This is a genomic window from Prodigiosinella confusarubida, assembly GCF_002847015.1.
Lineage (GTDB): Bacteria > Pseudomonadota > Gammaproteobacteria > Enterobacterales > Enterobacteriaceae > Prodigiosinella > Prodigiosinella aquatilis.
In genome coordinates, this window is the sequence record NZ_CP025085.1 from 980,259 (window position 1) to 1,441,631 (window position 461,373).

A 461,373-nucleotide genomic window follows, 5' to 3' on the forward strand; every position below is an offset into this window, starting at 1 on the left:
CAGTACGACACAGCAGATTACTGCCGATTGTGATAATGGATCATCCTTGTGCGGTGCCTCATCTACCGCAGTGTCTGGTGGCTAATGATAATTATCACCACTACCGTGCTCTCCTGGTTCATGCAGATCCTATGAGTGACCAGCTACCGCTTTCTTTAGATGCTGCCCGTGCTTTGGGTGTCGTATCAGGTGATCGGATACGGCTACTTCCTCTCATACCTCAGGAGAAGTTCTAGTGTCTCATCCCGCGCTGTTTATCAAGGGTAGCTGGCGGCATGGCCGCGGCCCGGAATTTACCAAAACGGATCCTGTCGATAATCAATTGTTGTGGAAAGCGGCCGCCGCTGATCATGATGATGTCGAAGAGGCCTGTGACGCAGCCCGCGCCGCGTTTCCCGCCTGGGCCCGTACAACACTGAATGAACGTATCGCCGTGATCCGTGGTTTTGCCCAATTGCTGGAACAGCATAAACCGGTATTGGCTTCCATCATCAGCCGTGAAACCAGCAAACCGCGCTGGGAAACTCTGACTGAAGTGCAGGCGATGGTCGGCAAAATCGAGATCTCTATTCAGGCTTATCAGCAACGAACCGGTGAACACTATACGCCGATGCCGGTAGGGACCTCTTCTTTACGTCATCGGCCGCACGGTGTGCTGGCGGTTTTCGGACCTTACAATTTCCCAGGACATTTGCCGAACGGCCATATCGTTCCGGCACTGTTGGCGGGTAACTGTGTGGTGTTCAAACCGAGTGAGTTAACGCCCGCCACGGCGGAAGAGACAGTCAGACTGTGGCAACAGGCTGGATTACCGGACGGTGTTTTGAACCTGGTGACTGGCGGTCGTTCAACGGGGGAAGCGCTAAGCGCACATCCCGGTATTGATGGTCTGCTGTTTACCGGCAGTGCCAATACGGGTTATCACCTGCACCGTCAATTGGCCGGACAGCCGGAGAAAATTCTGGCGCTGGAAATGGGGGGAAATAATGCGCTGATTGTCGATGATGTGACAGAGATTGATGCAGCCGTCAATCTGGTTATTCAGTCGGCGTTTATTTCCGCCGGACAGCGCTGCACCTGTGCCCGTCGTCTATTGGTGAAGCGCGGCGATGCGGGCGATGTGTTGTTACGGCGTTTGGTGACAGTGGCGAAGGGGTTACGTGTGGGACGCTGGGATGCGGAACCCCAACCCTTTATGGGCGGTGTGATTTCCGCGGCGGCGGCGACAAACCTGCTGGATGCACAGCAGCATTTGCTGGCATTGGGGGCGACACCGTTGCTGATGATGACACAGCTTGAACCGGGCAGTGCATTGCTCAGCCCCGGCATTCTTGAAATCACCAATGTACAGGAGGCGCCGGATGAAGAGTATTTCGGACCCTTGCTGAGTGTCATCCGTTATGACGATTTTGATGAAGCGCTGCATATCGCCAATCAGACCCGCTATGGTCTGGCGGTGGGATTGATATCATCCCGGCGCGAGCTGTTTGATCGTCTGCTATTGGAGGCCCGTGCGGGTATTGTCAACTGGAATAAACCGCTGACCGGCGCATCCAGCGCGGCGCCGTTTGGCGGTATCGGTGCTTCCGGCAACCATCGAGCCAGCGCATTCTATGCGGCCGATTACTGTGCCTGGCCAATGGCATCGCTGGAAGTCGATACCCTGACGTTACCGGCCGAGTTGTCTCCTGGGGTGTCATTTGATCTGTGATGAATACCGTGCCTGGTGTGGGGAAACATAATGTCTTATGAAGTGAATTTTGACGGTCTGGTGGGGTTGACTCATCACTATGCCGGTTTGTCGTTTGGGAATGAAGCCTCGGCGTTACATCAGAACAGCGTATCCAATCCCCGATTGGCGGCCAAACAAGGGTTGTTGAAAATGAAAGCGCTGGCGGATCTCGGCTTCCGGCAAGCGGTGCTGCCCCCGCAGGAGCGGCCTCATATACCGATGTTGCGTCGGCTGGGATTCAGCGGCAGTGATGCGACGATACTGGCGCAGGCGATGCGCCAGGCTCCTCGTTTATTGTCGGCGTTAAGCTCGGCCTCATCAATGTGGACCGCCAATGCGGCGACGGTGTCACCGTCGTCAGACAGTGCTGATGGCCGGGTTCATTTCACGGCAGCCAATCTGAACAATAAGTTTCATCGGGCGATCGAAGCCGAAACGACATCAGCGGTGTTGCGGGCCATTTTCAGTAATGAGCGCCATTTTGTACATCATGATGCCCTGCCGCAGGTTGCACTGTTTGGTGATGAAGGCGCCGCCAACCATAACCGTCTGGGCGGTGCATATGGGCGACGTAGTGTGCAGGTGTTTGTCTATGGTCAGCATGTCTATGGCAATGTGGCCGGGCCGCAGCGTTACCCGGCGCGGCAGACACGGGAAGCCAGTGAGGCGATAGCCCGTCTACATCAGCTTGATGAAAACCACACGGTATTTATACAACAGAATCCGGCGGTGATTGATAAAGGCGTCTTTCATAACGATGTGATTGCGGTCAGTAACCAACAGGTATTGTTTCACCATCAGCAGGCGTTTTTGAATCAGCCCCAGGCGCTGGACGACATTCGCCGCAAAATGGCCACGCTTGACGAAGAGCTGATCGCCATTGAAGTACCGGAAGCCAGTGTTTCAGTTGAAGATGCGGTGGCAACTTACCTGTTTAACAGCCAGATCCTGACCCGGCAAGATGGCAAGATGACGCTGGTGGTACCGGAAGAGTCCCGCCAGCATGTTGGGGTATGGCGTTATTTGTCTGAACGGGTAAGCCGTGGTGGCCCGATTGATGAAATCAAGGTTTTCGATTTACGCGAGAGCATGCGTAATGGTGGCGGACCGGCCTGTCTTCGCTTGCGGGTGGTATTGAATGAACAGGAACTGCAAGCTGTCAATCCGCAGGTCATCATGAACGATAACCTGTTTAACCGCTTAAATGACTGGGTGGAGCGTTACTACCGTGACCAGTTGACGCAGAATGATCTGGCGGATCCTCTGCTGCTGAGCGAAGGACGTGAAGCGCTGGACGCTTTGACGGTGATCCTGGGGCTGGGATCTATTTATCCTTTTCAGCGTTAGGAGTGATGCACGTGAATTTTCTGTCGTTGACTTTGCAGGGAGAGTCGCCAGTCATCAAACAGGGGGAAACCTCGACACTATGCTGGCAATGGCTGGCGGAAGGCATCCTGGCGCTGTGGCCGAAAGCCGTCTATCGACAGGCGGTGGTATTGTCGGCAGGATTACATGGCAATGAAACGGCACCGGTTGAGATGCTTAATCAATTGGTTACTGAACTGTTGAGCGGGCAACGTCCGCTGGCCGTCCGTCTGCTGGTGATTTTCGGCAATATTCCGGCGTTGCAGGCCGGGAAGCGTTATCTGCACACCGATATCAACCGTATGTTTGGCGGTCGTTATCGCCAGTTTGCCGCCAGCGGCGAAACCGCACGTGCCCGGCAACTGGAGCAACTGGTCACGGCGTTCTTTGCCGCTGATGCGCCTGATTCCGGCGTGGTTCGCTATCATTATGATTTGCATACGGCTATCCGGGACTCGGTTCTGCCGCGCTTTGGTTTATTGCCGTTTCAGTCACACCCTTATGATGCGACGTTGCTTGCCTGGCTGGATGCGGCGGATTTAGACGCGCTGGTGTTCCACCGTGCACCGGGCGGGACGTTCAGTTACTTCAGTAGCGAGTACTGTCAGGCGGCCAGTTGTACGCTTGAGCTGGGAAAAGCCCGTCCGTTCGGCGCCAATGATCTGCTGCATTTTGCCGACATTAACCGTATGTTGCAGGCATTTATCTCGGGAGATACGCGACCGGTGCGCCGCCAGACCGCCATGCATCTGTTCTGTGTGGTGCATACCATTATCAAACACAGCGAGATATTCCGGCTGCACTTGTCTGACGATACGCCCAATTTTACCTGCTTGACCCAAGGGATGTTGTTGGCAGAGCAACCCGGTGAAACCTACCGGGTTCAGCATGAGCAAGAGTGGATTTTATTTCCCAATCCTCAGGTGGCGACGGGCATGCGTGCCGGGTTACTGCTGACAGAAACCACCCCGGAAGCGTTATCGATGGTGTGAGTAACCGCGGCGGCATGTGTGCCGCCCGGTATTATTTGATGGTTTTGCCTTCCAGCAATCGTTGTACCAATGGCCCCATGATCAGTTCCATCGCCAGTCCCATCTTGCCGCCGGGTACCACCAGTGTATTGATGTGGGAAATAAACGACCCTTGCAGCATGGCCAGTAGATAAGGGTAATCAATGTCGTCCATACACTGAAAGTGAATGACCACAAAGCTTTCATCCAGCGACGGAATGGCTTTTGCCGCAAAAGGGTTGGACGTATCCACCGTCGGTACACGCTGGAAGTTGATATGGGTGCGGGAAAATTGTGGCGTAATGTAGGTGATGTAGTCTTCCATTGAACGCACCACAGAGTCCATCACCGCCTCGCGGGAATGACCACGTTCATTCACATCGCGAACCAGTTTCTGAATCCATTCCAGGTTGACAATCGGCACTACACCCACCAGTAAATCGACATGACGGGCCACATTATGCTGTTGCGTGACTATGCCACCATGCAGCCCCTCATAGAACAGCACATCGGTAGGTTCCGGCATCGGTTCCCAGGGGGTAAATGTTCCCGGCACCTGATTGTAAGGAATGGCTTCATCGTAAGTATGTAGATATTTACGGGTTTTTCCGGTGCCGTGCTGCCCATATTCAGTGAACGATTTCTCAAGCAGACAGAAATCGTTGGCCTCTGGGCCAAAGTAGCTGATATGCCGTCCCAAATCTCGCGTTTTACGGATTTCCATGTCCATTTCCGGACGGGTGTAACGGTGGAAGCTGTCCCCTTCAACCTGAGCGGCGCGGATTTTCAACTGCTGGAAAATCTTGCGAAAAGCCAGACTGGTGGTGGTGGTTCCGGCTCCACTGGAGCCGGTTACGGCGATAATCGGGTGTTGGTGCGACATGATGCTGAAACTCCGTTATGGGGGTATGCATCGGTACGGTTACTGAAAACCGTCACTGCGGTTAGATAACCCCATTGTTACCATGTTTATCCGGGGGGTACATCCCTTTTCACGTTTTTTGCTATTGATTCAATATTCGTGAAGATCACTCGCGGTAAGCTGACTGCGGGGCATGACATTGATGGTTTCATGCAGTTCGGACCACACCAGTACCGCTTCGCCATGTTCCAGTTGCCGACGTACATCGGCCACTTTTTGCTCCAGTGTACGCTCATGCTCTCCATAATCAGTACCTTCACGCAGCACAAAAGATTCGATCAGATTTTCCAGTGTTTCCGGGTCCAGTTGTTGCCAGGGAATAATCACATTATTGGTCCAAAAACGGAGTGAGCCAGTCCGGAATGCGCTGTTCCAGCCACATTTCGGGGTTAAGTAACGAGCCACCAACAAAGCCGACATGGCCGCCATGATCTGTTAGCTGATACTCAATATTCGGCGGTAATAATGCCAGGTCGGGGATCACGTCCTGTGTCATGAACGGATCATCTTTGGCCTGAATGATCAGTAACGGTTTACAAATCTGTGGTAACAGCGGCATTGCACTGCACCGTTGATAATAGTCTGCCGCATTCAGAAAGCCATGAATACGGGCGGTGATCAGATCGTCGAACTCGCGTAGCCGTCGTATTTTTTTCAATTGTGGCAGAAGAATGGGTAATGTATCAGGATAAGCGGCGATTTTACGGCTGGCATTCTGTTTTAGCCGGTGTACCAGGTAGTGTTGATAAATTCGTGAAAATCCCTGATCGATACGCTGGCTGCAAGGTGCCAGCATCAGCGGTGCCGAGACAATAACTGCCGCGGCCAGACTGCATTGCGCTCCCTGTTGACCCAGCAGGTAAGCCAGCATGTTTCCCCCTAGCGATACGCCGACGGCGGCCGTTGGCGTATCGCCCAGAGTTTCATGCATCCAGCGCAGTAAATAGCTGGCGTCTTCGGTTTCACCTGAATGATAAATGCGCTTCATGCGGTTGGGCTTGCCGCTGCAACCGCGAAAGTGCATCACCATCGCCAACCAGCCGCGCCGTTGGCAGGCGGCCAGTAATCCATGAGCATAAGGACTGTGGAAACTGCCTTCCAGACCATGAAACAGTACCACCCGGGGTTTATGTTTTGCTGATAGTGGATCTTCGCTCCAGGCCAGATCGACAAAATCGCCATCCGGCATATCCAGCGTCTGCCAGACGGGTTTTAACCGGAGGTGACGGCGGAGCAGTTGTGGCAGCAGCGTTTGCAGATGCGGATTGTGCATCCCTGACATGGGATGAAAAGTCTGACTGGTCAATGGTTCAATATTCATAGTAAAAGACTTGTCTGGGCCATATCACGCTGCTAGGTTGATTATCTTGTCAATTCGTCTGGTATAAGGCATCCCGATTTCATGGCGCATTTTAGCCTTTTCCTTTCCATGCTTGGTTTTCTGTGGGTCGCAGCCATTACCCCAGGCCCTAATAATATGCTACTGACGGCGTCTGCCGCCAATTTTGGTTTTATACGTTCGCTACCACTGATGCTCGGGATCATGATCGGCATGCAGAGCGTATTGTTATTGGCCGCGCTGGGTCTGGGGAGCTTGCTGTTGATTTATCCTCCGTTGCACCTAGCGTTGAAAGTCCTCGGCAGCGCCTATCTGCTGTGGTTGTCATGGAAGATTGCCACCGCAGCCTATGAACAACTGGATACGGATACCGCACCACCTCATCCTATGCCGATGTATCAGGGGGGACTGCTGCAATTTCTGAACCCCAAGGCCTGGCTGATGTCACTGGGGGCGGTGGCCGGATTCAGTCTGGCAGGGGAAGGGTATATCGGCTCTGTGGTCGGCATCAGTATTGCGTTAGTCACGGTTAATGCGGTGGCGGGGGCCATCTGGTTGGTGTTTGGCTCGGTAATCGGCCAGATGTTGCGCAGCCCGCTCGCCTGGAAGATATTCAATCTTGGTATGGGGTTACTGACCGCCGCCTGTGTGCTGATGATTTGGCATTAAACCGGGATATCTGCCAAGCAGATATCCCGAAATCCCAGCGGATTAACGTTAACTATCAAAAGATGGGGGACTATTAAAAGATTGGGTTAATTGCTCTAATTGTTCCTGCGCGTCCAGCCAGGCCATCTCGGTTGTTTCAAGCTCGTTTTTCACCGCCGTTTGCTTTTGCAGACACTCGGTAAGTTCAGCTTTACGGCGGTTGTCATAAAGCTCGCTGTCGGCAAGACGGGACTCCACTGCCGCGAGCGCGCTGTTCAATTTTTCCATCTGCTGTTCAAGCTGAGTGATCTGTTTGCGCAATGGCTGGGTCTGTGTACGCAGTTCGGCCTCCCGCCGTTTTTGCTCTTTACGCGCCTGAGCATTATTGGTGGCGTTCTCTTTCAGACCGTCGTCAGCCGAAATGTCCTGCTTTTGCATACCCAGCAACCACTGTTGATAATCCTCCAGATCGCCATCAAATGGTTCAACTTTGCGGTCATGTACCAGATAGAGATCGTCAGTAGTGGATCGGATCAGATGGCGATCATGAGAAACCACCACCAGGGCACCTTCAAAATCGATCAAGGCTTCGGTTAATGCTTGACGCATATCCAGGTCCAGGTGGTTGGTCGGTTCGTCGAGCAGCAGCAGATTAGGCCGTTGCCAGACGATTAACGCCAGCACCAGACGCGCTTTTTCTCCACCGGAAAAACGTTCCGTCACTTCCGTCACTTTATCGCCACGGAAGTCAAATCCACCAAGATAATCGCGTAATTGCTGTTCCGTTTCACGCCCGGCCAGACGGGTGAGATGCTGTAGCGGGGATTCATCTGCCCGCAGAAATTCCAATTGATGCTGAGCGAAGTAACCCAGCTTCACACCTTTTGCCAGTCCGATATCCCCGTGAAGCGGTTGCAGTTCGCCTGCCAGCAACTTAATCAGTGTTGATTTACCGGCACCGTTGTGGCCTAGCAGGCCAATACGCGAACCGGGCACCAGATTCAGTTTGATCGATTCAAGAATCAGTTTGTCACCGTAACCCGCACTGACTTTTTCCATGCGCAGCAATGGGTTGGGCAAAGCTTCCGGTGGGCGGAAACTGAAGCGGAAAGGATTATCCACATGAGCCGGGGCAATCAACTCCATACGCTCCAGCATTTTGATACGGCTTTGTGCCTGTTTGGCTTTGGTGGCCTGAGCGCGAAAACGATCAATATAGTGTTGCAGATGAGAGACCTGTTCCTGCTGATGTTCATACATCGACTGCTGTTGTGCCAGTCTTGTCGCCCGCTGCCGCTCGAAAGAGGAGTAGTTGCCGGTGTATTCATACAGAGTTTCCTGCTCAATATGCAGGATTTTGTTAACAACGGGATCGAGAAAGTCCCGATCATGTGAGATCAGCATCAACGTGCCGGGATAATTTTTTAACCACTTTTCCAGCCAGATAACCGCATCCAGATCCAGGTGGTTGGTGGGTTCATCCAGCAGCAGCAGATCGGAGCGACAAATCAGCGCCTGCGCCAGATTCAACCGCATCCGCCAGCCCCCGGAAAACGCACTTACCGGCTGTTGCAACTGATCCTGGGTAAATCCCAGACCGTTTAACAGACTGGCGGTACGGGACTGAATCGACCAGGCTTGGATGGCATCCAGCTTGCCGTGCAAAGTAGCGATGGCGTTGCCGTCATTCTTTTCATTGGCTTCATTCAGCGCCGCTTCCAACTGGCGGAATTCCCGATCACCGTCCATCACGTACTCAATGGCGGGACGCTCCAATGCTGGTGTTTCCTGATTCACCCAGGCCAGTGCCCAGTTTTGCGGAAAGGTCGCATTACCACCATCGGCGCTGATTTCGCTTTTCAGCAGCGCGAGTAATGTCGATTTACCACAACCATTTTTGCCCACCAGACCCACTTTCTGGCCCGGATTCACGGTAGCGGTTGCATTATCCAGCAGTACCCGCGTACCACGTCTAATTTGTAAGGAAGAGAAAACAATCATAACGCGCCAAATAGTTAGAATATGTTAAATTATGGATCTGGTTCAGGACTGTTGTGTCCTGCTTGTCACCGCTGCGCTGCATGGTAGCGGAAAATACCCACTATGACGACGTTTTGGAGGGGAATGATGTCGCAGCCACCGAAGATTTTGCTGCTGTTTGCCCATCCGGAATCACAGGACTCAGTAGCGAATAAGCTACTATTGGAGTCGGCCCAGTATCTGGGGCATGTCACCGTGCATGATCTTTACGCACACTATCCTGACTTTTTCATTGATATTCACCATGAACAACAGCTGTTACGCGAACATCAGATCATTGTGTTTCAGCATCCACTCTACACTTATAGTTGTCCGGCGTTATTGAAAGAGTGGCAGGATCGCGTGTTGTGCCGCGGTTTTGCCAATGGTATTGGCGGTAATGCGCTGGCCGGAAAATATTGGCGCTCGGTGGTGACCACCGGTGAACCGCTGGAGGCATACCAACCCGGTGGGATCAATCGTTTTTATATGTCTGACGTATTACGGCCGTTCGAAATGACAGCGGCAATGTGTCATATGCGTTGGATGGAACCGATGGTTATTTACTGGGCGCGGCGTTTGCCGCGCCACGTATTGCTCAGTCATGCCCGGTTGTATGAAAAATGGCTGAGTTCACCGCTGACTACCGGAGAGCAGTAGCATGGAAAGTTCCTCCGTATTAAGTGCTAGCGTATTGTTTCTGTTTGTTGCGGTATTGATGGTGCCTATCGCCGCCCGGATGGGGATTGGCGCGGTGCTGGGTTATCTTATCGCCGGTATCGCCATCGGCCCGTGGGGATTGGGTTTTATCCGTGGTGTGGATGCCATCCTGCATTTTTCCGAGCTTGGCGTGGTATTTCTGATGTTTATCATTGGACTGGAACTAAATCCGGCCAAACTCTGGAAGCTGCGTCGTTCTATTTTTGGTATCGGTGCCGCGCAAGTGTTGTTCAGTGCGGCCATTCTCGGCGGCGCACTGTATTTAAGCGCATTTCCCTGGAAGTCCGCGCTGATTGGCGGTATTGGTCTGGCGATGTCATCCACGGCAATCGCGTTGCAACTGATGCGAGAAAAAGCCATGAATCGCAATGAAGCCGGGCAACTCGGATTTTCTGTGTTGTTGTTTCAGGATCTGGCGGTGATCCCTGTGTTGGCATTGATTCCGCTCCTGGCGGGAGTGCAGGGCGAGATCGGGAATTGGCATCAGGTCGGGATGAAAGTCGTGGCGTTTGCGGGCATGTTGATCGGTGGCCGCTATTTGATCAGGCCGTTATTCCGCTTTATTGCGGCTTCCGGTGTCAGAGAAGTGTTTACCGCGGCAGCACTGTTGCTGGTGCTAGGCTCTGCGCTGTTTATGGAGGCGCTCGGGCTATCGATGGCGTTGGGGACATTTATCGCCGGCGTGCTACTGGCTGAAAGCGAATACCGACATGAGCTGGAAAGCGCTATTGAACCATTTAAAGGGTTGTTGCTCGGTCTGTTTTTTATTTCAGTGGGGATGTCACTCAATTTGGGGGTGCTCTACGACCATATCATCGACGTATTAATCGGTGTGGTGGTTCTGGTGGCAGTAAAAACGCTGGTGCTCTATCTTCTGGCCCGGATTTATGGGCTGCGATCCTCGGAACGGTTGCAGTTTGCCGGTGTTCTCAGCCAAGGCGGCGAGTTCGCTTTTGTGCTGTTTTCTGCCGCGGCGGCTCACCAGATGTTTAAAGGCAATCAGTTACCGCTGCTATTGGTGACGGTAACACTGTCGATGATGCTGACGCCTTTATTGATGCAGTTGATAGACCGTATTCTGGTGCGTCGTTTTAATGTGCGTGACGAGCCGGATGAAAAACCCTATGTGGACGATGACGAGCCGCAAGTGATTGTCGTGGGATTCGGGCGTTTCGGGCAGGTGATCGGCCGTTTGCTGATGGCCAACCAAATGCGAATTACTGTGCTGGAGCGCGATATCAGTGCAGTGAGTCTGATGAGATCGTTTGGCTATAAAGTGTACTATGGCGATGCTGCCGATCTGGAGCTGCTGCGTGCCGCCGGTGCAGGGAGGGCGCAATCCATCGTGATTACCTGTAACGGGCCGGAAGATACGATGGCAATTGTGAACCTATGTCAGCAGCATTTTCCTGACCTGGAAATACTGGCCCGTGCCCGTGGCCGAGTGGAAGCACATGAATTAATGCAGGCAGGCGTGACACACTTCTCCCGTGAAACATTTTCCAGCGCGCTGGAACTGGGTAGGAAAACGCTTATTACGTTGGGTATGCATCCACATCAGGCTCTTCGGGCGCAGCAGCATTTCCGGCGGCTGGATATGCGAATGTTGCGGGAATTGATGCCACAGCGCCAGGGGGATGTAGCTCAGGCATCTCGTATTAAGGAAGCACGTCGTGAACTGGAGGATATCTTCTACCGTGAAATGCAACGTGAGCGTCGACGCCCCGATGACTGGAACGAGTTTTAATCAAGGTTGGAAATAATCATGGCAACTATGCGTAAACGTTTTATTGCTGGGGCGGTTTGCCCACAATGTCATTCGCAGGATACGCTGGCCGTTGGTCGGGAAGATGAGACCGACGTCGTGAGCTGTGTAAAATGTGGTTATCATCAGCGTCAGTCTGAGGAGCCGTTGAAGGCGATAACGCGCCCCGACGAGAAACAGATCATTGGCATTTTCCACCCCGAATAAAATAGGTTCTCGGTACGTTAATACTGCCCGGTCAGGTGAGCAAATAGTGAAAATACGCGAGCTTGATCGAAAGCGTCGTATATCGGTAGTCGGCCCTGTTTTGGTGCAGAATAACGTGAGAAGTAGCCCTTGAGCGGTAGATTCCACGCTGGTTGCTGTGATTTTTTATCTCAGGCAGTACATGGAGATTTTTTTCAGCTACAATTTGCGCAAAATTGATTTCCAACGGTAGGAGATATCATGAAAGTAGCAAAAGACGTGGTGGTCAGCCTGGCCTATCAGGTGCGTACAGAAGACGGTGTATTAGTTGATGAGTCTCCGGTGAGTGCACCGCTGGACTACCTGCATGGCCACGGTTCGCTGATTTCCGGTCTGGAAAAAGCGTTGGAAGGACGTGATGTGGGTGAGCGATTTGACGTTAACGTAGGGGCTAACGATGCCTACGGTAACTATGACGAAAATCTGATACAGCGCGTTCCTAAAGATGTATTTATGGGTGTGGATGAACTTGAAGTCGGCATGCGTTTTCTGGCAGAAACCGATCAGGGTCCGGTACCGGTAGAAATTACTGAAGTTCAAGATGAGCACGTTGTGGTTGACGGCAATCATATGCTGGCAGGTCAGAACCTGAACTTTAACGTGGAAGTGGTTGCCATCCGCGAAGCTACGGAAGAAGAACTGGCGCACGGCCATGTGCACGGTGAGCATGATCACGAGCACGAAGGCTGCTGTGGCGGTCACGATCATGATCATGAAGGTTGCTGCGGTGGTCACGACCATGAACATGGTAAAGGTGATTGTGGCGGTCATGGCGGTTGCGGTTGCCACTAATCCTGCGATAAAAAGGCTACTGGATTTGCTATCCCGGTGAGAACGGGGAACTAATCTGATAACCCATTGATAGAAAAGGCCGCATATGCGGCCTTTTCTATTTGACGCTCGGTAACCGGTTATTCTTCTCCCATCAGCAGTACATCTTGCGGTGCGTTGTTTCGCTGGGTTTTGGTCACCAGGAAATAGCTGTAACCCGCCAGCATAAAGACAATGAAGATCCCGCCAATCAGCGGATTGAACCACAGCATGGCGATCAGGCAGACCAGCGCCAGTACCAGTGCAATAGCTGGCACGATGGGGTAGCCAGGCGCACGGAAGGTGCGTTCCAGCTCTGGTGCGCTGCGGCGCAGCCGGAACAGACTTAGCATACTCATGATGTACATCACGATGGCACCGAATACTGCCATAGTGATCATCGCCGCCGTCAGGCTCATGCCTTGCAGGTTAATCCAGCCATCGCTGAAGATAGCGGCAATACCGATGATCCCGCCAGTGATGATCGCTCGGTGCGGCGTCTGGAAGCGGGAGAGTTTTGCCAACCCAGTGGGCAGATAACCGGCTCGTGCCAGTGCAAAGAACTGGCGGGAATAACCCAGAATGATACCGTGGAAGCTGGCGATCAGTCCGAACAGCCCGATCCAGACTAGCATATGCATCCAGCCTGAGTGCTCACCCACGACAATTTTCATCGCCTGCGGCAGCGGATCGTTGATATTGGACAACGTTCTCCAGTCACCTACGCCACCGGCAAGGAACATCACGCCCAGTGCCAGCACGACCAGCGTTATAATGCCGGTGATATAGGCCTTAGGAATGGTTCTTTTGGGATCTTTGGCTTCTTCGGCGGCCATGGCCGCTCCTTCAATCGCCAGAAAGAACCAGATGGCGAAAGGAATGGCAGCGAAGATTCCGGAAACAGACGACATGCTGAAGTGATCACTACCTGCCCAGCCGTTGGCGACGAAGTGGCTGACACTAAACCCTGGTGCGACGACCCCCATAAATACCAGTAATTCCGCTACGGCCAGCAATGTCACTAACAACTCGAACATGGCGGCAAGTTTCACCCCCAGAATATTCAGTGTCATAAAGATAAGGTAGGCCCCGGTAGCCGCATAACGCGGATCAAGTTCAGGGTATTGGACATTGAGATAAGCGCCGATCGCCATAGCGATGGCCGGCGGTGCAAACACAAATTCGATCAGTGTGGCCATACCAGCAATCAGTCCACCAGTTTCACCAAACGCCCGACGGCTGTAGGCAAATGGTCCACCAGCATGGGGAATGGCGGTGGTCAGTTCGGTGAAACTAAAAATAAAACAGGTATACATAGCGGCAATAAGCAGTGAGGTGATCAAAAATCCCATCGTGCCTGCCACTCCCCAGCCATAGCTCCAGCCGAAATATTCGCCGGAAATGACCAGTCCGACTGCGATCCCCCACAAATGGAGGGCTCCCAGGGTGGGTTTTAGCTGCGTTGTCATGACTCTCTCCCATCTAACAAATTCAGGATGAAAACAGACGGCGTTTTCACAACGAGTGACTCGATAAAGCGTTGTATTTTTTTCTGCGACGGAACATGCCCGATGAGTCCGCATGTTGTCGATAATGCCGCTGTCAGATGAAGGGATACTTGACACCAAGGCAGTGATTTTTGCGCTTTACAGTCAAGTGGCACAGAGAAATGCCTGCTGTTGTCATGTGTAGTCAACTAATGCCGTTTTTACGTCAAGCATCGAAAAGAGAGTGATTACATCCTGAATACTACTCAGGACACTACTCTTTGCGAGAGAAAAATATGGCAAAACAATATGATACGCTTGATGACGTGGCGATGAGCCATTTAGCCGAGGTGGCAATGAAACGCTATGCCCCATCGCTACAGGGGAAGTTGACGTTATTGTGCCGTTCGGAAAATGCGACCTACCGGCTTGATGCTGGAGGAAAACGCTATGCCATGCGCATTCATCGAGAGAATTATCACCAGCGTGATGAAATTGCTTGCGAACTCGCCTGGCTGTCGGCGTTGAGTGCTGAGGGTATCGCTGTGCCGCAGGCACTGGGCGGAGTGGATGGCGATGTTGTACAAACCGTGATACTGGCAGATGGGACACCGCGGCATGTGGTGCTGTTTCACTGGATTGAGGGCGAAATGCCGACCACGGAAGTGGATGCTCGGGCTTTTGAGCAGTTGGGGATGATTACCGCCCGTTTGCATCAACACAGCAGAAACTGGCAACAACCCGCACAATTCAGGCGCATCGTCTGGGATCACCAGACGATGGTCGGCTCAGATGGTCATTGGGGACGTTGGCAGGATGCTCCCCGCTTACAGGCTACAGATCATACGGTTATCGAGGAAACGCTGCATCAGGTAGGAGAAGCGTTGGATGCTTATGGCAAAGATAGCCAGCGTTATGGGCTGATTCATGCCGACCTGCGATTAACCAACCTGTTGATGTTTAAAGGGGAAACTCGGGTCATTGATTTTGATGACTGTGGTTTCGGCTGGTATCTGCATGACCTGGCCGCAGCAATCAGTTTTGTCGAGCATCATCCCCGTGCTGACGCCTGGGTAGCAGGCTGGTTGCGTGGCTATCAACGGATCTGCCCTCTCACTGACGCTGATATGGCAGTCATTCCGGCGTTATTGATCCAGCGGCGTATACAACTGATGGCCTGGGCTGGCTCTCATGCACAGACCGAGCAGGCGAAAAGTTTGGGTGATAACTGGAGTGACCACAGTGTGCGGTTGTGCCGACGTTATCTGGAAAAAGCATCACTGCCGGTCGGGTGTGATTAGTTCATCGTCACACCTGTGGACGTTTTGCACCAGTGACGCGCACTCTCTGTATCGTGGTGGTGCTTTTTTCTACAAAAACCTGTCTGATTGTGCGTTTTCTATCTGGTATGAAAATTGCTGGCTTACCTCTGCTTTAACGGATCACTTACGGGGTAAGGATAATGGAAATGCCACTTTTTCGACTTCCGCCGATCACCGAAACGCAGGTAGGGCACCGGGGGGTATTAGCTGCGGCAGCATCCGGGTTGGGCCAGTTCATCTGTGATAAAGGGGGGGACGCTGATCGTATCCTGGGAATCAGCGGTATCAATCCCGAACATCTGTCTTGCCCGACACTGAGCGTCGGGTTGGTCAATTATTGCCGGGTGCTTGAAGAAGCGGCCCGTTATTCTGACTGTGACAATTTCGGTCTGCATTATGGTCGACAGTTCAAGCCTCAGTCTTTAGGGTTGGTAGGGTATGTTGGATTGTGCAGTGCAACACTTGAGCAAGCGTTGCACAACGTAGTGAATGCTTTCCCTTTTCACCAGCATGACACACTGGTGCGGTTGGTTGATAAAGGAGATTGCTGGCGTTTTGACTATCAGGTTCGCCATGGCGCCATCCTGCACTGCCGGCAGGATGCGGAACTGACCCTGGGGATGATCCTGAACCTGATTCGTCATGCTGCGGGTAGAAACTGGGCACCGCGTGAAGTTCATTTTGAGCATCCCCGTCCGGAGCAATGGCATGAACACTGTAAGGTTTTTGATGCACCGGTCTATTTTGACCAGCCGTTCAATTCACTGCTTATACCCAAACGGGATGTGGTTCGTTCAATGCCGGATAGCGATCCGCTACTGTTGCTGGTTGTTCAGGATGCCATCCGTCGTTTAAACAGTGATATACATCCGCAAAGCGTGGTGGATTTGGCTCGTACCCAGGTACGGCATATGTTGCCACAGGGAGAACCTGTTCTGGATGAGGTGGCGGACAAGATAGGTCTGTCTAGTTGGTCATTGCAGCGGCGTTTAAAAGATGAAGGTATTAATTATACGACGCTGGTTGAAAAAGTCCGTTGTGAGATGGCAACCCACTATTTGCAGCAACGTCAGCTCTCAATTTCTGAGATGGCATTTTTGCTGGGGTATTCGGAAGTCAGTGCATTTTCCCGGGCTTTCCGGCGCTGGTTCGGGATCAGCCCCCGACAATGGCGTAAAGCGTGAGACACCTTACTGCCAATGACACAATAGAATTAAGTGCGGTTAATAATGTGGTGGTGGTGTTTCTTCAGACACGGGAGCAAGCAGCGATGTCTGCTGTGTCCGTAACCGTTCAGTTAATAAGCGCAGTTGCTCACGCAGTTTTACCATCTCTAACTCATGCTGCACTACCGTCTGGTTCAGTTCCTCAATTGTGACTTCCTGAAACGAGATCCGGCTTTCCAATTGTTCAAGTCGTTGTTCAAGCCATTGCGGTGACATTTTCTCTCCTCTCCAAGCGATGTCCGTAGAGTTTGTCAGAAAGCGGAAACTTCTGGTAGTAAAAACAGTCTGATTAAGGCGCAATTACCGGGTAAGTTATTTTTCTTAATGTATTGTTGCGCACATCGTTGTGTTGCCTTCGTGCGCACGGTTATAGTAGTGACCGACTTTTTAACGATCGCTGGGGCATGTCGCTCCAGATTCTGGAGAGATGGATGAAATCACTGTTTAAAGTAACGCTGTTAGCAACCACAATGGCACTGGCTTTGAATGCAGGTGTCATGGCTGCGGATACTGCGAAAGCGACGGATAATAATGCAACAGCAAAATTCAATAATGATGATCAGGCTGCGGCGTATGCATTAGGTGCATCCTTAGGGCGTTACATGGACAACTCCCTGAAAGAACAAGAAAAATTGGGTATAAAGCTGGATAAGGAACAGCTGATTCAAGGTGTTCAGGATGCATTTGCTGATAAGAGCAAACTGTCTGACGAAGAGATCGAAAAAACATTGCAATCGTTTGAAGGCCGGGTAAAAGCAGCTTCTCAGGCGAAAATGAAGCAGGATGCTAAAGAAAACGCTGATAAAGGGACGAAATACCGTGATGCTTTCGCCAAAGAAAAAGGCGTGAAGAAGACCAAGTCTGGTCTGCTTTATAAAGTAGATAAAGAAGGCACCGGTGCTGTACCGAAAGACAGTGATACGGTAGTAGTGAATTATAAAGGTACGTTGGTAGATGGTACTGAGTTCGATAATTCTTACAAGCGCGGCGAACCGCTTTCTTTCCGTCTGGATGGTGTTATCCCCGGTTGGACTGAAGGTCTGAAGCACGTGAAGAAAGGTGGTAAAATCGAGCTGGTTATTCCGCCGGCATTAGCCTACGGTGAAACCGGTGTTCCAGGGATCCCACCCAACTCTACACTGGTGTTTGATGTTGAATTACTGGATGTCAAATCAGACGCGGAAACCAAAGCGGCAGATAGCGCCAAGGCGGGAAAACCGGCCGGTGACGAGGCCAAGAAAAGCGCGAAGTAACAATGTAATTCCACAACAGTATCCAAATATAAGCCGCTGGGAAACCAGCGGTTTTTTTATGTCAAAGACAGGCTTGATGCTCACCTGGCTCCATACCACAGGCGAGAATTAACGCATCGGCGATGCTTTCTACCTGCTCCTTTTTCATCATTGATGTGCTGACCCGGATAAACTGCGCACTGCCGCTGCGGCAACGCTCGCCTGGCAGGGCTGCAATGCCGCGGGCTGCTAGTGTTATCATGGCAAATTGCTCAGACACTACAGGAATACAGATACTCAGACCATCACGATCCGGCAGTATCAGGCCTCGGCGTGCCAGCGCTTCCAGTAACATTCGGCGTCGGCTTGCATAAAGGACGCGTGCTTGTTGCAGGCACGTTTGGGTCGCGTGGTCATTCAGCATCCAGGCAACGGCTTCCTGTAATATTCGACTGGTCCAACTGGCGCCGAAGTTACGAAATGATTGGATACGTCGGACCAATACTTCAGGGCCGGAGAGTACGGCAAGACGCAAATCCGGACCATATGCTTTTGAAAAGGACTGAACGTATAAGGTTCTTTCAGGATAGTAACGACTCAGACTCCACACCGGCCAAGCGGATAACTCACCGATGCCATCATCTTCCACCACCAACATTTTGGAATCCGCCAGTACGTGGGCCAGTGCTTTACTGCGGCTTTGGCTGACGGTATGGCCCGTAGCGGAGTGAGTCCGGGGCTGATAGATAAACAGGGTCGGCGATTTTTGCATCAACATGGCCAGCGCCCCAGGAAGTGGCCCGTTTTCATCACAGGACAGTGGCATGATCTCGGCACCAACATTGTCCAGCATGTCTAGAAGACGTGTGGCGGTGGGATCTTCTATCACCACTTTATCGCCGGGCGACACCAGCGTTTGCACAATCAGATTCATAGCGTCAAAACCACCATCCGTTGCCAGAAAAGCCTCTGCAGAGGCTGGCCAGTGTGGCTTGAGCGCCAGTAACAAAGGTAGCGCGATAGGTTCACGCTGATAGCTGTTTAGCTGAGAAGACCGAATGCCTTGCAGCATGGCGTCGCGCAGGTCAGGAAGCAACATCGGATCCGGCACGGCCATGGAAAGATCGGCCTGGATTGCGCTACCATAATTGCCGATTTTCTCAAAACGAACGGGTCTGGGCGTCACTCTGTCTCCACATACCCAAACACCGCTACGCCCTTTGCCGGCAATCACTTTCTGCCGTTTTAGTTGCCCCCAGGCCGCTGATACCGTCGCCGGGCTGACGCCTAGCTTTTCAGCCAGATTACGTACCGCTGGCAATTGCGTTCCAATCGGGATTTGCCCCTCACGAATCAGGGTCGCTATCGCCTGCATAATTCCTTTTATCGAAACATCGGCAATATGCTCTGCCAGCCAGTTCACATCCAACGTTGAAGTCATAAGAAAATAGTTTGTTCAGTAACAAATAAATTATTGTACACATATTATTATCATCCTAGTATCAAATTCAAGCAATGACTGGTTAATTAATGACCTTATTGCGCATTGGTCGGGGAAAACGAGAGAAATATTATGATTACCATCAGACTCGCGGTCAGGGATTGGGATTATTTCACGCCGCTGGCGCTTGGCGATATTCAGCCAGAAGGCTTCCGCGTTGAGATCCATCGGGTTGGTACGTTGGTGGATGATCTGGCCACCAGTGCAAACTACGACGCAGGCGAAGTGTCATTCAGCCGCTATGCACAAGGAAGGGCGCAAGGGGATATGTCACTGCTAGCATTACCGCATTTCTTGATGCGAGGTTTTCGCCAGCGCTGCATCATCACGACCACTGATAGCCCCATCATCATGTTGCAACAGCTGAAAGGCAAGAGGATCGGTGTTACTGGTTGGCAGGACTCTGGCAATACCTGGACGAGAACGCTATTGCGTGAAGTTGGGGTCGATATCGGTGATGTCTATTGGTTCGCGGGACGTCTGACGGAAAATCATCCCATTGTTGATCGTCTGGGGCGTTTTGGGTCTCCAGGACGCATTGAGGCGGCACCCGGCGAGCGCCCGTTGATCACATTATTAAAAGCGGGTGAGCTTGATGCGATATTCACTCCTTTTATGCCGGAAGGTTTCTTCCTGCCGGATTCCGGTTTGCGCCAGGTACAAACTGACTTTCGTCAGGCGGAGCTGGATTATTTTAACCGTGTTGGTTACGTGCCGGGTATTCATCTTCTGGCTCTGAAACCTGCATTGGCGCAGGTTTATCCATGGCTGCCAGAAGCATTGAGTCAGGTGATCAATCACTCCGCTAAGGTGTGGAATCAAAAACGTGAAAAATACGCCGACACCACACCCTGGTTGCTGGACGATCTGCGGCACACCGCACGAGATTTACCTCATAACTGGAATGACAGCGGTTTTGCCGTCAACAGGAAGATGATCGCTGATTTTGCCCGTGAGTTATACCAACAAGGGATCACGACCCTGTTATTAACGCCGGAGGATTTATTTCCGGCCTCAGTCAGCGGGGAGTAATGAATGAAAGTAGCAATGGGGCAGTTCTCGGTCAGCCGAGAATGGCAGGATAACGCTAATACCGGTATCGCGTTGATGACGAAAGCGTATCAGTCTGGGGCCGATCTTTTGGTCATGCCGGAAGGCATTCTGGCACGAGATATCGCTGATCCTGATCTGGTGCTGAAAGCGGCGCAATCGCTTGAAGGACCATTTCTCTGTCAGCTGCTGGCAGCCAGCCGGGACAATGAGATGACGACCATGATGAGCGTCCATGTCCCAACAGGGCATCAGCGGGTACTGAACGTGTTAATCGCCATTCGGCGTGGGGAAATAATCGCGCAGTACGAAAAACTACACCTCTACGATGCTTTCGCTATGCAGGAATCACAACGCGTGACACCCGGTAATGTTGTGCCACCACTGGTGAGTGTCGCTGGGATGAAAGTCGGCCTGATGACCTGCTATGACGTGCGTTTCCCTGAACTGGCTCGCCGGTTGGTACTGGATGGTGCTGATGTGTTGGTACTGCCGGCTGCCTGGGTAAAAGGCCCGCTGAAAGAGATGCATTGGGAGGTACTGGTGACCGCCCGCGCATTGGAAAACACCTGCTATATGGTGGCAGTGGGCGAGTGTGGCCCGCGCAACATCGGTAACAGTCTGGTGGTGGATCCGCTGGGTGTTGCGATAGCCAAAGCGGCCGAGGGCCCGGCATTGGTACTGGTTGATCTCGATCCTGAGCGTATCGCTTATGCACGCAATGTCTTACCGGTTTTGGAAAATCGTCGTTTTGTTCGGCCTGAGTTAAAAACGCATTAACAACACTGGGGAAAACATAAATGAGAAAGAAAATCTATGCACTGGTTCTGGGGATGATAGCGGTATGTTGCGCCCATGCCGCTGATATGATTCCTGTTCAGAAGATGCAGCCAGCGCTACACGATCGTCTGCCGGATGAGGTGAAAAAAGCCGGCAAGCTCTTTTCGGTGAACAATGGTTCGTTTCCACCTTATGAAATCGTCCGTGGCCCGAATGCGTTGGAAGGCGCCAGTGCGGATCTGGGAACCGCGCTGGGGCAACTATTGGGCGTAAAAATAGAACACGCAACGGTGAGTGGCTTATCCGGCCTGCTATCCGGCATCAAATCCGGGCGTTATCAGCTGGCAATCGGTCCGATAGGGGACTATCCAGGTCGTCAGAAAGAGAATGATTTTATCGATTTCGTACAGGAATTTGTGGTGTTTGCGGTACAGAAAGGTAACCCACAAAAAATCAATGGACTTGGGGATACCTGTGGTAAACGCATTGCCGTCATGGCTGGCGGTTCCGCTGAGCAAGTGATCAGAAAACAATCACAGGCCTGTACTGACGCCGGTAAACCTGCAGTTACGGTTCAGTCATTCACCGATCAACCTTCTTCGATTCTGGCTGTGCGTTCCAAGCGTTCTGACGCCTTTTTCTCTTCGCAGGCACCGTTGGTGTATTTCGTGGAACAGTCTCATGGGCAATTGGAGCTGGCGGGGATCGGTAAGAAAAATGGTTTCGGCGATATTTTTCAGGGCACGGTGGTACCTAAAGGTTCCAAATTGGGTAATGTCGTCCTGGACGGCTACCGCGAGTTGTTCCACAACGGTACTTATGCTGCCATCATGAAAAAATGGAAACTGGGTGGAAACATGATTGCCGAACCGGGCCGTAATCTGGCAAAAGGGACGGTAAGATGAAACCAGACACCACGGATTCTCGGACCAGTGAGTGGGCCGACGTACAGCAGCGTGATGTGGCTTTTGCTCACAATACGCCAGCATACGGGCGTCTGGTCTCCTGGATTGTGGTACTGGTGATTGCCGCTGATTTTTTCTGGTTAGTCGCGACCAACCCCAATTTTGAATGGCACGTGGTTTTGCAATGGTTTACCGAAAGTTCGGTGATGGACGGGCTGGAGGTGACGCTGGGATTGACGCTGGTCTCAATGGTTATCGGTGTCGTTCTGGGGCTGCTATTGGCCATTGCTCGTCTGTCGGACAATAGGCTGTTAAACGGCCTGTCTGCATTATATATCTGGTTTTTTCGTGGGACGCCGCTGCTGGTCCAGTTGATCTTTTGGTATAACCTGTCCACCTTGTTTCCCACCATTTCGCTGACAATCCCGCTAACGGGTCCAACATTTGTCAGCTGGAATACCAATGATCTGATTACGCCACTGACAGCGGCGATTGCTGGTCTGGCCCTGAATGAAGCCGCCTATATGGCCGAGATTATTCGTGCTGGTCTGCTTTCGGTAGAGGGCGGTCAGGTCGAAACCGCACAAGCGTTTGGTATGAGCCACGCACGAGCGTTGCGTCGCATCATTATTCCACAGGCCATGCGTTCTATTATCCCACCGACAGCTAACCAATTGATCAGCATGATTAAAGCAACATCACTGGTGAGTGTTATCGCTATGGGTGACCTGCTGTACTCGGTACAGTCAATCTATAATCGAACCTTTGAAATCATCCCGATGCTGATGGTGGCGGTAATCTGGTACCTGCTTATTACGTCCATTCTGAGTGTGGGGCAGTCCGCAATTGAGCGCTACTACGCGCGCGGTACGCGTCGCACTGTTGTCGTTGGTAAACGCCGAGCTGTCAGCGAACGCCCGACAACCATGCTGAACCATCCTTTAACGAAGGAGGAAAAGGTATGAATGACAGAAAACCTCTGGTGCGAGCCCGTAATGTCCAGAAGAAATACGGGGATAATGAGGTTCTGAAAGGTATTGATCTGGATGTGTTCCCCGGCGAGGTTGTAGTGATCCTGGGACCTTCAGGTTCAGGTAAATCCACTTTCCTGCGTTGTATCAATCATCTGGAGGACATGAACGCCGGCTCTATCATGGTGGGTGAACAGCAAATTGGTTTTGCGCTGAAAAATGGCAAATTGTGCCGCTTGTCGCCGCGTAAGATTGCGCGTCAACGTCAGGAAATCGGTATGGTATTTCAGCAATTCAATCTCTATCCGCATATGACGGTGTTACAAAATATCATTGAAGCACCTATCGGGGTTCACAAATATCCTCGAGAGGAAGCCATTCGTTTTGCAACTGAGCTGCTGGCAACCGTAGGATTGAATGACAAGGCTGATGCCTGGCCACGCCATCTCTCCGGCGGCCAGCAACAACGGGTGGCAATAGCTCGGGCACTGGCGATTAAACCGAGGCTGATGCTGTTTGATGAGCCAACGTCTGCACTCGACCCTGAACTGGTGGGAGAAGTGCTGGCGACGATGCGCACGTTGGCAGAGAAAGGGTTGACTATGATCGTGGTAACCCATGAGATTGGGTTTGCCCGTGAGGCGGCAGACCGGGTGGTATTCATGGATGGCGGTGTGGTCGTGGAGCAGGGGACGCCTGAAGAGGTGTTAACGTACCCACAACACCCACGAACTCAGGCATTTCTCAGCCGTTTTATCTGAGTATGCTTCGCTTCCTGTTCGTGGGTTAGATGATATTTTCCTGATGGTTGAATACCACCCGGGCCTGCACGCCAGAGTGTTGCGAGCAATTCTCCAAAAAGAATTGTCCCTGATGCAATTGGGCAATGCGGGTGACAATACTTAACCCCAGGCCGATACCACCGTAACGAGTATCCATGCGGACGAAGGCTTTGCTCAACTCGCCAGCCTTACTTTCATCAATGCCCAGCCCCTGGTCCTGTACCAGCAATTCCGTTACATCATTCTCCAACGGGTTCAAGGCAATCGTGATCGTACTGTTTTCCGGGCTATAACGATGGGCATTTTCCACTAGATTACGCAGCATCAGCTGCAACAGCGTAGCATCCCCTTTTATCACTATATCTTCTTTTGGCAATTGCCATTCCAGAGTTTGGTGGCGCTGTTCGCCCATTTCTGTCAGCTCTTCCAGCGTAGGAGAAATGACATCGTCAATCAGCGATACCGTCTGGTAGTGTCCAGAAGCAAACTCATGTCCGGTACGGGCCAACAGCAGTAAATGCTCAACCGTTTTGGTCAGTTTATCAATGCGGTTAATCAGCGGTTGGCAATTTATCTGATAATGCTGTTCCTGCAACTCGAGATGCAGACGGATGCCGGCCAGTGGCGTTCGTAATTCGTGCGCTACATCGGCAGTGAATTGCCGGTCGCGACGTAGTGTTTCGTTGAGTCGCAGAAAGAGTTGATTCAGGCTACTGGTAACGGCTCTTATTTCGGTGATGTTACTGTCATATTCTAGTGGTTCAAGGTTTTCAGCAGTGCGATTTTGCAAATTCTGCTGCAAGCGTGAGAGTGGGCGGGTAATCCAGTTTACCGCCTGAACGCACATCAGCAGTGAAGCGATTACCATAACCAGGCTTGGCACGCTGAGTGAGGCGATGGCTTCGCGAATTTCCTGATCGATATCACGATGGAGTGTTTTGGCGGTTAATGTCTGTTCAACCAGCAGTTCAATCTGCTCTTTGCTTTCGTGCCATAACCATGCCACGCTGATGAACTGACAAACCAATAGAATGCTACCCAGCGCCAGAATCAGGCGCCATCGCATGCTGGAAGTTTTTTCATCAGCATCATGACTGCGTTGATTCATGGTTGGCTGCTCTTGGTTAATAAATAGCCAAATCCTCGCAGTGTGCGAATACGATTTTTCCCGATTTTTTGTCGGAGATTATGGATATGCACTTCCAGAGAATTAGAGGAAGGATCATCGTTCCAATTATATATATCCTGATGAAGCACTTCTCGATGTACTTGAGAGCCCGCTTTTAAAATCAGACGTGAGAGAATGGCGAACTCTTTGGGGGTGAGCACCACGGGTTTGTCATCCACCGTGACCTGCTGATTATTAAGATCCAGAGTAATATTGTCGACCTGTATCTGGCTATCACTGGAACCTTGATGGCGGCGGATTAGCGCCCGTACCCGCGCCTGCAATTCTGTCAATGCAAAGGGCTTGACCAGATAGTCATCAGCCCCGACATCCAAACCACTGACGCGGTCAGATACCGTATCTCTGGCAGTCAATATCAAAACAGGTTGCTGGTAATTAGTTTTACGCCAGCGCGCGAGTAGGGTTAATCCGTCTTCATCCGGTAAGCCTAGATCCAGAATTACCAGGCTGTAGTGAGCGCTGCTGATCAGCGCATGGGCTTCTTTTGCTGTACCGGCACAATCACAGACATAACCTTCACTGCTCAACGCTTGTAATAATCCTTCTTGTAGTAATGTATCATCTTCAACAATCAATAATTTCATGAATTGCCCCGACACGGTTGAAGTATATCTAGTTGAGATTGGTACTCTTTTGTGTCGATGTCAAACATTCCCAATAGGGTATGAAAGAGATTATCCTGCGAGAAAGTACGCTGTTTGGCGTTAGTGCGCAGGCAACTGTCTTTAATCGCAAATTGCTGCTGATATCCCTTGGATAACCACATTAGCATCGGTATATGCGTTTGCTGCTCAGGGGCAATAGAATAAGGCATACTGTGTAAATAGATGCCGTTTTCACCTAATGACTCTCCGTGATCGGAAAGATAAACCAATGCGGTATTAAATTTATCCTGGTGCCTTTTTAATTCGTTAATCGCTCTATCAACAATATAATCCACATGCAGAATCGTATTGTCATAGGTATTGGTAAGTTCTTCGCGCGAGCAATTCTGTATTTGGTTGGTATCACAGGCTGGCGTGAATTTGTTGAAGGTCTGAGGGTAACGTTTATAATATGTCGGACCATGACTGCCCATCGTATGTAATACGATAATGCCATCACCTTTCAGGTTATTGATGTAATCTTCAAGACCATTAAACAGTGCTTCGTCATAGCATACACCTCCCGTGCATAGGCCGGGGAGATCCAATGCAGTAATGTCCCTGCTGGGAACTCGGTCACAGACACCTTTGCAGCCACCGTCATTTTCATTCCACAGTACATTGATTTTCGCATGCTGCAAAATATCCAGCACACCTTCCTGATGGCTGGCTAACTGTTCGTTATAGCTGGTTCGCGGCATATTGGAGAACATGCATGGCACAGAAACCCCGGTGGACGTGCCACAAGAACTGGTATGATCGAAATAGACAACATTATCATGTGCCAGTAACGGGTTGGTTTCTTTAGCGTACCCACCCAATGAGAAATTCTCAGCTCGTGACGTTTCCCCCACGATCAGAATAACCAGATCCTTTTTCGTCGCAGTTTCTGTCGATGGCTTTTTGTGAGCATCCAGGCCGATTTGGATTAATGGCAGATTGTCCATTGCCTTATGCTTATAATAAGAGTGTATCGCGACAATAATGTTGCTGGGTGTTAGTGATTTCACTAGTTCTTTATTATTCCGCATTAAAGACGCGTAGTCTTTATAAAAGAATGTGGCTATTAGTAAAATAGCAAATAGAGAAAGCACAATACTAAAGAAACGCGTGCCGATGTTAAACCATGTCAGCTTGGTGGGTTTTATTTTAATCCATAATGCTAAAAAAGCGGGAAAAACACCCAGCGACATAAGCCATATTATGTATTGTGGTGTAATTAAAGAAAATGACTCTGCCGCTGTAGTCTCAAAAACATTCTGTATCATCGTGCGATCAATAATAATGCCATAACTCAACATAAAGTATTGAACGGCGGCACCACTCAATAGAAAGAAGGCGACGACGAGTGGGCGCAAGTAAGGCATTGCCAACAATGTGAACAGAATGTTCAGTACGGAAAAAATGACTATCGGCATCGTGAGAACAAACAGAATATCAACCCAGGATGACATCGCGACAAGGTGACTAATCTGTCGATAGTAGGCGATGTTTTGTACAGTGGAGATAAAGGCGGCAAACACTATATTGTAAGTGATACTGTTCCATTTTGGTCTCTTGAGTTTAAGCATATTATTAATCACTTACGGTATATCCAAATTATGTATAGGTATATCAGGGTAACAGTAAAGAGGTTGAATTAATTCAACCTTAAGAAAAGCGAAATCGTACAAGAAAAAATAGTTCCCGTCGGTTAAATACGAGGACGACAGAAGGGTTGTTTGCTAGACTGTGTATCCTATGAATAGGATGAATAAATGACGTTGAGGGTGGTGTCTGCCATGTCTAGTTCGCTCGTTACTGGCGAATCCAATGACCTTGATTTGCTGGATGAACGTCCGTTTATGACGACGGATTATGAGATCCTGAAGTCATATGAAGCTGTGGTTGATGGTCTGGCGATGCTGATCGGTGGACACTGTGAGATCGTGCTGCATTCGTTGGAAGATTTGAAGTGCTCCGCTGTACGTATTGCTAATGGCGAGCATACCGGCAGGAAAATTGGCTCACCGATCACCGACTTGGCATTGCGGATGCTCCACGATATGGCGGGTGAAGATAGTAGCGTATCAAAAGCTTATTTCACCCGTGCTAAAAGCGGAGTACTGATGAAGTCAGTAACTATCGCGATCCGTAACCGCGAACAGCGTGTCATTGGTTTACTGTGCATCAATATGAATCTGGATGTGCCTTTTTCCCAGATTATGCAGACATTTATGCCACCGGAAATCAAAGAAGTGGCTTCTTCTGTTAATTTCGCTTCGTCGGTAGATGACCTGGTGGCACAAACGTTGGAGTTTACCATCGAAGAAGTTAATGCCGACCGTAATGTTTCCAACAACGCCAAAAATCGGCAGATTGTTCTTAACCTTTATGAGAAAGGCATTTTTGATATTAAAGATGCCATTAATCAGGTTGCCGATCGGCTGAATATTTCCAAGCATACTGTTTATCTTTATATCCGCCAGTTTAAGAGCGGTGATTTTACTGGGCACGATCGTTGATGTTGACCTACTGCCTATTGGTCACCGGGCCGGCTTACGGCACACAACAAGCCAGCAGTGCATTGCAGTTTGCGCAGACATTGCTGACGGTTGGGCATCAGTTGGACAGCGTTTTTTTTTATCGTGAAGGTGTATTGAATGCCAATCAGTTCACGTCACCCGCCAGTGATGAATTCGATCTCGTGCGTGCATGGCAGAGTTTCGGACAGAAACATCAGGTCGCATTAAACGTCTGTGTGGCGGCGGCGCTGCGGCGTGGTGTTACTGATAATCAACAGGCAGAACAACTCAATCTGGCAGGGGCAAATCTGCAACCTGGTTTTAATTTAAGTGGGCTTGGCGAATTAGCTCAGTCGGTTCTGATATGCGATCGGGTTATCCAGTTTTAATAGTTGTTAGGGGCGGGTTATGAAGCGTATTGCTTTCGTCTTTACTCATGCGCCTCACGGCAATGCATCCGGCAGAGAAGGACTGGACGCGCTACTCGCAATGTCAGCGCTGACTGAAAATATCGGTGTGTTCTTTATCGGTGATGGTGTATTTCAATTGTTGCCTCATCAGCAGCCCGAAAAAGTGCTGATGCGTAATTATATTGCCACCTTTGGTGTGCTCCCTCTATATGATGTCGAGCATTGTTATGTGTGCGAGACATCGTTGCAGCAACGAGGTATTTCGCCAGACATGGGCTGGATTCTGGATGTGGAAATCCTGCCAGCGGACGTACTTCGCACAACCTTATCAACCTATCATTCCGTTCTCACTTTCTAGCGGAGATATTGTCATGCTGCACACACTTTCTCATTCGCCTTATCAAACGGATTTTGATTCGTTGCTACGTAACGTTGGTGCAGAAGACGAAATCCTGCTGTTTCAGGATGGTGTTATTGCATCACTGGAAGAAGCTGCTGCATTAGTGCGCCTGTTGGTATTAGCCGTACCAATTTATGTGTTGAAAGAGGATGTAGAAGCCCGAGGATTGACTAACCAAGTTTCAGGCAAAATCACACTCATTAGCTATACTCAATTTGTGCAATTAACAGCTCGGCATTCCCAGCAGCTGGCTTGGTAATACTGTATTTTTGTATATTTCTTGACTCCTTACCCAGCCAGCCCTAAAATTCTGCGTCCTCATATTTTGCCTCTGGCTGGTATGAGGCGATTTATCACGTGTTTACGAAGCAAAAACCAGGAGCTTTTAATGGCAACGATTAACCAGCTGGTTCGCAAACCGCGCGCCTTGAAGGTTGCTAAAAGCAACGTTCCGGCGCTGGAAGCGTGCCCGCAGAAACGTGGTGTATGTACCCGTGTATATACCACCACTCCGAAAAAACCGAACTCTGCACTGCGTAAAGTGTGTCGTGTTCGTTTAACTAATGGTTTTGAAGTCACTTCCTATATTGGTGGTGAAGGTCATAACCTGCAGGAACACTCCGTGATCCTGATTCGTGGCGGTCGTGTAAAAGACCTGCCAGGTGTGCGTTACCACACCGTTCGTGGCGCGCTTGACTGCTCCGGTGTTAAAGACCGTAAGCAAAGTCGCTCCAAATACGGTGTGAAGAAGCCGAAGGCTTAATGGTTCTCCGTTAAGTAAGGCCAAACGTTTTAACTTAAATGTCAAACTAAACTCGTAGAGTTTTGGACAATCCTGAATTAACAACGGAGTATTTCCATGCCACGTCGTCGCGTTATTGGTCAACGTAAAATTTTGCCGGATCCGAAATTCGGATCTGAGTTACTGGCCAAATTTGTAAATATCCTGATGGTAGACGGTAAAAAATCTACCGCAGAATCAATCGTCTATACCGCGCTGGAAACCCTGGCTCAGCGTTCTGGTAAAGATCATCTGGAGTCTTTTGAATCTGCACTGGACAACGTACGTCCGACTGTCGAAGTTAAGTCTCGTCGCGTTGGTGGTTCTACCTATCAGGTTCCAGTTGAAGTCCGTCCGGTTCGTCGTAATGCTCTGGCAATGCGTTGGATCGTTGAAGCTGCTCGTAAACGCGGTGATAAATCCATGGCTCTTCGCCTGGCGAACGAACTTTCTGATGCAGCAGAGAATAAAGGTACTGCTGTGAAGAAACGTGAAGACGTTCACCGTATGGCTGAAGCCAACAAGGCGTTCGCTCACTACCGCTGGTAATTCCTGCGTAGACGTTAATAACCCAGCGGGCGCTTCAAATGCTAACCCGTCTGGGTTTACTAATTCGAACGTCCTAGGATATAGAGGAAACAAATGGCTCGTATAACACCTATTGCACGTTATCGTAATATCGGTATCAGTGCACACATCGACGCCGGTAAGACCACTACAACTGAACGTATCCTGTTCTACACCGGTGTGAATCATAAAATCGGTGAAGTTCATGACGGCGCAGCCACCATGGATTGGATGGCGCAGGAACAGGAGCGTGGTATTACCATTACTTCTGCCGCTACTACCGCTTTCTGGTCTGGTATGGCTAAGCAGTTTGAACCGCACCGTATCAACATCATTGATACCCCAGGACATGTCGACTTCACTATTGAAGTAGAACGTTCTATGCGTGTACTGGATGGCGCAGTAATGGTTTACTGTGCTGTCGGTGGTGTTCAGCCACAGTCTGAAACCGTATGGCGTCAGGCAAACAAATACAAAGTTCCGCGTATTGCGTTCGTTAACAAAATGGACCGTATGGGCGCGAATTTTCTGCGCGTTGTAGAGCAGATCAGAACTCGTTTGGCTGCTACCCCGGTTCCGTTGCAACTGGCGATCGGTGCAGAAGAGAAATTCACGGGTGTTGTTGACCTGGTGAAAATGAAAGCTATCAACTGGAATGACACCGATCAGGGTGTAACCTTCACTTATGAAGAGATTCCGGCTGATATGGTTGAATTGGCCAACGAATGGCACCAAAACCTGGTTGAGTCTGCAGCAGAAGCATCTGAAGAGCTGATGGACAAATATCTGGGTGGTGAAGAACTGTCCGAAGAAGAAATCAAGAAAGCACTGCGTCAACGCGTGCTGAATAACGAAATCATTCTGGTTACCTGTGGTTCCGCGTTCAAGAACAAGGGCGTACAGGCAATGCTGGATGCAGTTATCGAATATCTGCCATCTCCGACTGATGTGCCTGCGATCAATGGCATCCTGGATGACGGTAAAGATACTCCGGCTGAGCGTCATTCTAATGATGAAGAGCCGTTTTCAGCACTGGCGTTCAAAATCGCCACTGACCCGTTTGTGGGTAACCTGACGTTCTTCCGCGTGTACTCTGGTGTGGTTAAGTCCGGTGATGCTGTACTGAACTCTGTTAAAGCCCAACGTGAACGTTTGGGTCGTATCGTTCAGATGCATGCCAACAAACGTGAAGAGATTAAAGAAGTTCGCGCGGGTGATATCGCGGCTGCTATCGGTCTGAAAGACGTTACCACTGGTGACACACTGTGTGATCCGGATGCACCGATTATTCTGGAACGTATGGAGTTCCCAGAACCAGTTATTTCTGTTGCGGTTGAGCCGAAAACCAAAGCCGACCAGGAAAAAATGGGTATTGCTCTGGGCCGTCTGGCAAAAGAGGATCCCTCTTTCCGTGTGTGGACTGATGAAGAATCTGGTCAGACTATCATTGCCGGTATGGGTGAATTACACCTGGAAATCCTGGTTGATCGCATGCGTCGTGAGTTCAACGTAGACGCAAACGTTGGTAAACCCCAGGTTGCTTACCGTGAAACTATCCGTGAAACTGTTACGGATGTTGAAGGTAAACACGCGAAACAGTCCGGCGGTCGTGGTCAATATGGTCATGTTGTTATTGACATGTCTCCGCTAGAACCAGGTGGTGTGGGTTATGAATTCGTCAACGATATTGTTGGTGGTTCTATCCCTAAAGAGTTCATTCCTGCTGTTGATAAAGGTATCCAGGAACAGCTTAAAGCGGGTCCTTTGGCTGGTTATCCAGTCGTCGATATCAAGGTTCGACTGCATTTCGGTTCTTACCATGACGTCGACTCTTCCGAACTGGCGTTTAAACTGGCTGCTTCCCTGGCGTTTAAATCAGCATTCGGTAAGGCGAAACCAGTTCTGCTGGAGCCGGTCATGAAAGTTGAAGTTGAAACGCCTGAAGACTACATGGGTGATGTTATCGGGGACCTGAACCGTCGTCGTGGTATCATTGAAGGTATGGAAGATATCGCAACTGGCAAGACTGTTCGGGCTCAGGTACCGTTGTCAGAAATGTTTGGTTATGCTACTGATCTGCGTTCGCAGACTCAAGGTCGTGCTTCTTACTCCATGGAGTTCTTGAAGTATAGCGAAGCGCCGAACAACGTTGCTCAAGCCGTTATTGAAGCCCGTGGTAAATAATCCGGGTTTAAATCATTGATCCCGTGCTCTTTCCAGAAGGGGAGAGCATTTGAGTAAGGAATATAGCCGTGTCTAAAGAAAAATTTGAACGTACAAAACCGCACCTTAACGTCGGTACTATCGGCCACGTTGACCATGGTAAAACAACGCTGACTGCTGCTATCACAAGTGTTCTGGCTAAAACCTACGGTGGCCAGGCTCGTGCATTCGACCAAATCGATAACGCGCCGGAAGAAAAAGCACGTGGTATCACCATCAACACTTCTCATGTTGAATATGATACCCCGACTCGTCACTACGCACACGTTGACTGCCCAGGGCATGCTGACTATGTGAAAAACATGATCACCGGTGCTGCCCAGATGGATGGCGCGATCCTGGTGGTTGCCGCGACTGACGGCCCGATGCCTCAGACCCGTGAGCACATCCTGCTGGCTCGTCAGGTTGGTGTTCCGTACATCATCGTGTTCCTGAACAAATGTGACATGGTTGATGACGAAGAACTGCTGGAATTGGTAGAGATGGAAGTGCGTGAGCTGCTGTCTCAGTACGATTTCCCGGGTGATGACACTCCGGTAATTCGCGGTTCTGCGCTGAAAGCGTTGGAAGGCGACGCTGAGTGGGAAGCCAAAATCATTGAGCTGGCGGAAGCCCTGGATACCTATATTCCAGAACCTGAACGTGCGATTGACAGACCGTTCCTGCTGCCGATTGAAGATGTATTCTCCATCTCTGGTCGCGGTACGGTAGTGACGGGTCGTGTAGAACGCGGCGTCATCAAAGTGGGTGAAGAAGTTGAAATCGTGGGTATCAAAGACACCACGAAAACCACGTGTACCGGTGTTGAAATGTTCCGTAAATTGCTGGACGAAGGCCGTGCGGGTGAGAACGTTGGTGTTCTGCTGCGTGGTACCAAGCGTGATGAAGTGGAACGTGGTCAGGTACTGGCTAAACCGGGTTCAATCAAGCCGCATACGCAGTTTGAATCAGAAGTTTATATTCTGAGCAAGGATGAAGGAGGCCGTCATACGCCGTTCTTCAAAGGCTATCGTCCACAGTTCTATTTCCGTACGACTGATGTCACGGGGACGATCGAACTGCCGGAAGGCGTAGAGATGGTAATGCCGGGCGACAACATCAAGATGGTAGTAAACCTGATTGCGCCAATCGCAATGGACGACGGTTTGCGTTTTGCTATCCGTGAAGGCGGCCGTACAGTAGGTGCTGGCGTTGTTGCTAAAGTTATCGCTTAATGCTTAATCGCATTTAATGTGGTAATAAGAATGAGGGCACTTCGGTGCCCTTTTTTATTGGCGCTCATCAGAAGATAAATTTGAATAGGAATGATTCCCACCTGTACTTGGGGTCAGTGATCTTTGAACGGTTATCAATTCTTCTGGCTCTGTACGCGACTATGTCAGTCGGGTTAATGATTGACGTTTTGGTAGACGAAGAAGGGGACAGCGATTGGCGTGAAACTGAGTTAGAATCTATTACCTATATGAGAATGCAAAATTATCTACAAACTCAGCTCAAGTGAGAATAATATCTCGTATCACCCGACTAAATTTATATGTTGTCCTTATTCACATAAAGCAGGGTGATATATAGCAAATCATTTTTACCTACGGGTTGCTTCCTGAACAGATTTACGTATAATGCGCGGGCTTACCTGAGATGGTGAGCCTGGTTTGATCTGAATCAGATGACTAGTGTTGTTAGTACTAGTCAAACAATATCCCCGATATGGGGGTTATATGAAGAACGATTACACTCCCCCATCAATCGAAATGGGTGTGGGTAGTAATTATTTATGTTTAAAATAATTGGAGCTCTGGTCTCATGCAGAACCAAAGAATCCGTATCCGCCTGAAAGCGTTTGATCATCGTCTGATTGATCAATCAACTGCGGAAATCGTCGAGACTGCTAAGCGCACTGGCGCTCAAGTTCGCGGTCCGATCCCGCTGCCGACCCGCAAAGAGCGCTTTACCATTCTGATTTCTCCGCACGTTAACAAAGATGCGCGCGATCAGTATGAAATTCGCACTCACAAGCGTCTGGTTGACATCGTTGAGCCAACCGAGAAAACCGTTGATGCTCTGATGCGTCTGGATCTGGCTGCCGGTGTAGACGTGCAGATCAGCCTGGGTTAATCAGGTCATTGAGCGATTGAGAGGTTGAAACAATGATTGGTTTAGTCGGTAAAAAAGTGGGTATGACGCGCATTTTCACTGAAGAAGGTGTTTCTATCCCCGTAACCGTAATCGAAATTGAAGCAAACCGCGTGAGCCAGGTTAAGAGCCTGGAAAACGATGGTTACCGTGCTGTCCAGGTCACTACCGGCGCTAAAAAAGCTAACCGTGTAACTAAGCCGGAAGCTGGTCATTTTGCTAAAGCTGGTGTTGAAGCTGGCCGTACGCTGCGTGAATTCCGTCTGTCTGAAGGCGAAGAGTTCACTGCAGGTCAGAGCATTAGCGTTGAAATTTTCGCTGACGTTAAGAAAGTTGATGTTACCGGTACTTCTAAAGGTAAAGGTTTTGCTGGCACGGTTAAGCGCTGGAATTTCCGTACCCAAGACGCTACCCATGGTAACTCCTTGTCTCACCGTGGTCATGGTTCTATTGGTCAGAATCAGACTCCGGGCAAAGTGTTCAAAGGCAAGAAAATGGCAGGCCAACTGGGTAATGAGCGTGTAACCGTTCAGAGCCTGGATGTAGTGCGTGTTGACGCTGAGCGCAACCTGCTGCTGGTCAAGGGCGCCGTTCCGGGAGCAACCGGCAGCGACCTGATCGTTAAACCGGCTGTCAAGGCTTAACGTCGAGGAGATAGGAATGGAATTGGTATTGAAAGACGCGCAAAGCGCGCTGACTGTTTCCGAAACTACCTTCGGGCGTGATTTCAATGAAGCGCTAGTTCACCAGGTTGTTGTTGCTTATGCAGCAGGTGCCCGTCAAGGTACTCGCGCTCAGAAGACCCGCGCTGAAGTAGTTGGTTCCGGTAAGAAACCGTGGCGTCAGAAAGGTACTGGCCGTGCTCGTGCAGGTTCTATCAAGAGCCCGATCTGGCGTTCCGGTGGTGTAACCTTTGCTGCCAAGCCTCAGGACCATAGTCAGAAAGTTAATAAGAAGATGTACCGCGGCGCGCTGAAAAGCATTTTGTCTGAATTGGTACGTCAGGATCGTCTGATCGTTGTCGAACAGTTCTCTGTAGAAGCACCGAAAACCAAACTATTGGCTCAGAAACTGAAAGACATGGCGCTGGAAGATGTGCTGATCATCACTGGTGAACTGGATGAAAATCTGTTCCTGGCCGCACGTAACCTGTACAAGGTTGACGTACGCGATGTAGCAGGTATCGACCCGGTTAGCCTGATCGCCTTCGACAAAGTAGTCATGACTGCTGATGCTGTTAAGCAAGTTGAGGAGATGCTGGCATGATTCGTGAAGAACGTCTGCTGAAAGTATTGCGCGCGCCGCACGTTTCTGAAAAAGCGTCTACTGCGATGGAAAAAAATAACACCATCGTGCTCAAAGTTGCTAAAGACGCGACTAAAGCAGAGATCAAAGCTGCCGTACAGAAACTGTTCGAAGTCGAAGTCAATGATGTCCGTACCTTGATTGTTAAAGGCAAGGTTAAACGTCATGGACAACGTATCGGTCGTCGTAGCGACTGGAAAAAAGCTTACGTCACCCTGAAAGAAGGCCAGAATCTGGACTTCATTGGCGGCGCAGAGTAAGTCGGAGGAGTAAAGAACAATGGCAATTGTTAAGTGTAAACCGACATCTCCGGGTCGTCGCCACGTTGTTAAAGTGGTTAACCCTGAGCTGCACAAGGGCAAACCATATGCCCCATTGCTGGAAAAAAACAGCAAAACCGGTGGCCGTAACAACAATGGCCGCATCACCACCCGTCATATCGGTGGTGGTCACAAGCAGCTGTATCGTATTGTTGACTTTAAACGTAACAAAGACGGTATCCCGGCTGTTGTCGAGCGTCTGGAGTATGATCCGAACCGTTCTGCCAACATCGCGTTGGTTCTGTACAAAGATGGCGAACGTCGTTACATCCTAGCGCCGAAAGGCCTGAAAACGGGTGATCAGATTCAGTCTGGTGTTGATGCTGCAATCAAAACGGGCAACACACTGCCGATGCGTAACATCCCAGTGGGTTCAACGGTTCACAACGTAGAAATGAAACCAGGTAAAGGCGGCCAATTGGCTCGTTCTGCTGGTGCTTACGTTCAGATCGTTGCTCGTGAAGGTGCTTACGTTACCTTGCGTCTGCGCTCTGGTGAAATGCGTAAAATTGAGTCTGACTGTCGCGCTACGTTAGGTGAAGTTGGTAACGCTGAGCACATGTTGCGGGTTCTGGGTAAAGCAGGTGCTGCTCGCTGGCGTGGTATTCGTCCTACTGTTCGTGGTACGGCGATGAACCCGGTAGATCACCCACATGGTGGTGGTGAAGGTCGTAACTTTGGTAAGCACCCGGTTACCCCGTGGGGCATTCAGACCAAAGGTAAGAAGACCCGCAGCAATAAGCGTACTGATAAATTCATCGTACGTCGCCGTACTAAATAATTTTAGAGGATAAGCCATGCCACGTTCTCTCAAGAAAGGTCCATTTATTGACCTGCACTTGCTGAAGAAGGTAGAGAAAGCGGTGGAAAGCGGTGACAAGAAGCCTTTGCGCACTTGGTCCCGTCGTTCAACGATCTTTCCAAACATGATCGGTTTGACCATCGCTGTCCATAATGGTCGTCAGCACGTTCCGGTATTCATTTCTGATGAAATGGTCGGTCACAAGCTGGGTGAGTTCGCACCGACCCGTACTTATCGCGGCCATGCGGCCGATAAAAAGGCTAAAAAGCGCTAAGGTAGGAGGAAGAGATGGAAACTATCGCTAAACATCGCCACGCTCGTTCTTCTGCTCAAAAGGTACGCCTGGTGGCTGACCTGATTCGCGGTAAGAAAGTGTCGCAAGCTCTGGATATTCTGGCCTACACCAACAAGAAAGCTGCTGGTTTGGTTAAAAAAATACTGGAGTCTGCCATTGCTAACGCAGAACACAACGATGGCGCTGACATTGATGATCTGAAAGTTGCGAAAATCTTCGTTGACGAAGGCCCTAGCATGAAGCGCATTATGCCGCGTGCCAAAGGTCGTGCGGATCGCATCCTGAAGCGTACCAGCCACATTACTGTGGTTGTGTCCGATCGCTGAGACTCTGGAGACTAGCAATGGGTCAGAAAGTACATCCTAATGGTATTCGCCTGGGTATTGTCAAACCTTGGAACTCTACCTGGTATGCGAATACCAAAGAATTCGCTGACAACCTGGACGGCGACTTTAAAGTTCGTAAATACCTGACGAAGGAACTGGAGAAGGCTTCCGTTTCTCGTATCGTTATCGAACGTCCGGCAAAAAGCATACGTGTAACCATTCATACTGCTCGCCCGGGAATCGTTATCGGTAAAAAAGGTGAAGATGTTGAAAAATTGCGCAAAGTCGTAGCGGATATCGCTGGCGTACCTGCACAAATCAACATCGCTGAAGTTCGTAAACCTGAACTGGACGCAAAACTGGTTGCTGACAGCATTACTTCTCAGCTGGAACGCCGTGTTATGTTCCGTCGAGCTATGAAGCGTGCAGTACAGAACGCTATGCGTCTGGGCGCTAAAGGTATCAAGGTTGAAGTAAGTGGCCGTTTGGGCGGCGCTGAAATTGCGCGTACCGAATGGTACCGCGAAGGTCGTGTTCCGTTGCATACACTGCGTGCGGATATCGATTACAACACTTCCGAAGCGCACACCACTTATGGTGTTATCGGTGTGAAGGTATGGATCTTCAAAGGTGAGATCCTGGGTGGTATGGCTGCCGTTGAACAACCGGAAAAACCGGCTGCTCAACCTAAAAAGCAGCAGCGTAAAGGCCGCAAGTAAGGAGAGTCGCTGATGTTACAACCAAAGCGTACAAAATTCCGTAAGATGCACAAAGGCCGCAACCGCGGTCTGGCTGCTGGTACGGATGTTAGCTTCGGCACTTTCGGTCTGAAAGCTGTTGGCCGCGGTCGCCTGACTGCTCGTCAAATCGAAGCTGCACGTCGTGCTATGACCCGTGCTGTAAAGCGTCAAGGTAAGATCTGGATCCGTGTATTCCCGGACAAACCGATCACCGAAAAGCCGCTGGAAGTGCGTATGGGTAAAGGTAAAGGTAACGTAGAATACTGGGTTGCCTTGATTCAGCCAGGTAAAGTCCTGTACGAGATGGACGGTGTGCCGGAAGAGTTAGCCCGTGAGGCATTCCAACTGGCAGCAGCGAAACTGCCGATCAAAACCACCTTTGTAACTAAGACGGTGATGTAATGAAAGCACAAGAGCTGCGTGAAAAGAGCGTTGAAGAGCTGAACACTGAGTTGCTTGAACTGCTGCGCGAACAATTTAATCTGCGCATGCAGACAGCAAGTGGTCAACTACAACAAACTCACCTGTTGAAACAAGTGCGTCGTAATGTTGCACGTGTTAAGACTTTACTGACTGAGAAGGCGGGTGCGTAATGACCGATAAAATCCGTACTCTGCAAGGTCGTGTTGTTAGCGACAAAATGGAGAAATCCATGGTTGTTGCGATCGAACGTTTCGTGAAACACCCGCTTTACGGTAAATTCATTAGACGTACGACTAAGCTGCACGTACATGACGAGAACAACGAATGTGGTATTGGCGACGTGGTTGAAATCCGCGAATGCCGCCCACTGTCCAAAACAAAATCTTGGACGTTGGTTCGCGTTGTAGAGAAAGCGATTCTGTAATACAGTGAGCGCTCTCAAATAGGATAAACGGCTCAAGTATCTGGGCCGTTTATTTTTTCTACCCATAGTAAGGAAGCAGTGTTATAATGCTGCGCCTTCAATTATGGGGGCTTTTTTAACGACCCATTCTGGGTCCTATAAAGTAGTAGTTGACATTAGCGGAGCACTAACATGATCCAAGAACAGACTATGCTGAATGTGGCCGACAACTCCGGTGCACGTCGCGTAATGTGTATCAAGGTTCTAGGTGGCTCGCACCGTCGCTACGCAGGCGTCGGCGATATCATCAAAATTACCATCAAGGAAGCAATTCCTCGCGGTAAGGTGAAAAAAGGCGATGTGCTGAAGGCGGTTGTGGTGCGCACCAAGAAGGGTGTTCGTCGCCCGGACGGTTCTGTCATTCGCTTCGATGGAAATGCTTGCGTTATTTTAAATAATAACAGTGAACAGCCTATCGGTACGCGTATTTTTGGGCCGGTAACTCGTGAACTCCGTAATGAGAAGTTCATGAAAATTATCTCTCTGGCACCAGAAGTACTTTAAGGAGCGAATCATGGCAGCGAAGATCCGTCGTGATGACGAAGTTATTGTGCTAACCGGTAAAGATAAAGGTAAGCGCGGTAAGGTAAAAAATGTTCTGTCTTCTAGTAAGGTCATTATTGAAGGTATCAATCTGGTTAAGAAACATCAGAAGCCGGTTCCGGCTCTGAATCAACCAGGTGGCATCGTTGAAAAAGAAGCTGCAATTCAGGTTTCTAACGTTGCAATCTTCAATGCGGCTACTGGCAAGGCTGACCGTGTAGGCTTTAGATTCGAAGAGGGCAAAAAAGTCCGTTTCTTTAAATCTAATAGCGAAACTATCAAGTAATTTGGAGTAGTACGATGGCGAAACTGCATGATTACTACAAAGACGAAGTAGTTAAAAAACTGATGACTCAGTTTAGCTACAATTCTGTCATGCAAGTCCCTCGGGTCGAGAAGATCACCCTGAACATGGGTGTGGGTGAAGCGATTGCTGACAAAAAACTGCTGGATAATGCAGCAGCTGACCTGACAGCAATCTCCGGTCAAAAACCGTTTATCACCAAAGCACGCAAATCTGTTGCAGGCTTCAAAATCCGCCAGGGCTATCCGATCGGCTGTAAAGTAACTCTGCGTGGTGAACGCATGTGGGAGTTCCTTGAGCGCCTGATTTCTATTGCTGTACCGCGCATTCGTGACTTCCGTGGCTTGTCTGCCAAGTCATTTGATGGTCGTGGTAACTACAGCATGGGCGTGCGTGAGCAGATCATCTTCCCGGAAATCGATTATGACAAAGTCGATCGCGTTCGTGGTTTGGATATAACCATTACCACCACTGCGAAATCCGATGATGAAGGCCGTGCTCTGCTGGCTGCCTTTAACTTCCCGTTCCGCAAGTAAGGTAGGGTTACTAATGGCTAAGCAATCCATGAAAGCACGCGAAGTCAAACGCGTGAAGTTGGCTGACAAATTCTTCGCAAAGCGCGTTGAACTGAAAGCTATTATCTCTGACGTGAATGCTTCTGACGAAGATCGTTGGGATGCTGTTCTGAAGCTGCAGACTCTGCCGCGTGATTCCAGCCCGTCCCGTCAGCGTAACCGCTGCCGCCAGACTGGTCGTCCGCACGCTTTCCTGCGGAAGTTCGGGTTGAGCCGTATTAAGGTCCGTGAAGCCGCCATGCGCGGTGAAATCCCGGGTCTGAGAAAGGCTAGCTGGTAATTGTCACCAATTGAATCACGGGAGTAAAGACAGATGAGCATGCAAGATCCGATCGCGGATATGCTGACCCGTATCCGTAACGGTCAGGCCGCGAACAAAGTTGCGGTCACCATGCCTTCCTCCAAGCTGAAAGTGGCAATTGCCAACGTGCTGAAGGAAGAAGGCTTTATCGAAAATTTCAAAATTGAAGGCGACACCAAGCCTGTTCTGGAATTGGTACTTAAGTATTTCCAGGGCAAAGCTGTGGTAGAAAGCATTCAGCGTATTAGCCGCCCAGGTCTGCGCATCTACAAACGTAAAGATGAGCTGCCAAAAGTTATGGCTGGCTTGGGTATTGCAGTTGTTTCTACCTCTAAAGGTGTTATGACTGATCGTGCAGCTCGCCAAGCAGGTCTTGGTGGCGAGATTATCTGCTACGTAGCTTAATCGGGAGGAAAGAATGTCTCGTGTTGCAAAAGCACCCGTCGTCATTCCTGTCGGCGTAGAGGTAAAACTCAACGGTCAGGTTATTTCGATCAAGGGTAAAAACGGCGAGCTGACTCGTAAGATCCATGATGCCGTAGATGTTAAACAGGCTGATAACGTACTGACTTTCGCTCCGCGCGAAGGCTTCGTTGACGGTTGGGCCCAGGCTGGGACCACTCGTGCACTGTTAAACGGAATGGTTGTCGGTGTTACCGAAGGCTTCACCAAGAAGCTGCAATTGGTAGGTGTTGGTTACCGTGCTGCTGTTAAAGGCAATGTGGTAAATCTGGCTCTTGGGTTTTCTCATCCAGTTGACCATGCCCTACCAGCAGGTGTGAGTGCCGAATGTCCGTCTCAGACTGAAATTGTGCTGAAAGGCGCAGATAAACAGCTGGTCGGTCAAGTGGCGGCAGACCTGCGTGCTTACCGTCGTCCTGAGCCTTATAAAGGCAAGGGTGTTCGTTACGCCGACGAAGTCGTGCGTACCAAAGAGGCTAAGAAGAAGTAAGGTAACACTATGGATAAGAAATCAGCCCGTATCCGTCGTGCGACCCGCGCACGTCGCAAATTCCAGGAACTGGGTGCGACTCGTCTGGTGGTACATCGTACCCCTCGCCATATTTATGCGCAGGTTATCGCACCGAACGGTTCTGAAGTCCTGGTAGCCGCTTCGACTGTAGAAAAGGCTATCGCTGAACAACTGAAGTCCACTGGTAACAAAGATGCCGCTGCAACTGTAGGTAAAACTATTGCTCAGCGTGCTCTGGAAAAAGGCATCAAAGATGTTGCTTTTGACCGTTCCGGTTTCCAATATCATGGTCGAGTCCAGGCACTGGCAGATGCTGCCCGTGAAGCTGGCCTTCAGTTCTAAGGTAGAGGTGTAAGATGTCTCACATCGAGAAACAAGCTGGCGAACTGCAGGAAAAGCTGATCGCGGTAAATCGCGTATCTAAAACCGTTAAGGGTGGTCGTATTTTTAGCTTCACCGCACTAACTGTAGTCGGGGATGGTAATGGCCGCGTTGGTTTTGGTTACGGTAAAGCACGCGAAGTTCCGGCAGCGATCCAGAAAGCGATGGAAAAAGCTCGTCGCAATATGATGAATGTCGCGCTGAACAACGGCACTCTGCAGCACCCAGTTAAAGGTGCTCATACAGGGTCTCGCGTGTTCATGCAGCCAGCTTCCGAAGGTACCGGTATTATTGCCGGTGGCGCAATGCGCGCCGTACTAGAAGTTGCAGGGGTTCACAACGTATTGGCCAAAGCCTATGGTTCTACTAACCCGATTAACGTGGTTCGTGCAACTATTGCTGCCTTGGAAGATATGAAGTCCCCGGAAATGGTCGCTGCCAAGCGTGGTAAATCCGTTGAAGAAATTCTGGGGTAATTAACCATGGCAAAGACTATTAAAATTACTCAAACCCGTAGTGCAATCGGTCGTCTGCCGAAACATAAGGCGACACTGCTTGGCCTGGGTCTACGTCGTATTGGCCACACCGTTGAGCGTGAAGATACTCCCGCTGTTCGTGGTATGGTCAACGCGGTTTCCTACATGGTTAAAGTGGAGGAGTAACAGATGCGTTTAAATACTCTGTCTCCGGCCGAAGGTGCTAAACATGCACCAAAGCGTTTAGGTCGTGGTATTGGCTCTGGAACGGGCAAAACCGGCGGTCGTGGTCACAAAGGTCAGAAATCTCGTTCTGGCGGTGGTGTACGTCGTGGTTTTGAAGGTGGTCAGATGCCTTTATATCGTCGTTTGCCGAAATTTGGCTTCACTTCTCGCAAAGCAATGATTACGGCAGAAATTCGTTTGTCTGATCTGGCTCGTGTAGAAGGCGATGTTGTTGACCTGAATACGCTAAAAGCCGCTAACGTCATTGGCGTCCAGATTGAATTTGCGAAAGTAATTCTGTCAGGCGAAGTTGCTCGCCCGGTAACGATCCGTGGTCTGCGTGTCACTAAAGGTGCTCGTGCTGCTATCGAAACTGCTGGCGGTAAAATTGAGGAATAAGTAGCAGATGGCTAAGCAACCAGGATTAGATTTTCAAAGTGCTAAAGGCGGAGTTGGCGAACTGAAGCGCAGACTATTGTTTGTTATCGGTGCGTTGATTGTTTTCCGCATTGGCTCTTTTATTCCCATTCCTGGTATTGATGCCACTGTGCTTGCCAAATTGCTCGAGCAACAGCGAGGCACCATCATTGAAATGTTTAATATGTTCTCTGGTGGTGCTCTCAGTCGTGCTTCTATCTTTGCTCTGGGGATCATGCCGTATATTTCGGCATCCATTATTATCCAGTTGCTGACAGTTGTGCACCCAGCTCTGGCGGAGATAAAGAAAGAAGGGGAAGCTGGACGTCGTAAGATAAGCCAGTATACCCGTTACGGTACGCTAGTATTGGGTATATTCCAGTCAATCGGTATAGCTACCGGTTTGCCGAATATGCCAGGGATGCAAGGTTTGGTGATTAATCCAGGCCTTGCGTTCTACTTTACCGCTGTTGTGAGTCTGGTTACAGGAACTATGTTCCTTATGTGGCTAGGTGAACAGATTACTGAACGAGGTATCGGAAACGGTATTTCTATAATAATCTTTGCTGGTATTGTTGCGGGTTTACCGCCAGCTATTGGCCATACTATCGAGCAAGCGCGGCAAGGCGATCTGCACTTCCTCCTGTTGCTGTTGGTTGCAGTTTTAGTGTTTGCAGTGACCTTCTTTGTTGTATTTATTGAGCGTGGTCAACGTCGTATTGTCGTTAATTATGCTAAACGTCAACAAGGGCGTCGCGTTTACGCAGCACAGAGTACGCATTTACCTCTGAAAGTGAATATGGCAGGTGTAATACCAGCTATTTTTGCTTCTAGTATTATTCTGTTCCCAGCAACGATTGCATCTTGGTTTGGGGGCGGTACCGGTTGGAACTGGCTGACAACAATTTCTATGTATTTGCAGCCTGGACAACCGCTTTATGTGCTACTCTATGCGTCTGCAATCATCTTCTTCTGTTTCTTTTACACGGCGTTGGTTTTCAACCCACGTGAAACAGCAGATAACCTGAAGAAGTCCGGTGCATTCGTGCCAGGAATTCGTCCGGGAGAGCAAACGGCGAAGTATATCGATAAGGTAATGACTCGTCTGACATTAATCGGTGCGATGTATATTACGTTTATCTGCCTCATCCCGGAGTTCATGCGTGACGCAATGAAGGTACCTTTCTATTTTGGCGGTACTTCATTACTTATTGTTGTTGTTGTCATCATGGACTTTATGGCTCAAGTGCAAACTCTGTTGATGTCAAGTCAGTATGAGTCTGCATTGAAGAAAGCAAACCTGAAAGGCTATAACCGCTAATCAGGGTAAGCTTGAGAAGTTACGGAGAGTAAAAATGAAAGTTCGTGCTTCCGTCAAGAAATTATGTCGTAACTGTAAGATCGTTAAGCGTAACGGTGTCGTTCGTGTCATCTGCAGTGCCGAGCCGAAGCATAAGCAGCGTCAAGGCTGATTATCTCACATATTTTTCTTGCAAAGTTGGGTTGAGCTGGCTAGATTAGCCAGCCGATCTTTTGTATGTAACTGCAATATCATTTGAGTATCCTGAAACGGGCTTTTCAGAGTGGTATTGCTGTATAAAATTGTAGGAGTGCATAGTGGCCCGTATAGCAGGCATTAACATTCCTGATCATAAACATACCGTTATTGCGTTAACCGCTATTTACGGTGTCGGTAGAATCCGTTCTAAGTCTATTTGTGCAGCAACGGGTATTGCCGAAGATGTTAAGATCAGTGAGCTGTCTGAAGAGCAAATCGATAAGCTGCGTGACGAAGTTGCCAAGTTTGTTGTCGAAGGTGATCTGCGTCGTGAAGTTACCCTGAGCATCAAGCGTCTTATGGATCTTGGTACTTATCGTGGTTTGCGTCATCGTCGTGGTCTACCGGTGCGCGGTCAGCGTACCAAGACTAACGCCCGTACCCGTAAGGGTCCGCGCAAACCGATCAAGAAATAATCGGGGTGATTGAATAATGGCAAAGGCACCTATTCGTGCACGTAAGCGTGTAAGAAAGCAAGTCTCTGACGGTGTGGCTCATATCCATGCTTCTTTCAACAACACCATCGTTACCATTACTGATCGTCAGGGTAATGCATTGGGTTGGGCAACTGCCGGTGGTTCCGGTTTCCGTGGTTCTCGAAAATCCACTCCGTTCGCCGCTCAGGTAGCAGCAGAGCGCTGTGCTGAAGCAGTGAAAGAGTACGGTATCAAGAATCTGGAAGTTATGGTTAAAGGACCTGGTCCGGGCCGTGAGTCTACTATCCGCGCGTTGAACGCGGCTGGTTTTCGCATCACTAATATTACTGATGTGACTCCGATCCCTCATAACGGTTGTCGTCCGCCGAAAAAGCGTCGCGTATAACGCTGCTTTTAGGATTGTTGGAGAAAGAAAATGGCAAGATATTTGGGTCCTAAGCTCAAGCTGAGCCGTCGTGAAGGCACCGACCTGTTTCTAAAGTCTGGTGTTCGTGCGATCGATTCCAAGTGTAAAATTGAACAAGCTCCTGGCCAGCATGGCGCACGTAAGCCGCGTCTGTCTGACTATGGTGTGCAGTTGCGTGAAAAGCAAAAAGTCCGTCGTATCTACGGTGTGCTTGAACGCCAGTTCCGTAACTATTACAAAGAAGCAGCTCGTCTGAAAGGCAACACAGGTGCAAACCTGTTGCAATTGCTTGAAGGCCGTCTGGATAACGTCGTTTATCGTATGGGTTTTGGTGCTACTCGTGCGGAAGCACGTCAGTTGGTCAGCCACAAAGCTATCATGGTAAATGGTCGCGTTGTTAACATTGCTTCTTATCAGGTATCTCCGAATGACGTAGTCAGCATCCGTGAGAAAGCTAAAAAGCAGTCTCGTGTTAAGGCTGCTCTGGAGCTGGCTGAGCAGCGTGAAAAGCCAACTTGGCTGGAAGTTGATGCTGCCAAGATGGAAGGTATGTTCAAGCGTAATCCTGAACGTACTGATCTGTCTGCTGACATTAATGAACACCTGATCGTCGAGCTTTACTCTAAGTAAGGCTTAGTACCAAAGAGAGGACACAATGCAGGGTTCTGTGACAGAGTTTCTAAAACCGCGCCTGGTAGATATCGAGCAAGTCAGTTCGACGCACGCCAAGGTGACCCTTGAGCCGTTAGAGCGGGGCTTTGGCCATACTCTTGGCAACGCACTGCGCCGTATTCTGCTTTCATCCATGCCAGGTTGCGCGGTGACCGAGGTTGAGATTGATGGTGTACTACATGAGTACAGCACCAAAGAAGGCGTACAGGAAGATATCCTGGAAATCCTGCTCAACCTGAAAGGGCTGGCGGTGAAAGTTCAAGGAAAAGATGAAGTCATTCTTACCTTGAATAAATCTGGCATTGGCCCTGTGACTGCCGCCGACATTACACATGATGGTGATGTCGAAATCGTCAAGCCACAGCATGTAATTTGCCATCTGACCGATGAAAACGCGAATATTAATATGCGTATTAAAGTTCAGCGTGGTCGTGGTTATGTGCCGGCATCTGCCCGTATTCATACGGAAGAAGATGAGCGCCCAATTGGTCGTTTGTTAGTCGATGCTTGCTACAGCCCTGTTGAGCGTATCGCTTACAATGTTGAAGCAGCTCGAGTAGAACAACGTACCGACTTGGATAAGCTGGTCATCGAAATGGAAACCAACGGTACGATCGATCCTGAAGAATCGATCCGCCGTGCGGCAACCATTCTGGCTGAACAATTGGAAGCTTTTGTTGACTTACGTGATGTACGTCAACCAGAAGTGAAAGAAGAAAAACCAGAATTCGATCCGATCCTGCTGCGCCCTGTTGACGATCTGGAATTGACTGTCCGCTCTGCTAACTGCCTCAAGGCAGAAGCTATCCACTACATCGGTGATCTGGTGCAACGTACCGAGGTTGAGTTGCTGAAAACGCCGAACCTGGGTAAGAAATCTCTTACTGAGATTAAAGACGTGCTGGCTTCCCGTGGCTTATCACTAGGCATGCGCCTAGAGAATTGGCCGCCTGCAAGCATTGCCGATGAGTAACCAGATCACAGGTTAAGGTTTTACTGAGAAGGATAAGGTCATGCGCCATCGTAAGAGTGGTCGTCAACTGAACCGTAACAGCAGCCATCGTCAGGCTATGTTCCGTAACATGGCTGGTTCTTTGGTTCGTCATGAGATTATCAAGACGACCTTGCCGAAAGCAAAAGAGCTGCGTCGTGTTGTTGAACCGCTGATTACTCTTGCCAAGACCGACAGCGTTGCTAATCGTCGTCTGGCATTTGCACGTACTCGTGATAACGAGATCGTGGCTAAACTGTTTAATGAATTGGGCCCGCGTTTTGCGAGCCGTGCTGGTGGTTACACTCGTATTCTTAAGTGTGGCTTCCGTGCAGGCGACAATGCGCCGATGGCATACATCGAGCTCGTTGATCGTGCCGCTTCTCAAACAGAAGAAGTCGCTACTGCAGAGTAAAATCTGTGTTAGCGTAAAAAAGCCGGGGAAACCCGGTTTTTTTACGTCTAAATGTCATGTCTTTTCTTATCTTTGCTAAATTTCTGCGTTATCCTTTTATTACTGTCTTTTGATAATGTCTCGTAGGAGAAGGCCATGTTTCTTATTGATGAATGGGCTGAGAGGCACATTGTCGAAGCCCAATTGAAAGGAGAGTTTGATAATTTATCTGGTTGTGGAAGACCGCTCCAGCTTGATGATAATAGTGCCGTTCCTGAAGAGTTACGATCAGCATTTCATTTACTTAAAAATGCCGGGTACCTTCCACAGGAACTGTTGGACCGTAAAGAGGCCTTAACACTCATTCAACTGTTGCAGGAAATTAATCCTGAGCATCCTGAACATGACAAACTCAACAAACAGATTCGGCTTTTGGAGTTACGTTTACAACAGGCAGGAATGAGTACTGACTTTTTAAGAACCCGGTATCAATCAGCAATAAGTGATAAGTTGCTTGGCTCTTCTCAAAAGTCTTAGAGTAGATTAAATATACTGTGAGTGTTTAGTTTACGAACAGCAGCGTTCGTAATCTGTATTTACTAATAATGTGTCAGGAGTAATCATGTCTAATTATCGGCATACAAAAGGGCAAATCAATAATAATGCAATTGAAGCACTGCTTCACGATCCTTTATTCCGCCAAAGGGTTGAGAAAAATATGAAGGGGAAAGGAAGTTATCAACGGAAAGGAAAACATAAAAAATTTAATGGCAATAACTGGGAGGCCAGTGGTAAAAATCAGAAAATTTTTACCACTGGCCTTCTGTTTACCACTGGCCTTCTGATTGTGTAAATCAGTACGTAGGTGTTTTGCTCGGCCTCTGATACTCCATTTTTTATTTCCTTTATTGTCTTCTGAATAATTCTCTTGATATGGGCATTAGAATTTCAAACACGCTAATGTCGTTACGATTAAGACTATTGCTTGGCCTGTTGCTTAAGTAAATCGCGAATTTCTATGAGTAATTTCTCTTCTGCATTGGGTTCAGCGGGCATTTTTGGTTTCTCTTCCTGTTTATGATGCATGCTATTTATCAGTTTGACCAAAGCAAAAATAGCAAAGGCAACAATAATAAAATCAAAGACATTCTGAATAAAAGTACCGTAGTTTATGACAACCTCAGGGGTATTGTTCTGTGCTTGACGCAATATAAAGTGAAAGTGCTTAACGTCGATGCCAGCAATAAGCAATCCCAAAGGGGGCATAATAATGTCAGAGACTAGTGATGAGATAATTTTACCAAACGCTGAGCCAACAATGACCCCTACCGCCAAGTCAATAACATTGCCACGCATGGCAAATTCACGGAATTCTTTAATAAAATTCATTTGGGCTCTCCCGACAATATCTATGTCAATTCTAACAAGGGGTGGTCGATTTGCCAGCAAGATAGATGTATGGCCGTTGAGGTAGTCGACAACGGCCTGATCGTGATTACAAGAAGAAAGGGCTGGGTTGGAATAAGCGTTCTACTTCTGGAACATACTTTTTGTCGGTCAAGAACATAATGACATGGTCACCTTGCTCAATGTGTGTATTGTGGTTAGCGATGATGACATCATCACCTCTTACAATTGCACCGATGGTTGTTCCTGGTGGGAGTTTGATATCTTCAATCATGCGTCCAACTACTTTTGATGTTCCTTCATCACCATGAGCGATGGCCTCGATGGCTTCAGCCACACCTCGGCGTAATGATGAGACGCTGATAATATCCGCTTTACGAACATGTCCCAGTAAGGCTGAAATAGTCGCTTGTTGTGGAGATATAGCGACATCAATAACACTTCCTTGTACCAGATCGATATAAGCTCTGCGCTGGATCAAAACCATTACCTTTTTGGCACCCATCCGTTTAGCGAGCATGGCAGACATAATATTCGCTTCATCATCGTTAGTGATAGCGATGAAAACGTCAATTTGTTCAACATGCTCTTGGGTCAGAAGTTCCTGATCGGAAGCATCACCATGAAAGACGATGGTATTTTGTAGCCGTTCTGCGAGCTCTGCCGCCCGTTGTGTATCTTTCTCTATCAGTTTTACACTGTAGTCTCGTTCCAGCTTCATAGCCAAACCAAGACCCACGTTACCACCACCTACGATCATGATTCGTTTGTAGGGTTTTTCCAGCCGCTGTAACTCGCTCATTACTGCGCGAATATGTTGTGATGCGGCAACAAAAAATACTTCATCACCTGCTTCAATGATAGTCGATCCCTGAGGGCGGATAGGACGATCCTGTCGGAAAATAGCTGCAACGCGTGTTTCAATATGTGGCATATGTTCGCGCATAGAGGAAATGGCATTGCCCACTAACGGCCCGCCGTAATAAGCATTAACGGCAGCAATACTTACTTTCCCTTCTGCAAAAGTCACTACCTGCAGCGCACCAGGATATTCGATTAGTTTATAGATATTATCGATCACCAACTGCTCAGGAGAAATCAGATGATCAATGGGAACGGCCTCGGGCGTGAACAGTTGATCCGCCTCGCGTATATAGTCAGCTGAGCGAATGCGGGCGATACGATTAGGGGTATTAAATAGTGAGTAAGCAATTTGGCAGGCTATCATGTTTGTTTCGTCAGAATTGGTGACGGCAACCAGCATGTCTGCATCTTCTGCGCCTGCTTCACGTAATACCCGTGGATGAGATGCATAGCCAGTGACAACACGGAGATCGAATTTATCCTGAAGCTGACGTAAGCGGGCCGTATTGGTATCAACAACAGTAATATCGTTGTTTTCTCCCGATAAATTTTCTGCCAGTGTTCCACCGACCTGACCAGCACCAAGAATAATAATCTTCATAGTTATTTTTGCCGTGTATTTTGAGACTTAGATAATACTGGAACCGATGTCAGCGTTTTACCAGCTTCGCATAAAAGAAACCATCCCCGCCCTCTAAAGAGGGCAGCTTCTGAATTCCTGGATGATCATGATCACCCGTATCTACCAAATCCGCATCGGGGTGACGGCCAAGGAATGCTGAAATTTGCATGTGGTTTTCTTCTGGCAAGATGGAGCAGGTCGCGTAAACAAGCGTGCCCCCAGGTTTTAGTCGTGGCCAGATAGCTTCCAGAATTTCCTGTTGTAAGATGGTCAGCTCGGCAATATCACTATCTCGTCGTAACCACTTAATATCAGGATGACGTCTAATCACACCCGTTGCTGAACAGGGAGCATCTAACAGAATACGATCGAATGTTCTGTCGCCACACCAGACAGCCGGTGTTCTGCCATCTCCTTGTTTCAGTTCTGCATTCAACTGTAAGCGTTGCAGATTTTCTTTGACTCGTGCCAGACGTTGTTCGTCAATATCAACGGCAAGTACATGTGATTTAGGAGCAGCTTCAAGAATATGGGTGGTTTTCCCTCCGGGCGCAGCGCATAAATCAAGGATTGACTCACCATCTTCAGGGGCTAGCCAGTGTATACAACCTTGCGCTGATGCATCTTGTATTGTTACCCACCCTTGATTGAAGCCTGGCAGATTCGTTACCGCACAGGGAACCATTAGCCTTATAGCATCTGGATAATCAGCGCTCTGACTTGCCTCAATGCCGTTTTGCTGTAGCAAAGACAGATATTCATTACGTTGGTGATGTAGACGGTTGACCCTTAGCCACATTGGAGGGTGTTGATTATTCGCTTCAACAATGTTTTTCCAATCAGCCGGATAGACGGTCTTAATGCGGTTCAGCAGCCACTTAGGATGTAAATACCGAGCATCATTGTTTTCCAGCCTTTGCAGTAATTCTTCCTGTTGACGCTGAAATTGCCGTAACACTCCATTAATCAAACCTTTTAACTGCGGACGCTTTAATGCTGTCGCACCGTTGACCGTCTCGGCGAGTGCAGCATGAGGGGGTATACGAGTGTAAAGTAATTGGTAGATACCAATCATAAGTAAATAGTGTAATACCCTTTGTTTGCCGGTAAGTGGTTTTGCCATTAACTGCTGGATACACCACTCTAGTTGTGGCAGGGCTCTCAGCACACCGAAACAAAGTTCCTGCAATAAACTACGGTCCTTTTCTGAGATATCGCGTTGATAAATAGGTAATACATTACTAAGCGATTGCCCTTGGTCCAGAACCTGAGCGATAACTTTTGCTGCGATACTGCGGAGGTTATATGTACTTTTCATTGTTTCAGCGACGGTATGTGAAGTGAGATGTACCGGTGTGTGTACACCGGTACCAATGGGAATCAGGCAAGTACACGGCCTGGAGTAAACCACTCTCGGCGTGAATTCAGCAGATCCTGAACCGGCATGGTTTTTTTGCCAGCGGGTTGTAATACCAGGATATTTAACAGACCATTGGCAGTGGCGATCTGAATGCCTGCTTTGTCCGCCTTTATTACAGTGCCAGGTTGTGCATGATGATCCATTTTGAGGGCTTCGGCTTTCCACACTTTTACCGGTTGGCCATCAATCATAAAATAGCTGACTGGCCATGGATTAAAGGCCCTGATGCAGCGTGCCAGTTGCTCTGCTGAAAGTTGCCAATCTAACAACGCTTCTTCTTTATTGAGCTTGTCGGCATAGGTCGCCAGCACATCATTTTGCATTTCGGGTTCGGCCTGAGATGCAGCTAATTGACTCAATGTCGTCAGTAGCCCCTGTGGTCCTAGCTCAGCCAGCTTGTCGTAGAGTGTGGCGCTGGTATCTTCCGGAAGAATGGCACATTCAATTTTGTGCAACATGGCTCCAGTATCTAATCCGGCGTCCATTTGCATAATGGTTACGCCCGTCAGTTTATCCCCTGCCCATAATGCACGTTGTATGGGCGCGGCACCACGCCAGCGCGGTAATAATGAGCCGTGAACATTGATACAACCTAAACGAGGCATATCCAGCACTGCCTGTGGCAAGAGCAGCCCATAAGCAACAACAACCATTATGTCGGCATTGAGCGCTGCGACCAGTTGCTGATTCTCGACAGGGCGCAAGGATTTCGGTTGAAAAACCGGGATGCCATGTTGTTCAGCCAGCAATTTTACCGGACTGGCTGTGAGTTTATTTCCACGTCCGGCAGGTCTGTCTGGCTGAGTAAATACGCCAATAACTTCATGCTCAGACAAAAGCAGCGCGTTGAGGTGACGCGCTGCAAAATCGGGAGTACCTGCAAAAATAATACGTAATGACACGTGATTTCCTGCTGGAAAAGAGTGATTAGGCCCGGCTGTTTTGCTTCGCCAGTTTTTCCAGCTTTTGACGAATCCGCTGGCGTTTTAACGGCGACAGATAATCAACAAACAGCTTTCCAACCAGATGGTCCATTTCATGCTGAATACAGATAGCTAACAGACCGTCGGTTTCCAGTTCAAATGAGTTGCCTTCGCGATCTAACGCCCGGACCTTAACGTGCTCGGCTCGAGGAATGAGTGCTCGGGTCTCGGGAATAGACAAGCAGCCTTCTTCTATACCAGTTTCACCGTTTTTCTCAAGTAGCTCTGGGTTGATGAATACCAGACGTTGATTACGTTCTTCTGAAATATCCATCACGATGATTCGTTGATGAATATCAACCTGAGTAGCCGCTAAGCCAATGCCTTCTTCTTCGTACATGGTATCGAACATATCGTCCACAATACGTTGAATCTCTGCATTCACTTCTTTGACGGGCTCAGCCGTAATGCGGAGCCGCTCATCTTCCGGATAATGTAATACCTGCAAAACTGACATATATATTTAGATCTGTATCCAAGTGGTAAGAAAGTTCCAATCTGTATTCTAGACATTTCTTGTGCTGATTGACAGCATCAACACCCGATAGCAAAGCAGGAAGTGGGAGAGAGTATGACTGATACGGAAGTTTGGTTACGTCTGGCATCGGTGCGTGGTTTGGGGGCGAAACAGACGGCAAAGTTGGCCCGGCAGTTACTGGACTCGAAAGATTACTCGCCGGACTTTATGCTCTCCCTTGGATTGAATGCGACACAGATCGAACAATTTTTGACGTTTGATCGTGCATGTTTGGAAAACACGTTGTGCTGGTTGGATCAACCTGGACACGATCTTCTCACCTATAGCGATACTAATTATCCCCCTTTGCTGAACAATATCAGCTCTCCGCCTGTACTACTTTTTGTTGCTGGCGATTCCCATTTACTGGCATTGCCTCAGATCGCGATCGTGGGTAGTCGTGATAACAGTGCTTATGGTGAACAGTGGGGACGGTACTTTGCTCAGGAACTTAGCCTGAATGACTTGATTGTTACCAGCGGACTGGCAATAGGAATTGATGGTATTGCACATCGATCAGCGTTGGAGATGGGAGGGAAAACGATTGCAGTGCTAGGCAGTGGTCTGAAGAGTATTTATCCCCATCGCCATCGGCCTTTGGCAGAACGCATTCTCGAACAAGGTGGTGCGTTGGTGTCTGAATTTGCATTAACCGCTCCTCCAGTGCCTGCCAATTTTCCACGCCGGAATCGAATTATCAGTGGGCTTAGCCTCGGTGTTTTAGTAGTTGAAGCCTCTAGGCGCAGCGGTTCACTAGTAACGGCACGTTATGCGCTGGAACAAAACAGGGAGATTTTTGCCTTACCGGGCCCGATTGGCAACCCTATGATGGAAGGGACCCATTGGCTGATTCAGCAAGGTGCGTATTTGGTAACACATCCGAAAGATATTCTGGAACAATTGAACAGTAGTCTACAGTGGTTTTCTGGTCTGCCCAATGAAAGCACGGGTGAAACTATTTCTATCCGGTATGATGAACTGGAATTGCCATTTGCTGACGTGTTGGCTAACGTAGGAGATGAGGTTACACCTGTTGACGTTGTCGCTGAACGTGCCGGCCAACCTGTGCCAGAAGTAGTCAGTAAACTATTGGATCTGGAGTTAGCAGGATGGATCGCAGCTGTACCCGGCGGCTATGTCCGATTAAGGAGGGCAGGCCATGTTCGACGTACTCATGTACTTGTTTGAAACATATATACACAATGAAACTGAAATGCGTGTCGATCAGGATACGTTAACTGATGACCTCACTCGCGCGGGATTTGATCGTAATGATATTTATAGTGCGCTGGACTGGCTGGAAAAATTAGCTGATCTTCAAGAAGGACAGGCTACGCCGCTGGCGTTAGCCAGTGATCCTTTGGCGTTACGGATCTATACGGCTGAAGAAGAGCAGCGCCTGGAGACGGAATGTCGGGGGTTTTTGCTGTTTCTTGAACAGATTCAGGTATTGAATCTGGAAACACGGGAAATGGTTATTGATCGAGTTATGGCGCTGGAAACTCAGGACTTTGACCTGGAAGATCTGAAATGGGTCATTCTGATGGTGTTGTTTAATGTACCTGGTTGTGAAAATGCCTATCAACAAATGGAAGAGTTACTCTTTGATGAAAACGACGGTTATTTGCAGTAGTAGTAAGGAAGGGTAAGTAGATACGCAATGGTTAAAACCACTCTTTTTGATGAGAAAAAGCAACAGACTTGTCCTGAATGTGGGGCTGCGCTGGTTATTCGATCTGGACGGCATGGCCCTTTTCTTGGTTGTTCTTGCTACCCAGCATGTGAATATATCCGGCCGTTAAAAGCGCAGGCTGACGGTCATGTGGTCAAAGTATTGGAGGGGCAAAGCTGCCCTCTCTGCCAGTCGACATTAATACTGCGGCAAGGCCGTTATGGCATGTTTATCGGTTGTAGTCGCTATCCTGATTGCGATCATATCGAAACGATGGATCGTCCAGATACAACATCACTGACCTGTCCTCAATGCCATAAAGGTAAGTTACTCCAGCGTAAATCCCGTTATGGGAAGGTTTTCCATGCTTGTGAACGCTATCCAGACTGTCAATTTACACTGAACCATAAACCAATAGCGGGGGAGTGTGAGTATTGCCATTATCCGTTATTGCTTGAGAAAAAAACAGCGCATGGACTGAAACGTTTTTGTGCCAGTAAATTGTGCGGAAAACCAGTAATAACAGAAAAGATGGATAGCAATGAATAATTTCCCACAAGATCAATTGGTTCCTCTGTTACAGAAATTGAAGGAAGGAAAAGTCATCGCCTACCCAACCGAGGCTGTATTTGGTTTAGGATGCGATCCTGACAGCGAGACTGCAGTTAAACAGCTGTTAAAGTTGAAGCAACGTCCGTGGGAAAAAGGATTGATTCTGATTGCTGCTGAATTTTCGCAACTGGAACCTTACCTGGATCTTGCCGCATTAAGCGCAGAACAGAAGGCGGCTATTTTCGCTTCCTGGCCAGGGCCTGTGACATGGGTGATCCCGGCTAAACCAGCTACACCAAGATGGTTAACGGGAAAGTTCACCTCTCTGGCTGTCCGTGTCAGCGCTCATCCTTTGGTGAAACAGTTGTGTCTGAGTTATGGTAAGCCATTGGTATCAACCAGCGCTAACTTGAGTGGTCAGCTACCATGTCGTTCTGCTGTTGAGGTAGCTCAACAGTTTGGGGATGATTTCCCAGTATTACATGGCAATGTTGGTGGCCGGTTAAATCCGTCTGAAATTCGTGATGCCTTGACGGGAGAGATGTTGCGACAAGGGTAAATGCAATGGGAGATACGATGTCTAATATAAAATTTTTTGCGGTTTTTGGTAATCCCATCGCGCATAGTAAGTCCCCTCGCATTCACGCTCTCTTTTCCGAGCAGACCGGGATTGAGCTTGCATACGAACGTATTCTGGCGCCGGTTGCCGATTTCGAGAAAAGCTTGAGAGATTATTTTGAGGCGGGGGCTTATGGTGCCAACATTACTGCACCTTTTAAAGAGCGGGCTTGCGCCGAAGTTGATGCTCTCAGTGAACGAGCTTCCTTTGCGAAAGCCGTAAATACCATCAAAAAAATGGATAATGGTGAACTGTATGGTGATAACACGGATGGTATTGGTTTACTGAGTGACCTTAAGCATCGTGATTTGATACAACCACAGTCTCGCATTTTGCTGATTGGGGCTGGTGGAGCAACCAGGGGAGTGATTCAACCCTTGCTGAGTCATGGGTGTTCGTTGGTGTTAACAAATCGAACCTTGTCCAAAGCAACGGTGCTGGCTGAACATTTCAGTTCATTGGGCAATATTGCCGCTGTATCAATGCATGAGCTAAATGATTGTGTCTTTGATCTTGTTATTAATGCCACATCATCGGGCATTACGGGTGATATACCAGCATTACCCGCATCGCTAATTTCTCAAGATATATGCTGTTATGACATGTTTTATCTGCCGGAGCCAACGCCATTCCTGAAGTGGTGTTTGCAACATGGCGCTCAGCATTGTTCGGACGGATTGGGAATGCTTATCTGGCAAGCAGCACACGCTTTCCAGTTGTGGCACGGTGTCATGCCTAATGTTGTCCCGGTCATTCAGCAAATGAAACAGGAACTTGCCAGTTGAACCACTCAATACAACTTCCTGATCGTGAATTATGAGATGAACAATCAAAAGTAATAAGATTCCCCTCCCCGTACTGGTTAACGAATTTCAGAGCTAATGTTCTATTAGCTTTGTCACTATCCAGCAGCGATATGGTGGGGAAAATGCGGAACAGTGGCTGCCTTTGTTCCGCGTTTATCGTTGAGATTTAGAAGACGAATTTGAGCGTATGATCAAGGGTGTTTTACTTTCTACTGATTCAGATATTCATCTTTCCACAAAACGTAATTATTTGCCGAGTAAAGTAAGCCTTCAATTTCCTGTGGGCTTAGAGGGCGAATTTTTTTAGCAGGACTACCGAGGTAAAGGTAGCCTTTTTCCAGCACTTTGCCTGGAGATATCAGACTGCCTGCACCGATCATTACATCATCTTCAATGATGGCACCATCCAGAATGATCGAGCCCATACCAACTAGAACCCTATTTCCTATAGTACAGCCGTGCAGCATGGCCTTATGTCCGACGGTGACATTTTCGCCAATGATCAAAGGATTGCCTTGCAGATTTTTTTCCGAGCAGTGTGTGACATGCAGTACGCTGCCATCCTGAATATTCGTACGGGCTGCAATATGGATTCGATTAACGTCTCCGCGAATGGTGACTAATGGCCAGATGCTGACATCATCTGCAAGCGTGACCTCGCCTATAACCACACTTGATGGGTCGATCATAACCCTTTCGCCAGTTATTGGCATAATTCCTTTAAACGGACGAAGCACGTTAGTCATTCTCAATCACCTCTTTTGGGTAAAATATTCACAACAACTACCTATTTTAGCTTTAGTGTTCTGATTGGATCTCCTTATTTGCCTTTGAAAATAGCGTTGTATGTACAAGATCTCAACGAAAGGGTGGAAAAATGTGCGAACAGAAAGAAAGATCTAAAAAGAGGTTGTGTAACTTTGGCGGATCCCTATAATGCGCCTCCACTGACCCGGCGCTGGTGAACAACACAACGCCGAGTCAGGCCGGGAAAAACGAATTATTCGTTGACTCTGCAAGAGGATGGCGTAGTATACGCGACCTCACGTCAGCGGCAGTGCCGCGACGAACGCTCTTTAACAATATAATCAGACAATCTGTGTGGGCACTCACAGGACCCTATCGTAATCAATACGAAAAGACTTGAAGAGTGACTGACAGTAAATTCATTACGAATAAACAGTTATAAATTCTTTGAGCATCGCTTCTTCGGAAGCATATCAAACAAATCTTAAATTGAAGAGTTTGATCATGGCTCAGATTGAACGCTGGCGGCAGGCCTAACACATGCAAGTCGAGCGGCAGCGGGGGGAAGCTTGCTTCCCCGCCGGCGAGCGGCGGACGGGTGAGTAATGTCTGGGGATCTGCCTGATGGAGGGGGATAACTACTGGAAACGGTAGCTAATACCGCATGACGTCGCAAGACCAAAGTGGGGGACCTTAGGGCCTCACGCCATTGGATGAACCCAGATGGGATTAGCTGGTAGGTGAGGTAATGGCTCACCTAGGCGACGATCTCTAGCTGGTCTGAGAGGATGACCAGCCACACTGGAACTGAGACACGGTCCAGACTCCTACGGGAGGCAGCAGTGGGGAATATTGCACAATGGGGGAAACCCTGATGCAGCCATGCCGCGTGTATGAAGAAGGCCTTCGGGTTGTAAAGTACTTTCAGCGGGGAGGAAGGGGAGCGCTTTAATAGAGTGTTTCATTGACGTTACCCGCAGAAGAAGCACCGGCTAACTCCGTGCCAGCAGCCGCGGTAATACGGAGGGTGCAAGCGTTAATCGGAATGACTGGGCGTAAAGCGCACGCAGGCGGTCTGTTAAGTTGGATGTGAAATCCCCGGGCTTAACCTGGGAACTGCATTCAAAACTGACAGACTAGAGTCTCGTAGAGGGGGGTAGAATTCCAGGTGTAGCGGTGAAATGCGTAGAGATCTGGAGGAATACCGGTGGCGAAGGCGGCCCCCTGGACGAAGACTGACGCTCAGGTGCGAAAGCGTGGGGAGCAAACAGGATTAGATACCCTGGTAGTCCACGCTGTAAACGATGTCGACTTGAAGGTTGTGGCCTTGAGCCGTGGCTTTCGGAGCTAACGCGTTAAGTCGACCGCCTGGGGAGTACGGCCGCAAGGTTAAAACTCAAATGAATTGACGGGGGCCCGCACAAGCGGTGGAGCATGTGGTTTAATTCGATGCAACGCGAAGAACCTTACCTACTCTTGACATCCTCAGAAGAGACTGGAGACAGACTCGTGCCTTCGGGAACTGAGAGACAGGTGCTGCATGGCTGTCGTCAGCTCGTGTTGTGAAATGTTGGGTTAAGTCCCGCAACGAGCGCAACCCTTATCCTTTGTTGCCAGCGCGTAATGGCGGGAACTCAAGGGAGACTGCCGGTGATAAACCGGAGGAAGGTGGGGATGACGTCAAGTCATCATGGCCCTTACGAGTAGGGCTACACACGTGCTACAATGGCGCATACAAAGAGAAGCGAACTCGCGAGGGCAAGCGGACCTCATAAAGTGCGTCGTAGTCCGGATTGGAGTCTGCAACTCGACTCCATGAAGTCGGAATCGCTAGTAATCGTAGATCAGAATGCTACGGTGAATACGTTCCCGGGCCTTGTACACACCGCCCGTCACACCATGGGAGTGGGTTGCAAAAGAAGTAGGTAGCTTAACCTTCGGGAGGGCGCTTACCACTTTGTGATTCATGACTGGGGTGAAGTCGTAACAAGGTAACCGTAGGGGAACCTGCGGTTGGATCACCTCCTTACCAGAGATAGTGGTAATGTGAAGTGCTCACACAGATTGTCTGATGAAGTACGAGCAGAAATACCTTTATAGGCTTGTAGCTCAGGTGGTTAGAGCGCACCCCTGATAAGGGTGAGGTCGGTGGTTCAAGTCCACTCAGGCCTACCAATTTCTTTCCATGCTGTGTTGTGTTTTTGTCACGGACGAGAGTCTGTGTCGAGAATGACGCCTTGCCTGACGGAAATTTGTGTAAAGGTTTTCATGCGATGGGGCTATAGCTCAGCTGGGAGAGCGCCTGCTTTGCACGCAGGAGGTCTGCGGTTCGATCCCGCATAGCTCCACCATACAAAAAAAGACTTCAGAGTATATTGGCAACAGTATGCTGTGAAGTATTTTGCTCTTTAACAATCTGGAACAAGCTGAAAATTGAAACGATACAGCGAAACCTGCCCTTGATGGCGGGAGTTGGCTGTATCAGAGTCTCTCAAATAATCGCATCCCGGATATTCCGAATCGATGAATGAGCGAGCCCGATGAAGACAAGGCGTACCGCACGGAGGAAGCGCAGTGGACGTGATGTCCATGAGCATACCGAGTACGGCACAACGCAGTATTCATGAGGCGCAGCCATTCAGAAAAGAAGAAACACCTTCGGGTTGTGAGGTTAAGCGACTAAGCGTACACGGTGGATGCCTAGGCAGTCAGAGGCGATGAAGGGCGTGCTAATCTGCGAAAAGCGTCGGCAAGGTGATATGAACCGTTATACCCGACGATACCCGAATGGGGAAACCCAGTGTGTTTCGACACACTATCATGTCATGAATCCATAGTGACATGAGGCGAACCGGGGGAACTGAAACATCTCAGTACCCCGAGGAAAAGAAATCAACCGAGATTCCCCCAGTAGCGGCGAGCGAACGGGGAAGAGCCCAGAACCAGAATCAGTTTGTGCATCAGTGGAAGCGTCTGGAAAGTCGCACGGTACAGGGTGATAGTCCCGTACACAAAGATGCGCTTGCTGTGAGTTCGACGAGTAGGGCGGGACACGAGATATCCTGTCTGAAGATGGGGGGACCATCCTCCAAGGCTAAATACTCCTGACTGACCGATAGTGAACCAGTACCGTGAGGGAAAGGCGAAAAGAACCCCGGCGAGGGGAGTGAAACAGAACCTGAAACCGTGTACGTACAAGCAGTGGGAGCCCCACCACCAAAGCATTCTCTGGTGATGAAGGCAGCGCAACAGCAGCATCGCGGTGGCGGCGCGTCTTTTGCGACGCCCAACACACAAGACAAGCGGTGAGTGCTTTGGGGTGGGGTGACTGCGTACCTTTTGTATAATGGGTCAGCGACTTATATTTTGTAGCAAGGTTAACCGAATAGGGGAGCCGCAGGGAAACCGAGTCTTAACTGGGCGTCAAGTTGCAAGGTATAGACCCGAAACCCGGTGATCTAGCCATGGGCAGGTTGAAGGTTGGGTAACACTAACTGGAGGACCGAACCGACTAATGTTGAAAAATTAGCGGATGACTTGTGGCTGGGGGTGAAAGGCCAATCAAACCGGGAGATAGCTGGTTCTCCCCGAAAGCTATTTAGGTAGCGCCTCGTGAAGTCATCTTCGGGGGTAGAGCACTGTTTCGACTAGGGGGCCATCCCGGCTTACCAACTCGATGCAAACTGCGAATACCGAAGAATGTTATCACGGGAGACACACGGCGGGTGCTAACGTCCGTCGTGAAGAGGGAAACAACCCAGACCGCCAGCTAAGGTCCCAAAGTCATGGTTAAGTGGGAAACGATGTGGGAAGGCCCAGACAGCCAGGATGTTGGCTTAGAAGCAGCCATCATTTAAAGAAAGCGTAATAGCTCACTGGTCGAGTCGGCCTGCGCGGAAGATGTAACGGGGCTAAACCATGCACCGAAGCTGCGGCAGCGACGCTTAGGCGTTGTTGGGTAGGGGAGCGTTCTGTAAGCCGTTGAAGGTGGTCTGTGAGGATTGCTGGAGGTATCAGAAGTGCGAATGCTGACATAAGTAACGATAATGCGGGTGAAAAACCCGCACGCCGGAAGACCAAGGGTTCCTGTCCAACGTTAATCGGGGCAGGGTGAGTCGACCCCTAAGGCGAGGCCGAAAGGCGTAGTCGATGGGAAACAGGTTAATATTCCTGTACTGGGTGTTACTGCGAAGGGGGGACGGAGAAGGCTATGTTGGCCGGGCGACGGTTGTCCCGGTTTAAGCGTGTAGGTGGGTGCTCCAGGCAAATCCGGAGTGCTGTCAACACCGAGGCGTGATGACGAGGCACTACGGTGTCGAAGTGACAAATGCCACGCTTCCAGGAAAAGCCCCTAAGCATCAGGTAACATCGAATCGTACCCCAAACCGACACAGGTGGTCAGGTAGAGAATACTCAGGCGCTTGAGAGAACTCGGGTGAAGGAACTAGGCAAAATGGTGCCGTAACTTCGGGAGAAGGCACGCTGTGCGAGGTGAAGTCCCTGGCGGATGGAGCGTTGCGCAGTCGCAGATACCAGCTGGCTGCAACTGTTTACTAAAAACACAGCACTGTGCAAACACGAAAGTGGACGTATACGGTGTGACGCCTGCCCGGTGCCGGAAGGTTAATTGATGGGGTAAGCCGCAAGGCGAAGCTCTTGATCGAAGCCCCGGTAAACGGCGGCCGTAACTATAACGGTCCTAAGGTAGCGAAATTCCTTGTCGGGTAAGTTCCGACCTGCACGAATGGCGTAATGATGGCCAGGCTGTCTCCACCCGAGACTCAGTGAAATTGAACTCGCTGTGAAGATGCAGTGTACCCGCGGCAAGACGGAAAGACCCCGTGAACCTTTACTATAGCTTGACACTGAACCTTGAGCCTTGATGTGTAGGATAGGTGGGAGGCTTTGAAGCGTGGACGCCAGTCTGCGTGGAGCCAACCTTGAAATACCACCCTTTGATGTTTGATGTTCTAACGTGGGCCCGTAAACCGGGTTGCGGACAGTGTCTGGTGGGTAGTTTGACTGGGGCGGTCTCCTCCCAAAGAGTAACGGAGGAGTACGAAGGTTAGCTAATCCTGGTCGGACATCAGGAGGTTAGTGCAAAGGCATAAGCTAGCTTGACTGCGAGAGTGACGGCTCGAGCAGGTGCGAAAGCAGGTCTTAGTGATCCGGTGGTTCTGAATGGAAGGGCCATCGCTCAACGGATAAAAGGTACTCCGGGGATAACAGGCTGATACCGCCCAAGAGTTCATATCGACGGCGGTGTTTGGCACCTCGATGTCGGCTCATCACATCCTGGGGCTGAAGTAGGTCCCAAGGGTATGGCTGTTCGCCATTTAAAGTGGTACGCGAGCTGGGTTTAGAACGTCGTGAGACAGTTCGGTCCCTATCTGCCGTGGGCGTTGGAAGATTGAGGGGGGTTGCTCCTAGTACGAGAGGACCGGAGTGAACGCACCACTGGTGTACGGGTTGTGATGCCAATTGCATTGCCCGGTAGCTACGTGCGGAAGAGATAACCGCTGAAAGCATCTAAGCGGGAAACTTGCCCCGAGATGAGTCTTCCCTGGGCCTTAAAGGCCCCTGAAGGGACGTTTAAGACGAAGACGTTGATAGGCTGGGTGTGTAAGCGCAGCGATGCGTTGAGCTGACCAGTACTAATGACCCGAGAGGCTTAACCTTACAACACCGAAGGTGTTTTGGACGAGAGACGCAAAGATATTTTCAGCGATGTTCCGAGATTGGTTCTGATGGTTGCGCGGGAGTGTGACGGTCGGGATGAAACAGAATTTGCCTGGCGGCGATAGCGCGGTGGTCCCACCTGACCCCATGCCGAACTCAGCAGTGAAACGCCGTAGCGCCGATGGTAGTGTGGGGTCTCCCCATGTGAGAGTAGGGAACTGCCAGGCATTCAACAAGACGAAGCCCTCTGTGAAAGCAGAGGGCTTTTTCACGTCGGTAGTGTTGATGCAGCCGGCATGCGCGGTGGGATAACTGCCCAGCATGCTGTCGCCGGGCCAGTATCAAATAACGGCAAACCCTCTTTAGAATATTGAACTAATAAATTTAGTTCTATTGATTTTTCAAACAGCTATAAAAGATAACCCATAATGAATTACCCAATGCTTTTTATAAACGGGCATGGGAGTAGATCATCATTCGACCCAAAGATTCGAAGCAGTGTTTTATCTTGAACGATTCGACGTTTTTCTACATGGTCTAACCGTCGTTCATTTTGTGGTCAACGCCGCGTAAAGCTTTTGCCCGCTATGTTCGATTAACTCCAGCACTCGATCCCGCTGACGATAAAATTGTGTTGTCATCATCAGAAAAGCTTCCGGTGTTGTCTGGTCAACGCAACCACGTAGAATCTACAGGCCGGGAAAGGCACCGCCATGATAGCTAAGATCATAATGGAAATCGTCGGTAGCTCTGTAGCGCAGGCGGTGCCAAAGCGCTAACACTTCCTTTAGCACCGGTTGCCAGCGAGATGCATCGGCCTGCCATAAGACTGACACGAGAGTATCGACGTTAGGAAAATATCATCTCTTAAGATGAAACATTTTCAACTAACAGTTGAATACTCGACATCATTAGGCAAAGACGATATTGTAGGCATCTGGATGTCTAAACGTTTATACGTATGCTTTGAGGTTCTATCGTTATGCCAATTCGGGTTCCTGATGAGTTACCAGCTGTAAATTTCCTGCGTAATGAAAATGTTTTTGTTATGACGTCTTCACGCGCCCGTACCCAGGAAATCCGTCCGCTCAAGGTGCTGATCCTCAATCTGATGCCGAAAAAAATTGAGACGGAGAATCAGTTCCTGCGGCTGTTATCCAATTCGCCGTTGCAGATTGATATCCAATTGTTACGTATTGACAGTCATGAATCTAAAAACACGCCGGCGGAGCATCTCAATACTTTCTATTGCGATTTTGAAGATATTCAGGACGAAAATTTTGATGGTCTGGTGGTCACCGGCGCACCGCTGGGACTAGTGGACTTCCATGATGTGATGTTCTGGCCACAAATAGATCGAGTTCTGCAATGGGCGAAAGGGCACGTCACCTCGACACTGTTCGTCTGTTGGGCGGTACAGGCGGCGTTGAATATTTTATATGATATTCCCAAGATGACCCGTAAGGAAAAACTGGCTGGTGTGTATCAACACCGCACCTTGGAGCCCCATGCTTTGCTGACCCGTGGGTTCGACGAAACTTTCCTGGCACCACATTCCCGTTATGCCGATTTTCCGACTGAGGCTATTCGTCAGTACACCGACCTGGAAATACTGGCGGAGTCGGAGCAAACCGGTGCCTATTTGTTCGCCAGCCCTGATAAACGACTGGCCTTTGTGACCGGACATCCCGAATATGATGCGTTGACGCTGGCCAGCGAATATCATCGCGATCTGGCGGCCGGCCTTAATCCCGCCATCCCGTTTAACTATTTCCCGGATAACAATCCGGACTTGCCGCCCAGCGCCAGCTGGCGCAGCCATGGTCATCTGTTATTCACCAACTGGTTGAATTATTACGTTTATCAGATTACACCTTATGATTTGCGGCATATGAATCCTACCCTGGAGTAGTATTCTGTATAACGATACAAGGCGTCTAAGAAGACGCCTTGTATTTTATGGCAAAGTGCATATAGCGGCGATAATGAGGAGATCGTAAGACGCTACAAGTATCTCCTTAATCTCAAACCATGCCATCCCTGGCGCGGATGCTTTACTCTTCTTCCTATTATCACCGTTCTGACGCCGTACATAGGTTTGTCAACGGTTAGCAAAGCACCTTCCTTTTTTCTTCTTTATCACTTCACTTTTCCCATCTTCTCTTCTGGTGAAATTCGTTTCCTCATTGGGGATAACTTTAATTTTTTATATTTCAATATGTTGCTGTGTTTTTTATTTTAAAATGGAAATAGTTTTTGATTTTTAAATTCGATGAGTTAGGCTTAACCCCGTTGACTGAAAAATAGTCGTATGAAATTCACTGGTTTTGCAGCCGACAAGACGAAGAGAATCTAACAAGGAACTATGATAATGACGCAACAGACGATAAGTAAGGAATTGGCGTTCAGTCAGCATTTTGGCGAAGCTGAGCGTCATATACTGACTGATGATGCGGTTGATTTCCTCACTGACCTGGTCAGCCGTTTCACACCACAGCGCAATGAATTACTGGCCGTCCGACAGACCGAGCAACAATTGATTGATGAAGGTCAATTACCGGATTTTATTTCGGAATCAAGTTCCATTACTGATGATGGCTGGAAAATCCGTGGTATTCCTGAAGATTTGCTGGATCGCCGAGTAGAAATTACCGGACCAGTAGAGCGCAAGATGGTAATCAATGCGCTTAATGCCAATGTGAAGGTCTTCATGGCGGATTTTGAAGATTCACTGTCCCCCAGTTGGGAAAAAGTGATTGATGGGCAAATCAATTTGCGTGATGCGGTACGGGGAACCATCTCCTACATCAATGAAACTGGGAAAATTTACCAGTTGAAGCCTGATCCGGCCGTGTTGATCTGCCGTGTCCGCGGTTTGCATCTGCCTGAAAAGCATGTCACCTGGCGAGGGGAGGCGATTCCCGGTAGCCTGTTCGATTTTGCACTTTATTTTTTCCACAATTATCAGCAACTACTGGCGAAAGGCAGTGGCCCTTATTTTTATCTTCCTAAAACACAATCCTGGCAAGAAGCCACCTGGTGGAATGATGTATTCAGCTATAGCGAAGATCGTTTTGGTTTACCACGTGGCACCATTAAAGCCACGGTGCTGATTGAGACTTTGCCAGCGGTTTTCCAGATGGATGAAATTCTTTATGTTATGCGTGATCACATCGTTGGGCTGAACTGTGGCCGCTGGGACTATATTTTCAGCTACATCAAAACGCTGAAAAACCATCCTGATCGAGTGCTGCCGGATCGCCAGTCGGTAACGATGGATAAACCCTTTCTAAATGCCTATTCGCGCTTATTGATTAAAACCTGTCACCGGCGTGGCGCATTTGCTATGGGCGGTATGGCGGCGTTTATTCCCAGTAAAGATGCTAAGCACAACCAATGGGTGCAGGAGAAAGTTCGCCAGGATAAGGAGATGGAGGCGAGAAATGGTCACGATGGCACCTGGATCGCGCATCCGGGCCTGGCAGACACGGTAATGCCGATTTTTGACCGGATTCTGGGTGGACGCAAAAATCAGCTGGACGTGTTGCGCGAGGGGGATGCCCCCATTACGGCCGCTGAGTTGCTGGAACCATGTCCGGGGGAACGCACGGAAACAGGGATGCGAGCCAATATCCGTGTAGCAGTGCAGTACATTGAAGCCTGGATTTCTGGCAACGGCTGCGTGCCGATTTATGGCCTGATGGAAGATGCCGCTACAGCGGAAATCTCCCGCACCTCCATCTGGCAATGGATTCATCACGGTAAAACTCTGAATGATGGCAGAGCCATTACCAAATCACTGTTCCGGCAGATGCTGTCGGAAGAAATGCAAGTGATCAGAGAAGAAGTAGGTGAAGAACGTTTCGGCAATGGGCGTTTCGATGAAGCTGCCCGTTTGATGGAGCGTATTACGACCCAAGATGAGTTGATTGATTTCCTCACCTTGCCCGGCTACGCATTACTTGATTAATCCAGTTGATAAAAGGAAGAGTCGTTATGAGTACCTCTCGTACCCAACAAATACAGCAAATTGAAGAAGAGTGGAAAAATGAGCGTTGGGAAGGCATCACCCGTCCTTATCGCGCTGAAGATGTCGTTAATCTTCGCGGTTCGGTCAACCCGGAAAGTACGTTGGCTCAATTGGGTGCGGCCAAACTGTGGAAACTCCTGCACGATGGTAAGTCACGCAAAGGCTATGTGAACTGCCTGGGAGCATTGACAGGAGGACAGGCATTGCAACAGGCCAAAGCCGGGTTAGAGGCGGTATATCTTTCCGGCTGGCAGGTGGCCGCCGATGCCAATCTGGCATCCAGTATGTATCCCGACCAGTCACTGTACCCGGCCAACTCGGTACCGTCTGTGGTGCAGCGCATTAACAATACATTCCGTCGCGCTGACCAGATTCAGTGGGCTAACGGTATCGGGCCAGACGATCCGCGTTATACCGATTATTTCCTGCCGATTGTCGCGGATGCTGAAGCGGGTTTTGGTGGTGTTCTGAATGCGTTTGAATTGATGAAATCCATGATTGAGGCCGGGGCGGCGGCAGTCCATTTTGAAGACCAATTGGCCTCGGTGAAGAAGTGCGGTCACATGGGGGGCAAAGTATTGGTGCCGACGCAGGAAGCTATCCAGAAACTGGTGGCAGCCCGTCTGGCGGCGGATGTGCTGGGTGTGCCAACGCTGTTGGTTGCGCGTACCGATGCGGATGCGGCCGATCTGCTGACCTCTGACTGTGATGATTACGATAAGGACTTTGTTACCGGTGAGCGCACGGTGGAAGGTTTCTACCGTACCCGGGCCGGTGTCGAACAGGCTATCAGTCGTGGGCTGGCGTATGCGCCTTATGCCGATTTGGTATGGTGTGAAACCTCGACACCCGATCTGGGGTTGGCACGTCGCTTTGCCGAGGCTATTCATGCAAAATTCCCTGGTAAATTGCTGGCCTATAACTGTTCACCGTCGTTCAACTGGAAAAAGAATCTGGATGACCGGACTATTGCCTGCTTCCAGGATGAGTTGTCGGAGATGGGTTATAAGTACCAGTTCATTACGTTGGCAGGGATTCATAGTATGTGGTTCAACATGTTTGATCTGGCCCATGCCTATGCCCAGGGCGAAGGTATGAAGCACTATGTGGAAAAAGTGCAGCAACCTGAGTTTGCTGCGAGTCAGGAGGGTTATACCTTTGTCTCACACCAGCAGGAAGTGGGTACTGGCTACTTTGATAAGGTGACGACGATTATTCAGGGCGGGGCTTCTTCGGTCACCGCGCTGACGGGATCAACGGAAGAGCAGCAGTTTTGATCTTGAGCGGCCAGCCTTGTGCTGGCCGTATTCGTATGGAGATCACGATGATTCATGATCGGGAACATTTGGTAGCCCAGACGATATTACAAGGTTTTGATGCGCAGTATGGTCGTTTTCTGGAAGTCACTGCTGGTGCTCAGCAGCGCTTTGAACGCGCCGACTGGCTAGCCGTTCAGCAATCTATGAAGCAGAGGATCCACCTTTACGATCATCATGTTGGGCTGGTGGTGGCACAGTTGGGGTGTATCACCGGTTCACAGTGTTATGACGCGGGTTTTGTCGAGCGGGTAAAGCAGATTTACACCTCGTTGCTGCCGGATTACCCACGTTTTGAAATTGCGGAAAGCTTCTTTAATTCCGTTTATTGCCGCCTGTTTAATCATCGTGAGCTGACGCCGGATAAGTTGTTCGTGTTCAGTTCACAACCAGAACAACGTTTCCATGAAATTCCTCGTCCCTTGGCAAAAACCTTTACACCAACCGACGGTTGGCCGGTCATGTTGAAAAAGCTTCTGACGGATTTGCCGTTGCGTTTACCGTGGGAAAATCTGGACCGCGACATTGATTATATTGTGGACGCGCTACAGCAGGATTTTGCGGATGACTCATTATCGCAGGCGTCATTACAGGTGGCCAACGAGTTGTTTTATCGTAATAAAGCTGCCTGGCTGGTGGGAAAACTGTATTTGCCTGATGGTGTATTCCCTTTTTTGTTGCCGATTCACCATAGTGAGCACGGGGCCCTGTTTATTGATACTTGCCTGACGACGCAGGCGGAAGCCAGCATTGTGTTTGGTTTCGCGCGTTCCTACTTCATGGTGTATGCGCCATTGCCGTCTGCGCTGGTGGCTTGGTTGCGCGATATTCTGCCCGGCAAAACTACGGCGGAACTGTATCTGGCGATAGGATGCCAGAAGCACAGCAAAACCGAATATTACCGCGAGTATCTGAATTATATGGCGGATTCGGAGGAGCAATTCATTATTGCGCCAGGTGTGAAAGGTATGGTCATGTTGGTATTCACATTACCGGCCTTTGACCGCGTGTTCAAAGTGATAAAAGATCATTTCGCCCCGCAGAAAGAGGTAAATGAGGAACGGGTTCGGGCCTGTTATCGCTTGGTGAAGGAGCACGATCGGGTTGGGCGTATGGCGGATACGCAGGAGTACGAAAATTTCGTGATCGAAATGCGCCGTATCAGCCCGGAACTGCTGGCGGAATTGCAAAGAGAAGTACCGGAGAAACTGGAATATTCAGGCGACAAACTGATCATTCGCCATTTGTATATGGAACGCCGCATGACGCCGCTGAATATCTATCTGGAGCAGGCGAACGAACAGCAACTGCGGGATGTGATTGAAGAGTACGGTAATGCTATCAAGCAGTTGGCTGCGGCAAATATCTTCCCCGGTGATATGTTGTTCAAGAACTTTGGTGTTACCCGACACGGGCGGGTCGTATTCTACGATTACGACGAGATCTGCTACATGACGGAAGTGAATTTCCGCGATATTCCACCCCCACGCTATCCTGAAGATGAACTGGCGGCTGAGCCCTGGTACAGCGTGGCGTCAAATGATGTGTTCCCGGAGGAGTTTCGCCTGTTTCTGTGTGGCGATCGCCGCTTGTCGTCGTTATTCGAAGAGATTCATGGCGATCTGTTTCAGGCGGATTACTGGCGGGCGTTACAGCAGCGTATCCGTGAGGGACATATTGAAGATGTTTATGCCTATCGGCGCAGAAAACGTTTTAGTCAGCGTAATGCTGTACCGATAGGGCCACGAGTCAGTGCTGCCTGACACTGAGTGATATACCGTTAGCGTATGCCACCATATTCATAAGTGATGTCTTTAGCCGCCTTGATGACCAGTGCACCCAATTCAGTAGTGCGATCATTTGTGATTCGGGATATCGGGCCGGAAATAGAAATGGCGGCAAAAGCTTCATGATGTTCATCCAGAATACAGGCGGCCACACAACGTAGCCCCAGCGCGTGTTCTTCATCGTCAAACGAATAACCTTGCTTGCGTATTTGCGCCAGATTTTCTTTTAAATTCTGTGAATTGCAGGTGTGTGGTGTGTAACTGTGCAACCCTTTTTTATGCAGTAGCTGCGAGATCTTGTCATCCGGCAGGCTGGCCAAAAAGGCTTTGCCAGCGCCAGAGGCGTGCATGGGCAATTTACCGCCGATGGGGGCAGACATCCGCATCAGCGCGGTACATTGTACCTGATCGATAATGATGGCCTGATAATCTGAGTGGTCGAGCACCGCGAGATTGACGGTTTCCCCTGAGCTTTCCATCAGCTTGCGTAGCGTTGGATGCACCATGGTCAGTAAGTTACGGCTTTGCAGGAAGCTACTGCCGACCACAAACGCCTGCGCGCCAATGGTCCATAACCCCAGTTCACCCACCTGACGGACAAAGCCTTGCTGCTGCATAGTGCTTAGTAACCGATGAGTAGTGGAATTGGGTAAACCGGCCTGCTGAGCCAAATCAGTCAAGGCGATACTGCCATTTGCCTTGGCAATGTATTCCAACAGGGTCAGACCACGCGTCAGTGATTGCACCTGCCCTGCGGGTTGAGCTGTCACGGTAGTGGCTCTGGGTTTCTTTCCTCGTTTGACTGGCTCTGGTGGCGTCATGATCTCGGTTCCTTTTTCATATAATGGAATTGATTTTCGTTTTTTTTTCAGAGATTGCAACCTTCTTCTGCAACACCTGATAAGTTGGTGTCAATAACTGAGAAACTCTCATCTGGCATGGGGCTGGCAGGGGGTGAACTTGTGCTAGGATAGACCTTCGCAGCGGCGATGGGGATTGACGACTGGAAAAGATGATGGCGACGAATCGGTTAAACGAATTACAACAGCAGTTGGCACAACGCATTATGATTTTGGATGGTGGCATGGGAACCATGATCCAGAGTTATCATTTGCAGGAAGAGGATTATCGCGGCGCCCGTTTTGCTGACTGGCCTAGCGATCTGAAAGGCAACAATGACCTGTTGGTGCTGACTAAGCCGGATGTGATTACCGCTATTCATGATGGTTACCTGGAAGCGGGTGCCGATATTCTGGAAACCAATACCTTTAACTCGACCCGCATTGCCATGGCCGATTATGACATGGCGGCGTTGTCGGCTGAGATTAACACCGCTGCCGCCCGATTGGCACGCGCCTGTGCCGATGAATGGAGTACACGGACACCGAATAAACCGCGTTATGTCGCGGGTGTTCTTGGGCCAACCAACCGCACTGCCTCAATATCACCAGATGTGAACGACCCGGCATTCCGCAATGTCAGCTTTGATCAACTCGTTGATGCTTATCGGGAATCCACCCGTGCACTGATCGAGGGTGGTGTCGATTTGATTATGCTCGAAACCATTTTTGACACGCTAAATGCCAAAGCGGCGGTATTTGCGGTAGAAAGCGAATTTGAGGCGTTGGGTATCACGCTGCCGGTGATGATTTCTGGCACGATTACCGACGCCTCCGGCCGTACGCTGTCTGGCCAGACGACGGAAGGATTCTACAATGCACTGCGTCATGCCAGGCCGTTGTCGTTTGGTCTTAACTGTGCGCTGGGGCCGGATGAGTTACGACAGTATGTGGCGGAATTGGCGCGTATTGCCGAATGTTATGTCACCGCGCATCCTAACGCGGGTCTGCCCAATGCGTTTGGCGAGTACGACCTGGATGCACAGGCGATGGCGCAGCAGATTGGTGAATGGGCGCGCGCCGGGTTTTTAAATATTGTGGGTGGGTGCTGTGGTACTACGCCGCAGCATATTGCCGCTATCGCCCGAGTCGTGGAAGGTGTGGCACCGCGGCCGCTGCCAACCATTCCGGTAGCCTGTCGTCTGGCAGGGCTGGAGCCCTTGAACATCGCTGATGACACGCTGTTCGTCAATGTTGGTGAGCGTACCAATGTAACCGGTTCGGCTCGTTTTAAACAATTGATAAAAGAAGAAAAATATAACGAAGCGCTGGCAGTGGCCCGCCAACAGGTGGAAAGCGGTGCACAGATTATCGACATCAACATGGATGAGGGAATGCTGGATGCCAAAGCGGCGATGATGCGTTTTCTCAATCTGATTGCCGGTGAGCCGGATATCGCCCGCGTCCCCATCATGATTGACTCTTCCAAATGGGAGGTGATCGAAGCCGGGCTGAAATGTATTCAGGGCAAAGGTATCGTCAACTCGATTTCCATGAAGGAGGGGGAAGATATTTTTCTCCATCACGCCAAATTGGTACGACGCTATGGCGCGGCCGTTGTCGTGATGGCGTTTGATGAAGTAGGGCAGGCGGATACCCGGGCCCGCAAGATTGATATTTGTCGCCGGGCCTATCGCCTCCTGACAGAAGAGGTTGGCTTCCCGCCGGAAGATATTATTTTCGACCCCAATATTTTTGCCGTGGCGACCGGCATTGACGAACATAACAACTATGCCGTTGATTTCATTGAAGCCTGTGCCGATATTAAAGCGCAATTGCCGCACGCGTTGATTTCCGGTGGTGTGTCTAACGTGTCGTTCTCATTCCGTGGCAATAATCCGGTTCGTGAAGCCATACACGCTGTATTCCTGTATTACGCTATCCGTAATGGTATGGATATGGGGATTGTGAATGCAGGTCAGTTGGCGATCTATGATGATTTACCCGCCGAGCTGCGTGATGCGGTGGAGGATGTGATTCTTAACCGTCGCAACGATGCAACGGAACAGATGCTGGGTCTGGCGGAAAAATACCGTGGTAGCAAATCCGAGGGTGACAGCAATAAACCGCAACACGAGTGGCGTAGCTGGCCGGTGAAAAAACGGCTGGAGTATTCTCTGATCAAAGGGATTACCGAATTTATTGAGCAGGATACCGAGGAGGCACGCCAACAGTCAGAACGCCCGATTGAGGTGATTGAAGGGCCGCTGATGGATGGTATGAATGTGGTGGGCGATCTGTTCGGCGCCGGGAAAATGTTTCTGCCTCAAGTCGTGAAGTCCGCCCGAGTGATGAAGCAGGCGGTAGCCTATCTGGAACCTTTTATTGAAGCCAGCAAGGCGAAAGGTTCCACCGCCGGGAAAATCCTGTTGGCAACGGTTAAAGGCGATGTACATGATATCGGCAAGAACATTGTGGGTGTCGTGTTGCAGTGTAATAACTACGAGATTATCGATCTGGGCGTGATGGTTCCCACCGATAAAATTTTGAAAACCGCACGGGAAGAGAACGTCGATATTATCGGGTTGTCGGGGTTGATCACGCCATCCCTGGATGAAATGGTGAACGTGGCAAAAGAAATGGAACGGCAGGGCTTTACGCTGCCGTTGCTGATCGGTGGTGCCACCACATCTAAAGCGCATACCGCAGTGAAGATAGAACAAAACTACAGTGGTCCAACCGTCTACGTACAAAATGCTTCACGTTCCGTCGGGGTCGTATCGGCGTTGCTGTCAGACACGCAACACGACGAATTTGTCGCCCGTATCCGCAAAGAGTATGAAACGGTGCGCATTCAGCATGGTCGTAAAAAACCACGTACCCCGCCGGTGTCATTGGAAGCGGCACGGGATAATGCCCAGGCCATCGACTGGAAAAATTACACGCCGCCAGTGGCGCATCGACTTGGTGTACAGCAGGTTTCCGCCGGCATTGAAACCCTGCGTAACTATATTGACTGGACACCGTTCTTCATGACCTGGTCGCTGGCTGGCAAATATCCGCGCATTCTGGAAGATGATGTGGTGGGTGAAGAAGCCAAACGGTTGTTTGCCGACGCGAATGCCATGCTGGATTCATTGGCCGCAGAGGGAGCGCTCAATCCTCGTGGTGTGGTCGGGATATTTCCGGCCAATCGTGTCGGTGATGATATTGAGATTTACACTGATGAGCATCGCAATGAGGTACGTGCGGTAGGCCATCATTTGCGCCAGCAAACCGAAAAAATCGACTTCCCTAACTATTGTCTGGCCGATTTTGTCGCCCCGAAATCCAGTGGAAAGCCAGACTATATCGGAGCATTTGCCGTTACCGGTGGGTTGGAAGAGGATCTGCTGGCGGAACAGTGGGAAGCGCAACATGATGATTACAACAAGATCATGCTCAAAGCGCTGGCGGATCGTTTGGCGGAAGCCTTTGCCGAATATTTGCACGAACGGGTACGTAAGGTTTACTGGGGATACGCGCCGAATGAAAATCTTGGTAGCGATGAGCTGATTCGTGAAAATTATCAAGGTATCCGCCCGGCTCCGGGGTATGCGGCGTGCCCGGAACATACCGAGAAAGCTACCATCTGGCAGCTACTGGATGTGGACAATCAAGCAGGAATGAAGTTGACGGAATCCTATGCCATGTGGCCGGGTGCCTCAGTATCCGGCTGGTATTTCAGCCACCCTGAAAGTAAGTATTTTGCCGTAGCACAGATTCAGCGCGATCAGGTGGAAGACTACGCCCTGCGCAAGCAGATGACGGTAAGTGAAGTTGAACGCTGGTTAGCCCCGAATCTGGGGTATGACGCGGATTAATATTTTACCAGGACGTCGGATGGCAGGCAGATATCAGAGAGAATGCGCTGGCGGTATATGGCATAGGACGGGCACCCTACGGTGCCCGTCTACGTTTTATTTGTCGGGTATTAATACAGGCCGATCACTTTCCACCACAGCAGCCCAGCAGACATGAAAATTGCCTGGTTAACCAGACTGATAGCAAACCCGGTTCTCCACCAGACGACGGTAGGCACATAGCCAGACCCGAACAGAATCGGACCGCGAGCGTGGGTATATTGTGTCAGTGAACAGTACAGGCTACTGGTGAACGCCAGCATCATCGCCATCGGTGCTGCCGGGATATGCAGACTGATACCGACACCCAGGAATACCGCGTACAGAGCGGCAATCTGTGCATTACCACTGGCAAAGAAATAATGAGTATAGAAATAGGCGGCATTGAGTAACAACAGTACCAATACCCAACTGGTGTTCCCCATCATATGGCTGATGTTGCTACCGATGAGATCACCAAACCAGGTTGTAAAACCGAGTCTTTTCAGCTGATTGGCCATCATTAATAGTGCGGCGAACCAAATCAGCGTGTCCCAGGCACCTTTTTCACTCTTGACGTCTTCCCAGTTTAATACCCCGGTTAACAGCAAGATGGACAAGCCGACAAAGGACGCGGTGGTGGCATTCACGCCCAGTACGCTACCAAAAATCCACAATACCAGCAGGATCAATACTGTGGCGGCCATCAGCCATTCTCCCCGGCTCATCCTGCCCATTTTATCCAGTTCGGAAATGGCCAGCTTCGGTGCCTCCGGCGTATGGCGGATTTCCGGTTTTACCAGGATATAAACGCACCACGGGACCAGCAGCAGGGAAATCATGCAAGGCACTACCGCTGCCACGAACCAACTACCCCAGGTGATGGTAATACCGGCGTTAGCCGCCAGTTTTACCGCTAGCAGATTACCGGTGTAACCGGTCATAAACATCGCGGCGGTGACGTCGTTAACGTTACCGATACACGTAATTAAAAAGGTACCAATCTTACTGCGGGATGCATCTTCCGGTTTGGAATCAAAGCTACGGGCCAGTGAGTCAGCAATCGGATAGATTACCCCGCCGCAACGGGCGGTGTTACTCGGCATGGCCGGCGACAACACCAGATCCGCAAATGCCAGACCATAGGCCAGGCCCAGCGTCCGTTTACCGAGCATACGAATCATTTGTAGTGCGATACGACGTCCCAGACCGGTTTTAATAAATCCTCGGGCAATCATGAATGCGACGACAATCAGCCAGATGAGTGAGCTGTTCAAATCACTCAGTGCCGTTTGGATGGAGGCACTCGCGGTGGTATCGCCTGCGGCATAGGTGAGAGCAAACAAAGTGATACTGATAATACCGATGGCCCCGATGGGTAATACGTTGGCCACAATACAGATAATGGTAGAGACAAAAATGACAGCCGAATGCCAGGCCGCTGGTTTTAGTCCTGTCGGTGGGGTGATATGCCAAAAGATACCGGCAATTATCAGGATAATCACTAAAGGCAGCCAGTTCAGGCCATATGATGTTTTGGTCTTCATCCATTTTCCTTGCTGAGGTCGGAAACGTTTGCTAATACGCTAACGCTTTAAAGTTAGGTATGTGCGCAGAATAGCGCTAACTTAAATCCTAAAAAGCGAAAAATAGCCACTTGTTGATTTGGGCGGGCATTTCGGAAATTTTACCGTTATTTGTGCAAATGAATTTTCACAATAAAGGGTGGTCTGTCAGACTGAGGTGGAATCTCTGGGGCGGATGGTATAGCCAACACGCATCATAATGCCAGTATCTGCGAGGAGATCATTCCTGGTGGTACAGGCTGTTTTTATTGTTATGTTTTTATATTGGATGGGATTATTGCTCTGTGTTAACTCTGTTGCACTTACTTTCTGCTATCGCTTTGTTGGTATGGGGAACGCATATTGTGCGGACCGGCATTATGCGGGTGTATGGTTCCCGTTTGCGCCGGGTAATCAGCGATAGCGTTGATAAAAAACTGCTGGCCTTTATGGCGGGCATGGGCGTCACGGCATTGGTTCAAAGCAGTAATGCCACTGCATTATTGACCACTTCTTTTGTGTCACAAGGGTTGATCGCACTGGCCCCGGCACTGGTGATTATCTTGGGTGCCGATGTCGGGACCGCGCTGATGGTGCGGGTGCTGACGTTTGATTTGTCCTGGCTTTCTCCGCTGTTGATTTTTCTTGGGGTTATTTTTTTCCTGAGCCGTAAACAAACCCATGCGGGTCAGCTTGGGCGAGTTGCTATCGGATTAGGTTTGATTCTGCTGGCGCTTGAACTCATTGTGCAAGCCGCTACCCCGATTACCCAGACCGCAGGTGTGAAGGTGTTGTTCTCCTCGTTGACCGGGGATGTGATGCTGGATGCATTGGTCGGTGCTGTGTTTGCCGTAATCAGCTACTCCAGCCTGGCTGCGGTGTTGTTAACCGCCACACTTACCGCCAGCCATGTTATTTCGCTGGAAGTAGCGTTGTGTCTGGTGATAGGCGCGAACCTGGGAAGTGGTGTGCTAACGCTGATGAATGCCAGTACACAAAGCCCGGCGGCGCGCCAGGTTGCGTTGGGCAGTATGTTATTTAAGCTGATTGGTTGTCTGCCCGCATTGCCTGCCATCGGTTATCTGGCTGATGCTCTGGCCCGTATCCCACTGGCGAGTGAAGAGCTGGTTATCTATTTTCACCTGTTCTATAACCTGATCCGCTGTGTGTTGTTACTGCCTTTTGCCGGACGAATGGCGCAACTGTGCAGCAATCTGATTACCACTGAACAGGAAATTGATCCCCGTCTTCATCCCCGTCATCTGGATATCAGCGCGTTGGACACACCCGTACTGGCGCTGACAAACGCTGCCCGTGAAACGTTGCGGATTGGCGATGTGATCGAGCAGATGCTCAATATGTATCATGACGTGTTGCAGGGGAACCGTCAGCAGGTACGTGAAATCCGCAAATTGGACGACGACGTGGATGTGCTGTACAACGCCATTAAGCTCTATCTGGCCCAGATTGAGAAAACAGGGTTACATGAGCGGGATTCTCAACGCTGGGCAGAAGTCATTGAAATGGCACTAAATCTGGAGCAGGCTGGCGATATTATCGAACGCATTGTCGGTGATGTCGTCCAAGGGGCAATGGGACGCCAGCGTGCGTTTTCCGCACAAGGGTTGACCGAGTTGAATCATTTGCACGAGCAGTTGGTGACCAACTTGCGTCTTGGGCTGTCGGTATTTTTGTCTGGGGATGTGGCTAGCGCCAGACGGTTACGCCGTGCCAAACACCGTTTTCGTATTCTCAACCGCCGTTATGCCCATGCGCATGTGGATCGACTGCATCAGCAAAACGTACAAAGTCTGGAAACCAGTTCATTGCATCTTGGGTTGTTGGGGGATATGAACCGTCTGAACTCGTTGTTTTGTGCGGTCGCTTATAATGTGCTGACGCTGTCACAGGAAGACGATGAAGAGCGTGAAGTGTAAGCCGCGGGGGATGATCCCCCGCGCTTTCCGTTATATGAGATTGGGTTACTCTGCTTTGGGTGCCCGGTGAGTGGGCAAATTAACGGGCAGCTTCATAGACGCGTTGACTGTCTGACAGCGTAATATCATGGTGTTCGCCCAATGCGGTCATGTTGTGTTCTTTCAGTTTTGCGACCAGTGCCGGAATGGAACTGCCGTCGAGCTGATAGGCAGAGAGATGGGTAGGAACCCCCATTTTCTCGAAGAAATCACGGGTGGCGGCGATAGCGCTGTCGATGCGTTGCTCTTCGCTACCGTCGCGCAGATTCCAGACACGTTCGGCATATTGCAGCAGTTTTTGTCGTTTTTGCGCTTTACGCTCGTTCAACATGGCTGGCAGGACGATAGCCAGCGTTTGGGCGTGATCCAATCCATGCATAGCCGTGATTTCATGACCCAGCATATGTGTTGACCAGTCTTGCGGTACGCCAGCGCCGATCAAACCATTCAGTGCCATAGTAGCGCTCCACATCACGTTGGCGCGAATCGCATAGTTTTTGGGATCTTTCAGTGCGCGCGGGCCTTCTTCGATCAGTGTCAACAGCAGCCCTTCAGCAAAGCGATCCTGCACTTTGGCATCAACCGGATAGGTCAGATATTGCTCAACAGTATGCACAAAAGCATCTACCACACCGTTGGCTATTTGCCGTTCTGGCAGCGTATATGTCGTCACTGGATCGAGGATGGCAAATCGCGGGCAAACCAGCGGATTCATGAAAGCCTGTTTGTCGCCGCTGGATTTTCGGGTGATAACTCCGCCACTATTGGATTCGGAGCCGGTCGCCGGTAAGGTCAGCACGACACCGAGTGGAATGGCGCTTTTAATATGAGCGCCACGGGTTTGCAGAATGTGCCACGGATCTTCTGCCGCGGTATAGTTGGCTGCCGCCGCAATAAACTTGGTGCCATCCGCAACGGAGCCACCGCCAACCGCTAACAGGAAATCGATTTTTTCCTTTTTCACCAGTTCAACGGCTTTCATCAACGTTTCATAGGTTGGATTAGGTTCAATGCCGGAAAATTCCAGCACGTTACGACCATGTAACGCAGTATGTACCTGATCCAACACGCCGTTATGTTTAATACTGCCGCCGCCATAGGTAATCAGGATTCGGGCATCAGCGGGAATTTCATTAGCCAGTCCGGCGATTTGGCCTTCACCGAACAGAATTTTTGTTGGGGTATGAAGCGTAAAATTTTGCATAGGTTATTTATCCAGTTTAAAGCCTTGTTGCAGAATGGCAGGCAGCACATTGATCTTATTTATACATACCTGCTGGTGATGGATATCCGACAATAGCGTTTGGGTATCAATGGTGATGTTGTCAGGTGTCCTATTCTCGGTAACCTATCATTTTCATACAATGCTCATTCCTGTTCTCTTTTTGCCTATTTCTACAAAAAAAGAGAGAAAATGATGATTCCATGACAGTGATATGTCATTTTACTCCCTTCTGCGGGAAGAGATGAGCATATGAGAAACGATAGTACATATAATCGACTGGTCAAACAGGCCATGCAGTTTGTGGGTAAGGGTGGCGCTTGGGTTACGCCATCTCCGGTTCCGCAGGTAAATATTATCTATTCTGATAGTCATCACGGACGTACGCCGGTGATGTATGACCCCAGCATTGTGGTTATTTTTCAGGGACACAAAGTGGGATATCTGGGGAGTAAAGTTTTTCGTTACGATCCGGAAAACTACCTGTTGATGACGGTTCCGTTGCCTTTTGAGTGTGAAACGTTCGCCAGTTTGGAGCAACCGCTGGTGGGGGTGTCTGTCCGGGTGGATATCCAGATTCTGCAGGATTTACTGATCGACATTGGTGATGATGCTTGTGCGGATAAAACCCGGGCTGAGACTTCGGGCGTCAACAGTGTTCGGTTGACGGATGCCATGCTGTGTGCAACAGAACGGTTACTGGATGTGATGACAAATCCACGGGATGCCAGAGTGTTGGGACCCGGTATTGTCAGGGAAATTATTTATCACGCCCTGTGCGGTGCTTGTGGTGATGTATTACAGGCGCTGGTTAATCGTCACACGCATTTCAGCCAGATTGCTAAAGCGCTGCGGCGGATAGAAAATCACTACGCTGATAACCTGAATGTAGAACAATTGGCCATGGAAGTTAACATGAGTGTGTCGGCATTTCACCATAACTTCAAAGCAGTAACCAACACGTCGCCGTTGCAATATCTGAAATCGTACCGGCTGCATAAGGCGCGCCTTATGATGTTGCATGATGGGCTGAAAGCGGGAACGGCCGCTATTCGTGTGGGGTATGAAAGTCCCTCGCAATTCAGCCGTGAATTTAAACGTTACTTTGGAACCACGCCCGGCAATGAAGTATCACGTCTGCGGGCTGGCAACTGGGTGGGAGAAGGTAGCTAGGGAACCACTCGCTATTGTAGATCAGGCAACCGTGCGTTTTTTTCGCCACAGTACGATCAACATCCCCACCAGACCGCTCATCAGCAAAATTAGCGGCATGATGAACAACGCTGACATAACCAGCGCTTCATGGCGTTGTACCAGGGGAATATGGCTCATGGAATAGCCCAGAGAGACGATACCAAATACCCAGAGGAAACCACTGAGCCAGTTGAAGAACTGAAAACGCATCGTGTCTAATCCGGAAAGGCCCGCGATGGTGGGCAGTAATGTGCGGATAAAGGCCAGAAAACGGCCGATCAGCAATGCCATCAAACCATGACGGTCAAAAAGATGGTAGGCACGCTGGTGGTAATGCGCGGGTAACTGCCGTAGCCATTTTTGCATCAGCCGTGTATGACCCAACCAGCGGCCTTGCAGATAACTGAACCAGCAACCCAGGCTCGCGGCTATCGTCAGTAGGATCATTGTCGGGATAAAGTGCATTACACCTTTTGCAATCATGGCACCAGTGAGCAATAACAGACTGTCGCCTGGCAGGAAAGCGGCGGGAAGCAAACCATTTTCCAAAAACAGTGTAGTAAAAAGAATACTGTAAATCACCCAGATAACGTGAGGATTGGCCAACGCGTCGAAATCCTGCTGCCACAGAGCCTGAATAATCTCATGAACTACATTCATATTGCTTCCTGTCTGGTTTGCTGTAACCCCTTAAACAGCGACTGAGCGCTTCTGATTACTGGTGAATCGATACCAGGCCAGAATAGGGGAAAAAGATAAGTTTATAATCATCATTATTGCTTCCATGATACACGCATTACCCCCCGTCCCGCAGCTGAATCAAGGCTGAAGGGATAGAGGCGTCACATTTCCTTAATTCTTATGAAACCTGCGGTCAGATCGTCTATCAGATCGTCACAATCCTCCAATCCAATATGTAAGCGGATGAGTGTACCGCTGAAGTCCACTCCACCGGCTGGCCGAATAGCGGCTAGTTCTTCCGGCTGATTAGCCAGAATCAGTGATTCAAACCCGCCCCAGGAATAAGCCATGCTGAAATGGCTGAAATGGTCAAGGTAGTTCGATAGTTGATCCTGGTTGAGCTTTGATTTTAAAACGAATGAAAACAGTCCATTACAGCCGCTGAAATCACGCACGAAGTTATCGTGACCTTTACAGCCGGGCAGGGCCGGATGATTGACCTGCGCGACTTCTGGACGTTCAGCGAGCCAGTGGGCGATACGAAGGCTGCTTTCCTGATGCTGTTTCAAGCGTAGGGCCAGTGTCCGCAACCCACGGCTGGCCATATAAGCGGTATCGGCGTCTGCCATTTGTCCCAGCAGGTAAGACTGTTCGCGCAGTTGATCCCAGCAGCGGGCATTGGCTACTGCCGTGCCGAGCATCGCGTCAGAATGGCCCACAATGTATTTCGTGCCGGACTGAATGGAAATATCAATACCAAAATCCAGTGCTTTAAACAGTATGCCCGCCGCCCAGGTGTTATCAATCATGATGATAATTTCCGGGTTTATGCGACGAACCGCCGCGACAATGGCGGGAACATCCTGTACTTCCATCGTGATGGACCCAGGAGATTCCAGAAACACTACTTTGGTGTTGGGTTGAATCAATGATGCGATGTCATCACCGATCATGGGATCAAAAAAGGTAGTGCTGATGTTCATTCTGTTCAGCACTTTATTACAAAAATCTTGCGTTGGTTCATAGGCTGATCCGGTAACCAGCAGATGATCCCCGGCAGAAACAAAAGCCAGTATGGCGTTGGCAATCGCCGCAGCGCCACAGGGATAGAGCGCACAACCGGCGCCGCCTTCCAGCTCTGTCATGGCGTCCTGTAAAGCAAAGTGAGTCAGCGTGCCGCGACGACCATAAAACAGTGCGCCTTTGGTGCGGTTGATGGTGGCGTGTTTTTTCTCCTCGACCGTATCAAAGACTAAAGAAGACGCCCGCTGAATGACGGGGTTGACGGAACCATGCGTAAATTTTTTGCTTCGTCCGGCGGCTATCAACGCCGTAGCGGTTTTTTTGCTTGTCATACCTGTTTTCGCCTGTTGCTGAGTAATCTTTGCCGTCCCTGAATTCAGGAGAACCGTGGCGCATATCATTATTGCCAAGTCCTTACGTTATCACGGCTGGCACAGCCTGTGGGGACGCTTTTCCGTTCACTCGTAAAAACGGACACTCTTGCTGTCAGTGTGGTTTGTTGTAGGGACTTCATGCTGTCTGTCCCGCGCGATAAAAACAAAAAAGCCCGTTTTTATCGAAAACGGGCAAGTTAATGCATGCAGTGAGAAGAGGGTTAACCGGTATGGACACCAAACAGGCGAGGCAACCAGAGTGAAATCTCTGGGATATAGGTTACCAACAGCAGTACCGTGAACAGGCCGATATAGAAAGGCATCATGGCTTTGACGACGTTTTCGATCTTCTGTTTGCTGACGGCGCTGGCAACGAATAACACGGATCCTACTGGTGGCGTAATCAGTCCAATGCCGAGGTTTATCATCATGATCATCCCGAAGTGTACCGGATCGATACCGAGTGAAACGGCAACCGGCAGTAACACTGGCGTGAGTATCAGGATCAACGGCGCCATGTCCATCAGTGTCCCCAATACCAACAACATCAGGTTGATACACATCAGGATGACATATTTATTATCGGAAATGGACGTGAAGAAGTGGGTGATGCGGCTTGGTAACTGCATATACGTCATAACCGCGCCAAAGGAAGCCGCAAAACCAATCAGAATCATGACGATAGTGACTGTTTTGACGGTTCGATACATCAGTTTGGGCAATTCGAACCATTTATAGTCTTTATAGATAAACATGGTAACGAAGAATGACCATAGACAGGCAATGGCAGCGGACTCGGTGGCGGTAAAAATACCGGAGAGGATACCGCCCATGATGATCACGACGGTCATCAACCCCCATAATGTATCGAGGAAGATTTTCACCGCTTTACGGAACGGAACTACTTCGCCTTTGGGATAGCCACGTTTGTGGGCGAAGCCGATACAGATCAGCATCATGGTTAAACCGAGCAGGATGCCTGGTAATATCCCGGCGATAAACAGCGAGGCAATGGATACCGTACCGCCTGCGGCAAGCGAATAAATAACCGAGTTATGACTGGGGGGAATCAAAATAGCCTGTACCGAACCGCCCGCCGTCACGGCAGCGGCAAAGTCACGGGGATAACCTTTTCTTTCCATTTCCGGGATCATTACCGAACCGATAGAGGCCGTATCGGCGACAGAAGAACCTGAAATGGCACCAAAGAACGTTGAGGCGACAATATTGACCAGAGACAGGCCACCGCGGATAAAACCGACAAATATATAGGCAAAGTTCACCAACCGGCGGGCGATACCACCTTCCGCCATGATGGCGCCTGCCAGAATAAAAAATGGAATTGCCAGCAGGGAAAACTTATTCACGCCACTGGCGATTTGAATCATGATCGCTTCCAGCGGTAAGTCGATCCAATACGCGCCAACCAGTGCGCTCAAGCCAACGGCATAGGCCACTGGTACCCCGACTGCCAGCAATACCGCCAGCGTCGCAAGCAAGATAAATGCATCCATGGTGACAGGCTCCGTTAGGCGTTGCCAAGCATGACCACAGGACGCTTATCCTGTGAACCAAATAAAATACGTTCAATGACGAACAGCATCGTTATAAATGAACCAATGGGCAGCGGTAGATAGGTTTGTCCGGCAGAGATAATGGGGAACTCGGCAATCTGTTGATCCCATAACTCCAGGCAGAGTAGTGAACCGTAATAGAGAATGAACAGGCAAATTAGCAGCATCAGTATATCTGATAGAAATTTACAGGCTTTTTTAGCGACATCCGGTAACCGGTCAACTAGCATGGAGACAGCAATATGCGAGCAAGCACGATAACTCACTGCTGCACCAACAAAGGTGAACGTGACCATGCAAAGAATAGAAATGGGTTCTGGCCAGGAAATACCGTCATTCATGATATAACGGAAAAAAATACCTACTGGAATAATTAACGTCATAATGAATAATGCTAACCCAGATACCCACATAGCCATCAGGTACAGCACATCCATGGCTGAAATATATATACGGGCCATATTATATTCTCACCTACAGACAGCAAATAATGGGTGGGTAAATTAAAATAACTTACCCACTCGATAGATTATTTCACGTCGGCAACGGCTTTTATCAAACCTTGATATTTTGCACCGAATTGATCGCGTACCGGTTGTGTCGCTTTATAGAATGCTGCGGTATCAATATCGTGGAACTTCACACCACCAGCTTTCATCTTTTCTAGTGATTTTGTATTATAAGCCGCCCACAATACCCGTTGTTCTTGCTGTGCTTCTTTGGCCAGTTTCAGAATAAGTTGCTGATCTTCTTTAGACAATTTATCCCATTTGGGTTTTGAGTAGAGGAATACTTCCGGAATAATGAAATGACGGCTCCAAGTATAATTCTTGGTGACCGGCATATAATTATGGGCAACAAATGTAGGCGGGTTATTTTCTGTGCCGTCGATAACCCCGGTTTGCAGACCACTGAACACTTCACTGACACCCATCGCAATCGAGTTGGCCCCCATGTCCTTCAGGGTTGCCAGTGATACAGGACTGGCCTGGACGCGGATTTTCATCCCTTTCAGATCTTCCGGTTTGGTTACCGGGTCTTTGGTTATCAGGTTACGAGTACCCGCATCCATCCAGCCCAGAAAGACCAGTTTTGATTTAGGACTATTGGTAATTTTATCCCCCACCTCCTGACCTATTTTTCCATCTAATACCTTATGCATATGATCTTCATCACGGAAAATATAGGGCAAGGTAAATACTTCAACGTCCGGCAGAATAGCCGCTACTGGTGTCATGGAAACGCGGATAATATCAATGGCACCCAATTGTGCCTGCTCTATCATCTGCCTTTCATCACCCAACACACCGCTTGGAAAGGTTTTTATTTCTAATCTTCCGTTAGTCGCTGCTTTAAGTTTTTCTCCCATGTGTTGTACCGCAACCACATTTGGATAGCCTTCAGGATGAACATCAGCAGCTTTAATTTGTTGCGCAATAACCGAATGACTCATTAACACCACGGTAGAACTTAAACACAAACTGATTAACGTCTTGGATAACTTCATCAGATTACCTCCAGAGGTGATGGGTAATAGGTATTACTGTAAATAGAATGAGTGCGTTTTTATTTTTTATGTCATACAAAGGTCATAAAATACGGACATGAAAAATGAGGTATGCGATGAGATTTGCCGGGTAAGGCTTAATTTATTGCGATGCATCCTCATTTGTAGATAAGCAAGCTAACCTATTATACAACTTTGAAGAATGACAGGTATCACAAAAGCAAAATATGATGAGAAATGCTGTTTCAAGTGGCGTTAATCTTGGTGTCTTATGATGATTTGTTAATAATTAACTGATTGTTAATGTTTTTATTTGTGTGCCATTAGTTGTTGCTAGTGGATAACTTATCGAACTTTTATCATAAATGGTGTAATAACTTAATAACGATCACAGAATAAAAATCGTTAGATATACGACGTTGCAGAATACACAAAATCCGCTAACGCATGCTTTCATCAAGCGCTACAGCAAGCCAGCGATTCTTGAGCCAGGCGTTATGGTGATAGCGGGTTGTCAGAAAAATGTGTAGATAATAATGAGAACCACTATCAATTAATTCAGGCTTTGGTATTATTTTACGCTGATTTATTGTATGACTGGCATTGGATGATAGGTGGAGGTACAGCGTGTATACGGCTGGCAACAACATGACTCAACCGTTCGCATCAGCCTGGAAAGGCACAGGTCACGCGTTGAGCGCATTTTCTCGTGGTGTAGTGGTTATCCTGCTGATGGCGGGATTGGGTGGCAGTGCGTTTGCCGCCACTCCTTCCATACCGGTAATCAACAAAGATGCCGTGGTGTCTGCGCTGGAACTGCCATCGGGAGCGGATGCTTCAGGCAATCTGATGCAGATGGATCTCTCGGTCTGGGGTATGTATCAGCACGCTGACCTCGTGGTAAAAGTGGTAATGATTGGTCTGATGCTGGCATCGGTCATTACCTGGGCAATCTTTTTTGGTAAAAGTATCGAGCTGATGAAAGCCAAACGTCGTATTCACGATGAATATCTGGCGTTGAAAGAGGCTAGAACAGTGGATGATGCTATGGATACCGCCCGTACTTTCGCACCGGATAGTGTCGCTCTGCGACTGCTGTCGGATGCGCAAAACGAATTGGTCTTGTCAGATCTATCTGATGATAACCACGGGATTAAAGAACGTACGGCATTCCGTCTGGAGCGTTGTGTGGCTGCAACGGGTCGGTATATGGGACGCGGTACCGGATATCTGGCTACGGTTGGGGCGATTGCGCCATTTATCGGTTTATTTGGCACGGTATGGGGGATCATGAACAGCTTTATTGGCATCGCGCATACCCAGACCACCAATCTGGCAGTTGTGGCACCTGGTATTGCAGAAGCGCTGCTGGCAACGGCGCTTGGTCTGGTTGCGGCGATCCCGGCAGTGGTGATCTACAACATATTTGCTCGCTGGATAGCCAGTTATAAGGCGATTGTCGGCGATGTGGCGGCACAAATTCTGCTGTTACAGAGTCGTGACCTGGATATTGCCGATAGCATCGAGAGTAAGATGACGTCATCAGTGCAGAAACGGCGGGCGGGTTAAGCGATGGCCATGCATTTGAACGACGATCAGAATGAAAATGGTGAAATGCATGATATCAACGTGACGCCATTTATTGATGTCATGCTGGTGCTGCTGATCATTTTCATGGTAGCGGCACCGCTGGCTACCGTAGATATTCGTGTCAATTTACCGGCGTCTTCGGCAGCACCACAACCCAGGCCGGCAAAACCAGTTTATTTGACCGTAAAAGCAGATAATCAGCTTTATCTGGGGGATGACCCGGTACCTGAGCAGGCGCTTGCGCAGGTGCTTGATGTTAAAACCCGAGCTGACAAAGACACCACGATTTTTTTCCGGGCGGATAAAAGTGTGGATTATGAAACCATAATGCGAGTTATGAACTCACTGCGCAGCGCGGGTTATCTCAAAATTGGTCTGGTTGGCGTGGAAAAAGCCACCCACTAATGAGGCGTGTTGTCTGAAAGATTTTTGTGCTTGTTATTTAGGCGCTTATCCACGTGAATCAGGATGGCGCCAATGGATATGGGTCGGCACATAAATCCGGCTCTGTTCCAGCGGGCGTTCCTCAATCAGTGTGGTAATCATGTCAAAACTGTTGCGGGCCAGCGTTTCACAATCCTGCGCCACGGTATCAATCTTCAACGGCAGGCAATCAAACAGATAGTGGTCGTCAAAGCTGCATAACCGCAGGTCGCTATCCATCAGATTATGTTGGTTCAGATAACGCAAAACCCCTTCCAGTAGACCGCAGGCAGCCGTAAATAGCGCTTTGGGTGGGCGGCCCAGACTAGCGCATAGTTGGGCGAACATTTCATAGCCGGAACTGGGATGATAGCTACCGTGAATAATCCACTCAGGCTGGCACGCTATACCGGCGCGTTCCAGACCCAGCTTAAAACCCGCCAGACGATCGTGTGTCGGGGATATCCGTGACGGACCACCGATGAAATAGAATTCATCCTGATGCTGTTTGGCCACTTTCGCCACCAGTTCCGCCGTTGATTCGACGGATTCGGTAACCACCAGGGGCAGATCAGAATCACCAATGACACGGTCAAACTGCACCACCGGCAATTGTTGGTTAATTTTGCGATATTCCACGTCGCTGAACATACTGGATGCGACAATCAAACCATCCACCTGACGTTGGAGCAGGTTGTTGACCGCCATCATTTCCTGACCAGCGTTCTCGTCGGTACAGGCAATCAGCAGTTGTAGCCCAGCTTCACGACATAACATTTCCAGCTCGCGTGAAATGACCGCAAAACCATAGTTGGTCATTTCTGGCACGACCAATCCCAGCGTGTTGCTGCGGTTTGAACGTAGTGAACGAGCATGAATACTTGGTTGATAACGTTGTTGGTGCGCCAGGGCAATAATGCGATCGCGGGTTTCATCCGACACGCGAAATTCTTTACTGCGGCCATTAAGTACCAGACTGGCTGTCGATTTTGAGACGCCCGCCAGTTTGGCAATATCACTGATTGTTACGCGCTTAGTTTGTTTCACCGCAATATCTGTGTTGGAAAAGAAGAAGGCATCATTCTATCACGCATGGCGCTAACAACCAGTGCTGGAGCGTCAACCTACCGGGACCGCTAAATGTAACGGTGGCGTCGCGGGTGGGAAAATAGCGAGCGGACATCACGGCTTCACCGTGGTTGATAAAGATCTCTATGCTGGAGCGATCACAGAGGATCTGTAAATGACTCAGGTTGCCGTGCCAATAACGGTGCTCTGGTTCGCCGCTGCGCAGATTACGGCGGTTGAGGGTCAGTCGTTCTCCGTCCCAACACAGCACCATCAAGTCAGTAAAGTTGAGCTGAAACTCTCCCTGCGAGTCTAGCATCAGCTCGGCACTACTGGCGGGTAGTACCGGTGCGTAATTTGCTACACCTTGCCAGATGTGTTGCTGGTTACGCAGAATTTGCAGCTCCCGGGCGGGCTGCTGAAACAGCCGCCCTTCATGCAATGTCAGTTCCCGTGGGCAGGTCATGGTATGGATCCAGCCGTGGGAAAGTGTGGGTTGATGGAACTCATTCTGATCGGGGATACCCATCCAACCAAACAGCAGACGACGCCCATCGTGACTGAGCGTGGTCTGGGGCGCGTAAAACTCAAAGCCGTTATCTAGCTCGTGGAACTCCTGATGCGGGAAATCACCAGTTTCATAATCCAGTTTGCCGATGAAATATCCCGACTGAAAGGTATTCAGGTAGCGTTCTTCTTCCGCGACAAGCCCTTGTGGACAGCAAACCAGTACATCGTGTTGATCGATAGTGAAAAGGTCCGGGCATTCCCACATATAACCAAAGTTGTCCAGGCCGCCCAGACCGGAACCGGCAATTTCACCCAGAGAGTGCCAGATATGCAGATCGTCAGAGCGATAAAGGAGCACTTTTCCCTGTAAATCTTTACTTTGCGCCCCAAGCACCATGTACCAATCGTTATTGTGGCGCCAGACTTTTGGGTCACGGACATGCCCGGTATAGCCTTCCGGCAGTGTTAACACCGGGCCGAGTTTATCAAACTCGCCATCGGTATTTTCTCGCGCCAGACACTGGTAGGCAGTACGTGATCCATCCTCATATTTGACATTACCGGTGTAGATCAGCACCAGAGCATCGTTCTCCACCACGGCGGAACCGGAGTAACAACCGTGGCTTTCATAGCTTTCCCCTGGCACCAACGCCACGGGTTCGTGACGCCAATGAACCAGGTCAGTAGAACTCCAGTGTCCCCAGCACTTGGCACCATGAGCACAAGCGAAAGGATTCCACTGATAAAACAGATGATAACGCCCTTTGTGCTGTACAAATCCATTTGGATCATTGAGCAATCCGACGCTTGGTGACAAGTGCCAGTATGGACGGTATGGGTCGTATGTCTGGCGGGATTGGCCTGACATCAGAGCATGAACTATCTGTTTTAATAAGTGGATTTCCTTCATTATATTATTCGCTATCCGTTTTATATTTCAGCAGTAATGAAACGGTAAACGCTACCCCGAATGCTATCAGCATGCCAATCAGATAGTTCAGAATTGATCCCGTCTGAACTATAGCCAATCCGGGGATGCCGGTTAAGCCGACGGCGGTCATGTTCACATGGTTGGCAACCACCCAGGCGCCGCCAAGCGCGCCGCCTACCAGGGCGGCCAAAAATGGTTTTACAAAACGCAAGTTGATACCAAAGATTGCTGCTTCTGTAATCCCTAGTATGGCCGAGAAGGCCGACGGCAGTGCAATAGCCTTGATTTTGACATTGCGGGTTTTGAAATAAACGGCCAGACAGGCACCGCCTTGCGCCACGTTGGACATCGCCCAGATGGGCAGCAAAAAGTTCACGCCGATATTGGGGTTTCCCAGTAATCCCGCCTCAATGGCATGGAAGCTGTGATGAACACCTGTAATGACAATAACGGAGTAAAGGCCACCAAACAACAGACCGGCCAGCCATCCTGCATGGGTGATTAGCGTGCTTAACACCATTGAAATGCCGTCACCCAACGCCCGGCCCGCCGGACCGATTAACAGCATGGCGACAAAGCCGGAGATAATCACGGTCAGGAAGGGGGTGACAATGATATCCAGCGTATTGGGAACTACCTTTCGCAGCCGTTTTTCAACCAGACTCATAAACCAGACTGCCAGCAGTACCGGGAACACCGTCCCTTGATAGCCGATCATGGCGATATCCATGCCAAACAGTGACATGGTTTTGAAACCGCCAGCGACACCCCAGGCGTTGGTCAATGCCGGATGGGTCAAAATACCGCCCAGTGTAGCACCGAGGTAGGGATTACCACCAAATTCCCGCGCAGCGGTAAAGCCGATTAAAATAGGCAGAATGATGAACGCAGCGGAGCTAAACATATCCAGCATAATGAAGATAGCACTGTTGGCATCTGCCCAGCCGTAGGTTTTGATCATGCCCAACAGTCCCATCAGCAGGCCAGAAGCAACAATAGCCGGGATGATCGGTACAAAAATATTGGAAAGCAGGCGAGCGAGGCGTTGAAACGGATTAAGTTTCTGTGCCGCCAGTGTTGCCGCTTCTGTGGTAGTGGACTCGTTGACATCCGCCACCTTGATGAATTCGGCATAGACTTTATTCACCAGCCCGGAGCCGAAAATAATCTGTATTTGTCCGGCATTTTGGAAACAGCCTTTAACCCCTTCGACTTTCTCAATGGCGGCTTTGTCTGCCAGATTGTCATCCTTAAGAACCAGACGCAGACGTGTGGCACAGTGTGCGGCGCTGGCAATGTTTTCCTTTCCACCCAGCAGGGGGATAAGGGAAGCCGCAATGGCTTTAATATCCATGGTATTCCTCTTTATCAATCAGGGACGTATTAGTAACGATATTGGTGAGCTGCTGAGCGCCGACCAGCATCCGGTTAATCATCAGAACCAGGTTTCCATCTGGACACCGAAGTTCCATTCACCGCCTGCCGTAAAGCCCGTCGAACCGAAGGCGTCACTGGTGGAGTAATTATCCAGACGTTTATCCCAGTTCATATAGGTTGCGAATAAACGCAATTCTGGGCGACTGAAGAAATTAGCAATATCGCCGACTTTGAACGTTGGTGCGAATGTCAGCTTATAAAATCCACCACTTACATGATTGCGCGATAAATATCCCTGAGGATTAAGGTCCATATATTGATAGCTGCCTTCATAAGCCAGCGCGAAGTTTTCTGTGATTTCCTGAATAAAGCGCGCGTTGAAGGTGGCCCATTGATAGTTATCGCCTTTGACATAACGATCTTTACTGGTTTGTGCCAGAATTGAGGGTGCGAAGCTCCAGGTTTTGTTCAGTGCTGTGGTGCCATAGGTCGCTAGTCGCCAGGTATCTGCATCCTGCGTCAGGTTACCGTCCGAACCGATATTTTTCACTTCTGCCCCCAGCCCGTGTCCATATAGCACGGCAGTTTTGGATGTTCCGTCACGCATCCCATAGAAGCTGTCGCCATGCCAGGCCAGCATCGTGTGATAACCCTTGTCACCCGCGTTAACGTTTGTCACCGATGTGCTCAGGTCCACGTCGCTGGTTTCGCGACGGTTATTATTTTTGGCGCTCAAGCCGCTTAGCATAAACTGGAATGGCCCGATCCTGTTGTTACTGGTTAACACATAGTTATGGATTTCGTTATCCAGTGAGGTGATGTCCCCCAGGCTGCGTCCATAAATTGAAACGCTGGTTTTCCAGCCGTCCACGGGTTGTATGTCATAGATACCGCCCCCCGTCCCTGCCAGGAAAACGATATCGGAATCAAGCCAATGGATATCAAAGTTATCACGGTCAAAACGTTTACCAGCCCATAATGTGGTGCCCTTGAACGCACCAGTGAAGGTCGGCAGGGAACCCAGTTCCACAAACGCTTCGCGTACGTTCAGATCGCTGGAAGACGCGGTCCAGTCGTTATAGCTGCGCTGACCATCAGCCATCATCACCTTAAAGCGCGTGGTGGCGCCATTGTCCAGCTTGGTTTTGTGCTCCAGTTTCATTTCAAGATAAGTGTCATCTTCATTACCCAAACGGCCGACATAACCACCGGTGCTTCCGGCGGGTGTCATGCTGGGCCCCATGTCGGCATTGGAACTGGTGGTTGAATCATTAATGGACAACCCGGAACGGGCATAACCATGAAATTCAAATCCGTCGGCAAAATTGCTTTTGCTGGCTAGCGTTTCAGTACGCTGGGTTATTTGTCTGGCGGTCTGCTCTACCTGTTCAGTGCGGGCAGTCAGCGTCTGGGCCTCTTTTTCCGCGGCATCGGCTCTGGCTTCAGCCTGTTGTGCGCGTTGTTCCGCTTGTTGCAGACGTTGTTCCAGTGCGTTCAATCGGGCTTCAATGCTGTCAGCGCTGGCGGCTGATACATATGGGGCAGAGAAGATTAGCCCTAGTGTTATGGCGAGGTAGCGTGGCTTCATCATTATGGTGTTCTCTTTTTAATTGAAACTATATTGTTTTGCTAAATTGCTAAACCGGTTATGCAAAGCGAAAATAAAGGTTGGGCCAGTGAATTGGCAAGCGAATTTACCAGCCATATCTGTTAACTGTGATCCTGACTGCAAAACAGGTGATAGCCGTTGCAGCACTAGCAACGGCTGGATTGATCAGTGAATTAGGGGAGAAGGTTTGGTTAACTGATGAGCAAAGGGTAACGCCGTCATGGCACCTTTGGCGGTGGTTGCCAATGCACCGCAGTTTTGTGCCTGATCGATAATATTTTGCCAGGATGGCAGGAGGTCGAGTGTTTCATATTCCGCCAAACCGTGCAGTAGACCGGCGACAAAAGCGTCTCCGGCACCCGTCGTGTCGACAGGTGTCACCATCGGGGCGTGATAGTGTTGCAAGTGCTGTCGATCCCGCAGCCACACTCCGTATCCGCCTAATGTTACCAGTAGTAATTTCAGCGGATAGCGCGCCATTAATTGCTCAGTTCCTCTGCTGATATCCGTGGTACCGCTGAGTAACTGAAACTCCTCTTGTGACAGTTTCACTACATCCGCTAATGCCATGGCCTGGTCGAGGCAATCCAGCAGTTCCTGGCGGCTGCTCCACATATCTTCTCGGATGTTGGGATCAAAGCTGACCCAGCCGGCTGCGGCTTTGATGTATTTCATCGCCTGAAACGCCGTACTGCGGGACGGCTCCTGAGAGAGCGCGATGGAACATAGGTGTAACCATTCTCCGCGCTGAAAGTCCGGTAAATCTTCCGGCTGTAGGAACAAATCCGCGCTGGGACGCACCATAAAGGTAAATGATCGCTCTCCCTGTTTGTCCAGGCTGACCACTACCGTTGATGTGCGATGCTGGCTGTCCAATATCATGTTTTTGACATCAACTTTCTCTTTAATCAATGTATTACGTAAGAAGTGACCAAAAACATCTTTACCGACTCGGCCGATAAACCCACTTTGTCCACCTAGTCTGGCAACCCCTACGGCTACGTTGGCGGGGGCACCACCCGGACATCTCAGATAGCGGTCTTTATCTTCTGGAATGAGATCGACAACAGCGTCTCCCATTACCCATATTTTATGTGACATAAGAACACTCTTTACAGGAGTAATTAGACTGTTTGCTAACATAGAAGAATCGGTTTAGCTAATCAACACATTCATATCCGGAGTGAGGGTACCTGCCACTACATACCTGCCAGGAATCTGTCAGCAGGTGGTGTGACCGATTCAATAAAAATTGTTTTTGTCCGATAACCTGAAATCAATGCCTGATAAAGTAAGGGCGATGACTTTATTATCTAATAACCGCAGTTAAAGGAGAAAAAGACATGGATGGTTGCCTGCCGCAGTTTACTTTGCCGTTGTCTCCCATTTTGGTCCTGATATCGCGACTACCGCAGGAATGTTGCCGTGCGTAAATATCATTTTTTGTGGGTTATCTGGGTGATGTGGGCCGGTGGCGTTGTTTTCTGGCTGACGGATGCACGTCTTGCGTTATCGGCCATGGCACTGCGCTATGGAACCCTGATTGGTCTGAGTCTGATTTTAATCACCCTGATCGCTGTTTTATTTGGAAGTAAAAGGAGTAACCATATGTTTTCATTTGATAAAAGTAAAAAATCCGCTGAAACGCTGCAAGACACTCAAGCGGTAAATGATGCTGAGAAGTCCGTGCCAGTGCTACCGGAAACGGCGCTGGTCGTCAGCCCGGTACGGGTGAAAAAAGACACCTTTATTTCTCAGGGTATACAGCTTGTCGGTCGGGTTGAAGGAAACTGCAACATCACTATTGAAGGCAATATTGAAGGTGACGTGCAGTGTGAACACGTGATTAAAGTTGAGCTCGGCGGCAGTGTAAAAGGTGAACTGAGAGCGGAGCAGATTATTGTCAATGGTCTGGTCGAAGGTCGGTTGTATGCCAGCGTCATTAATGTTTTGTCTGCCGGTAATGTACGGGGCGAAGTTTATGTTGATGAATTTACTATTGAGAAAGGGGGCGTATTTATCGGTCAGTCTAATTTGTTGACGCAGGATAAGGAAAAATCAGATTTAAAGAAAAAAGTTGTAAACAACGCGCTAAATGATAATGATGAAAATAATGTCACCGTGCTGGCTAAACCAGTTAAATAAATTATTCATATAACGAATCACCTGGATGATCATCAGGAATATAATTAACCTGATAATAAATGTCTGGGCTTTTTTGTTGGCCTTATTAAATATCAATATCGGCTATACCTATGGATAATGTGAGTGTCGGGAAGGCAGTAACGGAGCGGGTCCTCAGGCGCTTACTCAGGTAAGTGCCTGGGCAAGGAAAGCCAACGCATTTGCCACTTAACGGATGACGGTATATATCCGTAAATTATGGCGGTGTTCTCTGTTGCTGTAGTTCTATTCTAAAAATAAGCGATGATGACGGAAAATAATAAAAATGGGTCCGTTCCCCTCTATTACCTTTATTGGGGGAAAGCGAACCGCTCTTCTGAGCATAATACCGATGATGAATATCATCTGCTGCCTTATCACTGTTTGGATGTGGCAGCTTGTGGGTATTGGCTGGTGAAGCAGAATCGCTTTCAGGCGCAGGATATTATGCAGTCGCTTGGGTTAACCGGGGACGCGGCCGCGTTGTGGCTGGCCTGGTTTCTGGCCTGGCATGATATCGGTAAATTTGCCAGAGGCTTCCAGCAACTCTATTCCTGTCCTGATTCACCGCTAGTCAAACCTGCCGGTAAGGCTTATCTGGAACGCCACGATTCGCTGGGTTTCTGGTTGTGGAATGAGGTGCTTTATGATCGCTGGCAGACTGATCCCACCTGGTTGCCACATGCCACGGTGCCTGAAAAAATGGAGAGATCAATTGAGATATGGATGCGATTGGTGTGCGGACATCATGGTAAACCGCCGCTGCATAAGGAAAGTCTGAGTCCGGCGTTTCATGCTGATGATTATCAAGCCGCGCAGGATTATCTGACTGAACTGCACAGCGTTTTTCCCTCCTTAACCGAGTTCCCCTCACAATTTGCCGATAAAAACTGGCGACAACAGTTGATTCAACACAGTTGGTCGCTGGCGGGTATCGTGGTGCTGGCGGACTGGCTGGGTTCTCATCAGGACGACTTCCCCTATCGGGCACAACCGATATCGTTGGTGGAGTATTGGCATCAGCACGCGTTACCTCAGGCCAAAATCGCGGTGTGCCGCTTGCCATCAGTACCCGTTGTGAAACCGTTTCAAGGCATTAGCGGGCTGTTCCCATTTATTCAGCAGCCCACGCCATTGCAACAACAGGCGCTGGCGGTGGATATCACCACACCCGGCCCGCAGTTGTTTATTCTGGAAGATGTGACCGGCGCGGGCAAAACTGAAGCGGCGATGATTCTGGCTCACCGCCTGATGAGCCAGCAAAAAGGGCAGGGGATTTATGTCGGGTTGCCGACGATGGCCACCGCCAATGCGATGTACCAGCGTTTGTCGCGGGCTTACCGGGCACTGTACGTGGAGGAACATCAACCTTCACTGATGCTGGCACACGGCGCACGCGAGATGGTAACCGCGTTCCGTCAGTCATTATGGTCCGAAGATAACCGCGGACAGGCACAGTATGACCAGGATGAATCCAGCGCCAGTGCAGCCTGCAACAATTGGTTCGCTGACTCACGTAAAAAGGCGCTGTTGGCGGATGTCGGAGTTGGAACGCTTGATCAGGCGTTGATGGCGGTGATGCCTTACCGACATCAATCACTCCGATTGCTGGGGTTGTGCAACAAAATTCTGCTTCTGGATGAAGTTCACGCCTATGACGCCTATATGAGCAAGATTCTGGAAAACCTGCTGGCGTTTCATGCCCGACAGGGCGGCAGTGCGGTTATTCTCACCGCCACGTTATCTTCCTCCCAACGTGAACGGTTGTTGCAGGCTTTTCATCAAGGGATGAACGCGCCAGCGATACCACTTCATCCTGCGGAGGACGCCGGATACCCGTGGTTTACCCACCTGACACAACAACATTTGACCGAGTTGTCGCTGGCGACCCGTCCGGAAGTACAACGCTCGGTACAAATCCACTGGCTAACGCAACGGGAGCAAGGGATCGACATTATTCGTCAGGCGCTGGACGCCGGACAGTGTGTCTGCTGGATCCGCAATACCGTGGATGATGCGATAGCGGTGTATCAGCAATTACGTCAAAGCACGTGGTTGCCGCAAGAAAATTTACTGTTGTTTCATAGTCGTTTTGCATTTTGTGATCGCCTGGAGATTGAGCAACAGGCGTTGGCATGGTTTGGCAAATCCGACCAGGCGCCGCAACGGCGCGGCAAGGTACTGATCGCCACACAGGTAGTAGAACAGTCGTTGGATATCGACGTGGACGTGATGATAAGCGATCTGGCGCCGGTGGATTTACTGATTCAACGTGCCGGACGGTTACAGCGCCATATCCGTGCGCTAGATGGCCGTTGTAAAACCAACCTGGACGCTGAACCGCTGCACGATGAACGTCCGGCTGCCACCCTGCATGTTCTGGCACCGGAATGGCAACCCGAGGCGGAGGCTTCCTGGCTGGGCAGCGAGTTACGCCACAGTGGTTTTGTCTATCCCGACCATGCGGTGCTGTGGCGGACACAGGCGGTGTTACGTGATAGCGGCGCTATTCGTATGCCGGAAGATGCCCGCATGCTGATTGAAAGCGTCTATGAAGAGCAGATCCCCGCGCCTGCCGCATTGCAGGATATCGCCAATCAGGTGCTGGGTAACACCTACAGCCAGCGTTCTGTGGCGAAACAGTCGTCACTCACTATGGCGCAAGGGTATTCCATTACCTCCAGTGATCGCGGGTGGGGAGAAGAGGTCGATATCTTTACCCGGCTGGGTGCGGCTTCCATCGACGTTTATCTGGCCTGGCAGCCAGCCACTGACAATGAACTTCCGCAACCTTATGCCGGAACCGGTGAATTCGGCTGGGATAAAAGTCGTTTATCGGTGCGGGAAAGCTGGTGGCAGAAGCATGAAAAAGCACTGCCGGTATTGCGGGACGAACGGTTGGAACGGTTTCGCCAATGTTTGCACCGCCCGACGGCGCAGGTATTGCTGCTGACGCCGGGCGAGACACCTGCGTTTTACCGTCAGGAAACGGGGCTGACCGCCCCGGAATAGTGATGAGAAAACGATAAATCAAATGAAGTGTCCTCACGGACGAGGTGTAACTGAGGAGATAGATCCATGTTTTCATTGATTGAAGCGCCGTGGTTACCGGTTATCCGTGCCGATGGGCGTCAGGACCAGATTTCTCCCCGACAGTTAACTGACGATCAGGTGATTGATCTTGACTGGCCGCGTGCGGATTTCCAGGGCGCAGCCTATCAGTTGCTGATTGGCCTGCTGCAAACTGCCTATTCACCGCAAGATGAAGAGGCGTGGCAGGAGGTGTGGGATAACGGGCTGGGAGAGGGCTGGCAGGCGGCGTTAACTTCATTGGCGCCCGCCATGCAGTTTGGGCCGCAAAAGCCGGCATTTTTACAGGATTTCTCCTCACTTGACAGCGATCCAATGCCGATCTCCGGCCTGCTGATTGAGGCTCCCGGTGGTAATACTCTCAAGCTGAATAAAGATCATTTCATCAAGCGTGGCACGGTCAAAGCCATTTGCCCGCATTGCACTGCGATGGCGCTCTATACCTTACAAACCAATTCTCCTTCCGGCGGCGTGGGGCATCGTACCGGGATGCGCGGTGGTGGGCCGATCACCACGCTGCTGATGCCGACGGATAACCATCAGCCTCTGTGGCGCAAACTGTGGATGAATGTGATGACACAAACGGTGATCCCCCGTTCCGGTTGCTCGTCAGCGGTATTCCCGTGGTTGGCGGCTACCCACACCAGTGAAGGGGATAAAGACAAAGTGACGCCGGAAAACGCCGATGAGCTACAGGCGTACTGGGGAATGCCTCGGCGCATTGAAATCGATTTCAGCCAGTCACAGGCTGGGAAGTGCGATCTGTGTGGCACGGTGTCAGCGTCGTTACTGACCCACTACCGTACAAAAAATTACGGTGTTCAGTACGACAGTTGGCAGCACCCGCTAACGCCGTACCGCCAATCGCTAAAAGATGGATTGCTGCTGTCCGTGAAGGGTCAGCCGGGAGGACTGGTGTACCGCGACTGGCTGGGCGTGGTGCTGGGCAATGAAGATCGTAATAACGTCACGATCCCGGCCAGAGTGGTGCAGAAAAATCACGGTTACAAATGTTTGCGCAGAAAAGTCGGGGTGTGGTGTTTTGGCTACGATATGGACAACATGAAAGCCCGTTGTTGGTATGAGCACCATGTTCCCTTACTGGAAGGTGCCAGCACGGAAATCCGCGATTATCTACCATCAGCTATTGAACTGGCGACCGATACGCAGACGCTATTGCGTCAGTCGGTAAAAGAGGCCTGGTTTGATCGCCCGAAAGATGTGGGCGGGGATTTCAGCTTTATTGATGTGGCATTCTGGCAGGAAACCGAGCAGTTTTTTGTCCGGCTGTATCAGAATCTGGTTAACGGTCAACCGGCAGCGGAAGCGCTCAGACAGTGGCAGCACGCGCTGTATCTCTATCTGCTCGGCACCTATGATCGTCTTACCTTTGGCAACCCGGATCAACAGGGCGATTTACTGCGGGCAGTAGGCGCACGCAACAAAATGGTGAAATTCTTTTACAGTCAAAAAATTGCCAAACTGATTAAGCAAATGCAGCCAGAGAACATGGAGGCTCAGAATGGGTAATACCGCAACACTGCTGATAGTGAAAAACCTGATGGCGACCCGTATCAATACGTGGTTCGATAATCTGCAAAACCGCCATAACGAAAGCCACAATGGTCGCGCCGAGCGGGCAGAATTGCGGCGCACACTGCCGCCTTACGGCGCGCTGACCTGTGCTGGTTTTCGCCGTCTGGCCAATATGCTGCCGGATTTACTGGGTGACAGTGAAACCCGTCTGCTGGCGCTGGCGGTGTTTACTGCCGTGGCCGCCCATGCGGAGGGTAATAACCGTGAGAAAAGTTTTGCCGCTCAGTTAGGGGAAAAAATTAAAGGGACGGATCGTACTTACTTATCAACGCTGCGTTTTGAACGTTTACAGCGTGTCACCTCACCAGAAGAGTTCTGTCGCTTGCTGATCCGTGCAGTGAAAATCCGTGGTGAGAAAGGTGTGAATCTGCCGTCATTGGCGGATGGCATTTTCCTGTGGATGGCAGAGTGGCAGGCGCGACAGCATAACGAAGCCCCCGGCATCGATCCTTTTAAACGCAATGCAGTGCGCTGGGCCTGCGAATACGGCCAGGCAACACAAACTTCCGTAATAGACGAAACGACAGCCGCGATTTCAGATAAGGAATAATCATGACCACTTTTATCCAGCTCCATTTTTTAACCGCTTACGCGCCCGCCAACCTGAACCGTGATGACGCCGGACGACCCAAAACGGCTATCGTGGGGGGAGTAGAACGCTTACGCGTCTCTTCCCAAAGCCTGAAACGCGCCTGGCGAACGTCTGAAGTGTTTGAATCCGCATTGACCGGACATATTGGCCAACGTACTCGTCGTTTGGGGCAGGAAGTGTATAAAGCGTTGATTGCGGGTGGGATGGCGGAAAAACTGGCCGATAAAGCGGCACTTGGTATGGCAGCCCAGTTTGGTAAAGCTAAAAAAGAGGAGAAAGAGAGTAAAAACCCACTGGAGAAATATGACATTGAACAGTTGGCCCATGTCAGTGTGCGGGAACGGGCGCTGGTGGATGCGCTGGTGAACACGTTGGTTGCAGAGAACCGCGAGCCTACCGCTGAAGAACTTAAATTGTTGCGTAAAGATATCGCCAGTGCGGATATCGCTTTATTTGGGCGGATGCTGGCCTCCAGCCCGGCATTCAATATTGAGGCCGCGTGTCAGGTGGCGCATGCGCTCGGCGTCAGTGCCGTTACGGTGGAGGATGATTTCTTCACTGCCGTGGACGACCTCAATAATGATGAAGATGCCGGTTCGGGTCATATGGGCGAACAGGGTTTTGCCTCATCGCTGTTCTATCAATACATCTGCATCAATCGTGATCTACTGCTGGCAAATCTCGGCAATGACGACGCGCTGCTACAGCGGACTTTGCGGGCATTGACGGAAACGGCATTGACGGTTTCTCCCACAGGTAAGCAGAACAGCTTTGCCTCCCGTGCCTATGCCTCTTATGCGCTAGCGGAACGAGGTACACAGCAGCCACGGGCGCTATCAGTGGCGTACTTCACGCCGATCCGTAGCCAGAGCCAATTGGTCGATGCCATTACGGTACTGGAAAATCAGAAGGCGAAATTTGATCGCGCCTATGGGGCCAGTAGCCTGGAACAGACGGTGATGAACGTGGAGTCCGGCACCGGCAGCCTGGCTGAACTGATGGACTTTATCGCGCAGTAAGGGAGAGACAGATGACTCACTATCTGGTATTTCAACTCTATGCACCGCTGGTGTCATGGGGTGAACCGGCGGTGGGGGAAGTGCGACATACTTCCCCCATCCCCAGCCGTTCCGCCCTGTTGGGGTTGCTGGCCGCCGCATTGGGCATTCGACGTGATGAAGAGGAGCGTCTGGTGCAGTTTAATCAGCATTACCGTTTTGCTGTTCGACCCTTATCCGGTTGTGAAGGTTGGTTGCGTGATTATCATACGGTACAGATGCCGAAGGAAGATCGTAAACGTATCCGCCGAACCCGGCGGGATGAGTTGTTGCCGGACGCCGGGCAATCACTGGAAACGATGCTGACCACCCGCGAGTATCGTTGCGATGCGTATTACCATATCGCGGTCAGTGAAACGCCCGACGCACCCTATTCGCTGCATCAACTGGCTGATGCCCTGCGTGAACCGGTATTTACACTCTATCTGGGGCGTAAAAGTTGCCCTCTGGCATTGCCGCTGGCACCCCATCTCTTTAGCGGAACACTGGCGGATATCTGGCAGCAGGCCAGTAATACCACGTTGCTCAACGATGAAGACCTGCAACGGCTCAATCACCCTACCGGCCTTTGCTATTGGGAACAGGATGATGACAGCGGTATGCCGGTGCTATCTCGTGTTCTGCGTGGCGACCAGCCGCTTAGTCGCAGGCGTTGGCAGTTTACAACTCGCAGGCAGTATAGCGGCACCTGGAAGGGGGAAAAGTGATGTTTTTTTCCCGAGTAACCTTACAACTGGCGGCGTTGCCCGCGGTGATGGCGCAAAAGCGTCAGTATGCGGGTGGTTATGCCAGTCACCAGTGGTTGTGGCAATTGTTCCCGCAGGATGAAACGCGTCATTTCCTGTTTCGGGAAGAAACGCTGGGGTCAGGCAATCAATTTTATCTGCTTTCCCAACAGGCGCCTCGTCAGGATCACAATCTGTTCCGTGTAGAAACCAAACCCTACCAGCCGCAACTACGGGATGAAATGGCGCTGCAATTTTCACTGCGCGCCAACCCGGTGGTGATGCGCCAGCGTCAGCGCAGCGATGTGCTGATGGATGCCAAACAGCGTGCCAGACAGCAGGGTGTCAGTGGTGATGCGCTGTGGCGGCATCAGCAGGATGCGGCGACCCAGTGGCTGCAACAGCAGGGTGAGCAAAGGGGGTTTACAGTGGCGGCTTGCCGAGTGGATGGTTACCAGCGACATCGGCTGTATAAGCCGGGACAGGAAAATGCTATTCAGTTCAGCAGCGTAGATTTTGACGGCCTGTTGCGCATTACTGATGTTAGCCGCTTTATGACGGCGGTGCAGCAGGGGTTGGGGAAAAGTAAAGCGCTGGGTTGTGGTCTGCTATTACTCAGGCGTGCCTGACAAAACAATCACCGGAGGCAGAGATGGTTTATGTTCCGCTAAATCCGATTCCGTTGAAAGATCGGACCTCCATGATCTTTCTGCAATATGGTCAGATAGATGTGATTGATGGTGCCTTTGTGCTGGTGGATAAAACCGGCATCCGTACTCATATTCCAGTGGGGTCGGTGGCCTGCATTATGCTGGAACCCGGCACACGGGTTTCTCATGCCGCGATACGGTTGGCGGCGACAGTGGGGACGCTGTTGGTGTGGGTCGGGGAAGCGGGAGTCCGTTTGTACGCTGCCGGGCAACCCGGCGGTGCTCGATCCGACCGATTACTGTATCAGGCGCGCTTGGCGCTAGATGACGAGTTGCGTCTTAAAGTGGTTCGCAAAATGTTTGAATTACGCTTTGGTGAACCGGCACCCAGTCGCCGTTCGGTGGAACAATTGCGCGGTATTGAAGGTGCGCGGGTGCGCCAGACCTACACACTGTTGGCGCAACAGTACGGCGTGAAGTGGAATGGCCGACGTTACGATCCTAAAGATTGGGAACGGGGCGACAAGGTGAACCAATGCATCAGCGCTGCCACATCCTGCCTGTACGGTATTACGGAAGCAGCGGTGTTGGCGGCAGGTTATGCCCCGGCCATTGGTTTTGTTCACAGTGGCAAACCGCTGTCGTTTGTCTATGACATTGCCGACATCATCAAGTTTGACGGTGTGGTGCCCAAAGCTTTTGAAATTGCGGCGCGTAACCCTGTGGAACCGGATCGGGAGGTGCGTCTTGCCTGCCGGGATATTTTCCGCAGCCAGAATACGCTGGGTAAACTTATTCCGTTGATTGAAGCGGTGTTGGCGGCCGGAGAAATAGAGCCGCCGCAACCGCCTGCTGACGCACAACCTCCAGCTATTCCTGAGCCTGCGCCATTCGGTGATGTCGGTCACCGTGGGAGCGGCGGATGAGTATGTTGGTGGTCGTGACGGAAAATGTGCCGCCGCGTCTGCGTGGTCGGCTGGCGATATGGTTGTTGGAAGTTCGTGCTGGTGTCTATGTGGGTGAAACTTCGCGGCGTATACGGGAAATGATCTGGCAACAGATTGTGGAACTGGCCGAACAAGGGAATGTGGTGATGGCGTGGGCGACCAATACGGAATCTGGTTTCGAGTTCCAGACCTGGGGCGAAAACCGCCGAATGCCGGTGGATCTGGATGGACTGCGGTTAGTCTCTTTTCACCCCATTGAAAATCAATAAGTTAGTGTTCTTTAACAAGCAGGAAAAATTGGTGGATTTTTTAAGACTAGAAAATTCCTTATAAAACAGGTATATATTTTTAGAGTGTTCCCCGCACCCGCGGGGATAAACCGTAAACAATTGCAGGACCAGCAAAATCTGTGGCGTGTTCCCCGCACCCGCGGGGATAAACCACAAAACGACTAAACGCCTGCTGACTTAACAGCGTGTTCCCCGCACCCGCGGGGATAAACCGTCATCGTTAAATCCTCAGCCTGTTCGCGAGACGTGTTCCCCGCACCCGCGGGGATAAACCGATGATTACGTGTTTAGCGTCATTGCTGCCGTTGTGTTCCCCGCACCCGCGGGGATAAACCGGCGTTTGCAATTGCAAACGCGGTCATGAATACGTGTTCCCCGCACCCGCGGGGATAAACCGGAGTTATTCAGAACGTCTAGTTTAGTAGCGCCGTGTTCCCCGCACCCGCGGGGATAAACCGTGCTCATGCATCGCGATACTCATAATCCCATTGTGTTCCCCGCACCCGCGGGGATAAACCGGCGGGCTACCGTAACAGCAAATGGAACGGTGCAGTGTTCCCCGCACCCGCGGGGATAAACCGCAGCGGCGATTATTTCTGATAAGCTCAAAAGTGTGTTCCCCGCACCCGCGGGGATAAACCGGTGTGATTTGGACAATACTTTTTGAGGATGACGTGTTCCCCGCACCCGCGGGGATAAACCGACCCATTTATCTGTGAAATAGATGGTGTCATCGTGTTCCCCGCACCCGCGGGGATAAACCGAAAATCCATCTCCTAACGCTGAAATTGGAGTCGTGTTCCCCGCACCCGCGGGGATAAACCGATATTGAATATTCTCATAAGTAGAAGCCTGCAGTGTTCCCCGCACCCGCGGGGATAAACCGCGGTGAGAGCGATTACAGGCGCGCTAATTATAGTGTTCCCCGCACCCGCGGGGATAAACCGTAATGATCGTGTTCATATTGAAGTAAAAGATGGTGTTCCCCGCACCCGCGGGGATAAACCGAAAAAGGAATCCTAAAATACATCCCAGCATGGGTGTTCCCCGCACCCGCGGGGATAAACCGCGTGGTATGAGATTACCATTGGTAAATAAAAAGTGTTCCCCGCACCCGCGGGGATAAACCGATACCCGCTCTGGACTAGAGGCGACAGCAACAGTGTTCCCCGCACCCGCGGGGATAAACCGAGGAAGGTGTCTTTTTATCAACTACAGACTGAGTGTTCCCCGCACCCGCGGGGATAAACCGTCAATTCGCTCAATATATAAAAGGGATCTCACGTGTTCCCCGCACCCGCGGGGATAAACCGCATCGACAAAAGAGACGTCATCTGGCGCACAAGTGTTCCCCGCACCCGCGGGGATAAACCGTATTGCGGCGTGAAGACCACACCGGCGCGGCTGTGTTCCCCGCACCCGCGGGGATAAACCGCGCTTCAAACCGGTGGCACACGCATGTAATCTGTGTTCCCCGCACCCGCGGGGATAAACCGGCAGAATATCTGCTCATGCCAAAACATATCATGTGTTCCCCGCACCCGCGGGGATAAACCGCAATGCCGATGTCCATAACAAAACAATATCAAGTGTTCCCCGCACCCGCGGGGATAAACCGTAGACGCTTTTATACTTGCCAAACGGCACGTTGTGTTCCCCGCACCCGCGGGGATAAACCGTATAAAGCACAAAGCACCTCGCGGGGCTTTTTGTGTTCCCCGCACCCGCGGGGATAAACCGATGTCTGGCCTACTTACACACTCAACGATGACGTGTTCCCCGCACCCGCGGGGATAAACCGTCAACATGGATTCCCTTATGCGTACTGTTGGAGTGTTCCCCGCACCCGCGGGGATAAACCGAGTATTTGTAATGATATCGAACATTCAGTGCAGTGTTCCCCGCACCCGCGGGGATAAACCGCATATTCATGGAGCCATCATGGTGCGGTGAAAGTGTTCCCCGCACCCGCGGGGATAAACCGCCCGAGCTACCAATGCATCGGCTTGGATCTTAGTGTTCCCCGCACCCGCGGGGATAAACCGTCTGCCTTTGAATCTTTTGGCGTATCAGTATTGTGTTCCCCGCACCCGCGGGGATAAACCGTATGATGCCGGTGTGTGTCAGCGCGACTTAGAGTGTTCCCCGCACCCGCGGGGATAAACCGCAAATGCGTCAGCAGCATCAGGGGTGGGGTTAGTGTTCCCCGCACCCGCGGGGATAAACCGCTTACCGGTAACGTGCTTACTGACGTTGTTGAGTGTTCCCCGCACCCGCGGGGATAAACCGGTGAATTTGTATATCGTCACGAGCCAGCCAACGTGTTCCCCGCACCCGCGGGGATAAACCGGTTCCAACTTCGCGCACCGACCCAGTGCGAGCGTGTTCCCCGCACCCGCGGGGATAAACCGATTCTGAGCCCAATTCTCAAGTTGTTAACCCCGTGTTCCCCGCACCCGCGGGGATAAACCGCTGGTGAAATTCTTGATTGACCAGTTGAAACCGTGTTCCCCGCACCCGCGGGGATAAACCGCACGGCATACCCAATCATCTGTGGGACAGAGGGTGTTCCCCGCACCCGCGGGGATAAACCGCTTCTTTATCTAATGTGGCCTGCGCGTTAACCGTGTTCCCCGCACCCGCGGGGATAAACCGGCCCGGCGTTCCTGGCGGCTCATCTGGTTGAAGTGTTCCCCGCACCCGCGGGGATAAACCGTAGAACAGAACTGTATCACCGGTAGTTGCCGCAGTGTTCCCCGCACCCGCGGGGATAAACCGTCGCAATGGCGTAATGATTACATGCTCTGGCGGTGTTCCCCGCACCCGCGGGGATAAACCGAATCAGGACGTAGCCAGTGTCCTGAGCAACATGTGTTCCCCGCACCCGCGGGGATAAACCGGTTTGGGTATCCGCTTTGTTGAAGTCGCACTAGTGTTCCCCGCACCTGCGGGGATAAACCGCTTGCTGCTCGTCAGCCTGAGCGTCAGCTGGAGTGTTCCCCGCACCCGCGGGGATAAACCGCCACCAACCAGGAACTTTTTCACCATTCTCCCGTGTTCCCCGCATCCGCGGGGATAAACCGAGTACGTCCAAAAAATAAAATTGGGCGCGGTTGTGTTCCCCGCACCCGCGGGGATAAACCGATGGCCGAAATTCAGGCCAAAAGCGTGGCGGCGTGTTCCCCGCACCCGCGGGGATAAACCGTAACAAAGGTAAAGGAGAAAATAACACTTTTCGTGTTCCCCGCACCCGCGGGGATAACTGGATCCTCTGTCAGTGTTATGTAGTCTCCTGTACCCCGCAGGGACAATAGCTTTATTTTTGTAATAAATAGTTACCGTATTTTCCATTCTTTATCGGTTATGGAGCACGTTAATTTGCTTTGACTGTCTTTATTTCGTTCAGAAAGTGGCATGATGTGCAGTTCCGATCGCAATACTGATTACCGTAGCACTAACAGTGGACTGATGTTGTTGAGCCGGGGAGGGACCGTGGAAGCAGACAATATTCTGGGAGTGATTTCTCGTTATCTTAAAAAACTGCATGTGTTGACGTTGTGTGTCGGCAGTGGTGATGATTTGTGGTGCGCCAACTGTTTTTATACGTTTGATGAACGTCAGGTGGCGTTTTATCTGATGACGGAAGCGAATACCAGACACGGTGAAATGATGCTGAGGCATCCTCGGGTGGCGGGTACGGTTAATGGCCAACCCAAGAGTGTACTGCTGATTAAAGGTGTGCAATTTTTAGGGGAAATAGCCTTGTTAGAAGGTCAGGAAGACGCTGATGCACGTAGTCGCTACAATACGCGGTTCCCTATTTCTCGTGGAAGTAATGCACCTGTTTGGAAATTGTCGCTAAACGAAATGAAAATGACTGACAACGCTCTGGGCTTTGGGAAAAAGCATCTCTGGCAACGGCGCGAAATGGCCCTGCCACATTAGTTTCTGGTTAATGGAGCTGTATGAGTCGGATTCTGCTGCTTGGCGCAACAGGGCTGGTCGGTAGTGAACTGCTGCGCTTATTGATGATGGATGCGCGTGTCGAGGTGATTTATGCACCGACTCGTCATCCTTTATCGCCTGCCGTAAAGGTGGTGAATCCATGTGCGGTTAATTTACCGATGGCGCTTTCCCAACTGACGGAACCGGTGGATATCGCCTTTTGTTGTCTGGGCACTACCCGTAAACAGGCTGGCAGTCGGCAGGCGTTTCGCGCAGTGGATTATTCATTGGTAGTGGAATGCGCCGGTGTTGCGCGGCGATTGGGTGCCAGCCATCTGCTGGCAGTCAGCGCGATGAGTGCTGACCTGTCGTCGCCATTTTTCTATTCGCGGGTAAAAGGTGAAACTGAACAGGCATTGATGCAACAAGATTGGCCGCGTTTAACGTTGGCGCGTCCTTCGATGTTGCTGGGACTACGGCCACAACGGCGCTGGCTGGAGTCACTCTCAGCCCCGCTGTTCAAGTACCTGCCTGCGAGCTGGCGGGCAATTGAAGGAAAAACCGTGGCTCAGGCATTGCTGAATCAGGCCTTTTCGCCGCCAGAGTCCGAAAACGTATCGGTATTGACGTCACAACAGTTGCTGCGATTAGCCCAACCATAATGGCTTAACGCAGATGATGGATCACCTGATTGCTGCTGCCGTGCCAGATAAGTGATGGGTCTTTTAAATCCTGTACAAATTTGCCATCCACCAGCACGTTGATTAAATCGACTACCTGACGCTGTTCCGGCGTCAGTTCTGCCAGTACATAACCGGTCCACACCCAGATATCTTTACCCGGACATTCGGCCCGGATACGTTGTACCAGTTGCAGAATGGCTGGCACGTTCTGTGGATGCAGCGGGTCGCCGCCTGAAAGGGAAATGCCTTGACGGGGGATGACGGTATCCTGTAGGTCGGCGATAATGCGGTCTTGTATTTCCTGGGTGAACGGATTCCCGGAGTTCAGCCGCCAGGTGCTTTTATTGTAGCAGCCGGGGCATTGGTGCTCACATCCGGCAACAAACAGCGTACAGCGTGTACCGGGACCATTGACTACATCAACGGGGTAATACTGGTGATAGTTCACGACGTTGTACCGTATAAAGGGCCGCTATATCACGGCCATGAGTGGATGTGTTGTGTCTGTTTTCATGCCAGTGCGAACAGGAATCCATCGGCGTCGGATATGGGGACTTGGCATGGATCCCCGCTTGCGCGGGGATGATATCCGGGGTGTGGTCAGTCGACGGCGCGCCCGACCACTGAGATAATGAATCCCCGTTAACCCAACTGCCCATTGTTCAGATGTTTCACCCGGCGTTTAACTTCTTCTTGCTTGCCGGCGTTAAACGGCCGGGCATCCGGGCTACCCAGATAGCCGCATACCCGACGGATTACCGATACGCGCGCAGGGTCGTGGTTACCACATTTCGGGCAGGTGAAACCCTTGCTGGTACAATCAAACTCGCCGGTGTAACCACACTCGTAGCATTCATCAATTGGCGTGTTGGTGCCGTAATAAGGCACGTGGGTATAACTGTAATCCCACACATCCTCCAGCGCTTTCAGATTGTGTTGCAGGTTAGGATATTCACCGTAACAGATGAAACCACCATTCGTCAGCGGCGGATAAGGCGCTTCAAAGTCGATTTTTTCGTAGGGGTTAACCTTCTTTTCCACATCCAGATGGAAGCTATTGGTGTAGTAGCCTTTGTCGGTAACGCCGGGCACAACGCCAAATTCAGCGGTATCCAGACGGCAGAAGCGGTCGCACAGGTTTTCGCTTGGCGTACTGTACAGACTAAAACCGTAGCCGGTTTCTTCTTTCCAGCTGTCGGTGGCAGCTTTCAGACGGGCAACGATAGCCACGGCTTTTTCTCGCAGCATATCGTTGTCGAACACATGAACTTCATTGCCGAACAGGGCATTGATGGTTTCATGCACCCCGATGTAACCCAGCGAGATGGAGGCTCGGCCATTTTTGAAGATATCGGCGATGTTGTCGTCCGCTTTCAGGCGTACGCCGCAAGCACCTTCCATATACAGGATCGGTGCAACCCGTGCCTTGACATTTTCCAGTCGGGCGATTCGGGTCATCAGGGCTTTCTTCGCCAGCAGCAAACGTTGGTCAAGCAGCTGCCAGAAACGGGCTTCATCCCGGTGGGCTTCCAGTGCGATACGCGGCAGATTAAGGCTGATAACACCGAGGTTGTTACGGCCGTCGTGGATTTGCTGGCCATTTTCTTCATACACGCCGAGGAAGCTGCGACAGCCCATCGGGGTTTTGAACGAGCCGGTGACTTCCACAACCTGATCGTAATTCAGAATATCCGGGTACATACGTTTGCTGGCACACTCCAGCGCCAGTTGTTTGACATCATAATTTGGGTCGCCCGGCTTATGATTGAGCCCTTTACGGATGGCAAACACCAGTTTCGGGAACACGGCGGTTTTGCGGTTTTTACCCAGACCGGCGATACGGTTGCGCAGAATGGATTGCTGAATCAGCCGGGATTGCCAACTGGTGCCCAGCCCGAAACCGAAGGTAACAAACGGTGTCTGGCCATTGGCGGTATGTAAGGTATTGACCTCGTATTCCAGTGACTGGAATGCGTCGTAGCACTCTTTTTCCGTCCGGTTGCGGGCATACTCTTCGGCGTTGGGAATATTCCACGCTTTGGCAACGTCCTGATGTTTTTTATGGCTGGACGTGACAAATGGCGCCAGGATTTCATCAATACGGTTAATAGTCGTGCCGCCATAGATGTGGCTGGCGACCTGGGCGATGATTTGCGCCGTGACGGCAGTAGCGGTAGAAATCGATTTAGGCGGCTCGATTTCCGCGTTCCCCATTTTGAAGCCTTTGGTCAGCATACCGTTCAGATCGATCAGCATGCAGTTGAACATTGGGAAGAACGGCGAATAATCCAGGTCGTGATAGTGAATTTCACCGCGTTCGTGCGCCAGCACGACGTCACGCGGCAGAATGTGCTGTTTGGCGTAGTGTTTAGCGACAATTCCGGCCAGTAGATCGCGTTGGGTCGGGATCACCTTACTGTCTTTATTGGCGTTTTCGTTGAGCAGCGCGACGTTGCTTTGCTCGACCAAACCACGGATTTCCTGATTTAGTCGCCCCTGTCGTTCACGTGCGACATCACGGTCATGACGGTACTCGATATAGGTACGGGCCAGTTGTTTGTAGTTACCTGACATCAACAGGTTTTCCACTACGTTCTGGATTTCACCAATCTCAACCTTGGCTTTTCCCTGCATTTGTTGAGCGACTGCACAGGCGACGGTTGCACAGTAATCCGCATCATTCACACCGGCGGCGTGGGCTGCACGTTCCACCGCTTCTCTGATACGGTTTTCATCAAAGGGAACCTGGCAACCATCCCGTTTAATCACTACTGGTTTCACGTTTTTTTCCTCTGTTCATGTTATCCACAGGCGAGAACAGCCGTTAGCAAAAGGTATTAAGGGTCTGTGGATGCTTTTGTGGATAAACACTACATATGGGCTCTGTTAATAGGATAGACACTATATATTGAATTTGCGTAGTAATCTTCACGCTTTTATTGCTGCTTAATTGATGTAGAGCAAAGAAAAGCAGATGTAGTAGATAATGCAGCCTTGTACAAATAGTAGGCAAAGTGGCGTTTGGCGCTGGATATCCCTGATGGATAAGGGATTACAGCATGTCACATTTTTGGCTATCAAGGCATCTAGACATCCAGATGTATTTTTTGTAAGGTGGCGGGATATCTTTTTCAGGTTCATTTACTAAGGAAAATGACGATGGCAGAAAACGTACTGATTCTGGATGGTGGCATGGGGCGTGAACTGGCCCGTATCGGTGCGCCGTTTCGTCAACCGGAGTGGTCGGCGCTGGCACTGATGGAATCACCACAGCATGTGCGGCAGGTACATGACAGCTTTATCGCCGCCGGTGCACAGGTCATCACTACTAATAGCTATGCCGTCGTGCCTTTTCATATCGGTGATGCGGTTTTTCAGGCCCGCGGTCACGAACTGGCCGCGCTGGCGGGACAACTGGCTCGTCAGGCCGCCGATGCCGCCCCACACCCGGTACGGGTTGCCGGTTCACTGCCGCCGGTACTGGGGTCTTATCGTCCGGATTTGTTTGATGCTGAAGCGGCGACGCCAATTCTGCGAGTATTGATCGACGCGCTAACCCCTTATATTGACGTATGGCTGGCTGAAACCCAGAGTTCGCTGGCGGAAGTGGCGCTGGTGCGTGAACTGTTGGGCGATGATCAGCGTGAATTGTGGATTTCTTTCACCTTGCAGGATGACCTTGACGAGCAAGGCCATGCCCGATTGCGTTCTGGTGAAACCGTTACCGCCGCGGCAGAAACCGCCATTAAACTGGGTGCCGCCAACTTACTGTTCAATTGCAGCCGTCCGGAAGTGATGGCTCCGGCAGTCGCTCAAGCCAGTACGGCGTTACGCCAACAGCAATCCACTATCGGTATTGGTGTGTATGCTAATGCGTTCGAACCGGAAGATAATCACCGTGGCGCCAATGAAGGATTAAGCCGCCTGCGTGTCGATACGCACCCGGAAGGTTACCTGCAATGGGCGACCGAGTGGGTTGCCCAGGGTGCGACGTTGGTCGGGGGCTGCTGTGGCATCGGGCCAGAACACATCGCCCGTCTGGCGCAGTCGCTGCCGCGCTGAATGTCATCGCCTGACGTATAAATATAATAAACAGACATCCCACCAGGATGAGATAATAAAGGAAACACAACACCATGAATCGTCGTCATTTTATCAAAGGCGCCTGCGCCGTTTCCGTTACTGCTGCGATGGCGGGCTGGCCACTGGGCCATGCGGTTGCTGCACCATCCAATGATAAGCCGAAGAAAGGCGGCCATCTGATCGTCGGCGTAGATAATGCCTCCAGTACTGACCGTCTCGATCCGGCTTTCTGGTTTGAAACCTATATGTATTTTGTCGGTTCCCAGTTGTTTAATAACCTGGTGGAGCTGAATGAGAAAGGCGAACTCACGCCATCGCTGGCCGAGTCCTGGTCCAATGCTGATGGGGGCCGTCGCTGGATCCTCACATTGCGCAAAGGTGTACAGTTCCATGATGGCCGGACACTGACGGCAAAAGACGTTATTTATTCCCTGAACCATCATCGTGGTGAAAAATCCAGTTCGTCCGTGAAAGGCTATCTGACACCGGTAACATCGATGGAAGCCACTGACAGCCACGAAGTCACCATCCTCTTGAATGAACCCAACGTGGAATTTGTCTCTCTGCTGAGTGATGTCCATTTTGCCATCACACCGGAAAACGAATCTTTTGATAAAGGGATCGGGACGGGGGCCTTTATTCTGGAAAGCTTCCAGCCGGGTGTACGCACCCTGGTGAAACGTAACCCAAATTACTGGAACAGCGAACGCGGCCATGTTGATTCGGTGGAAACGCTGGCGATGAACGACTCTACCGCCCGCGTCGCCGCGTTGGTGAGTGGTTCGGCGCATATAGTCAACCGCGTGAATCCACGCATCGTAAGCCGTATTGAGCACATGCCGAACCTGAAACTGTTGCGTTCCCGTGACAGTCAGATTTTCACTTTCCCCGGTTTGGGCAATGTGGCACCGTTCACTTCGCTGGATGGTCGTCTGGCGCTGAAATATGCCATCGATCGGCAACAGATGATTGATACCGTATTAGGCGGTTATGCCAGCGTCGCCAACGATAACCCGATTTTTCCATCCAACCGTTATTTCGCCAAAGATATTCCGCAGCGCCCATATGACCCGGAAAAAGCCAAATGGCATTGGCAGAAAGCCGGTTTCAGCGGCCCGTTGGTGTTGTCGGTGGCAGATGCCGGTTTCCCCGGCGCGGTGGATGCCGGGCAGTTGTACCAGGCTTCCGCACAGCGCGCGGGTATTCCATTACAGGTGGAACGTGTGCCGGATGATGCGTTCTGGGACAATGTCTGGATGAAGAAACCTTTCGTGTCTTCCAACTGGTCGATGCGCCCGACGGCGGATGCTTTGCTGTCGCTGGTGTTCACTAGCCAGGCACCGTGGAATGAATCGGCCTGGAAGAACGCAGCGTTTGACCAGCTGGTAGCGTCCGCGCGTGGTGAACTGAATGAAGATAAGCGTCGCCAGATGTATCACGATATCCAGGTGATGCTGGTGGAAAAAGGCAGCGAAATCATCCCGCTGTATGCGGATGCGCTTGATGCCTGTAGCAATAAAGTGCAAGGACTGACAGCTATTCCGGGCTTCCCGCTGAGCGGCAATCGCGCAGCAGAAAAAGTGTGGCTGGCCTGAGTATAGGTAAGAGCAACGTGACAGTACGTAATCGATTAGGAACCCGTTTCCCGCTGCTGACGATGATTGGCCGTCGTCTGCTGGCGGGGATGGTGATGCTTGTGGTGGTATCGATGCTGATTTTTGCTGGTATTCAACTGTTGCCGGGCAACGCCGCCACCGCCATTTTGGGGCAGACCGCCACGCCGCAAGCCGTGAAAGCGCTGAATCTGCAACTGGGATTGGATCAACCTGCGATCTCGCGTTATCTCTCCTGGTTGGGCGGAATCGTCAGTGGTGACTTTGGTCACAGTTTTACCAGCCGCCAAAGTATTGCGCCAGTGCTGGCCTATCGTTTGGGGAATACACTGTTTTTGGCCGGTTGTACTGCCGCCATTGCTGTGCCGCTGGCATTGCTGATTGGCTTTCTTTCCGTGCGTTATCAGGACAGTTGGCTGGATCAACTCCTGAGTATGTTCACCCGTACGGCGGTGGCGTTGCCGGAGTTTTTCTCCGGTTATCTGCTGATACTGATTTTTTCCATCATGCTGTCCTGGTTACCGAGCAATAGCAGTATTAGCGACGATATGTCCTTGTCGTCACGGCTGACGGCCATTGTCTTGCCCTGTTTTACGCTGGTACTGGCGGTGCTGGGGCATATGAGCAACATGACCCGTGCGGCGCTGATCAATGCGCAAAATGCGGCGTATGTTGATACCGCATTGCTGAAAGGGATCTCGCCTTCCGGTATTCTACTGCGTCACGTGCTGCCCAATGCCTGGGGGCCAATCATTAACGTCATCGTGCTGAACCTGGCTTACCTGATGGTCGGCGTAGTGATTGTCGAAAATGTGTTTGTGTATCCAGGGCTGGGGCAGTATATGGTGGACAGCATCAGTAAGCGCGATGTGCCGGTCATTCAAAGCTGTGCGCTGGTGCTGGCCGCGATTTATATCTTGCTTAATCTGTTGGCGGATGTGGTGGCGTTGATAGCGAACCCGCGTTTACGTCATGCTCGACAGTAAATCTCACCTTGTATCGTGAGCCGTAACACTGCAAACAAGAGTTATATCGACCGTAATGGATAATACCGAATGCCTCCTCTGAAACCTTCCGTGGTGCTCGGCCTCCTGGCGCTGGGCATCTTTATTTGTGTCGCGCTACTGGCCCCCTGGATTGCCCCGTATCCGGCCGATAAGATCATTGGCGGCGCCTGGCTGGGGCCGATGGGGAATGCCTGGATGGGCACGGATAATCTGGGGCGCGATCTGTTCTCCCGCCTTATCTGGGGTACCCGCACCTCGCTGTCCGTGACGGCGCTGGCGGCGGCGCTGGCGTTTCTGCTCGGGACATCGCTGGGTTTTCTGGCCGGCGTTTGTGGCGGCTGGGTTGATCAGTTGATTTCCCGCGTGAATGATGTGCTGATGGCGATTCCCACCTTGATTTTTGCGTTGGTGGTGTTGGCGATGTTACCGAAAAATACCGCTATCATCATTCTGGTACTGGGTGTGCTGGAGGCGACTCGCGTGTTACGGGTGTCGCGTTCTCTGGCGGTGGATATTGCCACGCAGGAGTTTATCGAGGTCGCGCGGATGCGTGGTGAATCAATGCGCTGGATTCTGTGGCGCGAAATTCTACCTAACGCCTTGACTACGCTGGTGGCGGAGTTTGCTCTGCGTTTTATCTTCATTTTGCTGTTTCTGTCGGCGCTATCGTTTCTGGGCATGGGCATTCAGCCACCGACGGCAGACTGGGGTGGTCTGGCGCGGGATAATAAAGATGGCATCCTGTTTGGCGTGTGGGCGGCACTGGTACCCGGTGCGGCGATTGCCCTGCTGGCGGTATCACTGAACGTGGTGGCGGACTGGCTGTTAAGCCGTGATGGCCGTAATTGGCATGGAGGCAAAAATGGCTGAGTTATTGCGCGTGGAACAGCTTCAGGTGATCGCCGGGGATTGTACGCTGGTGGAAGATATTTCGTTCACGCTGAAGAAGGGTGAAGTGCTGGGATTGATTGGGGAATCGGGTGCGGGCAAGTCCACTATCGGACAGGCGATCCTCGGTCATTGCCGTTATGGAATGCGTATCCGACAGGGGAAAATCTGGTTTCAGGATACCGATCTGGCGACACTTTCCGAACGCCAACTGCGTAAGGTGCGTGGTCAGCGCATCGCCTATGTCGCGCAGTCGGCCAGTGCTGCGTTTAACCCGGCGCGTAAAATTGGCGAACAGGTGATTGAGGCGGCGGTACGTCATGGCGTGATGTCGCGCCAACAGGCGACGGTACAGGCGTTAACACTGTTTAGTCAGTTGTCGCTGCCTGAGCCGGCGGTGTTTTTTCAACGTTATCCGCATCAGGTTTCCGGTGGTCAGCTACAGCGGGCGATGATCGCGATGGCGATGTGTGCCGGACCGGATCTGATTATTTTCGATGAACCGACCACTGCGCTGGATGTTACCACCCAGCTTGGCGTGCTGAAAGCGATTGACGACATCATTCGCCTGACCGGTGTCGCGGCGCTTTATATCAGCCATGATCTGGCTGTTGTGGCGCAGATCAGTCATCGGATTATGGTGCTGCGGCATGGTCGTCAAGTGGAAACCGCGACAACCGCGCAGTTATTGGCACATCCCACCGAAGACTATACCCGCCAATTATTACAAGCTAAAAGTGAGCAGAAAATCCCACTGCCACCGCTGAATGATGTGTTGCTGGATATCCGTGGTATTAGTGCCCATTATCAGCAGCAACCGGTGTTGGAAGCTGTTTCTCTGCAACTGACGCGTGGCCGTACGCTGGCGGTCATTGGTGAGTCCGGGTCGGGTAAATCAACCCTTGGGCGCACGGTATGTGGTTTATTGCCACCGAGTGCCGGGGAGATCCACCTGAAAGAGGAACGCTTGTCACCGAAGTTGGCGCAGCGTACCCGTCAGCAGTTGCGGTCGATACAGATGATTCATCAGCATCCAGACACTGCTTTAAACCCGCGTCTGCCGGTGGAAACACAAATTGAACGGGCGATGGTGTGTCTGAGCGACTTTTCCGCGGCACAGCGGGGTGAACGCGTACGGGATTTATTACATCAGGTCGGGCTAACAGCTGAACTGGCGGCACGCTACCCGACGTCGCTGTCCGGTGGACAGAAGCAGCGGGTGTGCATTGCTCGGGCGCTGGCCGCCCAGCCGGAATTGATTATCTGCGATGAACCAACGTCGGCGCTGGATCCGCTGGTGGCGCGTGACGTGCTGGCACTGTTGCGTCAGATTCAGCAAGAAACTGGCGTATCCTACCTGTTTATCACCCACGATCTGCATGTGGTACGGGAAGTGGCGGACAGCGTGGCGGTGTTGCGTCACGGACGCATTATCCGCCAGGGGCCGGTTGTCGAAACCCTGGCACCACCGTTGGATGACTACACCCGGCAATTGCTGGTGGCGGTGCCGGAAATGCGCTGTGGTTGGCTACAGGACGTGATGACCGCCAGTCAGTAAGACTACGTTGGGCGCGATATCAATTGCGCTGATGCGGAAACGGTGGCAACTGGCGGAAGGTGTCTTGTAATCCTTCCGACCAGGCTTTGCGGATGGACGCAAAGTAAGGATCATTTTCCGTAATGCGTTGTTGTTCGCCAATGTTAAAGCTGCCGTTCCGGTAAATCATCACGTCTAGCGGCATACCCACCGACAAATTGCTGCGCAGGGTGGAATCAATGGAAATCAGTGCGCAGCACATCGCTTGCTCTAGTGGCGTGTCGACACGCAGCACCCGGTCGATAATCGGTTTGCCATATTTGCTTTCGCCAATCTGAAAATAGGGTGTGTCGTGGGTGGACTCAATAAAGTTGCCTTCCGGATAGATATGGAACAGGCGCGGTTGCTCATCGCCAATCTGCCCGCCCAGTAACAGGTTACAACCGAAATTGGTGGTGCTGCCACTTTGCTGGGACTGGCTATCACGGTGGATTACTTCACGTATGGTTTCCCCCACCAGCATGGCGGCATCATAGAGGGAAGCGACCTGCATCAGGTTCGGCGTATGTTGTGTCTGGATACGAACATGAAGCAAACTGAGGATACTCTGTGTCGTGGCCAGATTGCCTGCGCATTGAATCACCAGCACACGTTCATTTTCATTATGAAAAACATGAAGTTTCTTGAATGTCGCGATGTGATCAACACCCGCATTAGTGCGAGAATCTGATGCAAATACCAAACCGTCCGACAGATGCATGGCCACACAGTAGGTCATAGAGTACCTTTTCGTTAACGATGACTATTGCTGTTGTACCTGTTGCTGTCGCTCAAACAGCCGGACCTCAGCTTCGGAAAACATCTCTTCATAACCGCCGCCGAGTCGCGTACCGCGTACCGGGCAGGCATCCAGATAATCCATACCAATGGCCAGCCGCAGATGTTGATGGAGCTGGCAGGTGTTATTGGTGATATCAAAGCTGTGCCAGCGTTCATTCAACCACACTTCTGCCCAGGCGTGCATCGCCACGTGCTGAGTATCCTGACTGTATACATAACCGCTCACATAGCGGGCGGGAATATGCAGGCTGCGACAGCAGGCCAGAAAAACATGGGTATGATCCTGACAAACCCCTTTTTGCATGGCAAAGGCGCTTGCCGCGGTGTCATGCACCTGCGTGGCGCCAGGAGTATACGGCATTTTCAACTGTAATTCCGCCATCAGTTGATGCAGGCTTTCTTCCGCTGCCTGTGGGCGATAGTAACGCTGCGCAAACGCACGGATAGTGCCGTTGGCCTCCGTCAGTGGCGTGGTGCGCAGGAATACCAATGGCGAGAGCGAATCCGTTTCTCCGCCAGCGTAGGTATCTTCTCTGCTATCGGCGATTTCCACTACACCTTGAGCATGAATCGTGATGTCATGGTGTGGATGATCGAGTGTCAGTACATGTAGCACGTTGCCATAGGCATCGGTGGTAGCGACAGCGGAGACGGGGAGTGTCAGTTTCCACTCCTTTATCTGCTGATAGGCGGTATTCTGCGGTGTCAGACGTAGGTACTGGGTGCTGAACTTCACTTCTTCATCATAGCGATAGTGGGTCAGGTGATTGATGGTAAGCTTCATAACGCCTCCAGATAGGTATGACGAATACTATCCGCCAGCTCGTTGATATTACTGAGAAAATTATTCAGGTAAGTTTGCAGATCTTCCGCCATGATGTCGTCCAGCGTGCTGAAACGCAGCGCTACGTTCAACTGGTGGGCAAGGCGTTGGGGAACCCGGGCGCGTTCACTGCCGATGGCTTCCAACTGCTGAACCAGATCGCTGACGCAGGCTCGCAATGATCGCGGCACGTCGTTACGCAGTACCAGTAGTTCGGTCACGGTTTCTCGGCTGACCGGCTGGCGATAGATGCTGTTGTAGGCTTCACGAGCGCTCACGGCCCTCAGCAGCGTATCTAACCGGTAATATTCCCGTACCGGATCAGGATCGTTATTCAATTGCTGATCTTTGATGCTGAGCAGTTGTGCGGTGGCATAAGCACGTTCAATCAGTGTACCGAGGCGGATAAAGCACTGCGCATCGTTACGCAGCAATGTGCCGAACATGGCGCCGCGGAACAGATGGGCACGCTCTTTTACCCAGTCAAAGAAGGCGTCTACGCCGATTTTATCCACGCCCTGATGACGCAGATGGCGAATATCAATACGGGTGGTGTTAATGCATTCCCACACTTCAGACGACAGGCTACCGCGTACCGCGTGGGCGTTGTTCCAGGCCATTTCGATGCAACTGTAAATGCTGCTGGGGTTATGGCTGTCGAGAGCAAAAAAGTTCAGCAGATTATCCATGGAAAACCGGGTGTAATGCTGCTGAAACAGCTCATGGGTATAGGTCAGATTCAGCGGTAACGCCAGATCGCGTTGCTGCTGGCTGTGGCGCGGCATCATGGATAGCTTGTAAGTCACATCCAGTACGCGGGCGAAACTCTCGGCTCGCTCCAGATAACGGGCCATCCAATACAGTTCACTGGCTGTACGGCTTAGCATGATTCGTCCTCCTCCATGACCCAGGTATCTTTGGTGCCACCACCTTGTGAGGAGTTCACCACCAGCGAGCCTTCCGTCAGTGCGACACGAGTCAACCCGCCGGGGATCAACCGGATCTCCTCGCCGGAGAGCGCGAATGGCCGCAGGTCGATATGGCGCGGAGCCAGTCCTTCATCTACAAAAGTGGGGCAGGTGGAAAGCGCCAACGTTTCCTGGGCAATGTAGTGGTGCGGGTTGGCCAGCAACCGTAGCCGGAAGTCTTCTATTTGCTGATGCGTGGCGCAGGGACCAACCAGCATGCCGTAACCGCCAGCGCCATGGACTTCCTTCACCACCATGCTGGCCAGATTATCGAGTACATAGCGTAAATCTTCAGCGTTGCGGCACTGCCAGGTGGGAATATTGCCCAGAATCGGTTCTTCGGATAGGTAAAAACGGATCATCTCCGGTACATACGGATAGATGGATTTGTCATCAGCCACGCCGGTGCCGATGGCATTGGCCAGCACCACGCCACCGGTGCGATACACCGACAACAAACCCGGTACGCCGAGCATTGAATCGGTGCGGAATGCCAGTGGGTCGAGGAAGTCATCGTCGATGCGGCGATAGATGACATCCACCTGACAAGGGCCTTCGGTGGTGCGCATATAGACTGCGCCTTCTTTCACGAACAGATCGGCGCTCTCCACCAGCTCAACGCCCATCTGCTGGGCTAGAAAACTGTGCTCAAAATAGGCGCTGTTAAAACGCCCCGGAGTCATCACCACGACGGTTGGATCGTCCACCGGCGTGCTTTCACGCAAGGTTTGCAGCAGATAGCTGGGATAACGCTCTACCGGTGCAATATGTTGCCTGGCAAACAGATCCGGATACAACCGCATCATCATCTTGCGGTTTTCCAGCATGTAAGACACCCCGGACGGCGTGCGCAGATTATCTTCCAGCACGTAATAATGACCGTCGCTGTTGCGCACCATGTCGATACCGGTGATATGGGCATAGATGTTGTTGTGCAAATCCACGCCCTGCATGCAGGGTTGGTACTGATCGTTAGCCAGCACTTGCTCGGCAGGAATAATACCCGCCCTGAGAATATGCTGCTGGTGATAGATATCGTACAGAAAGGCATTGAGCGCTTTGACCCGCTGGCGGATGCCACGATCGAGCATGCGCCATTCATGGGCGGGAATAATGCGCGGGACGCTGTCGAAAGGAATCAGGCGCTCGGTTCCGCCCTCTTCGCCATAGACATTGAACGTAATGCCGACCCGATGAAACAGCAGCTCTGCTTGCTCCTTTTTCTGCTTGATGGCCTGTTGGTCGGTTTGTTGCAGCCATTGCCAGTACGCGTCGTATTGCTGGCGTTGTGTGCCTTCTGCGGTGAGCATCTCATCGTAGTAAGGCGTGGTTGGAAGCGTTATTTTTATCATTGTCATCCTCTGGCATCACGCTTGATGAAGATACAACTGAAATGCAGAAAGCATGCCAGCGTGGCAAATGACGTACTTATCGCTGGGGACGAGGGTATTTTTGCACCTGATTGGTGCCGGTACGGCGATCACTGCGCCATAGTGGTGTTGTCCGGTGGGAATAGACGGCGCTGATAGTGCGAAGAGGGCAATGAGTGCACCGTATGAGGATGAGCTGATGAGCCTACCCGAATTTAGTGTTATTCGACTGCCGACTTGACTGGGGAACGCGTGACATCGCCATGTAATCGGGGGGCTGCTGCCTTCCCCTTGTGAAGGGGAAGGGTTGGACGGGGTCGGAACGCGCGAGAAGTGCCGCTGCCCCTGTGATGCGAGACAAATTAGCCACGCACAGCGATGGCTTCTATTTCTATTTTCACGTCTTTTGGCAGACGAGCGACTTCTACACAGGAACGAGCCGGGAACGGCGCATTATGTTCAGTAAAGAAGGCCTCGTAGGTGGCGTTAACCGTGGCGAAATCGTTAAGATCTTTTACAAATACGGTGGTTTTAACGATATCAGACACTTTCAGACCGGCAGCTTCCACAATCGCCTTGACGTTTTCCAGTGATTGACGCGCTTGCGCGGATATGTCGTCGGATACCAGACCGGTTTTCGGGTCTACCGGAATCTGACCGGACGTGAATATCATGCTGCCGAGGTCAACACCCTGAACGTAAGGGCCAATCGCTGCCGGAGCCTGTTCCGTACTGATAATGCGTGACATATTTTCTCCTGATTAAGTCTGAATGAACGCGAACGCTTTTTTTCCAAAAAGCCGGGTACCACGCCATTCTACCTCGTGAGCCGTCAGGCAAAGCAATACCTTTCTGATATTTCTGGTATTGCTTGCTCGCTAACTTAATGGCTGTTCAGTACCGCCTGACGTTCGAATTCCTTCTCACAGTATTTGCATTTCAACTGTACATCACCACCGTCACTGTGCTGTTTCACACTGAATGAAGAACTGACCGGTTCGCTGCGACTGATACAGTTGCTGTTGGGGCAGGTCAGTACGCCATCAATATGATCCGGAAGTTGTGGATGTAACTTACGCACCACATCGTAATTATCGATCTGGTTGACGGTCGCTTGCGGCGCATATATTGCCAACTGGTCGGCCTGCTCTTCAGTAAGGAAAATATTCTCGATCTTGATCAGATCTTTGCGTCCCAGCTCGTTGGACGGCAGGTTGAGGCCGATGGTAATACGCTGATCGGTGGCAGTCAGTTTAAACAGTGTCAGCAGTTTGAAGCCGACCTGGGCCGGAATGTGGTCGATCACCGTACCGCGTTTGATGGCTTCTACCTGTAATTTATTATCATGAGTCATTCTTGTGCTCCTCCTTTACAGAACCAGTTCGCTGTTTAAAACCAATGCCAACAGGGCTTGGCGCGCATAGATACCGTTACCGGTCTGCTGGAAATAATGGGCGTAAGGTGTACTGTCAACATCGGTGGTGATTTCGTCAATACGCGGCAGCGGATGCAGTACTTTCAGATTATCGCGGGCATTGGCGAGGTCGGCCGCGCGCAGAATGAACTGTGATTTGATGTTGATATATTCAGACGGATCCAGCCGTTCTTTCTGCACTCGGGTCATGTAAAGAATATCCACCTGTGGCACGACTTCTTCAATGCTGTCATGCAAGCTGTAGGCGATATTTTTTTCTTCCAGCATCTGCAGGATGTAGTCCGGCATCGCCAGTGCTCCAGGGGCGATGAAGTAGAAACGGTTGCCATCAAATTTGGCCAGCGCCTGAGTCAGCGAATGCACGGTGCGCCCGTATTTCAGGTCACCGACCATGGCGATATTGATACTGTTCAGACGGCCCTGGGTTTCCTGAATGGTGAACAGGTCGAGCAGGGTCTGAGACGGGTGCTGATTGGCACCGTCGCCCGCGTTGAGTACCGGTATGCCGTTGGAAAACTGACTTGCCAGCCGCGCGGCGCCCTCTTGTGGATGACGCATCACAATGGCATCCACGTAGTTACTGATGACCGAAATGGTATCCGCCAGCGTTTCCCCTTTCTTGCCTAACGAGGTATTGCTGCTGTCGGCGAAGCCGACCACGGACGCGCCCAAACGGTGCATGGCAGTTTCAAATGACAGGCGGGTGCGGGTTGATGCTTCAAAGAAGCAACTGGCAATCACTTTATGTTTTAACAGCTCCGGTTGCGGGTTGGCTTTCAGGCTGGCTGCCACTTTCAGCGTCAGTTCCAGATCGTCCCGGCTGAGATCATTAATCGAGATGATGTGTCTTTTATAAAGCGGATTGACCATTTGGTTATTCTCCCCACAGTTAGGCATGGTAAACAGAAATTTTTGCCGCCTGCGACAGGCAAAAAAAAACCCCTTCAACGAGGGGTTTTTTTCAACAATCGGTAAGGCAACGGAAGGAAAAACGCCGGCTGGCTGCCGGATGGCAGTTGCGGTTGATGACCCACAAAAACAGCAGCGTTAAACATGTCCCCTCCCGGCAAATTGTCCGAAATTATACGCGCAGGGAACGCTAATTCAAGCGGAAAACGCGATTTTTCGCGCATGGCAATCGGTTGCGATAGGTGCGCTCGCCAATGCTGGGCGGCATGGTTTGTGTCTGAAATTAAAATGGCAGTCTCGTCACTTTTTGGCCGTGGCCGGCTGGCGGCTGAAACGGAGGAGGAGTATAAATGCCGTAAAGTATCGTTTCATTTTATAGAGGAATGACCATGATTACCGGCAATATCCATCATCTTGAACTGGTTCCTTATCTGCCATTGGAATTGTGTGAAGCTATTGAGTATGTGAAACAGCATATCAATGCTGATACACCGCTTGGCAAACACGACATTGATGGCAATAAGGTGTTTGTCCTGGTTTCGAATGACAGTACCGATGTGCTGGAAAATCGCCGGGCGGAATATCATGGTAAATATCTTGATATCCAGATCATTCTGAATGGTACCGAAGGAATGACCTTCAGTAACCTGCCTGCGGGTAAGCCAGATGTGGACTGGCTGGCGGATAAGGACATCGCGTTTTTGCCAGCCGGTGAACAGGAAAAGCAGTTTGTTATGCAATCCGGTGATTTTGTGGTGTTCTTCCCGGGCGAAGTGCATAAGCCGCTGTGTGCCGTCGGCGCACCCGCCCATGTACGTAAAGCGGTGGTGAAAATCGACGCATCGCTGGTGATGTAATCTTCCTCCAGGGCGCTGCGGCGCCTTTCTTTTTTGTCATTTCCCCGTCTCTGTTCTCCTTGTGTTGCAGCGTTTCCTTCAGATATAGCTGGCTATTGACCCGACACCGATCGGTTAAAAACCGGATACCTGACCGGTGTGAATGCTGTGACGCTTTAATACTTTTTCTCTCCGGAAATCTTTGGATGTGATCTGCGCCAAAGATCGCGTAGCGGATCAATTAAAACCGGTTGCGGAATAGTGGTGCTTCAGGCAGCCTGAAACCGGTTTCATTATCATGGCGACAGATCATCAGTAATCAAAAAGGTGACACTATGGCTGGGATTAGAGATTACGCAACATTAGCGAAAAACATCCTCAATGAAGTAGGTGGACAGCAGAACATCGTCAATTTTTCTCGCTGTGCTACTCGCTTGCGTCTGGTACTGGGAGAAACGCCCGCTGGTGCCAAGGCGAGGATCCAGCATCTGCCGGGTGTGATCGCCGTAGTGGAAAACGGTGGACAGTTTCAGGTGGTGATCGGTACGCATGTGGATGAGGTTTATCGCCATATGGCTGATCTGGTTGGCGATAATCACAGGGCTGCCAGTGAGCCGAAACGTCGTGTACTGGATACCGTGATCGCCACGATGTCGGCTGTGTTTGCTCCCATTGTCTACATTCTTGCCGCCGCCGGGATCCTGCAAGGGATGCTGATTGTGGCGACACAGTTTTCCGATACTTTCACTACCACTGGTACTTACAGCGTACTGAATTTTATGTCGTGGACGCCGTTCGCGTTTTTGCCGGTATTTATTGCGATTACTGCGTCCCGCCATTTCCGTTGTAATACCTATATCGCCGTGCTGTGCTGTTGTGCGCTGATCAACCCTGAATGGACCACGTTGGCTGGGAAAATCGCCGCCGGTGAACACATAACGCTACTGGGATTGCCGCTGGCGAAAACCGTCTATACCGCCTCGGTGCTGCCACCGTTATTTCTGGTTTGGGTATTGGCATGGGTGGAGCATCGGGTAGTGAAATGGCTGCCTGACGTGGTGAGTGCTCTGTTTACCCCGTTGATCTGTTTTGTGATTGTGGTTCCGCTGACGTTGCTGGCCATCGGACCGGTGACCAGCTGGGCGGCGAGTGGTATTGCGCTTGGTTATAATGCGTTGTTTCACGCTTTTCCGGCGTTGGCAGCCGGCATTATCGGCGGTGTGTGGCAGATCATCGTGATCTTCGGCGTGCACTGGGGGATCACGCCCGTCGTCCTGGCTGATTTCGATATAAATGGTCACGACTCATTTCAAGCATTCCAGACGGTTGCCGTAGTAGGACAGATGGCTGCTGCTTTTGGGTGTTTCCTGAAAACACGTAACCGGGAATTGAAAACCCGCGCCATGTCAGCGGGAGTGACTGCTATCTTCGGCATTACCGAACCGGCTATCTACGGCGTGACGTTACGTTACAAAAAACCATTTATCTGTGGCTGTATCGGCGGGGCGGTAGGCGCGGTGGTCACCAGCCTGTTTGGCTCGCTGTACTACGCCTATGCCGGATTGCCCGGCATCCTGACTATCATTAATGCCATTAGCCCGTCATCCCCCATGTCATTTATCGGGGAACTGGTGGGATGTGGTGTGGCAATTGTGCTGACTATTGGAATGGTGATGGTCGTTGGGTTTGATGATCCGGTGGATGAAATACCGGCGACACCGGTGGCTGAAATGACCACATCTGAAACGACGTTGTCGGCATCGGGTAATCAACCCACTGAGTAAAATAACGTTTTGTTGTGTGTAGTGTATTGCCGTCATTTCCGTATGGCGGCGATTTGGACAAAGAGGTGGAGACAATGAGCCAATTACCGGAAGGTTTTTTATGGGGTGGTGCGGTGGCGGCTCACCAGTTGGAAGGTGGCTGGGATGAAGGGGGCAAGGGCGTCAGCGTGGTGGATGTGTTGACGGCAGGGGCGCATGGCAAGCTCCGTCGTATCACGGATGGCGTGGTGCCAGGGGAAAATTATCCAAACCATGAAGCGATCGATTTTTATCATCGTTACAAAGACGATATCCGGTTGTTCGCCGAGATGGGATTTAAATGCTTTCGCACCAGCATTGCCTGGACGCGTATTTTCCCTAATGGTGACGACAGCGAGCCTTGCGAAGCTGGGCTGCAGTTTTATGACGATCTGATCGATGAACTACTGAAATATCAGATTGAGCCAGTGATGACCCTCAGCCATTTCGAGATGCCGCTGCACCTGGTGAACGCGTATGACGGCTGGATGAGTCGCAAAACGCTGGATTGTTTTGTGCGTTTTGCCACTACGGTGATTGAACGTTACAAGCACAAAGTGAAGTATTGGATGACGTTCAATGAGATCAACAACCAGAAGAACGTATCGGCGGAGATCTTTGGCTGGATGTGTTCCGGGGTAACATTCCCGGTGAAGAAAAAGCCTGAGGAAGCCATGTATCAGGCGGTACATCACCAATTTGTCGCCAGCGCACTGGTGGTGAAAAAAGCCCATGAAATCAATTCTGAGTTGAAAGTGGGCTGCATGTGCTCCTTTGTGCCGTACTACCCGTACTCCAGCCATCCCGAAGACGTGATGCTGGCAACGGAATCCATGCATGACCGCTTCTATTTCTCGGATGTACATGTGCGTGGTCACTATCCTGGCTATGCCAAACGGGAGTGGGCGCTCAAAGGCTATCATATTCATATGGAACCGGAGGATGAGAAGATCCTGCGTGAGGGCAAGGTGGATTACATCGGCTTCAGCTATTACATGTCCAACGTGGTGAAGCACGATGCGCAGAGTGACACCACCGCCAGCATGGACGGTAGTTCTGAACACTCGGTACCGAATCCCTACCTGCAAGCCAGTGACTGGGGATGGCAAATTGACCCGGTCGGTTTGCGTTATGCGCTGGTGACACTTTATGAACGTTATGAAGTGCCGCTTTTCATTGTGGAAAACGGGCTGGGTGCCGTAGATAAGCCAGACGAAAAAGGTTATTGCCACGATGATTACCGAATTGATTATTTACGGGCCCATATTGAGGAAATGAAAAAAGCGGTCTTCATTGATGGCGTGGAACTGATGGGATATACCCCGTGGGGATGTATCGATCTGGTGTCATTTACAACGGGAGAGATGGCGAAACGCTACGGGTTTATCTATGTTGATAAACATGACGATGGTACCGGGCAGCTAAATCGGGTACCGAAGAAGTCGTTCTATTGGTATCAAAAAGTTATCGCTTCTAATGGTGATACCATGTAAATGGCAAGGCAAAAACAGCAGTGTCAATGCTGTTTTTGCCAATGCACCATCTAAAACTGCTGGCTTAATGTCGCGACCATCACTGCTTTGATGGTATGCATGCGATTTTCCGCCTGATCAAACACAATACTGTGCGCAGATTCAAATACTTCCTCCGTGACTTCCATCCCACCATGCAAGCCATACTGCGTGGCCATCTGTTTACCGATGGTGGTCTGATCGTCGTGGAACGCCGGTAAACAGTGCAGAAATTTCACCTGCGGATTACCGGTGGCGGCGATCATTGCCATATTGACCTGATAGGGCTTCAACAGGTTGATGCGCTGTTGCCAGACCTCCTTCGGTTCACCCATGGAAACCCATACGTCGGTATAAATAAAATCGACATCCTTCACCCCGGCCGCAACATCTTCTGTCAACGTGATGGATCCACCTGTCTTGGCTGCCGCTGCCTGGCATTCGGCTACTAGTCCAGCTTCTGGCCAGTAGGTTTTTGGCGCAATAAGACGCAGATCCAACCCGGTGAGTGCTGCCGCTTCCAGCATGGTATTCCCCATATTGTTACGGGTATCCCCAACGTAGGCCAGCTTCATGCCAGACAAAGATTTGCCCGGCAAATGTTCCTGCATGGTCAGCAGATCTGCCAGTAACTGGGTCGGATGGAATTCATCAGTCAACCCGTTCCATACCGGTACGCCGGAAAATTCCGCCAATGTTTCCACCAGATGCTGGCCATAGCCACGATACTGAATACCGTCATACATCCGGCCCAGAACCCGTGCAGTATCTTTCATTGACTCTTTATGACCGATTTGGCTGCCGCTTGACCCCAGATAGGTGACCTGTGCTCCCTGGTCGTATGCAGCAACTTCGAAAGAGCAGCGAGTGCGGGTCGAATCTTTTTCGAAGATGAGTGCGATATTTTTACCTTGCAGGTGGCGGACCTCGGTGCCGCTTTTTTTATCGGCTTTGAGTTTCATTGACAAGTTCAGCAGGCTTTCTATTTCTGTCGGTGTGAAATCCATTAATCTCAAAAAATGACGTAAGTAAAACGGGTTCATGATGTTCTTCTCCATGTGGCTCAACATGTGTAGTTGAATTAAAATTCACTTTATATGTGTAATTATTCAATTTCAAGTGGTGGGGTCAAACTTTCTGGTGGAGGCGGGTGCGGGCCTGTGGGACAATAACCCGACATTTTCTCCGATTTAACGAGGACTGAGGCATGGCAAACCGCGAATTGCTGGAAGAACAACGTGAAGAGACGCGCCTGATCATTGAGGAGTTGCTGGAAGATGGCAGCGATCCTGATGCGCTCTACACCATCGAACACCATTTCTCAGCCGAGAAATTTGAAGACCTGGAAAAAGTAGCGGTAGATGTATTCAAATTAGGTTATGAAGTTACCGATGCCGAAGAGCTGGAAGTCGAAGACGGTGTCATGCTGATGTGTTGTGATGCGATCAGTGAACTGGCGTTAAAAGCCGAACTGATCGACGAACAAGTGGAACAGTTACTGGATTTGGCCGAACGTTACCATATTAATTACGATGGCTGGGGCACTTACTTCGAAGGTGAAGATGACGAAGACGAAAGTGATGAAGATGAGGATTTTTACGACGAGGATGATGATGGTAAACGCCATTAATCTTGCTGGTTAGCGTTTTGTCTGGCGCTGCACCATTTTTATTGGTGCAGCGCTGGTCTGCTAGCTGAGTATTATCAGCGAAAATTATATATCAATCATAATTGCTTCAGCATTCTCACTTCACAATCAGTATGCCCGGTGTTCCCCATGGCACAGGGAATATGCCGGAATCCCAGTTTTTCATACAGAGAAATCGCGTTGGTCAGGTGTGAGGTCGTTTCCAGATAACAACGTTGAAAGCCTTGGCGGCGAGCAAAATCCAGCGCCTTCAATGCCAGCTGTTTCGCCATTCCCTTTCCGCGCGCTACCGGCAAAAAGTACATTTTCTGCAGTTCGCAGATATCCTTGTCCCCACCGGATAATGGTGCGATACCACCGCCGCCAACGATTTCACCATCATATACCACCAGCCAGTAAGCACTTTTCGAACGACTGTATACCTGGAACAGAACATCCAGATCAGGATCCGAAACGGTATAGCCCTTATCGGCTGTTAGCCCAAACTCGGCAGAAACGCGACGTATCACACTGGCAATGGCAGCGTTATCGCTTACAGTGATGGGACGCAGTTGAAAAGGGGCGGAAGCTACAGTTGTCATGGTGTTCACTCTTGTTATGTCTATCACTTCTCGTGCCGATATTAAGCGAACTGCAACACCATTACTACCTTGCGCGACGACTGGGGAAAAACGGTTAATATTTGACCGTATCACATCAGAACTGTTTTGATACAAATAGACATGAATACGACATGTTATCTGATGGTGTTCTCTCTGGTGAAACGTAATAATGAGCATTATCTTTTGCAAAGGGAATATGTCTATGTCCCCATTGATTATCACTGTATTCATGTTAACGCTCAGTAATGTGTTTATGACCTTCGCCTGGTACGGGCATTTGCGTTACTTTAGCGGGCGAGCCTGGATCATCGCCGCATTGGTCAGTTGGGGCATTGCACTGTTTGAATATTTGTTACAGGTACCCGCCAATCGTATTGGCTATCAAGTGGCCTCGGCCGGACAGCTTAAAATAGTGCAGGAAGTCATTAGCCTGGCGGTATTTATTCCTTTCTCGATGATTATTTTGAAAGAGCCATTTCGCACTGATTATATTTGGGCAGGATTTTGCTTGCTTGGCGCGGTGTTTTTTATGTTCCGCCATAAAATAATGGGATAATGATCACCCAGCCTATTATTTTATATGCCGAGATTCGGTTTCAGTTAAATAGTGATTAAAATGAAACCATTTTCAATAAAAAATAAGCAGTTCAGAATGATGCTATAGCTATTCTTTTACTAAGTCTCATTAAAATATCACTTACTGCATCGCCTGAATGATTAATCCAGATTAGTTTTTTAACGGTAAAATCGTAGCGTTTCGATTCCATAGAGACTTAATAGATTTCAAAATGCAGGAAGGCGGCAAGAGAGCGTTTCGATGAACTTATTCAGGTAAGCGATTCGGGTGAACGAACACGGGCCAACACCGTTGCGACTTGAAAATGACGAGTATGGATTGCCAGCAATTTAAACGGTCTGCGAATGCAGACCGTTGCAGAGAAAAATCACTTACAGCGTTACAAGACCGATTACTGTCACAACCGTCAAAATGGCGGCCAGACCGTAAAATACCCATTTCCCGGCCGGGATGTGGATTTTCAGGTCATGCGTGGCGTGATGGATACGGTGCAGACCACACCACAATGGCAGAACAATCATCAGCAGCAGAAAAATACGGCCGATAATGCTCTGACTGAACATAGCGATGCGTTCATAGCCCAGTGCATCCGGGAATATGCTCAACGGCAACAGGATACCGACCAGCAGGATGATCACCGGTGCGAAGAAGGCGCTCCACATGCCACCGGCACCGAACAAGCCCCAGAAAGGTGGTTCATCGGAGCGTTTGGGTGTTTGGTTAATCACGTTATTCCTCCTGATCAGAACAGTAATGCGATAGCCAGTATGGCCAGCGTTACCACCACAGTGACTGCCCATAGCCCTTTAATGATTGGCTCAGGCCCCATTTTTTCATCTTTAATCACGATAATGCTGGCTTTGGGTGCCAGTTCAAACCAGGTTTTGGTATGGAGAACCGCTGCCAGCAGGGCAATAATATTGATGAGCAAGACCAGTGGGTGTTGCAAAAATCCAACAAAATGCGCCCAGCCTTCCGGACCCGCTTTCAATGAAAATACGCCATACAGCAGTACAATGCTGAACCAGACAGCGGGAACAGCGGTACCTTCGCGCAACATATAGAAGCGATAAAATCCCAGCTTTTTCCACCAGGTCGGCGTCATGTCGCGGACATACGCTTTACGTTTGGTTGTCATTATTTGCCTCCCTCCCTTATTGTGGTTTCAGCATGGCAATCATGAAGTCTTTAGCGCTTTCGACCTTGCCCTGTTGGATGGCAGCGGCAGGATCGACATGCTTCGGACACACTTCCGAGCAGTAACCAACAAAGGTACAGGTCCACACCCCGTTATCACCGTTCAACTGCGGCATGCGTTCTTTTTTGCCGTGATCACGGTTATCCAGGTTGTAGCGATGTGCCAGTGTAATAGCGGCCGGACCGATAAATTCAGGATTCAGACCGAACTGCGGGCAGGCGGCATAGCACAATCCACAGTTGATACAGCCGGAGAACTGATGGTATTTGGCCATCTGTGCCGGGGTCTGCTTGTTAGGCCCCTGTTCCGGTTTACGGTCATTACCGATGATGTACGGTTTGATAGCTTCCAGACTCTCAATAAAATGAGTCATATCCACCACCAGGTCGCGTTCAATCGGGAAGTTACCCAGTGCTTCCACTTTCACGCCGTTGGGGTAGTCACGCAGAAAGGTTTTACAGGCCAGTTTTGGCACGTTGTTGACCATCATGCCGCAGGAGCCGCAAATCGCCATCCGGCAGGACCAGCGATAAGACAGGTCCGGTGCCAGGTTGTCTTTAATGTAGCCCAGCGCATCCAGCAAAGAGGTCTGTTTGTTATAGGGCACTTCATAGATTTCAGCGTGCGGCGCGTTGTCCTGCTCCGGGTTATAGCGCATGACTTCCATTTTTAGCGTTTGCATCTCAGCCATTCGCTTGCTCCTTATCACTTTTTTCCTGAGCGTCAGCCTCGCCCCCGTACACACGTTTTGCCGGCGGTAGTTTGGTGATCTTCACATCACTGTACTCCAGACGAGGTGCGCCTTCCGGGTTGTAGAACGCCAGTGTGTGTTTCAGGAAATTCACATCATCACGTTCGGTGCAGCCTTCATCCAGACGCTGGTGCGCACCACGGGATTCTTTACGGTTGATAGCGGAGTGCGCCATACATTGCGCGACGTCCAGGCTGTGTCCCAGTTCGATGGTATAAAGCAGGTCGGTATTGAATACGCTGGAATGGTCGGTAATCTTCACGCGTTTGAAGCGTTCTTTCAGCTCAGCCAGCTTATCCAGCGTTTTTTGCATTAACTCGGTAGTACGGTAGATACCGCAACCTTCTTCCATCGATATACCCATTTCGTCGCGGATCTTCGCCCAGCTCTCTGTGCCTTCCTGTTTCATCAGGGTATGCAGACGCTGTTCTACATCGCGAGCCTGTGCATCCAACGCACTGGCGTTGGCCGGGGCCGATTCCAGAGAGCGCTGGGTGGCATGTTCGCCAGCGATACGACCAAATACGACGAGTTCTGCCAGGGAGTTGGAGCCCAGACGGTTGGCACCATGCAGACCGACAGAGGAGCATTCACCGGCGGCAAACAACCCCTTGATTCGGGTTTCACACTGCTGGTCTGTTTCGATGCCGCCCATGGTGTAGTGTGCGGTCGGACGAATTGGAATGGGCTCTTTCACCGGGTCGACACCGACATAAGCCTGAGCCAATTCACAGATGAACGGCAGACGCTCTTTCAGTTTCTTTTCACCCAGATGACGCAGGTCAAGGTAAACCACATCACCCAGCGGGGTGGAAATGGTGCGACCGGCACGCCATTCATGCCAGAAGGCCTGCGATACTTTGTCACGCGGTCCCAGTTCCATGTATTTATTTTTCGGCTGACCCAGCGGCGTTTCCGGCCCCATACCGTAATCCTGTAGGTAACGGTAGCCATCTTTGTTGACCATGATACCGCCTTCACCACGGCAGCCTTCCGTCATCAGGATGCCGGAGCCTGGCAGACCTGTTGGATGGTACTGGACGAACTCCATATCACGCAGTGGAACGCCGTGACGGAATGCCATGCCCATACCGTCACCGGTGACGATACCGCCGTTGGTGTTATAACGGTAAACACGGCCAGCGCCACCGGTGGCCATAATCACGGCGTTGGCGCGGATCTGAACCAGTGTGCCTTCCATCATATTGATGGCGACAAGCCCGCGAGCCTGTCCGTCATCTACCAGAATATCCAGCACGAAATGTTCGTCAAAGCGCTGAATCTGCGGGTATTTCAGGGACGTCTGGAACAACGTATGTAGCATATGGAAGCCGGTTTTGTCAGCGGCGAACCAGGTACGCTCAATCTTCATTCCCCCAAAACGGCGCACGTTGACAGAACCATCCGGTTTGCGGCTCCAGGGGCAGCCCCATTGCTCCAGTTGGGTCATTTCACGTGGACAACTTTGTACGAACTGGTCGACAACATCCTGTTCGCACAACCAGTCACCACCTGCGACGGTATCGTGAAAATGGAAATCAAAGCTATCGTGATCCTGAGTGACTGCTGCTGATCCCCCTTCGGCAGCCACAGTATGGCTACGCATGGGATAAACTTTAGAGATCAGAGCAATCTTCAGTTGGGGATTAGCTTCGGCGGCAGCAATTGCCGCTCGTAAACCAGCGCCCCCGGCCCCGATAATGGCCAAGTCGGCATTAAAGGTTTGCAATGCACTCCTCCAGTTACTTAAGTTAATTAAATTAAATTAAGAAAATAATATCTATTCAGCATATATCGTTTATTTCTTTTTAATTATTAACACGTTAAAAAAGAAGGAAAAAACATTTATTCGCCTATTAAGAATAGATAACTATCTCTTTTTTGTGTGGAAATGATTATACCGACTTAAAAGTAAATGGAATTTGATGTGATCCAGTATTTTGCTGTTTTTTAACACGCTTTCGGACATAGTTTATAAAACGTGATCGATACGCTTATTTCGGTGGAAATAATATTTTTATACCCAATAAACTTCAAGTAGCAGGAAGGCGGTAACCGTGTGAGTCCCCAGGAGTTTACATCAGTGAGCGACTGGGGTGAGTAAAAGCAGCGAACATATCTATACCTGTCATACTTCAAGTTGTAGGTGTGTTGGCTGCGTTCGTTCACCCGAATCACTTACCTGAGTAAGCTCCTCGGGATTCACTCTCTTACCGCCTTCCTGCAACTCGAATTATTTGGGGTATAAAACTTGAAAGATGAAAAGTGTATTTCTTTAATGGTGTCTTTACTGACAATATAAGAAAATCTTTCACGGGATATAATTTGTCTGGTTGACATGATGCGGGTAGACTGCACCACCTGTTTGACCTTTGGAGTAATCACCTTGAGCGAAACGGCAAGTTGGCAACCCAGCGCTTCTATCGCCACACTGTTGAAACGGGCATCGATCATGATGGATATCCGACGTTTCTTCGCTGATCGCGGCGTACTGGAAGTTGAAACGCCAGCCATGAGTCAGGCGACGGTAACAGATGTTCACCTTTCCCCGTTCCAGACCCACTTTGTCGGCCCTGGTGCGGCTGAAGGATTAACACTATATCTAATGACCAGCCCGGAATATCACATGAAGCGTCTGCTAGCCGCAGGTAGTGGACCGATATTTCAGTTGTGCCGCAGTTTTCGTAATGAAGAATCTGGTCGCCATCACAATCCCGAGTTTACCATGCTGGAGTGGTATCGCCTGCACTATGATATGTACCGCCTGATGAACGAGGTGGACGATCTGTTGCAGCAGGTGCTGGAATGCGACAATGCCGAAAGGCTTACTTATCAGCAGGCTTTTCAACGTCACCTTGAGATTGACCCGTTGTCCGCAGACAAAGCGCAATTACGTGACGTGGCGGAAAAACTGGGTGTTGGGGATGTCGCAGCTAATGAAAACGACCGCGATACCTTACTGCAACTGCTGTTTACGGTGGGTGTGGAAACCAATATCGGACGTGACAAACCGGCCTTTGTTTACCATTTTCCGGCTACCCAGGCATCACTGGCGGAAATCAGTACCGAAGATCATCGTGTGGCCGAGCGGTTTGAAGTCTATTTTAAAGGCATCGAACTGGCGAATGGTTTTCGTGAATTAACCGACAGTCATGAACAACGCCAACGCTTTGAACAGGATAACCGCAAACGTACCGCCCGCGGTCTGCCAGTACAGCCGATCGATGAAAATCTGCTGGCCGCGCTGGAAGCCGGTATGCCGGAGTGTGCCGGTGTGGCGCTGGGTGTGGATCGTCTGATTATGTTGGCATTGAACGCTGAAACATTGAGCGATGTGATCGCATTTTCTGTTGATAGAGCGTAATAGCAAGGGTTCTTGCGAGTGGTGCCACCACCCGGATGGCACCAGCGATTAAACGCCACCGGTAGTGGATGTGCGTCCAGACATCTGCACCGAATCCATCTGCACCTGAAAGGGTGGGAACGGTATGACCAGATTGTGTTGGCGGTAACTTTCCAGAATCAATTGATGTAGCTGATGACGCAACGGCATCCGGTGCCCCATTTCAGCGGCAAAAATGCGTAGCTCGAAAATCTGGATACCCTGTGTCAGATCCACCAGAAAAACTTCCGGCGGCGGATTATCCAGAACCAGATCACTCTGTTTTGCCACCTCCAGCAATAGTTCCGTCACTTCCTGGCTATTGGCCTGCGCCGGGGCCGGAACACTTACCACCACGCGGGTCACGGAATCGGACAGCGACCAGTTGATAAACTGTTCGGTAATAAACGCTTTGTTGGGAACAATGATCTCTTTACGGTCCCAGTCTGAAATGGTCGTGGCCCGGGTGTTAATCCGCATGACACAGCCAGTGAGATCGTGGATCGTGACGGTATCGCCAATACGAATCGGCTTTTCGAACAGAATAATCAGGCCAGAAATAAAGTTGGCGAAAATCTCCTGCAAGCCAAAGCCCAATCCCACGCCCAACGCAGCGACCAACCACTGTAGTTTCGCCCACTCAATGCCAATCATCGAGAACCCGATCAAACCACCTATTAGCATCAGCAGGTATTTACTGACTGTGGTGATGGCATAACCGGTGCCGGGTGCGAGCTCGATATGCTGTAACAGCGCCAGTTCCAGCAAGGCGGGTAAGTTTCGCATCAACTGTACGGTGATGAAAAAAATCAGCATGGCAATCAGCACTGCACCAAGGGTAATTGGTTGCACGCTTTCCACCCCTTTCACGGTACTGGTGACATCCCATAGACTGATATTTCCCAGAAACGCAAAGGCGGAATGGATTTCTGACCACAACGCAATCACCGAAACCAGCGCGATAAGTGTCAGGATTGAACGCACCAGTTTTAGTGATTTGGCGCTGATAGCATCCAAATCTACTACCGGTTCTTCCAATGTGTCGCCACCGATGTCATAGCCGCTGGACGATAGCGATTCTTCTTCCCCCCGCGCTCGCTGGGCCAGGATTTCGGCACGACGTTGTCTGGCACGATCAAAGGCAATGCGACGGCGCTGAATCAGCATCCAGCGACGAATGATGTGATAAACCACGAGCAGGAAAAACCAGATGGCCACGGACGTTTCCAGCCGGGCCAACAGCGCCTGGGATGTCGTCAGATAACCCAGACTGGCGGCCAGCGCAGCCACTAGCGGCATGAAAATCAGGATGTTCCACATGCCACGGTTGGCTGGATTTTCCCCGGAACCGGCTTTATCCAGATAGAGTGGAATGCCAGCCCGCTTGAGGCTGGTGGTTACCAGCGTGAGGGCCATACACAACAAGATAAAACACAGGCGCCCCAGCGTACTGGAAAATTCACGGTCATTAAGATTGTCAAACGTGATAAGCGCCATGATCAAGGGGACGATAAAACCGATAGATAGCTGGTAATAGCGCATAGCCCGAGCTACCCGTATCGGGGACCAGCCAAAGTGCACGATGAACAGCCCCTGCCGATGGGCAAACGCTGCACTGATCATCACTACCCACATCAGTGGTACGGTAGCAGTAACACTGTCGCCGATAGCCACGGCCACCGGATAAGGCCAGGCATTCTGCAAGCCATATCCCAGCGCGGCCCACAATACCGGGAGTGGAATAGCCACCATAACCGACCAGAATACCGTGCGTAGAGTCAGCATAAAATGGTCTAGGGTGACTTTACCCACCCGATCGCTGGCACGCTGCATAAAGGCATGGTAATGACGACGAGAGCCAACACTGAACCCTACCAGCAGCAATGCGCCCAGCAGCGGTAACAGCGTATCGCGGCTGGTGACCATCATGATCATGGCCCTGCCGAGTTGGGTCAGCGTGTCCAGCGACAGCAGCAATGATAAATCTTTCAGCAGTGTGATTGGGTAGGCGAAGGTTATCGGTTCGACGTCCGCCACCCAGAACAGGTAACGGTGTGCGGCCTCACGAATTTCTAACAACGCGTCTTCCAACTGATTATTGGCGACTTTCAGCTTGGTCAATTCAAGGACCAGTGTGTCGCAACCAGATATCAGAGAGGTCAGTAATTCACGTTGCGTGCGTAGCTGATCGTCAAGGATTTTTTGCTGCGCGGTGGTCAGTGGTGAGCCATTATCCTGTCTGGCCAGCTCGGTTTTTGGTAGTTGACTGAGCAAATCGTCATAATGCAGCCGCTGCACACGCAATTGGGCCATGTCTCTGTCCAGTAACTGGGGCTTTGGCATGTCGGGCAGGCGAGCGACCTGGGCGCGCAGCGTTTCCCCCAAGGCGGTCGAAGAGCCCAGCCATTGCGCCTGTTCGCGCAATGTACTCAATGCCTGATGTACCTGAAGCGTCTGTGCCGCAGCCTGACGTTGCTGTGAGGAAATCAGGTCCATACGCTGTGCCTGCTGATTCAGTGCTAACGACAATTCGCGATTAATCTGTAACGGTTTGGCAATGATGGTGGGTAAATCACCACTCTGCTCTGCCAGTAGCTCTGTGCGCTCCAGTGCTTGTTCCGCTTCCTGCTGTCGCAAGGTGTTTATTGTGTTGCGCTGGGTTTGCAGCTGATTATCCAGTCGATCACGCTGTTTCTGGTAAAGCTCGCCACGCAGGCGCGACAGTTCCTGTCGGTTGCTGGCGGAAAGCTGAGCCAGCGCCAACTCATCGACACGACTTTTACGCAGCGCCGATTCCGCCTGCAGGGCGGCGAGTTGGGCTTGTCCGAGCGGGGTATTCGGCACACCCAGCGCCTGAATTCGTCGCTCAATATCACTTAGTGCACGGTTGGCTTCGGTTTGTTGCTGTGGCAGTTGGGACAGTGAATCGATGATTTCCCGTAGCCAATCCTGCTCTTGCTGTAGTAGGCGGCTCCGCTCCAGCAACTGGCTGCTGGTTTGTACAATCTGCTGTTCAAGATCGTTAATCGAAAGGTTATGCGTGGCAGGAGGCGATTTGTTGTCCTCGGCAGTCAGTTGCTGATGTAGTTGCCGGGTCAGTTTCGGGAAATCATCAATCACGTTCTGGTACTGCGCGGCCCGTTGTTGTGCTTCCTTGCTTTCATTGAGCATACGCAGGGCGGATTGTAGTTCTTTAATTATGTCTGCCTGATTAGGCAGGCTTTTATTACTTTCCGCCTGTTGCAAATCCTGACGCAGTTGCGCGTCGGTGGGGATTTTGGCGGCTAGCGATGCGGTTGATAACAGGCATCCCAGTAAGAAAATCAGTATCAGACGCACGGCTAGCCTCCCTTAATCATTGTAGCGTGGTGTTTATGGGGTGCAGTCTGCTCCATCCGGCGTGTCAGCGTTGGTTTCTACCGTGTGCGGTTCTTCGGCGAAAGGTTCACCCACACGAGTGACACTGTGGCTGGCAAGAGTAGACATCAGTTGTACACTGCCGGCGGCAAACAGGTTGATCACCGTCGAGCCCAGCTTGAAGCGCCCCATTTCCTGACCTTTTTCCAGCACAATTGCGCCTTCACCTTCGGCGGGATAGGTCCAGCGTTTGATGATGCCTTCACGTGGCGGCGTTACTGTGCCTGCCCATACGGTTTCGATACTGCCAACAATGGTCGCCCCTACCAGGATCTGCGCCATCGGGCCGAACGGTGTGTCAAACAGACAGATAACCCGTTCGTTACGGGCAAACAGATTGGGGACATTTTGGGCAGTCAACGGGTTAACGGAAAACAGATCACCCGGGACATAAATCATCTCGCGCAGCACACCATCACAAGGCATATGCACGCGATGATAATCCTTTGGTGACAGATAGATGGTGGCAAACAGACCGTCACGGAACAGGTCAGCCATGATGTAGTTGCCTGCCAGCAGCGCTTCCAGTGTGTAATCGTGGTTCTTGGCCTGGAGGATTTTGCCGTCAGTAATGCTCCCCAATTGGGAAATAGCACCATCAGCAGGTTGTACCAGCCGGTGGGCGTGCGGATCAATCGGACGGATACCCAGACGCAGAGGACGGACAAAGAATTCGTTGAAAGTGCGGTACGCGGCAGTGTCTGATTGCTGCGCTTCCTTCATGTTGACCCGGTAGCAGCGCACGAACAGGTCGATAACCAGTTTGGTCAGGATACCTGCCTGTCGCTCCGCGCCCCAGCCAGCCAGACGTGTCAGCCATATTTTCGGCAACAAATATTGTAGAGCTATCTTGATACTATCCAACACAGTGAACCTCTTGGATTAATGATGCGCCAGGGTGGAAAAGGGCGCATTGTAGCGATGGATGCGATAAATGTCAGTTATCTGAATCGGAAAAGGATTTACGCGTTTTTACCTGTGCCATGCTGTCCAGGATACTGTGGTAATTTTCAAACCGCTCCGCCGCAATCTCACCCCGTTCCAGTGCCGCACGGATGGCACAGCCTGGGTCGTTATTGTGTTTGCAGTCGCGGAATTTACAATTGCCGAGGTAATTCCTGAATTCGATAAAACCCTGAGTCACCTGTTCCGGATTCAGATGCCAGAGACCGAACTCCCGCACGCCGGGAGAATCGATAACATCACCGCCACTCGGAAAATGGTACAGACGGGACGCTGTTGTGGTGTGTTGACCTAATCCAGAATTGCCGGACACATCGTTGACCACGATGCGTGCGGCCCCTGGATAGAGCAGCGAGTTGAGCAGACTGGATTTTCCTACCCCGGACTGACCGGCAAAGATACTGATCCGTCCGGTCAACGCGGCTTCCAGTTCCGGAATACCCTGCTGAGTGTGGCTGGAAACCATCAACACCCGATAGTGCAGTGCACGGTAAATATCCATCAGTTTTTCCACGAATTTCAGGGACTCGTCGTCCAGCAGATCGATTTTGTTCAGCACCAGCATCGGCTCGACTTCCAGTGTTTCGCAAGCCACCAGATAGCGGTCGATCATATTTAAAGACAGTTCGGGGAGGATAGAGGACACGATCACGATCTGATCAATATTGGCGGCAATCGGTTTAATACCGTCATAATAATCGGGACGAGTCAGTACCGACTGGCGTGGGTGTACGGCTTCCACGATACCGCTGATGCCGGACAGCGCCTCATTGCCGGCACGCCAGACTACGCGGTCTCCGGTGACCAATGACGAAATGGTGCGGCGAAGATTACAGCGATGTAGCGTGCCGTCGACGGCTTCCACGTCGGCATGCATGCCAAAACGACTGATGATGATGCCTTCCTGAGCTTCACTCAGTTGGTTGTCATCCCATTCTATCTTGTTATCCGCGTGCTTCAGGCGGCGCTGATGATTGGCGCTGACCCTACGCTGCTGACCTTTCGACAGTTTCTTTTTGCTCACTAAGCCTCACTTGATACTGCAATTATCGCCCGTGGCGATTGAAGCGACTATAATACACGCTATTTTGTTTTAATTAACCGATGCCGGATGTTTGTCCACACCTTGTGGCCTTCATGGCAGAAACCGGCACACAAAATCACAATAGGACCTTCCCAATGGTAGATGAAAACAGACTGATCTGGATCGATCTTGAAATGACGGGACTGGATCCCGAGCGTGACCACATCATTGAAATCGCCACGCTGGTGACCGATGCCAATCTGAATGTGCTGGCGGAAGGGCCAACACTGGCGGTACATCAACCAGATAGCCAACTGGCGTTGATGGATGACTGGAATGTTCGTACTCATACTGGCAGCGGACTGGTTGAGCGGGTGAAGGCCAGCCAGTTTAGTGAACGCGCCGCTGAGCTGGAAACGTTGAAATTTCTGCAACAGTGGGTCCCGGCAGGAAAATCACCAATTTGTGGCAACAGCGTCGGACAGGATCGTCGTTTTTTATTCCGCTATATGCCTGAGCTGGAAGCCTATTTTCACTATCGGTATCTGGATGTCAGCACGCTGAAAGAGTTGGCGATCCGCTGGAAGCCGGAAATTCTAACCGGATTCACGAAGCGTAATACGCATCAGGCGTTGGATGATATTCGTGAGTCGGTGGCTGAGCTGGCCTACTATCGTGAGCATTTTATCCAGCTCTGATCTCTGTTCGACCACAGCGGAAACGTGCTGGAAATAGTGCCAGGAAAAAAAGTGTTTCCGGGACAAGGTGTTACCTGGCGAGTTGTTGCTTTTATCTGCAATCAGGCACAAATTCTGCTCCAGGGGCTTGCAGAGCAACACTTTTCTCGTATAATTCGCACCCCGTACCGGCAATGAAATGCAGGTACGGCGCAACACTCCCGAGCGGGAATAGCTCAGTTGGTAGAGCACGACCTTGCCAAGGTCGGGGTCGCGAGTTCGAGTCTCGTTTCCCGCTCCAATTCTTCTTCATTTCTTCCTGATAGACATCCATTCAAATCTGTCATTGGTCCATTCAGAAAGTGCGTGTTTTTTGACGCGTCCGACGCTATCCGACCATATTCACTGTTAAACCCCCACATTATCTGTAGCGCCTCCATCAGAAGATGACCAGTTTGAGCTCACAAGGAGGTGCTTGCAGCGCCTGTATGATCTGCCCATTATCACCGTTATGTACACCTTGCCATCAAACTCAGCCTACTGCGCGGTTTCTGGTTATTGCTGGTGCAGGTTCCAGCCATTATCCGTGAAGATTTCATCATTATTCTTGTGTGCTGGGATCGCTGATCGGTTGATGTACCAGGACGACGTAAGCCAGCGCGCCCAGTACCGTAATACCGGCACAGATCGTCAGTGCCAGATGAAATGAATGCGTGGTGTCTACAACCCAGCCGGTAACGATGGGCGCGAACGACGCAAAGATAAAGCTGGCGAAGTTCTGGATGCTGCCTACCGAAGCGGTCATCCGTGAGGCGACCGCGACGTGGATGAGTCCCCAGCAGGAGGTTCCAGCGAAGTGAATGCAAAACAGCGCCATACCGATCAGCAAAACGGCGCTTATGGTGGTCGTCGCCTGGGGAACGACAAAGGTAAATGCAGCAGACAACAGCATACCAATAACGATGCTGAGTTTGCGGCTCTTGATGGGGGCCATACCCCGCTTAACCAGGAAATCAGTCACATAGCCATTGGAGAGCATTCCTGCTGCGCCAAACAGGAAAGGGATAGCCGCCATTAGCCCGGTGCTTTTCAGGTCCAGGTTATAAGTACTTTGCAGATAGCCCGGCAACCATGCCAGATATAGCCAGGCTGTGTAGTTAATGCCGCTGAAGCCCAGCATCATGCCCCACATTGTGCGGTGACGGAATAAACCACGCCATTCGCGAAAACTCATGGGGTCACGGCGGTTATTCACACTGCCAGCATTAAGATAGGTCTGCTCTGCATCGGTCAACGCAATCTGCTCGCGATTGCGATAGAGCATATACCAGCCAATGGAGAGAAAAACCCCCATAATCCCGATAGTGACAAACATCCCCCGCCAGCCGATAGTGATTAGCATCGCCGCCAGAATGGGCGGACTTATTGCCAGACCGATGGTGGATGCCGCATTAAAGAACCCCATCGGGCGTCCGCGTTCTTTGATGTTAAACCAATCATTAATGACCTTTACACCGCAAGGATTCATCGGCGCCTCACCAATCCCCAGACCGATGCGGATCAGTACAAACTGAGTGAAATTGTGTACCAACCCGGACAACGCCTGGAACAGTGACCAGAAGAACATTCCCAGTCCCAGCATAATGCGTGGTCCTTTACGATCCAACAACGGACCACAGGGCAGTTGGGCGATGCCATATGCCAGTGAGAACACCGATAACAACACGCCAATTTCCGTGGCGCTTAAGCCCAGTTCCGTACGAATTGTCATATTGGCTACTGACAGAGAACTACGGTCGAGATAATTAATGACTGCGGCAAAAAATAACAAAATTATTGCCGTAGTCTGAATGCGTTTAATACGAGTGCTGGGTTGAAGAATTCCATTTTGTGGCGTGGAATTACCAGCACTGCCTGTTTTATTAAAATCATTCTGCCCATCAATTGTAATATGTGTATTATCCACACTTTACTCCTGGATATTTATTATTTCTTTTTCGCTAAAATTCTGGCGTCAAAGAGAGGGAAATGCGGTTTTTAATTTATGCGCATGAGACTATTAAATTTAACCGCTAACTCACTAACAACCGGGTAATTAAGTCGACTTGGGATGAGCGTAGAATGCATTGAATTTATTTTCGCTGGTGTTTTTACAATTTCGTGCTGTTGATAATAATTTCCTGTTTTTAATCGGTACTTAATGATTGAGCGGTTCAATATTGATTGATGGAACGAATCATCGATTGTTTTGCGGTTTCCAGATGATTACGCAATGCCAGCGTGGCATCCAGGTCGTTACGGCAGATCAAGGCGCTGAGGATGGTCATGTGTTCATCAACAGCAATAATGTTGCGTTGTTTTAAATCACTCTCATCCCACTGATAATGAAAATGGAAAATAACAGATATGATCTCAAGGGATTGATTGAAAAACGTATTTTTAGCAGCGGAAAGGATCAGAGCGTGAAAATCACGGTCAAGCTGGGAGAACATGCGGTAATTGTCGCCAATGCTGTCACGTAACAATCGGTGGCGTTCAAGCAGGGCTTTGGCCTCCAGCCATAATGGATCATGTTCTGGCCGGTTCAGAAAGTGTTGTAATGAATGGATTTCCAGCATTTCACGTAATTCAAAGAGTTGTTCAGCATACGACTGATCAAACTGTTTCATGCTCCACTGACCGCGACGTTCACTGACGATCAGATTGTAGCGGCAAAATTTCAGCAGATATTCGCGTACCACGACCGGGCTAACGCCAGCGGCTCTGGCCAGTTGCAGTTCAGAGAATGTTTCACCACTTTTTAGCTGGCGCTGATTGATCATATTGAAAAAAGCCTGCTCAAAAATCCGGTTTTGTTCGTCCAGCGGCGCGGAAATGCACTCAAAACCGTCATGGTGCCCAGGTGTTCGTATGATGCTGTAGTCCCTGCCTACTTGCGCCAAGACGCCTTGTTCCGTGAGGTGGTTTAAAATATGGCGGACGGTGGTGCGGCTGATATTGTACATTTCGGCCAATGCCGACTGGGAAGGTAGCGGTGAAGGGATATGGCCGCGGACCATCCCGTCAATAATCTGGTTAATCACGTTGTGGCGGAGATTTTGTGAGCGGCTCATTTTCAGGTTCCTGTTTTTTTTGTTATTAAAACCATATTTAAAACATTTTTTTTCGTGATGAATCACAAATTATGTTTGTGGTTTAAACCTATTTAATTTTTTCATTAATAACTGTCGTAATACAGAAAGGGAGATTTAAAAAATGGTTATGATGAAATCATTGGTGTGTTTAGAACCAGAAAATATGCTTTTCCAGCAGCGTAATAAGCCCATTCCGGCAGATAATGAGGTGTTGATAAAAATAAAGACAGTGGGAATTTGTGGTACGGATATTCATGCCTGGGCGGGGAAACAACCTTTTTTCAGTTATCCACGGGTGTTAGGCCATGAAATATGTGGGGAGGTGGTCGGTCTTGGCAATAATATTCATGATATACGAATCGGAAAACAGGTCGTAGTTATCCCCTATGTGGCCTGTAAAAAATGCCCGGCTTGCTTGAGTGGGCGTACTAATTGCTGCGAAAATATTTCAGTGATTGGTGTACATCAGGATGGTGGATTTAGTGAATATCTGAGTGTACCGGTGACTAATATTTTATTGGCGGAGGGGATTGATCCTGAATCTGCGGCATTGATTGAGCCATTTGCTATCAGTGCTCATGCTGTTTGTCGGGCAGAGATCAAACCCGAAGAGCCGGTGCTGGTGGTGGGGGCCGGGCCTATCGGGTTGGGTGTGGCGGCGATAGCCAAGGCGGACGGCGCTCATGTGTTGGTTGCAGATACCAGTGCGGAACGACGTACTCATGTACAACGGTATCTACAGCTTGAAGCATTGGATCCTGCGCAGGCAGATTTTGATGCGCAGTTGCGTGAGAAATTCAGTGGCTCGCTGGCGCAGAAGGTGATCGACGCCACCGGCAATCCGCTGGCGATGAATAACACCGTTAATTTGATTCGTCACGGCGGCAGCATCATTTTCGTCGGACTGTTTAAAGGGGAATTGCAGTTTTCTGATCCTGAATTCCATAAGAAAGAGACCACCATAATGGGAAGCCGTAATGCAACCCTGGACGACTTTGCCAAAGTGGGGCGCTTAATGGTTGAGGGCAAGCTCAGGGCCGAGATGATGTTGACCCACCGTTACCGTTTTGATGTGCTGGCCGATGTTTATGAAAAGGATGTGATTAATAACCGCGATCTGATCAAAGGCGTCATTCATTTCTGAATCTGTTCAATCGGTGTCCCGCTGTGATGTTGAACGTTCTGTGGATAGTGATGTTAACCGTGAAATGTTGCTGTCGCGCCTTATCGCGCGACGCACGCTTACCGATTTTAGCGCGGTGACGGTTCCCCGGTTGCCAGGAAGGGCACTCTTGCATGTCGTTTTACATGTATAGATACAAAAAGACATCCTTTTATATAAAAAAGTCTTTTTAGACTCACTCAGTTTCAAATGCTCATACACTGCGCCTTCTCTATTGATAAACTAAATGATATCAATAATCATTACTGTTTAATCGAACATCCTATTTCCAGGGGCGAGTTCATTGTTAGCTACATTCGTTATCGGGCTGCGTGAGGGGTTGGAAGCGGCGCTTATCGTTGGCATTATTGCGGCTTTTTTACGTAAAAATGGCAAAAGTCTCACTGCCATGTGGGCGGGGGTTTTTCTGGCCGTTCTCCTTTCTGTGATTGTCGGTGTCGTGCTTGAAATGACTGAACACGCGTTACCTCAGGCAAGCCAGGAAGGGATGGAGGCGATTATCGGTGCTGTCGCCGTCTTCTTTGTCACCGGCATGATTATGTGGATGAATACGCATGCTCATAATATGAAGAGAGCGCTGGAAAACGAAGCCGCACAGGCCATCAGCCAATCCAGTGCCTGGGCGCTGGCCAGTATGGCGTTTCTGGCCGTTCTCAAAGAGGGCTTCGAGACGAGCGTTTTTTTGCTGGCTACTTTCTCAGTGGCGCAATCTGCCGCGTGGGCTGCCATCGGCGCTGTTATCGGTCTGATCATGGCAGTCATTATTGGCTGCGGTATCTATTTCGGCGGCGTTCGTATCAATCTGTCTCGATTTTTCCGTTTTACCGGTCTTTTCCTGATCCTGGTCGCGGGGGGATTGATTATTACCTCTCTGCGCAGTGCCCATGAAGCCGGTTGGCTTAATATCGGCCAGGAGCGGATTGCCAACCTCTCCTGGTTGGTGCCACCGGGTTCGATACAGTCTGCATTGATCACCGGTGTGCTTGGTATTCCGGCAGACCCGTGTTTGATAGAAGTGCTAGGGTGGTTTTTCTATATTGCTATCGTTGTCCTGTTTATCTACTGGCCCTCAGACCGTCGTCCTTCGACAAAAGTAGCCGTACGTTGGCTGTTGAGTAGTGCTCTGGTACTGGCTTTGTCTGCCTTGTCATTGTTCCTGTATTACCCCAAGCCCACGTTGCAAATACCGAATACTGCACCCTTGGTCAGTAACGAGACACAAAACCCAGCCGGTCAACTGACACTCCTGAAAAAAGCGGACAATGGTTATCAGCTAAACGTGATATCAACCGGCAGTAAACCCAGAATATTGAATTTATCCACTGATGCGCAGGTGAAGGGTAACCATGATGGGTTTGTGGTCGAGATGTGGTCGATCAGACGGTCACTGACACCCGAGGACGCGCCTAAGGTACTGACCCTGGATCAAGTCGTTGAGCTCTATGGTAACCGTATTCCTATTGGCCTGAATCCCTCACAGCATCCTGGCCCCTATCAGGCGGAATGGACAGTTCACTGCGCCATTGATGTCTCTATTGCTCAAGGGGTGTTACTGAACGCCAGCGGGCATTCCGATGATGTTGTCACGCTCTCGGGAAGCGGTCTTCAATCACCAAGAACTGTCACCGCCCGTAATGATAAGCCTATGTCTGCATGTCACTGGCAGGTGGCCCGCGCCTATCGACAAAACGTTGAGGCGGCGCTGCAACGGATGCAGACGCTTCAGGATTCTTCCCGTTTCTGGGCCGTAATACTGCCCCTCTTTTTAACTGTACTCGCGCTTATTTTTGTCTTTTGCGCATTACGGATGTCATGGACACACCATAAGCAACGACAGCCGATATCTGCCAAAAACAGCCTGTTATTTAGCCCCGCAAAATCGACGACATTACCTGAAAATAACCAAAGGAAATAAACTCATGTCTAAAAAAATAGTTAAGCGAAAAGAACCGCTGATGACCGTTGCTGGCCTGACTACACTGCTAATGTTTTCGATGGGGGCTTCGGCAAATAATGCCATGTCTGCTCCGGTAAAAAACGGTGTTTCACAAGTGAATATCACTATGACGGGGGCAGACGGCGGCACCTGTATGATTGACAACAATTCAGCGAAAGCAGGTCCGATTACGTTTAATGTTATCAATAAGACCGCAACCGCCATTACCGAAGTCGAGTTGCAGAGCAATAATCGTATACTTGGTGAGAAAGAAAACCTTGCCCCTGGTCTGCCGGCCGTGAAATTTACGCTGACCCTTGATGGTGGCAAATATCAAATTTATTGCCCGGGCGCCAAACAGGAAATGATCAATTTTACCGTTACCGGTAAAAGCGCAATTCGGCCTACTGGCAGTACCGCGACGCTGCTGGCGCAAGGTACGAAAGACTACGCTATCTATGTAAATGGTGTGGTTGATGCCATGGTTGTTGCTGTTAATCGCCTGGCCGCAGATATTAATGCCGGCGATTTAAGCAAAGCGAAAGCTGATTATGCTAAAGCGCGCCCTTTCTATGAACGTATTGAATCCAATGTAGATGGCTTTGTGCTGCCTGGCTTCAAAGCCACCAATAATGCCGGTAATCTTGACTATCTCATTGATATGCGAGCGTCTAATCTCGACCCTAAAGTCGGCTGGCACGGATTCCATGCGATTGAACGTGACTTGTTTGGTCGTGGTGAAATTACCCCGGATACCAAAAAATTGTCCAGTGAACTACAACAGAATGTCGCCAAACTGGACACGCTGGTTAAAGGGCTAACCTACAAACCAGAAGATTTGGCTAATGGTGCAGCGGACCTGTTGGAAGAGGTTCAGAACACCAAAATTAACGGGGAAGAAGAGGCATTCAGTCACATTGACCTGGTTGACTTCGCTGGCAATGTGGAGGGTGCCGAACAAGCCTTTTTTGACCTGCGGCCTGGCCTTGAAAAGATTGACCCGGATTTGACCAGGCAGATTTCTGCGCAATTTGCAGTCGTGCATAATCAGTTGGAAATGTATCGCGATCCTAAGGTTGCCGGTGGCTATAAATATTACACTGCCGAGCTGAAAGCTGCCGATGCCGCGAAACTGAGCCGCACTATTCAGGCGTTACAAGAGCCGTTGTCGAAAATCGGCGAGAAAGTAGCGGCTAATAAAGGAGCTTGATCCATGAGCCATAAACACTATTCGGACAAGATCGGCACGTTTTCACGCCGTGATTTACTGAAAGGTGCAGTTGCCAGCGCTCTGGTCATTCCGGTAGCCAGTTCTGCGCACAGCCAGGCGGTTGCGGCGAGCGATCCCGACGACATGATTGATTTGTCACACCAGCATGCTTTTTATGGTGTGGGTGGTCAGCCGGGGATAAGTACGCCACCTCAGCGCTATATCATGTTCATGACGTTTGATTTGACGACCTCGAGTCGGCGGGATTTGCAGGTATTACTGGCACGTTGGTCATCGGCTATTGCGCAGTTGATGAAGGGGGGAACTATCGGACAGGTAGAACCCCTCAGAGAGAGTGGCGTAGGAATGGATACGGGTGAAGCGCTGGATTTGGGCCCCGCCTCGTTGACCGTGACGGTCGGTCTCGGTCCACGCGTGTTTACGGATACTTTCGGTCTTGCCCAACAGAAACCCGCCCTGATGCGTGAATTGATTCCATTGCCTAGTGATAACCTGCAAGCGGAATTGAGCGGGGGAGACCTTTCACTGCAAGCCTGCGCCGATGACCCGCAAGTTGCTTATCATGCCATTCGCGATCTGGCGCGTATTGCTAAAAGCACCGGTGCGGCAGCGACGCGCTGGACACTGATGGGATTTGGTCGTGCTTCTGCGGGAAAAGGGCAGTCGACGCCACGTAATCTTTTTGGTTTTAAGGACGGCACCCGTAATATCACCGAGAAAGCCGATTTCGATAAATACGTCTGGATCAAAGACGGTGGTCCAGCGTGGCAACAGCAGGGCTGTTATCAGGTGGTGCGTAAAATCAAAATGCACATTGAGAACTGGGATACCGATCGCGTAAGCGATCAGAACAACATTTTTGGACGACACAAAGTGTCTGGCGCACCGCTCAGCGGGAAAAAAGAGTTTGATACCCCTGACTTTGATAAGACAGATTCCGAAGGAAACTTGATTATTCCCGCCACATCTCACATTAGTCTGGCCGCGCATGAGAATAATCAAGGCACAAAAATTCTGCGTCGTTCCTATAACTATACTGACGGACTGAATAATATGGCCCAACTGGATGCCGGCCTGTTATTTATCAGTTATCAGAAAGACCCTGCACAGTTTGAAAAACTTCAAACCAAATTAGGGGCGTCCGACGCGATGAATGAATATATTTCGCATATTGGTTCGGGGATTTTTTTTGTTCCTCCCGCGCCAAAGGAAGGTTCTTATATTGGTGCCGAAATGTTTGATGTTTAAATAAGTTTTATCTCTTTTTGCCTGGCGAGTTTGCAATTAGGCAGATTCTATTGACGATGAGAGGGGAATATTGGCAGTTTGCCTGATATTCCCCTCTCAGCACGCTGGCCGGTTTTAGCGTGGGGACGGCTTTTTAAGCGGAAATGAGACAAACGGTTTGATCTCTTTGAGTACAAACATGCTTTGCATCTCTTTGATGCCGGGTAAACGCCTAATCACCGACATGGCGAACTCGGCATAGGAATCCAGATCCGGCGAGACGACCTGCAATAAAAAGTCGGCATCGCCGCCAATGCTGTAGCAGGACACCACGTTTTCCAAATCAGTCACTTCTTGTTCAAACTTGCGCGCTTCCGCTTGGCTGTGGCTATCGATACTGACCCGGACAAAAACCATCACCCCGAGGCCAATTTTGCGCCTGTCCAGCACTGCCCGATAACCCTGAATAATGTGGTCTTCTTCCAGCTTACGCACCTTGCGCCAGCAAGGTGAAGATGACATTCCTATTTTGTCGGCCAATGTCTGGTTGGTAATGCGGGCATCTTTTTGCAGTAAGGTCAGAATTTTAATATCTGTCAGGTTTAATGTTGATTCGGTCATATTATTTCTTAAATGGCGACTGAATAGGTAAATATTACCTTTATTAGCGGAAGGTTCAACAGTTAAAGGCAACCCTTTTCTTTTTTCAGCAGGCATAATATCGGCATTCAATGATGTTATTTATGTATTGGTAATAATTATGATATAAATCAATGTATTGAAATTAAAATGGAGCCTGTTTCCACAAGAATGGCAGCAATAAAAGAGAAGGATAAATGATGTTGGAACCTACACAAATTCTGGCTTATATCTCGGCATTGGGGTTGGCTGCGGCCATTCCGGGACCAGGGATGACCGCGTTGGTTGCCCGTAGTGTGAGCGGTGGGGCGATAGCCGGTTTTTCCATGCTGTTTGGTTTAATCATTGGTGACCTGACTTACCTCTCTTTTGCGGTATTCGGTCTGGCGGTGGTGGCACACAGTTACAGCGCGTTGTTTACGTTAATCCGTTGGGGCGCGGCGGCTTATCTCGCCTGGCTGGCCTGGCAATTCTGGGCGCATAACCCACAAACCATCAATATCGATCAGAAAACCCGTCGCGGGGAGCTGACTTCAGCCTGGCTATCGGGGTTGACCATTACGTTGGGAAATCCGAAGACCATCGCTTTTTATCTCGCGTTATTGCCGCTGGTTATCTCGCTGAATACGGTTTCGCTACGAAGTTGGGGATTGGTGCTGGTGCCGTTGACTATTAGCGTGTTGCTGGCGGTCGGTGCGATGTTTATCCTTGGCGCGCTCAAAATCAGACATTTTCTGGCCAGCACTCATGCCCAACGGCTGTTATTCAGGACGGCCGCGTTTATTATGGCCGCCGCTGCGTTGGGGATGATGCTGAAAACCCACTAGTCGGACCGGTGGCTAATACGCTTCCCCTTCACCAAATGCGCCTTCGACCAGGCAGATTTTTGCGGCAAATTCGGCACCAGCAGAAAGCGCTTGCGTCGGGTCACGGTGAGCGTGTAGCGACAATAGAAACGCGGTAATAAAGGCGTCACCTGCGCCCAGCGTATCGACAGGAGTAACCCGTAGCGGGGATTGATGCAGCCACCGTGTGCCATCGTATAACATCGCGCCTTCAGCGCCTCGGGTGGCGACCGCGTATCGACTGCCGGCGAGGTTTGCCGCCTGTAACAACGATGTCGTCTCCTCCAGTGAATATTGCGCGCAGGAGAAAAAGGCAAAGTCGAGATAAGGGCACAATGCCAGTGCGGCGTCGCACTCAAAGTCGTCGGAAAAGTCGTAAGACAGCCATCCTGACAGGTGGGCCAATGCTGGCAGGAACGGATCAATATAACTGTAACTGCTGGTGTGGATAATATCGAAATCGGCAAGCCAGTCCCGGTGTTCCAGAATAAACGACAAGGATTCGGTTTGCCTCACGCCTCCTCGATTAGAGCCGAGAAAAATGCGCTCTCCTTCCTGCAAGGTCAGGCTGGCGTAACCATTTTCGCCCGCTACCTGACGACAGTGCGTAATATCAATCTCTCGGCTGGCGAGTACGCGAAGCAGGTGATCGGCGGCGGCGTCGTTGCCAAAAATTCCCAGATAGGCTGATGTGACGCCCAGCATATCGGCATACACGCTAAAATTGAGCGCATTTCCGCCGGGATAACGTATTCGTCGGTGTTCATACTGGTCGACAACATTATCGCCAATGCCGATCACTTTCATGTGCAGACCTCTTTGATTAATAGTCAACTTTACCCATATAACGACGGGTGTCCAACGGATGTTGCCGGATAGCGGCCAGTGCGGCGCGGTAGTCGCACATAATGCTGTAGAACAACACCGGATTAAAGTAATCCACTATCGAGGTCGGAAGGGTATTCAATCCTAATTCGTTGGCGTCAATCACTTCCGTTTTTTCAGCATAACGATTAAGGAAGGACAGGGCTCGCTCATCCAGCGGGCGGGTTCGTCCCGCGTTCATCATCAGAATAAACGGTACATTACGATCGGTGACTTCAAAAGGACCGTGAAAGAACTCTCCACTATGAATGGCGGCGGCGTTAAGGCGCTGCATTTCCATCAGCGAACAGATGGCGAATCCATAGGCGTGTCCGTATGACGCCCCGCTGGAAAGAATATAGAACAATGATTCATGTTGATAACGTTCGGCGAAGTGGCGGCAACGCTCCGCCACCTGCGGACGGGCCTGTTGAATAATCGCGTCAATCTGGTCAAATCCCTGCTGAAAGTCATGCCAGCCAGCATAGTTCTCAGTTTGCCGCAAAACATCAACGCACAGGCTTAATATCAACGCCATCGGATTATCAATCACCGGGCTCTGTTCACCCCAGGTATAGAGCTGGCTATGGTCGGCCCAGTGAATTAACTGTGCGTCGGGATTATGGGTGAGGGTAATGGTGGTGGCGCCGCGGGCTTTCGCCAGCTCTGCCGCCGCAACGGATTCTGGCGTGTTACCACCGTGCGAGCAGATAATCACCAATGATGTCTCGCCAAGTACCCGGGGCGTTGCATATACGAACTCATTTGCGGTCATCATCCCGTTACGTAACCGCAGGCTTTCCTCATTCAGGAAATAGTGAGCGGGATACATATCAACCAGCGACCCACCGCAGGCGACCAGAAAAATATGTTGCAGCTCGCGATGCTGAAAATGTTGGGCGATAAGTGACTTAATCACTGGCATGGTATGCATGGTGTCTCCGTGGTGTTATTCGCCATAGACGTTGAAATTAAAGTATTTTTTTGCTAACTGGTCATAGGTGCCGTTAGCACGTATTGCCGCAATGGCGCTATTTAGCCGGGCTTGTAATTGGGTGTCCGCTTTTCTCAGACCAATGCCGGTGCCGGGGCCGAAGATTGCCGGATCTTTCACCTGCGGTTCAGCTAACATGAAATTTTTCCCCTGGGGTTTGTTCAACAACGCCGCGGTGACTACGGTCGCGTCATCCAGCGTTGCGTCCAGGCGTCCGAGTGTGAGATCGGCATAAACAGATTCCGCATCCGGATAGGTGACTATCTCAACACCCGCATTGCGCCAGTGTTTATTGGCGTAGGCTTCAAACACGGAACCCTGCTGTACGCCAAGCCGTTTGCCTTTTAGCGACTCGATTGTGGGTTTCAGCCCGCTGTTTTTACCGATGACCAGATAAGCCGGAGTATTAAACAACTTGTCACTGAAGGCGATGGCCTTTTGGCGTTCTGCAGTAATGGAAAGTGAGGAGAGGATGGCGTCAAATTTCTTGGCTTGTAGCGCAGGAATCAACCCGTCAAAACTGTTTTCTACCCAGACACATTTCACTTTCAGCTCGCTACACAGCGCATTACCCAAATCAATATCGAAACCGGCCAGTTCGCCCTGGGGCGTTTTATATTCGAAAGGAGGAAATGTCGGGTCGGTACCAAAACGGATTTGTTGTGGTATGGCGGCACCAATGGCACTGGCGGATTGTATTAATGCCAATGATGTCAGCAACCCGATGAAAACAGTTCTTATCGTCATATTGGATCCCCTGGTGTTTAAACTGTACCAAAAAACATACCATAGGAGTGGATATACGATGAATCAGATTGACTGCGCAACCTTTTTTGTTGCTAAATAGGCCAAAAATAAGTGATGGTCTGTTATTTGAATATGTTATATTCATCACGGTTGTGTAATTTACTATTGTATATCAGTTAAATACGTACTTATTTCCATTGAAATATCATTATGTCTCACGGTACAAAATAGACCATGAATTTATCTGAAAAGCAGACCAGACGTCCCAGAAAAGCCTATCTTGATGCAAAGAAACGGCTGCTGGAGATGCTTCATTCACCGGAGTTTAATAGCGGTGATCAGATCCCCGCCGAACGGGAATTGAGCCATCAATTTTCCATCAGCCGTATGACGGTGCGGAAAATCATCGCTGAACTGGTGGAAGACGGCGTGCTTGAACGACGCGGCAATCAGGGAACCTGGCTGATGAAAACCGCTATTGAACGGCCATTGTTGCCGGTGCCGGAATTGGGGATCAGTAAAATCATTGAGCTTAATGGCGCCGTTCCCAGTAGCCAGCTCATCTATTTCCGTTATTCTCAGGCCAGCGCCCGTATCGCGCAAAGATTGCACATTCAGGAAAACGACCCGTTACTGATGATAAAACGCCTGCGGCTGGCTGACGGGCAACCTTTCTGTATTGAAACCAGTTATTTACCGCAAGAGCGAGTACCCGGCCTCACTGAGGCGATGCTGGAAGCCACCGGCTCGTTGTACAAGATTTTGGCGGATCAATACCAGATTTATGGCGTGATTGATGAAGGCACTATCCAGGCCGACACCATGAATGAGGAGGAGCAGTTATTATTATGCGCTAAACCTGAATGCCCGGCGCTGGTTTATCGCGGCGTGATTTATGATGGCGCCCGGCAGCCAGTGGAGTATCTGGTCTCGGTTAACCATCCGCAACGGGTGGCGTTTAAAATCAGTGGCAGCCTGGCGGGGGAACCATAATCCCGCTGTCGTGCCATGGGCCGAATCCAGGTATGACATGGTTTATCTTCGGTGTGAATCTGTGAGTGAATGAGTCAGTTTCCTTCGCGCAGGAAGTGACGTCCCTGTCATGCTTCCCTTATTTCACATCACGGCAACTTAACCGTCCGCCAGCCGCTGATAGCGAGCCAGTCGTTCTTTGGCATCCTGCTCGGTTTTGTTAAATAACTGGTCGGCGATGTCAGGATATTGCCGTTTTAGCGAGGAGTAGCGCACTTCCCCTTGCAGGAATTCCTGAAAGTCCTCTTCTGGTTCTTCCGAGTCCAGCATAAAGGGATTTTTGCCCGCGGACTGACGCAGCGGATTAAAGCGGTACAAATTCCAGTAGCCAGCGTCAACCGCGCGTTTGGTTTCTCTCTGGCTGCATCCCATACCCGCCCGCAAGCCGTGATTGATACAGGCCGCGTAAGCAATGATCAACGATGGGCCGGGATAGGCTTCGGCTTCAGCAATGGCTCGCAGTGTTTGGTCTTTGTCTGCGCCCATCGCAATTTGCGCCACGTAAACGTAGTCGTAGCTCATGGCCATCATGCCCAGATCTTTTTTACGGGTTCTTTTCCCCTCCGCCGCGAATTTTGCCATGGCGGCGGCGGGCGTGGATTTGGACGATTGACCGCCGGTATTGGAATAGACTTCGGTATCAAACACCAGCACATTGATATCTTCACCGGAAGCCAGCACATGGTCCAGTCCGCCGTAGCCGATGTCATAAGCCCAACCGTCGCCGCCAAAAATCCATTGTGAGCGTTTGGTCAGGTAATCGCGGTTCTGATAGATTTTATTGAGCAGCGGATCGTCGCTTTTCTCTTTTTCCAGCAGTGTGGACAGCTGTTCAGTACGCTCCTGCGTGCCTTCACTATGGTCTTTCAGTTCCAACCACAGATGAAGGGACCGTCTGAGCGCTTCGCTGAGTGGCAGGCTTAGGGCGGCGGTGACATCACTGGCAACCTGTTGTCGGATAGCGTTACTGCCGAGCAGCATGCCTAACCCGAATTCCGCGTTATCTTCAAACAGCGAGTTTGCCCAGGCTGGGCCTTGTCCCTTGTGGTTGGTGGTATAGGGAATGGACGGGGCGCTCGCTCCCCAGATAGACGAACATCCGGTGGCGTTGGCAATCAGCATTCTGTCGCCGAATAATTGGGTGATCAGGCGGGCATAGGGGGTTTCGCCACATCCGGCACAGGCACCGGAAAACTCCAGCAGGGGTTGTTCAAACTGACTGCCTTTTACCGTCGTCTTTTTGAATGGGTTGGCTTTGGGTGACAATGTGAGCGCGTGTTCCCACAGTGCAATCTGATGCTGTTGCGACGCCAGCGGTTGCATAGTCAACGCTTTACCTTTCGACGGGCAGATATCCACACAGTTGCCACAGCCAGAGCAATCCAGTGGTGAAATAGCGAGATGATAATGCAGGGTTTTGGCGCCAGTCGCTGGTTTCGTGGTGAGTCCGGCGGGGGCCGTTTGCCACTCCTCCTCACTCAATAATGCCGGGCGGATAGCAGCATGCGGGCAGATAAACGCACATTGGTTACACTGGGTACAACCATCGGACTGCCATTGCGGCACATTGATGGCAATGCCTCGTTTCTCAAATGCGGATGTCCCGACCGGGAAGGTGCCGTCTTCCATATTGCTAAAAGCACTGACCGGCAGCAGATCGCCCTCCTGACGGTTCATTGGTTCCAGAATCTGCTGAATAAAATCAGGTACGGCGCGTTTTGCCACGGTTTCTTCGTCCAGGGTTTTCCAGTGATCGGGAACATTGAACTGTACGGGTGCCAGCATTCCCTGATCGATAGCGGCGTTATTCATTTCCACCACTTTCTGACCTTTATTGCCGTAGGATTTGGCCACTGCGCCTTTCAGGTAATCTGCCGCCGTCGCCGCCGGAATAATATCAGCCAGTTTAAAGAAGGCGGCTTGCATGATCATATTAAAGCGGCCTCCCAACCCCAGCTGTCGGGCAATCTGTACCGCGTTGACCAGGTAAAATCGAATGGCGTTATTGGCGAGGTAACGTTTCATGGCCACCGGCAATTTTTCTTCCAGCTCCGCCGGTTCCAGCGTGCAGTTCAGCAAAAAGGTGCCACCCGGTTTTAATCCCGCCAACAGATCATATTTGTTGACGTAGGATTGCTGCGAACAGGAAATAAAATCTGCTTTCTGAATCAGATAGGGTGAGGTGATCGGCTGCTGACCGAAACGCAGATGTGAAACGGTAATGCCGCCTGATTTCTTGGAATCGTAGGAGAAATAGGCTTGCGCATACATGGTGGTTTGATCGCCGATGATTTTTATCGCGCTTTTATTGGCCCCGACCGTACCGTCGGATCCCAGTCCCCAGAATTTACAGGCGGTGGTACCCGGCAGCGCGGTATCAATATCCTCGGCAGGATAAGGCAGGGACGTATAGGTAACGTCGTCTATGATACCGACAGTGAAACCATCTTTGGGCTCGACCCGTTTGAGGTTGTCGAAAACCGAAACGATCTGTGATGGGAAAATATCTTTCCCGCCCAGTGCGTAGCGTCCACCAACGATCAATGGCCGTTGCTCATGGTTATAGAACGCGTTCTTCACATCCAGATACAACGGCTCGGCCAGGGCACCGGGCTCTTTGGTGCGATCCAGTACGGCGATGCGGGTGACGGTAGCGGGAATGTATTTAAAAAAATGCACCAGGGAAAAGGGGCGGTAGAGATGGACTGTCAGCAAGCCGACTTTTTCACCGCGCCGATTGAGGTAATCGACGGTTTCCTGAATGGTTTCACACACCGATCCCATCGCGACAATTAAACGGTCGGCATCGGGTGCGCCGTAATAATTGAACAGATGATACTCTCTGCCGGTCAGCCGGGTGATTTCGGCCATATAGTGTTCCACCACTTCTGGTAGGGCGTCGTAAAACCGGTTGCTAGATTCCCGTTCCTGAAAATAGATATCCGGGTTTTGTGCCGTTCCTCTGACCACCGGATGATCCGGATGTAGAGCGTTTCTTCTGAACTGATCAACCGCCTGCCAATCAAGCAATTTCCCCAGCTCGTCATACTCCAGTAGCTCAATCTTCTGGATTTCATGGGACGTTCTGAAACCATCGAAGAAATTGATAAACGGGATGCGCCCTTTGATGGCGGCCAGATGTGCTACCGCAGCCAGATCCATCACCTGCTGTACGCTACTTTCCGCCAGCATGGCGCAGCCGGTTTGTCGTACCGCCATCACATCCTGCTGGTCGCCAAAAATATTCAGCGAGTTGGTAGCCAGCGCGCGGGCGCTGACGTGAAATACCGCCGGCAGTAATTCCCCGGCGATTTTGTAGATGTTGGGGATCATCAACAGCAACCCTTGTGACGCGGTATAGGTAGTGGTGAGCGCGCCGGCTTGTAAAGCACCGTGTACTGCCCCAGCAGCACCGGCTTCCGACTGCATTTCCACCATTTTTACCGGTTGGCCGAACAGATTTTGTTTCCCTTGCGCGGCCCATTCATCCACATTTTCAGCCATTGGGGTGGACGGCGTGATGGGATAGATGGCGGCGACCTCGGTAAAGGCATAGGACACATAGGCTGCCGCGGCGTTGCCATCCATCGTTTTCATTTTTCTTGCCATTAACAGTTCCTCTTTACGGTGTACTGAACCCGCTATTGGTGTCGTCACCTTACGGATACACAGCCCTGAGTTCTGATTAAGCACACCCTGTGCCATTTGTAAGGCGAGAAAATAATGTCTTGTTTTCTATCTGATTATTCTGACTATCTCGGCAGGGATAGCGGTATGGATGTGGTCGCGATTGGATGATTCAAGACACTGGGCGCGACATCCTGTCGGGCAGTTAACAATCGTGTCGGGGTTTAACATGACCATTATTCCGATGCTCCTGTCGTTATTTCTTTGTTCTCTCCGCCACTCTTGTGTTCTTACCGTCATTCCCGTGTCAACGGGAATTCATGCCGGGGGGACTTCGGCTGATGGATTCCCCTATTTTTGCCAGTTTGAGACGGTGGCGTGTTGTCTCGCGGATTGTTCCCTTTCCAACAATTGGTCTGTCGATTGTCTTGTGTCCGTCTTGTCCATGGTGATGGTTTTTTAATTAATTTCTTATAAATCAACAAACTATTATTTTTGGCCCGTCTGGTACGTTCCCTGCACTTCTTTAGGGTGCAACAAGCATTCAACCCGAATAGGAGAAACAATTATGGCAATGCGTCAATGTGCCATTTATGGCAAAGGTGGTATCGGTAAATCCACCACTACTCAGAATCTGGTCGCCGCTCTGGCGGAAATGGAAAAGAAAGTCATGATTGTCGGCTGTGACCCCAAAGCTGACTCCACCCGATTGATCCTCCACGCCAAGGCTCAGAACACCATTATGGAAATGGCGGCGGAAGTCGGTTCGGTAGAAGATCTGGAACTGGAAGATGTACTACAGATCGGCTACGGCGGTGTTCGTTGTGCTGAATCCGGTGGTCCGGAGCCTGGTGTTGGTTGCGCTGGTCGCGGCGTTATCACCGCGATCAACTTTCTGGAAGAGGAGGGCGCCTACGGCGGGGAACTCGATTTTGTGTTCTACGACGTACTGGGCGACGTGGTATGTGGTGGGTTCGCCATGCCGATTCGTGAAAACAAGGCGCAGGAAATCTATATCGTCTGCTCTGGTGAAATGATGGCGATGTACGCCGCCAATAACATTTCCAAAGGTATCGTGAAATATGCCAAATCCGGCAAAGTACGGTTGGGTGGGCTGATCTGTAATTCTCGTCAGACTGACCGGGAAGATGAACTGATCATCGCGCTGGCGGAAAAACTGGGTACGCAGATGATCCATTTTGTGCCCCGCGACAACATCGTACAGCGTGCTGAAATTCGCCGGATGACGGTTATCGAGTATGACCCGACCTGTAGCCAGGCCAATGAATACCGCACGCTGGCGAACAAAATCGTCAATAACACCAACATGGTGGTGCCGACGCCAGTAACGATGGATGAGCTGGAAGCGCTGTTAATGGAGTTCGGCATTATGGAAGAAGAAGATACCGAGATCATTGGCAAAACTGCCGCGGAAGAAAAAGCCGCCTGATTAAGCACGACGACGTACCGGCACATCGGCGTGTGTGCTGGTGTGTGCTTTTCTGACGAGGAAGGAATGTGTAATGACAAACGCAACGAGTGAACAAAATCAGGCGATTATTCAGGAAGTGTTAGAAATCTTCCCTGAAAAGGCGCGTAAAGATCGTAAAAAGCACACGATGGTCACTGAACCGGGTATGGAAAGCGTGGGGAGCTGTATCGTTTCCAACCGCAAATCTCAACCGGGAGTGATGACGGTTCGCGGTTGCGCTTATGCCGGCTCCAAAGGCGTGGTGTTCGGCCCGATCAAAGACATCGCGCATATTTCCCACGGGCCGGTTGGCTGTGGTCAATATTCACGTGCCGGACGGCGTAATTACTACACCGGCACCAGTGGAGTTGACACGTTCGGGACTATCAATTTTACCTCTGATTTTCAGGAGCGCGACATCGTGTTCGGTGGCGACAAGAAGCTCGCCAAACTGATTGAGGAACTGGAACTGTTGTTCCCGCTGACCAAAGGCATTTCTATTCAGTCGGAATGTCCGGTCGGCCTGATTGGTGATGACATTGAAGCGGTCGCCAAGGCCAGTCGACAGACACTGGGAAAACCGGTTATCCCGGTGCGTTGTGAAGGCTTTCGCGGGGTATCGCAGTCACTGGGGCACCATATTGCCAATGATGCGATTCGAGATTGGGTGTTGGATAACCGTGAAGGTAAACCCTTTGAATCCACACCGTATGACGTGGCCATTATTGGTGACTACAACATTGGCGGTGACGCCTGGGCATCGCGCATTTTGATCGAGGAAATGGGGCTGCGGGTGGTCGCGCAGTGGGCGGGTGACGGTACGTTGGTGGAAATGGAAAACACGCCGAAGGTGAAGATGAACCTGGTGCACTGCTACCGCTCGATGAATTACATCTCCCGTCATATGGAAGAGAAGCACGGTATTCCGTGGATGGAATACAACTTCTTCGGGCCGACTAAAATCGCCGAATCGTTGCGTAAGATCGCCGCGCATTTCGATGACACTATTCGTCAGAATGCCGAGGCGGTGATTGCCCGCCATCAGGCTCGGGCGGATGCGATCATTCAGAAATATCGTCCGCGGCTGGAAGGTCGCAACGTGTTGTTGTATCTCGGCGGTCTGCGTCCCAGACATGTCATTGGCGCCTATGAAGATCTCGGCATGGAAATCATCGGCACCGGCTACGAGTTCGGCCATAGCGATGATTACGACCGTACCCTGCCGGAACTGAAGGAAGGCACGTTGCTGTTTGATGACGCCAGCAGTTATGAGCTGGAAGCGTTTGTCAAAGCATTGAAGCCTGACCTGGTTGGCTCCGGCATCAAAGAGAAATATATCTTTCAGAAAATGGGGGTGCCGTTCCGCCAGATGCACTCCTGGGATTACTCCGGCCCGTATCACGGCTATGACGGTTTTGCCGTTTTCGCTCGTGATATGGATATGACGCTCAACAATCCGAGTTGGAGTGAGCTGACTGCGCCGTGGCTGAAATCTGCCTGATTAACATCCTGATACCCCGTTAGTTCACCGATTAGTGGCGCGGGAGGAGAAGAACATGAGTCAAACCGTTGAGAATCCCCAACCCTGCTATCCGTTATTTGAGCAGGAAGAGTACCAGGCGCTGTTTCGTAATAAACGCCATCTGGAAGAGGGCCATGATGAGCAGCGTGTCCGCGAGGTATTTGAGTGGACCACCACTGAAGAGTACAAAGAACTGAATTTCAAGCGCGAAGCGCTAACCATCGACCCGGCCAAGGCGTGTCAGCCGTTAGGTGCGGTGCTGTGTTCGCTGGGGTTTGCCAATACGTTACCGTATGTGCATGGCTCGCAAGGCTGTGTGGCGTACTTTCGTACTTACTTTAACCGGCATTTTAAAGAACCGGTGGCCTGCGTTTCCGATTCCATGACTGAAGATGCGGCAGTATTTGGTGGCAACAAGAACATGAATACCGGGCTGGAAAACGCCAGTGCGTTATACAAACCGGAAGTGATCGCCGTTTCCACCACCTGTATGGCGGAGGTTATTGGTGATGATTTACAGGCGTTTATCGCCAATGCGAAAAAGGATGGTTTTGTTGATGCCGACATGCCGATTCCCTATGCACACACACCGAGTTTCATTGGTAGTCACGTTACCGGTTGGGACAACATGTTTGAAGGTTTTGCCCGTACCTTCACCGGTGGTGAAGGAAAACAATATCAGCCGGGCAGTCAGCAACGGCTGAATGTGGTCACCGGGTTTGAAACCTACCTCGGCAATTATCGGGTGATTAAACGCATGATGGCGCAAATGGAGGTGCCGTGCAGCCTATTGTCAGATCCGTCTGACGTACTGGATACCCCGGCGGATGGACACTATCGCATGTATGCCGGCGGTACGACTCAACAGGAGATGCGCGAGGCCCCCAACGCTATTGATACCCTGTTGTTACAACCGTGGCAACTGGCCAAAACCAAGAAAGTGGTGCAGGAAAACTGGCAGCAGCCGGCGACTGAAGTAGCGGTGCCGATCGGTCTGGCGGCGACGGATAAGCTGTTGATGACGATCAGCGAACTGACCGGCAAGCCGATTGCAGACGAACTGACGCTGGAACGCGGACGGCTGGTGGACATGATGCTGGATTCCCACACCTGGCTACATGGCAAGCGTTTCGGATTGTATGGCGATCCAGATTTTGTCATGGGACTGACGCGGTTTTTGCTGGAATTAGGTTGTGAACCAACCGTTATCCTGTGCCATAACGGCAACAAACGCTGGCAGAAGGCGATGAAGAAAATGCTGGCGGACTCCCCTTACGGCCAGGACAGTGAAGTGTATGTCGGCTGCGATCTGTGGCATTTCCGCTCGCTGATGTTTACCAATAAACCGGATTTCATGATCGGCAATTCCTACGGTAAGTTTATCCAGCGCGATACGTTGGCGAAGGGCGAGCAGTTTGAAGTGCCGTTGATCCGTCTCGGTTTCCCGCTGTTTGATCGTCACCATCTGCACCGTCAGACTACCTGGGGCTATGAAGGTGCAATGTCGATCCTGACGACATTGGTGAACGCGGTACTGGAGAAGCTGGATCGGGAAACCATGAAATTGGGTAAAACTGATTACAACTTTGACCTTATCCGTTGATAACCCCCTCACAACTCCCCTGGAGAGGAGAAGAGCCTTCATAGAGCGCTGGAGGTTTTTTCCCTCCCCTGGTGAAGAGGAGCGTCAGGGAGAAGAGTCAGGCACTACTGCTTGATAATTATCTGAAATCCAAAACCCGGCGGCGCCCGGGTCATTGTCTGCTGCAAAGGAGGACCCAATGCCAATAGTGATTTTGCGTGAGTGTAATGAGCACCTCTATTGCTACATCGCCAAGCTGGATCTGGAAGCCAAAGTGACAGGTATGGAGTTTGATCGGCACGATTATTGGGGGGGCCGTGTCGAGCTGGAAGGTGGAAAGGCCTATTACATCAGCCCGCAAGCGGGTAAACCGGCATTTCCGGTCAGCCTGCGGGCGACCCGATCCGAACCCTGACAGGAGAAGAGGATGATATCTAAAGACGATATACTGTTCTGGCGGTTGTTTGCGTTAATCCAGTACATGCCGGAGTTGACCCCAGCGCAGTTGTTGAACTGGCTTTGTCAGGAAAGCGATGCCGGGTTGGATCTGGAGCAATTACAGTCGCTGTCTCTGGGAGAGCTTGAAGCGCGTTTCCCCGGCGATGTATCCATCATGACCCTTAATCGCTGGCAACAGGTGATGAATTGTCTGAACGGTGAATTACCGGAACACTTGTCGGTAGAACCCCGTCATCTGATGTCGAACCATTTGCTGGTGGCTTTTGCCTCGCAGGATGGCCTGACTATTAATGGTCATTTTGGCCAGTGCCGGTTATTTTTTATTTACGCGTTTGAAGGGGAATATTCCTGGTTGTACGCGCTGCGCCGTTATCCTGGCGAATCACCGGATCAGGAAGGCAACGACGTTCGCGCTGACCTGCTGAAGGATTGCCATCTGCTGTTCTGCGAAGCGATTGGTGGCCCGGCCGCCGCCCGGATCATCCGCCACAATATCCATCCGGTGAAGGTCACGCCCGGCACCAGCATCTCGTCTCAGCGCGAGATGTTGCAAACCATGCTGGCTGGCGATTTACCCCCCTGGCTGGCCAAACGGTTGGGGAAAGACAACCCGTTGGATAATCGGGTGTTTTGATCGCGACCTGACGCTTTGTCATGCCCGTGCCGGCGGGCATTCACCGGCTTACGCCAATGATAAGGCATCGATCTCAGCATGTTCTGTATTCTGTCCCTTTCCCCGCGTTCGATTTTCTCCCGATGTTTCCCCGCTGCCTGATGGCGTGAATAGGCGTCGTTACGCCAATTGTCCGCTTTGTCAGAAAACCGACATCCTTATTCTCTTAAAAATCAACCAATAACATCTGGCCTGCGATTTGCAGTGTCCTGGTAGTGGCAACTTACAGGATGAGGCTGAGATGAAGGGGAATGAAATACTGGCGTTACTCGACGAACCGGCTTGTGAACATAACCATAAGCAAAAGTCGGGATGCAGTGCGCCAAAACCTGGAGCGACGGCGGGAGGCTGCGCCTTTGACGGTGCGCAAATTACGCTGTTGCCATTGGCGGATGTCGCCCATCTGGTGCATGGCCCTATCGGCTGTACCGGCAGTTCCTGGGATAACCGTGGTAGTCGGAGTTCCGGCCCGACGCTTAATCGGCTGGGATTCACCACCGATCTTAACGAGCAGGATGTGATCATGGGGCGTGGTGAGCGGCGGTTGTTTCATGCTGTGCGACATATTGTCAGCCACTATAAGCCGGCGGCGGTGTTTATCTACAACACCTGTGTACCGGCGATGGAAGGGGATGATATTGAAGCGGTATGTCGTGCGGCCGAGGTCGCGGTGGGGGTGCCGGTCATCGCTATTGACGCGGCGGGTTTTTATGGCAGTAAAAACCTCGGCAACCGTATTGCCGGGGAAGTGATGGTCAAAAAGGTCATTGGGCAGCGCGACCCGGCGCCCTGGCCGGAAGATTATCCTCTGGCGGTGGAGCATCGACACAATATCGGTTTAATTGGTGAATTCAATATTGCCGGGGAGTTCTGGAACGTATTACCGCTGCTGGATGAATTGGGTATCCGCGTGCTGGGCAATTTGTCTGGCGATGGGCGTTTTGCCGAGATCCAGACCATGCATCATGCCGAGGTGAATATGGTGGTGTGTTCGCGGGCGTTGATTAATGTCGCCAGAATGCTGGAACAGCGTTACCACATCCCGTGGTTCGAGGGCAGTTTTTATGGGGTACGGGCCATGTCAGAGGCGCTGCGTGCGCTGGTGACGCTGATCGGGGATGAGGATTTGATACAGCGCACGGAGGCGATGATCGCCCGCGAGGAAGCGGTCGCCGAACAGGCGCTGGCACCGTACCGTGAGCGTTTGCGCGGTCGGAAAGTGCTGTTGTATACCGGCGGTGTGAAATCCTGGTCGGTGGTTTCCGCATTGCAGGATTTAGGCATGACCGTGGTGGCAACCGGAACGCGTAAATCTACTGAAGAAGACAAGCAGCGCATTCGCGAATTGATGGGGGAGGATGCACTGATGCTGGATGAGGGTAATGCCCGAACCTTGTTGGATGTGGTGTATCGCTATGGTGCCGACATCATGATTGCCGGTGGCCGTAACATGTACACCGCGTACAAGGCACGGCTGCCGTTCCTCGATATCAATCAGGAGCGTGAGCATGCGTTTGCGGGCTACCGGGGCATCGTTACGTTGGCAGAGCAACTCTGTCTGACGCTGGAAAGTCCGGTTTGGCAGCAGTCTCATCAGAGTGCCCCCTGGCATTAAGGAGAACAGTATGGCGCAGATTATTCGCAATAAAAAACCCTTAGCCACCAGCCCGATCAAAAGCGGACAGCCACTGGGGGCGATCCTGGCCAGCCTGGGGATTGAACAGAGTATCCCGCTGGTTCATGGCGCACAGGGGTGTAGTGCGTTCGCCAAAGTGTTTTTTATTCAGCATTTTCACGAGCCGGTTCCGTTGCAATCCACTGCGATGGACCCGACTACCACCATCATGGGTGCCGATGGCAACATTTTCACCGCGCTTTCCACGTTGTGCCAGCGTAATGCACCGAAGGCGATCGTGATTGTGAGCACGGGTCTGTCTGAAGCGCAGGGCAGCGATCTGTCCCGGGCGGTGCGTCAGTTTCGTGATGATTTTCCCCGTTTTAAGGCGGTGGCGATCCTGACGGTCAACACGCCGGATTTCTATGGTTCGCTGGAAAATGGCTTCAGTGCGGTGGTGGAAAGCGTGATCCAACAATGGGTGCCGGAAAAGCCGCCGGTGGGGATGCGTAACAAGCGGGTCAATCTGCTGCTCAGCCATTTGATCACGCCTGGTGATGTGGAGCTGATTCGTAGCTATGTGGAAGCCTTTGGTCTACAGCCGGTGATACTGCCGGATTTGTCGTTATCATTGGATGGTCATCTGGCGGGTGGTGACTTTCATGCTGTGACTCAAGGGGGAACATCGCTGCGCAACATCGAACAGATGGGACAAAGCCAGAGCACCATTACCCTCGGTGGGTCGCTGCATCGTGCGTCTAATCTGATGGCGATGCGCAGTCGTGGATTGTCGCTGAATCTGCCGCACCTGATGACGATGGAGAATGTGGATCGGTTTATTCATCATCTGCAACAGCTGTCCGGGCGTGATGTGCCAGGCTGGATTGAACGTCAGCGCGGGCAATTGCAGGATGCGATGATTGACTGCCACATGTGGTTACAGGGACGACGGCTGGCACTGGCGACGGAAGGCGATTTACTGATGTCATGGTGTGACTTTGCTATCAGTCAGGGAATGATACCGACACATCTGCTGGCACCGGTTAATCAGCAGAGCCTGGCGACGCTACCGGTGGAGCAGGTGGTGATTGGCGATCTGGAGGATTTGCAGGCCATGTTGCGCCTGACGCCGACGGATATGCTGGTGGCGAACTCTCACGCGGTAGATGTAGCGGAGCAGTTTGGTATTCCGCTGATTCGTGCCGGCTTTCCGATTTTTGATCGCCTGGGAGAATTTCGCCGTCAGCGTCAAGGGTATGCCGGTATGCGCGATACCCTGTTCGAGCTGGCGAATTCGATGCAGGAACGTCATCACCAGCAGCCGGTTTATCACTCGCCGCTGAAGCAGCATTTTCCTCCGGTGCAGATGCGGGAGGCGCATCATGCATCATGTTAATCGTCATCTCAGTACCATCAGCGCCGCCGTGTGGTCGATGAAGGTCGCTTTCGCCAGTTCTGATTATCACCATGTGGATCAGCATTTTGGCGCCACGCCACGGCTGGTGATTTATGGCGTCAAGGAAGATCAGGTCACACTGCTGAAAGTGGTGGATTTCAACGTGCAGTACGGTCATCAGGAAGACAAGTTGACCTGTCGGATTGATGCGCTGGAAGATTGTGTGACGCTGTACTGTGTGGCGATTGGCGATACGGTGTTCCGCCAGTTATTGCAGGTTGGTGTACGTGCGGTACGGGTGCCGGCGGATACGTCGATTGCGATGCTGTTGCAGCAAATTCAGCAATGCTGGAAGCCGATGGAGCAAATGACAACACGACGACAGCGCGATCCCGATCGTTTCGAGCAGTTAATGGCGGAAAGGGAATGGCACGAGGAGGATGATGCGGGTTAATCCTGGCTTGTATGGGGTAATGCACTCTGCTTGCGTCGACGTGACCTGACAGAATGTCATTTCTGTGACAAAGCTTACATAAACCACGACATTTTCGTGGTTTTTTTTTGGCTACATTCCCCTATCTCATTGATATACCTCCTTTTGTGTGACTGGCATCACATTTGCTCTGTTTTTACTATCCAGACCATAAGACAAGCGCCGTTGAGGATGAGCGATAGCAACCATCTTTCGCGTCTCAACCAATTCAGTAGGGAGCAGAGAATGTGGAACTATTCTGAGAAAGTGAAAGATCATTTTTTTAATCCACGCAACGCCAAAGTGGTACCGGAAGCCAATGCCGTGGGTGATGTGGGTTCCCTGAGCTGTGGGGATGCGCTGCGCTTGATGCTGCGAGTGGATCCTGACAGTGAAATCATTCTGGATGCCGGTTTTCAAACCTTCGGTTGTGGCAGCGCCATCGCCTCCTCTTCCGCGCTGACTGAACTGATTATCGGTCGTACGCTGCATCAGGCTGAGCAAGTGACCAATCAGCAAATTGCCGACTACCTCGATGGATTACCGCCGGAAAAAATGCACTGCTCGGTCATGGGGCAGGAGGCGTTACGTGCGGCCATTGCCAGCTATCGCGGTGAATCCCTGGAGGATGACCACGAAGAGGGTGCGCTGATCTGCAAATGCTTTGCCGTCGATGAAGGGCAGATTCGGCGTGCGGTGGTGACCAACGGCCTGACCACGTTGGAAGAGATTATCAATTACACCAAGGCGGGCGGCGGTTGTACGTCCTGTCATGAAAAAATCGAGCTGGCGTTGGCGCAGATCCTGCGTGAACAGCCAGTGGCGGCGGCAACGGCACCTTGTCCCAAAAATGAAAACTGGCAATCCGTGGCTGAGGTAGTGGCTGAACTGCGTCCTCACATTCAGGCGGATGGCGGTGATATGTCGCTGGTCAATGTCAGTGAGCAACAGGTAACGGTGGCGCTTTCCGGTAGTTGCAGTGGCTGCATGATGACCGACATGACGCTGGCCTGGTTACAGCAAAAACTGGTTGAACGCGTTGGGCGCTACATGGAAGTGGTGGTGGCGTAACTTTTTCTGTGATGAGGAGCAGGTAATGAAAAACGTGTATCTGGATAACAATGCCACCACCCGTATCGACCCGATGGTGCTGGAGGCGATGCTACCGTTCCTGAGTGATTACTATGGCAATCCCTCGTCCATTCATGATTTTGGTGTGCCCAGTCGCGGAGGAATGGAGCGGGCACGTCAGCAAGTTGCCAGCCTGTTGGGTGCGCAACATGACAGCGAAATCATTTTTACGTCCGGTGCGACCGAAGCCACATCGACTGCTATTTATTCCGCGGTCACGCTGGCGCCGGAAAAACGCGAAATCATCGTTACCGCCGTGGAACATCCGGCCACTCTGGAGGTATGTGAAAACCTGGAGCGACAGGGTTATACCATTCATCGGTTGGCGGTTTCCCCTGAAGGCGCGTTGGATCTGGCGGCATATCGCCAGTTACTCAGTGGGCGCGTCGCGCTGGTCAGCGTGATGTGGGCCAACAATGAAACCGGGGTGGTCTTCCCGGTGAGAGAGATGGCCGCGTTGGCCCATGAGCACGGAGTGCTGTTTCACTGCGATGCAGTGCAGGCGGTGGGCAAAATCCCCATTGCGCTGTCAGCGACGGAAATAGACATGCTCTCCTGTTCCGCCCATAAAATTCATGGCCCGAAAGGGGTTGGTTGTCTTTATCTGCGTCGTAATACCCGCTTTCGTCCGTTGCTGCGCGGCGGTCATCAGGAGCGGGGACGTCGGGCCGGGACAGAAAATATTGCCGGTATCGTCGGTATGGGCAGCGCCTGTGAACTGGCGGAAGTGCATCAACCCATGATGGATGCCTCCATTGCTCAACTGCGGGATAAGCTGCAACACGGGCTGGAACAGGCAGTTTCCCATGTCATGGTGATGGGCGGCGATCAACCCAGAACGCCGAATACGCTGAATATTGCGTTTGAATTTATCGAAGGGGAAGCAATTTTATTGCTGCTGAATCATTGCGGTATTGCCGCGTCCAGTGGCAGCGCCTGTACGTCTGGGTCGCTGGAACCGTCGCATGTGATGCGGGCGATGAGCATTCCGTATACCGCCGCGCATGGCAGTATCCGTTTTTCGCTTTCACGTTATACCCGTGAAAAAGAGATCGATTATGTGATTGAGCAGGTACCACCGATTGTGGCTCGACTGCGAACGCTATCACCCTACTGGCAACAAGGTAAGCCAGCTGCATCTCACAGCGCCGACTTTGCACCGACTTATGGCTGAACAGGAGAAAAGCATGGCCCAGGTGATCATCAACGACACCACCCTGCGGGATGGTGAGCAAAGTCCCGGTGTGGCATTCCGGGCCAGTGAAAAACTGGCTATCGCTCAGGCGCTGGTGGATGCAGGTGTGCCGGAGCTGGAGGTGGGAACGCCGGCAATGGGGGCGGAAGAGCGTGCGTCGATGGCGGCAGTACGGCGACAGTTGCCGGATACTGTCATGATGGCCTGGTGCCGGATGAATGCAGAGGAAATCCGCCAGGCTGTCGATCTCGGTATGAACTGGGTGGATATTTCTGTTCCTGCCTCGGATTTACTGCGGGAACAAAAGCTGCATCAGCCGTGGTCGTGGGTGGAAACGCAACTGGCTTCGTTGAGCGACCTGGCCCGGCGTCAGGGATGTCGGGTGAGCATCGGTTGTGAAGATGCTTCTCGTGCCAGCGATGCCGTACTGTATATGTTAGCCGGTCTCGGCAGTGTCGTGGGGGCGGAGCGGCTACGTTTTGCTGATACGCTGGGGATCCTCGATCCCTTTACCACTTTTGCGCGCATTACCGGGTTGCGTCAGCATTGGGATGGCGAGATAGAAATGCATGCGCATAACGATTTAGGGTTGGCCACCGCCAATACGCTGGCTGCGGTCAAGGCCGGTGCGACGCACGTGAATACCACCGTGCTGGGGCTGGGAGAACGAGCGGGCAATGCGGCGCTGGAAACGGTCGCATTGTCGTTGCAAACCTGTCTGGGGCGGGATTGCGGAATTGATTTCGCACAGCTTCCGGCGTTATGCCGTCAGGTTGCAGATGCAGCTCAACGCCACATCGATGTACAGCAACCGCTGGTAGGTGAACAGGTATTTACTCATGAGTCGGGTGTACATGTGGCGGCACTGTTACGCCATAAGGATAGTTATCAGGGTATCAATCCTGCATTGATGGGGCGCGAATATCGGCTGGTGCTGGGAAAACACTCGGGACGCCAGGCGGTGGACGGTATCTTTGCCCGTATGGGTTACCGGCTCGACAGCCGGCAAATCCAGGATATTTTGCAAGTAGTCCGTACCTTTGCGGAAAACTGGAAGCGCAATCCTCGTGAGAGTGAACTGGTGCAAATCTATCAGGATCTGTACGGGGTAGATAACGAACGGCACTGTCAGGAAGGATAAAATGATGGAGTGGTTTAATCGATTACCGGGGGTTGCAGAGCTGGAGTCGGCAGAGTCGTTTTTTGCGTTCTTTGACCTACCTTATGATGCGTCCTGGTTAAGAAAATGTCATTTACCGGTTCTGCGTGAATTTCACCGCCGTTTGGCGGCGGCGGTGCCGTTGCGTAATAACCTGGAAGATAGCACAACCGCCGACTGGCAACTGGCGCGACGCTTGCTGGCAGAAAGTTATCAGCAGATACAGCCGGGAGAATCGCAATGACATCCGTATTTGAATTTGGTGAGCAGGTGAGGGTGATTCGCCCGCTGCGCAATGATGGCACCTTTGCCGGAAAAGCCCGCGGTGAGTTGTTGATACGCCGTGGCAGTCTGGGATATGTGCGCGAATGGGGGCATTTTTTACAGGATCAGATCATCTACCAGGTGCATTTTATTAGTGAAGATTGCATCGTCGGCTGTCGTCAGCAGGAACTGATTTCGGCTACGCTCCCCTGGGATAGCGACAGCTTTCAGTATGGTGATCGGGTTAGTGCTGCGCAGCCCCTATCAATACAGGGTGAAATTGTTATCGCTCAGGGTGTGGTGGGGCACATTATCGGGACAGATGAAGGGTCACAACGTGACTGTTATACGGTGATATTTGGTGAACGGCTGTTTCAGGTGCCGTCGTCCGCATTGATTAATCTGGAGATTGACGGCTGATGCGGGTTCCCTGGCAACGTTACAGTCGTATTAAGCTGGCGCAGCAGCATTGGCACTGTGAACCGGAACAGCTTCCCGCTGACGCACTACCCCAGTTTATTCAATATGTTGAGCGACAGATAGCGCTGGAATCTGCTGTTGTGGCCGTCGCACAGCAACGTCTGTCAGCGGTGGATGAGCAAATATTGCACCGCGTACAGCAATCATTGGCGCAAGAGTTGACGATCGCCGGTTTTCCCGATGCGGAGCAACAGTCGATTATCCGACATCACGCGTTAATGGATCAGCAACTGGCATGGGTAGCGGCGCAGACGCCGCTACCGGATGCTGAAGCGGTGGTGCAGTGGTATCGACGGCATGCCGAACGTTTTTATCGTCCCGAACAGCGTAAGGCGCGTCATCTGCTATTGACCATCGATGAAAATCGTCCGCAAATCCGCCAGCAAATGGCGATGCTGCATCGGCATTTGTGTGAAGATCCTGACCAGTTCGACACACTAGCGCGCCGTTATTCTCATTGTCCGACCGCGATGGAAGGTGGACTAATGGGATGGGTGAGTAAAGGGTTGCTGTATCCGCAACTGGAAAAAGCGTTGTTTGCCTTATCGGCGGGGGCATTGAGCGCACCGGTGGAAACGGAACTGGGTCTGCATTTACTGCTGTGCGAGGCGATTCGCCCGGCAGGATTACTTTCAGAAGCAGAAGCTCTGCCCGGCGCGGCAAAACAGTTATTCCTGCTGCGGCAAAAGCAGTTTCAGCGACAGTGGCTCCAGCAGTTGCTGACATAGTCATTGCCGTCGCCATGCCCGAGCGAAAGCGCATTGTTGTAAATAGTGCAGAGCACAGGTTCTGGTAAAAAAGGAATAGAAATGATGTGGGCGCTGCGCAAAGGAAAGGCGGCGCCCTGGTTTATGGTCACCTTCAGGACGAAGTGCGACCGGTGAATAAAGCTTTCGGCTTCTGAGACCTTTGGGAAAGGAAAAGCTCAGATCGAGACCCTATTTGTAACCGCGCCACCTTTAATGCCAGGAGGAAGGTTAAATTTCTATCCTTATTTTACAATTACATCTTCCATTGCTGGGATATAACCGTAATCATAAACACTATCAACAAAAGATCGGTCACCTTCCAATACTATTTTCACCGTTGGTGCCTCTGTGCCGCCAATTCGATAAGTGCTATTGCCAGTTGGAACGTTATCAATAAAAGAGGTGACTAAACCATTAGGCATTACATAGTGTGAATATGTTTGGAAAGGTTGTGACGGTGGATTACCTAAAACCAGACCAGAACCATTCATTGGAGAATAAGGGCCCGTTAGATTATCACTAAAGAAACCATAAACGCCATCAGGGCCGTTTAATCCATCTGCATAAGTATATTTATGGCTAATAGTAAATAGGTAATATTTACCCTCTTTGAAAACAAAGTGAGGACGCTCAGTTTGGTCGTTAACACCAACGGCAGTAACCAGTGGTGGTAGTATTTCCCACTCGTCGCCGGAAAGATCTTTAGCAACAGCTAAACCGATGCAACCGACCTGATACCTGGCGTTTCCGATATCCTCATAGCCAGGAGGGACGATACCCTTTTCTTCGTCTCCAACAATGTGTGAGCCACGTTCACCTGCAACATTGCCTTCAAATACCATGTATAACTTGCCATCGTTCTGATCGATGAAAGGACTGGGGTCTCGGAAGTTCCAATATACATTTTGCTCTTCAGTTTGATAAATTACGCCATCGGCTGAAAATAACGGTTTAACCTCATTAAATTCAACTAACTCAACATTATTATCTGAAGTTAAAATCTTTCCTCTGACTTTTGCAATAGTCGCGCCTGGCGTCACGCACGTATAATAGAGATCAATATCCCCATCATCATTCAGTAAAATAGGGGTGCCAGCCCATTCTCGAGTAGTTGGCGATACACCTTCGGCCATAACATGGCCACCGAAAATCCAATCTTTGCCAGTACGAGAATACCAGAAGCAAATTCGTGCTCGGCCATGCCGGTTATTCCAGTCTTTGGTAATATCATAATTACCATTATTGTCGAGGTATTCAGGATCGTTAACATTACGCTTGGCAGTTAAAGTAAAAATCACTGACCATCCATTAACAGAGACGATTGTCCCATCCAGAGTTCGAAGAGGCATAGTATCCCAGATGAACACGTCATCACTCATAACCGGGAAATCAGAACGAACAATAGGCTGAGTTGTAGTGGGATCATTCTCATTAACTTTGAGAGCATCGGCTCGAGTCCACATTGTTGGTTTGTCATTTATTCGTTTCATAAAAAATCCTTAAAAAGCACATTGAAATATTAACAACTCGAATGAGTCAGCTTAAGGATTGCAATATTTAATAAAGAAAACGCTCTAATTGAGTTGTGTGAAAAACCTGACAATATATTTATTAAGAAAAATTAAAAGGTATATGACGCTATTGCAAATAACAGTGGGTGGAAACCTAAAGCTTCATCTTTGTTGTTGGCGCAGCATATGAATCCTTTCCATCGTCGGCATTTTCAGGGCGAGATCATCTTTGGCTGTGCATTGGTATTGTAAGTACGGCACAAGCCCCGGCCTGCGCCGGAACCTTGACGTTGCCAGGGAAAAACCGATTTTATGATCCTATTTGCAACTGTGCTTATAGGAAACATTCATGAATAACCATCGAGGGTATCAGTGGGATAGATCCCCGCATTGGCGGGGATGATCGGAATAGCGATTGGACGCACCGGTATTACATAATGGCGGGTTTGATCTGCGCCAGCCAGTTGTCAACTCGCTCTTCGGTCAGGTCGTATTGATTATCCTGATCGATGACCAGCCCGACAAATTTATCCTCAACCAATGCGGCAGATGCGTTGAACTCATAACCGTCATTGGGCCACTCTCCCACCACACTGGCTCCGCAGTCGGTAACGATGTCGTACAGCGCTTTCAGACCACTGGCAAAGTTATCCGGGTATCCTTGTTGATCCCCCAACCCGAATAGCGCGATGGTTTTGCCCTGAAGATTGGCGCTTGCCAGCATATCGGCGAATTCCAGCCAGGATTCACTTTCGCAACCGGCATCGCAGCCTGGTAGTTGCCCGTCACCCAGTGTCGGGGTTCCCAGCAACAGCACCGGATAGGAGAGAAAATCCTCCAGTGTGGCGCGATTGATATTGACCGGTGCATCCGCCATGTCGCTCAGTTTCTTGTGGATCATTTTGGCAATTTTACGGGTTTTTCCGGTATCGGTGCCAAAGAATATGCCAATGTTAGCCATGAATACGCTCCTGACAGAAAGGTGAATAAAGGAAAGCAACCATCCCCTTGATGGCAGTCTCACTCCCTCATAATGCGAATGCTATGCCAGCTTTATCATGCACATCTGTGGAGCAAATCTGCACAATCATTGCTCTATTTATGAGCAATTGAATGATAAGAAAGAGATGACCAATCCTTGTGTTACAAGGCTTCTTATCCTTTGTTACGTAAAACCCGAATCAAGATCAATGTTTAGTTGTGTTAATCAATAAAAGGCATGAGGTTTGCAGGGTTATTGCCTACTGACAATCAACTGACTGTGATGTCGGATGAGGTCACAAATTGTCGTAAACAAGACATCACAAACGGTACCGTATGGGAGTGTTCTATGACGATCAACCTGACGGCTGAATCATTTCCTTTAGGAGAGATAGCCAGTCATTTATCCCGACAGCATCCATCGCTATTTTCAACAGTCGTGGAGCAATCGTCGGTGGCTATCTCCCTTACCAATCCCGATGCGCACATCGTGTATACCAACCCGGCGTTTTGTCACCTGACCGGGTATAACCTTCAGCAGTTAGTGGGGCAGAATCACCGTATTCTGGCCAGCCAGCAGACACCACGCGAGGTCTATCACGACATGTGGCAGTGTTTGTTGCAGGGGTGTGCCTGGCGCGGGCAACTGATCAACCGTCGCCGGGATGGCACTCTTTATCTGGCGGAAATTGATATTACGCCGATTTTCAATATCGCCGGTGAAGTGGAACATTATCTGGCGATGCACAAAGACATCAGCGAACGCTACGCGCTGGAACAGCGGCTGCGTAACCATATGACGATGATCACCGCCGTTCTGAATAATATTCCTGCTGCTGTGGTAGTGGTGGATGAGCATGATCAGGTGGTGATGGATAATCTGGCGTATAAAACGCTGCGTGCTGATTGCGGTGGGCGGGAGTTGCTCACGGTGCTGGGTTATCCGTTAAATAAACACGCATTGCAGGAAGGCGAACGGGTGTCGGTAACCATTCGTGGCACGGTACGCTGGTTGTCTCTGGGGTACTGGGCATTGCCCGGCGTCAACGAAGAAGCCAGTCGTTATTTTACCGATACCGCCTTGCCCCGCACCCTGATTGTGATTACCGATTGTACTGAACAGCAGCAACAGCAACAGCAGGGCCAACTGGATCGTTTGAAACAACAGTTAACCAATGGCAAGTTGCTGGCGGCAATTCGTGAATCGTTGGATGCGGCGCTGATTCAGCTTAACTGCCCGATTAATATGCTGGCCGCCGCCCGGCAATTGAACGGTGAGAACGGCAGTAATGTCGCGCTGGAATCTGCCTGGCGAGAAGGTGAAGACGCCGTGGTGCGCCTGCAAGCTTGCCGTCCATCACTGGACTTTGAACCGGCGGAAATGTGGTCACTCAAGGCACTGCTGGATGATTTGTCCGCGCTTTACCATACCCGTTTTAGCAATGGCGATTGTCTGCGCTATGCGCTGGAAGTGCCAGAGTTGTGTGCTTTCGTTCAACGTACCCAGCTCCTCGCCATGCTCAGCCTGTGGCTGGACCGAACACTGTCACTGGCCGCGGAAATCCAGCCTTTTACGTTGGATCTGCATATTTTTGCCCGTCAGGATAACCACTGGCTGGTGCTGTATATCGACGACAATGTCCCACTGGAACAGGTGCGTTACTCCCGTTCACAAGCGGCGTTATCCACGCCGGGTAAAGGGATGGAGTTGCGGCTGATACAAACGTTGGTGGCGCATCATCAGGGCGCGATCGATCTCACGCTCCGCCCTGCCGGAGGAACCTGCTTAACCCTGCGTTTACCCCAAACCTCGTCACTGACAGGAGGCACAAAATGACACATCTCCCTGATACGGGCAAAGTGGTATGGCGTTTTGACTTGTCTCAGCAGTTTACTGCTGTGCAACGTATCAGTGTGGCATTGAGCCGCACCACGGAAGTTGGTAAAGCACTACAGGCGGTACTGCGGATACTGCATGATGATGCATTTATGCAACATGGCATGATTTGTCTGTTTGACAAACAGCGTGGTGCGCTGGTGATCGAAGCATTACATCGCGCGGATGAGCATGTGGTCGCCAGCAGCAGCCAGATACGCTATCGCCCGGGAGAAGGGCTGGTGGGAACCGTGATGAGTCAGCGGCAGCCACTGGTGCTAAAGCGCGTGGCAGACGATCAGCGTTTTCTCGATCGTTTGAGTATCTATGACTATGACTTGCCTTTTATCTGTGTCCCGATCCCTGGACTGGATCAGGAACCTATCGGCGTACTGGCGGCGCAGCCGATGGCACTGTATGAGGATCGCTTACCAGCCAGTACCCGTTTTCTGGAAACGGTGGCGAATCTGACGTCTCAGACGGTACGGTTGATGCAGCCAGTGCGTCGGGATAATGACGGCCCGGTGGTATCATCGCCGTCGCCCGCCTGTAAAGTGTCTCGGCCGTTTGGCTTTGAAAATATGGTGGGGAAAAGCCCAGCCATGCGCCAGACGATAGACATTATTCGCCAGGTGTCCAAATGGGATACCACGGTGTTGGTGCGGGGAGAGAGTGGTACCGGTAAAGAACTGATCGCCAATGCTATTCACTATAATTCCCCGCGTGCCTCCGCACCGTTTGTAAAATTCAATTGTGCGGCACTGCCGGATAACTTGCTGGAAAGCGAGCTGTTCGGCCATGAAAAAGGGGCGTTTACCGGCGCAGTGCGTCAGCGTAAAGGGCGTTTTGAACTGGCGGATGGTGGCACGCTGTTTCTGGATGAAATTGGCGAAAGCAGTGCGTCATTTCAGGCCAAACTGCTGCGTATTTTGCAGGAAGGTGAAATGGAGCGGGTCGGGGGCGATGAAACCATCAAGGTGGATGTGCGGATCATCGCCGCTACCAACCGCAAACTGGAAGAGGAAGTCCGGGCCGGTAATTTTCGTGAAGACCTCTATTACCGGTTGAATGTCATGCCGGTGTCGCTACCGCCGCTGCGTGAACGCCAGGAGGATATCATTGAGCTGGCCCATTTCCTGGTGCGGAAAATCGCCACTCATCAGGGGCGGCAATTGCGTATCAGCGACGGCGCTATCCGTCTGCTGATGAGCTACAGTTGGCCGGGCAACGTGCGGGAACTGGAAAATTGTCTGGAAAGGGCGGCGGTGATGACGGAGACCGGGCTGATTGACCGGGATGTGATTCTGTTCAATCACCATGACTCTGCGCCGTTACTCCCAAAATCCTCGGCCCCCATCCCGACGGATGAAAGCTGGCTGGATCAAAGTCTGGATGAACGTCAGCGATTGATTGCCGCTCTGGAAAAAACTGGCTGGGTACAGGCTAAAGCAGCTCGTTTACTGGGGATGACGCCGCGTCAGGTGGCCTACCGCATTCAGATCATGGATATCAACATGCATCGTCTGTAAGCATTTGCGGCGTTGTGGCATTTGTCACAATGTCAGCCTCAATGCCGCAATGATGACAAATCTACCAGTGTGTTTTTTTATTTTATCTCATTGTTTATTATTGTATTTTTTTAATATAGTCGAACGGTATGGGTTTTGCACCAGCAAAAGTATGATTCCGTAACCGCAGACGATAACCATGACATCTTGTTCTTCTTCATCAGGGTCGCTCCGTTGCCATACCGACAATGCCGAGACATTCACGCCACTCCAGGCCAGTAAGGTTGCTCATCACCCTTGTTATTCGGTCAGTGGTCATCATCAGTATGCCCGTATGCATCTGGCGGTTGCGCCAGCCTGCAATCTGCAATGCAACTACTGTAATCGTAAATATGATTGCAGCAATGAGTCGCGTCCGGGGGTTGTGTCTGAATTGCTAACGCCGCAACAGGCGGTTGCCAAAGCCCAACAGGTTGCAGCCGCCATTCCTCAGCTTTCGGTTGTCGGTATCGCCGGGCCAGGCGATCCGCTGGCCAATATCGGACACACGTTTAAAACACTTGAACTGCTGCGTACCCGATTGCCTGACCTTAAATTGTGCTTGTCCACCAATGGGTTAATGTTGCCAGGCGCGGTAGACCGGCTGGTGGATGTAGGTGTTGATCACGTTACAGTGACAGTGAATACCCTGGATGCGGATATCGCCGCGCAAATCTATGCCTGGTTATGGTTGGATGGGGAGCGCTATAACGGACGTGAAGCCGGTGAAATTCTGCTGGCGCGGCAGGAGGAGGGGATCCGTCGGCTGACGGAAAAAGGTGTACTGGTGAAGGTGAATTCGGTCCTGATTCCCGGCATTAACGATGTGCATATGTTCGAAGTCAGTCAGCAGGTGCGGGCGTGGGGGGCTTTTTTGCATAACATCATGCCGCTGATTGCCAAACCGGAACATGGCACGGTGTTTGGTCTTAATGGGCAGCCGGAGCCGGATGCTGCCTGCCTGGCGGACGTGCGGGCGCGTTGTGGTACGGTGATGTCGCAAATGGCGCACTGCCAGCAGTGCCGGGCTGATGCCATCGGTATGCTGGGTGAAGATCGTAGTCAGATGTTTCCGTTGTCGGCGTTACCCGCACAGCCGCCGTCTTATTTGCCACTGCTGCATCAGCGTGCGCAACTTCATGCCAGCATCGCTTCTCGCGGTGAATCGGAAGAGCCGGATGCTTGCCTGGTGGCGGTGGCGTCTTCTCAGGGAGAGATTATCGATTGTCATTTCGGGCATGCGGAACGCTTCCAGATCTACAGCTTGTCAGCGGCGGGTGTGATTCTGGTGAATGAGCGTTTTACGCCGAAATATTGTTATGGCGCGGCTGACTGTGACCCCGCCGATAGCGATGACAAAATGGACGCGGTGCTGGCGCTGCTGGCGGATGTTCAAGCCGTGTTCTGCGCCAGAATTGGTTATGCCCCGTGGCAGAAACTGGAAAACAGCGGCATTGAACCCTGTGTCGAGGGCGCATGGCAGAATGTGACGGACGTACTAACGACCTGGTGGCGGCAGCGGCAGCTCACCGTGTGTGCCTCAGGCGATGAAAAAGGAGTGGCCTGATGAAACCGCAGGAAAAATGGTTACGGCGATTGCTGTCACTGCATGATGCCGGCACCGCCTGTTTTCCCAGCCAGATGGGGTTGAACAGTGAAGCGTGGCGCGGGTTACTGTGGCGTTTGGCCTGGCGTGTGCCAGCGCCTGATCCTCAGCGGGACCAACGCCAGGCGTTGATGACCGAGCTGCAACACGCCCGTCTTGAGGAAAGTGCGCAACTGGCCGCGTGGTTGGGGTTACATATGGCGGAGGACGCGTCTCCCATGCATCAGTTGATCGCCTGCGCGTCGATGGGATTTAATCACCTCTGGCAGGATTTGGGGCTGGATTCCCGCGCCGAATTGCGTGAACTGATGATTGACTGTTTCCCTACGTTGGTTGTCATGAATCACCAGAATATGCGCTGGAAAAAATTCTTTTATCGTCAACGCTGTCTGCAAATGGACGGGGATCTGGTGTGCCGCTCGCCCAGTTGCGATGACTGTTGCGAATGGGCGTTGTGTTTTGCTCCGGAAACCTGACGTTGTCGTGAATATCATCGGAGACAGAAAAAACCACCTGGATGCTCAGCGGCAATATTGGCGAAAGAGCCGGGCTAACTGCACACTCATCGGCGATAGCATGGTGTCTTTGCGCTGTATCAGATAAAACGTGGCTTTCGGCAAGGGTTGTTCCAGCTCCAGTACCACCAGCCGTTCACCCAGTATTGGGGCTTGCGCCACATCCCGCGACAGAACACTGAGAAAATCACTTTTGGTGACCATACTGACACTGGACATCAGGGTTTCGCAGATCATGCTGATGTGCGGCGGCGTTTCCAGACTATTGAACATATCGAACAATTGCTTGTAATAGCTTCCTCTGGGGGTTGGCATGGTCCATTCGCAGTCTCGCAATGCATCCAATGTGCGGGCGTGCTGCATCGGATGCCCGCGACGGGCCACCACGCAATATTCCTTTTCCATCAGTTTTTCGTATAACAATTCGTTATCAAAAGGGGCTTCGGAATAGGTGTTGATCGTGAAATCAATTTCACCCTGACGAAGCTCATGCAGCATAGACACCAGATGTCCTTCCATCACACGAATCTTTACCAGCGGATAAAGCCGGTGAAAACGGGTGATAATCTCTGGCATTACGGTATGAGCAATACTGGCACCCACCCCAATACTTACCCGACCACTGGCTTGCCCCAACCGTTGTTGAATATCCTCATGAGCGACCCGCAACTCTTCCATAATCAGGCTGGCGTGGCGGAAATAGGCTTCCCCACAGTCAGTTAGCGACATACCCTGACGGTGGCGGAGGAACAATCTCGCCCCGAGACACTCTTCCAATTCCTGAATCGATTTGGTCAGCGCCGGTTGTGAAATACCCAGCAACCGCGATGCCGCCCGAATACTGCCGTGTCGAGCCACCTCAACAAAGGTACGTAGCTGATTCAGTTTGACCTGCGACGCCATGATATTTCCTGATAACTAAAATCTATCACTAAAAAGATATTCGTATCTTATATGTACCGGTTGGTTTGTGTACATTGAAAAAAACACAGGAGCCGGATAGTGATTTATCCCGATCGTCAGCAGACGGCAGGCTCCCGGACAGGACAATCCTGATCCCTTTTTGAAACGGCAACGATCGACGCGTCATGAACGTTATTTCTTCCTGCTGCTGGTGTAAGACACCTGCACATGGAATGTAATAATTTTCTGCCAGCCAAGGCTTTATTCCGCTGGTGGCCGGGTTGTTTCTGTTTCAAAGAGAGAATTTATGTTTTTTATCTATCGTCAGTTTCTGCCTTTATTTTCTTTCTCCTTGACCGGATACCCAGGATGTCAGTATCCACGCCTCATGCCGCCATTTTTTAGCGTTCGGCCATTCCCAATACTTATTTCCTGCTACTTCACATGGGTAGCCAGATGAAAACTGAGAGAACCGCTATGTATTCAGAGTTATCACAACGCGTTAATGAATTAATCCCTTATTTAACCCGACAACGTCGTGATCTGCATAAATATGCAGAATCTGGTTGGCTGGAGTTTCGAACCGCCACGTTGGTGGCGGAAGAACTACATCGACTCGGTTATACCCTGAAGCTTGGCCGCGACGTGATTAAGGCCGAAGCCCGTATGGGGCTGCCTTCAGAGCAAGTATTGAAGGAGCAGGAACAACGGGCGATAGAACAAGGCGCATTACCACAATGGATAGCGCATTTCTCCGGTGGCTTCACCGGCATCATGGCCGTGTTGGAAACCGGTCGGCCAGGGCCGGTGATGGGGTTCCGCGTAGATATGGATGCGCTGGATCTGAATGAGCAACTGGATGGCGAGCACCGTCCGTTCCGTGAGGGGTTCGCCTCTTGCAACGTCGGTATGATGCACGCCTGCGGCCATGATGGACATACCACCATCGGGCTAGGACTGGCACAGGTGTTGATGGCCATGCGTGACCAGCTATGTGGCACCATCAAACTGTTATTTCAGCCAGCGGAAGAGGGAACTCGCGGCGGCAAATCAATGGCCGAGTCGGGCATTGTGGATGATGTCGACTATTTTACGGCTATCCATATCGGCATCGGCGTGCCCGTCGGACACCTTGTGTGTGGCAATGACACCTTCATGGCCACTACCAAAATGGATGTCACCTACCGTGGTGTGGCTTCTCATGCTGGCGGTAAGCCTGAAGAGGGGCGTAATGCCTTGCTGGCGGCGGCGCAGGCCACCTTGGGACTACACGCTATTCCCCGTCACAGTGGCGGCATCTCCCGCGTTAACGTTGGGGTGTTGCAGGCGGGAACCGGGCGTAATGTCATCGCTTCCCACGCCATAATGAAAGTGGAAACCCGCGGTGCCACCAATCAGGTGAATGAATTTATCTATCAGCAGGCGTTGCAGGTTATTCATGGCGCGGCTGCCATGCATGGCGTGGAAGTCGATGTGACACTGATGGGGGCGGCACAATCCAGTAAACCCAGTCAGGAATGGGTGACCTATATCCATCGTCAGGCCGAGGGGATTGCGGAACTTACACATATTGTCGATCGCCAGGAGGGTGCTGCCGGTTCCGAGGATGCCACTTATCTGATGGAGCGGGTGAAGGCGCACGGCGGTTTGGCGTCCTACGCTATTTTCGGCACTGAACTGAGCGCGGGTCATCACAATGAAAAATTCGATTTTGACGAAAGCGTTATTCCGGTCGCGGTGAAAACCCTGGCAGCATTAGCGCTGAATATCAAGACGTTCAAGGCATAGCATGAAACAAACACTGGTTGATTTTATCAATGACACGATAGGTCTGCGACTATCACAGTTGGTCGCTATCGCCGATGATATTTGGGATCACCCTGAGACCCGGTTTGTGGAGAATTATTCAGCGGGGTTGTTGGCGGGGGTGCTCGAAGCTGAAGGTTTTCAGGTTGAACGCGGTATTGCAGGGATTGACACGGCATTTGTCGCCAGCGTTGGCAATGGAAAACCGGTAGTAGCCTTGCTGGGGGAGTTTGACGCACTGGCGGGGTTAAGCCAGCAGGCGGGTTGCACGTTCCAGTCGGCGGTGGAAGACGGCGCCAATGGTCATGGCTGCGGCCACAATCTGCTGGGAACCGCGGCGTTAGGCGGCGTGTTGGCGATAAAAGCCTGGCTGGAACAGCATCCGCAATCTGGCACAATACGCTTTTACGGCTGTCCCGGAGAGGAGGGCGGTTCAGGTAAGACCTTCATGGCCCGTGATGGTGTTTTTGATGATGTGGATGCGGCGCTGACATGGCATCCCGAAACGTTCAGCGGCATGTTCTGCAATCAGACGCTGGCCAATATTCAGGTCGCATTCAGTTTCAAAGGTATTGCCGCCCATGCCGCCAGCGCGCCACATCTGGGACGCAGTGCACTGGATGCGGTAACGCTGATGAATACCGGTGCCAATTTTCTGCGCGAACATATCATTCCAGAAGCCCGTTTACATTATGCGGTGACCAACGCGGGGGGCTCATCGCCCAACGTTGTGCAGGCCGATGCCGAGGTGTTGTATCTGATTCGCGCTCCGCAGGTGGATGAAGCGCAAGCCATTTACGAACGGGTGGTGAAAATTGCTCAGGGCGCGGCGCTGATGACGGAAACCACATTGACGGTTCGTTTCGGCAAAGCCTGTTCTAACTATGTGCCTAATCGCACTCTGGAGCAGGCGATGTACGGTTTTGTGCAGGCGTTTGGTGTGCCGGAATATGACGCTCAGGAGCGTATTTTCGCACAGGAAATGTATCGCACGTTCAGTCGTGAAGATATCGCCAGCAATATGGCGAATATGGCACGTACCGGCGGGGAAGCAGGCACGGCATTCTGTCGATCACTGTCCGGGAAAGTGTTGACCGACTGCGTAGCGCCCTATGCGCCCAGTCGTGAATTGCTTTCCGGTTCTACCGATGTGGGCGACGTGAGCTGGCTGGTGCCGACGGCGCAATGTTTCAGCCCCTGTTTTGTGGTGGGAACACCGCTGCATACCTGGCAGACAGTGTCACAAGGGCGGACCTCTATTGCCCATAAAGGCATGTTTCTGGCCGCCAAAGTAATGTCCGCCACCGCGCTGACATTATTTACCGACAGTGAGTTATTACGGCAATGCCAGCAGGAATTACAGCAACAGCGGCAGGATATTCCTTATCGTTGCCCTATCCCGGCAGAAATAACGCCGTCTGCGTTAAAAGGCTGAAAATATTATTTATTGGTAAGGATTAAAGAATAAGAAATATACCCGCTATTTTTCATGTTGCAGGTACGTCGGCTGCCCTCGTTCACCCCAGCCATTTATGGGAGTGAGCGCCAGAGGATTTACCCGGTTGCCGCTTTCCCGCACCTCGAAATCTATCGGGTATAAGCGAGTTCGCTCTCTGATGCTGTTCACTTAAGCCTGTTTTCAGGGGAGTACCACGGTTGGTTCCAGGAAGGACGCCGAACGTGGTGGTTTCTCGTGTAGCTCGGTTTATTAATTGGCAAGCATTACGCTCGTTCTCGCGTTTATTTCTCTCAGGGAAAACATAATAAAAATAGGTGCCGACACTAACAAGACACTTTATTCCATAAATATAACTTATCGCATTTTGAGGTAAATACTGAATGAGCATTGAAGCAGAAAACAATCAGTCTCAGCCGGGGGGATTTCTTCAGTGGGTTGAGCGGGTGGGAAATAAAATTCCCAATCCGTTCCTGCTGTTTGTTTATTTAATCGTGATATTAATGTTCGCCAGCGCCATTTTTTCCTGGCTGGGAATTACCGCTACCAATCCGGCCAATGGGGAAACCGTTCAGGTAAAAAATCTGCTTAGTGTGAAAGGACTGCAATGGATTTTACCGAACGTTATTAAAAACTTCAGTGGTTTTACCCCGCTGGGTGCGATTCTGGCATTGGTGTTAGGGGCGGGGCTGGCGGAGCGAGTCGGTCTGCTGCAAACGCTGATGTATAAAATGGCATCACGAGTGAGTGCCCGCTATGCCAGCTATATGGTGTTGTTTATCGCTTTTTTCAGCCATATATCCTCTGATGCGGCATTAGTGGTCATGCCACCGTTAGGTGCGTTGATTTTTCTGGCGGTGGGACGAAACCCGATTGCCGGATTACTGGCGGCCATTGCTGGCGTCGGTTCCGGCTTTACAGCCAATCTGCTGATTGTGACAACCGATGTTCTGCTCTCCGGGCTCAGTACCGAGGCGGCTAAAGCCATTAATCCAGCAGTCCATGTCAGTGTTATCGATAACTGGTTTTTTATGGCTGCTTCGGTTGTGGTGCTGACCGTGGTGGGTGCATTGATAACGGATAAGTTTGTCGAGCCCCGTTTGCCGCCGTATCAGGGAGAACGTAACGAAAGTCTGCACCAACTGACGCCAGAACAGCACCGGGGATTAAAAGCCAGTGGTATTGCCGCACTGATTTTTCTGATTATTGTCGTCTTGTTGGTGGTGCCGCAATGGGGGCCGTTGCGTGATCCGGTGCACCATACGGTGATGCCATCCCCTTTTATCAAAGGTATTGTGCCGCTGATTATTCTGTTCTTCTTTGCGGTTTCCATTCCGTATGGTGTTGTTACCGGGCAGATCAAATCCCAGAATGACTTGCCGCAACTAATGATTGATCCAATGAAAGGCATGGCTGGATTTATTGTGATGGTGTTTCCGCTGTCACAGTTTGTCGCCTTCTTCAACTGGAGCAATATGGGCAAATTTATGGCGATTGGCCTGACGGATTTGCTGGAAGCATTGGGGATGACCGGAATCCCGGCGTTTGTCGGCCTGATTTTCCTATCGGCACTATTGTGTATGTTTATCGCCAGCGGTTCGGCTATCTGGTCGATTTTGGCACCGATATTCGTGCCAATGTTTATGTTGCTAGGTTTTCACCCGGCATTTGCCCAGATTGTGTTTCGTGTCGCCGATTCCTCAGTCATTCCGTTAGCACCGGTATCACCGTTTGTGCCACTATTTTTGGGTTTCTTGCAACGTTACAACAAGGATGCCAAACTGGGGACCTACTATGCATTGATACTTCCCTTTCCGATTGTATTTTTCCTGGTCTGGCTGTTACTGTTGGTGGTGTGGTATCTGCTGGGACTACCGATTGGTCCGGGTATTTATCCGCATTTGCAATAAGTTGCGTTACCTTTTTCTGATGGCGGGGGCCTCGTGTTCCCGCTGTGGTGTTTCGGAATAAAAAAAATAATATTAAATCGTTTGCTATTTAATTTTAAACGATGTAAATTTGCGACATGAACAGAAAAGATAGCGATACCTTACAACACCCCATGAACGACAGTACTTACCGACTGGATGGTCAACTGTGTTTTGCGTTGTATTCAGCTAACCTGGCGATGAACAAAATCTATCGCCGTCTGTTGTCCGCGCTGAATTTGACCTATCCACAATATCTGGTGATGCTAGTGCTGTGGGAACGTGATGGTATAACGGTCTCTGAGCTGGGCGAACGTCTGTATTTGGATTCAGCCACATTGACGCCGTTACTTAAACGCCTGCAAAGCGCCGGGCTAGTCGTTCGTAATCGTGGTACTGAGGATGAGCGCCAGGTGCTGATTAACCTGACAGTGGCGGGGCGGGAATTACAACAAAAAGCCTACGCTGTGCCTGAAGGGGTATTTTGTGCCGCAGAGTGTGATATTGAGCAGTTACAGTCCATCAAAAAAGATTTGGAAGTGTTACGTACCAACCTGATCAAGCATATCTGACAGGAGGGCAAGAAGGTTTTTTTTCGTTAATTACATAGTACACGATTTAATATTTCACTATTTAAAAAGCAGCGCATTGTTTAACCTAAATATCTGGAGTCTATTATGTCTATTGAAAAAGTATTGTACGTTGCTCATGCCCAGGCGACTGGTGGTCGTGATGGTCGCGCAGTTTCTTCTGATAACCAGCTTGATGTGAAGCTGACCACCCCGCGTGAGCTGGGCGGAGCCGGTGGTGAAGGGACAAATCCTGAACAGCTGTTTGCGGCAGGTTATTCCGCTTGCTTCCTGGGTGCATTGAAGTTTGTATCCGCTCGTGAAAAAGTCGTATTGCCAGCGGAAACCACTATTAGTGGGAATGTCGGTATTGGTGCCATTCCCACCGGGTTCGGTATTGAAGTAGAACTGAAGATTTCACTGCCGGGGCTGGATCGGGCTGTAGCGGAAGATCTGGTGCAGAAGGCACATATTGTCTGCCCATACTCCAACGCGACCCGTGGCAACATCGATGTAACGCTTAGTATCATTTAATGTGATGTGTACCGGTGCGGCGGGTAAATGACATTATTACCCGCTATAACGCTGGTAGCATTAGTCTGGTCCCTGTCCGGTTACTGACTGGGTGACAAAAGGTATTTCTTACTCAACAAGGTCAACGTCGTTGGCGAGTTTGCCTTCCATGGTTGCAATCATCATTTCAAGCAGGCTGGGGAAATTAAATAGGCTTTCTCTGGAGAAGTCAGAGGAATCCTGGTTAATTCTGGTTTGTAGCTCCGCTTCATAACCCACCGGATATTGCACCTGTTCAATGGCCGGAAGTGAATGGTAGTTATCAAGCAGGGCTTGCAAAAAATGGGTCTGTTTGCCGGTGTTGTTATATTCTTGACGGGCTTGGGTTACTATCGTTTTCCGCCATGCCTGCTCTTGATCATAAGCTTCACTCCAGGCGGCACGGCGTTCATTCATGGTAAAGGTGCCACTGTTATCGTAAGTGATTAAAGAAAGTTGGGTATAAGAGAGTCCTTTAAACGGATTACTGTCTTTCCCATTAATGAAATCAGTCGCTTGTTTAGCGCGGTTCAGTAAGTCCGGGTCTGTCGTATTGGGTGTTTCCGCATCATATTTTTTCTGATTGTAGTAGTACAACATACCGGTTATCTGATTGAGCGATTTATTGGCTTCTTGCTTCAATGCGTTGTGGCTCAGGCCAGCATCTCTGGCATCCGCACGCACTGATGCCTCATTTAACTGATGGATTAATATGGGTGAGAGATGAAAGCCATTAATAGAGATACTCGCCCCAGAAGATATTGATGGTTCGGTAGTCGATATCGAAGGTGTCTGACCTACATTTTTTATTTCATTGATAGGGGCTGCGTCTATAATAAGTAGATTGACATTTTTTGTACTGAACATAATGGCCCTTATATACCCGTCATCTTTCAAGTTGCAAGTACGTTGTCTACCTTCAATTCCTTAGGCCGCTTACTAAAGTAAGCTCTTGGACGGCACTCAATTGCCGCTTCTCTACAGCTCGAGATCTATTGGGTATAAATTTTGTTAACTTTTATTTTTTCAATATACAGATGACATTTATAGAAAATAATAAGACAGATGAATAAATAAACCGGGCGATTTAAATAGAATAGCCTCAGGAATGGCAGTGGCTTATAAAATACTTTATGTATGATTATTCTTGCTTTCAGAATCTTTCATTAATTTCACCATAAAATTAATATAATTATCATGAGTCACGAATAGTAAATAAAAAATGCTTCCAGGACGCTATAATGGCGAAGTATACCAGCTATTTAATGCTTATTAACGAAATTCTGCCGTTTGTTACAATTTTTTTGAACCAGAGCAATATAAGTAAAAGTGATTATATCGCTTAGTAATACTAAGTATGATAATTAATATGATGGTATCCCATTAAATTGATTTTTATATTCAGCGGGATAGCGTAGTCAATAACAATCTTGATGATCTCAATAGGATGGTTACCGGCCTTTATTCAGTAACCCTCTACATCATTTGATGGGCAGATGATTCTATTATCCAGAGCATCTGGCCGAGACAGTAAAGGAACACGCCGAAAGACAAAACCGATCTTCTGACTACGGGTTTTTGTCCGTTCATCCGCCGTTATGAAGCATTATTACTTTAATGAGTGCTCTTCTTTTGAGCAATCGTAGGTTTTGCAGGGCGATGGTAAAAAATGGCTTGCCATATATATTAAATCAGTCCATAATTGCGCCCATTCCAAACGCCTTAAAGTGTTAAAGCCTTTTTAATCAAAGAGTTAAATGCTTGTAAGTCGTTTGAAAATACAGTTAGTCATGCGGGAATAGCTCAGTTGGTAGAGCACGACCTTGCCAAGGTCGGGGTCGCGAGTTCGAGTCTCGTTTCCCGCTCCAAATCTTCTTTTATAGATGTCTAATGGTTCCTATAATTCGTTGATTCAACAGCGTTATGGATCTGTTGAGCATCCACCAACTCTGTTGAAAACCACCATCGACCACGACTTTTAATCCCGTTAATCCCCAACGTTTTTCGAACACTTGGTATCGGCACGTTAGTGTCGCCGGTGATGAAAACATCACCAACAACCTGGTCAAAACGGCAAGGCCCAAGAGCAAATCCGGCAGACTACCAACTTGATACTGTAGGGTCTGCGTTATCGCGGAATCTCTGGTTGGCCGGCGACACCTTTACCGACTACCGACAAGTGTGAAACCGTTCTAACGGGGAAACTTATCCTACATTTTGGAACCACTGTAGCTGGATGAATGAATCATTGTAGTCATAATCCATGGCGTCCTCGCTGGCGAAGATATATTTGCCAAAGTAGACCGAGGAACCGCTGGTAATCACATCCTGCGACCACAAGATCTGAGAATAGGACTTTCCTCCGTTCGTCCCGATCCAAATCGAATAACTCCCCGATGTATCAGCCTGAAAAAAACCTGAACCAATTTGTGTTGGTATACCGCCGCTTGAACTCGCACCCTGAACCGTAAAGACGATGTTCGCGTTGCTGTCCTTTAATTGAATGAACTGGTTAGCTGAACTTTGTACCAACGCAGACCAGAACACTATTTTGTTGGCTGGGATACTGATGGCAATACCATTGCCACTTACGGGCCCTATCGTCATTATCTGTTCCTCAACCGATGCTGTTAAACCACGTTAACGTTAGACAAGAGTCATTAAAGTCCTGATCTGCGCCGTCTTCGGTAATGAAGTTAAAACAACTAGAAAATATTTGGCTACCGATAATTAGCGTCATTTCATCCCACATAACTTGTGACCAGGATTGCCCGTTGTTATAGCCGAGGAAAATGGTATAAACGCCAGTCCCCGCCGTAACAAATGAACCTTGACCGATCTGTGTGGGTGAATGCCCTCCGGTAGAAGCGCCGCTCGACTGTATCACCACCGTGTTTGTGGAATCCCGCACCTGGATAAATTGCGAATAAGAGGCCTGAACATCCGCTGTCCAGAATACGGTTTTCCCTACTGGTAAGGTGATGGGTATTCCATTTCCTGAAACGGGTCCGACACTCATAATCCTCTCCTGCTTTGAGCTGGTTTTTGGGGTGATGATAGCCTTGAATGTGATGGTGCCAGCAAGGTGGTATTGGTGCCGCTGTCACAGACGAACATAGGTTGTTGTTGTTTTAAAGCAGTGCAGATTTGAGTGGCCATTTCAGTTTGTACCTGCTCTGTAAAGTTGTTGGGAAATGCCTGTGCAGTTGCAAATATGGGTTGAAGCTGCTGGTAATAAGCATTATCGGCAATCAGAGGTTGTTGCCAGAATTGTTGATTGGCAACCAATAGTGTGCGCCACGGGCTACCAGCCGGCAGATCTTTGGATTGTACAATGTAGTTTTTCATCGCTACGCTGGTCATCAGTGTGGTAAACGCCTGAGCATCGGCGGCGCAATTGCTGCCTGGTGAGCAAGTTGCTGCACTGGAAACGAAACTATCTTGAAACAGGAGCGGCTGAGGCTTTTCTCCCCAAGGCGTGGGAGTAACATAAAGCGGATCATGCGTTGACTGATAGAGCCGTATAAAGAAGGACTGTTCTGAGAATCCCATATCGGTACTGGCTTGCCCGGTAGCGAAAACCTGCTCGGTAGTCCCATTTGGGGCATGGTGATAAGTATTATTCGTGCATTTGTTGATACCGTTATGTTCACAGGTATCAGACAGGGTGACTAATTGCTTTACAACGGCCTCATCTGGGGGCATTTGCATCGATTGCTGTAGCGCCTCGAAGCCATAGGTTTGCACATAGGCGTTAATGTAGTCTGAAGGAATACTCCAACTGCCATTATAGCTGCCTACAAGTTCTGGGATGTCAGGTGAACGAGTGCCCAGATAGGTTATCAACTGCGTCAGGCTTTTCTGTGTTGTGATCTCATGATTGTAATCGTAGATAAAATCCATGCATAACCAGCTTGGTATCCCCCACAACTGATATTTATAGGTTGAACCGGCGAGAGCAACTGGCCATGGTGCATCACCGGTAATCTGTACGGGGTTAATCAGATGGTTGTCAGCCAGAAACCCAAGGTACAAAACATCAAGTTCTATAACATCAAAACCCTCGTGACCCAGCAATGTAGGCAGTGCGTCAAAGCTATAGATGTCCACCGCCTGGTTGAGTACGGCATTGAGTAAGACTTGTGGATGCTGTGCCTGGTACGTCTGTACAATATAGGCGACCAGATTTTCAAAATCATCGGTCGGCAAGGTTGGCAAGTAGGGGTAAAGCGATACATTGAGAACCCGTGTTTGCTGCCCGTTAAGCACCAGTGTCTGATTAGGACCCGATGGCGTCACAGTCATTGAGCGTGTTTGCAGGTTATTGCAGTTTGCCCAGTTGATAATAGGGGAATTGGGTCGGCTGGTATTCTGACCTACGTAAAAGGACTGGCCCGGTTGTACTTTAATATACCAATCGAAGCTGCTACCTGATGAGATAGTCCAGCCGTCAACAGTGCAAGTAATAGGGTTTGAGGACATATTTTTTAGTATTAACTGTCCGGCAAAAGCGACTGCATTACCGAATGCTAGTATGCCAATGACGACTGTGTGCACCACTATCCGAGATAGAAAACCCATAGAAATCTCCTCTATGACTGTGGAAAAAAACGCTATCCAGGCTATCTACCCGAATAAGGATTTTGCATGCTATTATCGTGCTTTATACCTGCCGCCTTTTAAGTCGAAGGCGTGTTAGCATCGTTCACTCACTCGAATCACTTACTGATGTAATCTCATCGGAATTCATTTTCTCGCCCGCCTTCCTGCGTCCTGAAATCTATCGGTGGCAATTAATTACCGCATTTTTCTTGTTACACATTGTGGATACATTATTGAAGTCTGGCGGGTATAGACAGGTAACCCTGACTTCAGCAACTTATCTACTGAGAATGTCTTATGGGTTCAATTAATCCGAGGTGGTTTTTGTGGGGCTGAGTCAATTACACAGTTAGTTGTTATGATTTTATTTTTGGGTGTCATTCATATTCTACGTTCGAATGAATTCACTGTTTTATTCAAGATAGCATTATCCGTGCATTCTGCAATCGCATCTGTCTCAGATGATATCAGAATGCTGACATTCCAGTTTTTAACTGATGATAAATTAGGCTTTATTTTTTTACTAAATGAAAAGTTAATTTCTGTTTATTGCTGAATTATTTTATTTTGAATAATTTCATTTTAATGATAATTAGTGCCTGATGTTATCGGGTGACTATCTGAATTTATTAAAAATAATAGAACAGTATATTTTTACTCATATTTGAATATCACCTCTGTGGTGGTGGTCAGCAAGATGCTGGCTAAGCCAGTAATGTTGTTTATGGTTTCAGAAAACATCGCATGGGCTTTGGCGTTGTCAATATCATGGTGTATAGACATCCAAGCAGTGATTTTGTCTTCAGAAAACCCACGTAGGCAGGGAGAGGATGGTTGAGGATAACCAGTATCCTTGAGCGGTATGTGAAATAAACGCTCTTCGAGTCTGAACTTAGCGTCTCTTCTATGAGAGATCTTTTATTTCAGCAAGTTGCTCTTCCTGTATCGGATCTTGTTTTTACCTGTCCGTTATTTCCATTATTATCATCGTTTCGTTTTTGACTGATTGGTAGCTGATATGACTGCAATTCTCCTGCTTGATTCCCGTGCTGATGAAATTTGTTCTGTACTGCATGCTGCCGATCCTCATCTGGCACTGGTGGAAAGTACTGGCGATCCGCAGCAAGCCGCTCAGTGCCCTATCTGGGTGGGAGAGCCGGACAAAGCTGCTCATATGCTGAGACTGGGAGTAAAGCCTCAGTGGTTGCAATCGACCTGGGCAGGATATAAACCGTTGTTGGAGGCCAGATTACCGCAGGATTATCGTCTGAGTCGTGCAGTAGGGGTGTTTGGTCAGCCGATCGCCGAATACATCATCGCCTATCTGTTACAGCATGAGTTGCGAATGAATATGCGTCAACAAAGTCAGCAACGATGTGAGTGGGATAAGTCACTACCGGGTTCATTATATGGTCGTCAGGTATTAATTGTGGGCGCTGGCGATATTGGCCGGGAAGTCGCGGCCTTTTTACAGCCATTCGGTGTCACTTTACACGGTATTGTTAACGTGCCACGCCCTCTGCCGGGATTTGAACGGGTGGCTGGCATAACTGAATTGCCTCAGGCGGTACAGCACGCTGATTATGTTATCAATATTCTGCCTGATACCCCGGCAACAACAGGTATCTACAATGCGGCGTTGTTTGCTGCGATGAAACATTCTTCACTGTTTATCAACGTAGGGCGGGGTAGCGCTGTGGTGGATGACGATTTACTGGCGGCACTGGCACATCAGCACATTGCGGGAGCGGTGCTGGATGTGTTCAGGCAAGAACCTCTGCCACAAGGGCATCCATTCTGGCGGGTGCCTAATCTTACAGTAACCGCACATATCGCCGGGCCATTGGTCCCGCAACGGTTAGGGCATCTGTTTTTGGAGAATTTACCCCGATTTATGCATGGATTACCGTTGATAGGAGAAGTCGATTTTTCTGGCGTTTATTAAGAAGAACCCGAGGATTCATCCGTTGATGAAAATTGCTTGCCAACATTATGTGATTGGTTCATAATTCCGCCCTCTTGAGATTTCATAGAAAATAACCAAATATTTCAGTATGTTATTTCTTGTTTTCTTCTGAGGGTCATCCAAGTCAATGTGTTATTTTGTCACAGGGTAGAGGGTGATCAGGCAGTATCCGTGCGGGAATAGCTCAGTTGGTAGAGCACGACCTTGCCAAGGTCGGGGTCGCGAGTTCGAGTCTCGTTTCCCGCTCCAATTCTTCATCTATAGACATCCACCAAGGGCTATAGTTTCTTGATTCAAAAGGGTTCTATCCCTGGAGAATGTCTGGCAAAAACTGCTCAATGCCACTGTCAATCTGCCCGAACGGTACATGAAATCCGGGTAGTCGCTGGTTTGCTGAGTCACTGCCCTGAGTGCAATACACCTCTTATCAACTCGAAGTCGGTGTACCTATGGTATTAACTGATGCCGTAGTCCGGCAAGCCAAGGCCACCGGCAAAGACTACACCATCATGATGCAGATGGACTTCGTCACGAAAAACGGATAAAGGGGAGCTGCTATAACCGCAGGGAATGTGAATTTTTTAAGCATTCCGTGGCTGTTTTTTCTGTATTTTTCGTTCGCAAGTTGATCAGTTGGCAGGTACCAGAACATAGCCGGATTGCAGCCCTTGCACCTCAATGCCTTGAGCGATAGCCCGGCCTGGCGTGACTCGTATTTTTGACGGTGCTGCGTCAAGCGTAGCGCGATACCGTACATAGGTAGAGCCATCATCGTCCGTGCCCAGTGCCTGTGGCGGCACCGCAATACCCTGCTCGTTGCGGTAGATGATGATGGCCAGTCGGGCGCTCATGCCCAGTCTGACCTGCTGCGCGGCCTCGGCATGAGGTCTATCGACTGAAATCACGATGTCATAATGGGCGGTTGCACCAGGCGCGTCTGCTGCGTTGCCTTGTACCGCGATGGTGGCAATACGGCCCGTTAGTGTTTGTCCGGCAAAACCATCCCCAGTGATTTGTACCGGCATACCTTCGCGCAGTTGGTGCAGATCAGCTTCTTCCACTCGAGTGAGTACCTGAATGCGATCCAGCCCTATTACGAGCAGCAGAGGCGCTCCTTGCATGACCTGTACCCCTGCTTGAGCGATGACGGCTTTGCCGCCCTCAGGCATCGACGGACGTAAAATCACTCCTGAAAACGGCGCTTTGAGAACCTGGCGTTCGCTTTGTGCTGCTACGGCCTGATGACGCGCTTGTGCGTTGACTAGTTCCATTTCAGCAATCTTGCGCTCTTCACCCTGGCCGCGCGCTTCGACGGTGAGCAGCTCATCCTGCGCGGAGAGTAAGTCTTGCTGCTGCATGCGCACTTGTTGCGCAAGCGTATCAACTTCCATGCGGGCGACGATACCGCGCTCAAACAGAGCCCGTGTATCGCGCAGGTTTGCTTGCGTGACTCCCAGGATCGAGCGGGCTGTCTGCACGGCGCGTCGGGCACGGGAAACCTCGGGGCTACTGTCCCAGTTGCGTAGTTGATGGACTTCACGCTGTGCTTTGAGCAGTTCCGCCTGCGCCTGGCGTAGCTGGATTTCGATTTGCCCTGGGTCAAGTCGCAGCAGCGTCTGGCCCGCTTCAACAGTCTGCCCTTCCTGTACCAACACTTCACGGATAACGCCTTCGAACGGCGCTGACAGGGTTTCTTGCCGGACAGCCTGAATGCGGCCCATCAGCCCTAACTGCTGTTCGATCAACTGGGGTTGCACCCGCAACCACTGTACTTGCGTGTCCTGCGCCAGGCTGGCGTCGTCGGGTTCCCAGGGTTTCCAAAAAATGGCGACAGTCACTACCATCAGCAACGCCAATAGCACCGACAAGATCGGGCGGCGACGGATGAGCGTGATCAGTTGGTTCGCCAGGCGGTATCTAGTCATTAAGCGCTATATCCCAGCTCTGTAGTGTGGTACCCAGCGTCTGATCCAGTTCGGCCTGGGCGTTCAGGTAGCTGATCAGCGCGTTGAGGCGTGCATTCTCGGCATTACGCAGGTCGTTCTCGAAACTCAGCACCTGGAAGTTGCTGGATCGGCCCACTGTGAGTTTTTCCCGCTCAATTTCGAGCTTGCGGCGGGTGAGGTCACGCGCGCGCTGAGCGATTTCGTACTGCCGCCAGCGGGTGCCAATATTGCGTACTGCATTCGTTACATCGCGCTTCAGTTGTTGGCGGGCTTCCGCCAACTGAATCTCCTGGTTGCGCACATTGACCTGGGCCTGTACTTCGGCCTGGCGTGTGCTGAGGTCGCCAATGGGAATTTCGACCTGTATCCCGACATAGTTTTCCCAGGTGCGTGCGGAGTCGCCCAGAGTATTGCGGTCACGTATCTGGCTGGCACCGCCCACAATCGAAACATCCCAAAGGCGGTCGTTACGCGCCACCGCGAGATTGATGGCCTCCTGCTCGCTATATATGACCTGGGAGAGCCAGGCTGGCTGTGACGCTTCGGCTTGGTGTAGTGCCTGGGCTGCATTGACATCCACACGTCGGGCCTGTAGCGCCTCGGTTGCAACAATAGGTGTGTTTAGATTCAGGGCTAGTAGCTGCAACAGGGCAAGCCGTGCCGTGTCCACCTGATTGCGGGCCTCTTCGTAGGCCAGTTCTTGTGAGGCGACCTCGGCTTCCGTCTGCACAATCTCGAACTCTGCCATGCGCCCGGCTGCGATCATGGCTCGGTTGACCTCGATCAGTTGGCGAGCGCGCTCCAGCGAGTCCCGAGAAATCTTCAATTGTTCCTGTACCTGCAATAGCGTGCGATAGGACTCGATCACCTGTGTGATGGTCTGAGAGACAGTGGATTTCAGGTTGAGTCGGTTGGTCTGCTCGGTTAGCCGTGCAAGGCGTACCGGCGCTGTCGCAATCTCCTTGCCCGCACCGCGTAACAACGGTTGGATCAGCGATATATTGGCACCGTCATTGAGTGATAGTCCGGCCTGATCAGCCTGTGTATGACGATACGTCCATCCCAGGCTCACGCGGGTGCCATACGGCGTCAGCAAGGTGGTTGTAGGCGTTACGGAACCCTGCCGATAACGGTCATCCTGATTCCGATTGGAAAGGTAGCTGCCACTGAGCATCAGCTTCGGTGTGAAGCGGTCTTCGGCCACGCGCAGATCGAACTTCTGGGATATGCGATCCAGATAGGCGCTACGGATAGAACGGTTGTCGCGCAGCCCTAGATAGATCGCATCGCTCAGTGTCAGCTCGATGGTCTGGGCATTGAGTGAAATACTGGCAGCCGAGGGTGACGGCTGGCCTTGGCGGGTTGCCTGGGACGGGCGCAATGACCTATCAGTTCCCGCTTGGACAACAACAGGGGCCATCAGGGTGAGTGCAATGAGAATAGGCACATTACGCATCGCGCAACGCCTGTTCGGGAGTAAGCCGTGCTGCCGCCATGGCTGGCGACAAGCCAAAAAACAGGCCGGTTACAATGGCACTGCCGATACCGAGGGGCAACGCTGCCGCCGATAATGAGAAGGACGACCAGCCGGAGTAGTGAACGAAGGCCCAAGCCATGACTAAGCCGACTGCCGCACCGGCCAGCGCGCCCGTAGCGGCCAGTATGATCGCTTCCAACAGAAAGAGCCTGGCAATGTCTTGGGGCCGAGCGCCGAGCGCCATTCGCACACCGATCTCGCGGCGTCGCTCAGCGACATTCATCACCATGACGTTCATGACGCCGATGCCACCGACCAGTAGGGCGATACCCCCCAAGCCAGCCAGCAGCCAGGAGAACAGGCGTGATTGCTGGGCCATGCCGTCAAGCAGCAGACGGGGAATTTGTACGTTGACCTCATACCCAGGCATTTTATCTCCCAGCCACTGCTGCAAACGGGGAGACGTCTGTGTCAACGTAGTGCCGTTAGGGTTGCGGGCCAGTACGCTGGTTATCTGTGGGTTAGGAATGATGCGCCGCATACCCTCTAGAGGCAGCAGAATAGCGTCATCCAAGGAGACGGGAAGCAGAGTGTTCTGGCCTTTGGGCTGTAGGATGCCGATGATCTGAAACAGGTAGCCGCCAATTTGTACATGGTCGCCGGGCAGGGTGTGGATACCCGCGCTTTTCCATTCGGCCGCTACATTTGCACCTAACACTGCATAGGTGCTGTGCGCATCGAACCTGCTCAAGAAGCGCCCTTGCGTCAGTCGGAGATCCAGCACTTTGGGAAGGTCTGCATTACTACCCAGCGTGGTTGTACTCAGCGTGTGGCCTTTAAGCCGGGCATCCGTACTCGTAAGGATTAAGGGGGCTGCCGCTGCAATGTCGGGGACGGCCTTACGAAGCGCGTCGGTATCCAGTGTGGCAATGTTGGGGAGCGCCTCGCTGCGACCGCCGGTGGGAATTTGCACGTTCGCCACGAGCAGGTCACTGCCCATCCCTTTGAAAACGCTCATGGCTTCCCGTTCGGCATTGTGCCCGATGTTCAGTAGCGCTACTACGGCCATGCAGCCCACTGCGATCCCCAAGAGTGCCAAGACGGCTCGGCGGCCAAGCTGGCGCAGATTCTCTACCGGTTCGCGCAACTGTTGCAGCCATGAGGGGCCGTAGCCATGCGATAAGCCTGAAGCGCTTGCGGTATGACGGGGTTGTCTAGGCATGTCCAGCTTCCTCTAATCGGCCATCGTGGACTTGAATACAGCGCGCCATGCGATCAGCAATCCCGGTATCGTGAGTCACCACTACCAATGTCGTGCCACATTCGCGGTTCAGGGACAGCAGCCGTTCGATGATGTCCTGCGCGGTCTGGCTATCGAGATTGCCAGTAGGTTCATCGGCCAGCAGTAGCGACGGTTCGCCGACAAGGGCGCGAGCTATTGCAACGCGCTGGCGCTGCCCGCCTGACATGTCGGCTGGGCGATGGTGACGGTGATTGGTCAGGCCAACTCGCTCCAGTTGCATCAGAGCGGCTTGTCGGGCTTGTGGCTGGGGGATGCCGCGATACAGCAGAGGTAGTGTTACGTTGTCCAGCGCATCGAGCCGTGGTAGCAGGTTGAAACTCTGGAATACGAAGCCGATAATCCGGTTACGCGCTATAGCGCGTGATTCAGCATCGGCGCTGGTCATGTCTTTACCTGCGAGCAGTACACGGCCCGAAGTAGGTTCGTCCAGTAACCCGATGAGGTTGAGCAGCGTGCTTTTGCCAGATCCAGATGCTCCGACAATGGCGCAGCTTTGGCCCGCAGGGACGGAGAACGACACATCATGCAGAACCGCCTGATTGGACGCGCCCGTAGTGTAAGCGTGCGTAATATTTTCCAAGCGAATCAAATCGGTATCGTGAGCTCTCTGCATCCTTTCTCCAGAATGTTTGTCGTCCTCTTGACAGTGTTGTTGCCGCAGGCTGCTTTTAACTACGCGCCTTATGCTTGCTTGTTACCGCCCAATCGTTGGGTCAGCAGCTCCAGCAAAGATTCCAGTTCATTTTTGTGTTGGGCTGATTCAGCGCCATTCGCCTGTTGCATCCTGGCCTGCAATTGGGTGTCGTAACCCTTTGGCAGTTGGGCTTCCTCGATGGCCGGGAGTGACTGATAGTAGTCCAATATTTCTTGATAGGTTTTCGAGGAAACCTCGCCGTTTCGGTTATATTCGTCCATTATTTTTTGAGAAACGGTTCGGCTCCATGCCTCATGTTGGTCATAGGCTTCCAGCCATGCGGCCCGGCGTTCATTGATGGTAAATGCGCCACTGTCATCGTAAGTAATCAATGCTAGTTGATCGCGTGACATCCCTTTGAAGGGATTTACTCCCTTGCCATTGGTAAAGTCGGTTGCTTGTCGGGCTTGGGCAAGACGCTGTGGGTCGTCAGAGGCTGGCACTTCCGCATCATGAACAGCCTTGTTGCTCCGATAGCTCTCTCCCAGCAGCTTATTGACGGTAGACTGTGCAATAGCGGCCAACTCGTCGCGGCTGGTGTTGGCATCGCGTGCGGTCGCACGGTTCGCCGCATCACTAAGCAGGTGGGAAAGCGACGAAACCTGCGTTTTGGCACTGGCCTGTATGTCGATTGTGCCGTTAGCCTTCTCAGATGTTGTAGCGCTGGTCTTGTTGATAGTGCCTTGTGCGCTAACCTGTGTTTGTTGCGCCATAGAGGTGCCAAACTGATTGATACCGTTCATACTGGGATTCCGCAATTTCCATATCTACAGAAGAAGTGCGGCCAAACTATTGGCTTGAGCCGCACTTTGCCAATTACTTCATCGTGAATTCAACGGTCCATGAATAGTTCGACAGATTCTGCGACTTAATGGTGGCGTTGCAGACTGCGCCATTACTGGCGGTTGCGGTTTTGTTCCATTTCGGAACTTTGGTGGGACCACCAGGAAGCAGAACGCCGCCAATGATCTGGTTCACGAAGGTCGTGCCGAAGACACAGGTCTTTCTACCCATGGTGTAGCGCACAATTGCTGCGTTGGCATCAGGGCTGATCGGGTTCTGTACTGTGTAAGTATTGGTTCCTTGAGGCGCAACAGTCGTTGCAGGCTTGGGACTGGCATTGACGTTGGTACTGACCTCGTTATTGGTCACAATCTTGTAGGTCGCCTCTTGGGTACCCAGATTCTTGAATGTGATCTGTACTGGTGGGCCCGCAAATGCCGCGCCAGCAGCGCACATCGTAGCAGCGGCAAGAGTAGCCAACAGCATGGTTTGTTTGATTTTCATACATGATCTCCTTCAATGGTATTGAACAATGTAACCGTGCAGGGCTTGTCTTTGCCCGTCCGGTATTGCAGCACTTCGCTGTGCGATCTCATGCGGCAATTCTGCTTTGTCCAACCGACATTGAAGCAAGTCCATGTGGATTATTCTGTTCAATGCAAGTCGGCAAAATTTGCGTATAAATTCCTTTATGGGATAACGACTCGAAACAAGAAAACTTTAGTGGTGTTTGACATATGTTTTGTGCCGTCCTGGTTCTTGCTGAATAAGCGGTGCAGAAGGACGTCCCGCGTGGCAAGCGTCATCGTTCATGGCCGTGCTAGCGAAGGTTCATACGCCGCACAAGGCTGACAGTCGCATCGTTTAGCGCCGTCCCTCTGCGACTTTGCCTGGTTCGCGTTTCAGAATGTTGTCGTTGCTCAAAGAGGTGCGCTGGTTGCAGTCATGGTCGCGTCATGCTGATGCAGAGTGCATAACGTTCGTGACGTGACAGAACTACCCCATGGCAGCACCTGTCCAGGAGCAACAGACCGAGGAAGGAGCGCGTTTCGTAGGATTGAGTCCTATTGATCAAAAAAACACTTGAAGGGGTGTCGTGGAAAATTGCTTGCTAAGATCTTCCGGGTAAGACAGAATACGGTCCCTCAAACAGAAGGGTGTACCAAAAACTTTTGTTGAATCAATGAAACAGGTGGGAATCCGTTGTCTCGTTTCCCGTTCCGAATTTTCAGCATTTTCTCCATTTCTTTCAGAAATTCCCCCCCTCTTTTTTTGAAAAAAATAATTCTTTTGAACAGACTTATCCACAGATGATGTGCTTTAGTTTATATCTGTCAGTTTGTCATCTAAAAAAATTTTTTTATTTATATATCTGAAATAAAAAGATAAATTTATAATAAAAAACGTTATCAAGATCACTTGTACTTTTTGTTACGATTGATTGACAACGATTTTTTATAATTATCCACAGATGATATAAAGCTTCAATGACAAATTTTTTTCACCAAATATCATGTCAGCCGTCTCTGGGTAATCCTTTCTCAATAGCTCGAATAAGCCGTTTTTTCTGGGCTGGCAAGATGTCAAGTGCTGACTGTTCCCGGCGGGACAGTTGCTGAGCAATGGCCCATTGGATATGTTCATCCAGCACGTTGTTTTCCCCAAGTCGGGATCGCAAGGCCAGTACGATATGATCTTCATAAGGTGCATTACCCAGGGCGACTGCAATATTGCGTAACCAGCGTAAATGGCCAATGCGGCGAATAGATGAACCTTCGGTGATCCGTAGAAATTTGTCTTCATCCCAGCCAAATAGATCTAACAGCTCTGGCGCGTGTAAAGCGGCACGTGGACTGAAATCCACTTCATCCGTCAGTTGCGAGAAACGGTTCCACGGGCAAATTAACTGACAGTCATCACATCCATAGATACGGTTACCTATCAAGGGCCGTAGGGCTTCCGGGATAACGCCTTCCAGTTCGATAGTCAGGTAGGAAATGCAGCGTCGCGCATCAACGGTATAAGGCTCGACAATCGCCCCTGTTGGGCAGATTGTCATGCAGGCGACGCACTTTCCACACGCTTCCTTAACCGGATTATCCAATGGAAGGGGTAAATCAATGAGCAGCTCCCCCAGAAAAAACCAAGATCCCGCAGAACGATTAAGTATCAGTGAGTGTTTGCCAACCCAGCCTAGTCCGGCTTTGGCGGCTAACGGCCTTTCCATAATCGGCGCAGAATCAACGAAGGGGCGGAACTGCAACTTTCCACAGTAGGCCTGAATCATGTCTCCCAGCTTTTTCAAACGCTGGCGCAGCAATTTGTGATAATCGCGGCCCAATGCGTAACGACTGACATAACCCAGGTGAGGATTTTTTAGGGTATTAGCAAAAGCCGCCTTAGCAGGAAGATAATTCATGCGTACACTTATAACGCGCAATGTCCCGGGCAACAGTTCGTGTGGGCGGGTTCGCAACATACCATGTCGGGCCATCCATGCCATTTCGCCGTGATATTGCTTATCCAGCCATGCCTGCAACCGGGGTTCTTCGTGAGAAAGGTCGGTATCACAAATTCCCACCTGCTGGAAACCCAGCGATTGACCCCATTGCTTGATAAGTTGTGCTAATTCATTGAGATCGTAGGGGTATGTCATGATGGGCCATAGAAAGAATCAAGTCTCTTCCACTTTACCATATTCTGTATTCAGGGCCGACTGGATCCGTGATGAGGAAGCTGAAGCAGCAGAGATGTCGGGGGTTTCGTTGTATACCCTGATGCAACGTGCCGGTGATGCGGCCTTCAATCTCATCCGACGGTATTACCCAAACGCTCGCCACTGGCTGGTGCTGGCAGGACATGGCAATAATGGTGGTGATGGTTATATTGTCGCCAGTCTGGCTCGACAGGCTGGAATGCAGGTCTCGGTTATTGCCATCCCAGGAACCCGGCCTTTACCCGCAGAAGCGACACAAGCCCGGCAGGCCTGGCTGGAACAGGGGGGTACGGAGCTGGATACTGAAGCACTGTGGCCGGAGCATATTGATATTATTGTTGATGGTTTGTTAGGTACGGGGCTTTTATCGGCACCCAAAATGCCTTATGACGAGCTGATTGAGCGAGTAAACCATTGTCCGGCGCCTGTAATGGCATTAGATATTCCTTCAGGATTAAACGCTGAAACCGGTCATCATGAAGGAGCAGTGATTCAGGCTGACCACACGGTGACTTTTATTGTCCTGAAACCGGGATTACTTACCGGGGCAGCCCGTGACTGCGTTGGTCATCTTCATCTTGATGATCTAGGGCTTTCCGAATGGGTAACGCGGCAAGTGGCCCCAATTCAGCGTCTTACTGCGGCATCGCTGATGCGCTGGTTAAAACCACGTCGACCTGTAGCCCATAAGGGCGAGCACGGTAGGTTGCTGATTGTTGGCGGTGACGAGGGAACTGGCGGCGCTGTTTTTATGGCTGGCGAGGCCGCATTACGCAGTGGCGCCGGATTGGTGCGAGTGCTTACTAACAAGCAGTATGTTGCAGCGTTGGTGGCCTTTCGTCCCGAGTTGATGGTACAAGAGCTTACTGCGGTAACTCTGCGTCAGGGAATGGAGTGGGCGGATGTTGTTGTGATCGGCCCGGGGTTGGGGCAGCGGGATTGGGGAAAAAATGCACTGCGAATAGCGGAAAATTGTAACAAATCCATGTTATGGGATGCTGATGCTCTCAACCTGCTGGCAATCAATCCGCATAAACGTCAGAATCGCATTCTGACCCCTCATCCTGGTGAGGCGGCCCGGTTATTAAACTGTCGCGTATCAGATATTGAGAGTGACCGCTTACTAGCTGCCCGGAAACTGGTGAAACGTTATGGCGGTGTTGTCGTGCTGAAAGGTGCCGGGACAGTGATCGCTAATGAGCAAGAGGGGTTGGCGATAGCCGATGTCGGTAATCCTGGTATGGCAAGTGGCGGTATGGGTGATGTGCTTTCCGGTATTATCGGGGCGTTTCTGGCACAAAAACTGGCATTGTATGATGCTGCCTGCGCGGGGTGTGTTGTTCATGGTGCAGCAGCAGATAAGTTGGCGAAGCAACGGGGCACGCGGGGGATGTTGGCAACCGATTTGATGCCAGTGTTGTCGCAATATGTAAATCCTGAGTGGATATCCTTAGAAAAGACAGAATGAAGAAACTCTTGTTACCTCTGCCGAACGAGGCAGCAACCATCGCACTAGGTGCCGCACTGGCCAAGGCGTTTGACTGTGCTGGTATTATTTATCTTTTGGGTGACCTGGGGGCGGGGAAAACCACGTTGAGTCGTGGTTTTCTACAGGCGCTTGGTCATAAGGGAAACGTAAAAAGTCCAACTTATACGTTGGTTGAGCCTTATGAATTGTCACCTCGTCCGGTTTATCACTTTGATCTTTATCGGTTAGCCGACCCTGAAGAACTGGAGTTTATGGGAATCCGTGATTATCTGTCACAAGATGCTATCTGTCTGATTGAATGGCCGCAGCAGGGCGTCGGGATATTACCGCCGGCCGATATTGAACTGCATTTGCATTATCAGGGTACGGGACGGCAGGCAGAGGTTATCGCGCTGTCGTCAGTGGGAGAAAAATTACTGGTATGTCTGGCCGGATTATTGAGGTTGAAAACGTCATGATAAACCGGTTGATTAAAGTCTTATTCTGCGTGTCATTGATGTTTGCCAACCCGTTATGGGCGGCTAACCTTTCGGATATCAAGGTCAATAATGCCTCTGGGCAGGCAACGGTGAGCCTCAGGTTCAGTGGACAGCCTATTTATGCTTTTTTCTCGTTGCACAATCCGGACCGGGTAGTGATTGATGTACGCCAGTCTGGCCTTATTCAAGGGTTGCCGTTGAAATTCAGTGGCCAGAACATGATTTCCCGTATTCGTAGTAGCAAGGCGAAGGATGCGCAAAGTCTCCGGCTGGTGCTTGAATTGACTGGTCGGGCTAAAACGCGAGCGGTTACGCAAAAAACCGGTTCAGACTATACCGTGGTTTTCACCGTGACTGGCGAGAGAAAAGCGGTTGTCAATAATCCAATAACCTCGATATCGCGTAGTGAACCCCAAACTGATCGCAGACGTGTTCCATTCAATGCTAAACCGACGACGACGGCGGACAGGAACACGACGTCGGCCCGGGTTCCTGCCCGTCGTGTGGGCGATGAAAAAATTGTGATTGCGATTGATGCCGGGCATGGTGGTCAGGATCCAGGTGCGACGGGGCCCGACGGCTTGCATGAAAAAAACGTCACCATAGCGATTGCCCGAAAACTAAAGGCTATCATGGAGAGGGACCCGATGTTTAAACCGGTACTGACTCGTGATGGCGACTACTTTATTTCTGTGATGGGGCGTTCCGAAGTAGCCCGTAAGCAAGGGGCCAACTTGTTGGTGTCTATCCATGCGGATGCGGCGCCAAACCATAATGCTACCGGTGCCTCGGTCTGGGTATTGTCAAACCGACGAGCTAACAGCGAGATGGCCAACTGGCTCGAACAGCATGAAAAACAGTCTGAGCTATTGGGCGGTGCCGGCGATCTATTGGCAAACAGTAGAGCCGATCCCTATCTGAGTCAGGCAGTACTGGATTTGCAGTTTGGTCATTCACAGCGTGTTGGTTATGACGTTGCCGTCAAAGTATTGCGTGAATTGCACCGTATTGGCCGTTTGCATAAACAACGTCCGGAATACGCGAGTCTCGGTGTATTACGATCGCCGGATATCCCTTCACTTCTGGTGGAAACCGGTTTTATTTCCAATGCGGCTGAAGAACGATTATTGGGTAGCGATGCCTATCAGGAAAAAATCGCTAATGCCATCTATCGGGGGCTGCGCAGTTATTTCCTGGCACATCCATTACAATCGGCTCCAAAGCCGGAAAAACGACCATCCATACTGCCGACAGTGAAGTCTTCCGTTTCTGCGACGTCCGGCAGATACCCCAGCCGTAATACAGTGCGTCATACGGTGTCACGGGGGGAAACGTTATCCGGAATTGCTGTTCGTTATGGTGTCAGTATGGCGGCGATACGTGATACCAATCACCTGAAGAAAGATGTGGTCTGGGTTGGGCAGCGATTAACAATCCCGGTGGCTGACAACCGTGTCGCCAATGTGAAGTCTGCCACCAAAAAAGTGGCAACTGTGGTAAAACACAAAGTAGAAAGAGGGGATAGCCTGAGTTCTATCGCCACCCGTTATGGTGTCAGCATGAAAGAAATTCAGCAGGCTAATGATATGGCATCAAACCGGGTATTACTGGGCCAGACGCTAATTATTCCTTCCGTCTGACGTAAACGAAAAGAGGTAAGTTCATGCCGATTCAGGTTCTGCCACCACAATTGGCTAATCAGATCGCCGCCGGAGAGGTAGTGGAGCGACCTGCGTCTGTGGTGAAAGAACTGGTCGAGAATAGTCTGGATGCGGGTGCCACACGCATTGATATTGACATTGAACGGGGAGGATCCAAGTTGATCCGTATCCGAGATAACGGTTCGGGTATCAGCAAAGAGGACCTGACATTGGCACTGGCTCGCCATGCGACCAGTAAAATTGCGACTCTTGACGATCTGGAAGCGATTATCAGTTTGGGATTTCGCGGCGAGGCTTTGGCCAGTATCAGCTCAGTGTCGCGTTTGACGCTGACCTCACGCACCGTGCAGCAGAATGAAGCATGGCAGGCCTATGCGGAAGGCCGCGATATGGATGTTACGGTAAAACCGGCTGCCCATCCGGTAGGGACGACACTGGAAGTCCTGGATCTGTTTTATAATACACCTGCCCGTCGTAAGTTTATGCGCGCAGAAAAAACCGAATTTACTCATATTGATGAGGTCGTTCGGCGTATTGCGTTAGCCCGGTTCGATATTGCGATCAATCTGAATCATAATGGTAAACTGATCCGCCAATATCGGGCTGTCAGTGATGCCTCGCAGTATGAGCGTCGACTAGGTAATATCTGTGGTGCGGCTTTTCTGCAACATGCACTGGCGGTTTCCTGGCAACATGGCGACCTGAAAATTCATGGTTGGGTGGCGGATCCTGCCGGCGCGCGACAACTGCCGGAAATGCAATACTGCTATGTCAATCAGCGTATGATGCGCGATCGTCTGATTAATCATGCAATCCGTCAGGCATATCAGGATCAGCTCAAAGATGAGCAGCAACCCGCTTATGTTCTTTATCTGGAAGTGGATCCCCATCAGGTGGATGTCAATGTGCATCCTGCCAAACATGAAGTCCGTTTTCATCAGGCTCGGCTGGTACATGATTTTATTTATCAGGCGGTGATGACGGTATTGCAGCAGTCGGCGGCACCGATATTGCCCATCACTGAGCCAGGCGTTGAACCTACGCCGGTATGGCAGCAGGAAAACCGTACTGCATCGGGAGGAAATCATTTTGCCCGGACGATTTCTTCATCGGTGGAAAAAGCGGTTTCCGAACCTGCCAGCACAACGGCTCGTGAACGTCAGCCTGCGCCTTATCTCAGCGGCTCGGGTTATCAGAAAAAACAAGGAGAGCTGTACCAGAAATTGCTACAGCCGAAACAGCCATTATCAGGTACGCCCGGCTCTTCACCAGTAGAAACGGTGCTGAAGCCTCCGTCACCGGCGGTATCTCAGGTGATGAGTACGGCTCCATTGGCAAGCAACGACCAGGGATTAGGAAGGGTATTAACCGTTTATCCGCCATGCTATGCGTTGGTGGAGTACCAGCAAGGGCTAGCGATATTGTCACTCACTGTTGCAGAGCGCCATCTGAAACAGGCTCAGCTTACTCCCACAACAGAAGGGTTGCGTCCGCAGCCACTGCTGATCCCACAGCGCTTGACGCTGGATAAAAAGGAGTTGAGTGTGCTGTCGCAGCATCAGGCACTACTGACGCAATTTGGTATTGATGTCGCGATTGAACAACAGCGAGCTACACTGCGAGCAGTACCTTTACCATTAAGACAACAAAATTTACAAAACTTGATTTCTTACCTGTTAGGTTATCTGGCCGATTATCCCATGGCAGAGTCTGAACAGATCGCTGTGTGGATGGCACATCAGTTGCTCAGTGAGCATGAAAACTGGACACATGCCCAGGCAATACAGTTGTTAACGGAAGTGGAGCGTCTGTGCCCACAGTGGGTGAGAAATCCGCCACCTGAATTTTTAGGTGTGATGGATATTGACGCTGCCATCAAGGCCTTGAAGCATGACTGAATTTGAAAAGGAACCGTATCCGCCGGCCATTTTTATCATGGGGCCGACAGCGTCCGGAAAAACAGCGCTGGCGATGGCGTTATATCAGCATCTTCCGGTTGAGTTGATCAGCGTCGATTCTGCTCTGGTGTATCGTGGCATGGATATCGGTACAGCAAAGCCCGGTGCGGACGAGCTATCCCAAGTGCCGCATCGCCTGATCGATATCCGTGACCCGGCTGAATCCTATTCTGCCGCTGATTTTCGCCGTGATGCGCTACAGGCGATGGCAGAAATCAGTGCCGCTGGTCGTATTCCTCTGCTGGTGGGAGGAACTATGCTGTATTTTAAGGCGTTGCTCGAAGGACTCTCTCCTTTACCATCGGCCGATCCCCTGGTGCGTCGGCAAATAGAAGAAAGGGCACAAAAAGAGGGATGGGAAGCGCTGCATCGCCAGTTATGTGAGATAGATCCAGTTGCGGCAGCTCGGATTCATCCAAATGATCCACAGAGACTGTCGCGGGCACTGGAAGTTTTTTTCGTTTCAGGTAACACTTTAACCGAGCTGACAAAAATATCTGGTGAAGCGTTGCCTTATCGTGTGTATCAGTTTGCTATTGCTCCTGCTACGCGCGAATTGCTTCATCAGCGGATTGCGCTACGTTTTCAGCAGATGTTACAGATGGGTTTTGAAACGGAGGCCAGGGCATTATTTGACCGAACTGATCTGCACACCGATTTGCCTTCTATCCGCTGTGTCGGTTATCGCCAGATGTGGTCATATTTATCTGGCGAAATTGGTTACGATGAAATGGTTTATCGCGGTATTTGTGCTACCCGGCAATTGGCCAAGCGCCAGATGACCTGGTTACGTGGTTGGGACGACGTTTGCTGGTTAGACAGCGACAAGCCTCGGGAAGCGATAGATAAGGTAATACAGGTTGTTAGTGCATAGGTTGGGTGATTGTGTACAATTGGCTGATTCTCAGCACAAAAATTTTATACCGTTATTTTAGGGCCATAGGGTTCTTTGTTACAAACAACAAGCAAATAAGGAAAATATAGAATGGCTAAGGGGCAATCTTTACAAGATCCGTTCTTGAACGCATTGCGTCGCGAACGTGTTCCGGTTTCGATCTATTTGGTGAATGGTATCAAGTTGCAAGGTCAGATTGAGTCTTTTGACCAGTTTGTCATTTTGTTGAAAAATACGGTTAGCCAGATGGTGTATAAGCACGCCATTTCCACGGTGGTCCCATCCCGTCCGGTGTCGCACCATAGTAATACCCCAGGTACTAGTAGTAATCCTGGTACTAACAACTATCATGGTAGTAATCCTGCTGGTCAGCAACAGCCGCAACAGGATAGCGATGACGCTGAATAAGGCTCATTACCGGTTTACCATGGCAGAGGAATGGATGATGTTATCCGTTTTCCCTGCCATGACCGTGTTCGTTTGTTTGAGAGGTTGCTCGGTTGTTTGACCGTTATGAAGCCGGTGAACAGGCGATATTAGTTCATATTTACTTTTCACAAGAGAAAGATACGGAAGATTTACTGGAGTTCGAATCTCTGGTTTCTTCTGCTGGTATTGAGTCGTTGCAGGTTATTACCGGCAGTCGTAAAGCACCGCATCCCAAATATTTTGTGGGTGAGGGTAAAGCGGAAGAAATTGCCCAGGCTGTTAAAGCTACTAATGCTTTTGTTGTGTTGTTTGATCACGCCTTAACACCGGCTCAAGAACGCAACCTGGAACGTTTATGTGAATGTCGGGTGGTTGACCGAATCGGGTTGATTCTTGATATTTTTGCTCAACGAGCGCGCACCCATGAGGGGAAATTGCAGGTTGAGTTGGCGCAGTTACGCCATCTTGCCACCCGTCTGGTACGTGGTTGGACTCATCTTGAGCGTCAGAAGGGCGGTATTGGGCTGCGAGGTCCCGGTGAGACTCAACTTGAGACTGACCGACGTTTACTTCGTAATCGTATCAGCCTGATTTTATCCCGTTTGACTCGGGTAGAGAAACAGCGTGAACAGGGACGTCGGGCGCGCGTCCGTGCAGATGTCCCCACGGTTTCTCTGGTGGGCTATACCAATGCCGGAAAATCGACCTTATTTAACCAGATGACATCGGCTGGGGTATACGCGGCCGATCAGTTGTTTGCCACACTGGATCCTACACTGCGCCGCATAGAGGTGGAGGACGTAGGTGATACTGTGCTGGCAGATACCGTGGGTTTTATCCGGCAGTTACCGCATGATCTGGTTGCTGCATTTAAAGCAACATTGCAGGAAACACGTCAGGCTTCGTTATTGTTACACGTAGTGGACGCCGCTGATCCTCGCATGGACGAGAATATTGAAGCGGTAGAAATCGTGCTGGCAGAGATTGAAGCGGATGACATTCCTATGCTACAGGTTATGAACAAAATCGATATGCTGGAAGGCTTTGAGCCGCGTATTGATCGTAATGAAGATAACGTGCCAGTCAGAGTTTGGCTTTCTGCCCAGACTGGCGTTGGCATCTCATTATTGTTTCGGGCATTAACTGAGCGGCTTTCTGGGGAGATTGTCCATTACTCATTACATCTTCCCCCTCAGGCTGGACGCTTGAGAAGCCGTTTTTATCAGCTTCAGGCAATAGAAAAAGAATGGATTGAAGAGGACGGAAGCGTGGGCTTGACAGTTCGTATGCCTATCGTTGACTGGCGGCGCCTCTGTAAGCAAGAGCAGGAATTGAAAGATTATATTGTCTGAATTGTGAATATAATCTGATGGACTTCTGGGACAATTAACCCCTAAGAATACCTATCATAATTAATGGAGCTAAAACATGGCGTGGAATCAGCCCGGTAATAACGGACAGGACCGCGACCCGTGGGGGAGCAGCAATAATAATAGCGGCAACTCTGGCGGAGATAATAAAGGTGGTCGAGATCAGGGACCACCCGATCTTGATGATATCTTCCGTAAATTAAGCAAAAAGCTTAGTGAATTGGGAGGCAAAAAAAACTCGGGTTCAGGAAACACTGGGAATAGTGGCGGTTCATCATTATTGGGCGGACGTGTTGTCGGTCTGATTGTGGTCGCTGCGGTGGTGGTCTGGGCTGTCAGTGGTTTTTACACCATCAAAGAGGCGGAGCGTGGTGTTGTTACCCGATTCGGTAAATTTAGCCATATAGTCGGTCCGGGGTTGAATTGGAAGCCGACGTTCATTGACGCCGTACGGGCGGTTAACGTGGAGTCTGTCCGTGAACTGGCTACTTCTGGCATCATGCTGACCTCGGATGAAAACGTTGTCCGTGTGGAAATGAACGTACAGTACCGGGTTACTCAGCCTGAACGGTATCTTTTTAGTGTGACGAATGCTGATGATAGCCTGCGTCAGGCGACTGACAGCGCACTGCGTGGTGTTATCGGTAAATACACCATGGACAAGATCCTCACTGAAGGACGTACCATTGTGCGTACGGATACCCAGCGAGTGATAGAAGAAACTATTCGTCCTTATGATATGGGGATTACGTTGCTCGACGTTAACTTCCAGACGGCGCGTCCGCCAGAAGAGGTTAAGGCGGCTTTTGACGATGCTATCGCTGCCCGTGAGAACGAACAGCAATATATTCGTGAAGCAGAGGCTTATGCCAACGAAGTGCAACCGCGGGCTAATGGTCAGGCTCAGCGTATTCTGGAAGAGTCTCGTGCTTATAAAACCCGAGTAGTACTGGAAGCTCAAGGGGAAGTCTCCCGCTTTGCAAGCCTGTTACCGGAATATAAAGCCGCCCCGAAGATTACTCGTGAACGCCTTTATATTGAAACTATGGAGCGAGTGTTGAGCCATAATCGCAAGGTACTGATTGATGATAAAGGCAATAACCTGATGGTACTGCCGCTGGATCGTCTATTGGGTGATCAGAACAGTGCTAATACGACCTCTGATAGTATTACTGGCAGTAAGGTTGCTCCACTGAAGGTATCCAGTTCAGGAGTGAATCACAGTACATCGGATTCCAGTGGTAGCAGTAGCAACATCATGGATCAACGCAAAGCGGATGCTCAGCGTAATGATATCACTCGTGTAGGGAGAGAATAATATGCGTAAGCCTGTACTATTTATTCTGCTCCTTGTGCTGGTGGTGGTCTATTCTTCGCTGTTTATCGTCCAGGAAGGTCAGCGCGGTATAGTGATGCGCTTTGGCAAGGTTCTTCGTGATGATGAAAATAAACCGCTTGTTTATATGCCAGGCCTGCACGTAAAGATCCCATTCCTTGAATCAGTGAAAATGCTGGATGCCCGTATTCAGACGATGGAAAACCAGGCTGATCGCTTTATTACCAAGGAACAAAAGGATTTGATTATTGATTCCTACATCAAATGGCGAATCAGCGACTTCAGCCGGTATTACCTGGCAACGGGTGGCGGTGATACATCCCAGGCAGAAGTGCTGTTGAAACGTAAATTCAGCGACCGTCTGCGTTCTGAAATCGGTCGTCTTGATGTTAGCGGGATCGTAACGGATTCCCGTGGTCAACTGATGTCCGATGTGCGTAACGCATTGAATACCGGTACTGGAGAAACCACTGAAGCGGATAATGCCATTGCTTCCGCTGCGGCACGTGTCGCCCGTGAAACGACGGGTGTGCCGCACGTCAACCCGAACAGTATGGCAGCGCTGGGTATTAAAGTTATTGATGTGCGGATTAAGCAGATCAATCTGCCGACAGAAGTTTCTGATGCCATTTATAAACGTATGCGTGCAGAGCGTGAAGCCGTCGCCCGTCGATATCGTTCACAAGGGAAAGAACAGGCAGAGAAACTAAAAGCAGCTGCGGATTATCAAGTTACCCGTACATTGGCAGAAGCGGAACGCCAAGGACGCATCCTTCGCGGTGAAGGGGATGCTGAAACAGCCAGGTTATTTGCTGCGGCATTCAGTAAAGATCCTGATTTTTATGCGTTCATTCGTAGCCTGAGAGCTTATGAACATAGTTTTGACAATAATAGTCAGAATGTGTTGGTGTTGAGTCCAGACAGTGATTTCTTCCGCTACATGAAATCACCAGAGAAAACGGTCTCTGCCCATTAATACTGTTTTTTAGTTCAAAAAAGCCCGTATTTACGGGCTTTTTTCTGTCTGGAGTTTTTTATGAATGCCACTATCTGGTTGGCGCTGAGCCTGGTCCTGGTTGTTGAAGGGCTTGGACCGTTGTTGTTTCCGCGTATTTGGCGTCGGATGATTCTGTCTATGGTGCAGTTGCCGGACAATATTTTACGCCGTTTTGGTGGAGGTATAGTGGTTGCCGGTTGTGTGATCTACTATATGTTGAGTAGCCGTTTGGGTGGCTAAAACTGTTGCTAAAAAATGTGCGCAAACGTGTGCTAAAAGTACTGAAAGCAGAAAGATGAGATGTTAGAATCCTTTTTTAAGCAACCTGGTGATTTTTGAGATGGGTAAGAACGTCGTCGTACTGGGCACCCAATGGGGTGACGAAGGTAAAGGCAAGGTCGTGGACCTGCTGACTGAACGGGCTAAATATGTTGTGCGCTACCAAGGTGGTCACAATGCTGGCCATACTCTGGTTCTCAACGGTGAAAAAACCGTTCTTCATTTAATTCCCTCGGGTATTCTTCGTGAAAATGTCATCAGCATCATCGGTAACGGTGTGGTGTTGGCGCCTGATGCGTTCATGAAGGAAATGACGGAACTTGAAGCGCGTGGCATACCGGTACGAGAACGTCTGCTGCTTTCTGAAGCCTGTCCGTTAATTCTCCCGTATCATGTCGCGCTGGATAACGCACGCGAAAAAGCACGTGGGGACAAAGCCATTGGCACCACCGGGCGTGGTATTGGGCCTGCCTATGAAGATAAAGTTGCCCGTCGCGGTCTGCGCGTAGGTGATTTGTTTAATAAGCAGAGCTTTGCAGCCAAGCTGAAAGAAATCATTGAATATCATAACTTCCAGTTGGTTAACTACTATAAAGTTGAGCCGGTGGATTATCAGAAAACACTGGATGAAGTATTGGCGATCGCCGATATCCTGACTTCTTTGGTGGTCGATGTTTCTGACTTATTGGATAAAGCCCGTCGACGTGGCGATTTGATTATGTTCGAAGGGGCGCAAGGAACATTGTTGGATATCGATCACGGTACCTATCCATATGTAACCTCCTCTAATACCACCGCGGGTGGCGTGGCCACTGGTTCTGGCCTGGGGCCGCGTTATGTGGACTACGTACTGGGAATTGTTAAAGCATACTCCACACGTGTTGGGGCGGGCCCTTTCCCGACGGAACTGTTTGACGATGTTGGTGAATATCTTTCTCAGAAAGGTAACGAATTCGGTGCCACAACAGGACGCCGTCGTCGTACCGGTTGGCTGGATGCGGTAGCAGTTCGCCGTGCTGTACAGATTAATTCATTGTCCGGTTTCTGCATGACCAAGTTGGATGTACTTGATGGTCTTAAAGAAGTGAAGATCTGTGTAGGCTATCGGATGCCTGATGGCCGTGAAGTGGATGTAACTCCGCTGGCTGCTGAAGGCTGGGATGGTATTGAGCCAATCTATGAAACTATGCCGGGCTGGTCTGAAAGTACTTTTGGTATGACAGATCATAGCAAACTGCCACAGGCGGCACTGAACTACATCAAGCGGGTCGAAGAAGTCACCGGTGTTCCGGTAGATATTATCTCTACGGGACCTGAACGTGAAGAAACCATGATCCTGCGCGATCCGTTTGACGCGTAATGGTTGTCAAATGTTAAAAAAGGACGGATAGTCCGTCCTTTTTTATTGCCTATAGAAGACCCCCCAGCTAGGCTGGGGGGTCCGTTGCGATATACATGCCGGAAGCAATTTGATCTCAGGCATCAGTGGATGAGGTTTGTTTTTTTTCTTTAAGGGCATTCAGCAGTTTATTGTGAATATTACTGAAACCGCCATTACTCATCACCAGAATATGATCACCCGGTTGAGCCGTTTTAACAATCATCTCTACCAGTGTGTCAATATCCGCACTCCAGTGCGCCGGTTGCACACATGCTTCAGCTACTTCAGCAACCTGCCATGGAATATGCTGTGGCTGAAATATAAAAACTTCATCTGCGCGGCCGAGAGAAGGAGCTAACTCGTTTTTGCACAACCCCATTTTCATGGTGTTGGAACGCGGTTCGAGCACTGCCAGAATACGAGCAGTACCGCCAACTTTGCCACGCAACGCTGCCAGTGTCGCCAGAATAGCCGTTGGGTGATGGGCAAAATCATCGTAAACCGAGACATTATGCTCAGTGCCACGTAACTCCAGACGACGTCGAGCATTAATAAACCCATTTAATGCCCGACAGGCCTCTGCGGGAGGAACACCAACATGACGAGCGGCAGCAATGGCCATTAGGCCATTATGCATATTATGTTCACCCACCAGATTCCAATGCACTTCTCCGACCACTTCTCCGTTCAGGTATACCTGAAATATGCTGGCGTCAACGGCCACTTTTTTAGCGTTCCAAGTACCATCTTCACCCACCAGTTCTTGTTCGCTCCAACATCCCATCGTCATAACCTGTTTGAGATGTAAATCGCCGGAAGGCAGGATAATACGACCTTTGCCCGGAACCAGACGTACCAGATGATGGAATTGTTTCTGGATAGCTTTTAGATCGTCGAAAATGTCTGCGTGATCGAATTCCAGATTATTCAAAATCAGTGTGCGGGGACTGTAGTGAACAAATTTGGAACGTTTATCGAAAAAGGCGCAGTCATATTCGTCGGCTTCCACGACGATGAATGGGCTATCTCCCAGTCGGGCAGAGACAGTAAAGTTACCTGGTACACCGCCGATGACAAAACCTGGTTTATAACCGCAATTTTCCAGAATCCAGGTCACCATCCCTGCGGTGGTGGTTTTACCATGTGTTCCTGCTACTGCAATAACCCAGCGGTTACGTAGTACATGGTCGTGCAGCCACTGTGGGCCGGACACATAAGGGATACTTTGTTCCAGTACGGCCTCAACACAAGGATTGCCGCGTGTCATGGCGTTACCAATGATCACCAGATCCGGAGCAGGATCGAGTTGTGCCGGATCATATCCTTGAATGACGTTAATCCCTTGATCTGAAAGCAAGGTACTCATTGGTGGATAGACGTTAGCATCTGAACCCGTCACCTGATGTCCCAACGAGCGAGCCAACAGCGCCAACCCACCCATAAAGGTGCCACAGATACCTAAAATATGAATACGCATACATTTTCCATCTATATACAGTGAGTCTGCTGTTCTATTCTAACGCCATGAATCCATCATAAGAAATGGATTTGACTAGGTAGTCACTTTCTCTTTGGGCTACACTTGCAAACGCAAACGTTGGCGGTACAAAATTAGAACCGCTTTTCATCCGTAGATTCTGGAATAGTGTTATGAAAACGTTAGGCGAATTCATCGTCGAAAAACAGCACGATTTCTCTCATGCCACCGGTGAACTCACCGCGCTGCTGTCAGCCATCAAACTGGGTGCGAAAATCATCCACCGTGATATCAATAAAGCCGGCTTGGTCGATATTCTCGGTACCAGTGGGGTTTCCAATGTTCAGGGCGAAGTACAGATGAAACTTGATCTGTTTGCCAATGAAAAGTTGAAAGCCGCGTTGAAAGCACGTGGTGAAGTGGCAGGTATTGCTTCTGAGGAAGAGGATGAAATTGTAATCTTCGAAGGAGAGCGGGCTGAAAAAGCTAAATATGTGGTATTGATGGATCCACTGGATGGGTCATCCAACATCGATGTTAACGTCTCCGTAGGAACTATTTTTTCTATCTACCGTCGTATCACGCCGTTGGGTCAGTCGGTCACGGAAGATGACTTTCTGCAACCCGGTCATAAGCAGGTTGCAGCAGGCTATATCGTTTATGGGTCGTCTACTATGCTGGTGTATACCACTGGCCATGGTGTCCATGCCTTTACTTATGATCCTTCGCTCGGGGTATTTTGCCTCTCTCATGAAAAAGTGCGTTTCCCTGAGAAAGGAAATATGTACTCTATCAACGAAGGGAACTACATCAAATTCCCACAGGGTGTTAAGAAATACATCAAGTACTGTCAGGAGCAGGATGAATCGACACAACGTCCCTATACCTCACGTTATATCGGTTCTCTGGTGGCGGATTTTCACCGTAACCTTCTGAAAGGGGGGATTTATCTTTATCCCAGTACGGCCAGTTATCCTCAAGGCAAACTGCGTTTGCTATATGAATGTAATCCGATGGCTTTCCTGGCTGAACAAGCGGGTGGTAAGGCGAGCGATGGCAAGAACCGTATTTTGGATATCATTCCGAATAAATTGCACCAGCGTGCCCCCTTCTTTGTGGGTACAGAGTCCATGGTGAATGATGTTGAACGCTTCCTGCTAGATTTTCCGGATGAGTAAGCCGTCGTGATATCGGCGGGTAATTCTTAACGAATTATCATGTAGCAAGGCCGCTCGTTTTCTCAACCGAGCGGCCTTGGCGCTTGATCTGGTTCCCCGCAGGAACTGCCACTGGCAACATCTTTCAAAAAAGATTTGATGAAGAGGTCATGCCAGACGACAACGTCCTGTGCCATGAACCGCCAGAAGCCACTGACGGCAGTGAAAAATCGGGCTTACTTCACGCGGGAGACATACTCACCAGAACGGGTATCAACCCTGATGACTTCACCGATCTGCACGAACAGTGGAACTTTAACTACCGCACCAGTAGTTAAGGTGGCTGGTTTGCCTCCTGTACCCGCAGTATCGCCTTTCAGGCCCGGATCTGTTTCCGTGATTTCCAGTTCAACAAAATTTGGTGGTGTTACTGCGATCGGCTGACCGTTCCACAGTGTCAGCACACACTCAGCCTGTTCAACCAGCCACTTGTAGCTATCGCCTACGGCTTTGGCATCCGCAGCCAACTGCTCGAATGTTTCATTGTTCATGAAGTGCCAGAACTCACCGTCGTTATACAGGTAAGTCAGATTCATATCCATAACGTCTGCCGCTTCCACGGAATCGCCGGATTTGAAGGTTTTTTCCAGCACTTTGCCGGAAATAAGCTTACGGATTTTTACGCGGTTGAATGCCTGGCCTTTGCCCGGCTTAACAAATTCGTTCTCAATGATCGCACACGGCTCACCGTCCTGCATGATTTTAAGACCGGAACGGAATTCATTGGTACTATAAGACGCCATGTTGGTCCTCTTAATACTGGTAATTTAGCCAAAAAATGGCACACATTATAACCCGAAATACCTTATCTGGAGAAGATTGGTTGCAACAACTCGCCGACGTTATCACCGATCCGGACGAATTATTGCACCTTCTGGCGCTCAGTCATCACTCAGAACTGCTCAAAGGGCGTGATGCACGCAAACTTTTTCCATTACGGGTGCCGAGGTCGTTCGTTGCCCGGATGCAACCGGGCGATCCACTGGATCCATTGTTATTGCAGGTGATGACCGCGCAGGAAGAGTTTGCTGCCGCGCCCGGTTTCAGTCTCGATCCGCTCGATGAACAGCATAGCGTTGTCCCTGGGGTGTTGCACAAATATCGCAACCGCGCTTTGTTGTTGGTCAAAGGCGGTTGTGCGGTAAATTGTCGCTACTGCTTCCGTCGCCATTTCCCGTATCAGGATAACCAAGGCAACAAAGCCAACTGGCGACAAGCGATCAGCTATATCCAACAACATCCGGAGCTGGATGAAATCATCTTTTCCGGCGGTGATCCGCTAATGGCCAAAGACCATGAGCTGGACTGGCTGATGACCGAGCTGGAAACCATTCCGCACCTGAAACGCTTGCGTATCCACAGTCGCCTGCCTGTGGTGATTCCGTCCCGCATTACGGAAACGTTATGTCAGCGTTTCTCTTTGTCACCTTTGCAGATTGTACTAGTGACGCATATTAACCATACCAATGAGATCAATACTGATTTAGCACAAAGTATGGCACGGTTGCGCCAGGCTGGCGTCACGTTGCTGAACCAAAGCGTATTGCTGCGTGGCGTCAATGATTCGGTTGCAACGCTGACGATGTTAAGTAATGCGCTGTTTGATGTTGGTATCCTGCCTTACTACCTGCATGTCCTGGACAAAGTGCAAGGGGCGGCACATTTTCTGGTGCCTGATGATGAAGCGCGAACGTTGGTTCGAGGTTTGATGAAACAGGTTTCTGGTTATCTGGTACCGCGTCTGGCACGGGAAATCGGCGGAGAGGCGAGCAAAACGCCACTGGATTTGGGGATGCGGCAACGTCAGGGTGACATTGTTGCAGAATAAGACAAACCGGCGAGCATTTGCCGGTTTGTCTTCAGCATGTTAACGGCACTTGTAAACCTGTCCCTGCATTTTGCTGTCCAACGGGGCAAAACTGGACAGGAAGTTCTGGCTTGGTGTGGAAATGCCATAAATCACGTTCCCCCCCATTGCCGCCGCTTTGTTACGCAAATCGTTGGCTGCTCCACGCATGGAACTGCCTTCATTACCGCCGGAAAACCAGTTTGACTGTGTACCGGTCACGCTGCCCAGCAACTGACACTCATTACCCGGTTTGGTCTGAGTAAACTGCACTGCCTGGCCTGCTGCACTGAGCTCATTGGTGGTGCTACAGCCTGCTAGCAGAGTCGCGGCAGCCAAACCAATCAGTATACGAGTCCGCATGCTTCCCTCCATGATGAACAATAAATCGGTCATTCGCGGGATAAGAATACTCCCATGAACGTTGATAATAGCCTGTTTCAGCGACAAAAAAAGGTAGGTTGCGCTAATTTATGCCAGATAAGAAACATGGGATGTCCGTGGCAACCATGAAGATGAGGCGCCCATTGAGGACGCCCCTCACTTTGTTTATTTTGACTACGGGTTCACTCGATCCACATTATGGAGTGCTTCATCTTGTGGTCTGATTTATTTTCCACGCCACTGTTTGAAGCGGTTAATCAATCCATTGGTGGAGCTGTCGTGGCTACTGACGCTGCTGCCATCCTGTAATTCCGGCAAAATGCGATTGGCGAGTTGCTTCCCTAACTCCACACCCCACTGGTCGAAAGTGAAGATATTCAGGATCACACCCTGTGTGAAGATCTTGTGTTCATACAGCGCAATCAGCGCACCCAGGCTATACGGTGTCATTTCCCGTAATAGAATGGAGTTGGTCGGGCGGTTTCCTTCAAACACTTTGAATGGTGCCACATGTTCAACCTCCTTCGGCGATTTCCCAGCTGCGGCGAATTCTGCTTCCACCACGTCACGGGATTTACCAAACGCCAGTGCCTCGGTTTGGGCAAAGAAGTTCGACAACAGTTTGTTGTGGTGATCACTTAACGGATTGTGGCTGATGGCTGGCGCGATAAAGTCACAGGGAACCAGTTTAGTGCCTTGATGAATCAGCTGATAGAACGCATGCTGACCGTTGGTGCCGGGCTCGCCCCAGATTATTGGGCCAGTCTGGTAAGTTACCGGGTTGCCATTGCGGTCAACATATTTACCGTTGGATTCCATGTTGCCCTGCTGGAAGTAGGCCGCAAAGCGATGCATGTACTGATCGTACGGTAGAATTGCTTCAGTTTCCGCACCAAAAAAATTGTTGTACCAGATGCCGATCAGCGCTAGCAGTACCGGCAGGTTTTTCTCTGCGGGCGTGGTGGAAAAATGCTTATCCATGGCATGGGCGCCACTGAGCAATTTTTCGAAGTTGTCAAAACCCAATGACAGTACGATGGATAAACCAATCGCCGACCACAGAGAGTAGCGGCCACCTACCCAGTCCCAGAATTCGAACATATTGTCGGTATCAATACCGAACTCACCTACTGCTTTGGCGTTGGTGGACAGTGCCACAAAATGCTTCGCCACATGTTTTTCATCTGATGCTGTTTTCAGGAACCAGTCACGGGCGCTATGGGCGTTGGTCATGGTTTCCTGCGTGGTGAAGGTTTTAGATGCGACCAGGAACAGCGTTGTTTCCGGGTTTAGTGGCTTCAGCGCTTCGGCAATATGTGTTCCGTCCACGTTGGAAACAAAATGCATATTCAGGTGGTTTTTATAGGGTCTTAGCGCTTCTGTCACCATGTAAGGCCCGAGATCGGAGCCGCCGATACCAATATTCACCACGTCGGTAATGGTCTTGCCGGTGTAGCCTTTCCAGTCACCGCCAATTACTCGCTCGCTGAACAACTTCATTTTTTGCAGTACAGCATTTACCTCCGGCATCACATCTTTACCATCCACCACAATTGGCGTGTTGCTACGATTGCGCAATGCGACATGCAGTACAGCACGGTCTTCAGTTCGGTTAATCTTTTCACCGGAAAACATAGAGTTAATGGCGCCAGCCAGATCGGTTTCACGCGCCAGGGCCTGAAGTTTTTCCAGCGTTTCTTCCGTAATGCGATTTTTGGCGTAATCCACCAACATCAGGTCGTCAAATGTAGCGGAAAAGCGGGAGAAGCGGGTATCATCCTGGGCAAAAAGATCACTGATCTTGACATCCTTCATCACGGTGAAATGCTGCTGTAATGCTTGCCAGGCGGCGGTTTGAGTGGGATTGATATTTTTCATAACAACGCTCTTATCTCTGAGAATGAATCGATAATAATTTCTCGATTGTATCCCGTAAAGCCGCACTTTAGATCCCTTTTCTTGCTAAATGAAATTCCCTCACTCATTGTTGATTGACAGTGGCCGTATTACCCGTTATTTCTAAAAGCCTACTTGTGCATTGTTGTGCAAGCCAGAAGAGGAGCATCGCCCAGGTAAGGTATCGGAGGAGCCGTAATCCGCTGAAGATACTTAAGGGGGAGCGATGCCGAGACGAAATACAGTGCGGCTGTATTTTGCCGACCGCAGGGGCTGAATCCTCTGGGTTGTCACCAGCATCGTTCTGCAAGGGCAGAGCGTTTAGCAAGGTGGAGCGCTTCTGGGTGTATCGTAGCTTTTTCCTCTACGTCTGCTCCCTGTTTATCGCTCTTTCCCTGTGCCAAGGCTGATTTATGAACTGTTATTGTCAATGATGACCATAACGCCCCTGACACGAGGTTTTTTGAATGCCCTCAACAATTGATAGTTCTCTTGTTATTGCCAAATTTGGTGGTACCAGCGTCGCAGATTTCAATGCCATGAATCGCAGTGCGGATATCGTGATTTCCAACCCACAGGTGAGAGTGGTGGTCTTGTCGGCGTCAGCTGGCATCACCAATCTGCTCGTGGCGCTGGCGGAAGGCCAATCCCAGGAAGAGCGCGAGTCTTATATCGAGAAGATTCGTCAAATACAGTATGCCATTATTGACCGACTGAATAATCCGGCAGTGATTCGTGAAGAAGTCGATCGCATGCTGGATAATATCACCAGACTGTCTGAAGCTGCGGCATTGGCTACATCCAATGCGCTGACGGATGAATTGGTCAGCCATGGCGAGTTGATGTCTACCTTACTGTTCGTCGAAGTTCTGCGTGAGCGTAATGTGGTTTCTGAATGGTTTGATGTGCGTAAAATCATGCGTACTGATGATCATTTTGGTCGTGCCGAACCTGATTGCACGGCACTGGTGACGTTGACCCGTAGTCAGTTGATGCCGCGTCTGTCAAATGGGTTGATCATTACTCAAGGCTTTATTGGCAGTGAGGCCAAAGGACGTACCACGACGCTAGGCCGTGGTGGCAGTGACTATACCGCTGCGCTGCTGGGTGAAGCACTGAATGCCAACCGTATTGATATCTGGACCGATGTTCCCGGTATTTATACCACCGACCCACGGGTAGTTCCGGCGGCGCGTCGTATTGATAAAATTACTTTTGAGGAAGCGGCGGAAATGGCAACCTTCGGCGCCAAAGTGCTGCATCCTGCTACTCTGTTGCCGGCGGTACGCAGTGACATTCCGGTTTTTGTCGGTTCTAGTAAGGATCCGGTCGCCGGGGGTACGCTGGTCTGTAATCGAACCGACGCGCCACCATTATTTCGCGCACTGGCCTTGCGCCGCAAACAAACTCTGCTGACATTGCACAGTTTGAATATGCTACATGCACACGGCTTTCTGGCAGAAGTATTCAGTATTCTAGCCCGTCACAGCATCTCCGTGGATCTGATCACTACCTCGGAAGTCAATGTCGCTCTGACACTAGATACCACTGGCTCAACGTCAACCGGTGATAGTTTGCTGTCCAGTGCGTTACTGACTGAACTATCTTCACTGTGTCGGGTTGAAGTGGAAGAGAATCTGTCATTGGTGGCGCTAATCGGTAACAAGCTTTCACAAGCCTGTGGTGTGGGCAAAGAGGTGTTCGGTGTGTTGGAACCATTTAATATCCGGCTGATTTGCTATGGTGCCAGTACACATAATCTATGCTTCCTGGTGCCTACCGGGGATGCAGAGCAAGTGGTACAAACGCTGCATCACAATTTGTTTGAATAACAGAGGTATTCACTATCGGCTAGCTGGCAGAAATCACCTTGCCTGTGGGTGGACAAGTGGTTTCTGTCAGCAGGCATGCGGAGAGACATCCGGCCTGGGCGAAAAAATAGGGTGTAGGATAGTGATCCTGGCGTTCCGGTGCTTGTTACGCTTGCTGTCCAAACCAGCTTTCGAGAATGATGACAGCGGAAGCCGCATCTACACTGCCTTTATCCAGCGCTCGGAATCCACCTTGTTCAAACAGGCTGGATCGGGCTTCTACCGTACTCAAACGTTCATCTTGTAAGGCGATTTGCACGCCAAAGCGGCCATGCAGGCGTTGAGCAAATTTGCGTGCCCTGGCGGTCAGTGGTTGCTCGGTGCCATCCATATTCAATGGCAGGCCCACTACCAGCAGATCAGGTTGCCATTCTTGCAGAAGTTTTTCCACTTGCTGCCAGTCAGGCGTGCCATCCTGTGCCTTGAAGGCAGTAAGAGGGCGAGCTGTACGGGTAATATCCTGACCAATAGCAACACCAATGCTGCGAGTGCCAAAATCAAACGCCATGATAGTGCGGTTGACCATCAGGAATGCCCTGCTTCAGCGACGATATTATGAATATCCACCCCAAGTTTTTTGGCTGCTGCTCGCCAGCGTTCTGCTATTGGTGTATGGAACAGAATTTCTTTATCCGCCGGCGTGGTCAGCCAGGCATTATCCAGTAATTCGTTTTCCAACTGCCCGCCTTCCCATGCGGTATATCCGAGGGCAACCAGTGTTTCTTCTGGCTGAACGGGTGTCCCCAGTGTTTCCAGCACATCTTTTGACGTCGTGATCATCGTGTCTTCGGAAATGCCAATACTGGAAGAGAAGCCAGGACGTGGTGTATGGAGAATAAAACCGCGATCGTCAGCCAGTGGCCCGCCAGAGAACACGGGTTTGTCCAGACGAATGGACGGATCACGTGGCGTCGGTTCAATGCTCAGCTTTTTCAGCACGCTTTCCACTGTAAATTGTTCCATAGGTTTATTAATGATTAACCCCATGGCTCCATCTTCATTGTGCTCGCAAATATAAACCACCGAACGTTTAAACGTCGGGTCTTGCAGCGCAGGCATGGCAATAAGAAAATGATGCTGTAAATTCATCGTATGTACTTATCGTTTTTTGTCAGGGTTGATGTGGGTTCGCCAGCATAAAAACGGGCGAACCGAGCGGTTATGCATCATCGACTGAGAACCGGATCAGCCATGACGTTGGCTTAGCCGGCGCGCAATGGCATCCATCAGCATGCCAGTAATGGAGACATCTGGATAGGCTGTTTCGATCTCACGGGCACACGTCGGGCTGGTAACGTTAATTTCAGTCAGACGATCGCCAATAATATCCAGACCGACAAATATCAATCCTTTCTGTTTCAGTACCGGGGAGACCTTTCGTGCTATCTGCCAATCGCTTTCGCTCAGCGGACGTGCTTCACCACGGCCACCGGCAGCCAGATTGCCGCGAGTTTCACCGCTTTTCGGAATACGGGCCAGGCAGTAAGGCACTGGCTCGCCATCCACGACCAGCACACGCTTGTCGCCATCTTTAATGGCAGGTAGATAGGTTTGAGCCATGCAATAACGGCTACCATATTCAGTCAAGGTTTCAATGATGACCGAAATGTTAGCATCGTCTGGTTTTAAACGAAAAATAGATGTTCCACCCATCCCGTCTAGCGGTTTAAGAATGATATCGCTGTGATGTTGATGAAATTGGCGCAACTTGTCTGCACTACGGGTTACCAGTGTATCCGGTGTCAGTTCCGGGAACCAGGCGGTGAACAGCTTTTCATTACAATCACGCAGGCTCTTGGGTTTGTTGACAATCAGCGTGCCTTTCTCTTCCGCACGTTCAAGAATATAGGTAGCGTAGATAAATTCGGTATCAAACGGTGGGTCTTTACGCATTAATACCACATCCAGTTCATGCAGGGCGATATCCTGCGTGGCACCGAAATCATACCAGCCATTATAGTCGTACTGGACGCTCAGAATTCGGGTGGTTGCCCGTGCTTCGCCGACGTGCAGATAGAGATCGCCCATCTCCATGTAATGCAGTTCCCAGCCACGGCGCTGCGCTTCCAGCAGCATGGCAAAGCTGGTGTCTTTCTTGATATTGATGGCTGCAATCGGATCCATCACGATTCCGAGTTTGATCATTATTTTCTCCTTTACCCCAGATCGCCGAATCGTACCTGTAAGGCTGTGATTGCGGTGAGAGCTGTAGTTTCTGTACGCAGAATGCGTGGCCCCAGTAGGATATCGGTAAATCCATATTCTGCGGTCATCGCAATTTCATCGGAAGAGAGCCCACCTTCCGGACCAATCAGCAACCGAACACGTTTCACGGGCAGTGGTAGTGTATTAATACTTTGCGTCGCGCGCGGATGAAGATTCAGTTTTAACGTATTGTCCTGTTCCGCGCACCAGCTTTCCAGTGGCATGGCAGGGCGAATTTCCGGAATGCGGTTTCGACCGCACTGCTCGCAGGCAGCAATAATAATTTTTTTCCACTGGGCGATCTTTTTATCCAGGCGGTCACTATCCAGTTTGACGCCACAGCGTTCGGAAAACAGTGGAGTAATGACATTGACGCCCAGCTCAATGGATTTCTGGATGGTGAACTCCATTTTTTCACCCCGGGACATCACCTGACCTAAATGCAGGTACAGTGGTGATTCACAGTCTTCCAGCCGACCTTCGGTATAGCGCACACGCACATTTTTTTTACCAGCCAGCACAATCTCAGCATCGAAAATAAAATTACTGCCATCCAGTAGTTGTAGTGACTGACCAGGCAGCATGCGCAGAACGCGGCCAATATGGTTGGCGGCATCGTCGCTCAGTTCGGTTTCACCCCCGGTTGGTGAGAGTGTCTCCGGGTGAAAAATGCGCGGTATTCGCATTGATATCTGGCCTTAATATCGTTATTTATCTGAATGGGCAGCCGCCCCATACGCAACAAACCACCGCCAGAGTAACGGTGGTTCAGAGGACTGATAGCTATAGTAGGTAGACGGGCTATTACTGGCAAGCTTGTTGCACGTATGGGTTATGATTCCCTTGCACCTGCGCGATGCGTTTATCACGGGTACATTCCCACCGGGTTACCGGATGAAGCGTGTTCCAGGCTTCAAACAACTGGGTTTGCTGGCGGGACAGATTCAGATTATAGCGATCGCGCATATAGAAATAGGTACGGGCAATCGCTCCACGTGCACGTTCTGGTGGTTCAGCCAGATGATTTTTAAAATCCGCTTTCATTTCGCACTGACCATACTGTTTTTCCCCGCCGTTCCACTGACCGTACATAAAGTTACCACGGTCGCCATTCACTTCACCAATCGCCGGTTGCAGGTTGTGCAAATCGGTTTCTATCTGCCGGTAGACTGGGTCTTTATTGCAATTTTTGCGGCCGCCATTTTGCCAGCATTGGCGTAGATGGCCAAACTGCCAGGCGGGGACGACGTGTTCCCATTCAATGCGGTTGGCGCGATTGGCATTTTTTCGGACCTGATAATCGCAGGACGCCAAATCTGGGACTCCTTTTTTACCCTGCCAGGTAATTTTACAACCACAATAAAAGGTGCCGGGCGCATCCTGATTTATTTTCACTGCGGCAGCTTTTGCCTGAGTAAAACTATTGATTCCCCGGCTTAGGGTGGCAGTGGAGATCAAACTTAAACCTAACAATGCGATAACAAGAATTTTGCGAAGCATGTTCCAACATAACCTTCAGACGTGAAAGTTGGCAGCGTACCGGAAGTGTTCCATGCAAGCAAATGCTAAAAAAATAGCATTAAAACCCGTAAATTTTATTTTAAAAAGAATTTGTTACGAGAGGACGTAATGTTTCACCACAATAGCGGCAGCGGTATTCAGTCTCTCCTCGTACGACCCGATTATGGCGGCGCAGCGTTAAATCGTGTTGACGGCAGGCACACTGATAAGGGAAGGTTTTCCCTTGTACGGAGGTGATCTCAAAGCGATGGGTGCGTCGGGCCGGGACGTTTAGCACCTCTTCCATCATCCAGCGCCACTCTTTACCGTGTGGCGATGTTCTGCCAAAACGGGAAAACACCAGTAAATGCGCTAGTTCGTGCGGTATTACCTCGTCAATAAAGGTTTGTTGGTTCTCCTTGAGCAGGATTGGGTTTAAGCGGATTTCCCAGGCTTTCAGCCAGGCGCTACCTGCGGTTAACCCCCGCTGGTAATAATTGACGGTTGGTTCAGGATAGTGACTGCCAAGTACGGCGTTGGCGTGCCGCAGTTTCTCACGCAGACAGCGTATTACCGCTTGCTGTAAGGCAATGGGAATTCGTGGTGTGTTCATGCGGGTAGCTTAACGTTGGCAACGATAGTGCTCAAGTGTATGCCGCCCTGAATAGGGTGGAAATAAAAAACGGCGAAGGTTATTCGCCGTTTGAAAATCATGGCAATCGCAAGGTTTTTATTGCAACCCAGCGGAATAGCGCAGTTTTTCTGCCAGATCGGTTTTTTCCCACGGGAAGTGCTCGCGGCCGAAGTGGCCGTAGGCTGCTGTTTCCTGATAGATCGGGTGCAGCAGATCCAGCATCTGAATCAGACCATATGGACGCAGATCGAAGAACTGACGTACCAATTGAGCCAGGCGGTCGGCCGAGATTTTCTCAGTACCAAAGGTTTCAATCATGATAGAGGTCGGTTCGGCTATGCCGATAGCATAGGAAATCTGGATTTCGCAACGATCAGCCAGACCGGCTGCAACGATATTCTTCGCCACATAACGGGCCGCATAGGCTGCTGAACGGTCAACCTTTGACGGATCTTTACCAGAGAACGCGCCACCACCGTGGCGAGCCGCACCACCGTAAGTATCCACGATGATCTTACGGCCTGTCAGACCACAGTCACCCATTGGACCACCAATCACGAAACGCCCCGTCGGGTTGATGAAATATTTGGTATCGGCGGACAGCCATTCAGCTGGCAGAACGGGTTTGATGATCTCTTCCATCACTGCTTCATGCAGGTCTCTTTGATGGATATCTTCAGAGTGTTGGGTGGAAAGTACCACTGCATCAATACCGGCGATTTTTCCGTCGTCATACAGGAAGGTTACCTGGCTTTTTGCATCCGGACGTAACCACGGCAGTGTGCCGTTTTTACGTACTTCAGACTGACGTTGAACCAGACGGTGAGCATAGGTAATTGGGGCGGGCATTAGTACGTCGGTTTCATTGGTGGCATAACCGAACATCAGCCCCTGATCACCCGCACCTTGTTCCAGTGGATTACTGCGGTCAACACCCTGATTAATATCCGGAGACTGTTTGCCAATGGCGCTCAACACCGCGCAAGAATTGGCATCAAAGCCCATTTCAGAATTAACGTAGCCGATTTCGCGTATTGTCCGACGGGTGATCTCTTCGATATCGACCCAGGCGCTGGTCGTGATTTCACCCCCGACTAGCACCATACCGGTTTTTACGTAAGTCTCACAGGCAACGCGCGCTTTCGGATCCTGCTCCAAAATAGCGTCAAGGACGGCGTCAGAAATCTGGTCGGCGATTTTATCAGGATGCCCTTCAGAGACAGACTCGGACGTAAAAAGGTGTTTAGCCATGAATTCTTTACCTTTCAAGCAAAGCCGTTAAGCAATTTATCGGTTAATCAGTATAGATGGATTAACATCTGGATGGCTATTCTAGGCCAGCTTTTGGCCCCATTACCAGCAATTTTTTGGTACGACCAGACCATTGGATTACGTCATCGACGTTTTTACGGGGAAAAGAAGAAGATATTTACCATTTTCATTTTGCTTTTCCGGTATCAGATCGGTATAAACGCGCGTGCGGTTTGTTGTCCGTGGTATGATACTTTTAACGATTTCCGTGATGGCCTGACCGCATACCTGTGCGGCGCGCGTGGAGGTGATAGGATTAATGATCCGTTGTTTGCTGAGTGAGTTGCGTTCGCAGCGCTTTCCTTTTGACGCCATGGCGTCACTGACTCAACCCTTTCTGTTATTTTCCCGAAGTTGCCTTTCCCGAAGCGCGACGCAGGACTCCCGAGCGGGCTAACCTGCATTTTCCCCGAGCAGATGAACGATAAACGTTCTTCTGGTGATAGTTTCCCTTTGGTTTTCACCGATCCGTATCTCGGAGTTCGACATCGTGTTTTACACTCATAAAGGTCATAAAACGACGGCATACTACAGCCTGTCAGGTTTCCTACTGTTAACGCAGTATGCAGTGGACGTATTGCCACTTATTTTTGCGGGCACAGAGGCGATGGTTGATAAAAAAGTAAACGAAGGTGGGTGCCATGTCTGACGATATGATTCATCCGCACTTATCGACGACGGGTAAACATGAAACTTTACGCTCTATGCAAGAGGTGGCCATGAACGATCGCGATGCCAGCGAAATGCTCCGTACCTATAATATTGCCTGGTGGGGTAATAATTACTACGACGTTAACGAGCTGGGGCATATCAGTGTTTGCCCGGATCCTGATGTTCCTGAAGCTCGCGTTGATTTGGCCGAATTGGTCAAGGAACGACAAAAAGATAACCAGCGTCTGCCAGCCTTGTTCTGTTTTCCACAGATTTTACAGCACCGGCTGCGTTCGATTAACGCAGCGTTTAAACGCGCTCGTGAATCTTTTGGTTACGAAGGTGGCTATTTTCTGGTGTATCCCATCAAGGTTAATCAGCATCGCCGAGTGATCGAGTCACTGGTGAATTCTGGCGAACCACTGGGACTGGAGGCGGGTTCCAAAGCGGAATTAATGGCTGTATTGGGCCATGCCGGTATGACCCGCACCGTTATCGTCTGTAATGGTTACAAAGATCGCGAATATATTCGTTTGGCGCTGATCGGTGAAAAACTGGGTCATAAGATCTACCTGGTTATCGAAAAGATGTCGGAAATCAAGCTGGTGCTGGAAGAAGCCGAGCGCCTGAATGTCGTGCCACGTCTTGGTGTGCGTGCCCGTCTGGCTTCCCAGGGCTCTGGCAAATGGCAGTCCAGCGGTGGCGAGAAATCCAAGTTCGGCCTGGCGGCGATGCAGGTACTGCAACTGGTTGAAATGCTCCGGGAAGCGAACCGCCTGGATAGCCTACAACTGTTGCATTTCCATCTTGGTTCTCAGTTGTCCAACATTCGTGATATTGCCACTGGTGTCCGTGAGTCAGCGCGTTTTTATGTTGAATTGCATAAACTGGGTGTGAATATCCAGTGTTTTGATGTTGGTGGCGGTCTGGGGGTGGACTATGAAGGTACCCGTTCCCAGTCTGATTGTTCGGTGAATTATGGCTTGAATGAGTATGCCAACAATGTCATCTGGGGTATCGGCGATGCCTGTAACGAATATGGTTTGCCACACCCGATGGTGATTACCGAATCCGGACGAGCGGTAACTGCACACCATACCGTCTTGGTTTCCAACATCATTGGGGTTGAACGCAACGAATTCAGTGAGCCGGAAGCGCCAGATGAAGATGCACCACGTGCGCTGGAAAGTCTGTGGTCAACCTGGAAAGAAATTACCCAGCCAGGTAATCGGCGCTCCCTGCGTGAATGGCTGCACGACAGCCAGATGGATTTGCATGACGTGCACACACAATACACGCATGGCATGTTGGATCTGACGCAGCGTGCCAAGGCAGAACAGCTTTATCTTGGTATCTGCCAACAGATCCAGCAACGGTTGGATCCAAGTAACCGCGCACACCGTCCGGTAATCGATGAACTGCAAGAACGCATGGCCGATAAGTTGTATGTGAACTTTTCGCTGTTCCAGTCTATGCCTGATGCCTGGGGGATCGACCAGTTGTTCCCTGTCATGCCATTGGAGGGGTTGGACAAGCCGCCACAGCGTCGTGCGGTCCTGTTGGATATCACCTGTGATTCTGACGGTACCATTGATCATTATGTGGACGGTGATGGGATCGCAACCACCATGCCGATGCCACCTTATGATCCGGAAAACCCACCGCTTCTGGGCTTTTTTATGGTCGGTGCTTATCAGGAAATTTTGGGCAATATGCACAACTTGTTCGGTGATACTTCAACCGTTGACGTGTATGTATTCCCGGATGGTTCGGTTGAAGTGGAAGAGTCTGATGAAGGCAATACCGTGGCGGATATGCTGGAGTATGTGCAGCTCGACCCGAAAGTGCTGATGTCTCGCTTCCGTGATCAGGTGAAGGAAACCGATCTGGACCCGGATCTTCAGGCGCAGTTCCTTGCCGAGTTTGAATCCGGATTGTACGGCTATACGTATCTGGAAGATGAGTAAATTTTCGGGCAGATAAAAAAGGATGCTATTTGCATCCTTTTTTTTGTTCTCCAAAGGGTTATTGGTTCACGACTATTTATTCCCGATGTTTTGTGTCGAAAGAGTCCAGGTACAATATCCATCTTGATCATATTTCAGTTATTAATGTGTAAAGGACTAAGGATAAGTGGTGCCTGCCCGGTGTTGAAAGATGCCACTTGCCACAAAACTGAAATGTCAGCAGGCGAATCCTTCTTTTCTGCTCACTGTTCCATGTGCAATCAATTATGTTTTCATGTACATTTGTAGCTATCTTTTCTTTGTCTTTCCTGGCTAACACGTTGATTAATCTATCGTATGTCTGGCAAGACATTCGTTCAATCCGATCTGGAGTAAAGCATGTCCTCTCGTAAAGAACTTGCCAATGCTATCCGTGCACTGAGCATGGATGGCGTGCAAAAGGCCAAATCCGGTCATCCTGGCGCCCCAATGGGCATGGCGGATATCGCCGAAGTCCTGTGGCGTGATTACCTGAGCCACAACCCTTCCAATCCGCATTGGGCTAACCGCGACCGCTTTGTGCTGTCTAACGGTCATGCTTCCATGCTGATTTACAGCCTGTTGCACCTCACTGGCTATGACCTGCCAATTGAAGAGTTGAAAAATTTCCGTCAGCTGCACTCCAAAACACCGGGTCACCCGGAAGTGGGCCACACCGTAGGCGTGGAAACCACCACCGGTCCGTTGGGGCAGGGGATTGCCAACGCGGTAGGGATGGCGATCGCCGAGCGCACCATGGCGGCGCAGTTCAACCGCCCTGGTCATGAGATTGTCGACCACCACACCTATGTGTTCATGGGTGATGGCTGCATGATGGAAGGGATCTCCCACGAAGTCTGTTCGCTGGCGGGTACGCTGAAGCTGGGTAAGCTGGTGGCATTCTATGATGACAACGGCATTTCTATTGACGGCCACGTTGATGGCTGGTTCACCGACGATACGGCAGCCCGTTTTGAAGCCTACGACTGGCACGTGATCCGTGGTATTGATGGTCACGATGCCGATGCCATCAAGCGCGCTATCGTTGAAGCACAACAGGTTTCTGATAAACCGTCGCTGCTGATGTGTAAAACCGTGATTGGTTTCGGTTCGCCAAACAAGGCCGGTACGCATGATTCACACGGTGCGCCGCTGGGTGATGCTGAAGTGGCCGCGACCCGCGAACAACTGGGCTGGAAATACGGACCGTTTGAAATTCCGGCAGAAATGTATGCCGAGTGGGATGCGCGTGAAACGGGTCAGCGTAAAGAGTCTGCCTGGAATAAGGCGTTTGACGCTTATGCCAGTGCTTATCCTGATCTGGCAGTCGAATTTACCCGCCGAATGAACGGTGAACTGCCGGCAAACTGGCAGGAAGAATCAGCGAAAGTGGTTGAACAGTGGCAGGCGAATCCTGCCAAGATTGCCAGCCGTAAAGCCTCACAGAATGCACTGGAAGCGTATGGAAAACTGTTGCCGGAATTCCTGGGCGGCTCTGCCGATCTGGCCCCGAGCAACCTGACCATCTGGTCTGGTTCGAAAGCGTTGAATGAAGATGCGGCCGGTAACTACATCCACTATGGCGTGCGCGAATTTGGTATGACCGCGATTGCTAACGGTATCTCCTTGCACGGTGGTTTTGTGCCGTATACCGCGACGTTCCTGATGTTTGTGGAATACGCCCGTAATGCGGTGCGTATGGCGGCGCTGATGAAAATACGCAGCATCTATGTGTATACCCATGATTCGATTGGTCTGGGTGAAGACGGACCGACGCATCAGCCGGTAGAGCAACTGGCCAGCTTGCGGGTGACGCCGAACATGAGTACCTGGCGGCCGGCAGACCAGGTAGAAACTGCGGTAGCCTGGAAATACGCGATTGAACGTAAAGATGGCCCGACAGCCTTGATTCTGTCACGTCAGAATCTTGCACAGCAGGAACGCTCGGCACAGCAGTTGGCCGATGTGGCGAAAGGGGCTTACGTGCTGAAAGACAGTAATGGTCAGCCGGACGTCATCCTGATAGCCACCGGTTCAGAAGTCGACCTGGCGGTCAGCGCGTATAGGAAACTGACAGAAGAGGGCATCAAGGCCCGCGTGGTATCGATGCCCTCGACGGATGCGTTTGACAAGCAGGATGCGGCCTACCATGAAGCGGTGCTGCCGAAAGGGGTGCCGGCGCGAGTGGCGATTGAAGCGGGGATTGCGGATTACTGGTACAAGTATGTGGGTCTGAACGGCGCGATAGTGGGAATGACGAGCTTCGGTGAATCAGCCCCGGCCGAACTGCTGTTTGAAGAGTTTGGTTTCACCACTGAGAACGTGGTTGCCAAAGCGAAGGCGCTGTTGAAGTAATTCCGATGTGTTGTTCCTGCCATGCTTGCTTATGCGGGCATGACAGGTGAGTGTTTGCAGTATGTTTATCTGTTATCTGAGACCGGAGTGCTCCGGTCTTTTTTCATTCTGTCTGATCGCATTATTTTTCAGTTTGCAGCGCTCTGTGGCAAAGTGTGCGATTATTTTTTGACATGTGTCACTCTTCTGGAACAGTTAGGTTGGGAATATTCCCTTTGTCTATTAATTCGTTTATGCTAGCTGAAGCGTTTCAGTTATCGATTTTACGGCCATCACAGTAAGATTGATCCCTAGGATCAAATGACGGTCAATGGAGATCAACGCATAACGTAATCAACGGTTTATTCCTGATGGCGTACTGATTATTCTATAAGAATGGCAGGTTTATCATTATTCAGGAAATTCCATGACAATCCGTATTGCGATAAACGGTTTTGGCCGGATTGGCCGCAGTGTATTACGGGCGTTGTATGAATCAGGACGCCGGGCCGAAATCACCGTAGTGGCGATAAATGAACTGGCGGATGCGGCGGGGATCGCCCATTTACTCAAATATGATACCAGTCATGGTCGTTTTGCGTGGGATGTCCGCCAGGAGTGTGACCAGTTGTATGTCGGGGACGATACTATCCGATTACTGCATCAGCCCGATATTCAAGACTTGCCCTGGAAAGAATTAGGAGTAGACATCGTTTTGGATTGCAGCGGTGTGTATGGTAGTCGGGCGGATGGCGAAGCCCATCTGGCCGCCGGTGCCAGGAAAGTCCTGTTTTCACATCCGGGCGCTGCGGATTTGGATGCGACGATCGTGTTTGGCGTCAATCATCGGGAACTAAAGACAGAACACCGTCTGGTTTCCAATGCGTCCTGTACCACTAACTGCATCATCCCCATAATTAAACTGCTGGATGATGCTTTTGGCATTGAAAGCGGCACTGTGACAACGATCCACTCTTCGATGAATGACCAGCCAGTGATTGATGCTTATCATCGTGATTTGCGTCGTACACGGGCTGCCAGTCAGTCAATCATCCCAGTGGATACTAAACTGGCGATAGGCATTACGCGTTTTTTTCCGAAATTTATGGATCGCTTTGAAGCGATTTCAGTGCGAGTGCCGACGATCAACGTTACCGCGATCGATTTAAGTGTTAGCGTGAAACGTGTAGTAAAAGTTAATGAAATCAATGCTATTTTGCAAAAATCAGCGCGTAGTACATTTCGTGGTATAGTTGACTATACAGAATTGCCGCTGGTTTCTGCTGATTTTAACCACGATCCGCATAGCGCAATTGTTGACGGTACACAGACCCGGGTTAGTGGGCAGCATCTGATTAAAACACTGGTCTGGTGCGATAACGAATGGGGTTTTGCCAACCGGATGTTGGATACAACACGGGCGATGGCAACCTGCGGTTTCTAGTACGTGATATCGGGAAATCTGGTATCTCGCTCAAGCAACTTTAAAGAGAATCAACAAGAGGATTCACCATGGCTGTAATTAAGATGACCGATCTGGATCTGGCCGGTAAGCGTGTATTTATCCGTTCGGATCTGAATGTGCCGGTAAAAGATGGCAAAGTGACGTCTGATGCGCGTATCCGCGCTTCTCTGCCGACCATAGAAATTGCCCTGAAACAGGGTGCGCGCGTAATGGTAACCTCTCACCTGGGACGTCCCACTGAAGGCGAATACACCGAAGAGTTTTCCCTGCTGCCCGTAGTTAACTACCTGAAGGATAATCTGTCCTTCCCGGTACGTCTGGCAAAAGAGTACCTGGACGGCGTCGATGTAGCTGAAGGCGAGTTGGTTGTGCTGGAAAACGTCCGTTTTAACAAAGGTGAAAAGAAAGACGATGAAGTGTTGTCCAAAAAATATGCCGCACTGTGCGACGTATTTGTTATGGACGCATTCGGCACTGCACATCGTGCTCAGGCATCTACTCACGGTGTTGGCAGGTTTGCGCCAATCGCTTGTGCTGGCCCGTTACTGTCCAACGAACTGGAAGCACTGGGTAAAGCATTAGGTAACCCGGCTCGCCCGATGGTGGCTATCGTTGGCGGCTCCAAGGTATCTACCAAACTGACTGTACTGGGGGCCTTGTCAAAAATCGCTGATCAGCTGATTGTTGGTGGAGGTATTGCCAACACCTTCATTGCTGCTCAGGGTCATAACGTAGGTAAATCCCTGTACGAAGCGGATCTGATTCCTGAAGCGAAGAAATTGCTGGAAACCTGTGATATTCCGGTACCGAGTGATGTACGCGTAGCCACTGAGTTTTCTGAAACTGCCACCGCTACCTTGAAGTCAGTCGCGGCCATTAAAGACGATGAGCAGATTCTGGATCTGGGTGACGTTTCGGCTGAGCGCCTGGCTGAAATTCTGAAAAATGCCAAAACTATTCTGTGGAATGGTCCGGTTGGTGTTTTTGAATTCCCTAACTTCCGTAAAGGAACTGAAGTGGTCGCCCGTGCTATCGCTGACAGTGATGCATTTTCCATCGCTGGCGGCGGCGATACGCTGGCTGCCATTGATCTGTTCGGCATTGCGGACAAAATTTCCTATATTTCTACTGGTGGTGGCGCCTTCCTGGAGTTCGTTGAAGGTAAAAAACTGCCAGCAGTAGTGATGCTGGAAGAACGCGGCAAACAGTAATTTTTGAACAGGAGAAACTCTCCTGTCTGCGGTTGCCCCGGTGTGATGCCGGGGTGACTATCGATGTAACAGTCGATATCTCTAACCCTCCACGGCCAACGAAACAGGACACGTAATATGTCTAAAATTTTTGACTTCGTAAAACCGGGTGTCATCACGGGTGATGACGTTCAGAAAGTTTTCGCAGTAGCAAAAGAAAACAAATTTGCTCTACCAGCGGTTAACTGTGTTGGTACTGACTCGGTTAATGCTGTGCTGGAAGCCGCCGCTAAAGTGCGCTCGCCAGTAATCGTTCAGTTTTCTAATGGCGGTGCGGCATTTATTGCTGGCAAAGGCCTGAAAGCTGAAGGTCAACAAGCGGCGATTTTGGGCGCGATTTCTGGTGCGCATCATGTTCATCAGATGGCTGAGCACTACGGTGTTCCGGTTATCCTGCACACTGACCACTGTGCCAAGAAATTGCTACCGTGGCTGGACGGACTGCTGGATGCAGGCGAGAAATACTTCGCTGCTACTGGTAAGCCGCTGTTCTCTTCCCATATGATCGACTTGTCTGAAGAGTCCCTGGAAGAAAATATCGAGATTTGCAGCAAATACCTGACTCGTATGGCGAAGATGGACATGACGCTGGAGATCGAACTGGGTTGCACTGGCGGTGAAGAAGATGGTGTAGATAACAGCCATCTGGATAATTCTGCGCTGTACACCCAGCCGGAAGACGTGGCATATGCGTATGAAAAACTAAATGCAATTAGCCCACGGATTACCATCGCGGCCTCTTTTGGTAACGTACACGGTGTTTACAAACCGGGTAATGTACAGTTGACGCCGAAAATCCTGCGCAATTCTCAGGATTATGTGTCCAAGAAATTCAATTTGCCACACAACAGCCTGGACTTTGTATTCCACGGTGGTTCTGGTTCTTCTGCCGAAGAGATCAAAGAAGCGGTTAGCTACGGTGTGATTAAAATGAACATCGATACAGATACCCAATGGGCAACCTGGGAAGGTATTCTGGGCTATTACAAGAAGAATGAAGGCTATCTGCAAAGTCAGTTGGGTAACCCGGAAGGGGCTGACAAGCCAAACAAGAAACACTATGATCCGCGTGCCTGGCTACGTGCGGCTCAGGTCACGATGGTAACTCGTCTGGAAAAAGCGTTTAAAGAGCTGAATGCAATCGACGTATTGTAATTTAGTTTTCGTTTATTCACGTTACTATTAATATTAAGGCTCCTGCGGGAGCCTTAATTATGTTGATCATTTGCCGAAGTGGGTTGCGGTATCAGTCAACGGCAGTGTTCGGAATAAGTGAAATGGGAGTGAGCGATGGAAAATCTTGATGTTTCTGGCACTATGGGCCACTTGGAGTCCTGGTTGGTGAATAATCAGCATATTTTACTGGAATATGCGGTAAATATTGCGGCAGCGTTGGTCATATTATTTGCCGGACTGCTCATCGCCCGTTTGGTATCAAAAGCCTTAAACCGACTGATGATCATCCGCATGGTTGACACTACAGTTGCTGACTTCCTATCGGCATTAGTGCGCTATGGTATTATTGCGTTTACGTTGACTGCGGCACTGAGTCGGATTGGCGTACAAACCGCCTCCATTATCGCTGTGATGGGTGCTGCTGGTTTGGCAGTCGGTTTGGCATTACAGGGTTCGCTATCAAACCTTGCCGCCGGTGTTCTGCTGGTGATGTTTCGTCCCTTTCGTAGTGGCGAGTGGGTTGACCTGGGGGGAGTCGCTGGGACGGTGGTACAGGTACAGATATTCTCCACGACACTGCGTACTGCGGATGGCAAGATCATCGTCATACCTAACGGTAAAATCATTTCGGGAAACATTATCAATAGTACCCGTGAACCCAACCGTCGCACCGAGATTATTGTGGGTGTGGCGTATGACGCCGATATTGATGTGGTCAAGAATTTACTGGGGGAGATTGTCAGTGCAGATGACCGTATTCAGCATGGCAGCGGTGTTACTATCCGCCTGAATGAAATGGGTGCATCATCACTGAATTTTGTGGTTCGGGTATGGACCAGTAACGGTGATGCTTTCGAGGTTTACTGGGATTTACTGGAAAACTTTAAGCGCGCACTGGATAAACACCAGATTGGCATACCGTATCCACAAATGGATGTTCATCTGTATCAGCAAACGCCTGCGTCGCCGCCTGTTTCAAAGGGTATTCCGACCATTTGATGGCTTACCCCCCGTTATTCAGGGGGATAAGTCTGACGCACTACGATAGACGGTAACGGTAGAGAGACGTGGTGGCGGTAATGTACAATTCATTGCCGTCCACCCCACCTATCATACAATTTGAAACCAACTCCGGGACCGGAATTTTTCCCACGGTTTCGCCTTGTGGTGAAAACACCAGCACACCATCTTTACAACTACAGAAAATAGCCCCTTCGGCGTTGACACAGAAGCCATCCGGGAAGCCGGGAGTAACGTCCGTTAATCGCTGTCCACCTAGTAGCTCCTTGCCTGAAACTTGGTAAACACGCAATTGATGCCGTCCCTGTACTGGAAAATCGACGATGGACATATCGGCTACATACATCAGGCTTTCATCTGGGGAAAACGCCAGCCCATTTGGCCGTTGTAAGTCACTGCTGGCAAGTGTCACAGAACCATCTTCAGGGTCAAAACAGTAGACATAGCAGCCAACAATCTGACTTTCTGACTTATAGCCTTCGTTATCGTTGATGATGCCGTATGGCGGATCGGTAAACCAGATAGTACCGTCTGAACGGATAGCCAGATCATTGGGAGAGTTAAACCGTTTCCCCTCAAACTTATCTACCAGCAGTGTAACTTCACCATTGTGTTCAGTACGACTGATACCACGTCTGCCATGCTCACAGCTGACGATGCGTCCTTGTTTATCCAGCGCGTTACCGTTGGCATAGTGTGAACTGTGGCGAAACAGACTCACGCCATCCTGTTCCGACCAGCGGAACAGGCGATTTCCTTTCACATCGCTGAATACCACTGCATTCTGTTCTGGTAGCCAGACTGGTCCTTCGGCCCAGACCGCTGGTGAGCATAACCGCTCCAGCGTGCCATTCCATAGTGATGAATCTAGAACGGATGTGTTATTAACGGAGAATATAGAACTCATCATGATAGGCCCCTCTTATTTCACGCCCCACAGAGTCTTATAATGTTGCTGATAACCATTTTGTGGATCGAACTGGTTTTCTGGCCCGCCATCATGATCGATGTTGTCTTTGGTCACCAGATGTACCGGTGTGACGTAGCCTGATGGTGGCTGCTTGGCGAAGGCACGGTTAAATTCATCCACCAGTTGCCAACCATGCAGTTTCAAAGGCTCAGGTACCGTCGCGTCCTGACTGTTACCGGTGCGGATACGTTGATAGGCGGAAATAGATCCATCGCCAGCGGAGATGTTATGGGGTGGGTTGTTGCCACCTTTACCGGCAGTTTTCAGTGCTGGGGCCATAAAGTCGAAATAGAGATCGTTAATTGCCAATGCATACTGGAATTTGTCACCATATTTTTGTAGCAGACTGAACGTCATTGGCGGCATGCGACTGGATGTATCCGACAATGGGGTATCAATCATCTCCAGTACCTGGCAACCGCTGCATTTTTCTATGGTTTTTTTGATCACATTGGCTTTATCCAGCGCGATCTGATACAGCGAATCGGTAAAAATCACTACCTTCGCCGTACCTTCTGATTTTGCCACCGCATACAGCGCGGCTACGCGTGCCACTTCATTGGAATCTGAGGTGATATTGTCATAGATGTTGTATTTTGGAACTGGACCCGGTTCTGGCACAGCATGCCAGCCCAGCAGTACAATGCCTTGCTTAACGGCTTTTTTCAGCGGGATACGAGCCACGTTTGGATTCCAGCCACCAATCACAATCCCATCCGGTTTCTGGGCGATAGCCTGGTTTAGTGCGGATAACTGATCTTTTACCGAGCCCGCGCCGTCCAGTGTTTCCAGCTTCCAGCCTACGGTTTTGGTCGCTTCAACCATGCCTTGCTGTACCCCTTGAACGCCACCGTTCTTCATGTCAGAAGCGATAAAAATGATGTGCTTGTTAGTCTGTAGTTTGGGTCCGCTGGTAGGACCGTCCCATTTGGTGACTGGTGCCGTGGCTTTGGCAATGACTGCCTTGGCCTGATCCAGATAGCTGTCAGCCTGTGCAGATAAGGTAAAGAGTAGGGTACTGCTTAGCATCAGGCTCGGTAACAATGAATACTTTTTCATCGTGTTCTCCTTGGTGTGATTAAGGGTTAACAGCCTTTTTTTCTTTGTCCGGGGTGGATTGATGGCGTTGAACCGCTTTTTGATTCAATAGCCGGCGGCGCTGTGCGTAGCCCGCCAGCGTAATGGATAGTAATAAGGTGGCACCGTTAAACAGGGGTTCTACCCAGAATGCGCCACCAAATTGCTGGATCCCGGCGATACCGATTGCCAGGATAGAGATACCGACCACGGTTCCCCATACGTTGACTCGTCCAGGGCGAATGGTGGTACTGCCAAGAAAAGCGCCCACCAGTGCCGGCAGCAGGTAATCCATGCCGACGCTGGCTTGACCTACACCTTGATCAGCGGCAATTAGTATCCCAGTAAAGCCGGTCAGCACACTGGACGTGATGAAAGCGCCGATGGTAAATCGGGTTACCGAGATACCGTTCAGTTTGGCAGCGGCAGGGTTGCCGCCGACAGCGTACATGCAACGGCCCAATGGAGTATGTTCGGTAATGAGCCATAAAATCACGGCGATGATCAATACGTAGAAAGCCGCGATCGGAATGCCCATGATCTCTGTGTGGTACAGCGCGATAAAGCTATCTGATAGATCGCCAACGATCTGTCGACCACCAGAATGCCAGAGTGCGATGGCATACAGCACCGTCCCTGATCCGAGCGTAGCAACGAAGCTGTCAATATCGGCTAGCGCGACCAGAATGCCATTCAGTAATCCGTATATTGCTGAGATAATCAGTACGATGAACACAGCAGCCTGCCACGAAAAGCCGTATCGCACCTGTAGCGTAATGGCCAGGATATGCCATAGCACGATACCAAAACCAACATTCAGGTCGATTTTCCCGACAATCATTGGAATGGTTGCAGCCAGGGCCAGTAGAGCAATTTTGGATTTACTGGAAAGAATTGCCTGTAGTGTCAGCAATGAAGCAAAAGAAGGGGTGATGGCAGAAAATATCAATACCAGCGCGATACAGAGCAGTAGCAAACCATAGCGGGTAAAAACCTGCATCGACCAGGCTCCCATACCGTGCTGTTTCAGGCTAATACGTTGTTCTAGAGCTGTCGATTTGACCGATGTTTTAGACATAGCATTCTCCGGATACGAGAAAGACAAGAATTGTCCGCTGTTGGCGTTAAACCGCGTAATTGTTATCAGGCACGTAAAGGTGTGTGCCGGGGTTTTTCATGATCGGTACTTTGATTTTCACTACCTGATGCCAATGCCAACAGATTGGCAAATGTCACCTGCTGGTCACGAAGCTCTCCCACCACCTGTCCGCGATTAAAGACCAATGCTCGGTTGCAGATATGCGCGATCTCCTCGAAATCGGAGGAGATCACCAAGATTGCCGCGCCTTCACTTAGCGATTTATTTAATAAATGATAAATTTCGGCCCTGGCTCCCACATCCACGCCAGCCGTGGGATCTTCCAGAATCAGCAAGGGTGTATTCAAATGCATCCAGCGCGCCATCACTACTTTTTGCTGATTGCCGCCGGACAAGGCGCTGATGTCGATGTTGACGTCTTTCGGACGGATATCGAATAGTTGTACTTTCCACCAACTGTTGCCGATTTCTTCGCGTGTGGAGTACCGGGAAAACAATTTGTGACCACTGGCGCAAGGATTGATGAACAGGTTTTCACGCACCGACATCGACATCACCAGGCTTTCCCCGGTACGGTCACCGGTGACCAGCGATACACCAGCCTGCATAGCCTGTTGTGGGGTGGTTGCGTGCCAGCGTTGATTGCAAAGCGTGATGGTGCCCTTATTACATTGACGCAGACCGAACAGCAGACGACTGATTTCTTCCTGACCCGCACCACGCAGGCCAGCCAGTGCCATCATTTCTCCCGGTTGTAGTGTGAAAGAAACCGGTCCGGTATCGCCGACCACGACGTTGTCGAGTGTCAGTACGGGAGGCTGGTCTTGGGGTAATGGCATACGCTGATGCTCTTTTACCGCTTCACCAACAATCATCTGTACCAGATCTCGTACCGAATAGCCTTCGGTAGCGCCGCCAGCGACATAGCGGCCATCGCGCATGATACAGATGCGGTCGGCGATTTCTATCACTTCATCCAACCGGTGGGTGACGTAAATCATGCCGACTTTTTTGCTACGCAGATGATTCAATACCGTGAACAAATGGCGGACATCGCTGGCAGGTAGCGACGCTGTCGGTTCGTCCAGCACCAACACTTCCGCATTAACAGCGACAGCTCTGGCTATCGCCAGCAGGGATTTTTCGGTACGGGACAAATCAAATATGCGGGTTTGCGGATCGAGATCGATACCCACATCCTGTAATGCCTGGCGGGCGCGAGCATACATAGCCGTCCAGTTGATCATGCCCCACCGCCGAGGGAATCCCATAACCAACGCCATATTTTCCGCAACGGTCATCCATTCGATCAACCCCAGATCCTGATGGATAAAAGCGATGGGTTGGCGGATGTCGCTACGTAGCTCAGACGCTGATCGAATACTGTTACCGTGAAAAAGAATGTCACCGCCATCACGTTCATACACGCCAGCCAGGATTTTTATCAGAGTCGATTTTCCAGCGCCGTTTTCTCCCAGCAAAGCCAGAATCTCTCCCGGCATAACATCAAGACTGACCTTATTTACTGCAATATTACCGCCAAATTTTTTGACGATATGTTGCATGGATAAGAGTGGCTGACTATGTTGATTTCTGTCCATCACTGTTTGCCTTTTCAGTGGAGGTCTGGGAGAGACGCAACTCGTGACGTCTTTCTTGCTATTATTTGTTTATTAATTAATCCACACATTCCGTAATACGAAATTGAATTTCAAAAATAATAAGCTGAACTCAATGGTAAAGCAAAGAAAGTGTGCTTTTAAATTTATATATTAATCAATTAATTAATAATGATTTGCTGAAATTGTGACTCGCCACGCACTTCTGGTAGGACGTCACAGCGTGGTGTGTTAATACATTGGATAGAGTGAAACATCGTTCCATGACTTCACGCCTGGGTTGTGCTTGCAGTACCATCTGGATGTAGCAATAGGGAGAATGGGGTTTATGCGCGAAAAAGCCATTGATGAAGATGATAAAACAGAAAAACCGTTGGGTAGCCAGAGTTTATTCAGAGGATTGCAGTTGATTGAAATCTTAAGCGACTACCCGAATGGCTGTCCGCTGGCGCAGATTGCGGCGCAATCGGGCATGAATAAAAGCACCGTGCATCGTTTGTTACAGGGTTTGGCTGGCTGTGGTTATGTGGTGCCGGCACGGTTGCCAGGCTGCTATCGTTTAACGACCAAGTTTATTTCTATCGGGCAGAAAGCATTGTCATCATTGAATGTTCTGCACATCGCGGCTCCGCATCTGGAGAAACTGAATCTGGATGTGGGAGAAACCATCAACTTTTCCAGCCGCGAAGATGATCATGTCATCCTGATTTATAAACTGGAACCTACCACCGGAATGATGCGTACCCGGGCCTATATTGGTCAGCACATGCCGTTGTATTGTTCGGCCATGGGAAAGGTTTTTATGGCCTATGGTCGGACGGACTATCCGGTGGAATATTGGCGCAGCCATAAGAATGAGATACGGCAGTTGACGCCGAATACCATCACTAGTCTGACGCAGATGCGAAAAGAACTGACAGATATTCGTCAGCAAGGGTTGGCTATGGATCGGGAAGAGAATGAGCTGGGCGTTTCCTGTATTTCCGCACCGGTTTTTGATATCCATCGCCGGGTACCCTATGCCGTGTCTATTTCGTTATCAACGGCCAGGTTACAACAAATGGGCATTGCCGCGCTGGCCAAACCGATACTGTGTACCGCCCAGTGCATTTCACAGGAGTTGGGTTATTTATCACCAGACGCCTAATACTTTATATTATTAGTTATATTAATGATGGATTAGAATTTTCCATTTCAATTAATGATGGTGAGTTCTTACACTGCCAGGCATAGCGATAGACCAAATATTGAGGACGTTATGCTGGCTATTTATTTTCAAGGCTTTTTGCTGGGTGCCGCTATGATTTTGCCGCTAGGACCCCAGAATGCATTTGTCATGAATCAAGGTGTACATCGTCAATATCACCTGATGATTGCGTCGCTGTGTTCATTGAGTGACATGGTATTGATTTGTGCTGGTGTTTTCGGTGGCAGTGCCTTCTTAAGCCAATCATCATGGTTGATGGCACTGGTGACCTGGGGCGGGGTCGCATTCTTGCTGTGGTATGGTTGGGGCGCATTTAAAACGGCACTTAGCCAGGATATTGTTATTACGCAGGCGGATGCGATGAAACAAAGTCGCTGGCGTATTATGGCGACCTTGCTGGCAGTAACCTGGCTGAACCCGCATGTGTATCTTGACACCTTCGTGGTTCTGGGGAGTCTCGGTGGACAATTTGCGGTTAATGAGCGTGGCTGGTTCGCCTTTGGCTCGATTACGGCTTCTTTTTTGTGGTTCTTTTCACTGGCACTCCTGGCAGCCTGGTTGTCACCATGGCTGAGTAGCACCCGGAGTCAGCGCATCATTAACCTGTTAGTCGGTGGTGTCATGTGGATGATTGCTCTGCAACTGGCGCATCATGGTTGGCAGTTGCTGTAAAAAACCGGGCATGACAGCCTGCAATATTCAGAGATTCCCTTATATTGGATTAAGGTCACTTCGCGTTATGGTGTACAGGTCATCATTACAATGAACGAATCTGTACGTAAATAGCATGGATGAAGAAGAGAAGGGGATGTCGTGAAACAGACTATATGGCTACTTGCTGCTGTGCTTGGTTTGGGGAGTGTCGCCGTTAGCGTACCCGCTGCTGAATTACCGAGTGGACCTCACCTTGTAACGTCTGGCAGAGCAACTGTGGATGCAACACCGGACCTTGCCCGGTTATCGATTGAGGTGAGTGTTTCATCGAAAGAAGCAGCCAGTGCGAAAAAACAGGTTGATCGCCGTGTGGCACAGTATTTCGATTTTCTGGCTAAAAATGGCATTGAAAAGAAAGATATCAACGCCGCCAATCTGCGTACTCAGCCTGAGTATGACTATCTAAAAACAGGTGGCTCAGTACTGAAGGGATATCGTGCAGTACGGCAGGTTGACGTGACGTTGCGCCAACTGGATAAGTTGAATGAGTTGCTTGAAGGCGCATTGAAATCCGGGCTGAACGAGATTCAGACTGTCGAACTGGGCGTATCTAACCCAGACACTTACCGTAAATTGGCCCGCAAGAAAGCGATTGAACAAGCCATCAGCCAGGCACAATCGCTGGCCTCGGGTTTCCATACGACATTGGGGCCGGTTTACAGTATTCGCTACCATGTGGCGAATTATCAGCCAGTACCGATGACCCGCTTGTTTAAAACCGCTGATGTCGCGGTGCAATCGACAGCTTCTCAGACTTATGAGCAGCAGACCATCCACTTTGATGATCAGGTGGATGTGGTATTCGAACTGCAACGTAATCCTTGACACGTCACCACGGACGTCAGCATTGCCGCAGTACCTGCCGTCCGTGCTCTAACAGCGCATCGGTGACTTTTCTCATCATCCGGCTTTCTGGCGCAAACCGATGCCAGTAAAGCATCCGGCGTTGAAACAGACCAGGCGTGAGGTCAAGCAGTTCTTCGTTGGCCAGTTCCCTTTCAATCTGCAAGTGTGGAATCATGCAGCAGGTTGTGCCCTGACGGGCGAGCTGCACAAACGCTTCTGAGGAATTCACAATATGGCAGGGAACGCTGCCGGGTGATAAATCAAAATTCTGTTGCAGGAATGCCTGATGCATGTCGTCCAGATGATCGAATGCTACAGCGGGAGCGCGCAACAGGGCTGAACGAGTAACCCCGTTTGGGAAATAGCGCTCGGCAAAACCGGGAGAAGCGACAAACAGATAATCAAGCGCACCGAGTTGATCCACCAGACAACTGGGCAACGGTTGTGGCTGGATACTGACTGCCCCCACAACTTCTCCCCGCCGGAGTCTCTCCTGGGTGCGTGTTTCATCTTCGACCTGTAAATTGAGGCGTATCGGTGAGTCCGTCAGTACGGGTTTCAGCGCCGGCAGTAGCCAGGTTGCCAGACTATCGGCGTTTACCGCCAGCGATAGTAATAGTGGTGTTTCGTTCGAATTTTCATTGCCCAGCCACTCTTCTTCGAGCAGTTCTACCTGATGCAGTAACGCCAGCAGTTTCTGCCCTTGTTCTGTGGGACGGGGAGGGATCGTTCTGACCAGCAACGGTTGGCCAAACAGGTTTTCCAATTGCTTGATGCGCTGCGAAACGGCCGATTGCGTGATGCAGAGTTTTTGCGCGGCGCGTTCAAAACCACGTTCACGGATCACGGCGTCCAGCGCCTGAAGGGTGCGATAGTCTGGGCGTTTCATGAAAGTGATAATTCCTCTGAATGGAAACAATTTTGGCACTATGCCACACTTTGTCGCGTTATCGCCCTCAAAATCTGCGACTTTCTGACACCAGGGGTTAAATCAGCCACAGCGTGAAATGGCAAACCATATTGAATTACCCGAGCCCAGAGAGAAGACGACTCCGCGCCTATTGCGGGACATCGCCTGATGTCATGCTCTATAATGCATATTACGTTTCCGTAGTAACTAACAGGCATAAGCAGACCATGACACAGGATGAACTGAAAAAGGCCGTTGGCTGGGCCGCGCTTGATTATGTCCGCCCCGGCACCATCGTTGGTGTTGGAACGGGCTCGACCGCCGCACACTTTATTGATGCGCTTGGCTCCATCAAAAATCAGATAGAAGGGGCGGTATCCAGTTCGGATGCTTCTACCGCCAAGTTGAAAAGTTTGGGAATTCAGGTTTTTGACTGTAATGATGTCGATTTGCTGGATGTTTACGTTGATGGCGCGGATGAAATCAACCCGTACATGCAGATGATCAAAGGCGGTGGAGCGGCGTTAACCCGCGAGAAAATCATTGCGGCTATTGCTCGTCAGTTTGTGTGTATTGTCGATGCCTCCAAACAGGTCGACATTCTAGGGAAGTTTCCTCTGCCGGTAGAAGTAATCCCGATGGCGCGTGCTTATGTGGCCCGTGAGTTGGCTAAGATGGGGGCGCAGCCTGAGTATCGCCAGGGCGTATTGACCGATAACGGCAATATCATTCTGGATGTGCATAATCTGGATATTTCCAACGCCATTGCGGTAGAAAATCACATTAATGGTATCGCTGGCGTAGTGACTGTTGGTCTGTTTGCTAACCGTTGTGCCGATGTGGCGCTGGTTGGTTCACCGGAAGGGGTTAAAACGGTCAAACTGAAATAGACTCGGTTAGTCTGCGTTATTTTGTAAAGCAGTCCGGACATGCGTCGCCATGCCCGGATTTTTTTATACAAAAAAAATCGCTTCGCGTTAAAGGCTCATTTTTGGTACTTAATATCATCTTTTCTTATTTTGTATCACGTCAATCTGGTTTGCTCTATATTTTGCAGCATTTTTTGCCACAAATTCATTGTCAAGCTGCTGGACGGGTAGGTGATTGGACAATCGTTTGTATTGCCGCCTGCGTAATTTTTGTTATGTTTGCAGGAATGTTTGCAAAACGTCACATCTGAAGTCTGAAAATAAGGTCGGGAAATGGCAAAGGTATCACTGGAAAAAGACAAAATTAAATTTCTGTTAGTGGAAGGCGTACACCAGAGTGCCCTGGAAAACCTGCGTGCGGCTGGCTACACCAATATTGAATACCATAAAGGGGCGCTTGACCCTGAAGCACTGAAGGCGTCTATCCGCGATGCGCATTTTGTGGGTATTCGTTCGCGCACCCATCTGACAGAAGAAATATTTGCCGCAGCTGAAAAGCTGGTGGCTGTGGGATGTTTCTGCATCGGTACCAACCAGGTTGAGTTATCGTCAGCGACCAAACGTGGTATTCCGGTATTCAATGCACCTTTTTCCAACACGCGATCGGTCGCCGAAATGGTGATCGGTGAATTGCTGCTGTTAATGCGTAATATTCCGTTTGCCAATGCGAAGGCTCATCATGGTATATGGCATAAACAGGCCGTAGGGTCGTATGAGGCCCGAGGTAAGAAGATAGGTATCATTGGTTACGGTCATATCGGTATGCAGTTGGGCATCCTGGCGGAAAGTCTGGGGATGCATGTCTACTTCTATGATATCGAAAGCAAGCTGCCGTTAGGCAATGCGCAGCAGGTACGTCATCTTTCTGAATTGCTGAATATGAGCGATGTGGTCAGCCTGCATGTCCCGGAAAACAATAGTACGCAAAATATGATCAGCGATAATGAACTGGCGTTGATGAAACCCGGTTCAATCCTGATCAATGCTTCACGTGGTACAGTCGTAGATATTCCTGCGTTGTGTAATGCTTTGAGCAACAAGCACCTGTCTGGCGCCGCTATTGATGTATTCCCGAAAGAACCTGCAACCAACAGCGATCCTTTCCTGTCACCGTTGTGTGAATTTGATAACGTATTGCTGACACCGCATATTGGTGGATCTACTCAGGAAGCACAGGAAAACATCGGCGATGAAGTCGCCGGGAAATTGGCGAAATACTCTGATAACGGTTCCACGTTGTCAGCGGTGAATTTTCCGGAAGTTTCTCTGCCGGTTCATGGTGAGCGTGCCAGCCGTCTACTGCATATCCATGAAAACCGTCCAGGCGTGTTGACTCAACTCAATCATATCTTCGCCGAACAGGGTATCAATATTGCTGCACAGTATCTGCAAACTACCGCTGAGATTGGTTATGTGGTTATTGATGTGGAAACCGACGGCGCTGATACGGCGTTGCAACTGATGAAGTCCATTCCCGGTACTATCCGCGCCAGACTGCTGTACTAATTACCCATACCCCTACATCACCAGCCTTGCCCGGGGCTGGTGTTATTTTTTGGGGGGGTGTTGGTTGCGATTACTCGAAGCGCATTATGTTATTTAATGCTAAATCGGGAACCGAATTATTTCCCGCGACCACTTATCATTAGAGAGTTGTGGTGACATAATAAGTTTTTCTTATTTCTAGAAACGGGGTATTGAATTAATTAAAATATGATTCCTGTCACAAAAAAACAGTAAATGCTTTACTGTGATTGCCGATAAGTAATTTTGGTTTGTAGTAATTACTCTCGTAATAAAACCTTCTAATGGTCGTTGTACCATACGTGCTTCCTGTCTGCGCTACGCGCAAAGTGAAGTAGTCAGCAGATCTGTTGTGAAATTGAGAGCTCGGAATGCCAGAACAAAAAGGGAAACCTTCCTCCATCAGTAATATTCGCCTTGTTACTCTGTTTATTACGTTGCTTACTATTATTTTGATTCTGTTTGCACTTTCTATTGGTACTGCCAGTTATTTTCTGAAACAGAGTAATGATTCGCTAGCTACCGCTAACCGTATGTCTGATATTCGTGCAGGTATCAGTAGCAGTATGGATCAGCTGCGTGTCGCTCGTCAGTTGTTTATACAGGCGGCAGCTGCGACTCGAATTGGTGATAAAGACACATATAATAAGACCTTTAGTGAAGGTAGTGCGAGTGTCAAGAGTTCCCAGAAACGTTTTGATGAGTATATGGCCCGCACGGATAAGTCCGAGCAGGAAAAAGCGCTGGACAAAACGCTTAACGAAACCTACGCCGCGTATCGGGATAAAGGTGTATTACCGATGCAGGAATCTGCACGTAATGGGGAATTCGAAGGTTTGATTGAATTGGAAACGACCGCAGTGCGCCAACTGGATGATAATTATACCGTGCCTGTGCGCAAGGAAATCAGTTATCTGACAAGTTATGCCGCGCAAATTAATAATATTGCTTCTAGAAACGCCCGACTGGGTTATATCTTTATGGCGTCTGCTTTTGCGGCGGCGATCTTGTTGGCAATACTTATCTATTTTGTTATCCGCCGGGTTATTCTGGCACCGATCAATACGCTGGTCACTCGCATTCAGAAAATTGCAGAAGGTGATCTGACGCTACCGCCAGTCACATTTGGTCGTAATGAGATTGGTACGTTGGGTGTGAGTTTACAAGATATGCAGAGCTCCTTGACCAATACTGTCACCGTGGTGCGTGAAGGCGCAGATTCAATTTATCAGGGTGCATCGGAAATCAGTGCCGGTAACGTTGATCTTTCTTCTCGTACTGAACAGCAGGCCGCGGCGCTGGAAGAAACGGCCTCCAGTATGGAGCAGTTGACTGCTACGGTGAAACAGAACTCTGAAAATGCCAATCATGCCAGTCAATTGGCAAGAAACGCCTCCACCAAGGCAGAACAGGGGGGACATATCGTGCAGAATGTGGTTGATACCATGAATGAGATTTCCTCCAGTTCGAAGAAAATTTCTGAAATTACCACGGTGATTAACAGTATTGCTTTTCAGACTAATATTTTGGCATTGAATGCCGCAGTGGAGGCGGCCAGAGCGGGTGAACAAGGTCGTGGTTTCGCGGTGGTTGCTGGTGAGGTTCGCAGTCTTGCACAACGTAGTGCGCAGGCGGCAAAAGAGATTGAATCGCTGATTGGAGAGTCAGGTCGATTGGTCGGCACTGGTTCAGAACTGGTCGCTAAAGCAGGTAATACCATGGATGAAATCGTGAAGGCTGTGATCAGCGTGACAGATATCATGGGCGAAATTGCTTCAGCATCTGATGAGCAAAGTCGCGGTATCGGGCAAGTAAATCAGGCAGTATCTGAAATGGAAGGTACCACTCAACAGAACGCCTCATTGGTACAAGAGGCTTCAGCAGCAGCCTCCTCGCTGGAGTCGCAGGCCGAGCATTTGACGCAGGCAGTAGCGGTATTCAAGCTTAGCCATCATCTGACAGACAATACTCAGTCCCGGAGGTCATTACCACCTCGCGTGACACCATCGACGTCTGCCACAATAGCTATTGGTAACAGTAGAAAGAGTAGCAGCGATCAGAATTGGGAAACCTTTTAATTCCATTCCCATATAAATAAAAGCCCGCTTTTTAGCGGGCTTCGGTGAAATGGCGTAACGTTACGCCATTTTTTTATACTTGATGCGATGGGGTTCCAGGGCTTCTGCGCCTAGTGTACGCTTCTTGTATTCTTCGTATTCTGTGAAGTTACCTTCAAAGAAATCCACCTTGCCTTCATCCTGGTAGTCGATGATATGGGTAGCAATACGATCCAGAAACCACCGGTCATGGGAGATCACCATGGCACAACCGGGGAACTCCAACAGCGCGTTCTCCAGTGCTCGCAAAGTTTCGATATCCAGGTCATTGGTCGGTTCGTCGAGTAACAGCATATTGCCGCCAACCTGTAATAACTTCGCCAAATGTACGCGTCCGCGTTCTCCTCCAGAGAGTTCGCCGATACGTTTGCCTTGATCCACGCCTTTGAAATTGAATCGACCAACATAGGCACGGCTTGGAATTTCAAAGTTGCCAATACGCATGATGTCCTGACCGCCAGAGACTTCTTCCCATACGGTTTTGCTATTATCCATACTGTCGCGGAACTGATCCACGGAAGCCAGTTGCACCGTATCACCCAGTGTAACGGTACCGGAATCTTGAGGCTCCTTGCCGGAGAGTATGCGGAACAGTGTGGATTTACCTGCACCGTTAGGACCAATGATCCCGACAATTGCCCCTTTCGGCAGAGAAAAAGAAAGGTTATCAATTAATACGCGGTCACCATAGGATTTAGTAAGGTTCTGTACTTCCAGTACTTTATCGCCCAGACGAGGACCCGGTGGAATAAACAGTTCGCTGGTTTCGTTACGTTTCTGATATTCCGTATTATTGAGTTCTTCAAACCGGGCCAGACGAGCCTTGCCTTTAGCCTGACGGCCTTTCGGATTCTGTCGTACCCACTCTAGTTCTTTCTCAATAGATTTACGACGGGCAGCTTCAGATGAGGCTTCCTGTGCCAGCCGTTGATCTTTCTGCTCCAGCCAGGAGGAATAATTACCTTCCCACGGAATTCCCTCGCCACGGTCCAGCTCTAAAATCCAGCCGGCGACGTTATCCAGGAAGTAACGGTCGTGAGTGATGGCGACAACAGTACCTTCATAATCGTGCAGGAAGCGTTCCAACCAGGCAACTGATTCTGCATCCAGGTGGTTGGTTGGTTCATCCAACAGCAGCATATCCGGTTTTTCCAGCAACAAACGGCAGATGGCAACCCGGCGGCGTTCCCCCCCGGAGAGCTGTTTGATTTGAGCATCCCATGGTGGCAGACGCAGCGCATCTGCCGCACGTTCTAGCTGGTTGTCCAGATGGTGCCCGTCATGCGCCTGAATAATGGCCTCCAGTTCGCCCTGTTCTTTGGCCAGCTTGTCAAAGTCGGCATCCGGGTCGGCATAAGCCGCATACACTTCATCCAGACGGGTCAGCGCATGTTTTACGTCACTGACGGCTCCCTCTATAACCTCACGCACGGTTTGTTCAGGATTGAGCTGCGGTTCCTGGGGAAGGTAGCCTATTTTGATTCCCTGCTGTGGATGAGCTTCGCCTTCGATATCTTTGTCTATTCCAGCCATGATACGCAGCAGGGTCGATTTACCCGCTCCGTTCAAACCCAGAACGCCAATCTTGGCACCTGGGAAAAAGCTGAGGGAGATGTTTTTCAGAATATGGCGTTTCGGCGGAACCACTTTGCCGACGCGGTGCATGGTGTAAACATATTGAGCCACGTTGCTCTGAGCCTCTCTCTGTCAGTTTTAGCGATGCGCTACGGGATTCGGAGCACATATTTGGTGGTAGCACTGGATGGGATGTATCACATCCGGCAAATGAGTCAGAACTTATCTCAATAAGCCTTTGGTCTGTTGACGGAGTTTAGCTGGTTTCATCGTTCGATCCCAGCTATCCGGCGATTTGCTGCTTCAGTATGCGATGTCTATTCCCACCATTTTATCCCGCACTTGTAAAGCGGGAGGGAAAGGTTTCCTCCAATTGGTTTGTTACAACATGTTGTAGAATTTCACACGGCTCTGATATCAGTATGACGTATCGTACTTGGATAGGATGTGCCACACTTAACCAGCATAAATAGGGTGTTGTGGTTACGAGTGTGGATGTCGTGAGCGTTTATGCTGATGTTCAGCCGTTATATCGATTACGGAAGTGATAACGAATGAGGTCAAGGTAAGCATGTTTAATGCAGTTTTTTGGCGATATGTCCTGGCGGTATTGTGGTTGGCGGGTATTTCATATTATGTGCAGGCCGACACGCTTGATGCGCAGCGTCAGCGGTATCAACAGGTGAAGCTAGCATTGGATAATAACCGACTGGATACCGTGGCGCAATTAATGCCAACCCTGCAAACCTATCCACTTTATCCTTATCTGGAATACCGGTTGTTAACACAGGATATGTCGCAACTGAGTGCAGACCAGGTCAGGCAGTTTATCGCCAAATATCCAACGTTACCTATGGTCCGTAATCTGAAAACCAGTTTTGTTAATGAGCTGGCGCGCCGCCAGGATTGGTCTGGGTTGCTGGCCTTCAGCCCGGAATCGCCAAAACCGGTTACTGCACGTTGCAATTACCTGTATGCACAGTGGGTGACCGGTCAGGGAAAGACGGTATGGGAACAAACCCGGGATATCTGGCTGACAGGACATTCACTGCCATCCGCTTGTGACAAACTATTTACTGCCTGGCAGCAATCCGGTGGTATGACGCCATTGACGATTCTGGAACGGATACGGCTGTCGATATCGACGGGCAACACTGGATTGGTGAGCCATCTATTGCAGCAACTCCCGGCAGATTATAAGACCATGAGTGATGCGCTGGTGAAACTTCTGAACAATCCGACGACGGTTGAGCAGTTCGCCCGTTCGGTTGGGCCGACGGATTTTACCCGCAAAGTGACATTGTCAGCATTCCATCGTATGGCCCGACAAGACCCAGATAAGGCACGATCGGTGTTGTCGTCCATCGTTCGTCTGCAAAAGATGAGCGATGAAGAGCGGCAGGGAATGGAAGAGGATATTGCCTGGAACCTGATGGGCAGTGATGTGACGCCTGAACAGGCGAGTTGGCGTGATGCGGTGATTCAGCGCAGTACTTCCATTTCATTATTGGAACGTCGGGTCCGTCTGGCGCTAGGGGAGGGAGACAAAAAAGGATTAGCGCTCTGGCTATCTTATCTGCCAAATTCGGTCCTGCAGAAAGATGAGTGGCGTTACTGGCAGGCAGTACTGTTATTGGATCAGGGACACCGTTCGGAAGGTGAAGCACAACTACGCGAATTGATGAAAAAGCGTGGATTCTACCCTATGGTGGCCGCGCAGAAGCTGAATGTGAATTATCCTCTAACGGTTATGGTAGCGGCCAAACCTGACCCATCGATTAGCCAACAGCCTGAAATTGCCCGTATCCGTGAATTGATGTTTTGGCAGATGGATAATCTGGCTCGCGCTGAATGGACTTCGCTGGTTGCCAGTAGCGATCGTCTGCAGCAGGAAGAATTGGCCCGTTTTGCATTTGAACAGCACTGGCCTGATTTGAGCGTTCAGGCGACGATCGTTGCGAAGTTGTGGAATTATCTTGAAGAGCGTTTCCCGTTAGCCTGGAATGACGAATTCCGTCAGGCCACACAAGGCAAAGGCATTACGCAGAGTTATGCGATGGCGATTGCCCGCCAGGAAAGTGCCTGGAATCCACAGGCCCGCTCCGCAGCCGGGGCTTCAGGTTTGATGCAACTGATGCCGGCGACTGCTCAACACACGGCTAAAATGTATAACATCATCAGCTACAACAATAGCAGTCAGTTATTGGATCCAAAAATCAATATTCTGTTAGGAACCAATTATCTGGAATATGTTTATCAATCCTTTGGTCAGAACCGCATCCTGGCTTCGGCTGCTTATAATGCGGGTCCGTCACGGGTGAAAAACTGGCTGAAAAATAGCGATGGACGGATTGATGCGGTGGCGTTTGTCGAGAGTATTCCATTTTCAGAAACGCGTGGTTATGTGAAAAATGTGCTGGCCTATGATGCCTTCTACCGTAATTTTCTTCACCGTCCGACTCAGTTGCTGGTAAACAGCGAGTGGCAGCGTCGTTACTAATCATGCTATCCATTAACAGAGAAAGCAGCCGTTAGCGCGGCTTTCTCTCCGGTGTTGTGCATTATGCGGTCTTCTGTTGTTTTTTGATTAGTGTGGTATGCTGATGTACTAGTCAAATAGTATGGCAGGTTGTTATGACACCGTTATTTCCCAACGATCCTGCTCTTTCTGAGCAAGATAGCAAAAATTGGTTACGTTTCATTGCATTATTGCAGCAGTCCGTGGCTGAAAATCTTGAACAGCCCTTGTTGCAGTTGCTTTTGACTCCGGATGAGCGGGCTGCTCTGGGGACACGAGTACGTATTGTACAGGAGCTGATGCACGGCAAAATGAGCCAACGGGAGTTGAAAAACGAGTTGGGGGCGGGCATCGCTACCATTACCCGTGGTTCAAACAGTCTGAAAGCGGCACCTCCAGAGTTGAAAAACTGGCTGGAAGTGCAGTTATTGTCTGAGGATGAAGCATAAAGACAAACGCCGTCAGATTGATGATGTCGCAGCGGGTTGTTGATAGAGTTCGTTATGGAAAGGTACCAGTGCCAGCAGCAGTGCCTGATGGTAAACACTGGCGCGAGACAGTTTCCCTGCGGTAAAAAAGCCAATGGCGCCGCCTTGATGTTTGATATCCTGTATGCCGGTCAGCCGTGCCATTTCATCACCCAGTTCACGGCCTTCCCGGATGCCTTGCAGAATACTTTCTGGTAATACCAGGCTGGCTGACCGGGATTCACCGCGAATATGAGCGTTTTCTATCACCATCCAGGCGAAGGTCATACTTTCTTCAATACCAGCTTCTACGCCGATCCAAAAATCAGCTTCTGGGCGGACCTGGCGAGCCATCATTACCCGATTTCTTGCTCCAGTACGAGTTTCTACTGAGCCAAGTGGTTGATAGGGAACACCACTGTCGACATCAACACCTTCAATGCGGCAATTATCTGCGCCAAAAACATCAGCAAATGCTAAAGTTATGGCGTTGATTTTTGACGGATTAGTCGTAGCCGCTACAACGTAATACATAATGATTCCCTACACTTGTAGTTAATTTTATGCAGTATAACGGAAAACAATCATGTTACAGGTATATCTTGTTCGCCACGGAGAAACAGAATGGAACGTGGCACGACGTATTCAGGGGCAGTCTGACAGTATCTTGACATCAGCAGGCGAGCATCAGGCTTGTCTGGTCGCGGATCGTGTAAAAAGTTTGGGGATTACCCATATTTTTACCAGTGACTTGGGGCGCACTCGTCGCACCACTGACATTATCGCTCAAGCCTGTGGATGCAGTCAGATCCTGATGGAGCCGGGTTTACGTGAGTTGGACATGGGGATCCTGGAGGGGCGCTTGATCGACTCGCTGAGCAGTGAAGAGGAAGGCTGGCGTAAGCAACTGGTGAATGGTACACCAGATGGCCGCATTCCGCAGGGTGAGTCAATGGCTGAGCTGGCACTTCGTGTACATCGGGTACTGGATAACTGTCTGTCATTGCCGGATGGAAGCCGTCCATTGTTTGTGAGTCACGGTATTGCGCTAGGATGCCTGATCAGTACTTTGCTGGGGCTTCCCGCCTGGGCAGAGCGCCGTCTGCGTCTGCGTAACTGTTCGCTGTCTCGCATTGATTATCAGCAGAGTCTGTGGCTGGCATCAGGTTGGGTCGTGGAAACTGCCGGAGACGTTTCTCATCTTGACGCCCCGGCTCTGGATGAATTGCAACGTTAACTCCGTATTGGAATTAAATATTCACAACGAATGATTTTAGGTGGGTGTTCATCGTGATTCCCCTGAGGGTGGAACCGCTCAGCGTCAAATCCCTGACGACGTATCAGCTTATAGGTCGGGAGGCAGGTATCGTACAGGGTGACAATAAAGTCCTGGAAATCGTCTTTCGGTCCTTCATAGACGAACAGTGCATAATCTCCGCCGGGCAGCACAATTGGATTGCCAGGCTGAACCCCTTCAGGCACGTGTTGTGGTTCCAGTGCCGTGGTATAAAGGACCTCATGCTCATCATCTTTATCTTTACTTGGCCGAGAGTGATGTAATCCATACATTATCGGCGGGGTAAATATTGTCTCGCCAAGATACTGACGCCAGAACTGAACGCGGGTTTCGGTGCGGAAGTTACACATCTGTTCCAGGCTGCAATTACAATTTTGCGTTATCCCAACCAAATGTGTTTCCGGCATAGTAATGAATTGCGGCTGGGGCATGGTAAACGGACCTAACCGAAGCGGTGGGTGGATACCAAAAGTATCCCAGTCATCGGCGTGCCGATAAGATGCTGGCGTTTGTGCAAACTGTTTTTTGAAGGCTCGCGTAAAAGTCTGTTGCGAATCGAAACGATATTGTAGCGCGATATCCAAAATCGGGCGACTGGTCAGACACAAAGCAACCGCTGCTTTGGTGAGCCGACGAGCACGGATATATGAACCTATAGCATGGCCCGTTACATCCTTGAACATCCTCTGCAAATGCCATTTTGAGTAGCCTGCTTTTGCCGCTACATTATCCAGTGATAAAGGCTGGTCCAAATGACCTTCCAGCCAGTTAAGCAGGTCACGTATGATACTGGCTTGATCCATAGATCATCCTCATAGAACACTGAGTGCTAAACATATAAGACTTTGCATGATAGCAATTTTTTTCTTCAGGCACTGCCACAAGTTTTTTGTGGGTATCGAGTAGATTATTTGACTAACGCGCAATATTACAGAAATTTATCTAACATGATGCTTTTTAACCAGTAAAGGCAAATAATTTTTTGTTACTAAATAGAGAAACAGGATGATGAATAAAAAACAGTTTTTTAGTCTCGGGTTGCTGATGATAAGCGCTACATCAGTTTATGCTGAACAAATTGGTTCGGTAGATACGGCTTTTAAGCTGTTAGGCCCAGATCATAAGATCATCGTCGAGGCGTTTGATGATCCTGGCGTCGATAACGTAACCTGCTATCTCAGCCGGGCCAAAACCGGCGGTATTAAAGGCGGGTTAGGGTTGGCGGAAGATACTTCTGACGCAGCTATTTCCTGCCAACAGGTGGGACCGATTACGTTGAGCGATAAGATTATTAACAGTAAAGGGAAAGGTAGTGTGGTATTTCAGCAACGTACTTCGCTAATTTTTAAAAAACTGCAAGTGGTACGGTTTTACGATCAGAAGCGTAACGCATTAGTCTATTTGACCTACTCTGATCGTCTGGTAGACGGTTCGCCGAAAAACGCGTTGAGTGCAGTGCCGATTGTGGCGTGGGGTAAAACACAATAGTGGGCAGCGTAAGATAATACGGGCCGGAGATAAGACTCCGGCCCATAGTATTAATCTTCCAGATCACCGCAGAAACGGTAACCCTCACCATGAATAGTCGCGATGATTTCTGGTGTATCGGCGGTAGATTCAAAGTGTTTGCGGATACGCCGGATGGTGACATCGACTGTACGGTCATGTGGTTTTAACTCACGTCCCGTCATCTTTTTCAGCAGTTCGGCTCGAGACTGAATTTTGCCCGGATTTTCACAAAAGTGAAGCATGGCTCGAAATTCACTGCGTGGCAGTTTGTACTGTTCACCCGCCGGGCTGACCAGAGAACGACTGTTGATATCCAGTTCCCAGCCATTGAAGCGGTAGCTTTCCACCAAACGACGTTCTTCTGCTCCTCCACCCAAATTCATGGTGCGAGATAACAGATTGCGTGCGCGGATAGTCAATTCACGTGGGTTGAATGGTTTGGTGATGTAATCGTCAGCGCCGATTTCCAAGCCCAGGATCTTGTCAACTTCATTGTCCCGGCCTGTGAGGAACATCAAGGCCACACTGGCCTGTTCACGCAATTCACGCGCCAGCAATAAGCCATTCTTACCCGGCAGATTGATATCCATGATCACCAGGTTTATGTCGTTTTCAGACAGAATATGGTGCATTTCAGCGCCGTCAGTGGCTTCGTGAACAATGTATCCTTCGGCCTCAAAAATACTTTTGAGGGTATTACGAGTTACCAACTCGTCTTCGACAATAAGAATGTGCGGGGTCTGCATGTTTGCTACCTAAAATTGCCAACTAAATATAGAGATTCGGGAGTACAGAAGTCTTTGTTTTATCAAGTAATTCAGGAACAATATTCACTGCATCACTTGCCATTTGACTCAAGTACGTAAATACGTTTCGATGTACTTTTTCATCTGCAAGGTTATCGGCATGACAGATGAAGATGAGACTGTGCAACAGAACCTAAGGCGGCGCTCAGTTTAACCTTATTAACAGCAACATAACAGTGAGCGCTTATTTCGTCTGCTGGCAAATCTACGGTTCTGTTGACATATATCAAATTTGATTGTAGCACGTTAACTATTTTGTGAAAAATACTTACAAGATTGTCAGCCTAAGTCACAATTTAGCGTTTTTCTACACGATTCAGCATAGTAAATACTAATAGTAGTATTAGTGGTATGAGAAAATAACAGTTTGAGTTTACTGTTTTGATAAAAAAGGATTTATTCTTGTTTCTTGAAATATTTGCCTCCTTTGGCATTTTTACGATGAAAGTCAATTTCATTTTTGTCCGTTGTTTTATTTGAACTTGTTGTTTCCTTGTTAATTATTACCCGGTTTATGCTTGCGGTTTTATCGAACAATCGGTATGACGGCGATCTTGGCATTGGAGATGGGAGGTTGTGTGCGGTTTTATATCATTTTGGTAGCGCCAGCCCGGGCAGAAAACGTGGGAGCGGCTGCAAGAGCGATGAAAACAATGGGATTCAGTCGTTTGCGTATAGTCGATAGTACCGTTCATCTGGAACCTGCAGCCCGTTGGGTAGCTCATGGGTCAGGCGATATTCTGGATGGTGTCGAAACGTTTACTACCTTGTCTGAGGCGTTGACCGATATTGATTTCAGCATAGCGGCCACAGCCCGTAGCCGAGCGCGTTTCCATTATTACTGCACACCGACGGAATTGCTGGACATTATGGATGAAAAGCAGCACTGGGTTCATTCTGCCGCATTGGTTTTTGGACGTGAAGATTCGGGATTGACCAATGATGAACTGGCGTTGGTAGATCTATTAACTGGTGTACCTATGCAGGCGGATTACCCATCATTAAATCTTGGTCAGGCGGTCATGGTCTACTGTTATCAACTTGCTTCATTGATGCAGGTTTGCTCTGAAAGCGCTGCTCCTGCTCAGCCGGGGCAATTACTGGCGTTGCGGCAACGTATTGACGGATTACTGATGGTCGTTGACGCAGTGCAGGATGAGAAGCTGCGTGACTGGCTATATCAGCGTCTGGGGTTACTGGCACAGCGTGACACAGCAATGCTCCATACCTTGTTGCATGATGTAGAAAAAGCATTATCAAAATAAGATAAAGCCAACTGAATATTTGATAAGTTAATATTCTTTTATATTCTGGTTTTAACAGTTTTAATTTTATTTTTTTTATTTTATTGGGGTATTATTCCGCTCGTGTCTGTATGAGTTTGGGATGGAACAGAAGAAATCCATTGACTTAGTTGTGTGATTGCCCTAACTAATAGGGCAGACAGAGTTTTTAACTGACGAGAAATTTACGCAATGCGTTATATCAGCCTGAGCACGATTATTATTACCACCACCGGTACGATTAGTAACGGTGCGGGCTGACGCGTAGAAAAGAATCAAAAAAAGCCCGCACCTTACAGTGCGGGCTTTTTTTTAGGCTGAAATTCAGGAGAACTGATAAAAATGCGAGTGTTGAAATTTGGCGGGACATCGGTGGCAAATGCGGAGCGTTTCATGCGTGTTGCCGACATTATTGAAAGCAATGCACGTCAAGGACAGGTTGCTACCGTACTGTCAGCACCGGCCAAAATAACCAATCATTTGGTTGCCATGATTGATAAAACCGTTGCCAGACAGGATATATTGCCGAATATCAGCGATGCAGAGTCTATTTTTTCCTCATTATTGCAAGGGCTGTCCCAGGCTCAACCGGGATTTCCGCATGACCGCCTGAAAGCCGCGGTGAATCAGGAGTTTGCCCAGCTCAAGCAGATATTGCACGGTATCTCATTGCTGGGGCAGTGTCCGGATAGTGTGAATGCCTCGATTATCTGCCGCGGCGAGAAATTGTCGATTGCTATCATGGAGGGGGTGTTTCAGGCGCGCGGGTACCAGGTGTCAGTGATTAATCCTGTTGAGCAACTGCTGGCGCAAGGACACTATCTGGAATCCACCGTAGATATTGTTGAGTCCACCCGTCGTATCCAGGAGCAGGCGATCCCCCAGGATCACGTTATTCTGATGGCAGGCTTCACGGCCGGTAATGACAAAGGCGAGCTGGTGGTGCTGGGCCGTAATGGTTCTGACTACTCAGCGGCGGTGTTGGCGGCCTGTTTACGTGCCGATTGCTGTGAGATCTGGACGGATGTGGACGGCGTATATACCTGTGATCCGCGTCAGGTGCCAGATGCGCGGTTGCTGAAGTCAATGTCCTACCAGGAAGCGATGGAACTCTCCTATTTCGGGGCCAAAGTCCTTCATCCCCGTACTATCATTCCTATTGCCCAGTTCCAGATTCCCTGTCTTATTAAAAATACTGAAAATCCTCAGGCGCCAGGTACGTTGATTGGGATGGAAAGCACTGACACACAGTACCCAGTTAAAGGCATCACCAATCTGAATAATATGTCCATGATCAACGTTTCCGGCCCGGGTATGAAAGGAATGGTGGGAATGGCGGCCCGTGTTTTTGCTGCAATGTCCCGGGCAGGTATCTCCGTCGTGCTGATTACCCAGTCGTCGTCAGAATACAGTATCAGCTTCTGTGTTTCACAAAACGAGCTATCTCGGGCGTGTAAAACGCTGGAAGATGAATTCTATCTGGAATTAAAAGAGGGCGTGCTGGAGCCGTTAGGTGTGGTGCAGCGGCTGGCGATCATTTCTGTCGTGGGTGATGGTATGCGTACACTGCGGGGGTTGTCTGCTCGTCTGTTCACTGCGTTGGCTAGCGCCAATATCAATATTATTGCTATCGCTCAGGGCTCTTCAGAACGGTCCATTTCTGTCGTGGTGAATAATGATGTCGCAACCACAGGTGTGCGTGTGGCGCATCAGATGTTGTTCAATACCGATCAAATGATCGATGTATTTGTCATCGGGGTAGGCGGTGTAGGTGGCGCGCTGTTGGAGCAGATCCACCGTCAGCAACTGTGGCTGAAGCAGAAACACATCGATCTGCGAGTTTGTGGTATTGCCAACTCCAAAGCGCTGCTAACTGATATCAATGGTATTTCCATGGATTCCTGGCGTGATGATTTGAGCAAAGCTCGTGAGCCTTTCAATCTGGGGACGTTGATTCGACTGGTGAAAGAGTACCATCTGCTGAATCCGGTCATTGTTGACTGCACATCCAGTCAGGCGGTAGCTGACCAGTATGCTGACTTCCTTGCCGATGGTTTTCACGTTGTGACGCCAAATAAGAAAGCCAATACCGGTTCTTTGCATTATTACCATCAACTGCGTAGTGCTGCCGCCCAGTCTCGCCGTAAATTCCTTTATGATACTAATGTCGGTGCGGGTTTACCGGTCATTGAAAACCTGCAAAATCTGTTAAATGCGGGGGATGAACTGACCCGGTTTAACGGTATTCTTTCTGGGTCCCTGTCCTTTATTTTCGGTAAGCTGGATGAAGGCATGTCATTATCTGCAGCAACATGGCAAGCGAAAGAGAAAGGGTATACCGAACCGGATCCTCGTGATGATCTCTCCGGTATGGATGTCGCTCGTAAACTGCTGATTCTGGCTCGTGAAGCTGGTTATGAACTGGAACTGAGCGATATTGAGGTTGAATCGGTGCTGCCTGACAGTTTTGACGCTTCAGGCGATGTGGCAAGTTTTCTGGCTCGTCTGCCTGAAGTGGATAGCGCGTTTGCCCACCGTGTTGAACAGGCTCGCGCAGAAGAAAAAGTGTTACGTTATGTCGGTATGATTGAAGACGGGAAATGTAAGGTAAAAATCAGTGCTGTTGGTGGCAATGATCCGTTGTTCAAGGTGAAAGACGGTGAGAATGCGCTGGCATTCTACAGTCGTTATTATCAGCCGTTGCCTTTGGTTTTGCGCGGATACGGAGCAGGAAATGATGTGACTGCGGCCGGGGTCTTTGCTGACCTGTTGCGCACGCTGTCATGGAAGGTGGGAGTTTAATTATGGTTAGGGTTTATGCCCCGGCATCCATTGGTAATGTGAGTGTTGGATTTGATGTGCTCGGTGCGGCGGTTTCTCCAGTTGATGGCGCGTTACTGGGTGATTGTGTATCGGTAAAGGCGGCTGACCAGTTCAGCCTGCAAAATGAGGGCCGATTTGTCAGTAAATTGCCTGACGACCCGAAACAGAACATTGTCTATCAGTGTTGGGAACGTTTCTGCCAGGAGATTGGTGAGACGATCCCGGTAGCCATGCGGTTGGAGAAAAACATGCCGATTGGCTCCGGGCTTGGCTCCAGCGCTTGTTCTGTCGTGGCTGGTTTGATGGCAATGAATGAATTCTGTGATAAGCCGTTGGATGATACCCGGCTGCTGACGTTGATGGGGGAGCTGGAAGGTCGTATTTCCGGTAGCGTCCATTATGACAATGTCGCTCCCTGTTTTTTGGGAGGCATCCAACTGATGATTGGAGAAAACGACATCATCAGCCAGCCGGTACCGGGATTTGACGATTGGTTATGGGTGATGGCCTATCCGGGGATTAAAGTTTCTACCGCAGAGGCGCGAGCCATTCTACCGGCACAATACCGTCGCCAGGACTGCATCAGCCATGGCCGTTATCTGGCAGGATTTATCCATGCTTGCCATACCGGTCAGGCTGCATTAGCGGCTAAACTGATGAAAGATGTCATTGCGGAACCTTATCGCACGCAGCTGTTGCCCGGTTTTGCCGAGGCTCGTCATGCCGCACAGGATATCGGTGCACTGGCTTGTGGTATTTCAGGTTCGGGGCCGACGCTGTTCTCGGTGTGCAATGATATGAGCGTGGCCCAGCGTCTGGCTGATTGGCTGCGGATTAATTATCTGCAAAATGAAGAAGGTTTTGTTCATATTTGCCGTCTGGATACGACAGGCGCGCGACAATTGGGATAACGCATGAAACTGTACAATCTGAAAGATCACAATGAACAGGTCGATTTTGCCCAGGCGATCAAGCAAGGGCTGGGTAGTCAGCAAGGGCTATTTTTTCCACTGGAACTACCGGAATTTAACCTGACAGAGATTGATAATCTGCTGTCTCAGGACTTTGTTACTCGCAGCAGTCGTATCCTGTCCGCTTTCATTGGCGATGAAATGCCTGATGAAACCATTTACCAACGGGTTAAAGCCGCATTCTGTTTTCCTGCGCCCGTGGTTTCGGTGAGTGAAGATATTGCGGCGCTGGAGCTGTTCCATGGTCCGACGCTGGCGTTTAAGGATTTTGGTGGTCGCTTTATGGCGCAAATGCTGACAGAAGTCGCAGGTGATCAGCAAATTACCATTCTGACAGCCACATCCGGCGATACCGGCGCGGCGGTAGCCCATGCGTTTTACGGACTGAAAAATGTGCGTGTGGTGATCCTCTATCCGCGCGGCAAAATCAGCCCGTTGCAGGAAAAACTATTCTGCACGTTAGGGGGAAACATTCACACCATCGCCATCGATAGTGATTTTGATGCCTGTCAGGCATTGGTGAAGCAAGCATTTGATGATGAAGAGCTGAAACAAACTGTCGGGCTGAATTCTGCAAATTCTATCAATATCAGTCGATTGTTAGCACAAATCTGTTACTACTTTGAAGCGGTGGCACAGCTGCCACAGGCATTACGTAATCAACTGGTTATCTCAGTCCCCAGTGGAAACTTTGGTGATTTGACGGCAGGATTGCTGGCGAAATCTCTTGGGTTACCAGTGAAGCGCTTTATTGCTGCTACCAATGTCAACGATACCGTGCCGCGTTTCCTGGAAAACGGCGCATGGCAACCGAATCAGACGGTAGCGACCTTATCCAATGCCATGGATGTCAGTCAGCCTAACAACTGGCCGCGTGTGGAAGAATTGTTCCGCCGTAAAGCCTGGAAACTCAACGAACTGGGTTTCGGTGCCGTGAGTGACGAAACCACCAAAGCGACCATGCTTGAGCTGGAAGCATTGGGTTATACCTCTGAGCCACATGCGGCGATTGCTTACCGTTTGCTGCGTGATCAGCTTCAGCCCGGCGAGTTTGGTCTGTTCCTGGGAACGGCGCATCCGGCGAAATTCAAGGAAAGCGTAGAAGCGATTCTGGGGAAAACGCTGGAATTGCCGCAGGCACTGGCCGAAAGAGCCGAACTGCCGCTGCTCTCTCATCATTTTGCGCCTGAGTTTGCCGCGTTGCGTAAATTCTTGATGGAACTGCCACGTTAAATAAAGGATGAGTTCAAAAAGGGTGACGTCATGTCACCTTTTTTGTCCGGTGTGATTGGTTGTTATCCGTTATCACTCAGTGTTCGTGCCGTTTAAAAACCAACTCATCGGCAGAGGATCCACTGGCTTCAAAGTAATAACTCTCTAGATTGAAATCTTTCAACTGTTCTGGTTGAGAAAGCTGATTCTGGATAATAAAACGGCTCATCAGGCCACGGGCTTTCTTGGCATAGAAACTGATGACTTTGAATTTGCCATTCTTTTCATCCAGAAAGACAGGTTTGATTAAGCGCGCGTTTAGTTTGTGCGGTTTTACCGACTTGAAATACTCATCAGAAGCCAGATTGATCAGGATATTGTCTCCCTGTTCGCTCAGCGCCTGATTCAGCTTTTCGGTGATGATATCCCCCCAAAACTGATAGAGATTGTTTCCAGCGCGGTTAGTGAGTTTTATTCCCATCTCCAGCCGGTAAGGCTGCATTAAATCCAGTGGGCGCAAGACACCATACAGCCCGGACAATATCCGTAAATGTTGTTGGGCAAAATCGAAATCCGTATCACTAAAACTTTCCGCATTCATCCCGGTATATACATCGCCTTTAAATGCCAACAGTGCCTGCCGGGCATTTTCCGGCGTAAAGTCTGGATGCCAGTCATTAAAGCGCCCGGCATTTAGTCCGGCCAGTTTATCGCTAATCCCCATCAAGGAAGCAATGTCCGCTGGGGTAAGCTGTCTGCAATATTCAATTAGTTGCCGCGAATAATCGAGCAATGCTGGCTGGGTATAACGCTCGGTTGGCAGAGCGCTGGTGTAGTCCAGTGTTTTTGCAGGGGAAATAGTAATTAGCATCGGCGTATCCCATTCAGTTCTGATGGCTCTACTGTAGCAAAAACCCGGAAAGAAAGGGGCAATGGTTCTGAGAGAGCAAGGTAATCAGCGATAACACTGCCGATATTTAGCGCACCAGTCCCTGTACAGCCTGACTCGATTATTGCAATATCTGTTATAGTGTAATTATCTTTATGATTTATAAGTATAAATAACCAGTTAAAATGCAGGTATGATTTTAAAGGGGCAACTTGCACCGGTTTTCGCGCGTGTTATTATCAGGCTCTGGCAGTAGCACTTTGCCACCAGTTCATGCACTAACAATGAGAAAGGCCAACATGACGGATAAACTGACTTCCCTACGCCAACTAACAACAGTCGTGGCTGATACTGGCGATATCGCGGCAATGAAGCTGTACCAGCCGCAGGATGCCACTACCAACCCTTCCCTGATTCTGAATGCCGCACAAATCCCTGAATATCGCAAATTGATTGATAATGCTATTGACTGGGCGCGAGTACAAAGTGGCAAACGCGAGCAGCAACTTACTGATGCCACTGACAAGCTGGCGGTTAATATCGGTCTGGAAATTTTGAAGCTGATTCCAGGACGAATTTCCACCGAGGTGGATGCTCGTCTGTCTTATGACACCGAAGCCAGCGTCGCCAAGGCGAAGCATCTGATCAAACTGTATAACGATGCAGGTATCAGCAATGATCGCATCCTGATCAAGCTGGCCGCTACCTGGCAGGGCATTCGTGCTGCCGAACAACTAGAGAAGGAAGGAATCAACTGTAACCTGACTCTACTGTTCTCTTTCGCTCAGGCTCGTGCTTGTGCCGAAGCCGGCGTATTCCTGATTTCCCCGTTTGTTGGACGTATTCTGGATTGGTACAAGGCCAATGGTGATAAAAAAGAATTTGCGCCACATGAAGATCCCGGTGTGGTTTCCGTCAGCGAAATTTATCAGTATTACAAATCACATGGTTATGAGACCGTGGTGATGGGCGCTAGCTTCCGTAATATTGGTGAAATTACCGAGCTGGCTGGTTGTGATCGTCTGACCATCGCGCCTGCGTTACTGAAGGAACTGGCGGAAAGCCAGGGCGAAGTTGCTCGTAAATTATCCTATACAGGGGAAGTGAAAGCCCGCCCCGCCAGAATGAGCGAGTCTGCGTTTTACTGGCAGCATAATCAGGATCCTATGGCCGTTGATAAATTGGCCGAAGGTATTCGCAAATTTGCGATAGACCAGGAAAAACTGGAAAAAATGATCACAGATCTATTGTAAAAATAGGCGTGTCAACAAACAGCCGGCCCGGCCTGAGTCGGTTGTATTTTCAATACCATTCTGCATCATCAAGTATCTTAATAACCTTTCCAACAACAGTTCGACTCAACTGATATCTGCCGTTATGACAATTGATGACCAGCCTTTCCGTCCTGAAAGTGGTTATTTCTTGCAGTTAACGCATAATCCTGCTGATAAAATGAGGTTTTTGCTCAAGAGGAGATGTTTATGGATATGCTGCGTGTTGGTTTGGTGTCGGTTTCTGACAGAGCATCCACTGGTGTCTATCAAGATAAAGGGATACCTGCTTTACAGGAATGGCTGACGGACGCCCTGACAACCGCGTTTGAAGTGGAAACCCGTTTGGTTCCGGACGAGCAATCGCTGATTGAACAAGTCTTATGTGAACTGGTGGATGAGTGTGGGTGCCATCTGGTGCTGACCACCGGAGGAACCGGGCCTGCCCGACGTGATGTGACTCCCGATGCCACATTGGCTGTTGCCGATCGTGAAATGCCTGGGTTTGGTGAGCAAATGCGTCAAATAAGCTTGCGGTTTGTACCGACAGCCATCTTGTCCCGTCAGGTGGGGGTAATCCGTAAACAGGCATTAATACTGAATTTGCCGGGACAGCCGAAATCGATTCGTGAAACCCTGACCGGCCTGAAAGATGAAACCGGTCGCGTGGTTGTCGCAGGAATTTTTGCCAGTATTCCCTACTGCATACAATTATTGGAAGGTCCATATATCGACACTGATCCCAATGTCGTAGCAGCTTTCCGTCCTAAAAATGCTATTCGTGAAATAAAAAACTGAAGTTAGAGAATTTCAAACATAAGATTCAGCTTTGCTGGTGTATCAAATTTTTGCCGGTATAGTAATTTATTATTTACACTTGTGTCTGTTTTTTTATCTCTGACTCTCTGGTATCGCGCGGTAATTTATGCACTACGAACAGCATCGTCGGTTAAACCGGCAGGACTACAAAACCCTTTCTCTGGCTGCACTAGGCGGAGCCTTGGAGTTTTACGATTTCATCATTTTCGTCTTTTTTGCTGCCGTGATTGGCGACCTCTTTTTCCCGGCAGATATACCTGACTGGCTGCGTCAGGTTCAAACCTTTGGTATTTTTGCAGCAGGTTATCTGGCCAGACCGTTGGGTGGGATCATCATGGCGCACTTTGGCGATTTGGTCGGTCGTAAGAAGATGTTCAGTCTAAGTATCCTCCTGATGGCTCTGCCAACTCTGGGTATGGGGATGTTGCCGACTTATGTGTCAGCGGGGATTGCTGCGCCATTGCTATTGCTGCTAATGCGAGTATTGCAAGGGGCGGCGATTGGCGGCGAAGTGCCAGGGGCATGGGTATTTGTTTCCGAGCATGTTCCCCGTTCGCGTATCGGTATTGCCTGCGGCATACTGACTGCGGGACTGACGCTTGGCATCTTGTTAGGGTCGTTGATTGCGACAGTACTGAACACCGTGATGTTACCGGCACAAATCATCATGGGGGGTTGGCGCATTCCTTTCTTCATTGGTGGGATCTTTGGTCTGGTGGCAATGTATTTACGCCGTTGGCTACAAGAAACACCCATTTTCATGGAAATGCAGGCACACAAAAAGCTGGCTGACGAATTGCCGTTAAAATCCGTGGTGGTCAATCATAGGAAGGCAGTCGTAGTTTCCATGTTGTTAACCTGGATGTTATCTGCGGGAATTGTCGTGGTGATTCTGATGTCCCCTACCTATCTGCAGAAATTGCATGGTATAGCTCCAGCGCTGGCGTTGCAGGCAAATAGCCTGGCAACCATCGCTCTGGCATTAGGGTGTATTACGGCCGGATTGACTATTGATCGTCTCGGTGCCAGTAGGACATTTATTATCGGTAGCCTGTTACTGGCGGTCTGTAGCTGGTTTTTTTACACGAGTGCGGCCAAAGATCATACCCTGTTATTTGTCAGTTATGCGCTGGCTGGATTCAGCGTTGGTATTGTCGGTGCGGTTCCCTATGTGATGGTCAAAGCATTCCCGGCGGAGGTGCGTTTCTCCGGGATTTCGTTCTCCTATAACGTGGCTTACGCTATTTTTGGTGGATTAACCCCTATTTTCGTAACCTTGATTATGAAATTGACGCCGCTGGCTCCTGCATTCTATGTACTGGCATTGTCGGGCGTAGGAGTTTTGTTGGGCATTTATTTGCGACATGATATCCGCAGTGAGGATGAGAGTATTGTCGAGAGCCTGGATAACGTAAGTTCGCCTGCCAGTATTTGACCTGTATATGTAAAAAAACAGGCCCGGTAACCGGACCTGTTTTTTTCTTTGGTGCGCCGGGCACGGCGCGTTGCGCGTGAGCGCAACTGGTTTGGCTATGGGGGTCAAACCGGTGACTTGGCGGTGAAAGTCCTCTACACACCCGGCAAGGGGAAGTGTTAGCCGAACGGCAAGGGTGCTCATCGTGAGGTGGGATCTGAAGGAAGCTGAAGGCAAAATGCTGGTCTGACGAACAGGAAGCAGATTAGGCGGCACAGCGGGGTAAGGCGGCCAATATCGTCAAAGCCCAATACTTGCACGGAACGCTGTGACGTAAATCTGACAGGCATAAGCAGGAAGGTCGCGCGAATTACCCCGGGAGATCTGTTGTTCTGCCACTGTGCTACCGATATCGTGAGGTGTTGGGAGGGAACAACAGAAGTCAGCCGAGGCCGTAGTCGTGATGTAAAACCGGCACCATGAAGGGCTGAACATTGATAACCGTGATTAGGACGCCTTATCTCGATGGACGTTGATGATGCACAAGTGCGGGCAACCGCAGCCCGAACAGAAGGAGGCGAGCGGAGCTCGTGTAGGTATGTTGTGGGTGCTGAAACGTACACGGCGAAAGGTGAGCAAACGAAAACGGAAGTGCCGCTGAGTATGGAAACGGTGATAACCCGAAGCAACTTGATGCTGGCCTACCAGCGAGTCGTGGAGAACAAAGGCGCGGCAGGGGTAGATAACCTGAGCGTTGGTGAACTCAAAGGCTGGCTGAAGCAACATTGGGCAAGCGTCAGAGAGGCTTTATTGCAAGGGAACTATGTCCCGCAGGCGATACGCCAGGTAGAAATCCCCAAGCCAGATGGCGGGGTACGGATACTGGGTATCCCGACGGTAGTAGACAGACTGATCCAGCAAGCTATCCAACAACATCTCACGCCTGATTATGAGCCCGAGTTCTCAGACTCCAGCTACGGCTTCCGACCGGGCCGGAATGCGGGACAGGCAGTGCAACAAGCCCAATCCTATATGCAAAGTGGTCGACGGTGGGTGGTCGATCTGGATCTGGAAAAGTTCTTTGATAGGGTTAACCATGACATCCTGATGGCGCGGTTGAGCTGGAAAATCAAAGACACACGGTTGCTCAAGCTGATCAGGCGATATCTGGAAGCGGACAGGGTCGCGGGGAGTGAAATAACGAGGCGACGGGAAGGTATGCCGCAAGGTAGCCCGCTCTCGCCGTTGTTATCGAACATTTTACTGACGGACCTTGATCGTGAACTGGAGCGGCGAGGCCACAAGTTTTGCCGGTATGCGGACGACGGTAATATCTATGTATGCAGTCGTCAGGCAGGCGAACACGCGATGAAAGAGATAAGCCACTATCTGGAAAATAAACTCAGGTTAAAGGTAAACGCTCATAAAAGCGCGGTGGACAGGCCGTGGAAAAGGAAATTCCTGGGGTACAGTGTCACCCAGCACAAAATAACGAAGTTGAAGATCTCGGAGAGCAGTCTCTCGCGGTTGAAGGATAAAATCCGCAGGCTTACGACGGGAAACAGTTCTCAATCGGTAAAGAGAGTGCTCAGAGAGCTTAATCCGGTGTTGCGGGGCTGGATGAACTACTTTGGACTAACGGAAGTAAAAGGATGCCTGGAAGAGCAGGATGGCTGGATACGACGGAAACTTCGCTGCCTGATATGGAGAAACAGTAAAAGGTCGTATGCCCGAGCAAGAATGCTAATGAGGAGAGGGTTAACAGAGGAGAAAGCGTGGATATCAGCGAGCAATCAACGGGGTCCGTGGTGGAACTCGGGAGCGAGCCACATGAACCATGCGTTCCCGAAGAAGTGGTTCTCAGAAGCGGGATTATTATCACTGCCGGAACTTCAGCGGCAGTTCCAGCGTTAACAATGAACCGCCGTATACGGAACCGTACGTACGGTGGTGTGAGAGGACGGCGGGAGCAATCCCGCCTCCTACTCGATTCAGAATATCTGTCAGTGTGTACCGGAAGACGCGGGGGCACCAATAGGCAGAATAGTCCGTCCCATTTGTTCGTTCACCACTTCAGCCATTGCGAGATAAATTGCACTGGCCCCACAGATAATCCCTTCATAACCAGCAAAAATTATCAATCCATGGTTACCAGTAAAATTACCGATAGCCAACAGTGCAAATAGTAATGTCAGGCTGGCAAATACAAATTGTAATGCGCGATTGGCGCACAGCGTGCCAAAAAACATAAACAGTGTGAAAACACCCCATAGACCAAGGAATACACCCAGGAATTTGGCATCACTGGCTTCTGCCAGACCCATTTTTGGCAGCATGATGATGGCAACCAGTGTTAGCCAAAATGCACCATAAGAAGTAAATGCAGTTACACCGAAAGTATTGCCTTTTTTATACTCCAACATACCAGCCAGGATCTGGGCGATACCGCCATAGAAGATTCCTGTGCTTAAAATAATGGCAGATAGCGAGAAAAAGCCTGCGTTATGCAGGTTTAATAAAACCGTGGTCATCCCAAAACCCATCAGTCCTAACGGACCAGGATTTGCCAGTGTATTTGTATGCATAAATCCTCTTCAATAACAGATTGTCAAAGATGTTTTAACAGATTGTCAAAGGTGTTTTCTGAGGTGTTACGTTTCATTAACATATCGGGTTTGTTCTCTTTTTTTTGTGAGCGCGGCATCATAACGGGAGGGGGGAAGTCGTACAACATCACGAATTGAGAATAATTTGATAGAAAGAGGGAAAAGACCACTTTTTTTCATTGTTGACCCTTGATGCGTGATTTGTTGTCCCCATCTTAACTTCATCCAAAACGGTTTGACCGATTAAGAAGACTATACCGGGTGGTTGAAAAACAGAATTTCGCCCGCATAGTTAGGTTGAACTACCACACCGAATATGACTTTTTAGTGGAGATGTTTAGATGGGTAAGATAATTGGTATCGACTTGGGTACAACCAACTCTTGTGTAGCGATTATGGATGGTACGCAGGTTAAGGTACTGGAAAACAGCGAAGGTGATCGTACTACCCCTTCAATCATTGCTTATACGCAAGACGGTGAAACTCTGGTTGGCCAACCGGCTAAACGTCAGGCGGTGACTAACCCGAAAAATACGCTGTTTGCGATTAAGCGTCTGATTGGTCGTCGTTTTAAAGATGAAGAAGTTCAGCGTGACACCAATATCATGCCGTATAAAATTATTGCGGCAGATAACGGTGACGCCTGGCTGGAAGTGAAAGACCAGAAAATGGCTCCGCCGCAGATTTCAGCTGAAGTGCTGAAGAAAATGAAAAAAACGGCAGAAGACTACCTGGGGGAAGCTGTCACCGAAGCGGTAATTACCGTTCCGGCTTACTTTAACGATGCTCAGCGTCAGGCAACCAAAGATGCTGGTCGTATCGCTGGTCTGGAAGTAAAACGTATCATCAATGAACCAACGGCGGCGGCACTGGCTTATGGCCTGGATAAAGAGGTTGGTAACCGTACTATCGCGGTTTACGATCTAGGCGGTGGTACCTTCGATATTTCCATCATTGAAATCGATGATGTCGACGGCGAAAAAACGTTTGAAGTGTTGGCGACCAATGGTGATACCCATCTGGGTGGTGAAGACTTCGATAGCCTTATGATTAATTATCTGGTCGATGAGTTCAAAAAAGATCAGGGCTTTGACCTGCGTAATGATCCACTGGCCATGCAGCGTCTGAAAGAAGCAGCAGAAAAAGCGAAAATTGAGCTGTCTTCTGCTCAGCAGACCGATGTTAACCTGCCGTACATTACGGCGGATGCCTCTGGTCCTAAACATCTGAATATTAAAGTAACCCGCGCCAAGTTGGAATCACTGGTCGAGAATTTGGTTACCCGAACTCTGGAACCATTGAAAGTGGCATTGCAGGATGCTGGATTGTCAGTTTCTGACATTCAGGATGTGATCCTGGTTGGTGGCCAAACCCGTATGCCGATGGTTCAGAAGAAAGTGGCTGATTTCTTCGGTAAAGAACCGCGTAAAGATGTTAACCCTGACGAAGCGGTAGCGATTGGTGCTGCGGTTCAGGGCGGCGTTCTGGCTGGTGATGTGAAAGACGTGTTGCTGCTGGATGTTTCGCCATTGTCTCTGGGGATTGAAACAATGGGTGGTGTGATGACGGCGCTGATTGCGAAGAACACGACTATCCCGACCAAACACAGCCAAGTGTTCTCAACGGCAGAAGACAATCAGTCCGCAGTGACTATCCATGTGCTGCAAGGGGAACGTAAGCGCGCTCAGGATAACAAGTCACTGGGTCAGTTTAACCTGGATGGTATTCAGCCATCTCCGCGTGGTATGCCGCAGATTGAAGTCACTTTTGACATCGATGCCGATGGTATCCTGCATGTTTCGGCAAAAGACAAGAACAGCGGTCGTGAGCAGAAGATCACTATTAAAGCCTCTTCCGGCTTGAACGAAGAAGAGATCCAGAGCATGGTACGTGATGCAGAAGCCAATGCTGAATCAGATCGCAAGTTCGAAGAATTGGTACAGGCGCGCAATCAGGGTGACCATCTGTTGCACAGTACCCGTAAACAGCTGGAAGAGTCTGGTGATAAACTGGCTGATAGTGATAAGACGGCGATTGATGACGCTCTGAAGGCATTGGAAGGTGCATTGAAATCTGAAGACAAGGCTGATATTGAAGCGAAGATTCAATCACTGGCTGAGGCGTCTACCAAACTGTTGGAAGCGGCGCAGCAACAGCAGGCACAAGCTGGTGCTGACGCAAGTGCAAGTGCTGGTGACAATGCGGCTCATCAGGATGACGATGTTGTCGACGCTGAATTCGAAGAAGTAAAAGACAAGAAATAATCGCCCTTAAGCGGGCACGGTAGCGGTAACTCATACTGTTGCTGGCAACCAAGCACGGGCGTCGGGGAAACTCTACGCCCGTGCACGCATGTTGAGGGCAGGGCAAAAGAATGGCGAAGCAAGATTACTACGAGACGTTAGGTGTTTCCAACAGTGCCGATGAGCGTGAAATCAAGAAGGCTTATAAGCGTTTAGCGATGAAATATCATCCAGATCGCAATCCTGGTGATAAAGGCTCTGAAGCCAAGTTTAAAGAAGTCAAAGAAGCTTATGAAATTTTAACCGATGCGCAGAAACGCGCAGCTTATGACCAGTATGGCCATGCCGCGTTTGAGCAAGGTGGTATGGGCGGTGGCGGTTTCGGTGGTGGTAATGGCGCCGATTTCGGTGATATTTTTGGCGACGTTTTTGGCGATATCTTTGGTGGCAATCGTCGTCAGCGTGCAAGTCGTGGTGCCGATTTACGTTATAATATGGAATTGACGCTAGAAGAGGCTGTTCGTGGCGTCACCAAAGAAATCCGTATCCCCGCGTTGGAAGAGTGTGATGTTTGCCATGGAAGCGGTGCCAAACCCGGCAGTTCGCCAGTAACCTGTCCTACTTGTCATGGCAATGGTCAGGTTCAGATGCGTCAGGGCTTTTTCACGGTTCAGCAGACTTGTCCGCATTGTCATGGTCGTGGAAAAATCATTAAAGATCCCTGCGTGAAATGTCATGGTCACGGGCGTGTAGAGAAAAGCAAAACACTATCGGTTAAAATTCCGGCTGGGGTTGATACCGGTGACCGGATCCGACTTTCTGGTGAGGGTGAGGCGGGGGAGTTTGGCGCTCCAGCCGGAGATTTGTATGTTCAGGTACAGGTCCGGCAACACCCCATCTTCCAGCGTGAAGATAATAACCTATACTGTGAAGTGCCAATAAATTTTGCCATGGCGGCGTTGGGGGGCGAGATTGAAGTCCCTACACTGGATGGGCGTGTAAAACTAAAAGTGCCAGAAGAAACACAGACTGGCAAATTGTTCAGAATGCGTGGTAAAGGCGTTAAATCAGTGCGTGGCGGAGCTCAGGGTGATTTATTGTGCCGTGTTGTGGTAGAAACCCCGGTTAAGCTGAATGAGCGTCAGAGACAACTGTTACAGGAATTGGACGAAAGTTTTGGTGGTCCATCTGGTGAACGGAACAGTCCGCGCTCCAAAAACTTTTTTGAGGGTGTGAAAAAGTTCTTTGATGATTTGACCCGTTAAATCGGTGTTGAATGAAACATAAAACCGGTTGGTGTAAGCCAGCCGGTTTTTTTATCTCTTCGTAAACGTTTTCCGGCATTCTATTTTCTGGAAAGAAACATCGGTTTTCCCGAGTAATAGTTCAATTTAAAACTGCTTTTATCGATAGATGAAGTTACGTAACCTTGTACCTTCATACCAGACGCGATTATCCCTGTTTCTGCCGACCAAGAGAGAAGAATGACATGATCAATATACTTCGGCGTTTTACCAGCCTGGATGCCGCAGCAGGAGTGACTTTAATTGCGGCGACTTTACTGGCGTTGGTAATGGCCAATACGTCTTTCACTGTCGCCGCATATCAATATTTCCTTGAACTGCCGGTGGTTTTCAAACTGGGGGCGCTGGAGATTAATAAGTCACTATTGCTGTGGATCAATGATGGTCTGATGGCCATCTTTTTTCTGATGATAGGGCTTGAGGTAAAGCGTGAATTGATCAGCGGGACACTGGCAAGTCGTAGTCAGGCGTTATTACCTGTAGCAGCGGCTATCGGTGGTATGGTGTTCCCTGCATTGATATTTCTACTGTTTAACGCCTATGACGACCAGACTCGCGCCGGATGGGCAATCCCAGCCGCGACAGACATTGCGTTTGCCGTGGGTATTCTGGTGCTATTGGGAAAGCGCGTACCACCTGGTTTAAAGGTATTTTTGCTGGCGCTGGCGATTATTGATGATCTGGGGGCAATCATCGTTATTGCTATTTTCTATACTCACCAGATCTATTGGCCCGCATTGGCGGGGGCGTTGCTAGCCGTGTTGGCATTGACATATATGAACCAGCAGAACGTACTGAAAACCTCGGCTTATCTGTTGGTCGGTATTGTACTTTGGGTTTGCATTCTGAAATCTGGCATACATGCTACGTTGGCTGGCGTTATTGTGGGTTTCTTCATTCCATTGCAGGCGTCTGATGGCAAACCATCACCAGCGACCTCCCTGGAGCATGGATTGGAGATTTGGGTCTCTTTTCTGATTATTCCGCTGTTTGCTTTTGCCAATGCTGGTATCGGGCTGAAGGGTATTGAACTGGAGAATCTTTTTTCGCCACTGGTTGCAGGTATTTGTGCGGGATTATTACTTGGGAAACCGATTGGCATTTCCCTATGTAGCTGGCTAGTGATAAAGCTGGGATTCGCAAAGTTACCCGTAGGCGTCAATTTCCGCCAGGTCATGGCCGTTTCCATGCTGTGTGGTATCGGATTCACAATGTCGATTTTTATTACGTTGTTGGCATTTAGTGGCGGTGACTCAGCATTTATTCTGTACGCTAAGCTAGGTATTTTGCTGGCTTCATTAGTGGCCGCTGTACTGGGGTACATGACCTTGAGAAACGCATTGCCGTCAGTTGATGATTGCAAAACAGAAGAAGAGTGATTGTTAACATGACTCATATCAATTTTAACCATCTCTATTATTTTTGGCATGTTTGTAAAGCGGGCTCGGTGGCTGGTGCGGCCGGGGCACTGTTTTTAACACCGCAGACTATTACCGGACAGATTAAAACATTGGAGGCGCGTTTACAGGGCCGGTTGTTCAAGCGTAAAGGGCGCGGTCTTGAGCCTACCGAACTAGGGCAATTGGTGTTCCGCTATGCCGACAAGATGTTTGCGCTGAGTCAGGAAATGTTGGATATCGTTAACTATCGCAAGGAATCAAATCTGCTGTTTGATGTCGGCGTCGCTGACGCATTGTCGAAACGACTGGTCAGTCAGGTGTTGGAAACGGTGGTGACTGAACAGGATCATATTCATCTGCGTTGTTTTGAATCCACCCATGAAATGTTACTGGAACAGTTGAGTCAGCATAAACTGGACATGATTCTGTCGGATTGTCCCATTGATTCCAGTCAGCAGGAAGGGTTGTTTTCCCTCAAGCTGGGGGAGTGTGGTGTCAGCTTTTATTGTCGTCAGCCAAAACCAGAACTGCCATTTCCGGCCTGTCTGGAACAACGTCGGTTGTTGATCCCAGGACGGCGAACTATGCTGGGTCGTAAATTATTGAATTGGTTTAATGAAAATAATATTCGAACGGAAATTCTGGGGGAATTTGATGATGCGGCACTGATGACCGCATTTGGCGTACATCATGACGCTATTTTTGTTGCGCCTTCCCTGTATGCCCATGAGATTTACTTGCAGGCAGATATTGTCGAAATAGGCCGTATGGATAATGTGCAGGATGAATACTATGTCATTTTTGCGGAGCGTATGATTCAGCATCCCGCAGTGCAGCGTGTCTGTAACAAAGATTTTTCCGCATTATTTCAGGGCTGAACTTATACCTACCAAAAAATGTGCCCACAAAAAAACCGGCCTGAGCCGGTTTTCTTAGCAAGAATCACGAAAGTGTAATTATTGCATCGCGCCGATTTGAGCGACCAGATTAGATTTATGACGTGCGGCTTTATTTTTGTGAATCAGGCCTTTGCTTGCCTGACGATCCACAATCGGTTGCATATCATTAAACGCTTTCTGTGCTGCTTCTTTATCGCCAGTAGCGATCGCCGCATATACTTTCTTGATGAAAGTACGCATCATGGAGCGACGGCTTGCGTTATGCTTGCGGCGCTTTTCAGACTGTACGGCGCGTTTCTTAGCTGATTTGATATTAGCCAAGGTCCAACTCCCAAATATATTCTATCGAGGACAATTCAAAGGCCGGGGAATATGCCCTTTTAGCCTTCTTTTGTCAATGGATTTGTGCAAATAAGCGCCGTTTGTACGTCAGCGCTTGTTACGTTGTGATGGCGCAGGATTTTAACAGCTTCACGGCAGGGAATACAGTCTTTCACATGATAAATTCGCTATGACAGATGGAATTCACGTTAACACGCTGATCTTTACTAAAAGCCTTTATTGCCGATGGTGTATTTCAGGTGTCATTGTAGCCCAATGTGGAACATGCTCAGGTTATCATCACATGAAATAAAGTGCGCAGATAACAAAAGGCGCGAATCGCGGGTTAACCTTACTCTCTGTACAAGGTATAATCCGCCGATTTCCACATTTTTGAGCCAGTTATGCAGCTAATCCGCGGTATACACAATCTCCAGGCACGCCATTATGGCTGTGTGCTTACTATTGGCAATTTTGATGGTGTCCACCGCGGGCACCAGATCCTGCTCGAACACCTTAAACAGGAAGGGCGGGCCCGTGGTTTACCGGTGATGGTGATGATCTTTGAACCTCAACCGCTGGAGCTGTTTGCGGGAGAAAAAGCCCCGGCCCGTCTAACACGCCTGCGGGACAAGGTCAATTATCTGGCTCAGGCCGGCATTGATTATCTGTTATGTGTGAAGTTTGATTCCCATTTCGCTGCCAATCATGCCCAAACTTTCATCTCCCGCCTGTTGGTTGAAAAACTGGGTGTGAAATTTCTGGTCGTAGGGGATGACTTCCGTTTCGGGGCTGGTCGCGAAGGCGATTTCCTGTTATTACAGAAAGCTGGTCTTGAACTGGGTTTTGACGTTATCAGCACTGCCACTTTTTGCCAGGGTGGCAGAAGAGTCAGTAGTACTGCCGTGCGTGAAGCACTTAGCCAGGACGATCTGGCCCTGGCAGAAGATCTACTGGGGCATCCTTACCGTATTTCCGGGCGCGTAGTACATGGCAATGAGCTGGGAAGAACTATTGGTTTTCCTACCGCTAATTTACCGTTAAAACGACAGGTATCGCCAATAAGCGGTGTCTATGCGGTGAGCGTTTATGGCCTGGGAGAAACGCCGCTACCCGGGGTTGCCAATATTGGCACGCGTCCCACGGTAACGGGAGACAAGCATCAGCAGTTGGAGGTACATCTGCTGGATGTTACGCTGGATCTGTATGGTCGACATATAGATGTAGTAATGCGTAAGAAATTGCGTAATGAACAGCGTTTTGCTTCGATTGATATTCTTAAGCAGCAAATCGCTAATGACGTGGTGGCGGCCCGTGAATTCTTCGGGCTAAAGACACCGGTTTAATTTTTCTAGCCGAAAACGAAATCGAGAATCTAATGAGTGACTATAAGACTACCCTGAATTTGCCGGAAACAGGGTTCCCGATGCGTGGCGATCTGGCCAAGCGCGAACCTGACATGCTGAAACGTTGGTATGAACAGGATTTGTACGGGATTATTCGCAGCGCCAAAAAGGGTAAGAAAACCTTTATTCTTCACGACGGCCCTCCGTATGCGAATGGCAATATTCATATTGGTCACTCAGTTAACAAGATTCTGAAAGACATTATTGTTAAGTCCAAAGGACTCTCCGGTTATGACTCGCCTTATGTTCCGGGCTGGGACTGCCATGGATTGCCGATTGAGCTGAAAGTTGAACAGCTGGTGGGTAAACCGGGAGAAAAAGTCAGTGCAGCGCAGTTCCGTCAGGAATGCCGGAAATATGCAGCAGAACAAGTTGCCGGGCAGAAGAAGGATTTCATCCGTCTTGGGGTTCTGGGTGATTGGGATCATCCGTACCTGACCATGGATTTTAAAACTGAAGCCAATATTATCCGTGCACTCGGCAAAATCATTGATAACGGTCATTTGCATAAAGGCGCGAAACCGGTGCACTGGTGTGCCGATTGTGGTTCTGCACTGGCTGAAGCGGAAGTGGAATATTACGACAAAACGTCACCTTCTATTGATGTGGCTTTCCAGGCTATTGATGCAGCGGCCGTGGCGGCAAAATTTGGTGTTAGTCAAGTAGATGGTCCGCTGTCATTGGTGATCTGGACGACAACGCCCTGGACGCTGCCCGCTAACCGTGCGATTGCGCTGAATGCGGAGTTCAGTTACCAACTGGTCCAGGTTGAAGGCAAGGCATTAATTCTGGCGGCTGATCTGGTTGAGAATGTGATGGCCCGTGTGGGTATTACTCACTGGGTCGTTTTGGGGGATTGTACTGGTAGCGATCTTGAACTGTTACGCTTCCAGCATCCATTCATGGGCTTTGATGTCCCGGTTATTCTTGGTGACCATGTGACGCTGGAGGCGGGTACCGGTGCGGTACACACTGCGGGTGGCCACGGTCCGGACGACTATGTGATCAGCCAGAAATACAATCTGGAAATCGCCAACCCGGTTGGGCCTAACGGCTGTTACCTGAGTGGAACTTACCCCGAACTGGATGGCAAGTTTGTCTTTAAAGCGAACGATCTGATTGTTGAGATCCTGCGTGATAAAGGCGCATTGCTGCATGTAGAAAAACTACTACACAGCTATCCATGCTGCTGGCGTCATAAAACCCCCATCATTTTCCGCGCCACGCCGCAGTGGTTTGTCAGCATGGATCAGAAAGGACTGCGTCAACAATCTCTGGCTGAAATCAAAGGGGTGCAGTGGATCCCGGATTGGGGACAGGCGCGGATTGAAGCGATGGTCGCCAACCGTCCTGACTGGTGTATTTCCCGTCAGCGTACCTGGGGCGTACCAATGTCACTGTTTGTCCACAAGGACACAGAAGTATTGCATCCGCGTACCAGCGAGCTGATTGAGGCGGTTGCCAAACGTGTTGAGCAGGACGGTATTCAAGCCTGGTGGGATCTTGACGCGGCCGAGCTGCTGGGCTCGGAAGCCGCTGATTATGTGAAAGTCCCTGACACGCTTGACGTGTGGTTTGACTCCGGTTCCACACATGCTTCGGTAGTGGATGTGCGCCCTGAGTTTGCCGGTCACGCTGCCGATATGTATCTGGAAGGTTCTGACCAGCACCGCGGCTGGTTTATGTCTTCACTGATGATTTCCACGGCGATTAAAGGCAAAGCGCCTTATCGGCAGGTATTGACTCATGGTTTCACCGTGGATGGTCAGGGACGCAAGATGTCGAAATCCATCGGCAATACGGTGAGCCCACAGGCGGTGATGGACAAACTGGGTGCGGATATTCTTCGACTGTGGATCGGGTCTACTGATTACTCGGGTGAGATCGCCGTTTCTGATGAAATTCTGAAACGTTCAGCTGATGCCTATCGCCGTATCCGCAACACGGCCCGCTTCCTGCTGGCCAATCTAAATGGTTTCGACCCCGTACAGCACATGGTGCAGCCGCAGGATATGGTGGTTCTGGACCGTTGGGCCGTGGGATGTGCGCAAGCTGCACAAAAGGAAATTGTCGAAGCGTATGAAAGTTACGATTTCCATCGGGTAGTACAACGTCTGATGCAGTTCTGCTCGATTGAGATGGGTTCTTTCTATCTTGATATCATCAAGGATCGTCAGTACACCGCGCAAAGTGACAGTGTGGCACGCCGCAGTTGTCAGACTGCGCTGTATCATATTGCTGAAGCGTTGGTACGTTGGATGGCTCCGATCATGTCCTTTACGGCCGATGAAATCTGGGGGTATCTGCCAGGCAAACGTGCGCAGTATGTCTTTACCGAAGAGTGGTATGACGGCCTGTTTGGATTGGACAGTGCCGAAACCATGAATGACGCTTTCTGGGATGAAATATTGAAAGTGCGTTCGGAAGTGAACAAAGTGATTGAGCAAGCGCGTAACGATAAACGTATTGGTGGTTCGCTGGAAGCGTCTGTCACGTTGTATGCCGATGCTGAATTAGCTGACAAACTGAACCGTTTGCAGCGAGAACTGCATTTTGCCCTGCTGACATCCAAAGCGGTGGTGGCACTTTACGAAGATGCACCTGCACAGGCACAACAGAGTGAATTATCGGGCCTGAAAATTGTCCTCAGTAAAGCTGAAGGGGATAAGTGCCCGCGTTGTTGGCATTATGAGTCGGATATCGGTACCCATGCCGAATATCCTGAAATTTGTGGTCGCTGCGCGACCAATATTGGCGGCAATGGCGAAGAGCGTAAATTTGTCTGATGAGTAAATCAATTGGAGCAAGCGGCCTGCGTTGGCTATGGCTGACGCTGGTGGTTCTTGTGGTCGACCTCGGCAGCAAGCAGTGGGTAATGACCCATTTCCAACTGGGTGAGTCGCTATCACTGGTGCCGTTTTTCAACCTGACTTATGCCCATAATCTGGGGGCGGCGTTCAGCTTTCTGGCCGATAAAGGTGGCTGGCAACGTTGGCTTTTTGCCGTAATCGCATTGGCAATCACGGTAACGTTACTGGTCTTTATGTACCGTTCAGACGGGCGTCATAAGCTGAATAATATTGCCTATGCACTGATCATTGGCGGTGCAATCGGCAATCTCTCTGATCGTCTGGTGCACGGTTATGTTATCGATTTTATTGATTTTCATGTCAATAATTGGCATTACCCGATCTTCAATCTGGCAGATACGTCTATTTGTATCGGTGCTTTGCTGATTGTGCTGGAAGGCTTTTTTATTTCGCCAGAGAAGAAGGGTGCAAAGGATAAATAGCGCATGGTACAACAAGTGCAAGCTAACAGTGCAGTGCTGGTCCATTTCACTCTGACACTGGAAGAGGGTTCAGTGGCTGAGGATACCCGTGCAAGCGGTAAACCAGCGCTGTTCCGGCTGGGAGACGACAGTCTGTCGACTGAATTGGAGCAGCAACTGCTGGGTTTACAGGCAGGGGATACGAGTCAGTTCAGCTTGTCACCGGAGTCTGCTTTCGGTCCTTCAAATCCTGATTTGGTTCAGTTCTTCCTACGTCGTGATTTTGCGCAGACCGGTGTACCTGAAGTCGGTACGATCATGTTGTTCAGCGGCGTAGGTGGCGATGATATGCCGGGTATTATCCGTGAGGTGGCAGAGGAATCCATTACTGTGGATTTCAACCACCCGCTGGCCGGGCATACTGTTACTTTTGATGTGGAAGTTCTGGCTGTTGATCCGCCCGCACAGCAGGAGGTGGGTCATGAAAATATTGTTAGCTAACCCGCGTGGTTTCTGTGCGGGCGTCGATCGTGCTATCAGCATTGTTGAGCGGGCACTGGAAGTGTATGGCGCACCGATTTATGTTCGTCATGAAGTTGTGCATAACCGCTATGTGGTGGATGGATTGCGGGAACGTGGTGCAATTTTTATTGAGCAGATTGAGGACGTGCCTGATGGGGCGATTTTGATCTTTTCTGCACATGGCGTTTCTCAATCAGTACGCACCGAAGCGAAAAACCGTGATCTCACCGTTTTTGATGCCACCTGTCCACTGGTGACCAAAGTGCATATGGAGGTGGCTCGTTCCAGTCGGAAAGGGACGGAAGCCATTCTGATCGGTCACGCAGGTCACCCTGAAGTGGAAGGCACCATGGGGCAATATAATAACCCTGATGGTGGAATGTATCTGGTTGAAGGGCCGGATGATGTCTGGAAATTGCAGGTGAAGGATGAAGCCAACCTGTGCTTTATGACGCAAACCACGTTATCGGTAGATGATACGTCTGCGGTGATTGATGCATTGCGTGAACGCTTCCCGTTGATTATCGGCCCACGTAAAGATGACATATGCTATGCGACGACCAATCGTCAGGAAGCGGTCAGGAGTCTGGCTGCGCAAGCTGATGTGGTGCTGGTGGTGGGGTCGAAAAACTCTTCCAATTCCAATCGTCTGGCGGAGTTGGCGCAGCGAGTGGGTAAGCCTTCTTACCTGATTGATTTTGCTGACGATATCAAGGAAAAATGGTTCAAGGGTGTGGCTTGTGTCGGGGTGACCGCGGGCGCTTCGGCACCGGATATTCTGGTTCAGCAGGTTGTGAAACGCTTACAATCACTGGGTGGGCAGGGTGCGGTTGAAATGCAAGGCTGTGAAGAAAACATTGTTTTTGAAGTGCCTAAAGAACTGCGTATATCGGTGAAGCGAGTCGACTGATTACATGAGCAGGCAGAGTCTGCCTGCTCTTGGTGACCTATTTATATGTGCCGCTTTGCCCGGTATATATGTTCTGGTCGTCCTACTCTACCGTATATGATTTTCGCTTCCAGTAAGCTTCCTTTGACGCCATATTCCAGATAACGTCGTGCCGTAGTCTGACTACTTCCCAAAATGTTTGCCAGCGTCCCGGTTGTGTGTTCCTGATCGCGCCTTTCAAATAATTCCCGTACTTTCTGCAATGTGCCTATATCTAATCTTTTAGGAAGCTGTCGTCAGCTTAGCCCCGGCGGGAGTGCGGACTGCGACACTTTTTTATCGTAGTTTTCGTCGGGAAACCCGTCTGCTGATGTTATCTGGAAAATGAATGATTATGCGTTATCGGGTATGGGCTGGTGTTATTTCCATCAGGTTTGATAAAACCGGACTCTGGACTCGGCAGCTAAACTCTTTCTGTTTCCCTTATCGTTTTTTCTGATTCCATTGCCTTTCTGACATAATTTCCTTATTGGCGATAAATCTGCTGGTGATAGTTCGTGGGGCTCGGTTACCCTGATGTTATGTCATGCTGAATTTTATTGAAGAGAGAGAAAATATGAAGGATACATCAATTCGTATTGCGGTTGCTGGCGCTGGCGGCCGTATGGGTCGCCAACTGATTCAGGCTGTTGAGCAAATGACAGGTGTTGTGTTAGGTGCCGCATTGGAGCGCCCGGGATCGTCTCTGATTGGCGTGGATGCCGGAGAACTGGCGGGATTGGGAAAACTGAATGTTGCGGTTTCCGGCAGTCTCGATGCCATAAAGGATGATTTCGATGTTCTGATCGATTTTACTCGTCCTGAAGGCACGCTTACTCATTTGGCGTTTTGCCGCCAGCATGCCAAATCCATGATTATTGGTACTACGGGTTTTGATGAACAGGGCAAAGACGCTATCCGGCAAGCAGCGGCGGATATTGGTATCGTTTTTGCCGCTAATTTCAGTGTCGGCGTTAATGTCATGCTCAAGCTACTGGAGAAGACGGCGAAAGTGATGGGTGATTACACCGATATTGAAATCATCGAGGCGCATCACCGCCATAAAGTAGATGCTCCGTCTGGTACTGCACTGGCAATGGGTGAGGCAATCGCTGGTGCATTGGGACGTTCTCTAAAGGATTGTGCGGTTTATACACGTGAAGGGTATACCGGTGAACGCGACCCAAAAAGCATTGGTTTCGCCACCGTGCGTGCCGGGGACATTGTGGGAGAACACACGGCAATGTTTGCTGATGTTGGTGAGCGTATAGAGATAACCCACAAGGCTTCCAGTCGCATGACATTCGCAAATGGCGCTGTTAGGGCGGCATTATGGTTAAATGCTCATAATTATGGTCTTTTTGATATGAAAGATGTGCTTGGTTTGGATGATTTGTGATATTTATCATTCTACATTAACTTATATTATTTTGATTTATATGACGAATATTTAATATTCGTCATATTATGTGTTTTTTTATTCATTTCTTTATAAATGAATTTAAATGATATTGTTTATTCGACTTTAGTGGGCTTTTGGGCTGGTTTTTTCCCTTAATTTTCTCTTTCTGGTCGAGTGTGGTAGTTTATTATTCAGATTTTGACTCATCCTCTCTGGCAACCGTTTACTTATGTTACTTGATCTGTATTTTTATCGATGTGAAAGCATATTCTTGACCGAAGCTGTAAAAATAATACAGAAAAAGTCGGTTTGAGTGGACAAGCTATCACACCATCATTAAAATGCGCCCAATTTGCCGAAAATTTGCCTTACAGGTGGTTTTTGCATTGATTTAGGTCGTTAAATCTGAATTAATATGCAAGTAACATGATTTTTTATTCCTTGGAGGGTGTTTTGATTAAGTCAGCGCTATTGGTTCTGGAAGACGGAACCCAATTCCACGGTCGGGCCATAGGGGCAGAAGGAACGGCAGTGGGGGAAGTGGTCTTCAATACGTCGATGACCGGTTATCAAGAAATCCTTACTGATCCCTCCTATTCCCGCCAGATTGTTACTCTCACTTATCCACATATTGGTAATGTTGGTACTAATGCCAGCGATGAAGAGTCTTCTTCTATTCATGCCCAGGGGTTAGTGATTCGGGATTTACCGCTAATTGCCAGTAACTACCGCAGTGAAGAAAACCTTTCTGAGTATCTTAAACGTCATAACATTGTCGCTATTGCGGATATTGATACCCGTAAACTGACGAGATTGCTGCGTGAAAAAGGTGCTCAGAACGGTTGTATTATTGCGGGTGATGCGCCGGATGCGGCGCTGGCACTGGAAAAGGCCAAGGCGTTTCCTGGCCTGAAAGGGATGGATCTGGCAAAAGAAGTCACTACTCGGGAACATTATTCCTGGTCGCAGGGCAGTTGGACATTGGAAGGCGAATTGCCTGCGGCAAAAGACAATAGCGATCTGCCCTATCATGTGGTGGCGTATGACTACGGTGTGAAGCGCAATATTCTGCGTATCCTGGTAGACCGTGGCTGCCGTCTGACCGTGGTTCCTGCACAAACCTCCGCTGAGGATGTGCTGAAACTGAATCCTGATGGGGTTTTCCTGTCTAACGGTCCTGGGGATCCGGAACCCTGTGACTATGCTATCAGGGCGATTAAAACCCTCCTGGAAACTGATATCCCGGTGTTTGGTATCTGCCTGGGCCATCAGTTGCTGGCACTGGCAAGTGGTGCCAAGACGATCAAGATGAAATTCGGGCACCACGGTGGCAACCATCCGGTGAAAGACCTTGATGCCGATCGTGTTATGATCACGGCACAAAACCACGGTTTTGCCGTTGATGAAACGTCTTTGCCTGCCACCTTGCGCACAACGCACAAATCCTTGTTCGATGGCTCTCTGCAAGGGATTCACCGTACCGATAAACCAGCGTTCAGTTTTCAGGGGCATCCAGAAGCCAGTCCCGGCCCACATGATGCTGCGCCGTTGTTCGACCACTTTATCGAATTGATTCAGACTTACCGTTCTTCAGCTAAATAATCAGGAGCGAGAAAATGCCAAAACGTACAGATATTAAAAGCATCCTGATTCTTGGCGCCGGCCCGATTGTTATCGGTCAGGCGTGTGAATTTGACTACTCTGGCGCACAAGCGTGCAAGGCGCTGCGCGAAGAAGGGTATCGCGTTATTCTGGTCAACTCCAATCCCGCCACTATCATGACCGACCCGGAAATGGCTGATGCGACATACATTGAGCCGATTCACTGGGAAGTGGTGCGTAAAATCATTGAAAAAGAGCGCCCGGATGCCGTATTACCAACCATGGGAGGACAGACGGCACTGAACTGCGCGCTGGAACTGGAACGTCGTGGTGTGCTGGAAGAATTTAGTGTCACCATGATTGGTGCTACCGCCGATGCCATCGACAAGGCGGAAGATCGTCGCCGTTTCGATATCGCCATGAAATCGATTGGCCTGGAAACTGCCCGTTCCGGTATCGCTCACAATATGGATGAAGCATTGGCTGTGGCGGCAGATGTGGGTTTCCCCTGTATTATTCGCCCCTCTTTCACTATGGGGGGAAGCGGTGGCGGTATTGCCTACAACCGTGAAGAGTTTGAGGAAATCTGTACCCGTGGCCTGGATTTATCACCAACCAGTGAGTTGTTGATCGATGAATCTCTCATCGGTTGGAAAGAGTATGAAATGGAAGTGGTGCGGGATAAAAACGACAACTGTATCATTGTCTGTTCGATTGAAAACCTGGATCCCATGGGTATTCATACCGGTGACTCCATCACGGTTGCACCCGCGCAAACACTGACGGATAAAGAGTACCAGATCATGCGTAACGCCTCGATGGCGGTACTGCGTGAAATCGGCGTGGAAACCGGCGGTTCTAACGTGCAATTCGCGGTGAATCCAAAAACGGGTCGTCTGATCATCATCGAGATGAATCCACGCGTTTCCCGTTCTTCGGCGCTGGCGTCAAAAGCGACTGGCTTCCCGATTGCCAAAATCGCCGCCAAACTGGCGGTAGGTTACACGCTGGATGAATTGATGAATGACATTACCGGTGGTCGTACACCGGCGTCATTTGAACCCTCAATTGACTACGTGGTGACTAAAATCCCACGGTTTAATTTCGAAAAATTTGCTGGCGCTAATGACCGCCTCACCACACAGATGAAATCGGTCGGTGAAGTCATGGCGATTGGGCGTACGCAGCAGGAATCACTACAGAAAGCATTGCGCGGGCTGGAAGTCGGCGTATCGGGTTTTGACCCGAAAGTGGATCTGGACGATCCTGAAGCACTCACTAAAATCCGCCGTGAGCTGAAAGATGCCGGTGCGGAGCGTATCTGGTATCTGGCGGATGCATTCCGCGCAGGGATGTCCGTGGATGGTGTCTTCAACCTGACCAATATTGACCGTTGGTTCCTGGTGCAGATTGAAGAACTGGTACGTCTGGAAGAACAGGTCGCGGAGCAGGGCGCTAATGGGCTGACGCCGGAATTCCTGCGTCTGCTGAAACGCAAAGGCTTCGCCGACATACGTCTGGCCAAACTGGCGGGTGTGGCAGAGGGTGAAATTCGCAAGTTACGTAATAAGTACAATCTGCACCCGGTTTATAAACGAGTGGATACCTGTGCGGCCGAATTTGCGACCGATACGGCTTATCTGTACTCCACTTATGATGATGAGTGTGAAGCCAATCCCAACCAGGACCGCGAAAAAATCATGGTACTGGGTGGTGGCCCGAACCGTATCGGCCAGGGCATCGAATTTGACTACTGTTGCGTGCATGCTTCACTGGCACTGCGTGAAGATGGTTATGAAACCATCATGGTCAACTGTAACCCGGAAACGGTTTCTACTGACTATGACACCTCTGATCGTCTGTATTTTGAACCGGTAACGCTGGAAGATGTGCTGGAAATCGTGCGCATCGAGAAACCGAAAGGCGTTATTGTGCAGTACGGTGGGCAGACCCCGCTGAAGTTGGCGAGAGCGCTGGAAGCCGCAGGTGTACCGATTATCGGTACCAGCCCGGACGCCATCGACCGTGCGGAAGACCGTGAGCGTTTCCAGCAGGCTGTGAACCGTCTTGGTCTTAAGCAGCCGGCTAATGCCACGGTAGCAACCATTGAACAGGCGGTGGAAAAAGCGACCGGTATTGGTTATCCGTTGGTAGTTCGCCCTTCTTATGTGCTGGGTGGTCGTGCAATGGAAATTGTTTACGACGAAATCGACTTGCGTCGTTATTTCCAGAATGCAGTCAACGTATCCAATGATGCACCGGTACTGCTGGATCATTTCCTGGATGATGCAATAGAAGTGGATGTGGATGCTATCTGCGACGGTGAGCGCGTATTGATCGGCGGCATCATGGAGCACATTGAACAGGCTGGTGTGCATTCTGGTGACTCGGCATGTTCATTGCCTGCCTATACGCTAAGCAAGGAAATTCAGGATGTGATGCGTCAGCAGGTGGAAAAACTGGCGTTTGAACTGTCGGTGCGTGGGCTGATGAATGCCCAGTTCGCCGTGAAGAACAACGAAGTGTATCTGATTGAAGTAAACCCGCGCGCCGCACGTACTGTCCCGTTTGTCTCGAAAGCAACTGGCGTTCCGCTGGCAAAAATCGCGGCCCGGGTGATGGTCGGCCAAACACTGGTGGATCAGGGAATAACCAAAGAGGTGATTCCACCGTACTACTCAGTGAAAGAAGTGGTGCTGCCGTTCAATAAATTCCCGGGTGTTGACCCGATTCTGGGGCCGGAAATGCGCTCTACCGGTGAAGTGATGGGTGTCGGTCGTACTTTCGCCGAAGCCTTTGCCAAAGCCATGCTGGGCAGTAATTCGCCGATGAAGAAAACCGGGCGGGCACTGTTATCTGTGCGCGAAGGTGATAAGGAACGCGTGGTAGATTTGGCTGCCAAGCTACTCAAGAACGGCTTTGAGCTGGATGCGACTCACGGTACGGCGATTGTGCTGGGTGAAGCGGGTATCAATCCGCGTCTGGTAAACAAGGTGCACGAAGGTCGTCCACATATTCAGGATCGCATCAAAAACGGTGAATATACTTACATTGTGAATACGACCGCTGGCCGTCAGGCTATCGAGGATTCCAAGCTGATTCGCCGTAGCGCTTTGCAATACAAAGTACACTACGATACGACCATGAACGGTGGCTTTGCTACGGCGATGTCACTCAATGCTGATCCGACGGAGCAGGTTATTTCCGTACAGGAAATGCATGCCAAGATTAAAGGTTAATGTCAGTTCATTGTCTGTCGCTGATTTATCCCGGCATCAGCCGGGATTCAGATAATCAACGTGTTGAGTGTAAGCAATAGGTCTCTGCTTTCTCAGCATGCAACCGATTTAAGTAATGAAACTCGGTAGTTGACGACAAGGTAGTCACCCAAAAAACCAGTCAAGGAAGCCTGACTGGTTTTTTCTGTTAGCTTAGAGCGACTTTGATACCCAAGGTAATCAGAATCCCTCCTAGCACTTTATCAACCACTTTCTGTGCTTTAGCCAGGCCGTAGCGAACCGGTTCACTCTGAATCAAGATGACCAGCAGAGGCCACCAGATAACCGCCAGTATCCAGATAATAGCGGCATACCACAGTTTTTCACCCATGCTAGAGTTTAGGCTGAGTACTTGGGTAAAGACAGAAAGAAAAAACAGAGTGGCTTTCGGATTCAACAGGTTGCAGAGATATCCCTGCAAAAAGGCTTTTTTCAGGCTGACGCGTTGTGGTGTTAACTGGGTGAGATCCATTTTGCTGCCACCATGGGAAATCAGCGCCTGAATGCCAATCCAAATCAGGTAAATGGCACCGGCGTATTTCAGCAAATCAAATAGCCAGGGGGTTGTGGTGATAACGACCGCCAGCCCGGCGACACAATAGGCCATGTGGGTCGCTACGCCGCAAATAACGCCGAGTGCGGTGACTATCGCTGCCAATCGGGGATAACGTGCCGCATTTTTAATGACCAGAAAGAAATCCGGGCCGGGAGACAGCATTCCCAGCGTGGCAATGGTTGCAACAAACAGCGACATTTCAAGCATGATGTATCCTGTAATGCGAGAGAAAGCGGGTAAATTGCAAGAATAATACCTCCGAGGGTATTTATTCGCATCATCATTATTGGCTATTTGCCCGCAATATGGTAACAAGAAGCCTTGTTTTATTTATGGTTATAACGTGGCTGTTTCAGTGAATCAGGGTCGGGAAAATGACATGGTAAGTGAAACCACACGACAGCGGGAAGTTACCCGGTTGTGTATTCAATGTGCACTGTTGTTGTTACAGCATGGTGCGGAAAGTATGCTCGTGGAGCAATTATCCTCACGGTTAGGCGTTGCGCTGGGTGTGGATAGTGTAGAAAGCTCGATCTCAGCGAATGCTATTGTGCTCACAACCATTATGGACGGACATTGTTTGACCTCCACACGTAAAAACGTGGATCGTGGTATCAATATGCATGTGGTTACCGAAGTGCAGCATGTGGTTATCATGGCGGAACATAAACTGCTGGATGTGGGGAGTGTGCATAAGCGTTTCAATAACATTAAACCGCTGCGTTACCCACGTTGGCTGATGGTAACCATCGTGGGGCTCTCCTGCGGCTGTTTCAGTCGTTTAAATGGTGGTGGCTGGGATGCGGTTCTGGTGACCTTGATTGCCAGTGGTCTTGCTATGTATGTTCGCCAGATATTGACCAGCCGACATCTGAACCCGCTGATTAACTTCTGTGTTACCGCGTTTGTGGCAACGTCGGCCTCGGGGTTATTGATGCGGTTGCCTGGATTACAGCACTCATCAGCGGTGGCGATGGCTGCCAGCGTATTGTTGCTGGTTCCGGGTTTTCCGCTGATTAACGCCGTGGCGGATATGTTTAAAGGGCATATAAATACTGGTCTGGCACGCTGGGCGATGGCCAGTTTACTGACGCTGGCAACCTGTATTGGTGTGGTGATGGCAATGTCGGTGTGGGGGTTTCACGGATGGTCCTGAATCTGTTGTGGGCGTTATTGCAGGATATGATTCTGGCAGCGGTTCCGGCGCTGGGTTTTGCCATGGTATTTAATGTACCGATAAAAGCGTTGCGCTACTGTGCATTACTCGGAGCACTAGGACACGGCGCCCGTTTCCTGATGATCCATTTTGGGGCGCCGATTGAGTGGGCTTCGTTTTTGGCGTCAATCATGATCGGTATCATCGGGATTCGCTGGTCGCGCTGGTTACTGGCGCATCCAAAAGTGTTCACCGTCGCTGCGGTCATTCCCATGTTCCCGGGAATTCCGGCCTATACCGCGATGATTTCGGTAGTCGAACTGTCCCATCTGGGCTACAGCGAAGTGCTGATGCAAACACTGATGACCAATTTTCTGAAGGCCAGCTTTATTGTCGGTGCGCTGTCTATCGGGTTATCACTGCCGGGTCTCTGGCTGTATCGCAAGCGCCCAGGAGTGTGATTCGTTCAGAGCACTCTTATATTCTCTCTGGGTCCAGCAACCATCTCGACGCATGAACAGGCTTTCCGTATAGTGGCTTCAATTTTGTAGCCTATAGGGTTGGTTTTACCATGGTAATTAGTTTGATTGCCGCGTTGGCAGTGGACCGTGTTATCGGTATGGAAAACGCCATGCCGTGGCATCTACCTGCCGATCTGGCGTGGTTTAAGCGCAATACATTGAATAAGCCCATCATTATGGGGCGCAATACTTTCCGTTCTATTGGTCAGCCGCTACCGGGAAGATGCAATATCGTGGTCAGTAACCATCCGGTGGATGATGCCCGTGTGACTTGGGTGACATCCATTGATGCCGCGTTGGCTGCGGCAGGTAATGTAGACGAAGTGATGGTGATCGGCGGTGGCAATATTTATCGTCAGATGCTGCCTCAAGCGGATCGACTGTACCTGACGCATATCGATGCAGAGGTGGAAGGAGACACTCATTTCCCTGATTATGAGCCTGATGAGTGGATCTCCACTTTCAGTGAATTCCATGATGCTGATGAGCATAATTCTCACAGTTACTGTTTTGAAATTCTCGAACGTCGCTAAGTATTGCAGACATTTTCTTGCTAAACCCGCTCACTGAAGTGGGTGAGTTTGATGGCAAAGTCTATATAGCGGCGATAATGAGACGATCGTAAAGGCGCTGCAAGTACCTCCCTGTAAGCTCAAGCCGCGCCATCCCTGGCGCGGATGCTTTACTCCTCTTCCTTACTATCACCGTTCTGACGCGATACATAGGTTTGTCAACGGTCTGACCCGCTCACTGAAGCGGGTTTTTCTTTTGTTGTCTAAATCTTTCTAAATGTAACATTTTGGTCACAATTAGCCCTTATTGTTAATACCATTCTGTACCACACCCATATTTGATGATGAGCATTGCGCCATTGCCTGAAAAAGAAGAGGACGCTAGAGAGATGACAAGCAAGATTAATGTCCTGAATACTGATCGCTTGGTCGATCCTTCCCGCCGCAAGTTACTGTTAGGGAGCGCTGGTACGGTAGGACTGGCCGGATTTTTGGGCGGAGGTGTCTGGTCAATACCCCGGCTCGCCTTTGCCGATACACCAGCAGAAGGGAGCAAGCTGCTTGGTTTTAAAGGTATTGTGGCTTCCAGTGAAGACAGTATTGCTATTACGCCTGGCTATCGTGCAGATGTCTTGATCTCTTGGGGGGAACCGCTGGTTAGCGGTGCAGCAAACTTTGATCCAGCAGGTAACAACACCGCTGCCGATCAGGAAAAGCAGTTTGGTGACAACAACGATGGCATGAGCTTTTTCCCTATTGATGATCATCATGCCGTGATGGCGATTAACAACGAATATGTGAATGAGCAATATCTGTTTGCCCATGGTGGTACCAAAGCCGTCAGCCTGGAGGATGTACGAAAATCCCAGGCGGCGCATGGTGTTTCCATTGTGGCGGTAAAACGCATCGGAGATTCACCGCGTTGGGTGGTCGAGCGGCCGTCGCGCTATAATCGCCGTATTACCGCAAATACAGAAATACACTTTAGCGGCCCGGCAGCGGGACATGACCTGTTGAAGACGGATGCCGATCCGACAGGAATGACGGTGTTGGGAACATTTGGTAATTGCGCCAATGGTAAAACGCCATGGGGCACTTACCTGACTTGTGAAGAGAACTTTGATACTTATTTTGGTACTCACCAGGCGGATTATAAGACCACGCCAGAGCAGAAACGCTATTCATTGAAGGTCAAGGATCCGGAACGTAACTGGTCAGATTTTGACGATCGCTTCGATGTGGCAAAAAATCCCAATGAGTTCAATCGTTATGGCTGGGTTGTTGAGATTGATCCGATGGATCCGAATTCGACACCCATCAAACGGACTGCGCTTGGGCGCTTCAAACATGAAAATGCAGCGGTGACGGTGGCCAAAAATGGTCACTTAGTGGTGTACATGGGAGATGATGAACGTGGTGAGTTCATTTACAAATATGTTTCTACTGACAAAGTCGATAGCGCTAATCCTGCTAATAATCGTACCCTACTGGATAATGGCACACTGTATGTCGCGCAGTTTGATCGAGATGCGGCAGGTACGCCGTTGAAAGGGACCGGCCGCTGGATTGCGCTGACGTTTGGTGACAACGGATTGACAGCGGAAAATGGTTTTCACAGTCAGGCCGAGGTCGTTATTTTTGCCCGTAAAGCGGCCTCGCATGTCGGGGCTACCCGGATGGACCGCCCGGAATGGATTGCGGTCAACCCGCATGACGGAAGAGCCTATTGCACGCTGACTAATAACAGTCGGCGTGGTGATGAAGGGATGCCGGTAAATGCCGCCAACCCGCGTCCGCATAATATCTACGGTCAGATAATCCGCTGGGATGAAAAAGACGATGCCACCGCCCAGGTGTTTGATTGGGATATGTATGCGCTGTGTGGTAATCCGATTGCTCACCCAGAAGGTATCAATCGTGGTTCGCCGAATATTACTGCGGATAATACCTTTAACAGCCCTGATGGCTTGGGATTTGACCAGGATGGTCGTCTGTGGATTCTGACCGATGGTAACTACAGTAATAAAGATGACTTTGCAGGCCAGGGTAACAACCAGATGCTGGTAGGGGATCCACACAGTGGCGAAATCCGCCGTTTTATGGTCGGACCGAAATCCTGTGAGTTAACTGGTATTGCTTTTACCCCAGATTATAAAACCCTGTTTGTCAACATTCAGCATCCTGGAGAAAAAAAGGATTCACACTTTCCCAATAACAGCCCGCGTCCCCGTTCATCGGTAATAATGATTACCCGCGAAGATGGCGGTGTGATTGGGGCGTAAATAATAACGTGCATATCATCAGGCTGACAGGCTTGTTCTTCGTTTGGTGAAAGCGTGTTTATCAGAGAGGTGATAGGACGTCACCTCTCTGTGCCTTCAGGATGCTTCGAGTGCTTCGTCGCTGGTTCCCGGAGTTATAGTCGACAGTTGGGTAAAATAGCGCTGATCTTCCCAGCGTAGCAGAGTTAAGGTTTCTCCCCAACAACAGCCAGTATCCAACGCATAAATACCGTCTGGCGTCCATTTCCCTTTCAGCGAAGCCCAGTGGCCGAATGCGATAGCATATTCACTGGAAACCGGTCCTGGCATATCAAACCAGGGTTTCAGCAAGGAAGGCGCTTGAGTGGGAGGTTCTTTGTATAGCATATCCAACTGCCCGCCAGAAAAGCAGTAACGCATCCGGGTGAAAACGTTGATACTGAATCGCAACCGCGAAAGTCCGCTCAATTCGGGGCTCCAGTGGTTGGGCATATCACCGTACATCGCATCAAGGAATAGCGGATAGCTGTCACTGCTCAGGATAGACTCCACTTCCCGTGCACACATCAGGGTGGTTGCCAAATCCCACTGTGGTGTGATGCCAGCATGCGTCATGATCAGCTTACGTTCTTCGTCAATCTGTAATACTGGCTGACGGCGTAGCCAGTTAATCAGTTCATCGACGTCAGGCGCAGATAACAAGGCGGTGAGACGATCCTTGGGTTTATTACGGCTAATCCCGGCATAAACCGCCAGCAGGTGAAGATCGTGGTTACCAAGCACCATCCGTGCTGCGGAACCGAGAGAACGGACATACCGTAATACGTCCAGCGAATCAGGCCCACGGGCGACCAGATCGCCAGTCAGCCACAAGGTGTCCTGTGTAGGATCAAACGAAACTTGCGCTAATAGCGCCTTGAGTTCAACGTAACAACCGTGAACGTCGCCAACAAGATAAGTAGCCATAATTAATGTATCAGTGAAGGTATTGCCAAACGGAACACCTGAATTGGAACCTGAAAATTATCACCTTGGTGATCAATCATTTGATAATGGCCTTCCATTGTGCCCAGTGGGGTTTCCAACACGGCGCCGCTAGTATACTGGAACTCGCCGCCGGGCTGAATGACGGGCTGTAAACCAATCACGCCTTCGCCTTGTACTTCTGTCTGGCGGCCATTGGAATTAGTGATTAACCAATGCCGACCCAGGAGTTTGACTTCATGACGTCCCAAATTACGGATCGTAATGGTATAGGCAAATACGAAACGTTCTTCATCAGGCTCTGATTGCGCTTCTATGTAGAAGCTTTGAACCTGTATACAAACTCGGGGCGCGTTTATCATGACGACACAACTCCAGTTTATTCCTGCACTGTGGGATGTTCGGCCAACCAGCCAGCTAACCGGCAATATTGCTCGACGCTCACGTTTTCAGCCCGAACAGTAGGATCGACGCCAAGTTCGGTCAGTCGCTCTGGTGTAAACAGGTTTCCCAGACTGTTACGCAACGTTTTACGTCGTTGGTTAAAGGCTTCAGTAGTGATCCGTCCTAATACCCGGGTATCCACTATCGGATACGGTGATGTGGTATGTGGTACCAGACGAATTACGGCTGAATCTACCTTTGGTGCCGGTTTAAAGGCGGTCGGCGGTACTTCAAGTACCGGGATGACCTGACAATAATACTGCGCCATTACGCTCAGTCGTCCATAAGCTTTACTGTTTGGCCCGGCAACCAGACGGTTAACGACCTCTTTTTGCAACATAAAATGCATGTCGAGGATAGACTGAGTATAGCCGAACAGATGGAACATCAATGGTGTTGAAATATTATACGGTAGGTTACCAAAAACCCGCAGCGGTTGTCCCGCTTGTTGTGCCAGTTCAGAAAAATCTACCGTCATGGCATCTTGCTGAATGATGGTGAGCTTATCTTTCAGTGTTGGATGTGTTTCCAGTCGGGCCGCCAAATTACGGTCCAGCTCAATCACGGTGAAATGTTCCAAACGTTCGCCCATCGGCGCAGTCAACGCACCAAGCCCAGGGCCAATTTCCACAATGGCTTGTCCTGGCAGGGGGTGAATAGCGGAAACAATGCTATCAATAATAAACTGATCACTTAAAAAGTTTTGCCCGAAACGTTTACGGGCGAAGTGGCCTTGATGGACTCGATTATTCATTACGGTTATTGATCATTTTAATGGCAAGGTTTAATGCAGTATGAAAGCTGCCTGGATCTGCTTCACCGGTGGCCGCCAGTTCAAGGGCTGTACCGTGATCGACAGAAGTACGGATGAACGGGAGTCCTAGTGTAATATTCACTGCCCGGCCAAAACCCTGATATTTCAGAACGGGTAACCCCTGATCATGATACATCGATAGTACGGCATCGGCATGTTGCAGGTATTTAGGCTGGAATAGTGTATCCGCGGGCAGAGGGCCAATCAGTGTCATGCCAGCGCTGCGTAGTTCTTCCAGCGCCGGGATAATTATCTCCAGTTCTTCTCGTCCCATATGTCCGCCTTCACCCGCGTGTGGATTCAGGCCACACACGTAGATCGACGGTTGTGCGATACCAAATTTGGTATGCAGATCGTGATGCAGGATAGTTATCACTTCATGCAAACTGTCTCGGGTGATAGCAGCCGAGACATCTTTTAGCGGCAGGTGCGTCGTCGCCAACGCGACGCGCAGTTCATCAGTTGCCAGCATCATGACTACTCGCTGGCACTGACTACGATCAGCAAAAAATTCGGTATGCCCGGTAAACGGAATACCGGCATCATTGATGATGCCTTTATGCACCGGCCCGGTGATCAGCGCAGCAAATTCGCCATTGAGGCAACCATCACAAGCGCGACGTAGTGTGTCGACGACATAAACACTGTTTTGTACATTCAACTGACCTGCCACGACAGTCACCGAGGTCGGCGAGGCCAGTATTGTCAAGGTCCCCGCCAGTTGTGGTTGCGCAGGTTGATCCGGCTGATAATAACGCAGCGTCAAAGGCAGGTGTAACTGCAGTGCACGGCTCAGCAGCAGATCAGGATCCGCACACACTACCAGCTCAACCGGCCATGACTGCTGGGCCAGTGTAACGATGAGATCAGGACCAATCCCGGCGGGTTCACCGGGTGTAATTACGATGCGTTCTGTCCTGTTTTCGGTAGACATCAATTCTGTCCGTCGATAATTTTCACATAAGCAGAAGCGCGTTTTTCCTGCATCCAGGTTTGTGCTTCTTCGGCAAATTTCCGGTTGAATAGCATACGATAAGCGCGCTCTTTCAGCGTCTCGTCAGTCTTGTCCACTTGACGGGTACCGAGCAATTGGATCAAATGCCAGCCAAACGAGGTGTGCACCGGTTTGCTGATTTCGCCTTTTTTCAGCTTCATCAACGCATCGCGGAATGCCGGGTCGTACATGTCTGGAGATGACCAGCCCAGATCACCACCCTGATTAGCGGATCCAGGATCCTGAGAAAGTAATTTGGCCTGAGCGGCAAAAGTGGTGTGGCCACTTTTGATTTGTCGAGCCACCTCTTCAAGTTTTGCCTGAGCCTGTGCATCTGTCATGACAACCGACGTTTTGAGCAGAATATGGCGGGCGTGTACTTCAGTGACGGATACATTTTTGCTTTCACCACGGATATCATTGACCCGCAGGATATGGAAACCGACACCAGAACGGATAGGGCCGATAATCTGACCTTTCTGCGCTTGTATCAGGCTCTCGGCAAACAAGGTCGGCAACTCCTGTAATTTTCCCCATCCCATTTGGCCGCCTTGTAGTGCATGCTGGCCAGCCGAGTAGGTAATAGCCAGCTTGCCAAAATTCGCACCTTGTTTGATTTCTTTAATCAGTTTGTTTGCTAACGCTTCGGCTTTGTCTACCTGTGCCTGGGTTGGGTTTTCCGATAGCGGAATCAGGATGTGGCTGAGGTTTACCTCGGTATTACCACCGTTTTGACTGGCAAGCTGTTTTGCCAGTGAATCTACTTCCTGTGGCAGAATAGTGATGCGACGACGCACTTCATTGTTACGTACTTCCGCAATGGTCATATCTTTGCGGATCTTGCTGCGATAGATATCGTAGTTTATTCCTTCCTCGGCCAGACGGCTGCGCAATTGGTCAACCGACATATGGTTTTGTGTAGCGATATTGGCGATGGTACGGTCTAACTGCTCGTCTGTTATTGTGACACCCATTCTTTGCGCCATTTGCAACACGATGTTATCCATAATCAGACGTTCAAGTACCTGGTGACGTAGCGTGCTGTCATCCGGTAGCTGCTGACCTGCATCCTGTGCATTCAGTTTGACTGACTGCAGCAGCGTATTGACATCGCTTTCCAACACGACACTGTTATCCACCACAGCAACAACTTTATCGATGACTTGTGGTGCCGCAAACGCAATGTTCGTGCTCAGAGCTAGTCCGAGAACAAGCACTTTCCAGTTCTTCATACCTTTCCCATTCATTTCATCCGCGCGGGGCGGGTTAAAAGTTTAATGTCCACTGGCGTTAGACGCTTACCGTGGCCAGAGTTCCCAGCTTTATAACATTAGAAAGCACGCTGGTAAGGTAAAATTCCGGTGCCCAGCATTTTTTGCGAGCCCAGACTGTAGTCACTACTTAAGCCGCGTAACTCAACGTTAAACGATATTTTGTTATCATAAACACTACTATTTTTTGAACTGTTCCATTGCGTTATTTTACGTTCATAGCCGACATTGACCGCCCAGCAACAGGTACTGTACTGCAACCCTAGCAATTGGTCAGCTGGTTGGCTGGCTTTGGTATCGTAATAATACGCGCCAACAATTGACCAACGTCCGGCAATCGGCCAACTGGCTGTTACCCCGACCTGAGAAATCTCTTGCTGGAAACTCGAACTGGAAGTCGTAGACAGCATGGCCTGAATATATTCCGGGCTGGCGTAGCGGTAATTCAATTGAAACATCCGTTCGCTGTCGCTGCGGTATTCGAGTACTGCATCACCTACGGTGAAGTTATTCAACCGGGCATCGTATTGTAACCCTCCGCGAACTCCCCAGTTGTCAGCGAATTTCCAGTAACTGTCACCGGCCCATACCAGGCTGCCAGTATCGGTATTACTATCAAGTTCCGAGCTGTGATCGCCAGTACGGGAAGGAGAAAAGTAATAGATTTCTCCAATGGACGCATTAAAGCGTTCGACTAGTGCACTGTCATACAGGCGGGTTGTCACACCGGTAGCTATCTGGTTTGCCGAGGCGATGCGATCCAGGCCGCTATAGGTACGATCACGGAACAAGCCAGCGTAATCGGCTTGCAGCAACGTAGAGTCATAGGAGCGGATATCATCTTGATTACGGTAAGGAATGTACAGGTACTGTGTCCGGGGTTCCAGTGTCTGGGTATAACCTTTCGCCCAATCCATATCCCGCTCAAACACCATTTTGCCATCTACCTTGAACTGGGGCAGTACACGGTTGACAGAACCTTTCAGCTGATTATCAGGGTTATCCTGGTTATAACTCGCCAGATTATTTTGCTGATAATGCGTCGCCATCAGCTTGGTTTCGGTATTCAGACTGCCCCACCGGTTGGAAAGCGGCAGATCGATCGTTGGCTCAAAATGTAAACGTATAGCATCTGGAAGGCTGGGATTCACGTTGGTGAATTTCACCGCCTGCCCATAAAGATGCATATCGAAAGGCCCAATATCATTCTGGTAATAATTGATATCAAGCTGTGGTTCGGCACGGTAGACGTCGTTATTCGCGGTACTGCTGAAGATCTGGTATTGCCGGGTTGATAGGGTGGCATTCCAGTTACGGTTAGCATAGCCCAGGCTGAATTTCTGTGTGGCATAGCCATCGGTGGTGGAGCCGTATAGCGAATCCAGATCGGTGAAATAGTACAGATCACTGACCTTGGTATAGTCGGCGTTGAAACGCCAGACTTGATCCATTACACCAGCGTGCCGCCAATAGAACAGCCAGCGGGTGTCATTGCCGTCTTTGGCATATTTACCAGATTGAGTATCATTCTTGTACTGTTTGTCGTCCGGTAGCCAATCGAATTCGACCAGGCCAGTACCGGGTGTGGTCAGATAACGAAATTCGGTCTGCCACTGCGTTCCGCGGTTGGTCTGCAGATGTGGTGTGATCGTGGCGTCGTAGTTAGGTGCAATATTCCAGTAATAAGGCGTAATCAGCTCAAAGCCGTTGCTACTGCCGTATTTTGCATTGGGGACCAGGAAACCCGAACGGCGTTTATCACCTATTGGAAGCTGTAAATAAGGGCTGTAGAACACCGGAACACCCGCAATGCGAAAACGGGCATTCCAGATTTCGGCAACTTGTTCTTGGCGGTCATGGATCACTTCCGAGCCGGCGACACTCCAGCTATCATCACCCGGCAGACATGAGGTAAAGGTGCCATTTTCCAAAATGGTATAGCGATTATTATCACGCAATTTCATTTCGTCAGCATCGCCGCGTCCCTGACGGCCTACCATTTGATAGTTACCATCATATACGTTGGTGTCTTTGGTATTGAGGTTAGACCAGGCTCGGGGGCCTTTCAGAATGACCTGATTATCATCGTAACGCACGTTGCCTGTTGCCGTCACAGTACGTATCGGTTCGGTTTTACCGGCTCCTTGCGTTTGATTCAACTCCACCTGTTGGGCGTTGAGAACACTGTTCCCTTGCTCAACATTGACATCGCCATTGAAAATAGCATTGTTGGGGTAGTTCGCTTGCGCTTGATCCGCTTGAATATGCACCGGCAGTTGGTTGGTATCGCCGGACACGAGCGGGCGATTATAAACAGGTACGCCCAGCATGCACTGTGAGGCGAGGTCAGCCAGAGCGTTCTGACTATAAAGCGCCGACCAGATTAATGAGGCCAGCAAGGTTGGGAGACTTTTTTTCATACGCGGTATCAGGTGTTCCGTCATCAAAGGCGTCATGCCGGCAAACGGTCAGAGACTATATCACTCATTGGCGTAGTGCCAGTGCTAAATCCCCACCGTTTTCTATGAGCTGCCGTTAGGAGCAAAGATAAATGACAGGTATGATAAAGCAATTTTTAACCGACGGCATGGGGATTTGAGGAGTATATGCGGTATTGGGGAAAGTTGCTGGGGCTGACACTGGGTATGGTATCGAGTGGCGGCATCGGTGGAGTGATTATGGGGCTGCTGCTGGGTCATTTATTTGACAGAGTCCGTTCATCCCGTCGACGCGACTTTTTTTCTGCACAATCCAGCCGCCAGGCACTGTTTTATCTGACGACTTTTCAGGTAATGGGCCATCTGACCAAGTCAAAAGGTCGGGTTACCGAGGCGGATATCCAGATTGCCACCCAAATGATGGACCGCCTGGCGTTATATGGTGAAGATAGAGCCTCGGCCCAGCGAGCGTTTCGTGAAGGCAAGGCGAGCCAGTTTCCACTGCGAACCCGACTGCGTAAACTGCGTGATGTGTGTATCGGCCGCTTTGATCTGGTACGGATGTTTTTGGAAATTCAGTTGCAGGTGGCTTTTGTTGATGGTGCGCTGCACCCGAGTGAGCGGCGGTTGTTATATGTGTTTGCCGATGAACTGGGTGTCACCCGGGAACAATTTGAGTTGTTCATGCGGTCGATCGAGCGGGGGACTCATCAGTCCAGGCAGAATGACAATGCCTATCAGTCCCGGTCAAATGGGAAATCTTATCAGCGTCGTGGTCAGTCCTATGGACAGCGTCCTCCCATCACATCACCTGGGGTCAGTATTGAAAGCGCCTGTCGCATGCTGGGGGTACGCAGTAGTGACGATGCCACTACGGTAAAACGGGCTTATCGAAAACTGATGAGTGAGCACCATCCTGACAAGATGATGGGAAAAGGGTTGTCGCCACGAATGATAGAAATTGCCAAGCGCAAAGCGCAAGATATTCAAGCCGCCTACGAATTTCTCAAAACGAATAAATTTTCCTAACCAGTGATGTTTCCTCAATAGTAGGTTTCCTGCGGTGTTTCTTTTTTCTCTCCCTGATTTATGTCGTGCTATGGCTTTATGTTTGCAGTAACCCCGAAATATGCTTTTATCACCGTGTTTCCCATGACAAAAAAAGTTAAAAATCGGCTTCACAACGAAAGTGCATCGGAGTGAGAAATGCCGGATGAGTGATGCACAATTCCTGGGCGTGCAGTAACAGGCGTGGTGCCAACGCTTTGGCTGCTGGATGGGCATAAAAGCCATCTCCCAGAATAGGGTGTCCCAAGGCCAGCATATGAACCCGTAATTGGTGAGAACGCCCGGTGATAGGCATCAGTTTAACCCGTGTGGTGCCATCGTCGTCGCGCGCCAGTACCTGATATTCAGTTTGTGCTGCCTTGCCTTGTTCAAAACAGACTTTTTGCTTCGGGCGGTTCGGCCAGTCGCAAATCAACGGGAGGTCCACCATGCCTTCATCCTGTTCCAGGGTTCCCCAAACACGGGCGAGGTAAGATTTCTTTGGCTCACGCTCGCGAAACTGGCGTTTTAGTTCCCGCTCTGCCGCTTTGTTCAGGGCAACCACCATCACACCACTGGTCGCCATATCCAGACGATGCACCGATTCGGCTTGCGGAAAATCAGCCTGAATACGGCTCATGATACTGTCTTTGTGCTCCGGCGCACGGCCAGGGACGGATAGCAGTCCGCTAGGTTTGTTGACCACCATAATGTGCTGGTCCTGATACAGGATGTGCAGCCAGGGATCTGCGGGGGGATTATAAGGTTCCATCAAGGCTCCAGACGGCTACAACGTTTTATAATAGAACACACGGGGATGAGTTCATCCCCGTGGTAGGCCCGGGTATCCGACGGCAACCGGTGGATCATCAGCCGCGGTAAAGGCATTATCGTTTTAGCGCGCTGATAATACATTTACTGGTGAGAAACCACCACCAGACGGATTGCATCCAGACGCCAGTTGGCCTGTTGTAGGTTGCTTAATACTTGTTCTCGCTGGGTTTCCAGCGCCTGCAACTCATCATCGCGGATGTTGGGGTTAACCGCTTTTAGCGCTTCCAGACGTTCCAGTTCACGGCGTAACTGTTGATCGGCATGGTGTTGGGCATCGGTAATGAGCTGGCGTGCGTGTACTTCTACCAATGGCTCCGCTTTTTGCAGCATGTCGTGGACTTCCGCCTGTACCGCATTTACCAATTTGCTGGATGTATGACGATTCACGGCATTCAACTGACGGTTGAAACTTTCGAACTCCACCTGCGCAGCCAGATTCGTCCCTTTACGATCCATCAGCAGACGTACCGGGGTCGGTGGCAGAAAGCGAGTTAACTGGAGTTTTTTCGGTGCCTGGGCTTCTACCACATAGACCAGTTCCGCCAGCAGTGTGCCTACCGGTAACGCTTTGTTCTTCAACAGAGAAACGGCACAACTTCCGGTTTCCCCGGACAGGATCAGATCCAGCCCGTTGCGAATCAGCGGATGTTCCCAACTGATGAACTGAGCGTCTTCACGGGATAACGCCTGTTCCCGGTCGAAAGTGATAGTGCAGCCATCCTGCGGGAGTCCGGGAAAATCCGGCACCAGCATATGATCGGACGGCGTTAGTATGATCATATTGTCACTGCGGTCTTCCTGATGAATCCCGATAATATCGAACAGATTGAGTGCGAAGTTTACCAGATTGACGTCGTTGTCCTGCTCGGCGATCGCCTGGCACAGTTCCTGCGCCTGTTCACCACCGTTGGAGTGCATTTCCAACAGTCGATCACGGCCTTGTTCCAGTTGCTGCTTAAGCGCTTCATGCTGCTGGCGGCAGGCGCTGATAAACTCTTCCAGCCCTTCCGGTTCACCCGGTGTCGTCAGCCGGGTTATCAGCTGTTCATAGTGGCTGTCATAAATGGTGCGTCCGGTAGGGCAGGTATGCTCAAAGGCATCCAGACCTTCGTGATACCAGCGTACCAGCAACGCTTGTGCGGTATTTTCCAGATAAGGCACCAGAATCTGGATTTCCTGCGTCTGACCGATACGGTCCAGACGCCCGATACGTTGTTCCAGCAGATCCGGGTTGAAGGGGAGATCAAACATGACAAGATGGCTGGCAAACTGGAAGTTGCGACCTTCTGAGCCGATTTCCGAACAGATCAGCACCTGCGCGCCTTCTTCTTCAGAAGCAAAATAGGCGGCGGCCCGGTCACGTTCCAGAATAGACAATCCTTCGTGGAAGACGGCGGCCCGGATAGCTTCACGGGTGCGTAATACCTGTTCCAGTTGTAACGCGGTGGCGGCCTGAGCGCAAATCACCAGCACTTTTTTGTCCCGGTGAGTGGTCAGATAGTTGAGCAGCCATTCCACGCGCGGATCGAAGCTCCACCAGGTTGCATTTTCATCTTCAAACTGCTGGTAGATCTGTTCCGGATAGAGCATATCCCGGGCGCGGGATTCTGGGGTTTTCCCCGCGTTCATGATATCGGACACTTTGATGGCGGTTTGATATTGCGCCGGCAGCGGAAGTTTAATCTGATGCAGTACCCGCTGTGGGAAGCCCTTTACTCCCTGACGAGTATTGCGGAACAGTACGCGGCTGGTGCCGTGACGATCCATCAGCATCGTGATCAGTTCGTGGCGGGCCTGTTCCCGATCTTCGCTATCGCTGTTGATAGATTTCAGTAAGGGTTCAATGTCTTGCTCGCCCAGTAACTCACTCAAGGCGTTCAGTTCGGCGGAACTGGCTTTGTTACCGGCCAATAGCAGAGTGACGGCATCGGCCACCGGGCGATATTGCTGTTGCTCGGCGATAAATTCGTGATAGTCGTGAAACCGGTTTGGATCCAGCAGTCGCAGACGGGCAAAGTGGCTCTCCTGACCTAGCTGTTCCGGTGTCGCCGTTAGCAATAATACCGCCGGAGTAGCGCTGGCCAGATGCTCAATCGCTTGATATTCCGGGCTGGGTGCCGCTTCGCTCCAGACCAGATGGTGGGCTTCATCCACAACCAGCAAGTCCCAGTGGGCATGCAGTAGTTGCCCAAACCGTGTGGCATTGCGCTGTACAAAACCCAGCGAACAAATAATTAATTGCTCTGTTTCAAAGGGGTTGTCGCTATCCAGCCTGGCTTCGGCATAGCGTTCATCGTCAAACAGTGAAAACAGTAGATTGAAGCGGCGGAGCATTTCTACCAGCCACTGATGTTGCAGCGTTTCCGGTACCACAATAAGTACGCGCTCAGCCCGGCCTGCTAACAGTTGTTGGTGAATGATCATACCGGCTTCGATAGTTTTCCCCAGACCAACTTCGTCCGCCAGTAGTACGCGTGGAGCATGTCGCTGTCCTACTTCACGGGCAATATGCAACTGATGAGGAATCAGGCTGGCACGCATCCCGCGCAGACCACCCCAGGGTTGCAGCGCCTGCTCATGCTGATGATTGCGGGCGCGGTAACGCAATGCAAAGCGATCCATGCGATCGATCTGTCCGGCGAACAGGCGATCCTGTGGTTTGTTGAATGTGAGTTTGCTATCAAGAAAAACTTCCCGCAGCTCGACCGGGCTATCGTCATCCAGTCGACGACCCACATAGGTACGCAGACCATTTTCATCGCGGATATCGTCTATCCGCAGTTGCCAGCCCTCATGGCCGGTGATGGTATCACCAGGGTTGAACATCACTCGGGTGATCGGGGCATCACTTCTGGAATAGAGGCGGTTCTCACCGCTGGCAGGGAAGATCAGGGTAACCATCCGGGCATCTACTGCCACTACGGTTCCCAATCCCAGTTCGCTTTCTGTATCGCTGATCCAGCGTTGACCAAGTGTAAAAGGCATAAATTCTAAGCTCGATACTCATCGTTGTCGGAGAATGTAAGGTGATTCTTACTTTTTGTTGCCTGCCTGGAGGGCGTATCTCGGGCAATACACTACCTGTCATGCGCGACAGACGTCCCGTCAGGCACGACCCTTCTCGCAGTGCGTGGGTTTTCTTTCAGAAAGGGCGCTATGGTAATGGATGGTGACACGTTCGTCACCTGCCAAACGTCTTTCGGGCCATTAAAATAGTCCCAGTTGTCCGGTAATCAATGTGGAAAACTCATCGTGCAAGAACGGTAGGATGGCATCAGCTATCGGCTGTAACTGCTTTTCCATATAGTGCTGATAATCCAGTGGGGAATGCCGTGTTTCCAGTGGCTCCGGACCATTTACTGTCATAACGTAGCTGATCCAACCTCCCGTCTGGTATTGCAATGGACGCCCTAATCGGCGGTTATAGTCATCGGCCATTTTCGCGGCTCGCGCATGAGGCGGCACATTGCGTTGATAGTCGTTTAGATTACGACGTAACCGTTTACGGTAAACCAGCAGTTCATCATAGTCTCCGTTCAGGGTTTTGCTGACATATTCCCGTATCCATTCCTGATAAGATTGGCGCTGAAAAATGCGCCAATAGAGCTGTTGTTGGAACTGTTGCGCCAGTGGTGTCCAGTCGGATCGGACGGTTTCCAGTCCTTTAAACACGATTTGCTCACCCTGCGCCGTGTGCGTCAGGCCGGCATAACGTTTTTTGCTGCCTTGCTCCGCTCCCCGGATGGTGGGCATCAGAAAACGGCAGAAGTGCGTTTCATACTCCAGTTCCAGCGCGCTGGTCAACCCATGTGTCTGGTTCAGATGCTGTTGCCACCATTGATTAACGTATTGTACCAGTGTCTTGCCAATAGCATCGGCTTCTTCTTCACTGTGAGCCCGATTAAGCCACACAAAGGTAGAATCGGTATCGCCATAAATCACCTGATAACCCCTGGACTCAACCAGTATGCGTGTTTGCTGCATAATTTCATGACCACGCAAGGTAATAGACGAAGCTAGTCGCGGATCGAAAAAGCGGCAGCCGCTGGCGCCTAGCACACCATAAAAGGCATTCATGATAATTTTCAGCGCCTGGGATAAGGGGGCATTCCCGGTACGTTTGGCCACATCCCGCCCTTGCCAGATGTGATCGACAATCGCGGGCAGACAATGCTGATCCCGTGAAAACCAGGCTCCCCGGAAACCGGCGACTGCGTGTTGTTCATCCGGTTGCTGCATACCGACCACCAGTCCCACTGGATCGATGAGAAAAGTGCGGATAATCGAGGGATAAAGGCTTTTATAATCCAGCACCAGTACCGAATCATACAGGCCGGGACGGGAGTCCATCACGTAACCGCCGGGGCTGGCCTCGGGGGCGATTTCTCCCAGATTGGGCGCGACAAAACCGGCACGGTGCATACGTGGCAGGTAAAGGTGCGTGAACGCCGCCACTGAGCCACCATTACGATCTGCCGCCAGACCGGTGACGCTGGCTCTCTCCAGCAGAAACGGTAACAAACGGGTCTTTTCAAAAATACGGGTAACCAGTTCACAGTCTTTCAGATTGTAGTATGCCAGCGCGGGTTTGTTCTCGGCGAAGCGCTGGTCGATTTCATCCATGCGTTGATAGGGGTTGTTGATGGCTTTCCCTTCCCCCAACAGGGATTGTGCTACAAATTCCAGACTGAACGAGGCGAAGTTCCAGGTGGCGGATTTTAGTGCTTCGATGCCATCGACGATCAACCGTCCTGGCGCGCTGGCAAAAAAATGTCCCTGTTTGTAGCCATGTTCCCGCCACTCCAGTTCGCGGTTTCCCCGACCCAGCCGTAGCGGAATACGGTAGCGTTCAGCGTGTTTTTGCAAGACCCGCAGATCAAACTGCACCAGACTCCAGCCGATGATCATGTCCGGGTCATAGTGTTGTATCCATTGATTGAGTTTTTCCAGCAATTGCGGTCGGCTGGCGACATACTCCAGCGTAACGTCTTTTGCGTCATCCGGATTGCCATTCGGTGGCCCCAGCATAAATACCTGACGCTGCCCACACCCTTCCAGACCAATGCAATAAAGTTCGCCATTTCGGTTGGTCTCAATATCCAAAGATACCAGGGTGAGTTGGGGACGATAGGTGGGATCCGGCTTCATTTTCACCTGATCGATAAGCCCGGATGCGGTAGTTTCGCCGCTGAACCAGACCGGCGCGGTGATGAAACGCTCCATCAGAAAACGTTCCGGTGGGCGGATGTCGGCTTCATATACGGTAATACCGGCTTCCTGTAGCTGTTTTCCCAGTCGCAGCAGTTGTCGGTATTGGCGACAATACAACCCCAGCAGGGGTTCATGGTGGAAACTTTTCAGTTCCAGTGGCCGGAGTTGCCAGTGTTTTTCGCCGGCCAGCAACGCGGTGGCCTGTGCCTGATGTTGTGCCGGAATAAAGGCTACTGCCTGTTGCAATGGCAGACGTACTTGCTGTGGTCCGGATTCGGTAGCCAGCCAGAATTCGACTTGAATACCGGCGGAGGTATCCTGCCAATGACGGGTAAGCACAAAGCCCTGACAAGCCTGAGACACCGTTATCGCCCTTTGTCGGAGGAAAAGAAGAGTATATCTGAAAGTATGGTTATTTATACAGTGTCAGTCCAGGTTTTTATTTTCTCAATATGAATCAGGTAAACCGTGAATGTTATTTATCTGTTATTAATGTTTTTTTATTTAACTTTTATCATCCCAATAGAATAAAAAATTGAGAAAAAACATAATTCAGAAATAATCACTAAAAAAATAAACTCTGTAAATTATAAGCAGACAATTATAAAACTTTTCTCGCTGAAATAAATAATCAGACCTGGGTCTGCGCTATTTGTTGATTTTTTTATAGAAAGAGATATTCCCCACGCACTATAAGAAAGCAATTGGGAAACCCGTTGGTGCAGAGGGCTGGTTGATCAATGAATAAAGAAGAAAACAGCACAGGTATTTTTTATTACTTATTGATTATTAAATGATTAATTATTTTTTAATTCCTGGCATATTTATTGCTGAATGTAAAATGGTGCACAGCATATAACGCTGTCACACAACTCTCTCTTTTATCACCCTGTATACAGCGTCATTTCACAATTGGAATGTAATCTTTATTTTGAAGAGGCGAATATGAATAACAATATTTTCAGATTCACTGTAGCGGCGGTAGTTATCTCTTCTTCACTGGCAGTGACCAGTGCTCTGGCAGCAGATGTCCAAATCGGGGTGGTATTGCCCCTGAGTGGTGCGTTAAGTGGTTATGGTCAGCCTTCCCTGAAGGGCGCTGAACTGATTAATGGCATGGAACCTAAACTGAAGAATGGTGACACCATCAAGCTGGTGGTCATTGATGACAAGAGTGACAAAATAGAAGCGGCCAACGCCATGCAGCGTCTGGTGTCCAGCGATAAGGTGGATGCGGTAATTGGCGAAGTGACCTCCACCAACACGATGGCAATGACTAAAATGGCGGAGGATACCAAAACGCCGATGGTTTCTCCCACTGCCACCAACGATCGCGTTACGCGTGGTAAAAAATACGTCAGTCGCGTTTGTTTTTCAGACAGTTTTCAGGGCGTAGTGGGGGCGAACCTGGCCAGTCGTGACCTGAAAGCCAAAACAGCTGCCATCATGTTTGACAACAGCAATGATTACTCGGTGGGGTTGGCAAAGGCATTCCGTACCCAGTTCCTGAAAAATGGTGGCACTATCCCGATTGAGGTGCAGGCACCCGGTGGCAGTAAGGATTTCAAGGCTCAGCTTTCCACCATTAAATCGCATCATGTCGATGTGATCTATATGCCCATTTACTATACCGAAGGTGCATTGATTGCATTGCAGTCTAAACAATTGGGGCTGAAAGTTCCGGTGATCGGTGGGGATGGCCTGGCAGCAGACCCCGTGTTCTTCAAAATGGGAAAGGATGCGGTGAATGGCTGGATGACCACCGACTACTACTCACCAAACGCGAAAGAGCAGACGCCGGATGGAAAGCAATTCATCAAGGCATGGACCGATAAATATCATGAACCGACCCACACCTGGGGGGCGATGACAGCGGACGCCTATAAGATGATCATCGCGGCGATGAACAAATGTAGCGACCCGCACGACCGTGTCTGTGTGAACAAGAATATCCGCGCGACCAGTAACTTCACCGGTATTACCGGCACACTGACGTTGAAAAATGGCGATGCCATCCGCGATGCGGTAATCAATGAAGTAAAAGACGGACAGCTGGCTTACAAAACGGTTGTGCATCCCTAACCCTCAGGCATAAAGGATTGCATGATGGATTTTGCCGTTTTTTTGCAGCAGGTGGTCAATGGCATGAGTTTGGGCAGTATGTATGCGTTGATCGCCATCGGTTATACCATGGTGTATGGCGTACTGCGGCTGATTAACTTTGCCCATGCCGACATTATGATGGTTGGGGCCTACATGACCCTGTTCGCTTTCACTTCCTTCGGGCTGCCCTTTGGGGCAGCTGTTATTTTTGCCATTCTGATCTCGGCTCTACTGGGGATTGTCATCGATCAGATTGCGTATCGTCCGCTTCGGCAGGCATCAAAGATTTCGATGTTGATCACCGCCATCGGCGTCAGTTTCTTCCTGGAAAATTTGTTCAACGTGGTGTTTGGTGGCAGTCCGCGTTTTTTTGATGCGCCGCCTTTCTTTGGCCAGACGGTCAAACTGGGCCGCATCATCGTGACCAATGTGGCCTGGATTGTACCGTTGGTCACGTTGCTGCTACTGGCGATCATTCTGTTCATTCTCTATCGCACTCGTCAGGGTATGGCGATCCGTGCAGTGGCGTTTGATGTAAACACAGTGCGGCTGATGGGCATTGATGCCAACCAGATTATTGCGTTCGTGTTTGCTCTGGGCAGTGGGCTGGCGGCACTGGGTGGGGTGTTTTATGCCATCAGTTACCCGACCATCGATCCGCTAATGGGGGTGTTGATCGGGCTGAAAGCCTTCGCCGCCGCGGTACTGGGTGGGATAGGCAGTGTTACCGGCGCGGTGATTGGGGGGTTTATCCTTGGTTTTACGGAAGTGGTGGCCGTGGCTGTTTTTCCGGAGCTAGGGGGGTACAAGGACGCCTTTGCATTTATGTTTTTGATTCTGGTGCTGCTGTTCAGGCCAGTAGGCATTATGGGTGATGAACGACTGGAAAGGAGCCGTTTCTGATGAGAATGCCACAGAATTCCTCCGCGCTATTATTGGGGTATATTGTCGTATTTGCGCTGTCCTTTCTGGCGCTCTCTCTGCTACAGACGGTGTTTGGTGACTACATCGTCCGTATTTTCTGTAATATCTTTATTTTCATGATACTGGCGGTCAGCTATAACCTGATCAACGGCGTCACCGGGCAGTTGTCGCTGGAGCCAAATGGGTTTGTGGCAATAGGCGCTTATATCACCGCATTGCTGTTACTGAGTCCGAATGCCAAAACAGATATGTTTGAAATGGCAGCGCCGAGCTCGTTCATTCTGGCGTTGCACGCGTCGTTTTTACCTGCGCTGATTATCAGTGGTATCTGTTCTTCGGTGGTAGGAATCTGTCTCTCTTTTCCGGTATTCCGGGTGCGGGGCGACTATCTGGCTATCGTCACGTTGGGATTCGGTTTCATTATCAAAATTTTTGCCATCAATAATCCTCAGATTACCAATGGCGCAATAGGGCTGAACGAGATCCCCCAGGTGAGCCATATCCTTTACTGGTGCGGTTTTATCGCACTGGTGGCGGTATTGTTTATTCTGCAACTGGTGTATTCCAAGTATGGCCGGGCGATGAAAGCGGTACGTGACGATGAGGATGCGGCCATCGCCATGGGTATTAATACGTTTAAAATCAAAACCTGCGCTTTTGCCACCAGCGCTTTTTTCGAGGGTATCGGCGGCGGGTTGCTGGCTTCGTTACTGACGATTATCTCCCCCGATCTGTTTGACTTCATGCTGACGTTCCAACTGCTGATCATCATTGTGCTTGGTGGGTTGGGTAGCACCACTGGCGCGATTCTGGGCACTATCATTGTGGTGGGCAGTGGTGAGTGGTTACGTTTTCTCGACCAGCCGCTCACACTCTTCGGGCAGGATTTTGGGTCGCACCCGGGACTGCGGATGGTGGTGTTCTCACTGGTGTTGCTGGTGATTATGCTGTTTGCCCGCGAGGGTTTGCTGGGTAAACAGGAAATCTGGGAAATTCGCAGGAGGCGCCAGAATGGGAAATAATCCACTACTCCGTGTTGATAATGTCACCATGCAGTTCGGTGGACTGCGTGCCATCGATGACGTGAGTTTCAGTATCAATTCGGCGGAAATCTTTGGTCTTATCGGTCCTAACGGCGCAGGTAAAACTACGTTATTCAACGTGATTACCGCCAACTATAAACCCACCCTCGGCACCGTCATGCTGGGACAACAAAGGCTCGCCGGACTGAAGCCTAATCAGGTAGTGAATCGGGGGATAGCTCGTACTTTCCAGAATATCCGGCTGTTTCCCTCCATGACGGTGGTGGAAAACGTGCTGATCGGTCTTGACCGATTTATTCATTACTCTTTTCTGGAAGCGGTATTGCGGTTGGGGCGGTTTTTTCATGCCGAACGACAGGCGCGGGAAAAAGTAATGGCACTGCTGGATTATATTGGTATTGCTGAATATGCCGATTCGCTGGCCACCAACTTGAGTTACGGTAATCAGCGTAAAGTGGAGATCGCCCGTGCGCTGGCGACATCGCCCAAACTGTTGTTACTGGATGAACCTGCGGCGGGCATGAACCCCAGAGAGACGGCGGAGTTGGCGCAGTTGATTTTCAGGATGCGTGCGGACTATGGGTTGACGGTGTTGTTGATTGAACACGATATGTCGTTCGTCAATACACTGTGTGAGCGAGTAATGGTGCTGGATTATGGCAAAGCGCTGTTCAATGGTACGCCGCAGGAAGCGGTGAATAATCCGGAGGTGATCGCCGCCTATCTGGGAGACATTGATTATGCTTAAAGCCAACGATCTTCAGGTGTTCTATGGGCTGATCCAGGGACTCAAGGGCATCAATCTTGAGGTTAACAACAGCGAAATTGTCACGTTGATTGGCAGTAACGGGGCCGGTAAAACCTCTACGCTTAATGGCATCATCAATTTGGTGAAATCGACGGGGGTGGTGACTTTTCTCAACGATGATATCTCCCACAGCCCGACACACCAGATTGTGCGCAAAGGACTGGCGCTGGTGCCGGAAGGACGCAAGGTTTTTACCAATCTGACGATTGAGGAAAATCTGCGTATGGGAGCATATAACAACCCAGTCAATTTTAGTTATCTGCGGGACAAGATGTACGCGATGTTTCCACGATTGAAAGAGCGTAGTAGCCAGATGGCGGGCACCATGAGCGGTGGTGAGCAGCAGATGCTGGCGATAGCTCGTGCGCTGATGAGTGAGCCGGTACTGCTGATGCTGGATGAGCCGAGTCTCGGTCTGGCGCCCAAGGTGGTGGGAGAACTGTTCTCCACCATCAAGCTATTGCAGAGCGAAGGAATTACTGTTTTGCTGGTAGAGCAGAATGCTACTGCGGCGCTGAAAATTGCCGACCGGGCTTATGTGCTGGAGAACGGCCATATTGTGCTGCACGGACAAGCCCAGGAGATACTCGTCAATCCGGAAGTGAAACGAATGTATCTGGGAGGATAACTGTCCCCATTTTTCTATCTCCCTTTCCCCATCTACGGGTACGCTATACCCACTGATGGGGAAATTCTATTATCTGCCATTTCCATATCGTCCTCTGCTATTATCCTACTATCTTTGTTTATAAAAGTGCGGATATATAGCGATTTATGGAAGTTTGGCTGGAACATCTGATTACACAGTCGTTGGCGTATTCGTTAATGGCTGTCTTGCTGGTCGCTTTTCTGGAATCTTTGGCGCTGGTGGGTCTGTTGCTTCCTGGCACGCTGATGATGGCGTCGCTGGGCGCGCTGATTGGCAGCGGTAAAATGGCGCTCTACCCCGCATGGGGAATGGGGATTATTGGTTGCCTGTTGGGGGATTGGATCTCCTATTTTATCGGCTGGCATTTCAGGGAACGGTTGCATCGCTGGTCTTTCCTGCAAAAACATCAGGCTTATCTCTATCGCACAGAAAAGACCTTGCATCAGCACCATATTGCTACTGTGCTGATAGGGCGTTTTATTGGGCCAACGCGGCCACTGATCCCGATGATCGCCGGCATGCTGGAGCTGGCGCCCCAGCGTTTTGCGTTACCCAATATTATTGGTTGTCTCACCTGGCCGCCGGTTTACCTGATGCCGGGGATCTTGGCAGGGGTCGCGATTGATATTCCACACGAAGCAAACAGTAGTAGTTTCAAATGGCTACTGCTGATTACTGCTGTTCTGGTGTGGGGTGCAGGTTGGTTGTTGTGGCAGTGGTGGCGCGCCAGTTGCGTCGACTACAGCAATAACGTCTTTACGCTGCAACGTCTGCGCTGGTTTACGCCACTGACAACGGCAGTTGCCGTTGTCAGTCTGGTAAAGTTGTGGATGCATCCGCTGATGCCGGTTTACCGCCACCTATTGTGGCAAATCCTGACGAGTTGATTAGCGGTAAAACTCCGCCACCTGATCGAAAATCCGCATTTCGTTACCGTGGCGGCGTACCTGCAATACGTCTTCGAGTTTTTCCACTTGGCTTATCATCTGTGACAATCGTTGGTCTTCTTGCACCAATAACCAGATGCGGCTCTGTTTGCCGCCTGGCAGTGGCATACACATAATCCCTTCCACATTATAGGCGCGACGGGCAAATAGCCCGCAGACGTGGGACATCACACCCGGATGGTTGTGTACCGCAACTTCCAGAGTAACCTGGGTTGAAGTTGATGGCGTTTGCATGGTTTTAATCTCCAATCATCTCAATATTGGCGGCACCCGGCGGTACCATCGGATAGACTTTTTCATTGACATCAATGAAGGCGTGGATTAGCGCCGGTCCCGGACGCTGTAACGCTTCCCGCAGCGCGGTTTGTGGGTCGGCGGCACTATTCAGATCACAGACAGCAAAACCGAACCCAGCGGCAATGGCCAGAAAGTTGGTTTGATAGCGATAATCGGAGGCGAAAATGCGTTTCTGATAGAACATATCCTGTTGTTGATGCACCAGTCCCAGCGATTGGTTGTTCATTAGTACAATTTTTACGTTCAGATTTTCTTCCGCGGTGGTCGCCATTTCCTGAATATTCATCATCAAACTGCCGTCACCAGAGAAACACACTACTGTACGCTGCGGCTCCGCCAATGCCGCGCCGATAGCGGCAGGCAGGCCAAATCCCATCGTTCCCAGCCCCCCGGAGGTCAGCCACTGGCGCGGGCGGCGTAATGGATAGGATTGCGCTACCCACATCTGATGCTGACCCACATCGGTGGAGATAATGGCATTGTCGTCCAGTTCCTGTGCGACGGCGCGGATTAAACCGTAGTGACTCAGCGGGTCATCACTGTTGGGCATACTGAACGGAAACTCTCGTTGCAGTGCCTGCACCGCACCACGCCAGACTTCACGTGGCTGAGATTCGATCAGCGGTAGTAACTGGTCTAACGCTTGGGCGACATCCGCGTTCAGTGCGACATGCGGCTGGCGGATTTTGCCCAGTTCAGCCGGATCGATATCAATGTGGATGATACTGGCATCCGGGCAGAATTGTTCGGCTTTACCGATGGCGCGATCGTCAAACCGAGCTCCCAGCACAATTAACAAATCTGCCTGCTGTAGAATCAGATTGGTTGATCGGGCTGCATGCATGCCCAGCATACCCAATGATAGCGGATGGTCTACCGGTATGGCCCCCAGCGCCATCAAGGTCATGGTGGTGGGTAGATTGGAACGTTCGGCCAGTTGACGTGCTTGTCGGTGTGCTGCGGCGCTGATAATGCCGCCTCCCAGATAAAGCACCGGACGTTGCGCGGCGTTAATCATCGCTGCTGCCTGACGGATAGACTGAGGATTGACGTCCGGCGGTGTATCGTTGGCACGAATGGCGGGCAATTCTGCCAACTCAATACTGGCAGTCTGCACATCTTTGGGAATATCTACCCACACCGGGCCTGGTCGTCCTGATTGCGCAATGCGAAAGGCATCTTCAATGACGCGAGGCAACTCGTTGATATCCCGCACCAGATAGTTGTGCTTGGTTACCGGAATGGAGATGCCATAGGTATCTACTTCCTGAAACGCGTCCGTACCAATCATGCTGGAAGAGACCTGACCTGTAATGCATACCAGCGGAATGGAATCGAGTTTGGCATCGGCAATGGCGGTCAGCAGGTTGGTGGCACCTGGGCCGCTGGAAGCCATACAAACCGCAGCTTTACCACTGGCACGAGCCATGCCTTGAGCAATAAATCCGGCCCCTTGTTCATGGCGGGCCAGTACGTGACGGATAATGTTACTTTGCCCCAACGCATCGTATAACGGCAATGCGGCACCACCGGGAATGCCGGTTACTGTGGTGATGCCTCGCTGTTCCAGCAGACGGATGATCAGCTCAGCTCCTGTATAACGCATAGTCATATCCTTTATCAGAGCCGGTGCAGGGAAAGAGCGGGGAGGGTGGATATAAGAAACCCCGCTCGGCTTGCGCCGGCGGGGTTTGGGAATCTTTTCTGGATTCGGAACCCGTTACGGCGCGCTGCCGACCACGACCACCACGCGCACGACGACGACCGCGTCATACGCGGTGCTTAGTAGAGCGAAAGTGGAGGAGGTGTGTTTCACGGAGAACCTTATGGTTAATTACTAATGAACGGATTTATATAAACATAGCCGGTGAAAAATAAACACTACCCCGATGAGGGAAATACACAAAAACCGGTTGTGGATCACATTTATTTATTTTCACGAAGGGAAATACCCAGAATTCGTGCCGCTTCCGTTGTGCCCTGCTGCAAATCACGCGTTGGGCCGTCATAGTAAATATGTCCATCCACCACCAGCGCTGTGCGTGAGGCGATGCGGGCCGCGTCTTCCAGATTATGAGAAACCATCAGCAGAGTGAGTTGCCGTTCACTACACACGGTATCCAGTAGTTCCAGCATTTCATAGCGTAATGCCGGGTCCAGTGCGGAAAAGGGTTCATCCAACAGCAAGATCGGTTGCTGGCGGATCAGGCAACGGGCCAGCGCGGCACGTTGCCGCTGACCACCGGAAACCTGCGATGGAAGTCGGTCCAGCATCGGTGTCAGTCCAACCTGTTGTACGATATGGCTCAGGATTTCCTGTTGTTGTGCATTCAGTTTCAGGCCGGGATTGAGGCCCAGCGCGATGTTTTGTTTCAGTGAGAGGTGGGGGAACAGATTATTTTCCTGAAACAGAATCGAGACTGGCCGTTTAGCCGGTGGCGTGGTGCGGTGATCCTGGCCGTTCAATCGTAGCTGGCCGCTGTCTGCCATCAGAAAACCGGCAATCAGACTTAGCAGGGTGCTTTTGCCTGCCCCACTGGGGCCCAGGATAGCTATCCGTTCCCCCGGTTGTACCCGGAGATCAAAGCGCATTGGCAGGTGTTGGTAGAGGTAGACAAGTTTATCGAGAATGATCATGTTGGCCCGCCAGTTTTTCAATCAGGGTGAACAGGGTAAAGCATAATAACAACAGGAGCAGGGCGGTTACCGCGCCGTCGGCACTGCGATAAGCGCCAATCTGCTGGTAAAGATAAAACGGCAAGGTGCGGAACTGTTCGTTGCCAAATAAGGCGATGACGCCAAAATCACCAATTGAGAGCACACAGGCAAAGGCCAGCGCCTGTGTGATGGGGAACTTTAATGCCCGCAGTTCGACCACTTTCAGTCGTTGCCAGCCACGGATATCCAGCGATAAACACAGCTGATTAAACCGTTCTGCCATGTCATACATCGGGTTTTCCAGCACTTTCAACGCATAAGGGATTGCCATCAAGGCATTGGTCATGACGACCAGGGCGTAAGGCGACTCCGGTAATCCAAACGTATTGTTGAGCAGCAGAAAAAAGCCGGTCGCCAGCACGATACCGGGCATCGCCAGAATCAACATTCCGCTCAGATCCATCAATTGCCCGAGAAAGAGGCGCTGGCGCAACTTAAGTTCACGGCTGCTCCACAGTAGCATCATGGTCAGTATGACGCATACGACTCCCGCTGCCAGCGCGATACGCAGTGAGGTGAATAGCGTTTGCCACAGTACGGGTTGCCGCAGAACCTCGAGCAGTGAAGCATTGAGTCCATCGGCGATGACGGCCAACAGCGGCGGCAACAGTAGCAGTAACGCTGCCGCAATCAACAGCGTGTCAACGCTTCGACTCAGTAAGCTATCCTGTGGATCGCGCCAGTGTTGCTGCTGGCTGTACCCCACCGGCAGCAATTTACCCAAACGCTGACTGAGCAGTACCAGGCCAAGGCAACAGACTATCTGAATGAGCGCCAGCAAGGCGGCCCGTGCTGGATCGTAGTCAAAACTCAGTGCCTGATAGATAGCCAGTTCGATGGTGGTCGCCTCTGGCCCACCGCCTAATGACAGGACAGTGGCGAAACTGGCGAAACAGAGCATAAAAATCAGCGCAGCGGCGGGCAGAATCTGGCGGCGCAACCACGGCCATTCCACCAGGTGAAAGTAATTCCAGCCACGCATGCCCAATTGGGTAGCCAATTGTCGCTGTTCGGTGGCAATACCTTCCAGTGCCTGTAACAGCAGGCGGGTCGCCAATGGCAGATTGAAAAACACGTGCGCCAGCAGAATGCCTCGCAGACCGTAGGGAGAAAAACGGTATTCAATGCCCACCAATGCCAGTAAATGCGCTAGCCATCCCTGGCGACCGTAGACGCTGAGAATGCCGAATACAGCCACCAGCACCGGCAATACCAGTGTCATGGCACACAGACGCAGTAGCCAACGATGGCCGGGAAAGCGGCGGCGATATAGTGCTCGCGCCAGGAAGATCGCCGGTACCGTCGAAAACAGGGCGGACAGCAGCGCTTGCCAGAACGTGAAGCGGATGACGTGCCATAGGTAATCATCCTGCCACAGTGCGAGCCACTGGTTTGTCGGTGCCTGCTGCCACAATGCTCCAAATGCCAGTGCGGCTGCTGTAACCAGTAATGCCGTGGCCAGCAAGCCGGGCCATAGCCAGCTAGGTACTAGTGGCTGACGGCGCGTAACCATGCCTGAATCCAGTTATTGCGCTGCTGTGCTACTTGCTGTGGTGTAAATTCCAGAGTGTGGGCCGGGATTGTCAGCGCGTTGTAACCCGCGGGTAATTCGGTCTTGATCACCGGGTACATCCAGTTGGTGGTGGGGATGATCTGCTGGAATGCAGGCGTCAACATAAACTGCATGAAACGTGTCGCCAACTGAGGATGTTTACTGGAAGCCAACTGACCGGCTACTTCTACTTGCAGATAATGTCCTTCACTGAAATCGGCAGCGGCGTAATTTGTTTTTTTCTCCTCGATGATGTGATACGCCGGAGATGTGGTGTAGCTCAGTACCAGATCGGCTTCGCCTTTCAGGAACAGACCATAGGCTTCACTCCAGCCTTTGGTGACGGTAACGGTTTTCGCGGCCAGTTTTTTCCATGCCTGTGGTGCCTGATCGCCGTAGACTTTCTGCATCCACAGCAGCAGACCTAAGCCCGGCGTGCTGGTCCGCGGATCTTGATAGATAACTTTCCATGGTCGAGGACTGTCGACAAGTTCATGCAGACTTTTCGGCGGGTTTTTCAGCGTATCTTTGTTGTAAACAAAGGCGAAATAGCCGTAATCGTAGGGAATGAAGGTGGTATTTTTCCAGCCGCCGGGGACGGTTAGCGCATGGGTATCAATATCCGACTGGCGGAACAATCCGGTCTGCGCGGCGGCTTGCACCAGATTATTGTCCAGCCCCAGCACGATATCAGCCTTGGTGTGTTTGCCTTCCATCCGCAGACGGTTTAACAGTGAGACGCCATCTTCCAATACCACGAATTTCAGCTCGCAGTCGCACTTCTTTTCAAATGCTTTTTTGACTGCCGGGCCGGGGCCCCATTCCGAGGCGAAGGAGTCATAGGTGTACACCGTTAGCGTTGGTTTGGCGAAAACGGGGGCGGAAATCAATAACAGACAGGACAATAATTTTTTCAACACTTTGCACTCCTGAAGTTTAGGGTGGCAAAGGTCTTTGAGTCAGCAGGAAGCACTCTCAAATCCCTCCGCCGGTGTTAACCGGATCAGGTTCGACGGGTATTTTCTCAGCGATAGAAACGACATGGCGGCAGACGGAATTTCCCCGTTTGGGCGGGAATGACAACCTGGTTGCCAGGTTCGTCAATGGCTGTCTGCCATCGGGTTTTTATCGCACCCCGTTGAGAACGGACGTATTGTAAAGACTTCGTAACATAAGGAAAAGTGCCGTGTCAGTTTTCTGGCGGCACAAACCAGGCGGATTTGAAATCAAACCATCCCAGCGTATTCATACGAATACCACGCATACTGCGTTTCCCTTGTAACTGTAGCCAGTGGTGGAACAGCGGATGAATCTGGTGGTTTATCACCCGCTTCTGGCTCCACTCCGTGGGTGACAGAGAACCTTCCCGCCAGCGTTTTGCATCCTGCGTCAAATCCTCATCCAGGCAGTGTTGTAATAAGGGGAGTTCATACAGCATGGCGAACAGGGAAAACTCCAGTGGCAGATAGAAATTGGCGCTGCCGAGCCAGATATCACTGGTACCCTTGCCTTGATACCAATCGTCATAATCGACGATTTGGACGTTTAACGTGACACCATGTTGTGCCAGCAGTTTCTGCATAATGGCACTGAGATCCTGATATTCCAGATGTTCACGGTAGAACGTCACCGTCAGTTGTTTCAGTCCCTGAGGCTTGTCCTGTAACAGGCTAAGTTGACTATGGTGCCAGCGTGGCAACAGCCCGTAAGCGGGTGACCAATTACTCTGATAAAGACCATTGGCTTGATTGAGTATGGCTACCGGGCTGAGTACCTGACATAGCCAGCGGCGCATTTCCAGTGATGACGTCAGGGAAGATCGATGGTCGAACAGCAGAAAGTAGCACCCTTCTTCCAGCCGATTTTCCAGTTTGTCGTTCGGAGAGTCGTCGTTTTGTAACTGGACTGCACAGGAAATCACCTCAGGTGTATCCGGCAATACCCAGATACTGACTTCATCAATTAGGGCGCGGTAGCCAAAATAGTCGTCAAAGGCGGTGATTTTCAACTGACTATGACTATTGCGCACCACGGCATAGGGGCCGGTACCAATAGGCTGATGAGCAAAATCCGGCAGTGTTCGCCATTCCTGCGGCACAATCATGGCTGAAGCGCTGCCCAGTAACCACGGCAGCCAGACATCAGCGCTATGCAGTCGAACATCGATCACAAAAGGCGTGGGAGAGGTGATGTTGTCGATGTGAGTAAACAAGGGCAGTGAGGTTAACCGGCTCAAAGACGTCACGATATCGTCCATGGTCATCTCGCGACCGTGGTGGAAACGGACCGCCGGGCGTAAATAAAAACGCCAGTGCAACGGAGAAATTTGCTGCCAGTGATGGGCCAGATCCGGTTGTAGTTCCCCATTTTCCTCATTTATGTTGGTCAGTCCGCTGAAAATCTGACGGGCTATGTGCATTTCTGAACGCCGCAAGGCAGTACCAGGTAGAAGATTACGCATCGGGCGGTAATAAGCGATACGTAGTAAATGCTTGCCTTGACGGAAGCTGCGACCCAGATGTGACAATAGCATTTGTCGTAAGGTTTCCTTATCGCCCACCAGTTGCACCAACTGATCGATACGATCCTGCTCCAGCAGGTCTTCCGCCCGTTGCTGTTGCAGCGCCAGGCCAGTATAGAGGAACGTGAGTTTTGACCGTTTCCCCCGACCGACTTCAGCGTGCCAGATTAACCAACCCTGTTTTTGCATGGCACCCAGCAGGGATCGAATGTGGCGGCGTGAGCAGCTCAAAACCCCGGTTAACTCCTGTAGGGTAGTTTCAGTAGTTTGTCCCTGAAAGCATTGCCATAACCTGATGAACTGTTGTTGCAGGCGAGTGGACGACATAAAAGGGGAACTCCGCGACTGAAAGTCATCAATATATCTTTCCCTATATTACGTCGATACTTTGACTTAGTGAAAGGCTAAAAGGTATTTAGTGAAAAGTCAGGAGATGGATTATGGACTCATTCCGATTGTACAGCTTCTATCAACATTACTTTTCAACCTGCAAGGCAAAATGGTGTGGTTGGTTATCTGTTCAGCAGCGGATGGATCTATTACAACAGGCCACGCAATGGAAGATTGAAACCCTTTCTGAAGAAGAGTATCGCCGCTGGTTGTGAGCCAGAGGTGTGAATGGAAATAATCTGTGTATTCTGAGTAATGGTGCATGTCACCAGCCAGCGAATCCCTTCGCTGGCTTTTTTTTATTGCTCTTTTCGGGTTATTCCACCGGTTTCAGCCGGGCGACAAAGTGGCGCAATACCGGGGGTTCGTAGGTAAAGGTCAGCCCCCTGATGCTGGTGGCCCGCTCTTTCAGTGCAATCAGTGAATCGGCGATATAGTCCATGTGGTCGTTAGTATAAACCCGGCGTGGAATGGTCAAGCGTAGCAGTTCCAGCGGCGAGGGTTTCTGTTTGCCAGTATCTGGATCGCGTCCCAGCAGCAGTGACCCGATCTCAACGCTGCGAATCCCCGCTTCCAGATAAAGTTCGTTATTCAATGCCTGTGCCGGGAATTGTTCTGCCGGGATGTGTGGCAGCATTTTTCTGGCATCGACAAATACTGCGTGACCACCAACCGGGTACTGAATTGGAATGCCGCCCGCTTTCAACCGTTCACCAAGGTATGTCACCTGGCCGATACGGTAAGTCAGATGGTCTTCATTCATACCTTCTTCCAGACCGATGGCCAGGGCTTCCATATCGCGTCCGGCCAATCCACCGTAGGTCACGAAACCTTCCATTGGCACGCAGCGGATACGGACATCATTAAACAAGTCCTCATCACTACGGAAACAACATAATCCGCCAATATTCACCATCGAATCTTTTTTCGCCGACATGGTCAGCATATCGCCGTACTGATACATCTCGAGGACGATCTCTTTGATGGAGCGGTTTTCATAACCCGCTTCCCGCTGTTTGATAAACCAGGCGTTTTCACAGAAACGGGCGGAGTCGATCACAACCGGAATCTGGTGCTGTTGGGCAATGCGGTATACCTCACGCATGTTTTTCATCGAAACCGGCTGGCCGCCGGAACTGTTGCAGGTGATGGTAGTGATAATCGCCACCACATTCTCCGGGCCGTGTTGTTCAATGGTGGTTTGCAGCAGATCGAGGTCAAAATCCCCTTTCCAGTCATAGTAGGTTGTGGTGTCAAAAGCTTTGGGCGTGACCACGTTAATGGCTCGGGCACCGTTCAGCTCCACATGGGCGGCTGTGGTATCGAAGTGGAAATTGGAAATAAAAATGGGCTTTTTGCCACCGCCCTCCCGCTGTTTTTTGGCGATAAGACAAGGAAACAGGATTTGTTCTGCGCCACGCCCCTGGTGGGTTGGGATAGTAAAGGGGTAGCCAAGTAGCGTTTTTACCTGATCGCACAGATGGTAGTAGTTGCGCGAGCCCGCATAGGCTTCATCACCCATCATCAGCCCTGCCCACTGACGGTCACTCATGGCACCGGTGCCGGAGTCGGTCAGCAGATCGATATACACATCCTCACTGCGCAACAGGAACGGGTTATAACCGGCTTCCTGCAAGGCGTTTTCACGCTCGATGCGCGTAGTCATACGGATGTTTTCTACCATTTTGATGCGAAAAGGCTCGGGAATACGTTTCATGTAATTTTTCCAGACAAATAAAAACCAGGATAACGGCATGGCAAAAATGCCAGGCATTGTTGAACAAAATAAAAGCAGAAAGATCAGCGCGAGGCTGAATCAGGCATGAAACGGACGGGGAAAGTCGTTGGTCAGACGATAATCGATATTAAACCAGGGACGGGAATCGCCGGAGATGCTCAGGCGGTAACACCGGATGATGCGTGTCATGAGTCCTCCTTATCTCGGTGTGCAATAAACTTACAATCTACAGCATAGGCCAGAAATAAGGTAGAAAACCGTGATCGTGATGGCAACCTCAATCTGACAGGAAACCTGCTTTTATGGGCTAATCGGTGACATTTATGGCGTACTGGAGCCAAGGCCTACATCGAGAGTGATAAAAAAGCCCACCTTGGGTGGGCTGAGCTTGATGACAACATGCATATTGCAATGATAATGGAGAGATCGTAAAGACACTGCAAGTACATCTTTGTCAGCGCAAAGTGCGCCATCACTGACGCGGATGCTTTACTCTCTTCTCCTGTTATCAACGCAAAAATGCAGGTTGATGCTGTTCGTAATGGCTGATATCGGTTTCGTGTTGCAGCGTCAGGCCGATACTGTCCAACCCGTTAATCATGCAGTGACGGCGGAAACTATCAATCTCGAACGGGTAGCTTTTGCCGCCGGCCTGCACGGTTTGCGCTTCCAGATCCACGGTGAAGGTGATGCCTTCCTGACCTTCCACCAGTGTGAACAGATCGTCAATATCAGATTCATTCAGCGTAACCGGTAGCAGTTGGTTGTTAAATGCGTTGCCGTAAAAAATATCGGCGAAACTCGGTGCGATCACCACCTTGAAACCGTAATCGGTCAGTGCCCACGGAGCATGCTCACGAGATGAGCCACAGCCGAAGTTTTCTCGGGTCAGCAAAATACTGGCACCTTTGTAACGCGGTTTGTTCAGCACAAAATCCGGATTAGCTTCTTTGCCTGCATCATCCAGGAAACGCCAGTCGTTAAACAGATGCTGTCCAAAACCGGTACGAGTCACTTTCTGTAAAAACTGCTTTGGAATGATGGCATCCGTGTCGACGTTGGCGGCGTCCAGCGGAACCACCAAACCAATATGTTGGGTAAATTTAGCCATGTGGCAGTCCTCTTCAGTTCAGTTCACGGATGTCGGCAAAATGACCGGCTACGGCAGCGGCAGCGGCCATGGCTGGGCTGACCAGATGAGTACGACCACCGCGCCCCTGGCGACCTTCAAAGTTACGGTTACTGGTAGACGCACAGCGCTCGCCCGGATTCAGACGGTCATTATTCATGGCCAGACACATGGAGCAGCCGGGCAGACGCCATTCGAAACCGGCGTCGATAAAGATCTTGTCCAGACCTTCCTCTTCCGCCTGTACTTTCACCGGGCCGGAGCCGGGCACCACAATCGCCTGTACGCCACTAGCCACTCTACGACCTTTAGCAATCGCTGCGGCTGCACGTAAATCCTCAATGCGGGAGTTGGTGCAGGAGCCAATAAAGACCTTGTCGATAGCAACTTCTGTCAGTTTTACACCGGATTGCAGGCCCATGTAGGCCAGCGCTTTTTCTGCCGAGGCGCGTTCTACCGGATCGGTAAAGGATTCTGGTGCCGGAATAATCTGGTTCACGGCAATCACCTGACCAGGATTGGTGCCCCAGGTGACCTGTGGTGCGATATCGGCGGCGTTTAGCGTTACAACATGATCAAAGTGTGCATCGGCATCCGATTTCAGGGTACGCCAGTAAGCCACTGCGGCATCCCAGTCGCTGCCTTTCGGTGCGAACTGACGGCCTTTCAGATAGGCGAAAGTGGTTTCATCCGGTGCAACCAGACCCGCTTTGGCACCCATTTCAATCGCCATGTTACACAGTGTCATGCGGCCTTCCATGCTCAGTGCTTCGATCGCTTCACCACAGAATTCCACCACGTGGCCGGTACCACCGGCACTACCGGTTGTACCGATGATTGCCAGTACGATGTCTTTGGCGGTGATGCCCGGTGCAGCTTTACCGGTGACTTCAATCTTCATGGTTTTGGCGCGGCCCTGCTTCAGGGTTTGCGTTGCCAGTACATGCTCAACCTCAGAGGTACCGATACCAAATGCCAGTGAGCCGAACGCGCCGTGGGTGGCGGTATGCGAGTCACCGCAGACGATAGTCATACCTGGCAGCGTCATGCCCTGTTCTGGCCCGATAACATGCACGATACCTTGATAAGGGTGGTTCAGGTCATACAGCTGCACACCGAATTCGGCGCAGTTTTTAATCAGTTCCTGCATCTGAATACGAGCCATGTCACCACTGGCGTTGATATCACGCGTCTGGGTGGAGACATTGTGGTCCATGGTGGCGAAAGTCTTGCCTGGCTGGCGTACCTGACGTTTCATGGCCCGTAAACCATCAAACGCCTGGGGGGACGTCACTTCATGTACCAGATGACGGTCGATATACAGCAGCGGTGTTTCATTCGGCGCTTCGTGAACGATATGAGCATCGAACAGTTTCTGATATAAGGTTTTGGCCATGATTAAACTCCCTCGGCGACAAATCTGGCGATGGCATCGCCCATTTCATCAGTAGTTACGGCTTTACCATCACTGGCCAGATCGCCAGTGCGATAACCTTCTGCCAACGCCTGGTTCACGGCCTGATCAATGGCATCCGCAGCGTCATCTGCGTTCAGGCTGTAGCGTAACAACAAGGCGGCAGAGAGGATTTGCGCAATAGGATTGGCGATATTTTTGCCCGCAATATCCGGCGCGGAACCGCCAGCAGGTTCATACAGACCAAACCCGTTCTCGTTCAGGCTGGCCGATGGCAGCATTCCCATGGAACCGGTGATCATGGCGCACTCATCCGACAGAATGTCGCCGAACAGGTTGGAACACAACAATACATCAAACTGCGATGGATCCTTAATCAACTGCATGGTGGCGTTATCGATATACAGATGAGACAAACGTACATCCGGATAATCACGAGCGATTTCGCTAACGATTTCACGCCACAGAATGGAGCTTTGCAGCACATTGGCCTTGTCAATAGACGTTACGATACTGCGGCGTTTGCGTGCCGACTCAAACGCGATGCGAGCAATGCGCTCAATTTCAAAACGGTGATAAACCTCGGTATCGAAGGCCCGTTCATGCATCCCGCTGCCTTCGCGGCCTTTGGGCTGACCAAAATAGATACCGCCCGTCAGTTCGCGCACGCACAGAATGTCGAAGCCTTTGGCGGCGATGTCGCTACGCAGTGGACAGAACGCTTCCAGTCCTTGATACAGCCGTGCCGGACGCAAGTTGCTGAACAGGCGAAAGTGTTTGCGCAATGGCAGTAGTGCGCCGCGTTCAGGTTGTTCTGCTGGTGGCAGATGTTCCCATTTTGGCCCACCTACGGAACCGAACAGGATAGCGTCGGCTTGTTCACAACCGGCGATGGTGCTCTGGGGTAATGGCGTATTCTGGCGGTCAATGGCAATACCACCAACGTCGTATTCGCTGGTAGTGATGCGCAGGCCAAAACGCTGACGCACCGCATCTAGCACTTTATAGGCTTGCGCCATGACTTCCGGGCCGATGCCATCACCTGGCAAGACGGCGATATGGTAATTCTTGGTCATCACACTGTTTCCTGACTGTTGTTGTGTTGCTGTAAACGTTGAACTTCTTTTTCGACCAGTTGTGCACGCTTAATGTTGTTTAATACGTTCACCATGGCATTAGCAGAGGACTCGACGATATCCGTTGTCAGACCGACGCCATGGAAACGGCGACCCTGATATTCCACCACGATATCTACTTGCCCCAGCGCATCTTTCCCTTGTCCCTTGGCGGACAATTGATATTTGACCAGCGTAATCGAATAACCGGTGATGCGGTAAATTGCCTGATAGACGGCATCTACCGGGCCGTTACCGGTAGCGGCTTCGGATTTGATGTCATCACCACACACCAATTTAACCGAGGCGGTTGCCATCACGCTGGAGCCAGATTGCACGCTGAAATAATCCAGATGATAAAACTCGGAGGTTTCCTGCTGGCTGTTAATAAAGGCCAGTGCCTCCAGGTCATAGTCGAACACCTGGCCTTTCTTGTCGGCCAGTTTCAGGAATGCGGTGTACAGTTTGTCCATATCGTAGTCACCGTCTTTGTAACCCATCTCTTCCATGCGGTGTTTCACGGCAGCCCGACCGGAACGCGAGGTCAGGTTCAACTGGACTTCTTTCAGACCAATCGACTCCGGCGTCATGATTTCGTAGTTTTCACGATTCTTCAGCACACCATCCTGATGAATGCCGGAAGAGTGCGCGAATGCATTGGCACCCACCACCGCTTTGTTAGCCGGAATGGGCATGTTGCAAATCTGGCTGACTATCTGGCTGGTACGGTAAATTTCCTGATGATTGATATTGGTGTGGACTTTCAGGATGTCCGGGCGGGTTTTAATCGCCATGATGACTTCTTCCAGTGCACAGTTACCCGCACGTTCACCAATACCGTTCAGCGTGCCTTCAACCTGACGTGCGCCGGCCTGTACTGCGGCAATAGAGTTGCCGACAGCCATACCCAGGTCGTCGTGACAATGTACGGAGATAATTGCTTTGTCTATGTTGGGAACGCGGTTGTACAGGGTAGAGATGATGCCGCCGAATTGAATTGGGGTGGTATAACCGACGGTGTCTGGAATATTGATGGTACTAGCACCTGCATTAATGGCGGCTTCTACGATACGGCACAGGTTGTCGATTGGCGTACGTCCCGCATCTTCACAGGAAAATTCGACATCATCAGTATAATTACGCGCTCGTTTCACCGAGTGAATGGCTTTTTCTACCACCTGTTCAAAAGACATGCGCAGTTTAGATTCGATATGCAGCGTAGAGGTTGCCAGGAATATGTGGATACGGAATGCTTCTGCGACGCGCAGCGCTTCAGCGGCGACATCAATGTCTTTGTCTACACAGCGAGCTAATGCGCAGACACGGCTGTTTTTGATTTGACGGGCAATGGTCTGTACAGATTCAAAATCACCCGGAGAGGATACCGGGAAACCCACTTCCATGACGTCAATTCTCATCCTTTCCAGCGCCATCGCTATCTGGATTTTTTCCTTCACACTCAGGCTGGCCTGCAGTGCCTGTTCACCGTCACGCAACGTCGTATCAAAAATAATGACTTGCTGGCTCATCGGTCTGGTTCCTTTTGTTTCGTTTGTTTAGAGCGCCGGCGAGTAAAAAAAAACCCGCGCATTGGCGCGGGTTTTTCAGGTGTAAGTGAAATCAGTTCTGCATTTCGCCCACCGGCATACCGCGCATAGATGCGTGTAGTAGTAGGCCTAGTAGTTGAGCGAAGTTATACATACTGATTTGTCATCCGAGTAAATTAATAAATCTCAATGTTGCCTTATTGGTACTTGATTCCCCAGATTATGTCAACCTCTGATTCTTCCCACCAGTTAAACAACGCGCGGCTTGCTGTCTCTCACCTGGTGTGTCGGCAGTGAAAAGATCTTTGAAGCGTATAAGTTGCACGATAGACTGCGATAAATCACGTAACCTGTCTGTTGTGTTTTCAGGTGCACGCATCCATGAATAACTGCCATTTACAGCCATATCATCTTGTTCACCGTATCCAACATCAAATTTCGCATTGTTCCGACCATATTGTTTTTCGTGAATGGGCTGCTGAACATGAACAACAACTGACCTGGCAGCAAGTCGGACAACATATCCAGCGGATTGCCAGTGGATTATTGGCGTTGGACATCAACGTACAGGAACGGGTAGCGATCTTTGCCCATAATTCCATCAATTGGTCGTTGGTGGATTTGGCTCTGCTGCATTTACGAGCCGTCAGTGTACCCATTTATGCCACCAACACGGCGGCACAGGCAGCATTCATCATCAATGATGCCGATATCCGCACGATTTTTGTCGGTAGTCAGGCGCAGTTCGATACGTTGCTGGGGTTGTTTGGTGACTGCCCCCAACTGCGTCATATCATTGTGATGGACAAACAGGTTAGCCTGCGTGGCTGCCAAATGGCTGTTCATCTGCATAAGTTTGAATCACAAGCGGATGAATTTGCATGGCAAACAGCGTTACAGCAACGTATTGATAGCCGTGATCTCAGTGATCTGTTTTCGTTGATCTACACTTCTGGCACAACCGGTGAACCCAAAGGCGTGATGCTGGATTATGTGAATCTGGCGACTCAGTTACGGTCACATGAGCAGCGGTTGACGGTCACCCAGGACGATGTTTCTTTGTGTTTTCTGCCGTTATCCCATGTATTTGAGCGTGTCTGGAGTTTCATCATCATGCATAGCAGCGCGCAGAATGTGTATCTCAGCGATACCAATCAGGTACGCCGGGCAATGAATGATGTGAAACCCACTGTCATGTGTGCGGTGCCGCGTTTCTATGAAAAGGTTTACAGCGGGATTCATGAACAGGTAGCGCAAGCTCCTTGGTATCGTCGAGTTTTATTTCTCTGGGCGATGGTTCAAGGCCGGCAGGTATTTTTACGGCAGCAGCGTGGAAAACGGCCCGGTATCTGGCGTAATCTGATGTATCGTTGTGCTGACCGACTGGTGTTGGGCAAACTGCGTTCACTGTTGGGCGGACAAGTCCGTTTCCTTCCGGCTGCGGGTGCTCGGTTGGACGATAATATCATCGTTTTTTTCCAGTCGATGTGTATCCGTATTGTCTATGGTTATGGCCTGACAGAAACCTGCGCCACGGTTTCCTGTTGGGAAGCCGATAATTTCCGTCTGGGTTCTGTAGGTACGCCGCTACCGGGGGTGGAAATCCGTATCGCGGAAGAAGAAAATGAAATTCAGGTGCGTGGCGCTCTTGTGATGCGTGGCTATTTCCATCGGCCAGAGGATACCGCAGCAGTGTTCACTGCGGATGGCTGGTTCAAAACCGGTGACGTCGGCCAGATTGATGAACAGGGATATCTGTTTATCACTGAGCGTCTGAAAGACATGATGAAAACCGCAGGCGGCAAGTATATCGCTCCGCAATATATTGAAGGCATACTGGGTAAGGACCGGTTCATCGAACAGATCGCGGTGATTGCCGATACACGTAAATACGTTTCTGCGTTAATTGTTCCCTGTTTTGACGTGCTTGAAGAGTACGCTCACGCTATCAATCTGAAATATCAGGATCGACTGGAGTTGCTGCGCCACACTCATATTCTGGACATGTTTGATCAGCGGCTGCAGGAGATACAGAAAGAGTTTGCTCATTTTGAGCAGGTAAAAAAATTCACGCTTCTTTCGGCACCGTTTTCCATGGAACAAGGAGAGTTGACACCTACGCTAAAACTCCGCCGCAAAGTGATACAACAGCGATATCAACTGGAAATTGATGCAATGTACGCCTAGGTTCAGTGAGATCGGCGGCAATAACACCGATTGGTTATTGTTTTTCTATCAAAATTTCACGCTGTAATTAGCGACCATTGCAGGATATTTTTAGATTCGATGGGTACTCCCTAGCGTTTTATCTCAATGGATAATCTTTTAACAGTTTATTTACCAGAATATCTCTATCTACAGGTGTCACTTGCGGTTTGCCTGCACCATAATCTGGCGTTATGTTAACGAGTTATATCTAAAAAAAATAACGTGAGCGTGGGGGAATTTCCCTGCCATACGGAAGCGATTCGCTATTTGAACAAAAGAGGCAAACCCATGGAGATGTTGTCAGGCGCCGAGATGGTGGTCCGATCGTTGATCGATCAGGGCGTAAAACATGTGTTTGGCTATCCGGGCGGAGCAGTGCTGGATATCTACGACGCTTTGCATACGGTTGGTGGAATCGAGCATATTCTGGTGCGCCATGAGCAAGGCGCGGTACATATGGCTGATGGTTATGCTCGAGCTACCGGAAAAGTAGGGGTGGTGCTGGTGACATCAGGACCGGGAGCAACCAATGCGATTACCGGTATTGCCACGGCCTACATGGATTCTATCCCTTTGGTGGTGATTTCGGGTCAGGTGGCGACGTCACTGATTGGTTATGATGCCTTTCAGGAATGCGACATGGTAGGCATTTCTCGCCCGGTGGTGAAGCATAGTTATCTGGTCAAGCAGGCGGAGGATATTCCCACCACGCTGAAAAAAGCGTTCTATCTGGCGTCCAGTGGACGTCCAGGTCCGGTGGTGGTGGATTTGCCGAAAGACATCATGAATCTGGCGAATAAATTGCCTTATGCCTATCCGGACCATGTCAGCATGCGTTCCTATAATCCCACAGTGCAGGGGCATAAAGGCCAGATCAAGCGGGCCCTGAATACGCTGCTGGCGGCGAAAAGACCGGTGGTTTATAGCGGTGGTGGGGTGATTAACTCGGGTTGTCATCAGGAACTGCGTGAACTGGCCGAGAAGCTGAACCTGCCTGTAGCACAGTCTTTGATGGGATTGGGCGGTTTCCCGGGAACACATCGTCAGAGTTTGGGGATGCTAGGGATGCACGGTACCTATGAAGCAAACATGGCGATGCATAACGCCGATGTAATTTTTGCTGTCGGTGTGCGTTTTGACGACCGTACCACCAATAATCTGTCCAAATATTGTCCGAATGCCACCATATTGCATATTGATATCGACCCGGCTTCTATTTCAAAAACAGTCAGCGCTGACATTCCTATTGTGGGTGATGCCAAGCAGGTGCTGAGTCTGATGTTGACGTTACTGGGACAGGATGGTGCTGCACAGCAAGGGTTTGATGCTCTGCGCGACTGGTGGCAGAGCATTGAGCAGTGGCGTGCCCGTCACTGCCTGAAGTACATCGAGAGTAGCGATACCATTAAACCTCAGGCGGTGATCGAAACGGTGTATCGCCTGACTGAAGGTAAGGCTTATGTGGCGTCCGACGTAGGGCAGCATCAGATGTTCGCCGCATTGTATTATCCGTTTGATTTGCCGCGCCACTGGGTCAATTCGGGTGGGCTGGGTACCATGGGGTTTGGTTTGCCTGCCGCACTGGGGATTAAGCTGGCGTTGCCGGAAGAAACTGTTATCTGTATCACTGGCGACGGCAGCATCCAGATGAACATTCAGGAGCTTTCCACCGCGCTGCAATATGATCTACCGGTGGTGGTGGTTAATCTGAACAACCGTTTCCTGGGTATGGTGAAGCAGTGGCAGGATATGATTTATTCTGGACGTCATTCCAGCTCTTACATGGAGTCTCTGCCTGATTTCGTCAAGTTGGCGGAAGCCTACGGGCATGTTGGTATCACCATTGATACGATTGAGGAGCTGGAACCTAAGCTGAAAGAGGCGTTGGCACATAAGAACCGGCTGGTATTTGTTGATGTCAGAGTGGATAGCAATGAGCATGTCTATCCCATGCAGATCCGTGGCGGCGGAATGGACGAAATGTGGTTAAGCAAAACGGAGAGAACCTGATGATGCGTCGGATTTTATCAGTATTACTGGAAAATGAATCGGGTGCTTTGTCGCGCGTTATCGGACTGTTTTCCCAGCGTGGCTACAATATTGAAAGCTTGACGGTGGCGCCTACTGACGATCCCACACTATCCCGCATGACTATTCAGACCGTGGGGGATGAGAAAGTGCTGGAACAGATTGAAAAGCAGCTGCATAAGCTGGTGGATGTCTTGCGCGTCAGTGAATTAGGACAAGGGGCTCATGTTGAACGTGAACTCATGCTGGTGAAACTCCAGGCGACTGGTTACGGTCGTGAGGAAGTAAAACGCAGTACGGAAATTTTCCGTGGCCAAATTGTGGATGTGACTTCCTCTCTTTATACTGTGCAACTGGCAGGTACCAGCGATAAGCTGGACGCTTTCCTGCATGCGGTGCGTGAAGTCGCAGACATTGTCGAGGTGGCGCGCTCTGGTGTTGTTGGCGTGTCGCGTGGTGATAAGATCATGCGTTAATACGCCAGATCATATACTGATAGGTAGCAAGGGCCCGATAATAATATCGGGCCTATTAATATCATTTCTCTTCGTCTTATAGATGATAAAAACGGTTGCCCGCCAGTAGATTCTGCGGTTAGATCGGCACGATAACCTTGGTTAGTCTATGGTTATCACTCTATTTTTATTTTTTATCCGACTTAATTAAGGGGTTACCGTGAAACTGGATGAAATCGCGCGTCTTGCGGGTGTTTCACGCACTACCGCCAGTTATGTGATCAACGGTAAAGCAAAACAGTATCGCGTTAGCGATAAGACCGTAGAAAAAGTCATGGCGGTGGTAAGAGAACACAATTATCATCCTAACGCTGTCGCTGCTGGTCTGCGTGCCGGGCGTACCCGTTCAATTGGATTGGTGATTCCCGATCTGGAAAATACCAGTTATACGAAGATTGCCAATTATCTGGAGCGTCAGGCCCGTCAGCGTGGTTACCAGCTGTTGATTGCCTGTTCTGAAGATCAGCCTGATAATGAAATGCGTTGTATTGAACATCTGTTACAGCGTCAGGTTGATGCCATTATCGTTTCTACGGCATTACCGCCGGAACATCCTTTCTATCAACGTTGGGCAAACAATAGTTTGCCTATTATTGCGCTGGATCGTGCTCTGGATAGAGAACATTTCACCAGTGTGGTCGGTGCGGATATGGAAGACTCGGAAATGTTGGCTCAAGAGCTGCGCAAGATTCCGGCTAATAGCGTCATGTATTTGGGCGCGTTGCCGGAACTATCCGTCAGTTTCCTGCGTGAACAAGGATTCCGTCAAGCTTGGGCTGATGATCCGCGTCAGGTGGACTATCTCTATGCCAACAGTTATGAGCGAAGTGCCGCCGCCGCTGTGTTTGCACAGTATTTACAGGATCATCCTATGCCGGAGGCCCTGTTCACGACCTCTTTCCCATTGTTGCAGGGCGTGATGGATGTGACGTTGAAGAAGAGCGGTCGGCTGCCAACTAATCTGGCGATCGCTACCTTTGGTGACAATGAGTTACTGGATTTTCTTGAATGCCCGGTACTGGCTGTGGCTCAGCGACACCGTGAGGTTGCCGAACGTGTACTGGAACTGGTTCTTGCCAGCCTGGATGAACCACATAAGCCAAAGCCGGGGTTGAACAGGATTCGCCGTAATCTCTATCGCCGTGGTTCTCTGAGTCGGCGTTAATATTTTCTATCAACATCAGGTGCCATAATTATTTTCACTATGGCACCTGTTAAGAAAGTTCTCATTTTCTCAATGTCATCTTTTATTCCAGTGAGTGGTTACCACGAAATAATCAATGGCTGACAATCTGCCTTTGATTGGCGCCCTTTACCCGGAAAAGATGTCTGCAATATTCCAAAAAATAACCATATGCGACTCCCATAACCATAGATATCAGCGCATTACTGGCTACGGCTGTCATTATTTGAGCAGGATCTGCACCTATCGACCATAGAACGGCAATATAAACGGGAGATTGAAAACTCACATAGGCAAACAGGTCGGCCAGATTCTGCATCCATCGATGATGAGGGCCGAATTTCATCACCAAAAGCAAAATTCGATCGCGGTATATGCCATATGGCCAGGCAACGAAAATATTCACTGGAATGGAAAGTAACCGGGAAGAAAGAGATTGCTGGAATGTCATACCTGAAAGCAGGATTTCAATGGCCATGCCGGTGATAAAGCAATAAACCACCATTGCAAAGGTATCCGCAAGTGCATTGCGCCATCGTGAAGTAGGGGAAAGCATACGGATAAAGCTCCAGTGTTGATATAGAGATATAACCAGAATTGTGCTTGTTATTTGGTTTTTTATTTTGAAATATTGCCTTTTGTGCAGTTTACATCACTGATTATAAATAAATAAGTAGCTATAAATTTTTATTTATATCTGTTTTTCCTATATTCTCGTTACTTTATTAGCTCAAATTTGAATTTTCATTTGATTATCGCTTGGAAAGCATAAAAATATAGATAAAACATTGGGTTGTGTTTTTATGGGGTAGAATTGGTTTATGTTGAGTGTTTGTAAATGATGGTGGTGTGGAAGTAATAGCGAAAATAATTCACTGGCAGAAGAATGAACACTGTAAATATAAACAGTTATTCAGCGTATTTTTGCAAAAAAAACAAATTTTTGTTTTTTTGAGAATCCATAACGGCAATTAAAGTGAAAAATTACGTTAACCACGTCAAAAAAATGGGATGTAGTCAAAAATAAATGTTAATAGGATGTTAATTTCAGCCTGAACAAGAAACCATCAGTGCAAAAATGCTGAAAAATCAGTCATGAATTACTCTTCGGGTTATTCCGATAATATAAACATTACGTATCTATATGTGACAATGAAAATAATATTTTGTGGAATAAAAAACGCTATATTTTTACGTCGAATTTTTTGAGTCATTAATTTTCCTTAAATTATCACAGTCTTAATCTCCATTAATCCATTTTGATGTTTTTTAAACGGTCGTTTCCCTTCCGAATTGCGCCGGAAATAATTACCGGACGCGTCGTCACTTGCTTGACAAGCTTTTAATACCCTCCGTAAACTCTAATTAGTGGGATTTTGTGGGGCAAAGTGGTAAAAATGACCATTAAGGATTAAACACAGTCATGTTTCGTGGGGCGACGCTGGTTAATCTCGACAGTAAAGGGCGGCTTGCCGTACCAACCCGTTACCGGGAAGTACTGAACGAGGAAGCTCAAGGTCAAATGGTTTGTACCATTGATCTTCATCAGCCCTGCCTGCTGCTTTACCTGTTACCTGAATGGGAAATTATTGAACAAAAGCTTTCTCGTTTATCGAGTATGAATCCCGCCGAACGTCGTGTTCAGCGTTTGTTGCTGGGGCATGCCAGTGAGTGTCAGATGGATAATGCCGGACGTTTATTGTTAGCGTCCACGTTGCGGCAACATGCGGGACTTACAAAAGAAGTGATGCTGGTTGGCCAGTTCAATAAGTTTGAACTGTGGGATGAACAGACCTGGTATCAACAAGTCAAGGAAGATATAGACGCTGAACAAACAACTCAGGAACCGTTATCTGAGCGGTTACAGGACTTATCACTATAGTCATGGTAGAAAATTATAAGCATACCACCGTCCTGTTAGATGAGGCCGTTAATGGCCTGAAGATCCGTAGTAACGGCATTTATATTGACGGTACCTTTGGTCGCGGTGGTCATTCCCGCCTTATTCTGTCCCATCTTGGGCCAGACGGTCGTCTGCTGGCGATCGATCGTGACCCACAGGCGATTGTGGCTGCCAGTGCGATTGATGATGCGCGTTTTTCTATTATCCACGGGCCTTTTTCTGAATTGGCTGATTACGTGCAGGAACGTGAGCTGACGGGGAAAATCGACGGAATATTGCTCGATTTAGGTGTCTCATCGCCACAGCTTGACGATCCAGAGCGTGGTTTTTCGTTTATGCGTGATGGACCGCTGGATATGCGCATGGATCCCACTCGTGGTATCTCCGCCGCCGAATGGCTGATGAAGGCTGAAGCCGAAGACATTGTTTGGGTATTAAAAACGTTTGGTGAGGAGCGCTTTGCCAAGCGCATTGCACGAGCCATTGTAGAGCGCAACAAGATCTCTCCGCTGACGCGAACCAAAGAATTGGCTGAACTGATCGCTGCGGCCAGCCCGGTTCGTGAGAAGCATAAACATCCAGCTACGCGTTCGTTTCAGGCTATCCGTATTTATATCAATAGTGAGTTGGAAGAGATTGAACAGGCGTTGGCCGGTGCACTGACGGTATTGGCTCCTCATGGTCGGCTTTCCGTTATCAGTTTTCATTCCCTGGAAGATCGTATTGTTAAACGTTTTATCCGTCAGCATAGCCGGGGACCACAGGTTCCGGCCGGTTTGCCGTTGACGGAGGATCAGCTACGTAGCCAGGGCGGGCGGACGCTCAAGGTAGCCGGAAAGATGATGCCTTCTGACGCCGAAATCGCGGAAAACCCGCGAGCGCGGAGTTCAGTACTGCGTTTTGCGGAGAGACTGGCATCATGATGGGCAATGAGCGCCATGGTTTAGTTGGCGTCATCGGTGAAGATTTGCTGCGTAATGGCAAGCTTCCCTTGTTGTTGTTAATTGCAGTTCTGGTTTCTGCACTGCTGGTGGTAACGACGACTCACCGTACTCGCTTACTGACGGCGCAGCGTGAACAGTTATTGTTGGAGCGTGATGCATTAGATATTGAGTGGCGCAATCTGATTCTGGAAGAGAATGTACTGGGTGACCATAGCCGTATTGAGCAGATTGCAACAGAAAAATTACACATGGAGCATGTTGATCCTTCACAGGAAAATATTGTGGTTAAACAATGAACTGATAGGCATCGCTAAATAATGAGAGTAACACGCACAAGAAGGTTAAAACGCCAGGAAGAACATGCCAGCTTTGTTAGCTGGCGTTTTGCATTGCTCTGCGCTGGCATTCTTTTGTGCATGGTTGGTCTGATGCTGAGAATCGCCTACCTTCAGGTGATTAATCCCGATCAGTTGGTGCGTGAAGGCGACATGCGTTCCCTGCGTGTACAGGAAATTCCCACTTCTCGCGGTATGATCAGTGATCGGTCCGGGCGCCCGTTGGCGGTGAGTGTGCCTGTCAATGCGGTGTGGGCAGACCCAAAAGATCTTAATGACCACGGTGGGATCACGCAGGATACTCGTTGGAAAGCACTATCGGATGCGTTGGACATTCCCCTTGACCAGTTAGCGGCGAAAGTGAATGCCAACCCGAATAGTCGTTTTGTTTATCTGGCTCGCCAGGTTAATCCGACAATTGGCGAATATATCCATAAGTTGAAGCTTCCTGGTATTAATCTGCGTCAGGAGTCGCGTCGTTACTATCCTTCCGGACAAGTGACGGCTCATTTGATTGGATTTACCAATATTGATGGTAAAGGCATCGAAGGTGTCGAAAAAAGCTTCGACCGTTGGTTAACTGGCCGGCCGGGAGAGCGCACGGTGCGGAAAGACCGTTTTGGCCGGGTTATTGAAGATGTCTCTTCTGTTGACGGCCAGGCAGCGCACAATCTGATATTGAGCATTGATGAGCGTTTGCAGGCGCTGGTTTACCGGGAATTGAACAATGCAGTGGCGTTTAACAAAGCTGAATCCGGTACGGCGGTATTGGTTGATATCAATACGGGGGAAGTGCTGGCAATGGCAAATAGCCCTTCCTATAACCCAAACAATCTGGCGGGTACACCAAGCAGTGCGATACGTAACCGAGCCATCACCGATATCTTCGAACCGGGTTCAACGGTTAAACCAATGGTCGTGATGACGGCTTTACAACGTCATATCGTCAATGTCGATTCGGTACTAAATACGCTACCTTATTATATTAAAGGCCATGAAATCAGAGACGTAGGTCATTACAAAGAATTATCGTTAACCGGGGTGCTGCAAAAATCCAGCAATGTCGGGGTGTCGCGATTGGCACTGGCCATGCCTGCGTCGGCGTTAGTTGATACTTATTCTCGTTTTGGCATAGGCAAACCGACAAATCTGGGATTGGTGGGGGAAAGCCGCGGGCTTCTCCCAGATAGGCAACGCTGGTCTGACCTTGAACGCGCAACTTTTGCTTTCGGCTATGGACTGATGGTGACACCACTCCAACTGGCACGTGTCTACGCTACCATCGGTAGTTTTGGTATTTACCGCCCTTTATCGATCACCAAAGTCGATCCCCCGGTTCCTGGTGAACGTATTTTCCCTGAGCAAATTGTCCGGACTGTGGTGCACATGATGGAAAGTGTGGCGTTACCCGGTGGCGGAGGAGTCAAGGCGGCGGTGAAAGGCTATCGCATTGCAATTAAAACCGGTACGGCGAAAAAAGTCGGGCCGGATGGGAAATACATCGACAAATATATTGCCTATACCGCCGGTGTTGCGCCTGCCAGTAATCCCCGTTTTGCTCTGGTGGTGGTGATTAACGATCCTCATGCTGGGAAATATTATGGTGGTGCGGTGTCTGCGCCGGTGTTCGGCGCCATCATGGGCGGCGTCCTGCGTACCATGAATATTGAGCCGGATGCCTTGCCTGTGGGTGATAAAAACGAATTTGTAATTAACAGAAAAGAGGGTTCAGGTGGCCGATCGTAATTTGCGCGATTTACTGGCTCCGTGGGTGCAGAATGCCCCGGAGCGTGCGCTGCGGGAAATGACATTAGACAGCCGTATTGCGGCTGCCGGGGATCTGTTTGTTGCCATCGTCGGGCATAAAACGGATGGGCGGCACTATATTCCGCAGGCCATTGCGCAAGGGGTATCAGCGATAATCGCTGAGGCCGATGCTAATTCTCCTGATGGTACCTGGCGTGAAATTCACGGCGTACCAGTAATTTATCTGAGTAGCCTTAATCAGCGTTTATCTGCACTGGCGGGACGTTTTTATCAGCAACCTGCTGAAAAATTAAAGTTGATTGGGGTAACCGGGACTAACGGTAAAACCACCACGACACAGTTACTGGCGCAATGGAGCCAGACATTGGGTGAACACAGTGCAGTGATGGGGACGGTGGGAAACGGGCTATTGGGGCATGTCGTCCCGACGGAAAATACCACTGGGTCTGCGGTAGATGTTCAACAGGTATTAAGTCAGCTGGTGGAACAAGGCGCGACGCTGGCGGCGATGGAAGTGTCATCCCACGGTTTGGTGCAATACCGTGTGGCGGCGTTGCCTTTCGCTGCTGCCGTCTTTACCAATTTAAGTCGTGATCATCTGGATTACCACGGTGATATGGCGCATTACGAAGCGGCGAAATGGTCGTTGTTTGCCGACCATCAGGTAGGTCAGGCGATTATCAACGCGGATGATGAAGTCGGACGCCGCTGGCTGAGCCAACTGCCGGATGCGGTCGCCGTTACGATGGAAAACAATCTGGTGCCGGGTTGCCGTGGGCGCTGGTTAAAAGCGACGCGGGTTGATTACCACGACAGTGGTTTCACCGTGCATATTGCCTCCAGTTGGGGACAAGGTGCGATCAACAGCCGACTGATGGGCGCGTTTAATGTCAGCAATCTGATACTCGCGCTGGCTACTCTGTTATCGCTGGGGTATCCGTTAGACAAACTGATCAAGACCGGCTCTACGCTACAACCGGTGTGCGGCAGAATGGAAGTTTTTCATATTGACGGCAAACCGACGGTTGTTGTCGATTATGCACATACACCGGACGCCCTGGAAAAGGCGCTTGAGGCCGCACGGTTACACTGCAAAGGGAAACTATGGTGCGTATTTGGTTGTGGTGGTGATCGGGACAAAGGTAAGCGCCCACTTATGGGGGGGATCGCCGAGCAACTGGCTGATCGGGTTATCGTGACGGACGACAATCCCCGTAGCGAAGAACCACAGGAAATTGTGCTGGAGATTCTCAGCGGATTGATGGATGCCGGCCGTGTTCAGGTGATTGCCGGTCGGGCCGAGGCGGTGACCAGTGCAGTGATGCAGGCGTCGGAAAACGATGTGGTGCTGGTGGCGGGTAAAGGACATGAAGATTATCAGCTAGTAGGAAATCAGCGGCTGGATTATTCGGATCGCATTACAGTCGCTCGTCTATTGGGGGTCATCGTATGATCAGCGTCTCGTTGCGGCAACTGGCCACGGTGCTAGGCGCCGAGCTGGTTGGTGAAGATCTGATGATCGACGATGTTTCTACTGACACCCGCAAACTGGCTGCTGGCAGCCTGTTCGTCGCGTTGCGGGGTGAAAAATTTGATGCTCATGATTATGCCGATGATGCCGTTAATAATGGCGCGGCAGCATTATTGGTCAGTAAGCGCTTACATATTTCTGTGCCACAACTGATTGTCAACGATACTCGCCTGGCATTAGGCGTGTTGGCGGCCTGGGTTCGTCAGCAGTCTCGTGCCCGTGTCGTGGCATTAACCGGTTCATCGGGGAAAACCTCGGTGAAAGAGATGACCGCCGGGATTCTGCGCCAGTGTGGCAATGTGCTGTATACCGCCGGTAATTTTAACAACGATATCGGCGTGCCACTGACATTGTTACGCCTGACGCCGCAGCATGATTTTGCGGTGATTGAGCTGGGGGCCAACCATATCGGCGAGATTGCCTATACCACGAAGATGGTCCGTCCGGAAAGTGTACTGGTGAATAACATCGCAGCGGCGCATCTGGAAGGTTTTGGTTCTTTGGCTGGAGTGGCGCAGGCGAAAGGTGAGATTTTCAATGGTCTGTCCGAACACGGGATCGCCATTATTAATGCGGACAGTAATGATTGGCCGCACTGGCAAGCGCTGTTAACGGATAAAACTGTGTGGAGCTTTTCGCCGCAGGCTGATGGCGATATCGATTTTTTTGCCAGCGATATTGTGGTTAGCGGTCAGTGCACATCGTTCACGTTGCATAGTCCGCATGGACAGATCGCCATAACGTTGCCCTTACCAGGCCAGCACAATATCGCCAATGCATTGGCGGCCGCGGCATTGGCTATGTCGGTGGGTGCCTCGCCGGAAGCGGTTAAGGCCGGTTTGGCCCAATTGCAGGCGGTACCAGGAAGATTATTTCCAATTGAGCTGGCGGACGGGAAATTACTGCTGGATGACAGCTATAACGCCAATGTCGGATCGATGATTGCTGCCGTGCAGACGCTGGCTGAAATGCCGGGATATCGTGTCATGGTGGTCGGCGATATGGCGGAATTAGGCGCGGATGCTCCGGCGTGTCATCGTCAGGTCGGAGAAGCCGCCTGTCTTGCCGGGATTGATAACGTACTGAGTGTAGGAACATTGAGTGAACTGATCAGCCAGTCCAGCGGACAAGGTGAACATTTTCATGACAAACCGGCACTGATTGTCCGGTTGCTGGCTTTAGTTACAGAACATAAAACGATTACCATTTTGGTTAAAGGTTCACGCAGTGCTGCAATGGAGCAAGTAGTGCGCGCATTAAAGGAGAATGCAACATGTTAGTCTGGCTGGCCGAGCATTTGGTCAAATTCTATTCCGGCTTTAACGTCTTTTCCTATCTGACGTTTCGAGCCATTGTCAGCCTGCTGACTGCATTAATTATTTCGCTCTGGATGGGGCCGCACCTGATTGCCTGGCTGCAACGTTTACAGATTGGTCAGGTTGTACGTAATGAAGGACCGGAGTCCCATTTCAGCAAACGTGGAACACCGACGATGGGGGGCGTGATGATTCTGGCCTCCATCATTATTTCGGTATTGATGTGGGTCAATCTGTCCAATCCTTATGTCTGGTGCGTACTGCTGGTTTTGGTGGGTTATGGCATCGTCGGTTTTGTGGATGACTATCGTAAAGTTGTGCGTAAAGACTCCAAGGGGTTGATTGCCCGCTGGAAATACTTCTGGCAGTCGCTGCTGGCGCTGGCGGTGGCGTTTTCCATGTATGCCATTGGCAAAGGCACGCCAGCTACCCAACTGGTGGTGCCATTTTTTAAAGACATCATGCCGCAACTGGGGTTGATGTATATCGTGTTGGCCTATTTTGTGATTGTCGGCACCAGCAATGCGGTCAACCTGACCGATGGCCTGGATGGCCTGGCGATTATGCCAACGGTGTTTGTGGCAGGGGGGTTCGCGTTGGTGGCATGGGCAACTGGGAACATGAATTTCGCCAGTTACCTGCATATTCCCTATATTCGCCATGCCAGCGAATTGGTGGTTGTGTGTACCGCTATTGTCGGTGCCGGATTGGGTTTTCTATGGTTCAACACCTATCCGGCACAGGTTTTCATGGGCGATGTCGGATCTCTGGCTCTGGGGGGCGCGCTGGGCACGATTGCTGTGTTACTGCGTCAGGAATTTTTGCTGCTCATCATGGGCGGTGTCTTTGTGGTTGAGACGCTGTCGGTCATTTTGCAGGTGGGATCGTTTAAGCTTCGCGGTCAGCGTATTTTCCGTATGGCGCCGATTCATCACCATTACGAGCTTAAAGGATGGCCGGAGCCGCGGGTTATTGTCCGGTTCTGGATTATTTCGCTGATGCTGGTGCTTATAGGCCTGGCAACGCTTAAGGTACGGTAAAACATGGACTATCAGGGTAAAAAAGTTGTCATTATCGGGTTGGGCCTGACCGGGCTTTCCTGTGTTGATTTCTTCCTTACGCGCGGGGTGGTACCCCGCGTGGTGGATACCCGTATCAGTCCGCCAGGCCTGGACAAACTGCCGGAACATGTTGAGCGTTATCTGGGAGGTTTGCATGACGATTGGTTAATGAGCGCCGATCTGATTGTCGCCAGCCCCGGTATTGCATTATCTACACCCGTGCTTGGTTCTGCCGCAGAGGCAGGCATTGAAATTGTGGGTGATATCGAACTGTTCTGCCGCGAGGCGCAAGCGCCTATCGTGGCTATCACCGGTTCCAATGGTAAAAGTACTGTTACCACGCTGGTCGGGGATATGGCTCGTACGGCAGGTTGGGCTGTGGGTGTGGGGGGAAATATCGGTGTACCGGCGTTGCAATTGCTGAAGCAGGAATGCCAATTGTATGTGCTGGAGTTATCGAGCTTCCAACTGGAAACCACCAGTAGCCTGCATGCGGCGGCAGCAACCATTCTGAACGTGACGGAAGATCATACCAACCGCTATCCGCTGGGGTTGCAGCAGTATCGTGCGGCCAAACTCCGTATTTATGAGAATGCCAAGGTCTGTATCGTGAACGCGGATGACGCACTCACGATGCCAATCCGTGGCGCTGATGAGCGATGCCTCAGTTTTGGTGTGGATGTGGGTGATTATCATCTTAACCGTCAGCAGGGGGAAACCTGGTTGCGGGTTAAAGGTGAGCGTGTCATCAACACGCGTGAAATCAAACTGGTCGGACAGCATAACTACACCAATGTCTTGGCCGCACTGGCATTGGCAGATGCAGTCGGCATTCCACGCTCATCAGCCTTGACAGCCCTGACCACTTTTACTGGTCTGGCGCACCGTTTTCAACTGGTGCTGGAACGCCGGGGGATTCGCTGGATTAACGATTCGAAAGCGACCAACGTCGGCAGTACGGAAGCCGCATTAAGTGGACTGGTTGTCGATGGCACGCTGCATCTGTTGTTAGGCGGGGATGGTAAGTCCGCGGATTTCTCACCACTACTGACCTATATCCAGGGTGACAATATCCGTCTTTATTGCTTTGGTCGCGATGGTGGATTGCTGGCGGCACTGCGGCCTGAAATAGCTGAGCAGACAGAAACGATGACGCAGGCAATGCATCTGATTGCCGATCGGGCAAGAGCCGGGGATGTTGTGTTGCTGTCACCTGCCTGCGCCAGTCTTGACCAATTCCGAAGTTTTGAACAGCGCGGCGATGAGTTCGCTCGTCTGGCAGAGGAGCTGGGATAATGAGTATCGTTCGGTTGGCCATCTTAGGGCGGCTGAAAAGTTGGGTAATGGGGACGCGTGAAAGCGACAACCTCAGTACCGTACTGTATGACCGGACGTTGGTATGGTTGACGCTGGGGCTGGCGGTGTTGGGGCTTGTCATGGTGACTTCCGCGTCCATGCCGATAGGTCAGCGTCTGGCGAATGATCCATTTTTGTTCGCCAAGCGTGATGCACTGTACCTGGGGTTGGCTTTTGCTCTGTCGCTGATCACCATGCGTATCCCAATGGCGATGTGGCAACGTTACAGTGCCGTGTTTTTGCTGATTTCTCTGGCATTGTTGCTGGTGGTTCTGGTGATCGGGGGGTCGGTGAATGGCGCATCACGCTGGATTTCGTTCGGGCCTTTACGTATACAGCCGGCAGAACTATCGAAACTGGCGCTGTTTTGCTACCTCTCCAGTTATATGGTGCGCAAGGTTGATGAAGTTCGTAATAACTTCTGGGGCTTTTGTAAACCGATGGGCGTGATGGTGATTATTTCGGTGTTATTGCTGGCCCAGCCCGACTTGGGAACGGTGGTAGTGCTGTTTATCACAACACTGGCCATGCTGTTTCTGGCAGGGGCGAAATTGTGGCAGTTTCTGTCCATCATCGGCTGCGGAATATTTGCTGTTTGCGTGCTGATCGCCGCTGAGCCATATCGTATTCGACGGGTCACTTCGTTCTGGGATCCATGGAATGATCCGTTTGGTAGCGGTTATCAGTTGACACAATCGTTGATGGCGTTTGGCCGAGGCGAATTGTGGGGGCAAGGACTGGGAAATTCTATACAGAAACTGGAGTATTTGCCGGAAGCCCATACCGACTTTATTTTCTCGATTTTAGGCGAAGAGCTTGGCTATGTTGGTGTGGTATTAGCGTTGTTAATGATATTCTTCGTCGCTTTTCGTGCGATGTCGATTGGCCGGCGGGCGCTGGAAATTGATCAACGGTTTTCCGGATTTCTGGCCTGTTCAATCGGTATTTGGTTTAGCTTTCAGATTCTGGTTAATGTTGGCGCCGCTGCGGGCATGTTGCCGACCAAAGGGTTGACATTGCCGCTGATCAGTTACGGTGGTTCGAGTCTGTTAATCATGTCGACCGCCATCGTACTGTTGCTGCGCATTGATTTTGAAACGCGACTGACGAAAGCGCAGGCGTTTACGAGGAGTGCCCGATGAGTGGCAAAGGCAAGCGTTTGATGGTGATGGCCGGAGGAACCGGGGGGCATGTTTTCCCTGGATTGGCTGTGGCACATCATTTGATGGCGCAGGGCTGGCAGGTACGTTGGTTAGGAACGGCTGATCGTATGGAAGCGGATTTAGTGCCAAAGCATGGTATCGACATTGATTTCATCCGTATTTCCGGCCTGCGGGGAAAAGGGCTTAAAGCTCAGTTGTGTGCTCCGCTGCGTATCTTCCGTGCGGTACGCCAGGCTCAGGCGATTATGCGTCGCTACCAGCCAGATGTGGTGCTGGGAATGGGCGGGTATGTGTCTGGTCCCGGTGGTTTGGCCGCTTGGCTGTGCGGCATTCCGGTGGTACTGCATGAGCAGAATGGTATTGCGGGGTTAACCAACCGTTGGCTTTCCCGTATTGCCAGAAAAGTGCTTCAGGCTTTTCCTGGTGCGTTCCCCGGAGCTGATGTGGTGGGCAATCCGGTTCGTACCGACGTGTTGGCTTTGCCTTTGCCTGCTGAACGTTTAGTCGAACGCCGCGGTCCGATCCGGATTCTGGTGATAGGTGGCAGTCAGGGAGCGAGAGTGCTTAACCAAACGATGCCCGGTGTCGCGGCCAGACTGGGTGAGCAGTTCACCATCTGGCATCAGGTAGGTAAAGGTGCGTTGGCAGATGTGCAGGCCGCTTACCTTCAGGCCGGGCAAGAACAGCACAAGATTAGCGAATTTATTGATGATATGGCAGCGGCCTATGCCTGGGCGGATGTTGTCGTTTGCCGCGCAGGCGCGCTGACGGTCAGTGAAATCGCAGTGGCAGGATTACCCGCGCTGTTTGTGCCATTTCAGCACAAAGACCGCCAGCAATATTGGAATGCGTTACCGCTTGAGAAAGCGGGAGCGGCCAAAATTATAGAGCAGGCACAGTTCAGCGTTGAGACGGTAACTGAAACACTGATGGGATGGGATCGCGTCACTCTGCAAGCCATGGCGCAAAAGGCCAGAACCGTGGCCATTCCCGATGCTACTGAACGGGTTGCGGCGGAAGTGGTTAAGGCGGCAGGCCATCGGGTTGCGGATGCGGCTCATTGTTAATGATAAAAATAGCCGGATAACTGTCCGGTGCTTAATGTAGGTTGCGATAGGAAAAAGTGAATACACAACAACTGGCGAAACTGCGTTCAATCGTGCCCGAGATGCATCGTGTCCGGCACATCCACTTTGTTGGCATCGGTGGTGCCGGCATGGGTGGTATCGCCGAAGTATTGGCTAATGAAGGGTACCAAATTAGTGGTTCTGATCTGGCACCGAATGCCGTTACTCAACAGTTGAGTGAGTTGGGCGCTCAAATTTATTTCCATCATCGTCCGGAAAATGTGAGCGATGCGAGTGTGGTAGTGGTGTCCAGTGCTATTTCGGCGGACAACCCGGAAATTATCGCGGCTCATGAAGCTCGTATTCCGGTGATTCGTCGGGCTGAAATGCTGGCGGAGTTGATGCGCTTTCGCCACGGTATTGCCATCGCGGGGACGCATGGTAAAACCACCACCACCGCGTTGGTTACCAGTATTTATGCAGAAGCAGGGCTGGATCCTACGTTTGTCAACGGTGGATTGGTGAAAGCGGCGGGTGCTCATGCGCGCCTGGGATCCAGTCGTTACCTGATTGCCGAAGCTGATGAGAGTGATGCCTCATTTTTACACTTGCAGCCAATGGCCGCCATTGTGACGAATATTGAAGCAGACCACATGGACACTTATCAGGGTAATTTTGAGACGCTTAAACAGACGTTTATCAATTTTCTGCATAACCTGCCTTTCTATGGGCATGCCGTGATGTGTTTGGACGACCCGGTTATCCGTGAACTGTTACCGCGGGTGGGGCGCTACATTACTACTTATGGTTTCAGTGACGATGCCGATGTGCGTATCGCCAGTTATCGCCAGGTTGGTGCGCAGGGACATTTTACGCTAGCCCGTCAGGGTAAGCCGTTGCTGGATGTGACGCTGAATGCGCCAGGACGTCACAATGCGCTGAATGCGGCAGCAGCGGTGGCGGTGGCCTCTGAAGAGGGTATCGATGATGACGCGATCTTGCGGGCGCTGGCTCGCTTTCAGGGAACGGGACGCCGGTTCGATTTTCTTGGCGAATTCCCGTTGGCGTTGGTCAACGGTAAAAGTGGTTCGGCCATGTTGGTCGATGATTACGGCCATCACCCAACGGAAGTGGATGCCACGATTAAAGCTGCGCGCGCGGGTTGGCCGGACAAACGGTTGGTGATGATTTTTCAACCACATCGCTACACGCGTACCCGTGATTTGTACGATGATTTTGCCCATGTGCTTTCTCAGGTCGATGTTTTGTTGATGTTGGATGTTTACCCCGCAGGTGAGTCACCGATCCCGGGGGCCGATAGCCGTTCGCTATGCCGTACGATTCGTGGTCGAGGCAGGATTGATCCTATTTTGGTTCCTGATGTGGATGTATTGCCAGAATTATTGTCACATGCGCTGCAGGGTGAGGATTTGGTCTTGGTTCAGGGGGCCGGAAATATCGGCAAGCTGGCACGTAAGCTGGCTGAATCTCAATTACGACCACAAATTAATGAGTGAGGACATCATGACGGAGAAAGTTGCTGTACTGCTTGGTGGAATCTCCGCTGAACGCGAAGTCTCTTTGCTGTCCGGGCAGGCAGTTCTGTCCGGTCTGAAAGAGGCTGGTATTGATGCCTATGCTGTGGATATCCGTGATTTCCCGGTCATTCATTTAAAGGACGAGGGATTTACCAAAGCCTTTATCGCGCTCCATGGGCGCGGTGGTGAAGACGGTACTTTGCAAGGTGTGCTGGAATTTTTACAACTGCCCTACACTGGCAGTGGTGTTATGGCCTCGGCACTTACGATGGATAAGCGCCGTACCAAACTGGTTTGGCAGGCATCAGGTTTGCCTGTTTCACCTTATGTGGTCTTGAACCGTCAGCAGTTCCTGCAAATGGATTCGAGCCGTTTGATACAACAGGTGGCACATCTGGGTATGCCGTTGATCGTGAAGCCCAGCCGTGAAGGTTCCAGCGTTGGTATGAGTAAGGTTGAACAGGCTGATGCGTTGCACTCAGCACTGGAAGAGGCCTTTCACCATGATGATGAGGTACTGGTCGAGAAATGTCTTAGCGGACCGGAATTCACGGTTGGCATTCTGGGCGATGAGGTACTGCCTTCTATACGGATTCAGGCAACAGGTACTTTCTATGACTACGAGGCAAAGTACCTGTCGGATGAGACACAGTATTTCTGCCCGAGTGGCCTGTCTGACAAACAAGAGCACTACCTGGCCTCTCTGGCGATGGATGCATACCAGGCTCTTGGTTGCAGTGGCTGGGGACGAGTGGATGTGATGATGGACAGCGATGGCGCGTTTTATTTACTGGAAGTGAATACGTCGCCGGGAATGACCAGCCATAGTCTGGTGCCTATGGCGGCCAAACAGCGTGGCTTCACGTTCTCTCAATTGGTTGCCAGAATTTTGGAATTGGCTGGTTGATATGTCGCAGGCGGCGCTGAACACGCGTGGACATGAGCCAGAATTAAACGGTGCGCGCCGTAGTAATGGTAGTCAACTGGCTGGAATTATTTTCCTGTTGATGGTGGTGGGTACGATTATCTGGGGCAGTTGGATGGTATTGAGCTGGATGAAGGATGCCAGCCATCTGCCATTATCCAGACTGGTGGTGACCGGTGAACGACATTACACCACCAATGATGATATTCGGCAGGCGATTTTATCATTGGGACCGCCAGGCACATTCATGACTCAGGATGTGAATGTTATTCAGCAGCAGATTGAACGTTTGCCCTGGATTAAACAGGTCAGTGTTCGTAAGCAGTGGCCCGATGAATTGAAGATTCATGTGGTTGAATATGTGCCTTTCGCGCGTTGGAATGACCTGCTTATGATTGATAGTGAAGGAAATTCTTTCAGCGTACCAGCAGAACGTATCGGCAATAAAAAAATGCCGATGCTGTATGGACCGGAAGGCAGTCAGAAAGATGTACTTGAAGGATATCGAGCCGTGAACCAGATATTGGCGGCCGGAAAATTTACGTTGAAAACCGTGACGATGAGTGCACGTCATTCATGGAAAGTGGAACTGGATGATGATGTCCGTCTGGAGTTAGGGCGAGATGATAGAACCTGTCGTCTACAACGCTTTATGGAGCTTTATCCGCTGTTACAACGGCAGGCACAGAGTGAAAATAAGCGTATAGATTATGTGGATTTACGTTATGACTCTGGTGCAGCAGTAGGTTGGGGTCAGGCGTTTATTGATCAGAAACAAGACATTGATCAGCACAAGAACGGTAATCAGCAACCAAATCAAGCACAGGCTAAAGAGCAATGATCAAGTCGACGGACAGAAAACTGGTAGTTGGGCTGGAAATCGGTACAGCTAAGGTGGCTGCACTGGTGGGAGAGGTTCTGCCTGATGGAATGGTCAATATTATCGGGGTGGGGAGTTGCCCATCACGGGGCATGGATAAAGGTGGCGTCAACGATCTTGAATCGGTGGTTAAGTGTGTACAGCGTGCCATCGATCAGGCGGAGTTGATGGCGGATTGCCAGATTTCATCGGTCTATCTGGCATTATCCGGCAAGCATATCAGCTGTCAGAATGAAATCGGCATGGTGCCGATTTCAGAAGAAGAAGTGACGCCGGAAGACGTGGAAAGTGTCGTACATACCGCTAAATCGGTACGTGTACGTGATGAACACCGCATTTTGCATGTTATCCCACAGGAATATGCCATTGATTATCAGGAAGGGATAAAAAATCCAGTGGGATTATCTGGTGTGCGTATGCAGGCGAAAGTGCACTTGATTACCTGCCACAACGATATGGCAAAGAACATTGTCAAAGCCGTGGAGCGTTGTGGTCTTAAGGTCGATCAGCTTATTTTTGCCGGTCTGGCATCCAGTTATGCGGTGTTGACGGAAGATGAACGTGAGCTCGGTGTCTGTGTGGTGGATATTGGTGGTGGCACCATGGATATGGCGGTCTACACCGGTGGGGCATTACGTCACACCAAGGTAATTCCTTATGCGGGTAACGTAGTGACCAGTGACATTGCCTATGCGTTTGGGACACCGCCAACAGATGCTGAAGCAATTAAAGTGCGCTATGGCTGCGCTCTCGGTGCTGTTGTCAGTAAAGATGAGAGTGTAGAAGTACCCAGTGTGGGGGGACGCCCGCCGCGGAGTTTGCAGCGTCAGACACTGGCCGAGGTGATTGAGCCGCGTTACACCGAGTTATTGAATCTGGTAAACGATGAACTTTTACAGTTGCAGGAGCAGTTACGTCAGCAAGGCGTAAAACATCATCTGGCCGCCGGAATCGTGCTGACAGGTGGTGCGGCGCAGATTGACGGTCTGGCAGCATGTGCTCAGCGTGTTTTCCATACGCAAGTGCGCATTGGGCAGCCTTTGAATATTACAGGTTTAACGGATTATGCGCAGGAGCCTTACTACTCTACAGCCGTGGGGTTACTGCATTATGGCAAAGAATCTCATCTTAATGGTGAGCATGAAGTTGAAAAACGCGCCTCAGTGAGCAACTGGTTTAAACGCCTGAACAGCTGGCTGAGAAAAGAATTTTAATGGTTATCAAAAGAGATCTTTTGGCACAACTTTTTTGATCTCGAAGTAACACAGGCACAAAACGGAGAGAAATTATGTTTGAACCTATGGAATTAACCAATGACGCGGTGATTAAAGTCATCGGCGTTGGTGGCGGTGGCGGTAACGCTGTCGAACACATGGTGCGTGAACGCATTGAAGGTGTTGAATTCTTTGCGGTAAACACCGATGCACAGGCACTGCGCAAAACCGCGGTAGGTCAGACCATTCAGATCGGTAGTGGTATTACCAAAGGTCTGGGGGCTGGCGCAAACCCGGAAGTGGGACGCAATTCAGCAGAAGAAGATCGTGAAGCACTGCGCACTGCGCTGGAAGGTGCGGATATGGTATTCATCGCTGCTGGCATGGGGGGGGGGACGGGTACTGGTGCCGCTCCTGTCGTGGCCGAAGTGGCAAAAGATTTGGGCATTCTTACGGTTGCGGTGGTTACCAAACCGTTTAATTTTGAAGGTAAAAAGCGAATGGCTTTTGCCGAGCAAGGGATTGCAGAGTTGTCCAAACATGTGGACTCTTTGATTACGATTCCAAATGACAAATTGTTGAAAGTGCTGGGGCGTGGTATTTCGCTGCTGGACGCTTTTGGTGCGGCAAACGACGTATTGAAAGGCGCGGTACAGGGGATTGCTGAGCTGATTACTCGTCCGGGTTTGATGAATGTGGACTTTGCAGACGTGCGTACCGTGATGTCTGAAATGGGTTATGCCATGATGGGGTCAGGTGTCGCTCGTGGTGAAGATCGTGCTGAAGAAGCGGCTGAGATGGCAATTTCCAGTCCGTTGCTGGAGGATATTGATCTGTCTGGCGCGCGTGGTGTGCTGGTTAACATCACTGCCGGTTTCGATCTGCGTCTGGATGAATTTGAAACTGTTGGTAATACCATTCGCGCATTTGCATCTGACAATGCAACTGTGGTTATCGGTACATCGTTGGACCCAGATATGAATGATGAACTGCGTGTAACGGTTGTTGCTACCGGTATCGGTATGGATAAGCGTCCAGAAATCACCTTGGTTACGAATAAACAAAGCAGTCAACCTGTCATGGATCACCGTTACCAGCAACATGGTATGACACCGTTGACGCAGGAGAAACCAGCCGCGAAAGTGGTGAATGATCCGAATACTCAGACTAATAAAGAGCCTGATTATCTGGATATTCCTGCCTTTTTGCGTAAGCAGGCTGATTAATCTGACCGTAAGGTTGGCATCTCCGCTCTTTGTGCTAAACTGTGCCGTCGGCCTTTGTATAAACTAAGGCCGTAGGTTCAGATAATTGCGAGATAAAACGATGATCAAACAACGAACTTTAAAGCGTATTGTACAGGCGACAGGGGTCGGTTTGCATACCGGCAAGAAAGTCACCTTGACTATGCGCCCTGCACCGGCTAATACCGGGGTCATCTATCGCCGTACTGACTTGAATCCACCGGTTGATTTTCCGGCTGACGCAAAATCAGTGCGTGATACCATGCTTTGTACTTGCTTGGTTAATGAGCATGATGTTCGTATTTCTACAGTAGAACATCTGAATGCCGCGCTCGCTGGCTTGGGCATTGATAACATTGTTATTGATGTTGATGCACCTGAAATTCCAATCATGGATGGCAGCGCCAGCCCATTTGTTTATTTACTGTTGGATGCGGGTATTGAAGAGCTGAACTGTGCTAAAAAGTTCGTTCGAATCAAACAGCCTGTGCGTGTTGAAGACGGTGATAAATGGGCTGAGTTGACACCATTTAATGGTTTTAGCTTGGATTTTACCATCGACTTTAATCACCCAGCGATTGGTGCCGGTTCTCAGCGTTATTGTCTGGATTTTTCCGCTGATGCTTTTGTTCGTCAGATCAGCAGGGCACGCACGTTTGGCTTTATGCGTGATATTGAATATCTGCAGTCTCGAGGGTTGTGCCTGGGCGGCAGTTTCGATTGCGCTATCGTCGTTGATGATTATCGTGTCTTAAATGAAGATGGTTTGCGTTTTGATGATGAATTTGTCCGTCACAAAATGTTAGACGCGATTGGTGATTTGTTTATGTGTGGTCATAACATCATCGGTGCATTCACGGCATTTAAGTCAGGTCACGCGCTTAACAACAAGCTGTTGCAGGCTGTGCTGGCGAAACAGGAAGCATGGGAATATGTCACCTTTGAAAACGAGGCTGAAATGCCTTTGGCTTTCAAAGCACCTTCTACTGTGTTGGCCTGATAGCCAAAGATTCTGATTACTGCTACGACTGGTTTTTGCTGGTACTCTCTCCGGCCAGCGATGCCAGTCGTTCTAACACTCGTTTTAATCCCTCTGGACTTTGATTTGCCAATCCCTTCAACATATCAGCACTTTGTGGACTCAGTTTTCTTAATGCCGTCGTAGATGATCTCTCTGTGTGTGGTGATGCTTCTTTTCTCTCTTTTTCATACGCTTTTGCGGCCATCTCTGGATTAATCCTGATGTCGATCGCAGCTAATGATGGTAGTATTTGTGCACGTAGTGCAGAGAGCAGCGTTGGCTGTTCATAACGTAACCGCATCATCCAACTGGCATTAGCGGTTTCAAGCACTAACAGATTGTGTCGGTAATTGGCGACCCGGCACCAGGGGTGCAGTTGTGTCGGTAATAGTGCGCTAACGGCCCGATTAAGTTTTAATAATGCGATAGCGCGTTGCTGGATATCCCGTAGTGGACTATTTTTCGCATCCGATGCGCTATCGAAAAGATATTCCAATGAATGTGGGCGGCTATCACGCATAACGCAGGCTCCGACGGACAGTAAACTTGTGATTGGTATTCTAAATCGTTGGCGACAATTTGGTAGGCGTTATTTCTGGCCGCATCTTCTGTTGGGGATGGTCGCGGCGAGTCTTGGTTTGCCTAACAGTCTGGGAGAATCGCAGAATCCGTCGTCACTATCAAATTCCTCTTCGGCAATAAGCCGCCAGAATTCGGTTTCTTTTGATTTTACTGACCTGGTGGCGTTGAAGGATTCACACCGCCGTTCATCGTTTAGCGTTGATTACTGGCATCGACATGCCATACGCACGGTGATTCGCCATTTGTCTTTTGCACTGACTATTCCCCAGTCAAGTAATTTTGTGCCGTCTGAATCTCCGTCTACTGTACACCATCAGGTATTACTTGAGACACTGAATGCACTGTTGACGCATGAAGTCAAACCGCTAACGTTGTCTGTTGCGGCGGAATATCATTTCCCTCTCCCTTCTGTTATTCATCAGCCCGGACTCTGGTTGGCTCAGACTCAGGGTATTCGAGCGGGTCCTTGTGCGTAACGCCGATAACGTTAACGCTATAGCGACGAGTTATAGTTTCCTGAAATTTTCTGATGTTATGCCATTACTGAAAGAATGGCATTGTTGAGATTAAAATTACTATGTTAATGAAATTTTTAACCAAAGTTTTTGGTAGTCGTAACGATCGTACTTTGCGCCGTATGCGTAAAGTGGTGGATGTGATTAATCGTCTCGAGCCCGATATGGAAGCGCTTTCTGATGAGGCACTGAAAGCGAAAACCCAGGAATTCCGCGAACGTCTTAAAAATGGTGAGAAGTTAGAAGCATTGTTACCTGAATCTTTTGCGGTGGTGCGTGAAGCCAGTAAGCGTGTTTTTGGCATGCGTCATTTCGATGTGCAGTTAATGGGCGGGATAGTACTTAATGAGCGCTGCATTGCAGAAATGCGTACTGGTGAGGGTAAAACGCTAACTGCAACGCTACCGGCTTATCTGAATGCTTTGACCGGACGCGGTGTGCATGTTGTGACGGTGAATGATTATCTGGCGCAGCGTGATGCTGAGAATAACCGCCCGCTGTTTGAATTTCTTGGCTTGACGGTGGGAATTAACCTGCCTGGCATGCCTGCTCCTGCGAAACGCGAAGCGTATGGTGCTGATATTACCTATGGTACCAATAATGAATACGGCTTTGACTACCTGCGTGACAATATGGCTTTCAGCCCGGAAGAACGCGTACAGCGCCAGCTTTATTATGCGTTGGTGGATGAAGTTGACTCCATTCTGATCGATGAAGCCCGTACCCCACTTATTATTTCCGGTCCGGCAGAAGACAGTTCCGAACTTTATATCCGCGTTAACAAAATCATTCCTTACTTGATTCGTCAAGAAAAGGAGGATTCAGACACTTTCCAGGGAGAAGGTCACTTCTCTGTAGATGAAAAAGCGCGTCAGGTTAACCTGACTGAGCGCGGTCTGGTGGTGATTGAAGAGTTGTTGGTGAAAGAAGGCATTATGGATGAGGGTGAGTCATTGTATTCACCGACCAATATTATGCTGATGCATCACATCACTGCTGCGTTGCGTGCACATGTACTATTCACCAAAGATGTTGATTATATTGTTAAAGATGATGAAGTAATCATCGTAGATGAGCATACGGGTCGTACAATGCAGGGGCGTCGTTGGTCTGATGGCTTACACCAGGCAGTGGAAGCGAAAGAGAATGTAACGATTCAGAATGAAAACCAGACACTGGCATCAATTACTTTCCAGAACTATTTCCGCCTGTATGAAAAACTGGCCGGGATGACGGGGACGGCGGATACCGAAGCGTTTGAATTCAGTTCTATTTATAAGTTGGACACTATTGTTGTCCCGACCAACCGTCCGATGATCCGTAAAGATCTGCCTGATTTAGTATACATGTCCGAACAGGAAAAAATTAACGCGATTATTGAAGATATCAAAGATCGTGCCGCCAATGGGCAGCCGATTTTGGTCGGCACTATTTCGATCGAAAAATCAGAAGTCGTATCACATGCACTGACGGCTGCGGGCATCAAGCACAGTGTATTGAACGCCAAGTTCCATGCAATGGAAGCGGATATTGTTGCTCAGGCGGGGCAGCCTGGTGCCGTAACGATTGCTACTAATATGGCCGGGCGCGGTACAGACATTGTGTTGGGGGGGAGCTGGCAGGCGGAAATCGCACATCTGGAAGCCCCGGATGAAGAGCAGATCGCGGCCATTAAAGCTGCCTGGCAGAAAAGGCATGATGCGGTGTTGGCGTCAGGTGGTCTGCATATCATTGGTACCGAGCGCCATGAGTCCCGTCGAATTGACAACCAACTGCGTGGCCGTTCTGGTCGCCAGGGCGATGCTGGTTCCTCTCGCTTCTATCTGTCGATGGAAGATGCACTAATGCGTATCTTTGCCTCTGATCGTGTTTCCAACATGATGCGTAAGCTGGGTATGAAAGAAGGCGAGTCCATTGAGCACCCATGGGTGACCAAAGCGATTGCCAATGCACAACGTAAAGTCGAAAGTCGTAACTTTGATATTCGTAAGCAGTTGCTGGAGTACGATGATGTGGCCAACGATCAGCGCCGGGCCATCTACAGTCAACGCAATGAATTACTTGATGTTTCTGATATCAGTGAGACGATTAACAGTATTCGTGAGGATGTATTCAAGGCCACGCTTGATAGCTATATTCCGCCACAGTCGCTGGAGGAAATGTGGGATATCGCCGGGCTGCAACGACGCCTGATCGCTGATTTTGATCTGGACCTGCCGATTAGCGAGTGGCTGGATAAAGAGCCTGAGCTGCATGAAGAGACGCTTCGCGAGCGTATTTATGAACAGGCGGTGGAAGTTTATCATCAGAAAGAAGAGGTTGTGGGCAGTGAGGTGATACATAACTTTGAGAAAGGTGTGATGTTACAAACGCTGGACTCATTGTGGAAAGAGCATTTGGCGGCGATGGACTATCTGCGTCAGGGAATTCATCTCCGTGGTTACGCCCAGAAAGATCCTAAACAGGAATATAAACGCGAGTCGTTTTCCATGTTTGCGGCTATGCTGGAATCGCTGAAATATGAAGTGATAAGCACCTTGAGTAAAGTTCAGGTGAGAATGCCAGAAGAGATAGAAGCGCTGGAACAGCAACGCCGTGAAGAGGCTGAACGCCTGGCTCGTCAGCAGCAACTAAGTCATCAGGATGATGTCACTGCGGGTATTCCTATTCATGTCGATCGTAAAATTGGCCGCAATGACCCGTGCCCGTGCGGCTCTGGCAAAAAATATAAGCAATGTCACGGTCGTATTCAGAAATAAGACTGGTTTGTTCGGTATAAGATGAAAGGCGGTCAATAACCTGAGCCTGAAAACTCGGACATGTTATTTCGGTGAGCATGAGGATGGCGTGCCTGAGGGGACGCTTCTCCTCGTGTCAGACTAGAATATTCAGGTGTCTTGGTTGACGGGCATGATGAGTTAATGACCGTGTTTACGTGATGGAAGATATGATGACGCAAAAACCTTTATCCGTTGCGGTGGGGATTATTCGCAATACCCAACGGCAGTTTTTTATCGCTTGTCGGCCTGCCGGTGTTCATATGGCGGGTATGTGGGAATTTCCGGGAGGAAAGGTCGAGCTGGGGGAAACACCGGATCAGGCATTAATCCGGGAACTGTGTGAAGAAACCGGAATTGAAGCTATTGACCCACAACCACTGGACAGCAAAACATTTTCTATTGGTGATCGCCTGATTACATTGCATTTTTTCCTGGTGGAGAACTGGCAGGGTGAGCCTTATGGTCGGGAAGGTCAGCCATCACGTTGGTTGTCTGCAGAGGAACTAAGAGAAGATGAATTTCCACCAGCAAATGCAGAGATGATCCGCTGGTTGAAAACGCACTAAGTCGCTGAGATTCCCACCACCAGATTAGTCTTTCTGTTCGCTCCAGTTTTCATTCTCAGAAATGTCTTCATTACTGGGAATGTATTTCTCTTCATCTGCCCATTCTCCAAGATCGATAAGTTGGCAGCGTTTGCTGCAGAAAGGGCGATAAGGGCTTTGTTTGCCCCAGACTACCAGTTTGGCACAGGTCGGGCATTTTACTGTGGTGATATTGTCATCCATTGTTTTCTCCTAACAGCAGGCCAGTTCAAACAGCAAACGTGGCGGAATTTGTCCATGTTCGCTATCCAATGGTAAGAAGCGAATGGCATAACGAGTTTTGTGACCAGAAATTTGTGGATAGAGTTGGTTCTCCAGCTCTATACGTAAACGCAGCAAATCGGTATCGGCGGCGTTGCCCTGATAAAAACCGTTCAGACTGGTTTGCGGACGAAATATTCCAGAGTAGCGGATCAGTTCCAGAATCATATCCAGTGAGTGTTTCAACGGAGAAAGTGAACTCATCCAGTCAGATATCTGGCTAGTCTTCTGCTCCTGCAACTGATGCAGCCAGATATGCAGAGTAGGTAAATCGAAGCTGCAACAACCACCGGGAATACTGAGCCGCTGACGCACCATGCCGATGAGACGGTCTTCCCGTAGGCCTTGTCCCATCCGAGGGGCTGATACCAGGTTGGTGGACTGTTGTTTCAGGTTTTGTCGTAGAGTATTAATGCGCTCCATATCGACACCAGGTACTTCACTCCACTGCAATAGCTTATGTTGTTGGCGTTCTAGCTCTTTCAGTAATTCAGGCCGAGGATCGCCACGCTCAAGAATATCCAGCATATCCGCGATGGCACGGAAGAATGTCAGTGCAGTTCCGATATCGTTCAGTGCATGATTGTCACACATCTGCTGTAGTAAAAACTCAATGCGTAACCAGGTGCGCATTTTCTCATTTAGTGGATATTCAAATAAAATCGTTGATGAAACATCACTCATTATTAGTAATCCTGTCTGTTGCTGCCAACTCAAGATAACGTTGATGTAAAGCAGCAATGCGCGGAGCGAGATCGCTCGGGCTACCGTTATTGTCAATGATATCATTGGCACAAGCCAGGCGCTGTTCCCGTGTCGCCTGGGATGACAGTATATTTTTCGCTTGCTGGCGACTGATTCCATCGCGGGCAAGAGTGCGTTCCAACTGGATTTCCGGGGAGACATCCACGACCAGAATGCGTTGTGCTCGCTGCTGTAAATTATTCTCGATTAAAAGAGGGACAACCCATAAGACGTAGGGACCAGGCGCAATCTGTAGCTGGCGTTGTGTTTCTGCGCTGATCAGTGGGTGGAGCAAGTTGTTCAGCCACTGTTTGTCTTCTGGAGCCGAGAAAATACGTTCACGCAGTGCGGCGCGGTTGAGAGTACCATCAGTGTTAAGTATGGCAGTACCATATTTTTGTACAATTTTTTTCAGTGCCGGTTTACCAGGCTCAACAATCTGGCGGGCAATAATGTCCGCATCAATGGTGGTTATCCCCAATTTGGAGAAGCCCTCCGCTACTGTACTTTTACCGCTACCAATACCGCCAGTTAAGGCTACGATGTATGCCATTGTGTCAATCTGAAAAAAACGAAGTGAATTTACCGGATTCTAGCCCAAATAAAGGTAAATTCGCAGTCTTGCTGCAGGATTATTCATGCGTATGATAACGTCACTGGATATGGCACTTAATCACGACGATTATTTTCTTTGCAAATTTTCGCCGCTAACCAGGATGTATCTCATGCGTATTGAAGAAGATTTAAAGTTAGGTTTTAAAGACGTTCTTATTCGTCCGAAACGTTCTACCTTAAAAAGCCGCGCTGAAGTGGAGCTGGCACGTCAATTTACTTTTCTCCACGCAGGATGCGACTGGTCCGGTGTACCGGTTATTGCCGCCAATATGGACACCGTAGGTACATTTCGCATGGCACAGGTATTGGCGACATTTGATGTCTTAACTGCCGTGCATAAGCATTATTCCCTGGAGCAATGGCAACAGTTTGTCAAAGACTCTTCTGCTTCCGTGTTGCGTCATGTAATGGTTTCCACTGGTACATCCGATAATGATTTTTCCAAAATGAAACAGATTTTGGCGTTGTCACCAGAACTGAAATTTATCTGCATTGATGTAGCCAATGGTTATTCCGAACATTTCGTTACGTTCCTGCAAAAGGCGCGTGAAGCTTGTCCGGATAAAGTGATTTGTGCAGGCAATGTCGTGACCGGGGAGATGGTGGAAGAGCTTATCCTGTCTGGCGCGGATATTGTTAAAGTTGGTATCGGGCCTGGTTCCGTGTGTACGACACGCCTGAAAACTGGCGTGGGATACCCGCAGCTTTCTGCTGTTATTGAATGCGCGGATGCAGCACACGGATTGGGTGGGCAAATTGTCAGTGATGGGGGATGTGCTTCTCCTGGGGATGTAGCCAAAGCCTTTGGCGGCGGAGCAGATTTTGTGATGTTGGGAGGCATGCTGGCTGCACATGATGAATGTGAGGGGACGGTGGTGGAAGAGAATGGTGAGAAGCAAATGCTGTTTTACGGCATGAGTTCAACATCGGCCATGCAACGTCATGTCGGTGGTGTAGCGGAATATCGTGCAGCAGAGGGAAAAACCGTGAAGCTACCGCTGCGTGGGCCGGTAGAAAATACTGTACGTGATATCCTCGGTGGATTACGTTCAGCTTGTACCTATGTTGGCGCCTCTCGTCTGAAAGAGCTGACCAAACGCACGACCTTTATCCGGGTAGTAGAACAAGAGAACCGTATTTTTAATCAGTAGTTACTGATGCTGGCTGGCTGGCTGGCTCAGGCTCCAGCCAGCACATTGCCCAGCTGGAATATCGGCAGGTACATGGCGACAACCAGTGTGCCAACCATTCCACCTACAATGACGAGTAATATGGGTTCCAGTGTTTGCGTTAGCGTTTCGGCAAACTGTTGGGTATGACGTTCGTACCATTTGGCCAATTGGGCAAACAGATTATCCAGTGCCCCGGTTTCTTCACCCACACGGATTAATTGCTGACAGGGGGCCGGGAACAGAAAAGAATCGTCGATTGCTTCACCCAGTGGTATTCCCTGCTGTATTTGCGACTGAATGTGCTGCAATGCATGTCGGTATATCCGATTGTTGAGACCGGAAGCCGCGGCCAATCCGGAAGGGAGCGAAACACCAGCATATTGTGTCATAGCCAGTGTATGAAAAATCTGACTTAGGCAGTTTCCTCGTATGATTTTTGAAACAACTGGCAGTTTCAACCACAGCCGTTGCTCCCGAGTTTTCCAGACACTATTCCGTTGACGCAGATGGATATAGATCAAGGAAACAAGAAACAGGATGAGGATACCGGAAACACTATAGTGTGTTATCAGATCAGACAATGTCAGCAGTGTCCGGGTAAACCAGGGCAAGGGCGCATCAAAAGAGGCATAAAGCTGGGCGAACTCAGGCAATACCTGCGTCATCATTAACAAACTGACTGCTATACCCACGGCAATAACAAAGCAAGGATAACGCAGTGCTTTGGCGACTTTTTGTCCTAGTTCCTGTTGTGTTTCCTGATATTGCGCCAGTTGCAGACAGCATTCATCCAATTTCCCTGTTAGTTCTCCAACTGTAATTAATGAGTAGCAAATAACGGGAAATATCATGGGGTAACTACGCAATGTTTCAGAGAGTGTCTTACCCTGAGAAATCTGTACGCCAATATCTTGTAACAGGCAACGCCATCCTGGACGTTCGTGCTGTTCGGCAATCAGTGTCAGTGCATTCAATAGCGGTAATCCTGCCTGTAGCAGAGTCGCTAACTGGCGGATAATGGCGGTTAGCTCAGTAGTGCGCCAGTAGTGTCTGGTCAGGTATTGGCCGGTTTTCACCCGTAAAGGTTGATACCCCAGTTCAATCAGATAGTCATAAATCTGCTGTTGCTGAAAACCAATACGTTCACCATAACAAAGTTCTCCATCTGTAGTGATTGCCTGCCAATAGTACAGTTTTTGTAACCTCATGTTTTCCCCTTAATTTGTAATATCACCTATGACCCGATAGACTTCTTCTTGAGAGGTAACACCTTCATTAACCAGAGATAATCCGGCAGATAGTAACGAAGGGAATACAGTTGAAGAGGCGTGGGCGGCTTGTTGGACCGGAATGTCTTCTGCTAATGCCTGCTGCATGTCAGGTGTGATAACCAACAATTCGTAAATGGCTGCACGGCCGTAATAACCGGAGAAACAGTGGTTGCATCCTTGGGCTGTCCAGCGGTGTAACGAGCCTTGCCAGAGATGTGGTGGTAAAGATAGTTCTGGTGTTGTGGCCGTGCGGCAGTAAGGACACAACCGACGAACCAGACGCTGAGAGATGATCAGTCTTAGCGCTGCGGCTAATAAATAGCCGGGAACGCCCAATTGCCTTAGCCGAGTAAGTGTTTCAGCGGCTGAGTTAGTGTGCAAGGTGGATAGCACTAAGTGCCCGGTTTGTGCCGCATTCACTGCTATTTCGGCTGTTTCGGCATCACGGATTTCACCGACCATAATCACATCTGGATCTTGTCGCAACAGCGCCCGCAATACTCGCCCAAAGCTCAGGTTATTCTTGGTGTTTATCGCTGTTTGATTAATGCCCGTAAGTGGTATTTCCACGGGGTCTTCCACACTGCATATATTACGACTGGTGTCGTTGAGCCAGCGAATGGCGCTGTAGAGTGTAAAGGTTTTCCCACTGCCAGTGGGGCCAGTCACTAAAATCATGCCCTGAGGCAACTGAAGTGTTTTCATAAATTGTTGTAATGCCACCGGAGAGAGCCCCAGCGTTTCCAGTGTAAGTGCGTGCTGATGGGTCTGTAGTACCCGGAGCACCACTTTTTCGCCTTCCTGCACCGGCAACGTGGCGATACGAAATGAGTAGGATTGTTGGTCCAGTGACAGACTGAATTGCCCATCCTGAGGCAGTCGTCGTTCTGCAATATTCAGCTTCCCCATAATCTTGAGCCTTGCAGTGATACGCGGGGACAGTTCAGCAGCAACTGATGGAACTTCTTGCAATACACCATCGATGCGCAACCGAACACGATAGCCAGACGTCAGTGGTTCAAAATGGATATCGGATGCGCGTCGCTGTATTGCCAACTTCAGGGTTTGGTTGATGAATTGCACTACTGGTGCATCTTCACCGTCGTCTATTGTGTTTGGCGCCGCCTGATGCTGTTGTACATTTTCTGTCTCCTGATAAGGGTTCAGATGTTGCTCTAATCTGGCTACAGGCCACTGTTCAATCAATACATGTCGGTTGCTGGCAAAACGCAGAGCAGAAATTAACTCTTTCGATTCAGTACCGTTGATGGCGATGGATAAGGTCTGGTCATCCATGTCCAGCAATAGCGCATGGTAGCGGTGGCATAGGGATGATAGTTCTTTGGACAGGTCATTATTCATCATGGTCAGCCTGCCGTATTATCAAAGCGGAACACATCCTGACAGGCTTGGCGCAAGCTCTCCGCGTCGGCATCAGTCTGGCAGTCCCTTGTCCAATGTGATGCACCGGTTTGCACATCCAGACTGGGCGTCATCACAACGCGTAATCCTTGCAGTGTTGACTGTCCCGTCAGGGAAATCGACCCTTGACTGACGGTAGATGCACTGACATAGCGGGAGGTTGTCGCTGTCGGTATCCCCTGACTGCCAGCGTTACAAGTAGCAAAGCTAGCGTTGCTCAGACCACAGAGATCGATGGTGGTTTTGTAGGAAACCATGGTCTGGAGCATGTCTGTCATGGCGGCTTTTTGCAGATAGCCCTGATAAGCGGGAATACCCAGGGAACTGAGTATGGCGATGATCACAATGACCACCATCAGCTCGATTAGCGTAAATCCATGCTGTTTCACGATATCAATCCTTGCTGTGACGGGTGGCGGCAGGATAGCGTTGCTGGTGTAACTTCGTCGATGTGGTGAAATCAGATCAGGAACTGTGCTCGGGGAAATTTTTGAGGATTACGTTGAATAACGATTTTTTTGCGTAGTCGGTTACAGTTTTGTCTGGTGTTCCAGGTGTGGCAGTAGGAAAAACCCGGCAATGCCGGGCTTGATTCAGTTTAAACGCATAGAGAGATCCAGTGCATGGACATGTTTAGTTAACGCACCAACCGAGATGTAATCGACACCGGTTTCGGCATAGTCCCGTAACGTTTTCAAGGTGACATTACCGGAAACTTCCAGCAGAACCCGCCCTTGAGCAAGCCGTACTGCCTCACGGATTTTTTCCAGACTGAAGTTATCCAGCATCACGATATCCGCACCTGCATCCAGTGCTTGTTGTAGTTCATCGAGGGTTTCCACTTCCACTTCAACCGGGACATCGCTGCGTAGCTGGAACGCCTGCTCTACCGCCTGCCTGATAGATCCGGCGGCAATAATATGGTTTTCCTTGATCAGGAAGGCATCAGATAATCCCAGGCGATGATTGCTGCCGCCGCCGCATAAAACCGCATATTTCAATGCTGTTCGTAATCCAGGCAGCGTTTTGCGGGTATCCAGCAACTGAGTGTGAGTTCCTGCCAGCAACTTCACATATCGGCTGACTTCTGTGGCGATGCCGGACAGTGTCTGCAGAAAATTAAGTGCGGTACGTTCTCCAGTTAAAAGTTGACGCGACGGCCCTTGCAAGCGGCACAGTGGCTGATTTTCCGTCAGCAGTGAGCCATCTTTCACATACCATTCCACACTGACCTGATCGCCAAGCTGGTGGAAGACTTCTTCCAACCAGTGTTGCCCGCAGAAGATACCGGCTTCACGAGTGATAATGACGGCGGTTGCTGATTTGTCATCTGGCAGTAGTAGGGCAGTGATATCCTGTTGTACATCAACCTCACCACCCAAATCTTCGCATAACGCCAGACGAACGCAGACCGGAATATCATTCTCAATGCGTTTTAACAACATTGCCTGGCGTTGTTCCTGACTATAACGACGAGTAGTCATCGTATAAAAACTCCGAGAGGGATCCGGAGGCTTATGCTACCTTGTTTATGCAATGACATCCAATTTGAATGTTTTTATAATTCAAAATGTTACTTGTTATTCTGGGCGGTTCACGCAGATATCGCCAGTATGAAGGATAATGCGAAGCGCGGGTTGTCAGCCATCAAACATGACCTCATCCGTTTGCTGGAGCCGTTAAGGAGAGGGCATCACAATCGAATTTAATGATAGGATAATCAATAATAGCTTTATATCCAGCCGGTTAGTCTGGTTTCTGGAAACGTGCTACTCTTTTTGCCGAGATCGTGCGGCAGTGTAATAGACCGATATCGATCTTCATGGTGCATTGATGTAAGGGTTCTGCTGATGAGATTGGAGAATGGCTGGTTATCAGGGGTCACGCGTGTTCCGTCTCCCTATCATGATGATCGGCCGGAGAATGAACTACCTTCCTTGCTGGTGGTACATAATATTAGTCTTCCGCCTGGTGAGTTTGGCGGCCCTTATATTGATCAATTATTTACCGGCACGCTGGATGCAGCTGCACATCCCTATTTTGCGGATATTTGTCATCTGCATGTCTCTGCCCATTGTTTGATTCGCCGCGATGGTAGCATTGTTCAGTATGTGTCGTTTGATAAACGGGCTTGGCACGCGGGTGTTTCACACTTTGAAGGGCGTGAGCGTTGTAATGATTTTTCCATCGGTATTGAGCTGGAAGGAACCGATACGCTACCTTTTACCACCGAACAGTATTCTCAATTGGCGACAATGACTCGCCTGTTGTGCCGTGCTTATCCGATTACGCCATCACGCATTACCGGGCACAGTGATATTGCTCCCGGACGCAAAACCGATCCTGGCCCGGCCTTTGACTGGGATTTTTTCCAGCATTTGTGGCAGGCTCACCTGGATTAAGAAGGGAGTAACAACAGATGACGCTGTTTACATTATTATTGGGGTTAGGGTGGGAGCGCTTGTTTAAACAAGGTGAACACTGGCAGTTGGATCATCATTTGGAAGTGTTGTTCCGCCACCTTTCACCTCCCACATTGTTTCAGACAATTACGCTGACCTGTTTCAGTATGGGTGCAGTGGCGTTGGTATTGTGGTTTTTCAGCGGACTCTTGTTTGGTGTGATTTTGCTTCTGTTATGGATTGCGATTTGTCTGCTTTGCATTGGCGCCGGTGAAGTAAGGCAGCATTATCATCGTTACCTGCAGGCCGCGGATCGCGGTGAAGCCGATGCCTGCCGGGAGATGGAGGCGGAATTGTCATTAATACATGGCTTGCCAGTGGAAAGTGGTGAGCATGAACGGCTGAAGGAGTTACAAAACGCGCTGTTGTGGATTAATTTTCGCTTTTATCTGGCACCAATATTCTGGTTTATCGTGGCGGGCCCATATGGACCGGTAGCGCTGGTGGGATACTCTTTTTTGCGAGCCAGACAAGCTTGCCTAGCCCGGCACCATACGCCACTGGACCGTGCCCGTTCAGGCGTGGATTCGCTGCTTCACTGGCTCGATTGGATCCCGGTCCGATTGGCTGGCGTGGCTTATGCATTGCTCGGACATGGTGAAAAAGCATTACCCGCATGGTTTGCTGCGCTAGGGGATTTCCATAGCTCGCAATATTGGGTATTAACCCAGTTGGCCCAGTTCTCACTGGCCCGAGAGCCTCATGTTGATCAAGTCGAAGCACCAAAAGCGGCGGTTACTCTGGCGAAGAAAGTGACGCTGGCGATTGTGGTTGTCGTGTCGTTGCTGACTATTTACGGTGCGTTGGTGTAATCATTGTTCAGCCGGCGGTATGCCGAAATCTGGCATACCATCGGCACTCCAGTTGAAGGTTTTGATACGCGTATGTCGGTTCGGATCCCACAAGGGGTCGCCCTCAATTTCCGTATAGTTACGTGCATGATAAACCAGCACGTCCTCACCATTTTCTGCCGTGGTAAAGCTGTTATGCCCCGGACCATACTGCTGATGTAGCCAGTGTGTCGTAAATACCGGATGCGCCGATTTTGACCAGTTGGTTGGGCGCATGGGATCCGCGTCGGCGTCAATCCACAATAATCCCATGCAGTAGTTTTCATCAGTCGCGCTGGCGGAATAGCTGACAAACAGTTTGTCGCCGTGGCGGATCACTGCCGGACCTTCGTTAACGCTGAACCCGACGCACTCCCACGGGTACTGTGGGTGGCTGAGCATTACCGGTGGGGTTTTTAGTGTCCAGGGATTTTCCAGTTCCGCTAAATAGAGATTGGAGTTGCCGGGAATCAGCGGATCTTTCTGCGCCCATAAGTACCAGTTTTTACCCTGATGCTGAAAAACGGTGGCATCAAGGGCAAAGCTATCGATAGGGGTACGGATCTGCCCACGCTCATACCAACAGCCGCTTAGCGGATCACTGTCATAACACTCAAGTGCAAACATGCGGTGCTGAAATAGCCCGTTTTTAATTGCTTTACTCGGTGCTGCGGCGAAATAGATTATCCAGCTACCATCGATAATATGCAGCTCCGGTGCCCAAATCAGTTCGCTCATCGGGCCGCTGTCCGGTTTGCGCCAGACCACTACCGGGGTAGCATTGCGCAGTCCGATCAGGGTGCTGGCGCGGCGAATTTCCAGCCGATCGTATTCGGGTACCGAGGCGGTAAAGTAGTAGTTATCGTTGTGGCGCAGAATAAAAGGATCAGCGCGCTGTTCAATTAGTGGATTAGGCCAGCTCTGGTTACTCATCACGCCACTCCTTTCGTTTTTACATCAAGATGTTTACCATCATGGTAGTCGCTTGGCTCCCGATGGTTCTCGCGTCGTTTGGCAAGATCGAGCTGAATGGTCTGCATCGTCTGGCGATCCACTTTCAGTAAACGAACCACTCCGGCGGTTATCAGGTAGCCGACGCCTGGGATCACGGTAAACAGCAGCACAATACCGTTAATCGCTGAGGCACTTTGCTGCTTTGCCCCGGCATCGTAGCCGTACCACGACAGCAGAAAACCTACCATGGCGCCGGCCACTGCCAGTCCCACCTTCAGGAAGAACAGATTGCCGGAGAAGCTGATGCCGGTAATACGCTTGCCGGTTTTCCATTCGCCGTAATCATCAACGTCAGCCATTAGCGACCAGTGCAGTGGCGACGGAATTTGGTGGAAGATATTTAGCAGGAAATACATCACCATAATTAATATCGTGGCGTGCGGGTCGAGAAAGTAGAAACCGGTGGAGAAAGCTGCCAGCACGATATTGATCCAGAAAAATACTTTCAGTTTACACCAGTGGTCGGTAAGTGTTTTCGCCAGCGTACTGCCGATCATCATGCCCACTACGCCAAGACTGATAAACAGAGTGGCAAAGCTGGTCGATTGCTGCATAACCCAGATGACGTAATACATGGTGGCCGCCATGCGAATAAAGCCGGGGCAGACGTTGCAGAAGGTCAGCAGCAGGATACGTACCCACTGATCGTTTTTCCATGCGCCTTTTAAGTCGGCCTTTATATCATCATTACCCGGTACTGCCGGTGTAATGCGTTCGCGTACTGTGGCAAAACTAAACAGAAACATAAACAGACCAATAGTGGCCAGCACGCCCATCGCCATCTGATAGCCGCGCGCTTTATTGTCACCGCCAAACCATTCTGCCAGCGGCAACAGCAATAGCGACAGAATCAGTGTGGCAATGCCGACCATCACAAAACGATAAGACTGACAGGAAACGCGCTCGCCGGGATCGTTGGTGATAACGCCGCCCAGTGAACAGTAAGGAATATTAATCGCGGTATAGGCAAGCGACATCAGAAAGTAGGTGACAAAGGCATAGACCACTTTACTTTCATATCCCCAGTCCGGCGTGGTAAACATCAGCACGCTGAATATGACGTAAGGGACTGAAACCCATAATAACCATGGTCTAAAACGTCCCCAACGGCTACGCGTACGGTCGGCAATCGCGCCCATAATCGGATCGGTGATGGCATCTACTACCCGTACCGACAGTAGCAGGATGCCGACCATTGCCGGCGCCAGCCCGAAAATATCAGTGTAAAAGTAACTCAGGAATAACATGACGGCGCCGTTGATCATATTGCAACCCGCATCGCCCATACCGTAGCCAATCTTCTCTTTAACTGAAAGTGCTGTAGTGCTCATCGTCTGTTCCCACCCCTGGATGATAATCCTGTGTAGTGGAAAACATTATTGATGATTATGTCTTCATCTGCGCAGCAGGAAACCGCCACACAGATAGATAAAATGGCTGAAGATGGGGAGGTGTGATGGAGTTAACAATACGTACATTGAAAATCATCAATACGGGTGGTATTCGAAATATCGTAGGGGGAGCCATTAATGGTCCCCCTTATCATTACGCTTTCTGCACTTTGCCTTTAATAAAATAGCCAATGCCCAGTATCAATATCCAGACCGGAATCAGTAGTACGGATATCCGAATACCCGGTGTCAGGTACATAATCACCAGAATGGCGGCCAGAAATAGCAGGCACAGATAGTTGCCAAATGGATATAACAGCGCTTTGAATTTAGTTTCTGTTCCTTCGCGCTCTTTTTGCGCACGGAATTTCAGATGTGCCAGACTGATCATCGCCCAGTTGATCACCAGTGCGGAGACCACCAGCGCCATCAACAGCTCAAACGCTTTACCGGGCACCAGATAGTTAATCAGTACACACGCTGCTGTCGCCAGAGCTGAAAGAGCAATCGCGACAACGGGGACACCACGGCTATCCATTTTCAGCAATACTTGTGGGCCGTTACCTTGTTTCGCCAAGCCATACAGCATACGGCTATTACAATATACACAGCTGTTGTAGACCGACAGCGCTGCGGTTAATACCACAATGTTTAAGACCGTTGCGACTATATTACTGTTCAATGCATGGAAAATCAGAACGAAAGGGCTACCACCTTCCACCACCTTTTCCCAAGGGTACAGTGATAACAATACCGTCAGGGAGCCAATGTAGAAAATCAGGATACGGTAGATAACCTGGTTGGTGGCGCGCGGAATGCTTTTTTCCGGGTCATCCGCTTCTGCAGCGGTAATACCGACCAGTTCGAGGCCACCAAAAGAGAACATGATGACGGCCATCGCCATGACCAACCCGTTAATACCATTCGGGAAAAATCCTCCCTGAGCCCATAGATTGGTAATAGTCGCTTCAGGTCCACCATGGCCGCTTATCAATAACCAACTGCCAAAGGCAATCATCCCGACAATGGCTGCAACCTTGATGATGGCAAACCAGAATTCCAGTTCGCCATACACTTTTACATTGGCCAGGTTGATGGCATTGATAAACAAAAAGAAGACGGTGGCAGAAACCCAGGTCGGAATATCTGGCCACCAGTATTGTACGTAAATGCCAACTGCGGTCAGTTCCGCCATGGCGACCAGTACATACAACACCCAATAATTCCAACCAGAAGCAAACCCGGCAAAATTACCCCAGTATTTATAGGCAAAATGGCTGAAAGATCCTGCTACAGGTTCCTCTACTACCATTTCTCCAAGTTGGCGCATGATGAAAAAAGCGATAATACCGCCAATGGCATATCCCAGCAGGACAGACGGCCCCGCCATTTTTATTGTCTGTGCGATGCCGAGAAACAGACCCGTACCTACTGCACCACCCAGGGCAATCAACTGTATATGACGGTTTTTTAAGCCACGCTGTAGCGTTCCGTCTTGTTGACCTTCCATTGTTTTAACCCTCTGCCGATGTAAGCCAAGGCAAGGAAATACCGGCAGCATGATAGCGCGGTGTTTTTGCCTTTTTACGTTTATGTAATTTTATGTTTACGGGAGACTGTCGGATGAAAATGCCGAGCTATCTACCGTTCGTCAGAGAATAGTGATAAGCAATTAAGATTGCACTGATTTCTTGCTGATATTGAGAGGGAAATGCAGTGCAATGATACAAAGCTACCCCTTTGATGTTTTTTATCCTTTCTCGCTACCAGTAGATTTCCGATTTCACGTTGATCCGACACATTACACATGTATTTAAAGCGCCTTGCACAAGGCCAGAACAGCCTTCCACGGCAAATATGAATTTAAATTCTATTTTAGTAAATTAATATTCAAAAATTGGTCATTTAAACGGTTCAGCTTTGCCTGAAATTGGTTTCAAAAAAGTTAAAATAGTTGGATGGGAGCAATGGTAATACCACTGACCTCTTAAGCCTTTGCAGCATATATTTCAGGCATTTGTTAAAATTTAAGAGGATTGGTAATTTAGCGCAACGACTGTATGGACAGAAGGTGAATACTTTGTTACTTTAACGTCACGTTTTTTGGAATTGGTATTACCAATTTACTCTGCGCTTTCCGCTGAGAAGAATTCACCATGGCATACAGCAAAATCCGTCAACCCAAATTGTCAGATGTGATTGAGCAACAGCTGGAGTTTCTGATCCTTGAAGGAACCCTACGTCCCGGCGAGAAACTTCCCCCGGAGCGTGAGCTGGCTAAGCAGTTCGATGTCTCCCGTCCTTCTTTGAGAGAAGCTATACAGCGTCTGGAAGCCAAAGGACTGCTTTTACGCCGTCAAGGCGGTGGCACTTTCGTGCAGACCAATCTCTGGCAGAGTGTTAGCGATCCGCTGGCAGAATTACTGAGCAATCACCCCGAATCACAATTCGATCTCCTCGAAACTCGTCATGCGCTTGAAGGCATTGCTGCTTACTATGCTGCATTGCGTGGCACAGAGTCGGATTTACAGCGTATCCGAGATTGTCATGCCTTGATTGAAAAGTCTCGGGAAGCCGGTGATTTGGAGGCGGAGTCAGAAGCCGTTATGCACTATCAGATCGCCGTCACCGAAGCCACTCACAACGTGGTACTGCTGCATCTGCTGCGCTGTATGGGGCCGATGCTGGAACAAAATGTGCGGCAGAATTTTGAATTGCTTTATCTGAGCCGGGAAGTTTTGGCGAAGGTAAGCAGCCATCGCGCCAGAATTTATGAGGCGATTGTTGCCCGTGAGCCAGAACAGGCGCGCGAAGCATCACACCGTCACCTGGCGTTTATTGAGGAAATATTGCTGGATCTTAACCGGGAACATAGTCGGCGCGAACGATCACTGCGTCGGCTCCAGCAACGCAAGGATTAAGTGCCCTATTTGGGGTTCTGTATGCGATAACCAAGACGAAGGGCCTGTCTTCCTGCGCTTTTTTCCATCGCAGGTTCAGAGTGTAAGAAGACAGGCTCCAGATAACTCAACTGATTAGAAACAGATAAGGAATAAACCATGTCAGAACGTTTGAATAATGACGTGGATCCGATCGAAACACGCGACTGGCTACAGGCGATCGAATCGGTTATCCGTGAAGAGGGTGTTGAACGCGCTCAGTTCCTGATTGATCAGGTACTTTCCGAAGCGCGTAAAGGTGGCGTCAAAATGGCTGCCGGCAGTGCAGTAAGCCAATATGTGAACACCATCAGCGTGGACGATGAGCCGGAGTATCCTGGCAACCTTGAGCTGGAGCGTCGTATTCGTTCTGCTATCCGCTGGAATGCGATCATGACGGTACTGCATGCTTCGAAGAAAGATTTGGAGCTCGGTGGTCACATGGCGTCATTCCAGTCTTCCGCCACGTTCTACGAAGTGTGCTTTAACCACTTCTTCCGCGCCCACAATGCGCAGGACGGTGGCGATCTGGTGTATTTCCAGGGTCATATTTCTCCAGGCATCTATGCCCGTGCCTTCCTGGAAGGCCGTCTGACAGAAGATCAGATGAATAACTTCCGTCAGGAAGTCCATGGTAATGGCTTGTCTTCTTACCCACATCCAAAATTGATGCCGAATTTCTGGCAGTTCCCGACCGTATCCATGGGATTGGGGCCTATCGCGGCTATTTACCAGGCTAAGTTCCTGAAATATCTGGAACATCGTGGCCTGAAAGATACATCTAAACAAACCGTTTATGCGTTTCTGGGCGATGGTGAAATGGATGAGCCGGAATCCAAAGGCGCCATCACCATCGCTACCCGTGAAAAACTGGATAATTTGGTGTTCTTCATCAACTGTAACTTGCAGCGTCTGGACGGACCGGTTACGGGTAATGGCAAGATCATTAATGAACTGGAAGGTATCTTCGGTGGCGCCGGCTGGGAAGTTATCAAGGTTATCTGGGGTGGCCGTTGGGATGAACTGTTGCGTAGAGATACCAGCGGTAAGCTGATCCAACTGATGAATGAAACCGTTGATGGTGATTACCAGACCTTTAAATCCAAGAATGGCGCTTATGTGCGGGAGCACTTCTTCGGTAAATATCCAGAAACCGCCGAACTGGTGAAAGACTGGACTGATGATCAGATTTGGGCGCTGAACCGTGGTGGTCACGATCCGAAGAAAGTCTATGCCGCTCTGAAGAAAGCGCAGGAAACCAAAGATAAACCGGTTGTTATTCTGGCACATACCATTAAAGGCTACGGTATGGGTGATGCGGCTGAAGGCAAGAATATTGCCCACCAGGTTAAAAAGATTAACATGGACGGCGTGCGCTATTTCCGTGACCGCTTCAATGTGCCGGTCAGTGATGAAAACATCGAAAAGCTGCCGTTCCTGACCTTCGAGAAAGATTCCGCAGAGTACAACTATCTGCACGAACGTCGCCAGGCTCTGGAAGGTTATTTACCGACTCGTCACACTAAGTTTACCGAAAAACTGGAATTGCCGACGATGGAGGATTTCAGTTCTCTGCTGGAAGAGCAGACCAAAGAAATCTCTACCACTATCGCTTTTGTTCGTGCTCTGAACGTGATGCTGAAGAACAAATCGATCAAAGATCGTCTGGTTCCGATTATCGCTGATGAAGCCCGTACTTTCGGTATGGAAGGTCTGTTCCGTCAAATTGGTATCTACAGCCCGAATGGTCAGCAGTATACTCCGCAGGACCGCGAGCAGGTCGCCTACTACAAAGAAGACCAGAAAGGTCAGATTCTGCAGGAAGGCATCAATGAACTGGGTGCTGGCGCATCCTGGCTGTCGGCGGCAACGTCTTACAGCACCAACAACCTGCCGATGATTCCGTTCTACATCTACTATTCCATGTTCGGATTCCAGCGTATCGGTGATCTGTGCTGGGCCGCCGGCGACCAGCAGGCTCGTGGCTTCCTGATCGGCGGTACTTCTGGCCGTACGACGCTGAATGGTGAGGGTCTGCAGCATGAAGATGGTCACAGCCACATTCAGGCGCTGACTATTCCAAACTGTATCTCCTATGATCCGTCTTATGCCTATGAAGTCGCGGTGATCATGCATGATGGTCTGGTTCGCATGTACGGTGAAGCGCAGGAAAATATCTATTACTACATCACCACACTGAACGAAAACTACCACATGCCAGCCATGCCGCAAGGTGTGGAAGAGGGTATCCGCAAGGGTATTTATAAACTGGAAACGGTTGAAGGCGCTAAAGGTAAAGTTCAGTTGCTGGGTTCAGGTTCTATTCTGCGTCATGTGCGTGATGCCGCTCAGATTCTGGCGAGCGACTTCGGTATCGGCTCTGATGTTTATAGTGTTACGTCCTTTACTGAACTGGCCCGTGATGGCCAAGATTGTGAACGCTGGAACATGTTGCATCCGACGGAAACCCCACGCGTACCGTTCATTGCCCAGGTCATGAACGATGCACCCGCTGTCGCTTCCACCGACTATATGAAACTGTTTGCAGAACAGGTACGAACCTACATCCCGGCCAGCGATTATCGCGTACTGGGTACTGACGGTTTTGGTCGTTCCGACAGCCGTGAGAACCTGCGCCACCACTTCGAAGTGGACGCTTCCTACGTGGTAGTTGCAGCATTGGGTGAACTGGCTAAACGCGGTGAAGTTGACGCTTCTGTAGTGGCTGAAGCCATCAAGAAATTCAGCATTGATCCTGAAAAAGTTAACCCGCGTCTGGCATAAGAGGTAAAGATTACATGGCTATCGAAATCAACGTACCGGATATCGGTGCAGATGAAGTTGAAGTCACCGAAGTGATGGTGAAAGTCGGCGACAAAGTTGAAGCAGAACAGTCGCTGATCACGGTAGAAGGTGATAAGGCTTCTATGGAAGTTCCTTCACCTCAGTCGGGCGTGGTTAAAGAGATCAAAGTGGCGGTGGGTGACAAGGTTGCTACCGGTAAATTGATTATGATTTTTGATTCTGCTGACAGTGCTGTTGCAGCTGCACCCGCCAAAGTCGAAGAGAATAAAGCCGCGGCTACACCGGTTGCTGCGACTGCCAGTGTCGCCAAAGAGGTTGAAGTACCAGACATCGGTTCGGATGAAGTTGAAGTTACCGATGTGATGGTGAAGGTGGGCGACAAGGTTGAAGCGGAACAGTCTCTGATCACCGTAGAAGGCGACAAAGCTTCTATGGAAGTCCCGGCGCCGTTTGCCGGTATCGTGAAAGAAATCAAGATAAGCACTGGCGACAAAGTGAAAACCGGCTCGCTGATTATGGTTTTCGAAGTGGGTGGCACGGCGCCCGTCGCTGCTGAGACTGCTCCGGCGGTGGTCAGTAGTGTTCCCGCGGCAAAAGATGTGAATGTGCCTGATATCGGCGGTGATGAAGTTGAAGTTACCGAAGTGATGGTGAAAGTGGGCGACAAAGTGGCCGCTGAACAGTCACTGATTACGGTGGAAGGCGACAAAGCCTCTATGGAAGTCCCGGCGCCGTTTGCCGGTATTGTGAAAGAAATCAAGGTCAGTACTGGCGATAAGGTGAAAACCGGTTCGCTGATTATGATCTTTGAAGTTGAAGGTGCAGCTCCTGCTGCTGCGTCGGCGGCGAAGAAAGAAGATACGGCACCGGCGGCTAAAGCAGAGAAAGTTGCTGCCCCCGCAGTTGCCAAAGCGGACAGCAAGAGTGAGTTTGCCGAAAACGACGCTTACATTCATGCCACTCCGGTTATCCGTCGTTTGGCGCGCGAATTTGGCGTCAATCTGGCGAAAGTGAAGGGGACCGGCCGTAAAGGTCGTATCCTGCGCGAAGACGTTCAGGCGTATGTGAAAGACGCGGTGAAACGCGCTGAATCCGCTCCTGCCGCTGGTGCTACCGGTGGCGGTCTGCCCGGTATGCTGCCGTGGCCGAAAGTGGACTTCAGCAAGTTTGGTGAGATTGAGGAAGTTGAACTGGGTCGTATCCAGAAAATATCTGGTGCCAACCTGAGCCGTAACTGGGTAATGATCCCGCATGTTACGCAGTTCGATGAAGCTGATATCACTGAAGTGGAAGTATTCCGTAAACAGCAGAACCTGGAAGCCGAGAAGAAGAGACTGGACGTGAAAATCACGCCGCTGGTCTTCCTGATGAAAGCCGCTGCTAAAGCGCTGGAAGAATTCCCACGCTTCAACAGCTCTATTTCCGAAGATGGTCAGAAGCTGACACTGAAGAAATATATCAATATCGGCGTGGCGGTTGATACACCGAATGGTCTGGTGGTTCCGGTATTCCGTGATGTTAACAACAAAGGCATCATTGAATTGTCCCGCGAACTGGCGGTTATCTCCAAGAAAGCTCGCGATGGTAAGCTGACCGCATCTGATATGCAGGGTGGCTGCTTTACTATTTCCAGCCTTGGCGGCATCGGCGGAACGGCGTTTACGCCGATCGTCAATGCACCGGAAGTGGCTATTCTGGGCGTGTCAAAATCGTCCATGAAGCCGGTCTGGAACGGCAAAGAGTTTGCTCCGCGTCTGATGTTGCCGCTGTCACTGTCTTTTGACCATCGTGTCATTGATGGTGCCGCAGGTGCACGTTTCGCCGCATATATCAGTACGATAATGGCAGACATTCGTCGTCTGGTGATGTAACGGTAAAGGCTGGCTCTGTGGCCAGCCTTTTTGTTAACGTCAGTGCCGCAGGTCGGAACAGGCTCTCCTGCGGCGGTTGAGACACTGTTCACCCGAACATGCTTTGCAGATTATTAACAATTCTGTAAACTGCTGGCGGTGGAAGCGTCCCGGTGGATGAAGGGCGTGCTTGAATTAACTCGCCATAAAAATGACGTCTGACCCGCCGGACAAACAAAACAAGAGGTCATGATGAGTACTGAAATTAAAGCTCAGGTGGTGGTGCTTGGCGCGGGTCCTGCAGGATATTCTGCAGCATTCCGTTGCGCAGATTTAGGTCTGGACACCGTACTGGTAGAACGTTATGCCACCCTGGGTGGTGTGTGTCTGAATGTAGGTTGTATCCCCTCGAAAGCATTACTGCACGTAGCTAAAGTCATTGAAGAAGCCAAAGCGCTGGCGGAACACGGCATTGTGTTTGGTGAACCGCAGACTGACATCGACAAAATTCGTACTTGGAAAGAAAAAGTCATCAACCAGCTGACGGGTGGTCTGGCTGGTATGGCGAAAGGCCGTAAAGTTAAAGTGATTAACGGTCTGGGTAAATTTACCGGCCCGAATACGCTGGTTGTCGATGGTGAAAACGGCAAAACTACCGTTAATTTCGATAACGCCATTATCGCGGCAGGTTCCCGTCCGATTCAGTTGCCATTCATTCCACATGAAGACCCACGCATATGGGATTCTACTGATGCGCTGGAGCTGAAAACCGTGCCAGGGCGCATGCTGCTCATGGGCGGCGGTATCATCGGTCTGGAAATGGGTACTGTTTATCATGCGCTTGGTTCACAGATCGACGTAGTTGAAATGTTGGATCAAGTCATTCCGGCAGCGGATAAAGATGTCGTTAAAGTGTTTACCAAACGCATCAGCAAGAAATTCACCCTGATGTTGGAAACCAAAGTGACCGCCGTCGAAGCCAAAGAAGATGGTATCTATGTCACAATGGAAGGCAAAAAAGCGCCTGCCGAACCACAGCGTTATGACGCAGTGCTGGTCGCGATTGGCCGCGTACCAAATGGTAAACTGCTGGATGCAGGTCAGGCTGGCGTGGAAGTCGACGATCGTGGTTTCATTCATGTCGACAAACAGATGCGTACCAACGTACCTCACATCTATGCTATTGGCGACATCGTAGGTCAGCCTATGCTGGCGCATAAAGGTGTACATGAGGGACATGTGGCAGCTGAAGTTATCGCTGGCAAGAAGCATTACTTCGACCCGAAAGTCATCCCGTCCATTGCTTACACTGAACCAGAAGTGGCGTGGGTGGGCTTGACCGAGAAAGAAGCCAAAGAGAAAGGCATCAGCTACGAAACCGCAACTTTCCCATGGGCTGCCTCTGGGCGTGCCATTGCCTCTGATTGCGCAGATGGTATGACCAAACTGATTTTCGACAAGGAAACCCATCGTGTTATTGGTGGCGCGATTGTCGGTACTAACGGTGGTGAGCTGTTGGGTGAAATCGGTCTGGCGATTGAGATGGGTTGCGATGCGGAAGATATCGCACTGACTATTCATGCGCATCCGACGTTGCATGAATCTGTTGGTCTGGCGGCCGAGATTTTCGAAGGCAGCATTACTGACCTGCCGAATCCGAAAGCAAAAAAGAAATAAATTTTCCCATCCCTGATGCCGGTCACTTAGGCTGAATTTCAGGGAGAAGCCCATGGGGGAGGTTCCCAAAGGGATACCTCATCCTGTGGGCCACCCCGAATACCTGGGCATTTAAACGATCGACATTCCCCGTATCTTTAGTCACCTGCTGTCTGAAGGCTGGGACGCTCCATTAAGCATTTCATATTCTATCCGGCACATGTTGCCGGATTTTTTCTACCTATATCGCAGAATTTCACTTCTCTTCCGCCGTTCTTATTTCTGTCAATTACAATCAACTCTCTATAAAAGAAACGTCGTTTTATTTTTATGGTGAGAATAATAATGAAACTGAACCGATTACGTAACACCCTCTGTTTGCTGACAATGTGTCTGGTAAGTGCTTCATTGATGGCTAACGACAAGGATTACCAAACATCCGCGGTTACTGAAGACGCGTTGCCAACGTTCTATCCGCAACTCAAGCAGCAGATGACTTATTCAGACTCTTGGCTGTCTGGGCACGATAAGAATTTCAGTCAGTGGAAAGTACAGTCACGAAATAAGGTTCGTGCATTGTTACTGACGCCGGATTCCAGTAAAGCGTTTGATCCGCAAATGGTGGATCAACAGGATCGCGGCAGTTATAAAGCTGAAAAAGTGGCATTTAATCTGACAGACGAGAGCCGAGTGCTCGGACTGCTACTCATCCCAAAAACACCTGGCCCTCATCCGGCCGTGATTTTGCTGCATGACCATGGCGCGAAGTTTGATATCGGCAAAGAGAAAATGATTAAGCCATGGGGGGATGAAGCACAACTGACGTCGGCGCGGGCATGGGCAGATAAATATTTTACTGGCCGATTTGTGGGTGACGAACTGGCCAAGCGTGGTTATGTGGTGTTGGCAGTGGATGCCGTTGGCTGGGGGGATCGTGGGCCGTTGAAATATGAGCAGCAGCAGGCGTTGGCCAGTAATTTCTTCAATCTGGGACGTTCACTGGCGGGAACGATGGCGTATGAAGATATGCGAACGCTTGATTTCCTTGCCTCGCTGAAACAGGTCGACCCGCAACGTATTGGCATCGTAGGTTTTTCGATGGGCGCGTATCGTGCCTGGCAATTGGCGGCGTTGTCTAACAAAGCCGCCGCAACAGTAGCGGTTTCCTGGATGGGAACCTACGAAGGGTTGATGACACCAGGCAACAACGTATTGCGTGGTCAGTCGTCGTTTTACATGCTACATCCAGGATTGTCATCCTATTTCGATTTCCCTGATGTGGCCAGTATTGCCGCTCCCAAACCGATGTTAGTCTTCAACGGTGGCAAGGATAAACTCTTCCCCGTCAGCGCGGTAGAAGCCGCTTATGACAAAATGCACCGAGTCTGGCGTTCACAACATGCCGACGACAAGCTGGAAACACGTATCTGGCCGGAATTAGGGCATGTGTTTTATCAGGAGCAGCAGGATGTGGCTTTCCAATGGTTGGATCGTTGGCTGATGCCGGAGAAAAAGTAGTCACTTCTCTGGAGAGAAATTCTCTGTATATCGGCGTAGTTTGACACTGCATTTTCAGTCAGTCCTCAGAATGATGAGGGCTGACATTGGCGGCAATACCAGGTGGTGCCATATTGTGGACATAGTAGAACGATCCCTTTCTTAACTCATTGTTATTTTGAGTTTCTTTTGCTTTTTAGCGAAACACTTCTTTTGTCTTTTATATGCTAGAGCGGCCTGCAAATTACGTGCTATTCTGGCAATACAGACAGTAACAATAGGGTCATATTGAGACGTGAATCGATTAAGTAACAAAACAATGTTGCTATTATGTGAATGAATTAACAATCAATTCAAATCCTGATATGCTCAACAGGCTGGACCGGACACTCTGACCCTACATCCACACGCTTACATTCAGGCATGGACATCACAACCGGAAGCAGAGCGCCGGGTTAATTAAGACAATGAGAGCGAGGAGAAAGTCGTGCTAGAAGAATATCGTAAGCACGTAGCCGAGCGGGCTGCACAAGGGATCGTTCCTAAACCATTAGACGCCGCACAGATGGCGGCATTGGTGGAATTGCTGAAGAATCCTCCCGCTGGTGAAGAAGCATTTTTAGTCGATCTGTTAGTCAATCGCGTTCCGCCGGGTGTTGATGAGGCGGCCTACGTCAAAGCGGGTTTCCTGGCCGCCATCACCAAGGGTGAAGCCGTGTCTCCCCTTATTACGCCGGAAAAAGCCACCGAACTGTTGGGTACCATGCAGGGTGGATACAATATTCATCCACTGATTGACGCGCTGGAAAACCCCACGCTGGCGCCCATCGCCGTCACGGCGTTGTCTCACACCCTGTTGATGTTTGACAACTTCTATGATGTGGAAGAGAAAGCCAAGGCTGGTAATGCTTACGCCAAACAGGTGATCCAATCCTGGGCGGAGGCCGAATGGTTCCTGTCTCGCCCGGCGCTGGCAGAAAAAATTACCGTGACCGTTTTCAAGGTGACGGGAGAAACCAACACTGATGACCTGTCTCCGGCACCGGATGCCTGGTCCCGTCCCGACATTCCGCTGCATGCTCTGGCGATGTTGAAAAATGCCCGTGACGGCATTGAGCCGGATCAAGCCGGCGTGGTGGGGCCCATCAAACAGTTGCAGGCGCTGGATCAGAAAGGGTTCCCGCTGGCTTATGTGGGCGATGTGGTGGGAACCGGCTCGTCCCGCAAATCGGCCACCAACTCGGTGCTGTGGTTTATGGGAGACGATATCCCCAACGTCCCGAACAAACGCGCTGGTGGCGTGGTGCTGGGGGGTAAAATCGCGCCGATTTTCTTCAACACGATGGAAGATGCGGGCGCATTACCGATTGAAGTCGATGTTGCCAAACTGAATATGGGCGACGTGATTGACATTTACCCCTACAAAGGGGAAGTGCGTCATCATGATACCGACGCGCTGTTGGCGACCTTTGAACTGAAAACCGACGTGTTACTCGACGAAGTGCGTGCCGGTGGACGTATCCCGTTGATTATTGGCCGTGGGTTGACCACCAAAGCCCGTGAATCGCTCGGGTTGCCGCCCAGCGAGGTCTTCCGTATCGCCAAAGCGGTCGCCGCCAGCAGCAAAGGCTTCTCGCTGGCGCAGAAAATGGTGGGGCGCGCCTGTGGCGTGGCCGGTGTTCGTCCGAACGAATATTGCGAGCCGAAGATGACGTCGGTGGGGTCGCAGGACACCACCGGTCCGATGACCCGTGACGAGCTGAAAGATTTGGCCTGCCTCGGTTTCTCGGCGGATCTGGTGATGCAGTCTTTCTGTCATACCGCCGCCTACCCGAAGCCGGTTGATGTCACCACACACCATACGCTGCCCGATTTCATCATGAACCGTGGTGGAGTGTCGCTGCGTCCCGGTGACGGTATCATCCACTCCTGGCTGAACCGGATGCTGCTGCCGGATACGGTCGGTACCGGAGGGGATTCCCACACCCGTTTCCCGATAGGCATTTCTTTCCCGGCGGGGTCGGGGCTGGTGGCGTTTGCGGCGGCGACAGGCGTGATGCCGCTGGATATGCCGGAGTCGGTACTGGTGCGTTTCAAAGGCAAAATGCAACCAGGTATCACGCTGCGGGATTTGGTGCACGCGATCCCTTATTACGCCATTCAGCAGGGGTTGCTGACTGTCGAGAAGAAAGGCAAGAAAAACATCTTTTCCGGCCGTATTCTGGAAATTGAAGGGTTGCCGGATCTCAAGGTCGAGCAGGCGTTTGAACTGGCGGATGCGTCTGCCGAGCGTTCGGCGGCGGGTTGCACCATCAAACTGGACAAGGCGCCGATCATCGAATATCTCCACTCCAACATCGTCTTGCTGAAGTGGATGATTGCCGAAGGTTATGGCGACCGTCGCACGTTGGAGCGTCGTATTCAGGGGATGGAAAAATGGCTGGCGGAGCCGACGTTGCTGGAAGCGGATGCGGATGCGGAATACGCCGCGGTGATCGAGATCGATTTGGCGCAAGTCAAAGAGCCGATTCTGTGCGCGCCGAACGATCCGGATGACGCCCGTCTGTTATCTGATGTGGCGAACAGCAAGATTGATGAAGTGTTCATCGGCTCCTGCATGACTAACATCGGTCATTTCCGGGCGGCGGGGAAATTGCTGGATCAGCATAAAGGTCAGTTGCCGACCCGGCTGTGGGTGGCGCCACCGACACGGATGGATGCCGCGCAGTTAACGGAAGAAGGCTACTACAGCGTGTTTGGCAAGAGCGGTGCGCGGATTGAAATCCCCGGTTGTTCGCTGTGCATGGGGAATCAGGCACGGGTGGCGGAAGGGGCGACGGTGGTGTCCACGTCGACGCGTAACTTCCCGAACCGTTTGGGTAATGATGCGAATGTCTATCTGGCGTCAGCGGAGCTGGCGGCGGTTTCCGCGCTGTTGGGCCGTTTGCCGATGCCGGAAGAGTACCAGACCTACATGGCACAGGTGGATAAGACCGCGGGCGATACCTATCGTTACCTGAATTTTGACCACTTACAGCAGTATACGGAAAAAGCGGATGCAGTGATCTTCCAGACTGCCGTTTAAATCGTTATAGTTATGCCCGCATAAAAGGGAGGCCGTTTGGCCTCCCTTTTTTACTGCCAATTTGCGGGCTGTCACTACGGCATCTCCGTCTGGTAGCTACACTGACTATAGCGTACTCACAGGAGAATCATCATGGACTATGAATTTTTACGCGATCTGACTGGTCAGGTAATTGTCAAAATGTCGATGGGGCATGAGGCAGTTGGGCACTGGTTTAATGAGGAAGTAAAAAGTCAGTTGGCACTCCTGGACGAGATTGAAAATGCGGCGCGTGATGTCGCTGGAAGTGAACGCCAGTGGCAGCATATTGGGCATGAGTACACATTATTGCTAGACAGTGAAGAAGTCTTGATTCGTGCAAATCAGCTTGAACTTGATGGTGATGAGATAGAAGAAGGGATGAGTTATTACGACGAGGAAAGTCTGTCGCTGTGCGGGCTGGATGATTTTCTCGATCTGGTTGTGAAATACCGGGCGTTTGTGCAAAAGAGTTGAAATATCCGATAGTAATACAGTGCGAAGTGGAACCTCACTAGCAAGGTCGGGCAGTCGGGAAATGGCAAGAGTCTCTGGCACCAGAGCAGAGTGTAGTAGGCTGTTGTCGGTGTTGAAGCGTTGCAGGTCGTGGGTCACAAACCACACTTATTGTCGCACGATCGGTATAGTTAATGACAATACTGAAAGAGAGTACGGTCAAAGCCACAAACCGTACTCTCTGATTATTGGTGCGCTTACCATTGCGGATGGGTCAAACTCTTCCCATCGATAACTGATGTGTTGAAGGCGCATCAGGATCCTCGATTGGCTCAACTTTTCCCATGAGGAGTAGGTAGTTCAGGATGCCGATGGCGACTAACACGGAGGAGAAGACTAACGCCCAGGTAAAGGATCCTGTGGCGGAGACAATGGCTCCGGTTACAATCGGTCCGATCGCACCGCCCATGTTGGAAACGCTGTTTTGCAGACCAGCGACCACAGAAACGCTGTTTCTGGGAGCTACGTCACCTGGCAAAGCCCAAACCTGAGAAGCGGCGACTGTTGTGCCTGACTTAGCCACGCACAACAGGAATACGGTCATGGATACTGAGTCGGTGAAGGGTGCAAAGCCAATGCAAAGCGCCATCAGTAGTCCGATAGTCAAAAACAGCTTGCGGGTGGCAGTCAGTGATAACATTTTTTTATGCACTATTCTGTCGGATGACCAGCCAGCGATGACTTCGATAATCATGCCGCACAACAGAGGCAGGGCGGCGATTATCCCCATTTTGATGAAGTCCATCCCTTTATCTTTTACCAGGTAAGTCGGCAACCAAGTGATAAAGAAGTAGGAGGTGTAATTGATGGTAAAGAAGCCGATGCACATAGCCCAGATATTGCGGTAGCGCAGCAATTTGTACCACTTCATCGGACGAACGTTTCTATCACCATGCTTACGGGTTTGGCCATCGCGGATCAACCTTACTTCTTGTTGACTGATTTTCTTATGTTCTTCCGGGTTTTCCGAGTAGATAAAGTACCAGGCAATCACCCATAGCAGCCCGACAGCACCGATGATCAAAAAAGTCAGTCTCCAGTCGAACATGTAAATCATCCAGACGATCAGTGGCATAGCCACGGCACCACCAAATTTCGACGCACTGTCGAATAGACCGGAGACGGTGGCCCGTTCTTTATCCGGGAACCAGCGAGCGGTGATCCCGGCGTTACTGGGATAAGCTGCTGCTTCACCCACGCCTAGTGCCAGACGTAGTGCCAGCAGGGATTTAAAGCCGGTTGCCAGCCCCATCATTGAGGTGGCAATAGACCACCAGGTGACGGCTAACCCCAATCCTTTTTTCTGACCAAAGCGATCGGCAAACCAGCCAGCGGGAATTTGCAGTAACGCATAGGACCAGAAAAATGCAGCCATAATAAAGCCCATTGTTTCGGGGCTCAGATTCAGTTCATCAATAAGATGCGGTGCAGCGGCAGATAGCACAGTACGGTCAATATAGTTAATGGCAATTGCCAACCACATCAGGCCTGCAATCCACCACCGGATACGGGTGTTACCTGTATGAGAAGTCATAGTCGTAGCCCTATACATAGATTATCGTTGGTTGAATCAATGTTCAGCTTTTTGTCGAGGGAGGAGGTGGTGCCCCCGGCTTATTTACAGATTGTTCATCACATTGGCGGGAGGCTGCTTCTGCTTCACGCATTGAATAATTTGCTGCACACAACGGGCGCTGATGGCGCTGATGGCCCCGTCGGTATATCCCGCGATATGTGAGGTGGGAATGAAATTAGTCAGGGAAAATAGCGGATGCTCTGTCAGCGGTTCATGCTCAAAAACGTCGGCGGCGGCACCTGCGATGGTGTTGTCAACCAACACCTGATAAAGGTCGCTTTCGCTGATCACACCACCTCGTGACACGTTGACCAAAAAAGCGGATTTTTTCATCTGGCGCAGACGCGCGGTATTAAACAGATTGTGCGTCTCCTGGGTCAGCGGCGTATGCAGGGTGATAAAATCGCTCTGCTCTGTCAGCTCATCCAGTGAGACAAACTGAATGTTATATTCAGCGGCAAACTGCTGGTCGGGATAAAAATCGAAAGCCAGCACTCGCATGTTAAAACCGTTGGCTCGCAGGGCGACCTGTTTGCCAATATTCCCCAAGCCGATAATGCCCAGCGTTTTTCCATAAACATCGGCGGCAAAAATATGCGGCCAGTGGCCGGCGCGGGTTTCCACCGCTGCCGTTATTACTTGGCGTGCCATATTGAGGATTAATGCAAAAGTAAAGTCGGCAACTGCATGTTTATTGGCATCCGGGACGTTAGTCACATAAATGCCTCTGGCCTGAGTGGCCTGCAAATCTATATTGTCGACGCCTACGCCATGCTTGCAGATAATTTTTAATTGTGGAGCAAGATCCAGCAGATCATTATTGACATCGGTAAACGCCACAATCATTGCCACAGTATCAGCCAGGTGTGGTTCCAGCGTGCTTAACTGCACATCTGCAGGCAAGGTAATCAGTTCAAAACCCTGTTCCTGTAACACAGTGATCGGCTGTGGATCATATTTGGCAAAAGAAGGGGAGGTACAGATCACTTTCATTATATTTTCCCTGGTGTTAACACGGGCAGCGGCAGTGCGCTGCCGCTAATTTATCGAGTGTACTGATTGACAAGCTGGCGAATACGCTGCTCTTCTTCGGCGCTGAAACACACGGGATAGCGGCTCACGCCAACATCCTGACCCATCAACGTCAGCGCCTTTTTCACCACTGCCGGGGAGAAGGCGATGGCATAGAGCGTTGTGCGTAATTCGCTGACCTGTTCCTGGGCGAGTTGCGAGCCTTCAATGTTGCCGGCATGAAAACGCTGCCAGATTTGGCTGATAGCTTCGGGAGCAACATTGGCCAGCCCAGAAATGCAGGCCGAACAGCCGTCGACAAATCCTTGATGGATCAAGGAATCCGGGCCGTTTAGTACATTAAAGCCTGGTATATCTTTGACGGCATTGAGGAAACCACTCAGGCTTTCATAGCTGCCGGCACTGTCTTTGATGCCGATGATATTGGGGTGGTCCGCCAGAATGCGGGCGGTTTCAGGGTAGATCGTATTGCCGGTACGGGCTGGAATGTTGTAGAGAAATATCGGTACGGTTAATGCGTCCGCGACAGCGCGATAATGGGCGATTAACTCTTCCTGTTTGAGTGGTACAAAGTAAGGGGTGATCACGGAGACGGCATCGACGCCCAGCGCGGCGATTCGGCTACCCAGCTTGATGGTTTCCCGGGTTGAGATTTCGCCGATATGCGCTACCACAGGTACGTTACCGGCCACTTCATCGACACAGGTTGCGGTGACCGCCACTTTTTCATCGGTGTGCAATACAAAAAACTCACCATTGGTGCCATTACAGAAAATCCCGTTGCCGTATCTCATTTGGCGTCGTACCTGATGACGCATGGCTGAAGGACTGAATTCACCTTGCTCGTCAAATGGCGTGACAATCGCTGTCAGTACGCCGGTAATACATTTATTCATTATTTCCCCTCGTCGTTCTTATCATCCGAAGATGAAGGCTTAAAACAGTGTTAAATAGATATCGCGAACGTCGTCAGCGCTGACAGTGGTCGGTACGTTCTTCATTAAACGCTGTACCTGTAAGGCTGACTCCACCAGATAGGGCAGGTGCTCTTTGTCGATGCCCAGTTGTTGCAGTGAGGCCGGCAAATTCAGACGTTTCACCAGTGCGGTAAAGTAGGCGACCAACTCTTGGGCTTTCTGTGAAGTACTAAGGGACAGATCTGCGTCCGGCAGCAGGTCATAAGCCTGCGCAAATTTTTCCTGAGCCGCGGTCTGGACGAAACGCATACAGGGCGCCAGCAGAATGGCGTTAGCCACGCCATGTGGTATGTGATATTTGCCGCCAAGGGGATAAGACATCGCGTGTACCAGGTGAGTGCCGGAATGCGCGATGGCTGCACCGCCATAATACGAGGCCCATAGCATGTTGAGCCTGGCTTCCAGATTTTCCGGTTCATGTACCGCTGTTTCGATGTTGGCGAACAGTTTCTTTAATCCTATCAAGGCATAGTTGTCTCCCACCGGATTGGCGACAGTGGCGGTGAAGCATTCAATCAGGTGGCACAGCGCATCAATACCGGTTGATGCGGCAATGTGCGGCGGCATGCTGGTGGTCAACTCTGGTACCAAAGCAACATAATCCGGCAACATAACGGGAGTGATGATCCCGACTTTGGTTTCTTGTTCCGGGATAGCCAGAATGGCATTCGGGGTGGCTTCGGAACCGGTTCCTGCTGTGGTAGGAACTAGCAGGGAAACAGTACGTCGGGTGGGTGTTATTCCGGCTAGCAAGGTTTTCAGCGTAATGGTGGTATCACCGGCACACAGCAAAGAAAGCAGCTTGGCGACATCCAGTACACTGCCTCCGCCAACACCAATCACGGCATCAACGTCGGTGGCGGTAAGCTGATTCAGGATTGCTTCCACATCATGCTGGCTGGGTTCAGCCGGTACATTATCAATCAAAGATAGTTGCGGTACGTTGTTCTTTATCTGCGCGATTAGCGTTTGAACACCGGGCAATCCCACAATGTTTTTGTCGGTAACCAGTAGTACGTGCCGTTTGTCATTCAAGAGGTAGCGAATGTCCTGTAGTGAGTGATGGCCACTGATGATGGTGCTGTTGATATTCATGCTATTACCTTGCCTGTTTTTACTGTTACATCAGTATAATGCTGATGATTTTTATCAGTCATTATGACTTTTTATAATCAATGCAGGTCGTTAATTGTCACATTGTGGGGGTGATTTATAGATTAAATTCATTTTTAATAATTTGATGTTGATCACATATAATCAATTGTGATTTAATATAATCAAAATTAGATAATCACAAGGCAGGGATTGGGTATGCCGAAAGGGCAGGATATAACCCAGGTAGAAGTAACCCAGGTATTGGTCGTTGCGGATGATTTCACTGGCGCCAATGATGTGGGCGTTGGGCTGTCACGCTATGGCACCCAGACCAATGTGGTATTTGATGTCAACAAACTGCATGGCGATTTGCTGAGCGATGTGACTGTCATTAATACTGACAGCCGCGCGCACTCGGCATCATCGGCGTCAGCGCTTACCGCACAGGCAGTGAGTGCCTGGTTGAAGGCGGGTGGTCGGGGCTGGATCGTGAAAAAAATAGATTCGACCCTGCGTGGCAATCCAGGTGCGGAAATCGAAGCGGTTCTGCAGGTAGCGGATATTCCACTGGCACTGGTCGTTCCTGCGTCGCCGTCTCTTGGCCGTGTTACCCGCAACGGACAGGTGTGGGTCAATGAGCGTCTGTTAACCGACACGGAATTTGCCAGCGACCCGAAAACACCGGTGTGTTCTGCGTCAGTAGGCGCTCGCCTGGCTGAGCAGAGTCGTTTACGTCAGGCCGAGATCCATTTGAGTGAATTACGTCATATTGACCTCGCCGCACATTTGCGGACGTTGACACAGTGTGGTGTTCGGTTGGTGATTATAGATGCAGAAAATCAGAATGACCTTGATAACGTCATTCATGCCGCCAACCAGTTATGTTTTAAGCCTTTGTTGGTCGGTTCTGCCGGGCTGAGTGAAGCACTGGCGAAACGGATCCGTTTCTCTTCGTCGGTCAATCAATCTGTACTGGCCGTTGTCGGTTCAATGAGCGAAATCGCTCAAAAACAGATGATTGTCGCCAGTCAACAGCAGAATGTGGTGCTGATTGACATCGATGTCAATCTATTTTTCGGAGATTCTCTGGCTGAAAACGCCGAACGCTGGGTGCATGACGCGGTGTCTGCGCTTCGGCACGGGCAACACTGCCTTCTTCGTACCTGTTATCACGACCATCAACGTTTTGATATTGACCGTGTCTGTCAGCAACAGCATTTAAGTCGTCAACAACTGGGGGAAAACATCAGCCAATTTCTGGGCGAACTGACACGTAATATTGTCAGGCAGCACTTGCCGGGCGGGCTCTATTTATCAGGTGGCGATATAGCGATTGCCGTTGCAATGGCGTTGGGCGCCAGCGGTTTTCAGATTAAAGGGCAAATAGGCTCCTGTGTTCCGTGGGGGCGGTTTTTGGACAGTGTTGTCAGTGATATCCCCGTAATGACTAAAGCGGGAGGGTTTGGGAATGAAACCACCTTGCTGCACGTTTTACGTTTTATTGAGGAGAGAGTGAGTGAGTAAAATTATTGCAGTAACGATGGGAGATCCTGCCGGTATTGGCCCTGAAATCATCATAAAATCGTTAGTCGCAGGAGAGTTGTCTGGCGCACCGGCGGTGGTGGTTGGCTGTGTACAAACGTTGCGCCGTATCCAGGTGCTGAATGTGGTTCCTCATGTGGAGTTGAATGTTATCGATCGACCGGCTGATGCGCGGTTCGCGCCTGGCATTATTAATGTGATTGATGAGCCGCTGGACGCTCCACAGGCACTGCAACCGGGAAAAGTTCAGGCACAGTCGGGTGATCTGGCTTTTCGTTGCGTGAAACGAGCAACGGAACTGGCAATGGCTGGTGAGGTTTATGCGATTGCTACCGCGCCGTTGAATAAGGAGGCGCTGCATTCCGCCGGGCATCTGTATCCGGGGCACACCGAATTGCTGGCAAAGCTGACCAACAGTCGGGATTACGCTATGGTGCTATATACCGACAAACTGAAAGTGATCCATGTTTCCACTCATATTGCGCTGCGGAAATTCCTCGACACGCTGAGTCGGGAACGTGTTGAAACCGTGATTGCGATGGCTGATACTTTCCTCAAACGTGTTGGTTTCACTCATCCGCGTATCGCGGTGGCCGGGGTAAATCCACATGCGGGTGAAAACGGCTTGTTTGGTGACGAAGAAATCAATATCGTCATGCCTTCGGCCGAGGCGATGAGAGCGAAAGGCATTGATGTCTATGGCCCTTGTCCACCGGATACGGTGTATTTGCAGGCTTATGAAGGTCAATATGACATGGTGGTGGCGATGTATCACGATCAGGGCCATATTCCGCTCAAGCTGTTGGGTTTCTATGACGGGGTGAATATTACCGCAGGTCTGCCGTTTATCCGCACCTCAGCGGACCACGGCACGGCGTTTGATATTGCCTGGACAGGAAAAGCGAAGTCTGAGAGCATGGCCATCTCAATCAAACTGGCTATGCAACTGGCTTGATTCATCAGGATAACTGGGTAAACGGATATCGTCGTGGGGCAAACATTGAGTGATGCTTCCCGTGTGGGCGGGGATAGGGTTAAAGGGCAAAGTCGTCAGGACCAGATTATGGATTATTTGAAAAGCCATAATCTGGTGACGGTAGATGAACTGGTTGCTGTCATTGATGCTTCCCCGGCGACCATTCGTCGTGATCTGATAAAGTTGGATGAGCAAGGTGTGATCAGCCGTAGTCACGGCGGCGTGACGCTCAACCGCTTTGTTCCTTCCCAGCCCACCACTAATGAAAAACTACAGCGCAATCTGGCGGAAAAACAGGCGATTGCCCGTTATGCCGCCACGCTGGTACAGCCGGGCAGCGCTGTGGTGCTGGATGCCGGCACCACCATGCTGGAATTGGCACGTAACCTGACGCATCTGCCGTTGCGGGTGATCACCGCTGATTTGCAAATCGCATTGTTTTTGTCAGAATTCAAGCAGATTGAGGTTACGATCATCGGTGGTCGTATCGACGATAGCAGTCAGTCCTGCATTGGCGAGCATGGTCGGCGTCTGTTGCGCAGCGTATATCCAGATATTGCGTTTATCAGCTGTAATTCGTGGAGTCTGGAAAAAGGCATTACCACGCCGACGGAAGAAAAAGCAGGGATCAAACAAGATCTGGGGCTTAATGCCAGTCGACGAGTCTTGCTGGCGGACAGCAGTAAGTACGGCGCCTATTCCCTTTTTTGCGTGTCGCCGCTTACTACATTGTCAGACATCGTTACTGATAGTGGATTGCCGTCAGATATTCAACGTCAGTTGCAGGCGCAGCCGTTTAATCTGCAACTGGTGGATGTTAATTTCCGTTGAGCGACTGGCATATAAGACGATAGTAGATGGTCACCGGTTGCTCAGCCCGGATAGATAAGGCCGTCGGATAACCCATTTGGTTGATGGCATTCTCCTTCAGACTGCCAGGGCCGAGATCCCAGGCGGAACAAATCGGCTCAATACCCAGACAATAATTCTTTCCATCCCACGGGGACATACTCCGTCCGCCATTGCTGATCCATAACAGGCAATGAGGCAGTATCTCACTATCCCACTGTAATGATACACAGAACTGGCGGCGCGGATAACGTAGTGTCACGCCAGAGACTGGCTGATTTATCTGAACAATCTCTTCGGTGGCAAAGGGTAACGGTAATTGACTGATATCCAGTGTATGGCCCTGTAATGAGGGAATGGCGGTGAGATCGTCAAACAGCGCCAGCGGCTTGAGCTGACTGATTCCGGCTTCCGTGGCCTGCGGATAGACAATCCCTTGAGCCATATTGTCAATCTCCAGTTCCACCTCTCCGGCATTGCCCCCTACGGGAAAAATAGGATGTAACCCGACCGGCAGCCGACAGTCCTGTCGGGCAGTCAGTGTCAGACTAAAATCTACGCAACCGTTTTCCGCTAGCATGATGGTGCGTTGCAGCTCTGCCAGCGGATAATCCTGTGGAAAATGGAAGTTGAGTTGTGCCCGGTTATTTTCAATCGCAGTGATTTCCCACTCGCCGTTTACCGGCAGTCCATGTGGGGCATGGTGATAATAGCCATGATCATCCTGTTCGGTGTGCCCGAAGGGAACGCCGACCCATTCTCCCGCCAGCCGATGCATCAGCGGGGGCTGACCCGCACACACTTGCGGATTATCCAGCCAGTGAGCGCGATAGAGTACCGATATGGCCTGCGGCGTACCCGGCCGGAAGGTTAACGCATTCAGCATACCACCAGCACTGCCGACTTCGGCGCAAAGCAGACCATCATGGCTATTCAGGATAACGGAACGAGTGGTTTTCATGGCGGCTCCTGATGATAGGAAACGGATAAATCAGTGTGTCTGGTTGCCGTGTTGGTCTTCGCCGGCACTTTTTCTGGCGATCAGCGTAACGGCCAACTGTCGTTGTTCCTCGGGGGGGACGGCATTCAGCAACAGTTGCAATCCCTGTCGCCCCAGCTCAGCTTTATCAATGGCGATGGTCGTCAATGGTGGATGCGACACCCGGGCCGTTTCAATATCGTCAAAACCGACAACCGCGACATCTTCCGGCACGCTCAGACCATGTCGCTGGCAGACTCGCATCGCAATCAGCGCCGCTGAATCATTATAGGCAAAGATGGCGTCTGGCCGCTGTGGAAGCGCCAGCAATTCTTCCACCGCGTTGATCAGTGATGTTTCGGTATCCAGCAACGGCGGGGCTATCACCTCATATTCCGGCGGGGTCAACAGTTTTGCCTCATACAGCGCCTGTCGGTAGCCTTTTTCACGCAAGCGAATACTGTAATGGGCCAGACTGCTAGCCAGAAAGGCGATACGTGTACGACCCTGTTCAATCAGGTGCCGGGTGGCCAGATAACCGCCCTGCACATTATCGGGGTTAACGCTGGGTAGATTGGGGGACCACAGATCGATCAGTGCCAGCGGTAATTGCATGCTTTGCAGCACGGCGAGTAGCTCCGGTTCAAAAAAACCGGCACACAGTAAGGCATCTGGATCATGGCGGCGCACCTGTTCTTCGATCGCATCAGTCGGGCCGAGGGCCAGAAAACTGAGCGCTATCCCTTCTTCACGACAGGCATTCTCCACTCCGAGCAGTAACGGTGAGTAGAAAGACAGCGCGCTGGAGATATTGTGTTGACGATGCAGCAGGAACAATACGCGGCGGATTTTATCACTGCGTAAGCGGGTAAAGTCGTAGCCTTGTTGCTGAGCGATAGTAAGAATACGTTGACGGGTTTCATCTTTCAGACCCGGTTGTCCTTTCAGCGCACGGGATACCGCACCTGCTGACACACCTGCTTGCGTGGCAATGTCTCTTATTCTTATCCGCTTGGTCATGCGTTTCCTTAGTGTCCGGCTTATCGATAGTAGTGGCCTGTTTGGGTCGGATAAGACCGTTCACGGTCAGATTAATAATCAATGATGGAGAAAATGTATCATAAAGCGATACACGCGGCTGCATGTGTCTGACCCAGCCAGGCCGCGCCGCGCACGCCACTACTGTCGCCGTGTTGTGCGGCGACAATCGGTGTCACGAAGGTATTGCTGAAGATATGACGGGCCACTTGCTGTTCCAGACCATGATAGAGCGGTCGGCAGTTGGAAAGCCCGCCACCTATCACAAACACATCAGGGTCGAGCAGGTTTACTACACTGGCCAGCGAACGAGCCAACTGATCCTGAAATAGCGCAAAATGGGCACAAGCATCGGTGTTCCCCGCTTCCACGGCAGCCATGATTTCCACGGCGCTCAGCGCGGTGTTATGCCGCAAGTTGTAGCGTTGCGCCAGACCTGTGCCGGAAATAAATGACTCGGTACAATTAACTTTACCGCAGTAGCAGGTGACTGGCGGGCCATCCTGATCCGGTGTGTAACGCGGCAGCGCGTTGTGCCCCCATTCGCCAGCGTTGCGATTGCGCCCATCGATAATCTGTTGATTGACCGCAATACCACCGCCACAGCCAGTGCCGAGAATAACCCCGAACACGGTGGAGTAGCCTTTACCGGCGCCGTCAATCGCCTCCGATAGCGTAAAACAGTTAGCGTCATTGCTGATGGCGACCGGTTGTTTGACATAGGCTTCCAGCATAGCAGGCAGTGGTTGCTGGTTGATGACCAGGATATTGGAGTTCTTGATCTTTCCGTTACTGACTTCCACCGTGCCGGGTAGACCGATGCCAATGCTGAAAGGTGCGCCAAGTACCTGGCGCGTTTCATCAATGACCGTGCACAGGTGCTGAAAGAAAACGTGATAGCTGTGCTTTTCCGTTGTATGGCGCTGTCGGTAAACCACCTCGCCGTGTGAATTCAGCACCACGGCTTCTATTTTTGAACCACCGATATCAATACCCAGACTTAACATGTTCTTTAGCTCCTGCTCGGGACGGTGTACTGGCTGAGGTGCTGCATAGGACGCAGAAAAGTTTACTGCTAAATGTTTACTAAACACAATTTAATTTATGCGTATCTCATATTAACTCACATTACATTAATGTGTTTATTTTCATGCGGATATATATTTTCATAGAAATGTGCCGTGAAAATAACATTGCGAATGTGAACCATCTCACGGAAATAACATTATTGGAAACACAAAGTTTACTAAACATTATAGGGGTGCTATTAAATGAGCACCTGCTGTTAACGCAGGCTGTGATGTTTATGATTATCCATGATACTTAAATGGAGTAATCAATGCTCCCGGGCCAGTGAGCGCAGCGTCAGGCGCCGTCGTCAGAGTGAGAATGTGATGTTTTTTACCGAAGAAAAGCTAAGTCAGCGTTTGGACGAAGTGGCCCAGTACCGGCTGCGTGAGCATTATCAGGTTGAACAGGCTGAAATCTGCTTTGACCGGGAAGGCATTAATGGCGCACAACCTCCGGCTGATGATGCTGACTGGCAGTCTTGCTTGCGCGGTTTTCACTGGCGGGAAAGGGATATCTACGTCTGGTTGAAACTGCGACATACTTTCCCGGCAGACTGGGCCGGGCAGATGATTGTCGGCGAGTTCGATTTCAGCCTGGGCGCACAGCGCCGGGATTTTGAGGCCTTGTTGTACCTTAACGGGCAGCCATTTCAGGGCATCGATCAAAATCATACTCAAGTCGTTATACCTGACTCGCTGGCTGGGCAAACCGTCGAATTCTGTTTTCGCATCTGGTCCGGCATTCTGGAAGGTAAAGTGCGTAAACATTTTCAGGCATTCCATGTTGGCAGCGCCTTTGAGCGCATCAGCTTTGCATTGTGTGATCAACCAACTCATACACTGTATTACACCACGCTGGGGATTCTGCAAACGCTGGCGATCCTGCCGGATAACGATCCGCACCGGGTTCAGTTGCTGACCTGTACCGACCTGGCCTACAACCTGATTGACTGGCGCGATCCTGGCAGTGATGGTTTCTATACATCGATTGCCGCTGCCGCTGAACAACTGGAGCGTGAGTACCCGCAGGCGAATAAACAACATCCGGTCACTGTACATTGTGTCGGGCACACTCATATCGATGTGGCGTTTCTCTGGCAGTTAAAACACACCCGTGAAAAATGCGCCCGGTCTTTTTCCACGGTGTTGCGGTTGATGGAGCGTTACCCGGAATATACTTTTTTCCAGTCACAGCCACAGTTGTATGACTACATCAAGCAGGATTATCCGGCACTCTATCACCAGATTAAACAGCGGGTGCAAGAAGGGCGCTGGGAAGTGGATGGTGCTATGTGGGTGGAAGCGGACTGCAATCTGCCGTCCGGCGAATCGTTTGTTCGCCAGATTCTGCTGGGTAGTCGTTTTATGCAGGAAGAATTTGGCGTGACACCGCAATGCCTGTGGTTACCGGATGTGTTTGGTTACTCCTGGGCATTGCCTCAGATTCTGAAAAAAAGTGGTATCCGCTATTTCATGACCACCAAGATCAGTTGGAATGAATTCAATCAGATGCCACACGATACTTTTACCTGGCGCGGTATTGACGGCAGTGAGGTATTGGCGCATTTCATCACTACCCCTGAGGAGGGGCATCCGCGTTATACCTATAACGGCATGGTGGATGCCAAATCCGTACAGGGGTTATGGGATAACTACAAAGATAAACCGCTAAACCAGGAACTGATGCTGGCTTACGGTTTTGGCGACGGCGGCGGCGGACCGACGGAAGTGATGCTGGAACTGCTGCGTCGTTTTGACAACATGCCAGCGTTACCCAACATCCAGCATGGCCGGGTGGATGATTTCTTCGAGCGGCTGGAAAACCGGCTACAGCAAAGTGAATGTTATCAACATACCTGGGATGGCGAGCTTTACTTCGAGAGTCACCGGGGAACGTACACCAGTCAGGCACAGGTGAAGAAAGCCAACCGCCAGGCTGAGTTACAGTATCGCCGTATTGAATGGCTACAGGCATTGACGGCAATGATGCGCGGTGACTGGGCAGAGTATCCGCAGGCGGCGCTAACCGAAGGCTGGAAAATCCTGCTGCGTAATCAATTTCACGACATCATCCCCGGTTCGTCGATTGCTGAAGTTTACCGCGATGCCGAGCGGGAGTATCAACAGGCCACCCATATTGCCGAGACGATTCTGACTGACTGTCAGCATGAATTATTACAAGTAAACCGGGCGGCGGTGACGGTGTTGAACAGCGCCGCCTGGACACGCGACGATATGGCCCTTATTCCGGGTAATGGCGTAGGAAGTTGGAAAACCACTGATGGTAATGACGTACCGGTACAGCGTACCCCGGATGGCTGGCTGGTGGCGTTACATAATCTCGCGCCACTCAATGGTGTCACGCTGTATCACGACAGCACACCGGTGGATGCCGTGGCGGCGAAGGCATTCAATCTGAGTGAAGGGCAAGTAGAAACCCCGTTTTACCTGATTAACTGGAACGAACAAGGCCATCTGACACGCATTTTTGACCGTCAGCATCAACGCGAGGTGTTGGCGGACTACGGTAATGTTCTCACCGTTTATGAAGATAAACCGCTGAAATACGACGCCTGGGATATCGAAATTTTCTACTGCCAGAAGCAACGATCCGTCACTGAACTGGAATCAGTCACCGTGCTGGAGCAAGGTGAACTGCGTTGTGTGATTGAATTTATCTGGACTTATCATCGTAGCCGCATCGTGCAGCAGATCCAGTTGTACAGCCAACTACAGCGCATTGATTTCCACACCCATGTGGACTGGCAGGACTACAACCAGCTACTGAAGGTCACGTTCCCGGTGGCGGTGCGCGCCACCGAGGCTACCTATGATATCCAGTTTGGTAATGTAAAACGGCCAACCACCTGGAACACCAGTTGGGATTATGCCCGTTTCGAAAGCGTGGCTCACCAGTGGGCGGATTTATCTGAGTATGGTTACGGCGTCAGCCTGTTGAATAACTGTAAATACGGTCATGCCATCAGGGACAACGTGATGCAGTTAACGCTGATTAAATCTGCCGTCAGTCCGGACGCCCATGCCGATCGTGGCGAGCACATCTTTACCTATTCGCTGTTGCCGCATGCCGGTGACTGGCGTGACGCAGGTACTGCCCAACAAGCATTTTACCTGAATGAACCACTGAGCGTGATGTCGGGAGAGTGGCGAGCACCCGCCATGCCACTGGTACAGGTCGAGCATCCGTTTATCCAGTTGGATGCACTGAAAAAAGCCGAACAGGGTGACTGGCTGATTATCCGGTTACATGAATTTGCCGGTGGTCGCCAGCACGTCACGCTGAAAACGGCTTTTCCCGTGTTGTGGTGGGCGGAGTGCGATCTGCTGGAAGTGATGGAAGACCAAAACACGCGGGCAGAACAGGGCATCACCCTGCATTTCACACCGTATGAAATTAAAACACTGGCGCTGTGCTTGGGAGAAAAAAACAAGTAATGGTAGATGAAAGCGCAGTGATAAACCGTCTGGGCACCAGAAGGTGCTGTCATTTTCATCGATCTTCATCACAGAATAGACCGAGATTGATTTACTGTTAATTGGCTTTGTTTACTATAAATTTATTGTTTAGTAATCATTTTGAAGTTTCAGTGTTCTCTAGAAAATAACGTTATGTCATACCAACACTAGGGCCAGACGGGAAACGAGGAAGAATCAAAAAATGAAGATATTAACCAAAGCTGTGATTACCGCGTTATTGGCCAGCAGTACCCTGGCCGCTCATGCTGCCGATACATTACAAGTGTGGATTCGTGCCAACGATAATGCCCGGACTATTTATGAGCAGGAAGCGACGGCATTTGAGAAAACGACTGGCATCAAAATCAACTACTTCAGTGCCAGTACCGATTTCGAACAGCGTCTGGCACGGGCAGCGATAGGTAATACACTGCCGGATCTGATCATTAATGACGCCGCTTATATGGGGCAGCTTATCAAGTTGGGTATTGTCGATCCTATCGATCCAGCCAGTCTTGCCAATGGCAAGGATCTTCAACCCACGGCGCTTAACAGCCTGAAATACGACGATGGAAAATACTACGGTATCCCGACGTCTGTACAGGCCTCTGCATTGTATATCCGCAAGGACTGGCGCGAAAAACTGGGATTGCCTCAGCCGAAAACCTGGGCCGATCTGAAGGCGTTGGCGAAAGCCTTCACACTGAAAGATCCCGATGGCAATGGTAAGAACGATACCTATGGTTTTGGTTTGCCAGGGTCTTCCACCCGCGGTTACGCCAGTTGGGTTCTCTCCTCTTTCATCTGGCAGGCCGGTGGTGAATTCGTTCGTCCGGTAAATGGCGGCTTCAAAGCCACCATGGATGGGAAAGGCGTCGTGGATGCGCTGACCTTCATGCGCGGTATGGTCTGTGAAAAGCTGGTTCAGCCGGGTGCCATCAACGCGGTTACCTCTAATGTTTCCAATGCGTTCCGGTCCGGTCAGGTCGGGATGGTGTTGTCTGGTCCTTACAGCCTACCGGTATTTTCCGAGGAGCCGGGTCCGGACAAGTTTGAAGTAGTGAAACCGCCGCGTGGCCCGGCCAGCCAAGCCAGTATTGCGGAAGGTGAAGCTATCTATCTGGTGAAAAGCGGCAAGCAGAAAGCGCTGGCGACCAAATTCATCGACTTCATGATTTCACCACAAGGGCAGAAGATCGGCATGGCCGTCGGTATGCCAAACGAACCCATTGTTCGTCTGCCGGTGAATAAAACCATTGATGCCAATGCGGTCTACCACGATGCGCGCTGGAAAGTCTTTGCAGAGCAGTATGCTACTGATGGGCGTTATGTTCCGGCTGTACCCAACTGGACACCGATTCGTCAATTAACCGCCGACGGGTTTAACCGGATATTGTCTGATTGCAGCTCCAATATTCCGGCCGAGCTTGGAAAACTGAATGTCAAGGTGAATGCCGAACTGAGCAAACAGAAAGTGTTGGCAAAATAAGCGTTTCTCTCCGGTGCCACCGACACCATGTGGCACTGCGTCGTTTCCATTCAGGGCGGTATGTATGAGTATCATTAACCCAAAAACAAAACGATTATTGACGCCGTGGATATTTCTGGCACCGGCATTAATTGTTTTTACGTGGTTTAAATTCATTCCCATGGTACAGGGAATGATAATGAGTTTTTATAAGGTGAACTTCGGCCAGCCGGATGAATGGGTGGGCGTAAGTAATTTCACGCGTTTATTGTCGGACGGTGATTTATACCATGCGACGATAAATACGCTACTTAACGTGGTGGTCACGGCGCTGGTATCAGCCTTTATTGCTTTCTTTCTGGCGATTGTGCTGGAAGGTCCGGCTCGACATTTACGTTTTATTCGCACGGCCATTTTCCTGCCGGCGATTACCAGTGCGGCAATTGTCGCGGAAATGTGGAAAATTCTGTTTAACCCTACGCCAGATGGTGTCATGAACCATATTCTTTCCTGGCTTCATATTGCTCCGCAGGGATTTCTGACCGATCCCCATCAGGCGTTACTGACAGTAATGCTGTTGCAAATCTGGAAAGCCGTTCCCTATAACATGGTTATTTTTATTGCCGGACTGGCGGGGATTAACCGTGAATTGTATGACGCCGCCAATGTGGATGGCGCCAGCCGCTGGCAGCGTCTGCGCTATGTCACATTGCCTAGTCTGATCCCGGCGATTTCCGTCATCATCATGCTCTCTTTCATTCGTGGCTTCCGGGTGTTTGCCGAAGTTTATGCCACTACCGGCGGCGGACCTGCTGATTCGACAGAAGTGATCATGACGCAAATTTATAAAGCAGGTTTTATCCAGTTCGATTATGGCTATGCCTCGGCAGTGTCTTTCGTGCTGTTTATTTTCACGGTATTGCTCACCATGCTTCATTTCCTGATCAAGAAGCGCTACGTGAAGTATTAATGACCGACATCGCCAGTCTGAGTAAATAGGGTAATGCTTATGAAAATGAAAATGCGGGATCGCGTCGGTTGCGGCATTATTTACGCGGCGGTACTGATGATATTCGTTGGCCCTTTTTGGGGAATTATTATGACCGCGTTCAGCGGTGTCACCGTGAAGCCGGGGGAACTGCTACTGTGGCCGGCACATTTCACACTGGATAATTTCCGACAGGCATGGATGAGTGTCGGGGTGTGGAAATATCTGCTTAATTCGCTGGTGGTTGTGGCGTTTGGTTTGATACTGCAAGTCTCTGTCAGCTCGCTGGCTGCGTATTCGCTATCGCGCAAAAAATTCCGCGGCGCGGCGATTGTCGGCCTGATCATTCTTTCCACCATGATGCTGCCGGAAGAGGTCATTGCCATTCCGCTGTATGTGATCATCAACTGGAAACTGCCCGTTTTTGACGCCTCTATTTCCAACAGTTATCTGGGCATGGTTTTGCCGATTGTCGGGTGGGCGTTTTCCATTTTCGTGCTGAGTGAATTCATGTCCGCTGTTCCCAAAGATTTGGAAGATGCCGCCCGGGTGGATGGCGCTTCCGAGTGGCAGATTTTCTTCCACGTTATTTTGCCGCTGGTTCGTCCGGCGCTGGGGACAGTGGTGATTTTCGGCTTCATCATGATCTGGGATCAATACTTGTTGCCGTTGATCGTGGTCAACGATGAAAGCATGTACACCATTCAGGTGATGCTGCGGGTACTTAGCTCGGATGAAAACAGTTCACAGAACGTGTTTATCGCCATCACGCTGCTGGCGATGTTGCCGAGTGCCATCGTGTATCTCGGATTACAGAAATATTTTAACCGCGGCATTATGTCCGGTGCGGTTAAAGGTTGATATTCCAGGGGAATGCCGTTCCTGAACGGGGCTGCACACAGCGTTAAAGCGGTGCATCATGCCGCATAAAGAATACTGAGGATAGTTATGGGTTCTGTCATTCTGAAAAACGTCAGTAAGTCTTTTGACGACACAAAAATCATCCGTGATGTGTCGCTGGAGATTCCGGAAGGAAAATTCTGTGTGCTGGTGGGGCCCAGTGGTTGCGGAAAGTCCACACTGCTGCGGCTGATTGCCGGCCTGGAGGACGTCACTGGTGGGCAGGTGTATATCAACGGTCAGGATGTGACGGAGCAGGAGCCCAAGTTGCGGGATATCGCCATGGTATTCCAGAGTTACGCTCTTTATCCGCAAATGACGGTACGGGAAAATATGGGGTTTGCCCTGAAGCTGTCGAAGATGCCAAAGAAAACGATCAACCAGAAAGTGGATGATGTTGCGGCACTGCTAGGGCTGGAGAAATTGCTCGACCGCTTGCCGAAGGAGCTTTCAGGCGGTCAGCGGCAACGTGTGGCGATGGGGCGTGCCATTGTGCGTAATCCTCAGGTGTTCCTGTTTGATGAACCGTTGTCTAACCTGGATGCCAAACTGCGTACTCAGGTGCGGGCAGAAATCCGTGAATTGCATCAGCGTCTGCATACGACCTCCGTCTATGTGACGCACGATCAGATTGAAGCCATGACCATGGGTGAAATGATTGTGGTGCTGCGGGATGGGGTGATCGAGCAGTCGGGTACGCCACTGGAGTTGTATGACCGACCAGCCAACCGCTTTGTGGCCAGTTTCATCGGCTCACCGGAGATCAACCAGATTTCCGCCTGGGCGATTGAACGTGACGGCAGGTTGATGCTGCAACTGGATGAACATACGGTTTTGCCGGTGCCAGAGGAGGTCAGTGTGGTGTCTGGTCAGCAGATTGTTTATGCCGTGCGTCCAGAGCAGTTTGATTTTGTGGAAGACCCGCAAGGCGCCATCGCTGCGCAGGTGGATGTCATTGAAAATACCGGCAGCGATGTGCATATTTTCTGTCTGCTCAGCGATCGCAGACGTATCACCATTAGCCAAAAACAGCGTCTGGCGCTGAAACAAGGTGATCAGGTTTATCTGCGTCCGAAAGAAAATGCTGTTCATATTTTCGATCAGGCCAGTGGGCAACGTCTGAATAAGTAATTCATCCACTTTTCGCCTGACCAGTAATGTCTGCTTCATCGTATCGGTATGATGAAGCAGCAGGCATCGTTCATACCATTGAGTCCCCACAATATAACGCCGTATTGATATGGCGTTTTTCCATACATAATCTATGTATATCAATATATTAAAAAAATACGATAACGTTTGTTGGTTATTGTGCTCGTATTTTATTTTGTGATCTGCAAGCCATTTCCAGGACTTATCATCAGCATGGTTATTTACTCACCACAAATTGCAGTGTTAGTATCATTTCGTTAATGTAGAACTTAGTTCTATAATATAAAACAAAATATCAATGAAGATCGACTGACACATATCGATTGTTGTGATCAGGCGATGCCTTCCCTTCTCTAAGTTTGATGATGTAAGGAGCGGTTAAATGAGTTCTGCCACAAAATTCGCCGGGATTATTCCCCCGGTATCCTCGATCTTTTCTACGGATGGATCACTGGATGAGGCGGGCATGCAGCGGGTGATCGACAATCTGATTGCGGCTGGCGTCAATGGCTTGTTTTTTCTCGGCACCGGTGGCGAATTTTCACAGATGTCGGCGGCTGAACGTATGCAACTGGCGGAGGTGGCTGTCCGTATCGTGAATAAGCGCGTACCGGTGCTGATTGGTGTAGGCAGTACCAATACCCGTGAAGCCGTGGCGCTGAGCCAGCATGCGCAATTGGCAGGTGCCGATGCCATCGTGGCTATCAATCCGTATTACTGGCAAATCACTGAAGAAAATGTATTTGGCTATTACGGTGCGATTGCCCAGGCGGTAACGTTGCCGATCATTCTGTATAACTTTCCGAATCTCACCGGACAGGATCTTTATCCTGATTTGGTAAAACGCCTTGTCGATGCGTATGCCAATATTGTCGGCATTAAAGACACCATCGATTCGGTTGCCCATCTGCGCGACATGATCACTATCGTTAAGGCGGCACACCCAAATTTCAGCGTATTCTGCGGATTTGACGACCACTTGCTCAATACATTGCTATTGGGAGGCGATGGCGCTATTTCCGCCAGCAGCAACTTTGCTCCGCAACTGTCGGTTGCGCTTTATCAGGCGGTCTGTGTCGGTGATGCGGTTCAGGCGATGGAAAAACATAAAATTATTCTGCAATTGCCGCGGCTTTATCAGATAGACAGCCCATTTGTTAACGTAGTGAAAGAGGCGATGTGCCTGTGTGGTCTGGATATTTCCACCACCTGTTTACCTCCCACTCAACCGCTGAATGCGGCACGAAAAGCGCAGGTTAAGCAAACGTTGATTGATGCGGGTGTTTTGCCAGGGGAATGACATATGCCCGTTGTCTTTCAAATTGCAGGTGTGTTGGCTGCGTTTATGTCCCCGAATCACTTACTTGAGTAAGTTCATCGGGACGCTCTCTTGCCGCCTTCCTGTATCTTGAAATCTATTGGGTATAACGCTGCGGATGGGCGCCGTTACCATCGTTACCCATGAAAATGATAATGATCATTCAATACTGATAAGTGAATAAGCCATGTCTATTTCGACTATTTTTAATCACGATAATGCACAGATCTACGATATTCATACGCACGCTGCCGGGCCGCAAGGGGCTTTGCCGCTGACGCCGGAAATGCTCATCGATTCGCCAAGCGGCAATATCTTTGGTCTGACACTCAATGCCGGTATGGGGTGGGACCCGAACAAGATGCTGGGCAGCGAAGTGCTGATCCTGGGCACGCAGGGCGGGATCCGTAACACCGACGGTTCACCAGTTGCGTTGGGATACCACACCGGTCACTGGGAAATCGGTATGCAAATGCGTGCCGCCGCCGAAGAAGTGACCCGTCATCACGGTGTACCGTTTGCGGGTTATATCAGCGATCCCTGTGATGGCCGTTCGCAGGGAACCACCGGAATGTTCGATTCTCTGCCGTACCGTAATGATGCGGCGATCGTGTTCCGTCGTCTGATTCGCTCACTGCCCACCCGCAAAGCGGTGATCGGCGTCGCTACCTGCGATAAGGGTTTGCCGGCGATGATGATTGCTCTGGCGTCTATGCACCGGTTGCCGACGATTATTGTACCGGGCGGCGCAACGTTGCCACCAACTCATGGGGACGACGCCGGTAAAGTGCAGACAATAGGTGCGCGTTTCTCCCACCATGAATTGACTCTGCAAGAGGCGTCGGAACTCGGCTGTCGTGCTTGTGCGTCACCGGGAGGCGGATGCCAATTTCTTGGCACGGCTGGCACATCGCAGGTCGTGGCGGAAGGATTGGGCATGGCGTTACCCCATTCGGCGCTGGCTCCTTCGGGGCAAGAAGTGTGGCTGGAGATTGCACGTCAGTCTGCGCGTGCGGCACTCATACTGGAACGTAAAGGATTGACGACCCGAGATATCCTGACCGATAAAGCCATCGAAAATGCGATGACTGTCCATGCGGCCTTCGGTGGCTCGACGAATTTACTGTTGCATATTCCGGCCATTGCTCACGCGGCAGGATGCCGTATACCTACGGTGGAGCAGTGGACCGCCGTCAACAGCCGGGTTCCGCGTCTGGTCAGTGTGCTGCCTAATGGCCCGGTCTATCATCCGACGGTGCGGGCGTTTCTTGCCGGTGGCGTACCGGAAGTGATGCTCCATCTGCGCCAACTGGGATTGCTGCATGAAGATGTGCTGACGGTTACCGGTGAAACACTGGGCGCCAATCTGGATTGGTGGGAACAATCGGAACGACGGGCGATATTCCGCCAGCGTTTGCAGGAGCTGGATGGTATTCATCCTGACGAGGTGATCATGAGTCCGCAGCAGGCGCATGATAAAGGACTGACCTCGACCATCACGTTCCCGGTGGGGAACATCGCGCCGGAAGGTGCCGTCATCAAATCCACGGCTATCGATGCCTCGGTCGTGGGGGCGGATGGTGTCTACCGTCATACCGGCAAAGCCAATGTCTTTACTTCTGAAGCACAGGCGATCAAGGCGATCAAACAGGATAACGTCCATGCTGGCGATATTATGGTGATCATGGGCGGTGGGCCATCCGGCACCGGTATGGAAGAGACTTATCAGGTGACTTCCGCGCTGAAGCATCTACCTTATGGTAAACATGTTTCGCTGATTACCGACGCCCGTTTTTCTGGTGTTTCCACCGGCGCCTGTATTGGTCATGTCGGGCCTGAAGCGTTGGTCGGTGGCCCGATTGGAAAACTACATAATGGTGATCTGATTGAAATTATTATTGATCGTGATCGGCTGGTGGGGTCGGTTAATTTTATCGGCAGTGAACAACAACCGCTAACGCCGGAAGAGGGTGCGGCTGTGCTGGCCCAGCGCCATTCTCATCCTGATTTGATGCCTCATCCTGAATTGCCCGATGATACCCGCTTATGGTCGGCACTACAGGCCGTCAGCGGCGGGACCTGGAAAGGGTGCATTTATGATACCGATGAAATTATCCGTGTGTTACAGGCGGGGATGGCTGCGTTGAATAAATAATTCCACCACAGATAAAAATAAATCAGTCTGACTGAAGATCAATATGGCGCGATAACTCCCTTCTCTCTTTGGAGATAATAGGCGGTTATCCGTCATAGCCCATTACGCTGTTTTTTTATCTTTGTTTTTATCTCTAATGATTTTAAAGATGAAAAAAAGATGTGCCAATTCGACTGCAATTTTAAAGATGAATAATGCATCCATTACATGATCAATTAATTATGGAGGGGAATACTGCTTATCACCAGGGAAATATAAATAACGATGATAAATCTTACCTTTAATACTATAAAAATCTGGAGTTAATAATATGCCACTGCTTATTGTTTGCATCGGTATCGTTGTTCTGCTTATTTTAATTATGAAGTTAAAATTAAATACTTTTGTTTCATTGCTTATTGTGGCCTTTGGGGTTGCACTGGCTCTGGGGATCCCTTTTAACGGTGTCATTAAATCAATCGAAACCGGGTTGGGGGGAACTCTGGGCCATATTGCACTTATTTTCGGCGTCGGGGCCATGTTGGGAAAACTGATTGCTGACGCAGGGGGCGCGCACCGTATTGCGGTAACCTTGATCCATAAATTTGGTGAACGTCATATTCAGTGGGCCGTGGTTATTTCCTCCTTTATTGTCGGCATCGCGCTATTTTTCGAAGTCGGCCTGGTACTGCTGATTCCCATATTATTCACTATTTCCCGGCAACTGAATGTTTCTATTCTTCATTTGGGAATACCTATGGCGGCGGCGCTATTAGTGACTCACGGCTTTCTGCCGCCGCATCCCGGCCCGACCATGATTGCCGGTGAATATGGCGCGGATATTGGTACGGTGCTGCTTTACGGTATTCTTGTCGGCGCACCGGTTGTCGTGTTGGCCGGCCCGGTATTCAACCGAGTGGCGAAAGTCATTGTGCCAGAAGGCTTCAAGAAAACCGGAAATATTGATTCACTGGGAACACTCAAAAATTTCCAGTTGGAGGATACACCGGGATTTAAGATCAGTATTTTTACCGCCATGTTGCCGGTAATATTAATGTCGATAGCGACCATCGTTTCCATGATTCAACAGGAAACCGGGTTGGTGGATAATTCTGCGCTGGCATTAATTAAACTGCTGGGGAATGCTTCTGTCGCGATGGTGATTTCGTTGCTGTTCGCCATCTATTCCATGGGCTTGTCCCGGGGAATAGCGATGAAAGATCTGATGGCGTCATGCGGTGTGGCGGCGGCTAATATCGGTATCATGCTGTTGATTATTGGCGGCGGTGGCGCGTTTAAGCAGGTACTGATTGATGGCGGTGTCGGGAAATATGTGGCTGAGCTATTTTCCGGCTCTTCGGCGTCCCCGATTCTGCTTGCCTGGAGTGTTGCGGCGATTCTGCGTATTTCTCTGGGATCTGCCACCGTGGCGGCTATCTCCACCGCCGGGCTGGTCATTCCGACCCTGGCGCAGAGTCATGCCAATCTGGCGCTGGTCACGTTGGCTACCGGGGCAGGCAGTGCGATAGCCTCTCACGTTAACGATGCGGGCTTTTGGATGATAAAAGAGTATTTCGGTCTGACTATGAAGGAGACGTTTGCTACCTGGACGCTGCTGTCGACCATTGTTTCGGTTGCCGGACTGGCTCTGATTTTGCTGCTTGATATGGTGGTCTGATTAAATGTCTGCCTAATCGATGGCTTGTCTAACTAACGACTCTGGTGCGTTATCCACCAGAGTCACTGCTAGTAGCGGGTGATAAGCGTCAAGAGACGCCGAATGAGGCGAAACAACCGGGTTCAACCGTTAGCGTCATTGTAGCCGAGGTGCTGTGAAAGCGCTTTGGCCGCTGTTTTCAGCAACACAATATAGTCGTTGATTTCTGCATCGGTCACACGATTGGTCAGCGTGGACATACTGATGGCGGCGATAATCTGACGTGAATGATTCCATATCGGTACTGAAATACATCTAACGCCTTGTTCATTCTCCTGATTATCCAGCGCATAACCATTCTGGCGGACAAGTTCCAGCTCTTTCAGATAAGCATCACGATCAATAATGGTATTGGGTGTCTGGCGGGTAAAAACATAATCTTTCAGCAGAGCATTAATGTCTTGTTCGGAATTAAACGCCAACAATGCTTTACCTATTGCCGTGGCGTGAATAGGCAGGCGTCGGCCAATACGGGAAAACGTAATTACTGCTAATTTGCCTTCTACCTTATCGATATAAACACCTTCTTTACCATCAAGGATGGCAAGGTGTGTGGTCTGGCCGGTTTGTGAGGATAAATCCAATAAGTAGCTGCGCGCTTTTTCACGAATATCAATGGAGTTAATCAGCAAATTGCCACGTTCGACCAACTTCATTCCCAACCGATATTTGCCATTTTCGCTGTTCTGATCGATATAACCCATCATTTGCATCGTTTTCAGCAAGGAGTGCAACGTGCTCTTGTGTAAGCCCATTTTGGTGCTGATATCTGTAATCTTGAGTTCAATATCGTATTCATTAAAAAGATCCAGAATACGTAAAGCGCGTTCTACCGATTGAATGATTGGCATAGAAGAACCAACTACTTATAGAATAAGGAAAATTATCGAAATGGTACTACTTCGGCAGGGGTAAATCAATTTGCCGATGCGCTGATGGCCGGCAGGAACATGATGGTTCTACCTGCCAGCCGGATGTAACCACGCATCAGTCTGGGAATGGCGTGATACCCGTTATCTTTCGCGTCGCAGCGGCGTTGGCTGTGTTCGCTTGTCGCCTTTTGGGTATATTGATCCGCTTATTTCTGCCATTTAGCCTGTGGTGGCATATAGGTCATTGCTTTTTCCAGAATATCCTGTGGATCCTCTGAAATAATAAGCATATCAAGATAGTCTTTTTTCATAAAACCGTCACCGACCACTTTTTGCAGGAAATCGATAAACGCGGTGAAATAACCATTGACGTTATATAAAATGCAGGGCTTATTATGAATGCCTAACTGAGACCAGGTCCACTGTTCAATAATCTCATCCAAGGTTCCGGCGCCACCCGGTAATGCAATGAAAGCATCCGCTAGTTCGGCCATTTTTGATTTACGCTGATGCATATCATCAGTAACGATAAGTTTAGTGAGCTGGGTGTGCGCAATTTCCTTATCTACCAGATGTTTTGGCATGACACCGGTAATAATCCCATTGTTTTTTATCGTTGCATCGGCCACTAGGCCCATTAATCCCACTTTCCCGCCGCCATAGACGATATTGCACTCTTTCCCGACTAAATAATTAATTAAGTGCTCTGTTTGTTGACGATAAATAGCATTATTACCGATGGATGAACCACAAAATACGCCGAAGTTCAACATTCTTTCCCCTTTATATAGGCCAGGAATAAATATACTCGTCATACTTCAAGTTGCATGTGTGCTGGCCGCGCTTAATTACGCTGTCCCTGGGCATCGCCCTTTTAGGGCCGCTGCAAGCCACCTTCCTGCAACCTGAATCATTTGTAGTATATAAATATTGTACGGAATAAATAACCTTATTTTAGCTTGGCTGATCGAAGGGCGGTATGCAGATTAAAAGCCTATTGGATTACCCCACCCGGATTTTTCCAGGCAGGGCAAGGTGGCGGGACGTTATTCCATGCTGGCGGCAATGGTGTCCACATTGTGTTTAAACGCGGCGGTATAGGTGGGTGCCGGTCCATTGCTATCGGTCAGGGCTTCCGGGAACAATTCGCCACCCGGCTTCGCACCACTGGCATTGGCAATCTGTTTCACCAGCCGCGGATCGGTCTGATTTTCAATAAAGTAACTTTTCACGTGCTCCTGCTTAATTTGAGTAATCAGCTTGGCGACTGTCTGGCTACTGGCTTCCGACTCGGTGGAATAACCCATTGGCGCCAGGAACGTCACACCATAAGCGGCGGAAAAATAGCCGAAAGCATCGTGGCTGGTCAGTACCTTGCGTTTTTCTTTAGGAATGCTGGCGAAGGTTTTCTTGGCATAATCATCTAGTTTTTGTAATTGCTGAACATAACTTTCCCCGTGTTGGCGATAATAATCCGCGTTTTGCGGATCAGCCTTCACTAGTGCATCAATGATATTGTGAGCATAGACAATCCCATTGCCCATGCTGTTCCAGGCGTGTGGATCCGTCACGGTTTTGCCATCTTCATCCATTTTCAGACGATGGATGCCAGTGGATGCGGTAACAATCGGGCCTTTATAGCCGGAAGCTTTGATCAGGCGATTCATCCATCCTTCCAGACCCAGTCCGCTGACGAAGACGACGTTGGCGCTGGCCAGCGTTTTGCTGTCTTTGGGGGAGGGTTCAAATTCATGTGGATCACCATTCGGCGGTACTAAATCGGTAACGGTGACGTGCTCGCCGCCAATCTGGCTGACCATATCGCCCAATACAGAAAAACTCGCCACAACATCCAGATTTTTTGCCATCGCCAATGGGCTGAGCAGTAAACCGGACAGCGCTATAACCAGAGCAGAACGTTTCATTTTTTCCCTCTCATGAGTGGTGATAATCAATAGCGGGTACGTAACATGCCGCCATTGGAACCAAAAAATACCGAAATACAAAAGAATAAGGTGGCGGTGAGTATCACTGCTGGTCCGGCAGGTAAATTGGCATAGTAAGACCAGAACAGGCCGATCACACTGGCGATACTGCCCAGTGTAACGGCCAGCGCCAGCATCGTGGCCAGCCGTTGCGTCCAGAAACGGGCACAAGCGGCAGGCAACATCATCATGCCGACCGCCATCAGGGTGCCGAGCAGTTGGAATCCGGCGACCAGGTTGAGTACCACCAGCGATAAGAACAGCGCGTGGATCACGGCGCGAGTGCGGATAGAGGAAATTCGCAGGAATGTAACATCGAAGGATTCTATCACCAGCGCCCGATAAATGATGGTCAGTACCAGCACTGAACATGTGGTAATGCCGCCGATGACCAGCAAGGCCTGCTGGTCAATCGCCAGAATGGAGCCAAACAGCACATGGAGTAGATCGACGCTTGAACCGCGTAAAGAAACCAGTGTCACACCCAGCGCCAGTGAACCAAGATAAAATCCGGCGAAGCTGGCATCTTCCTTCAATTCGGTATGGCGACTGACCAGCCCAGACATCATGGCAACCGCCAGCCCGGCAATAAACCCGCCAATCCCCATCGCTACCAGCGACATGCCGGAAATGAGATACCCGATAGCCACACCGGGCAGTACCGCATGGGACAGGGCATCACCCACCAGGCTCATGCGACGTAACAACAAAAAGCAACCCAATGGGGCGGCACTGAAAGTTAATGCCACACAACCAACCAACGCCCGGCGCATAAAACCGAAGTCGTTGAACGGCTCGGTTAGCAGATGGAATAACGTCATTGCACCACCCTTAATGATGGCACGCCCGGTAGCGGGGAAGAGGGAGTGCTCAGCAATTCATGGCAATCTCCCCAGCGAGAGTCTTCCGCATTTAGCATCAACACGCGGGTAAAATGGTTTTCCACCAGATCCAGATCGTGCAATACCGCCAGAATCGTACGGCCTTCTTTGTGTAATTGTTGAATAATCCGCAGTAGTGCTGTGGTGGTTTGGGTATCGATCCCGGTGAACGGTTCGTCCAGCAGAATAAGCGGCGATTGCATCACCAGCAGGCGAGCAAACAGAATGCGTTGTAGCTGACCGCCGGATAATGTGCCGATGCGATGATGGGAAAAGGGTAACATGCCAACGGCGTCGAGAGCCTGCGTCGCCTGCTGCCGCCAGTGTTTGGAAATGCGGCCAAACATACCGCAGTGCGGTATGCAGCCCATCAGCACTAAGTCACTGACACTAATGGGAAACTGGCGATCAAATTCCGACAGCTGTGGTAAATAACCGATGTGCTTTCTGGCTTCCGGGGCCAGACAAAAATGCCCGGCCAGTGGCGGTAGCAAGCCGGTCAGTGTCTTCAGCAGCGTAGATTTTCCGCACCCATTGGCACCGACGATAGCGGTCAGCGAACCGCGGTCAAAACAGCCGTTGAGCGTTCCCAAAGCGGGCAGACCGCGATAGCCAAATGAAAGTGAATGTAATGCAATCATGCCAATGACACCGCCCACCAGATTAAGCACCACAAGACGACCAGCAGCGGACAGACGATGCCTAGCCGGCTGAGTGTGGAAAAGGAATACAAGCTGCTCATACGATCCCCTTAAATTTAATGTTATAATATAACATATCGTATTTGTAACGCAATGGCATGCCTTCGGGATATTGGTGTTGGGTTTTTTATGCTGATGTTTAAACGTATAACCGCAACCCTGTTGCTAGCGAGCTGTGCCGCCGGTGCTGCGACATTGACAATCAGGCTCCTCGTTCTATTCAACTGGCGATGGTACTCGTTTGGAGCAGTTTTACACACAGAAGGCGCTACCCGGGAATGTAAACTGGCAAACGGCTTTGATTACTCAGGCTTCCATCGGTTTCCGTGATATCGCGGGTAGCGGGCTGTTTGACAGTGAATATGTGGTGAGCAGTAAGCGCTTCGGGGCTTTTGATTTCACTATGGGCATCGGCTAGGGAAACATGGCCCAACGCGGCAATATCTCCAATCCGTTCTGTTCAGTGTCCAACCGTTTTTGTTCTCGGGACGATAGTTTCAGCTCATTGCCTCGTGTACGCACCTGGATATGTGAATATGTCACTTCATCAGATGTGTTGTTAATCTACAGTTGAACCGCCGTGACCAGTTGGCTCAGGGGGATATAGCCAGATATATGGTGGCTATCTGGAGATGATGTATGCCGGCGTTGGTGGTGAAGTATACCGTGACCAGGTCCGTGGTGAGTAACCCTGAACCTTTATGCCATTTTGCATGAACATATAGCGCTATTAATATTTTTTAGCTTGGTTATTTATTGGTTGCGGCCATCTTCATGAATTGCAAAATATTAGTATTGTGAGTATGGATAATACTAAAGCATAAGATAATGATAATATGTTGATATTAAATTATTTTTTATCTGTTTAAGGTTTAATTATCGGTAATGCACGGGATCATGGAGAGATGCTTTACGAGCCATTTTTAAATTAAAGTTTCATTAAATTCAGTGTTCATTTATCGTCAGTTTTTATTAAATGAGATAGTGGTTTATTTTTTGATCCGTTATTTCGGTGGTTTGCGTTGTAGTTTTTTCTCATTCATAAGTAACCTATACGATGTATAAGCACCTTTTAAATGTAGATGTTTATTGATTAATGAATGCTATCGTTAATACAATAGCCGCTAGTCTGACATAAACGGTTCCATATACAGGGAGTATTGCAATACATCAATGCCCGTAGTGAGTGACATTGCAAGAGATAGGTTATTTTTCAGATTCTTTTTAATGTTTCTCTTCATATGTGTCATTTTTACGCATTTATTTTTGCTTAGAGGGTGTTATTTTTCTTGGTACTGACTGATATCTGGCATTGTTTTTCATCATTAAATTAAATAACATGATGATATTAAATTATTTTTACAGGAATGGACCATTTCGTAATGGACAGTGAATTGGTAGCTGAAAGCCAAGGGCGGTAGCGTGGCTGGGCTACCTAGAAAGGTAGGTCGTGATAGTGATAATCGCTATTCTTTGAGTGTTTGCCTGCGTGTTTGTGATGCTTTTTGTCGTGCGTAAAGTTGCAAAGAAAATAGGGTTAGTTGACAAACCGAATAGTCGGGAAAAGCCTCAAGGACACGTCCCCCGGGAGGAAGGAATCTCGATCTCTACCTATCGCTATGGGTGATTTTCGTTTTTCATGCCAACTCCCCCCTTTCCTTTGACATCTACATGCCATGTGGCAGCGGATTGCTGATAATCGGTATCCTTGATGATCGCTTCGATCTCCCAGTCCTTTCTCGTGTTGGATTGCAATCGTTGATAGCAGTAGTATTGATGCTGTGTGCCATCTGATGGTGCTATTTTTGATGAAAAACAGGTGAAGTAAACACGAAGTATAGTGATTAGTGACGTAATGAGCACTCTATTTGGTTATGCTAATGCTGTATTATGTCTCAATGTATTCAATGATAAAATGCTTACTAATATTATATTTTTTATGGAATGTTATTGTTTTTTATTTTTTATATGCGACTGAGAAAATAAAATAATGAAGATAGGAATTGTTGTTGTATGGTATAAGCCTACACTAGAACAAATCAATAATATGAAGAATATTGTAGGCAACAATCAATTTAAAATATGTATTGTTGATAATACACCAGATGTGGATAATGTTTTTTATTTTAATGAGTTGTTAGCGAACGGAAATAATTATTATATATATAATGGAAACAAAGGCGGTATTGCTGGAGGATTTAATCGTGGGGCGGAAAAGTTATTTGAAGATAGCGATGTAGATTATTTCTTCACTATGGATCAGGATTCCTCTCTAACTTCTGACTTTTTCCTGGGAATGTATTCATTCTGTAAAGAGAAAAAATCAGAGATATCCTGCCCTAATTTTTATGATAGAAATGCTAAGGTCTATGGCAGTTTTGTTTTATTGACTCCCTATTTTTATAAAATATCTACAGATGGCACTACGAACTTCTGTATCTCCTCTGGGATGTGTATTTCTCGTCGTGCATGGGAGCTGGTAGGTCCATTTGATGAGTCATTAATAATAGATCATGTTGATACAGCATTTGCTCTAAAGGCATTAGTATTTGGGTTTATTATAAAGGTTAATTATGATGAATGTCTTAACCATGCCATTGGGGAAAGAGAGGTTCATAAGTTATTTGGCATTACAGTTAAACCTAATCATCATAATTACATAAGAAAATATTACATAGTGAGAAATGGTTTTTATTTGTCTTTTAAATATTTTAAAGAGGCTAAAGGATATTTTAATTTAAATGTATTAAGGGTAATGCATGAGTTTGTTTCTGTTATTTTCTATGAAAAAGATAAAATAAGAAAAATTAAATATATGCTTAAAGGTTTGCTCGATGCTGTAAGGGGGAAACTAGGTGATATTAAATAAAATTCCATTCCTCATCTTAAGTATAAGTAGTTTACTCGCATCTCTTTTTTTACAATTTTATTTCGCTAATCTTTTTTCTAGCCAATTGATTAACTTATTTTATATGGGAGTAACTGTATGTGGTGTTGTGATATCTATGTCTACAAGTGGAATAAGCAGTTACTTGATTTCTGAGTTTTCTTCGATAAAGGATAATAAGTTAGATATAAAAAATGCAGCAACATCATTTCTTATTTTTTTTTCTATCCTGGGTATATTAGTTTTCTTGTTTATTTATATCGTTGGGTGCTATGTTTTAAATATTAATGAGTGGGCAGTGCTGTTTTTTTCTTTTTCATTTTTTATTTACTTCCTATCACTGGCTATCGGTATAGTTTTTCAATCTTACGCATATTGTCATTCCAGAACTAAAGGCGTTTTGTCTTATGAAGTGTTGAACTTTTTTTCATTTCTTATTGTTATTTGTATTTTTTATACTATGAAGTCTAATGAGATGTTATTTTATTTCATTTTTTGTATCAGAAGTCTAATTCAAATAGCAATTTACCTAGTTCTCATTAGACATGATTTGTCAGCGAGTAAGTTTTCTTTTGAAAATTTTTTATATTTCGTTAAAAGTGTCAGAGTGATCATTGGCGGTAGTGCATACTATAAATCAGAGCCTGTCATAGATAGGTTTTTTATTATTAGTAATAATACAGGGATTGCTGTATATCATCTGGTTTCTCAAATATATACTGCGGCTCTTGGTGTATGGTTTAAAGTGTATGTGTCGCCTCTAATTAAAGAACTTACTATCAATAATAACAATAAAAAAATATTCAATGAGATTTATTTCCATGGATTGAAAAAACAGATTTATTTTGCATTGCTCTGTGGTTTTTTAGTCTTTTTTACACCGATGATCGATTACATTTCAAGAATAAAAATATTTAAAATTCTGTCTGATGGTAACGATATAATTACAATCCTATTTTTCTTCTTTGTGTCCGGGCTATTAGGGCAAGTTATATCGAATGTTTTTTACTGTGTGAATAAACATTCTATCCCAGTTGTTGTATCTTGTATAACTTTCACAATATTTTTACCTCTTAAGTATGTCGTTACACATAAATGGGGAGTAGAAGGATTATGTGTTTTGGTAGCCTTATATCATTTTGTCAATGTTACTATTCTATTTTTGATAAGTTTAAGGTTTAGACACTGAAATATGAAGAAAATATTAGCTATTACTTCAGGAAAAAATACACCGTCGAGTAGATTTAGAATAAGACAGCATATTGACGGGCTTAATAAGAAAGGATTCTATGTTACTGAGTCATGTCCACCTATAGATAAAAATAAATCTGTTCCTTTTTTAGGAAAGTATAATCCTAGATTCTATCTTCCAATATATTTTGTATGGCAGATAATTAAAATTTTACAACGTATTTCGATTATTTTCAGAAGAAAAAAATACGACTATGTATGGCTAAATAGGGAACTACTCACTGGGTATTACACCCTGGAAGGGTTTTTGGGAGAAAAGGTTATATTGGATGTCGATGATGCAATATGGAAAAATCCACCTTTTGGCTCTTTTGCTGCAAAAAAAATAGCCCAACGATCGTATGCTATAATTTGTGGGAATGATTATCTTGCCGAGTGGTTTAGGCAATATAATAGTAATGTATATGTTATACCTACATCTGTGAATGTTGATAAATACAAACCAAGAGCTGTAGAATATAAATCTGATATTATTACTTTAGGTTGGATTGGTACTCATGGAAACCTGAAGTATGTCAAATTAATTAGCTCTGTGTTGGAAAATATACTATCTAAATATTCATTTGTAAAAATTAAAATTGTATGTGATAAGAAATTTGATTTTATTAATAATAATGAGTCTGTTGAGTACGTAGAGTGGTCTGAGATTAATGAAATAAAAAATTTCCAATCAATTGATATCGGATTAATGCCCCTTGATGAAGATGAATGGACGAAAGGAAAGTGTAGTTTCAAATTGTTACAGCATTTATCTTGTGGGAGTATGGTAGTCGGAAGTCCTGTTGGAATGAATAAGAATATTCTTCTGGGCAATGTCAATGGTGCTTATCCTGCAACATCAACTGATGAATGGTTTGATATACTATCGTATCTTATAGATAATTATGAAGAATATCGAGATATTTATAAGTATAAAACTCGTGACTTTATTCTGGAAAATTATGCGTCAGAGAAAATTTTAAGTGAATTGATACGGGTGTTCAATGACTAACGTAATTATGGTATTACCTCGCTATTTCCCTATATTAGGCGGTGCGGAGGTTCAGTGCAGTAGATTAATAAAAGCATTTTCTACTGACCCGAATGTTAACATTGTTGAAGTTGTTACAAGGCGACTAACTCCTTTGTTGAAAAAAAATGAAATAATTGATGGAGTAAGAATAAGACGGCTGCCTCCATTTGGCACAGGCGTACTTGCTGAGTACTTTTTTTGCATTATTTTATTTTTTTATTTACTCTATAAATCAAGAAAATATGATGTTATTCATTGCCATGCAACGTCTATTTTTGGGCTTGTTGTTTCTATCGTTGGCCTTCTTCTGAAGAAAAAAGTAATAGTTAAAGTGTCAACAAACGGCGAAGTCAATGCAATGAATAGTAGTAAAATAAAGAGCCTGATTGCATCAATATGCTCAAAAAGAACTATTTATGTTGCATTAAATAATGAAGGATATCAGGAAACAATAAAATTTCTTCCTAAAAAAAATGTTGTACTGATCCCTAATGGCATAGAACCTTATCGTTTTGATAATAACGACTGTGCGCAGCATTTTAGAAAAAAATTAGAAGATGAGTATGGTAATGATCTCTGTGTATGTTTATTTATTGGTAGATTTGTGATTCGAAAAGGTATTGTTGATATCTTGAGTGTTGCGGAGCGATTGGAGTCAAAAAGTAATTTTGTTTTTGTCTTTATTGGCGATTCTTCATTGCAACGAGACGCAGAAAGTTTTGATAAATTTTCAAATTTGAAAAATGTACAGTTTTTAGGCCGAAAAGATAATGTATTTCCATATTTAGTGGCTGCTGATTTTTTTATATCTCCTTCATATAATGAAGGACTTCCGAATACGGTTCTTGAAGCATTGTCTTGTGGGGTACATTGTATTTTATCTGATATATCGCCACATGAAGAGCTTAGCGTTGAACATCCTGAATATATCTCTCTATTTAAAAAAGGAGAGGTAAGTGATTTGGAAAATGTCTTAGTGAATAATTATAACGTGTTAACTCAAAAGAGCTCATTTGATGATAAAAAACCGGGTGTTTTGAACGAAAAGTACTTAATGAACAATGTGGCTGAAAGTTATTCTAATTTATATAGAAGCTAAGATCTAAACGTCAGCCATGTCTGCGACAGCAGTAAAATCTTTACGCTGCTCATCATTCTTTTTAAACATCTGAAAGCCAGTTATCGTTGGGCTAAGGCCACACACGATTAATCAAACCTGGCGTATTTCTTCTCAAGCCTGGAAGACAGCCAGCTTCCTGGATAAATCACCAGGAAATAGATCACTGCTACGCAGGTAAATATTTCGAACGGCTTGTAGAATGCGGCGCTTAGCAGGCGTCCTTGGTACATAATCTCATGGACCGCAATGACCGAACAAAGCGAAGTCATTTTTGCTAGTTCTATCCCTCGGTTAGTGAATGCCGGAAGCATCCGCTTGAATACCTGAGGAAAGATAATACGTTTCAAGATTTGACTACGGCGCATCCCCACGGCCTTGGCACCTTCCCATTGGCCACGGCTAATGGAATGAATTCCACTTCGGTATATCTCCGTACAGTAAGCGGATGTATTCAGGGTAAGACCCAGGACCGCAGCCTCAAAAGCGGTCATTTGATAGCCTGTGAGTACTGGCAATGCGTAATAAAACCAAATCAACTGGATGAGAACCGGCGTATTGCGAAACACCTCGACATAGGCAATGGCGGAGATGTTCAGCAGTTTGTTAGATGACGTCCTGGCGAGCCCAAGTAACCCGCCTACGGCCATACCAATAGGGAAGGCTACCAACCATAACTGAATTGTCATGTACACTCCTTTGAGGAGTACGGGTAAGCTCTCTAATGTAACCGCCATATCCCATGAAAAGTGCATCGGTTATCTCCTCAGTACCGAACCAGGCGGTGCTCCGCAATTCTAAATAGCGTGCTCAGCATCAACAGTGAAACGAAGTAAATAAGTGCAACAGTGGTGTAAACCTCAAGAGGTCTGAAAGTCATACTGTTGACTCGCATAGCTTGGTACAGGATATCGGAGTAGGCCAGTGTGGATGCAAGAGAGGTTGTTTTCGTCAATTCGAACGTTCGCTCGATAAAAGGCCCGGCCATTCTCCGCGCTGCCTGGGGTACGATCACCCGGAACATGGTGCGAAAATGCGACATTCCTATAGCTTTCGCCCCTTCCCATTGTCCCTTGTCGACTGATTTGATTCCTCCTCGAAAGACTTCTGCATAAAAGGCGCCTGATTGGGTAGCCAAAGCGATAGTCGCTGCCCAGTAAGGCGAAAGATTTATTCCGGCTACCATTGGTAGCGCATAAAAAAACCAGAAGAAATGTACAAGTGGCGGCGTATTCCGATAAAACTCGACGAAAACCGTAGCCGGTGCGTTTAAGTATTTTTTAGGTGAAAGACGCATCACTGCAACAATGCACCCAACGACAATTCCGATTCCCACTGAGAGCGCGGCTAACTGTGCGGTGCCTATGATGCCGGTCAAGAACATCTCTCGATGTTGCCAAACCGAACCGAAGTTCCATTGGTAATTCATGCGACACCTATAAACACGAGAGTTACAGTCAGCAGTACTGAGCCCACATAAGCGGCTCCAGCACTATGTTTTAATTACTTTTTAATGCTGGGAATCTTATTGGGATCCAAGCCCTTCGAGGCCATGTAGTCACTGAATACCTTCTGGACGAAACCTTCGTTATTCAGCTTTTGGAATTCGGCGTTTATGTAATGAACCCATACATGATCACCTTCTTTGCGTACGCCAGCGCTGGTCGGCATTTCGACTACTGGTTCAGGGATTACCAGATTACCGGTACGGATGTGTGATTGAGCAATCGCCAATGCGGGATGGTAGAAAGCAAACACATCAATTCGGTTCGCCATGAATGCTGCTACGGTTTCATCGGTATTGGAGAATCGCTCAATGTTCGCGTTAGGCAGGCGCTTAGTTAAATCCCGGTCGGTTGTGGTGCCTAATACAACACCAATACGTACCCCGGGCTTATTGAGATCTTCCCATTTGCCTGCTTTCACACCCGTGCGGGCAAGGACGCCTTGCTTGTACCAGAGCAGCGGCTGCTGAGGGAAATCCAGCGCTTTCTTGCGCTCTTCAGTGGCGTCTAGCACCAACATGATATCGATCTGATTTGCCTGAAGCGCCGCGGCGGCATTTCCGTATGTAGTCTCGACAGGCATTAGCTTCACACCAAGGTCTTTCGCTATTCTCTCGCCGATTTTGTACCCTACGCCTGTCCAGTTACCGCTGATCGGATCTTTGTAGTACCAGGGATCACCTGAAGCCATGCCAATCCTCAGTACGTTGGCGCTTTTGACGTTTTCCAACGTATTATCAGCCGCTGAGGCAATGAGCGGCATGGCGGCTACGCAACACATGAGAAACACTCGCGCAGATTTTTGAAAAACGTTACCAATATGATTCATCGTGTTCCCATCCTAGATAAGCGATTAATTAGTTGTTGATGTAGCTCTCGTAAAGCTCACTCAGCTTGGCCGTCATCGGGCCAGGTTTACCTGCACCAATCCCTTTCCCATCGACCATTATCACAGGTGTAATTCCTCCAAGAGTGCCGGTCAGAAAAGCCTCATCGGCAGTATAAATTTCAGCGAGGGTGTAATCGCCGACGAATAGCTTGATGCCATTTTCTTCAGCGAGGCGCTTAATGGTCTTATGAGTGATTCCGTTGAAATTGTATTTACCTGTGGATGTCCACAGCTCATCACCGCGCACGATAAAGAAATTGGTAGAGTTACAGCTGGCAACGAAACCATGTGGGTCAAGCATCAGTGCTTCATCAGCACCCGCATTGATAGCTTGAATTAATGCTTGAATGAGATTCAGACGGCTATGCGAATTCAGTCGTAAATCGAATACATCAGGTGCACTGCATCGGAATGTTGACGTGTAGAGTTTGATACCCGTCTTCTTCGATTTATCGATGACTTTGTATTCTGCGACAATGACAATGGTCGCCTGACCTAACGCGAAACGAGGGTCTTGATTTGGCGTGTGTTTTTTGCCACGGCTGATCATTAAGCGAACGTGAGCGCCATCAGTCATGTTGTTGACTTCTAACGTCTTCAAAATAAGACCTTTGAGTTCTTCCTTTGTGACGCCAATATCTAACTCGATGGATTTGGCGCCGTCGAAGATACGGTTGATATGCAAATCAAACGATACGATTTTTCCCTTAACCAGCCTCACACCTTCCCAGACGCCATCACCCAGTACAAAACCGCTATCGAAAACTGAAACTGTCGCTTGGTTTTTAGGAACAAACTCACCGTTGATATAAACCAAGACATCATTATTGCGTGGGTCCGGCAAGTACGCCTGGGAACTGGTAGTGGAACGAGTGGTGCTCATATTGGATCCTTGAATCTGACTCAGAAATGGAAAGCGGTGAAGCGCTTGATAAATTCTTGGGTTTTCTCTTTCTGGGGGGACTTCAAAACCTCTTGAGGAGTGCCTGCCTCATGAAATTCTCCATCAGCGAAAAAGATAACCCTGTTAGCAAAATGATAGGCAAAACCCAGTTCATGCGTTACCAGGAGCATTGTCCGTCCCTCATCCGCCAACCCATTAATGACGTTCAGCACTTCACCCACCAATTCAGGATCAAGGGACGAAGTAGGTTCATCAAAGAGTAAAATCTCAGGTTCCATTGCCAAAGCCCGTGCAATTGCAACCCGTTGCTGCTGCCCACCTGAAAGCCGGGTCGGATATGCATCGTTTTTTGAATTCAAGCCCACATTGCCAAGCTCACGGAGCGCGATTTCACGTGCCTCGGCTTTGCTTTTTTTCTTCACCTGTATCAGTCCTTCCATGACATTTTCTAACACCGTCATATGGGGAAACAGGTTGAATTGTTGGAACACCATCCCGACTTTTTTGCGTACCTCGCAGAGATCGCGCTCAGGATAGGACATGAATACTTCGCCATCGCTGCCGCGTCCGGTCTCCTTTCCAATAACCTTTCCATCAAGCTTGATCATGCCAGTAGTGGGCGTTTCCATGAAGTTCAGACAGCGCAGCATGGTGCTTTTACCTGATCCACTCCCTCCGATGATGGCAATCCTATCGCCTTTTTTAACGTCGAGATCTACGCCTTTTAAGACATGAAAATCGCCAAATTTTTTGTGCAGACAAGAAATGCTCATCAATGTTTCAGACATGATCTTTACCTGTTTAATTCGCTTGCTAAGGTTGGTTCACGCTATCTGTATAGGTTTCCAGAGAAGAAACTACTTTTTCTAACCCTCTCTGGACGTGTTCGGAAATCTCGGAACGCATCAGCTCAAAATCATCACCGCAAGCCAACGCTACATACTCTTCATGAGCATCCAGTTTGGCTCCGGCGCGCCCGTGACTCTCTTGATGCATAGACCAATAGAGCTGAAGCTGTCCGGACAAACCGCGCCATACGTTAAGAAGCAGAGCATTGCCGCAACGTTCAAAGACTGCTCCGTGCAGGCTCAACTCAGCTTTTATCGCTTTGGCTTTATCGCCCGAGAGAATGCAGGTTTTCAACGCGTCGTTACGCCGCAACAAGTCATCACAAAACATTTGTGTGCGCTTATGCCAAATGGTTTCGAATGCAAACGTTTCCAGCACTCTCCGCATACCGTACAAATCCCGTAAGCTTTGTTCGCTAAGGGTTTGTACGTAATAGCCACCAAAAGGCTCATTGATAATCAACCCTTCTTCTACCAATGCCGAGATAGCTTCACGCAGAGGTGCCCGGCTGATACCGAAATCTTTTGCAATTTGCGATTCGACAAGCTTGACCCCAGGTTTTAGAAAGCCGCTCAGAATTGCTTCGCGCAAACGCTCGCCGACTTCGCTTCGCTTGGTGGGACGTTGTGCAATTGGAGAAATCATACTCATAGCTTGAATCCTTTTATCGTCGACTGTCGCCTGTCGACAATTTAATCAAAGCACTTCTCGTGCCATTTTTACCTAGACTTGATATTCGCAAGCTCATGTTCAGCCTTGATAGCGGATAATATTCTGGAAAATATGATTTTTTTAAATAAAGTTATTGAACTTGAATCGCGTTTAACGTTTCTTCTTCGCGCAAGAAAACCCCTCTACCCAAATCATTTGCACTACTTTGACGCTCCATGCGCCTGTTTAAAGCAGCATTATTCCTCATCTGTTTCGATAGGTAGTGACGCTGGTGGCATCACCATTTGGTTCAAGGGAGCCGCGTATTGAATGTCACCATCTGAACCTGGGACAGCATCTGGCAAGGCTAAAAAGGAAGTGTCGGTCTTTATCAACGTCCGTGGAAATGCATGACAACGTATAGATATCATCGGAATATAGGTTAATATATAACGCTCAATGTTGGCATGACGGTTGTGTATTCTGACATGACTGTTGCGACTGTTCGAAAGATTGGACGGATCAACCCGATCTTTTCTGGAACCTATCATGAAAAAAATATTTTTTGTCTTTCTTCTGTGCTGGATGAGCACACTACATGCCGAACCTTTTTTGTTGGCAGCGGGAGCGGGTTACAAGCGACCGGTAACCGACTTGACCCGGGCTTATGAAGCATCTACGGGGAATCGGATCGACGTGTTCTTCGGAAATATGGCCCAGGTTTCTGCCCAGATAAAGCAGAGCGGTAAGGTCGCCATGATTCTGGCCGATCAGGACTTTCTGCAGAAATTCCGGGGTATCGACATAGCGAAAACGATTGCGCTGGGTGATGGAAAGTTGGTGCTGGCTTATGCCAAAGGTAAAACCCTGAAGCAGGCTCAGGAGCTGAGTGATCCGGCCTGGCGTCGAATCGCAATGCCAGAGCCTGCTAATGCTACTTACGGCAAGGCCGCTCAGGCGTTTTTGGTCAAGAGTGGGCTTGAACGTCAGATTCGAGACAAATTAATGAAGGTCTCGACAGTGCCTCAGGTTTCGGCTTATCTGATTAGCGGAGATGTTGATGCTGGTTTTATCAACCTCACCGATGCGCTGGGTATTCGTGAACAAATTGGTGGTTATATTGAGATTGACCCAGCAAGTTATAGTCGGATCCACATTACAGCTGCAATCCTAAACGGTTGGGAGGGTAACGCAGGAGTGCATGCTTTTGCGACCTACCTGCAATCACCCTCTGCGCACGCGATTTTGGCCATGCATGGTTTGCAATGAGTTTTCTGCAAACGTTTTGGGATACCTTGTTGCTGCCTGACGTACAATTTTCACTCGGTCTGACCTTGCGGGTTTTGGCGATAACGCTGGTTTTGCATCTGTTTGCCGGGCTGGGATTGGGTTATTTGCTCAGCCGTCGATCCTGGCCCGGACAGGGATTGCTTGATGTGGTGGTGACTTTGCCGTTGGTCTTTCCGCCGATTGCCACGGGGTTCGCACTGCTTTTGCTGCTTGGGCGACATGGTTGGGTTGGACAATGGCTGGAGAGTATGGGGCAAAACGTCGTTTTTGCTCTGCCGGGAGTGGTGATCGCCTCATTTCTGGCTGGGCTGCCGCTGGTGGTCAAGCCGGTCGAGGTGGCCATGCGGGAATTGAGTACCCGGCATGGAGAAGTGGCGAGGACGCTGGGCAAGGGCGAGATTGAAATCTTTCTACTGGTGCTGCTACCCAATTTGCGAATACCCCTTGCCACCGGGCTGATTCTTGGCCTGGGACGCGCTTTGGGTGAGGTCGGTGTCACGCTTATGCTGGGTGGCAATATCGTCGGCAAAACCAATACGTTGTCGCTCGAAATCTACAACGCCGTCTTCAGTGGGGACTTTAGCCGTGCCAGCGTACTGTCGAGTTTGTTGGGTGTGGTGTCTTTACTGGTTTTTATGGTACTTCGGAAACTGTCTTTCAGTAGGAGTCTGTGATGCTGCCGGACGGCGGTTCTTTTGACATTCCGGTAATTTCGGTTCGCGTGTGTGTTATTCGACCCGGCTTTACACTTGATGTTGACTTGCAGTTACCTGGGCATGGAATTACCGCATTTTTTGGGCCTTCAGGTTCGGGCAAGACGACACTTTTGCGTTGTCTGGCAGGGCTGGAACGGGCCAGTGTGGCCGAGATTACGGTCAATGATGTGTGTTGGCAGGATGAGTTTCACTTTATGCCGACGAGTGAGCGGGCGCTGGGTTATGTTTTCCAGGAAGCGAGTCTCTTGCCGCATTGGTCGGTGCGCGGCAATCTGGCTTTCGCCCAGTCACGGGCGTTTTCCTCTGATACACGCCGACAGGCACTAGAAGAAATGGCTGAGCGTTTTGGCATTGAACATCTATTGGAACGGGATCCGTCTACACTCTCCGGCGGGGAGCGTCAGCGCGTCGCTATTGCTCGTGCTCTGCTTGCTCAGCCTCGGGTGTTGCTGATGGATGAACCACTGGCTGCGCTGGATCAGCAGCGCAAGAACGAAATTCTGCCTTATCTCGAGCGATTGCATCGGGAACTCAGTATCCCCGTGATCTATGTTAGCCATTCACCCGACGAAGTACTGCGACTCGCCGATCACCTGGTATTGCTCAATGAAGGTCGTGTACAGGCAAGTGGAGCATTACAGGCGACATTGGCGAATCTGGCGTGGTCGAGTCGGCCGGATATGCCAGTGCAAACCGTGATAGAAGGGCGTATCGTGGCGCACGAGTCCGCAGACGGATTGAGTCGTATCGGTTTTGCTGGTGGCGAGTTGTGGGTGATGCAGCGGGATCTGCCGATTGGGCAGACGGTGCGTTGTGGTATCAATGCGAATGATGTGAGCCTGTGCTGTGAACTCCCGGGTGCAAGCAGTATTCTGAATCGCTTGAAAGTACAGGTCGTCGACATAACGGAGAGTCACCATCCCGCTCAAATGCTTGTTCGGCTCAAGGTTGGCGAGACGCCCTTGCTGGCGAATATCACCCAGCGGTCATGTCGTTTGCTGGCATTATGTCCCGGGCAGTTTGTCTGGGCGCAGATCAAAATAGTGGCAGTGTTGGATTGACAATAACGTGGTGCCCGCAGGCGATAACCAATAGCACTGATGTGGATAAGCTGAAGAGTTCATTAAAGAACGCACGCGGAAGAGGGGCGTTTAAAAACCTGTTTGTGTATGCCGTAGGCGGGAAGAAAGACGGGCTGCAAATTCTGCCGTTCAGTGAGATCACTGCGAAAGATGAGTTTACCGGCGTCAAGAATGCGACGCGGGATGACATGCTGGCCGCACACCGTGTGCCGCCTCAACTTATGGGGATTATGCCGAACAATACCGGCGGGTTTGGCGATGTGGAGAAAGCCGCGAAGGTATTTGCCATCAACGAACTGACATCCATCATGGAAAGCCTCAAAGAGTTAAACGATTGGCTAGGGATCGAGGTGTTGCGGTTTACACCGTATGCGCTGGCAACCTCGCGATAGTCTGTTAAAAACTTTCACGTCATCACCACAGCACAAACCGGGCGCACTGTATGACGCCCGGATTTTTATCACTTCAACATACCCCACGTAAAACCATCTGAATGAGCCGGTGACAGGCGCAACCAAAAGAAATATTGGTTGCCTGAGAAAGCGACAGCATCACCACGGCCCCGTCTGGCCGTAAAAAAACATCATTCAACATACCCCTACCAACCCCCTCAGCGCGCGAGGTCTCCCCCCGCCACGCCCGCACATGAAAAGGGCGTGTTTTTGTGCAGTTTTGCAGAATGAGTAAACCCGCGCCGGGACTGGCGCGGAAGGGACGAAATAACATCAGAATTTTTGTGCACTGGCGTGCGGGAATTTTGCAGTGATTTTCACAGGGAAAATAAATCCCGCCGGAGCGGGAGATCGTTACGCGTGTTTCATCCGTTCATTAAGCGCTTCGACAATAAACGCATTCACTGAAACTTGGTGTTCAGCAGCAGCAATGGTCAGCCGTTCCCCGAATGACTCAGGATAACGGAGGGTAAAGGTTTTTACTTTTTCCTCACGCTCGTAAGGCTCTATGCTGTTTTCCTGACAATCTTCCAGATATTCACGTAGTGAGATTTCCCCCTCACTTCTCAGCCCATCAATGCTATCGGCAACAAAATCACAATAGCCTGATAGACCAATAAACTTACCGCGAAACATCCCAATCTCAGGCACGTAACTAATAATAGCCGGTTGCCCGGCAACAACCATCGTATTTGGTGTATTGAGTACTTTAGTCATGGTTTTACCCCTATGCTTTCCAGCCATTCACGCAGGCTGACCACTGCGCCTTTATCAGTATCCGGTGACGGATGAGGACGATGGAACCGGGCAATACTCCCGTTCAGTAAAAATCGCACCCTCGATCCACTACCTTCTTTAATCTCACCGCCTAACGCAGTGATAAGTGACTCAACATTCGACCATTTAACGCCAGAGAGTGCCGGTGTTTTGAAAATTTGGTTCAGCGTTTCCCGCTGTTTCTTTCTAAGATGGGCTATTTTTTCCTGCATTGCCTGTTCCATGAAGTCACCTTTTGAAGTCATTATAATAATTAGATGGGTGAAGTCAATTTATGAAGTCAAAAAATGTTATCTGTTTTGTTTAACTTAGTCATAACCGCCAGCCGTTCTGCTGGCATCATAGCCTGGTACTTCGCCGCCCGGAGTTCCGCTTGATACGCAGCCGATCGATATAGTCTTTACCAGCAAATGACGAATATGGAAAATGGTGTGTTTTTGTACAGTGTTACAAAGAGGGAGAGACCCGCGCCGGGACTGGCGCGGGAGAGAATAAATATCGTAGATTTTTTGTGTATTGGTGTACGGGATTTTGCAGTTAACTTTTATGATAAAGTTTTATGCACTATATGAATGCTTTTAGTTTTTTATTTTATGATACATAGGATTGATAAACAGATGATTACAATACTATTTGGGGCTGGAGCAAGTTACGGTTCCGAAGAAAAAGCTGGAATACCTACACTTCCCCCTTTAGGGAAAGATCTATTTGGTTTCTTAGATGATCGCTATGGTTGCTTCTCAACAATTAATGACAATATAAAAAAAGTATTTGTCGAAGATGGTTTTGAAGCAGGCATGGCAAACGTGTCAAATGATTCCCTTATCCTATATCCAATACAAAGAGCAATGGCTTGTTTTTTATCAGATTTTGATGTGACAACTGAAAACGCTTATTTTCGTTTATTTAGACAAATAAAACTACTTATTCCTAACATTACATTGGCAACATTAAATTACGATCTTCTAATTGAACGTGCACTTGAAAGAAACAATATATTCTATGATTATAATGATAATAGAAATGGTAGAGGTTGTGGGCTCATAAAATTACATGGGTCATCAAATTTTATTCCTAAAATTCCAAATGGTAATAAAATAGTTATAGGGCACGCATCAGGGTTAAATACTGTTATGGACGGATTGGAGACTCATTCATTAGCCACTTATCAAGAAATATTTGACTGGTGTCATAACCCGGATAATAGTTCTCTCGCTCCTATACTTTCTGTTTATAACCATGAAAAGCAAAATCTTTTTAATGACAGTATTATTAAAATGTTCCAGAGTAAATACAAAGAACGCATTCTAGAATCCAATCTGATAATTGTTATAGGTGTTGAATATTTATCCCATGATAAACACGTATGGGAACCAATAGAACAATCGAATGCTCAGATTGTATGCGTAAATCCGTACCCTAGATCGTTAACTGAGTGGAAGAAATGTAGAAAAGACCGGAGAGTTAAAATTATAGAGAAAGGGTTTTATAATGTAGTCAATCAGTTGGGTTGTTTAATAAGGTGTTTTCTTAAAAAATCCATTAATCATAGCCTTAACTGAATTAATCGAGATGCAATCTATCAGTTCGATAACTGGTTTTTCTTCCGCGCCGGAGCGCGATACAAGCATCCGTCAGCCCGGACAATGTAGGGCTGATCGCCAAAGGTGATCGCGTGACCGGCTATCAGTCGCTGAACTTCACTTCGGCTGATATCCCAGCCCATTGACCGGGAGAAATCATTAATTTTTTCTGCCAACTCGCTCATTTCTGCGTTCACTGCAGGTATGGCGCGGCCTGACGTTTTGCTTTTACTGGACGTTTTTTTCCATTCGGTTTTCGGGCATCTTTAGGTATGTGCGTGCGCCGGCAAGGTTTGGGCTTATACAATCCTGTATTTATTAGTTGAATAAGATTAATAATTCTGTCCACGCTCATTTCATCCATCGTAGTGCTATTTATTCCTCTCGTCATGGCTCCCTGATTAGAATAAATATTAGCATAGGCCTGTGCCCAAAGATCTTTATTACTGCACACGATTTTATGCAGTTTCTTGATCTTATAACTTTGTATACTGGATTTGTTTATACTACTTAGAGCATTGAGTGTTCTCTGTGATAGCACTGACTATCGAACCTCGCTTCTATTAGTATAGATACAGCTGACTCCTTTCCCCCTTACGAATATAATTTCATTGATAATTACTTATCAATTTATATATATTTTTCAGATTGGTTAGCTAATTGTGACTCTATTACAGAGCTACATTGGGTACTACGGAGTCTCCGTTACCATAGTGGTTAATTACTTAACCAACTTAGGTAATCTCATATTTCTTTGTAGTCAAGGTGCATCCCACTTAAGTTTCACTTACGTTCAATTACCACTCTCACCGAACAGGTGCCAATATTGTTGGATATAGTAATCTTCTAAAAATAATTACTATAAATATTGGTATGACTCCTGAATAACCGTGAGCCATAGATATCCCGAAACCCACTATGAACTATGATTCAACCAATCAGGCATAGCCATATGGGATTTGCAATGGCTGGCGCAAAGTAGGTTATTTCCCCGCAACCAGCCTTTTCCTGACATGCTACACTCCCCTCCCTCTTTCGAGGTTCAAACCCATTGCTGGGTAAGGATAAGTCAGGTTTGCAATAGGCACTCCAACAGCCTATGGTTAACTCAATAACTGGAGTTAACCAATTGGTTTACAAAGAAAAGTGGCGCACCTAAAACGGAATATCGTCGTCAAAATCCATCGGCGGTTCGTTGCTGCTGGGTGCTGGCGTGTTTTGCGGGCGTGGTGCCGCTGCCTGTGCGCCACCGCTGAACTGGTTGGCGGCAGGTGGTTGCTGTGGTTGTCCCCAGCCACCTTGTTGTGGATTCCCGCCACCTGCTGGCGCCGCACCACCTGGCGCTGCCGCACCGCCGCCTGCACGGCCACCGATCATCTGCATGGTGCCGCCAACGTTGACCACCACTTCGGTGGTGTAACGATCCTGCCCACTTTGATCTGTCCATTTGCGAGTCTGAAGCTGGCCTTCAATATAAACCTGAGACCCTTTGCGGAGATATTCACCCGCGACTTCTGCCAGTTTGCCAAACAGTACTACGCGGTGCCATTCTGTCTTTTCTTTCTGCTCGCCGGTCTGCTTGTCGCGCCAGGCTTCGGAAGTGGCCAGGGTAATATTGGCTACCGCGCCACCATTCGGCATGTAACGGACTTCGGGGTCTTGTCCCAGATGCCCGAGAAGTATCACTTTATTAACGCCTCTGCTGGCCATGTTGGTGTCTCCTGATATATCGACTTTTAAAGTGTAAACGATAGATTCTAGCACGCCACTATAGTAGATAGTACCCGCGAGCTGTTATCCGAAAATTTTCCATTTATTGCACTTGTTGCAGTCTAATACTGGATATTCATTCAGCTTTTTTTGTGCCATAATCAGCCGTTTCATATTGGCTTGCTTTCGTCCAGAGAAGATGGAAACAGCGTTTATCGCGGGAAGAGTGTGAATGGATAATATCGAAGTTCGTGGTGCCCGTACCCATAATCTCAAGAATATCAACCTGATAATTCCACGCGATAAACTGATCGTCGTGACCGGTCTTTCCGGTTCAGGCAAGTCATCGCTGGCTTTTGATACCTTGTACGCCGAAGGCCAGCGCCGCTACGTGGAGTCGCTTTCAGCTTATGCCCGCCAGTTTTTATCCTTGATGGAAAAACCGGACGTTGATCATATCGAAGGGCTGTCACCCGCGATTTCTATTGAACAGAAATCCACTTCACATAACCCGCGTTCCACCGTCGGGACGATTACCGAAATTCATGACTATCTGCGTCTACTGTTTGCCCGTGTGGGCGAGCCGCGTTGCCCTGAACATGATATTCCGCTGGATGCCCAGACCGTCAGCCAGATGGTGGATAACGTGCTGGCACAGCCGGAAGGCAAACGTCTGATGCTGTTAGCGCCCATTGTGAAAGATCGTAAAGGGGAACATACCAAAACCCTGGAAAATCTGGCGACACAAGGCTATATCCGTGCCCGTATTGATGGCGAGGTCTGTGACCTTTCTGACCCGCCGAAGCTGGAACTTCAGAAAAAGCACACCATTGAAATAGTGGTGGACCGTTTCAAAGTACGTGATGACCTGGCCCAGCGGCTGGCTGAATCGTTTGAAACCGCACTGGATCTGTCCGGCGGCACCGCTATTGTTGCGGATATGGACGACGACGCTCAATCTGAATTGCTGTTCTCCGCCAATTTTGCCTGTCCGGTCTGTGGTTACAGTATGAATGAACTGGAACCACGTATGTTCTCCTTCAATAATCCCGCCGGAGCCTGCCCGAGTTGTGATGGCTTGGGGGTACAACAGTTCTTCGATCCGGCACGCGTAATACAGAATGCGGAACTGTCGTTGGCGGGAGGGGCGATACGCGGCTGGGACCGGCGTAATTTTTACTATTTCCAGATGCTTCGCTCGCTGGCGGAGCATTATAAATTTGATGTCGATGCACCGTTTGAGAATCTCGGCGCAGAGGTTCAGAACGTCATTCTGTACGGCTCCGGCAAGCAGTCCATTGAATTTAAATATATCAATGACCGTGGTGATACTTCCGTGCGTCGTCATCCGTTTGAGGGTGTGCTGCATAACATGGAGCGTCGCTATAAGGAAACGGAATCCACAGCGGTACGTGAGGAACTGGCAAAATTTATCAGCAGCCGTCCTTGCACCAGCTGCCACGGTACCCGCCTGCGTGAAGAGGCGCGTCATGTCTTTGTAGAACAGACCACGTTGCCACAAATTTCTGACATGAGCATCGGTCATGCAATGACCTTCTTTCGGAACATGAAACTGAGTGGTCAGCGGGCACAAATCGCCGAAAAAATACTCAAAGAAATTGGTGACCGACTTAAATTCCTGGTGAATGTCGGGTTGAACTATCTGTCACTGTCCCGTTCGGCAGAAACCCTATCGGGGGGAGAAGCCCAGCGTATCCGTCTTGCCAGCCAGATTGGTGCCGGGTTGGTGGGCGTGATGTACGTGCTGGACGAACCGTCTATCGGTCTGCATCAGCGCGACAATGAGCGTCTGCTGGATACCTTGATTCATCTGCGTAATCTGGGCAATACCGTTATTGTGGTCGAGCATGATGAAGAGGCGATCCGTGCAGCTGATCATGTCATTGATATTGGCCCCGGTGCTGGTGTTCACGGCGGACAAGTGATCGCGGAAGGTACGGTCGAGCAGATCATGGCGGTGCCGGAATCACTTACCGGTCAGTTCCTCAGTGGTGCGCGGAAAATCGATGTGCCGGAAACGCGTGTCCCGGCCGATCCCACCAAAGTGCTGAAGCTGATAGGTGCCAAAGGTAATAACCTGAAAGAGGTAACTCTGACGTTACCGGTCGGGTTGTTCACCTGTATTACCGGGGTTTCCGGTTCAGGCAAGTCTACATTGATCAACGATACCCTGTTCCCGATCGCGCAGCGACAACTGAATGGTGCGACGCTGGGTGAACCGGCGCCGTATCGTGAAATTCACGGGTTGGAATATTTCGACAAGGTGATTGATATTGACCAAAGCCCGATTGGTCGTACTCCGCGTTCCAACCCGGCAACCTATACCGGTATTTTTACGCCGATTCGTGAACTGTTTGCTGGCGTGCCGGAATCCCGCAGCCGGGGATATAACCCTGGTCGTTTCAGTTTTAACGTGCGAGGCGGGCGTTGCGAGGCTTGTCAGGGTGATGGTGTTATCAAAGTGGAAATGCATTTCCTGCCCGATATTTATGTGCCGTGTGATCAGTGTAAAGGCAAGCGCTATAACCGCGAGACGTTGGAGATTAAATACAAGGGCAAAAGTATTCACGAAGTGCTGGATATGACGATTGAAGAAGCCCGTGAATTCTTTGATGCCATTCCGGCACTGGCTCGCAAGCTGCAAACGCTGATGGATGTCGGGCTGTCCTATATCCGTTTGGGGCAGTCGGCCACCACGCTTTCGGGGGGTGAGGCACAACGTGTCAAACTGGCGCGTGAACTGTCGAAGCGTGGCACCGGGCAAACACTGTATATTCTGGATGAGCCTACCACTGGCCTGCATTTTGCCGATATCCAGCAATTGCTGGCGGTACTGCACCAGTTACGAGACCAGGGCAATACCATCGTAGTGATCGAGCATAATCTTGACGTGATCAAAACAGCCGACTGGATTGTCGATCTCGGTCCGGAAGGTGGCAGTGGCGGCGGTGAGATTCTGGTAGCGGGCACGCCGGAAACGGTGGCGCAGTGTGAGAAATCGTATACTGCACGTTTTCTGAAGCCGATGCTGGAACGTCCGTAAATTGATTGTCGGCAGGGGTGTGATATGTGGATACAACACGAAATTCGTCTCACGCTAAAAGCCAGAGGGTTTCATCTGATTACCGATGAAGTGTTAGCGCAAGTCGGTGAAATCAGGCAAATCAATATCGGCCTGATGCATGTGTTTATCAAGCATACCTCTGCATCATTAACCCTCAATGAAAATGCCGACCCTACCGTGCGAGCGGATTTCGAACGTTTTTTCAATCATCTGGTGCCGGAAGATGCGCCCTATTATCGTCACACCTATGAGGGTAGTGATGACATGCCCGCACATCTTAAGGGTAGCCTGCTGGGTAACAGTCTGAGTCTTCCCATCCGCAATGGACAATTAAATATTGGTACCTGGCAAGGGATTTACCTGTGTGAACATCGTAATCACGGCGGTAATCGTACGCTGGTGGTGACGTTGCAGGGTGAGTAACCAGGCATTGACGTGAAAAACGATAGTGGTCGTTAAAAAATTACCCAATAAATTTCAGTATGTATCAATGCGAGATGCTGTGCGGTGGCAAGATCAAGAATATGCTGGTGAGACATCATCAGAAATATACCGAACGACGACTCTATTCCTGCCGTCTTTTTTTGCTTGATACAGGGCGGTGTCCGCGGTTTTAATGGCAACATCGAATGTGGATTTGTCAGGATTGAACGTCGTAACGCCAACAGAGATAGTAATATGCTGACATCCTGGAAATTGATGATTTTCCACATTGCTTCGTAGCCGCTCGGCAATTAGCGCTGCAATGTGAATGTTTGTTCCTGGCAGCAACATTAAAAATTCCTCGCCGCCGGTACGACACATAAGGTCTACCTTCCTCGCGCTGGAGCGAATGAGTCGGGCTAACAGCCGGATAACTTCATCACCGGTACTATGCCCGAAAGTATCATTCACATGCTTGAAATGATCGATATCAATAACGATAGCGGAGACGGTTTTATTTTCTAATAAAATCATATCAATACTATCATGCAGCCCACGACGGTTTAATAAACCGGTCAATGGATCGGTGTGTGCTTCGGAGCTGAGGCGTCCGATACGTTTATGTAGCAAAACCGTTCCTAGCAGAATAACGCGCTTCAATTGTTCGACTTCGAAATACCAGGAGGGGACGGATTTGATTTTGTCGATAACACCAGGCTCATCCATTTTGCTGGCGGACATGGCAAGATGACGCAACGGGCGGACAATATAGAATGCAAGAATAGTAAGAATCAATAATGTGAGAATGACGACGGGTGACCCCACTTTTAATATATTGAACATCACGTCATTAAGTGGAGCAATGACTGACTGAGATGATTGTAAAGTGATAATGGTCCAACCGGAGCTTTTTACTCTGGCGAATCCTGCAAGCGCGGGTGGCTTCCCTTGAATGCTCGGCATAAGAAATGTGCCTTCATCATGCCAGAAAATAGTGTTTCTGACCTGCTCGTCAGTAATCGTTTTTCCAATGTACTGTTTGTTGTGGTTATAGATAATAACTCCATTTTTATCAACTACATAAATGTTATGCATGTCATTCGAAAATTGGGTGTTCATAAACTCGTTGAGAATTCTACGATTGTTAAGATAGATGGTCCCACCGATATATCCAACCTGATTACCCTCCTTATCTTTAATTGGCACCGATATAAAAATGATATAGTTACCTGCCGTGGAGGTATATGGTTGGCTGATAAAGAATTTTTTTTCTTTAAGGGCAAGTTGACTTGTATTTGATGTAAGTGTTACTCCCACCAGATTTAATTCTTTCGGGGATGCCGCTATGACGGAATTTCTATTGTTAACAACCACGACCGAATTGAAATTATGACTCAGTTGACGGATGCGCTCGACTTCAGATTGTAAATTTTTTTCATCTTTATAATTTTTCTCGATTAATTGTGCGCTGTAGGTCAATTGCTCTCTAGAGGTAGAGAAAAAACTTTCAACTGTTGCCGATAACTTGGATGAGTAATTCAAGTTGAAATTAAATATTTGATCTGAAAGTAATTTTTTCTGTACTTTATAAATTGAAAAATAACTATTCAATAATGTGATGACTATGCTGGCTATAGAGATAGCTAATATCAGCCACAACAAGTTTATCTGAAAAATCTTTCTTATTCTCATTTATCGTCAACCGACTTATTATAAATAATAGATGTACAGCCAATGATAACGGCATATCTGATTAGCGTGCTAAGTATTGCTGTGACTAAATAAATAAAGTATTAGTCAATGTTTTACTTAGTGTCAATATAAGTGACGATAAATTTGTATAAATTGCGAGGGATTAACACGTAGGTTTAAGAGTCCTGTTCATTCTATTTGGGTATTGCTGATAATTGTTAAATCGTAGGCGGTATTTTATTGTCAATTATTATTGTGTGACAAGCGTTAGATGCGTATTGAATTGGGTTGTATGCTGAATTGGATTGTGAACAATACGCCATTTTAAAAATGGATAGTTCATATCGATATCTGCCTGAATTATAACCAGAAGCATTGATCTGTTTTTCCCTTATAAAATCAGATGGCTGTTATGGGATATACGCAATGAATTTCTATTCACCGACTATGCCTGAAGATGGGTTATCAGAGGCAGAGAATAAGAAGTCGTATACAGATACGGGTGTGTTAAACAGGGACACATTTTGTTGAGGTATGATGCCAGGTGTAATGACATTCCTGGCAAATAGGCCTCATATGGTTGCCATAAATTTTTATAACACAGTGTCTTGTGATTCTTGATCCTTCTGCCGATCGATCCGCTATTTTTAATAGTTAAATCCTATTGTTTCGTATTTTTTAAATGATTATAACGATCAAAAGATAAAGCTACCCTACATCTTGCCGATAGAGGGAATAGGCAACGGAATGGATGTTGACTGTAGACGTGTGGCGAGGGCATTTCTATAAGAAATAGTGATTATCTATTCAGTGTTATTTTTATATATTTTGTGGCGTTATTTTTTATAAGTCACGGACTGTGAAAAAGAAATAATTTTTTATGCTGAAAATAGCGGCAAGAATTATTTCGGGATAATGCTGTGTTGGTAAAGTCACCAATGAGCTACCTTTGAGTTTTTATTGGTACTGTCCGTGAATGGTGTCCCCTCCAATGTTAAAGCCAAAAGTTCCACTGTGGTTGTCTTAACAAGATTTTCTTAACGAATTTATTTCCATGGAATTAATATAGGAGTGGGTTATGCATTTATCTAACTGGCGAATAGGTTATCGTTTAAGTGCCGGGTTCACTTTTTTGGTGATGATGCTTTTTATCGTAAGTATGATTTCTATTAAAAAATTATCTGACTTTCATGACAGTGCGCTTGACATTGTTACCGTGTTATATCCTCAGACAGTGGATTCTAATGAACTTATTAGTGATGTGAATTCGGGAGTCCAGGTTTTCCAGCAGCTAATGTTACTCTCCGAACAGGAAAAAATAAAAAGCACTGTCGATTCTATTGCGGATATCTCCAAAAATATAAGTCAACTGATGGATAAGCTCGAAAACAGTGCCAATAATTCTCATGACACTCAATCGCTTCAGATGCTTAAGAATATCCGGCGTATTCGTGCCGATTTTTTAACCTCAGGACAAACGATCAGCAGTCAAATATTGGCGGGTAATCGGGAGGCGGCGCTCAATGAGTTCAATTCACATCTTTATCCTGTGCAATCAGAATATCGTAAGGCGGTGCATCAGCTAGTGGACCATCAGGATGACATGATGAGTGCGACAGTTGATGTGATGGCCAAAATCTATAGTGAGACCCGATGGGTTTTATTGGGTATTTTTGCCATTTGTGCCGCGTTAGGTGCCTGGATAGCCTGGTCGATGACGCATAGCGTAACACGACCGATACATCAGGCATTAGAGGTGGCGGATAAAGTGTCACAGGGCGATCTGACATCAACGATCGTAGCCGTTCACAAAGATGAAACCGGTATGTTGCTCCAGTCGTTGGATCACATGAATGCCAGTTTGCGCCAGATTGTCGGTCAAGTACGTGATGGCGCGGAAACCATTTCGACAGCAGCCTCACAGATAGCAGCGGGAAATCAGGACCTTTCTGCCCGGACAGAGGAACAGGCAAGCTCGTTGGAGCAAACCGCGTCGTCAATGGAAGAGTTGACATCGACGATTAAAAATACGGCGGACAACACGCATCAGGCGACCGAAATCTCAAATAAAGCATCGAGCGCAGCGCAGCGCAGTAGTGAAGTAATGCATTCTGTCACGCAGAAGATGCGCGGCATTCGGGACTCTTCGCAACGGATGGCTGAAATCATCGGTGTTATTGATGGCATTGCATTTCAAACTAATATTCTGGCGCTAAATGCGGCGGTGGAAGCGGCCCGTGCTGGCGAGCAGGGGCGCGGGTTTGCCGTGGTTGCCGGAGAGGTTCGATCTTTGGCGCAGCGCAGTGCTACCGCGGCGAAAGAGATCAAGGAGTTGATTGATGACTCTGTTGACAATATTCAAGATGGCATGCAATTGGTGGATACTGCCGAGGAAACAATGAATGGGCTGGCGGCTCATGTGCAGGATGTAAACCATATTATCAGTGAAATATCGCAAGCCAGCCGGGAGCAGAGCGATGGCATTAACCAAATCAACATCGCTGTGGGGCAAATTGATACGACGACCCAACAGAATGCGGCATTGGTTGAAGAGTCGGCCTCTGCGGCGTTGTCTCTGCAATCACAGGCGGCAATGCTGGCAGAAGCTGTGAGTGCTTTTAAACTGCACATCAGCCAGGCGGAATCTGAACGGTTTCAGTATGCCTCTCAGCAGAGTCCTATGTTAACTCCGGCGTTGCCTGCTGGCAGAATATCTACGATGAGCAAAGGGAAGGACACTGCCGCTTCATCTGCTGGCGAATGGACATCATTCTAACTCCGCTATATAAAGCTGCTTTCGCTGAAGAAAGCGGCTTCATACCTACAGGTAGTGAGCCGTAAACACTTTTGGCATAAACCAATCAGATTCTCCCCGCGCTGAGAAACCCCAGAACTACGGTCGGCAAGCGAATGTTGGACTTCATCTGATAGAGGCTGAATGCTAAAAATATGGGGGAAAGATTGGGGAAAATACCAAAGCGATACTTTTGCAGGTTGTTAGTACGAAGGTAATGGCCAACGGTATTTAAAACCAAAGGGTTATCGTTGGCCGTTAAAAAGGGTCAGAACCAGGGAATGGTGGCTTCCATGCTCAGGCCATAGGCGGAGAATTTCCCAACAGAGGGGGAATCCTTTATCGGCCCATGCTCCACGAACAACCGGAACATCTGTCCACTAGACAGGCTTTTCAGTTGTATAAACGGCAACGCACTCCGTTTTTCTACTGCATCAGGAATCCGTGCCGCTGCTTCCGCCTCACTTAGCCAGCCTTTGCTGACTGAACGCCGGCGTAACCGCTCGGCGCTGCTCTTGACTTGAACCCGGCGTACGGTTCGGAACCTGACCTCGTCCGGTACCGCCCGAAGTGCGGTAATCTGGGTGTAATCCCGTAACCCTTTCAGCCAGCCGGTCTGTTCCAGTGCGGATAACGCAGGCGCAGTGCCGTGTAACCGCAGGCGCTCCCCCAATGTTTTCCCCATATCAGGAAAGCTAACGCCCACAGTGCCATCCGCTAATTGCGCCAATGCGCGGTGCAGTTTGGCAAACACAGCACTTAATAGCTGTGAGGCGTTGAATTCAGGGTCGGGTAATACACGAATATCGATGTAGTGATCCATGTCGCTACCTTATTCACCTTTTTCGCCGAACACGCCGCCACGAATCAGTGTGGCGATCACATAGTGTTGCTGTTCTGGAGCTGGTACATCATTTTTGATCACCCAATTATCCAGCAGCGTATAAAAGTCCATTTTCTCTTTGGGTTGGCGATAAGCTTTGCCACGGCTGGTGACCGAGCCATAGGGCTCGACGGCAATTGGGCCGGCTTCATCCGCCGCCGGGTGCCAGTCGTCTATGGTACGCAGTGCATTGCCGATTTTTTGCGAGTGGATTGCCGCGATTCCATTCACCTGATAGAGAATTTTGCTTTTGCCATTACGGGCCTTCTCATCCAGTATCAGCTCCTGAGAAGGGAAGACTTCCTGTCCGTTGCCCAGTTGCACAAAGGCTTCCACGGTAAATAACGCAGAGGATTCGCCTGTCAGTCCTTGTTCAATGGCTTTCGCCAGCGCGGTCAGCTCAGCAGACGGTTGGCTGAATTGACGCAGAGAGTAATCCTCACCGTTGAACTCCCAACGTTGCTGGCCTTGCGTGACCACCACGCGAATGGCTTCGGCCCCGATACGGTTACGCCATAGAAAGCGGCCATTCGCGATATTCTCTGCATAACGTGTCGCCAGTACAGCAAAACCATGCTCATCCACATAACCGGTAATGATATGTGCCAGCGCGACCTGATAGTCCTGATCGTTACAGACGGAAGGCTGTGCCAGATTACCGAGTACCCGCAGGGTAAACACTACTTTCAAGGTGCCGGCATCAAAGGGAAGGGCCGCCACATCTACTTTTTGCAGGTTTGCTTTTTGAATTTCAGTATCCAGTTTGGCCGGATCACTGGCTAGGGCATTTTTCAGACGGTTAGAAATGGTTCCCCGTACGGATTTTTCCTGAATGACGATGGGTATCCAATTACCCTGTTGTGTCCCGTTGCCTGCATACATCAGGGCATCCGAGTTAGCCAGTTTGCGTTCGAATGCCAGTACTGATGCGGTTTTCAATGCAGTTGCTTTTGCCATGGTTCAATCCTTAATCGTCAATGTCGTATTCAAGTTCTTCTGATTCGGTAACATTGCCTGCCGGTTGGTGGCAGTGATAGTTCCCGTCCTGATAGTCATATTCCCAGAGGATGTGCCGGATATCCTGAATGCGGTGTGCGCCTTGCCATTCCCCTATGCCGTATATCGCCTCGGCAAAACAGAAGGGGGTGTGTTGATCACGGGTTTTATCCACTTCACCGGGTGAATAGATCGGAGAAATTGCGCGATAACCGATCATCAGTGGCACCAAGAAACCCCCTTCGCCGGGTTTGGGGACATGCTGCCATTGCATGGCATGATTTTCTTCAGACGATGGTATAGCGCGCATTTTCAAGGCGGCGAAATCGAGCCAGGCGTCCAGCATTTCCGCTTGCGGGTTGGTCTCTTGCTGTGTTTGGAAATGGTGATGCAGTAGCGCGGTACGATCGCACAATACAAAACCCGGCAACAAGCGACGCATTACCACTCGTGTTTCTGCTGCCGTTTCTGGTAATGGCTGTATGGTGACCCGATCCATATCGACGATCGTGCCGCCGGCCAGTCGTTGACACCGCGCTAATTGGGTCAGATGCTCACGTAACGCCGCAATGTCTGCTAGTAGCTGCCCTTCACAAACCACCAACAGTGAAACCGTCATATGCATCCGGCCTTCTTCGTTAAAGGCGGCGGTATTGGCTTCTTTAGTCAACGGGTTGCGGGTCAGCGCGAAACTGCGCTCCCAACTGGAACCGTAGGCGTGTAGCTGATGTTGATGGCTCACCACACCGCAGCCTTCCAGCGTCAGCCCGTGGCTGGCCTGCAACTGGCGTGACAGCGCATGGGTAAACCCGAGAAAATGGGTGATAGCAGGGAAGCCATAAGTCAGCCCGGCAATGGCGTTGGCGTTTTCTACGCGGATACGACGAAATACAATCAGCGTACTCATGCCAGCTCCTCTTTCAATGCGCTTTCCATTTCCCGCATACGACGCTTGAACAGTACGGCAGTTGACCACTCGCGGCGTTCGGCCTCACCGAAAATCAGCTTTTCATGCTGAAGGCGACGGTTTAGCCAGCGGCCAAAGTCATACGCGACGTCTTTCTGCCAGTCTCCGGCTTCTCGTTCACGGCGGAAAACCGCATCCTCATTGCTACGATGTGGATCGAGCCATAATTGCTGAATGCGTGACAGTTTGGAGTCGGCACTCCAGCCAGATCGTAGGTTCTGGATGCTGGCTACGTAGCAAAAGAGTTGATCAATCAACTGATCGAGATAACGCAGGCGCAGGCGGCGGATCTCCCGGTTGTTTTCCACCTCTTTGACGCTGAGCAGAAACTGCCGCATCAGCGGTATGATTGCCCGGGTGTGATAATCCACCTCGCCACGTTCACGGAAAATAGATTGATGCTGCTGCGGTGGTTTTTCTTCTCCCTGCCACTGTGGTGGCGCACAACTGAGCAGATAGGAACGACCACTACGAGTGCTGTTGAGTGCGGAAATATTTTGGGGTTTGGTGCCTCCCATATTCTGCACCGCCAGATTGGGATAACTGATTGATAGCTGGTCATGCCATCGGTTTTCTTTCTGTGCCAGTCGGATGGCTTTTGCCTCATCGCCAAAGCGCACGGCAATAATGCGTTGATACAACGCCTGTGCCAGCGAAGAGGCATAGAGTGGACTTAGCAGGTGATATTCACCCTTTCCGATGGGGAAATAGATCTGTTTTGCCAGCTTGTGTGAACTAGGCTGACGAACGGTGAAGACTTGCTGAAACCCCGCCAACCATTGCGCCAGTTGCTCCGGGCTCTCCGCCAGCGCTGTCAGCGCACTGTAGTCATGGCGCTGCAACGCCGCTACTAGCGAATCCCCTTCATATTCTGTTTGCAGCAGCTTCGCCACATCCAGGGCGGCGGCGTTGCCTACTGCATCAATGGCCGGTTGCGTCAATGTAGCGGTAGAGAGGCTTGTGGCGTTTTTGACCGCTTCGGGGCTGAACACGCTAGTGCCTTTGGCATCACTGTGGGTGAATTTCAGCGCATGTGTGACCAGGCTGATTTGCCCGGCTCGGCTGGCAGCATCTGTCAGCCAGGTTCGCACTTCATGACGTTGCTCAATCACCTGACGTGCCTGGGCCAACTCCAATCCGGCCACTGCCAGAGCCTCACCGCTCAGTGGCGATCGCTTCTTCTCCGCCTCTTTATCGAAAGCATCCAGCTTGGCCTGCCGTCGCTTTTCGATGTAAGAGAGTATGAAATGCGTCAATGTGTTTTCTTTCATTGCGCCTCCTGTTGTTATTGCTTTCATTGCGCAAACATCCCTAACAGCGGATGCCAGCTCCAGTTATCGTCACCGTCCCTCAAGCGAATTTCGCCAAAACGGGCGCTGACCCAACTCAGTTCCCACTGCTTTTCTTCGGCCAGTTGCTGGTACAAGGCGGGGTAATCTGGCTCGATCCAGGCACTGACGCCGTCTGCCATATGCAGCGCCACGGAGCGGGCAATATCACTTTGCTTCCAGCCGCTGGGACCATCATCCTGAACCATGAACACCGGTTCCTCGCCTTCTTCGGCGATCCACAAGCAGTAAAGATTATCTTTAGCGGATTGGCGAAACGGTGTGAGCCGTTGAAGTTCACCGCACCAGTGGGGATGGGCTCGCCACCAGAGTGCAGCCGTGGGTTTCTGTGGGGTGTTCTTCATGCCAAAAAGTATTCTGTACATTGCCGCATGCTCTAATGTAACCAGCGTAAAAGGCTTGATCAGTGGCTTCGGTTGCAAAATACGCGGTGCAGCGCTGAGATGACGGTACTCTTCTTCATTCAGTATGTGGCGCAGATCGTGGCTGTTTAGCATCTCGGTTTTAGATTCGAAACCGGGTTTGCAGTACGCCACCGGTTTATCTTTCAACGCCCGCAGATTATGGCTGAGCAGATAAATATTAGGCACTGACGGCACATGTTGCTCATCCTGCCGGTGGCGCAGCACCCGACCTGCCAACTGAATCAACGAACGCATTGAGCTGGGTTCAACAATCGCCCAGTCATAGTCATGGTCGCGTCCAACCTCCGCTACTGAGGTTGCCAGCACCACAAACAGATGATGTTGTTGCGGCGCTTTTTCCATCGCCTGACGAATTTCATCCACCTGCCACAAGGCATTCGCATCACTGCGCATCAGCGCCGCATCCAGCCGTTGTTCGATGTGCGAGCGCATCGCCAGCGGGTGTTGGCTGTGGTAAATGCAGTAATGAACACAGGTATCTGCGGGAGATGGCATGGTCAGCAACTGACGGGCGACAGCAACCAGTGGGTTGATATTCGCCATTCTGATCAGCCCCAGTGATACGGTTCTACCATTTGCATGGGCTTGATGGTGTGATTGGTGCAGGGAAAACATCAGCGGATGTAGTGCCTGTGCCACCGCCAGATGAACGTCATTGTCGTTTTTATCGGGGCTGCTCACGGGGGTAATCGCCGCAAGACGCAGGGGTAACTCATACTGGGCCAGATTCTTCAGTCGCTTCTGGACAAACGCCTCATGTCCGGCAAAAAAATCCTTGTTATTGCCATACTGCTGGTAGTGGCAGTCAAACTCATCAAACCAGCAACAGCACACATTCAAGGCTGTGTCCGGCGTGCCATAAGCTTGCTGCCAGGCGGCGCGGCCATCAAGGTAAGCAGCAAACAGCGCGCGGATCAGCGCCGGGGGCAGGGTAGCGGATGAAAGCAACACCCGCGATCCCAGCATGCCAGCCCAGTTCACCAGCCGACAGAGTGCGGGTAAATCATCCAGACCAAAGTCATCCGGTTCATCCAGTACCAGATCTGACGTCAATAACCGCAACATCGGGGCAATCTGCCTGCCACCGCGCAGCCCCTCAGTGGCGGGCATCAGGTGGTCGATAGTTGTCACCAGTACCGGTGCACTCAACAATTGATGCAACGTGGAACCACGTTCCAGCCAGGCTTTCAGTCGGCCATCATCCAGCGAGCCGTCATAGCGTACATACTGGTGTTCGGAAAACAGCGGATCGGCTGATTCACTGCCAGTTTGATGTTGTGCGCCCTGACGGCGACGCTCATCTTCCTGCTGCAATAGATGAAGATCCTGCACCGCTTGCGAGCCAATCAGTACGGCCAGATCGTCCTCTTCGAGCGTTAACCGCTGCCGCAGCGCATCGCCAGTTTGCAGCGTGAGCGTTCGTAACCCCAGCGCGACAGAAAAACGGCAGCCTGTGGTTTCCTCCGCCAGTCCATACATAATGCGGGCGTTGGCGAAGGTTTTCCCCCGTCCGGTGGAAGCCATATTGACGCCGAAAAAGCCGTGCTGGGCACTGGTGTTACGAATAGAACAGGCTAGATCGAAGGCGCGATCCTGCCAGCGAAACCGTGCGTGGGTACTGCGTTGGCGGAACCCTTTATGGCGGGTAATCGACGGTAGCGTATCGCGCAAATGTGGCAGGCTACGCCCCAGCAGCAAGGCGTTCTGACTTACACCCACGCAGTGTTCATCCAGTTGTTGTTTACGTTTTCCCGTTTGCCGATCGGTATTGGCCCATACCGGATAACGGTGATCCTGCCAGCCAATAGTTGCCGGGCTGGCGGAATAATGATGGTCAGCCAGCATCAATACCAGACGCGCCAGATGCACGGTCAGGCGTTGATCTAATTTGCCAAAATGTGTTAGCGACGGCAGTTTCAGCGCACGTCCGGCAAATTTGCGCGCTTTTTCACCCCAGACGTTGCTGTGCAGCGGCGTACCCTGTGGAAATTGCCACACTTGCTCCACATCAGATGCGTGCCAGTCAGGTTTGCAGTGATTAAGGGCATTCCACTGTGGTGAAACATGATCAGTCAGCCAACTGTCAGGGTAATCTAACTGGGGTGGCACACTATCGGGCGCCAGATCTGTCGAAAGGTTAAATACGGGCAACCGATGGTGCGAAACAATTAGCCAGGCGATAACTTGCGCCAATGGTGGCAAGGTGCGGAATGGGCTGTCGCTCGCTGGTTTTTTGTCCTGTTGCAGACGAGACAGCAATGTGATTTCTGCTTCCGGGGTGATGGTGCTGAGTGTGGTCAGCCAGCTTTTATCATCCTGCGTCCCTACAAATGCCTGAAACAGTCGCAGCGAGATCCATTCATGCCGGTAAGGTTGGCTGCGCGGACCTTCTGCGCATAATCCTGCCTGAAACAAGGCGTTGGCTTTGCCAAAATCATGAAACAACCCGGCAATGGCTGCCAGCAGGCTAAACACCTCGGCGCTGTGCCACGGGTTTTCATCTTTGGTGCGTAGAATATCGCGACTGGTGGTGTTGGTGGGAACGCTCCCCGTGGTATTGAAACGTTTGAGATTCCCGACAATCCACAGCAATTCAGTGTGGTTGGCGCTGCGAACCCAGTGGCAGGCGACCGCCGTATTACGGCGTGCAGTTTTACGCAGCAGCTTGCGCAGTGTGTTTAATCCTTCCTGGGTGATGGCCGTTTGCCAACTGCGTTCACCTCTGCGTTCTGCAAACTGGTCCAGTACCCGACGGGTTTCCACCAGTGCCCGTTTACTGCATTCTGAAATCAGCAGAATGTTCATCTGCTCACCTGACTGAGCTGTTTGGCGACATCCTGCAAGGCGGTGATCATCACATCCAGCGCTTCCGATTGCTGAAACGCCGTCAGGCAGCGCTGGCGAAATTCTTGCTCATCCTCACCTTCCATGGCGGCAATGAACGCCTGCGGCAGTACCAATGCGTCTTTAATCAGGTCGGCGACATCAAACACCAAACCGCCACGTCGGGTTTTACCGTGTAACACTGCCAGACCATGCGGCAAACCCAATACCCATGCCGCCACGGCGGCCAGCCCATAGGCCAGATAATTGCCGTGATCGAGAAACCGGTTTGCCAGATCAGTGCCGCCACCGCGTTTGGCACGGGTAAAATCACCATAGCTCACGGCGTTAGCCGCCAGCTTGTACAATGCTTTGGTCATCATGGCTTCCTGTACCAGTACGTCATTACTGTTGTTACTGGATGTCAGCGCTTTCTCGTAGCGGTCTAACAATGCCTGAAGATGTTCCGGTTTAAAGGTAAAGCGAGTTTCGCGAGACAACCGTGACCCGAGCCAATGCTGACGGATTTGTGCTATCCGCACCTGTTGAAATGCCACTGCCGCCGCCAGCCGTTTTTGATCGTCAAACCAAAAACTGACCCAATCCTGTAAATATTCTGTGGGCCGATACTCACTCTGCGGTGATAACCAGGACACTGCTACTTCCGCTTCATTGGCGGCGAACAGCGGCGTTCCGCCACCGCCACAAAATCCGACCATGACACCAGCGCGTGCAAATTCCCGCATGGCGGCTTGCGTTACGGAAGTACCGGTGCCGAGCATCACGACACTGGTATTGGCGATGGGAATATTCCAGTAAAGCGACTGGTTTCCTTCTTCCGTGACATATTCTACCCTGCCGCCATTAACCAGAATACGGCAGTGCTGGAGATAATAAATATTGGCGCGCTTGGAATGCAGAATCGTTTTTAAATCGGAAGGGCTAAAAGCATTATCCATAATATATTCTCTGCTATCGCGATTAGTTATAACGACATCGACGAAATAAATCGTAGACTAATTATTTAATAGCGAAACTTGTAATGTACTGGAAACTAAACGAAATCAGACTAGCATTTTTCATCAGCGAAAAGTGGCTTGTGCAAATAATATTCCTTCACCCATAACCCTTTTTTCTTTGCCTGACTTTTGTGCATGAATAATCAATAAGTTACAGAAGAGGTAGAAAAAAGGGTTTGGCACACGAAAATGATAATTGATGCTGATAAAACAAATCGTTAAAGTGGAAATGTTACTGTTCACTGCCGTACAGGCAGCTTAGAAACTGCAAAAATGCAGTAATATCAAGAAGTTTTACGTTCACTGCCGTACAGGCAGCTTAGAAATGGAAGCCGCCAGTGTCGTCAGCATCAGATGTGTTCACTGCCGTACAGGCAGCTTAGAAAATCAGCCGAAATAGTAAAATCAGCATTGGTGAGTTCACTGCCGTACAGGCAGCTTAGAAAAACAGTCATGACCGTTGATATGTTTTTATGCCGTTCACTGCCGTACAGGCAGCTTAGAAAATAAGCAGGTTTATTGATCGATTTTATAATGAGTTCACTGCCGTACAGGCAGCTTAGAAAAATCCCAGGAATCACTATATCTGGCAAGTAATGTTCACTGCCGTACAGGCAGCTTAGAAAGATAGCAAATGAATATGCAAATACCACATTAAGTTCACTGCCGTACAGGCAGCTTAGAAATATACCGATTGCGTAGATGTGTACAACATCATGTTCACTGCCGTACAGGCAGCTTAGAAAGACACCATGTCAGAACTGGGTGAGCTTTATTCGTTCACTGCCGTACAGGCAGCTTAGAAATAAAGTTGTCCCCGCCGATTCAACGCCAGCTGGTTCACTGCCGTACAGGCAGCTTAGAAAAGTAGTTGTGACTATTGATGGTGATGGTGGTAGTTCACTGCCGTACAGGCAGCTTAGAAAGGAAGAGACGGCGCATAACAGGTAAGGGAATTGTTCACTGCCGTACAGGCAGCTTAGAAATTCAGTGCATTCAGGATAGAAGTAATAAGCTAGTTCACTGCCGTACAGGCAGCTTAGAAAAACTAACCCGGCATGGTATCCGCTGCGTAACAGTTCACTGCCGTACAGGCAGCTTAGAAATTTCAGATCCTCCGATATGCGCCATGAATCCGGTTCACTGCCGTACAGGCAGCTTAGAAAAAATGGCGCTACGCTGTCGTAGGCGTAATATTGTTCACTGCCGTACAGGCAGCTTAGAAAATATGGTGCTACCAACACAACCTATCTGAATCGTTCACTGCCGTACAGGCAGCTTAGAAAAAATAGTCAGGGCGTTCCGGGCTCACCGTATTGTTCACTGCCGTACAGGCAGCTTAGAAAATCGGTGCCACTATCTGGTGTGGAGTACAAATGTTCACTGCCGTACAGGCAGCTTAGAAAATCAAACTGCATACCTACAGCAACCTCCCCTAGTTCACTGCCGTACAGGCAGCTTAGAAAGGTAATCGTTCATGGAAACCGGAAACGGACGAGTTCACTGCCGTACAGGCAGCTTAGAAAAATGGGAAAATGGCTTTCATTGTCCCCTAGCCGTTCACTGCCGTACAGGCAGCTTAGAAAATATCGCCGTATGTACCGTCGTTAAGTAACCGGTTCACTGCCGTACAGGCAGCTTAGAAAAGTGGTATCCCCGCAATGACACGAGACGCGTTGTTCACTGCCGTACAGGCAGCTTAGAAATGAGAACAATTCTCATCCCTAATTTAACACTGGTTCACTGCCGTACAGGCAGCTTAGAAAGGTATCGGTGTGTCGGTTGAAAAACAGGTAGACGTTCACTGCCGTACAGGCAGCTTAGAAAAGAAGCATTGGAGCAGTTCGGCAAGTACGCCAGTTCACTGCCGTACAGGCAGCTTAGAAAGTAACCACGTCGTTAGATATGCGTAGTTCGTTGTTCACTGCCGTACAGGCAGCTTAGAAAGTACAAGGGGGCCAACACGGCTCATTTCTATATGTTCACTGCCGTACAGGCAGCTTAGAAACTGCGCTCAATACGGTGAGCCCGGAACGCCCTGTTCACTGCCGTACAGGCAGCTTAGAAATAGATAAACCTCAACGGATTGAGGGCATCCCGGTTCACTGCCGTACAGGCAGCTTAGAAACGTCGATAGTCTCGCGGAACAACTATCTGAATGTTCACTGCCGTACAGGCAGCTTAGAAAGGAAAAGAGATTTTCAGCGGCACCCCTATCAGGTTCACTGCCGTACAGGCAGCTTAGAAAACGGCCCGAGGACATCATTTCTAGTCCCATTTGTTCACTGCCGTACAGGCAGCTTAGAAATGAGAAGTGCCTCACATTCGGCCTGTGAATATGTTCACTGCCGTACAGGCAGCTTAGAAAAAAAGAGTTGGCTTTAAAGTTTGCCTCGATGAGTTCACTGCCGTACAGGCAGCTTAGAAAGCGTAAGATGATACATAACAACACTAAAATGAGTTCACTGCCGTACAGGCAGCTTAGAAAAGAGAGCTATTGCAGCTACAGCACTGCTACATGTTCACTGCCGTACAGGCAGCTTAGAAAGACAATGCAATTAAATTCAATAATCATTTTTTGTTCACTGCCGTACAGGCAGCTTAGAAAAGATGAAATAGAATATCGTGAGCGCGTTATTAGTTCACTGCCGTACAGGCAGCTTAGAAAAAGGAAAGCAACTTTCTCCAGTCGAGCGCGCTGTTCACTGCCGTACAGGCAGCTTAGAAAAGGAAATGCTGCGCGGAGTAGTAGCTAAACTTGTTCACTGCCGTACAGGCAGCTTAGAAAGTCCGTGGCATTGGATGGTCACGCCTCGATCCGTTCACTGCCGTACAGGCAGCTTAGAAAAGGGGGCAATTGGCGATATTCAAGCAGTTGATGTTCACTGCCGTACAGGCAGCTTAGAAAATTAAATCCTCTGGCTGGCACAGGTGCGCTTCGTTCACTGCCGTACAGGCAGCTTAGAAAGATGACGGATACGCGAAAAGCTGCGTTAATATGTTCACTGCCGTACAGGCAGCTTAGAAAACCACTTTTCAAATTCCGCCCTATCGTTCATTGTTCACTGCCGTACAGGCAGCTTAGAAAAATGAACCAAACCTGTGCACCCGGCCCGATGTGTTCACTGCCGTACAGGCAGCTTAGAAAGTTAGAGGCGAAGATTCCTACGCCTTCATTTGGTTCACTGCCGTACAGGCAGCTTAGAAAGTTAGAAGACTGAGTCTTAGCGAACATTTCAAGTTCACTGCCGTACAGGCAGCTTAGAAACATACCATGCATGAATGCAGTGCTTACCGGAAGTTCACTGCCGTACAGGCAGCTTAGAAAAAGAGCCAACTAGCGATGAAATATCATCATCGGTTCACTGCCGTACAGGCAGCTTAGAAAACTAAACACAAAACTGGCGAATCCCATATCAAGTTCACTGCCGTACAGGCAGCTTAGAAAAAAAACGCCAAAAAGTTTAGCTCAGGCTCCTTGTTCACTGCCGTACAGGCAGCTTAGAAAATGTATCAGCTGCGGGAGGCATCACGATGGACGTTCACTGCCGTACAGGCAGCTTAGAAAAGAAAAACATTCGTTACGACAATTTTTGAAGGGTTCACTGCCGTACAGGCAGCTTAGAAAAAGAAGACGGGACATCGGGGACTGCCAGTTCTGTTCACTGCCGCACAGGCAGTTGAGTCTGGCTAAGAAGCGCCACTGGAGTAACCAGATTCACCATCAATAATGTGGTGGTTCGGTAAACTCCGGTGGCTTGTTACTGCCCGAGACGGGCTTACTGTACAGCGGCGAAGGCTTCCGCTACTCGTTGTACGTTATCGTGGTTGAGGCCAGCCATACAAACGCGACCGCTGGCGATCAGGTATACGCCGAACTCTTCCCGCAGGCGATCAACCTGTTCCGGGCTGAAGCCGGTATAGCTGAACATGCCACGCTGGGTCAGCAGATAATCAAAGTTCCGTGTTGGTAGCGCTTTTTTCAGGGTATCGACCAGTGTCTGACGCATAGCAATAATACGGATGCGCATCGCTTCCACTTCCGCTTTCCACTCCGCATTCAACGTGGCGTCATTCAGCACACGGGAAACCACCTGCGCACCGAAGCTCGGCGGGCTGGAGTAGTTGCGACGAACTGTAGCTTTCAATTGACCCAGTACACGCACTGCGGCTTCCTGATCTTCACAAACCACGGAAAGCCCACCAACGCGTTCACCGTACAGCGAGAAGATTTTGGAGAACGAATTGCTGATCAGTGCCGGTAGTCCGGTACCTGCGATAGCGCGGATGGCGTAGGCATCGTCGTCAATGCCGTCGCCAAAGCCTTGATAGGCGATATCCAGAAACGGGATCAGTTCACGGCTGATCAGGACTTCAATGACCTGATCCCATTGTGAATTGGTCAGGTCGGAACCGGTCGGGTTATGGCAGCATGGGTGCAACAGCACAATGCTGCGTGGCGGTAACTGTTTCAGTGTGTCGAGCATGGCATCGATGTTGACACCCAGACTGTCGGCATCAAAATAGGGGTAAGTATGCACCTTGAAACCAGCACCGGAGAAAATGGCTACATGGTTTTCCCAGGTTGGATCGCTTACCCATACTTCTGACTCCGGGAAATAGCGCTTGAGGAAGTCCGCCCCGATTTTCAGTGCGCCGGAGCCGCCCAGTGTCTGGATGGTCGCGATACGCTGAGCGGTCAGTGCCGGATGGCGTTCTCCAAATAGCAGTTTCTGAATCGCATTGCGGTAAGGCTGCAAGCCTTCCATCGGCAGATAAACCGAGGCCTGTGCCGGCAGAGCCTGAAGTTGTTGCTCAGCGATGCTGACAGCCTGGAGCTGGGGAATCGTTCCTTGTTCGTCATAATACAGCCCAATACTGAGGTTAACCTTGTCAGTTCTGGGGTCCTGTTTGAACTTCTCCATCAGTGACAGGATGGGATCGCCAGCATAGGCGTCAACATGTTGGAACACGGTCTTATTCTCCTGATAATAAAAGTATCGGGTTGTGCGGCGGCTAATGGTGTGCTGCGCCAGTTTTACACTGTATAACGACCCGGACGGTGGTTCATCGCGATAATCAGATTCAGAATAGTGGCACCCAGCACGGATGTTATCAGCATAGGTATGCTTACCACGAACAGCGAAGCCAGCACAATGGTTACATCTACCGCCATCTGGAATTTCCCCGCCCGAATAGCATATTTATCCTGTAAATAGAGCGCCAGAATATTTACCCCGCCCAGACTGGCTTTATGACGGAACAGTACAATAAACCCCAATCCCATGATGATATTGCCAAACAGTGTGGCGTAGAACGGGTTCAGATGGTCGATATGGATAAACAAGGTGTGCAGATCGGAAAACAGTGACACCAGTGCTACGGCGCAGAAGGTTTTGAGGGTGAAGTTCCATCCCATGCGGTGAATAGACAGATAATAAAATGGCAGATTGAGCAGGAAGAAGGCGATCCCGAAAGAGACGTGTGTCAGATAGTGAAGCAGGAAAGCCATTCCGGCTGTGCCACCAGTTAATGCTCCAGACTGGCGTAATAAAATAATCCCGAAAGAGACCATCAGCGTGCCGATCAGGATTGCCAGAACATCTTCCAGAAGTGTGTGTGATAGTTTTGCAGTGGTAATAACGCTATCCATGTCAAGGCGCTCAATTCAAAAGAACACCTTTACTTTCAAGCAAAAAGCGCACCATCGCTGCTGTCGGCGATACTGGATTACGCTAATATTGAGCAGCAATAACGTTAACTTATTGAAACTATTACATCAAAATTTGCACAAATAATGCATTTATTGGTCTTATTTCCGTTGAATATCGCGATTATTGTGCCACTAATGCACTAACTATACATTGCTGTGCACTATCGCGAAGCATACTGCCCTGAATTAGGGCAGTGTTGGGGCCACCGGTGTTGTCAATCCATTCTCTTTCAAGCGGTTGAGTACTACAGAGGTTTTTAGATGTGCCACGCTTTTATTCTGCGACAAAATCTGGCTGATCAGGTCGCTCAGGCCATGCAGGTCCGACACGGCGACTTTTAGCAGGTAATCTGCGTCACCCGTGGTTTTATAGGCATCGATAATGGCGTCGACATCACCGAGCATAGTATGAAAACTGTTAACACAGTCCGGCGTATGGTTGATGAGCCGGACCTCAATCAGCCCCAGCATTTCCAGCCCTACGGCATCTGGCGCCAGTCGAGCGTGATAACCAAGAATCATCTGCGCTTGTTCCAGTGCAATACGGCGGCGGGAGCATTGAGAAGCGGAAAGCCCTACCAGATCGCTTAACTCCTGATTGGTCAGCCGTCCGTTTGCCTGCAATAACCGCAGAATTTTTAGATCAAAATCATCAACGTTGTACATGCCAATAACCTGCCAAAGATGTTGTGGGGCTACAGACTAGCAGCTTTTCCCATTACCGAAAGCAGAGGTTTTACCTCGCTTAAGGC

General features: G+C 49.9%; 403 protein-coding genes, 5 tRNA genes, 3 rRNA genes, 3 pseudogenes, 2 CRISPR repeat arrays, 2 riboswitches and 1 other annotated feature (1 of these 419 cut by a window edge). Of the genes and pseudogenes, 254 read left to right on the forward strand and 160 right to left on the reverse strand.

Translation table 11 applies throughout. The features are described 5' to 3' along the window. The 4 genes in view from astA to astE are tightly spaced (at most 27 nt apart) and all read left to right on the forward strand, a layout consistent with a single transcriptional unit that may run on beyond the window. Positions 1-236 carry the 3' portion of an arginine N-succinyltransferase gene (gene astA / locus CWC46_RS04525; RefSeq protein WP_021013386.1) on the forward strand. Its footprint begins 802 nt before the window's first position, so 236 of the gene's 1,038 nt are visible here — the last part of the coding sequence; its start codon lies beyond the left edge, outside the window; it ends in the stop codon at positions 234-236. After that, on the forward strand, positions 236-1,711 hold the full coding sequence (gene astD, locus CWC46_RS04530) for a succinylglutamate-semialdehyde dehydrogenase (protein ID WP_021013385.1): 1,476 nt from the start codon (positions 236-238) through the stop codon (positions 1,709-1,711). The genes astA and astD overlap by 1 nt, the downstream gene beginning before the upstream one ends. A gap of 27 nt (positions 1,712-1,738) precedes the next feature. Continuing rightward, positions 1,739-3,079, forward strand: coding sequence for an N-succinylarginine dihydrolase (astB, locus tag CWC46_RS04535; RefSeq protein WP_101377534.1), 1,341 nt, complete (start codon positions 1,739-1,741; stop codon positions 3,077-3,079). Positions 3,080-3,084: 5 nt separating this feature from the next. Further along, positions 3,085-4,089, forward strand: coding sequence for a succinylglutamate desuccinylase (gene astE, locus CWC46_RS04540; RefSeq protein ID WP_037380296.1), 1,005 nt, complete (start codon positions 3,085-3,087; stop codon positions 4,087-4,089). 31 nt (positions 4,090-4,120) lie between these two features. Here the strand turns inward: astE and CWC46_RS04545 are convergent, their stop codons facing one another. From CWC46_RS04545 to CWC46_RS04555, 3 genes are all read right to left on the reverse strand, one after another. Then, positions 4,121-4,990 carry a phosphoribulokinase gene (locus CWC46_RS04545; protein ID WP_021013382.1) on the reverse strand — a complete coding sequence of 290 codons (870 nt, stop codon included), beginning with the start codon at positions 4,988-4,990 and terminating at the stop codon, positions 4,121-4,123. A 129-nt stretch (positions 4,991-5,119) separates the two neighbouring features. Beyond that, entirely contained in the window at positions 5,120-5,356 is a 237-nt protein-coding gene (locus CWC46_RS04550) for a YheU family protein (protein WP_021013381.1), read from the reverse strand. A 1-nt stretch (position 5,357) separates the two neighbouring features. Further along, positions 5,358-6,350 (reverse strand): hydrolase, encoded by a 993-nt coding sequence (locus tag CWC46_RS04555; RefSeq protein ID WP_021013380.1) that lies wholly within the window; start codon positions 6,348-6,350, stop codon positions 5,358-5,360. An 81-nt stretch (positions 6,351-6,431) separates the two neighbouring features. Between CWC46_RS04555 and CWC46_RS04560 the strand changes: the two genes are divergently transcribed. Then, positions 6,432-7,037, forward strand: a complete 606-nt coding sequence (locus CWC46_RS04560; RefSeq protein WP_021013379.1) for a LysE family translocator — start codon at positions 6,432-6,434, stop codon at positions 7,035-7,037. Between the two features lie 48 nt (positions 7,038-7,085). Here the strand turns inward: CWC46_RS04560 and CWC46_RS04565 are convergent, their stop codons facing one another. After that, positions 7,086-9,017 (reverse strand): ABC transporter ATP-binding protein, encoded by a 1,932-nt coding sequence (locus tag CWC46_RS04565; protein WP_021013378.1) that lies wholly within the window; start codon positions 9,015-9,017, stop codon positions 7,086-7,088. Between the two features lie 123 nt (positions 9,018-9,140). On the opposite strand from CWC46_RS04565, the gene kefG reads away from it, so the two are divergent. The 4 genes from kefG to slyD all read left to right on the forward strand — a co-directional run bounded on the left by kefG (position 9,141) and on the right by slyD (position 12,558). Then, positions 9,141-9,695, forward strand: a complete 555-nt coding sequence (gene kefG, locus CWC46_RS04570) for a glutathione-regulated potassium-efflux system ancillary protein KefG (RefSeq protein ID WP_101377471.1) — start codon at positions 9,141-9,143, stop codon at positions 9,693-9,695. A gap of 1 nt (position 9,696) precedes the next feature. After that, positions 9,697-11,502: a glutathione-regulated potassium-efflux system protein KefB gene (gene kefB / locus CWC46_RS04575; RefSeq protein ID WP_021013376.1), complete on the forward strand. Its 1,806-nt coding sequence runs from the start codon at positions 9,697-9,699 to the stop codon at positions 11,500-11,502. An 18-nt stretch (positions 11,503-11,520) separates the two neighbouring features. Then, positions 11,521-11,727, forward strand: a complete 207-nt coding sequence (locus tag CWC46_RS04580; RefSeq protein WP_021013375.1) for a YheV family putative zinc ribbon protein — start codon at positions 11,521-11,523, stop codon at positions 11,725-11,727. Positions 11,728-11,967: 240 nt separating this feature from the next. Beyond that, entirely contained in the window at positions 11,968-12,558 is a 591-nt protein-coding gene (gene slyD / locus CWC46_RS04585) for a peptidylprolyl isomerase (protein ID WP_021013374.1), read from the forward strand. A 119-nt stretch (positions 12,559-12,677) separates the two neighbouring features. Here slyD and eat read toward each other — a convergent pair whose 3' ends face one another. Beyond that, on the reverse strand, positions 12,678-14,045 hold the full coding sequence (gene eat / locus CWC46_RS04590; RefSeq protein ID WP_021013373.1) for an ethanolamine permease: 1,368 nt from the start codon (positions 14,043-14,045) through the stop codon (positions 12,678-12,680). Between the two features lie 314 nt (positions 14,046-14,359). Here eat and CWC46_RS04595 point away from each other — a divergent pair, with 314 nt between their 5' ends. Together CWC46_RS04595 and qhpR are read left to right on the forward strand one after the other, a co-directional pair. Then, positions 14,360-15,364, forward strand: a complete 1,005-nt coding sequence (locus CWC46_RS04595; protein ID WP_021013372.1) for a phosphotransferase enzyme family protein — start codon at positions 14,360-14,362, stop codon at positions 15,362-15,364. Between the two features lie 161 nt (positions 15,365-15,525). Continuing rightward, the gene (gene qhpR / locus CWC46_RS04600; protein ID WP_037380292.1) at positions 15,526-16,569 is read left to right on the forward strand and encodes an AraC-like transcriptional regulator QhpR; all 1,044 of its coding nucleotides are present in this window, start codon (positions 15,526-15,528) and stop codon (positions 16,567-16,569) included. 39 nt (positions 16,570-16,608) lie between these two features. On the opposite strand, the gene CWC46_RS04605 is transcribed toward qhpR, so the two are convergent. Further along, positions 16,609-16,827: a SlyX family protein gene (locus CWC46_RS04605; RefSeq protein WP_021013370.1), complete on the reverse strand. Its 219-nt coding sequence runs from the start codon at positions 16,825-16,827 to the stop codon at positions 16,609-16,611. A 215-nt stretch (positions 16,828-17,042) separates the two neighbouring features. Here CWC46_RS04605 and fkpA point away from each other — a divergent pair, with 215 nt between their 5' ends. After that, positions 17,043-17,864 (forward strand): FKBP-type peptidyl-prolyl cis-trans isomerase, encoded by an 822-nt coding sequence (gene fkpA / locus CWC46_RS04610; RefSeq protein WP_021013369.1) that lies wholly within the window; start codon positions 17,043-17,045, stop codon positions 17,862-17,864. Between the two features lie 61 nt (positions 17,865-17,925). Here the strand turns inward: fkpA and CWC46_RS04615 are convergent, their stop codons facing one another. Further along, positions 17,926-19,284, reverse strand: a complete 1,359-nt coding sequence (locus tag CWC46_RS04615; RefSeq protein WP_021013368.1) for an aminotransferase-like domain-containing protein — start codon at positions 19,282-19,284, stop codon at positions 17,926-17,928. A 132-nt stretch (positions 19,285-19,416) separates the two neighbouring features. On the opposite strand from CWC46_RS04615, the gene CWC46_RS04620 reads away from it, so the two are divergent. Genes CWC46_RS04620 through CWC46_RS04640 form a run of 5 tightly spaced genes read left to right on the forward strand, consistent with a single transcriptional unit; the run spans position 19,417 to position 23,811 of the window. Beyond that, on the forward strand, positions 19,417-20,376 hold the full coding sequence (locus CWC46_RS04620; RefSeq protein WP_021013367.1) for a substrate-binding domain-containing protein: 960 nt from the start codon (positions 19,417-19,419) through the stop codon (positions 20,374-20,376). A 3-nt stretch (positions 20,377-20,379) separates the two neighbouring features. Then, positions 20,380-21,174: a deaminated glutathione amidase gene (locus tag CWC46_RS04625; RefSeq protein WP_021013366.1), complete on the forward strand. Its 795-nt coding sequence runs from the start codon at positions 20,380-20,382 to the stop codon at positions 21,172-21,174. Between the two features lie 20 nt (positions 21,175-21,194). Continuing rightward, complete coding sequence (locus tag CWC46_RS04630) at positions 21,195-22,079, forward strand: ABC transporter substrate-binding protein (protein WP_021013365.1); 885 nt, start codon at positions 21,195-21,197, stop codon at positions 22,077-22,079. Next, the gene (locus CWC46_RS04635) at positions 22,076-23,044 is read left to right on the forward strand and encodes an amino acid ABC transporter permease (RefSeq protein ID WP_021013364.1); all 969 of its coding nucleotides are present in this window, start codon (positions 22,076-22,078) and stop codon (positions 23,042-23,044) included. Before CWC46_RS04630 ends, CWC46_RS04635 begins: the two co-directional genes overlap by 4 nt. Beyond that, a complete protein-coding gene (locus CWC46_RS04640; protein ID WP_021013363.1) occupies positions 23,041-23,811 on the forward strand; it encodes an amino acid ABC transporter ATP-binding protein in 771 nt (256 codons plus the stop codon). Before CWC46_RS04635 ends, CWC46_RS04640 begins: the two co-directional genes overlap by 4 nt. A 25-nt stretch (positions 23,812-23,836) precedes the next feature. On the opposite strand, the gene pmrB is transcribed toward CWC46_RS04640, so the two are convergent. From pmrB to eptA, 3 genes are read right to left on the reverse strand one after another with little or no spacing between them, the layout of a single operon-like run. Further along, positions 23,837-24,940 carry a two-component system sensor histidine kinase PmrB gene (pmrB, locus tag CWC46_RS04645; protein ID WP_021013362.1) on the reverse strand — a complete coding sequence of 368 codons (1,104 nt, stop codon included), beginning with the start codon at positions 24,938-24,940 and terminating at the stop codon, positions 23,837-23,839. Next, a complete protein-coding gene (pmrA, locus tag CWC46_RS04650) occupies positions 24,937-25,605 on the reverse strand; it encodes a two-component system response regulator PmrA (RefSeq protein WP_021013361.1) in 669 nt (222 codons plus the stop codon). Before pmrA ends, pmrB begins: the two co-directional genes overlap by 4 nt. Beyond that, the gene (gene eptA, locus CWC46_RS04655) at positions 25,602-27,236 is read right to left on the reverse strand and encodes a phosphoethanolamine transferase EptA (RefSeq protein WP_037380361.1); all 1,635 of its coding nucleotides are present in this window, start codon (positions 27,234-27,236) and stop codon (positions 25,602-25,604) included. The genes pmrA and eptA overlap by 4 nt, the downstream gene beginning before the upstream one ends. Before the next feature lie 210 nt (positions 27,237-27,446). Here eptA and CWC46_RS04660 point away from each other — a divergent pair, with 210 nt between their 5' ends. The 38 genes from CWC46_RS04660 (at position 27,447) to CWC46_RS04850 (ending at position 48,863) form a co-directional block, all read left to right on the forward strand. Next, a complete protein-coding gene (locus CWC46_RS04660) occupies positions 27,447-28,169 on the forward strand; it encodes a helix-turn-helix transcriptional regulator (RefSeq protein WP_037380359.1) in 723 nt (240 codons plus the stop codon). Beyond that, positions 28,169-28,558, forward strand: a complete 390-nt coding sequence (gene tusD, locus CWC46_RS04665; RefSeq protein WP_021013358.1) for a sulfurtransferase complex subunit TusD — start codon at positions 28,169-28,171, stop codon at positions 28,556-28,558. Before CWC46_RS04660 ends, tusD begins: the two co-directional genes overlap by 1 nt. A 19-nt stretch (positions 28,559-28,577) precedes the next feature. Then, positions 28,578-28,937, forward strand: coding sequence for a sulfurtransferase complex subunit TusC (tusC, locus tag CWC46_RS04670; RefSeq protein ID WP_021013357.1), 360 nt, complete (start codon positions 28,578-28,580; stop codon positions 28,935-28,937). A 13-nt stretch (positions 28,938-28,950) separates the two neighbouring features. Then, positions 28,951-29,238 carry a sulfurtransferase complex subunit TusB gene (gene tusB, locus CWC46_RS04675; RefSeq protein ID WP_021013356.1) on the forward strand — a complete coding sequence of 96 codons (288 nt, stop codon included), beginning with the start codon at positions 28,951-28,953 and terminating at the stop codon, positions 29,236-29,238. A 129-nt stretch (positions 29,239-29,367) separates the two neighbouring features. Further along, positions 29,368-29,742, forward strand: a complete 375-nt coding sequence (rpsL, locus tag CWC46_RS04680; protein ID WP_021013355.1) for a 30S ribosomal protein S12 — start codon at positions 29,368-29,370, stop codon at positions 29,740-29,742. A 96-nt stretch (positions 29,743-29,838) separates the two neighbouring features. After that, entirely contained in the window at positions 29,839-30,309 is a 471-nt protein-coding gene (gene rpsG / locus CWC46_RS04685; protein WP_021013354.1) for a 30S ribosomal protein S7, read from the forward strand. Positions 30,310-30,402: 93 nt separating this feature from the next. Continuing rightward, positions 30,403-32,511: an elongation factor G gene (gene fusA, locus CWC46_RS04690; RefSeq protein WP_021013353.1), complete on the forward strand. Its 2,109-nt coding sequence runs from the start codon at positions 30,403-30,405 to the stop codon at positions 32,509-32,511. Between the two features lie 68 nt (positions 32,512-32,579). Then, on the forward strand, positions 32,580-33,764 hold the full coding sequence (gene tuf, locus CWC46_RS04695) for an elongation factor Tu (RefSeq protein WP_021013352.1): 1,185 nt from the start codon (positions 32,580-32,582) through the stop codon (positions 33,762-33,764). Between the two features lie 589 nt (positions 33,765-34,353). Further along, a complete protein-coding gene (gene rpsJ, locus CWC46_RS04705) occupies positions 34,354-34,665 on the forward strand; it encodes a 30S ribosomal protein S10 (protein WP_009639175.1) in 312 nt (103 codons plus the stop codon). Between the two features lie 32 nt (positions 34,666-34,697). Next, positions 34,698-35,327, forward strand: coding sequence for a 50S ribosomal protein L3 (rplC, locus tag CWC46_RS04710; protein WP_021013350.1), 630 nt, complete (start codon positions 34,698-34,700; stop codon positions 35,325-35,327). Positions 35,328-35,343: 16 nt separating this feature from the next. After that, a complete protein-coding gene (gene rplD, locus CWC46_RS04715; protein ID WP_021013349.1) occupies positions 35,344-35,949 on the forward strand; it encodes a 50S ribosomal protein L4 in 606 nt (201 codons plus the stop codon). Then, a complete protein-coding gene (gene rplW / locus CWC46_RS04720) occupies positions 35,946-36,248 on the forward strand; it encodes a 50S ribosomal protein L23 (RefSeq protein ID WP_012768102.1) in 303 nt (100 codons plus the stop codon). The genes rplD and rplW overlap by 4 nt, the downstream gene beginning before the upstream one ends. 19 nt (positions 36,249-36,267) lie before the next feature. Next, positions 36,268-37,089: a 50S ribosomal protein L2 gene (rplB, locus tag CWC46_RS04725; protein ID WP_021013348.1), complete on the forward strand. Its 822-nt coding sequence runs from the start codon at positions 36,268-36,270 to the stop codon at positions 37,087-37,089. 16 nt (positions 37,090-37,105) lie between these two features. Further along, positions 37,106-37,384, forward strand: a complete 279-nt coding sequence (rpsS, locus tag CWC46_RS04730; RefSeq protein WP_021013347.1) for a 30S ribosomal protein S19 — start codon at positions 37,106-37,108, stop codon at positions 37,382-37,384. A 14-nt stretch (positions 37,385-37,398) separates the two neighbouring features. Continuing rightward, positions 37,399-37,731: a 50S ribosomal protein L22 gene (gene rplV, locus CWC46_RS04735; RefSeq protein ID WP_021013346.1), complete on the forward strand. Its 333-nt coding sequence runs from the start codon at positions 37,399-37,401 to the stop codon at positions 37,729-37,731. Positions 37,732-37,748: 17 nt separating this feature from the next. After that, positions 37,749-38,450, forward strand: coding sequence for a 30S ribosomal protein S3 (rpsC, locus tag CWC46_RS04740; protein WP_021013345.1), 702 nt, complete (start codon positions 37,749-37,751; stop codon positions 38,448-38,450). A gap of 12 nt (positions 38,451-38,462) precedes the next feature. Further along, complete coding sequence (gene rplP / locus CWC46_RS04745) at positions 38,463-38,873, forward strand: 50S ribosomal protein L16 (protein WP_009111208.1); 411 nt, start codon at positions 38,463-38,465, stop codon at positions 38,871-38,873. Next, positions 38,873-39,064: a 50S ribosomal protein L29 gene (gene rpmC / locus CWC46_RS04750; protein ID WP_021013344.1), complete on the forward strand. Its 192-nt coding sequence runs from the start codon at positions 38,873-38,875 to the stop codon at positions 39,062-39,064. The genes rplP and rpmC overlap by 1 nt, the downstream gene beginning before the upstream one ends. Beyond that, on the forward strand, positions 39,064-39,318 hold the full coding sequence (gene rpsQ, locus CWC46_RS04755; protein ID WP_021013343.1) for a 30S ribosomal protein S17: 255 nt from the start codon (positions 39,064-39,066) through the stop codon (positions 39,316-39,318). Before rpmC ends, rpsQ begins: the two co-directional genes overlap by 1 nt. 171 nt (positions 39,319-39,489) lie before the next feature. Further along, positions 39,490-39,861 (forward strand): 50S ribosomal protein L14, encoded by a 372-nt coding sequence (gene rplN, locus CWC46_RS04760; RefSeq protein WP_000613954.1) that lies wholly within the window; start codon positions 39,490-39,492, stop codon positions 39,859-39,861. Between the two features lie 10 nt (positions 39,862-39,871). Beyond that, complete coding sequence (rplX, locus tag CWC46_RS04765; protein WP_021013342.1) at positions 39,872-40,186, forward strand: 50S ribosomal protein L24; 315 nt, start codon at positions 39,872-39,874, stop codon at positions 40,184-40,186. 14 nt (positions 40,187-40,200) lie between these two features. Next, positions 40,201-40,740: a 50S ribosomal protein L5 gene (gene rplE, locus CWC46_RS04770; RefSeq protein WP_021013341.1), complete on the forward strand. Its 540-nt coding sequence runs from the start codon at positions 40,201-40,203 to the stop codon at positions 40,738-40,740. A gap of 13 nt (positions 40,741-40,753) precedes the next feature. Beyond that, a complete protein-coding gene (rpsN, locus tag CWC46_RS04775; RefSeq protein WP_021013340.1) occupies positions 40,754-41,059 on the forward strand; it encodes a 30S ribosomal protein S14 in 306 nt (101 codons plus the stop codon). Between the two features lie 33 nt (positions 41,060-41,092). Continuing rightward, entirely contained in the window at positions 41,093-41,485 is a 393-nt protein-coding gene (rpsH, locus tag CWC46_RS04780) for a 30S ribosomal protein S8 (protein ID WP_021013339.1), read from the forward strand. Positions 41,486-41,498: 13 nt separating this feature from the next. Beyond that, positions 41,499-42,032 carry a 50S ribosomal protein L6 gene (rplF, locus tag CWC46_RS04785; RefSeq protein ID WP_021013338.1) on the forward strand — a complete coding sequence of 178 codons (534 nt, stop codon included), beginning with the start codon at positions 41,499-41,501 and terminating at the stop codon, positions 42,030-42,032. 9 nt (positions 42,033-42,041) lie between these two features. Continuing rightward, positions 42,042-42,395, forward strand: a complete 354-nt coding sequence (gene rplR, locus CWC46_RS04790; protein ID WP_021013337.1) for a 50S ribosomal protein L18 — start codon at positions 42,042-42,044, stop codon at positions 42,393-42,395. Positions 42,396-42,409: 14 nt separating this feature from the next. Beyond that, positions 42,410-42,910, forward strand: coding sequence for a 30S ribosomal protein S5 (gene rpsE, locus CWC46_RS04795; protein WP_021013336.1), 501 nt, complete (start codon positions 42,410-42,412; stop codon positions 42,908-42,910). A 6-nt stretch (positions 42,911-42,916) separates the two neighbouring features. After that, positions 42,917-43,096, forward strand: coding sequence for a 50S ribosomal protein L30 (rpmD, locus tag CWC46_RS04800; protein WP_004846568.1), 180 nt, complete (start codon positions 42,917-42,919; stop codon positions 43,094-43,096). Positions 43,097-43,099: 3 nt separating this feature from the next. After that, positions 43,100-43,534 (forward strand): 50S ribosomal protein L15, encoded by a 435-nt coding sequence (gene rplO, locus CWC46_RS04805; RefSeq protein ID WP_021013335.1) that lies wholly within the window; start codon positions 43,100-43,102, stop codon positions 43,532-43,534. Between the two features lie 7 nt (positions 43,535-43,541). Continuing rightward, positions 43,542-44,873 (forward strand): preprotein translocase subunit SecY, encoded by a 1,332-nt coding sequence (gene secY / locus CWC46_RS04810; RefSeq protein ID WP_021013334.1) that lies wholly within the window; start codon positions 43,542-43,544, stop codon positions 44,871-44,873. A 34-nt stretch (positions 44,874-44,907) separates the two neighbouring features. After that, positions 44,908-45,024 (forward strand): 50S ribosomal protein L36, encoded by a 117-nt coding sequence (gene rpmJ / locus CWC46_RS04815; RefSeq protein ID WP_002227352.1) that lies wholly within the window; start codon positions 44,908-44,910, stop codon positions 45,022-45,024. A gap of 145 nt (positions 45,025-45,169) precedes the next feature. Continuing rightward, on the forward strand, positions 45,170-45,526 hold the full coding sequence (gene rpsM / locus CWC46_RS04820) for a 30S ribosomal protein S13 (RefSeq protein WP_021013333.1): 357 nt from the start codon (positions 45,170-45,172) through the stop codon (positions 45,524-45,526). A gap of 16 nt (positions 45,527-45,542) precedes the next feature. Beyond that, positions 45,543-45,932, forward strand: coding sequence for a 30S ribosomal protein S11 (gene rpsK / locus CWC46_RS04825; RefSeq protein ID WP_002919257.1), 390 nt, complete (start codon positions 45,543-45,545; stop codon positions 45,930-45,932). Between the two features lie 30 nt (positions 45,933-45,962). After that, positions 45,963-46,583, forward strand: coding sequence for a 30S ribosomal protein S4 (gene rpsD / locus CWC46_RS04830; protein ID WP_021013332.1), 621 nt, complete (start codon positions 45,963-45,965; stop codon positions 46,581-46,583). Positions 46,584-46,608: 25 nt separating this feature from the next. Next, entirely contained in the window at positions 46,609-47,598 is a 990-nt protein-coding gene (locus CWC46_RS04835; RefSeq protein WP_021013331.1) for a DNA-directed RNA polymerase subunit alpha, read from the forward strand. A gap of 40 nt (positions 47,599-47,638) precedes the next feature. Next, on the forward strand, positions 47,639-48,031 hold the full coding sequence (gene rplQ / locus CWC46_RS04840; RefSeq protein WP_021013330.1) for a 50S ribosomal protein L17: 393 nt from the start codon (positions 47,639-47,641) through the stop codon (positions 48,029-48,031). A 135-nt stretch (positions 48,032-48,166) separates the two neighbouring features. Further along, the gene (locus CWC46_RS04845) at positions 48,167-48,547 is read left to right on the forward strand and encodes a DnaJ family domain-containing protein (protein WP_021013329.1); all 381 of its coding nucleotides are present in this window, start codon (positions 48,167-48,169) and stop codon (positions 48,545-48,547) included. Between the two features lie 85 nt (positions 48,548-48,632). Then, positions 48,633-48,863, forward strand: a complete 231-nt coding sequence (locus tag CWC46_RS04850) for an alternative ribosome-rescue factor A (RefSeq protein WP_021013328.1) — start codon at positions 48,633-48,635, stop codon at positions 48,861-48,863. 125 nt (positions 48,864-48,988) lie between these two features. Here the strand turns inward: CWC46_RS04850 and mscL are convergent, their stop codons facing one another. From mscL to def, 5 genes are all read right to left on the reverse strand, one after another. Beyond that, positions 48,989-49,399, reverse strand: coding sequence for a large-conductance mechanosensitive channel protein MscL (mscL, locus tag CWC46_RS04855; RefSeq protein ID WP_021013327.1), 411 nt, complete (start codon positions 49,397-49,399; stop codon positions 48,989-48,991). Positions 49,400-49,505: 106 nt separating this feature from the next. Beyond that, on the reverse strand, positions 49,506-50,882 hold the full coding sequence (trkA, locus tag CWC46_RS04860; RefSeq protein ID WP_021013326.1) for a Trk system potassium transporter TrkA: 1,377 nt from the start codon (positions 50,880-50,882) through the stop codon (positions 49,506-49,508). A gap of 49 nt (positions 50,883-50,931) precedes the next feature. Further along, complete coding sequence (gene rsmB, locus CWC46_RS04865) at positions 50,932-52,221, reverse strand: 16S rRNA (cytosine(967)-C(5))-methyltransferase RsmB (protein ID WP_101377472.1); 1,290 nt, start codon at positions 52,219-52,221, stop codon at positions 50,932-50,934. A 62-nt stretch (positions 52,222-52,283) separates the two neighbouring features. Then, positions 52,284-53,225, reverse strand: a complete 942-nt coding sequence (gene fmt / locus CWC46_RS04870; RefSeq protein ID WP_021013324.1) for a methionyl-tRNA formyltransferase — start codon at positions 53,223-53,225, stop codon at positions 52,284-52,286. A 25-nt stretch (positions 53,226-53,250) separates the two neighbouring features. Further along, a complete protein-coding gene (gene def / locus CWC46_RS04875; protein ID WP_021013323.1) occupies positions 53,251-53,763 on the reverse strand; it encodes a peptide deformylase in 513 nt (170 codons plus the stop codon). Positions 53,764-53,877: 114 nt separating this feature from the next. Here def and dprA point away from each other — a divergent pair, with 114 nt between their 5' ends. Genes dprA through aroE form a run of 5 tightly spaced genes read left to right on the forward strand, consistent with a single transcriptional unit; the run spans position 53,878 to position 57,451 of the window. Further along, positions 53,878-55,011: a DNA-protecting protein DprA gene (gene dprA / locus CWC46_RS04880; protein ID WP_021013322.1), complete on the forward strand. Its 1,134-nt coding sequence runs from the start codon at positions 53,878-53,880 to the stop codon at positions 55,009-55,011. Further along, positions 54,983-55,456, forward strand: coding sequence for a DUF494 family protein (locus CWC46_RS04885; protein WP_021013321.1), 474 nt, complete (start codon positions 54,983-54,985; stop codon positions 55,454-55,456). The genes dprA and CWC46_RS04885 overlap by 29 nt, the downstream gene beginning before the upstream one ends. Before the next feature lie 27 nt (positions 55,457-55,483). Further along, the gene (locus CWC46_RS04890) at positions 55,484-56,044 is read left to right on the forward strand and encodes a DNA topoisomerase family protein (protein ID WP_021013320.1); all 561 of its coding nucleotides are present in this window, start codon (positions 55,484-55,486) and stop codon (positions 56,042-56,044) included. After that, the gene (tsaC, locus tag CWC46_RS04895) at positions 56,037-56,606 is read left to right on the forward strand and encodes an L-threonylcarbamoyladenylate synthase type 1 TsaC (protein ID WP_021013319.1); all 570 of its coding nucleotides are present in this window, start codon (positions 56,037-56,039) and stop codon (positions 56,604-56,606) included. Before CWC46_RS04890 ends, tsaC begins: the two co-directional genes overlap by 8 nt. Positions 56,607-56,623: 17 nt before the next feature. After that, positions 56,624-57,451 (forward strand): shikimate dehydrogenase, encoded by an 828-nt coding sequence (gene aroE, locus CWC46_RS04900; protein WP_021013318.1) that lies wholly within the window; start codon positions 56,624-56,626, stop codon positions 57,449-57,451. A gap of 230 nt (positions 57,452-57,681) precedes the next feature. On the opposite strand, the gene CWC46_RS04905 is transcribed toward aroE, so the two are convergent. Continuing rightward, entirely contained in the window at positions 57,682-58,218 is a 537-nt protein-coding gene (locus CWC46_RS04905) for a gamma carbonic anhydrase family protein (RefSeq protein WP_021013317.1), read from the reverse strand. A 487-nt stretch (positions 58,219-58,705) separates the two neighbouring features. On the opposite strand from CWC46_RS04905, the gene CWC46_RS04910 reads away from it, so the two are divergent. The 9 genes from CWC46_RS04910 to aceK all read left to right on the forward strand — a co-directional run bounded on the left by CWC46_RS04910 (position 58,706) and on the right by aceK (position 71,007). After that, a 16S ribosomal RNA gene (locus CWC46_RS04910) occupies positions 58,706-60,248 on the forward strand. 69 nt (positions 60,249-60,317) lie between these two features. Further along, positions 60,318-60,394, forward strand: a tRNA-Ile gene (locus tag CWC46_RS04915). 100 nt (positions 60,395-60,494) lie between these two features. Continuing rightward, positions 60,495-60,570, forward strand: a tRNA-Ala gene (locus CWC46_RS04920). Between the two features lie 318 nt (positions 60,571-60,888). After that, a 23S ribosomal RNA gene (locus CWC46_RS04925) occupies positions 60,889-63,898 on the forward strand. Positions 63,899-64,009: 111 nt separating this feature from the next. Next, positions 64,010-64,125: ribosomal RNA gene (rrf, locus tag CWC46_RS04930) — 5S ribosomal RNA — on the forward strand. The 16S, 23S and 5S rRNA genes sit together here with 2 tRNA genes alongside, the layout of an rRNA operon. A 755-nt stretch (positions 64,126-64,880) precedes the next feature. After that, positions 64,881-65,810, forward strand: coding sequence for a homoserine O-acetyltransferase MetA (gene metA, locus CWC46_RS04935; protein ID WP_021013316.1), 930 nt, complete (start codon positions 64,881-64,883; stop codon positions 65,808-65,810). 459 nt (positions 65,811-66,269) lie between these two features. Beyond that, the gene (gene aceB, locus CWC46_RS04940; RefSeq protein WP_021013315.1) at positions 66,270-67,868 is read left to right on the forward strand and encodes a malate synthase A; all 1,599 of its coding nucleotides are present in this window, start codon (positions 66,270-66,272) and stop codon (positions 67,866-67,868) included. Between the two features lie 26 nt (positions 67,869-67,894). Next, positions 67,895-69,205: an isocitrate lyase gene (aceA, locus tag CWC46_RS04945; protein ID WP_021013314.1), complete on the forward strand. Its 1,311-nt coding sequence runs from the start codon at positions 67,895-67,897 to the stop codon at positions 69,203-69,205. Between the two features lie 47 nt (positions 69,206-69,252). Continuing rightward, positions 69,253-71,007, forward strand: a complete 1,755-nt coding sequence (gene aceK, locus CWC46_RS04950; protein ID WP_021013313.1) for a bifunctional isocitrate dehydrogenase kinase/phosphatase — start codon at positions 69,253-69,255, stop codon at positions 71,005-71,007. 17 nt (positions 71,008-71,024) lie between these two features. On the opposite strand, the gene iclR is transcribed toward aceK, so the two are convergent. Further along, complete coding sequence (gene iclR, locus CWC46_RS04955; RefSeq protein WP_021013312.1) at positions 71,025-71,852, reverse strand: glyoxylate bypass operon transcriptional repressor IclR; 828 nt, start codon at positions 71,850-71,852, stop codon at positions 71,025-71,027. A 194-nt stretch (positions 71,853-72,046) separates the two neighbouring features. Between iclR and metH the strand changes: the two genes are divergently transcribed. Continuing rightward, positions 72,047-75,733: a methionine synthase gene (gene metH / locus CWC46_RS04960; protein ID WP_021013311.1), complete on the forward strand. Its 3,687-nt coding sequence runs from the start codon at positions 72,047-72,049 to the stop codon at positions 75,731-75,733. Positions 75,734-75,843: 110 nt separating this feature from the next. On the opposite strand, the gene CWC46_RS04965 is transcribed toward metH, so the two are convergent. Next, on the reverse strand, positions 75,844-77,298 hold the full coding sequence (locus CWC46_RS04965) for a DASS family sodium-coupled anion symporter (protein ID WP_021013310.1): 1,455 nt from the start codon (positions 77,296-77,298) through the stop codon (positions 75,844-75,846). A gap of 323 nt (positions 77,299-77,621) precedes the next feature. Here CWC46_RS04965 and CWC46_RS04970 point away from each other — a divergent pair, with 323 nt between their 5' ends. Continuing rightward, positions 77,622-79,253 (forward strand): Na/Pi cotransporter family protein, encoded by a 1,632-nt coding sequence (locus CWC46_RS04970; protein WP_021013309.1) that lies wholly within the window; start codon positions 77,622-77,624, stop codon positions 79,251-79,253. 79 nt (positions 79,254-79,332) lie between these two features. Here CWC46_RS04970 and yqhD read toward each other — a convergent pair whose 3' ends face one another. After that, a complete protein-coding gene (gene yqhD, locus CWC46_RS04975) occupies positions 79,333-80,496 on the reverse strand; it encodes an alcohol dehydrogenase (RefSeq protein ID WP_021013308.1) in 1,164 nt (387 codons plus the stop codon). A gap of 312 nt (positions 80,497-80,808) precedes the next feature. Here yqhD and CWC46_RS04980 point away from each other — a divergent pair, with 312 nt between their 5' ends. After that, the gene (locus CWC46_RS04980; protein WP_237160218.1) at positions 80,809-81,687 is read left to right on the forward strand and encodes an AraC family transcriptional regulator; all 879 of its coding nucleotides are present in this window, start codon (positions 80,809-80,811) and stop codon (positions 81,685-81,687) included. 21 nt (positions 81,688-81,708) lie between these two features. Here the strand turns inward: CWC46_RS04980 and CWC46_RS04985 are convergent, their stop codons facing one another. From CWC46_RS04985 to CWC46_RS05005, 5 genes are all read right to left on the reverse strand, one after another. Further along, positions 81,709-82,368: a DedA family protein gene (locus CWC46_RS04985; RefSeq protein WP_021013306.1), complete on the reverse strand. Its 660-nt coding sequence runs from the start codon at positions 82,366-82,368 to the stop codon at positions 81,709-81,711. A gap of 182 nt (positions 82,369-82,550) precedes the next feature. Further along, positions 82,551-83,744, reverse strand: a complete 1,194-nt coding sequence (metC, locus tag CWC46_RS04990; protein WP_037380358.1) for a cystathionine beta-lyase — start codon at positions 83,742-83,744, stop codon at positions 82,551-82,553. 263 nt (positions 83,745-84,007) lie between these two features. Then, the gene (locus tag CWC46_RS04995; protein WP_021013304.1) at positions 84,008-85,300 is read right to left on the reverse strand and encodes a TRAP transporter large permease; all 1,293 of its coding nucleotides are present in this window, start codon (positions 85,298-85,300) and stop codon (positions 84,008-84,010) included. A 14-nt stretch (positions 85,301-85,314) separates the two neighbouring features. Then, entirely contained in the window at positions 85,315-85,821 is a 507-nt protein-coding gene (locus tag CWC46_RS05000) for a TRAP transporter small permease (protein WP_021013303.1), read from the reverse strand. A 68-nt stretch (positions 85,822-85,889) separates the two neighbouring features. Then, positions 85,890-86,867, reverse strand: a complete 978-nt coding sequence (locus CWC46_RS05005) for a TRAP transporter substrate-binding protein (protein WP_021013302.1) — start codon at positions 86,865-86,867, stop codon at positions 85,890-85,892. A gap of 627 nt (positions 86,868-87,494) precedes the next feature. On the opposite strand from CWC46_RS05005, the gene exbB reads away from it, so the two are divergent. Beyond that, positions 87,495-88,436, forward strand: coding sequence for a tol-pal system-associated acyl-CoA thioesterase (exbB, locus tag CWC46_RS05010; protein WP_021013301.1), 942 nt, complete (start codon positions 87,495-87,497; stop codon positions 88,434-88,436). A gap of 3 nt (positions 88,437-88,439) precedes the next feature. Beyond that, the gene (exbD, locus tag CWC46_RS05015; RefSeq protein ID WP_021013300.1) at positions 88,440-88,862 is read left to right on the forward strand and encodes a TonB system transport protein ExbD; all 423 of its coding nucleotides are present in this window, start codon (positions 88,440-88,442) and stop codon (positions 88,860-88,862) included. Between the two features lie 45 nt (positions 88,863-88,907). Here exbD and CWC46_RS05020 read toward each other — a convergent pair whose 3' ends face one another. The 5 genes from CWC46_RS05020 to CWC46_RS05040 all read right to left on the reverse strand — a co-directional run bounded on the left by CWC46_RS05020 (position 88,908) and on the right by CWC46_RS05040 (position 95,476). After that, positions 88,908-89,927, reverse strand: coding sequence for a substrate-binding domain-containing protein (locus CWC46_RS05020; RefSeq protein WP_021013299.1), 1,020 nt, complete (start codon positions 89,925-89,927; stop codon positions 88,908-88,910). Positions 89,928-89,958: 31 nt separating this feature from the next. Beyond that, positions 89,959-91,368: a sucrose-6-phosphate hydrolase gene (locus CWC46_RS05025; protein ID WP_021013298.1), complete on the reverse strand. Its 1,410-nt coding sequence runs from the start codon at positions 91,366-91,368 to the stop codon at positions 89,959-89,961. 4 nt (positions 91,369-91,372) lie between these two features. After that, positions 91,373-92,743: a sucrose-specific PTS transporter subunit IIBC gene (locus CWC46_RS05030; RefSeq protein WP_021013297.1), complete on the reverse strand. Its 1,371-nt coding sequence runs from the start codon at positions 92,741-92,743 to the stop codon at positions 91,373-91,375. 81 nt (positions 92,744-92,824) lie between these two features. Continuing rightward, positions 92,825-94,354, reverse strand: coding sequence for a carbohydrate porin (locus tag CWC46_RS05035; RefSeq protein ID WP_037380353.1), 1,530 nt, complete (start codon positions 94,352-94,354; stop codon positions 92,825-92,827). A gap of 186 nt (positions 94,355-94,540) precedes the next feature. After that, positions 94,541-95,476, reverse strand: a complete 936-nt coding sequence (locus tag CWC46_RS05040) for an aminoimidazole riboside kinase (protein WP_021013294.1) — start codon at positions 95,474-95,476, stop codon at positions 94,541-94,543. A gap of 324 nt (positions 95,477-95,800) precedes the next feature. Between CWC46_RS05040 and CWC46_RS05045 the strand changes: the two genes are divergently transcribed. The 11 genes from CWC46_RS05045 (at position 95,801) to CWC46_RS05095 (ending at position 110,093) form a co-directional block, all read left to right on the forward strand. Continuing rightward, a complete protein-coding gene (locus CWC46_RS05045; RefSeq protein ID WP_021013293.1) occupies positions 95,801-96,520 on the forward strand; it encodes a bactofilin family protein in 720 nt (239 codons plus the stop codon). A gap of 282 nt (positions 96,521-96,802) precedes the next feature. After that, positions 96,803-99,550 carry a CRISPR-associated helicase/endonuclease Cas3 gene (locus CWC46_RS05050; protein ID WP_021013292.1) on the forward strand — a complete coding sequence of 916 codons (2,748 nt, stop codon included), beginning with the start codon at positions 96,803-96,805 and terminating at the stop codon, positions 99,548-99,550. A gap of 66 nt (positions 99,551-99,616) precedes the next feature. Further along, positions 99,617-101,158: a type I-E CRISPR-associated protein Cse1/CasA gene (casA, locus tag CWC46_RS05055; protein ID WP_021013291.1), complete on the forward strand. Its 1,542-nt coding sequence runs from the start codon at positions 99,617-99,619 to the stop codon at positions 101,156-101,158. Continuing rightward, positions 101,151-101,774, forward strand: a complete 624-nt coding sequence (gene casB / locus CWC46_RS05060) for a type I-E CRISPR-associated protein Cse2/CasB (protein WP_021013290.1) — start codon at positions 101,151-101,153, stop codon at positions 101,772-101,774. The genes casA and casB overlap by 8 nt, the downstream gene beginning before the upstream one ends. A 2-nt stretch (positions 101,775-101,776) precedes the next feature. Next, positions 101,777-102,835 (forward strand): type I-E CRISPR-associated protein Cas7/Cse4/CasC, encoded by a 1,059-nt coding sequence (gene cas7e / locus CWC46_RS05065; RefSeq protein WP_021013289.1) that lies wholly within the window; start codon positions 101,777-101,779, stop codon positions 102,833-102,835. A gap of 11 nt (positions 102,836-102,846) precedes the next feature. Continuing rightward, entirely contained in the window at positions 102,847-103,581 is a 735-nt protein-coding gene (gene cas5e / locus CWC46_RS05070; RefSeq protein ID WP_021013288.1) for a type I-E CRISPR-associated protein Cas5/CasD, read from the forward strand. Continuing rightward, positions 103,581-104,228, forward strand: a complete 648-nt coding sequence (gene cas6e / locus CWC46_RS05075; protein WP_021013287.1) for a type I-E CRISPR-associated protein Cas6/Cse3/CasE — start codon at positions 103,581-103,583, stop codon at positions 104,226-104,228. Before cas5e ends, cas6e begins: the two co-directional genes overlap by 1 nt. Positions 104,229-104,251: 23 nt before the next feature. Next, on the forward strand, positions 104,252-105,175 hold the full coding sequence (cas1e, locus tag CWC46_RS05080) for a type I-E CRISPR-associated endonuclease Cas1e (RefSeq protein ID WP_021013286.1): 924 nt from the start codon (positions 104,252-104,254) through the stop codon (positions 105,173-105,175). Continuing rightward, entirely contained in the window at positions 105,172-105,465 is a 294-nt protein-coding gene (cas2e, locus tag CWC46_RS05085; protein WP_021013285.1) for a type I-E CRISPR-associated endoribonuclease Cas2e, read from the forward strand. Before cas1e ends, cas2e begins: the two co-directional genes overlap by 4 nt. 84 nt (positions 105,466-105,549) lie before the next feature. Next, a CRISPR array of direct repeats spans positions 105,550-108,752; the repeat unit is 29 nt; unit sequence GTGTTCCCCGCACCCGCGGGGATAAACCG. A 226-nt stretch (positions 108,753-108,978) separates the two neighbouring features. Then, positions 108,979-109,431: a YhbP family protein gene (locus CWC46_RS05090; protein WP_021017340.1), complete on the forward strand. Its 453-nt coding sequence runs from the start codon at positions 108,979-108,981 to the stop codon at positions 109,429-109,431. A gap of 20 nt (positions 109,432-109,451) precedes the next feature. Beyond that, the gene (locus CWC46_RS05095) at positions 109,452-110,093 is read left to right on the forward strand and encodes a Rossmann-fold NAD(P)-binding domain-containing protein (RefSeq protein ID WP_021017339.1); all 642 of its coding nucleotides are present in this window, start codon (positions 109,452-109,454) and stop codon (positions 110,091-110,093) included. 4 nt (positions 110,094-110,097) lie between these two features. On the opposite strand, the gene nrdG is transcribed toward CWC46_RS05095, so the two are convergent. Together nrdG and nrdD are read right to left on the reverse strand one after the other, a co-directional pair. Then, positions 110,098-110,562, reverse strand: a complete 465-nt coding sequence (gene nrdG / locus CWC46_RS05100; RefSeq protein WP_021017338.1) for an anaerobic ribonucleoside-triphosphate reductase-activating protein — start codon at positions 110,560-110,562, stop codon at positions 110,098-110,100. 194 nt (positions 110,563-110,756) lie between these two features. After that, a complete protein-coding gene (nrdD, locus tag CWC46_RS05105) occupies positions 110,757-112,895 on the reverse strand; it encodes an anaerobic ribonucleoside-triphosphate reductase (protein WP_021017337.1) in 2,139 nt (712 codons plus the stop codon). Positions 112,896-113,273: 378 nt separating this feature from the next. Here nrdD and CWC46_RS05110 point away from each other — a divergent pair, with 378 nt between their 5' ends. The 5 genes from CWC46_RS05110 to CWC46_RS05130 all read left to right on the forward strand — a co-directional run bounded on the left by CWC46_RS05110 (position 113,274) and on the right by CWC46_RS05130 (position 119,263). Then, on the forward strand, positions 113,274-114,176 hold the full coding sequence (locus CWC46_RS05110; RefSeq protein ID WP_021017336.1) for a homocysteine S-methyltransferase family protein: 903 nt from the start codon (positions 113,274-113,276) through the stop codon (positions 114,174-114,176). Positions 114,177-114,250: 74 nt separating this feature from the next. Next, entirely contained in the window at positions 114,251-115,792 is a 1,542-nt protein-coding gene (locus CWC46_RS05115; RefSeq protein WP_021017335.1) for an ABC transporter substrate-binding protein, read from the forward strand. Between the two features lie 62 nt (positions 115,793-115,854). Next, positions 115,855-116,796, forward strand: coding sequence for an ABC transporter permease (locus tag CWC46_RS05120; RefSeq protein WP_051391538.1), 942 nt, complete (start codon positions 115,855-115,857; stop codon positions 116,794-116,796). Positions 116,797-116,865: 69 nt separating this feature from the next. Continuing rightward, on the forward strand, positions 116,866-117,687 hold the full coding sequence (locus tag CWC46_RS05125) for an ABC transporter permease (protein ID WP_021017333.1): 822 nt from the start codon (positions 116,866-116,868) through the stop codon (positions 117,685-117,687). Continuing rightward, positions 117,680-119,263: an ABC transporter ATP-binding protein gene (locus tag CWC46_RS05130; protein WP_021017332.1), complete on the forward strand. Its 1,584-nt coding sequence runs from the start codon at positions 117,680-117,682 to the stop codon at positions 119,261-119,263. Before CWC46_RS05125 ends, CWC46_RS05130 begins: the two co-directional genes overlap by 8 nt. A gap of 19 nt (positions 119,264-119,282) precedes the next feature. Here the strand turns inward: CWC46_RS05130 and CWC46_RS05135 are convergent, their stop codons facing one another. The 7 genes from CWC46_RS05135 to pyrB form a co-directional block, all read right to left on the reverse strand. Continuing rightward, positions 119,283-120,020 (reverse strand): proteasome-type protease, encoded by a 738-nt coding sequence (locus CWC46_RS05135; RefSeq protein WP_021017331.1) that lies wholly within the window; start codon positions 120,018-120,020, stop codon positions 119,283-119,285. Between the two features lie 24 nt (positions 120,021-120,044). Then, positions 120,045-120,866 carry a transglutaminase family protein gene (locus CWC46_RS05140; protein ID WP_021017330.1) on the reverse strand — a complete coding sequence of 274 codons (822 nt, stop codon included), beginning with the start codon at positions 120,864-120,866 and terminating at the stop codon, positions 120,045-120,047. Next, positions 120,863-121,792 carry an alpha-E domain-containing protein gene (locus CWC46_RS05145; RefSeq protein WP_021017329.1) on the reverse strand — a complete coding sequence of 310 codons (930 nt, stop codon included), beginning with the start codon at positions 121,790-121,792 and terminating at the stop codon, positions 120,863-120,865. Before CWC46_RS05145 ends, CWC46_RS05140 begins: the two co-directional genes overlap by 4 nt. Further along, the gene (locus tag CWC46_RS05150) at positions 121,786-123,225 is read right to left on the reverse strand and encodes a circularly permuted type 2 ATP-grasp protein (protein WP_021017328.1); all 1,440 of its coding nucleotides are present in this window, start codon (positions 123,223-123,225) and stop codon (positions 121,786-121,788) included. The genes CWC46_RS05145 and CWC46_RS05150 overlap by 7 nt, the downstream gene beginning before the upstream one ends. A gap of 380 nt (positions 123,226-123,605) precedes the next feature. Further along, on the reverse strand, positions 123,606-123,992 hold the full coding sequence (gene ridA, locus CWC46_RS05155; protein WP_021017327.1) for a 2-iminobutanoate/2-iminopropanoate deaminase: 387 nt from the start codon (positions 123,990-123,992) through the stop codon (positions 123,606-123,608). Positions 123,993-124,126: 134 nt separating this feature from the next. Further along, a complete protein-coding gene (gene pyrI / locus CWC46_RS05160) occupies positions 124,127-124,597 on the reverse strand; it encodes an aspartate carbamoyltransferase regulatory subunit (protein WP_021017326.1) in 471 nt (156 codons plus the stop codon). Positions 124,598-124,612: 15 nt separating this feature from the next. Next, on the reverse strand, positions 124,613-125,548 hold the full coding sequence (pyrB, locus tag CWC46_RS05165; RefSeq protein ID WP_021017325.1) for an aspartate carbamoyltransferase: 936 nt from the start codon (positions 125,546-125,548) through the stop codon (positions 124,613-124,615). A gap of 428 nt (positions 125,549-125,976) precedes the next feature. Between pyrB and CWC46_RS05170 the strand changes: the two genes are divergently transcribed. The 3 genes from CWC46_RS05170 to CWC46_RS05180 all read left to right on the forward strand — a co-directional run bounded on the left by CWC46_RS05170 (position 125,977) and on the right by CWC46_RS05180 (position 129,718). Then, on the forward strand, positions 125,977-126,444 hold the full coding sequence (locus tag CWC46_RS05170) for a NanQ anomerase/TabA/YiaL family protein (protein ID WP_021017323.1): 468 nt from the start codon (positions 125,977-125,979) through the stop codon (positions 126,442-126,444). A gap of 314 nt (positions 126,445-126,758) precedes the next feature. Further along, positions 126,759-128,207 carry a PTS transporter subunit EIIC gene (locus CWC46_RS05175; protein ID WP_021017322.1) on the forward strand — a complete coding sequence of 483 codons (1,449 nt, stop codon included), beginning with the start codon at positions 126,759-126,761 and terminating at the stop codon, positions 128,205-128,207. Positions 128,208-128,281: 74 nt separating this feature from the next. Further along, entirely contained in the window at positions 128,282-129,718 is a 1,437-nt protein-coding gene (locus tag CWC46_RS05180; RefSeq protein WP_021017321.1) for a 6-phospho-beta-glucosidase, read from the forward strand. A gap of 50 nt (positions 129,719-129,768) precedes the next feature. On the opposite strand, the gene argF is transcribed toward CWC46_RS05180, so the two are convergent. Beyond that, positions 129,769-130,779, reverse strand: a complete 1,011-nt coding sequence (gene argF / locus CWC46_RS05185; protein ID WP_021017320.1) for an ornithine carbamoyltransferase — start codon at positions 130,777-130,779, stop codon at positions 129,769-129,771. A gap of 164 nt (positions 130,780-130,943) precedes the next feature. Between argF and rraB the strand changes: the two genes are divergently transcribed. Continuing rightward, the gene (rraB, locus tag CWC46_RS05190; protein WP_021017319.1) at positions 130,944-131,366 is read left to right on the forward strand and encodes a ribonuclease E inhibitor RraB; all 423 of its coding nucleotides are present in this window, start codon (positions 130,944-130,946) and stop codon (positions 131,364-131,366) included. 95 nt (positions 131,367-131,461) lie between these two features. Here the strand turns inward: rraB and CWC46_RS05195 are convergent, their stop codons facing one another. Continuing rightward, positions 131,462-131,965, reverse strand: a complete 504-nt coding sequence (locus CWC46_RS05195; protein WP_021017318.1) for a GNAT family N-acetyltransferase — start codon at positions 131,963-131,965, stop codon at positions 131,462-131,464. Positions 131,966-132,188: 223 nt separating this feature from the next. On the opposite strand from CWC46_RS05195, the gene CWC46_RS05200 reads away from it, so the two are divergent. Continuing rightward, the gene (locus tag CWC46_RS05200) at positions 132,189-132,542 is read left to right on the forward strand and encodes a DMT family protein (protein WP_021017317.1); all 354 of its coding nucleotides are present in this window, start codon (positions 132,189-132,191) and stop codon (positions 132,540-132,542) included. Positions 132,543-132,934: 392 nt separating this feature from the next. On the opposite strand, the gene frdD is transcribed toward CWC46_RS05200, so the two are convergent. From frdD to frdA, 4 genes are read right to left on the reverse strand one after another with little or no spacing between them, the layout of a single operon-like run. Further along, positions 132,935-133,291: a fumarate reductase subunit FrdD gene (frdD, locus tag CWC46_RS05205; protein WP_021017316.1), complete on the reverse strand. Its 357-nt coding sequence runs from the start codon at positions 133,289-133,291 to the stop codon at positions 132,935-132,937. Between the two features lie 14 nt (positions 133,292-133,305). After that, complete coding sequence (gene frdC, locus CWC46_RS05210) at positions 133,306-133,701, reverse strand: fumarate reductase subunit FrdC (RefSeq protein WP_021017315.1); 396 nt, start codon at positions 133,699-133,701, stop codon at positions 133,306-133,308. 16 nt (positions 133,702-133,717) lie between these two features. Next, positions 133,718-134,452 (reverse strand): succinate dehydrogenase/fumarate reductase iron-sulfur subunit, encoded by a 735-nt coding sequence (locus CWC46_RS05215; protein WP_021017314.1) that lies wholly within the window; start codon positions 134,450-134,452, stop codon positions 133,718-133,720. Beyond that, on the reverse strand, positions 134,445-136,241 hold the full coding sequence (gene frdA, locus CWC46_RS05220; RefSeq protein ID WP_021017313.1) for a fumarate reductase (quinol) flavoprotein subunit: 1,797 nt from the start codon (positions 136,239-136,241) through the stop codon (positions 134,445-134,447). Before frdA ends, CWC46_RS05215 begins: the two co-directional genes overlap by 8 nt. 657 nt (positions 136,242-136,898) lie before the next feature. On the opposite strand from frdA, the gene epmA reads away from it, so the two are divergent. Continuing rightward, positions 136,899-137,876, forward strand: a complete 978-nt coding sequence (gene epmA, locus CWC46_RS05230; protein WP_037382469.1) for an elongation factor P--(R)-beta-lysine ligase — start codon at positions 136,899-136,901, stop codon at positions 137,874-137,876. 48 nt (positions 137,877-137,924) lie between these two features. Here epmA and mscM read toward each other — a convergent pair whose 3' ends face one another. The 3 genes from mscM to rsgA form a co-directional block, all read right to left on the reverse strand. Next, positions 137,925-141,233 (reverse strand): miniconductance mechanosensitive channel MscM, encoded by a 3,309-nt coding sequence (gene mscM, locus CWC46_RS05235; RefSeq protein ID WP_021017311.1) that lies wholly within the window; start codon positions 141,231-141,233, stop codon positions 137,925-137,927. 33 nt (positions 141,234-141,266) lie between these two features. Next, positions 141,267-142,178 (reverse strand): archaetidylserine decarboxylase, encoded by a 912-nt coding sequence (gene asd, locus CWC46_RS05240; RefSeq protein WP_021017310.1) that lies wholly within the window; start codon positions 142,176-142,178, stop codon positions 141,267-141,269. Between the two features lie 70 nt (positions 142,179-142,248). Then, positions 142,249-143,298: a small ribosomal subunit biogenesis GTPase RsgA gene (rsgA, locus tag CWC46_RS05245; protein ID WP_021017309.1), complete on the reverse strand. Its 1,050-nt coding sequence runs from the start codon at positions 143,296-143,298 to the stop codon at positions 142,249-142,251. A 155-nt stretch (positions 143,299-143,453) separates the two neighbouring features. Between rsgA and orn the strand changes: the two genes are divergently transcribed. Beyond that, positions 143,454-143,996 (forward strand): oligoribonuclease, encoded by a 543-nt coding sequence (orn, locus tag CWC46_RS05250; protein WP_021017308.1) that lies wholly within the window; start codon positions 143,454-143,456, stop codon positions 143,994-143,996. Positions 143,997-144,200: 204 nt separating this feature from the next. Further along, a tRNA-Gly gene (locus CWC46_RS05255) sits at positions 144,201-144,276 on the forward strand. Positions 144,277-144,576: 300 nt separating this feature from the next. On the opposite strand, the gene CWC46_RS05260 is transcribed toward CWC46_RS05255, so the two are convergent. Next, entirely contained in the window at positions 144,577-145,941 is a 1,365-nt protein-coding gene (locus tag CWC46_RS05260) for an MFS transporter (RefSeq protein ID WP_021017307.1), read from the reverse strand. A gap of 247 nt (positions 145,942-146,188) precedes the next feature. Then, positions 146,189-147,088, reverse strand: coding sequence for a GntR family transcriptional regulator (locus tag CWC46_RS05265; protein ID WP_021017306.1), 900 nt, complete (start codon positions 147,086-147,088; stop codon positions 146,189-146,191). A gap of 142 nt (positions 147,089-147,230) precedes the next feature. Between CWC46_RS05265 and CWC46_RS05270 the strand changes: the two genes are divergently transcribed. The 4 genes from CWC46_RS05270 to efeB all read left to right on the forward strand — a co-directional run bounded on the left by CWC46_RS05270 (position 147,231) and on the right by efeB (position 152,707). After that, entirely contained in the window at positions 147,231-148,253 is a 1,023-nt protein-coding gene (locus CWC46_RS05270) for a zinc-binding alcohol dehydrogenase family protein (protein WP_021017305.1), read from the forward strand. Positions 148,254-148,575: 322 nt separating this feature from the next. Then, complete coding sequence (gene efeU / locus CWC46_RS05275) at positions 148,576-150,207, forward strand: iron uptake transporter permease EfeU (protein ID WP_021017304.1); 1,632 nt, start codon at positions 148,576-148,578, stop codon at positions 150,205-150,207. A 4-nt stretch (positions 150,208-150,211) separates the two neighbouring features. After that, positions 150,212-151,438, forward strand: coding sequence for an iron uptake system protein EfeO (efeO, locus tag CWC46_RS05280; RefSeq protein ID WP_021017303.1), 1,227 nt, complete (start codon positions 150,212-150,214; stop codon positions 151,436-151,438). A gap of 3 nt (positions 151,439-151,441) precedes the next feature. Next, positions 151,442-152,707 (forward strand): iron uptake transporter deferrochelatase/peroxidase subunit, encoded by a 1,266-nt coding sequence (gene efeB / locus CWC46_RS05285; protein WP_021017302.1) that lies wholly within the window; start codon positions 151,442-151,444, stop codon positions 152,705-152,707. Positions 152,708-152,821: 114 nt separating this feature from the next. Here the strand turns inward: efeB and CWC46_RS05290 are convergent, their stop codons facing one another. Beyond that, a complete protein-coding gene (locus CWC46_RS05290) occupies positions 152,822-153,307 on the reverse strand; it encodes an Lrp/AsnC family transcriptional regulator (RefSeq protein ID WP_037382467.1) in 486 nt (161 codons plus the stop codon). Positions 153,308-153,525: 218 nt separating this feature from the next. On the opposite strand from CWC46_RS05290, the gene CWC46_RS05295 reads away from it, so the two are divergent. Then, positions 153,526-154,152, forward strand: coding sequence for a LysE family translocator (locus CWC46_RS05295; protein ID WP_021017300.1), 627 nt, complete (start codon positions 153,526-153,528; stop codon positions 154,150-154,152). Between the two features lie 12 nt (positions 154,153-154,164). Here the strand turns inward: CWC46_RS05295 and CWC46_RS05300 are convergent, their stop codons facing one another. The 3 genes from CWC46_RS05300 to CWC46_RS05310 are packed head-to-tail and all read right to left on the reverse strand — an operon-like array spanning position 154,165 to position 156,775. Continuing rightward, positions 154,165-154,977 (reverse strand): PfkB family carbohydrate kinase, encoded by an 813-nt coding sequence (locus tag CWC46_RS05300; protein ID WP_021017299.1) that lies wholly within the window; start codon positions 154,975-154,977, stop codon positions 154,165-154,167. Positions 154,978-154,993: 16 nt separating this feature from the next. After that, complete coding sequence (locus CWC46_RS05305; RefSeq protein WP_021017298.1) at positions 154,994-155,968, reverse strand: SIS domain-containing protein; 975 nt, start codon at positions 155,966-155,968, stop codon at positions 154,994-154,996. 15 nt (positions 155,969-155,983) lie between these two features. Continuing rightward, positions 155,984-156,775, reverse strand: a complete 792-nt coding sequence (locus tag CWC46_RS05310; protein ID WP_021017297.1) for an ABC transporter substrate-binding protein — start codon at positions 156,773-156,775, stop codon at positions 155,984-155,986. Positions 156,776-157,009: 234 nt separating this feature from the next. Here CWC46_RS05310 and CWC46_RS05315 point away from each other — a divergent pair, with 234 nt between their 5' ends. Further along, entirely contained in the window at positions 157,010-157,768 is a 759-nt protein-coding gene (locus tag CWC46_RS05315; protein WP_021017296.1) for a GntR family transcriptional regulator, read from the forward strand. 138 nt (positions 157,769-157,906) lie between these two features. Here CWC46_RS05315 and nifJ read toward each other — a convergent pair whose 3' ends face one another. Next, positions 157,907-161,416 carry a pyruvate:ferredoxin (flavodoxin) oxidoreductase gene (gene nifJ / locus CWC46_RS05320; RefSeq protein ID WP_037382416.1) on the reverse strand — a complete coding sequence of 1,170 codons (3,510 nt, stop codon included), beginning with the start codon at positions 161,414-161,416 and terminating at the stop codon, positions 157,907-157,909. A gap of 586 nt (positions 161,417-162,002) precedes the next feature. Between nifJ and nifH the strand changes: the two genes are divergently transcribed. From nifH to nifM, 14 genes are all read left to right on the forward strand, one after another. Next, entirely contained in the window at positions 162,003-162,884 is an 882-nt protein-coding gene (nifH, locus tag CWC46_RS05325; RefSeq protein WP_021017294.1) for a nitrogenase iron protein, read from the forward strand. Positions 162,885-162,957: 73 nt separating this feature from the next. Then, positions 162,958-164,406 (forward strand): nitrogenase molybdenum-iron protein alpha chain, encoded by a 1,449-nt coding sequence (gene nifD / locus CWC46_RS05330; protein ID WP_021017293.1) that lies wholly within the window; start codon positions 162,958-162,960, stop codon positions 164,404-164,406. A gap of 55 nt (positions 164,407-164,461) precedes the next feature. After that, complete coding sequence (gene nifK / locus CWC46_RS05335) at positions 164,462-166,030, forward strand: nitrogenase molybdenum-iron protein subunit beta (RefSeq protein ID WP_021017292.1); 1,569 nt, start codon at positions 164,462-164,464, stop codon at positions 166,028-166,030. A gap of 178 nt (positions 166,031-166,208) precedes the next feature. Continuing rightward, on the forward strand, positions 166,209-166,424 hold the full coding sequence (locus CWC46_RS05340) for a NifT/FixU family protein (protein WP_021017291.1): 216 nt from the start codon (positions 166,209-166,211) through the stop codon (positions 166,422-166,424). Positions 166,425-166,439: 15 nt separating this feature from the next. Continuing rightward, on the forward strand, positions 166,440-167,102 hold the full coding sequence (locus CWC46_RS05345; protein WP_037382461.1) for a NifB/NifX family molybdenum-iron cluster-binding protein: 663 nt from the start codon (positions 166,440-166,442) through the stop codon (positions 167,100-167,102). Between the two features lie 280 nt (positions 167,103-167,382). Continuing rightward, positions 167,383-168,756 carry a nitrogenase iron-molybdenum cofactor biosynthesis protein NifE gene (gene nifE, locus CWC46_RS05350; protein WP_021017289.1) on the forward strand — a complete coding sequence of 458 codons (1,374 nt, stop codon included), beginning with the start codon at positions 167,383-167,385 and terminating at the stop codon, positions 168,754-168,756. A gap of 10 nt (positions 168,757-168,766) precedes the next feature. Then, complete coding sequence (gene nifN, locus CWC46_RS05355; RefSeq protein ID WP_021017288.1) at positions 168,767-170,152, forward strand: nitrogenase iron-molybdenum cofactor biosynthesis protein NifN; 1,386 nt, start codon at positions 168,767-168,769, stop codon at positions 170,150-170,152. Continuing rightward, complete coding sequence (locus tag CWC46_RS05360; protein ID WP_021017287.1) at positions 170,139-170,606, forward strand: NifB/NifX family molybdenum-iron cluster-binding protein; 468 nt, start codon at positions 170,139-170,141, stop codon at positions 170,604-170,606. Before nifN ends, CWC46_RS05360 begins: the two co-directional genes overlap by 14 nt. A gap of 264 nt (positions 170,607-170,870) precedes the next feature. Then, on the forward strand, positions 170,871-171,695 hold the full coding sequence (gene nifU, locus CWC46_RS05365) for a Fe-S cluster assembly protein NifU (RefSeq protein WP_021017286.1): 825 nt from the start codon (positions 170,871-170,873) through the stop codon (positions 171,693-171,695). Positions 171,696-171,720: 25 nt separating this feature from the next. Further along, a complete protein-coding gene (gene nifS, locus CWC46_RS05370) occupies positions 171,721-172,929 on the forward strand; it encodes a cysteine desulfurase NifS (protein ID WP_021017285.1) in 1,209 nt (402 codons plus the stop codon). A gap of 13 nt (positions 172,930-172,942) precedes the next feature. Further along, positions 172,943-174,091, forward strand: coding sequence for a homocitrate synthase (gene nifV / locus CWC46_RS05375; RefSeq protein ID WP_021017284.1), 1,149 nt, complete (start codon positions 172,943-172,945; stop codon positions 174,089-174,091). Between the two features lies 1 nt (position 174,092). After that, positions 174,093-174,353: a nitrogenase-stabilizing/protective protein NifW gene (locus CWC46_RS05380; RefSeq protein ID WP_021017283.1), complete on the forward strand. Its 261-nt coding sequence runs from the start codon at positions 174,093-174,095 to the stop codon at positions 174,351-174,353. Beyond that, positions 174,350-174,793 carry a nitrogen fixation protein NifZ gene (locus CWC46_RS05385; protein WP_021017282.1) on the forward strand — a complete coding sequence of 148 codons (444 nt, stop codon included), beginning with the start codon at positions 174,350-174,352 and terminating at the stop codon, positions 174,791-174,793. Before CWC46_RS05380 ends, CWC46_RS05385 begins: the two co-directional genes overlap by 4 nt. Then, positions 174,793-175,581, forward strand: coding sequence for a nitrogen fixation protein NifM (gene nifM / locus CWC46_RS05390; RefSeq protein ID WP_021017281.1), 789 nt, complete (start codon positions 174,793-174,795; stop codon positions 175,579-175,581). Before CWC46_RS05385 ends, nifM begins: the two co-directional genes overlap by 1 nt. Before the next feature lie 263 nt (positions 175,582-175,844). Here the strand turns inward: nifM and CWC46_RS05395 are convergent, their stop codons facing one another. Together CWC46_RS05395 and CWC46_RS05405 are read right to left on the reverse strand one after the other, a co-directional pair. After that, a complete protein-coding gene (locus tag CWC46_RS05395) occupies positions 175,845-177,092 on the reverse strand; it encodes a glycoside hydrolase family 68 protein (RefSeq protein WP_021017280.1) in 1,248 nt (415 codons plus the stop codon). 451 nt (positions 177,093-177,543) lie between these two features. After that, positions 177,544-178,074, reverse strand: coding sequence for a flavodoxin (locus tag CWC46_RS05405; protein WP_021017279.1), 531 nt, complete (start codon positions 178,072-178,074; stop codon positions 177,544-177,546). 369 nt (positions 178,075-178,443) lie between these two features. On the opposite strand from CWC46_RS05405, the gene nifL reads away from it, so the two are divergent. From nifL to CWC46_RS05425, 4 genes are all read left to right on the forward strand, one after another. Next, entirely contained in the window at positions 178,444-179,931 is a 1,488-nt protein-coding gene (nifL, locus tag CWC46_RS05410; RefSeq protein ID WP_021017278.1) for a nitrogen fixation negative regulator NifL, read from the forward strand. Then, positions 179,928-181,499, forward strand: a complete 1,572-nt coding sequence (nifA, locus tag CWC46_RS05415) for a nif-specific transcriptional activator NifA (RefSeq protein WP_021017277.1) — start codon at positions 179,928-179,930, stop codon at positions 181,497-181,499. Before nifL ends, nifA begins: the two co-directional genes overlap by 4 nt. Positions 181,500-181,677: 178 nt before the next feature. Next, the gene (gene nifB, locus CWC46_RS05420; RefSeq protein ID WP_021017276.1) at positions 181,678-183,084 is read left to right on the forward strand and encodes a nitrogenase cofactor biosynthesis protein NifB; all 1,407 of its coding nucleotides are present in this window, start codon (positions 181,678-181,680) and stop codon (positions 183,082-183,084) included. Beyond that, positions 183,084-183,599, forward strand: a complete 516-nt coding sequence (locus CWC46_RS05425) for a nitrogen fixation protein NifQ (RefSeq protein WP_021017275.1) — start codon at positions 183,084-183,086, stop codon at positions 183,597-183,599. Before nifB ends, CWC46_RS05425 begins: the two co-directional genes overlap by 1 nt. Positions 183,600-183,644: 45 nt before the next feature. Here the strand turns inward: CWC46_RS05425 and CWC46_RS05430 are convergent, their stop codons facing one another. Further along, positions 183,645-184,541 carry a LysR family transcriptional regulator gene (locus tag CWC46_RS05430; RefSeq protein ID WP_021017274.1) on the reverse strand — a complete coding sequence of 299 codons (897 nt, stop codon included), beginning with the start codon at positions 184,539-184,541 and terminating at the stop codon, positions 183,645-183,647. 477 nt (positions 184,542-185,018) lie between these two features. Here CWC46_RS05430 and CWC46_RS05435 point away from each other — a divergent pair, with 477 nt between their 5' ends. The 5 genes from CWC46_RS05435 (at position 185,019) to CWC46_RS05455 (ending at position 190,834) form a co-directional block, all read left to right on the forward strand. Further along, positions 185,019-186,329, forward strand: coding sequence for a M20 family metallo-hydrolase (locus CWC46_RS05435; protein WP_021017273.1), 1,311 nt, complete (start codon positions 185,019-185,021; stop codon positions 186,327-186,329). A 1-nt stretch (position 186,330) separates the two neighbouring features. Continuing rightward, entirely contained in the window at positions 186,331-187,782 is a 1,452-nt protein-coding gene (locus CWC46_RS05440) for a M20 family metallopeptidase (RefSeq protein WP_021017272.1), read from the forward strand. Between the two features lie 404 nt (positions 187,783-188,186). Then, positions 188,187-189,713, forward strand: coding sequence for a p-aminobenzoyl-glutamate transporter (abgT, locus tag CWC46_RS05445; RefSeq protein WP_021017271.1), 1,527 nt, complete (start codon positions 188,187-188,189; stop codon positions 189,711-189,713). A gap of 116 nt (positions 189,714-189,829) precedes the next feature. Then, positions 189,830-190,303, forward strand: coding sequence for a MarR family winged helix-turn-helix transcriptional regulator (locus tag CWC46_RS05450; protein ID WP_021017270.1), 474 nt, complete (start codon positions 189,830-189,832; stop codon positions 190,301-190,303). Between the two features lie 105 nt (positions 190,304-190,408). Next, the gene (locus CWC46_RS05455) at positions 190,409-190,834 is read left to right on the forward strand and encodes an organic hydroperoxide resistance protein (RefSeq protein ID WP_021017269.1); all 426 of its coding nucleotides are present in this window, start codon (positions 190,409-190,411) and stop codon (positions 190,832-190,834) included. A 108-nt stretch (positions 190,835-190,942) separates the two neighbouring features. Here the strand turns inward: CWC46_RS05455 and CWC46_RS05460 are convergent, their stop codons facing one another. Continuing rightward, on the reverse strand, positions 190,943-191,749 hold the full coding sequence (locus CWC46_RS05460; protein ID WP_237160208.1) for a hypothetical protein: 807 nt from the start codon (positions 191,747-191,749) through the stop codon (positions 190,943-190,945). Positions 191,750-192,644: 895 nt separating this feature from the next. Between CWC46_RS05460 and CWC46_RS05465 the strand changes: the two genes are divergently transcribed. Beyond that, positions 192,645-192,720 (forward strand) — tRNA-Gly (locus tag CWC46_RS05465). A gap of 337 nt (positions 192,721-193,057) precedes the next feature. Here the strand turns inward: CWC46_RS05465 and CWC46_RS05470 are convergent. From CWC46_RS05470 to CWC46_RS05480, 3 genes are read right to left on the reverse strand one after another with little or no spacing between them, the layout of a single operon-like run. Beyond that, positions 193,058-193,459 carry a fucose-binding lectin II gene (locus tag CWC46_RS05470; RefSeq protein WP_021017266.1) on the reverse strand — a complete coding sequence of 134 codons (402 nt, stop codon included), beginning with the start codon at positions 193,457-193,459 and terminating at the stop codon, positions 193,058-193,060. Positions 193,460-193,469: 10 nt separating this feature from the next. Continuing rightward, a complete protein-coding gene (locus CWC46_RS05475; protein WP_021017265.1) occupies positions 193,470-193,871 on the reverse strand; it encodes a hypothetical protein in 402 nt (133 codons plus the stop codon). Next, positions 193,868-195,433 carry a type 2 periplasmic-binding domain-containing protein gene (locus CWC46_RS05480; protein WP_021017264.1) on the reverse strand — a complete coding sequence of 522 codons (1,566 nt, stop codon included), beginning with the start codon at positions 195,431-195,433 and terminating at the stop codon, positions 193,868-193,870. The genes CWC46_RS05475 and CWC46_RS05480 overlap by 4 nt, the downstream gene beginning before the upstream one ends. A 1,039-nt stretch (positions 195,434-196,472) precedes the next feature. Here CWC46_RS05480 and CWC46_RS05490 point away from each other — a divergent pair. The 3 genes from CWC46_RS05490 (at position 196,473) to CWC46_RS23460 (ending at position 197,965) form a co-directional block, all read left to right on the forward strand. After that, positions 196,473-197,399 carry a D-2-hydroxyacid dehydrogenase gene (locus tag CWC46_RS05490; protein WP_021017263.1) on the forward strand — a complete coding sequence of 309 codons (927 nt, stop codon included), beginning with the start codon at positions 196,473-196,475 and terminating at the stop codon, positions 197,397-197,399. 194 nt (positions 197,400-197,593) lie between these two features. After that, a tRNA-Gly gene (locus tag CWC46_RS05495) sits at positions 197,594-197,669 on the forward strand. A 161-nt stretch (positions 197,670-197,830) separates the two neighbouring features. Then, positions 197,831-197,965, forward strand: a complete 135-nt coding sequence (locus CWC46_RS23460; RefSeq protein WP_255401399.1) for a hypothetical protein — start codon at positions 197,831-197,833, stop codon at positions 197,963-197,965. Positions 197,966-198,049: 84 nt separating this feature from the next. On the opposite strand, the gene CWC46_RS05500 is transcribed toward CWC46_RS23460, so the two are convergent. From CWC46_RS05500 to queG, 7 genes are all read right to left on the reverse strand, one after another. Next, entirely contained in the window at positions 198,050-199,345 is a 1,296-nt protein-coding gene (locus CWC46_RS05500) for an efflux RND transporter periplasmic adaptor subunit (RefSeq protein ID WP_021017262.1), read from the reverse strand. Continuing rightward, on the reverse strand, positions 199,338-200,786 hold the full coding sequence (locus CWC46_RS05505) for a TolC family protein (protein ID WP_101377539.1): 1,449 nt from the start codon (positions 200,784-200,786) through the stop codon (positions 199,338-199,340). The genes CWC46_RS05500 and CWC46_RS05505 overlap by 8 nt, the downstream gene beginning before the upstream one ends. A 28-nt stretch (positions 200,787-200,814) precedes the next feature. Then, a complete protein-coding gene (locus CWC46_RS05510; protein WP_021017260.1) occupies positions 200,815-202,065 on the reverse strand; it encodes an ABC transporter permease in 1,251 nt (416 codons plus the stop codon). Then, the gene (locus CWC46_RS05515) at positions 202,058-202,759 is read right to left on the reverse strand and encodes an ABC transporter ATP-binding protein (protein ID WP_021017259.1); all 702 of its coding nucleotides are present in this window, start codon (positions 202,757-202,759) and stop codon (positions 202,058-202,060) included. The genes CWC46_RS05510 and CWC46_RS05515 overlap by 8 nt, the downstream gene beginning before the upstream one ends. Positions 202,760-202,827: 68 nt before the next feature. Then, positions 202,828-203,583, reverse strand: a complete 756-nt coding sequence (locus tag CWC46_RS05520; RefSeq protein ID WP_021017258.1) for a hypothetical protein — start codon at positions 203,581-203,583, stop codon at positions 202,828-202,830. A gap of 73 nt (positions 203,584-203,656) precedes the next feature. Beyond that, the gene (locus tag CWC46_RS05525) at positions 203,657-204,127 is read right to left on the reverse strand and encodes a hypothetical protein (protein WP_021017257.1); all 471 of its coding nucleotides are present in this window, start codon (positions 204,125-204,127) and stop codon (positions 203,657-203,659) included. 1,012 nt (positions 204,128-205,139) lie between these two features. After that, positions 205,140-206,279 (reverse strand): tRNA epoxyqueuosine(34) reductase QueG, encoded by a 1,140-nt coding sequence (gene queG / locus CWC46_RS05530; protein ID WP_021017256.1) that lies wholly within the window; start codon positions 206,277-206,279, stop codon positions 205,140-205,142. Here queG and nnr point away from each other — a divergent pair. The 11 genes from nnr (at position 206,278) to CWC46_RS05585 (ending at position 218,592) form a co-directional block, all read left to right on the forward strand. Continuing rightward, a complete protein-coding gene (gene nnr / locus CWC46_RS05535; RefSeq protein WP_051391535.1) occupies positions 206,278-207,807 on the forward strand; it encodes a bifunctional ADP-dependent NAD(P)H-hydrate dehydratase/NAD(P)H-hydrate epimerase in 1,530 nt (509 codons plus the stop codon). The two genes, queG and nnr, sit on opposite strands and share 2 nt — an antisense overlap. Beyond that, on the forward strand, positions 207,804-208,286 hold the full coding sequence (tsaE, locus tag CWC46_RS05540; RefSeq protein ID WP_021017254.1) for a tRNA (adenosine(37)-N6)-threonylcarbamoyltransferase complex ATPase subunit type 1 TsaE: 483 nt from the start codon (positions 207,804-207,806) through the stop codon (positions 208,284-208,286). The genes nnr and tsaE overlap by 4 nt, the downstream gene beginning before the upstream one ends. After that, the gene (gene amiB, locus CWC46_RS05545) at positions 208,283-209,947 is read left to right on the forward strand and encodes an N-acetylmuramoyl-L-alanine amidase AmiB (RefSeq protein ID WP_021017253.1); all 1,665 of its coding nucleotides are present in this window, start codon (positions 208,283-208,285) and stop codon (positions 209,945-209,947) included. Before tsaE ends, amiB begins: the two co-directional genes overlap by 4 nt. 23 nt (positions 209,948-209,970) lie before the next feature. Continuing rightward, on the forward strand, positions 209,971-211,866 hold the full coding sequence (mutL, locus tag CWC46_RS05550) for a DNA mismatch repair endonuclease MutL (protein WP_021017252.1): 1,896 nt from the start codon (positions 209,971-209,973) through the stop codon (positions 211,864-211,866). Continuing rightward, positions 211,859-212,800: a tRNA (adenosine(37)-N6)-dimethylallyltransferase MiaA gene (miaA, locus tag CWC46_RS05555; protein WP_021017251.1), complete on the forward strand. Its 942-nt coding sequence runs from the start codon at positions 211,859-211,861 to the stop codon at positions 212,798-212,800. Before mutL ends, miaA begins: the two co-directional genes overlap by 8 nt. Before the next feature lie 111 nt (positions 212,801-212,911). Further along, the gene (gene hfq, locus CWC46_RS05560) at positions 212,912-213,229 is read left to right on the forward strand and encodes an RNA chaperone Hfq (RefSeq protein ID WP_021017250.1); all 318 of its coding nucleotides are present in this window, start codon (positions 212,912-212,914) and stop codon (positions 213,227-213,229) included. Between the two features lie 92 nt (positions 213,230-213,321). Further along, a complete protein-coding gene (gene hflX / locus CWC46_RS05565) occupies positions 213,322-214,602 on the forward strand; it encodes a ribosome rescue GTPase HflX (protein WP_021017249.1) in 1,281 nt (426 codons plus the stop codon). A 76-nt stretch (positions 214,603-214,678) separates the two neighbouring features. Then, positions 214,679-215,938: an FtsH protease activity modulator HflK gene (hflK, locus tag CWC46_RS05570; RefSeq protein WP_021017248.1), complete on the forward strand. Its 1,260-nt coding sequence runs from the start codon at positions 214,679-214,681 to the stop codon at positions 215,936-215,938. Position 215,939: 1 nt separating this feature from the next. Continuing rightward, on the forward strand, positions 215,940-216,932 hold the full coding sequence (gene hflC / locus CWC46_RS05575; RefSeq protein WP_021017247.1) for a protease modulator HflC: 993 nt from the start codon (positions 215,940-215,942) through the stop codon (positions 216,930-216,932). A 60-nt stretch (positions 216,933-216,992) separates the two neighbouring features. Beyond that, positions 216,993-217,193, forward strand: a complete 201-nt coding sequence (locus CWC46_RS05580) for a DUF2065 domain-containing protein (protein ID WP_021017246.1) — start codon at positions 216,993-216,995, stop codon at positions 217,191-217,193. A 100-nt stretch (positions 217,194-217,293) separates the two neighbouring features. After that, positions 217,294-218,592: an adenylosuccinate synthase gene (locus CWC46_RS05585; RefSeq protein ID WP_021017245.1), complete on the forward strand. Its 1,299-nt coding sequence runs from the start codon at positions 217,294-217,296 to the stop codon at positions 218,590-218,592. Between the two features lie 115 nt (positions 218,593-218,707). On the opposite strand, the gene mpl is transcribed toward CWC46_RS05585, so the two are convergent. Further along, a complete protein-coding gene (mpl, locus tag CWC46_RS05590) occupies positions 218,708-220,090 on the reverse strand; it encodes a UDP-N-acetylmuramate:L-alanyl-gamma-D-glutamyl-meso-diaminopimelate ligase (RefSeq protein ID WP_021017244.1) in 1,383 nt (460 codons plus the stop codon). Between the two features lie 173 nt (positions 220,091-220,263). On the opposite strand from mpl, the gene fbp reads away from it, so the two are divergent. Then, positions 220,264-221,268 carry a class 1 fructose-bisphosphatase gene (fbp, locus tag CWC46_RS05595; protein WP_021017243.1) on the forward strand — a complete coding sequence of 335 codons (1,005 nt, stop codon included), beginning with the start codon at positions 220,264-220,266 and terminating at the stop codon, positions 221,266-221,268. Positions 221,269-221,483: 215 nt separating this feature from the next. Here fbp and efp read toward each other — a convergent pair whose 3' ends face one another. Beyond that, positions 221,484-222,050 carry an elongation factor P gene (gene efp, locus CWC46_RS05600; protein WP_021017242.1) on the reverse strand — a complete coding sequence of 189 codons (567 nt, stop codon included), beginning with the start codon at positions 222,048-222,050 and terminating at the stop codon, positions 221,484-221,486. Positions 222,051-222,085: 35 nt separating this feature from the next. Between efp and epmB the strand changes: the two genes are divergently transcribed. Then, positions 222,086-223,135, forward strand: a complete 1,050-nt coding sequence (epmB, locus tag CWC46_RS05605) for an EF-P beta-lysylation protein EpmB (RefSeq protein WP_021017241.1) — start codon at positions 222,086-222,088, stop codon at positions 223,133-223,135. Between the two features lie 39 nt (positions 223,136-223,174). Here epmB and CWC46_RS05610 read toward each other — a convergent pair whose 3' ends face one another. Both CWC46_RS05610 and pgi read right to left on the reverse strand, forming a co-directional pair. Next, positions 223,175-223,516 (reverse strand): DUF4156 domain-containing protein, encoded by a 342-nt coding sequence (locus CWC46_RS05610; RefSeq protein WP_021017240.1) that lies wholly within the window; start codon positions 223,514-223,516, stop codon positions 223,175-223,177. Between the two features lie 246 nt (positions 223,517-223,762). Next, positions 223,763-225,415: a glucose-6-phosphate isomerase gene (pgi, locus tag CWC46_RS05615; RefSeq protein WP_021017239.1), complete on the reverse strand. Its 1,653-nt coding sequence runs from the start codon at positions 225,413-225,415 to the stop codon at positions 223,763-223,765. Between the two features lie 168 nt (positions 225,416-225,583). Beyond that, a riboswitch (Lysine riboswitch) is annotated at positions 225,584-225,781 on the forward strand. Between the two features lie 119 nt (positions 225,782-225,900). On the opposite strand from pgi, the gene lysC reads away from it, so the two are divergent. Then, positions 225,901-227,265, forward strand: coding sequence for a lysine-sensitive aspartokinase 3 (gene lysC / locus CWC46_RS05620; protein WP_021017238.1), 1,365 nt, complete (start codon positions 225,901-225,903; stop codon positions 227,263-227,265). Positions 227,266-227,410: 145 nt separating this feature from the next. On the opposite strand, the gene ruvX is transcribed toward lysC, so the two are convergent. The 7 genes from ruvX to metK form a co-directional block, all read right to left on the reverse strand. After that, positions 227,411-227,830 carry a Holliday junction resolvase RuvX gene (ruvX, locus tag CWC46_RS05625; RefSeq protein ID WP_021017237.1) on the reverse strand — a complete coding sequence of 140 codons (420 nt, stop codon included), beginning with the start codon at positions 227,828-227,830 and terminating at the stop codon, positions 227,411-227,413. Beyond that, a complete protein-coding gene (locus CWC46_RS05630; protein WP_021017236.1) occupies positions 227,830-228,393 on the reverse strand; it encodes a YqgE/AlgH family protein in 564 nt (187 codons plus the stop codon). The genes ruvX and CWC46_RS05630 overlap by 1 nt, the downstream gene beginning before the upstream one ends. Positions 228,394-228,489: 96 nt before the next feature. Next, positions 228,490-229,449 carry a glutathione synthase gene (gshB, locus tag CWC46_RS05635; RefSeq protein ID WP_021017235.1) on the reverse strand — a complete coding sequence of 320 codons (960 nt, stop codon included), beginning with the start codon at positions 229,447-229,449 and terminating at the stop codon, positions 228,490-228,492. Positions 229,450-229,460: 11 nt separating this feature from the next. After that, positions 229,461-230,195, reverse strand: coding sequence for a 16S rRNA (uracil(1498)-N(3))-methyltransferase (gene rsmE / locus CWC46_RS05640; protein WP_021017234.1), 735 nt, complete (start codon positions 230,193-230,195; stop codon positions 229,461-229,463). 118 nt (positions 230,196-230,313) lie between these two features. Next, positions 230,314-231,009, reverse strand: a complete 696-nt coding sequence (gene endA, locus CWC46_RS05645; RefSeq protein WP_021017233.1) for a deoxyribonuclease I — start codon at positions 231,007-231,009, stop codon at positions 230,314-230,316. A 100-nt stretch (positions 231,010-231,109) separates the two neighbouring features. After that, complete coding sequence (locus CWC46_RS05650) at positions 231,110-231,622, reverse strand: SprT family zinc-dependent metalloprotease (RefSeq protein ID WP_021017232.1); 513 nt, start codon at positions 231,620-231,622, stop codon at positions 231,110-231,112. Between the two features lie 117 nt (positions 231,623-231,739). Beyond that, complete coding sequence (metK, locus tag CWC46_RS05655; protein ID WP_021017231.1) at positions 231,740-232,894, reverse strand: methionine adenosyltransferase; 1,155 nt, start codon at positions 232,892-232,894, stop codon at positions 231,740-231,742. A gap of 72 nt (positions 232,895-232,966) precedes the next feature. On the opposite strand from metK, the gene CWC46_RS05660 reads away from it, so the two are divergent. From CWC46_RS05660 to mscS, 7 genes are all read left to right on the forward strand, one after another. Beyond that, entirely contained in the window at positions 232,967-233,236 is a 270-nt protein-coding gene (locus CWC46_RS05660) for a hypothetical protein (protein ID WP_021017230.1), read from the forward strand. 359 nt (positions 233,237-233,595) lie between these two features. Beyond that, positions 233,596-235,572: a biosynthetic arginine decarboxylase gene (gene speA, locus CWC46_RS05665; RefSeq protein WP_021017229.1), complete on the forward strand. Its 1,977-nt coding sequence runs from the start codon at positions 233,596-233,598 to the stop codon at positions 235,570-235,572. A gap of 378 nt (positions 235,573-235,950) precedes the next feature. Beyond that, positions 235,951-237,945 carry a transketolase gene (gene tkt, locus CWC46_RS05670; RefSeq protein WP_021017228.1) on the forward strand — a complete coding sequence of 665 codons (1,995 nt, stop codon included), beginning with the start codon at positions 235,951-235,953 and terminating at the stop codon, positions 237,943-237,945. 406 nt (positions 237,946-238,351) lie between these two features. Further along, positions 238,352-239,368 (forward strand): erythrose-4-phosphate dehydrogenase, encoded by a 1,017-nt coding sequence (gene epd, locus CWC46_RS05675; RefSeq protein ID WP_021017227.1) that lies wholly within the window; start codon positions 238,352-238,354, stop codon positions 239,366-239,368. A gap of 68 nt (positions 239,369-239,436) precedes the next feature. Further along, positions 239,437-240,600: a phosphoglycerate kinase gene (gene pgk / locus CWC46_RS05680; RefSeq protein WP_021017226.1), complete on the forward strand. Its 1,164-nt coding sequence runs from the start codon at positions 239,437-239,439 to the stop codon at positions 240,598-240,600. A gap of 117 nt (positions 240,601-240,717) precedes the next feature. After that, complete coding sequence (gene fbaA, locus CWC46_RS05685) at positions 240,718-241,794, forward strand: class II fructose-bisphosphate aldolase (RefSeq protein ID WP_021017225.1); 1,077 nt, start codon at positions 240,718-240,720, stop codon at positions 241,792-241,794. 135 nt (positions 241,795-241,929) lie between these two features. Beyond that, entirely contained in the window at positions 241,930-242,814 is an 885-nt protein-coding gene (gene mscS, locus CWC46_RS05690; protein WP_021017224.1) for a small-conductance mechanosensitive channel MscS, read from the forward strand. 40 nt (positions 242,815-242,854) lie between these two features. Here the strand turns inward: mscS and CWC46_RS05695 are convergent, their stop codons facing one another. The 4 genes from CWC46_RS05695 to CWC46_RS05710 form a co-directional block, all read right to left on the reverse strand. After that, the gene (locus CWC46_RS05695) at positions 242,855-243,742 is read right to left on the reverse strand and encodes an SMP-30/gluconolactonase/LRE family protein (protein WP_084297668.1); all 888 of its coding nucleotides are present in this window, start codon (positions 243,740-243,742) and stop codon (positions 242,855-242,857) included. Between the two features lie 15 nt (positions 243,743-243,757). Then, positions 243,758-244,864, reverse strand: a complete 1,107-nt coding sequence (locus tag CWC46_RS05700) for an ABC transporter substrate-binding protein (protein WP_021017222.1) — start codon at positions 244,862-244,864, stop codon at positions 243,758-243,760. A 19-nt stretch (positions 244,865-244,883) separates the two neighbouring features. Then, on the reverse strand, positions 244,884-245,960 hold the full coding sequence (locus CWC46_RS05705; protein ID WP_021017221.1) for an ABC transporter permease: 1,077 nt from the start codon (positions 245,958-245,960) through the stop codon (positions 244,884-244,886). Positions 245,961-246,025: 65 nt separating this feature from the next. Beyond that, on the reverse strand, positions 246,026-247,582 hold the full coding sequence (locus CWC46_RS05710) for a sugar ABC transporter ATP-binding protein (protein WP_021017220.1): 1,557 nt from the start codon (positions 247,580-247,582) through the stop codon (positions 246,026-246,028). Between the two features lie 346 nt (positions 247,583-247,928). On the opposite strand from CWC46_RS05710, the gene CWC46_RS05715 reads away from it, so the two are divergent. The 3 genes from CWC46_RS05715 to CWC46_RS05725 all read left to right on the forward strand — a co-directional run bounded on the left by CWC46_RS05715 (position 247,929) and on the right by CWC46_RS05725 (position 250,346). Beyond that, positions 247,929-248,747 (forward strand): IclR family transcriptional regulator, encoded by an 819-nt coding sequence (locus CWC46_RS05715; RefSeq protein WP_021017219.1) that lies wholly within the window; start codon positions 247,929-247,931, stop codon positions 248,745-248,747. Positions 248,748-248,858: 111 nt separating this feature from the next. Continuing rightward, positions 248,859-249,479, forward strand: a complete 621-nt coding sequence (gene argO / locus CWC46_RS05720; protein WP_021017218.1) for an arginine exporter ArgO — start codon at positions 248,859-248,861, stop codon at positions 249,477-249,479. A 141-nt stretch (positions 249,480-249,620) separates the two neighbouring features. Continuing rightward, positions 249,621-250,346, forward strand: coding sequence for an oxidative stress defense protein (locus tag CWC46_RS05725; protein ID WP_021017217.1), 726 nt, complete (start codon positions 249,621-249,623; stop codon positions 250,344-250,346). A gap of 16 nt (positions 250,347-250,362) precedes the next feature. Here CWC46_RS05725 and CWC46_RS05730 read toward each other — a convergent pair whose 3' ends face one another. Continuing rightward, positions 250,363-251,256, reverse strand: a complete 894-nt coding sequence (locus CWC46_RS05730) for a LysR family transcriptional regulator ArgP (protein WP_021017216.1) — start codon at positions 251,254-251,256, stop codon at positions 250,363-250,365. Positions 251,257-251,504: 248 nt separating this feature from the next. On the opposite strand from CWC46_RS05730, the gene rpiA reads away from it, so the two are divergent. The 3 genes from rpiA to CWC46_RS05745 all read left to right on the forward strand — a co-directional run bounded on the left by rpiA (position 251,505) and on the right by CWC46_RS05745 (position 255,808). Beyond that, positions 251,505-252,167 carry a ribose-5-phosphate isomerase RpiA gene (gene rpiA / locus CWC46_RS05735; protein WP_021017215.1) on the forward strand — a complete coding sequence of 221 codons (663 nt, stop codon included), beginning with the start codon at positions 251,505-251,507 and terminating at the stop codon, positions 252,165-252,167. Positions 252,168-252,479: 312 nt separating this feature from the next. Further along, a complete protein-coding gene (serA, locus tag CWC46_RS05740; protein ID WP_021017214.1) occupies positions 252,480-253,712 on the forward strand; it encodes a phosphoglycerate dehydrogenase in 1,233 nt (410 codons plus the stop codon). A 389-nt stretch (positions 253,713-254,101) separates the two neighbouring features. Beyond that, the gene (locus CWC46_RS05745; protein WP_021017213.1) at positions 254,102-255,808 is read left to right on the forward strand and encodes a methyl-accepting chemotaxis protein; all 1,707 of its coding nucleotides are present in this window, start codon (positions 254,102-254,104) and stop codon (positions 255,806-255,808) included. Positions 255,809-255,868: 60 nt separating this feature from the next. Here CWC46_RS05745 and ettA read toward each other — a convergent pair whose 3' ends face one another. Beyond that, a complete protein-coding gene (gene ettA / locus CWC46_RS05750) occupies positions 255,869-257,533 on the reverse strand; it encodes an energy-dependent translational throttle protein EttA (protein ID WP_021017212.1) in 1,665 nt (554 codons plus the stop codon). A 460-nt stretch (positions 257,534-257,993) separates the two neighbouring features. Between ettA and sltY the strand changes: the two genes are divergently transcribed. Next, positions 257,994-259,922 carry a murein transglycosylase gene (gene sltY, locus CWC46_RS05755; RefSeq protein WP_021017211.1) on the forward strand — a complete coding sequence of 643 codons (1,929 nt, stop codon included), beginning with the start codon at positions 257,994-257,996 and terminating at the stop codon, positions 259,920-259,922. 134 nt (positions 259,923-260,056) lie between these two features. Then, complete coding sequence (trpR, locus tag CWC46_RS05760) at positions 260,057-260,389, forward strand: trp operon repressor (protein WP_021017210.1); 333 nt, start codon at positions 260,057-260,059, stop codon at positions 260,387-260,389. A 12-nt stretch (positions 260,390-260,401) separates the two neighbouring features. Here the strand turns inward: trpR and yjjX are convergent, their stop codons facing one another. Continuing rightward, the gene (yjjX, locus tag CWC46_RS05765; RefSeq protein WP_021017209.1) at positions 260,402-260,941 is read right to left on the reverse strand and encodes an inosine/xanthosine triphosphatase; all 540 of its coding nucleotides are present in this window, start codon (positions 260,939-260,941) and stop codon (positions 260,402-260,404) included. 52 nt (positions 260,942-260,993) lie between these two features. Here yjjX and gpmB point away from each other — a divergent pair, with 52 nt between their 5' ends. Continuing rightward, positions 260,994-261,644 carry a 2,3-diphosphoglycerate-dependent phosphoglycerate mutase GpmB gene (gene gpmB / locus CWC46_RS05770; protein ID WP_021017208.1) on the forward strand — a complete coding sequence of 217 codons (651 nt, stop codon included), beginning with the start codon at positions 260,994-260,996 and terminating at the stop codon, positions 261,642-261,644. On the opposite strand, the gene robA is transcribed toward gpmB, so the two are convergent. Then, entirely contained in the window at positions 261,641-262,507 is an 867-nt protein-coding gene (robA, locus tag CWC46_RS05775) for an MDR efflux pump AcrAB transcriptional activator RobA (RefSeq protein WP_021017207.1), read from the reverse strand. The two genes, gpmB and robA, sit on opposite strands and share 4 nt — an antisense overlap. Positions 262,508-262,712: 205 nt before the next feature. Between robA and creA the strand changes: the two genes are divergently transcribed. Further along, positions 262,713-263,192 carry a protein CreA gene (creA, locus tag CWC46_RS05780; protein WP_021017206.1) on the forward strand — a complete coding sequence of 160 codons (480 nt, stop codon included), beginning with the start codon at positions 262,713-262,715 and terminating at the stop codon, positions 263,190-263,192. Positions 263,193-263,242: 50 nt separating this feature from the next. On the opposite strand, the gene arcA is transcribed toward creA, so the two are convergent. Then, positions 263,243-263,959, reverse strand: a complete 717-nt coding sequence (arcA, locus tag CWC46_RS05785; RefSeq protein WP_021017205.1) for a two-component system response regulator ArcA — start codon at positions 263,957-263,959, stop codon at positions 263,243-263,245. 638 nt (positions 263,960-264,597) lie between these two features. Here arcA and CWC46_RS05790 point away from each other — a divergent pair. From CWC46_RS05790 to thrC, 5 genes are all read left to right on the forward strand, one after another. Beyond that, on the forward strand, positions 264,598-265,284 hold the full coding sequence (locus CWC46_RS05790) for a tRNA/rRNA methyltransferase (protein ID WP_021017204.1): 687 nt from the start codon (positions 264,598-264,600) through the stop codon (positions 265,282-265,284). A gap of 210 nt (positions 265,285-265,494) precedes the next feature. Next, entirely contained in the window at positions 265,495-265,563 is a 69-nt protein-coding gene (gene thrL, locus CWC46_RS23595) for a thr operon leader peptide (RefSeq protein WP_071790906.1), read from the forward strand. Then, positions 265,502-265,617: a sequence feature (Thr leader region), on the forward strand. (Overlaps the previous gene by 62 nt.) 27 nt (positions 265,618-265,644) lie before the next feature. Beyond that, complete coding sequence (thrA, locus tag CWC46_RS05795) at positions 265,645-268,104, forward strand: bifunctional aspartate kinase/homoserine dehydrogenase I (RefSeq protein ID WP_021017203.1); 2,460 nt, start codon at positions 265,645-265,647, stop codon at positions 268,102-268,104. 2 nt (positions 268,105-268,106) lie between these two features. Continuing rightward, entirely contained in the window at positions 268,107-269,036 is a 930-nt protein-coding gene (thrB, locus tag CWC46_RS05800; protein ID WP_021017202.1) for a homoserine kinase, read from the forward strand. 3 nt (positions 269,037-269,039) lie between these two features. Beyond that, positions 269,040-270,329 (forward strand): threonine synthase, encoded by a 1,290-nt coding sequence (thrC, locus tag CWC46_RS05805; protein ID WP_021017201.1) that lies wholly within the window; start codon positions 269,040-269,042, stop codon positions 270,327-270,329. A gap of 76 nt (positions 270,330-270,405) precedes the next feature. On the opposite strand, the gene yaaA is transcribed toward thrC, so the two are convergent. Continuing rightward, positions 270,406-271,179: a peroxide stress protein YaaA gene (gene yaaA, locus CWC46_RS05810; protein ID WP_021017200.1), complete on the reverse strand. Its 774-nt coding sequence runs from the start codon at positions 271,177-271,179 to the stop codon at positions 270,406-270,408. 317 nt (positions 271,180-271,496) lie between these two features. Between yaaA and tal the strand changes: the two genes are divergently transcribed. The 4 genes from tal to ltrA all read left to right on the forward strand — a co-directional run bounded on the left by tal (position 271,497) and on the right by ltrA (position 276,615). After that, the gene (gene tal, locus CWC46_RS05815; RefSeq protein ID WP_021017199.1) at positions 271,497-272,450 is read left to right on the forward strand and encodes a transaldolase; all 954 of its coding nucleotides are present in this window, start codon (positions 271,497-271,499) and stop codon (positions 272,448-272,450) included. 228 nt (positions 272,451-272,678) lie between these two features. Next, positions 272,679-273,266 carry a molybdopterin adenylyltransferase gene (gene mog / locus CWC46_RS05820; protein WP_021017198.1) on the forward strand — a complete coding sequence of 196 codons (588 nt, stop codon included), beginning with the start codon at positions 272,679-272,681 and terminating at the stop codon, positions 273,264-273,266. Between the two features lie 127 nt (positions 273,267-273,393). Further along, positions 273,394-274,722 carry an MFS transporter gene (locus CWC46_RS05825; protein WP_021017197.1) on the forward strand — a complete coding sequence of 443 codons (1,329 nt, stop codon included), beginning with the start codon at positions 273,394-273,396 and terminating at the stop codon, positions 274,720-274,722. Between the two features lie 582 nt (positions 274,723-275,304). Further along, positions 275,305-276,615 carry a group II intron reverse transcriptase/maturase gene (ltrA, locus tag CWC46_RS05830; RefSeq protein WP_237160209.1) on the forward strand — a complete coding sequence of 437 codons (1,311 nt, stop codon included), beginning with the start codon at positions 275,305-275,307 and terminating at the stop codon, positions 276,613-276,615. An 89-nt stretch (positions 276,616-276,704) separates the two neighbouring features. On the opposite strand, the gene satP is transcribed toward ltrA, so the two are convergent. Then, on the reverse strand, positions 276,705-277,286 hold the full coding sequence (gene satP / locus CWC46_RS05835; RefSeq protein WP_021017195.1) for an acetate uptake transporter: 582 nt from the start codon (positions 277,284-277,286) through the stop codon (positions 276,705-276,707). 362 nt (positions 277,287-277,648) lie between these two features. Between satP and dnaK the strand changes: the two genes are divergently transcribed. From dnaK to nhaR, 4 genes are all read left to right on the forward strand, one after another. After that, positions 277,649-279,571: a molecular chaperone DnaK gene (gene dnaK / locus CWC46_RS05840; RefSeq protein ID WP_021017193.1), complete on the forward strand. Its 1,923-nt coding sequence runs from the start codon at positions 277,649-277,651 to the stop codon at positions 279,569-279,571. 110 nt (positions 279,572-279,681) lie between these two features. Then, a complete protein-coding gene (gene dnaJ, locus CWC46_RS05845; RefSeq protein ID WP_021017192.1) occupies positions 279,682-280,815 on the forward strand; it encodes a molecular chaperone DnaJ in 1,134 nt (377 codons plus the stop codon). Positions 280,816-281,039: 224 nt separating this feature from the next. After that, positions 281,040-282,233, forward strand: coding sequence for a Na+/H+ antiporter NhaA (nhaA, locus tag CWC46_RS05850; RefSeq protein WP_021017191.1), 1,194 nt, complete (start codon positions 281,040-281,042; stop codon positions 282,231-282,233). Between the two features lie 8 nt (positions 282,234-282,241). Then, the gene (gene nhaR, locus CWC46_RS05855) at positions 282,242-283,132 is read left to right on the forward strand and encodes a transcriptional activator NhaR (protein ID WP_021017190.1); all 891 of its coding nucleotides are present in this window, start codon (positions 282,242-282,244) and stop codon (positions 283,130-283,132) included. Between the two features lie 78 nt (positions 283,133-283,210). Here nhaR and rpsT read toward each other — a convergent pair whose 3' ends face one another. Beyond that, positions 283,211-283,474: a 30S ribosomal protein S20 gene (gene rpsT / locus CWC46_RS05860; RefSeq protein ID WP_021017189.1), complete on the reverse strand. Its 264-nt coding sequence runs from the start codon at positions 283,472-283,474 to the stop codon at positions 283,211-283,213. Positions 283,475-283,878: 404 nt separating this feature from the next. Between rpsT and ribF the strand changes: the two genes are divergently transcribed. From ribF to ispH, 5 genes are read left to right on the forward strand one after another with little or no spacing between them, the layout of a single operon-like run. Continuing rightward, a complete protein-coding gene (gene ribF / locus CWC46_RS05870) occupies positions 283,879-284,820 on the forward strand; it encodes a bifunctional riboflavin kinase/FAD synthetase (protein ID WP_021017188.1) in 942 nt (313 codons plus the stop codon). Positions 284,821-284,852: 32 nt separating this feature from the next. Further along, the gene (gene ileS / locus CWC46_RS05875) at positions 284,853-287,666 is read left to right on the forward strand and encodes an isoleucine--tRNA ligase (protein ID WP_021017187.1); all 2,814 of its coding nucleotides are present in this window, start codon (positions 284,853-284,855) and stop codon (positions 287,664-287,666) included. Then, a complete protein-coding gene (gene lspA / locus CWC46_RS05880) occupies positions 287,666-288,172 on the forward strand; it encodes a signal peptidase II (protein WP_021017186.1) in 507 nt (168 codons plus the stop codon). Before ileS ends, lspA begins: the two co-directional genes overlap by 1 nt. A 3-nt stretch (positions 288,173-288,175) precedes the next feature. Further along, complete coding sequence (gene fkpB, locus CWC46_RS05885) at positions 288,176-288,652, forward strand: FKBP-type peptidyl-prolyl cis-trans isomerase (protein WP_021017185.1); 477 nt, start codon at positions 288,176-288,178, stop codon at positions 288,650-288,652. Further along, positions 288,633-289,583 (forward strand): 4-hydroxy-3-methylbut-2-enyl diphosphate reductase, encoded by a 951-nt coding sequence (ispH, locus tag CWC46_RS05890; protein ID WP_021017184.1) that lies wholly within the window; start codon positions 288,633-288,635, stop codon positions 289,581-289,583. Before fkpB ends, ispH begins: the two co-directional genes overlap by 20 nt. 41 nt (positions 289,584-289,624) lie before the next feature. On the opposite strand, the gene CWC46_RS23205 is transcribed toward ispH, so the two are convergent. Next, on the reverse strand, positions 289,625-289,834 hold the full coding sequence (locus CWC46_RS23205; protein ID WP_416354394.1) for a hypothetical protein: 210 nt from the start codon (positions 289,832-289,834) through the stop codon (positions 289,625-289,627). 344 nt (positions 289,835-290,178) lie between these two features. Between CWC46_RS23205 and dapB the strand changes: the two genes are divergently transcribed. The 3 genes from dapB (at position 290,179) to carB (ending at position 295,844) form a co-directional block, all read left to right on the forward strand. After that, a complete protein-coding gene (dapB, locus tag CWC46_RS05900) occupies positions 290,179-291,000 on the forward strand; it encodes a 4-hydroxy-tetrahydrodipicolinate reductase (protein ID WP_021017183.1) in 822 nt (273 codons plus the stop codon). A 456-nt stretch (positions 291,001-291,456) separates the two neighbouring features. After that, positions 291,457-292,605: a glutamine-hydrolyzing carbamoyl-phosphate synthase small subunit gene (gene carA / locus CWC46_RS05905; RefSeq protein WP_021017182.1), complete on the forward strand. Its 1,149-nt coding sequence runs from the start codon at positions 291,457-291,459 to the stop codon at positions 292,603-292,605. Positions 292,606-292,619: 14 nt separating this feature from the next. Next, the gene (carB, locus tag CWC46_RS05910) at positions 292,620-295,844 is read left to right on the forward strand and encodes a carbamoyl-phosphate synthase large subunit (RefSeq protein ID WP_021017181.1); all 3,225 of its coding nucleotides are present in this window, start codon (positions 292,620-292,622) and stop codon (positions 295,842-295,844) included. Positions 295,845-296,031: 187 nt separating this feature from the next. Here carB and CWC46_RS05915 read toward each other — a convergent pair whose 3' ends face one another. Beyond that, positions 296,032-296,646: a LysE family translocator gene (locus tag CWC46_RS05915; RefSeq protein ID WP_021017180.1), complete on the reverse strand. Its 615-nt coding sequence runs from the start codon at positions 296,644-296,646 to the stop codon at positions 296,032-296,034. A gap of 172 nt (positions 296,647-296,818) precedes the next feature. Between CWC46_RS05915 and CWC46_RS05920 the strand changes: the two genes are divergently transcribed. The 4 genes from CWC46_RS05920 to CWC46_RS05935 all read left to right on the forward strand — a co-directional run bounded on the left by CWC46_RS05920 (position 296,819) and on the right by CWC46_RS05935 (position 300,910). After that, the gene (locus CWC46_RS05920; RefSeq protein ID WP_021017179.1) at positions 296,819-297,595 is read left to right on the forward strand and encodes a threonine/serine exporter family protein; all 777 of its coding nucleotides are present in this window, start codon (positions 296,819-296,821) and stop codon (positions 297,593-297,595) included. Beyond that, positions 297,586-298,056 (forward strand): threonine/serine exporter, encoded by a 471-nt coding sequence (locus CWC46_RS05925; RefSeq protein WP_021017178.1) that lies wholly within the window; start codon positions 297,586-297,588, stop codon positions 298,054-298,056. The genes CWC46_RS05920 and CWC46_RS05925 overlap by 10 nt, the downstream gene beginning before the upstream one ends. 110 nt (positions 298,057-298,166) lie before the next feature. Beyond that, positions 298,167-298,649, forward strand: a complete 483-nt coding sequence (gene folA, locus CWC46_RS05930; protein ID WP_021017177.1) for a type 3 dihydrofolate reductase — start codon at positions 298,167-298,169, stop codon at positions 298,647-298,649. Between the two features lie 368 nt (positions 298,650-299,017). Then, entirely contained in the window at positions 299,018-300,910 is a 1,893-nt protein-coding gene (locus CWC46_RS05935) for a PhoX family protein (RefSeq protein ID WP_021017176.1), read from the forward strand. Positions 300,911-301,006: 96 nt separating this feature from the next. On the opposite strand, the gene apaH is transcribed toward CWC46_RS05935, so the two are convergent. The 6 genes from apaH to lptD all read right to left on the reverse strand — a co-directional run bounded on the left by apaH (position 301,007) and on the right by lptD (position 307,852). Further along, positions 301,007-301,855 carry a bis(5'-nucleosyl)-tetraphosphatase (symmetrical) ApaH gene (gene apaH / locus CWC46_RS05940; protein WP_021017175.1) on the reverse strand — a complete coding sequence of 283 codons (849 nt, stop codon included), beginning with the start codon at positions 301,853-301,855 and terminating at the stop codon, positions 301,007-301,009. Positions 301,856-301,857: 2 nt separating this feature from the next. Next, a complete protein-coding gene (gene apaG, locus CWC46_RS05945; RefSeq protein WP_021017174.1) occupies positions 301,858-302,235 on the reverse strand; it encodes a Co2+/Mg2+ efflux protein ApaG in 378 nt (125 codons plus the stop codon). A 17-nt stretch (positions 302,236-302,252) separates the two neighbouring features. Beyond that, on the reverse strand, positions 302,253-303,071 hold the full coding sequence (gene rsmA, locus CWC46_RS05950; RefSeq protein WP_021017173.1) for a 16S rRNA (adenine(1518)-N(6)/adenine(1519)-N(6))-dimethyltransferase RsmA: 819 nt from the start codon (positions 303,069-303,071) through the stop codon (positions 302,253-302,255). Beyond that, positions 303,064-304,065, reverse strand: coding sequence for a 4-hydroxythreonine-4-phosphate dehydrogenase PdxA (pdxA, locus tag CWC46_RS05955; protein ID WP_021017172.1), 1,002 nt, complete (start codon positions 304,063-304,065; stop codon positions 303,064-303,066). Before pdxA ends, rsmA begins: the two co-directional genes overlap by 8 nt. After that, entirely contained in the window at positions 304,065-305,357 is a 1,293-nt protein-coding gene (gene surA / locus CWC46_RS05960) for a peptidylprolyl isomerase SurA (protein WP_021017171.1), read from the reverse strand. Before surA ends, pdxA begins: the two co-directional genes overlap by 1 nt. A 98-nt stretch (positions 305,358-305,455) precedes the next feature. Further along, a complete protein-coding gene (gene lptD / locus CWC46_RS05965; RefSeq protein ID WP_173861214.1) occupies positions 305,456-307,852 on the reverse strand; it encodes an LPS assembly protein LptD in 2,397 nt (798 codons plus the stop codon). A gap of 150 nt (positions 307,853-308,002) precedes the next feature. Here lptD and djlA point away from each other — a divergent pair, with 150 nt between their 5' ends. Next, positions 308,003-308,863: a co-chaperone DjlA gene (gene djlA / locus CWC46_RS05970; RefSeq protein WP_021017169.1), complete on the forward strand. Its 861-nt coding sequence runs from the start codon at positions 308,003-308,005 to the stop codon at positions 308,861-308,863. 136 nt (positions 308,864-308,999) lie between these two features. Here the strand turns inward: djlA and rluA are convergent, their stop codons facing one another. From rluA to CWC46_RS05985, 3 genes are all read right to left on the reverse strand, one after another. After that, positions 309,000-309,653 carry a bifunctional tRNA pseudouridine(32) synthase/23S rRNA pseudouridine(746) synthase RluA gene (rluA, locus tag CWC46_RS05975; protein WP_021017168.1) on the reverse strand — a complete coding sequence of 218 codons (654 nt, stop codon included), beginning with the start codon at positions 309,651-309,653 and terminating at the stop codon, positions 309,000-309,002. Between the two features lie 143 nt (positions 309,654-309,796). Next, the gene (rapA, locus tag CWC46_RS05980; RefSeq protein ID WP_021017167.1) at positions 309,797-312,700 is read right to left on the reverse strand and encodes an RNA polymerase-associated protein RapA; all 2,904 of its coding nucleotides are present in this window, start codon (positions 312,698-312,700) and stop codon (positions 309,797-309,799) included. Positions 312,701-312,922: 222 nt separating this feature from the next. After that, entirely contained in the window at positions 312,923-315,289 is a 2,367-nt protein-coding gene (locus CWC46_RS05985; RefSeq protein ID WP_021017166.1) for a DNA polymerase II, read from the reverse strand. A gap of 582 nt (positions 315,290-315,871) precedes the next feature. On the opposite strand from CWC46_RS05985, the gene CWC46_RS05990 reads away from it, so the two are divergent. The 6 genes from CWC46_RS05990 (at position 315,872) to CWC46_RS06015 (ending at position 321,340) form a co-directional block, all read left to right on the forward strand. Further along, the gene (locus CWC46_RS05990) at positions 315,872-317,008 is read left to right on the forward strand and encodes an ABC transporter substrate-binding protein (RefSeq protein ID WP_021017165.1); all 1,137 of its coding nucleotides are present in this window, start codon (positions 315,872-315,874) and stop codon (positions 317,006-317,008) included. A gap of 24 nt (positions 317,009-317,032) precedes the next feature. After that, positions 317,033-317,932 carry a branched-chain amino acid ABC transporter permease gene (locus CWC46_RS05995; protein ID WP_021017164.1) on the forward strand — a complete coding sequence of 300 codons (900 nt, stop codon included), beginning with the start codon at positions 317,033-317,035 and terminating at the stop codon, positions 317,930-317,932. Continuing rightward, positions 317,932-318,975, forward strand: coding sequence for a branched-chain amino acid ABC transporter permease (locus CWC46_RS06000; RefSeq protein ID WP_021017163.1), 1,044 nt, complete (start codon positions 317,932-317,934; stop codon positions 318,973-318,975). The genes CWC46_RS05995 and CWC46_RS06000 overlap by 1 nt, the downstream gene beginning before the upstream one ends. Next, complete coding sequence (locus CWC46_RS06005) at positions 318,965-319,744, forward strand: ABC transporter ATP-binding protein (protein WP_021017162.1); 780 nt, start codon at positions 318,965-318,967, stop codon at positions 319,742-319,744. The genes CWC46_RS06000 and CWC46_RS06005 overlap by 11 nt, the downstream gene beginning before the upstream one ends. Beyond that, complete coding sequence (locus CWC46_RS06010) at positions 319,737-320,432, forward strand: ABC transporter ATP-binding protein (protein ID WP_021017161.1); 696 nt, start codon at positions 319,737-319,739, stop codon at positions 320,430-320,432. Before CWC46_RS06005 ends, CWC46_RS06010 begins: the two co-directional genes overlap by 8 nt. A gap of 146 nt (positions 320,433-320,578) precedes the next feature. After that, positions 320,579-321,340: a DedA family protein gene (locus CWC46_RS06015; RefSeq protein ID WP_021017160.1), complete on the forward strand. Its 762-nt coding sequence runs from the start codon at positions 320,579-320,581 to the stop codon at positions 321,338-321,340. On the opposite strand, the gene ilvN (CWC46_RS06020) is transcribed toward CWC46_RS06015, so the two are convergent. The 7 genes from ilvN (CWC46_RS06020) to sgrR form a co-directional block, all read right to left on the reverse strand. Next, on the reverse strand, positions 321,341-321,634 hold the full coding sequence (gene ilvN / locus CWC46_RS06020) for an acetolactate synthase small subunit (protein ID WP_021017159.1): 294 nt from the start codon (positions 321,632-321,634) through the stop codon (positions 321,341-321,343). A gap of 4 nt (positions 321,635-321,638) precedes the next feature. After that, positions 321,639-323,303, reverse strand: a complete 1,665-nt coding sequence (ilvB, locus tag CWC46_RS06025) for an acetolactate synthase large subunit (protein ID WP_021017158.1) — start codon at positions 323,301-323,303, stop codon at positions 321,639-321,641. A 114-nt stretch (positions 323,304-323,417) separates the two neighbouring features. Further along, the gene (ivbL, locus tag CWC46_RS06030; protein ID WP_237160210.1) at positions 323,418-323,513 is read right to left on the reverse strand and encodes an ilvB operon leader peptide IvbL; all 96 of its coding nucleotides are present in this window, start codon (positions 323,511-323,513) and stop codon (positions 323,418-323,420) included. 110 nt (positions 323,514-323,623) lie between these two features. Continuing rightward, positions 323,624-324,334, reverse strand: coding sequence for a thiamine ABC transporter ATP-binding protein ThiQ (gene thiQ, locus CWC46_RS06035; protein ID WP_021017157.1), 711 nt, complete (start codon positions 324,332-324,334; stop codon positions 323,624-323,626). Further along, on the reverse strand, positions 324,318-325,928 hold the full coding sequence (thiP, locus tag CWC46_RS06040) for a thiamine/thiamine pyrophosphate ABC transporter permease ThiP (protein WP_021017156.1): 1,611 nt from the start codon (positions 325,926-325,928) through the stop codon (positions 324,318-324,320). The genes thiQ and thiP overlap by 17 nt, the downstream gene beginning before the upstream one ends. Next, positions 325,904-326,887 carry a thiamine ABC transporter substrate binding subunit gene (gene thiB, locus CWC46_RS06045; protein WP_021017155.1) on the reverse strand — a complete coding sequence of 328 codons (984 nt, stop codon included), beginning with the start codon at positions 326,885-326,887 and terminating at the stop codon, positions 325,904-325,906. The genes thiP and thiB overlap by 25 nt, the downstream gene beginning before the upstream one ends. Positions 326,888-326,929: 42 nt before the next feature. Further along, positions 326,930-327,115: riboswitch (TPP riboswitch) on the reverse strand. A 41-nt stretch (positions 327,116-327,156) separates the two neighbouring features. After that, entirely contained in the window at positions 327,157-328,815 is a 1,659-nt protein-coding gene (gene sgrR / locus CWC46_RS06050; protein ID WP_021017154.1) for an HTH-type transcriptional regulator SgrR, read from the reverse strand. Positions 328,816-328,928: 113 nt separating this feature from the next. Here sgrR and sgrT point away from each other — a divergent pair, with 113 nt between their 5' ends. After that, complete coding sequence (gene sgrT, locus CWC46_RS06055; protein WP_021017153.1) at positions 328,929-329,093, forward strand: glucose uptake inhibitor SgrT; 165 nt, start codon at positions 328,929-328,931, stop codon at positions 329,091-329,093. Between the two features lie 101 nt (positions 329,094-329,194). On the opposite strand, the gene tnaA is transcribed toward sgrT, so the two are convergent. From tnaA to leuA, 6 genes are all read right to left on the reverse strand, one after another. Next, positions 329,195-330,595: a tryptophanase gene (tnaA, locus tag CWC46_RS06060; RefSeq protein WP_021017152.1), complete on the reverse strand. Its 1,401-nt coding sequence runs from the start codon at positions 330,593-330,595 to the stop codon at positions 329,195-329,197. Between the two features lie 99 nt (positions 330,596-330,694). Further along, a complete protein-coding gene (tnaC, locus tag CWC46_RS06065; protein ID WP_021017151.1) occupies positions 330,695-330,805 on the reverse strand; it encodes a tryptophanase leader peptide in 111 nt (36 codons plus the stop codon). A gap of 319 nt (positions 330,806-331,124) precedes the next feature. Further along, the gene (gene leuD / locus CWC46_RS06070; protein WP_021017150.1) at positions 331,125-331,727 is read right to left on the reverse strand and encodes a 3-isopropylmalate dehydratase small subunit; all 603 of its coding nucleotides are present in this window, start codon (positions 331,725-331,727) and stop codon (positions 331,125-331,127) included. Positions 331,728-331,740: 13 nt separating this feature from the next. Beyond that, positions 331,741-333,141 (reverse strand): 3-isopropylmalate dehydratase large subunit, encoded by a 1,401-nt coding sequence (gene leuC, locus CWC46_RS06075; RefSeq protein ID WP_021017149.1) that lies wholly within the window; start codon positions 333,139-333,141, stop codon positions 331,741-331,743. Between the two features lie 2 nt (positions 333,142-333,143). Next, a complete protein-coding gene (leuB, locus tag CWC46_RS06080) occupies positions 333,144-334,235 on the reverse strand; it encodes a 3-isopropylmalate dehydrogenase (RefSeq protein ID WP_021017148.1) in 1,092 nt (363 codons plus the stop codon). After that, entirely contained in the window at positions 334,235-335,803 is a 1,569-nt protein-coding gene (leuA, locus tag CWC46_RS06085) for a 2-isopropylmalate synthase (protein WP_021017147.1), read from the reverse strand. Before leuA ends, leuB begins: the two co-directional genes overlap by 1 nt. A gap of 399 nt (positions 335,804-336,202) precedes the next feature. Between leuA and CWC46_RS06090 the strand changes: the two genes are divergently transcribed. The 4 genes from CWC46_RS06090 to cra all read left to right on the forward strand — a co-directional run bounded on the left by CWC46_RS06090 (position 336,203) and on the right by cra (position 341,737). Further along, the gene (locus CWC46_RS06090) at positions 336,203-338,008 is read left to right on the forward strand and encodes an AMP-dependent synthetase/ligase (RefSeq protein WP_021017146.1); all 1,806 of its coding nucleotides are present in this window, start codon (positions 336,203-336,205) and stop codon (positions 338,006-338,008) included. Between the two features lie 309 nt (positions 338,009-338,317). Beyond that, a complete protein-coding gene (gene ilvI, locus CWC46_RS06095) occupies positions 338,318-340,039 on the forward strand; it encodes an acetolactate synthase 3 large subunit (RefSeq protein WP_021017145.1) in 1,722 nt (573 codons plus the stop codon). 2 nt (positions 340,040-340,041) lie between these two features. Beyond that, on the forward strand, positions 340,042-340,533 hold the full coding sequence (gene ilvN, locus CWC46_RS06100; RefSeq protein ID WP_037382441.1) for an acetolactate synthase small subunit: 492 nt from the start codon (positions 340,042-340,044) through the stop codon (positions 340,531-340,533). 199 nt (positions 340,534-340,732) lie between these two features. Next, positions 340,733-341,737, forward strand: coding sequence for a catabolite repressor/activator (gene cra / locus CWC46_RS06105; RefSeq protein ID WP_021017143.1), 1,005 nt, complete (start codon positions 340,733-340,735; stop codon positions 341,735-341,737). 112 nt (positions 341,738-341,849) lie between these two features. Here cra and CWC46_RS06110 read toward each other — a convergent pair whose 3' ends face one another. After that, positions 341,850-342,311 (reverse strand): L-alanine exporter AlaE, encoded by a 462-nt coding sequence (locus CWC46_RS06110; protein WP_021017142.1) that lies wholly within the window; start codon positions 342,309-342,311, stop codon positions 341,850-341,852. Positions 342,312-343,178: 867 nt separating this feature from the next. Between CWC46_RS06110 and mraZ the strand changes: the two genes are divergently transcribed. The 16 genes from mraZ (at position 343,179) to lpxC (ending at position 360,999) form a co-directional block, all read left to right on the forward strand. Further along, the gene (gene mraZ / locus CWC46_RS06115) at positions 343,179-343,637 is read left to right on the forward strand and encodes a division/cell wall cluster transcriptional repressor MraZ (RefSeq protein WP_021017141.1); all 459 of its coding nucleotides are present in this window, start codon (positions 343,179-343,181) and stop codon (positions 343,635-343,637) included. 2 nt (positions 343,638-343,639) lie between these two features. After that, positions 343,640-344,581 carry a 16S rRNA (cytosine(1402)-N(4))-methyltransferase RsmH gene (gene rsmH / locus CWC46_RS06120; RefSeq protein WP_021017140.1) on the forward strand — a complete coding sequence of 314 codons (942 nt, stop codon included), beginning with the start codon at positions 343,640-343,642 and terminating at the stop codon, positions 344,579-344,581. Beyond that, positions 344,578-344,898: a cell division protein FtsL gene (gene ftsL, locus CWC46_RS06125; protein ID WP_021017139.1), complete on the forward strand. Its 321-nt coding sequence runs from the start codon at positions 344,578-344,580 to the stop codon at positions 344,896-344,898. Before rsmH ends, ftsL begins: the two co-directional genes overlap by 4 nt. A 21-nt stretch (positions 344,899-344,919) precedes the next feature. Continuing rightward, a complete protein-coding gene (locus CWC46_RS06130; RefSeq protein WP_021017138.1) occupies positions 344,920-346,683 on the forward strand; it encodes a peptidoglycan glycosyltransferase FtsI in 1,764 nt (587 codons plus the stop codon). Then, positions 346,670-348,157 carry a UDP-N-acetylmuramoyl-L-alanyl-D-glutamate--2,6-diaminopimelate ligase gene (gene murE / locus CWC46_RS06135; protein ID WP_021017137.1) on the forward strand — a complete coding sequence of 496 codons (1,488 nt, stop codon included), beginning with the start codon at positions 346,670-346,672 and terminating at the stop codon, positions 348,155-348,157. Before CWC46_RS06130 ends, murE begins: the two co-directional genes overlap by 14 nt. After that, positions 348,154-349,515, forward strand: a complete 1,362-nt coding sequence (gene murF / locus CWC46_RS06140) for a UDP-N-acetylmuramoyl-tripeptide--D-alanyl-D-alanine ligase (RefSeq protein ID WP_021017136.1) — start codon at positions 348,154-348,156, stop codon at positions 349,513-349,515. The genes murE and murF overlap by 4 nt, the downstream gene beginning before the upstream one ends. Beyond that, positions 349,509-350,591 carry a phospho-N-acetylmuramoyl-pentapeptide-transferase gene (gene mraY / locus CWC46_RS06145; RefSeq protein WP_021017135.1) on the forward strand — a complete coding sequence of 361 codons (1,083 nt, stop codon included), beginning with the start codon at positions 349,509-349,511 and terminating at the stop codon, positions 350,589-350,591. Before murF ends, mraY begins: the two co-directional genes overlap by 7 nt. Before the next feature lie 3 nt (positions 350,592-350,594). Continuing rightward, a complete protein-coding gene (gene murD, locus CWC46_RS06150; RefSeq protein WP_021017134.1) occupies positions 350,595-351,908 on the forward strand; it encodes a UDP-N-acetylmuramoyl-L-alanine--D-glutamate ligase in 1,314 nt (437 codons plus the stop codon). Then, a complete protein-coding gene (gene ftsW / locus CWC46_RS06155) occupies positions 351,908-353,110 on the forward strand; it encodes a cell division protein FtsW (protein WP_021017133.1) in 1,203 nt (400 codons plus the stop codon). The genes murD and ftsW overlap by 1 nt, the downstream gene beginning before the upstream one ends. Continuing rightward, positions 353,107-354,198, forward strand: a complete 1,092-nt coding sequence (gene murG, locus CWC46_RS06160; RefSeq protein ID WP_021017132.1) for an undecaprenyldiphospho-muramoylpentapeptide beta-N-acetylglucosaminyltransferase — start codon at positions 353,107-353,109, stop codon at positions 354,196-354,198. Before ftsW ends, murG begins: the two co-directional genes overlap by 4 nt. Positions 354,199-354,254: 56 nt before the next feature. Beyond that, a complete protein-coding gene (murC, locus tag CWC46_RS06165) occupies positions 354,255-355,715 on the forward strand; it encodes a UDP-N-acetylmuramate--L-alanine ligase (RefSeq protein ID WP_021017131.1) in 1,461 nt (486 codons plus the stop codon). Between the two features lie 7 nt (positions 355,716-355,722). Then, positions 355,723-356,643, forward strand: coding sequence for a D-alanine--D-alanine ligase (locus tag CWC46_RS06170; RefSeq protein ID WP_021017130.1), 921 nt, complete (start codon positions 355,723-355,725; stop codon positions 356,641-356,643). Between the two features lies 1 nt (position 356,644). After that, positions 356,645-357,502, forward strand: coding sequence for a cell division protein FtsQ (ftsQ, locus tag CWC46_RS06175; protein ID WP_101377474.1), 858 nt, complete (start codon positions 356,645-356,647; stop codon positions 357,500-357,502). Next, positions 357,499-358,755 (forward strand): cell division protein FtsA, encoded by a 1,257-nt coding sequence (gene ftsA, locus CWC46_RS06180; protein ID WP_021017128.1) that lies wholly within the window; start codon positions 357,499-357,501, stop codon positions 358,753-358,755. The genes ftsQ and ftsA overlap by 4 nt, the downstream gene beginning before the upstream one ends. A 74-nt stretch (positions 358,756-358,829) precedes the next feature. Further along, positions 358,830-359,981, forward strand: a complete 1,152-nt coding sequence (gene ftsZ, locus CWC46_RS06185) for a cell division protein FtsZ (protein ID WP_021017127.1) — start codon at positions 358,830-358,832, stop codon at positions 359,979-359,981. Between the two features lie 100 nt (positions 359,982-360,081). Then, positions 360,082-360,999, forward strand: coding sequence for a UDP-3-O-acyl-N-acetylglucosamine deacetylase (lpxC, locus tag CWC46_RS06190; RefSeq protein WP_021017126.1), 918 nt, complete (start codon positions 360,082-360,084; stop codon positions 360,997-360,999). 22 nt (positions 361,000-361,021) lie between these two features. On the opposite strand, the gene CWC46_RS06195 is transcribed toward lpxC, so the two are convergent. Further along, entirely contained in the window at positions 361,022-361,540 is a 519-nt protein-coding gene (locus CWC46_RS06195) for a DUF721 domain-containing protein (protein WP_021017125.1), read from the reverse strand. A 28-nt stretch (positions 361,541-361,568) separates the two neighbouring features. Between CWC46_RS06195 and secM the strand changes: the two genes are divergently transcribed. From secM to mutT, 3 genes are all read left to right on the forward strand, one after another. After that, positions 361,569-362,078 (forward strand): secA translation cis-regulator SecM, encoded by a 510-nt coding sequence (secM, locus tag CWC46_RS06200; protein ID WP_021017124.1) that lies wholly within the window; start codon positions 361,569-361,571, stop codon positions 362,076-362,078. A gap of 101 nt (positions 362,079-362,179) precedes the next feature. Continuing rightward, entirely contained in the window at positions 362,180-364,876 is a 2,697-nt protein-coding gene (gene secA / locus CWC46_RS06205; RefSeq protein ID WP_021017123.1) for a preprotein translocase subunit SecA, read from the forward strand. Positions 364,877-365,067: 191 nt separating this feature from the next. Further along, the gene (gene mutT, locus CWC46_RS06210) at positions 365,068-365,463 is read left to right on the forward strand and encodes an 8-oxo-dGTP diphosphatase MutT (RefSeq protein ID WP_021017122.1); all 396 of its coding nucleotides are present in this window, start codon (positions 365,068-365,070) and stop codon (positions 365,461-365,463) included. 24 nt (positions 365,464-365,487) lie between these two features. On the opposite strand, the gene yacG is transcribed toward mutT, so the two are convergent. From yacG to coaE, 3 genes are read right to left on the reverse strand one after another with little or no spacing between them, the layout of a single operon-like run. Further along, positions 365,488-365,685 (reverse strand): DNA gyrase inhibitor YacG, encoded by a 198-nt coding sequence (gene yacG / locus CWC46_RS06215; RefSeq protein ID WP_021017121.1) that lies wholly within the window; start codon positions 365,683-365,685, stop codon positions 365,488-365,490. Between the two features lie 9 nt (positions 365,686-365,694). After that, positions 365,695-366,447, reverse strand: coding sequence for a cell division protein ZapD (gene zapD, locus CWC46_RS06220; protein WP_021017120.1), 753 nt, complete (start codon positions 366,445-366,447; stop codon positions 365,695-365,697). Then, entirely contained in the window at positions 366,440-367,060 is a 621-nt protein-coding gene (coaE, locus tag CWC46_RS06225; RefSeq protein ID WP_021017119.1) for a dephospho-CoA kinase, read from the reverse strand. The genes zapD and coaE overlap by 8 nt, the downstream gene beginning before the upstream one ends. Before the next feature lie 172 nt (positions 367,061-367,232). Here coaE and CWC46_RS06230 point away from each other — a divergent pair, with 172 nt between their 5' ends. Then, positions 367,233-368,273 (forward strand): GMP reductase, encoded by a 1,041-nt coding sequence (locus CWC46_RS06230; RefSeq protein ID WP_037382437.1) that lies wholly within the window; start codon positions 367,233-367,235, stop codon positions 368,271-368,273. A 26-nt stretch (positions 368,274-368,299) separates the two neighbouring features. On the opposite strand, the gene hofC is transcribed toward CWC46_RS06230, so the two are convergent. The 4 genes from hofC to nadC form a co-directional block, all read right to left on the reverse strand. Continuing rightward, positions 368,300-369,502: a protein transport protein HofC gene (gene hofC / locus CWC46_RS06235; protein ID WP_021017117.1), complete on the reverse strand. Its 1,203-nt coding sequence runs from the start codon at positions 369,500-369,502 to the stop codon at positions 368,300-368,302. A gap of 9 nt (positions 369,503-369,511) precedes the next feature. Then, positions 369,512-370,930 (reverse strand): type II secretion system protein GspE, encoded by a 1,419-nt coding sequence (gene gspE, locus CWC46_RS06240; RefSeq protein ID WP_021017116.1) that lies wholly within the window; start codon positions 370,928-370,930, stop codon positions 369,512-369,514. A gap of 2 nt (positions 370,931-370,932) precedes the next feature. Then, positions 370,933-371,379, reverse strand: coding sequence for a prepilin peptidase-dependent pilin (ppdD, locus tag CWC46_RS06245; protein WP_037382375.1), 447 nt, complete (start codon positions 371,377-371,379; stop codon positions 370,933-370,935). Positions 371,380-371,580: 201 nt separating this feature from the next. Further along, complete coding sequence (nadC, locus tag CWC46_RS06250; RefSeq protein ID WP_021017114.1) at positions 371,581-372,471, reverse strand: carboxylating nicotinate-nucleotide diphosphorylase; 891 nt, start codon at positions 372,469-372,471, stop codon at positions 371,581-371,583. Between the two features lie 366 nt (positions 372,472-372,837). On the opposite strand from nadC, the gene ampD reads away from it, so the two are divergent. Both ampD and ampE read left to right on the forward strand, forming a co-directional pair. Beyond that, the gene (gene ampD / locus CWC46_RS06255) at positions 372,838-373,389 is read left to right on the forward strand and encodes a 1,6-anhydro-N-acetylmuramyl-L-alanine amidase AmpD (protein WP_021017113.1); all 552 of its coding nucleotides are present in this window, start codon (positions 372,838-372,840) and stop codon (positions 373,387-373,389) included. Positions 373,390-373,406: 17 nt separating this feature from the next. Then, positions 373,407-374,261: a beta-lactamase regulator AmpE gene (gene ampE, locus CWC46_RS06260; RefSeq protein ID WP_021017112.1), complete on the forward strand. Its 855-nt coding sequence runs from the start codon at positions 373,407-373,409 to the stop codon at positions 374,259-374,261. On the opposite strand, the gene CWC46_RS06265 is transcribed toward ampE, so the two are convergent. From CWC46_RS06265 to CWC46_RS06275, 3 genes are all read right to left on the reverse strand, one after another. After that, positions 374,262-375,212 (reverse strand): glycoside hydrolase family 43 protein, encoded by a 951-nt coding sequence (locus CWC46_RS06265; protein ID WP_021017111.1) that lies wholly within the window; start codon positions 375,210-375,212, stop codon positions 374,262-374,264. Continuing rightward, entirely contained in the window at positions 375,212-376,624 is a 1,413-nt protein-coding gene (locus CWC46_RS06270; RefSeq protein WP_021017110.1) for a glycoside-pentoside-hexuronide (GPH):cation symporter, read from the reverse strand. The genes CWC46_RS06265 and CWC46_RS06270 overlap by 1 nt, the downstream gene beginning before the upstream one ends. A gap of 214 nt (positions 376,625-376,838) precedes the next feature. Next, positions 376,839-378,194 (reverse strand): amino acid permease, encoded by a 1,356-nt coding sequence (locus CWC46_RS06275; protein ID WP_021017108.1) that lies wholly within the window; start codon positions 378,192-378,194, stop codon positions 376,839-376,841. 646 nt (positions 378,195-378,840) lie between these two features. Here CWC46_RS06275 and pdhR point away from each other — a divergent pair. The 7 genes from pdhR to yacL all read left to right on the forward strand — a co-directional run bounded on the left by pdhR (position 378,841) and on the right by yacL (position 391,011). Beyond that, a complete protein-coding gene (gene pdhR / locus CWC46_RS06280; protein ID WP_021017107.1) occupies positions 378,841-379,605 on the forward strand; it encodes a pyruvate dehydrogenase complex transcriptional repressor PdhR in 765 nt (254 codons plus the stop codon). A 138-nt stretch (positions 379,606-379,743) separates the two neighbouring features. Beyond that, complete coding sequence (aceE, locus tag CWC46_RS06285) at positions 379,744-382,407, forward strand: pyruvate dehydrogenase (acetyl-transferring), homodimeric type (protein ID WP_021017106.1); 2,664 nt, start codon at positions 379,744-379,746, stop codon at positions 382,405-382,407. A gap of 14 nt (positions 382,408-382,421) precedes the next feature. After that, positions 382,422-384,299 carry a pyruvate dehydrogenase complex dihydrolipoyllysine-residue acetyltransferase gene (gene aceF, locus CWC46_RS06290; protein WP_021017105.1) on the forward strand — a complete coding sequence of 626 codons (1,878 nt, stop codon included), beginning with the start codon at positions 382,422-382,424 and terminating at the stop codon, positions 384,297-384,299. Positions 384,300-384,530: 231 nt separating this feature from the next. Beyond that, entirely contained in the window at positions 384,531-385,955 is a 1,425-nt protein-coding gene (gene lpdA, locus CWC46_RS06295; protein WP_021017104.1) for a dihydrolipoyl dehydrogenase, read from the forward strand. 324 nt (positions 385,956-386,279) lie between these two features. After that, positions 386,280-387,452 carry a dienelactone hydrolase family protein gene (locus CWC46_RS06300; protein ID WP_021017103.1) on the forward strand — a complete coding sequence of 391 codons (1,173 nt, stop codon included), beginning with the start codon at positions 386,280-386,282 and terminating at the stop codon, positions 387,450-387,452. 466 nt (positions 387,453-387,918) lie between these two features. Continuing rightward, on the forward strand, positions 387,919-390,516 hold the full coding sequence (acnB, locus tag CWC46_RS06305) for a bifunctional aconitate hydratase 2/2-methylisocitrate dehydratase (RefSeq protein ID WP_021017102.1): 2,598 nt from the start codon (positions 387,919-387,921) through the stop codon (positions 390,514-390,516). Between the two features lie 132 nt (positions 390,517-390,648). Next, a complete protein-coding gene (yacL, locus tag CWC46_RS06310; protein ID WP_021017101.1) occupies positions 390,649-391,011 on the forward strand; it encodes a protein YacL in 363 nt (120 codons plus the stop codon). A gap of 253 nt (positions 391,012-391,264) precedes the next feature. Here yacL and CWC46_RS06315 read toward each other — a convergent pair whose 3' ends face one another. From CWC46_RS06315 to CWC46_RS06330, 4 genes are all read right to left on the reverse strand, one after another. Then, positions 391,265-392,584, reverse strand: coding sequence for an MFS transporter (locus CWC46_RS06315; RefSeq protein WP_021017100.1), 1,320 nt, complete (start codon positions 392,582-392,584; stop codon positions 391,265-391,267). A gap of 84 nt (positions 392,585-392,668) precedes the next feature. Beyond that, complete coding sequence (locus tag CWC46_RS06320; RefSeq protein ID WP_021017099.1) at positions 392,669-393,619, reverse strand: phosphoglycerate dehydrogenase; 951 nt, start codon at positions 393,617-393,619, stop codon at positions 392,669-392,671. 50 nt (positions 393,620-393,669) lie between these two features. After that, complete coding sequence (locus CWC46_RS06325; protein WP_021017098.1) at positions 393,670-394,554, reverse strand: dihydrodipicolinate synthase family protein; 885 nt, start codon at positions 394,552-394,554, stop codon at positions 393,670-393,672. 39 nt (positions 394,555-394,593) lie between these two features. After that, positions 394,594-395,730, reverse strand: coding sequence for an iron-containing alcohol dehydrogenase (locus tag CWC46_RS06330; protein ID WP_021017097.1), 1,137 nt, complete (start codon positions 395,728-395,730; stop codon positions 394,594-394,596). 216 nt (positions 395,731-395,946) lie between these two features. On the opposite strand from CWC46_RS06330, the gene dtnK reads away from it, so the two are divergent. Genes dtnK through CWC46_RS06345 form a run of 3 tightly spaced genes read left to right on the forward strand, consistent with a single transcriptional unit; the run spans position 395,947 to position 399,079 of the window. Then, a complete protein-coding gene (dtnK, locus tag CWC46_RS06335) occupies positions 395,947-397,254 on the forward strand; it encodes a D-threonate kinase (RefSeq protein ID WP_021017096.1) in 1,308 nt (435 codons plus the stop codon). Next, complete coding sequence (locus tag CWC46_RS06340; RefSeq protein WP_021017095.1) at positions 397,247-398,227, forward strand: D-threonate 4-phosphate dehydrogenase; 981 nt, start codon at positions 397,247-397,249, stop codon at positions 398,225-398,227. The genes dtnK and CWC46_RS06340 overlap by 8 nt, the downstream gene beginning before the upstream one ends. A 33-nt stretch (positions 398,228-398,260) precedes the next feature. Further along, positions 398,261-399,079, forward strand: coding sequence for a DeoR/GlpR family DNA-binding transcription regulator (locus tag CWC46_RS06345; protein WP_021017094.1), 819 nt, complete (start codon positions 398,261-398,263; stop codon positions 399,077-399,079). Here CWC46_RS06345 and CWC46_RS06350 read toward each other — a convergent pair. The 3 genes from CWC46_RS06350 to CWC46_RS06360 all read right to left on the reverse strand — a co-directional run bounded on the left by CWC46_RS06350 (position 399,066) and on the right by CWC46_RS06360 (position 402,121). Further along, positions 399,066-400,058 carry an aldose epimerase family protein gene (locus CWC46_RS06350; protein ID WP_021017093.1) on the reverse strand — a complete coding sequence of 331 codons (993 nt, stop codon included), beginning with the start codon at positions 400,056-400,058 and terminating at the stop codon, positions 399,066-399,068. The genes CWC46_RS06345 and CWC46_RS06350 overlap by 14 nt on opposite strands. Before the next feature lie 30 nt (positions 400,059-400,088). Then, positions 400,089-401,096: a LacI family DNA-binding transcriptional regulator gene (locus CWC46_RS06355; RefSeq protein ID WP_021017092.1), complete on the reverse strand. Its 1,008-nt coding sequence runs from the start codon at positions 401,094-401,096 to the stop codon at positions 400,089-400,091. Positions 401,097-401,194: 98 nt separating this feature from the next. Continuing rightward, entirely contained in the window at positions 401,195-402,121 is a 927-nt protein-coding gene (locus CWC46_RS06360; RefSeq protein ID WP_021017091.1) for an ROK family protein, read from the reverse strand. A 309-nt stretch (positions 402,122-402,430) separates the two neighbouring features. On the opposite strand from CWC46_RS06360, the gene CWC46_RS06365 reads away from it, so the two are divergent. From CWC46_RS06365 to CWC46_RS06400, 8 genes are all read left to right on the forward strand, one after another. Beyond that, positions 402,431-405,640 (forward strand): alpha-mannosidase, encoded by a 3,210-nt coding sequence (locus CWC46_RS06365; RefSeq protein WP_237160211.1) that lies wholly within the window; start codon positions 402,431-402,433, stop codon positions 405,638-405,640. A gap of 223 nt (positions 405,641-405,863) precedes the next feature. After that, on the forward strand, positions 405,864-407,150 hold the full coding sequence (locus CWC46_RS06370; protein WP_021017089.1) for an ABC transporter substrate-binding protein: 1,287 nt from the start codon (positions 405,864-405,866) through the stop codon (positions 407,148-407,150). Between the two features lie 64 nt (positions 407,151-407,214). Next, on the forward strand, positions 407,215-408,099 hold the full coding sequence (locus tag CWC46_RS06375) for a carbohydrate ABC transporter permease (protein WP_021017088.1): 885 nt from the start codon (positions 407,215-407,217) through the stop codon (positions 408,097-408,099). A 39-nt stretch (positions 408,100-408,138) separates the two neighbouring features. Next, the gene (locus tag CWC46_RS06380) at positions 408,139-408,978 is read left to right on the forward strand and encodes a carbohydrate ABC transporter permease (RefSeq protein ID WP_021017087.1); all 840 of its coding nucleotides are present in this window, start codon (positions 408,139-408,141) and stop codon (positions 408,976-408,978) included. A gap of 87 nt (positions 408,979-409,065) precedes the next feature. Then, positions 409,066-410,148 (forward strand): ABC transporter ATP-binding protein, encoded by a 1,083-nt coding sequence (locus tag CWC46_RS06385; protein ID WP_021017086.1) that lies wholly within the window; start codon positions 409,066-409,068, stop codon positions 410,146-410,148. 403 nt (positions 410,149-410,551) lie between these two features. Then, positions 410,552-411,469 carry a dihydrodipicolinate synthase family protein gene (locus CWC46_RS06390; protein WP_021017085.1) on the forward strand — a complete coding sequence of 306 codons (918 nt, stop codon included), beginning with the start codon at positions 410,552-410,554 and terminating at the stop codon, positions 411,467-411,469. A 205-nt stretch (positions 411,470-411,674) separates the two neighbouring features. Next, the gene (locus CWC46_RS06395; RefSeq protein ID WP_021017084.1) at positions 411,675-413,642 is read left to right on the forward strand and encodes a YjhG/YagF family D-xylonate dehydratase; all 1,968 of its coding nucleotides are present in this window, start codon (positions 411,675-411,677) and stop codon (positions 413,640-413,642) included. Positions 413,643-413,952: 310 nt separating this feature from the next. After that, a complete protein-coding gene (locus CWC46_RS06400) occupies positions 413,953-415,299 on the forward strand; it encodes a gluconate:H+ symporter (protein WP_021017083.1) in 1,347 nt (448 codons plus the stop codon). Between the two features lie 122 nt (positions 415,300-415,421). Here the strand turns inward: CWC46_RS06400 and CWC46_RS06405 are convergent, their stop codons facing one another. The 5 genes from CWC46_RS06405 to CWC46_RS06425 form a co-directional block, all read right to left on the reverse strand. Continuing rightward, complete coding sequence (locus CWC46_RS06405) at positions 415,422-416,189, reverse strand: IclR family transcriptional regulator (protein ID WP_021017082.1); 768 nt, start codon at positions 416,187-416,189, stop codon at positions 415,422-415,424. 227 nt (positions 416,190-416,416) lie between these two features. Beyond that, positions 416,417-416,983: an LOG family protein gene (locus CWC46_RS06410; RefSeq protein WP_021017081.1), complete on the reverse strand. Its 567-nt coding sequence runs from the start codon at positions 416,981-416,983 to the stop codon at positions 416,417-416,419. Positions 416,984-417,256: 273 nt separating this feature from the next. Further along, the gene (locus CWC46_RS06415; RefSeq protein WP_021017080.1) at positions 417,257-418,135 is read right to left on the reverse strand and encodes a metal ABC transporter substrate-binding protein; all 879 of its coding nucleotides are present in this window, start codon (positions 418,133-418,135) and stop codon (positions 417,257-417,259) included. 26 nt (positions 418,136-418,161) lie between these two features. After that, complete coding sequence (locus CWC46_RS06420; protein ID WP_021017079.1) at positions 418,162-419,016, reverse strand: metal ABC transporter permease; 855 nt, start codon at positions 419,014-419,016, stop codon at positions 418,162-418,164. Then, positions 419,013-419,717 (reverse strand): metal ABC transporter ATP-binding protein, encoded by a 705-nt coding sequence (locus CWC46_RS06425; RefSeq protein WP_021017078.1) that lies wholly within the window; start codon positions 419,715-419,717, stop codon positions 419,013-419,015. Before CWC46_RS06425 ends, CWC46_RS06420 begins: the two co-directional genes overlap by 4 nt. Positions 419,718-420,018: 301 nt before the next feature. Between CWC46_RS06425 and CWC46_RS23210 the strand changes: the two genes are divergently transcribed. The 6 genes and pseudogenes from CWC46_RS23210 (at position 420,019) to CWC46_RS06445 (ending at position 426,026) form a co-directional block, all read left to right on the forward strand. Continuing rightward, the gene (locus CWC46_RS23210) at positions 420,019-420,195 is read left to right on the forward strand and encodes a YjbH domain-containing protein (protein ID WP_416354387.1); all 177 of its coding nucleotides are present in this window, start codon (positions 420,019-420,021) and stop codon (positions 420,193-420,195) included. Positions 420,196-420,279: 84 nt separating this feature from the next. Then, positions 420,280-420,439 (forward strand): annotated as a pseudogene (locus tag CWC46_RS23600) (YjbH domain-containing protein); the annotation flags it as partial. Positions 420,440-421,767: 1,328 nt separating this feature from the next. Beyond that, positions 421,768-422,646, forward strand: a complete 879-nt coding sequence (locus CWC46_RS06430; protein ID WP_021017077.1) for a glycosyltransferase — start codon at positions 421,768-421,770, stop codon at positions 422,644-422,646. Next, positions 422,633-423,853 carry a polysaccharide biosynthesis protein gene (locus CWC46_RS06435; RefSeq protein ID WP_021017076.1) on the forward strand — a complete coding sequence of 407 codons (1,221 nt, stop codon included), beginning with the start codon at positions 422,633-422,635 and terminating at the stop codon, positions 423,851-423,853. The genes CWC46_RS06430 and CWC46_RS06435 overlap by 14 nt, the downstream gene beginning before the upstream one ends. Positions 423,854-423,856: 3 nt before the next feature. After that, a complete protein-coding gene (locus tag CWC46_RS06440; RefSeq protein ID WP_021017075.1) occupies positions 423,857-424,906 on the forward strand; it encodes a glycosyltransferase family protein in 1,050 nt (349 codons plus the stop codon). Further along, positions 424,899-426,026 carry a glycosyltransferase family 4 protein gene (locus CWC46_RS06445; protein WP_021017074.1) on the forward strand — a complete coding sequence of 376 codons (1,128 nt, stop codon included), beginning with the start codon at positions 424,899-424,901 and terminating at the stop codon, positions 426,024-426,026. Before CWC46_RS06440 ends, CWC46_RS06445 begins: the two co-directional genes overlap by 8 nt. Before the next feature lie 107 nt (positions 426,027-426,133). On the opposite strand, the gene CWC46_RS06450 is transcribed toward CWC46_RS06445, so the two are convergent. The 6 genes from CWC46_RS06450 to CWC46_RS06475 all read right to left on the reverse strand — a co-directional run bounded on the left by CWC46_RS06450 (position 426,134) and on the right by CWC46_RS06475 (position 430,842). Then, the gene (locus CWC46_RS06450) at positions 426,134-426,799 is read right to left on the reverse strand and encodes an amino acid ABC transporter permease (RefSeq protein WP_021017073.1); all 666 of its coding nucleotides are present in this window, start codon (positions 426,797-426,799) and stop codon (positions 426,134-426,136) included. 11 nt (positions 426,800-426,810) lie between these two features. Next, positions 426,811-427,473 (reverse strand): amino acid ABC transporter permease, encoded by a 663-nt coding sequence (locus CWC46_RS06455; protein WP_021017072.1) that lies wholly within the window; start codon positions 427,471-427,473, stop codon positions 426,811-426,813. Between the two features lie 74 nt (positions 427,474-427,547). Further along, positions 427,548-428,378: a transporter substrate-binding domain-containing protein gene (locus CWC46_RS06460; protein WP_021017071.1), complete on the reverse strand. Its 831-nt coding sequence runs from the start codon at positions 428,376-428,378 to the stop codon at positions 427,548-427,550. 28 nt (positions 428,379-428,406) lie between these two features. Beyond that, positions 428,407-429,321: an aminotransferase class IV gene (locus CWC46_RS06465; protein WP_021017070.1), complete on the reverse strand. Its 915-nt coding sequence runs from the start codon at positions 429,319-429,321 to the stop codon at positions 428,407-428,409. A gap of 20 nt (positions 429,322-429,341) precedes the next feature. Then, positions 429,342-430,130, reverse strand: a complete 789-nt coding sequence (locus CWC46_RS06470) for an amino acid ABC transporter ATP-binding protein (protein ID WP_021017069.1) — start codon at positions 430,128-430,130, stop codon at positions 429,342-429,344. A 25-nt stretch (positions 430,131-430,155) separates the two neighbouring features. Further along, the gene (locus tag CWC46_RS06475) at positions 430,156-430,842 is read right to left on the reverse strand and encodes a GntR family transcriptional regulator (RefSeq protein ID WP_021017068.1); all 687 of its coding nucleotides are present in this window, start codon (positions 430,840-430,842) and stop codon (positions 430,156-430,158) included. A 292-nt stretch (positions 430,843-431,134) separates the two neighbouring features. Here CWC46_RS06475 and CWC46_RS06480 point away from each other — a divergent pair, with 292 nt between their 5' ends. The 5 genes and pseudogenes from CWC46_RS06480 to CWC46_RS06500 form a co-directional block, all read left to right on the forward strand. Next, the gene (locus CWC46_RS06480; protein ID WP_157831359.1) at positions 431,135-431,266 is read left to right on the forward strand and encodes an IS1 family transposase; all 132 of its coding nucleotides are present in this window, start codon (positions 431,135-431,137) and stop codon (positions 431,264-431,266) included. 125 nt (positions 431,267-431,391) lie between these two features. Beyond that, entirely contained in the window at positions 431,392-432,111 is a 720-nt protein-coding gene (modA, locus tag CWC46_RS06485) for a molybdate ABC transporter substrate-binding protein (protein WP_021017067.1), read from the forward strand. Further along, a complete protein-coding gene (locus CWC46_RS06490) occupies positions 432,108-432,806 on the forward strand; it encodes a molybdate ABC transporter permease subunit (protein WP_021017066.1) in 699 nt (232 codons plus the stop codon). The genes modA and CWC46_RS06490 overlap by 4 nt, the downstream gene beginning before the upstream one ends. Next, positions 432,806-433,909 (forward strand): molybdenum ABC transporter ATP-binding protein, encoded by a 1,104-nt coding sequence (gene modC / locus CWC46_RS06495; protein WP_021017065.1) that lies wholly within the window; start codon positions 432,806-432,808, stop codon positions 433,907-433,909. Before CWC46_RS06490 ends, modC begins: the two co-directional genes overlap by 1 nt. A 29-nt stretch (positions 433,910-433,938) precedes the next feature. Then, positions 433,939-434,322, forward strand: a pseudogene (locus CWC46_RS06500) (phage portal protein); the annotation flags it as partial. Positions 434,323-434,736: 414 nt separating this feature from the next. Here CWC46_RS06500 and CWC46_RS06505 read toward each other — a convergent pair. Together CWC46_RS06505 and CWC46_RS06510 are read right to left on the reverse strand one after the other, a co-directional pair. After that, on the reverse strand, positions 434,737-435,099 hold the full coding sequence (locus tag CWC46_RS06505) for a type II toxin-antitoxin system HicB family antitoxin (RefSeq protein ID WP_021017063.1): 363 nt from the start codon (positions 435,097-435,099) through the stop codon (positions 434,737-434,739). Further along, on the reverse strand, positions 435,096-435,371 hold the full coding sequence (locus CWC46_RS06510; RefSeq protein WP_084297667.1) for a type II toxin-antitoxin system HicA family toxin: 276 nt from the start codon (positions 435,369-435,371) through the stop codon (positions 435,096-435,098). Before CWC46_RS06510 ends, CWC46_RS06505 begins: the two co-directional genes overlap by 4 nt. 405 nt (positions 435,372-435,776) lie before the next feature. Between CWC46_RS06510 and CWC46_RS06515 the strand changes: the two genes are divergently transcribed. Beyond that, positions 435,777-436,721: an SIR2 family protein gene (locus tag CWC46_RS06515; RefSeq protein ID WP_021017061.1), complete on the forward strand. Its 945-nt coding sequence runs from the start codon at positions 435,777-435,779 to the stop codon at positions 436,719-436,721. Between the two features lie 20 nt (positions 436,722-436,741). Here CWC46_RS06515 and CWC46_RS06520 read toward each other — a convergent pair whose 3' ends face one another. The 3 genes and pseudogenes from CWC46_RS06520 to CWC46_RS06530 all read right to left on the reverse strand — a co-directional run bounded on the left by CWC46_RS06520 (position 436,742) and on the right by CWC46_RS06530 (position 438,452). Beyond that, positions 436,742-436,927 carry a hypothetical protein gene (locus CWC46_RS06520; RefSeq protein ID WP_037382366.1) on the reverse strand — a complete coding sequence of 62 codons (186 nt, stop codon included), beginning with the start codon at positions 436,925-436,927 and terminating at the stop codon, positions 436,742-436,744. 44 nt (positions 436,928-436,971) lie between these two features. Continuing rightward, a pseudogene (locus CWC46_RS23515) lies at positions 436,972-437,283 on the reverse strand (reverse transcriptase domain-containing protein); the annotation flags it as partial. Positions 437,284-437,897: 614 nt separating this feature from the next. Next, positions 437,898-438,452 carry a single-stranded DNA-binding protein gene (locus CWC46_RS06530; protein WP_021017059.1) on the reverse strand — a complete coding sequence of 185 codons (555 nt, stop codon included), beginning with the start codon at positions 438,450-438,452 and terminating at the stop codon, positions 437,898-437,900. A 232-nt stretch (positions 438,453-438,684) separates the two neighbouring features. Here CWC46_RS06530 and uvrA point away from each other — a divergent pair, with 232 nt between their 5' ends. Further along, positions 438,685-441,516 (forward strand): excinuclease ABC subunit UvrA, encoded by a 2,832-nt coding sequence (gene uvrA, locus CWC46_RS06540; protein ID WP_021017058.1) that lies wholly within the window; start codon positions 438,685-438,687, stop codon positions 441,514-441,516. A gap of 24 nt (positions 441,517-441,540) precedes the next feature. Next, complete coding sequence (locus CWC46_RS06545; protein ID WP_021017057.1) at positions 441,541-441,960, forward strand: secondary thiamine-phosphate synthase enzyme YjbQ; 420 nt, start codon at positions 441,541-441,543, stop codon at positions 441,958-441,960. A gap of 93 nt (positions 441,961-442,053) precedes the next feature. On the opposite strand, the gene CWC46_RS06550 is transcribed toward CWC46_RS06545, so the two are convergent. Further along, positions 442,054-443,652, reverse strand: a complete 1,599-nt coding sequence (locus CWC46_RS06550) for a sensor domain-containing diguanylate cyclase (protein ID WP_021017056.1) — start codon at positions 443,650-443,652, stop codon at positions 442,054-442,056. A 1,078-nt stretch (positions 443,653-444,730) separates the two neighbouring features. Here CWC46_RS06550 and CWC46_RS06555 point away from each other — a divergent pair. Next, entirely contained in the window at positions 444,731-446,428 is a 1,698-nt protein-coding gene (locus CWC46_RS06555; RefSeq protein ID WP_021017055.1) for a methyl-accepting chemotaxis protein, read from the forward strand. Positions 446,429-446,714: 286 nt separating this feature from the next. Here CWC46_RS06555 and cas6f read toward each other — a convergent pair whose 3' ends face one another. From cas6f to CWC46_RS06600, 9 genes are all read right to left on the reverse strand, one after another. Continuing rightward, a complete protein-coding gene (cas6f, locus tag CWC46_RS06560; RefSeq protein WP_021017054.1) occupies positions 446,715-447,269 on the reverse strand; it encodes a type I-F CRISPR-associated endoribonuclease Cas6/Csy4 in 555 nt (184 codons plus the stop codon). A gap of 9 nt (positions 447,270-447,278) precedes the next feature. Further along, the gene (csy3, locus tag CWC46_RS06565; RefSeq protein ID WP_021017053.1) at positions 447,279-448,286 is read right to left on the reverse strand and encodes a type I-F CRISPR-associated protein Csy3; all 1,008 of its coding nucleotides are present in this window, start codon (positions 448,284-448,286) and stop codon (positions 447,279-447,281) included. A gap of 10 nt (positions 448,287-448,296) precedes the next feature. Continuing rightward, positions 448,297-449,232 (reverse strand): type I-F CRISPR-associated protein Csy2, encoded by a 936-nt coding sequence (gene csy2, locus CWC46_RS06570; RefSeq protein WP_021017052.1) that lies wholly within the window; start codon positions 449,230-449,232, stop codon positions 448,297-448,299. Continuing rightward, positions 449,229-450,563 carry a type I-F CRISPR-associated protein Csy1 gene (gene csy1 / locus CWC46_RS06575; protein ID WP_021017051.1) on the reverse strand — a complete coding sequence of 445 codons (1,335 nt, stop codon included), beginning with the start codon at positions 450,561-450,563 and terminating at the stop codon, positions 449,229-449,231. Before csy1 ends, csy2 begins: the two co-directional genes overlap by 4 nt. 23 nt (positions 450,564-450,586) lie before the next feature. Next, positions 450,587-453,871 carry a type I-F CRISPR-associated helicase Cas3f gene (gene cas3f / locus CWC46_RS06580; protein ID WP_021017050.1) on the reverse strand — a complete coding sequence of 1,095 codons (3,285 nt, stop codon included), beginning with the start codon at positions 453,869-453,871 and terminating at the stop codon, positions 450,587-450,589. Continuing rightward, a complete protein-coding gene (gene cas1f, locus CWC46_RS06585; RefSeq protein WP_021017049.1) occupies positions 453,868-454,848 on the reverse strand; it encodes a type I-F CRISPR-associated endonuclease Cas1f in 981 nt (326 codons plus the stop codon). Before cas1f ends, cas3f begins: the two co-directional genes overlap by 4 nt. Before the next feature lie 297 nt (positions 454,849-455,145). After that, positions 455,146-458,536: direct repeats of the CRISPR family, unit length 28 nt; unit sequence GTTCACTGCCGTACAGGCAGCTTAGAAA. Positions 458,537-458,687: 151 nt separating this feature from the next. Next, a complete protein-coding gene (locus CWC46_RS06590; RefSeq protein ID WP_021017665.1) occupies positions 458,688-459,881 on the reverse strand; it encodes an amino acid aminotransferase in 1,194 nt (397 codons plus the stop codon). Positions 459,882-459,946: 65 nt separating this feature from the next. Beyond that, positions 459,947-460,561 (reverse strand): YitT family protein, encoded by a 615-nt coding sequence (locus tag CWC46_RS06595; protein WP_021017664.1) that lies wholly within the window; start codon positions 460,559-460,561, stop codon positions 459,947-459,949. A gap of 246 nt (positions 460,562-460,807) precedes the next feature. Next, positions 460,808-461,287, reverse strand: a complete 480-nt coding sequence (locus CWC46_RS06600) for an Lrp/AsnC family transcriptional regulator (RefSeq protein WP_021017663.1) — start codon at positions 461,285-461,287, stop codon at positions 460,808-460,810. Positions 461,288-461,373 lie beyond the last annotated feature (86 nt).

Bases quoted from the DNA above. Each gene is read 5' to 3' on its own strand.
- rpsG (WP_021013354.1), top strand. From the start codon at position 29,839: ATGCCACGTCGTCGCGTTATTGGTCAACGTAAAATTTTGCCGGATCCG.
- CWC46_RS04545 (WP_021013382.1), bottom strand. From the start codon at position 4,990: ATGTCGCACCAACACCCGATTATCGCCGTAACCGGCTCCAGTGGAGCC.
- CWC46_RS04630 (WP_021013365.1), top strand. From the start codon at position 21,195: ATGAGAAAGAAAATCTATGCACTGGTTCTGGGGATGATAGCGGTATGT.
- abgT (WP_021017271.1), top strand. From the start codon at position 188,187: ATGAGCATTGAAGCAGAAAACAATCAGTCTCAGCCGGGGGGATTTCTT.
- CWC46_RS05500 (WP_021017262.1), bottom strand. From the start codon at position 199,345: ATGACTAGATACCGCCTGGCGAACCAACTGATCACGCTCATCCGTCGC.
- CWC46_RS05360 (WP_021017287.1), top strand. From the start codon at position 170,139: ATGCATCATGTTAATCGTCATCTCAGTACCATCAGCGCCGCCGTGTGG.
- tusD (WP_021013358.1), top strand. From the start codon at position 28,169: ATGTTGACCTACTGCCTATTGGTCACCGGGCCGGCTTACGGCACACAA.
- rsmH (WP_021017140.1), top strand. From the start codon at position 343,640: ATGGTAGAAAATTATAAGCATACCACCGTCCTGTTAGATGAGGCCGTT.
- nifJ (WP_037382416.1), bottom strand. From the start codon at position 161,416: ATGGCAAGAAAAATGAAAACGATGGATGGCAACGCCGCGGCAGCCTAT.
- ftsA (WP_021017128.1), top strand. From the start codon at position 357,499: ATGATCAAGTCGACGGACAGAAAACTGGTAGTTGGGCTGGAAATCGGT.
- gshB (WP_021017235.1), bottom strand. From the start codon at position 229,449: ATGATCAAACTCGGAATCGTGATGGATCCGATTGCAGCCATCAATATC.
- gpmB (WP_021017208.1), top strand. From the start codon at position 260,994: ATGTTACAGGTATATCTTGTTCGCCACGGAGAAACAGAATGGAACGTG.
- CWC46_RS05130 (WP_021017332.1), top strand. From the start codon at position 117,680: ATGGCTGAGTTATTGCGCGTGGAACAGCTTCAGGTGATCGCCGGGGAT.
- aceK (WP_021013313.1), top strand. From the start codon at position 69,253: ATGATTCATGATCGGGAACATTTGGTAGCCCAGACGATATTACAAGGT.
- CWC46_RS05145 (WP_021017329.1), bottom strand. From the start codon at position 121,792: ATGCTAAGCCGTACAGCCAGTGAACTGTATTGGATGGCCCGTTATCTG.
- rpsJ (WP_009639175.1), top strand. From the start codon at position 34,354: ATGCAGAACCAAAGAATCCGTATCCGCCTGAAAGCGTTTGATCATCGT.
- CWC46_RS05405 (WP_021017279.1), bottom strand. From the start codon at position 178,074: ATGGCTAACATTGGCATATTCTTTGGCACCGATACCGGAAAAACCCGT.
- CWC46_RS06265 (WP_021017111.1), bottom strand. From the start codon at position 375,212: ATGAGTAACCAGAGCTGGCCTAATCCACTAATTGAACAGCGCGCTGAT.
- argF (WP_021017320.1), bottom strand. From the start codon at position 130,779: ATGAACCCGTTTTACTTACGTCATTTTTTGAGATTAATGGATTTCACA.
- rpsS (WP_021013347.1), top strand. From the start codon at position 37,106: ATGCCACGTTCTCTCAAGAAAGGTCCATTTATTGACCTGCACTTGCTG.
- CWC46_RS06445 (WP_021017074.1), top strand. From the start codon at position 424,899: ATGACTAACGTAATTATGGTATTACCTCGCTATTTCCCTATATTAGGC.
- epmB (WP_021017241.1), top strand. From the start codon at position 222,086: ATGGCACACATTATAACCCGAAATACCTTATCTGGAGAAGATTGGTTG.
- CWC46_RS05040 (WP_021013294.1), bottom strand. From the start codon at position 95,476: ATGTCACATAAAATATGGGTAATGGGAGACGCTGTTGTCGATCTCATT.
- CWC46_RS05705 (WP_021017221.1), bottom strand. From the start codon at position 245,960: ATGTCTAAAACATCGGTCAAATCGACAGCTCTAGAACAACGTATTAGC.
- CWC46_RS05025 (WP_021013298.1), bottom strand. From the start codon at position 91,368: ATGAAGGAAATCCACTTATTAAAACAGATAGTTCATGCTCTGATGTCA.
- casB (WP_021013290.1), top strand. From the start codon at position 101,151: ATGGGTAATACCGCAACACTGCTGATAGTGAAAAACCTGATGGCGACC.
- CWC46_RS06530 (WP_021017059.1), bottom strand. From the start codon at position 438,452: ATGGCCAGCAGAGGCGTTAATAAAGTGATACTTCTCGGGCATCTGGGA.
- rpsD (WP_021013332.1), top strand. From the start codon at position 45,963: ATGGCAAGATATTTGGGTCCTAAGCTCAAGCTGAGCCGTCGTGAAGGC.
- mog (WP_021017198.1), top strand. From the start codon at position 272,679: ATGGATATGCTGCGTGTTGGTTTGGTGTCGGTTTCTGACAGAGCATCC.
- cas6e (WP_021013287.1), top strand. From the start codon at position 103,581: ATGTTTTTTTCCCGAGTAACCTTACAACTGGCGGCGTTGCCCGCGGTG.
- rplF (WP_021013338.1), top strand. From the start codon at position 41,499: ATGTCTCGTGTTGCAAAAGCACCCGTCGTCATTCCTGTCGGCGTAGAG.
- CWC46_RS05305 (WP_021017298.1), bottom strand. From the start codon at position 155,968: ATGCATACCATGCCAGTGATTAAGTCACTTATCGCCCAACATTTTCAG.
- CWC46_RS05430 (WP_021017274.1), bottom strand. From the start codon at position 184,541: ATGGCGTCGCAGGTCAAACTGAATCAGCTACGTACCTTTGTTGAGGTG.
- CWC46_RS06195 (WP_021017125.1), bottom strand. From the start codon at position 361,540: ATGCGTGATAGCCGCCCACATTCATTGGAATATCTTTTCGATAGCGCA.
- rraB (WP_021017319.1), top strand. From the start codon at position 130,944: ATGGCAAACCGCGAATTGCTGGAAGAACAACGTGAAGAGACGCGCCTG.
- CWC46_RS06355 (WP_021017092.1), bottom strand. From the start codon at position 401,096: ATGACCAAGCGGATAAGAATAAGAGACATTGCCACGCAAGCAGGTGTG.
- CWC46_RS05510 (WP_021017260.1), bottom strand. From the start codon at position 202,065: ATGCCTAGACAACCCCGTCATACCGCAAGCGCTTCAGGCTTATCGCAT.
- leuC (WP_021017149.1), bottom strand. From the start codon at position 333,141: ATGGCCAAAACCTTATATCAGAAACTGTTCGATGCTCATATCGTTCAC.
- nhaR (WP_021017190.1), top strand. From the start codon at position 282,242: ATGACTCATATCAATTTTAACCATCTCTATTATTTTTGGCATGTTTGT.
- tkt (WP_021017228.1), top strand. From the start codon at position 235,951: ATGTCCTCTCGTAAAGAACTTGCCAATGCTATCCGTGCACTGAGCATG.
- carB (WP_021017181.1), top strand. From the start codon at position 292,620: ATGCCAAAACGTACAGATATTAAAAGCATCCTGATTCTTGGCGCCGGC.
- CWC46_RS06010 (WP_021017161.1), top strand. From the start codon at position 319,737: ATGCTTAAAGCCAACGATCTTCAGGTGTTCTATGGGCTGATCCAGGGA.
- CWC46_RS06465 (WP_021017070.1), bottom strand. From the start codon at position 429,321: ATGAGCACCACTCGTTCCACTACCAGTTCCCAGGCGTACTTGCCGGAC.
- leuB (WP_021017148.1), bottom strand. From the start codon at position 334,235: ATGACCAAGAATTACCATATCGCCGTCTTGCCAGGTGATGGCATCGGC.
- rpmD (WP_004846568.1), top strand. From the start codon at position 42,917: ATGGCAAAGACTATTAAAATTACTCAAACCCGTAGTGCAATCGGTCGT.
- nifD (WP_021017293.1), top strand. From the start codon at position 162,958: ATGACAAACGCAACGAGTGAACAAAATCAGGCGATTATTCAGGAAGTG.
- dprA (WP_021013322.1), top strand. From the start codon at position 53,878: ATGACTGATACGGAAGTTTGGTTACGTCTGGCATCGGTGCGTGGTTTG.
- arcA (WP_021017205.1), bottom strand. From the start codon at position 263,959: ATGCAGACCCCGCACATTCTTATTGTCGAAGACGAGTTGGTAACTCGT.
- CWC46_RS06380 (WP_021017087.1), top strand. From the start codon at position 408,139: ATGAAAATGAAAATGCGGGATCGCGTCGGTTGCGGCATTATTTACGCG.
- tnaC (WP_021017151.1), bottom strand. From the start codon at position 330,805: ATGACACGCATCATCCGGTGTTACCGCCTGAGCATCTCCGGCGATTCC.
- tusC (WP_021013357.1), top strand. From the start codon at position 28,578: ATGAAGCGTATTGCTTTCGTCTTTACTCATGCGCCTCACGGCAATGCA.
- CWC46_RS05175 (WP_021017322.1), top strand. From the start codon at position 126,759: ATGGCTGGGATTAGAGATTACGCAACATTAGCGAAAAACATCCTCAAT.
- CWC46_RS05385 (WP_021017282.1), top strand. From the start codon at position 174,350: ATGACATCCGTATTTGAATTTGGTGAGCAGGTGAGGGTGATTCGCCCG.
- CWC46_RS06420 (WP_021017079.1), bottom strand. From the start codon at position 419,016: ATGACGTTATTCCATCTGCTAACCGAGCCGTTCAACGACTTCGGTTTT.
- nifM (WP_021017281.1), top strand. From the start codon at position 174,793: ATGCGGGTTCCCTGGCAACGTTACAGTCGTATTAAGCTGGCGCAGCAG.
- CWC46_RS06130 (WP_021017138.1), top strand. From the start codon at position 344,920: ATGAGAGTAACACGCACAAGAAGGTTAAAACGCCAGGAAGAACATGCC.
- leuA (WP_021017147.1), bottom strand. From the start codon at position 335,803: ATGAGCCAGCAAGTCATTATTTTTGATACGACGTTGCGTGACGGTGAA.
- CWC46_RS05000 (WP_021013303.1), bottom strand. From the start codon at position 85,821: ATGGCCCGTATATATATTTCAGCCATGGATGTGCTGTACCTGATGGCT.
- cas3f (WP_021017050.1), bottom strand. From the start codon at position 453,871: ATGAACATTCTGCTGATTTCAGAATGCAGTAAACGGGCACTGGTGGAA.
- CWC46_RS05035 (WP_037380353.1), bottom strand. From the start codon at position 94,354: ATGAAGCCACGCTACCTCGCCATAACACTAGGGCTAATCTTCTCTGCC.
- CWC46_RS06595 (WP_021017664.1), bottom strand. From the start codon at position 460,561: ATGGATAGCGTTATTACCACTGCAAAACTATCACACACACTTCTGGAA.
- CWC46_RS05315 (WP_021017296.1), top strand. From the start codon at position 157,010: ATGAATTTATCTGAAAAGCAGACCAGACGTCCCAGAAAAGCCTATCTT.
- nifL (WP_021017278.1), top strand. From the start codon at position 178,444: ATGACGATCAACCTGACGGCTGAATCATTTCCTTTAGGAGAGATAGCC.
- ampD (WP_021017113.1), top strand. From the start codon at position 372,838: ATGAGATTGGAGAATGGCTGGTTATCAGGGGTCACGCGTGTTCCGTCT.
- CWC46_RS04605 (WP_021013370.1), bottom strand. From the start codon at position 16,827: ATGTCACCGCAATGGCTTGAACAACGACTTGAACAATTGGAAAGCCGG.
- rpsH (WP_021013339.1), top strand. From the start codon at position 41,093: ATGAGCATGCAAGATCCGATCGCGGATATGCTGACCCGTATCCGTAAC.
- modC (WP_021017065.1), top strand. From the start codon at position 432,806: ATGCTGCCGGACGGCGGTTCTTTTGACATTCCGGTAATTTCGGTTCGC.
- CWC46_RS04980 (WP_237160218.1), top strand. From the start codon at position 80,809: ATGCAGTTTGTGGGTAAGGGTGGCGCTTGGGTTACGCCATCTCCGGTT.
- secA (WP_021017123.1), top strand. From the start codon at position 362,180: ATGTTAATGAAATTTTTAACCAAAGTTTTTGGTAGTCGTAACGATCGT.
- CWC46_RS05695 (WP_084297668.1), bottom strand. From the start codon at position 243,742: ATGAGTTCTATATTCTCCGTTAATAACACATCCGTTCTAGATTCATCA.
- yacG (WP_021017121.1), bottom strand. From the start codon at position 365,685: ATGGATGACAATATCACCACAGTAAAATGCCCGACCTGTGCCAAACTG.
- rsmB (WP_101377472.1), bottom strand. From the start codon at position 52,221: ATGAAAAGTACATATAACCTCCGCAGTATCGCAGCAAAAGTTATCGCT.
- CWC46_RS05425 (WP_021017275.1), top strand. From the start codon at position 183,084: ATGAAACCGCAGGAAAAATGGTTACGGCGATTGCTGTCACTGCATGAT.
- CWC46_RS05825 (WP_021017197.1), top strand. From the start codon at position 273,394: ATGCACTACGAACAGCATCGTCGGTTAAACCGGCAGGACTACAAAACC.
- rpsE (WP_021013336.1), top strand. From the start codon at position 42,410: ATGTCTCACATCGAGAAACAAGCTGGCGAACTGCAGGAAAAGCTGATC.
- tnaA (WP_021017152.1), bottom strand. From the start codon at position 330,595: ATGAAACGTATTCCCGAGCCTTTTCGCATCAAAATGGTAGAAAACATC.
- CWC46_RS04635 (WP_021013364.1), top strand. From the start codon at position 22,076: ATGAAACCAGACACCACGGATTCTCGGACCAGTGAGTGGGCCGACGTA.
- ridA (WP_021017327.1), bottom strand. From the start codon at position 123,992: ATGTCACGCATTATCAGTACGGAACAGGCTCCGGCAGCGATTGGCCCT.
- CWC46_RS06450 (WP_021017073.1), bottom strand. From the start codon at position 426,799: ATGCACTTTTCATGGGATATGGCGGTTACATTAGAGAGCTTACCCGTA.
- CWC46_RS05200 (WP_021017317.1), top strand. From the start codon at position 132,189: ATGTCCCCATTGATTATCACTGTATTCATGTTAACGCTCAGTAATGTG.
- CWC46_RS06490 (WP_021017066.1), top strand. From the start codon at position 432,108: ATGAGTTTTCTGCAAACGTTTTGGGATACCTTGTTGCTGCCTGACGTA.
- pdhR (WP_021017107.1), top strand. From the start codon at position 378,841: ATGGCATACAGCAAAATCCGTCAACCCAAATTGTCAGATGTGATTGAG.
- qhpR (WP_037380292.1), top strand. From the start codon at position 15,526: ATGGAAATGCCACTTTTTCGACTTCCGCCGATCACCGAAACGCAGGTA.
- ilvB (WP_021017158.1), bottom strand. From the start codon at position 323,303: ATGCGTTATACAGGAGCTGAGCTGATCATCCGTCTGCTGGAACAGCGA.
- queG (WP_021017256.1), bottom strand. From the start codon at position 206,279: ATGACATACCCCTACGATCTCAATGAATTAGCACAACTTATCAAGCAA.
- CWC46_RS05935 (WP_021017176.1), top strand. From the start codon at position 299,018: ATGACAAGCAAGATTAATGTCCTGAATACTGATCGCTTGGTCGATCCT.
- CWC46_RS06015 (WP_021017160.1), top strand. From the start codon at position 320,579: ATGGAAGTTTGGCTGGAACATCTGATTACACAGTCGTTGGCGTATTCG.
- rplQ (WP_021013330.1), top strand. From the start codon at position 47,639: ATGCGCCATCGTAAGAGTGGTCGTCAACTGAACCGTAACAGCAGCCAT.
- csy1 (WP_021017051.1), bottom strand. From the start codon at position 450,563: ATGAAAGAAAACACATTGACGCATTTCATACTCTCTTACATCGAAAAG.
- CWC46_RS06555 (WP_021017055.1), top strand. From the start codon at position 444,731: ATGCATTTATCTAACTGGCGAATAGGTTATCGTTTAAGTGCCGGGTTC.
- sgrT (WP_021017153.1), top strand. From the start codon at position 328,929: ATGGACTCATTCCGATTGTACAGCTTCTATCAACATTACTTTTCAACC.
- rluA (WP_021017168.1), bottom strand. From the start codon at position 309,653: ATGGAACCTTATAATCCCCCCGCAGATCCCTGGCTGCACATCCTGTAT.
- secY (WP_021013334.1), top strand. From the start codon at position 43,542: ATGGCTAAGCAACCAGGATTAGATTTTCAAAGTGCTAAAGGCGGAGTT.
- CWC46_RS06005 (WP_021017162.1), top strand. From the start codon at position 318,965: ATGGGAAATAATCCACTACTCCGTGTTGATAATGTCACCATGCAGTTC.
- CWC46_RS05140 (WP_021017330.1), bottom strand. From the start codon at position 120,866: ATGAAGCTTACCATCAATCACCTGACCCACTATCGCTATGATGAAGAA.
- lpxC (WP_021017126.1), top strand. From the start codon at position 360,082: ATGATCAAACAACGAACTTTAAAGCGTATTGTACAGGCGACAGGGGTC.
- yjjX (WP_021017209.1), bottom strand. From the start codon at position 260,941: ATGTATTACGTTGTAGCGGCTACGACTAATCCGTCAAAAATCAACGCC.
- CWC46_RS05610 (WP_021017240.1), bottom strand. From the start codon at position 223,516: ATGCGGACTCGTATACTGATTGGTTTGGCTGCCGCGACTCTGCTAGCA.
- mutL (WP_021017252.1), top strand. From the start codon at position 209,971: ATGCCGATTCAGGTTCTGCCACCACAATTGGCTAATCAGATCGCCGCC.
- fkpB (WP_021017185.1), top strand. From the start codon at position 288,176: ATGGTACAACAAGTGCAAGCTAACAGTGCAGTGCTGGTCCATTTCACT.
- tusB (WP_021013356.1), top strand. From the start codon at position 28,951: ATGCTGCACACACTTTCTCATTCGCCTTATCAAACGGATTTTGATTCG.
- CWC46_RS05095 (WP_021017339.1), top strand. From the start codon at position 109,452: ATGAGTCGGATTCTGCTGCTTGGCGCAACAGGGCTGGTCGGTAGTGAA.
- surA (WP_021017171.1), bottom strand. From the start codon at position 305,357: ATGAAGAACTGGAAAGTGCTTGTTCTCGGACTAGCTCTGAGCACGAAC.
- rpsN (WP_021013340.1), top strand. From the start codon at position 40,754: ATGGCTAAGCAATCCATGAAAGCACGCGAAGTCAAACGCGTGAAGTTG.
- efeB (WP_021017302.1), top strand. From the start codon at position 151,442: ATGAGCCATAAACACTATTCGGACAAGATCGGCACGTTTTCACGCCGT.
- hflC (WP_021017247.1), top strand. From the start codon at position 215,940: ATGCGTAAGCCTGTACTATTTATTCTGCTCCTTGTGCTGGTGGTGGTC.
- CWC46_RS06425 (WP_021017078.1), bottom strand. From the start codon at position 419,717: ATGATTGCATTACATTCACTTTCATTTGGCTATCGCGGTCTGCCCGCT.
- CWC46_RS05480 (WP_021017264.1), bottom strand. From the start codon at position 195,433: ATGGGTTTTCTATCTCGGATAGTGGTGCACACAGTCGTCATTGGCATA.
- CWC46_RS05995 (WP_021017164.1), top strand. From the start codon at position 317,033: ATGGATTTTGCCGTTTTTTTGCAGCAGGTGGTCAATGGCATGAGTTTG.
- CWC46_RS05150 (WP_021017328.1), bottom strand. From the start codon at position 123,225: ATGATAAAAATAACGCTTCCAACCACGCCTTACTACGATGAGATGCTC.
- CWC46_RS05700 (WP_021017222.1), bottom strand. From the start codon at position 244,864: ATGAAAAAGTATTCATTGTTACCGAGCCTGATGCTAAGCAGTACCCTA.
- aceA (WP_021013314.1), top strand. From the start codon at position 67,895: ATGAGTACCTCTCGTACCCAACAAATACAGCAAATTGAAGAAGAGTGG.
- ruvX (WP_021017237.1), bottom strand. From the start codon at position 227,830: ATGGTCAACCGCACTATCATGGCGTTTGATTTTGGCACTCGCAGCATT.
- ftsL (WP_021017139.1), top strand. From the start codon at position 344,578: ATGATGGGCAATGAGCGCCATGGTTTAGTTGGCGTCATCGGTGAAGAT.
- nadC (WP_021017114.1), bottom strand. From the start codon at position 372,471: ATGACTACTCGTCGTTATAGTCAGGAACAACGCCAGGCAATGTTGTTA.
- CWC46_RS04885 (WP_021013321.1), top strand. From the start codon at position 54,983: ATGTTCGACGTACTCATGTACTTGTTTGAAACATATATACACAATGAA.
- CWC46_RS06320 (WP_021017099.1), bottom strand. From the start codon at position 393,619: ATGAAAGTGATCTGTACCTCCCCTTCTTTTGCCAAATATGATCCACAG.
- aceB (WP_021013315.1), top strand. From the start codon at position 66,270: ATGACGCAACAGACGATAAGTAAGGAATTGGCGTTCAGTCAGCATTTT.
- speA (WP_021017229.1), top strand. From the start codon at position 233,596: ATGTCTGACGATATGATTCATCCGCACTTATCGACGACGGGTAAACAT.
- CWC46_RS05490 (WP_021017263.1), top strand. From the start codon at position 196,473: ATGACTGCAATTCTCCTGCTTGATTCCCGTGCTGATGAAATTTGTTCT.
- apaG (WP_021017174.1), bottom strand. From the start codon at position 302,235: ATGATAAACGCGCCCCGAGTTTGTATACAGGTTCAAAGCTTCTACATA.
- CWC46_RS05505 (WP_101377539.1), bottom strand. From the start codon at position 200,786: ATGGCCCCTGTTGTTGTCCAAGCGGGAACTGATAGGTCATTGCGCCCG.
- CWC46_RS05440 (WP_021017272.1), top strand. From the start codon at position 186,331: ATGAAACAAACACTGGTTGATTTTATCAATGACACGATAGGTCTGCGA.
- slyD (WP_021013374.1), top strand. From the start codon at position 11,968: ATGAAAGTAGCAAAAGACGTGGTGGTCAGCCTGGCCTATCAGGTGCGT.
- csy3 (WP_021017053.1), bottom strand. From the start codon at position 448,286: ATGGCAAAAGCAACTGCATTGAAAACCGCATCAGTACTGGCATTCGAA.
- argO (WP_021017218.1), top strand. From the start codon at position 248,859: ATGCTGGCTATTTATTTTCAAGGCTTTTTGCTGGGTGCCGCTATGATT.
- CWC46_RS05120 (WP_051391538.1), top strand. From the start codon at position 115,855: ATGATTGGCCGTCGTCTGCTGGCGGGGATGGTGATGCTTGTGGTGGTA.
- uvrA (WP_021017058.1), top strand. From the start codon at position 438,685: ATGGATAATATCGAAGTTCGTGGTGCCCGTACCCATAATCTCAAGAAT.
- thrA (WP_021017203.1), top strand. From the start codon at position 265,645: ATGCGAGTGTTGAAATTTGGCGGGACATCGGTGGCAAATGCGGAGCGT.
- ftsW (WP_021017133.1), top strand. From the start codon at position 351,908: ATGAGTATCGTTCGGTTGGCCATCTTAGGGCGGCTGAAAAGTTGGGTA.
- ribF (WP_021017188.1), top strand. From the start codon at position 283,879: ATGCAGCTAATCCGCGGTATACACAATCTCCAGGCACGCCATTATGGC.
- CWC46_RS06520 (WP_037382366.1), bottom strand. From the start codon at position 436,927: ATGAGCGAGTTGGCAGAAAAAATTAATGATTTCTCCCGGTCAATGGGC.
- CWC46_RS05475 (WP_021017265.1), bottom strand. From the start codon at position 193,871: ATGAGTGTCGGACCCGTTTCAGGAAATGGAATACCCATCACCTTACCA.
- CWC46_RS05340 (WP_021017291.1), top strand. From the start codon at position 166,209: ATGCCAATAGTGATTTTGCGTGAGTGTAATGAGCACCTCTATTGCTAC.
- CWC46_RS05380 (WP_021017283.1), top strand. From the start codon at position 174,093: ATGATGGAGTGGTTTAATCGATTACCGGGGGTTGCAGAGCTGGAGTCG.
- CWC46_RS05050 (WP_021013292.1), top strand. From the start codon at position 96,803: ATGATGACGGAAAATAATAAAAATGGGTCCGTTCCCCTCTATTACCTT.
- rpmC (WP_021013344.1), top strand. From the start codon at position 38,873: ATGAAAGCACAAGAGCTGCGTGAAAAGAGCGTTGAAGAGCTGAACACT.
- CWC46_RS06400 (WP_021017083.1), top strand. From the start codon at position 413,953: ATGCCACTGCTTATTGTTTGCATCGGTATCGTTGTTCTGCTTATTTTA.
- gspE (WP_021017116.1), bottom strand. From the start codon at position 370,930: ATGATGAATAATGACCTGTCCAAAGAACTATCATCCCTATGCCACCGC.
- ilvI (WP_021017145.1), top strand. From the start codon at position 338,318: ATGGAGATGTTGTCAGGCGCCGAGATGGTGGTCCGATCGTTGATCGAT.
- epd (WP_021017227.1), top strand. From the start codon at position 238,352: ATGACAATCCGTATTGCGATAAACGGTTTTGGCCGGATTGGCCGCAGT.
- rplB (WP_021013348.1), top strand. From the start codon at position 36,268: ATGGCAATTGTTAAGTGTAAACCGACATCTCCGGGTCGTCGCCACGTT.
- pmrB (WP_021013362.1), bottom strand. From the start codon at position 24,940: ATGAATCAACGCAGTCATGATGCTGATGAAAAAACTTCCAGCATGCGA.
- CWC46_RS05435 (WP_021017273.1), top strand. From the start codon at position 185,019: ATGTATTCAGAGTTATCACAACGCGTTAATGAATTAATCCCTTATTTA.
- CWC46_RS04905 (WP_021013317.1), bottom strand. From the start codon at position 58,218: ATGACTAACGTGCTTCGTCCGTTTAAAGGAATTATGCCAATAACTGGC.
- rsmE (WP_021017234.1), bottom strand. From the start codon at position 230,195: ATGCGAATACCGCGCATTTTTCACCCGGAGACACTCTCACCAACCGGG.
- nifH (WP_021017294.1), top strand. From the start codon at position 162,003: ATGGCAATGCGTCAATGTGCCATTTATGGCAAAGGTGGTATCGGTAAA.
- rplN (WP_000613954.1), top strand. From the start codon at position 39,490: ATGATCCAAGAACAGACTATGCTGAATGTGGCCGACAACTCCGGTGCA.
- ilvN (WP_021017159.1), bottom strand. From the start codon at position 321,634: ATGCAAACGCCATCAACTTCAACCCAGGTTACTCTGGAAGTTGCGGTA.
- aceE (WP_021017106.1), top strand. From the start codon at position 379,744: ATGTCAGAACGTTTGAATAATGACGTGGATCCGATCGAAACACGCGAC.
- CWC46_RS05920 (WP_021017179.1), top strand. From the start codon at position 296,819: ATGGTAAGTGAAACCACACGACAGCGGGAAGTTACCCGGTTGTGTATT.
- CWC46_RS06545 (WP_021017057.1), top strand. From the start codon at position 441,541: ATGTGGATACAACACGAAATTCGTCTCACGCTAAAAGCCAGAGGGTTT.
- lptD (WP_173861214.1), bottom strand. From the start codon at position 307,852: ATGACGCCTTTGATGACGGAACACCTGATACCGCGTATGAAAAAAAGT.
- cas2e (WP_021013285.1), top strand. From the start codon at position 105,172: ATGAGTATGTTGGTGGTCGTGACGGAAAATGTGCCGCCGCGTCTGCGT.
- CWC46_RS05520 (WP_021017258.1), bottom strand. From the start codon at position 203,583: ATGAACGGTATCAATCAGTTTGGCACCTCTATGGCGCAACAAACACAG.
- lysC (WP_021017238.1), top strand. From the start codon at position 225,901: ATGCCCTCAACAATTGATAGTTCTCTTGTTATTGCCAAATTTGGTGGT.
- fkpA (WP_021013369.1), top strand. From the start codon at position 17,043: ATGAAATCACTGTTTAAAGTAACGCTGTTAGCAACCACAATGGCACTG.
- rplR (WP_021013337.1), top strand. From the start codon at position 42,042: ATGGATAAGAAATCAGCCCGTATCCGTCGTGCGACCCGCGCACGTCGC.
- yaaA (WP_021017200.1), bottom strand. From the start codon at position 271,179: ATGCTAATTACTATTTCCCCTGCAAAAACACTGGACTACACCAGCGCT.
- nifK (WP_021017292.1), top strand. From the start codon at position 164,462: ATGAGTCAAACCGTTGAGAATCCCCAACCCTGCTATCCGTTATTTGAG.
- CWC46_RS05715 (WP_021017219.1), top strand. From the start codon at position 247,929: ATGCGCGAAAAAGCCATTGATGAAGATGATAAAACAGAAAAACCGTTG.
- sltY (WP_021017211.1), top strand. From the start codon at position 257,994: ATGTTTAATGCAGTTTTTTGGCGATATGTCCTGGCGGTATTGTGGTTG.
- lpdA (WP_021017104.1), top strand. From the start codon at position 384,531: ATGAGTACTGAAATTAAAGCTCAGGTGGTGGTGCTTGGCGCGGGTCCT.
- CWC46_RS05180 (WP_021017321.1), top strand. From the start codon at position 128,282: ATGAGCCAATTACCGGAAGGTTTTTTATGGGGTGGTGCGGTGGCGGCT.
- CWC46_RS06325 (WP_021017098.1), bottom strand. From the start codon at position 394,554: ATGAATAAATGTATTACCGGCGTACTGACAGCGATTGTCACGCCATTT.
- mraZ (WP_021017141.1), top strand. From the start codon at position 343,179: ATGTTTCGTGGGGCGACGCTGGTTAATCTCGACAGTAAAGGGCGGCTT.
- ileS (WP_021017187.1), top strand. From the start codon at position 284,853: ATGAGTGACTATAAGACTACCCTGAATTTGCCGGAAACAGGGTTCCCG.
- CWC46_RS05660 (WP_021017230.1), top strand. From the start codon at position 232,967: ATGGCTATTCTAGGCCAGCTTTTGGCCCCATTACCAGCAATTTTTTGG.
- aceF (WP_021017105.1), top strand. From the start codon at position 382,422: ATGGCTATCGAAATCAACGTACCGGATATCGGTGCAGATGAAGTTGAA.
- CWC46_RS06440 (WP_021017075.1), top strand. From the start codon at position 423,857: ATGAAGAAAATATTAGCTATTACTTCAGGAAAAAATACACCGTCGAGT.
- yacL (WP_021017101.1), top strand. From the start codon at position 390,649: ATGGACTATGAATTTTTACGCGATCTGACTGGTCAGGTAATTGTCAAA.
- CWC46_RS05745 (WP_021017213.1), top strand. From the start codon at position 254,102: ATGCCAGAACAAAAAGGGAAACCTTCCTCCATCAGTAATATTCGCCTT.
- satP (WP_021017195.1), bottom strand. From the start codon at position 277,286: ATGCATACAAATACACTGGCAAATCCTGGTCCGTTAGGACTGATGGGT.
- fbp (WP_021017243.1), top strand. From the start codon at position 220,264: ATGAAAACGTTAGGCGAATTCATCGTCGAAAAACAGCACGATTTCTCT.
- dnaJ (WP_021017192.1), top strand. From the start codon at position 279,682: ATGGCGAAGCAAGATTACTACGAGACGTTAGGTGTTTCCAACAGTGCC.
- rpsL (WP_021013355.1), top strand. From the start codon at position 29,368: ATGGCAACGATTAACCAGCTGGTTCGCAAACCGCGCGCCTTGAAGGTT.
- CWC46_RS06395 (WP_021017084.1), top strand. From the start codon at position 411,675: ATGTCTATTTCGACTATTTTTAATCACGATAATGCACAGATCTACGAT.
- dapB (WP_021017183.1), top strand. From the start codon at position 290,179: ATGAAGGATACATCAATTCGTATTGCGGTTGCTGGCGCTGGCGGCCGT.
- tsaE (WP_021017254.1), top strand. From the start codon at position 207,804: ATGAAGAAACTCTTGTTACCTCTGCCGAACGAGGCAGCAACCATCGCA.
- CWC46_RS06455 (WP_021017072.1), bottom strand. From the start codon at position 427,473: ATGAATTACCAATGGAACTTCGGTTCGGTTTGGCAACATCGAGAGATG.
- CWC46_RS05630 (WP_021017236.1), bottom strand. From the start codon at position 228,393: ATGAATTTACAGCATCATTTTCTTATTGCCATGCCTGCGCTGCAAGAC.
- trpR (WP_021017210.1), top strand. From the start codon at position 260,057: ATGACACCGTTATTTCCCAACGATCCTGCTCTTTCTGAGCAAGATAGC.
- CWC46_RS05110 (WP_021017336.1), top strand. From the start codon at position 113,274: ATGGCAGAAAACGTACTGATTCTGGATGGTGGCATGGGGCGTGAACTG.
- rplO (WP_021013335.1), top strand. From the start codon at position 43,100: ATGCGTTTAAATACTCTGTCTCCGGCCGAAGGTGCTAAACATGCACCA.
- CWC46_RS05125 (WP_021017333.1), top strand. From the start codon at position 116,866: ATGCCTCCTCTGAAACCTTCCGTGGTGCTCGGCCTCCTGGCGCTGGGC.
- CWC46_RS05450 (WP_021017270.1), top strand. From the start codon at position 189,830: ATGAACAGAAAAGATAGCGATACCTTACAACACCCCATGAACGACAGT.
- CWC46_RS06360 (WP_021017091.1), bottom strand. From the start codon at position 402,121: ATGTTAAGTCTGGGTATTGATATCGGTGGTTCAAAAATAGAAGCCGTG.
- murD (WP_021017134.1), top strand. From the start codon at position 350,595: ATGGACTATCAGGGTAAAAAAGTTGTCATTATCGGGTTGGGCCTGACC.
- apaH (WP_021017175.1), bottom strand. From the start codon at position 301,855: ATGGCTACTTATCTTGTTGGCGACGTTCACGGTTGTTACGTTGAACTC.
- sgrR (WP_021017154.1), bottom strand. From the start codon at position 328,815: ATGTCGTCCACTCGCCTGCAACAACAGTTCATCAGGTTATGGCAATGC.
- hofC (WP_021017117.1), bottom strand. From the start codon at position 369,502: ATGAGGTTACAAAAACTGTACTATTGGCAGGCAATCACTACAGATGGA.
- CWC46_RS06470 (WP_021017069.1), bottom strand. From the start codon at position 430,130: ATGTCTGAAACATTGATGAGCATTTCTTGTCTGCACAAAAAATTTGGC.
- CWC46_RS04565 (WP_021013378.1), bottom strand. From the start codon at position 9,017: ATGATTGTTTTCTCTTCCTTACAAATTAGACGTGGTACGCGGGTACTG.
- tal (WP_021017199.1), top strand. From the start codon at position 271,497: ATGACGGATAAACTGACTTCCCTACGCCAACTAACAACAGTCGTGGCT.
- CWC46_RS06365 (WP_237160211.1), top strand. From the start codon at position 402,431: ATGATACTTAAATGGAGTAATCAATGCTCCCGGGCCAGTGAGCGCAGC.
- cas1f (WP_021017049.1), bottom strand. From the start codon at position 454,848: ATGGATAATGCTTTTAGCCCTTCCGATTTAAAAACGATTCTGCATTCC.
- rpsC (WP_021013345.1), top strand. From the start codon at position 37,749: ATGGGTCAGAAAGTACATCCTAATGGTATTCGCCTGGGTATTGTCAAA.
- rplD (WP_021013349.1), top strand. From the start codon at position 35,344: ATGGAATTGGTATTGAAAGACGCGCAAAGCGCGCTGACTGTTTCCGAA.
- nhaA (WP_021017191.1), top strand. From the start codon at position 281,040: ATGATCAATATACTTCGGCGTTTTACCAGCCTGGATGCCGCAGCAGGA.
- CWC46_RS05925 (WP_021017178.1), top strand. From the start codon at position 297,586: ATGGTCCTGAATCTGTTGTGGGCGTTATTGCAGGATATGATTCTGGCA.
- CWC46_RS05265 (WP_021017306.1), bottom strand. From the start codon at position 147,088: ATGAGCCGCTCACAAAATCTCCGCCACAACGTGATTAACCAGATTATT.
- CWC46_RS06600 (WP_021017663.1), bottom strand. From the start codon at position 461,287: ATGTACAACGTTGATGATTTTGATCTAAAAATTCTGCGGTTATTGCAG.
- coaE (WP_021017119.1), bottom strand. From the start codon at position 367,060: ATGGCATACATCGTAGCCTTAACTGGCGGTATTGGTAGCGGTAAAAGT.
- mutT (WP_021017122.1), top strand. From the start codon at position 365,068: ATGACGCAAAAACCTTTATCCGTTGCGGTGGGGATTATTCGCAATACC.
- cas5e (WP_021013288.1), top strand. From the start codon at position 102,847: ATGACTCACTATCTGGTATTTCAACTCTATGCACCGCTGGTGTCATGG.
- CWC46_RS06375 (WP_021017088.1), top strand. From the start codon at position 407,215: ATGAGTATCATTAACCCAAAAACAAAACGATTATTGACGCCGTGGATA.
- modA (WP_021017067.1), top strand. From the start codon at position 431,392: ATGAAAAAAATATTTTTTGTCTTTCTTCTGTGCTGGATGAGCACACTA.
- CWC46_RS06475 (WP_021017068.1), bottom strand. From the start codon at position 430,842: ATGAGTATGATTTCTCCAATTGCACAACGTCCCACCAAGCGAAGCGAA.
- CWC46_RS05395 (WP_021017280.1), bottom strand. From the start codon at position 177,092: ATGAAACGAATAAATGACAAACCAACAATGTGGACTCGAGCCGATGCT.
- casA (WP_021013291.1), top strand. From the start codon at position 99,617: ATGTTTTCATTGATTGAAGCGCCGTGGTTACCGGTTATCCGTGCCGAT.
- mscS (WP_021017224.1), top strand. From the start codon at position 241,930: ATGGAAAATCTTGATGTTTCTGGCACTATGGGCCACTTGGAGTCCTGG.
- efeO (WP_021017303.1), top strand. From the start codon at position 150,212: ATGTCTAAAAAAATAGTTAAGCGAAAAGAACCGCTGATGACCGTTGCT.
- CWC46_RS05455 (WP_021017269.1), top strand. From the start codon at position 190,409: ATGTCTATTGAAAAAGTATTGTACGTTGCTCATGCCCAGGCGACTGGT.
- murF (WP_021017136.1), top strand. From the start codon at position 348,154: ATGATCAGCGTCTCGTTGCGGCAACTGGCCACGGTGCTAGGCGCCGAG.
- CWC46_RS04595 (WP_021013372.1), top strand. From the start codon at position 14,360: ATGGCAAAACAATATGATACGCTTGATGACGTGGCGATGAGCCATTTA.
- CWC46_RS06505 (WP_021017063.1), bottom strand. From the start codon at position 435,099: ATGACTAAAGTACTCAATACACCAAATACGATGGTTGTTGCCGGGCAA.
- rsmA (WP_021017173.1), bottom strand. From the start codon at position 303,071: ATGAATAATCGAGTCCATCAAGGCCACTTCGCCCGTAAACGTTTCGGG.
- CWC46_RS05710 (WP_021017220.1), bottom strand. From the start codon at position 247,582: ATGGACAGAAATCAACATAGTCAGCCACTCTTATCCATGCAACATATC.
- CWC46_RS04615 (WP_021013368.1), bottom strand. From the start codon at position 19,284: ATGACTTCAACGTTGGATGTGAACTGGCTGGCAGAGCATATTGCCGAT.
- CWC46_RS04660 (WP_037380359.1), top strand. From the start codon at position 27,447: ATGTCTAGTTCGCTCGTTACTGGCGAATCCAATGACCTTGATTTGCTG.
- CWC46_RS06405 (WP_021017082.1), bottom strand. From the start codon at position 416,189: ATGCCAATCATTCAATCGGTAGAACGCGCTTTACGTATTCTGGATCTT.
- CWC46_RS05515 (WP_021017259.1), bottom strand. From the start codon at position 202,759: ATGCAGAGAGCTCACGATACCGATTTGATTCGCTTGGAAAATATTACG.
- CWC46_RS05215 (WP_021017314.1), bottom strand. From the start codon at position 134,452: ATGGCTGAGATGCAAACGCTAAAAATGGAAGTCATGCGCTATAACCCG.
- pyrI (WP_021017326.1), bottom strand. From the start codon at position 124,597: ATGACTCATGATAATAAATTACAGGTAGAAGCCATCAAACGCGGTACG.
- lspA (WP_021017186.1), top strand. From the start codon at position 287,666: ATGAGTAAATCAATTGGAGCAAGCGGCCTGCGTTGGCTATGGCTGACG.
- CWC46_RS05580 (WP_021017246.1), top strand. From the start codon at position 216,993: ATGAATGCCACTATCTGGTTGGCGCTGAGCCTGGTCCTGGTTGTTGAA.
- nifB (WP_021017276.1), top strand. From the start codon at position 181,678: ATGACATCTTGTTCTTCTTCATCAGGGTCGCTCCGTTGCCATACCGAC.
- CWC46_RS05650 (WP_021017232.1), bottom strand. From the start codon at position 231,622: ATGAACACACCACGAATTCCCATTGCCTTACAGCAAGCGGTAATACGC.
- leuD (WP_021017150.1), bottom strand. From the start codon at position 331,727: ATGGCTAAATTTACCCAACATATTGGTTTGGTGGTTCCGCTGGACGCC.
- CWC46_RS06000 (WP_021017163.1), top strand. From the start codon at position 317,932: ATGAGAATGCCACAGAATTCCTCCGCGCTATTATTGGGGTATATTGTC.
- CWC46_RS04890 (WP_021013320.1), top strand. From the start codon at position 55,484: ATGGTTAAAACCACTCTTTTTGATGAGAAAAAGCAACAGACTTGTCCT.
- creA (WP_021017206.1), top strand. From the start codon at position 262,713: ATGAATAAAAAACAGTTTTTTAGTCTCGGGTTGCTGATGATAAGCGCT.
- CWC46_RS05915 (WP_021017180.1), bottom strand. From the start codon at position 296,646: ATGCTTGAAATGTCGCTGTTTGTTGCAACCATTGCCACGCTGGGAATG.
- rplV (WP_021013346.1), top strand. From the start codon at position 37,399: ATGGAAACTATCGCTAAACATCGCCACGCTCGTTCTTCTGCTCAAAAG.
- cas7e (WP_021013289.1), top strand. From the start codon at position 101,777: ATGACCACTTTTATCCAGCTCCATTTTTTAACCGCTTACGCGCCCGCC.
- nifN (WP_021017288.1), top strand. From the start codon at position 168,767: ATGGCGCAGATTATTCGCAATAAAAAACCCTTAGCCACCAGCCCGATC.
- CWC46_RS04845 (WP_021013329.1), top strand. From the start codon at position 48,167: ATGTTTCTTATTGATGAATGGGCTGAGAGGCACATTGTCGAAGCCCAA.
- rplX (WP_021013342.1), top strand. From the start codon at position 39,872: ATGGCAGCGAAGATCCGTCGTGATGACGAAGTTATTGTGCTAACCGGT.
- metA (WP_021013316.1), top strand. From the start codon at position 64,881: ATGCCAATTCGGGTTCCTGATGAGTTACCAGCTGTAAATTTCCTGCGT.
- rpmJ (WP_002227352.1), top strand. From the start codon at position 44,908: ATGAAAGTTCGTGCTTCCGTCAAGAAATTATGTCGTAACTGTAAGATC.
- CWC46_RS06370 (WP_021017089.1), top strand. From the start codon at position 405,864: ATGAAGATATTAACCAAAGCTGTGATTACCGCGTTATTGGCCAGCAGT.
- CWC46_RS05730 (WP_021017216.1), bottom strand. From the start codon at position 251,256: ATGAAACGCCCAGACTATCGCACCCTTCAGGCGCTGGACGCCGTGATC.
- CWC46_RS04555 (WP_021013380.1), bottom strand. From the start codon at position 6,350: ATGAATATTGAACCATTGACCAGTCAGACTTTTCATCCCATGTCAGGG.
- CWC46_RS05135 (WP_021017331.1), bottom strand. From the start codon at position 120,020: ATGACCTACTGTGTGGCCATGCATCTGTCGGACGGTTTGGTATTTGCA.
- CWC46_RS05170 (WP_021017323.1), top strand. From the start codon at position 125,977: ATGATTACCGGCAATATCCATCATCTTGAACTGGTTCCTTATCTGCCA.
- miaA (WP_021017251.1), top strand. From the start codon at position 211,859: ATGACTGAATTTGAAAAGGAACCGTATCCGCCGGCCATTTTTATCATG.
- nifV (WP_021017284.1), top strand. From the start codon at position 172,943: ATGGCCCAGGTGATCATCAACGACACCACCCTGCGGGATGGTGAGCAA.
- kefB (WP_021013376.1), top strand. From the start codon at position 9,697: ATGGAAAGTTCCTCCGTATTAAGTGCTAGCGTATTGTTTCTGTTTGTT.
- mscL (WP_021013327.1), bottom strand. From the start codon at position 49,399: ATGAATTTTATTAAAGAATTCCGTGAATTTGCCATGCGTGGCAATGTT.
- CWC46_RS06385 (WP_021017086.1), top strand. From the start codon at position 409,066: ATGGGTTCTGTCATTCTGAAAAACGTCAGTAAGTCTTTTGACGACACA.
- CWC46_RS06090 (WP_021017146.1), top strand. From the start codon at position 336,203: ATGAATAACTGCCATTTACAGCCATATCATCTTGTTCACCGTATCCAA.
- aroE (WP_021013318.1), top strand. From the start codon at position 56,624: ATGTCTAATATAAAATTTTTTGCGGTTTTTGGTAATCCCATCGCGCAT.
- dtnK (WP_021017096.1), top strand. From the start codon at position 395,947: ATGCCGAAAGGGCAGGATATAACCCAGGTAGAAGTAACCCAGGTATTG.
- pgi (WP_021017239.1), bottom strand. From the start codon at position 225,415: ATGAAAAATATCAATCCCACTCAAACCGCCGCCTGGCAAGCATTACAG.
- nifA (WP_021017277.1), top strand. From the start codon at position 179,928: ATGACACATCTCCCTGATACGGGCAAAGTGGTATGGCGTTTTGACTTG.
- nnr (WP_051391535.1), top strand. From the start codon at position 206,278: ATGATGGGCCATAGAAAGAATCAAGTCTCTTCCACTTTACCATATTCT.
- CWC46_RS05470 (WP_021017266.1), bottom strand. From the start codon at position 193,459: ATGACGATAGGGCCCGTAAGTGGCAATGGTATTGCCATCAGTATCCCA.
- rapA (WP_021017167.1), bottom strand. From the start codon at position 312,700: ATGCCTTTTACACTTGGTCAACGCTGGATCAGCGATACAGAAAGCGAA.
- robA (WP_021017207.1), bottom strand. From the start codon at position 262,507: ATGGATCAAGCCAGTATCATACGTGACCTGCTTAACTGGCTGGAAGGT.
- orn (WP_021017308.1), top strand. From the start codon at position 143,454: ATGGTAGATGAAAACAGACTGATCTGGATCGATCTTGAAATGACGGGA.
- metH (WP_021013311.1), top strand. From the start codon at position 72,047: ATGGCGACGAATCGGTTAAACGAATTACAACAGCAGTTGGCACAACGC.
- pdxA (WP_021017172.1), bottom strand. From the start codon at position 304,065: ATGTCTACCGAAAACAGGACAGAACGCATCGTAATTACACCCGGTGAA.
- CWC46_RS04995 (WP_021013304.1), bottom strand. From the start codon at position 85,300: ATGGATGCATTTATCTTGCTTGCGACGCTGGCGGTATTGCTGGCAGTC.
- ftsQ (WP_101377474.1), top strand. From the start codon at position 356,645: ATGTCGCAGGCGGCGCTGAACACGCGTGGACATGAGCCAGAATTAAAC.
- CWC46_RS06330 (WP_021017097.1), bottom strand. From the start codon at position 395,730: ATGAATATCAACAGCACCATCATCAGTGGCCATCACTCACTACAGGAC.
- efp (WP_021017242.1), bottom strand. From the start codon at position 222,050: ATGGCGTCTTATAGTACCAATGAATTCCGTTCCGGTCTTAAAATCATG.
- CWC46_RS05195 (WP_021017318.1), bottom strand. From the start codon at position 131,965: ATGACAACTGTAGCTTCCGCCCCTTTTCAACTGCGTCCCATCACTGTA.
- CWC46_RS05300 (WP_021017299.1), bottom strand. From the start codon at position 154,977: ATGAAAGTGATCGGCATTGGCGATAATGTTGTCGACCAGTATGAACAC.
- thiQ (WP_021017157.1), bottom strand. From the start codon at position 324,334: ATGATCATTCTCGATAAACTTGTCTACCTCTACCAACACCTGCCAATG.
- CWC46_RS04835 (WP_021013331.1), top strand. From the start codon at position 46,609: ATGCAGGGTTCTGTGACAGAGTTTCTAAAACCGCGCCTGGTAGATATC.
- CWC46_RS06170 (WP_021017130.1), top strand. From the start codon at position 355,723: ATGACGGAGAAAGTTGCTGTACTGCTTGGTGGAATCTCCGCTGAACGC.
- cas6f (WP_021017054.1), bottom strand. From the start codon at position 447,269: ATGGATCACTACATCGATATTCGTGTATTACCCGACCCTGAATTCAAC.
- CWC46_RS05005 (WP_021013302.1), bottom strand. From the start codon at position 86,867: ATGAAGTTATCCAAGACGTTAATCAGTTTGTGTTTAAGTTCTACCGTG.
- dnaK (WP_021017193.1), top strand. From the start codon at position 277,649: ATGGGTAAGATAATTGGTATCGACTTGGGTACAACCAACTCTTGTGTA.
- rplW (WP_012768102.1), top strand. From the start codon at position 35,946: ATGATTCGTGAAGAACGTCTGCTGAAAGTATTGCGCGCGCCGCACGTT.
- CWC46_RS04985 (WP_021013306.1), bottom strand. From the start codon at position 82,368: ATGAATGTAGTTCATGAGATTATTCAGGCTCTGTGGCAGCAGGATTTC.
- CWC46_RS06415 (WP_021017080.1), bottom strand. From the start codon at position 418,135: ATGAAACGTTCTGCTCTGGTTATAGCGCTGTCCGGTTTACTGCTCAGC.
- CWC46_RS06460 (WP_021017071.1), bottom strand. From the start codon at position 428,378: ATGAATCATATTGGTAACGTTTTTCAAAAATCTGCGCGAGTGTTTCTC.
- CWC46_RS06430 (WP_021017077.1), top strand. From the start codon at position 421,768: ATGAAGATAGGAATTGTTGTTGTATGGTATAAGCCTACACTAGAACAA.
- rplC (WP_021013350.1), top strand. From the start codon at position 34,698: ATGATTGGTTTAGTCGGTAAAAAAGTGGGTATGACGCGCATTTTCACT.
- CWC46_RS05295 (WP_021017300.1), top strand. From the start codon at position 153,526: ATGTTGGAACCTACACAAATTCTGGCTTATATCTCGGCATTGGGGTTG.
- CWC46_RS05585 (WP_021017245.1), top strand. From the start codon at position 217,294: ATGGGTAAGAACGTCGTCGTACTGGGCACCCAATGGGGTGACGAAGGT.
- CWC46_RS06350 (WP_021017093.1), bottom strand. From the start codon at position 400,058: ATGAAAACCACTCGTTCCGTTATCCTGAATAGCCATGATGGTCTGCTT.
- hflK (WP_021017248.1), top strand. From the start codon at position 214,679: ATGGCGTGGAATCAGCCCGGTAATAACGGACAGGACCGCGACCCGTGG.
- CWC46_RS05030 (WP_021013297.1), bottom strand. From the start codon at position 92,743: ATGGATATTAAAGCCATTGCGGCTTCCCTTATCCCCCTGCTGGGTGGA.
- CWC46_RS05310 (WP_021017297.1), bottom strand. From the start codon at position 156,775: ATGACGATAAGAACTGTTTTCATCGGGTTGCTGACATCATTGGCATTA.
- CWC46_RS06270 (WP_021017110.1), bottom strand. From the start codon at position 376,624: ATGAGCACTACAGCACTTTCAGTTAAAGAGAAGATTGGCTACGGTATG.
- CWC46_RS04620 (WP_021013367.1), top strand. From the start codon at position 19,417: ATGATTACCATCAGACTCGCGGTCAGGGATTGGGATTATTTCACGCCG.
- exbD (WP_021013300.1), top strand. From the start codon at position 88,440: ATGGCCATGCATTTGAACGACGATCAGAATGAAAATGGTGAAATGCAT.
- fbaA (WP_021017225.1), top strand. From the start codon at position 240,718: ATGTCTAAAATTTTTGACTTCGTAAAACCGGGTGTCATCACGGGTGAT.
- rpsQ (WP_021013343.1), top strand. From the start codon at position 39,064: ATGACCGATAAAATCCGTACTCTGCAAGGTCGTGTTGTTAGCGACAAA.
- rpsK (WP_002919257.1), top strand. From the start codon at position 45,543: ATGGCAAAGGCACCTATTCGTGCACGTAAGCGTGTAAGAAAGCAAGTC.
- thrC (WP_021017201.1), top strand. From the start codon at position 269,040: ATGAAACTGTACAATCTGAAAGATCACAATGAACAGGTCGATTTTGCC.
- rplP (WP_009111208.1), top strand. From the start codon at position 38,463: ATGTTACAACCAAAGCGTACAAAATTCCGTAAGATGCACAAAGGCCGC.
- hfq (WP_021017250.1), top strand. From the start codon at position 212,912: ATGGCTAAGGGGCAATCTTTACAAGATCCGTTCTTGAACGCATTGCGT.
- rplE (WP_021013341.1), top strand. From the start codon at position 40,201: ATGGCGAAACTGCATGATTACTACAAAGACGAAGTAGTTAAAAAACTG.
- rpiA (WP_021017215.1), top strand. From the start codon at position 251,505: ATGACACAGGATGAACTGAAAAAGGCCGTTGGCTGGGCCGCGCTTGAT.
- CWC46_RS06300 (WP_021017103.1), top strand. From the start codon at position 386,280: ATGAAACTGAACCGATTACGTAACACCCTCTGTTTGCTGACAATGTGT.
- CWC46_RS06275 (WP_021017108.1), bottom strand. From the start codon at position 378,194: ATGGAAGGTCAACAAGACGGAACGCTACAGCGTGGCTTAAAAAACCGT.
- endA (WP_021017233.1), bottom strand. From the start codon at position 231,009: ATGCTTCGCAAAATTCTTGTTATCGCATTGTTAGGTTTAAGTTTGATC.
- CWC46_RS04580 (WP_021013375.1), top strand. From the start codon at position 11,521: ATGGCAACTATGCGTAAACGTTTTATTGCTGGGGCGGTTTGCCCACAA.
- thrB (WP_021017202.1), top strand. From the start codon at position 268,107: ATGGTTAGGGTTTATGCCCCGGCATCCATTGGTAATGTGAGTGTTGGA.
- CWC46_RS04965 (WP_021013310.1), bottom strand. From the start codon at position 77,298: ATGAAGACCAAAACATCATATGGCCTGAACTGGCTGCCTTTAGTGATT.
- CWC46_RS06315 (WP_021017100.1), bottom strand. From the start codon at position 392,584: ATGACTTCTCATACAGGTAACACCCGTATCCGGTGGTGGATTGCAGGC.
- CWC46_RS06110 (WP_021017142.1), bottom strand. From the start codon at position 342,311: ATGCTTTCCCCTACTTCACGATGGCGCAATGCACTTGCGGATACCTTT.
- frdC (WP_021017315.1), bottom strand. From the start codon at position 133,701: ATGACAACCAAACGTAAAGCGTATGTCCGCGACATGACGCCGACCTGG.
- ispH (WP_021017184.1), top strand. From the start codon at position 288,633: ATGAAAATATTGTTAGCTAACCCGCGTGGTTTCTGTGCGGGCGTCGAT.
- nifU (WP_021017286.1), top strand. From the start codon at position 170,871: ATGTGGAACTATTCTGAGAAAGTGAAAGATCATTTTTTTAATCCACGC.
- astE (WP_037380296.1), top strand. From the start codon at position 3,085: ATGCACGTGAATTTTCTGTCGTTGACTTTGCAGGGAGAGTCGCCAGTC.
- pgk (WP_021017226.1), top strand. From the start codon at position 239,437: ATGGCTGTAATTAAGATGACCGATCTGGATCTGGCCGGTAAGCGTGTA.
- CWC46_RS06515 (WP_021017061.1), top strand. From the start codon at position 435,777: ATGATTACAATACTATTTGGGGCTGGAGCAAGTTACGGTTCCGAAGAA.
- thiP (WP_021017156.1), bottom strand. From the start codon at position 325,928: ATGGTTACGCGCCGTCAGCCACTAGTACCTAGCTGGCTATGGCCCGGC.
- CWC46_RS06550 (WP_021017056.1), bottom strand. From the start codon at position 443,652: ATGAGAATAAGAAAGATTTTTCAGATAAACTTGTTGTGGCTGATATTA.
- ilvN (WP_037382441.1), top strand. From the start codon at position 340,042: ATGCGTCGGATTTTATCAGTATTACTGGAAAATGAATCGGGTGCTTTG.
- CWC46_RS05270 (WP_021017305.1), top strand. From the start codon at position 147,231: ATGGTTATGATGAAATCATTGGTGTGTTTAGAACCAGAAAATATGCTT.
- amiB (WP_021017253.1), top strand. From the start codon at position 208,283: ATGATAAACCGGTTGATTAAAGTCTTATTCTGCGTGTCATTGATGTTT.
- murG (WP_021017132.1), top strand. From the start codon at position 353,107: ATGAGTGGCAAAGGCAAGCGTTTGATGGTGATGGCCGGAGGAACCGGG.
- nifE (WP_021017289.1), top strand. From the start codon at position 167,383: ATGAAGGGGAATGAAATACTGGCGTTACTCGACGAACCGGCTTGTGAA.
- metK (WP_021017231.1), bottom strand. From the start codon at position 232,894: ATGGCTAAACACCTTTTTACGTCCGAGTCTGTCTCTGAAGGGCATCCT.
- folA (WP_021017177.1), top strand. From the start codon at position 298,167: ATGGTAATTAGTTTGATTGCCGCGTTGGCAGTGGACCGTGTTATCGGT.
- CWC46_RS04640 (WP_021013363.1), top strand. From the start codon at position 23,041: ATGAATGACAGAAAACCTCTGGTGCGAGCCCGTAATGTCCAGAAGAAA.
- trkA (WP_021013326.1), bottom strand. From the start codon at position 50,882: ATGAAGATTATTATTCTTGGTGCTGGTCAGGTCGGTGGAACACTGGCA.
- yqhD (WP_021013308.1), bottom strand. From the start codon at position 80,496: ATGCAAAATTTTACGCTTCATACCCCAACAAAAATTCTGTTCGGTGAA.
- serA (WP_021017214.1), top strand. From the start codon at position 252,480: ATGGCAAAGGTATCACTGGAAAAAGACAAAATTAAATTTCTGTTAGTG.
- pmrA (WP_021013361.1), bottom strand. From the start codon at position 25,605: ATGAAATTATTGATTGTTGAAGATGATACATTACTACAAGAAGGATTA.
- CWC46_RS06410 (WP_021017081.1), bottom strand. From the start codon at position 416,983: ATGTTGAACTTCGGCGTATTTTGTGGTTCATCCATCGGTAATAATGCT.
- def (WP_021013323.1), bottom strand. From the start codon at position 53,763: ATGTCAGTTTTGCAGGTATTACATTATCCGGAAGATGAGCGGCTCCGC.
- CWC46_RS05115 (WP_021017335.1), top strand. From the start codon at position 114,251: ATGAATCGTCGTCATTTTATCAAAGGCGCCTGCGCCGTTTCCGTTACT.
- ftsZ (WP_021017127.1), top strand. From the start codon at position 358,830: ATGTTTGAACCTATGGAATTAACCAATGACGCGGTGATTAAAGTCATC.
- fusA (WP_021013353.1), top strand. From the start codon at position 30,403: ATGGCTCGTATAACACCTATTGCACGTTATCGTAATATCGGTATCAGT.
- CWC46_RS06510 (WP_084297667.1), bottom strand. From the start codon at position 435,371: ATGCAGGAAAAAATAGCCCATCTTAGAAAGAAACAGCGGGAAACGCTG.
- CWC46_RS04625 (WP_021013366.1), top strand. From the start codon at position 20,380: ATGAAAGTAGCAATGGGGCAGTTCTCGGTCAGCCGAGAATGGCAGGAT.
- eptA (WP_037380361.1), bottom strand. From the start codon at position 27,236: ATGCTTAAACTCAAGAGACCAAAATGGAACAGTATCACTTACAATATA.
- iclR (WP_021013312.1), bottom strand. From the start codon at position 71,852: ATGACGCCACCAGAGCCAGTCAAACGAGGAAAGAAACCCAGAGCCACT.
- mraY (WP_021017135.1), top strand. From the start codon at position 349,509: ATGTTAGTCTGGCTGGCCGAGCATTTGGTCAAATTCTATTCCGGCTTT.
- CWC46_RS05290 (WP_037382467.1), bottom strand. From the start codon at position 153,307: ATGACCGAATCAACATTAAACCTGACAGATATTAAAATTCTGACCTTA.
- CWC46_RS06390 (WP_021017085.1), top strand. From the start codon at position 410,552: ATGAGTTCTGCCACAAAATTCGCCGGGATTATTCCCCCGGTATCCTCG.
- cas1e (WP_021013286.1), top strand. From the start codon at position 104,252: ATGGTTTATGTTCCGCTAAATCCGATTCCGTTGAAAGATCGGACCTCC.
- ampE (WP_021017112.1), top strand. From the start codon at position 373,407: ATGACGCTGTTTACATTATTATTGGGGTTAGGGTGGGAGCGCTTGTTT.
- metC (WP_037380358.1), bottom strand. From the start codon at position 83,744: ATGACAAGCAAAAAAACCGCTACGGCGTTGATAGCCGCCGGACGAAGC.
- CWC46_RS06230 (WP_037382437.1), top strand. From the start codon at position 367,233: ATGCGTATTGAAGAAGATTTAAAGTTAGGTTTTAAAGACGTTCTTATT.
- pyrB (WP_021017325.1), bottom strand. From the start codon at position 125,548: ATGGTCAATCCGCTTTATAAAAGACACATCATCTCGATTAATGATCTC.
- CWC46_RS04850 (WP_021013328.1), top strand. From the start codon at position 48,633: ATGTCTAATTATCGGCATACAAAAGGGCAAATCAATAATAATGCAATT.
- CWC46_RS05990 (WP_021017165.1), top strand. From the start codon at position 315,872: ATGAATAACAATATTTTCAGATTCACTGTAGCGGCGGTAGTTATCTCT.
- CWC46_RS04560 (WP_021013379.1), top strand. From the start codon at position 6,432: ATGGCGCATTTTAGCCTTTTCCTTTCCATGCTTGGTTTTCTGTGGGTC.
- tsaC (WP_021013319.1), top strand. From the start codon at position 56,037: ATGAATAATTTCCCACAAGATCAATTGGTTCCTCTGTTACAGAAATTG.
- mpl (WP_021017244.1), bottom strand. From the start codon at position 220,090: ATGCGTATTCATATTTTAGGTATCTGTGGCACCTTTATGGGTGGGTTG.
- nifS (WP_021017285.1), top strand. From the start codon at position 171,721: ATGAAAAACGTGTATCTGGATAACAATGCCACCACCCGTATCGACCCG.
- kefG (WP_101377471.1), top strand. From the start codon at position 9,141: ATGATGTCGCAGCCACCGAAGATTTTGCTGCTGTTTGCCCATCCGGAA.
- zapD (WP_021017120.1), bottom strand. From the start codon at position 366,447: ATGAGTGATGTTTCATCAACGATTTTATTTGAATATCCACTAAATGAG.
- CWC46_RS05525 (WP_021017257.1), bottom strand. From the start codon at position 204,127: ATGAAAATCAAACAAACCATGCTGTTGGCTACTCTTGCCGCTGCTACG.
- csy2 (WP_021017052.1), bottom strand. From the start codon at position 449,232: ATGAGTACGCTGATTGTATTTCGTCGTATCCGCGTAGAAAACGCCAAC.
- djlA (WP_021017169.1), top strand. From the start codon at position 308,003: ATGCGGTATTGGGGAAAGTTGCTGGGGCTGACACTGGGTATGGTATCG.
- eat (WP_021013373.1), bottom strand. From the start codon at position 14,045: ATGACAACGCAGCTAAAACCCACCCTGGGAGCCCTCCATTTGTGGGGG.